Source organism: Sphingorhabdus sp. EL138 (assembly GCF_900258045.1).
Lineage (GTDB): Bacteria > Pseudomonadota > Alphaproteobacteria > Sphingomonadales > Sphingomonadaceae > Parasphingorhabdus.
Genome location: NZ_OGVD01000001.1, coordinates 105,001 through 566,373, shown reverse-complemented (window position 1 = coordinate 566,373; position 461,373 = coordinate 105,001). Strand labels below are relative to the sequence as shown.

The 461,373-nt window shown below is 53.4% G+C and carries 436 protein-coding genes, 6 tRNA genes and 1 pseudogene (2 of these 443 cut by a window edge); 195 read left to right on the top strand and 248 right to left on the bottom strand.

Annotated features, from left to right (window positions below):
• Positions 1 to 276, bottom strand: partial view of a DNA-3-methyladenine glycosylase gene (locus DK507_RS02755; protein WP_109354621.1) — the start only. It extends 342 nt beyond the left edge of the window; 276 of the gene's 618 nt are visible here — the first part of the coding sequence; its start codon is at positions 274 to 276; its stop codon lies beyond the left edge, outside the window.
• Positions 277 to 379: 103 nt separating this feature from the next.
• Here DK507_RS02755 and DK507_RS02750 point away from each other — a divergent pair, with 103 nt between their 5' ends.
• Positions 380 to 697, top strand: a complete 318-nt coding sequence (locus DK507_RS02750) for a 2Fe-2S iron-sulfur cluster-binding protein (RefSeq protein ID WP_108811779.1) — start codon at positions 380 to 382, stop codon at positions 695 to 697.
• Between the two features lie 70 nt (positions 698 to 767).
• Here DK507_RS02750 and DK507_RS02745 read toward each other — a convergent pair whose 3' ends face one another.
• Both DK507_RS02745 and rlmB read right to left on the bottom strand, forming a co-directional pair.
• On the bottom strand, positions 768 to 1,697 hold the full coding sequence (locus DK507_RS02745; RefSeq protein ID WP_109354619.1) for a hypothetical protein: 930 nt from the start codon (positions 1,695 to 1,697) through the stop codon (positions 768 to 770).
• Positions 1,698 to 2,450 (bottom strand): 23S rRNA (guanosine(2251)-2'-O)-methyltransferase RlmB, encoded by a 753-nt coding sequence (gene rlmB / locus DK507_RS02740; protein ID WP_109354617.1) that lies wholly within the window; start codon positions 2,448 to 2,450, stop codon positions 1,698 to 1,700. It lies immediately after the preceding gene.
• Positions 2,451 to 2,598: 148 nt separating this feature from the next.
• Between rlmB and DK507_RS02735 the strand changes: the two genes are divergently transcribed.
• The 3 genes and pseudogenes from DK507_RS02735 to DK507_RS02730 all read left to right on the top strand — a co-directional run bounded on the left by DK507_RS02735 (position 2,599) and on the right by DK507_RS02730 (position 4,283).
• Positions 2,599 to 2,684, top strand: a tRNA-Tyr gene (locus DK507_RS02735).
• 57 nt (positions 2,685 to 2,741) lie between these two features.
• Positions 2,742 to 2,978, top strand: a pseudogene (locus tag DK507_RS18190) (DUF6538 domain-containing protein); the annotation flags it as partial.
• Between the two features lie 153 nt (positions 2,979 to 3,131).
• Positions 3,132 to 4,283, top strand: coding sequence for a site-specific integrase (locus tag DK507_RS02730; RefSeq protein WP_162558859.1), 1,152 nt, complete (start codon positions 3,132 to 3,134; stop codon positions 4,281 to 4,283).
• 34 nt (positions 4,284 to 4,317) lie between these two features.
• Here the strand turns inward: DK507_RS02730 and DK507_RS02725 are convergent, their stop codons facing one another.
• From DK507_RS02725 to DK507_RS02695, 6 genes are all read right to left on the bottom strand, one after another.
• The gene (locus tag DK507_RS02725) at positions 4,318 to 5,094 is read right to left on the bottom strand and encodes a hypothetical protein (RefSeq protein WP_109354615.1); all 777 of its coding nucleotides are present in this window, start codon (positions 5,092 to 5,094) and stop codon (positions 4,318 to 4,320) included.
• On the bottom strand, positions 5,091 to 5,564 hold the full coding sequence (locus DK507_RS02720) for a hypothetical protein (RefSeq protein WP_109354613.1): 474 nt from the start codon (positions 5,562 to 5,564) through the stop codon (positions 5,091 to 5,093). Before DK507_RS02720 ends, DK507_RS02725 begins: the two co-directional genes overlap by 4 nt.
• Positions 5,564 to 6,097, bottom strand: coding sequence for a hypothetical protein (locus DK507_RS02715; protein ID WP_109354612.1), 534 nt, complete (start codon positions 6,095 to 6,097; stop codon positions 5,564 to 5,566). The genes DK507_RS02720 and DK507_RS02715 overlap by 1 nt, the downstream gene beginning before the upstream one ends.
• 374 nt (positions 6,098 to 6,471) lie before the next feature.
• A complete protein-coding gene (locus tag DK507_RS02705; RefSeq protein WP_109354610.1) occupies positions 6,472 to 7,464 on the bottom strand; it encodes a hypothetical protein in 993 nt (330 codons plus the stop codon).
• A 38-nt stretch (positions 7,465 to 7,502) separates the two neighbouring features.
• Positions 7,503 to 7,832 carry a hypothetical protein gene (locus DK507_RS02700; protein ID WP_109354609.1) on the bottom strand — a complete coding sequence of 110 codons (330 nt, stop codon included), beginning with the start codon at positions 7,830 to 7,832 and terminating at the stop codon, positions 7,503 to 7,505.
• A gap of 395 nt (positions 7,833 to 8,227) precedes the next feature.
• Positions 8,228 to 8,938, bottom strand: coding sequence for a recombinase family protein (locus tag DK507_RS02695; RefSeq protein ID WP_109354608.1), 711 nt, complete (start codon positions 8,936 to 8,938; stop codon positions 8,228 to 8,230).
• A 305-nt stretch (positions 8,939 to 9,243) separates the two neighbouring features.
• Here DK507_RS02695 and DK507_RS02690 point away from each other — a divergent pair, with 305 nt between their 5' ends.
• The 3 genes from DK507_RS02690 to DK507_RS02680 all read left to right on the top strand — a co-directional run bounded on the left by DK507_RS02690 (position 9,244) and on the right by DK507_RS02680 (position 11,659).
• Positions 9,244 to 9,672 (top strand): Rap1a/Tai family immunity protein, encoded by a 429-nt coding sequence (locus DK507_RS02690; RefSeq protein ID WP_109354607.1) that lies wholly within the window; start codon positions 9,244 to 9,246, stop codon positions 9,670 to 9,672.
• Positions 9,673 to 9,808: 136 nt separating this feature from the next.
• Positions 9,809 to 10,279 (top strand): hypothetical protein, encoded by a 471-nt coding sequence (locus tag DK507_RS02685; protein ID WP_109354606.1) that lies wholly within the window; start codon positions 9,809 to 9,811, stop codon positions 10,277 to 10,279.
• A gap of 603 nt (positions 10,280 to 10,882) precedes the next feature.
• Positions 10,883 to 11,659 carry a glucose 1-dehydrogenase gene (locus tag DK507_RS02680; RefSeq protein ID WP_109354605.1) on the top strand — a complete coding sequence of 259 codons (777 nt, stop codon included), beginning with the start codon at positions 10,883 to 10,885 and terminating at the stop codon, positions 11,657 to 11,659.
• A gap of 84 nt (positions 11,660 to 11,743) precedes the next feature.
• Here the strand turns inward: DK507_RS02680 and DK507_RS02675 are convergent, their stop codons facing one another.
• Both DK507_RS02675 and DK507_RS02670 read right to left on the bottom strand, forming a co-directional pair.
• Complete coding sequence (locus DK507_RS02675; protein ID WP_109354604.1) at positions 11,744 to 14,608, bottom strand: TonB-dependent siderophore receptor; 2,865 nt, start codon at positions 14,606 to 14,608, stop codon at positions 11,744 to 11,746.
• A 189-nt stretch (positions 14,609 to 14,797) separates the two neighbouring features.
• Positions 14,798 to 15,601: a LytTR family DNA-binding domain-containing protein gene (locus DK507_RS02670; protein ID WP_162558858.1), complete on the bottom strand. Its 804-nt coding sequence runs from the start codon at positions 15,599 to 15,601 to the stop codon at positions 14,798 to 14,800.
• Positions 15,602 to 15,985: 384 nt separating this feature from the next.
• Here DK507_RS02670 and DK507_RS02665 point away from each other — a divergent pair, with 384 nt between their 5' ends.
• The 4 genes from DK507_RS02665 (at position 15,986) to DK507_RS02650 (ending at position 21,109) form a co-directional block, all read left to right on the top strand.
• Entirely contained in the window at positions 15,986 to 16,657 is a 672-nt protein-coding gene (locus DK507_RS02665; protein WP_162558857.1) for a TetR/AcrR family transcriptional regulator, read from the top strand.
• 145 nt (positions 16,658 to 16,802) lie between these two features.
• The gene (locus DK507_RS02660; protein ID WP_109354600.1) at positions 16,803 to 18,419 is read left to right on the top strand and encodes an N-6 DNA methylase; all 1,617 of its coding nucleotides are present in this window, start codon (positions 16,803 to 16,805) and stop codon (positions 18,417 to 18,419) included.
• Between the two features lie 111 nt (positions 18,420 to 18,530).
• Positions 18,531 to 19,778 carry a Na+/H+ antiporter NhaA gene (nhaA, locus tag DK507_RS02655; RefSeq protein ID WP_109354599.1) on the top strand — a complete coding sequence of 416 codons (1,248 nt, stop codon included), beginning with the start codon at positions 18,531 to 18,533 and terminating at the stop codon, positions 19,776 to 19,778.
• Entirely contained in the window at positions 19,778 to 21,109 is a 1,332-nt protein-coding gene (locus tag DK507_RS02650; protein WP_109354598.1) for a hypothetical protein, read from the top strand. The genes nhaA and DK507_RS02650 overlap by 1 nt, the downstream gene beginning before the upstream one ends.
• A gap of 57 nt (positions 21,110 to 21,166) precedes the next feature.
• Here the strand turns inward: DK507_RS02650 and DK507_RS02645 are convergent, their stop codons facing one another.
• Positions 21,167 to 21,658, bottom strand: coding sequence for a GNAT family N-acetyltransferase (locus DK507_RS02645; protein ID WP_109354597.1), 492 nt, complete (start codon positions 21,656 to 21,658; stop codon positions 21,167 to 21,169).
• A 9-nt stretch (positions 21,659 to 21,667) separates the two neighbouring features.
• Positions 21,668 to 21,925: a YjhX family toxin gene (locus DK507_RS02640; RefSeq protein ID WP_109354594.1), complete on the bottom strand. Its 258-nt coding sequence runs from the start codon at positions 21,923 to 21,925 to the stop codon at positions 21,668 to 21,670.
• Positions 21,926 to 22,260: 335 nt separating this feature from the next.
• Between DK507_RS02640 and DK507_RS02635 the strand changes: the two genes are divergently transcribed.
• From DK507_RS02635 to DK507_RS02615, 5 genes are read left to right on the top strand one after another with little or no spacing between them, the layout of a single operon-like run.
• Positions 22,261 to 23,823, top strand: coding sequence for an NAD(P)/FAD-dependent oxidoreductase (locus DK507_RS02635; protein WP_109354593.1), 1,563 nt, complete (start codon positions 22,261 to 22,263; stop codon positions 23,821 to 23,823).
• Between the two features lie 5 nt (positions 23,824 to 23,828).
• Complete coding sequence (locus DK507_RS02630) at positions 23,829 to 24,281, top strand: GtrA family protein (protein ID WP_109354591.1); 453 nt, start codon at positions 23,829 to 23,831, stop codon at positions 24,279 to 24,281.
• Positions 24,278 to 25,648, top strand: a complete 1,371-nt coding sequence (locus DK507_RS02625; protein ID WP_162558855.1) for a sulfatase-like hydrolase/transferase — start codon at positions 24,278 to 24,280, stop codon at positions 25,646 to 25,648. Before DK507_RS02630 ends, DK507_RS02625 begins: the two co-directional genes overlap by 4 nt.
• 2 nt (positions 25,649 to 25,650) lie before the next feature.
• Complete coding sequence (locus tag DK507_RS02620) at positions 25,651 to 27,441, top strand: hypothetical protein (protein WP_162558854.1); 1,791 nt, start codon at positions 25,651 to 25,653, stop codon at positions 27,439 to 27,441.
• Positions 27,442 to 27,492: 51 nt separating this feature from the next.
• Positions 27,493 to 27,876: a VOC family protein gene (locus DK507_RS02615; RefSeq protein WP_109354586.1), complete on the top strand. Its 384-nt coding sequence runs from the start codon at positions 27,493 to 27,495 to the stop codon at positions 27,874 to 27,876.
• A 12-nt stretch (positions 27,877 to 27,888) separates the two neighbouring features.
• On the opposite strand, the gene msrB is transcribed toward DK507_RS02615, so the two are convergent.
• The 4 genes from msrB to DK507_RS02595 all read right to left on the bottom strand — a co-directional run bounded on the left by msrB (position 27,889) and on the right by DK507_RS02595 (position 32,105).
• Entirely contained in the window at positions 27,889 to 28,395 is a 507-nt protein-coding gene (msrB, locus tag DK507_RS02610) for a peptide-methionine (R)-S-oxide reductase MsrB (protein ID WP_109354584.1), read from the bottom strand.
• Between the two features lie 99 nt (positions 28,396 to 28,494).
• Positions 28,495 to 29,808 carry a cytochrome P450 gene (locus DK507_RS02605; protein WP_109354581.1) on the bottom strand — a complete coding sequence of 438 codons (1,314 nt, stop codon included), beginning with the start codon at positions 29,806 to 29,808 and terminating at the stop codon, positions 28,495 to 28,497.
• Between the two features lie 132 nt (positions 29,809 to 29,940).
• On the bottom strand, positions 29,941 to 31,140 hold the full coding sequence (locus tag DK507_RS02600) for an ABC transporter permease (protein ID WP_109354580.1): 1,200 nt from the start codon (positions 31,138 to 31,140) through the stop codon (positions 29,941 to 29,943).
• A complete protein-coding gene (locus DK507_RS02595; protein ID WP_109354579.1) occupies positions 31,137 to 32,105 on the bottom strand; it encodes an ABC transporter ATP-binding protein in 969 nt (322 codons plus the stop codon). Before DK507_RS02595 ends, DK507_RS02600 begins: the two co-directional genes overlap by 4 nt.
• Positions 32,106 to 32,149: 44 nt before the next feature.
• On the opposite strand from DK507_RS02595, the gene queG reads away from it, so the two are divergent.
• Positions 32,150 to 33,298, top strand: coding sequence for a tRNA epoxyqueuosine(34) reductase QueG (gene queG / locus DK507_RS02590; RefSeq protein WP_109354578.1), 1,149 nt, complete (start codon positions 32,150 to 32,152; stop codon positions 33,296 to 33,298).
• On the opposite strand, the gene DK507_RS02585 is transcribed toward queG, so the two are convergent.
• Both DK507_RS02585 and DK507_RS02580 read right to left on the bottom strand, forming a co-directional pair.
• Entirely contained in the window at positions 33,276 to 33,644 is a 369-nt protein-coding gene (locus tag DK507_RS02585; RefSeq protein WP_109354574.1) for a hypothetical protein, read from the bottom strand. The genes queG and DK507_RS02585 overlap by 23 nt on opposite strands.
• Before the next feature lies 1 nt (position 33,645).
• Positions 33,646 to 34,344: an EI24 domain-containing protein gene (locus tag DK507_RS02580; RefSeq protein ID WP_109354572.1), complete on the bottom strand. Its 699-nt coding sequence runs from the start codon at positions 34,342 to 34,344 to the stop codon at positions 33,646 to 33,648.
• Positions 34,345 to 34,451: 107 nt separating this feature from the next.
• On the opposite strand from DK507_RS02580, the gene DK507_RS02575 reads away from it, so the two are divergent.
• Complete coding sequence (locus DK507_RS02575; RefSeq protein WP_109354570.1) at positions 34,452 to 35,450, top strand: adenosine kinase; 999 nt, start codon at positions 34,452 to 34,454, stop codon at positions 35,448 to 35,450.
• A gap of 20 nt (positions 35,451 to 35,470) precedes the next feature.
• Here the strand turns inward: DK507_RS02575 and DK507_RS02570 are convergent, their stop codons facing one another.
• From DK507_RS02570 to tsaD, 3 genes are all read right to left on the bottom strand, one after another.
• A complete protein-coding gene (locus DK507_RS02570) occupies positions 35,471 to 36,985 on the bottom strand; it encodes a lipopolysaccharide biosynthesis protein (protein WP_109354853.1) in 1,515 nt (504 codons plus the stop codon).
• A 147-nt stretch (positions 36,986 to 37,132) separates the two neighbouring features.
• Positions 37,133 to 38,128, bottom strand: a complete 996-nt coding sequence (locus DK507_RS02565; RefSeq protein WP_109354569.1) for an NAD(P)H-dependent glycerol-3-phosphate dehydrogenase — start codon at positions 38,126 to 38,128, stop codon at positions 37,133 to 37,135.
• Positions 38,125 to 39,159 (bottom strand): tRNA (adenosine(37)-N6)-threonylcarbamoyltransferase complex transferase subunit TsaD, encoded by a 1,035-nt coding sequence (gene tsaD, locus DK507_RS02560; RefSeq protein WP_109354568.1) that lies wholly within the window; start codon positions 39,157 to 39,159, stop codon positions 38,125 to 38,127. Before tsaD ends, DK507_RS02565 begins: the two co-directional genes overlap by 4 nt.
• A 41-nt stretch (positions 39,160 to 39,200) precedes the next feature.
• Between tsaD and hemC the strand changes: the two genes are divergently transcribed.
• From hemC to DK507_RS02545, 3 genes are read left to right on the top strand one after another with little or no spacing between them, the layout of a single operon-like run.
• Positions 39,201 to 40,160, top strand: a complete 960-nt coding sequence (gene hemC / locus DK507_RS02555) for a hydroxymethylbilane synthase (RefSeq protein ID WP_109354567.1) — start codon at positions 39,201 to 39,203, stop codon at positions 40,158 to 40,160.
• Positions 40,157 to 40,840, top strand: coding sequence for a uroporphyrinogen-III synthase (locus DK507_RS02550; RefSeq protein WP_109354566.1), 684 nt, complete (start codon positions 40,157 to 40,159; stop codon positions 40,838 to 40,840). The genes hemC and DK507_RS02550 overlap by 4 nt, the downstream gene beginning before the upstream one ends.
• Positions 40,841 to 40,900: 60 nt before the next feature.
• Complete coding sequence (locus DK507_RS02545) at positions 40,901 to 41,875, top strand: mitofilin family membrane protein (protein WP_254054229.1); 975 nt, start codon at positions 40,901 to 40,903, stop codon at positions 41,873 to 41,875.
• Positions 41,876 to 41,879: 4 nt separating this feature from the next.
• Here DK507_RS02545 and DK507_RS02540 read toward each other — a convergent pair whose 3' ends face one another.
• Positions 41,880 to 42,278 (bottom strand): thioesterase family protein, encoded by a 399-nt coding sequence (locus DK507_RS02540; RefSeq protein ID WP_109354565.1) that lies wholly within the window; start codon positions 42,276 to 42,278, stop codon positions 41,880 to 41,882.
• Positions 42,275 to 44,350, bottom strand: a complete 2,076-nt coding sequence (locus tag DK507_RS02535) for a S9 family peptidase (protein ID WP_109354851.1) — start codon at positions 44,348 to 44,350, stop codon at positions 42,275 to 42,277. The genes DK507_RS02540 and DK507_RS02535 overlap by 4 nt, the downstream gene beginning before the upstream one ends.
• A gap of 182 nt (positions 44,351 to 44,532) precedes the next feature.
• On the opposite strand from DK507_RS02535, the gene DK507_RS02530 reads away from it, so the two are divergent.
• Positions 44,533 to 46,314, top strand: coding sequence for an aminopeptidase P family protein (locus DK507_RS02530; RefSeq protein WP_109354850.1), 1,782 nt, complete (start codon positions 44,533 to 44,535; stop codon positions 46,312 to 46,314).
• A 75-nt stretch (positions 46,315 to 46,389) separates the two neighbouring features.
• Positions 46,390 to 46,875 carry a thioesterase family protein gene (locus DK507_RS02525; RefSeq protein WP_162558853.1) on the top strand — a complete coding sequence of 162 codons (486 nt, stop codon included), beginning with the start codon at positions 46,390 to 46,392 and terminating at the stop codon, positions 46,873 to 46,875.
• A gap of 19 nt (positions 46,876 to 46,894) precedes the next feature.
• Here the strand turns inward: DK507_RS02525 and DK507_RS17920 are convergent, their stop codons facing one another.
• Positions 46,895 to 47,032, bottom strand: coding sequence for a hypothetical protein (locus DK507_RS17920; RefSeq protein ID WP_174209012.1), 138 nt, complete (start codon positions 47,030 to 47,032; stop codon positions 46,895 to 46,897).
• A gap of 112 nt (positions 47,033 to 47,144) precedes the next feature.
• Between DK507_RS17920 and DK507_RS02520 the strand changes: the two genes are divergently transcribed.
• A tRNA-Thr gene (locus tag DK507_RS02520) sits at positions 47,145 to 47,219 on the top strand.
• A gap of 208 nt (positions 47,220 to 47,427) precedes the next feature.
• On the opposite strand, the gene DK507_RS02515 is transcribed toward DK507_RS02520, so the two are convergent.
• Genes DK507_RS02515 through DK507_RS02505 form a run of 3 tightly spaced genes read right to left on the bottom strand, consistent with a single transcriptional unit; the run spans position 47,428 to position 49,734 of the window.
• The gene (locus DK507_RS02515; protein WP_109354560.1) at positions 47,428 to 49,047 is read right to left on the bottom strand and encodes a recombinase family protein; all 1,620 of its coding nucleotides are present in this window, start codon (positions 49,045 to 49,047) and stop codon (positions 47,428 to 47,430) included.
• Positions 49,040 to 49,498, bottom strand: a complete 459-nt coding sequence (locus DK507_RS02510; protein WP_109354558.1) for a DUF2924 domain-containing protein — start codon at positions 49,496 to 49,498, stop codon at positions 49,040 to 49,042. The genes DK507_RS02515 and DK507_RS02510 overlap by 8 nt, the downstream gene beginning before the upstream one ends.
• Positions 49,495 to 49,734 (bottom strand): DUF3489 domain-containing protein, encoded by a 240-nt coding sequence (locus DK507_RS02505; protein ID WP_109354554.1) that lies wholly within the window; start codon positions 49,732 to 49,734, stop codon positions 49,495 to 49,497. Before DK507_RS02505 ends, DK507_RS02510 begins: the two co-directional genes overlap by 4 nt.
• A 214-nt stretch (positions 49,735 to 49,948) precedes the next feature.
• Between DK507_RS02505 and DK507_RS02500 the strand changes: the two genes are divergently transcribed.
• Entirely contained in the window at positions 49,949 to 50,152 is a 204-nt protein-coding gene (locus DK507_RS02500; protein ID WP_162558852.1) for a hypothetical protein, read from the top strand.
• Positions 50,153 to 50,213: 61 nt separating this feature from the next.
• Here the strand turns inward: DK507_RS02500 and DK507_RS02495 are convergent, their stop codons facing one another.
• Positions 50,214 to 51,227, bottom strand: coding sequence for an AraC family transcriptional regulator (locus tag DK507_RS02495; RefSeq protein ID WP_109354552.1), 1,014 nt, complete (start codon positions 51,225 to 51,227; stop codon positions 50,214 to 50,216).
• A gap of 99 nt (positions 51,228 to 51,326) precedes the next feature.
• Between DK507_RS02495 and DK507_RS02490 the strand changes: the two genes are divergently transcribed.
• From DK507_RS02490 to DK507_RS02475, 4 genes are read left to right on the top strand one after another with little or no spacing between them, the layout of a single operon-like run.
• A complete protein-coding gene (locus DK507_RS02490; RefSeq protein WP_109354550.1) occupies positions 51,327 to 51,836 on the top strand; it encodes a 2,4'-dihydroxyacetophenone dioxygenase family protein in 510 nt (169 codons plus the stop codon).
• A gap of 22 nt (positions 51,837 to 51,858) precedes the next feature.
• Positions 51,859 to 53,187, top strand: coding sequence for an FAD-dependent oxidoreductase (locus DK507_RS02485; protein ID WP_109354549.1), 1,329 nt, complete (start codon positions 51,859 to 51,861; stop codon positions 53,185 to 53,187).
• 34 nt (positions 53,188 to 53,221) lie between these two features.
• Positions 53,222 to 53,959 carry a hypothetical protein gene (locus DK507_RS02480; RefSeq protein WP_109354548.1) on the top strand — a complete coding sequence of 246 codons (738 nt, stop codon included), beginning with the start codon at positions 53,222 to 53,224 and terminating at the stop codon, positions 53,957 to 53,959.
• Positions 53,956 to 55,533: a N,N-dimethylformamidase beta subunit family domain-containing protein gene (locus tag DK507_RS02475; RefSeq protein ID WP_109354545.1), complete on the top strand. Its 1,578-nt coding sequence runs from the start codon at positions 53,956 to 53,958 to the stop codon at positions 55,531 to 55,533. Before DK507_RS02480 ends, DK507_RS02475 begins: the two co-directional genes overlap by 4 nt.
• 238 nt (positions 55,534 to 55,771) lie before the next feature.
• Here DK507_RS02475 and DK507_RS02465 read toward each other — a convergent pair whose 3' ends face one another.
• Entirely contained in the window at positions 55,772 to 56,914 is a 1,143-nt protein-coding gene (locus DK507_RS02465; protein WP_109354541.1) for a glutathione S-transferase C-terminal domain-containing protein, read from the bottom strand.
• Between the two features lie 27 nt (positions 56,915 to 56,941).
• Positions 56,942 to 58,720 (bottom strand): long-chain-acyl-CoA synthetase, encoded by a 1,779-nt coding sequence (locus DK507_RS02460; protein WP_109354540.1) that lies wholly within the window; start codon positions 58,718 to 58,720, stop codon positions 56,942 to 56,944.
• 138 nt (positions 58,721 to 58,858) lie between these two features.
• On the opposite strand from DK507_RS02460, the gene DK507_RS02455 reads away from it, so the two are divergent.
• Genes DK507_RS02455 through DK507_RS02440 form a run of 4 tightly spaced genes read left to right on the top strand, consistent with a single transcriptional unit; the run spans position 58,859 to position 62,658 of the window.
• Complete coding sequence (locus tag DK507_RS02455; protein ID WP_216822318.1) at positions 58,859 to 59,746, top strand: type 1 glutamine amidotransferase domain-containing protein; 888 nt, start codon at positions 58,859 to 58,861, stop codon at positions 59,744 to 59,746.
• Positions 59,743 to 60,147, top strand: coding sequence for a hypothetical protein (locus DK507_RS02450; RefSeq protein WP_109354537.1), 405 nt, complete (start codon positions 59,743 to 59,745; stop codon positions 60,145 to 60,147). Before DK507_RS02455 ends, DK507_RS02450 begins: the two co-directional genes overlap by 4 nt.
• On the top strand, positions 60,144 to 61,943 hold the full coding sequence (locus DK507_RS02445; RefSeq protein ID WP_109354536.1) for an arylsulfatase: 1,800 nt from the start codon (positions 60,144 to 60,146) through the stop codon (positions 61,941 to 61,943). The genes DK507_RS02450 and DK507_RS02445 overlap by 4 nt, the downstream gene beginning before the upstream one ends.
• Before the next feature lie 13 nt (positions 61,944 to 61,956).
• On the top strand, positions 61,957 to 62,658 hold the full coding sequence (locus tag DK507_RS02440) for a hypothetical protein (RefSeq protein ID WP_109354535.1): 702 nt from the start codon (positions 61,957 to 61,959) through the stop codon (positions 62,656 to 62,658).
• Positions 62,659 to 62,667: 9 nt separating this feature from the next.
• Here DK507_RS02440 and DK507_RS02435 read toward each other — a convergent pair whose 3' ends face one another.
• From DK507_RS02435 to DK507_RS02415, 5 genes are read right to left on the bottom strand one after another with little or no spacing between them, the layout of a single operon-like run.
• Positions 62,668 to 63,285 (bottom strand): glutathione S-transferase family protein, encoded by a 618-nt coding sequence (locus DK507_RS02435; RefSeq protein ID WP_109354534.1) that lies wholly within the window; start codon positions 63,283 to 63,285, stop codon positions 62,668 to 62,670.
• A 4-nt stretch (positions 63,286 to 63,289) separates the two neighbouring features.
• Positions 63,290 to 63,592: an EF-hand domain-containing protein gene (locus tag DK507_RS02430; protein ID WP_109354533.1), complete on the bottom strand. Its 303-nt coding sequence runs from the start codon at positions 63,590 to 63,592 to the stop codon at positions 63,290 to 63,292.
• 25 nt (positions 63,593 to 63,617) lie between these two features.
• The gene (locus DK507_RS02425) at positions 63,618 to 64,703 is read right to left on the bottom strand and encodes a DUF2855 family protein (protein ID WP_109354532.1); all 1,086 of its coding nucleotides are present in this window, start codon (positions 64,701 to 64,703) and stop codon (positions 63,618 to 63,620) included.
• A gap of 1 nt (position 64,704) precedes the next feature.
• Positions 64,705 to 65,649 (bottom strand): haloalkane dehalogenase, encoded by a 945-nt coding sequence (locus tag DK507_RS02420; protein ID WP_109354531.1) that lies wholly within the window; start codon positions 65,647 to 65,649, stop codon positions 64,705 to 64,707.
• Between the two features lie 6 nt (positions 65,650 to 65,655).
• A complete protein-coding gene (locus tag DK507_RS02415; RefSeq protein WP_109354530.1) occupies positions 65,656 to 66,663 on the bottom strand; it encodes an NADP-dependent oxidoreductase in 1,008 nt (335 codons plus the stop codon).
• Between the two features lie 142 nt (positions 66,664 to 66,805).
• Between DK507_RS02415 and DK507_RS02410 the strand changes: the two genes are divergently transcribed.
• The 3 genes from DK507_RS02410 to DK507_RS02400 are packed head-to-tail and all read left to right on the top strand — an operon-like array spanning position 66,806 to position 69,333.
• Complete coding sequence (locus DK507_RS02410; protein ID WP_254054228.1) at positions 66,806 to 67,876, top strand: MBL fold metallo-hydrolase; 1,071 nt, start codon at positions 66,806 to 66,808, stop codon at positions 67,874 to 67,876.
• Between the two features lie 9 nt (positions 67,877 to 67,885).
• Positions 67,886 to 68,878, top strand: a complete 993-nt coding sequence (locus DK507_RS02405) for a glutathione S-transferase N-terminal domain-containing protein (RefSeq protein WP_109354529.1) — start codon at positions 67,886 to 67,888, stop codon at positions 68,876 to 68,878.
• Positions 68,875 to 69,333: a hypothetical protein gene (locus DK507_RS02400; RefSeq protein WP_109354528.1), complete on the top strand. Its 459-nt coding sequence runs from the start codon at positions 68,875 to 68,877 to the stop codon at positions 69,331 to 69,333. Before DK507_RS02405 ends, DK507_RS02400 begins: the two co-directional genes overlap by 4 nt.
• Here DK507_RS02400 and DK507_RS02395 read toward each other — a convergent pair.
• From DK507_RS02395 to DK507_RS02360, 9 genes are all read right to left on the bottom strand, one after another.
• Positions 69,330 to 69,749: a DUF1330 domain-containing protein gene (locus DK507_RS02395; protein WP_109354527.1), complete on the bottom strand. Its 420-nt coding sequence runs from the start codon at positions 69,747 to 69,749 to the stop codon at positions 69,330 to 69,332. The two genes, DK507_RS02400 and DK507_RS02395, sit on opposite strands and share 4 nt — an antisense overlap.
• 10 nt (positions 69,750 to 69,759) lie before the next feature.
• Positions 69,760 to 70,752 carry a haloalkane dehalogenase gene (locus DK507_RS02390; protein ID WP_109354526.1) on the bottom strand — a complete coding sequence of 331 codons (993 nt, stop codon included), beginning with the start codon at positions 70,750 to 70,752 and terminating at the stop codon, positions 69,760 to 69,762.
• Positions 70,753 to 70,816: 64 nt separating this feature from the next.
• Complete coding sequence (locus DK507_RS02385) at positions 70,817 to 71,707, bottom strand: formylglycine-generating enzyme family protein (RefSeq protein ID WP_254054227.1); 891 nt, start codon at positions 71,705 to 71,707, stop codon at positions 70,817 to 70,819.
• A gap of 27 nt (positions 71,708 to 71,734) precedes the next feature.
• Positions 71,735 to 72,358 (bottom strand): TetR/AcrR family transcriptional regulator, encoded by a 624-nt coding sequence (locus tag DK507_RS02380; RefSeq protein WP_109354524.1) that lies wholly within the window; start codon positions 72,356 to 72,358, stop codon positions 71,735 to 71,737.
• Positions 72,359 to 72,410: 52 nt separating this feature from the next.
• On the bottom strand, positions 72,411 to 73,754 hold the full coding sequence (locus DK507_RS02375) for a DsbA family protein (RefSeq protein ID WP_109354523.1): 1,344 nt from the start codon (positions 73,752 to 73,754) through the stop codon (positions 72,411 to 72,413).
• Complete coding sequence (locus DK507_RS02370) at positions 73,741 to 74,208, bottom strand: hypothetical protein (RefSeq protein WP_109354520.1); 468 nt, start codon at positions 74,206 to 74,208, stop codon at positions 73,741 to 73,743. The genes DK507_RS02375 and DK507_RS02370 overlap by 14 nt, the downstream gene beginning before the upstream one ends.
• On the bottom strand, positions 74,205 to 74,375 hold the full coding sequence (locus DK507_RS17750) for a hypothetical protein (protein WP_162558850.1): 171 nt from the start codon (positions 74,373 to 74,375) through the stop codon (positions 74,205 to 74,207). The genes DK507_RS02370 and DK507_RS17750 overlap by 4 nt, the downstream gene beginning before the upstream one ends.
• 12 nt (positions 74,376 to 74,387) lie before the next feature.
• Complete coding sequence (locus DK507_RS02365) at positions 74,388 to 76,067, bottom strand: sulfatase (RefSeq protein ID WP_109354519.1); 1,680 nt, start codon at positions 76,065 to 76,067, stop codon at positions 74,388 to 74,390.
• Positions 76,068 to 76,261: 194 nt separating this feature from the next.
• Positions 76,262 to 78,778, bottom strand: coding sequence for a TonB-dependent receptor (locus tag DK507_RS02360; RefSeq protein WP_109354518.1), 2,517 nt, complete (start codon positions 78,776 to 78,778; stop codon positions 76,262 to 76,264).
• Positions 78,779 to 79,591: 813 nt separating this feature from the next.
• On the opposite strand from DK507_RS02360, the gene rplJ reads away from it, so the two are divergent.
• Both rplJ and rplL read left to right on the top strand, forming a co-directional pair.
• Positions 79,592 to 80,104 (top strand): 50S ribosomal protein L10, encoded by a 513-nt coding sequence (gene rplJ / locus DK507_RS02355; protein WP_109354517.1) that lies wholly within the window; start codon positions 79,592 to 79,594, stop codon positions 80,102 to 80,104.
• A 43-nt stretch (positions 80,105 to 80,147) separates the two neighbouring features.
• Positions 80,148 to 80,522, top strand: coding sequence for a 50S ribosomal protein L7/L12 (gene rplL / locus DK507_RS02350; RefSeq protein WP_109354514.1), 375 nt, complete (start codon positions 80,148 to 80,150; stop codon positions 80,520 to 80,522).
• Between the two features lie 39 nt (positions 80,523 to 80,561).
• Here rplL and DK507_RS02345 read toward each other — a convergent pair whose 3' ends face one another.
• Genes DK507_RS02345 through DK507_RS02335 form a run of 3 tightly spaced genes read right to left on the bottom strand, consistent with a single transcriptional unit; the run spans position 80,562 to position 82,595 of the window.
• Positions 80,562 to 81,530 carry a S41 family peptidase gene (locus tag DK507_RS02345; RefSeq protein ID WP_109354513.1) on the bottom strand — a complete coding sequence of 323 codons (969 nt, stop codon included), beginning with the start codon at positions 81,528 to 81,530 and terminating at the stop codon, positions 80,562 to 80,564.
• The gene (locus DK507_RS02340; RefSeq protein ID WP_109354512.1) at positions 81,527 to 82,024 is read right to left on the bottom strand and encodes a MarR family winged helix-turn-helix transcriptional regulator; all 498 of its coding nucleotides are present in this window, start codon (positions 82,022 to 82,024) and stop codon (positions 81,527 to 81,529) included. The genes DK507_RS02345 and DK507_RS02340 overlap by 4 nt, the downstream gene beginning before the upstream one ends.
• Positions 82,025 to 82,055: 31 nt before the next feature.
• Entirely contained in the window at positions 82,056 to 82,595 is a 540-nt protein-coding gene (locus DK507_RS02335) for an acyloxyacyl hydrolase (protein ID WP_109354511.1), read from the bottom strand.
• Between the two features lie 331 nt (positions 82,596 to 82,926).
• Between DK507_RS02335 and DK507_RS02330 the strand changes: the two genes are divergently transcribed.
• From DK507_RS02330 to DK507_RS02320, 3 genes are all read left to right on the top strand, one after another.
• Complete coding sequence (locus tag DK507_RS02330; protein ID WP_109354510.1) at positions 82,927 to 85,344, top strand: bifunctional diguanylate cyclase/phosphodiesterase; 2,418 nt, start codon at positions 82,927 to 82,929, stop codon at positions 85,342 to 85,344.
• A gap of 94 nt (positions 85,345 to 85,438) precedes the next feature.
• Positions 85,439 to 85,633, top strand: a complete 195-nt coding sequence (locus DK507_RS02325) for a hypothetical protein (RefSeq protein ID WP_162558808.1) — start codon at positions 85,439 to 85,441, stop codon at positions 85,631 to 85,633.
• Positions 85,630 to 86,490 (top strand): fatty acid desaturase, encoded by an 861-nt coding sequence (locus DK507_RS02320; protein ID WP_254054226.1) that lies wholly within the window; start codon positions 85,630 to 85,632, stop codon positions 86,488 to 86,490. Before DK507_RS02325 ends, DK507_RS02320 begins: the two co-directional genes overlap by 4 nt.
• 10 nt (positions 86,491 to 86,500) lie before the next feature.
• Here the strand turns inward: DK507_RS02320 and DK507_RS02315 are convergent, their stop codons facing one another.
• From DK507_RS02315 to DK507_RS02300, 4 genes are all read right to left on the bottom strand, one after another.
• Entirely contained in the window at positions 86,501 to 87,217 is a 717-nt protein-coding gene (locus DK507_RS02315; protein WP_216822317.1) for an SDR family oxidoreductase, read from the bottom strand.
• 70 nt (positions 87,218 to 87,287) lie between these two features.
• Entirely contained in the window at positions 87,288 to 87,809 is a 522-nt protein-coding gene (locus DK507_RS02310) for a hypothetical protein (RefSeq protein WP_109354505.1), read from the bottom strand.
• 72 nt (positions 87,810 to 87,881) lie between these two features.
• Entirely contained in the window at positions 87,882 to 89,321 is a 1,440-nt protein-coding gene (locus tag DK507_RS02305; RefSeq protein ID WP_109354501.1) for a carotenoid oxygenase family protein, read from the bottom strand.
• Between the two features lie 13 nt (positions 89,322 to 89,334).
• Positions 89,335 to 89,703 carry a hypothetical protein gene (locus DK507_RS02300; protein WP_109354500.1) on the bottom strand — a complete coding sequence of 123 codons (369 nt, stop codon included), beginning with the start codon at positions 89,701 to 89,703 and terminating at the stop codon, positions 89,335 to 89,337.
• Between the two features lie 50 nt (positions 89,704 to 89,753).
• Here DK507_RS02300 and DK507_RS18145 point away from each other — a divergent pair, with 50 nt between their 5' ends.
• Positions 89,754 to 90,383 carry a TetR/AcrR family transcriptional regulator gene (locus DK507_RS18145; protein ID WP_109354847.1) on the top strand — a complete coding sequence of 210 codons (630 nt, stop codon included), beginning with the start codon at positions 89,754 to 89,756 and terminating at the stop codon, positions 90,381 to 90,383.
• 3 nt (positions 90,384 to 90,386) lie between these two features.
• On the opposite strand, the gene DK507_RS02290 is transcribed toward DK507_RS18145, so the two are convergent.
• Genes DK507_RS02290 through DK507_RS02280 form a run of 3 tightly spaced genes read right to left on the bottom strand, consistent with a single transcriptional unit; the run spans position 90,387 to position 91,921 of the window.
• Positions 90,387 to 91,100, bottom strand: coding sequence for a DUF4386 domain-containing protein (locus tag DK507_RS02290; RefSeq protein ID WP_109354499.1), 714 nt, complete (start codon positions 91,098 to 91,100; stop codon positions 90,387 to 90,389).
• Positions 91,101 to 91,133: 33 nt separating this feature from the next.
• Entirely contained in the window at positions 91,134 to 91,355 is a 222-nt protein-coding gene (locus DK507_RS02285; protein WP_109354496.1) for a helix-turn-helix transcriptional regulator, read from the bottom strand.
• Positions 91,355 to 91,921 carry a DUF2975 domain-containing protein gene (locus DK507_RS02280; protein WP_109354495.1) on the bottom strand — a complete coding sequence of 189 codons (567 nt, stop codon included), beginning with the start codon at positions 91,919 to 91,921 and terminating at the stop codon, positions 91,355 to 91,357. The genes DK507_RS02285 and DK507_RS02280 overlap by 1 nt, the downstream gene beginning before the upstream one ends.
• A gap of 147 nt (positions 91,922 to 92,068) precedes the next feature.
• On the opposite strand from DK507_RS02280, the gene DK507_RS02275 reads away from it, so the two are divergent.
• The 3 genes from DK507_RS02275 to rpoC all read left to right on the top strand — a co-directional run bounded on the left by DK507_RS02275 (position 92,069) and on the right by rpoC (position 101,783).
• Positions 92,069 to 92,740, top strand: a complete 672-nt coding sequence (locus tag DK507_RS02275; protein ID WP_109354494.1) for a hypothetical protein — start codon at positions 92,069 to 92,071, stop codon at positions 92,738 to 92,740.
• 161 nt (positions 92,741 to 92,901) lie between these two features.
• Positions 92,902 to 97,440, top strand: coding sequence for a DNA-directed RNA polymerase subunit beta (gene rpoB / locus DK507_RS02270; protein ID WP_367889543.1), 4,539 nt, complete (start codon positions 92,902 to 92,904; stop codon positions 97,438 to 97,440).
• Between the two features lie 65 nt (positions 97,441 to 97,505).
• Positions 97,506 to 101,783, top strand: coding sequence for a DNA-directed RNA polymerase subunit beta' (gene rpoC / locus DK507_RS02265; RefSeq protein WP_109354492.1), 4,278 nt, complete (start codon positions 97,506 to 97,508; stop codon positions 101,781 to 101,783).
• 78 nt (positions 101,784 to 101,861) lie between these two features.
• On the opposite strand, the gene wrbA is transcribed toward rpoC, so the two are convergent.
• Both wrbA and DK507_RS02255 read right to left on the bottom strand, forming a co-directional pair.
• Entirely contained in the window at positions 101,862 to 102,461 is a 600-nt protein-coding gene (wrbA, locus tag DK507_RS02260; RefSeq protein ID WP_109354490.1) for an NAD(P)H:quinone oxidoreductase, read from the bottom strand.
• Between the two features lie 78 nt (positions 102,462 to 102,539).
• A complete protein-coding gene (locus DK507_RS02255; protein WP_109354489.1) occupies positions 102,540 to 103,256 on the bottom strand; it encodes a pirin family protein in 717 nt (238 codons plus the stop codon).
• Between the two features lie 148 nt (positions 103,257 to 103,404).
• Here DK507_RS02255 and DK507_RS02250 point away from each other — a divergent pair, with 148 nt between their 5' ends.
• The 3 genes from DK507_RS02250 (at position 103,405) to DK507_RS02240 (ending at position 106,209) form a co-directional block, all read left to right on the top strand.
• On the top strand, positions 103,405 to 104,295 hold the full coding sequence (locus DK507_RS02250) for a LysR family transcriptional regulator (protein ID WP_109354488.1): 891 nt from the start codon (positions 103,405 to 103,407) through the stop codon (positions 104,293 to 104,295).
• Positions 104,296 to 104,487: 192 nt separating this feature from the next.
• Entirely contained in the window at positions 104,488 to 105,168 is a 681-nt protein-coding gene (locus DK507_RS02245; RefSeq protein ID WP_109354486.1) for a LysE family translocator, read from the top strand.
• Positions 105,169 to 106,209: a M48 family metallopeptidase gene (locus tag DK507_RS02240; RefSeq protein ID WP_109354485.1), complete on the top strand. Its 1,041-nt coding sequence runs from the start codon at positions 105,169 to 105,171 to the stop codon at positions 106,207 to 106,209.
• 13 nt (positions 106,210 to 106,222) lie between these two features.
• On the opposite strand, the gene DK507_RS02235 is transcribed toward DK507_RS02240, so the two are convergent.
• From DK507_RS02235 to DK507_RS02205, 7 genes are all read right to left on the bottom strand, one after another.
• Positions 106,223 to 106,492 (bottom strand): DUF6726 family protein, encoded by a 270-nt coding sequence (locus DK507_RS02235; protein ID WP_109354484.1) that lies wholly within the window; start codon positions 106,490 to 106,492, stop codon positions 106,223 to 106,225.
• Between the two features lie 64 nt (positions 106,493 to 106,556).
• Positions 106,557 to 107,432 carry a UTP--glucose-1-phosphate uridylyltransferase gene (locus DK507_RS02230; protein WP_174209015.1) on the bottom strand — a complete coding sequence of 292 codons (876 nt, stop codon included), beginning with the start codon at positions 107,430 to 107,432 and terminating at the stop codon, positions 106,557 to 106,559.
• Between the two features lie 4 nt (positions 107,433 to 107,436).
• Positions 107,437 to 107,970, bottom strand: coding sequence for a peptide-methionine (S)-S-oxide reductase MsrA (msrA, locus tag DK507_RS02225; RefSeq protein ID WP_174209011.1), 534 nt, complete (start codon positions 107,968 to 107,970; stop codon positions 107,437 to 107,439).
• A 9-nt stretch (positions 107,971 to 107,979) separates the two neighbouring features.
• Positions 107,980 to 111,063 carry an efflux RND transporter permease subunit gene (locus tag DK507_RS02220; RefSeq protein WP_109354481.1) on the bottom strand — a complete coding sequence of 1,028 codons (3,084 nt, stop codon included), beginning with the start codon at positions 111,061 to 111,063 and terminating at the stop codon, positions 107,980 to 107,982.
• Between the two features lie 35 nt (positions 111,064 to 111,098).
• Positions 111,099 to 112,148, bottom strand: coding sequence for an efflux RND transporter periplasmic adaptor subunit (locus tag DK507_RS02215; RefSeq protein WP_109354480.1), 1,050 nt, complete (start codon positions 112,146 to 112,148; stop codon positions 111,099 to 111,101).
• Positions 112,149 to 112,289: 141 nt separating this feature from the next.
• Entirely contained in the window at positions 112,290 to 113,012 is a 723-nt protein-coding gene (gene aqpZ / locus DK507_RS02210) for an aquaporin Z (protein ID WP_109354479.1), read from the bottom strand.
• A gap of 110 nt (positions 113,013 to 113,122) precedes the next feature.
• Entirely contained in the window at positions 113,123 to 114,082 is a 960-nt protein-coding gene (locus DK507_RS02205) for an L-threonylcarbamoyladenylate synthase (protein WP_109354478.1), read from the bottom strand.
• Between the two features lie 52 nt (positions 114,083 to 114,134).
• Between DK507_RS02205 and DK507_RS02200 the strand changes: the two genes are divergently transcribed.
• Both DK507_RS02200 and DK507_RS02195 read left to right on the top strand, forming a co-directional pair.
• Positions 114,135 to 115,886: an acyl-CoA dehydrogenase gene (locus DK507_RS02200; protein WP_109354477.1), complete on the top strand. Its 1,752-nt coding sequence runs from the start codon at positions 114,135 to 114,137 to the stop codon at positions 115,884 to 115,886.
• Between the two features lies 1 nt (position 115,887).
• A complete protein-coding gene (locus tag DK507_RS02195) occupies positions 115,888 to 116,718 on the top strand; it encodes an ATP-binding protein (RefSeq protein ID WP_109354476.1) in 831 nt (276 codons plus the stop codon).
• Position 116,719: 1 nt separating this feature from the next.
• Here the strand turns inward: DK507_RS02195 and DK507_RS02190 are convergent, their stop codons facing one another.
• On the bottom strand, positions 116,720 to 118,075 hold the full coding sequence (locus tag DK507_RS02190; RefSeq protein WP_109354474.1) for a sorbosone dehydrogenase family protein: 1,356 nt from the start codon (positions 118,073 to 118,075) through the stop codon (positions 116,720 to 116,722).
• Positions 118,076 to 118,145: 70 nt separating this feature from the next.
• On the bottom strand, positions 118,146 to 118,340 hold the full coding sequence (locus DK507_RS02185) for a hypothetical protein (protein ID WP_109354471.1): 195 nt from the start codon (positions 118,338 to 118,340) through the stop codon (positions 118,146 to 118,148).
• A 211-nt stretch (positions 118,341 to 118,551) separates the two neighbouring features.
• On the opposite strand from DK507_RS02185, the gene DK507_RS02180 reads away from it, so the two are divergent.
• Positions 118,552 to 118,761 (top strand): hypothetical protein, encoded by a 210-nt coding sequence (locus DK507_RS02180; protein ID WP_109354470.1) that lies wholly within the window; start codon positions 118,552 to 118,554, stop codon positions 118,759 to 118,761.
• Positions 118,762 to 118,782: 21 nt separating this feature from the next.
• On the opposite strand, the gene DK507_RS02175 is transcribed toward DK507_RS02180, so the two are convergent.
• The 6 genes from DK507_RS02175 to DK507_RS02150 all read right to left on the bottom strand — a co-directional run bounded on the left by DK507_RS02175 (position 118,783) and on the right by DK507_RS02150 (position 124,013).
• Entirely contained in the window at positions 118,783 to 119,490 is a 708-nt protein-coding gene (locus tag DK507_RS02175; RefSeq protein WP_162558849.1) for a DUF2807 domain-containing protein, read from the bottom strand.
• A 26-nt stretch (positions 119,491 to 119,516) separates the two neighbouring features.
• Positions 119,517 to 120,140, bottom strand: coding sequence for a class I SAM-dependent methyltransferase (locus DK507_RS02170; protein ID WP_109354468.1), 624 nt, complete (start codon positions 120,138 to 120,140; stop codon positions 119,517 to 119,519).
• A complete protein-coding gene (locus tag DK507_RS02165) occupies positions 120,133 to 120,423 on the bottom strand; it encodes a hypothetical protein (protein ID WP_109354467.1) in 291 nt (96 codons plus the stop codon). Before DK507_RS02165 ends, DK507_RS02170 begins: the two co-directional genes overlap by 8 nt.
• A gap of 78 nt (positions 120,424 to 120,501) precedes the next feature.
• The gene (locus DK507_RS02160) at positions 120,502 to 121,242 is read right to left on the bottom strand and encodes a head GIN domain-containing protein (protein WP_109354466.1); all 741 of its coding nucleotides are present in this window, start codon (positions 121,240 to 121,242) and stop codon (positions 120,502 to 120,504) included.
• Positions 121,243 to 121,339: 97 nt separating this feature from the next.
• Complete coding sequence (locus tag DK507_RS02155; RefSeq protein WP_109354465.1) at positions 121,340 to 122,173, bottom strand: universal stress protein; 834 nt, start codon at positions 122,171 to 122,173, stop codon at positions 121,340 to 121,342.
• A 112-nt stretch (positions 122,174 to 122,285) separates the two neighbouring features.
• Positions 122,286 to 124,013, bottom strand: coding sequence for a cation:proton antiporter (locus DK507_RS02150; protein WP_109354464.1), 1,728 nt, complete (start codon positions 124,011 to 124,013; stop codon positions 122,286 to 122,288).
• Positions 124,014 to 124,237: 224 nt separating this feature from the next.
• On the opposite strand from DK507_RS02150, the gene DK507_RS02145 reads away from it, so the two are divergent.
• The 3 genes from DK507_RS02145 to DK507_RS02135 all read left to right on the top strand — a co-directional run bounded on the left by DK507_RS02145 (position 124,238) and on the right by DK507_RS02135 (position 126,563).
• The gene (locus tag DK507_RS02145) at positions 124,238 to 125,008 is read left to right on the top strand and encodes a VOC family protein (protein WP_109354463.1); all 771 of its coding nucleotides are present in this window, start codon (positions 124,238 to 124,240) and stop codon (positions 125,006 to 125,008) included.
• A gap of 126 nt (positions 125,009 to 125,134) precedes the next feature.
• Complete coding sequence (locus DK507_RS02140) at positions 125,135 to 125,830, top strand: endonuclease/exonuclease/phosphatase family protein (protein ID WP_109354462.1); 696 nt, start codon at positions 125,135 to 125,137, stop codon at positions 125,828 to 125,830.
• 127 nt (positions 125,831 to 125,957) lie between these two features.
• On the top strand, positions 125,958 to 126,563 hold the full coding sequence (locus DK507_RS02135) for a GNAT family N-acetyltransferase (RefSeq protein ID WP_109354461.1): 606 nt from the start codon (positions 125,958 to 125,960) through the stop codon (positions 126,561 to 126,563).
• Between the two features lie 5 nt (positions 126,564 to 126,568).
• Here the strand turns inward: DK507_RS02135 and DK507_RS02130 are convergent, their stop codons facing one another.
• The 3 genes from DK507_RS02130 to DK507_RS02120 form a co-directional block, all read right to left on the bottom strand.
• Positions 126,569 to 127,012: a host attachment protein gene (locus DK507_RS02130; RefSeq protein WP_109354460.1), complete on the bottom strand. Its 444-nt coding sequence runs from the start codon at positions 127,010 to 127,012 to the stop codon at positions 126,569 to 126,571.
• 142 nt (positions 127,013 to 127,154) lie between these two features.
• Positions 127,155 to 127,796: a response regulator transcription factor gene (locus DK507_RS02125; protein WP_109354459.1), complete on the bottom strand. Its 642-nt coding sequence runs from the start codon at positions 127,794 to 127,796 to the stop codon at positions 127,155 to 127,157.
• A complete protein-coding gene (locus DK507_RS02120) occupies positions 127,786 to 129,318 on the bottom strand; it encodes a PAS domain S-box protein (RefSeq protein WP_109354458.1) in 1,533 nt (510 codons plus the stop codon). The genes DK507_RS02125 and DK507_RS02120 overlap by 11 nt, the downstream gene beginning before the upstream one ends.
• A gap of 404 nt (positions 129,319 to 129,722) precedes the next feature.
• Here DK507_RS02120 and DK507_RS02115 point away from each other — a divergent pair, with 404 nt between their 5' ends.
• Positions 129,723 to 130,565 (top strand): universal stress protein, encoded by an 843-nt coding sequence (locus DK507_RS02115; RefSeq protein ID WP_109354454.1) that lies wholly within the window; start codon positions 129,723 to 129,725, stop codon positions 130,563 to 130,565.
• Between the two features lie 16 nt (positions 130,566 to 130,581).
• On the opposite strand, the gene DK507_RS02110 is transcribed toward DK507_RS02115, so the two are convergent.
• From DK507_RS02110 to DK507_RS02085, 6 genes are all read right to left on the bottom strand, one after another.
• Positions 130,582 to 132,150, bottom strand: coding sequence for an MBL fold metallo-hydrolase RNA specificity domain-containing protein (locus tag DK507_RS02110; protein WP_109354453.1), 1,569 nt, complete (start codon positions 132,148 to 132,150; stop codon positions 130,582 to 130,584).
• A 16-nt stretch (positions 132,151 to 132,166) separates the two neighbouring features.
• Positions 132,167 to 132,979, bottom strand: a complete 813-nt coding sequence (locus DK507_RS02105; protein ID WP_162558848.1) for a universal stress protein — start codon at positions 132,977 to 132,979, stop codon at positions 132,167 to 132,169.
• A 113-nt stretch (positions 132,980 to 133,092) separates the two neighbouring features.
• Positions 133,093 to 133,680, bottom strand: coding sequence for an NAD(P)H-dependent oxidoreductase (locus tag DK507_RS02100; protein WP_109354450.1), 588 nt, complete (start codon positions 133,678 to 133,680; stop codon positions 133,093 to 133,095).
• Between the two features lie 13 nt (positions 133,681 to 133,693).
• Positions 133,694 to 134,326, bottom strand: a complete 633-nt coding sequence (locus tag DK507_RS02095) for a hypothetical protein (RefSeq protein ID WP_109354448.1) — start codon at positions 134,324 to 134,326, stop codon at positions 133,694 to 133,696.
• 40 nt (positions 134,327 to 134,366) lie between these two features.
• The gene (locus tag DK507_RS02090) at positions 134,367 to 134,726 is read right to left on the bottom strand and encodes a hypothetical protein (protein WP_109354445.1); all 360 of its coding nucleotides are present in this window, start codon (positions 134,724 to 134,726) and stop codon (positions 134,367 to 134,369) included.
• A 61-nt stretch (positions 134,727 to 134,787) separates the two neighbouring features.
• Entirely contained in the window at positions 134,788 to 135,429 is a 642-nt protein-coding gene (locus DK507_RS02085; RefSeq protein ID WP_162558847.1) for a TetR/AcrR family transcriptional regulator, read from the bottom strand.
• A 135-nt stretch (positions 135,430 to 135,564) separates the two neighbouring features.
• Between DK507_RS02085 and DK507_RS02080 the strand changes: the two genes are divergently transcribed.
• From DK507_RS02080 to DK507_RS02070, 3 genes are read left to right on the top strand one after another with little or no spacing between them, the layout of a single operon-like run.
• Complete coding sequence (locus DK507_RS02080) at positions 135,565 to 137,064, top strand: efflux transporter outer membrane subunit (RefSeq protein ID WP_301950661.1); 1,500 nt, start codon at positions 135,565 to 135,567, stop codon at positions 137,062 to 137,064.
• The gene (locus tag DK507_RS02075) at positions 137,064 to 138,482 is read left to right on the top strand and encodes an efflux RND transporter periplasmic adaptor subunit (RefSeq protein ID WP_109354442.1); all 1,419 of its coding nucleotides are present in this window, start codon (positions 137,064 to 137,066) and stop codon (positions 138,480 to 138,482) included. The genes DK507_RS02080 and DK507_RS02075 overlap by 1 nt, the downstream gene beginning before the upstream one ends.
• Entirely contained in the window at positions 138,479 to 141,724 is a 3,246-nt protein-coding gene (locus DK507_RS02070; protein ID WP_109354441.1) for an efflux RND transporter permease subunit, read from the top strand. The genes DK507_RS02075 and DK507_RS02070 overlap by 4 nt, the downstream gene beginning before the upstream one ends.
• Before the next feature lie 22 nt (positions 141,725 to 141,746).
• Here DK507_RS02070 and DK507_RS02065 read toward each other — a convergent pair whose 3' ends face one another.
• Positions 141,747 to 142,556 carry a thioesterase family protein gene (locus DK507_RS02065; RefSeq protein ID WP_109354440.1) on the bottom strand — a complete coding sequence of 270 codons (810 nt, stop codon included), beginning with the start codon at positions 142,554 to 142,556 and terminating at the stop codon, positions 141,747 to 141,749.
• Between the two features lie 124 nt (positions 142,557 to 142,680).
• Here DK507_RS02065 and DK507_RS02060 point away from each other — a divergent pair, with 124 nt between their 5' ends.
• The gene (locus DK507_RS02060) at positions 142,681 to 142,980 is read left to right on the top strand and encodes an integration host factor subunit alpha (RefSeq protein ID WP_109354439.1); all 300 of its coding nucleotides are present in this window, start codon (positions 142,681 to 142,683) and stop codon (positions 142,978 to 142,980) included.
• Positions 142,981 to 143,000: 20 nt separating this feature from the next.
• Positions 143,001 to 143,387 carry a MerR family transcriptional regulator gene (locus DK507_RS02055; RefSeq protein WP_109354437.1) on the top strand — a complete coding sequence of 129 codons (387 nt, stop codon included), beginning with the start codon at positions 143,001 to 143,003 and terminating at the stop codon, positions 143,385 to 143,387.
• Positions 143,388 to 143,400: 13 nt separating this feature from the next.
• Here the strand turns inward: DK507_RS02055 and DK507_RS02050 are convergent, their stop codons facing one another.
• The 3 genes from DK507_RS02050 to galE form a co-directional block, all read right to left on the bottom strand.
• Entirely contained in the window at positions 143,401 to 144,018 is a 618-nt protein-coding gene (locus DK507_RS02050) for an HAD family phosphatase (protein ID WP_109354433.1), read from the bottom strand.
• Positions 144,019 to 144,036: 18 nt separating this feature from the next.
• Positions 144,037 to 144,162, bottom strand: a complete 126-nt coding sequence (gene ykgO, locus DK507_RS02045; RefSeq protein ID WP_007165381.1) for a type B 50S ribosomal protein L36 — start codon at positions 144,160 to 144,162, stop codon at positions 144,037 to 144,039.
• A gap of 105 nt (positions 144,163 to 144,267) precedes the next feature.
• Positions 144,268 to 145,272, bottom strand: coding sequence for a UDP-glucose 4-epimerase GalE (galE, locus tag DK507_RS02040; RefSeq protein ID WP_109354432.1), 1,005 nt, complete (start codon positions 145,270 to 145,272; stop codon positions 144,268 to 144,270).
• A 149-nt stretch (positions 145,273 to 145,421) separates the two neighbouring features.
• Here galE and DK507_RS02035 point away from each other — a divergent pair, with 149 nt between their 5' ends.
• Both DK507_RS02035 and DK507_RS02030 read left to right on the top strand, forming a co-directional pair.
• Complete coding sequence (locus DK507_RS02035; protein ID WP_109354431.1) at positions 145,422 to 146,024, top strand: DUF4136 domain-containing protein; 603 nt, start codon at positions 145,422 to 145,424, stop codon at positions 146,022 to 146,024.
• Entirely contained in the window at positions 146,021 to 147,145 is a 1,125-nt protein-coding gene (locus DK507_RS02030) for a M14-type cytosolic carboxypeptidase (RefSeq protein ID WP_109354429.1), read from the top strand. Before DK507_RS02035 ends, DK507_RS02030 begins: the two co-directional genes overlap by 4 nt.
• Before the next feature lie 20 nt (positions 147,146 to 147,165).
• Here DK507_RS02030 and DK507_RS02025 read toward each other — a convergent pair whose 3' ends face one another.
• The 12 genes from DK507_RS02025 to wecB all read right to left on the bottom strand — a co-directional run bounded on the left by DK507_RS02025 (position 147,166) and on the right by wecB (position 163,362).
• Entirely contained in the window at positions 147,166 to 148,386 is a 1,221-nt protein-coding gene (locus DK507_RS02025) for a glycosyltransferase family 4 protein (protein ID WP_109354428.1), read from the bottom strand.
• Positions 148,386 to 150,221: a heparinase II/III family protein gene (locus DK507_RS02020; protein ID WP_216822315.1), complete on the bottom strand. Its 1,836-nt coding sequence runs from the start codon at positions 150,219 to 150,221 to the stop codon at positions 148,386 to 148,388. The genes DK507_RS02025 and DK507_RS02020 overlap by 1 nt, the downstream gene beginning before the upstream one ends.
• Positions 150,218 to 152,353, bottom strand: coding sequence for a bi-domain-containing oxidoreductase (locus DK507_RS02015; RefSeq protein ID WP_109354427.1), 2,136 nt, complete (start codon positions 152,351 to 152,353; stop codon positions 150,218 to 150,220). Before DK507_RS02015 ends, DK507_RS02020 begins: the two co-directional genes overlap by 4 nt.
• Positions 152,354 to 152,524: 171 nt before the next feature.
• Positions 152,525 to 154,441, bottom strand: a complete 1,917-nt coding sequence (asnB, locus tag DK507_RS02010; protein WP_109354426.1) for an asparagine synthase (glutamine-hydrolyzing) — start codon at positions 154,439 to 154,441, stop codon at positions 152,525 to 152,527.
• Positions 154,442 to 154,445: 4 nt separating this feature from the next.
• A complete protein-coding gene (locus DK507_RS02005) occupies positions 154,446 to 155,744 on the bottom strand; it encodes an O-antigen ligase (RefSeq protein ID WP_162558846.1) in 1,299 nt (432 codons plus the stop codon).
• 5 nt (positions 155,745 to 155,749) lie between these two features.
• The gene (locus tag DK507_RS02000) at positions 155,750 to 156,985 is read right to left on the bottom strand and encodes a lipopolysaccharide biosynthesis protein (protein WP_109354424.1); all 1,236 of its coding nucleotides are present in this window, start codon (positions 156,983 to 156,985) and stop codon (positions 155,750 to 155,752) included.
• A 51-nt stretch (positions 156,986 to 157,036) separates the two neighbouring features.
• On the bottom strand, positions 157,037 to 157,801 hold the full coding sequence (locus DK507_RS01995; RefSeq protein ID WP_109354423.1) for an FkbM family methyltransferase: 765 nt from the start codon (positions 157,799 to 157,801) through the stop codon (positions 157,037 to 157,039).
• Positions 157,802 to 157,916: 115 nt separating this feature from the next.
• Positions 157,917 to 158,900: a glycosyltransferase gene (locus DK507_RS01990; RefSeq protein ID WP_216822314.1), complete on the bottom strand. Its 984-nt coding sequence runs from the start codon at positions 158,898 to 158,900 to the stop codon at positions 157,917 to 157,919.
• A 74-nt stretch (positions 158,901 to 158,974) separates the two neighbouring features.
• Positions 158,975 to 159,862 carry a GDP-mannose 4,6-dehydratase gene (locus DK507_RS01985; protein WP_109354420.1) on the bottom strand — a complete coding sequence of 296 codons (888 nt, stop codon included), beginning with the start codon at positions 159,860 to 159,862 and terminating at the stop codon, positions 158,975 to 158,977.
• Positions 159,862 to 160,896 (bottom strand): GDP-mannose 4,6-dehydratase, encoded by a 1,035-nt coding sequence (gene gmd / locus DK507_RS01980; protein WP_109354419.1) that lies wholly within the window; start codon positions 160,894 to 160,896, stop codon positions 159,862 to 159,864. Before gmd ends, DK507_RS01985 begins: the two co-directional genes overlap by 1 nt.
• Before the next feature lie 34 nt (positions 160,897 to 160,930).
• On the bottom strand, positions 160,931 to 162,202 hold the full coding sequence (gene wecC, locus DK507_RS01975; protein ID WP_109354416.1) for a UDP-N-acetyl-D-mannosamine dehydrogenase: 1,272 nt from the start codon (positions 162,200 to 162,202) through the stop codon (positions 160,931 to 160,933).
• Between the two features lie 23 nt (positions 162,203 to 162,225).
• Complete coding sequence (wecB, locus tag DK507_RS01970; protein WP_109354415.1) at positions 162,226 to 163,362, bottom strand: non-hydrolyzing UDP-N-acetylglucosamine 2-epimerase; 1,137 nt, start codon at positions 163,360 to 163,362, stop codon at positions 162,226 to 162,228.
• Between the two features lie 269 nt (positions 163,363 to 163,631).
• Here wecB and DK507_RS01965 point away from each other — a divergent pair, with 269 nt between their 5' ends.
• A complete protein-coding gene (locus tag DK507_RS01965; RefSeq protein WP_109354413.1) occupies positions 163,632 to 164,810 on the top strand; it encodes a DegT/DnrJ/EryC1/StrS aminotransferase family protein in 1,179 nt (392 codons plus the stop codon).
• Between the two features lie 46 nt (positions 164,811 to 164,856).
• Here DK507_RS01965 and DK507_RS01960 read toward each other — a convergent pair whose 3' ends face one another.
• The 8 genes from DK507_RS01960 to DK507_RS01925 form a co-directional block, all read right to left on the bottom strand.
• Positions 164,857 to 166,425: a right-handed parallel beta-helix repeat-containing protein gene (locus DK507_RS01960; protein ID WP_254054241.1), complete on the bottom strand. Its 1,569-nt coding sequence runs from the start codon at positions 166,423 to 166,425 to the stop codon at positions 164,857 to 164,859.
• Positions 166,426 to 166,439: 14 nt separating this feature from the next.
• Positions 166,440 to 167,090, bottom strand: coding sequence for an acetyltransferase (locus DK507_RS01955; protein ID WP_109354410.1), 651 nt, complete (start codon positions 167,088 to 167,090; stop codon positions 166,440 to 166,442).
• Positions 167,090 to 167,683, bottom strand: coding sequence for a sugar transferase (locus DK507_RS01950; RefSeq protein WP_174209010.1), 594 nt, complete (start codon positions 167,681 to 167,683; stop codon positions 167,090 to 167,092). Before DK507_RS01950 ends, DK507_RS01955 begins: the two co-directional genes overlap by 1 nt.
• A gap of 12 nt (positions 167,684 to 167,695) precedes the next feature.
• The gene (locus DK507_RS01945; RefSeq protein WP_109354406.1) at positions 167,696 to 168,931 is read right to left on the bottom strand and encodes a hypothetical protein; all 1,236 of its coding nucleotides are present in this window, start codon (positions 168,929 to 168,931) and stop codon (positions 167,696 to 167,698) included.
• Positions 168,932 to 171,112: a polysaccharide biosynthesis tyrosine autokinase gene (locus DK507_RS01940; protein WP_109354403.1), complete on the bottom strand. Its 2,181-nt coding sequence runs from the start codon at positions 171,110 to 171,112 to the stop codon at positions 168,932 to 168,934.
• Positions 171,113 to 171,156: 44 nt separating this feature from the next.
• Positions 171,157 to 171,951, bottom strand: coding sequence for a polysaccharide biosynthesis/export family protein (locus DK507_RS01935; RefSeq protein WP_254054225.1), 795 nt, complete (start codon positions 171,949 to 171,951; stop codon positions 171,157 to 171,159).
• A 42-nt stretch (positions 171,952 to 171,993) separates the two neighbouring features.
• Positions 171,994 to 173,451, bottom strand: coding sequence for an O-antigen ligase (locus DK507_RS01930; protein WP_162558845.1), 1,458 nt, complete (start codon positions 173,449 to 173,451; stop codon positions 171,994 to 171,996).
• Between the two features lie 169 nt (positions 173,452 to 173,620).
• A tRNA-Ser gene (locus DK507_RS01925) sits at positions 173,621 to 173,712 on the bottom strand.
• 336 nt (positions 173,713 to 174,048) lie between these two features.
• On the opposite strand from DK507_RS01925, the gene DK507_RS01920 reads away from it, so the two are divergent.
• Complete coding sequence (locus DK507_RS01920) at positions 174,049 to 174,840, top strand: DUF1134 domain-containing protein (RefSeq protein WP_254054240.1); 792 nt, start codon at positions 174,049 to 174,051, stop codon at positions 174,838 to 174,840.
• 7 nt (positions 174,841 to 174,847) lie between these two features.
• On the opposite strand, the gene DK507_RS01915 is transcribed toward DK507_RS01920, so the two are convergent.
• The 7 genes from DK507_RS01915 to DK507_RS01885 form a co-directional block, all read right to left on the bottom strand.
• Positions 174,848 to 175,462: a riboflavin synthase gene (locus DK507_RS01915; protein WP_109354399.1), complete on the bottom strand. Its 615-nt coding sequence runs from the start codon at positions 175,460 to 175,462 to the stop codon at positions 174,848 to 174,850.
• Between the two features lie 31 nt (positions 175,463 to 175,493).
• On the bottom strand, positions 175,494 to 176,465 hold the full coding sequence (gene ribD, locus DK507_RS01910; RefSeq protein ID WP_109354840.1) for a bifunctional diaminohydroxyphosphoribosylaminopyrimidine deaminase/5-amino-6-(5-phosphoribosylamino)uracil reductase RibD: 972 nt from the start codon (positions 176,463 to 176,465) through the stop codon (positions 175,494 to 175,496).
• On the bottom strand, positions 176,465 to 176,791 hold the full coding sequence (locus tag DK507_RS01905) for a hypothetical protein (protein WP_162558844.1): 327 nt from the start codon (positions 176,789 to 176,791) through the stop codon (positions 176,465 to 176,467). Before DK507_RS01905 ends, ribD begins: the two co-directional genes overlap by 1 nt.
• A 172-nt stretch (positions 176,792 to 176,963) precedes the next feature.
• Positions 176,964 to 177,635, bottom strand: a complete 672-nt coding sequence (locus DK507_RS01900; RefSeq protein WP_109354393.1) for an energy transducer TonB — start codon at positions 177,633 to 177,635, stop codon at positions 176,964 to 176,966.
• A gap of 154 nt (positions 177,636 to 177,789) precedes the next feature.
• Positions 177,790 to 179,127, bottom strand: a complete 1,338-nt coding sequence (gltX, locus tag DK507_RS01895; RefSeq protein WP_109354392.1) for a glutamate--tRNA ligase — start codon at positions 179,125 to 179,127, stop codon at positions 177,790 to 177,792.
• The gene (locus tag DK507_RS01890) at positions 179,124 to 180,779 is read right to left on the bottom strand and encodes an NAD+ synthase (RefSeq protein WP_109354391.1); all 1,656 of its coding nucleotides are present in this window, start codon (positions 180,777 to 180,779) and stop codon (positions 179,124 to 179,126) included. Before DK507_RS01890 ends, gltX begins: the two co-directional genes overlap by 4 nt.
• Positions 180,780 to 180,836: 57 nt before the next feature.
• Complete coding sequence (locus DK507_RS01885) at positions 180,837 to 181,391, bottom strand: DUF2306 domain-containing protein (protein WP_109354389.1); 555 nt, start codon at positions 181,389 to 181,391, stop codon at positions 180,837 to 180,839.
• Between the two features lie 196 nt (positions 181,392 to 181,587).
• On the opposite strand from DK507_RS01885, the gene DK507_RS01880 reads away from it, so the two are divergent.
• The 10 genes from DK507_RS01880 (at position 181,588) to DK507_RS01835 (ending at position 191,606) form a co-directional block, all read left to right on the top strand.
• Positions 181,588 to 182,358: a LytTR family DNA-binding domain-containing protein gene (locus tag DK507_RS01880; RefSeq protein ID WP_162558843.1), complete on the top strand. Its 771-nt coding sequence runs from the start codon at positions 181,588 to 181,590 to the stop codon at positions 182,356 to 182,358.
• Positions 182,359 to 182,469: 111 nt separating this feature from the next.
• Positions 182,470 to 183,405, top strand: coding sequence for a ribose-phosphate pyrophosphokinase (locus DK507_RS01875; protein ID WP_109354387.1), 936 nt, complete (start codon positions 182,470 to 182,472; stop codon positions 183,403 to 183,405).
• 45 nt (positions 183,406 to 183,450) lie between these two features.
• Positions 183,451 to 183,852, top strand: a complete 402-nt coding sequence (locus DK507_RS01870; protein WP_216822313.1) for a hypothetical protein — start codon at positions 183,451 to 183,453, stop codon at positions 183,850 to 183,852.
• A 65-nt stretch (positions 183,853 to 183,917) separates the two neighbouring features.
• Entirely contained in the window at positions 183,918 to 184,697 is a 780-nt protein-coding gene (hisN, locus tag DK507_RS01865) for a histidinol-phosphatase (RefSeq protein ID WP_109354384.1), read from the top strand.
• Positions 184,685 to 185,593 carry an AraC family transcriptional regulator gene (locus DK507_RS01860; protein WP_109354383.1) on the top strand — a complete coding sequence of 303 codons (909 nt, stop codon included), beginning with the start codon at positions 184,685 to 184,687 and terminating at the stop codon, positions 185,591 to 185,593. Before hisN ends, DK507_RS01860 begins: the two co-directional genes overlap by 13 nt.
• A gap of 147 nt (positions 185,594 to 185,740) precedes the next feature.
• Entirely contained in the window at positions 185,741 to 185,941 is a 201-nt protein-coding gene (rpmI, locus tag DK507_RS01855) for a 50S ribosomal protein L35 (protein ID WP_108811566.1), read from the top strand.
• A 44-nt stretch (positions 185,942 to 185,985) separates the two neighbouring features.
• Positions 185,986 to 186,348, top strand: coding sequence for a 50S ribosomal protein L20 (gene rplT, locus DK507_RS01850; protein ID WP_108811565.1), 363 nt, complete (start codon positions 185,986 to 185,988; stop codon positions 186,346 to 186,348).
• Between the two features lie 111 nt (positions 186,349 to 186,459).
• The gene (gene pheS / locus DK507_RS01845; RefSeq protein ID WP_109354382.1) at positions 186,460 to 187,575 is read left to right on the top strand and encodes a phenylalanine--tRNA ligase subunit alpha; all 1,116 of its coding nucleotides are present in this window, start codon (positions 186,460 to 186,462) and stop codon (positions 187,573 to 187,575) included.
• Complete coding sequence (gene pheT, locus DK507_RS01840; RefSeq protein ID WP_109354381.1) at positions 187,572 to 189,944, top strand: phenylalanine--tRNA ligase subunit beta; 2,373 nt, start codon at positions 187,572 to 187,574, stop codon at positions 189,942 to 189,944. Before pheS ends, pheT begins: the two co-directional genes overlap by 4 nt.
• A 99-nt stretch (positions 189,945 to 190,043) precedes the next feature.
• Complete coding sequence (locus DK507_RS01835; protein WP_109354839.1) at positions 190,044 to 191,606, top strand: peptide chain release factor 3; 1,563 nt, start codon at positions 190,044 to 190,046, stop codon at positions 191,604 to 191,606.
• Between the two features lie 16 nt (positions 191,607 to 191,622).
• Here the strand turns inward: DK507_RS01835 and DK507_RS01830 are convergent, their stop codons facing one another.
• The 5 genes from DK507_RS01830 to DK507_RS01810 all read right to left on the bottom strand — a co-directional run bounded on the left by DK507_RS01830 (position 191,623) and on the right by DK507_RS01810 (position 196,796).
• Positions 191,623 to 192,252, bottom strand: coding sequence for a peroxiredoxin (locus DK507_RS01830; protein ID WP_109354380.1), 630 nt, complete (start codon positions 192,250 to 192,252; stop codon positions 191,623 to 191,625).
• A gap of 113 nt (positions 192,253 to 192,365) precedes the next feature.
• Positions 192,366 to 194,159: an SLC13 family permease gene (locus tag DK507_RS01825; protein ID WP_109354379.1), complete on the bottom strand. Its 1,794-nt coding sequence runs from the start codon at positions 194,157 to 194,159 to the stop codon at positions 192,366 to 192,368.
• A 59-nt stretch (positions 194,160 to 194,218) separates the two neighbouring features.
• Positions 194,219 to 195,052, bottom strand: a complete 834-nt coding sequence (locus tag DK507_RS01820) for an enoyl-CoA hydratase/isomerase family protein (protein WP_109354377.1) — start codon at positions 195,050 to 195,052, stop codon at positions 194,219 to 194,221.
• Between the two features lie 32 nt (positions 195,053 to 195,084).
• Positions 195,085 to 195,675 (bottom strand): methionine biosynthesis protein MetW, encoded by a 591-nt coding sequence (metW, locus tag DK507_RS01815; protein ID WP_109354375.1) that lies wholly within the window; start codon positions 195,673 to 195,675, stop codon positions 195,085 to 195,087.
• Positions 195,672 to 196,796, bottom strand: coding sequence for a homoserine O-acetyltransferase (locus DK507_RS01810; protein ID WP_109354374.1), 1,125 nt, complete (start codon positions 196,794 to 196,796; stop codon positions 195,672 to 195,674). Before DK507_RS01810 ends, metW begins: the two co-directional genes overlap by 4 nt.
• Positions 196,797 to 196,907: 111 nt before the next feature.
• Here DK507_RS01810 and hisC point away from each other — a divergent pair, with 111 nt between their 5' ends.
• On the top strand, positions 196,908 to 198,005 hold the full coding sequence (gene hisC / locus DK507_RS01805) for a histidinol-phosphate transaminase (protein WP_109354373.1): 1,098 nt from the start codon (positions 196,908 to 196,910) through the stop codon (positions 198,003 to 198,005).
• Positions 198,005 to 198,913 carry a prephenate/arogenate dehydrogenase family protein gene (locus DK507_RS01800; protein WP_109354372.1) on the top strand — a complete coding sequence of 303 codons (909 nt, stop codon included), beginning with the start codon at positions 198,005 to 198,007 and terminating at the stop codon, positions 198,911 to 198,913. The genes hisC and DK507_RS01800 overlap by 1 nt, the downstream gene beginning before the upstream one ends.
• Before the next feature lie 29 nt (positions 198,914 to 198,942).
• Here DK507_RS01800 and DK507_RS01795 read toward each other — a convergent pair whose 3' ends face one another.
• A complete protein-coding gene (locus DK507_RS01795) occupies positions 198,943 to 199,275 on the bottom strand; it encodes a cupin domain-containing protein (protein WP_109354371.1) in 333 nt (110 codons plus the stop codon).
• A gap of 198 nt (positions 199,276 to 199,473) precedes the next feature.
• Here DK507_RS01795 and DK507_RS01790 point away from each other — a divergent pair, with 198 nt between their 5' ends.
• Positions 199,474 to 199,854 (top strand): DUF1304 domain-containing protein, encoded by a 381-nt coding sequence (locus DK507_RS01790; protein ID WP_109354370.1) that lies wholly within the window; start codon positions 199,474 to 199,476, stop codon positions 199,852 to 199,854.
• An 18-nt stretch (positions 199,855 to 199,872) separates the two neighbouring features.
• Here DK507_RS01790 and DK507_RS01785 read toward each other — a convergent pair whose 3' ends face one another.
• Both DK507_RS01785 and DK507_RS18185 read right to left on the bottom strand, forming a co-directional pair.
• The gene (locus DK507_RS01785) at positions 199,873 to 200,535 is read right to left on the bottom strand and encodes an MBL fold metallo-hydrolase (RefSeq protein ID WP_109354369.1); all 663 of its coding nucleotides are present in this window, start codon (positions 200,533 to 200,535) and stop codon (positions 199,873 to 199,875) included.
• 194 nt (positions 200,536 to 200,729) lie between these two features.
• Positions 200,730 to 201,137, bottom strand: a complete 408-nt coding sequence (locus tag DK507_RS18185; protein ID WP_109354368.1) for a GFA family protein — start codon at positions 201,135 to 201,137, stop codon at positions 200,730 to 200,732.
• Positions 201,138 to 201,351: 214 nt separating this feature from the next.
• On the opposite strand from DK507_RS18185, the gene DK507_RS01775 reads away from it, so the two are divergent.
• Complete coding sequence (locus tag DK507_RS01775; protein WP_162558842.1) at positions 201,352 to 201,819, top strand: pyridoxamine 5'-phosphate oxidase family protein; 468 nt, start codon at positions 201,352 to 201,354, stop codon at positions 201,817 to 201,819.
• A 125-nt stretch (positions 201,820 to 201,944) separates the two neighbouring features.
• On the opposite strand, the gene DK507_RS01770 is transcribed toward DK507_RS01775, so the two are convergent.
• Together DK507_RS01770 and DK507_RS01765 are read right to left on the bottom strand one after the other, a co-directional pair.
• A complete protein-coding gene (locus DK507_RS01770; protein ID WP_109354364.1) occupies positions 201,945 to 202,922 on the bottom strand; it encodes an MBL fold metallo-hydrolase in 978 nt (325 codons plus the stop codon).
• A gap of 85 nt (positions 202,923 to 203,007) precedes the next feature.
• A complete protein-coding gene (locus tag DK507_RS01765) occupies positions 203,008 to 203,691 on the bottom strand; it encodes a LexA family transcriptional regulator (protein WP_109354363.1) in 684 nt (227 codons plus the stop codon).
• Positions 203,692 to 203,844: 153 nt separating this feature from the next.
• On the opposite strand from DK507_RS01765, the gene DK507_RS01760 reads away from it, so the two are divergent.
• Positions 203,845 to 204,033 carry a hypothetical protein gene (locus DK507_RS01760; RefSeq protein WP_109354362.1) on the top strand — a complete coding sequence of 63 codons (189 nt, stop codon included), beginning with the start codon at positions 203,845 to 203,847 and terminating at the stop codon, positions 204,031 to 204,033.
• Complete coding sequence (locus DK507_RS01755) at positions 204,023 to 204,394, top strand: hypothetical protein (protein ID WP_109354361.1); 372 nt, start codon at positions 204,023 to 204,025, stop codon at positions 204,392 to 204,394. The genes DK507_RS01760 and DK507_RS01755 overlap by 11 nt, the downstream gene beginning before the upstream one ends.
• A 21-nt stretch (positions 204,395 to 204,415) precedes the next feature.
• Here DK507_RS01755 and DK507_RS01750 read toward each other — a convergent pair whose 3' ends face one another.
• Both DK507_RS01750 and DK507_RS01745 read right to left on the bottom strand, forming a co-directional pair.
• Positions 204,416 to 205,438 (bottom strand): hypothetical protein, encoded by a 1,023-nt coding sequence (locus DK507_RS01750; protein ID WP_162558841.1) that lies wholly within the window; start codon positions 205,436 to 205,438, stop codon positions 204,416 to 204,418.
• Between the two features lie 16 nt (positions 205,439 to 205,454).
• Positions 205,455 to 206,687: a TIGR04063 family PEP-CTERM/XrtA system glycosyltransferase gene (locus DK507_RS01745; protein WP_109354359.1), complete on the bottom strand. Its 1,233-nt coding sequence runs from the start codon at positions 206,685 to 206,687 to the stop codon at positions 205,455 to 205,457.
• A gap of 121 nt (positions 206,688 to 206,808) precedes the next feature.
• On the opposite strand from DK507_RS01745, the gene DK507_RS17915 reads away from it, so the two are divergent.
• The 3 genes from DK507_RS17915 to dgcA all read left to right on the top strand — a co-directional run bounded on the left by DK507_RS17915 (position 206,809) and on the right by dgcA (position 209,403).
• Complete coding sequence (locus DK507_RS17915; protein WP_174209009.1) at positions 206,809 to 206,964, top strand: hypothetical protein; 156 nt, start codon at positions 206,809 to 206,811, stop codon at positions 206,962 to 206,964.
• Positions 206,957 to 208,351 (top strand): putative O-glycosylation ligase, exosortase A system-associated, encoded by a 1,395-nt coding sequence (locus DK507_RS01740; RefSeq protein ID WP_109354358.1) that lies wholly within the window; start codon positions 206,957 to 206,959, stop codon positions 208,349 to 208,351. Before DK507_RS17915 ends, DK507_RS01740 begins: the two co-directional genes overlap by 8 nt.
• Positions 208,352 to 208,419: 68 nt before the next feature.
• Positions 208,420 to 209,403, top strand: coding sequence for an N-acetyl-D-Glu racemase DgcA (dgcA, locus tag DK507_RS01735; protein ID WP_109354357.1), 984 nt, complete (start codon positions 208,420 to 208,422; stop codon positions 209,401 to 209,403).
• A gap of 197 nt (positions 209,404 to 209,600) precedes the next feature.
• Here the strand turns inward: dgcA and DK507_RS01730 are convergent, their stop codons facing one another.
• Together DK507_RS01730 and DK507_RS01725 are read right to left on the bottom strand one after the other, a co-directional pair.
• On the bottom strand, positions 209,601 to 210,197 hold the full coding sequence (locus DK507_RS01730) for a hypothetical protein (RefSeq protein ID WP_162558840.1): 597 nt from the start codon (positions 210,195 to 210,197) through the stop codon (positions 209,601 to 209,603).
• Between the two features lie 119 nt (positions 210,198 to 210,316).
• Positions 210,317 to 211,273 carry a bile acid:sodium symporter family protein gene (locus tag DK507_RS01725; RefSeq protein WP_367889542.1) on the bottom strand — a complete coding sequence of 319 codons (957 nt, stop codon included), beginning with the start codon at positions 211,271 to 211,273 and terminating at the stop codon, positions 210,317 to 210,319.
• Between the two features lie 154 nt (positions 211,274 to 211,427).
• Here DK507_RS01725 and DK507_RS01720 point away from each other — a divergent pair, with 154 nt between their 5' ends.
• Complete coding sequence (locus DK507_RS01720) at positions 211,428 to 211,886, top strand: Lrp/AsnC family transcriptional regulator (RefSeq protein WP_174209008.1); 459 nt, start codon at positions 211,428 to 211,430, stop codon at positions 211,884 to 211,886.
• Between the two features lie 267 nt (positions 211,887 to 212,153).
• Here the strand turns inward: DK507_RS01720 and DK507_RS01715 are convergent, their stop codons facing one another.
• The 3 genes from DK507_RS01715 to hppD all read right to left on the bottom strand — a co-directional run bounded on the left by DK507_RS01715 (position 212,154) and on the right by hppD (position 214,881).
• Complete coding sequence (locus DK507_RS01715; RefSeq protein WP_109354353.1) at positions 212,154 to 213,164, bottom strand: fumarylacetoacetate hydrolase family protein; 1,011 nt, start codon at positions 213,162 to 213,164, stop codon at positions 212,154 to 212,156.
• Positions 213,165 to 213,229: 65 nt separating this feature from the next.
• Complete coding sequence (locus DK507_RS01710) at positions 213,230 to 213,781, bottom strand: VOC family protein (protein ID WP_109354352.1); 552 nt, start codon at positions 213,779 to 213,781, stop codon at positions 213,230 to 213,232.
• Entirely contained in the window at positions 213,778 to 214,881 is a 1,104-nt protein-coding gene (gene hppD, locus DK507_RS01705; protein WP_109354349.1) for a 4-hydroxyphenylpyruvate dioxygenase, read from the bottom strand. The genes DK507_RS01710 and hppD overlap by 4 nt, the downstream gene beginning before the upstream one ends.
• A gap of 178 nt (positions 214,882 to 215,059) precedes the next feature.
• On the opposite strand from hppD, the gene DK507_RS01700 reads away from it, so the two are divergent.
• Positions 215,060 to 215,809, top strand: coding sequence for an ion transporter (locus tag DK507_RS01700; protein ID WP_216822312.1), 750 nt, complete (start codon positions 215,060 to 215,062; stop codon positions 215,807 to 215,809).
• Here DK507_RS01700 and DK507_RS01695 read toward each other — a convergent pair whose 3' ends face one another.
• The 3 genes from DK507_RS01695 to DK507_RS01685 are packed head-to-tail and all read right to left on the bottom strand — an operon-like array spanning position 215,810 to position 217,009.
• Positions 215,810 to 216,106, bottom strand: a complete 297-nt coding sequence (locus DK507_RS01695) for a DUF1971 domain-containing protein (RefSeq protein WP_109354348.1) — start codon at positions 216,104 to 216,106, stop codon at positions 215,810 to 215,812.
• 5 nt (positions 216,107 to 216,111) lie between these two features.
• Entirely contained in the window at positions 216,112 to 216,555 is a 444-nt protein-coding gene (locus DK507_RS01690; protein ID WP_109354347.1) for a hypothetical protein, read from the bottom strand.
• Positions 216,545 to 217,009: a group III truncated hemoglobin gene (locus tag DK507_RS01685; RefSeq protein WP_109354345.1), complete on the bottom strand. Its 465-nt coding sequence runs from the start codon at positions 217,007 to 217,009 to the stop codon at positions 216,545 to 216,547. The genes DK507_RS01690 and DK507_RS01685 overlap by 11 nt, the downstream gene beginning before the upstream one ends.
• 82 nt (positions 217,010 to 217,091) lie before the next feature.
• Here DK507_RS01685 and DK507_RS01680 point away from each other — a divergent pair, with 82 nt between their 5' ends.
• Positions 217,092 to 217,529, top strand: coding sequence for an Rrf2 family transcriptional regulator (locus tag DK507_RS01680; RefSeq protein WP_109354343.1), 438 nt, complete (start codon positions 217,092 to 217,094; stop codon positions 217,527 to 217,529).
• Between the two features lie 12 nt (positions 217,530 to 217,541).
• Here the strand turns inward: DK507_RS01680 and ribH are convergent, their stop codons facing one another.
• From ribH to DK507_RS01660, 4 genes are all read right to left on the bottom strand, one after another.
• Positions 217,542 to 217,964 carry a 6,7-dimethyl-8-ribityllumazine synthase gene (gene ribH, locus DK507_RS01675; protein ID WP_109354341.1) on the bottom strand — a complete coding sequence of 141 codons (423 nt, stop codon included), beginning with the start codon at positions 217,962 to 217,964 and terminating at the stop codon, positions 217,542 to 217,544.
• Positions 217,964 to 219,268, bottom strand: a complete 1,305-nt coding sequence (gene ribB / locus DK507_RS01670; protein WP_109354340.1) for a 3,4-dihydroxy-2-butanone-4-phosphate synthase — start codon at positions 219,266 to 219,268, stop codon at positions 217,964 to 217,966. The genes ribH and ribB overlap by 1 nt, the downstream gene beginning before the upstream one ends.
• 159 nt (positions 219,269 to 219,427) lie before the next feature.
• On the bottom strand, positions 219,428 to 220,300 hold the full coding sequence (locus DK507_RS01665; protein ID WP_109354837.1) for an alpha/beta fold hydrolase: 873 nt from the start codon (positions 220,298 to 220,300) through the stop codon (positions 219,428 to 219,430).
• Positions 220,301 to 220,538: 238 nt separating this feature from the next.
• Entirely contained in the window at positions 220,539 to 221,678 is a 1,140-nt protein-coding gene (locus DK507_RS01660) for an AraC family transcriptional regulator (protein ID WP_109354339.1), read from the bottom strand.
• A gap of 172 nt (positions 221,679 to 221,850) precedes the next feature.
• Here DK507_RS01660 and DK507_RS01655 point away from each other — a divergent pair, with 172 nt between their 5' ends.
• Positions 221,851 to 223,986 carry a penicillin acylase family protein gene (locus DK507_RS01655; protein WP_109354338.1) on the top strand — a complete coding sequence of 712 codons (2,136 nt, stop codon included), beginning with the start codon at positions 221,851 to 221,853 and terminating at the stop codon, positions 223,984 to 223,986.
• 101 nt (positions 223,987 to 224,087) lie between these two features.
• On the opposite strand, the gene pyk is transcribed toward DK507_RS01655, so the two are convergent.
• Positions 224,088 to 225,539: a pyruvate kinase gene (gene pyk / locus DK507_RS01650; RefSeq protein ID WP_109354337.1), complete on the bottom strand. Its 1,452-nt coding sequence runs from the start codon at positions 225,537 to 225,539 to the stop codon at positions 224,088 to 224,090.
• A gap of 89 nt (positions 225,540 to 225,628) precedes the next feature.
• Here pyk and DK507_RS01645 point away from each other — a divergent pair, with 89 nt between their 5' ends.
• Genes DK507_RS01645 through DK507_RS01635 form a run of 3 tightly spaced genes read left to right on the top strand, consistent with a single transcriptional unit; the run spans position 225,629 to position 226,588 of the window.
• Positions 225,629 to 225,937 carry a DUF1244 domain-containing protein gene (locus DK507_RS01645; RefSeq protein ID WP_109354336.1) on the top strand — a complete coding sequence of 103 codons (309 nt, stop codon included), beginning with the start codon at positions 225,629 to 225,631 and terminating at the stop codon, positions 225,935 to 225,937.
• A gap of 45 nt (positions 225,938 to 225,982) precedes the next feature.
• Positions 225,983 to 226,225 (top strand): DUF2312 domain-containing protein, encoded by a 243-nt coding sequence (locus DK507_RS01640; protein WP_074203789.1) that lies wholly within the window; start codon positions 225,983 to 225,985, stop codon positions 226,223 to 226,225.
• 42 nt (positions 226,226 to 226,267) lie between these two features.
• Positions 226,268 to 226,588, top strand: coding sequence for a heavy metal-binding domain-containing protein (locus DK507_RS01635; RefSeq protein WP_109354335.1), 321 nt, complete (start codon positions 226,268 to 226,270; stop codon positions 226,586 to 226,588).
• On the opposite strand, the gene DK507_RS01630 is transcribed toward DK507_RS01635, so the two are convergent.
• The gene (locus DK507_RS01630) at positions 226,585 to 227,352 is read right to left on the bottom strand and encodes a CPBP family glutamic-type intramembrane protease (RefSeq protein WP_109354334.1); all 768 of its coding nucleotides are present in this window, start codon (positions 227,350 to 227,352) and stop codon (positions 226,585 to 226,587) included. The genes DK507_RS01635 and DK507_RS01630 overlap by 4 nt on opposite strands.
• Positions 227,353 to 227,398: 46 nt before the next feature.
• On the opposite strand from DK507_RS01630, the gene DK507_RS01625 reads away from it, so the two are divergent.
• From DK507_RS01625 to DK507_RS01600, 6 genes are read left to right on the top strand one after another with little or no spacing between them, the layout of a single operon-like run.
• Entirely contained in the window at positions 227,399 to 228,148 is a 750-nt protein-coding gene (locus DK507_RS01625; protein WP_109354333.1) for a YebC/PmpR family DNA-binding transcriptional regulator, read from the top strand.
• Positions 228,149 to 228,158: 10 nt separating this feature from the next.
• Positions 228,159 to 228,629: a crossover junction endodeoxyribonuclease RuvC gene (gene ruvC, locus DK507_RS01620; RefSeq protein WP_109354329.1), complete on the top strand. Its 471-nt coding sequence runs from the start codon at positions 228,159 to 228,161 to the stop codon at positions 228,627 to 228,629.
• Positions 228,630 to 228,687: 58 nt separating this feature from the next.
• A complete protein-coding gene (gene ruvA, locus DK507_RS01615; RefSeq protein ID WP_109354327.1) occupies positions 228,688 to 229,293 on the top strand; it encodes a Holliday junction branch migration protein RuvA in 606 nt (201 codons plus the stop codon).
• Positions 229,293 to 229,826, top strand: a complete 534-nt coding sequence (locus DK507_RS01610) for a hypothetical protein (RefSeq protein WP_109354326.1) — start codon at positions 229,293 to 229,295, stop codon at positions 229,824 to 229,826. The genes ruvA and DK507_RS01610 overlap by 1 nt, the downstream gene beginning before the upstream one ends.
• Positions 229,823 to 230,848 (top strand): Holliday junction branch migration DNA helicase RuvB, encoded by a 1,026-nt coding sequence (gene ruvB, locus DK507_RS01605; protein WP_109354325.1) that lies wholly within the window; start codon positions 229,823 to 229,825, stop codon positions 230,846 to 230,848. The genes DK507_RS01610 and ruvB overlap by 4 nt, the downstream gene beginning before the upstream one ends.
• Positions 230,849 to 230,868: 20 nt before the next feature.
• Entirely contained in the window at positions 230,869 to 231,978 is a 1,110-nt protein-coding gene (locus tag DK507_RS01600; RefSeq protein ID WP_174209007.1) for an agmatine deiminase family protein, read from the top strand.
• On the opposite strand, the gene DK507_RS01595 is transcribed toward DK507_RS01600, so the two are convergent.
• The 3 genes from DK507_RS01595 to DK507_RS01585 are packed head-to-tail and all read right to left on the bottom strand — an operon-like array spanning position 231,975 to position 234,954.
• Complete coding sequence (locus DK507_RS01595) at positions 231,975 to 233,438, bottom strand: carotenoid oxygenase family protein (RefSeq protein ID WP_109354324.1); 1,464 nt, start codon at positions 233,436 to 233,438, stop codon at positions 231,975 to 231,977. The two genes, DK507_RS01600 and DK507_RS01595, sit on opposite strands and share 4 nt — an antisense overlap.
• Positions 233,438 to 234,274, bottom strand: coding sequence for a 2,3,4,5-tetrahydropyridine-2,6-dicarboxylate N-succinyltransferase (dapD, locus tag DK507_RS01590; RefSeq protein ID WP_109354322.1), 837 nt, complete (start codon positions 234,272 to 234,274; stop codon positions 233,438 to 233,440). The genes DK507_RS01595 and dapD overlap by 1 nt, the downstream gene beginning before the upstream one ends.
• The gene (locus tag DK507_RS01585) at positions 234,271 to 234,954 is read right to left on the bottom strand and encodes a pyrimidine 5'-nucleotidase (protein ID WP_109354321.1); all 684 of its coding nucleotides are present in this window, start codon (positions 234,952 to 234,954) and stop codon (positions 234,271 to 234,273) included. The genes dapD and DK507_RS01585 overlap by 4 nt, the downstream gene beginning before the upstream one ends.
• A 111-nt stretch (positions 234,955 to 235,065) precedes the next feature.
• Between DK507_RS01585 and DK507_RS01580 the strand changes: the two genes are divergently transcribed.
• Positions 235,066 to 237,423 carry a S8 family peptidase gene (locus DK507_RS01580; RefSeq protein ID WP_109354319.1) on the top strand — a complete coding sequence of 786 codons (2,358 nt, stop codon included), beginning with the start codon at positions 235,066 to 235,068 and terminating at the stop codon, positions 237,421 to 237,423.
• Position 237,424: 1 nt separating this feature from the next.
• Here the strand turns inward: DK507_RS01580 and dxs are convergent, their stop codons facing one another.
• The 3 genes from dxs to DK507_RS01565 form a co-directional block, all read right to left on the bottom strand.
• Positions 237,425 to 239,353, bottom strand: a complete 1,929-nt coding sequence (gene dxs, locus DK507_RS01575; protein WP_109354314.1) for a 1-deoxy-D-xylulose-5-phosphate synthase — start codon at positions 239,351 to 239,353, stop codon at positions 237,425 to 237,427.
• 129 nt (positions 239,354 to 239,482) lie between these two features.
• Positions 239,483 to 239,941 carry a Fur family transcriptional regulator gene (locus DK507_RS01570; protein WP_109354311.1) on the bottom strand — a complete coding sequence of 153 codons (459 nt, stop codon included), beginning with the start codon at positions 239,939 to 239,941 and terminating at the stop codon, positions 239,483 to 239,485.
• Positions 239,942 to 240,061: 120 nt separating this feature from the next.
• Positions 240,062 to 240,469 (bottom strand): MerC domain-containing protein, encoded by a 408-nt coding sequence (locus DK507_RS01565; protein ID WP_254054224.1) that lies wholly within the window; start codon positions 240,467 to 240,469, stop codon positions 240,062 to 240,064.
• A 141-nt stretch (positions 240,470 to 240,610) separates the two neighbouring features.
• Between DK507_RS01565 and DK507_RS01560 the strand changes: the two genes are divergently transcribed.
• From DK507_RS01560 to rpsI, 4 genes are all read left to right on the top strand, one after another.
• Entirely contained in the window at positions 240,611 to 241,681 is a 1,071-nt protein-coding gene (locus tag DK507_RS01560) for a COX15/CtaA family protein (protein ID WP_109354310.1), read from the top strand.
• Positions 241,678 to 242,001 (top strand): divalent-cation tolerance protein CutA, encoded by a 324-nt coding sequence (gene cutA, locus DK507_RS01555; protein ID WP_109354309.1) that lies wholly within the window; start codon positions 241,678 to 241,680, stop codon positions 241,999 to 242,001. Before DK507_RS01560 ends, cutA begins: the two co-directional genes overlap by 4 nt.
• A gap of 158 nt (positions 242,002 to 242,159) precedes the next feature.
• Entirely contained in the window at positions 242,160 to 242,639 is a 480-nt protein-coding gene (gene rplM / locus DK507_RS01550; protein WP_109354308.1) for a 50S ribosomal protein L13, read from the top strand.
• Complete coding sequence (rpsI, locus tag DK507_RS01545; protein ID WP_109354307.1) at positions 242,639 to 243,172, top strand: 30S ribosomal protein S9; 534 nt, start codon at positions 242,639 to 242,641, stop codon at positions 243,170 to 243,172. Before rplM ends, rpsI begins: the two co-directional genes overlap by 1 nt.
• 504 nt (positions 243,173 to 243,676) lie before the next feature.
• Here rpsI and DK507_RS01540 read toward each other — a convergent pair.
• Positions 243,677 to 244,078: a DUF1489 family protein gene (locus tag DK507_RS01540; protein WP_109354306.1), complete on the bottom strand. Its 402-nt coding sequence runs from the start codon at positions 244,076 to 244,078 to the stop codon at positions 243,677 to 243,679.
• A gap of 163 nt (positions 244,079 to 244,241) precedes the next feature.
• Here DK507_RS01540 and DK507_RS01530 point away from each other — a divergent pair, with 163 nt between their 5' ends.
• Positions 244,242 to 244,742, top strand: a complete 501-nt coding sequence (locus tag DK507_RS01530; RefSeq protein ID WP_162558839.1) for a hypothetical protein — start codon at positions 244,242 to 244,244, stop codon at positions 244,740 to 244,742.
• Between the two features lie 19 nt (positions 244,743 to 244,761).
• Here the strand turns inward: DK507_RS01530 and DK507_RS01525 are convergent, their stop codons facing one another.
• Positions 244,762 to 245,280 carry a GNAT family N-acetyltransferase gene (locus tag DK507_RS01525; RefSeq protein ID WP_109354303.1) on the bottom strand — a complete coding sequence of 173 codons (519 nt, stop codon included), beginning with the start codon at positions 245,278 to 245,280 and terminating at the stop codon, positions 244,762 to 244,764.
• A 3-nt stretch (positions 245,281 to 245,283) separates the two neighbouring features.
• Positions 245,284 to 246,693: a magnesium transporter gene (mgtE, locus tag DK507_RS01520; protein ID WP_109354301.1), complete on the bottom strand. Its 1,410-nt coding sequence runs from the start codon at positions 246,691 to 246,693 to the stop codon at positions 245,284 to 245,286.
• A gap of 180 nt (positions 246,694 to 246,873) precedes the next feature.
• Here mgtE and DK507_RS01515 point away from each other — a divergent pair, with 180 nt between their 5' ends.
• From DK507_RS01515 to DK507_RS01500, 4 genes are read left to right on the top strand one after another with little or no spacing between them, the layout of a single operon-like run.
• Complete coding sequence (locus tag DK507_RS01515) at positions 246,874 to 247,323, top strand: peptidylprolyl isomerase (RefSeq protein WP_109354298.1); 450 nt, start codon at positions 246,874 to 246,876, stop codon at positions 247,321 to 247,323.
• Between the two features lie 17 nt (positions 247,324 to 247,340).
• Positions 247,341 to 247,766 carry a hypothetical protein gene (locus DK507_RS01510; RefSeq protein ID WP_109354297.1) on the top strand — a complete coding sequence of 142 codons (426 nt, stop codon included), beginning with the start codon at positions 247,341 to 247,343 and terminating at the stop codon, positions 247,764 to 247,766.
• A gap of 23 nt (positions 247,767 to 247,789) precedes the next feature.
• Positions 247,790 to 248,686, top strand: coding sequence for a glutathione-dependent disulfide-bond oxidoreductase (gene yghU, locus DK507_RS01505; RefSeq protein ID WP_109354295.1), 897 nt, complete (start codon positions 247,790 to 247,792; stop codon positions 248,684 to 248,686).
• A complete protein-coding gene (locus DK507_RS01500) occupies positions 248,686 to 249,249 on the top strand; it encodes a carboxymuconolactone decarboxylase family protein (RefSeq protein WP_109354293.1) in 564 nt (187 codons plus the stop codon). Before yghU ends, DK507_RS01500 begins: the two co-directional genes overlap by 1 nt.
• Before the next feature lie 8 nt (positions 249,250 to 249,257).
• Here DK507_RS01500 and DK507_RS01495 read toward each other — a convergent pair whose 3' ends face one another.
• Positions 249,258 to 250,091, bottom strand: coding sequence for an LD-carboxypeptidase (locus DK507_RS01495; protein WP_109354291.1), 834 nt, complete (start codon positions 250,089 to 250,091; stop codon positions 249,258 to 249,260).
• Between the two features lie 76 nt (positions 250,092 to 250,167).
• On the opposite strand from DK507_RS01495, the gene DK507_RS01490 reads away from it, so the two are divergent.
• Positions 250,168 to 251,565, top strand: coding sequence for a Mur ligase family protein (locus DK507_RS01490; RefSeq protein WP_109354290.1), 1,398 nt, complete (start codon positions 250,168 to 250,170; stop codon positions 251,563 to 251,565).
• A 93-nt stretch (positions 251,566 to 251,658) separates the two neighbouring features.
• Here DK507_RS01490 and DK507_RS01485 read toward each other — a convergent pair whose 3' ends face one another.
• Both DK507_RS01485 and DK507_RS01480 read right to left on the bottom strand, forming a co-directional pair.
• On the bottom strand, positions 251,659 to 251,913 hold the full coding sequence (locus tag DK507_RS01485) for a hypothetical protein (RefSeq protein ID WP_109354286.1): 255 nt from the start codon (positions 251,911 to 251,913) through the stop codon (positions 251,659 to 251,661).
• Positions 251,914 to 252,091: 178 nt separating this feature from the next.
• A complete protein-coding gene (locus DK507_RS01480) occupies positions 252,092 to 252,970 on the bottom strand; it encodes a LysR substrate-binding domain-containing protein (protein WP_109354832.1) in 879 nt (292 codons plus the stop codon).
• Positions 252,971 to 253,325: 355 nt separating this feature from the next.
• Between DK507_RS01480 and DK507_RS01475 the strand changes: the two genes are divergently transcribed.
• Positions 253,326 to 255,662 (top strand): CDC48 family AAA ATPase, encoded by a 2,337-nt coding sequence (locus DK507_RS01475; RefSeq protein WP_109354284.1) that lies wholly within the window; start codon positions 253,326 to 253,328, stop codon positions 255,660 to 255,662.
• Between the two features lie 42 nt (positions 255,663 to 255,704).
• Here DK507_RS01475 and DK507_RS01470 read toward each other — a convergent pair whose 3' ends face one another.
• The 3 genes from DK507_RS01470 to DK507_RS01460 all read right to left on the bottom strand — a co-directional run bounded on the left by DK507_RS01470 (position 255,705) and on the right by DK507_RS01460 (position 257,916).
• Positions 255,705 to 256,094 carry a hypothetical protein gene (locus tag DK507_RS01470; protein ID WP_109354282.1) on the bottom strand — a complete coding sequence of 130 codons (390 nt, stop codon included), beginning with the start codon at positions 256,092 to 256,094 and terminating at the stop codon, positions 255,705 to 255,707.
• A 120-nt stretch (positions 256,095 to 256,214) separates the two neighbouring features.
• Positions 256,215 to 257,561 (bottom strand): MFS transporter, encoded by a 1,347-nt coding sequence (locus DK507_RS01465; protein ID WP_254054223.1) that lies wholly within the window; start codon positions 257,559 to 257,561, stop codon positions 256,215 to 256,217.
• A gap of 7 nt (positions 257,562 to 257,568) precedes the next feature.
• Entirely contained in the window at positions 257,569 to 257,916 is a 348-nt protein-coding gene (locus DK507_RS01460; RefSeq protein WP_109354281.1) for an antibiotic biosynthesis monooxygenase, read from the bottom strand.
• 104 nt (positions 257,917 to 258,020) lie between these two features.
• On the opposite strand from DK507_RS01460, the gene DK507_RS01455 reads away from it, so the two are divergent.
• The 3 genes from DK507_RS01455 (at position 258,021) to DK507_RS01445 (ending at position 262,029) form a co-directional block, all read left to right on the top strand.
• Entirely contained in the window at positions 258,021 to 258,647 is a 627-nt protein-coding gene (locus tag DK507_RS01455; RefSeq protein ID WP_174209006.1) for a class I SAM-dependent methyltransferase, read from the top strand.
• A gap of 129 nt (positions 258,648 to 258,776) precedes the next feature.
• On the top strand, positions 258,777 to 261,695 hold the full coding sequence (locus tag DK507_RS01450; protein ID WP_109354280.1) for a pitrilysin family protein: 2,919 nt from the start codon (positions 258,777 to 258,779) through the stop codon (positions 261,693 to 261,695).
• A gap of 37 nt (positions 261,696 to 261,732) precedes the next feature.
• Entirely contained in the window at positions 261,733 to 262,029 is a 297-nt protein-coding gene (locus DK507_RS01445) for a hypothetical protein (protein WP_109354279.1), read from the top strand.
• Positions 262,030 to 262,102: 73 nt separating this feature from the next.
• On the opposite strand, the gene pal is transcribed toward DK507_RS01445, so the two are convergent.
• The 15 genes from pal to DK507_RS01370 form a co-directional block, all read right to left on the bottom strand.
• Entirely contained in the window at positions 262,103 to 262,606 is a 504-nt protein-coding gene (gene pal, locus DK507_RS01440; protein WP_109354828.1) for a peptidoglycan-associated lipoprotein Pal, read from the bottom strand.
• 82 nt (positions 262,607 to 262,688) lie between these two features.
• Complete coding sequence (tolB, locus tag DK507_RS01435; RefSeq protein WP_254054222.1) at positions 262,689 to 264,032, bottom strand: Tol-Pal system beta propeller repeat protein TolB; 1,344 nt, start codon at positions 264,030 to 264,032, stop codon at positions 262,689 to 262,691.
• Positions 264,033 to 264,051: 19 nt separating this feature from the next.
• Positions 264,052 to 264,798 (bottom strand): cell envelope biogenesis protein TolA, encoded by a 747-nt coding sequence (locus tag DK507_RS18140; RefSeq protein ID WP_109354277.1) that lies wholly within the window; start codon positions 264,796 to 264,798, stop codon positions 264,052 to 264,054.
• Positions 264,799 to 264,819: 21 nt separating this feature from the next.
• Positions 264,820 to 265,260: a protein TolR gene (gene tolR / locus DK507_RS01425; protein WP_254054221.1), complete on the bottom strand. Its 441-nt coding sequence runs from the start codon at positions 265,258 to 265,260 to the stop codon at positions 264,820 to 264,822.
• A gap of 3 nt (positions 265,261 to 265,263) precedes the next feature.
• Entirely contained in the window at positions 265,264 to 265,962 is a 699-nt protein-coding gene (gene tolQ / locus DK507_RS01420; protein ID WP_109354276.1) for a protein TolQ, read from the bottom strand.
• A 12-nt stretch (positions 265,963 to 265,974) separates the two neighbouring features.
• Positions 265,975 to 266,472 carry a YbgC/FadM family acyl-CoA thioesterase gene (locus tag DK507_RS01415; protein WP_254054220.1) on the bottom strand — a complete coding sequence of 166 codons (498 nt, stop codon included), beginning with the start codon at positions 266,470 to 266,472 and terminating at the stop codon, positions 265,975 to 265,977.
• 76 nt (positions 266,473 to 266,548) lie between these two features.
• Positions 266,549 to 267,049, bottom strand: a complete 501-nt coding sequence (locus tag DK507_RS01410; protein ID WP_162558838.1) for an SRPBCC family protein — start codon at positions 267,047 to 267,049, stop codon at positions 266,549 to 266,551.
• Positions 267,042 to 267,380: a helix-turn-helix transcriptional regulator gene (locus DK507_RS01405; protein WP_109354822.1), complete on the bottom strand. Its 339-nt coding sequence runs from the start codon at positions 267,378 to 267,380 to the stop codon at positions 267,042 to 267,044. The genes DK507_RS01410 and DK507_RS01405 overlap by 8 nt, the downstream gene beginning before the upstream one ends.
• Positions 267,381 to 267,673: 293 nt before the next feature.
• A complete protein-coding gene (locus tag DK507_RS01400) occupies positions 267,674 to 268,267 on the bottom strand; it encodes a hypothetical protein (protein ID WP_109354271.1) in 594 nt (197 codons plus the stop codon).
• On the bottom strand, positions 268,264 to 268,611 hold the full coding sequence (locus tag DK507_RS17985) for a TraR/DksA C4-type zinc finger protein (RefSeq protein WP_109354267.1): 348 nt from the start codon (positions 268,609 to 268,611) through the stop codon (positions 268,264 to 268,266). The genes DK507_RS01400 and DK507_RS17985 overlap by 4 nt, the downstream gene beginning before the upstream one ends.
• 6 nt (positions 268,612 to 268,617) lie before the next feature.
• Positions 268,618 to 269,955, bottom strand: coding sequence for an amidohydrolase (locus DK507_RS01390; RefSeq protein ID WP_254054219.1), 1,338 nt, complete (start codon positions 269,953 to 269,955; stop codon positions 268,618 to 268,620).
• Between the two features lie 28 nt (positions 269,956 to 269,983).
• Positions 269,984 to 270,376 carry a VOC family protein gene (locus DK507_RS01385; protein ID WP_109354264.1) on the bottom strand — a complete coding sequence of 131 codons (393 nt, stop codon included), beginning with the start codon at positions 270,374 to 270,376 and terminating at the stop codon, positions 269,984 to 269,986.
• A gap of 4 nt (positions 270,377 to 270,380) precedes the next feature.
• Positions 270,381 to 270,764: a VOC family protein gene (locus DK507_RS01380; protein WP_109354263.1), complete on the bottom strand. Its 384-nt coding sequence runs from the start codon at positions 270,762 to 270,764 to the stop codon at positions 270,381 to 270,383.
• Positions 270,765 to 270,827: 63 nt separating this feature from the next.
• Positions 270,828 to 271,979 (bottom strand): serine hydrolase, encoded by a 1,152-nt coding sequence (locus tag DK507_RS01375; RefSeq protein WP_109354262.1) that lies wholly within the window; start codon positions 271,977 to 271,979, stop codon positions 270,828 to 270,830.
• 40 nt (positions 271,980 to 272,019) lie between these two features.
• Positions 272,020 to 272,547: a DUF3617 domain-containing protein gene (locus DK507_RS01370; RefSeq protein WP_254054239.1), complete on the bottom strand. Its 528-nt coding sequence runs from the start codon at positions 272,545 to 272,547 to the stop codon at positions 272,020 to 272,022.
• A gap of 149 nt (positions 272,548 to 272,696) precedes the next feature.
• Here DK507_RS01370 and uvrB point away from each other — a divergent pair, with 149 nt between their 5' ends.
• From uvrB to DK507_RS01355, 3 genes are all read left to right on the top strand, one after another.
• Positions 272,697 to 274,874: an excinuclease ABC subunit UvrB gene (uvrB, locus tag DK507_RS01365; RefSeq protein ID WP_109354260.1), complete on the top strand. Its 2,178-nt coding sequence runs from the start codon at positions 272,697 to 272,699 to the stop codon at positions 274,872 to 274,874.
• A gap of 112 nt (positions 274,875 to 274,986) precedes the next feature.
• Positions 274,987 to 275,790 carry a class I SAM-dependent methyltransferase gene (locus DK507_RS01360; protein ID WP_109354258.1) on the top strand — a complete coding sequence of 268 codons (804 nt, stop codon included), beginning with the start codon at positions 274,987 to 274,989 and terminating at the stop codon, positions 275,788 to 275,790.
• 326 nt (positions 275,791 to 276,116) lie between these two features.
• Complete coding sequence (locus DK507_RS01355; protein ID WP_162558836.1) at positions 276,117 to 276,491, top strand: hypothetical protein; 375 nt, start codon at positions 276,117 to 276,119, stop codon at positions 276,489 to 276,491.
• Between the two features lie 255 nt (positions 276,492 to 276,746).
• Here DK507_RS01355 and DK507_RS01350 read toward each other — a convergent pair whose 3' ends face one another.
• Together DK507_RS01350 and DK507_RS01345 are read right to left on the bottom strand one after the other, a co-directional pair.
• Positions 276,747 to 277,364: a redoxin domain-containing protein gene (locus DK507_RS01350; protein WP_109354254.1), complete on the bottom strand. Its 618-nt coding sequence runs from the start codon at positions 277,362 to 277,364 to the stop codon at positions 276,747 to 276,749.
• Positions 277,365 to 277,406: 42 nt separating this feature from the next.
• Complete coding sequence (locus tag DK507_RS01345) at positions 277,407 to 279,551, bottom strand: protein-disulfide reductase DsbD (RefSeq protein ID WP_109354253.1); 2,145 nt, start codon at positions 279,549 to 279,551, stop codon at positions 277,407 to 277,409.
• 83 nt (positions 279,552 to 279,634) lie between these two features.
• On the opposite strand from DK507_RS01345, the gene DK507_RS01340 reads away from it, so the two are divergent.
• Positions 279,635 to 281,308, top strand: a complete 1,674-nt coding sequence (locus tag DK507_RS01340; RefSeq protein ID WP_254054218.1) for an alkaline phosphatase family protein — start codon at positions 279,635 to 279,637, stop codon at positions 281,306 to 281,308.
• A 105-nt stretch (positions 281,309 to 281,413) separates the two neighbouring features.
• Here the strand turns inward: DK507_RS01340 and DK507_RS01335 are convergent, their stop codons facing one another.
• The 6 genes from DK507_RS01335 to DK507_RS01310 all read right to left on the bottom strand — a co-directional run bounded on the left by DK507_RS01335 (position 281,414) and on the right by DK507_RS01310 (position 288,672).
• Positions 281,414 to 282,358: a right-handed parallel beta-helix repeat-containing protein gene (locus DK507_RS01335; protein WP_109354252.1), complete on the bottom strand. Its 945-nt coding sequence runs from the start codon at positions 282,356 to 282,358 to the stop codon at positions 281,414 to 281,416.
• Positions 282,359 to 282,505: 147 nt separating this feature from the next.
• The gene (gene metH, locus DK507_RS01330; protein WP_109354250.1) at positions 282,506 to 285,136 is read right to left on the bottom strand and encodes a methionine synthase; all 2,631 of its coding nucleotides are present in this window, start codon (positions 285,134 to 285,136) and stop codon (positions 282,506 to 282,508) included.
• The gene (locus tag DK507_RS01325) at positions 285,133 to 285,657 is read right to left on the bottom strand and encodes a hypothetical protein (RefSeq protein ID WP_109354249.1); all 525 of its coding nucleotides are present in this window, start codon (positions 285,655 to 285,657) and stop codon (positions 285,133 to 285,135) included. The genes metH and DK507_RS01325 overlap by 4 nt, the downstream gene beginning before the upstream one ends.
• Complete coding sequence (locus tag DK507_RS01320) at positions 285,657 to 286,706, bottom strand: homocysteine S-methyltransferase family protein (protein WP_109354247.1); 1,050 nt, start codon at positions 286,704 to 286,706, stop codon at positions 285,657 to 285,659. The genes DK507_RS01325 and DK507_RS01320 overlap by 1 nt, the downstream gene beginning before the upstream one ends.
• Positions 286,703 to 287,659 (bottom strand): methylenetetrahydrofolate reductase, encoded by a 957-nt coding sequence (gene metF, locus DK507_RS01315; protein ID WP_109354244.1) that lies wholly within the window; start codon positions 287,657 to 287,659, stop codon positions 286,703 to 286,705. Before metF ends, DK507_RS01320 begins: the two co-directional genes overlap by 4 nt.
• A complete protein-coding gene (locus DK507_RS01310) occupies positions 287,656 to 288,672 on the bottom strand; it encodes a metalloregulator ArsR/SmtB family transcription factor (RefSeq protein WP_109354242.1) in 1,017 nt (338 codons plus the stop codon). The genes metF and DK507_RS01310 overlap by 4 nt, the downstream gene beginning before the upstream one ends.
• A gap of 232 nt (positions 288,673 to 288,904) precedes the next feature.
• Between DK507_RS01310 and DK507_RS01305 the strand changes: the two genes are divergently transcribed.
• Together DK507_RS01305 and DK507_RS01300 are read left to right on the top strand one after the other, a co-directional pair.
• Positions 288,905 to 289,264 carry a hypothetical protein gene (locus DK507_RS01305; RefSeq protein WP_109354241.1) on the top strand — a complete coding sequence of 120 codons (360 nt, stop codon included), beginning with the start codon at positions 288,905 to 288,907 and terminating at the stop codon, positions 289,262 to 289,264.
• Between the two features lie 118 nt (positions 289,265 to 289,382).
• Positions 289,383 to 289,574, top strand: a complete 192-nt coding sequence (locus tag DK507_RS01300) for a hypothetical protein (RefSeq protein ID WP_254054217.1) — start codon at positions 289,383 to 289,385, stop codon at positions 289,572 to 289,574.
• 16 nt (positions 289,575 to 289,590) lie between these two features.
• Here the strand turns inward: DK507_RS01300 and bla are convergent, their stop codons facing one another.
• Together bla and DK507_RS01290 are read right to left on the bottom strand one after the other, a co-directional pair.
• On the bottom strand, positions 289,591 to 290,688 hold the full coding sequence (gene bla / locus DK507_RS01295) for a class A beta-lactamase (RefSeq protein WP_109354239.1): 1,098 nt from the start codon (positions 290,686 to 290,688) through the stop codon (positions 289,591 to 289,593).
• A 156-nt stretch (positions 290,689 to 290,844) separates the two neighbouring features.
• Positions 290,845 to 292,071, bottom strand: a complete 1,227-nt coding sequence (locus DK507_RS01290) for a phosphatidylserine/phosphatidylglycerophosphate/cardiolipin synthase family protein (protein ID WP_109354238.1) — start codon at positions 292,069 to 292,071, stop codon at positions 290,845 to 290,847.
• A gap of 146 nt (positions 292,072 to 292,217) precedes the next feature.
• On the opposite strand from DK507_RS01290, the gene rpoZ reads away from it, so the two are divergent.
• Positions 292,218 to 292,565 (top strand): DNA-directed RNA polymerase subunit omega, encoded by a 348-nt coding sequence (gene rpoZ / locus DK507_RS01285; protein WP_109354237.1) that lies wholly within the window; start codon positions 292,218 to 292,220, stop codon positions 292,563 to 292,565.
• Between the two features lie 8 nt (positions 292,566 to 292,573).
• On the opposite strand, the gene DK507_RS01280 is transcribed toward rpoZ, so the two are convergent.
• The 10 genes from DK507_RS01280 to ccoN all read right to left on the bottom strand — a co-directional run bounded on the left by DK507_RS01280 (position 292,574) and on the right by ccoN (position 301,537).
• A complete protein-coding gene (locus DK507_RS01280) occupies positions 292,574 to 293,437 on the bottom strand; it encodes a sterol desaturase family protein (RefSeq protein ID WP_109354236.1) in 864 nt (287 codons plus the stop codon).
• Between the two features lie 102 nt (positions 293,438 to 293,539).
• Complete coding sequence (locus DK507_RS01275; protein WP_109354235.1) at positions 293,540 to 293,788, bottom strand: hypothetical protein; 249 nt, start codon at positions 293,786 to 293,788, stop codon at positions 293,540 to 293,542.
• On the bottom strand, positions 293,775 to 293,972 hold the full coding sequence (ccoS, locus tag DK507_RS01270; protein WP_109354233.1) for a cbb3-type cytochrome oxidase assembly protein CcoS: 198 nt from the start codon (positions 293,970 to 293,972) through the stop codon (positions 293,775 to 293,777). The genes DK507_RS01275 and ccoS overlap by 14 nt, the downstream gene beginning before the upstream one ends.
• Positions 293,969 to 296,101: a heavy metal translocating P-type ATPase gene (locus DK507_RS01265; protein ID WP_109354231.1), complete on the bottom strand. Its 2,133-nt coding sequence runs from the start codon at positions 296,099 to 296,101 to the stop codon at positions 293,969 to 293,971. Before DK507_RS01265 ends, ccoS begins: the two co-directional genes overlap by 4 nt.
• Positions 296,098 to 296,574 (bottom strand): FixH family protein, encoded by a 477-nt coding sequence (locus DK507_RS01260; RefSeq protein WP_109354230.1) that lies wholly within the window; start codon positions 296,572 to 296,574, stop codon positions 296,098 to 296,100. The genes DK507_RS01265 and DK507_RS01260 overlap by 4 nt, the downstream gene beginning before the upstream one ends.
• Positions 296,571 to 298,028 (bottom strand): cytochrome c oxidase accessory protein CcoG, encoded by a 1,458-nt coding sequence (gene ccoG / locus DK507_RS01255; protein ID WP_109354229.1) that lies wholly within the window; start codon positions 298,026 to 298,028, stop codon positions 296,571 to 296,573. Before ccoG ends, DK507_RS01260 begins: the two co-directional genes overlap by 4 nt.
• Positions 298,015 to 298,968 carry a cytochrome-c oxidase, cbb3-type subunit III gene (ccoP, locus tag DK507_RS01250; protein WP_109354228.1) on the bottom strand — a complete coding sequence of 318 codons (954 nt, stop codon included), beginning with the start codon at positions 298,966 to 298,968 and terminating at the stop codon, positions 298,015 to 298,017. The genes ccoG and ccoP overlap by 14 nt, the downstream gene beginning before the upstream one ends.
• Entirely contained in the window at positions 298,961 to 299,122 is a 162-nt protein-coding gene (locus DK507_RS01245; protein ID WP_109354225.1) for a cbb3-type cytochrome c oxidase subunit 3, read from the bottom strand. The genes ccoP and DK507_RS01245 overlap by 8 nt, the downstream gene beginning before the upstream one ends.
• Positions 299,119 to 299,853 carry a cytochrome-c oxidase, cbb3-type subunit II gene (gene ccoO, locus DK507_RS01240; protein WP_109354224.1) on the bottom strand — a complete coding sequence of 245 codons (735 nt, stop codon included), beginning with the start codon at positions 299,851 to 299,853 and terminating at the stop codon, positions 299,119 to 299,121. The genes DK507_RS01245 and ccoO overlap by 4 nt, the downstream gene beginning before the upstream one ends.
• Positions 299,854 to 299,866: 13 nt before the next feature.
• The gene (gene ccoN, locus DK507_RS01235; protein WP_109354223.1) at positions 299,867 to 301,537 is read right to left on the bottom strand and encodes a cytochrome-c oxidase, cbb3-type subunit I; all 1,671 of its coding nucleotides are present in this window, start codon (positions 301,535 to 301,537) and stop codon (positions 299,867 to 299,869) included.
• A gap of 53 nt (positions 301,538 to 301,590) precedes the next feature.
• On the opposite strand from ccoN, the gene DK507_RS18135 reads away from it, so the two are divergent.
• Entirely contained in the window at positions 301,591 to 301,719 is a 129-nt protein-coding gene (locus DK507_RS18135; protein ID WP_301950660.1) for a hypothetical protein, read from the top strand.
• On the opposite strand, the gene DK507_RS01230 is transcribed toward DK507_RS18135, so the two are convergent.
• The 5 genes from DK507_RS01230 to DK507_RS01210 form a co-directional block, all read right to left on the bottom strand.
• Positions 301,711 to 302,421, bottom strand: a complete 711-nt coding sequence (locus DK507_RS01230) for a Crp/Fnr family transcriptional regulator (RefSeq protein WP_367889541.1) — start codon at positions 302,419 to 302,421, stop codon at positions 301,711 to 301,713. The genes DK507_RS18135 and DK507_RS01230 overlap by 9 nt on opposite strands.
• Before the next feature lie 114 nt (positions 302,422 to 302,535).
• A complete protein-coding gene (gene ssb, locus DK507_RS01225) occupies positions 302,536 to 303,063 on the bottom strand; it encodes a single-stranded DNA-binding protein (protein WP_109354222.1) in 528 nt (175 codons plus the stop codon).
• 50 nt (positions 303,064 to 303,113) lie between these two features.
• A complete protein-coding gene (locus DK507_RS01220) occupies positions 303,114 to 304,973 on the bottom strand; it encodes a ferrous iron transporter B (protein WP_109354221.1) in 1,860 nt (619 codons plus the stop codon).
• 3 nt (positions 304,974 to 304,976) lie between these two features.
• Entirely contained in the window at positions 304,977 to 305,243 is a 267-nt protein-coding gene (locus DK507_RS01215; RefSeq protein WP_109354220.1) for a FeoA family protein, read from the bottom strand.
• Between the two features lie 112 nt (positions 305,244 to 305,355).
• Positions 305,356 to 306,033: a COQ9 family protein gene (locus DK507_RS01210; RefSeq protein ID WP_109354219.1), complete on the bottom strand. Its 678-nt coding sequence runs from the start codon at positions 306,031 to 306,033 to the stop codon at positions 305,356 to 305,358.
• A gap of 166 nt (positions 306,034 to 306,199) precedes the next feature.
• On the opposite strand from DK507_RS01210, the gene DK507_RS01205 reads away from it, so the two are divergent.
• Positions 306,200 to 307,297 carry an alkene reductase gene (locus DK507_RS01205; protein ID WP_109354815.1) on the top strand — a complete coding sequence of 366 codons (1,098 nt, stop codon included), beginning with the start codon at positions 306,200 to 306,202 and terminating at the stop codon, positions 307,295 to 307,297.
• 18 nt (positions 307,298 to 307,315) lie between these two features.
• Here DK507_RS01205 and DK507_RS01200 read toward each other — a convergent pair whose 3' ends face one another.
• Both DK507_RS01200 and DK507_RS01195 read right to left on the bottom strand, forming a co-directional pair.
• A complete protein-coding gene (locus DK507_RS01200; protein WP_109354218.1) occupies positions 307,316 to 307,771 on the bottom strand; it encodes a DUF1465 family protein in 456 nt (151 codons plus the stop codon).
• Between the two features lie 161 nt (positions 307,772 to 307,932).
• Entirely contained in the window at positions 307,933 to 308,130 is a 198-nt protein-coding gene (locus DK507_RS01195; protein WP_109354814.1) for a YdcH family protein, read from the bottom strand.
• A 197-nt stretch (positions 308,131 to 308,327) separates the two neighbouring features.
• On the opposite strand from DK507_RS01195, the gene DK507_RS01190 reads away from it, so the two are divergent.
• The 7 genes from DK507_RS01190 (at position 308,328) to ftsH (ending at position 317,194) form a co-directional block, all read left to right on the top strand.
• Positions 308,328 to 308,486 carry a YdcH family protein gene (locus DK507_RS01190; protein ID WP_109354217.1) on the top strand — a complete coding sequence of 53 codons (159 nt, stop codon included), beginning with the start codon at positions 308,328 to 308,330 and terminating at the stop codon, positions 308,484 to 308,486.
• Positions 308,487 to 308,668: 182 nt separating this feature from the next.
• Complete coding sequence (locus tag DK507_RS01185) at positions 308,669 to 309,688, top strand: NADP-dependent oxidoreductase (RefSeq protein ID WP_109354216.1); 1,020 nt, start codon at positions 308,669 to 308,671, stop codon at positions 309,686 to 309,688.
• A 104-nt stretch (positions 309,689 to 309,792) separates the two neighbouring features.
• Complete coding sequence (ptsP, locus tag DK507_RS01180; protein ID WP_109354215.1) at positions 309,793 to 312,075, top strand: phosphoenolpyruvate--protein phosphotransferase; 2,283 nt, start codon at positions 309,793 to 309,795, stop codon at positions 312,073 to 312,075.
• A gap of 177 nt (positions 312,076 to 312,252) precedes the next feature.
• Positions 312,253 to 313,122, top strand: a complete 870-nt coding sequence (locus DK507_RS01175) for a RodZ domain-containing protein (RefSeq protein WP_109354214.1) — start codon at positions 312,253 to 312,255, stop codon at positions 313,120 to 313,122.
• 113 nt (positions 313,123 to 313,235) lie between these two features.
• Entirely contained in the window at positions 313,236 to 314,111 is an 876-nt protein-coding gene (locus DK507_RS01170; RefSeq protein ID WP_109354213.1) for a hypothetical protein, read from the top strand.
• 25 nt (positions 314,112 to 314,136) lie between these two features.
• On the top strand, positions 314,137 to 315,084 hold the full coding sequence (gene tilS / locus DK507_RS01165; protein ID WP_109354212.1) for a tRNA lysidine(34) synthetase TilS: 948 nt from the start codon (positions 314,137 to 314,139) through the stop codon (positions 315,082 to 315,084).
• 157 nt (positions 315,085 to 315,241) lie between these two features.
• Positions 315,242 to 317,194, top strand: a complete 1,953-nt coding sequence (gene ftsH, locus DK507_RS01160; RefSeq protein WP_109354211.1) for an ATP-dependent zinc metalloprotease FtsH — start codon at positions 315,242 to 315,244, stop codon at positions 317,192 to 317,194.
• A gap of 127 nt (positions 317,195 to 317,321) precedes the next feature.
• Here ftsH and DK507_RS01155 read toward each other — a convergent pair whose 3' ends face one another.
• Positions 317,322 to 318,629, bottom strand: a complete 1,308-nt coding sequence (locus DK507_RS01155) for a hemolysin family protein (protein WP_109354210.1) — start codon at positions 318,627 to 318,629, stop codon at positions 317,322 to 317,324.
• 182 nt (positions 318,630 to 318,811) lie between these two features.
• Here DK507_RS01155 and DK507_RS01150 point away from each other — a divergent pair, with 182 nt between their 5' ends.
• The gene (locus DK507_RS01150) at positions 318,812 to 319,486 is read left to right on the top strand and encodes an OmpA family protein (protein ID WP_109354209.1); all 675 of its coding nucleotides are present in this window, start codon (positions 318,812 to 318,814) and stop codon (positions 319,484 to 319,486) included.
• Positions 319,487 to 319,593: 107 nt separating this feature from the next.
• On the top strand, positions 319,594 to 320,361 hold the full coding sequence (locus DK507_RS01145) for an SDR family NAD(P)-dependent oxidoreductase (protein ID WP_109354208.1): 768 nt from the start codon (positions 319,594 to 319,596) through the stop codon (positions 320,359 to 320,361).
• 4 nt (positions 320,362 to 320,365) lie between these two features.
• Here the strand turns inward: DK507_RS01145 and DK507_RS01140 are convergent, their stop codons facing one another.
• Positions 320,366 to 321,598, bottom strand: coding sequence for a UbiH/UbiF/VisC/COQ6 family ubiquinone biosynthesis hydroxylase (locus DK507_RS01140; RefSeq protein WP_109354207.1), 1,233 nt, complete (start codon positions 321,596 to 321,598; stop codon positions 320,366 to 320,368).
• A gap of 195 nt (positions 321,599 to 321,793) precedes the next feature.
• Here DK507_RS01140 and DK507_RS01135 point away from each other — a divergent pair, with 195 nt between their 5' ends.
• The 7 genes from DK507_RS01135 to DK507_RS01105 all read left to right on the top strand — a co-directional run bounded on the left by DK507_RS01135 (position 321,794) and on the right by DK507_RS01105 (position 330,607).
• Entirely contained in the window at positions 321,794 to 324,097 is a 2,304-nt protein-coding gene (locus DK507_RS01135; protein ID WP_109354206.1) for a DNA translocase FtsK 4TM domain-containing protein, read from the top strand.
• Positions 324,098 to 324,168: 71 nt separating this feature from the next.
• The gene (locus tag DK507_RS01130; RefSeq protein ID WP_109354204.1) at positions 324,169 to 324,798 is read left to right on the top strand and encodes an outer membrane lipoprotein carrier protein LolA; all 630 of its coding nucleotides are present in this window, start codon (positions 324,169 to 324,171) and stop codon (positions 324,796 to 324,798) included.
• Between the two features lie 288 nt (positions 324,799 to 325,086).
• Positions 325,087 to 325,881 (top strand): exodeoxyribonuclease III, encoded by a 795-nt coding sequence (xth, locus tag DK507_RS01125; protein WP_109354202.1) that lies wholly within the window; start codon positions 325,087 to 325,089, stop codon positions 325,879 to 325,881.
• On the top strand, positions 325,882 to 326,958 hold the full coding sequence (ribA, locus tag DK507_RS01120; RefSeq protein ID WP_109354200.1) for a GTP cyclohydrolase II: 1,077 nt from the start codon (positions 325,882 to 325,884) through the stop codon (positions 326,956 to 326,958).
• Positions 326,955 to 327,461: a L,D-transpeptidase gene (locus tag DK507_RS01115; protein WP_109354198.1), complete on the top strand. Its 507-nt coding sequence runs from the start codon at positions 326,955 to 326,957 to the stop codon at positions 327,459 to 327,461. The genes ribA and DK507_RS01115 overlap by 4 nt, the downstream gene beginning before the upstream one ends.
• Before the next feature lie 122 nt (positions 327,462 to 327,583).
• Positions 327,584 to 328,396 (top strand): universal stress protein, encoded by an 813-nt coding sequence (locus DK507_RS01110; RefSeq protein WP_254054216.1) that lies wholly within the window; start codon positions 327,584 to 327,586, stop codon positions 328,394 to 328,396.
• Positions 328,397 to 328,528: 132 nt separating this feature from the next.
• Positions 328,529 to 330,607 carry an EAL domain-containing protein gene (locus DK507_RS01105; RefSeq protein ID WP_109354196.1) on the top strand — a complete coding sequence of 693 codons (2,079 nt, stop codon included), beginning with the start codon at positions 328,529 to 328,531 and terminating at the stop codon, positions 330,605 to 330,607.
• Positions 330,608 to 330,616: 9 nt separating this feature from the next.
• Here DK507_RS01105 and DK507_RS17745 read toward each other — a convergent pair whose 3' ends face one another.
• The 4 genes from DK507_RS17745 to DK507_RS01075 form a co-directional block, all read right to left on the bottom strand.
• The gene (locus DK507_RS17745) at positions 330,617 to 331,216 is read right to left on the bottom strand and encodes a hypothetical protein (RefSeq protein WP_162558835.1); all 600 of its coding nucleotides are present in this window, start codon (positions 331,214 to 331,216) and stop codon (positions 330,617 to 330,619) included.
• A gap of 191 nt (positions 331,217 to 331,407) precedes the next feature.
• Positions 331,408 to 332,172: an OmpA family protein gene (locus DK507_RS01085; RefSeq protein ID WP_109354192.1), complete on the bottom strand. Its 765-nt coding sequence runs from the start codon at positions 332,170 to 332,172 to the stop codon at positions 331,408 to 331,410.
• A gap of 207 nt (positions 332,173 to 332,379) precedes the next feature.
• Positions 332,380 to 334,146 (bottom strand): VWA domain-containing protein, encoded by a 1,767-nt coding sequence (locus tag DK507_RS01080; RefSeq protein WP_109354190.1) that lies wholly within the window; start codon positions 334,144 to 334,146, stop codon positions 332,380 to 332,382.
• A 106-nt stretch (positions 334,147 to 334,252) separates the two neighbouring features.
• Positions 334,253 to 335,056 carry a M48 family metalloprotease gene (locus DK507_RS01075; RefSeq protein ID WP_216822311.1) on the bottom strand — a complete coding sequence of 268 codons (804 nt, stop codon included), beginning with the start codon at positions 335,054 to 335,056 and terminating at the stop codon, positions 334,253 to 334,255.
• 218 nt (positions 335,057 to 335,274) lie between these two features.
• Between DK507_RS01075 and DK507_RS01070 the strand changes: the two genes are divergently transcribed.
• From DK507_RS01070 to DK507_RS01060, 3 genes are all read left to right on the top strand, one after another.
• Complete coding sequence (locus DK507_RS01070; RefSeq protein ID WP_254054215.1) at positions 335,275 to 335,913, top strand: isochorismatase family protein; 639 nt, start codon at positions 335,275 to 335,277, stop codon at positions 335,911 to 335,913.
• Between the two features lie 4 nt (positions 335,914 to 335,917).
• On the top strand, positions 335,918 to 337,099 hold the full coding sequence (locus DK507_RS01065) for an FAD-dependent monooxygenase (protein WP_109354189.1): 1,182 nt from the start codon (positions 335,918 to 335,920) through the stop codon (positions 337,097 to 337,099).
• Between the two features lie 186 nt (positions 337,100 to 337,285).
• The gene (locus tag DK507_RS01060; protein ID WP_109354811.1) at positions 337,286 to 337,654 is read left to right on the top strand and encodes a hypothetical protein; all 369 of its coding nucleotides are present in this window, start codon (positions 337,286 to 337,288) and stop codon (positions 337,652 to 337,654) included.
• A gap of 41 nt (positions 337,655 to 337,695) precedes the next feature.
• Here the strand turns inward: DK507_RS01060 and purD are convergent, their stop codons facing one another.
• Entirely contained in the window at positions 337,696 to 338,976 is a 1,281-nt protein-coding gene (gene purD / locus DK507_RS01055; RefSeq protein WP_109354187.1) for a phosphoribosylamine--glycine ligase, read from the bottom strand.
• Between purD and xseA the strand changes: the two genes are divergently transcribed.
• The 3 genes from xseA to DK507_RS01040 all read left to right on the top strand — a co-directional run bounded on the left by xseA (position 338,975) and on the right by DK507_RS01040 (position 341,636).
• A complete protein-coding gene (gene xseA, locus DK507_RS01050; protein ID WP_109354186.1) occupies positions 338,975 to 340,453 on the top strand; it encodes an exodeoxyribonuclease VII large subunit in 1,479 nt (492 codons plus the stop codon). The two genes, purD and xseA, sit on opposite strands and share 2 nt — an antisense overlap.
• Positions 340,454 to 340,545: 92 nt before the next feature.
• On the top strand, positions 340,546 to 340,755 hold the full coding sequence (locus DK507_RS01045) for a DUF2093 domain-containing protein (protein ID WP_109354185.1): 210 nt from the start codon (positions 340,546 to 340,548) through the stop codon (positions 340,753 to 340,755).
• A complete protein-coding gene (locus tag DK507_RS01040) occupies positions 340,755 to 341,636 on the top strand; it encodes a M23 family metallopeptidase (RefSeq protein WP_109354184.1) in 882 nt (293 codons plus the stop codon). The genes DK507_RS01045 and DK507_RS01040 overlap by 1 nt, the downstream gene beginning before the upstream one ends.
• A 60-nt stretch (positions 341,637 to 341,696) precedes the next feature.
• Here the strand turns inward: DK507_RS01040 and DK507_RS01035 are convergent, their stop codons facing one another.
• On the bottom strand, positions 341,697 to 342,257 hold the full coding sequence (locus DK507_RS01035) for a hypothetical protein (RefSeq protein ID WP_109354180.1): 561 nt from the start codon (positions 342,255 to 342,257) through the stop codon (positions 341,697 to 341,699).
• Between the two features lie 388 nt (positions 342,258 to 342,645).
• On the opposite strand from DK507_RS01035, the gene DK507_RS01030 reads away from it, so the two are divergent.
• A complete protein-coding gene (locus tag DK507_RS01030) occupies positions 342,646 to 345,753 on the top strand; it encodes a TonB-dependent siderophore receptor (RefSeq protein WP_109354179.1) in 3,108 nt (1,035 codons plus the stop codon).
• 126 nt (positions 345,754 to 345,879) lie between these two features.
• Here the strand turns inward: DK507_RS01030 and DK507_RS01025 are convergent, their stop codons facing one another.
• Positions 345,880 to 346,914 carry a hypothetical protein gene (locus DK507_RS01025; RefSeq protein ID WP_109354178.1) on the bottom strand — a complete coding sequence of 345 codons (1,035 nt, stop codon included), beginning with the start codon at positions 346,912 to 346,914 and terminating at the stop codon, positions 345,880 to 345,882.
• 104 nt (positions 346,915 to 347,018) lie between these two features.
• On the opposite strand from DK507_RS01025, the gene DK507_RS01020 reads away from it, so the two are divergent.
• The gene (locus DK507_RS01020; RefSeq protein ID WP_109354176.1) at positions 347,019 to 347,297 is read left to right on the top strand and encodes a hypothetical protein; all 279 of its coding nucleotides are present in this window, start codon (positions 347,019 to 347,021) and stop codon (positions 347,295 to 347,297) included.
• A gap of 8 nt (positions 347,298 to 347,305) precedes the next feature.
• Here the strand turns inward: DK507_RS01020 and clpB are convergent, their stop codons facing one another.
• Both clpB and DK507_RS01010 read right to left on the bottom strand, forming a co-directional pair.
• Complete coding sequence (gene clpB / locus DK507_RS01015) at positions 347,306 to 349,906, bottom strand: ATP-dependent chaperone ClpB (RefSeq protein ID WP_109354175.1); 2,601 nt, start codon at positions 349,904 to 349,906, stop codon at positions 347,306 to 347,308.
• Positions 349,907 to 349,995: 89 nt separating this feature from the next.
• Positions 349,996 to 351,594 carry a leucyl aminopeptidase gene (locus DK507_RS01010; RefSeq protein ID WP_109354174.1) on the bottom strand — a complete coding sequence of 533 codons (1,599 nt, stop codon included), beginning with the start codon at positions 351,592 to 351,594 and terminating at the stop codon, positions 349,996 to 349,998.
• Between the two features lie 114 nt (positions 351,595 to 351,708).
• On the opposite strand from DK507_RS01010, the gene DK507_RS01005 reads away from it, so the two are divergent.
• Positions 351,709 to 353,892 carry an acylase gene (locus tag DK507_RS01005; protein WP_174209005.1) on the top strand — a complete coding sequence of 728 codons (2,184 nt, stop codon included), beginning with the start codon at positions 351,709 to 351,711 and terminating at the stop codon, positions 353,890 to 353,892.
• Positions 353,893 to 353,911: 19 nt separating this feature from the next.
• On the opposite strand, the gene DK507_RS01000 is transcribed toward DK507_RS01005, so the two are convergent.
• The gene (locus DK507_RS01000; RefSeq protein ID WP_109354807.1) at positions 353,912 to 356,251 is read right to left on the bottom strand and encodes a transketolase; all 2,340 of its coding nucleotides are present in this window, start codon (positions 356,249 to 356,251) and stop codon (positions 353,912 to 353,914) included.
• A 99-nt stretch (positions 356,252 to 356,350) separates the two neighbouring features.
• A tRNA-Pro gene (locus DK507_RS00995) sits at positions 356,351 to 356,427 on the bottom strand.
• Between the two features lie 301 nt (positions 356,428 to 356,728).
• Between DK507_RS00995 and yajC the strand changes: the two genes are divergently transcribed.
• The 4 genes from yajC to DK507_RS00975 are packed head-to-tail and all read left to right on the top strand — an operon-like array spanning position 356,729 to position 360,081.
• Complete coding sequence (gene yajC, locus DK507_RS00990) at positions 356,729 to 357,058, top strand: preprotein translocase subunit YajC (RefSeq protein ID WP_109354173.1); 330 nt, start codon at positions 356,729 to 356,731, stop codon at positions 357,056 to 357,058.
• A gap of 28 nt (positions 357,059 to 357,086) precedes the next feature.
• Positions 357,087 to 358,691 carry a protein translocase subunit SecD gene (gene secD / locus DK507_RS00985; RefSeq protein WP_109354172.1) on the top strand — a complete coding sequence of 535 codons (1,605 nt, stop codon included), beginning with the start codon at positions 357,087 to 357,089 and terminating at the stop codon, positions 358,689 to 358,691.
• Between the two features lie 12 nt (positions 358,692 to 358,703).
• Positions 358,704 to 359,687, top strand: coding sequence for a protein translocase subunit SecF (gene secF, locus DK507_RS00980; RefSeq protein WP_109354171.1), 984 nt, complete (start codon positions 358,704 to 358,706; stop codon positions 359,685 to 359,687).
• Between the two features lie 13 nt (positions 359,688 to 359,700).
• On the top strand, positions 359,701 to 360,081 hold the full coding sequence (locus tag DK507_RS00975; protein ID WP_109354170.1) for an MTH938/NDUFAF3 family protein: 381 nt from the start codon (positions 359,701 to 359,703) through the stop codon (positions 360,079 to 360,081).
• Here the strand turns inward: DK507_RS00975 and DK507_RS00970 are convergent.
• Positions 360,078 to 361,253 carry a glycosyltransferase gene (locus DK507_RS00970; protein WP_109354168.1) on the bottom strand — a complete coding sequence of 392 codons (1,176 nt, stop codon included), beginning with the start codon at positions 361,251 to 361,253 and terminating at the stop codon, positions 360,078 to 360,080. The genes DK507_RS00975 and DK507_RS00970 overlap by 4 nt on opposite strands.
• 23 nt (positions 361,254 to 361,276) lie before the next feature.
• Complete coding sequence (locus DK507_RS00965) at positions 361,277 to 361,840, bottom strand: helix-turn-helix domain-containing protein (protein ID WP_109354166.1); 564 nt, start codon at positions 361,838 to 361,840, stop codon at positions 361,277 to 361,279.
• Between the two features lie 159 nt (positions 361,841 to 361,999).
• On the opposite strand from DK507_RS00965, the gene DK507_RS00960 reads away from it, so the two are divergent.
• The 7 genes from DK507_RS00960 (at position 362,000) to DK507_RS00930 (ending at position 367,397) form a co-directional block, all read left to right on the top strand.
• Complete coding sequence (locus DK507_RS00960; protein ID WP_254054238.1) at positions 362,000 to 362,464, top strand: DUF6456 domain-containing protein; 465 nt, start codon at positions 362,000 to 362,002, stop codon at positions 362,462 to 362,464.
• 105 nt (positions 362,465 to 362,569) lie between these two features.
• Positions 362,570 to 363,679: an S-(hydroxymethyl)glutathione dehydrogenase/class III alcohol dehydrogenase gene (locus DK507_RS00955; RefSeq protein ID WP_109354165.1), complete on the top strand. Its 1,110-nt coding sequence runs from the start codon at positions 362,570 to 362,572 to the stop codon at positions 363,677 to 363,679.
• A gap of 23 nt (positions 363,680 to 363,702) precedes the next feature.
• Positions 363,703 to 364,095 carry a VOC family protein gene (locus tag DK507_RS00950; RefSeq protein ID WP_109354164.1) on the top strand — a complete coding sequence of 131 codons (393 nt, stop codon included), beginning with the start codon at positions 363,703 to 363,705 and terminating at the stop codon, positions 364,093 to 364,095.
• On the top strand, positions 364,092 to 364,928 hold the full coding sequence (fghA, locus tag DK507_RS00945) for an S-formylglutathione hydrolase (RefSeq protein WP_109354805.1): 837 nt from the start codon (positions 364,092 to 364,094) through the stop codon (positions 364,926 to 364,928). The genes DK507_RS00950 and fghA overlap by 4 nt, the downstream gene beginning before the upstream one ends.
• On the top strand, positions 364,928 to 366,088 hold the full coding sequence (locus tag DK507_RS00940) for an acyl-CoA dehydrogenase family protein (RefSeq protein ID WP_109354163.1): 1,161 nt from the start codon (positions 364,928 to 364,930) through the stop codon (positions 366,086 to 366,088). Before fghA ends, DK507_RS00940 begins: the two co-directional genes overlap by 1 nt.
• Positions 366,089 to 366,200: 112 nt before the next feature.
• Positions 366,201 to 366,728 (top strand): cytochrome c, encoded by a 528-nt coding sequence (locus DK507_RS00935; protein WP_216822310.1) that lies wholly within the window; start codon positions 366,201 to 366,203, stop codon positions 366,726 to 366,728.
• A 6-nt stretch (positions 366,729 to 366,734) separates the two neighbouring features.
• Positions 366,735 to 367,397 carry a cytochrome b/b6 domain-containing protein gene (locus DK507_RS00930; protein ID WP_109354162.1) on the top strand — a complete coding sequence of 221 codons (663 nt, stop codon included), beginning with the start codon at positions 366,735 to 366,737 and terminating at the stop codon, positions 367,395 to 367,397.
• Positions 367,398 to 367,402: 5 nt separating this feature from the next.
• Here DK507_RS00930 and ggt read toward each other — a convergent pair whose 3' ends face one another.
• A complete protein-coding gene (gene ggt / locus DK507_RS00925; RefSeq protein WP_109354157.1) occupies positions 367,403 to 369,196 on the bottom strand; it encodes a gamma-glutamyltransferase in 1,794 nt (597 codons plus the stop codon).
• Between the two features lie 364 nt (positions 369,197 to 369,560).
• Here ggt and DK507_RS00920 point away from each other — a divergent pair, with 364 nt between their 5' ends.
• A complete protein-coding gene (locus tag DK507_RS00920; protein WP_109354800.1) occupies positions 369,561 to 370,910 on the top strand; it encodes a DEAD/DEAH box helicase in 1,350 nt (449 codons plus the stop codon).
• On the opposite strand, the gene DK507_RS00915 is transcribed toward DK507_RS00920, so the two are convergent.
• From DK507_RS00915 to DK507_RS00905, 3 genes are all read right to left on the bottom strand, one after another.
• A complete protein-coding gene (locus DK507_RS00915) occupies positions 370,907 to 372,076 on the bottom strand; it encodes a CaiB/BaiF CoA-transferase family protein (RefSeq protein WP_109354156.1) in 1,170 nt (389 codons plus the stop codon). The two genes, DK507_RS00920 and DK507_RS00915, sit on opposite strands and share 4 nt — an antisense overlap.
• Before the next feature lie 12 nt (positions 372,077 to 372,088).
• The gene (locus DK507_RS00910; protein WP_254054214.1) at positions 372,089 to 373,543 is read right to left on the bottom strand and encodes a coniferyl aldehyde dehydrogenase; all 1,455 of its coding nucleotides are present in this window, start codon (positions 373,541 to 373,543) and stop codon (positions 372,089 to 372,091) included.
• A gap of 96 nt (positions 373,544 to 373,639) precedes the next feature.
• Positions 373,640 to 374,515, bottom strand: a complete 876-nt coding sequence (locus tag DK507_RS00905; RefSeq protein WP_254054213.1) for a CoA ester lyase — start codon at positions 374,513 to 374,515, stop codon at positions 373,640 to 373,642.
• Between the two features lie 200 nt (positions 374,516 to 374,715).
• On the opposite strand from DK507_RS00905, the gene DK507_RS00900 reads away from it, so the two are divergent.
• Together DK507_RS00900 and DK507_RS00895 are read left to right on the top strand one after the other, a co-directional pair.
• Complete coding sequence (locus DK507_RS00900) at positions 374,716 to 375,924, top strand: O-antigen ligase (RefSeq protein WP_109354155.1); 1,209 nt, start codon at positions 374,716 to 374,718, stop codon at positions 375,922 to 375,924.
• Positions 375,925 to 376,128: 204 nt separating this feature from the next.
• The gene (locus DK507_RS00895) at positions 376,129 to 376,482 is read left to right on the top strand and encodes a hypothetical protein (RefSeq protein WP_162558834.1); all 354 of its coding nucleotides are present in this window, start codon (positions 376,129 to 376,131) and stop codon (positions 376,480 to 376,482) included.
• Here DK507_RS00895 and DK507_RS00890 read toward each other — a convergent pair.
• From DK507_RS00890 to DK507_RS00880, 3 genes are read right to left on the bottom strand one after another with little or no spacing between them, the layout of a single operon-like run.
• Positions 376,479 to 377,546, bottom strand: coding sequence for a mannose-1-phosphate guanylyltransferase/mannose-6-phosphate isomerase (locus DK507_RS00890; protein ID WP_109354153.1), 1,068 nt, complete (start codon positions 377,544 to 377,546; stop codon positions 376,479 to 376,481). The genes DK507_RS00895 and DK507_RS00890 overlap by 4 nt on opposite strands.
• 10 nt (positions 377,547 to 377,556) lie before the next feature.
• Positions 377,557 to 378,360 (bottom strand): class I mannose-6-phosphate isomerase, encoded by an 804-nt coding sequence (locus tag DK507_RS00885; protein ID WP_109354151.1) that lies wholly within the window; start codon positions 378,358 to 378,360, stop codon positions 377,557 to 377,559.
• The gene (locus tag DK507_RS00880; RefSeq protein WP_109354150.1) at positions 378,357 to 379,682 is read right to left on the bottom strand and encodes a UDP-glucose/GDP-mannose dehydrogenase family protein; all 1,326 of its coding nucleotides are present in this window, start codon (positions 379,680 to 379,682) and stop codon (positions 378,357 to 378,359) included. The genes DK507_RS00885 and DK507_RS00880 overlap by 4 nt, the downstream gene beginning before the upstream one ends.
• A 306-nt stretch (positions 379,683 to 379,988) precedes the next feature.
• Between DK507_RS00880 and DK507_RS00875 the strand changes: the two genes are divergently transcribed.
• Positions 379,989 to 381,896: a nucleoside-diphosphate sugar epimerase/dehydratase gene (locus DK507_RS00875; RefSeq protein ID WP_109354149.1), complete on the top strand. Its 1,908-nt coding sequence runs from the start codon at positions 379,989 to 379,991 to the stop codon at positions 381,894 to 381,896.
• Between the two features lie 34 nt (positions 381,897 to 381,930).
• Here the strand turns inward: DK507_RS00875 and DK507_RS00870 are convergent, their stop codons facing one another.
• From DK507_RS00870 to cysD, 3 genes are read right to left on the bottom strand one after another with little or no spacing between them, the layout of a single operon-like run.
• Complete coding sequence (locus tag DK507_RS00870) at positions 381,931 to 382,659, bottom strand: 3'(2'),5'-bisphosphate nucleotidase CysQ (RefSeq protein WP_109354148.1); 729 nt, start codon at positions 382,657 to 382,659, stop codon at positions 381,931 to 381,933.
• Positions 382,656 to 384,596, bottom strand: a complete 1,941-nt coding sequence (gene cysN, locus DK507_RS00865) for a sulfate adenylyltransferase subunit CysN (protein ID WP_109354147.1) — start codon at positions 384,594 to 384,596, stop codon at positions 382,656 to 382,658. The genes DK507_RS00870 and cysN overlap by 4 nt, the downstream gene beginning before the upstream one ends.
• The gene (gene cysD / locus DK507_RS00860; RefSeq protein WP_162558833.1) at positions 384,596 to 385,513 is read right to left on the bottom strand and encodes a sulfate adenylyltransferase subunit CysD; all 918 of its coding nucleotides are present in this window, start codon (positions 385,511 to 385,513) and stop codon (positions 384,596 to 384,598) included. The genes cysN and cysD overlap by 1 nt, the downstream gene beginning before the upstream one ends.
• 226 nt (positions 385,514 to 385,739) lie before the next feature.
• Here cysD and DK507_RS00855 point away from each other — a divergent pair, with 226 nt between their 5' ends.
• Together DK507_RS00855 and DK507_RS00850 are read left to right on the top strand one after the other, a co-directional pair.
• Positions 385,740 to 388,124 (top strand): molybdopterin cofactor-binding domain-containing protein, encoded by a 2,385-nt coding sequence (locus DK507_RS00855; protein WP_174209004.1) that lies wholly within the window; start codon positions 385,740 to 385,742, stop codon positions 388,122 to 388,124.
• 14 nt (positions 388,125 to 388,138) lie between these two features.
• A complete protein-coding gene (locus DK507_RS00850; RefSeq protein ID WP_109354145.1) occupies positions 388,139 to 388,594 on the top strand; it encodes a (2Fe-2S)-binding protein in 456 nt (151 codons plus the stop codon).
• A gap of 22 nt (positions 388,595 to 388,616) precedes the next feature.
• Here DK507_RS00850 and DK507_RS00845 read toward each other — a convergent pair whose 3' ends face one another.
• A complete protein-coding gene (locus DK507_RS00845) occupies positions 388,617 to 389,009 on the bottom strand; it encodes a hypothetical protein (protein WP_109354144.1) in 393 nt (130 codons plus the stop codon).
• 343 nt (positions 389,010 to 389,352) lie between these two features.
• Between DK507_RS00845 and DK507_RS00840 the strand changes: the two genes are divergently transcribed.
• Genes DK507_RS00840 through DK507_RS00830 form a run of 3 tightly spaced genes read left to right on the top strand, consistent with a single transcriptional unit; the run spans position 389,353 to position 393,343 of the window.
• The gene (locus DK507_RS00840; protein WP_109354143.1) at positions 389,353 to 389,865 is read left to right on the top strand and encodes an RNA polymerase sigma factor; all 513 of its coding nucleotides are present in this window, start codon (positions 389,353 to 389,355) and stop codon (positions 389,863 to 389,865) included.
• 48 nt (positions 389,866 to 389,913) lie between these two features.
• Complete coding sequence (locus tag DK507_RS00835; RefSeq protein WP_109354140.1) at positions 389,914 to 390,927, top strand: FecR domain-containing protein; 1,014 nt, start codon at positions 389,914 to 389,916, stop codon at positions 390,925 to 390,927.
• Entirely contained in the window at positions 390,911 to 393,343 is a 2,433-nt protein-coding gene (locus tag DK507_RS00830; protein ID WP_109354138.1) for a TonB-dependent receptor, read from the top strand. Before DK507_RS00835 ends, DK507_RS00830 begins: the two co-directional genes overlap by 17 nt.
• 22 nt (positions 393,344 to 393,365) lie before the next feature.
• Here DK507_RS00830 and DK507_RS00825 read toward each other — a convergent pair whose 3' ends face one another.
• Entirely contained in the window at positions 393,366 to 393,962 is a 597-nt protein-coding gene (locus tag DK507_RS00825; RefSeq protein ID WP_162558832.1) for a TetR/AcrR family transcriptional regulator, read from the bottom strand.
• A 110-nt stretch (positions 393,963 to 394,072) separates the two neighbouring features.
• Between DK507_RS00825 and DK507_RS00820 the strand changes: the two genes are divergently transcribed.
• Positions 394,073 to 394,528, top strand: a complete 456-nt coding sequence (locus DK507_RS00820; protein WP_109354136.1) for a nuclear transport factor 2 family protein — start codon at positions 394,073 to 394,075, stop codon at positions 394,526 to 394,528.
• A 221-nt stretch (positions 394,529 to 394,749) separates the two neighbouring features.
• Positions 394,750 to 395,325 (top strand): LCCL domain-containing protein, encoded by a 576-nt coding sequence (locus DK507_RS00815; protein ID WP_109354134.1) that lies wholly within the window; start codon positions 394,750 to 394,752, stop codon positions 395,323 to 395,325.
• Positions 395,326 to 395,617: 292 nt separating this feature from the next.
• Here the strand turns inward: DK507_RS00815 and DK507_RS00810 are convergent.
• The 5 genes from DK507_RS00810 to dapB all read right to left on the bottom strand — a co-directional run bounded on the left by DK507_RS00810 (position 395,618) and on the right by dapB (position 398,904).
• A tRNA-Arg gene (locus tag DK507_RS00810) sits at positions 395,618 to 395,694 on the bottom strand.
• An 80-nt stretch (positions 395,695 to 395,774) separates the two neighbouring features.
• Entirely contained in the window at positions 395,775 to 396,191 is a 417-nt protein-coding gene (locus DK507_RS00805) for a hypothetical protein (protein ID WP_109354133.1), read from the bottom strand.
• A 109-nt stretch (positions 396,192 to 396,300) separates the two neighbouring features.
• On the bottom strand, positions 396,301 to 396,939 hold the full coding sequence (gene nth, locus DK507_RS00800) for an endonuclease III (RefSeq protein WP_109354132.1): 639 nt from the start codon (positions 396,937 to 396,939) through the stop codon (positions 396,301 to 396,303).
• The gene (locus DK507_RS00795) at positions 396,936 to 398,132 is read right to left on the bottom strand and encodes a M48 family metallopeptidase (protein WP_109354130.1); all 1,197 of its coding nucleotides are present in this window, start codon (positions 398,130 to 398,132) and stop codon (positions 396,936 to 396,938) included. Before DK507_RS00795 ends, nth begins: the two co-directional genes overlap by 4 nt.
• Positions 398,133 to 398,169: 37 nt before the next feature.
• Entirely contained in the window at positions 398,170 to 398,904 is a 735-nt protein-coding gene (dapB, locus tag DK507_RS00790; protein ID WP_109354129.1) for a 4-hydroxy-tetrahydrodipicolinate reductase, read from the bottom strand.
• Between the two features lie 119 nt (positions 398,905 to 399,023).
• Between dapB and DK507_RS00785 the strand changes: the two genes are divergently transcribed.
• Together DK507_RS00785 and DK507_RS00780 are read left to right on the top strand one after the other, a co-directional pair.
• Positions 399,024 to 399,728 (top strand): NAD-dependent deacylase, encoded by a 705-nt coding sequence (locus DK507_RS00785; RefSeq protein ID WP_109354128.1) that lies wholly within the window; start codon positions 399,024 to 399,026, stop codon positions 399,726 to 399,728.
• Between the two features lie 14 nt (positions 399,729 to 399,742).
• Complete coding sequence (locus DK507_RS00780; RefSeq protein ID WP_109354127.1) at positions 399,743 to 400,081, top strand: GFA family protein; 339 nt, start codon at positions 399,743 to 399,745, stop codon at positions 400,079 to 400,081.
• On the opposite strand, the gene DK507_RS00775 is transcribed toward DK507_RS00780, so the two are convergent.
• The 6 genes from DK507_RS00775 to DK507_RS00750 form a co-directional block, all read right to left on the bottom strand.
• Positions 400,078 to 400,488: an MAPEG family protein gene (locus DK507_RS00775; protein WP_109354126.1), complete on the bottom strand. Its 411-nt coding sequence runs from the start codon at positions 400,486 to 400,488 to the stop codon at positions 400,078 to 400,080. The genes DK507_RS00780 and DK507_RS00775 overlap by 4 nt on opposite strands.
• A gap of 67 nt (positions 400,489 to 400,555) precedes the next feature.
• The gene (locus DK507_RS00770) at positions 400,556 to 401,338 is read right to left on the bottom strand and encodes a molybdopterin-synthase adenylyltransferase MoeB (protein WP_109354125.1); all 783 of its coding nucleotides are present in this window, start codon (positions 401,336 to 401,338) and stop codon (positions 400,556 to 400,558) included.
• Positions 401,339 to 401,366: 28 nt separating this feature from the next.
• Positions 401,367 to 401,813, bottom strand: coding sequence for a dUTP diphosphatase (dut, locus tag DK507_RS00765; RefSeq protein ID WP_109354123.1), 447 nt, complete (start codon positions 401,811 to 401,813; stop codon positions 401,367 to 401,369).
• Positions 401,814 to 401,820: 7 nt separating this feature from the next.
• Positions 401,821 to 403,092 carry a phosphopantothenate--cysteine ligase family flavoprotein gene (locus tag DK507_RS00760; protein WP_109354122.1) on the bottom strand — a complete coding sequence of 424 codons (1,272 nt, stop codon included), beginning with the start codon at positions 403,090 to 403,092 and terminating at the stop codon, positions 401,821 to 401,823.
• The gene (gene ubiB / locus DK507_RS00755) at positions 403,089 to 404,654 is read right to left on the bottom strand and encodes a 2-polyprenylphenol 6-hydroxylase (protein WP_109354121.1); all 1,566 of its coding nucleotides are present in this window, start codon (positions 404,652 to 404,654) and stop codon (positions 403,089 to 403,091) included. Before ubiB ends, DK507_RS00760 begins: the two co-directional genes overlap by 4 nt.
• Before the next feature lie 13 nt (positions 404,655 to 404,667).
• Positions 404,668 to 405,405, bottom strand: coding sequence for a class I SAM-dependent methyltransferase (locus DK507_RS00750; protein ID WP_109354120.1), 738 nt, complete (start codon positions 405,403 to 405,405; stop codon positions 404,668 to 404,670).
• Between the two features lie 146 nt (positions 405,406 to 405,551).
• Between DK507_RS00750 and mutM the strand changes: the two genes are divergently transcribed.
• Both mutM and rpsT read left to right on the top strand, forming a co-directional pair.
• The gene (mutM, locus tag DK507_RS00745; RefSeq protein WP_109354796.1) at positions 405,552 to 406,364 is read left to right on the top strand and encodes a bifunctional DNA-formamidopyrimidine glycosylase/DNA-(apurinic or apyrimidinic site) lyase; all 813 of its coding nucleotides are present in this window, start codon (positions 405,552 to 405,554) and stop codon (positions 406,362 to 406,364) included.
• Between the two features lie 127 nt (positions 406,365 to 406,491).
• Positions 406,492 to 406,755 carry a 30S ribosomal protein S20 gene (gene rpsT, locus DK507_RS00740; RefSeq protein ID WP_108811207.1) on the top strand — a complete coding sequence of 88 codons (264 nt, stop codon included), beginning with the start codon at positions 406,492 to 406,494 and terminating at the stop codon, positions 406,753 to 406,755.
• Between the two features lie 80 nt (positions 406,756 to 406,835).
• Here the strand turns inward: rpsT and DK507_RS00735 are convergent, their stop codons facing one another.
• On the bottom strand, positions 406,836 to 407,852 hold the full coding sequence (locus DK507_RS00735) for a hypothetical protein (protein ID WP_162558831.1): 1,017 nt from the start codon (positions 407,850 to 407,852) through the stop codon (positions 406,836 to 406,838).
• Between the two features lie 412 nt (positions 407,853 to 408,264).
• On the opposite strand from DK507_RS00735, the gene DK507_RS00730 reads away from it, so the two are divergent.
• Positions 408,265 to 408,948, top strand: a complete 684-nt coding sequence (locus DK507_RS00730) for a DUF4136 domain-containing protein (protein ID WP_109354118.1) — start codon at positions 408,265 to 408,267, stop codon at positions 408,946 to 408,948.
• Between the two features lie 51 nt (positions 408,949 to 408,999).
• Here the strand turns inward: DK507_RS00730 and dnaA are convergent, their stop codons facing one another.
• Complete coding sequence (gene dnaA / locus DK507_RS00725; protein ID WP_109354117.1) at positions 409,000 to 410,457, bottom strand: chromosomal replication initiator protein DnaA; 1,458 nt, start codon at positions 410,455 to 410,457, stop codon at positions 409,000 to 409,002.
• A 520-nt stretch (positions 410,458 to 410,977) separates the two neighbouring features.
• Between dnaA and DK507_RS00720 the strand changes: the two genes are divergently transcribed.
• A tRNA-Val gene (locus tag DK507_RS00720) sits at positions 410,978 to 411,053 on the top strand.
• Positions 411,054 to 411,327: 274 nt separating this feature from the next.
• Here DK507_RS00720 and DK507_RS00715 read toward each other — a convergent pair.
• The gene (locus DK507_RS00715; protein WP_109354795.1) at positions 411,328 to 411,921 is read right to left on the bottom strand and encodes a TlpA disulfide reductase family protein; all 594 of its coding nucleotides are present in this window, start codon (positions 411,919 to 411,921) and stop codon (positions 411,328 to 411,330) included.
• A gap of 43 nt (positions 411,922 to 411,964) precedes the next feature.
• Here DK507_RS00715 and argH point away from each other — a divergent pair, with 43 nt between their 5' ends.
• The 5 genes from argH to DK507_RS00690 are packed head-to-tail and all read left to right on the top strand — an operon-like array spanning position 411,965 to position 416,136.
• On the top strand, positions 411,965 to 413,335 hold the full coding sequence (gene argH, locus DK507_RS00710) for an argininosuccinate lyase (protein ID WP_109354116.1): 1,371 nt from the start codon (positions 411,965 to 411,967) through the stop codon (positions 413,333 to 413,335).
• On the top strand, positions 413,332 to 413,580 hold the full coding sequence (locus tag DK507_RS00705) for a hypothetical protein (protein WP_109354115.1): 249 nt from the start codon (positions 413,332 to 413,334) through the stop codon (positions 413,578 to 413,580). The genes argH and DK507_RS00705 overlap by 4 nt, the downstream gene beginning before the upstream one ends.
• A gap of 42 nt (positions 413,581 to 413,622) precedes the next feature.
• Entirely contained in the window at positions 413,623 to 414,882 is a 1,260-nt protein-coding gene (lysA, locus tag DK507_RS00700; RefSeq protein WP_109354114.1) for a diaminopimelate decarboxylase, read from the top strand.
• 3 nt (positions 414,883 to 414,885) lie between these two features.
• On the top strand, positions 414,886 to 415,656 hold the full coding sequence (locus tag DK507_RS00695) for a bifunctional precorrin-2 dehydrogenase/sirohydrochlorin ferrochelatase (RefSeq protein WP_109354111.1): 771 nt from the start codon (positions 414,886 to 414,888) through the stop codon (positions 415,654 to 415,656).
• 18 nt (positions 415,657 to 415,674) lie between these two features.
• On the top strand, positions 415,675 to 416,136 hold the full coding sequence (locus DK507_RS00690; protein WP_109354110.1) for a DUF2721 domain-containing protein: 462 nt from the start codon (positions 415,675 to 415,677) through the stop codon (positions 416,134 to 416,136).
• 348 nt (positions 416,137 to 416,484) lie between these two features.
• Here DK507_RS00690 and DK507_RS00685 read toward each other — a convergent pair whose 3' ends face one another.
• A complete protein-coding gene (locus DK507_RS00685) occupies positions 416,485 to 417,069 on the bottom strand; it encodes a hypothetical protein (RefSeq protein WP_162558830.1) in 585 nt (194 codons plus the stop codon).
• A 25-nt stretch (positions 417,070 to 417,094) separates the two neighbouring features.
• Here DK507_RS00685 and DK507_RS00675 point away from each other — a divergent pair, with 25 nt between their 5' ends.
• From DK507_RS00675 to DK507_RS00655, 5 genes are all read left to right on the top strand, one after another.
• Complete coding sequence (locus DK507_RS00675) at positions 417,095 to 417,922, top strand: TlyA family RNA methyltransferase (RefSeq protein WP_109354104.1); 828 nt, start codon at positions 417,095 to 417,097, stop codon at positions 417,920 to 417,922.
• On the top strand, positions 417,919 to 419,052 hold the full coding sequence (locus tag DK507_RS00670; protein WP_109354102.1) for a mechanosensitive ion channel family protein: 1,134 nt from the start codon (positions 417,919 to 417,921) through the stop codon (positions 419,050 to 419,052). The genes DK507_RS00675 and DK507_RS00670 overlap by 4 nt, the downstream gene beginning before the upstream one ends.
• A 178-nt stretch (positions 419,053 to 419,230) precedes the next feature.
• Positions 419,231 to 420,409, top strand: a complete 1,179-nt coding sequence (locus DK507_RS00665; protein WP_109354101.1) for an acetyl-CoA C-acyltransferase — start codon at positions 419,231 to 419,233, stop codon at positions 420,407 to 420,409.
• A 129-nt stretch (positions 420,410 to 420,538) separates the two neighbouring features.
• Positions 420,539 to 421,033, top strand: coding sequence for a DUF427 domain-containing protein (locus DK507_RS00660; RefSeq protein ID WP_109354098.1), 495 nt, complete (start codon positions 420,539 to 420,541; stop codon positions 421,031 to 421,033).
• Positions 421,034 to 421,116: 83 nt separating this feature from the next.
• Positions 421,117 to 421,410 carry a putative quinol monooxygenase gene (locus tag DK507_RS00655; protein WP_109354097.1) on the top strand — a complete coding sequence of 98 codons (294 nt, stop codon included), beginning with the start codon at positions 421,117 to 421,119 and terminating at the stop codon, positions 421,408 to 421,410.
• Between the two features lie 87 nt (positions 421,411 to 421,497).
• On the opposite strand, the gene DK507_RS00650 is transcribed toward DK507_RS00655, so the two are convergent.
• Entirely contained in the window at positions 421,498 to 423,087 is a 1,590-nt protein-coding gene (locus tag DK507_RS00650; RefSeq protein WP_109354095.1) for an AbgT family transporter, read from the bottom strand.
• A gap of 96 nt (positions 423,088 to 423,183) precedes the next feature.
• Positions 423,184 to 423,732 carry a dihydrofolate reductase family protein gene (locus tag DK507_RS00645; RefSeq protein ID WP_109354092.1) on the bottom strand — a complete coding sequence of 183 codons (549 nt, stop codon included), beginning with the start codon at positions 423,730 to 423,732 and terminating at the stop codon, positions 423,184 to 423,186.
• Between the two features lie 942 nt (positions 423,733 to 424,674).
• Between DK507_RS00645 and DK507_RS00635 the strand changes: the two genes are divergently transcribed.
• Both DK507_RS00635 and DK507_RS00630 read left to right on the top strand, forming a co-directional pair.
• Positions 424,675 to 425,151: a globin domain-containing protein gene (locus tag DK507_RS00635; protein ID WP_109354090.1), complete on the top strand. Its 477-nt coding sequence runs from the start codon at positions 424,675 to 424,677 to the stop codon at positions 425,149 to 425,151.
• Positions 425,152 to 425,773: 622 nt separating this feature from the next.
• Positions 425,774 to 427,624: a hypothetical protein gene (locus DK507_RS00630; RefSeq protein ID WP_109354088.1), complete on the top strand. Its 1,851-nt coding sequence runs from the start codon at positions 425,774 to 425,776 to the stop codon at positions 427,622 to 427,624.
• A gap of 132 nt (positions 427,625 to 427,756) precedes the next feature.
• Here DK507_RS00630 and DK507_RS00625 read toward each other — a convergent pair whose 3' ends face one another.
• Positions 427,757 to 428,071, bottom strand: a complete 315-nt coding sequence (locus DK507_RS00625) for a hypothetical protein (RefSeq protein WP_109354086.1) — start codon at positions 428,069 to 428,071, stop codon at positions 427,757 to 427,759.
• Positions 428,072 to 428,228: 157 nt separating this feature from the next.
• On the opposite strand from DK507_RS00625, the gene DK507_RS00620 reads away from it, so the two are divergent.
• Positions 428,229 to 428,684 (top strand): MarR family winged helix-turn-helix transcriptional regulator, encoded by a 456-nt coding sequence (locus tag DK507_RS00620; protein ID WP_162558829.1) that lies wholly within the window; start codon positions 428,229 to 428,231, stop codon positions 428,682 to 428,684.
• Between the two features lie 164 nt (positions 428,685 to 428,848).
• Here the strand turns inward: DK507_RS00620 and DK507_RS00615 are convergent, their stop codons facing one another.
• From DK507_RS00615 to DK507_RS00605, 3 genes are all read right to left on the bottom strand, one after another.
• A complete protein-coding gene (locus DK507_RS00615) occupies positions 428,849 to 437,182 on the bottom strand; it encodes a hypothetical protein (protein WP_109354082.1) in 8,334 nt (2,777 codons plus the stop codon).
• A gap of 55 nt (positions 437,183 to 437,237) precedes the next feature.
• Positions 437,238 to 437,636, bottom strand: coding sequence for a hypothetical protein (locus DK507_RS17740; RefSeq protein WP_162558828.1), 399 nt, complete (start codon positions 437,634 to 437,636; stop codon positions 437,238 to 437,240).
• Positions 437,637 to 438,035: 399 nt separating this feature from the next.
• Complete coding sequence (locus DK507_RS00605; RefSeq protein WP_109354079.1) at positions 438,036 to 438,932, bottom strand: LysR family transcriptional regulator; 897 nt, start codon at positions 438,930 to 438,932, stop codon at positions 438,036 to 438,038.
• A gap of 674 nt (positions 438,933 to 439,606) precedes the next feature.
• Here DK507_RS00605 and DK507_RS00600 point away from each other — a divergent pair.
• The 3 genes from DK507_RS00600 to DK507_RS00590 all read left to right on the top strand — a co-directional run bounded on the left by DK507_RS00600 (position 439,607) and on the right by DK507_RS00590 (position 447,880).
• Positions 439,607 to 440,920, top strand: coding sequence for a TIGR03032 family protein (locus DK507_RS00600; protein ID WP_216822309.1), 1,314 nt, complete (start codon positions 439,607 to 439,609; stop codon positions 440,918 to 440,920).
• A gap of 57 nt (positions 440,921 to 440,977) precedes the next feature.
• A complete protein-coding gene (locus tag DK507_RS00595) occupies positions 440,978 to 447,205 on the top strand; it encodes a hypothetical protein (protein ID WP_109354077.1) in 6,228 nt (2,075 codons plus the stop codon).
• A 237-nt stretch (positions 447,206 to 447,442) separates the two neighbouring features.
• Positions 447,443 to 447,880: a hypothetical protein gene (locus tag DK507_RS00590; RefSeq protein ID WP_162558827.1), complete on the top strand. Its 438-nt coding sequence runs from the start codon at positions 447,443 to 447,445 to the stop codon at positions 447,878 to 447,880.
• A gap of 30 nt (positions 447,881 to 447,910) precedes the next feature.
• On the opposite strand, the gene DK507_RS00585 is transcribed toward DK507_RS00590, so the two are convergent.
• The gene (locus DK507_RS00585) at positions 447,911 to 448,519 is read right to left on the bottom strand and encodes a helix-turn-helix domain-containing protein (protein ID WP_216822308.1); all 609 of its coding nucleotides are present in this window, start codon (positions 448,517 to 448,519) and stop codon (positions 447,911 to 447,913) included.
• A gap of 468 nt (positions 448,520 to 448,987) precedes the next feature.
• Here DK507_RS00585 and DK507_RS00580 point away from each other — a divergent pair, with 468 nt between their 5' ends.
• The 5 genes from DK507_RS00580 (at position 448,988) to DK507_RS00560 (ending at position 458,269) form a co-directional block, all read left to right on the top strand.
• On the top strand, positions 448,988 to 449,302 hold the full coding sequence (locus DK507_RS00580; RefSeq protein WP_109354072.1) for a hypothetical protein: 315 nt from the start codon (positions 448,988 to 448,990) through the stop codon (positions 449,300 to 449,302).
• Positions 449,303 to 449,653: 351 nt separating this feature from the next.
• Entirely contained in the window at positions 449,654 to 451,033 is a 1,380-nt protein-coding gene (locus DK507_RS00575; RefSeq protein WP_109354071.1) for a DUF4139 domain-containing protein, read from the top strand.
• A gap of 17 nt (positions 451,034 to 451,050) precedes the next feature.
• Positions 451,051 to 452,640 (top strand): DUF4139 domain-containing protein, encoded by a 1,590-nt coding sequence (locus tag DK507_RS00570; RefSeq protein ID WP_109354070.1) that lies wholly within the window; start codon positions 451,051 to 451,053, stop codon positions 452,638 to 452,640.
• 263 nt (positions 452,641 to 452,903) lie between these two features.
• Complete coding sequence (locus DK507_RS00565) at positions 452,904 to 456,470, top strand: FecR domain-containing protein (RefSeq protein ID WP_162558826.1); 3,567 nt, start codon at positions 452,904 to 452,906, stop codon at positions 456,468 to 456,470.
• Positions 456,470 to 458,269, top strand: a complete 1,800-nt coding sequence (locus tag DK507_RS00560) for a CHASE2 domain-containing protein (protein WP_109354068.1) — start codon at positions 456,470 to 456,472, stop codon at positions 458,267 to 458,269. Before DK507_RS00565 ends, DK507_RS00560 begins: the two co-directional genes overlap by 1 nt.
• 32 nt (positions 458,270 to 458,301) lie before the next feature.
• Here DK507_RS00560 and DK507_RS00555 read toward each other — a convergent pair whose 3' ends face one another.
• Together DK507_RS00555 and DK507_RS00550 are read right to left on the bottom strand one after the other, a co-directional pair.
• Positions 458,302 to 458,718, bottom strand: coding sequence for an acyl-CoA thioesterase (locus tag DK507_RS00555; RefSeq protein WP_109354067.1), 417 nt, complete (start codon positions 458,716 to 458,718; stop codon positions 458,302 to 458,304).
• Positions 458,711 to 459,010, bottom strand: coding sequence for a hypothetical protein (locus DK507_RS00550; RefSeq protein ID WP_109354066.1), 300 nt, complete (start codon positions 459,008 to 459,010; stop codon positions 458,711 to 458,713). Before DK507_RS00550 ends, DK507_RS00555 begins: the two co-directional genes overlap by 8 nt.
• A 141-nt stretch (positions 459,011 to 459,151) precedes the next feature.
• Between DK507_RS00550 and DK507_RS00545 the strand changes: the two genes are divergently transcribed.
• Positions 459,152 to 459,580: a CBS domain-containing protein gene (locus DK507_RS00545; protein WP_109354065.1), complete on the top strand. Its 429-nt coding sequence runs from the start codon at positions 459,152 to 459,154 to the stop codon at positions 459,578 to 459,580.
• Positions 459,581 to 459,592: 12 nt separating this feature from the next.
• On the opposite strand, the gene DK507_RS00540 is transcribed toward DK507_RS00545, so the two are convergent.
• Together DK507_RS00540 and DK507_RS00535 are read right to left on the bottom strand one after the other, a co-directional pair.
• Positions 459,593 to 460,396: a sugar phosphate isomerase/epimerase gene (locus DK507_RS00540; protein WP_109354064.1), complete on the bottom strand. Its 804-nt coding sequence runs from the start codon at positions 460,394 to 460,396 to the stop codon at positions 459,593 to 459,595.
• A 43-nt stretch (positions 460,397 to 460,439) separates the two neighbouring features.
• A protein-coding gene (locus tag DK507_RS00535) for a lipopolysaccharide biosynthesis protein (protein WP_109354793.1) crosses the window boundary here: on the bottom strand, positions 460,440 to 461,373 show its 3' portion. 584 nt of this gene lie beyond the right edge of the window; the window shows 934 of its 1,518 coding nt (coding positions 585-1,518); its start codon lies off the right edge, out of view; the stop codon is at positions 460,440 to 460,442.

The window sequence follows — 461,373 nt, the reverse complement described above, 5'->3', positions numbered from 1 at the left end:
CGACAGGCCGCAAGCGCGTAATTCATCAAAGTCGGTTGCGATCAGCGCTTCTGCCGGACAGCCTGCGCCCAATTTTGCTTCCAGCTTGTTCCAGACAGAGGCCGCGGAAGCCACGCTGACCTGTTGACCAACAATGGTCCTGAGCAATGTCTGGTAACCTTTCGGGTTGATGCGTGGTTCGGGATAACCGGCTGCTTCGATGGCCTTGCCGAGGACCGGCTCGACTTTGCTGACCGCATCAAGGCTGGTCTTTATCGTCTCTTTTGATAGGCCCATTGCGGCTCTGCCTCAGCTTGCAGGCCGTTTGGCCTCTTGATTCTTTTTGATCGAGCGGACATAGCGTGCCGGATTTTGAATGAAAACAGCTTAAGGGGTTTATATGCCAACCATCCACGTCACCGGTCGTACCGGAGAAGAGAAGGCCGTTACCGTCGATAGCGGTATGAACGTCATGGAAGCGATCCGCGATAACGGCTTTGACGAACTGCTGGCACTATGTGGCGGCTGCTGTTCCTGCGCGACCTGCCATGTGCATGTCGATGCGGACTGGAAAGACAAGCTGCCTGCGATGAGTGAAGACGAAGATGATCTATTGGAAAGCAGTGATCACCGGGATGAGTTTTCCCGCCTGAGCTGCCAGATCGAATTGAATGACGATCTTGACGGTCTGAAAGTGAAAATCGCCGAAGAAGACTGAGCTGAGCGAAATCCATGCAAAAAAAGGGGAGCCGCTGAGCTCCCCTTTTTTGTGCGTCGCATATATTCAGTCAGAACCTGATCAGCGCTCGCGGCCCGTCCTCGGACTGGGCATTCTTGCCGATGTTCCAGCTCATAATTTTCCGATCTCCATTTTCGGTAAATCCATCAACGCTGTTATTGTTGACGACCGTGCCATTGGTTTCGACGGTCAAAACACCATCAATTTCAGAAATTTTCGGCGCTTTGCCACCGCTTTCTTTCATCATCATCACGTTGAACAGGCTGCCTTGCCCAGCAATGCCGGGGGTCAGCATCTCGATGGCGCCATCGCTACGCCGGATGAGCTGGAAGAAAGGATATTGCATCTGTGCATCAGGTAGGACCGGGAAGCTGAAATAATTGCCGATAGGGCCGGTTTCGCTATATTCGACATCGAAGATATTGCCGCCGGCATGCTCGACCTTTTTCCAGCCCTGATATTTGCTCAGTTTTTTGGCAAAGGCGGCCATGCTGTCGTCATCACCCGGGATGGGCCCGCCGAAAAAGGCCCCTGCCATCGCGGTTTCTTCTTCATATCGCTTCTGCTTGCGGGCTTGCGCGCGATCATATTGATCTTTTCGTTCGGTAATTTCTTCCTCGGTGCAATCACGATCAACGACATCATAAGCAAGTTCGCTGGCATCAATCGAAGGGTCGGCATCTTTCCCATACCTATCATAGTCATCCCCATAAACAGGACGCTCGGCTTTTACTTCCCCGCTGCTTTTGTAAACCAGATCGCGGCATTTCAGCTTGGCTGGGTCAAAGGGTTCGTCGCTCGGCTTTTTAGCCCTGCCATCATCGGGCATGGTCATTTGAATCTGGCCAGTATAGCCGAACTCATAGCGATCGCCGTCAAGGATCTTCAGGTTCGCATTGAATTTGCCGGGCAATAAAAAGCAACCCGATAACAGCAAGGGGGCCGATAGGGCGGCTACAAATTTGAACATCTGTTTCATCTAATTCTCCCGGTCTCGTGTATATTCTGCGTAAAGAGCGATGGCTGCTGCATTGGATACGTTCAGACTTTCCATTTGCGGTGCCATCGGAAGCCGTGCGAGAGCGTCGCAATGGGCCGCGACATTTTGCCGCAGGCCTTCGCCCTCAGCGCCCATAACCAACGCCAGCTTGCTTTGCCCCATGACACTGCCCAGTGTTTGTTCGGCTTCCCCGGCCATGCCGATGCGCCAATATCCGGCCTCGGCAATTTCATCCAGTGCGCGCGCCAGGTTGACCACACGCACCCAGGGGACAATTTCCAGGGCGCCGGAAGCTGATTTCGCCAGTGTCCCCGATTCAGGCGGCGCATGGCGGTCCTGAGTGACAATGGCGGCGGCATCAAAAGCAGCGGCAGAACGCAGGATTGCTCCGACATTATGAGGATCAGTTACCTGGTCCAGTACCAATATCGGCCGGCCTTTGTCAGCCGCTTTATCGAGCATGTCACCCAGCCAGATTTCTGGCAGAGGATCCACATCAAGCACCATTCCCTGATGCGGCGCATCGCGCGGAATTATCCGCCCCAGATCGGCGACGTCGCTATATACCACGGCCAGGTCCTGCGGAAGGTCAAGTGTTGCCAGAGCTTCTCTGGTTCCCGATATTTTCTTGGTGAAGCGATGCGGGTTGGCGAGCGCGGCCTCCACCGCATGCCGGCCCCAGAATTTCAAACCACCACCGGTTTTCTTCACAGATCTGTTTTTACGTGCCATATCGCTCTTTAACGGCTTGGCTGCGATGGCACATCTCTTTTTTTGCATGGTAAATATGTGATTTTGGATGGGCAGGCATTGACACCGGGCTATGCTTTCGTCATTGAGCCGCATCTTGCCGAAAAACGGTCAAGACAGGCAACCAAATGGACAGGTGGCCGAGTGGTTAAAGGCAGCAGACTGTAAATCTGCCCGCGCAAGCGTACATAGGTTCGAATCCTATCCTGTCCACCAGCCCTCACTAAGCCTTTGAAAGCTTATAGGTAATTGATTTAATAGGAGTTTTTTGACGTGATTGATACACGTGTATCATCCACGGAGGACAACTTGGGTAAGCTTCCAGAATATCTATTCCGACAAACAAGCGGCATATACAGATACCGTCGCCGCGTTCCTGACGCATTAAAAGGTCAAGTTGTAGACGGTGTTCAATTCCCGGCTAATGAATGGCTGCAATCGCTGGGTACTCGTGATCCTGTAGAGGCGCGCACAAAACACGCAGAGCTAGGAGCGCAGCTAGATAGTCAAATTGCCGAAGCTGAGCTAATCCTTACGGGGCCATCCGGCTTGACTGAGGCAGCGCGTATCCGCGAAGACAGGCTGGCTCGGGAAGCGTTTGAAGCTAAGCAGCGGGAACGTCGATTAGCCCGTGCACCCTTGAGAGCGGCATTAAAAGAAAGAATGCACCAATCTACGGCTGAGCTAACACCAGAAGAAGCCGCGATGGTAGATGTTGTGAGGGAGGCCAAAGAAGCGCGCGCGGAAGATGTTATGGCAGCTACGGCAACTGTGAGAGCCGGAACTGAGCGTATCGCTGGCAAGACCCTTGGCGATGCGATAGCATTCTATACTGAGCACCGGGTAGCAAACAAAAAAGGCTCTACTCAGAAATCCAATGGAACGGCATTTGCCTTTCTCATCGCTGTTCTGGGCGAGAGCGCGCGTCTGCCACAGATAACACGGGATGACGCTAGAAAGGCCCTAGCAATGCTTCATAGACAGCCATCTGCTCAATGGGCTGGCAAAGGTTTGTCAATCTATGAGCGGGCGTCATTGGCTGAAAAAGAGGGCTTGCCCTGTCTATCGTCCAAGACAATCCGCGATAGCTATTTGTCATTTTGGGGCGCACTGTTTCGGTATGCCGTGCAAGAGGAATGGACGGCGCGCAATGTTTTTGACGGACTAACGGTTGAGGTCGCCGGTAGGAAAACAGAGAAGCGTTTCCCCTACAGCGATAGTGACCTTACGAAGCTGTTTGCAGCGGAACCTTGGACGCCTCCTACGCCCTTGAAGGATGAGCTGGCTATTCGATACTGGGGTCCGCTTATAGCCTTATTCCATGGTCTACGCCGGGGAGAGATTGCCCAACTGGATGCAACCAAGTTTCAGGTTCAAAATGATGTAATGATGTTTGAGGTCACAGGGGACGTAAAGAACCGCAATGCTAAAAGAAAGTTGGCATTGCACCCTGAGTTAATACGGCTAGGTTTATTTGCCTTTGCGCAGCAGCGGTCATCGCATGGCTTACTGTTTGAAGGGCAGGCCGCCGACCGGCGAAGTATATGGGGCGATGCGTTCGGTGATTGGTTTGGCCGCCATCGTAAGAAATTGGGCGTTGGTCAAAGGGGGCAAGGGCTTCATGCTCTTAGACATAACTTTGAGGACGCCCTTCGAGAAGCGGAATTGCACCAAACAGCTATTGGCCAGTACCTAGCGGGTCGCAAAGCGGTTGACCAAGTAGGGGCCAACTATGGGGCCGGTGATAGCGCACAGCGGCTATTCGAAGCAATCAACAAGGTTCGTTATCCTATGCTGTCCTTCGAGCCAGCCTAGGAACCCCTTTGTATTAGAGCTCCTAGGCTGCGGCTTATACGGTACTGGCTTCCGACGCCGCTGCGGCCTGTCCCTCTACCGAAGCAAGAGGGACGCCGATAGCACGGGCTAATGCCTGACCTGTCTTTGGTGATCGGTAGCCGCCCTCTGCCGTTTTGAGGGCGGGCGTTGCTCCAATTGGTACACCGGCCCAACTACGTGCGCGCTGTTCTGACATTGATGCCCGCGCAGCGGTATCGCTAGACGGGATGGGCGCGCCCTGTGCTGGTGTTACATTAGGAGGCGGTGCGCTCGGTTTGACTGTAGCTTGTCCGGGTGCATTAAATGCAAAACTCTGATTAGGCACGGGTGCTGGTTCCGGGTTGGGGGCTGGTTCGGCCATGTCCTGCATTTCATCATGCGAAACCGCCAGAGCGTCATCTATTGTAAGCCCCGCTAACGTGTCCTCTGTGCCTTCTCCGTTGCGGATGGCTAGTGCCATGCTGTCCGCCACAATCATATCTTGTAGGGCGGATATGCCGCTGTCATCGCCGGTCTGAATGTACTGGTTTAGCGCTTGGTCATATTGAGCCACCGTTGCATCGTCACTGGCTTCAATCAGCCGCGTTACCTTATCGATTGACCCACCAACGCCGGGTTGTTTTTGAGCAAAGTTATTGAGCGCCATTGCGTATGCTGTCGGTGCTGGATGCCCGGTCCCCATTATTACCCGCGCCTCCTTGCCGATGATGTTGGCATTGAAGCCGTGGCCATGAATGATAGCGAGAGCTGCATTCACTTTGATGCGCTGCTTGTTTGATAGTGCGGTCATACCGCTTTCTCCTTAATGTTGTTTTGTTCCGCCTCGGCGGTATTTCGTATGCAGGATTGGATGTACAAGTAAGTTCGTTTGATCCTGTCACTGTCTAAATATGGGCAACCTGCTACCCTCCAGTCAGCAAGCGTTTCCGCTCCCACTAACCTTGCTTCGCGTTTCGATTGCGGTGACAGGTCGAGGAATGCGCGGGTTTGTTTACGGCCCAAGTAGTCCGGCCAGCGCAGGCGCAAGCGGTCTTCTGAACGGCAATGCTGCACAGAAACGCTTACGACCTGCCACGGGTTAGAGAAATTTCTATCACTCATGAGACAGGCGGCCACTGCGCCCCATTGGACATCAGCTACTGCCGCCTCTCCGAACCCTCCAGACATATTGCGCAACTCATCAAGTGTCTGGGGAAAAAGGTTTATACCGGTGTAGCCTTGCCCCTTGGGTTTATAACGTTTCTTACCTTGCGCGCGCACTACGATGACAAATATCCCCGTCGTATAGCTTGGATATACTGATGTATCGCTTCAGCGGGCTTGCCGGGTGCAAGGTCCATGATGCGCTGCGGGATTAGCTCTGGCTTAGCTTCGATCAGATATTTTAACGCGGTATCTGGCAGGTAACGGATGCTATGAGCTGAGTTTGCTCGCCATAGGTTACGGCGGGTGCTGCTATCATAAGACAGCGTCTCATAGGTCACTTTGTAGGTCATCTTAAGGAGACCGGGGTTGAGGTCTTCAACAGGTGCGCTGGACGTGATTGCCATGTTGCGGATGTTCGCAAAGGCGGCTTGCTGTTTCGCGTCGTGTTCATCGGCAAGTGCAACAGACAAATCTTTTTGCATATCTGTTAGCTCTCGCTCTAGCCGCTTCGCGTTAACCTCTGCATCCTTAAGGCGCTGCAATAATGCAACGTCGGCATTGGCCGCATTCAAGTCCTGTGTGATGCTAGTAATACGGTTGGCCAGGTCTCTTGTGTTTAAGGCGGGTGATTTTTTAGTCTTAGGCATTAGGGGTCTTTCGGTTGGGTGATCCGCGCATGGCGGCATTTGTTTTGCTCTGGCTTCTACGCCAAGCGTGATAGGTTTCGTGGGTGGCCTCAATGAACTGGCGATTGGCCTGAGCGGCATCTCGGTTCCTATTCAGCCAAAGAGGCCGTTTGAGTTTTAGTGTGCTGATAACGCTGCGGAGGGTAGCGCGCCGGTATTCAGTCTTAACGATGTAGTACCGGGCAATATCCCCTAGGCCGCCATCATCATCTAAACGAGCAATTAGGTTCTGTATTACAGCGGCCCTGTCCGGGTCCGCATAGCCATACGTGGCAATGATCGCGTCCCCGATACTATTAGGGCGCAACGATAATGTTGTCATGGTGTTGATGCTTTCAAAGATGGCAGAGAGGATCGTCGTCCGGGGGGTGTTGGGTATCTGCGACAGGGGGCATTACTCTGCGAAGCGCTGCAATACGTTCTGTAATCCCCAATTTCTCTGGCTCTGCGGGCTTTTGGTCACAAATTCCGGTAATGTTATCGGGCGGTGTGTTCACCTCAACAGAGGTATCTGGATATTCTCCCGGAGAACTTGTCCCCGCAATGGGAGATGAGGCGGGCAAATCAGTATTTTTCGGTCGGGGGACAAGTTCTCCTATATAACTAGTTATAGGTATATTAGAGATACTACCCGGTCCTCTTTCCACCAAATCACCGATCAGCACCTTAACAGTGGTAAGATTTACCCGCTGCGTTTTGCCACCGGCTGTAACCCGGATACATTCCTGCCCGTTGTGCACCTCTATTCGATAGCTACGCCCTCCGATGGTCAAGGCATTTGCTGAGCGCCAACCCGCATGACCAAATGGCTCTGCTTGCGGTTGGTTACTGGCCTTGTAGGACCGGACTGCCTTACGCACATCCGACATCGTCTTTGCAGTTTCAGGCAGCACAGCACCGCGCTTGTGGAGCAAGGCTGCTAACTCTTTCCTGATCGAAGGGGATAGCGGCTTGCTGAAATGATTGTCTGGGTTAAACATATCGGTTTGCAACTGAGCGTTCAGCCGATCAACATCGGTGCGGTTTGTAGCTGCTAGAGCTCCACTGTTGTCGAACCATTGGCTAACCCTATCGACCAATGCAGCTTTATATCCTGCGGGCTTAGGTTTGTAAGCCAAGGTGTCGATGTGGGTTCTAAGGTCACGAGCACCGGGATGATCTTGCTTGTATTTAGCAGCGGAGGCGACTGCTCCGTTAAACATTGCTTCTCGTAAGCGTTGGGAATGCGGTCTTTGGTCGTGGAGCGCAGGGGTATTTTGATTAGCCCCAGCTTTTTGAATTGCAGCTATACTGCTTGCTGGCAGCATATCCTGTTGGTTGTCTGTCATTATGTCCTTTTTAATGGCGGGATCATCGCCGGTTTATATTATTGTGAGAATGTCTGGTTAAATAGGCTGGGGTTGCAACGGGCTTCGGTTGCGGCTTTCGCAGCCAGTACCCTTTCAGGGGGAGCGTTATCCTTGCGGGCAGGGAGGGTAGTTAGCCGGGGCTGAGGATTGTCGGCGTGGTATGCGGTCATAGTGTTCCTCCGTGTTGCTCCTGAGCCGCTCATGCCCCGTGCAGCCCATGCAGGGTGCGGGATGGATAACAGGTCAAGCAGAGCGCGGAACGCTGCTATGCGGTGTCCGTTGCCGGTATAATATTCAGCTACGCCGGGGTGGCTAAGCCGTTTGGTTATTTCTGTATCATCAATCATGTTGACTTCCTTTTATGTGTATGGCGGGGTGACAATAATTTATAGATAGATAGGCCGCGTGGGTGCGGCGGTTTGATTTGAGTAAGGGGTACCCGGCCGATGCCAGCCCAATCTCCGCTACAGCCACCCAGCTATGCGGTATTGCAGACTGCCCAAGACAAGAAATTCGCAGAGGTGATCTGCTGACTAGACTGGCATCGGTTTAAGAAGAATATGCTTCTGTGTATGATGGTATCAGTTCATCTGTATGTGTGATGGTATCAATTCAAATGACATCGAGAAACCGGGAAATTTGTCGTTCTTACAATTCCCCTCAGCAGCGACGGAAAGGCCAAGCCATCGCCCTCCTCAAGCGTTGGAAATGTTCTATGTGCTAGATGGTATCAATTCGTCTGTCACAGCCTAGCCAGCAGGTTTTTAACGCTCGTCGGATGCCATTTGCCCCCACGTCTCGTTTGAATATGGCGGTCGTTAAGTGCGCTGGCTATAGCAGGCAGGGAACCATGCCCAGCGGAACGTATATCGTCGATCACTGGGGCAAGTTCCTGAGCAAACTTGTCCGCGTCACTTCGGAGTACGGCAACAGCATCCGTATTGCCCTTTCCAGCCCGTCTTAGTGCAGCAGCGCCGTTCGGGTTGCCGAGCCGCTTGCCAGATTTATAGGGTGTGCCGTCCGCTTTAGTCCAAGTACCGCGAGCCTTTGCTGCTTCTAATGCTTCCTTTGTTCTCCGACCGATAGCCTTACGCTCTGCTTGAGCAACGGCTGCCATGATATGCACTGTCAACTCATTTGCCTCTGGCATATCTGCTGCAATGAACTTGGCTCCGCTGTCCTGTAGAGCAGACAGAAAAGCTACCGAGCGGCTCAGGCGGTCCAGCTTGGCTACCACTAGCACAGCCCCAGTTACCTTCGCATGGCTCATTGCATCAGTAAGGGCGGGCCGGTCAGAACGTTTGCCACTCTCCACCTCTGTATGCTCAGCAATAATCTCCCACCCTCTCCCCTCGCAGAGAGATTGAACGGCTTGCTGCTGCGCTGCTAAGCCAAGGCCAGAGCGGTTCTGTTCCTCAGTTGAGACGCGGTAGTATGCAATGACACGGCACATAATCAGGCTCCTTATAAAAATGCCTATAGTTCGTTAGGCAATTTTATAAGGTATTGTCAACGGCTTTTTGTAGTCATCGGCTGGAGGTATGGGGGAAATCCGGGCCACGCCTGATCGGAGTTGCCCCTTCGCCTATCTCCATCATTTTTAGGCCGTAGAGCATACGGCTAAGCCAAACGGTGTGTTAGCGTCCGCTAAGGGCGCATCTGTGGACGTTAGAAGTAGAAAGCTGACAAATTGAGTTGTCTTGACAAGTTGGCTGTCTTTGCTCATCCGAATTATCGTATCAAGTAATGGAAATCCAAATGAAAACGTTTCTCATCCGGTTTCTTGCCGTGTTTTATGCTGTGTCGGCCTGCCAAGCTGTAACCGCAACCGAGATCACTCAACCCACAAAATCTGTTTCGATTGCCAAGCTGGTGGACTGGTGCAAGTCGGAACAGCCTGATCATCAACTTGCTTGTGGTAGCTCGCTAATCGGATGGCTGAATGGGTTTCAATCAACGGAGATGATGACCTCTAACTTCCTATCTAGGCAAGGAGTACAACTACCACGTATGGTGTGTTTGCCTGAAAAGTTGACTATCCAGCAAGCTAGGCGGGTGTTTCTCGGCTATGTCGAAGACAGGGTTCCTGAACGTCGTCGAAATCAGCAGTTCGGTGTGTCTCTCTTCATCGCTTTTGCAAGGATGTATCCTTGCTATGCCGGTGACATGAATAAATCTGAGAAATAAGAAACTCTGTATCTAAATGCTAATGTCCGCTTCCTATGCTTCATCTTCAACACTCCATCTTCTCTCAAAAGATTAAAGTGTTGCATCGACCGGTTGAAACCACCGGATATTACGGACATAAATAGAGGGTATCATTGTGACATTTGTTGCAGAAAATTTTGCAAAAAGTAGTTTCGAGCCAGTGGTTGATCGGGACCGAGGCTGGGCAGTAACTATCGGTTTATTGGATCGGGACAATAGAAAGCCAATATCGCTTTATAGCATCAATGATTTAGATTTGATTCTTCCAAGGGACCAGCAAGGGCGGACTATCGAAAACCCTAAGCAGAGAGCAACGCCACTCAGTGCAATCACAGCGGAATGCACTACTAGGATAGCTAGTCAAACAGAAATGGACCGAATTCCAGGCTTGGAAAAGGTCGTAAAATACAAGTTTTATAGTTCTGTTTATACTCGGGAAAATGAGCCGATTGCGCCTACTTGGAACGTGCCGGGATGTGATTGGGAGAGTAGCAAGGCTGTGTACGGTGAAGCGCTGTGCGCATGGGGTGAGGCGCGCAAAAAGAAAACTGCGAACGCAAATAAAATTCTACTGATGTTTGAGTAGGACTTTCTAGCGTCCGCTTTCGGGATATTGGGGACATACGGTTACTCTCGGTCGAAGATGCCACCCATGATACTGCATAGTGCCCAAACGCCCTTATCCGTATTAGACACTGGGAATTAACCGATGGTTTCAACAGTGAAAGCAACAACAGTACAGTGGGTATTTTTGCATCATCATGTGCGACCCATTGCGCTTGCTTTATCTGGTACACGCGTATAGTACACGCAAATCAGTTACGAATAAATAACGCCTAATAATCAATAGGTTGGATGGCGTCTCAGCTAGTCCTATCCTGTCCACCATTTTTGCCGAACAAAGCCGATCCTGGGGATCGGCGTCGGCAAAAATCCCGCAGCGCAAGCAAGGGTGGCCTGACGAAGCAAAAACGTTTTTACAAAAGCGGTAGTATTTCTCGCGACCGATCCGGTGGATCAATATAGGCAAACCTTTTGCTGCCTCTACAGTAATACACCCCACCAGCTCGAATAAAGCGCACTTCAAAACGGGTCCGCCAAAGGCAGTCCAATCCGCTCATGGTGCGTGACAAGTGTTGTTGCCTGTGGAAAGGGTGCCCTGATCAAAAATCGAGAATCGGGAGTGGATATGAAGAACCTGTTTGACGTGAGCGGCAAAGTTGCAGTTGTTTCTGGTGGATCGAGCGGTATCGGCGCCATGATGGCGCGCGGCTTGGTGGAGAACGGTGCCAAAGTTTATATCACCGCGCGCAAGGAAGAGCGGTTGATGGCCATGGCGGAAGAGCTTTCCAAGCTGGGTGAATGTATCGCCATTCCTGCCGATCTGTCGAACGTCGAAGGCATAGAGGCCTTTGTTGCGGCGGTAAGCGAGCGGGAAAGCAAGGTTGATATCCTGATCAACAATGCCGGTGCCAATTGGGCTGCGCCAATTGAGGACTTCCCTGAGAAGGGATGGGACAAGGTCATGGATATCAACATCAAGGCGATATTCTTTGCGACCCAGAAATTCCTGCCGCTGCTCAAAGCATCCGGCAATGCAGATGATCCGGCAAGGGTCATAAATATTGCGTCGATCAACGGCATAAGAAATTCCGGCATGCCAACCTACGCCTATTCCGCGAGTAAATCGGGGGTCATTCATTTGACCGAGCATCTGGCCACTGACCTTGCGTCTTATCATATCAATGTAAATGCCATTGCACCCGGATTTTTCCCGAGCAACATGACCAAGCAGATTGTTGAAAATGACGGAATGACCAAGATGGCCATTTCGCAAATTCCGCGCGGACGCATGGGTGCACCCGAGGATATTGCCGGTACCGCTCTTTATCTGTGTTCAAGGGCATCATCCTGGTTGATTGGCCAGACGATCGCGCTTGATGGAGGGATGATTTCACGGCCCTAGATGACGTTTATTACGATAACCATTGCGCAAAAAAAAGGCGGCCACTTTTCATGGCCGCCTTTTTTGTTTGATTTATGAGAGCAGTTAGAAAGTGAGCTTCGCACCAATTGTATAGCGACGTCCTAGGGCATCATATGTTGATGGATAGGTGTTGCCGCTGTTAAACTCGGTCGCACCAATGGTGTTCCCAACCAGCGGCGGTTTCTTGTCAAACAGATTATCGACCACGAACGTCAGATCCAGCGTATCCATGAGCGTCGTCTGCAGCACCAGATCGAAAATATTATAGGAGCCGATGCTTTCGAATTCTGGAAGAAAGCTACCCTGCAATGAAGGCTCGACTTCCTGACTCGAAATATATTTCCAACCCAGGGAAATGGATCCTTCCTCGCGTGACAGCGAAATCCGGCTGTTCGCCTGGAATTCGGGCTGGATGCTCTCGCAATTGACGCTGTAAAAGCCCACACATTCACGGTTTACGCTAGTTGGTGTGGCCTGGAACTTTCTGTCAAACGTATAGTTGCCGTTCACCTGCAGTCCCAGAGTGGCAAAGTCGAGATCTCGGCTATAATTGATGTTGAAATCAATTCCTGATGTTTCCAGTCGCCCAAGATTAGACAGATCAAGCAGAACACCGGGCGTATCACTTGCGCCGCCATTCAGACTGCCGTTCAAGGGATTGCGGATAACCAGAGCACATGCAGGATCGGCAGCGTTGGGCGGATTGAAACAAGGTTGAATGACGTCCCCAACCGTTGTCCGCGAAATGGCGTCTTTGATCTCGATATCATAATAATCGACCGATACGGTCAAGCCGGGAATAATGGCCGGCTGGATAATCGCGCCAAATGTAATGGTCGTGGCTTTTTCAACATCCAGATCAGGGTTGCCACCGCCGGTAAAGTTGATTTGACCTGCGGATGGGACCGGAATGGAACCGATGCTGCCGGCAGGCGCACCCTGAGCAATACATATTGCTGTGAGTTCTGCATTGCCAACAGGATTGGCGCCAGCACATGGGTCGACAGCGAGATTGTCCAATCCTGTAACCGGAGGCTCAAAAAGCTCTTCGATATTGGGAGACCGAACTGCGCGCTGATAGATACCACGCAGCTTCAGGCCATCTACTGGTTCCCAGCTGCCGCCAGCTTTCCAGGTGAAATTGCCGCCTGTGTTGGAGTAATCGGAATAGCGACCGCCAAGCTCAAGCGTCAGGCTTTTGAAAAACGGACGATCTTCGACAATGGGTGCAACGATTTCACCAAAGACTTCCTTCACACTATAGCGACCGGATTGAGCCAAAAAGGCCTCACCATTGCCGAGTACTTCATCGACCGTGCCAGTTGCAATATCGGGATTAATTGATGCGATATTCTCGCGATATTCGACGCCTAGGGCAAAATTGAGAGGGGTACCTGCCCAGGGTAACGCAAAGCCCGCATCACCGGAAACTGAACCGGTAACCACGGTCAGCTCGGTCTTTGTCGTCAAAGATACTGGCGGTGCTGAGAAGGCGGCGAAATCCGGCGAGATATCCTGACCAGTTGGACCGAATAGATTGAGCGGAACGCAGCCATTGGATGAATCCACGCAATTGTCCGCATCAATAGCGAAAAGCGCCTGCTGAACACGGGATCGCAAGCCATTGTTCCTCTGACTACGGACACGTTCGGACTGGCCATGTGTGGCATGGACATCCCATTCGATATTATCGACAATAGTGCCGCGAACACCGGCTTCGATCTGAAATACATTGGATTCGATGGTTTCTTCGCGATTGCCCTGTTCAACCAGCCGACGGTTAATTGTGACCGCCGGAGCGCGAAAAGCAGGATCGCTGGGATCGGTAACGCCAGCTGCTGCATCGCATTCTGCCTGAGAGATTCCTACGCCCTGCTGCGCACATATCTGGTTGCGGAGGTTGTCGGTCAGGAACGGATTGCTAAGCGGGAGATTATAGGTGGTGCCAAACAGCCCAGATGGCGCTGCCCGAATATCAACCTTGTTGTTGGAAAACAGTCCCTTGCCGTAAACTTCTATGCCGTCAGCCACTTCATAATGCGCAGCACCGAATATGTTGATCCGTTCCAGCGGCGTTTGATAGAGATTGAACGGATTGAAGTTAAACGTGTTAAACGGGGCGACCAAAGAGTCGGTATCTGGATCATATTGCATCCCGTTAATGGCGGTCGGTACCGATGTTCCGGATCCGAAAGGATTGCCGGAGACCGAACTGATCGAGTCGACACCGAAGCTGCGATCCGCCTGGAAGAGGGGATCGGAACTGTGATATCCGATGTTCAGCACCGCATTGCCGCGATCGTCTGCAAAATTGCCGCCGATGGTCAGATCAGTCCGGAATACACCGGCATCACTGCTTTCTGTGAGGCCATAGCTGGCTGAGATTTCAGCGCCTTCAAAATCCTGTTTCAACACGAAATTGACCACGCCCGATATGGCATCCGCGCCGTAGACGGTGCCGGCTCCCCCGGTTACAATATCGACCCGTTCTATCAACGCCAATGGGATGACATTGGTATCGGTAACCCCTGTTAATCCAGCCGGTACCACACGACTATTGTCAATGAGGACAAGGTTGCGGTTGCTTCCAAGTCCGCGCAAGTTAACCTCGGACGAACCATCATTGCCGTTATTGACAGACGAACCAATGCCCGCGACTACTCCGGGCAAATCCCTGATCAACTCTTCGGCTGTCAGCGAAGGGGCAAGGTCAATTTGATCGCGACCCAACACGGTAACCGGACTAGAAAGTTCCAGATTGGGATTGGTGATTCTCGATCCTGTAACGACAATCACATCTGCAGCGTCATCGGTCTCTGCGCCTTCCTGATCTTGCGCGTTGGCTGTTGTTGCCGAGACCGCAACAGCGACTATGGCTACTGAAGTTAGGCATTTTTTTATGGTTTGCGTTCTGAAATTCGGCCGCATTGCTGGCTCCCTTGGTTAAATACAGGGGAAACCAAATAAATAGAAAGAGCAGTTCAGCAATCAAATATGACAGTATTTCGAATATTACCAATTCAATGAAGTTTAAGTGCAACGGTGGGTCTACACTATTGTGAAGGTTAGATTTTTTCTAACATAGTTTATTCCGCGACATTGGTTGAAAACGAAAATTCATTCGATTTCGGATGAAATGACGACCATGACATTTTTTGCATATTTTCTGCCGACAGGGATTTCATCACTGTTGACTAGTCGGAGCATGCGGCTGCCATTGCTGCTCCGCTTTATTGCTACGATTCGAGGGTCGTTCACGGCTGCAGACCGGTGCACGCGCAAGAATCCTATCGCGCCATTGCGATTTACAAAATCACCGATCATCTGACGATAAGGATAAGATTTCTCACTCGTGTATAGGCGGACATATTCCCCTTCAGCTTTCACCCAGTTGATATCATCGCAATCCACCCGCACCATTTCGCCTCGTCGGGGAACCCAAAGATAGTGATTTTCATCGACTGCCCTGGAGCGCTCCTTTCTTAACTGGTCGAGCGTTTTACCGAGGAGTGCCAATCGTTGACCGGCTTCGCGGTCGGCGCAGGCTATGCGCGCGCGATCTATTGCTTCTACCAGACGGGCATAACGAACCGGCTTTGGGATAAAGTCGAGTGCGCCGGTTTCAAAGGCACGGATCGCAAATTGTGGATAGGCCGTTACAAAAATTACCAGCGGCACCGTGTTCGCATTGTTACGAAGTGAAGATGAGAGATGTTCTATGATATCAAAACCGTCTAAACCCGGCATTTCAATATCGAGCAATATGAGCTTTGGGCCGAGTTTTTCGACCAGTTCCAGTGTTTCCTTGCCATCGAAAGCCTGACCAACGACTGATACACCCTCCATCCGGTTCAAAAGCCCTACCAGACGGGAGACGGCCAAGGGCTCGTCATCGCTAATCAGCACGGTGATCGGGGTCATTGTCTGAACCTCAAGAGGGGTTCGATCCGCAGGGAGAGGAATGTTAGGATGGCTGATATTAGAACCGCCTGAACAATGAGCGCAACTGTGCCGGCTTAGAGACCTGTAGTGCGGCAATGGCCGCAATTCCATATGCCGTGTATCTGTTGCGATCGCTGGAATAGGGTAGCCCTAACTGTGGCAATAGTCAGACGGAGAGCGAACGAAATTGCTGCTGCGGGTCGTTCATTTGCCTGAGGATGTCGTTGGTTGTTCCTGCACCTTTTTGTCGGTTCTCGACATCTGTTCGCAGAATAGGTCGAGATATTTTACATCGTTTTACGTAAACTCCGACGTGCATTTGAAAGGTCGACCCCCCGGCCGATAATGATACAGGAGCGTAAAATGGTAGTCAGAGTAAAGTCTACGAATGAGAAGACAGATGCCAATGCAGAAGGATCCGCTTGGCGGCCCGCGTCATCTCGCCGCCTGATTTTGGATGCAGCACGGCGGAAGCTATGTGACCAGAGCTTTAGTGAATTTGCGATGGAGGTAGTTGCGGAAGAGGCAGGTGTTTCTCGGCGCACCGTCTATAACCAGTTTGCCAATCGTGAAGAATTATATTGCGCTTCCCGACTGGAGCTTTTCGAAAAAATTGATCTCGCATTGGCAGAAATTCAGTTCGATCCCGATCAACCGGTTGAACAGATGCTGCACCGGTTTTGTGAGCTCGGTATCGCAATCCTTCTATCTCCGGAAAGCTTGGAGCTCAGGGCGTCGCGTGCGCGTGACCGGCTCTCTTTTCAATGGATAGAAGAGCAATATACGCATCGCATTGATGATCCTTTGCGTCTGAAGATTGAACATTTTCTGCTCAACTTGATGCTCAAGGGTGATATTGAACAGACTGATCCCGCGCCTTTGGCGGAATCGTTGTTGTCGGCCGTGAACGCCTGTGTCGGCGACGACGGCAATGCTGAATCCAATTTGAAACAGCCGCCGGTGTTCACGCCGAAGGAAATTGCGGATATTTTCGTGAAGCGGTTGCCTTTGAAGAATAGTGAGCCGGCAAGTTAGATGGGATAAAGGTTCGTACTTCCGGCAGGTGCTGAATGACCTTTGCCCGAAGGGCTGATTAATCTGACGCGCCGCTATCGAAATCGATCGCGGCGCGTTTATCAAATAGCTCGACATTCGCTGCCGGTCATTTATCCCTTGTGGGATGGTTGGCCTGACATCTTTATGTGAACAAGAAGCGGACCTCCTGTTGTCACCGGAAGGCCAGTTCATTGAAGCGACCAGCCGGAGGCAGCGAAAACAGCGGGGTCAGTTTTTTACGCCTGCATCCTATGCGAACATTATGGTCGACTGGATCCAAACTGCTTCGCCCCGCACGGTGCTCGATCCGGCGGTCGGCACCGGTGTGCTGATCAATGCGTGTCAGCGGCGATCGGTCGGGTGTGCGTTTACCGGTTATGATATTGATCCGCTGGCACTCGAGCTGGCGGAAAAGAGGTTGCAGGGTGCTGCGCTATGTCACCAGGATTTTCTGGCGAGCGACCAGGGCGAACGATTTGATGCGATTATTGCCAATCCGCCTTACATCATCCACCGCGAATATGATCTTGATCCTCAGATAGCTGAACATATTGATCAATTGTCGGGGCAAAAGTTCAGCCGGCAATCCAATCTCTATGTCTATTTCGTGGTCAAGATTTGCGAACAGTTAAATGAAGGCGGCCGTGCAGCGATTATCATCCCGGCGGAATGGATGTCGGCCAATTACGGGCAACCGCTAAAAGCCTATCTGCTGAACAATGGCCTGCTTCACGCGCTGGTGACCATCGATTGCGCGGGGCATGCATTTGCGGACAATATGGCAACCGCCTCGATATTGTTGATCGAGAAAGACAGTAGCGTTCCTGAACTGTTACAAAGCCATTATGTACCGGTTGGAAAAGTCGCGACGTCGTTGGCGGAATTGCAGTATGATACTGAAGTAGTGCACCAGCGCTTGCCGACCGACGTACTGCGATCACGCAAAAAATGGGACGCACTGATTTCCCGGTCGGTCGCACCCCGTGCAGAAGGCAGCGTAAAACTTGGTGATCTGGTGACGACCAAGCGCGGAATAGCCACCGGGGCGAATAGTTTCTTCCTGCTTAGCCGGGCTGAAGCAGAGCAGCACGGGCTTGAAACGGGACGAATGGATCGCTGTATTGGGAAGACTGCGCAAGTGGCAGATATCTGTTTTACCGGTACGGATTTCGATGAGCTGGCGGAAGCAGGGCAAGCGTGTTTTTTGTTCAATCCAAAGGGCGATCTGACACCTGCTGAAGCGGACTACATCCGGCGCGGTGAGTGCGAAGGCATCTCGCTAAAGCACGGGCCGCGAACCAAGAAAATTTGGTATGCAGCCGAAACGCGTGAAGCTGCGCCAATTTGGGCAAGTACTTTTGGGCGTGGTCGAATGCGCTTCGTTCACAATGCTGCGAGTGTAAAGACGCTGACCTGTTTCCACGGCCTCTATCCCAAAGGCCTGACAGTCCGACAGACTCGCGCTTTGGCGGCGCTACTGAACAGCGATATGATGCAGCACAGGATTGCCGACCATGTCCGGCGCTTTGCGAGCGGCCTTATGAAGCTGGAGCCGCGAGACATATTGGACATTGAAGTCCCCGACATTCGGTTGGTGCCCCCAGAGATTGCCGAACGGTTGTCGGATTGGCTGGAAGGCGATACCTCAGACGGAAACAAGCGTGAAGAGGCCAGGCTGGATCATCTCGCCGCTATATTATTGCAGCATTTCGACAATCTATCGATCCGCAATAGGGAATAGATATCAAAGCCGTGGCACACCAAAAAAAGGCTGAACCAACACTTCCCCTTGATTTTGCAGGCGCGTCTGCGCATGGGTTTACGCAAGATATAGATCAACAAAAGGCCCTTTATGTCCTCTGAGAAACAAGCGCGAACAGGAACTGATTCTGCGCTGCGTAATTTTTTGGAAAGCGAAGCAGCGGGCGGCATATTGCTGATGTTCGCTGCAGCGCTGGCGATGATTGTTGCGAACAGCCCGCTTTATGACATGTACCATCATTTCCTGCATGAGTTGAAGGGACCAGTGCTATCCAAAAAACTCGGGCCGATGACGCCGCATCTGTGGATTAATGACGGATTGATGGCGATATTCTTCCTGCTGGTTGGCCTTGAAATCAAACGTGAATTTGTCGATGGCAGGCTGAACACCTGGGAGCGACGGCGCCTGCCGGTGCTCGCGGCTGCGGCCGGTATGGTGGTTCCGGCTTTGATTTATCTCGCCATCGTCCGCGACATGCCGGAACTCTACAATGGCTGGGCGATACCGGCGGCAACAGATATTGCCTTTGCCATTGGCGTGCTGGCACTGCTTGGACCCCGGGCGCCGACGTCGCTCAAGCTGTTCCTGGTCACTGTTGCAATTGTTGATGATATGGGTGCCGTCGCCATTATCGCTCTGGTCTATACGGCGGAAATCAACGGCGCAGCCTTGCTCGCTTCGGCAGTGATATTGGGTATCATGTATACAATGAACAAGGCCGGTGTAAAATCACTGATAGCCTATCTGTTTTTCGCTCTATTGCTCTGGTTTGCAGTTTTGCTGTCCGGCGTACATGCGACCATTGCTGGCGTGCTGGCGGCGATGGCGATACCAATTGTCGTGACGCCGGGTTCGCCCGATGCAGAAGACTCCCCACTACACAGACTGGAACATGGAATCGCGCCCTGGAGCGCGTTTCTAATCGTACCAATATTCGGTTTTGCCAATGCCGGTGTATCACTCGAAGGCTTGGGCGTGGAGCAGATATTTGCGCCATTGCCGCTTGGCATTGCCGCTGGTTTGTTCCTGGGCAAGCAGGTCGGTATTTTTGCCAGTGTCTGGATTGCGGTAAAAACAGGTTTTGCGCAGCGCCTGGGCGGGGCGACATGGCTGCAGGTCTATGGCGTTTCCATGCTCTGCGGTATTGGTTTCACCATGAGCCTTTTCATAGGTGCGCTTGCCTTCCCGGGCGAAGCGCTGTTGATTGAAGAAGCCAAGATTGGCGTATTGATGGGCTCGTTCCTATCTGCGGTTGTCGGCTTTTGTATCCTGCGCTTTGCGCCGCAACAGACAGCCGATGAAGACGAGCTGGCGGCTGAACCGGCCAAAGCGGCATAATGGCATTTCGAGGCAAGATCGGCCTTGCCTTGATGCTGTTGCTGTGCAGCTGCGCAGCGCCGCAAAATACAGTCTCACCCGCTGCTGACGTGGCGACAGAGAAGGTTGAACGCAGCACTGCCCTGGACAATATCGCAAGGGACTATGTCCAACTCACCCTGGAATTGGGCGAGCAGGAAGCGGGTTATGTCGATGCCTATTATGGTCCTGCGGATTGGGCAGCGGCAGCGAAAGCGCAGCCTCGCGATATGCGGGAATTGGGCAACGGGATAGTGGATCTGATGCTGCGGCTCGATGCACTGCCCGCCAGCGACGATGCTCTGGTCGAAGCGCGTAAACGCTTTTTGTCTGCGCAGCTTGAAGCGGCTCTAACCCGGCATGCCATGATGCAGGGGGAAGTTTTCCCCTTCGCAAAAGAAGCCAAGGGCCTTTTCGGAGTCACACCAGAATTTCAGCCTTTAAACAGTTATGATGCGGCTTTGGCGAAGATCGAGGCGCTAGTTCCGGGGGATGGACCGCTGCATGAGCGGGTCGAAGCCTATCAAGAGCGATTCACCATTCCGACCGACCGCCTGAAGCCGGTTTTCGATGCCGCGATTGCGGAATGCAAACGCCGGACCGCAGTGCATATCGCCTTACCAGCCGACGAAAATTTCAAAATGGAATTTGTCACTGGTAAAAGCTGGAGTGGCTATAACTATTATCAGGGCAATTTTCAGAGCCTGATCCAGATCAACACAGACCTGCCGATCCGGATCAGCCGCGCCGTCGATCTGGGCTGTCACGAAGGTTATCCCGGCCATCACGTCTATAACATGTTGCTCGAACAACGCCTGACGCGCGAACGGGGCTGGCAGGAATTTTCGGTTTACCCGCTCTACTCGCCGCAATCGCTCATTGCCGAGGGTTCGGCCAATTACGGCATTGATCTGGCTTTTCCGGGCGAGGAGCGTCTTACCTTTGAGCGCGATGTGCTTTACCCGTTGGCTGGCCTCGATCCCGCTACGGCGGCGGATTATTTCAAGCTGCAACAGGCGCTGAGCGAGCTGAAAGGTGCACGTTTTGTCATCGCACAAGCCTATCTCGACAAGACTGTTACCCGCGCGGAAGCACTGGCCCTGATCCAGAAATACCAACTGGTTAGCCGCGAACGGGCGGAACAATCCCTGTCATTTAATGATCAGTATCGCAGCTATGTGATCAACTATGGCCTTGGCCAGGATATGGTTAAGGCCTGGGTCGAGAAGCAGGGTGATGCTCCGGTATGGCGCTGGAAGGCTATGGAAAAACTGCTCAGCGAGCCGATGCTGCCGGATGATCTGGTGGATTGAAACACAACGAAACGCCCGACCCGTCGCCAGACAGGCCGGGCGCTTGATCAAGAAATCCTAGCTCTGCAGAGCTTTCCGGAAAGTGATCTTGTCGTCACCATCTGCGTAGAAATCACGAATGCGTGATTCCTGATCATATTGGCATAGCCGATAAAATTCACGGGTGCGAGCCAAGGCGTCCGTTCCTGATGTTTCCACTATCAGAACACGCTGCCCTCGGGCAATCAGATGATCTTCGATATGGCTCATCAGGGCGGCTCCGACGCCTTCGCCCTGAAAATCAGGATCGACCGCGATGAGGAGCAGATTCCACGTCCTGTCGGTCATCTCTTCCGGCCTACAATAGGCAATGGCCTTGGCATTGTTCTGATCATCACTGCTGTCAAAAGTAAGCCATATTTCAACATTCCCCTCATCATGGAAAAAGCTGGCGATCATATCGTCGAGCATTTCTGATGGAAACATATCGGTTGCGTCGATGACCCGCTTCAAAGCCGGGATGTCGTCAGGGACGATCGGCCTGATCGGATTGTGCTTGGGTTGGTTCATTGTTTTTCCTTATCTGTTGTCGAGTTGAGGGCGTACAGACACCCTGCCGAGATGAGAGATGCGATAGGGGCTACCCCTTCGGGACATGATCAGCCGCCTGCGCCGGAGACGCGCAAAGACGTCAAGCGTGCAGTCGGACAATATGTAACCGTCCCGGGTCACACACATCACTTCATCGATTTTGCTGTTTTTATTGCGTTTGTGGCGGATATGCCCGCCTTGAGCGAGCGCGTGAAGCACGCGTTGCTCGGCTTTGGAAATGTTCATTATATTTACTCGGAGATTAAAACATAATATGCGAGAAAACAGCCCATGCGCCAAGCGCACCGGTTTCGTCGCTGCTGTGATTTGAAACGCTAAACCGGTTTCAAATCAGCTGGTTATTGCAATCTCTAACAAAAACGCTCCGAGTGTAGATAAAGGCATTTTGCCTTTGCGAATCCTGATTTATTCCAGGAATCCCAGAATTTCAACATTTTTCCATCACTTATGGCCAAATTTACACTGGCGTTAACTTATCGCTAACCAATTTCGTTCACTCCGGTTTCTGAAACATGAACTGGCACTGTCGAGTGCCGTGTTTTTGAACAGGGACCAACTATATGACCGAAGCGACCAACCCCGTAGATGTAGCTATTATCGGCGCAGGACCAGCCGGCCTGACCGCCGCTTATCTGCTGAGCAAGAAAGGCTACTCCGTCAAAGTGATCGAAAAAGATCCGAACTATGTCGGCGGGATCAGCCGGACGGTGGAATATGAAGGTTTTCGTTTCGACATTGGTGGTCACCGGTTTTTCTCCAAATCCAAGGAAGTAGTCGATCTGTGGAACGAAATCCTGCCCGACGACTTTATCCAGCGGCCGCGGATGAGCCGCATCTATTATGAAGGCAAATTTTACAGCTATCCGCTGCGCGCATTTGAAGCGTTGTGGAATCTCGGCGTCTGGCGTTCGACCCTGTGCATGGTCAGCTATGCCAAGGCGAAAGTCTTCCCAAACAAAAATGTGAAGAGCTTTGAAGACTGGACGGTCAACCAGTTTGGCTGGAAGCTCTATTCGATCTTCTTCAAAACCTATACCGAGAAAGTTTGGGGCATGCCCTGCGACGAAATGTCTGCCGATTGGGCAGCACAGCGTATCAAGGGCCTGAGCCTTTGGGGCGCGGTTGTCGATGGCTTGAAACGCTCTTTGGGCCTTAACAAGAAACCCAATGACGGCATGGAAACCAAGACTCTGCTGGAAACCTTTCGCTATCCTCGCCTCGGCCCCGGCATGATGTGGGATGCGGCGCGTGATTTCGTGCGGTCCAAGGGCAATGAAGTGTTGATGGGACACAGTCTGAAGCAACTGGCGCAGGATGCCGATGGCAACTGGCGCGTTTCGGCTGCGACTGAAGATGGCGAGACGGTTATCAATGCCAAACATGTAATCAGCTCCGCACCGATGCGTGAACTGGCCACCCGTATTCACCCGCTTCCTCAGTCTTTGCCAGAAGCGCAAGAACTGAACTATCGCGACTTCCTGACCGTAGCTCTGATGGTCAAATCCGAAGACCTGTTCCCGGATAACTGGATCTATATCCATGATGACCGGGTGCAAGTGGGCCGCGTACAGAATTTCCGTAGCTGGTCCCCTGAAATGGTGCCGGATGAATCGATTGCCTGTGTCGGTCTGGAATATTTCTGTTTTGAAAATGATGGCTTGTGGTCGTCGACCGATGAAGACCTGGTCGAGCTGGCCAAGAAAGAAATGGCAATCCTTGGCCTGTGCAAGCCCGAAGATGTTGTGGGCGGCGCTGTCGTGCGTCAGGAAAAAGCCTATCCGGTCTATGATGACAGCTATGAGGAAAATGTCGAAGCCATGCGCAGCGATCTCGAAGAGCGCTTCCCGACACTGCATATGGTCGGTCGCAACGGTATGCATCGCTATAACAATCAGGATCACGCGATGATGACTGCAATGCTGACGGTTGAGAATATCGAAGCTGGATCGCGCAAATGGAATGTGTGGAACGTCAACGAAGATGCCGAATATCACGAAGCTGGTGATGAAGGCGCTGAAACCGTGATTTCCGAAGACCGGGCAGCCGCGCTGGAAAGCATGCGCGATGTTCCGACCCGGATTGAAGACGACGCAGCGGCAGCCAAGCCTTCCAAGGCGGCTTAAGCGAGATGGAGCGCAGCGGCCAGGATAGACGGTCTACCGTCGGGCTCTGGGTAGGTAATCTGCCCGGGCCACTGGCTTTGCTGAACCGTTTTTCCATCACCCGCTATTTGCTGGCGAGCATTGTCAGCCTGGCCTTTGATGTCGCGCTGTTCATGGTTCTGGTCGCTTTCGCGTCCGACCCTGGATGGGCATCGGCGGCAGGCTATTCGGCGGGGATAGTCGTGCACTGGCTGATTTCATCAAGCTTTGTATTTCCCGGTAAAACAAGAGAAGGCGCTGCTTTGCAATTGCAGCGTGTGGGGTTCATTGCCACGGCCATTCTTGGCCTTGGTATCACGGTCAGTATTGTCAGCTGGCTTACTGATCTCGGGACTTTGCCGGTTATCGCCAAAGGCGCAGCGGTTTTTGTAAGCTTTTTTGCGGTCTATTTGACGCGGAAATTTGGAGTATTCCGGTGACGGCACTTACAATGGAAGCCCCACGGGCTGGTCTGTCAGCAGATTTGAAAAGGTTTCTCAACTGGTCATTAATCTGGCTTGGTTTGGCCAATATCCCGTTTATGGCAATGTGGTTTGTCGGTGCGCCGCCGCGCTATTTTGAAATTGCTTTGGCTGGCCTTGTCGGCTTGGTCGTCAAGCGCATGCCGCGCTTCATTCAATGGGCTGCCTTTACCGGTATCATGGCCTATTCCATTCTTTCCTTTGTGGCAGGTTTGTTCAATCTCGGGATGAGTTCGCTCCTCTATTCGATGCAATTCCTGGCCGAGATAAGGCCATCCAATTCGGTAGAATATATTGCGGCTGCGATCGTGATTCTCGGCATATTGGTGGCAAGCTGGTTTCTGCTAAAGCGCGATACGAACTTTTCGAAACCGCTATATATTTTGCTCGGCGGTGTTTTAATTTTTGGTCTGGCTGCCACCGATTTTGCAATGGGACAGAGCATGCGCGGTCACTATTTTCGCGAAGCTCCAATTGGCGCCAATTTTGAATCCGCTGCTGAGAAATCCGGTTTTGCAAGCCGCGCTGATGGGAAGCGCCATCTGGTCCTGATCATGGTGGAATCGCTTGGCGTGCCCCATGACAATAAGGTTATGTCAGACAAGCTGTTCGCCTATTATGACAATAGCGCCATTCAGGCACGCTATGATGTGAGCCAGGGAACCAGCCTCTATTATAACAGCACCACCGCAGGTGAATTTCGCGAAATGTGCGGAAAATGGGGTGATTATTATGAGTTGCTCGATGCTGCAGATGCCGCAAAGCTGAATTGCCTGCCGGCCATGCTTGCGACAAAAGGCTATGCTACGCACGCGATGCACAGCTTTAAAGGCGAGTTTTTCAAGCGCGCGGAATGGTATCCGAATATCGGATTTCAGACGCGTGAATTCTGGCCAGAGCTTCAGGAAAGAGGCGCAGAATGGTGCGGCGGTGTTTTTGCCGGCGCTTGCGATAGACAGATTCCGTCCATGCTTGCCGAGAACTTGAAACGGGCCAAACAACCTACTTTTCTCTATTGGTTGACGCTAAATGCCCATCTGCCGGTGCCGACGGGTCTCAATTTGAACGCTGATGACTGTCAAAGAGTGTCAGCCGAACTGGCCAGCGATTTTCCGATGATCTGCCGCCAATTTGCGATTTTTGACGATATTGACAAAGCGCTGGTTCAGGAGATCACGGCCAGCGATTTCCCCGACGCGGATATATTGATTGTCGGTGATCACATGCCGCCCTATTTTGACAGGCACAACCGGTCCCAATTTGATCCGGAGCGTGTGCCATGGCTATATTTGAAAGCCAAAGGAAAGCCTGAAAGCGGGGAATGACCGTGACCGACCGTTTGCGTGGCAAACTTCCTTTATTCCTGATCTGGCTTGCCGTTTCCGCGGTGATCAGCGCTGTGTCTTTCGAACAAATTGCATCAGGCATAGGCTGGGGCCCGGACGATCAATTGCGTCAGGTACAACTGCGCGACTGGCTGGCTGGCCAAAGCTGGTTCGACACAACCCAGTATCGTATCGCTGCACCAGATAGTCAGCCGATGCACTGGCCGCGCCTGATCGAGCTGCCTCTGGCATTAGTGGTTCTGGCGCTTGGCCCAATCATCGGTCCCGCTGCGGCCGAAACGGCTGCTATGACCATAATCCCCTTGTTAGCGCTTGGCGTCACCATGTGGTTGGTCGCTAGGATCACGGAACAGTTTTTTGACCGCAAGATTGCACTTCTGTCTGCGGCTTTGACGGCCACCGCTGTCCCGGTTATCGCGCAGCTACGGCCTATGCGGATTGATCATCACGGGTGGCAAATTGTGTTGGCGCTGGTCGCCCTCTGGACGATGTTCTGGCCCGAAAAGCGCAAGGCGGGGCTCGTCATGGGTTCCGCACTGGCGTTATGGCTGTCTATCTCGCTGGAAGGTCTGCCGCTTTCCGTCGCATTCATCGCGTTGCTGGCCTGGCGCTGGATCATTTCGCTTGATGAAGGCGTCCGGTTGTTCTGGACGCTCGCCGGATTTCTGGGCAACAGCATTATACTTTTTCTGCTCAATCACGGCCAGTTTGATGTGGTGCGAAACTATTGTGACGCGATCGCCCCGGCACATTTGTTGGCCTGTTTTGCAGGCGCGATTATCATTCTGCCGGCGATAAAGTTTACACCGGTTTCGTGGCTGGTGCGCTTAACCGCTCTCGCATTTTCCGGAATAGCGGCGTTGAGCATATTCTATACCAGTGCGCCGCAATGCGTTGGCAGTGCCTTTGGTGAGCTGGACCCGCTGGTACGCGACTATTGGCTGGTCAGTGTGCGGGAAGGACTGCCGATCTGGGATCAACCGGGAAGAGAGATTGTATCACTATTTGGCGGATCGATCATCGTTGGTCTTGGTTGCTTGATATACATCCTTTGGAAACGGCCTGATGCAGCGGACAGGGAAAAGTTCTTCCTGTTGGCTTATGCCCTGGTCTGGGCGTTTGTGGTGTCCTTGCTGGTGCAACGCGCCGCAGCGGTGGCGGCCGTCTATGCCTTGCCCTTAGTGGGTTGGGCGGTTCATCATGCTTTTCGCGCTGCGCGCAAGATAGAGCGTCCAGCCAAGCGGATATTAGCGACTGTGGCGGTCGTATTTCTGATACTGCCCGGCCCGTTGGCTCTGGGGCTTGTGAATGCTGCCAGTGGCAATCAGGAAACTGGTGATAACAAGAAAGCTGCAAAGTCGGATGTCGCACCAGCTTGCGATTCAGCGGAGTCACTAGCGCGGCTTAACGCGTTGCCGCGTTCAAATATTGTTGTCCCGTTTGATTTCGGCCCTCAGATACTGGTGCAGACACCGCATAATGTGCTAGCCACTAGTCATCATCGCAACGATGCTGCCATGGCTGACCACATCCGCATTTTTACGTCAAAACCTGCATTGGCGCGGGACATATTGGCGGCAAGAAACATAGACTATATTGCGATATGCCCAGAAGAGTCCGAATTGAAGCTCTATGCTGGCAAGCATCCCGATGGCCTTTGGGCCCGATTGTCGGAGGGGGAGCAGCCCGATTGGCTGCGATCTGTCCCATTACGGGACAGTGATCTGGTGCTGTGGCGCGTGGTACCGAAAGAGTTGCGTAACGGAATGTAAAATAGGATAGCTATCTGTATAGATTGGCAAAACCGGGACGGAGGAAGACTTATGGCTGAGATAACCGGACTAGGCGGAGTGTTTCACATAGTGAAAGATCCGGCGGCAACGCGGCAATGGTATAAGGAATTTCTCGGGTTGGACGGAGAATATGGGCCGATGCTCAGTTGGGCCACTGAAAAGGGTGATAAGCCTTATAGCCTGATCAGTCACTTCTCTCCGGATACTGACTATCTTAAGCCCAGCGAGGCAAAATTCATGATCAATCTGCGCGTCGATGATCTGGACGCATATGTCGAACAACTGAAAGCCAAAGGTCTCGAAATTCTGGGGCAAGTCGATGAAGGCTATGGCAAGTTCGCCTGGATTCTCGATTGCGACGGCGTCAAGCTGGAATTCTGGCAACAGGTGGAAGCACCCGAAGCCGGCGGCTAAGAATTTGTCCGTTTAAGCCGGAATGAATTTTAGCGCCAAGCCATTGATACAATGGCGTTTGCCGGTCGGCTTTGGGCCGTCGCTGAAAATATGTCCGAGATGCCCGCCGCAGCGACTGCAATGCACTTCGGTTCGCGGATAGCCGATTTTATAGTCGGTTGATGTACCCACACGGCCTTTGATCGGAGCCCAGAAACTCGGCCAGCCGGTGCGACTGTCAAATTTGGTCTTGGACGAATAGAGTCCAAGGTTGCAGCCCGCACAGGCAAATATGCCTTGTCGTTTTTCCTTGTCCAAAGGACTGGAAAAGGCGCGTTCCGTACCCGCTTGACGCAAAATCCGATAGCGCGCCGGGCCTAGCCGCTTTTTCCATTCTGCCGGCGTGCGGGTAATCTTGAATTTCTTGCTCGATTTGGCGTTCGCTACACTGCCGAATATACTGGCAAAGCTCGCCACACCATAAGCACCTGCGCCGATCAATCCGGCGGTCACAAGTTTGCGCCTGCTAAGACCTGTCATGTTCCATCTTTCTCTGCTGTTCGACTGATATTCGGTCGTCAGGCAAAGATGGTTACAATTTATTGGCTGAACAAGGGCTTATCGGGTGTCAGTCCGAACCTAATATTTGGAAAGCTTTACCTGCATTTTGCGGAAGCCATGAACGAAACAGGCGTGGACCCGCTTCATCTCTCCGGTCAGATTGACCTGCATCCGCCGGTTGGCCATTTCTTCGAGCAAGATACGAATCTGAAGCTCGGCCAGGCGCGCTCCGACACAGCGATGGATGCCATAACCAAAGGCGAGATGGCGACGCGCATTTTCGCGATCCACGATCAGCTTATCGGCGTCGGGAAATACACTCTCGTCTCGATTGGCCGAAATATACCACATGATGAGCTTATCGCCCTTCTTGATATCATGTCCGAACAGATCGGCATCCTCGGTCGCCGTCCGCCGCATGTGTGCCAGCGGTGTCTGCCAACGGATGATTTCCTGCACCGCATTGGGAATAAGGTCTGGGTTCTGCTGCAATTTTTGCCGCTGATCAGGAAACTGGTCGAGACCATAAGCCAGGCCGGACATGGTGTTACGGGTCGTGTCATTGCCACCTACGATCAGCAGCACGAGATTGCCCATAAATTCCATCTGATCCATGTCTTTCATGGCTTCGCTATGGATCATCATGGAAATTAAATCGGGTGTCGGCTCAGCATTGACCCGTTCGTTCCAGAGATTTTGAAAATAAGCACCCATTTCATAGAGAATTTTCTGCCGCTGTTCGTCAAGCTCCGGCGCGAGTGACAATTCCACATCGCCGGCCCAGTCCGACCAATAGGTCAGCAGCCGGCGGTCTTCCCAAGGGAATCCGAAAAGAATCGCCAGCATGCCAGTGGTCAGCTCGATAGATACCTTGTCGACCCAGTCAAATTCCTTGTCCCATGGCAAGCTGTCGAGCACTTCGGCTGTGCGATGACGGATCTCATCTTCCATCCGCTTCATTTCCGTCGGCGTGAAGGCCGGGGCTACGGTGCGGCGTTGTCCAGTATGTTTGGGACGGTCCATGGCGATGAACATCGGCAATTGAAAATCGGAATCTTCGCGTTCTTCGGCAATGGTTATGCCGCCGTTATTCATATCGGAAGAATAGAGTTCAGGAAGCGCCTCGACATGCTGGATCGTCTTATGATCACAGATATTCCAATAAGGGCCATAATCCGAATCTTCGACCTTGTTTATCGGCGCATTGGCGCGCATCTCGGCAAAAGGCGCCCGCCATAAATCCTTGCTGTAGAGATCGGCCTTGCTGACATCGCGCGGATTGGGATTGGCATCCGCAACCGGCGGATTATCTTTATACCAAGCTTCCAAAGCCTCCGAAGCGGTGGGGGAAGTGGTAAGGGTTGATGCGTCTAGGACGGGACTGGTGGCCATGATTCTCTCCTGCCGTTACCGTTTTGGGCAATCGGTTGCGTTTCAAAACCCGTTTAGTCTGCCTTTATTGACAGCAATGTCAACGGACTTTCGCCAAATGGCGGGAATCACAGGAGTATTTCCGTTCGCAACTTAGCCGCGAATCCGTGCCAAAAGGCTTTTCTTCCGTCCGCTGTTACCTGACTTCATCACATTGCGGCGGAACAACGTCACGCTGAAGCGGATGATGATCAGCGTGAACATAGCCTGCCAGATTAACGCCACGCCATGCTGCCAGATATTGTCCATCTGCGCCGCCCGCGCGATCATTGCGAAAGGAGAACTGAACGGAAAAACCACCGCGAACCATTCGATCGGTTCGCCCAATTTGGTCACCGTAAAGGCAGCCAGAAAGAACACTAAGAGCTGCCCCATAGTGACCGGCATGGACAGTGTCTGCACTTCCCGAACCGTGGTTGCCATTGCGCCGATGCCCAAAAATAAAGAACCCAGAAGCAGATAAGCCATGGAGAAATAGAGGACCATCAGGACGCAGAATAACGGCCAGCCCACTGCCGGGGCTGGCAGACTGGGCATGCCGGACAAAATAACCGAAGCGCCGACAAAGCCCAGTGTCGACCAGACTGTAATGCCGACCAATGCCATGCCCAGCATCGCAAACAGCTTGCCGAGGAAGATCGCATCCATAGGAATGGCGGCAGCAAGAATCTCGATAATCTTGTTGGTCTTTTCTTCCACCAGATTGGATAGAACCATGCCGGCCAAGATCATGGTGAGCAGGATAAGGATAATCTGCCCGCCTTGCCCGACCTGTATTTGTGTCCGTTTTTTTGAGCTGCCGGTTGCGGCGACAAAATCGGTTCTGACCTCTACGGGATTGGAGCCTGACAAGGCGGTTTCTGACAGAAGCGCGACTCTACCGCTCCACCGTTTGACATCGCCCTCTGACCCTGTGAGCAGCGGAGCCTCCAACGATCCTGAAATAATCGCAGTGAGAGGTTTGGATGCGGTGTCAAGTTTCGCCCTTATGTCGGGATCCGACGGGTCAGCACCTTCCAGTACCAGCAATTCCGGTATTGCTCCATTGCCCAGACTTTTTGCCAGCGCCATGCGCGCGTCAGCCAGTTTCGCAGCCTCGGTTTCTTCAAGAGCTACGCCGATAACAGGTCTATCGATATCCTGTCGGACCTGCTGGCCCAATCCTCCTGCGGCTATCCCGATGATCAGCGGGAAAAGTGGCCCCAGCAAAAAAAAGAAAAAGGACTTGGAAAAGATAATCGCGGCAAAGTCCCGGCGAGCAATGACAAAAGAGGCACGGACGGTTTCTATCATGCTGATTCTCCTTCCAGAGCGTTATCCTCTTCCATCTTCTTGGCGACCGCTTCCCCCGCGATATGGACAAACGCGTCATGCAGGCCCGGCCGTTCAATGGACAGCGACTGAATGCCGGCGTCGCCTTCTATAAGCGCACGAAGCAGGGGTTCGACACCGCTTTCGGGCAGGGTGAAATGCCAGTTATGGCCCAGTGGTTCGCAATCGTCAGGAATGGCGGTGCGCCAAGGCCCTTCAAGATTGCGAGTTTCCAGATGTACTTGTGGGCGCAGCCTGTCGCGGGCCGTTGATACCTTGCCGGTAAAGGGGATTTTGCCGTTCGCGACAATAGCGATTTCTTCGCATAAACGTTCGGCATGGGCGATAACATGCGTGGAAAAAATGACCGTTACGCCTTTGTCTGCCTGTCCGCGGATCAGGCGTTCCAGCTTACCCTGGTTTAGCGCATCGAGACCGGAAAAAGGCTCATCGAGAATGATCAAGTCCGGTTCGTGAACAATTGTGCCGAGCAATTGAACCGTTTGAGCCATGCCTTTGGACAGTTGGCGGATCTGCTTGTTCGCCGCATCGCCGAGACCATGCTCCTCCATCATCTGGCGACCGCGTTTACGCCCTTCGGCTAGCGGCAAACCGCGCAATGCGCCCATGAAAGCAATGGCGTCATAGGCCTTCATGGATTGATAGAGACCGCGTTCTTCAGGGAGATAGCCGACCTGATGGGCTTTAGTAATCGGATCAGGGGAACGGAGCAAAAAACGTTCGCCTTCATCGGGGTCGATAATGCCGAGCAACATGCGTAGGGTCGTGGTCTTGCCTGCGCCGTTGGGCCCCAATATACCGAAAATGCTCCCTTTCTTGATGGTCAGGTCGATACCATCGACCGCCGTTTCGCCATCGAATCTTTTGACGATATGGTGAGCTTCAATGGCATTATTGGGGGTATTTACTTGTGCGTGGGAAGTCATTTACGGCTTTCCTAATGGGGCGCGGTCGGTGATAGTGAATTGCTATGCCTGATGACAAGTTAAGAATAACCCAAAGCCTGGAAAAAATGGCGCGAGAAGAGGGCTTCGCCGCCTTTGGTATTGCGCCCGCCGCTTTGGCACCAGTCACAGCCAAGCGTTTGCGGGACTGGCTCTCGGGCGGCCAGCATGGCGACATGATCTGGATGGAGAGCCGGGCTGACGAGCGAGCGAGCCCGGAAAATCTCTGGCCGGAGGCGCGCTCGGTGATCATGCTGGGGATGAGCTATGCTCCGGCGCGCGATCCGTTTGCCCTTGAAAAAATACCGGATCGTGGCCGCATATCGGTTTATGCGCAAGGCAAGGATTATCATGATGTGGTCAAAAAAGCACTGAAACGCATCGCGCGTTGGTTGGTGGATCAAGTTGATTGTGAGGTGAAAGTATTCGTCGATACCGCGCCGGTGATGGAAAAACCGCTCGCCGAAGCAGCCGGTCTGGGATGGCAGGGCAAGCATACCAATCTGGTCAGCCAAGGCCATGGCAGCTGGTTATTTCTCGGCGCGATTTATACGACCCTGGAATTAGAAGCCTCGACCGGGGGGCAGGATCGCTGCGGGAGTTGTTCTGCGTGTCAGGATATCTGCCCGACCAATGCCTTTCCGGAGCCTTACCGGCTGGATGCCAAGGCTTGCATTTCCTATCTGACGATCGAGTCCAAAGGCCCTATTCCGCTCCAATATCGCAAGGCCATAGGTAATCATATTTACGGTTGTGACGATTGTCTGGCGGTCTGCCCGTGGAATAAATTTGCCGAATCCGCAGCGGCGAACAAGGCGTTTCTACCTCGCGCCGAATTGGCAGCGCCCGCCCTTGCCGATTTGCTTGCCATGGATGATGCAGGTTTTCGGCAGATATTTTCCGGATCACCGATCAAGCGGTCGGGCCGTAACCGCATGGTTCGCAACAGCCTGATCGCGGCGGGGAATAGTGGAGATGTATCCTTGGTCCCGTCGGTTACGGCTTTGCTGGATGATGAGGATAGCGTAGTGCGGGGATCGGCGATCTGGGCATTGTCGCAGCTTGATTCCACTCAATTCGATCGTGAGAAAGAAGGGCGGATGTCAAAGGAGAGAGATACTGATGTTCTTTTGGAATGGGAATCAGGTCAGCCTAACGCACCCGCAGCGCGTTGACACATGACACGCGGTCCACCTCCGCTCCGTCGCTGCGCCGGGTGTCAATGTGGGTAACCCTGCCCTCACCGCCAGTTTTTTCCGGATAGAGATAAGCATCCAGCACACAGGCACCGCTGGAAAATTGTAGTTTCCTAGCGGGCGGCTCTGCCACATCTGCCTGGGGATTACCGAATAGCCGTTTCAGCTGATTGGCGGTTTTACCCATGACCAGTTCCAGCCCCTGAACATTGCTGAGCGGAGATTCCGCTGCGGTGGGCAAGCTTGTCGGTGTTGTCACCGCGCCGCTGGAAACACAAGCGGACAGGACAGGAACTGTGGATAGAATGATGAGCTTGCGGATCATGTCAGTTGCTTTCTTCCAGAGCAGTTTCACGTTTCTTGTGAACCAGATGCGTAGCCATAGCGGCTCCCAAAACCGGCGCAAGAAAATTGACAAACGGGACCGCAAGCAACAGCGCAGTGGTCAGGCCGAGCCCAAACCGGGTTACCTTGTTGATCCGCCATTTCTCATCCATCTGCGCAAGATCGCCGATATGGCGGGCGGCAACCATATCCTGTAAATCCCGTCCGATCAGGATCGCATTGACCGCAAAAAAAGCAATCGGTGCGCCAATGCCGGTAATCAGCAACATGACATAAATGGGTGATGCCAGGAGATTATAACCGATGGCCCGGCCAACTGATGCTAGCCCCATTTTCAAGCCAAGCATATAGCCTGGCGGTTTAGCCAGTTCTGATCGGGATGGATAGTGCTGCGCCTCAACCGCATCGACGATATCATCGGAAAAAATGTTGAGCACAAAGATCGCAATGACGCGAAAAAGAAATATGGCGGTGAGCGCCGTGATAATCGCCGCAGCTGCCGCCGCCCACCAACCGCCATCATTCAATGCGGTGAGCGACAATATCCACGCGAGCAGAAAATAGGCTCCCACACCGAAAACGGCCAAGAGCAGCAAAGAGATGATGAACACCTTCAAGAGCAGCGACAATATCCTCCGGTCCGATAGCTGGCCGATGGAGAGAAGAAAGGCGTCAATCATCCCAAACCCATGTCATGAAATTACTCTTCGGGTCAATTCTGCTTGAACCGTTAGCGGCTTGCCCTTAACGGACAGCGCTTATCTGCTCGCCATATAAGGACATGTTTATGACCACCGAAGCCCGTTACGATATTGTTGCCGTTGGTAATGCCATTGTTGATGTGATTGCGCAGGCAGACGATGCGTTTCTGGAGGAGGAGCAGCTCAACAAGGGTTCCATGACGCTGATTGATGCAGAGCGGGCGACACAGCTTTATCGCGACATGGGCGTGGCGCGCGAAATCAGTGGCGGTTCCGGTTCGAATACACTGGCCGGAGCATCAACGCTTGGTCGGCAATGTGCGTTGATTGCGCAGGTTGCAGATGATCAGCTCGGTGAAGTCTTCACGCATGATATCCGCGCCACCGGCATTGATTTCGATGTACCGCCGCTCGGCAAGGAACCGCCGACAGCACGCTGTCTGATCCTGGTGACGCCCGATGCGCAGCGCACCATGAACACTTTTTTGGGCGCTTCCCAGTTTTTGCCCCCTGCGTCTGTCGATGCCGATCTGATTGCCAGCGGTGCAATCCTCTATCTTGAGGGCTATTTGTGGGATGCCGACGAGCCTAAAGCGGCAATGGCTCTGGCCATTGATCTCGCCCGCAAAAATGATCGCAAGGTAGCATTCACGCTTTCGGACGGTTTTTGCATCGAACGGCATCGGGATGATTTCACGCGTCTGATCAAAGACGGCATGATCGATATTCTTTTCGCCAATGAGGCAGAAATCAAATCACTATGCGAAACCGAGGACTTTGATGCTGCTGTGGCACAAACCGCTGCTCAGGTTGAAACTTTGATTGTGACGCGCAGCGAAAAGGGCGCAATCGCAGTTCAGAATGCAGAGACCTTTGCAGTGGGAGCCGAACCAGTTGAAAAGATTGTCGATACGACAGGGGCCGGTGATTTGTTCGCCGCCGGTTTCCTCAGCGGTTATATTGAGGAGCGCTCGATGGAAGATTGCCTGACCATCGGTGCGATCGCCGCAGCAGAGGTGATTTCCCACTACGGTGCACGGCCCGAGGCGGATTTGCGGGAATTGGTGAAACAGCGCCTGGGCTAAATCGGCAGGCTGTTGACCACTTAACTCTTCATCTTGAACAGTGCGCGGTCTTCCGGCCCGAACCCCCATTTCCAGATGACCCAGGCATAGCTGCCCAAAATCATCGGGATACCGATGATCAACTCTGCCCATTCCGGCAGATAAGTGGCGAGATAGCCCACAGCGGTAGCAGCCATAACGGCAATGATGAGCGACCAGCGCCATCCATTGACCGGCGCTTTGAGCAGTTTTGACAGGAAGATGGCTTTGACGATCGAAGCATAAGCCAGCGCGACCATCAGCGCCGCAGCGACCGAGGCTGCTTGAAATAGCGGCGGCCAGCCCAGTCTCATGCAAATCTGAATGAATGCAACGCTGAGCGCGGCCTGTAATAACAACATCGATAGCGAGATGAGCAGATTGCGATGACGCGCGATATAGACGAGCGCTGCTTCGCTAACCACGGCTGTTGCTGCAACCGCCTCGGCCGCCAAGAGAAATGCCAGCGCGCCGGTACCGCCAACGAAATTGGGGCCGACCAAGCCCATCACGGCTTCGCCGGGAATGGCGAGTGCCAGTGCGATTCCGGCTTGTGCGGCGATGATCCAGAAGCCGACCTGGCTGACCTGATTGGCGATAGCCTTCATATTGCCCGCCTCCAGATTGCGGGTAATGACGGGTCCCAATATCGGGTCAAAACTGGTTTTAAGCTTCTGTGGCAGGCTCGCGACCTGCTGTGCGATATAGTAGATGCCGACAATGGCAGGAGAGGCAAAAAGGCCGAGAATGGCAAGGTCCAGACGCCGCGATCCCCATTCGGCGGCATCGGCGGCAGCAAGCGGCATATTGCGTCGTGCCAGCTTGGCGATAGCGATCGGTTTGGGCCGCCAACCCCATGGCAGGCCGTAGCTTTTGAACAAGGGCCAGAGCGATGCGAGCAAGGCCGCAATCATCGATACAACATAGGAGAGAATCAAACCGTCGCGCAGCGAGTAGTAGGAGAACAGAAAGGCGGCGATGCTGATCGTCCAGGGCTCCACTATGGACCGGGCACGGACAGTCGAAGCGATGTCATAGCGATAGGCCAAGGCGGCAAGCGCAATATCTGCACCTGCAATGGTGAAGATCACGAGCGGTAAAAATCGGTCGAGGCCGTTAATTTCACTGTTCGGAAACATGATTTGAGGCACCAGGATCAGCAGCACCGCCGCCAACATCGATGCGAATAGACTAACCAGCAGTCCATCCCAAACAACGTGAACATGCGGACGTTTCGTGCGGCTAAGTTGCTCGGCCAACCCGCGCTTCAAACCGAGGGTCGCCAGCTGCGCTGCAAATTCCACGATCAATATGGCGTAAGCAAAGCGGCCCAAGGCTTCCGCCCCGTATATCCTTCCGGCGATGAACAAGAAGGGCAACCGGGCCGCTAACCGCAGTAAGAACCCGAAAACATTGGTCCGACCACCTTTGGCTAGCGCCGCGATATCTTCTTTACCATCTTGCTCGCCTGACGCTGCGGAAGGTGCGCCATCGGCGGCTGATTCCTTGCCCGTCATCGGCTCTGATGACGTGCCGGAAGATGCGCCTGATGATTCCGGGCTGGTCAAAAAACAAATCTCCGGCTGGTAAAGCTATTCAAAAAATGCGGGTTAAAATGCAAAGACGGGCTTTACCCCACTCAACCGGGCTTGTCATCTTTTGTACTAGCGCTGCTCTGAGACCAGAGGACGGCGCATCAGTTGAGCAACGATGGATTTTGAATCGGTTTCGCCAGCAAGCAAGGCACAAACCGCATCGACAATCGGCATATCAATACCTCGCGCTTTTGCATCACGTTGCAGCACCGCCGCGGTAAAGGCGCCTTCTGCAACGGTTGCGCGGTCTGATAAAAGTACCTTTGCAGACTGCCCCCTGCCCAATCCTTTGCCCAGCGAGAAATTGCGCGAACTATCGGATGAGCAAGTCAGGACGAGATCGCCCAGGCCACAAAGGCCAGACAGGGTTTCTGCACGTGCACCGCGCGCCGCGCCATAGCGGAGCATTTCGGCAAAGCCGCGACTGATAATCGACGCGCGGGCATTTTGACCGAGGCCGGCGCCCTCGACCACGCCGCAACCAATAGCGAGGACGTTTTTCACCGCCCCGCCAATTTCCGCACCGGCTATATCGTCCGAATAATAGGGACGGAAAGAAGGTTTGGAGATCAGCGGATTGAGCCTGCCCCAAAGCACTTCGCTATCGCAGGCCAGCGTCAAGGCAGTTGGCAGTCCCTGGGCGACTTCATGGGCAAATGTCGGTCCGGATAAAACTGCCAGCGGGTTATCTGGCCGAATATCCTGAACAACCTCGCTCATCAATTGCCGGGTCGCCTCTTCAATACCTTTGCTGCACAGGACCAGGGCGGCTTTGCTATCGGGTAGATCCATTAGACTGGCCCGTAAGTGCTGAGCAGGCGTAACGATCAGCAAGGCCTCGCAAGACGCAAGTTCGCCCATATTTTTTGTGGCGCGAATATTCTGCCGCAGCGGATAGCCGGCCAGGAAGGTCTGATTCTCTTGGCTTTCGTTGATCTGTGCGACTACTTCGGGCTCGCGCGCCCAAAGCAACAGCTCATCCTGCCCTTCCGATAGCACCTGCGCGAGCGCAGTGCCCCATGCGCCGGCCCCGATTACACCGATTCTCGCTTGGGCTTTGGTCATGCTTTCACACCTGCCCCGCGCGCTTTTTCGGCGGTCGGATCGAGTGGCCAGCGGGGGCGGGCAACAAAATCAAGCGGATCGATTAAACCTGCCGCGAAACGCTCGGCGCCCGCCCAGGCGATCATGGCCGCATTGTCGGTGCATAGCCATGAGGGAGGCGCAGTAAATTGCATGCCATGATCCGTTGCCAATTGCTCCAGCATCGCCCGAATAGGCCCGTTGGCCGCAACGCCGCCGGCAACCACCAGATGGGCGACTCTTCCATGGTCGTCTATCGCCTTTTCCAGCCGGTCTTGCAGGCAATCAACCGTCGCTTGCTGGAACGCAGCAGCAATATCTTCCGGCCGGTGCTCACCGCTTTGATGGGCTCTGACCACCGCGCTCTTGAGCCCTGCAAAAGAGAAATGCGGTTCTTTCGATCCTTTGAGTGGGCGAGGCAGCGGCACCGCTTCTGCATCACCGGTTTTGGCTAGCGCTTCGACCTTCGGTCCGCCGGGATAGCCGAGACCCAATATTTTTGCGGTCTTGTCAAAGGCTTCACCCGCTGCATCATCAATTGTTGTGGCCAGTCGGCGATATTGCCCGACGCCATCCACGCGCAAAATCTGGCAATGCCCGCCCGAAGCCAGCAGCAGCAAATAGGGGAAGTCGAGATCAGCATTGGCGAGGCGCGGCGAAAGCGCATGCCCTTCAAGATGATTGACCGCCACCAGCGGTTTATCAGCTGCCATTGCCAGCGCTTTGCCGGTGACCAATCCGACCATCACACCGCCAATCAGTCCTGGTCCGGCGGTCGCTGCGACTGCATCGACTTTATCCAGCGTCAGACCGGTTTCGGCAAGTGCTGCGTCGATTAGCGGCGTTATGATCTCCGCATGGGCGCGGGCAGCAATCTCCGGCACCACACCGCCAAAGGGAGCGTGCGCCTCTTCCTGACCCGCCAGTTTATGGGCTAAAATCTCCCGATCTGACGTGACCAATGCCGCCGCTGTCTCATCGCAGCTTGATTCAATGCCCAAAATTATACTCATATTCCTTTTACTTAAGCCATGGTGGGATTAGGACAAGGGCCATGACGGGTGACGGTGATAGCAAACAAGAAAAATTGGCGGGCATTGATCGGCCTTTGCGGATAGGCACGCGCCAATCTCCGCTTGCCATGGCGCAGGCCGAAATGGCGGCTGCCGCGATATTGTCAGCGCATGGCTGGCGGCCCGACCAGGTTGAGCTGGTGCCCATGGTGGCAAGTGGCGACAAGATACAGGATCGCGCACTGGCAGAACTTGGGGGCAAAGCGCTGTGGACCAAGGAACTCGACCGGGCGCTACATGACGGAGATATTGATTGCGCCGTTCACAGCATGAAAGATGTCGAAACCGTGCGGCCAGACGTTTTCATCATCGCGGCGATGATGGAGCGGGCGGATACCCACGACAGACTGATTGGTGCGAGATCTATCGACGATCTACCGCAAGCTGCGATCGTCGGTACCGCTTCTCCGCGGCGCAAGGCCCAATTGCTGCGGCATCGTAGCGATCTTGATATCCGGCTTATTCGCGGCAATGTTCAGACGAGGCTGCAGAAAATTCAAGATGGTGAGTATCACGCCACTTTGTTGGCTGCCGCTGGCCTGAATCGTTTGGACATGGATGACATCGGCATTGATATATCTCCGGATGTAATGCTGCCAGCACCGGCTCAAGGTGCGATAGGCATCGAAACATTATCCGATTCCAGCCATTTGCGCCGTGTTCTCAAAGAAATATCCTGCTCAAACACATCACGCGCGGTGACGACAGAACGGTCGTTCCTGAAAGAACTGACTGCCGATTGTCATAGTCCGGTTGCAGCCTCAGCGACTGTTGACGGTATGAGAATCCATCTTCGGTCAGAAATATTGCTGCCTGACGGCAGTGAGTGCATCAGCGGAGAATCCGAGTTTGATGCAGGAGACGTTGCGGCTCCGGCACGGCTAGCGCGTAAGCTGTTGGGGCAGGCCAGTACAGAATTGAAAAATATTTTTGGTCGATGACGAGTTCGCTTATTATTCTGCGACCGATTGAGGGTGCTCGCGAAACCGCCGAGAAGGCCGAAAAAATGGGTTTGTCGACCATTGTCGATCCACTATTTGAAATCGAACCAATAGTCTGGGAGGCACCGCTGGCTTCCCAGTTTGATGCCTTGATGCTGACAAGCGCCAATGCGGTCAAATATGCTGGCTCTGCGCTCGAGAAATACAGGAAATTACCCGTACTGGCTGTGGGAAAAGCAACCGCCCGGGTCGCTCGGCAGTCCGGTCTGGATGTCGCGGAAATCGGAGAGGGCGGCGCGGAAGAGCTGCTGGAGTCACTTCCCTCCGATCGGTACCGGAAAATCCTGCGCCTGACCGGTAAGGATCACGTCAAAACAACGATTTCCGGGCGTGAGCTCGTCCTGCGCCGTGTCTATCAGGCCCGTGCCATGCCATTAGGGGAAAAGGCACGTGCAGCGCTAAGGCAGGGTCACGTGGTTTTGCTCTATTCCGTCCGCGCCGCAAATATGCTGAATCAGGAGCTGGATCGTCTTGGCATCGATCGGTCGGCGAATGATATCGCAGCTCTATCACCCAATATCGCCGAGGCCGCCGGAGACGGGTGGAAAACCGTGCAGGCTGCGAAGCGACCCACGGACGATGCTTTACTGTCTCTGGCTGGGCGACTATGTCTGCGTTGAGCATAATATCTGATATTGGCGGTTGGCGCAGAATGCGCTGGCAGGATGTAGGAAAATTGAATGAGCCGGGACTATGAAAAAATCGCTTCGTCAGGGGGGAAAAGCAATTTGACTCGCAATGTTCTGGTGCTGATGGTCGTTGCGTTTGTCGGCGGGGCAATTCTCACCGGTTGGGTTTTTTCACGCTACAACCCTTTTGAGACCGGCACGGAAAGTGCTGTTGCAGCAACCGGAGCCAAGACCGCTCCGGCGGCGGTTGCTGACGACCCTGCCTCGGCATTGGCGAAACGGATTGATGCGGACGGAACGGTATTACCGCCGCCACCGGTAAAACCCGTGCCAACAGAAATTCCCGCACTGACGCCCGACAAAGAGCGGGCGTTGGCGGTGCGGGTTGCAGACCTTGAAGACCGGCTGTCGCGGATCAATGTTCAAGCACAGGCAGCGTCTGGCAACGCGGCGCGGGCAGAGGGTTTGTTGATTGCTTTTGCCGCTCGCCGGGCGCTCGACCGCGGGTCCCCGCTCGGTTATATTGAATCGCAGCTTCGTCTGCGCTTTGGTGATGCCCAGCCAAAGGCGGTAACAACAATTGTGAATGCATCCCGTGAGCCAGTGACTCTGGAAGAGTTGGCGACAGGTCTTGATGATATCGGCCCGTCTTTGACCAGCGGTTCCAGCGGCGAAGGGTTTTGGACGGATTTCAAGCGGGAAATGTCCGAACTGTTCGTGATCCGCCGTGATGGAACGCCGTCTCCGGTGCCACAGCAACGACTCATCCGTGCGAAGCGTTATGTAGAAAACGGTAATATCGATGCTGCGATTGCAGAGATCGAAAAATTGCCGGGCACAGACAATGGTGATGAGCTGACCAGTCAATGGATGGAAAAAGCACGGCGTTATAATGAAGCGCGCCGGGCGTTGGATGTCATAGAAACGGCAGCGATACTGGAACCGCAGCAGCTGCGCACCGCAGAAGGAGAAAGGGTTGATCAACCTTCTCCGCTAGCACCAGTAACTCCAATACCAGCGCCCTGAGCGCTTATTCGGGCGGCAGGAACAAGTCTGCGAGCGTCTGCGGCACCCGCACCGGTCTGCCGCTTTTCTGATCAATAATGGCCCAGTTGGTTTTGGCAGATACCTTCAACTTGCCATCTGCTCCTGCAAAACTGACATTACGCCAGAAACGCGCGCCTTTGGGCGGGTCTGAAATCCAGGTGCGACCCGTTACCTTTTCGCCAGCTACGACGTTGCCACGATAGTCAATTTCATGTCTGGTTACGACCCAGATGTAGCGCTCAATATATTCCGGCGGTGCAACGGCCTGCCAATGCGCCGTCGCGAGTTCCTGGATCCAGCGAACCCAAACCGCGTTATTGACGTGACCCAGCTCGTCAATATCCTCCGGTTGGGCTACGATCTCTAGCCGATGCTCGGTCATTTCTCTGCTTCTGTCATACCCATCTGCCACAAGATAAACGCAAACTCCTCTGCGACTTCCTCAATCCGGTTCCAACGCCCCGATTTGCCGCCATGGCCCGCCCCCATATTGGTTTTGAGCAGCAGTATATTGTCATCCGTTTTGGCTGTGCGCAATTTTGCGGTCCATTTGGCAGGCTCCCAATAGGTCACGCGCGGGTCGTTAAGGCCGCCGGTGATAAGCATCGGTGGATAGTCCTGCGCGCTGACCTGATCATAGGGGGAATAGCTGCGGATATATTCAAAGGCCGCCTTGTCAGTGATCGGATTGCCCCATTCCGGCCATTCACCGGGTGTGAGCGGCAGGCTTTCATCCAGCATGGTGTTAAGCACGTCAACAAAAGGCACATGGGCCACAACTGCGCCCCATAGAGCTGGATCACTATTGACAACCGCGCCCATCAGCTCGCCACCGGCAGAGCCACCCGAGGCGCTAATCCGCCCCTTGGTGGTATAGCCTTTATCTGCCAGTCCTCTGGCAACATCGACAAAATCGTTGAACGTATTGGTCCTCTGCATCAGCTTGCCCTGCAGATACCAGTCGCGCCCCAGATCGTCACCGCCGCGGATATGCGCGATGGCATAGATGAATCCGCGGTCGACCAGGGACAGTCTTGTGGTGGAAAAGCTTGGCGGCACGGCGTAGCCATAGGCCCCATAAGCATAGAGGTGCAGTGGCGCGCTGCCGTCCAGTTTTGTGCCGTTCTTATAAACCAGTGATACCGGAACCATCGCGCCGTCTCGTGCCCTTATGGTGAGACGCTCGGTAGTATATTGAGCGGCATCGTAGCCGGAAGGAATTTCCTGCACCTTCAGTGTTGCAAGTTTTTTGTCGGCAAGCGTGTAGTCATACACTGTATCCGGTGTGACCATCGATTCGTAGCTCAGCCTGAGCTTTGCCACATCATATTCCGGATTGTCATCTAACCCGGCATTGTAGCTTGCCTCGGGAAAAGCGATACGCTCCACCTTTGTTGGATCGGTGTATGAGCGCATCTCTACCTGATCGAGACCGTTTTCGCGGCCTTCGGTGACATAGAAATCCTTAAAGGCGGTCATATCGGTCAGGTAAAACTCGTCTGACCCGGCGATCAGTGTCGTCCATTCGCCAGGATTATCGAGCGAAGCAGTCGCCAGCCGGAAATTCACATGATCATCATTGGTGAGAATATAAAGCGTTCCGTCATGCTCCTCGACGGAATATTCACGCCCTTTTTGGCGCGGTGAAATCAGAATCTGCTCCGCGGTCGGATTGTCGGTCGGCACCAATCGCACTTCGCTGGTTTCATTATCACCAGTGGCGATGACGATAAAATTCTCCGATTGGGTCAGGCCGATGCCAACGGTAAAGCCGTCCTGCTCCTCTTTGTAGAGTTCCAGATCATCCTTGATGTCGGTGCCCAGAACATGCAGCCGGGCATTGTCGGTGCGCCAGTTTTCATTGGCCAAGCCATAGAGCAGGCTTTTGGAATCAGCCGACCAGACAAGGCTGGATAGAGTCCCGGAAATGACGTCAGGCAATTCTTCCCCGGTCGCCAGCACACGAAAATGCACGTCAAACCGTTCCGATCCATTATCATCATAGGAATAGGCAAGCAGTTTGCCATCTGGAGACACGGAAAATGCGCCAAGGCGGAAATATTCTTTCCCTTCCGCCAGTGCATTTTCATCCAGGATAAGAATGTCATCACCGCCAGCAGCAGGTTTGCGATACCATTTCTTATATTGTGCGCCTTGGTCAAAGGCGGTCCAGTAGATCCAGTCGCCGTCCTTTTGCGGGACCGAACTTTCGTCTTCCTTGATCCGCGCTTTCATTTCCTTGAACAGCTCGCTGGTCAGCGCTTTCTGGCCGGCCATATTCTGTTCAAACCACTTATTCTCCTCTTTCAGATAATCGAGCACATCTTCGTCATCGATCTTCGGATAGCTTTGGTCTTTGAGCCAGTGATAGGGATCGCTGATCGTATAGCCATGGCGTTCGTAACTATGGGGTCGCTGCTCGGCGACAGGTGGTTTTTCCATTTTCTTTGTCATGGTCTCTTCTGTTGTTGGAGATTCAGCGAAAGCGGGAGCAGCAGCCAGATTGGCGGCAAGCAGGAGGGGGAATAATATCTGTTTCATAACGCCTCTCATCTGTGAAATCGGTGGCGGAAATCGTCTAAAACACCTATGTGTTTGGTAAGTCACTAATTCAAGGAGTTTCGCAGCCGATGTTGATGTCCACTTATGAAGCGCGGCTTGCCGCCCTGCGCGAGCAAATGGCCAAAGATAATCTTGATGGCTTTGTCATCCCGATTTGTGACGAGCATATGAGCGAATATGTCGGCGACTATGCCCAGCGTTTGTCCTGGCTCACGGGTTTTGGCGGCTCCGCGGGTTCTGCGGTCGTGCTGAAGGACAAAGCTGCGATTTTTGTGGATGGACGCTATACTATTCAGGTGCGTGATCAGGTCGATGGCAATCTTTATGAATATGTAGGCACCGCGGATAAAAGCGTCATTGACTGGTTGGGCGAAAATGCGCCGGAAGGCTCATCGATTGGCTATGACGCATGGCTGCATACGCAGGATTGGGCGAAATCGGCCAAGGCTAAGCTGGCAAAGAACGGTGCCAAGCTTCTCGCCGTAAAGCCCAACCCTATTGACGCAGTCTGGGAAGATCAGCCAGAGCCATCGCTCGCCAAGCTTGATGTTCAGCCTGATGAATTTGCCGGGAAAAGCGCGGCGGACAAGCGTGCAGATATTGCCGTCTGGTTGAAAGAGGAAGGTCTGGATGCAACCGTCATCGCTGCGCTCGATTCGGTCGCTTGGGCATTTAATATTCGTGGGAAGGATATTAACAATACCCCGGTCCCGCGTGGTTATGCGATTGTCAAAGCGGATGGCAATGCAGAGTTGTTTGTTGCGCCAGAAAAATTGACGGATGAGGTCAGGGTGCATCTGGGTAACGCGGTTGCACTCCGCGACTATAGCGAGTTTCCTGATGCATTGACGGAATATGGCGGCAAGAAGCTCGGCGTCGATCCGGAGCGATCGGTAGCCGCGATATTTGAGCAGCTGGAAGGCGCTGGCGCTCATATCGTCAAAAAGCGCGATCCGACCATATTGGCCAAAGCGATTAAGAACGAAACCGAAGTCAACGGCCACAAAGCAGCTCAGGCTCGCGATGGCGCGGCGCTCAGTCAATTTCTGCACTGGTTTGCACAGGAAGCGCCGAAAGGTGGTCATGACGAACTGTCGGTCGCAGCCAAACTCGCAGAATTTCGCGGAAAATCCGACAAGTTGATGGATCTGTCCTTCCGTACAATTTCCGGTGCAGGGCCCAATGGAGCGCTTTGTCATTATAGCGTGAACGAGGAAACCAATCGCAAGATTGAAACCGGTACACTCTATCTGGTCGATAGCGGTGGGCAATATCGCGATGGTACGACCGATGTGACGCGAACTATAGCGGTCGGTGAACCTACGGCGGAAATGATCAAGCGCTATACGCAGGTGCTGCAAGGGCATATCGCGCTGGCAAAGGCGGTCTTCCCCAAAGGCACCACGGGCGGGCAGCTCGACATATTGGCGCGGCAATATCTTTGGGCCGATGGCGTCGATTATGCCCATGGCACAGGCCATGGGGTAGGTGCCTATCTGTCGGTGCACGAAGGACCACAACGGATCGCTGCTTTTGGTGGATTTGCCGAACCCTTGGTTGCAGGCATGATCTGCTCCAATGAACCGGGTTATTACAAGGATGATGCTTTTGGTATTCGGATTGAAAACCTGATCCTTGTCGAAGAGCGGGAAGTCGCTGGGGCAGAACAGGACATGCTGGGTTTTGAAACATTGACATTTGCGCCGCTCGACCGGCGGCTGATTGATGTCGCTATGTTGTCCGACAGCCAGCGCCAATGGGTTGACGATTATCATGCGCAAGTGCTGGATATTATCGGACCGCAGGTCGAAGGCGATGCGCATGATTGGCTCAAGGAGCAATGCGCGCGTCTTTAATCTACCGCTTTAAACTATATGCTGACGTGCTTCGTATTTAGAGCGGAGCGCCAATATCAACGGACAAATTTCTTCATGACAACAGATACTAACGACCCGCGCGCCGGCTTTCGCCTGATCACTCCTGTCCGTGTGCGCTATGCCGAGGCGGACATGCAGGGCATTGTGTTTAACGCAAACTACCTCGCTTTTGCTGATATCGGCGTAACCGAATATTTTCGCGAGCTCGTCGGCGCCACGGGCAATGAAGATTCGCCTGGCAGGTTTCTGGAGCTATTTGGCGGAGATAACTGGGTGCGCCATGCTGAAGTTGATTTCCGGGCGCCCGCCAAGGCCGATGATCTGATCGATGTTTGCCTTCGTATCACCCGATTCGGCCGGACCAGCTATTCCGCCGTCGCCCATATTGTGCGGGAAAATACATTGCTGAATGTCGTCAAGCTGACCTATGTCTGGTTTGACCCGGCGACAGAAGAGGTTACCCCCGTGGCACAAAGTTTCATTGATGCAGTAACAGATTTTGAGATTATCGAACCGGAACGGGCAGCCGTTACTGTCTAGCGATCCGCCATCTGGGCCTTTACTCGGGATCAGCCGATTTCAAATCCTTGGCCTGTGTTTTGCGCCGCCGCAAATTGGCTCGCAATTGTTCCGCAAGGCGATCGGCTTTCTCGACCTCCTTGCGACGCTTTTCTGACTTGGGCTGTGGCTTAGGCATAGATAATATTTGCCAGCGAAACAGGAAAATTGCAACTGCGCTTGACAAGTCCTTAACCCTTTCGCCATAGGCGCGGGGCCTGAAGCAGATGGCTTCTCGCAATAAAATCAGTGCTGCTGTAGCTCAGTGGTAGAGCGCGTCATTGGTAATGACGAGGTCGGGAGTTCAATTCTCCCTAGCAGCACCATTTTTCTTTCCGGTTTAAAGTTTCTCCGGCGATACCGGCGAATAGCACAATTAATCCCTAAGTTTGCGTAGCTTAGCTGCCGCTGGTTGTATGAACCTGGGTCCAGAGACCATTTGTCACCCACTGTTTCGATGCAGATAACCGATTTATCTCCATGCCCCGAAAAGCGGATCCCAGATGCACTTTTGATAAATGAGTGATTTTGACCTTATTCACACCCAAACAAGGTGCGTTGTTCTTGCCAATCGAGCGGGATCTTTCCGGCGCGCAAAAAGCGTCTTCCGGTCAAATCGACATGCTGGGAACCTTGAACAATTGCTTTGATGATATCTGGCGCTAGATAACTCAGTCTAGCAAGCTTCAGTAAATGCCGCCGGGAATAGTCCAAAACTAACGGCGATGCCACGCCGTCGATCAAATAGTCTCGTGCTGCAAATGCATTTGCAACCAACCTTAGTAGCACTGGATCGGGTTCGTGTTTAGCAGGACCATTATCAGGTGCCACTGCCAAACGAAGGTTAGATCCTTTGCGAACCAGCTTCGCTTTAGCTGAAATCATGACCACCTCCTGCCGGTCAGCCAATCTCAAGCTGATCTTCACAACATCGTCGTTTACCCGGACTTTTGCTTTATGTGTGAGCAGGAACTTCCTTCGTTCAAGCATATTCATGGATGGCAGAGCTTCAGTGGTTTTGCTGTATTGTGCGAGCAACTTTTGATCCTGTGAACTATCGGTCGCTCGCTCCAAAAGTTTTGTCACCAGGTTTCTGGCAATCGCCTTGACAACGGTGTTCTCCAATTCGCCAGCGGGTAGATGCCAAGCCGAAGTCTTGTCCTCCAATGGCTTGAGACGCGTGGAATAATATCGATAACATTTTGAACCTTTGTTCGCCTGGGAGGGTGACATGGGACGTCCGTCGAGGTCTGTGATCATGCCGGTCAGCAGGCTGGGATTGCGTGTTCTTTTTCCAAGTGACTTGTCCCGGCGATTGCGTTTGAAGACTGCTTGTGCCCTTTCAAACAGTTCCTCTTCGATAATCGCTTCATGCTCGCCGTTATAAATTTTACCTTTGTGGCGTATCTTTCCAATATAGATCGGATTGTGCAGCATCAGCGTCAGCGCACCCGTTCTAATGTGATTACCACCCAGAATTTTTCCGCTCGATAGAACGCGTCTTCGTGTTCTGAAGTTCCGTCTGGCAAGATCATCCACAAGTTTTGGAACGGATTTGAGTTCTATGTAACGCTTGAAGATATATCGAACCTCTTCAGCCTCACCTTCCTGGATCAGCAGCTTACGATCTTCAACCTTAAACCCATGTGGGACAGCGCCACCCATCCACATGCCCTTCTTCTTCGATGCTGCAATCTTGTCACGAAATAGCTCACCGGTTACTTCGCGTTCAAACTGCGCGAAGGAGAGCAGGACGTTAAGTGTCAGTCGTCCCATGCTAGTTGTGGTGTTGAAAGATTGGGTCACACTTACAAACGAAGCGTCATTCTCATCCAGTATCTCAACGATCTTGGCGAAGTCAGCTAATGCACGGGTAAGCCGGTCAACCCTGTAAACCACGATGACGTCGATCTTGCCGGCTTTCACATCATTAAGCAGCTGAGCTAGAGCGGGACGTTCCATATTGCCGCCAGACCAACCACCGTCATCATACTGTTCTACAACTGATTCCCATCCTTCGCTGGCTTGGCTCAATATATAGGCTGCACAAGCCTCGCGTTGAGCATCGAGACTGTTGAAGTTTTGCTCCAAACCGTCCTCGGTTGATTTGCGAGTGTAGATCGCGCAGCGCTTGCGTTTTACTTGTTCAACCATTTTTGAGCGCCTTTGGTTTGTATCCGCTTCGCTTCTTCAACCCGAAGAAACGAGGGCCAGACCAATGCGCGCCGGTTATCTCCCTCGCGATATGGCTGAGGCTTGCATAATGACGCCCCTCAAACTCAAATCCATCATCGCAAACGAGGACGTGATAGCTTTTGCCATTCCAAGATCTGACCAGTCTTGTTCCGGTCTTGAGAGAGATTGCATGCATATGACCAGCTTTGCCGGTTCGTTCAATGCGCTTGCGAAGCCGTTTGATCTCACGTTTGGTAGCACCAGTAAGGCTCCCATGTACGCGTTCCTGCAAGCGGTTAGCGATCCCGCGTCTGAGCAGGTCCGGTCCGATATCGGGTGCAGGCGACTTAAAGATATCCCGCCATACAGATCGCAATTGGGCAGGGGGCATGGCCATAAGTTCCGCCAACCGATCGTCGAGCACGGTCATGCTGCACCTTTGACATCTTTATCACTTGGATTTTGCGTGATGCGATAGGCAGTACTATCTTCGCCGCGCTGTTCGCGTGTGAGCACATAGCCCTTTTTGCGCAGGCCGGTCAGGAACGCACGAACGCTATGCTGTTGCCAGTTTGTTGCCTTGCAAATCTCGTCGAGAGTAGCGCCTTTCGATCTGTACAGCAGAGTTATAACCTTCGCGGACTTGGTTTGTGTTTTTGATGGCATTGAGGATCTCCAGCTTGGCACTGGATGTTCCAGCGCTTCCACTGACCTGAGCCGCGGATCGCTACTACGAGCGGGCGGCGTGTCGAATCTTGTGATGGCGATATCAACACCAATGCTCGAACAAACCCCGAAGTCCAGTCGTTTATCTGCGAAATTGTGAAAGCTGCATGTGGACTTTTATGCGGTGTCGAGCATGGGTTGGGACATGATTAACTTGGATGAATTCGAACCGATAAAGGCGCGATCGGGCTTGTTCGCTCTGATAACGGCCGGCCTGGAAGATGCTCATGAATTGGCTGTGCAAGGCCAACGGACTAAGGTGGATCGTTCTGAAGTGTTGAAGATACTAGAGAGAATAGTCGATCAAACTAATCAGATAGAAATCCTGCTGATGGCAATCGGCGCTCTTGAAGAATGACGGCTTTGCGCCCCAATCTAAGACGTAGGTCTACAAATTCTTAGTCTCGGAAAGCGGACATTCAGACGCGGAACAAACTCGGCGCTTTTCCGGTCCATTGCTTGAATGCGCGGCGGAAGTTTGTCGTTTCGCTATATCCCAGCCGAACGGCAATCTGGTCGATATTCATACCTGTGTTTTGTAGATAATCGAGAGCCAGGTTTTTCCTCACGTCATCCTGAACACGCCTGAACGATGTATCCAACTCGTCAAGCTTGCGGCGCAAGGTTCTGGAACTCATTGCGAGCATGGATGCAATTTCTTCCATGTCCGGCATCTCACCGGGATTGCGCAGCAACTCTCTTCTGATCGTCAGGATGAAATCATCTTCGCCGCGGTATCTTTTGACCATTTGTTCGGCTAGCTGGAGGCAGATTTTGGCGCTGGCGGGGTCAGACGTGCGCAGCGGCTGGTCGGTTGGTGCCCTAGTCCAAAGGATGTTGCCCGGTTGTTCATAGTGAACAGGGCAATCGAAATATTCGTCATATCTACGCGCATAGACCGGCTTAGGATAGGAAAGATGAATTTCCAGTGGGCGCAGAGGTTCAGCCAGATATTCGGAAGACACCCGCCAGATACCGACAATATTCTCCTCGACGCAAAAAGGTATCAGCCGATCAGCCGGGTAGATGGGGTCCATCTGAATTCGCTGCCGGCCATCTTCAATTCTGGATTCGGAATGCATCAGGCTGGGTGCAGCCTGATAATATTTGGGGCCTATCTGGGCCGCTTCTTTTTCCGTCGCACTGCTCATAATCGCATAGCCGAGCGCGCCCCATGTGCCGACGGTTTCCGCGTCCCCTACCTTCAAACCTAGCCACGGAATCGGGGACAATCGCAGTGCGACATCGATCAGGGCAAACATTTCATGAAAGGTCAGCAGAGCTTCACCATCGGAAATTTTTTCATCACCGAAATCGAGTTTTTTGAAAATGTCAGATTTTTCGATTCCCTGACCCTGAAGAATATCGAATATCAGATTGGCAATCTGGTTGGACAATACCGATCGATCAAAAATGTCTGGCCTATTGTCCAATGCGCCTGTCCGAAAATGATCCCTAATTGTCCCCTGCTAACCTGTGGGCACCTATAAATCCAGCCTAATCAGGCTTCAGATCAACCACAGGAGCAAGACATGGCCATACCCGAGACTATCAATCATCAGGACAGATTACTCTCAGTCAACATCAATGAGCAGGAGCCTGTTCAGCACCCCACCGACGGCTACTTCATTCAGGCGCTGTTTCTCGACCCCGAAAACGGCACCTGGGTGCTCTATGCGAAATTCCCGCCCGGAACGCTGCTGCCGCGTCATTTCCACACCGGCACCGTCCACTTCTTCACCACAAAGGGGACGTGGAACTATGTCGAATATCCGGACGACAAGCAGGTTGCGGGCAGCTATCTCTATGAACCAGGCGGATCAATCCACCAGTTTTCCGTGCCGAAGGATGCCGGGGAAGATGCCGAAGGCTTCATGGTGGTGACCGGTGCCAATGTAAATTTTGATGATGATGACAATCTGATCGACATCACCGATGCCGGAGCCATTGAGCAAGCCATCATGGGCGTCTGCCAGATGATGCAGCGCGATGCGCCGCGTTACATCAAACCGGGAGCCTCAGCAGGCTTTTCTTTCGGATAAATCTTAAATTGGAGTGGAAACCATGAAAGTTGCTATCATTGGCGCTGGCATAGCCGGTCTTGCCGCAGGGCATGAATTCACCAAACGTGGCCATGATGTCGAGATCTACGAGGCATCTGACAAGGCTGGTGGCCGGGGGCAATTGCTCAATCGCCCCGGAACGAATGACTGGGCCGATGTGGGGTCGCAATATTTCCATTCCAACTACAGCAACGCGCTCAGGATCATTGATGAAGTAGGTCTGACGCCGAAGCTTAAGAAAATCAAAGGCGCCAGCCGCATGTTCACGGGCGATGGGCCGGAGCAATCCTATCTGCTCAGCCCGCGCCTACCGTGGATGAGTCCGGGTGGAATTTCGGGCAACTTAAAAGTGGCGCTTTACCTCGCAAAGCTACTTTTGAAAAATCGGTCGCACACCTTTGCTGCCGAAGCCGGACAAACACCCTATGACAATGAACTGGCGATGGATTCGGCCTCAGCGACATTTGTTCAAGATCATATTGTCCGTATGTTGACGCTCATTGGTGGCCTGAGTGAACCAGCCGATCATGATGTGAATATGCTGCAAATCTACCGGCTGGTGAAAATCATCCTACTGACGGATTATGTCTCGCTGGAAGGTGGCACCGCCACGCTCCATGCGGAATTGGCGAAACGTGCAAACATTCACTATAACAGACCGGCCAAAACACTAGTTACTGAAAATGGCCAGGTGACCGGTTTTGAACTCGAAACCGGTGAGATCGTTGCAGCTGACCATGTCGTTGTGGCCGCTCATGCCCCCCGAGCCGCTGCGCTGGTTCCTCCCGAATGGGAACAGGAAAAGAATTATCTGTCCAGCATTGAAATGCCGCCCGCCATTCTTGTTTCGCTGTTTCTCGACTGTGAGCTGGAAAAGGACGTCTGGACCTATTTCCTGCCGTTTGAAGATCGGGACAATCGCAACAATGTGACCTTCTGTGTTGACACGCACCAGAAAAGTCCCGGCAACACACCATCGGGCAAGGCAACCCTTCAGGCCTGGATCATCAGTCCGCAATCAGAGCCTCTAATGGGTAAAAGTGACGATGAACTCGGAAAGATTGCACGCCACGATATCGCCAAATATCTACCGCATGTCGACAATCATATCGAGGGATATGCCGTGACGCGTCACCAGAACGCTATTCCACAATCATCGACCGGACATAATGAAAGAACACTCGCTTTCCTCGATTCCGTTGATCAGAGGCACGGCGTGTCCTTTTGCGGCGATTATATGTCCGGCGGATACATGGAAAGTGCTCTTTGGAGCGTGGAGCGTGCCGTCAAGAAGTTTACGGATCAGCAAGGCCTGAAGTTGGCCGCCTGAACCATCAATCAATCAAACCAATGGATGATCGACAATGGCCTACCTAAATCCATCAATTCCCGGACGAAAACTCGCTGCAGTTTCGGCAATCATTTCGCTTCCTTTTGCCTATTTGACGCAGGCGCTGTTCATGATGGCTTCCGATGGTGATGTTGCAATGTTTCATGACGGACAGCAGATGCTTAATCTGGCACAAGACAAAGCCAGCATGTTCTATGCCGCCATGTGGACGGATATATTGGGTTACTATCTGATTTTCTTGCCGGTCATCATTTACGCATGGAAGATAGTACGCGAGATTGATGAAAGCTTGACTGACATCAGCTTCCTCTGCGGGTTGATTTACTGCCTGCTCGGTTCGTTTGGCGCAGTGAACATGGCCGGGGCATTTGATGCGCTATACGCGAGTTACGCAACTTTGCCGGTATCAGAACAAACTCAGGCAATCGCCGCATGGGAAGCCACCATAGCCGGTAACTGGCGCGGTTACTGGCTACTGGAAGCGGTACTGGCCGCAATCTGGCTTGGCGGACTGGGGCGTCTGCTGATCGTTGCAGGACTCAAAGGTTTGGGCATTGGCGCTATATCTCTTGCCATTATCTGGGTGGCGCAATTCAGTCTGTGGCAGGTTGGGACAGTCGAAGCATCTGATGCAGCCCTTGCACTGGTTGTCATCCTGTCACCGCTCTGGGCGGTTTGGCTGGGACTGACATTGCTGCGTCTCCAATCGAACACAATCACAACATCCCCGAACCAGGAGAAAATGGCATGACTGACAATCCCTGGTTCTATCCCGACAAGGTCAGCGCTGGTGCGGGAGACACCGTGACCTTGTTCGCGAGCGCACCTGCTTCACCCTGCACGTTGACTGTAAGCCGGATCGGCGCAGCGGTGGAGCAGGTCGCCAAATTCGAGAATATCAATATTGCGCATCACGAAACGCCCGCCGATGCAGATACCAACGGCTGCGGTTGGCCTGTTGCATTTTCATTTGAAGTCGGATCTAACTGGCGAACCGGATTTTATGACCTTACCCTAACTGGACCGGATGGTGCTAAAAGCCAGCATTTCATCTGCGTGCGCAATCATAACGCGGCCACCAAGGCCAAGGCCGTTCTGATCCTGTCCACCAATACCTACGCAGCTTATAACTATTGGGGCGGACGGAATTCCTATGCTGATGTTGCGGGATTGATGACGGGCAAGGCGACACCAGATGAATCGCGTGCGGGAGCGATTGGACGGCTTTCCCGCATGCGTCCCTATCCGCAGACCATGTTTGCACCCCCGGGCGATCCGCCGCGACTGATCAACTATGAACCACGCTATGTCGGACAGATGCCGATTCCGGGCAGCCTGGAATGGATGCAGGAACATCAGCCGACACCCTATGACGGTTCCACCTGTTTCCTCAAAAAATGGGAGCATGTCTTCACGCGTTGGGTGGAGGAGCAGGGTTATGAAATCGACTTTCTGACGGATCATGATTTTGAAGACTATCCGGATGCGCTCAACGACTATGAAACCGCAATGGTGGTCGGTCACAGCGAATATTGGTCGGTGAACCAGCGCTTTGCCGTTGAGCATTTTATTCAGCAGGGCGGCAATTTCATAAACTTCTCCGGCAATTCCTGCTACTGGAAAATACGCTGGGAAGATGATGGCAAAACCATGATTGCCCACAAATGGGCGGGTGAAAACAATGACCCGCTCTGGGCCAACCCAACTACGCGCAAGGATGCCACACATCTCTGGTCGCATCCGGAATTCGACGCACCGGAAGCGAGATTTCTTGGCTTATCCTTCCTCTATGGTGGCTATCACCGTATTGCCATGTGCGCTGCTCGCGGTAGTGCAGCCTACACCATATACAATGACGAGCACTGGGCGCTTGCTGATACCGATCTCTACTACGGCGATTGTATCGGCGGGGATGTGCCCTTGATCGGTTATGAAAATGACGGTTGCCCGATCCAGTTTGGCGAAGATGGCCTACCCAAACCGGGCGGTGGGCTGGGCGTGCCGGAAAATCTGGAAATCATCGCCATGACCCCGGCTACGCTGGCAGAATCAGATCGCAGCCCTTTCCCCAAGGTTATTCCACTCGAAGACCGGGAAATCCTGACCCGCGTTACTTTCGGCGAAGATACACCGGATAATCGCGGCAAACTGACGCGCGGCCACGCCGTTATGGCGAGTTTCAAATGCGGAAAAGGCGAAGTGTTCAACGCTGGCACCACTGAATGGGTGCACGGGCTTGCCGCTAGTAATCCCTTCATCGAGAAAATCTCACACAATGTTCTGAGCCGCTTTGGTGTAACACTGGCCAATGACGGAGACGATTAAATGGCCAACGCAAAATCCGATGCGTATTGAACGCCGCTTCCAGTCAAATTTTTACAAACGGTTTTCCCGCTCCACAATCGCTGGATTGTTATTTGAGTTAGATTAGCTTTCTGATGTCCGTTGACGGGATGAATCAGACGTAACCAGACCATCCGCTTTCGGCCCAGGTCCAGACTTAACATTGACAGGATTGTCTCCGCCCTGACGTCCGCTATGTCCTGAAAGCAAAGTCTGCTGATCAATCCGCCCAGATTTCCAGGTGGTTCTTCCGTTCAACCCGGCGGCTGGTTTTCAGGTCCAGAATTGGTTCGAGGCCGGTTTCGGCAAAGAGCGCACGAACCAACTGTTGATCTGGCCTGTCCAGGCCGTCGACCCAATCTGTCAGGCGCTGGAGCAGGAAAAAGCGATAGGGCATTACCGCTGTCGTGATCTCATGTCCGCGCCAGTTAAAACTGGTCATGCCGATTCCCCGGCCAAGTCGCATTTTGCTGGGATCGACTTCCGAATTTTTCTCCAGCCACTCGTTGGAGAATTCAACATGGGCGGTGATTTCTCTCAGATATTCATCGGCGACAAATTCCATCAGGGATTTCAGCGTCCCGGGGATTTTGTCATCAGCAAATAGCTTGCCGTCAGCCTGTTCCATCTCTTCGTCGATAAATGTCTCCGCCATGTTCATTCGTTCGGTCCAGCGGAACACCCTTGGCGCGCTGGTCTGCATCAAATGGAGGGGCTTGGGATCGCGCGCCAGATGTGGATAGAGCGGTCCGAACAGGCCAAAGTCACCGATGGTCGGATGGCCGCCGAGCAGGAACGGCGTCTGTTGCAAATGTGCGTTAAAGCGACCGAGAAAATCGGCATAGCTCTCTTCCACGGTCGCAAATGTCTCCGGTGTTACCCCAAAAGCCACGGCCGCTTTTCGCATCCGTCCGCTGGCATGGTCAAAAGCAGCTGCCTCTCCTTCTGGGCCTAATCCATCGGGTAGTACATCACGAAATGTATCGCGCAGGAAGGGTAGGTTTACCGCATCAAAATTCCAGCGATAATGCATGGCTGGACGCAACAAGCCCTCACCGCCAAACAGCTCAAACAGATGTGCCACTGCGCGCATGACCGGTGTTTGCGGATAGATAGATTTTTCACTTGCGGCGCTTGCTTCAAAATGATCAAGAATGACCGTGCCGTCCTGAAACAATTCCCCCCCCGGGGTTTCGACAACCGGAATGATCCAGCGATTGACTTTCGGTACAATCTGCTCGGTAAAGCGCTTGCCGCCTGCTTTTTGCTCTACAAACGGGATATGGTTCTGCCGCATGTAGGCGCGCACTTTGCCCGTATAGAGCGATCCGGCCATGCCGTAGAGAATATGGGGTTTGATCATTGATGCAGTTCTTTCGACTGAGGAAGATTAGAAGCGATAGCCACCATTGTTGATGCGGTCATGCTGGTCGGCACCGAGTTCGATGAAGTCCTGTTGTCCCGGTTCAAGGAACCAAATCGGATCGTTCACTGCATCAATATCAAAGCCTTCCTTCACCAGCTCAACCTTGCGGAATTTAAACGTACCAGTGGTCTCTGCTTCCGGCTGAATGCGGATGAACAGCGGTATTGCATAAACTGGAAGATGCGCTGCCAAATGCTCACGCAGCCCGCCAATATCAAATCCTTTGCCTGCGGTGATGGCCGCCATGCCCGCACGCCCCTCTGTTTCAGGAACCTCCACACCGTACACGTTGGCGAGATCAATGCCCGGATATTTGGATAAAGCATCACAAACTTCGTTTGTTGCTACATTCTCCCCTTTCCAGCGAAATGTGTCACCGATACGGTCAACAAAATAGACATAGCCTTCGGCATCACGGCGCATGAGGTCTCCGGTTCGAAACCAGCGGTCGCCGGGTTCAAAAACATTGGTAAGAATTTTGGATTCGGTGGCTTTCTTTTCATGATAGCCCGAAAATGACTCGCGCCCGCTGGTCCCAATTCGCCCAAGAGCCTCACCGGGTTCATCAGTATCTGTCTTGATGCAAAATCCGTTTGCGTCGCGGATAGGCTGTTCTTCGACGACATCAAATTTCACAAAAGCAACACCCATCTTCTTTTCAATCCATTTGGGCATCTGGCCGACGGCTCCAATTTTTCCGTCAAAATTGACGAATGCGACATTGCCCTCCGTTGAGCCATAAATCTCGTGCATGGTTGAGATCTGGAACCGATCAATGAAGGATCGCCAAACGTCACCACGCAAGCCGTTGCCAAAACCGGCGCGCAGTTGATGGCTTGTTTCTTTGGGGTGCGGTTCAGCATTGACCAAATAGCGGCACAGCTCACCAATATAAACGAACAGGTTCGCACCATTGTCGGTCGCGTCATCCCAAAAAGCGGAGGCTGAAAATTTGCGCCGCAATATAACGGTTGCGCCCACGTAAAGCGGGCCGGTAATGCCCATGCCTCCGCCGGTAATATGATACAGCGGGAGAACATTATAGACGCGGTCTCCGGCTTTAACTCCGCTTAACGCAATCGCTGTACGCGATGTACCGCGGATGCGCATCTGCGTGATTTTTGCCGCTTTTGGCAGACCAGTGGTGCCCGATGTATAAATATACAGACAAGTGTCAGAACCGCGAATATGCGAACGAATTGCCGGATCGGGGCGATCTGTGCTGTGCTTTGCAAGTTGGGTTTGCAGGTTTTTTCCTATTTTGCCGTCAAAGTCCCAGATCACCATGTCATCAGCAAGCGTATCCCTTATGGCTTCGGCTCGCTCGGCCTGAACGCCGGCTGCAATAATTGCCTTGCTGTCCACAATGCCGACGCAATGCTTGAGCCCGACACCTTCCAGATTGGTATTGATCAACGCAGTAATCACACCGATTTTCGATAGGCCGAACCAGGTCGCCACAAAATCCGGGCGATTTTCCATAATCAACGCAACGGTGTCGCCAGATTGAAAACCTTGCTCGATGGCCCAGTTGGCAATCTGATTAGCGCGCTCATCAAAAGCGCGATATGTTAGAGTTTGTCCTTCAAAGACGAAAACGGTGGTATCCGGCGAACGATCGACTGTGGCTTCAAACTCATCGGCCATTGTTACAGGCGAGTCCGGCTGCAAGTCCTTTATGCTGCGTAGAACACTGGAAACGCGTCTGGCAAAAACAAAATTTCTCTTGAAGCTTTTCAGCATTTTTCAATCTCCAGAATTTTCATGGAAGAAACTGTTTAGCGTCAACTGAGGAAATTATGAGAGGAAATATTATATTGACACTAGTTGTGTCATATTAGATGATGGCCGTCAAGAGTATCTCTAACCATGAGGCCCGCCATGAAAAAGAAATTGCTTACCATCTTTGGCGTGTTGACCCTAACTGTGGTCATATTGGTGATGGCTGCTCCGTCCATCGTGCACGCGCTCGGAATGCATCCTGATTATGACGGGCCAACCTACAAACTGCCCGGCAAAAAGGCGCTCATCATCGCCACCAATCATGGCGTGCTCAACAATCCGGGTGAGACGACGGGCGACCCCACCGGGGTTATGGCATCGGAGTTTACCCATCCCTATTATGGTTTTCTCGACGCCGGGATGGATGTGGACGTTGCGAGCATCAAGGGCGGCGTAATTCCCGTTGATCCACAGACCCTTGGCCGGATGGTTATCACGGCCGAGGACAAACGTTATCTGGAAGACCCGGTCCTTCAGGGCAAGATCAAGAACAGCATCAAAATCGATGATCTGGATTTCACACAATATGATGCAATCTTCATATCGGGCGGCTGGGGTGCGGCTTATGATCTTGGCTATTCCGAAAAGCTGGGAGAGAAAATCAGCGAAGCCTATCTTGCCGGAAGGCCGATAATTGGTTCCGTCTGTCACGGGGCACTGGGGTTGATCAAAGCCAAGGACGAGGGCGGGAACGCCATAATCGCTGGCCGGAAAATGACCGGTGTCAGCGACAAACAGGTCAAGGAACTGGGTATCAACATGACCCCGATGCATCCCGAAACGGAGCTTCGCAAGGCGGGTGCGCTGTATGAAAGCCGGACCGCCTTTCGTGACGTGTTTGCGACCTATGTAGTTGTGGATGATGAGAAGCGTTTTGTGACCGGACAGAATCAGAATAGCGGCCATGTCACCGCCCACAGGATGATGGGGATCATCTCAAATCTGCCTGCCGCCCCGGTACCCGAAAATGAGGAAACGACAGAATGAAAAAGCATCTGCGCACCGCCCTTTGGGTGCTGACCGGTCTGATTGCGGTGAATTTTCTTGTTACAGGACTGCGCTGGGCCGTCGCTCCGTCGGGCGCTGCCGAAGCGTTCAACATGTCTTTGTTCAACGGCGCAGCTCTTAGCAGTCAAATCGGTGATATTGGCGCATTCTTTATCGGTCTGGGGCTGTTTGTGTTGCTTGGTCTGGTGACCAAAAAGCGCGAATGGTTTTTGGCAGGGGCGATACTGGTTTTTGCCGCCGCCATATTCCGGACCCTGGCCTGGCTTTTTCACGGAGCCTCTTTGATGATGCAGTTCATTGTTCCGGAGATTGTGATCGGTACATTGTTGCTCGTTGCAGCGAAAAAACTGACTGCTGATCACCCGCAAAAACCGGAATGAAGAAGATCATTTTCAATCTTTTCCGCGTAGCTCTGGCCAGTGCGCTTTTGACGGTTTTAGGCACTGCCGTCAGTGCCCAAACTTCCCCGCCCAATATAGTTTTCATCCTCGCCGATGATCTCGGTTTCACCGACACTGCACCTTATGGCAGCGAGATTAACACGCCGACCATATCTGTGCTAGCGGCCAAGGGCTTGCGCTTTTCCAACTATCATACCGCAGGCAGCTGCGCGCCCTCGCGTGCGATGCTGCTGACCGGTGTTGATAGTCATCGGGCGGGGGTTCCGAATATCCCTGAAATGCTCCCGCCCGAGCAGACACAATACTCCCATTATCGCGGCGTTCTGGGCCACAATGTCGTGACTATTGCGACGTTTTTGCAGGATCAGGGCTACCACACCTATATCGCCGGCAAATGGCATCTGGGGATGACGCCGGACCTGCTGCCCAGCGCACGGGGATTTGAGCGCAGCTTTATCATGGCCGATTCCGGCGCGGATAATTGGGAACAGAAACCCTATCTGCCAATCTATGAGCAGGCCAACTGGTTTGCCGATGGCAAACGGACAACACTGCCCGATGATTTCTATTCCTCGCGATTTCTGATCGACAAGACCATAGAGTTTATCGATGAAAATGCGGGCGATGGCGCACCGTTTCTGGCCTATGTTCCGTTTCAGGCCGTGCATCTACCAGTACAGGCGCCGCAGGAATTTATCGATCGCTATATGGAAACCTATAATGGCGGTTGGGACCAGTTACGGCGACAGCGTTATCTGAAAGCCGTTGAGCTCGGCCTGGTTCCGGGGAATAGCGCGATGGTTGATATGCAAACCACGGCGGACTGGAACAAACTCACGCCAAAACAGAAAAAATATCAGGCCAAACGCATGGCGGTCTATGCAGCGATGGTCGAGGCAATGGATTTTCACATTGGCCGCCTGATCGCTTATCTCAAAGACATTGGCGAATATGAAAATACAATATTCGTTTTCACCTCTGATAACGGCGCCGAACCGAGCGGACCAGCCGATCCCGATGCCGTTGCGACCAGATTTGTGCTGGCCAGGCAGGGATATGAAAATGACTATGAAACACTGGGCCTCAAAGGCAGTTTCAACAGCATCGGCCCCAGCTTCGCCAGCGCGGCTGCATCGCCTTTGTCTTATTATAAATTCTATTCTGGCGAAGGTGGCATGCGCGTGCCGCTGATCATTGCGGGAGAAAGCCTGCCATCGCAATCCGTCATGACCCGAGCTTTCAGTTTTGCCACCGATATAGCGCCCACGATCCTCGAGCTGGCGGGAGTGGAAAAACTTCAACCGCGATTTGGTACCCTGCGTTATGGAGGGCGGAAGGTTGAACCAATGATTGGACGCAGCCTTGTTCCCTTGATCAACGGTGAGCAGGACCGAATTTACGGTGCAGATGAGCTGATTGGCTATGAACTGGGTGGAAACAGCGCGCTGTTTCAGGGGGATTACAAGATCGTTCTCAACCGGGGCCCAGTGGGCGATGGGCAATGGTATCTGTACAATATTGTCGATGACCCCGGTGAAACGCGGGATCTGTCAAAAAGCGAACCGAAGCGCTTTCAGGAAATGCTTAATGCCTATGTCCGGTACACGAAAGAAAATGGTGTGCTCCCGGTTCCAAAGGGCTTCAACGCGCAGCAGCAAGTCGCTCTCAACGGACTGCGCGAACAGGCGGGGCCTGCGATCCTGATCGGCATCCTTTTGCTGCTGATCATAGTTCCAGCTGGCCTTTATGCGCGCGCTAGGCGCAGATCAGAATGAACAGGAATGATATATGAAAAAATGGACGCTCCGTATCTCAGGCACTTTGCTGCTGTTGTTCCTATTCCTGTTCTGGCTAGCCTTTTTCTCGCCGCGCCCGCCGCTCACCATAGATCCGGCGACGCTGGCAGGAGACGGCAGCACCATCAACTATTGCGAAATGCTCGAACTTGATGGCAGCGGAAAAATGGCGGCGGACATCGCCAAAGGGAATACACCGGGCTGTGCCTATGATCATTTCCCGCTTCCCGTATTGGCAGAATGTACCGAGCCCCTTGTCGAGGGTGCGGACGATATGCGCGGACTGTGGATTGGTGTGGGCGGTGATGAGAATGCCAAGATCGGCCATCTTGAGCGTGTCGAGCAATGCGGCGACCGCACGGTCATAACCGCTGCCGGGATTATCCACGATTCCGGGACTAACAAAACTGGCGGTTTCAATTCAAACGACACTGAAGGCTCGGTGCTGTTTACCATCGGTGAAAAGGAATATTGCAACCGGACCTCTGCCAGCATGAAATGGCGGGATGGGAAGCTGGATTTCAATGTCTTCGGCTGGGGTCCGGTGGTTGTGCGCCGCTATATGGATGGCAAGCAGCTGGTGTGGGAATATGCCGATGGATCGACCACCAAAATGAACCGGCTTTGCAAATTGCCAGAGGAACATAAAACTCCCAAGCCAAGAGGCCCGCGCTATTCGCTTTTTGGGGATTAGGTCTCTAGCCTAGGTTCCCATTATAATCGCCTTGGCAAAGGCCGGTCTTTCAGTAATCCGCTGCACATAGGCCTTCAGGTTCGACATATCATCGGTCACGCAGCCCAGGCGGTTGCTCATAAATGCCGCATGGCCGAGCATGATATCGGCTCCGGAAAAATCACCGATTAGATAATCCTTGCCTTCCAGGGCTTCGTCCACCGGTTTCCAAGCCTTGGTCAGCAGGCGCTTGGCCTGCTCACGCACGGTTTCGTCCTGTCGATCGGGCGGCAGCAATAATGTGTGAACCACGATGGTGTTGACCGGCGGCATCACCATACCTTCGCAATAGTGAAACCATTGCAGGTAATAGGGGTAGTTCGGATCATCGACCGCCGGTTTCAAACCACCGTTTTTGTGGCGCTCGAGGATATATTCCACAATCGCGCCAGACTCGTAAATCGACACATCGCCATCTTCGAGCACGGGAATGCGGCCTAGCGGATGGCGACCGCGATGCTCATCCGATTTCAGATCCTTGGGATGAAAAGCCATAGCGTTAAGCTCATAGGGCAGTTCCAGCTCTTCAAGCAGCCAGCTGATCCGGCTGGCCCGGCTGTTCGGGGCAAAGTGCAGTTTGAGTGTCATGACATTATTTCCCTTGTGAAGCCGCGAGTTCTTTTGGAGTTACAAGGCCATCCTTGTTCGCGTCTACTCTTTCAAAAGCCCTGTCATAGGCACCGAAACGCTTGATCGTCGATGCCCGGCCAATATCGTCGGCCGCATTGGCATTGATGAATTTCCGAAACTCCGACTTTGTCAGCTGGCCGTCCTCATTGCCATCGGCCTGACTGAAATTTTCCTGGGCAGCCGTCCTGTCCGCGGCGGCGTTGAGCGCGAGGGCCGGAGACGCAATGGTCAGGGCGAAAAATGATACCGGAATCGAAAGGCGCATGGCTGGTTTCCTTTGTTGAATATTGTCAGATTGAAATCATGATGCCGCGGCTGGGTGAGACATTGTTATCAAGCATCTGCTTCCAGATCGAGGCGATTTCGTGCGCACCCGATATCTTCTCGATCGTTATCTGGTCTGAAACCGATTTGGCGATCTCGGCGCCGGCCTCAGAACCGCGTCGCCAGATTTCGCCTGCCCCCCATTCGGCGTCGCGTTTGGCAATGTGCCCGGGGGCAAAGAAGAAAGTGGGCACCGCACCGGGCAAGTCCTTGTCGCGTTTGCGCTCAGCCTCCCAGTGGGTTGCACCGACTATGCAACTTTCAACCATGTTGTCGCCCAATAGTCGATGTAACTTGCCAGTGAGCGGGCCATCCCCCGACATATCAACCCAAGCAGATGGAAGACTCGCTTCAATCTCGCCTTCATCGCCATAGGTCACAATCTGATCGCAACAATCGAGGCTTTCGACGAAACCCACGTTGCCGGATGATGTCAGGCCCACAACTTTTTGACTCACCGCGGGATCGTTCTTGAGTAGATGGGCCAGACCAAAGCCGGTCTTCGATGATACCGAACCGATAATAACCTGCTGCGCACCGAAGAAATCATTGTCGATCAAATAGTCATAGAGAACGAAGGAAGTGACGAAGAGCGGGAAAAGCAAGCAGCGCTCATTTTCAAGCGCGAGAAGGAAGTCCGGTTCGCCCCGTGTTCGGCGATATTGATTGTAGAGCGCGGGAAGCTCAGCGCGGTGCGGCGCCTCATCCATAAAGAAATCATCTGCCGTGCGACCGGGTTCCAGGATCACCTCGCTGGCCATCGGGAAGAAACCATATAGCCGTTCGCCTTCAGAAATGGCGTCGCTGCGTGATTCGACCACATCTCCCATCGCCCAGCCGGGGACTTTGCCCCATTCACCTTCCGCCGGGAAATATTTCCAATAACCAATCGCTTCGCCAGAAACGGCATAACTGACATTATTCGCCGTCAGCCCCATCTTGTCGACGGCAACACGAATCTGCCCGTCTTCAAGCGGCTTTTGGTCGCTTTCGACAACCTTTGTTTCGCGCAATTTGTCGCGGGTTACCCGTAGCTCGGTGACTTTGGTCATTTCAGTTGGTCTCCACTGATTTAAGAAATTTCAACGCCTCGGCGGCATATTCCTGTGGCACATCCTCAAGCAGGAAATGAGAACCGCCTTTGAGGATGACCGGTTCATAGTTCCGGGTGCCCGGAATGATAGGCCGCACGCTATTGAAGCCTTTTGGAGCGATCTGATCCTTGTCTGAGAATAGATTGAGGAACGGCTTTTCAAAGCTTTTGAGTTTTTGCAACGCGTGCCAGTTTTCGGTCAGCATCGGGTTGTCGTTCCGGGTCGGCAGCATCTGTGTGAACTGGCGGTTGCCGGTTAGATATTTCTTATGAGGGTAGGGCGCTGCAAAGCCGGCAACATCGGCCTTTGGCATGTTGGTTAGGGCAATATTGCTAAGCGTTTTCCAATGCTGCCAATTCTTCTTAAAACGGATGTAGAGCTGGAATTGGCGCAGCATCTTTGCGCCCGGACGCGTCATTGTCGCAATCGGTTCGTCGGGATCCAGCACAGGAAAGCCCGTGTTCGACATAATGACGCTGGCAACGCGGTCCTGATTGTCTGCAATCGCACGCAGGCCGATAATCCCTCCCCAGTCATGTAGGATAAAATGGGCACCTTTCAGATCCAGCTTGTCGAAGATCGCTTCCTCCACCCACGCTTGATGGCGCGGGATCGTATAATCCTTCATCTTGGTGGGCTTGTCCGAACGCCCCATGCCGATCAGGTCGATGGCGATGGCGCGATACCCATTCCCGGCCAGAACGGGGATCAGCTTGCGCCACATATAGGACCATGTCGGATTGCCATGGATCATTACAACAGGCTGGCCGTCACGAGCCCCCTCATCCACATAGTGTAGGCGTAGGCTTCCGCCTTCGGTATCTGACACATCAACATAGTTAGGCGAAAATGGATAGTCAGCAAGACCATCAAAACACTCATCGGGCGTACGCAAAACTTCCATTTAGATTCAGCCTATCTTGAGCAACAATTTGCCATGGTTTTTGCCTTCGAAGACCATATCGAAAGCATCGGGGAAATTTTCTATTCCCTCCACTATATGTTCGCGAAACTTGATCCGGCCCTCTGTCCACGCCGGCACGAGCCACTCCAGCGCTTCGGGCACGCGGTGCATATAGTCACGCATTGTAAAACCGCGCATGGTGAGGCTGTGAGTGACAACAGTCATGAAATTGGCCGGGCCGGCTGCGCTCGCGAAATCGTCATATTGGGAAATGCCGCCGCACACGACAATTCGGCCTTTATAATTCATCTGGTTCAATACGGCGCTCAATATATCACCGCCAACATTGTCAAAATAGAGATCAATGCCATCCGGGCAATTTGCGCTTAGTGCGGCGTTGATATCGTCGTTTTTATAGTCAATTGCAGCATCCAGACCCAGTTCATCGGTCAGATAGCCACATTTGTCGGAACCGCCGGCAATACCGATAACCCGTGCACCGGCCAGCTTGGCGGCTTGTGCAGCCACACTGCCAACAGCTCCGGATGCTGCCGATACGACTACCGTTTCGCCGTCTTGGGGCTGGCCGATGTCGGTCATGCCAAAATAGCCGGTGTAACCGGTCATGCCGAGACCCGATAGAAACATATGGGGCGAAACGCCGGGAAGTCCGATCTTGCGTAAGCTCTCCTGTTTAAAAACGCCATGCGTCTGCACACCGGTAAATCCCGTGACCTGATCGCCCACAGCAAGCCCTGTCGCCCGGGATTCCAATACTTCACCCATACCAAAGGCACGCATGACACCGCCCGGTTTCACTGGTGGCATATAGCTGCGCTTGTTGGTGATCCAACCGCGCATGCCTGGATCAATGGAGATATAGTCAAGCCGAACCAGCACTTCTCCTTCTTCAATGGAGCGCAATGGATCATGAGTGATGCGCCAGATGTTGCGCGCGTTTCCCTTACCTGGATAGTCTGACATCCGAATTTGTACTGGTTTGTTATCTGTCATTCCGTTGGTCCATAATTCATCGATATATTGACACTATATGTGCTATAATACCCAAACTCCTGCATATGGCAATTGCTTAATGGCATTTATAGTGCCATATCAATGGCTCGCTGCCGTCGCCGCCTGTAGTTGGAGAGATTTCTTGTTCAAAAAGCTAATTCTGATTTCAGCTGTTCTGATATCCGCCGTGATTGCTTCTGCTTTTCTGTTTCAGAAACAGATAGGAATGGCCTTGTTTGAACGGGCAATCGAAAGCCGGGTTGGAACAGACAATGTGGCTGGGTTGGAAGATGGCCTGCATGTTGGTTTGTGTGGAACGGGTTCGCCGCTTCCCAACCCGGATCGTGCGGGGCCGTGCAATGTCGTAATTGCCGGTAAACAGATGTACGTCGTCGATATTGGCGAAGGCGGCGCCCGTAATCTCAATCTTATGGCGATACCGGCGCCTGAGATTGATGGCCTGTTACTGACCCATTTCCACTCCGATCATGTTGATGGCATCGGGCCGTTGATGCTTTTCCACTGGACGCAGGGCGCGAGCAAGGCGCCGCTTCCGGTGCATGGACCGACGGGGGTGGAGGCGATTGTGGATGGCTTTAACGCTGCCTATGCTACTGACAATACATATCGCACGGCCCATCACGGTGAGAAAATTGCGCCTTCAACCGGTGGCGGTGCAGAAGCGCGACCCTTTGAAATGACTGGTGAAATGGCGGTAATCCTTGAAAAAGACGGTCTGAAAATCACAGCCTTCAAGGTCGATCATGATCCGGTTGTTCCCGCCGTTGGATATCGGTTTGACTACAAAGAGCGCTCTGCCTGTATCAGCGGTGATACGGCAAAATCAGCCAATCTTGAGCGGGTTTGCGAGGGTGCAGAGTTGCTTGTTCATGAAGCACTGGCCTCACATATGGTCAAGCAGATGACTGCGGGTCTGGAAAAACGCGGGATGGACAATGTTGCGATTATCACCAAGGATATAATGGATTATCACGCCACGCCTACCGAAGCAGCGGAATCGGCACAGGCGGCTGGCGCAAAACAGCTGGTGCTCAGCCATCTGGTGCCGCCTATTCCCAGCAGCTATTTCTACCCCGCCTTTCTGGCCGATGCACCGGATAAATTTGATGGGAAAATCACGGTTGGTGAAGACGGCATGCTGTTCAGCTTGCCGGCAGGCAAGACCAATATCGAACAGACACAGTTAAAATAGGATACGCATATGTACACTATCCACGGAGCGCTGGGCTCACCCTATTCGATGAAGATGCGCGCATTGATGCGCTATCGGCGGATCACCCATGTCTGGCAACATGGCGGACATGCACAACAACTGGCAGCGGAAAAAGTCAAAGCTCCGGTCATTCCGGTGATCGAATATCCCGATGGCAGCTTTCATAATGACTCAACGCCGGTTCTCTATGACCTGGAGGAACGCCATAAGGAACGCCGGGTGGTACCGCCTGATCCCGCCCAGGCCTTTATCGCGCATCTGCTGGAAGATTTCGCCGATGAATGGCTGACCAAGGCCATGTTTGGCTATCGCTGGCTGGAGGAAGTGGACCAGATCCAGATGAGCCGCTGGCTGTCCTTCGATGCGATGAAAGGTGGCGGGCTTGAGCAAAGCCAGGGCATGGCCGAGCATTTCCGGGGCAGACAGGTCGGCCGCATGGCGATTGTCGGCTGCAAAAGAGAAAATTTTCCACTGATCGAGGCCTCAACATGTGCGGTTTTGCAAGCGCTGGAAGATCATGTGGTCAACGAACACTATCTGTTCGGGGCGCGGCCATCACTGGCGGAGCTGGGGATCTATGGTCAGCTGTCCCAGCTGGGCGTGGATCCGACCGCGCAAGAGATGATGCGCAAAGACCACCCTTACACTTTCCGATGGTTGCTGCATGTTGATGATATGTCGGGAATTGAGGGCGAATGGGATGCTCCTGACTCGCCGTTCAAACCAGTGGTCGGCAAGTTGCTCGCCCAGGTTGGGGAGGTCTATGCCCCATTTCTGCTCGCCAATGCAGCTGCCATGGAGGCAGGTGAAGAGACGTTCAGCATTGAAGCGATGGGCAAGCCCTATTCACAGGGCACGTTCAAATATCAGGTCAAATGTCTGGCCGATTTACGCAGCCGTTATGCGGCGCTGGATGCCGATGCGCGGGCCACAGTTGATCCGATATTGGGCGAGAATGATTGCCTGGAATTTTTGCAATGATAGAACGGTTTCTCCCGGCCCGGTTCGACAATGTCTTTCCCGGGCAGAAGATTGCACTTTGGGCCTTCTATGTGCTGACAGCGGTAACCCTCTGGCGTAGCCAGCACCATATTTTCGCAGCCGATGGCGGGGCGCAGAGCATCGCGACCATCCCGCTCGATAGTTATTCTGATGGAGCAGCCGCAACCATTATCGCCATCTTTGCACAATGGGGCTTGGTGCAACTATTGCTGGGCATGGTCATGTTGCTGGCGGCTGTCCGTTACAATTCCATGGTGCCACTCATGTGGCTGATCGTGCTTGTGGAATGGATCGGGCGGGGATTGATCGGCCAGTTCAAACCAGTGGAAACGATCGGCACCGCGCCGGGCCAGGTCGGCAATATGATGATTCCGATCATCGCCCTTGTGATGCTGGTGCTGTCGCTCATCCCGCCACGAAAGGCAAAGGACTAGTTACCCAAGGCACCCGGCTTGGTCTTGATATTGAGCTGGCCCTGCAGACCAGCCGTCCGGTGCACCGAAATGGCCTGATATTCGGGCGACATGATCATGGTCTTCATAGCTTCCAGCGAAGGATATTCGGCCAGCGCGATCATATCCCAGTTTTCTTCAACTTCGCCCAGCATCAGGCCGGTGACCGGTCCGCTATAGCCCGGCTTTGCGCCAACGGCCGCAAGGCGTTCCAGCACTGCAGCACCATATAGAGCATAGGCCTCGGCGCCGCTGAGCCCGGTTTCACGACCGTCGGGATATTCCGCCTTCTCCTTGAATTTGAGCAAGTTCACCATGACGAACGCACCATCTTCCTTGCCCCCAAAAAATTCCTGCATGCGTTCGGGCGAAGGATTGACCTGGTTGACAACTTTCATGGTGTTGCTCCTATGATTTCATAAAATTGATAATGGCTTCGGACAGCTGTTCAGGCTGATCCTCCTGCAAAAAATGCCCGCCGCCCTTGATCGTGACATGCTCAACGCCTTTCGCGCCGGGAATGCGCTCCTGAAACTGGGTTTCACCGCCTTTTGTTACCGGATCACCGTCGCTAAATGCCGTCAGGACCGGCTTTTCAAATTTCTCCAGAACTTCCCATGCCTTGTCGTTGGCATCGCGGTCTGCCTGGTGATGCGGCAACAGGGGAACACAAGATGGAAACTTACGAGCACCGGCACTATGGTTCTCGTCGGGATGCGGCGCTTCATAACCGTCTAATATATTCTGGTCCGTGATACCGGAAAGAAGGTTGAATACCTCACGCACCGTAAATTCTGAGCTTTCAGCCGCATATTTTACCCAGTATAGAAAGGCTGTTGGCGAACCACTGGCAAATTGCTCCTGAACCATTGCCGCATTGGGAACGGGGATGGCGGGATAAAGTTTGCCGAGCATCTCGGACATTTCAGGCGTAACTATCTGGGACGATGGTAGACCGGTATTGGCGATAACAAGCCGGGCAAAACGATCCACATTGTCTGCCACGACGCGCAGGCCAATCAGCCCACCCCAATCCTGACAGACCAGAGTAACATCTGAAATATCCATCAACCGGAACCACTGGTTCATCCAGTCCACATGGTTCTGATAGGTATAGTCATCTATATGTGAGGGTTTGTCGGACCTGCCAAAACCGATCAGGTCGGGGGCGATGACGCGAAAACCGGCATCGACCAGGATCGGTATCATCTTCCGGTACAGATAGGACCAGGACGGCTGGCCGTGCATACACAGGATAATCTCTCCATCGCGCGGGCCTTCGTCGAGATAATGCAGGCGAAGCGCGGTGCCATTGGCAGCGGTCACTTCCGCATAATGCGGTTGAAAATCATAGCCGGACAGATTTTCAAAACGGACATCCGGGGTTCGCAAGATCTTCATTGGGAGGTTCCCTATTGTAAATATATTGACACTATATATGTCACTTATATGCAGTCAACTTGAATCAGTCTGTGGGCGCAGGCTTGTCGTTGTCGACCAGCCGGAATCCAATATGATTTGTGCCAAGCCCGCGTTCCTGAAACTGCCGGGCGGAGGGGCGATAGCGGGCGCAATAGTTGGCTGCACATAGATATGACCCGCCCTTGATCACCTTCACACCTTCGCTGGCATCCGCACGTACCCCGTCTCCACTGGTCCATTCCCAAACATTACCCAGCATATCATATAGCCCGAAGCCATTGGGCTTGAAGCATCCCACTGGTGCGCGCGTTGTGAAACCATCCTCACCCAGATCTCTGGCAGGAAAAACACCCTGATAATAGTTCGCCTGCGGCGCGCCGGCAGCATCTTTGGGTTCTGGTCGTGCAGCTTCGCCGCCGCGAGCCGCATATTCCCATTGCTCTTCGCTGGGCAATTCCTTGCCTGCCCATTCGGCATAGGCCAGCGCATCATCATAAGCGATCTGGACGACCGGTACTTTCTCTTGGCCAACTATTTTTTCATGCGGTCCAGAGGGATGTCGCCACTCAGCGCCCGGAACCCAGTGCCACCAACGCGGATCATCGTCACTCGGCACGTTAAAAACCGCCGAGCCGGGCTGCTGCATTTCTGCTGGCGCACCTTCCATTTTCGGTGGTTCCCGTTCGGCTAGCGTTTTATATCCGGTGGCTTCCACAAAGGCTGCGAATTGCGCGTTGGTTACTTCATGCGCATCCATCCAGAATCCATCCACATGGATTGTTCTGGGTGGTCCTTCTTCGCGATAGCGGGGGTTTTCGCCCATGGTAAAACTGCCTGCGGGAATCCAGACCATTTCATTTTCTGTGAGGCCAGTGCAAATCTGCGCTTCCGGATTTGTCACATCCTGCCCGCAAGCGGACAGCAACAAAAACAAAAGACCGGCTATCCTGATATGCACAATCTAGTCGTTAATATGCGCGATAATATCATTGACGATCTGTGCCATTGTCTCAATCGTCTGCTTGTTGCTCAATCCCTGATCGTGTCTGAACAAACGCCAGCTATCGAAGCTTGTCGCTAGCAAAATCGCTCCGCTTCTTCTTTTGTCTCTCTGTACGGATTTGGGCAAAATGGCGTTCAGGGCATCGGCTTCATTTTTCATCAGCCGCTCATAATTTTCCATAAGCTGAACAGAATGAAAGCGCGCGAACATCGTGATCAGCCTGAAAGCAGAGATATTTTCATTCACTTCAGCCCGGCGCTCGATCAACTCAATCAACTGGTCTCGCCAATCGGCAGATTCATAGGGCTTGCTAAGCACCGGTCTCCATTGCTGATTCAGCAGTCGGTCTACCTCCGCATAAATGGAATCCATATCGTCAAAGTGCCGGAATACCGAGCGCAAACCTACTCCTGCTTGTTCCGCAACACGTGCTGCGCTGGGACTGGGATCGCCGGCTTCCATCAGTTCCATGAAGGCGGTGATGATTTTGGTACGGCTGGCCTGACTGCGTTGACGCCGACCATCGGGATCAGGCTTGTTAGCCTGAGTCAGTTTTCTTATCGCTGCACTTTGTTTTGCCATTACTCATTCCGCTTAATCTGTTTCAAGCTTTGGCATTTAACGCGCCAAAACACTACCCCTTTGCACGGCGCCTGATCTCGGCTGCAATCAGCCACAGCCGGTCCTGCCCCCAGACGGCCAAATCGGGTTCACCGTCGGTGCCTGACAGGCGATAGCTCGGGACGCCCCACAAGCCGAGACCTTTTACCATTTCATCCTGATGCCGTTCAACCATCGGCTTCCAGTCTTCACTGCCCAGATATTGCTGCGCCTCCTGCCAGTCCAGTCCGGCAGCTTCAACGGCCCGTTTCATGCCTTTTCTGGTGTGAAGCCCAATCCTCTTTGCAAAGGCATGCGCGAGCAGGGAAGACATGAGCGCCTCATCCTTGCCCTGCTGCACGGCCCAGGGGAGCAGCGAATAGGCCTGCCGCGTCGGCTCGCCAATCGGCGTTATCATCGGGCCAAAAGGCACGCCCAGAAACTCGCCTTCACGTTTGGTATCGAAAATAATGTACATGCCCTTGGCGCGGGTGGCTGGCACCCCGCGCATGATCATGGGCAGCACCGGTTTGTGATTGAACCTGATGCCACATTCGTTTTTGAGGGTGATCGTGCGGTCATAGATGATCGACGTGTAAGGCGAATTGAGTGAGGGGTAGAAATCGAGCATCAATCCGCTCGCATCAACGCCGCTGACATCTATATCAGGACGCGGGCAGATGAAAGGCAGATCGGGCGCTTTGCAGGCACCCAGGTCGCGCAAACGCTGTTCGAGATGGAATAGCCGGTCCGCACCCCAATACCATTCACCGGCATAATAGAATGTCGCTCCTGAATAATGCCCCAGTTCAGCGAGCCGCGCGCTGCCCTTATCCAAAATCGCGTCGATTGTTGAACCGTCAATTTCATTTCTGGCTTTTCCACTCCAAAGCCCCACGCTTTCGTCGAACAGCGCAGCCACAAATTCTTCACCTGATTTGGCCGACAGCGACAGGGCGCATGCCATTTGATTGCCGACGCTCGGCTGGATCGGTGCATCTTTCGGAAACGTCAGTCCATAATAGGGCGCAATCAATTCCGCATCGCGCCGTGCCCATTGGGCGAGTTTTTCCATCTCCGGCTGGTTCTTGCCGCCCGAGGCGCGGATCAGATGTGGTTTGATCACAACATCATAGCGCTCGGCAAAGACGGCCAGCACCTGCGCAGTCAAATGCGAATAGGGGTCATCCAGCTGGTGGAAATATTCCACAATATGCGGATCGCCGCTACGCTGCCGCTTCTTTTCCGCTTTCTCTCGGCGTTTGATGACTTGCTTGAGGTCAGTGACTTTATCAAACTGCCGCCGCATCAGGTGGCGGAGCCAGCTCGGCGGATCGACCATCAGGCGAGGATTGGGATTTTTGTCAGGCTCCAGCATCGGTGTTACGCTTCCTGTTTTGTAGCCAGCCGATCAGCTTCCACCCGACAATAGCGAGGATCAGAAAAAGCATTCCCAACATCAGGCGCACCTGTACAAAAGTAATTGTCGGCCGCGTGATGAACACCTCCGTATGGGCCAGCGATGCGGTCTTGAACTTGTTCCCCTCGACCATCCGCTCGCCACCAATCATATCAAGCAGGTCCCGCAAGGAACGGTACCGCACCACCGCGACCCGGTCGACCCGCTCGCCATATTTGCCCAGCATCAATCCCGCACGCTCGCTGATAAATACCGGATGGCCACCGCGTTTGAGCAATAGGGGAATCACGATCTCGCCATAGCGGGCTTCGGCTTCTTCCGCTTCCGGGCCTTTGGCGCGGGTTTCGAGATTGACCGCATAAAATTCCTTGCCGTCATCATTGGGGAGCATCGCGAGAAGATTGCGGCTCATGCTGCCCTCGGGCGTGTCTTCAAATTTGATACCATGTAGCTCTCAACCTGCGCCAGCATCTTTTCGCCCTCGGTCTGCGAAATCGGGTCGCCATTGCCGCCATACCAGATCCAGAATGAAGCATAGAGTATTCCTAGCAATACCACCCAGATAGTTTTGAATTTCACCACAGCGCCTTTCTAATTCGGCCAGAAGATATATTCATCACTCGCCTCGGCTTTTTCGGCGCGGGTTTTGTCAATCGCTATCGGGTTTTCCAGATTATAGGCATAGAGCGGCGGCTTGCGACCCTTGTGATGATCGGCGAGCAGCTGTTTCAGTTCAGCCAGTTTGGCAGGGTTCTTCTCCGCTAGGTTATTCTGTTCCGTCGGATCATTGGCCAGGTTGAAAAGCCAGTTTTTCTCCTGCTTTCCATTCACCTGCAGCTTCCAGTTCCCGGCGCGCACCACCTGATAATAACCGCTTTGCCAGAATATCGCATCATTGGGCCGAGAGATGGTTCCGGTCCCGGTTGCGGCGGGGAGCATGTTTTTTCCGTCAATGACTACGCTGTCTGGCAGGGTCGCACCACCGGCCGCCGCCAGTGTCGGCATCACGTCGATATGCGCCACCGGCGTATCCACGCGGGTGCCCGGCTTAATCCGGTTGGGCCATTTGATAAACATGGGTGCCCGAATGCCGCCTTCAAAGAGCGTGATTTTCCAACCGCGATAGGGCGCATTGACCTCTGGCAGACCAATATAGCCCGCTCCGCCATTATCGCTCGAAAAGACTATGATGGTGTTGTCCGCCAAGCCTTCTTCTTCCAGTTTCTCCATGATCCGGCCAACGCTGCGATCGAGTGACCGAACCATGGCGGCATAGACACGCAGCCGATGCGGTTTGATATTACCAACCGCTTCATAGTCCGCCTTTGTTGCCTGCAGCGGCGTGTGCACACCCCAATGCGCCAGATACAGGAAGAACGGCCGGTTCTTGTTCGCTTCGATGACTTTAAGAGATTCGTCCGTCCACCAGTCGGTCAGGTAACCGCCGGGTTTGAACCGATCCGCATCATCAAAACCATCATTGTGAAAGGAAGCCGCATATTGCATGCCTGCCCACAGGAATTTGTCGATCGGGTCAAAGTCTAGTTTTGCTTCAACCCCGTCTGGATCACCTTCCTCCAGAAACAGTCCACTGGCCATCAGCAAGCTTTCGTCAAACCCCTGTGCCAGCGGATTCATTTCCGCGTTTCTGCCCAGATGCCATTTGCCGATATGGGCGGTGTGATAGCCCTGTTCTTTTAGCAGCTCGGCGATGGTGATCTCGCTCCCCGGCAGCCCCATACCTTCATAGGGAACCGCATTGTCAGCAGCTTGATTATATTCGGGAGGAGGCAATCCGCTGTCCATTTCGCCGCTGATCGCACTCACCATGCGCCCCATGCCCGGCGGAGTGGGTGTAAACTCAAAGCCCGTACGCGTTGGATAGCGGCCCGTCATCAGCATTGCGCGAGATGGTGCGCAGGTGGCATTGCCGGCATAGGCCTGACTGAAAATCGCACCATCGGCAGCAAGCCTGTCGATATGGGGCGTAGGTACGCGGCCACCGGCGACCCCGCCGCCAAAGGTGGAAATGTCATTGATGCCAAGGTCATCGGCGAGAATGAAGATAATGTTGGGAGGGCGTTCCGAGGAGGATAGGGATACGGTTTTCGGACCTTGCGCCCATTTAATTGGCCGGTTGGCGGCAACCTTGGGATGCGTAAAGTTTTTTATATATGCGAGCATTAGCGATGTGCGGTTGAGATAGCCGATCACGCCAAGGCCAATCAGGGTGATTAGCAAGACGAGGGTTATTTTCTTCCAGTATTTCATGATCTTCCTTTTAACCTCCCCACAAACCTGTTCCTATATCAAAACTTGCCATCCCGATATCCCATAGGAAAAGAGACTGTGGTCCGGGCGCCAAACGAGCAAAGGAAGCATGCGCCTCCTGCTCGAAAAAATGAGGCAGGCAACTCCCCAAGCTGCCTGCCTCTTGTGATCCAACGGGAGAGAAGGATCAAAACCTAGAACTCGCCTCGAAGAGTGACGCCATACATGCGCGGCTCCTGAGATATGAAGGCGGACCGCGATCCGCTGCGGAGCGCAGTGTTGAAGGTAACGCCGCGCGCAATCTCGTTGGTGAGATTGGTCGCCCATGCCTCAATCGCCCAGCCACCCTCGGCTTGCTTGATTCCGACCCGCAGGTTGATTGTCGTGTAACCATCCTGAACGTCGAATGGCAGTAGCGATGTCGTTCCCAGCGCCGCTGCCGTGGTGGGTACTGTGCGGCCCTGTGTGGACGTCCGGCTGTCGCTGACTGTGCGGATCTGACCATTGAGGAACAGGTCGACCGAACCGGTGAGCGGTATATCGTAATTCGCCCCGACAATGGCGACGATATCAGGCGCATTGGTCAGGCTGAACCCGCACAGATTGCGGATCGACAGCGCCGCCGTATCCGGAGCACAGTCATTGGGATAACGCGCATCGGTATAGGCCAATGATGTGTTGATCGTGAGCCCGTCGGTAGGCCGCAGGACCGCCTCCAGTTCAATGCCCGTACTCTTCACCTTGGGCACGTTGAAGCTCTGAAACTGCGTTCCGGTGAACTCGAGAACCTGAAAATCGCTGAAATCCTGATGGAAGACTGCGAGGTTGGCGGTGATGTCGCCATTGAGGAAACGGCCTTTCAGACCGATCTCATAGGCGTCCACTTCTTCAGAGGCGAATGTCGGGTTGGAAGCGTTTACCCCGGCTGTCGCATCAAGGTTGATGCCACCGGACTTATAGCCATGTGTGTAACTGGCGTAGAGATTCACATTGTCGAATTCATAGCCAAGCTTGGCTGTATAGATCAGCTCGTCATCCTTAAAGGCGGTATTGAAGGTCTGCGGCAACGGCAGGGCCACCGATTGCGGCAAATCCGCCGGTGCCGTGAGAGGGAAGCAGCCCAAACCGATGACTGGTCCTACCAAGGCTGGAGGAATCGCTCCGGCCGCAGCTCGGGCGGCAAGCGACGAACAAACCGGATTGGTATTCGATGGCTGCGCAAAGAACCCGTCCTTCGTTTCATCAGAGTATCTGAGACCAAGGGTCAGATCGAGCCGGTCAGTCACAGCAAAGACATTATGAGTGAAGACCGAGAAACTCTCGCTGGACTGGCCGAACAAATTGTTCGTTATCGTCGTCGACGGGTCGAAACCACCAGACAGTACCGTGAGCGGATTGGCACCGAACATGCCGCCAGTAGGGCCGAATAAGGTTGCACCGACAAGCTCACCGTAGTCCTGTCCCAGCGCCAGGACCGGGCTGCTCAGAATGTCTTCGTCCGAATAGAACGCACCAATCAACCAGTCGAGCCGGCCGCCTAAGGCATCGCCCTGCAATCGCAGCTCATGAGTCATCGTGTCGATCGTGGTAGTGTTGTTGACGACCTCGAAAACATCGAGTCCGGAAAAGTCTGAGTCAAAAGACTCATTCGCTTCATATTCACGATATGATCCGATGTAAATCAGATCCACATTGTCGCTGATGGGTACCTCAATCTCGCCGGTAATGCCCCAATTCTCGACATCTGCCGTTGGTGCGCGGTTTAAAGTAACAATGCGATTGTCGAGCGCCTGCTGCGCAGTTGATTGATCGGATGGATTATTTGCCACAACCGGCGATGACATCCCGCCACGCGGCCCCAGCCCGACAAGGTTAAACAGGCCGGCGCTTTCAATCGGGGAACGCAACAGCTCGACTGCTCCGCAGCAGGAGCTCGTGTCTTTGGAGTAGTCTGCAATAAGGCGGCCTTCGATGCCGCCGTCGGTTGCAAAACCTAACTGCCCGCGCACCAGATAACGGTCGACATCGTTTGTCTCGTCGATCTCTGCGCCGTTCCCGTCGAGGACTGTGATGAAGCCGTCGCGCTTGCGATAGGCACCGGTCAGGCGCAAAGCTAGCGAGTCTTGAACCAACGGCACATTAATCGCGCCTTGCAGGTTGAACTGATCAAAATTGCCATATCCAGCATTTGCAAAACCGCCAAATTCATCCAGATCAGGGCGGCGATTGATGACATTGAGCGCGCCAGCCGAAGTGTTCCGGCCAAACAGCGTTCCTTGCGGTCCGCGGAGCACTTCGACGCGTTCCACATCGACAAACTCTGACAGCGCCACTCCGGGGCGTGATTGGTAGGCTCCATCAATGAAAACGCCCACCGCACTTTCGAACCCGATATTGTTGGACGTGGTGCCAACACCGCGAATGCGCAGCACGACCCCATTGGAAGCAGCCTGCGCTTGCGAAACATTGAAGCTGGGCGCGACACTGCCCAGGTCGGTGACGTCGACAACTCCCTGAGCATCGAGCTGCGCCGAACCCACTGCGGTCACCGCGATCGGAATATCCTGCACATCCTGCGCCCGGCGTGTGGCCGTCACGATAATGATGTTGCCGTCATCTGTTTCCGCACCGTCCTGCTCCTGTGCGGTTGCGGGCATCGTCATTGCAGTGCTGCACAGTCCGGCAATCACCAGTTTCCTTGCAAATTTCATGGCTTCTTCTCCCAACAATCATCTTATGGCATCTAAAGTGCCATATCTAGTTGGCACATATAGTGCCGATATATTGAGTCTGTCAACAAGGACGGAAAAGTGCACTTGATGGCCAAAAATCAATCGCGGCGAATTTCAGGGAACATCGAATTGCCTGACTGGTTTATCAATGACGTCGAATGTCCGTTTTCGGGATAAAGCAGTCATTGCTGAAAGAGAGTGAGAAGTCGCGTTTCGACTAACATAGCTACAGTTCCATCAGTCCAGTGATCTCCGCCAAGATGTGAGGGTGACTAGCTTTTCCCTGTTCTTTAGTTTAGGGAATTCTTACCTGTATCGCGCAGAAATACTGGCGTTCGGTTAGCCGAGAATGGCGGAATCCGTCGAAAATACCGAAATTTCCCTGTAAGTTCCCATAGAACAGGGAAAATCACACCTGAGACCCGTTCTCGAAGGACTGCACTTCGCACCATTTCTTTTGCTTCCTTGTTGACATATTCGCCCATCACGCTAGAGCGCTCTCCACAAATTGCGGTTCTGCAAAGAATCACAATTTCCGTCCGAGACAGCCGGTGAGGGGAATTTGCCTCTCTTAATTTCCAGCCTAGACGGGGATCAGTTTTTTCGTGAGGACACTCACGGGTTTGCAATCAGCGTTTTCTGGCGCGATCAAGCAACCAAAACCCCCCTTCGGATAATATAGGAATGGTTTCGATCATTTCTTTCGCTCGTCATACCGGTTTGTGCTGGAATGATGGTATTTAAGAAAGCGGATTGTGCTTCAAAAACGCAATCCACGTGAAGGAGCAAAATATGGATCGTGGTCAAAAGACCGAAGCCGTTGCTGCGCTGAACGCGACTTTCAAGGAAGCCGGGGTTGTTGTGGTGACACGCAATCTGGGTCTTACCGTGGCAGAGTCCACGGATCTCCGCGGAAAGATGCGTGAAGCTGGTGCAGGCTTCAAAGTCTCAAAAAACCGCCTTGCCAAACGCGCTCTGGAAGGAACCGACTATGCCCCGATAGCAGATATGCTGTCCGGCCCGGTCGCTCTTGCCACATCGGATGATCCGGTGGCGGCTGCGAAAATCGCAGTCGAATTTGCAAAGTCTAACGATAAACTGGAAATCGTTGGCGGTGCAATGGGTGACACCCTTCTGGACGAAGCTGGCGTTAAATCTCTGGCCTCCATGCCTTCTCTTGATGAACTTCGCGGTACGATTGTTGGTCTGCTTGTTGCACCACAAACGAAAATCGCGCGGGTTGTCAAAGAACCAGCTGGAGCCCTTGCACGCGTAGTCGGCGCTTATGCCGCTTCGGGTGAATAATTTTTTCCGAAATAATTGATTAGAAATTTGGAGTATATTAAAAATGGCTGATATTGCTAAATTGGTTGAAGAACTATCGAAACTGACCGTTATGGAAGCGGCTGAACTGTCCAAAGCCCTGGAAGAAGAGTGGGGCGTATCTGCTGCAGCTGCTGTTGCAGTTGCCGGCCCAGCTGCTGGTGGCGGCGAAGCGGCTGCTGAAGAGAAAGACGAGTTTGACGTCGTTCTGACCGGCGACGGCGGCAAGAAAATCCAGGTGATTAAAGAAGTTCGTGCGATCACCGCTCTTGGCCTGACCGACGCGAAAGCCTTGGTCGAAGGCGCGCCTAAGCCAATCAAGGAAGGCGTTAACAAAGCAGAAGCTGAAGAGATCAAATCCAAGATCGAAGCAGCTGGCGGTACGGTTGAACTCAAGTAATAGGTTCACCGAAATAAGCCGAACGGCTTATTGACAAGATCAAGGGGCGGTTTCCGTTTTGGAAGCCGCCCTTTTTGATTCCAGCTTCCTTGCAATCCATTTTTGTGTGGTATCGACAGCATCTTCCTTTGTTGTTTCGATATCGGGAGTCACTCCGGTCCCCTCCCAATTTCCGCCGGTATGGGGACTATAGGGCCTGGTTTCCGGGATCACGATATGCCAGCCACCGGTTAGGGGCACAGCATCGCCCAGCATATGCGCTCCGCCGCCGCTTGGAGAGCCAAAGACAATCGCTCGTCCCTGTGCCTGCAGCGAATAGGCAACGGCCTCTGGTGCGGAAAATGTGCTTTTATCGACAATGATGGCGAGCGGCCGTTCGGCTCCGTATCGCGGCCATTGCAGAGCCGGTTCTTTCGTATCCGGCTTTTTACCATGGCGGGTTTCGCGGTGCAGCGGCATTGTCGAACCCGGTGCCATAAAGGTCCATTGTACGGGCCATTCGGTTTCCGGAGATCCGCCGGGATTGTTGCGCAGATCGAGTATCAGGCCATCGCTGCTGCTCACCAGTTCAAAGGCAGCCGTTATTGCTTTTTCGGCCGTTGAAAACTCATAGAAATCAGTCAGGTGAAGATAGGAAATATTACCTTTTAACCGCTCTACCTGTTTGACACCAAATCCTCTGGCCGGTGCACCATCTCTCCATTCTTCCAGCCAGTCATCTTCTCCGGCCTGAGAGGAATTCGGAGCATATTCAACGAAGACATGGCCGTCGTTTAGAATAGCGCGCAATTGTTTGGTCATGTGCTTTGCAAAGGCCTCGCTATCGGTACAATGTTGATAGAAAGTGCCTTCGTGCAGTTTTTTCCTGACTGCGGCGGCCGAGCGGGTTGCAACATCGGCAAGAACATATTTGCGGTCGATCGCCTCTGCCATTTCGGCGACTGCGGCCCGTTCTTCGGTGCAATCTGCCGGTATTGGCTGCAGTGACAATAGGAATGCTGATATCATGGGTCTTTGTCTCCATCGGTGAATGCTGTTTCAATACGCTCAGCAAAGCTCAGCCGGTCGAGCGCGTCATCCAGCGCGTCTAGTTGCTTGAGAAAATCGGGCGCCGCTTCCATCAATAATGCTTCGGCGGCCTGATCCACCACGCGGGATATTGCCGATACCTGCTCCAGCTTTTCGGCACCGGTGGGGGTCAGGTGGAGTATCTTGCTGCGCGCATCGTTTGTGTCTGTCTTGCGCTCCAACAGACCTGCTTTTTCCATGGCGCGCACAACCTGAACCATTGCCACATGGCTTTGGCCGAGCATTTTTGTCGCATCACGGCTGTTCATCGGGCCGTGCTCGTCGAGCAGCATACCGAGTGCAAACCAGCGTTGTTCAAAGTCCAGCTCGCGGCGGTAAACTTCGGTCACATTACTGTTCAGCCGTTCAAACAGGCGTCTGATGCGCGTGCCAAGTGTCTTTATTCCTGCGTCGCGGAGATAGTCATTTTCCATATATGTAAGTTGTTACATATATTCTGGAATGTCAAGGCAGTTTGATCACCAACCGCAGGCCGACGATGTCTAGGCCGGGGTTTTGATTGCGGTTGAACAGCTGCGCATGGCTGACATGAACCCAGCTTGCTTCCAGATCGACACGCTCCGACAATTGCACGCCAGCTGCCAGTTCTGGCTCGAATAATATACGCGACCCCAATTGGGTTTGCGAGCCATCCGCTGCAAAGCGCAAGGATGGGCCATCATGAATGGCAATGCCGATCCCGGGGCGCAGGTATATTTTTTTGCCGATTTTCCAGCTCAAACCCGCCGCTACGAAACTGGTGTCACCGGTACTGTTGATCGATGCAAAAACATAAGGCGAAGGCGCACCGATGACGGACAAGGCCTCTATGCGCTTGCCGCGATAACCGGCTTGGAAATTTACACCTTCTTCTCCGATTTCAAAGGATAGGGGGGTATCAACTTCATGGGCGGCTAGCCCGATAAATATCTCCTGCGCTGCAGCGGGTTGTGTGGCTGCGAACCAAGCAAAGGTGGTCAAAACCGATATGTAAAAACGTTTCATAAATACGGCCCCCGTTGCCGCTTGACGCCCGATCGCGGACTATCCATCAAAGCTATAGAATTGGTTCTGCATTTAGGGAAGCAAGCCCGAGCCCCAGTCTCCTATTGGGTCAGTTGGGTTGAGAGACCTTAACGGCTTGGCGGCGGAGGAATGAGGCGCGCGGGGCGGAAACCATTGCCTGATCACCAATGTTTATAGGAAGATTTCTACTCCTGATATCAAGCACAAGTCACTTAGATAAAAGGATATTATTCCTCATTAACTTTATGCAAACTCTCCTAATCTAATGTCCTGCCATAATTTGTAACATTGAGTAAATCAGGGCGCGCATATGGGAGAGACAATTACATTACAGCGTTTGCTGGGGATGCAGAAGAAGGTCTGGAATTTCAAGATCAATGCCGATCATGAAACGACAGAACTCGTCGCTCGTGAGCAGCTGAAATCTTTCGGACAGATATCGCGTATCGGGGCGCTGATAGCGTTGCCCCTGACTGTCTATGCCATGGTTCTGCTATTCTCCTATGCGGAGGTAGGCTTCATTGCGACAGCCTGTTTCTATGTCGCCATCTCCGCTTTTGTGAGTGTTCGTAATTTTCTCCGGCAGGCGGCATTGGACCCTGACACCGCAGACTACAAGGTAGCGATCAAAAACATCCATACCGAAAGTATCATCAGTAGTATCGCGTTTTCGTGTGTGCTGGCGATCCCGTTTGCTTTTGGGCAGATCCCCTACAATCTCGACATTGCAATACTTGCCATGGGCGCCCTGGTTGTTGGCGGATTTGTTTTTGGCAGTGTTCCGCGAGCGCAAACCTATAACCTGTCCATTACCACAATATGTTATGCAGGCGCATTTATCGCGGCAAAGGGATATGGCGGTATAAGTACAGCAATACTGTTGATCTTTTTTGCGCTCTGCATCGACTATATCTACCGGATGTTTTTCTTCAATTTTGTGCAGCGCCATTTGCATGCGGCGAAGCAAAAGGACGCAGCGGAAACTGTCCGGCTTTTGCTCCACGATTATGCCGAACAGAGTTCTGACTGGCTGTGGGAAGTGAATGGTGATCATTTGATCGTCAACCCATCGGCTCGCTTTGCTACAGCAGTGGACATGGAAATAAGCGAATTGCGTGATTTACCGCTTGTTGATCTGTTCGAAGACTCCATGGAGCGCAACCAGCTTGCCCAGTCTTTGGCGTCTGGAAAAGCCTTCCGTGATATCCATGTACCGATCAAGCTCGGCGGAGAAGAATGCTGGTGGCGACTATCCGGCCGGCGCATTAAGACCGCGGACGGGGAAAGCAGCCATATACGCGGCGTCGCAGCTGATATTACCAGCGCCAAGAAGGCAGAAGCCCGTGTTGCCCATCTCGCCCATTTTGACAGCTTGACCGATCTGCCGAACCGAGCTCTGTTTAATCAATCTTTGCAACGCTCAATCGGGCGGATGAAGAATGACCAGAAACTGGCTGTCCTGTATCTCGATCTCGATCATTTCAAAACAATCAATGACACATTGGGACATGGCGCCGGAGATCTTGTTCTGAAGGCGGTGGCCAACCGCTTGGAAAACAACATCGGTATTGAAGATGTTGTCGCGCGTCTCGGCGGTGACGAGTTTGCGATCTCTTTGCGCAATGTCGGCTCATATGAGGATGTCATGCAGGTTGCGGCGAATATTATCGATAAAATCTCGGAACCAGTGATGGTGGAAGGACAGCCGGTTGCCACGGGTGTCAGTATCGGGATTGCGGTGGCGCCGGATTGCGGCAATGACGGCGAGGAATTGATAAAGCATGCTGACATCGCGCTATATAATGCGAAGGAAAATGGCCGCGGCTGCGCTTCCCTGTTTGAAAGATCGATGCACGAAGCAGTGCAGGACCGGCGCAATATCGAAATGGACTTGCGGGCTGCACTGAAACGCAACGAGCTGGAACTTTACTATCAGCCACTGGTGAATATCGAGACCAACGAGACAATCGGTTACGAAGCTTTACTGCGCTGGCATCATAGCGAAAAAGGCCTGATAATGCCGGATGTATTCATTCCGGTGGCCGAGGATACCGGTTTGATCGTCCAGCTTGGCGAATGGGTTGTTCGGTCAGCTTTGTACGAAGTTGCAAAATGGCCAGAGCATCTCAGCGTTGCCGTCAACCTGTCCCCGGCCCAGATGCGCAGCCCGAATCTTATCCCGACGATTATCAATGCCCTGGCGGCAACCGGAGTGGCACCGCACCGGCTGGAGCTTGAGATCACGGAATCGGTGTTGATGAATGACAACCAGTCCAACGTGGAGCTGCTCCATAAAATCCGTTCTCTGGGTGTACGTATTGCGCTGGATGATTTCGGTACCGGCTACAGCTCGCTCAACTATCTGCGGAGCTTTCCGTTTGACAAGATCAAGATCGACCGGTGTTTTGTGGAGGAAGTTGACAGCCGCGAAGACTGTCGGGCGATTATTCGCGCGGTGACCGGCCTCGCTTCCAGTCTCGGTATGGTGACGACCGCCGAAGGGGTTGAACGCAGTGATCAGCTCAGCCAGCTGAAAGAGGAGGGCTGCGTGCAGGTACAGGGCTATTTGTTCAGCAAGGCGATGCCGGCGGCAAATGTGGAAGGCCGGGTAGAAACAGCATCAGCATCAGCGGCAGGGGCGGAGGCCAGCGAGATTGGCGAGCAAAAAAGCACCAAATCAAAGCGTTGCAAAACACCACGAAAAGCCCAGCAAAGAAAGGCGGGGTAGAGCCAGTCAGTCTGGCCCCGCTACTGACAATATTGTAAATATTTGATTGTTTTGCGTTGCTGCGGTAATATTTGTTTCTGAAGAGGAACGCATCGTGCAATTTGTTTTGAAAAACATCCTCCATTTTATGCCGCTGATTTTCGGCATCGGATTTCTGGGTCCATTGCTCGCGCAGATCATGCAGATGCTCGGCTGGCAGGCGCCGCTAGGGCTTGCCCCGCTGACACTGGGCTTGATCATCGGCGGCGCATGGGGTGCTTTTGCACAAATCAAGGGCCGCTGGATATGAGCGCGACCCTGACCGAAAAAGACCTGCGCAAGCAGGAACAGGCAATTGCCCGCAAATATGCCGACCGCTTGCCGTGGGAAGCGGTGGCATGGGGATTGGGTAATTTACTCGTCTGGCTATCGCTTTGGCCGTTGGTGTTTTTGGGTGTCATGCCGCTTTGGCTCGGTTTTATCATTGCCACGTTAAACGTGATGCTCTGTTATCTGCCGTCGCATGAGGCACAGCACGATATTATAGGACGCAAGGGCACCAAATGGCGCTGGCTCAACGAACTGGTCGGACATGTGTCAACCATACCGCTGGTGCTGCCCTATCGCGTAGCCAAACTGACCCATATCCAGCATCATCTGCATGCCAATGACCCGGCGCTTGATCCTGATATTAGCAGCAAGGCGCGGGGACCGTGGCATGCCATCTGGAAGTCCATCCAGAACCGCCAGCCTGGAGCAGAGGGCGGGTTCAATAAATATGGGGATGTTCTGCAAGACATTGGCCGCCCGGATGTGTTGATTGACGGCGCTCTGTATCAGATCGCCCATTATGGAATATTGATCGCACTGGCCTGGTCTGGTTACGCACCCGAGGCTGCCTTGCTGTGGTGGTTGCCCCGGCAAATCGGCCTTACCTATATCCAGTTTTTCTTAAGCTGGGCACCTCATCATCCAGCGGACAAGTCCGGCCGCTATCGCGACACCCGCGCTTTCAAAAGCACATGGGGCAATATCGGCTCGATGGGCATGCAATATCACATCGTGCATCATCTCCATCCCTATATTCCGCTAACTGATACGCCGCGCGCCTATCGCGAAATGCGGCATATATTGGAGCAGCGTGACTGCCGGCTGGAGGGGATTTAGACGCCCCGGATCAGGCCTGACCGGTCGGGCGGATCATCAGTTCTCCGATACAGACAGAAGGCGGCTGTTCGAGCACATAGGCGACACTGTCGGCCAGGTTTTCCGGTTCGAGAAACTCGAAATTGAACACGCCGCCCATCATTTCCAAGACCGATTCATCCTTGATGCTAGTGCCCAACTCTGTCTTGACGCCGCCGGGGAAAATAGTCGTGACGCGCACGCCATGGGCGGTCATTTCCTTGCGCAGCGTATCGCTCATTGACCGTACGCCAGACTTGGTCGCGGAATAGACGGCGCTGGAGGGAAAGGTCTCTAGCGCCGCGATAGAGGAAATGATGATAATATGCCCGTCCTTGCGTTCGACCATCGCTGGCAGCACGGCGTTAATGCCATAAAGCACGCCGCGCAGGTTGACGTCGATCATCCGGTCCCAGTCTTCGACATGGCCCTTTTGAATGAGCGACACTGGCATGATGCCAGCATTGCATATCAGTGCATCGACCTGTCCAAACCTTTTGATCGTCGCGGTAGCCAAAGCGTCCTGATCTTCACGGCTTCTGACATCAGTTGCATGAAAGGCGGCCTGCTCTCCCAGCTCTTCGACAATTGCTTGCAATCGGTCTGTTCGCCGGGCGGCGAGCATGACATTATACCCGGACTGCACCAATTTACGGGCAGTAGCTTCGCCGATGCCGCTGGATGCGCCAGTGACAATTACCGTTCTCATATCCATCTCCTGACCGCTGTTTGGAACCGAGTGTCGGTTACTAGCGGTCAGTGAGCAATCGGTGTTTTTGCTAGGCCGAGAGCATCCCTATTCCCGTCATATGGTCGAGATAAATCGCGGCATCGCGGATATCGAAGATGAACGAGAACAGGATCACGGCCGTGATCAGGCCTGTCCAAAAGCCATATAAGGACCGCTCTTTCATAAATGGCCGGTTTTTGAGCAGAAGATACAAAGCCGGCGACCAAAAGATCAGATGCATCAAGGCAATCAGTCCGGACAACGGCACAAGCCCCAGTGTCGGTATCGCAAAACCGCTGACGAGCAGACTGGTAATGAAGCCGCCGACAACCCAGCGGGCTTCGACGCGTTTCCAGACAAACAACAGACCAAGCGCAAAGCTGGCCAGCATGATCATCAGCCACACCTGCACCCATTGCGGCGCATTGGCCTGCCCATCGGCGTCCCAGACTTCCAGAGCGGTATGGCCGGACGGATACCCGGCCGCTGCCTGTGCGGAAGTTGCTGCGATCAGACCGAATCCCAGTAAGACCCAGAGCAACATCTGTTTTTTCGAGACAAAGGTGACCATAGCAAACTCCTGACATTCCGCTCCATCAGGGAAACATCTCAAGCTTGCGATGCGTTAAGTCAAGTATTGCTGTTAGCCAGCTACCCAATTGCCATGAAATCCCGGCGGGATGCGATGTGGTATTTGTATGACCGCTTGCGGATTGCCCGTAAAGTCATTGGCTTTCAGGATTTGTAGTTCGGTGGTCTCGTTGTTCATGTCGATCACCAGGCCGATCAGCCAGCCATCATCTTCTGCACTGTCAGCAGACCGCGGCACAAAAACAAATTCTCCGGGATGCCGGTTTTCACCAAAGTGACGGACGGCCGTTTCACCGGTTTTCAAATCATGTTTGAACAGTTCGTTGCCGGCCATGTCGAGCTGATCCGGTTCACCGGCGAGAGCGATGCTGTAGATATAGCGATAGTCGCTGGTGGTAAGCCGTTCGTCATAGCGCGGGAATTCCTGGGCGCGGTCGTTCAGTATTTTGCGAGCTACTTTCTTGGCTATTGGATCAACGGTCCAACGTTCCAGCCGTGACCATTCGCCGCCGGGGCCAAAGGTGGTGCGGGCATAGGTGCTTTCATGCACGACCACATCAACAATGACCTTGCCATCGTCTGTCTCAAAGGCGTTGGCCGGGTGATAGACATAGCAGGGATCGACATCGCACCAGATTGTGTCTGCACCAGAGCCATTGCGTGGGCACAGGCCGACACGGGCTTTATGATCGGGGTTCCAGTCATAGGGGAATGCATAGCCAGCCAGCATGCGCTTCATCGAGAAGGTCGCAGGCAGATCAAAGACCAGCACATGGTTTTCGGTGATCTGGCAATCGTGGATGGACGGCCCCTGGTTAACCGGAATGGGTTCTTCCCGCTTCACCTTGCCATCTGGTCCCAGCACCACATGCCAGACTGTGTCCATAACGGGCGCATCATAGCAGATTGCATGGATCTCACCGGTTTTGGGGTCGAAATGCGGATGAGCGGAAAAAGCGTTTTGCAGCGTGCCATCGAACGGGTTGTGAGAAACCGTTTCCAGCTCATCGGTCAGTTCAACCGGAAAGCCGCCGGCTTCAACAATCGCAAAGGTTCTGCCGCCAATTTCCACGATATTGGTATTGGCGGTGTCGGTACGCGGTTTGCGGGTGCCGGGTTTGCGCTCTTCGCCCAGCGCATCACTCACAGCGTTGGAGCGGATCCAGCGATTGCGATACCATTCGGCTTTGCCTTCTGTGATGCGGATACCATGTGCCATGCCATCGCCCACGAACCAGTGGTAGCTGGCCTCGTCGGGCGCGGTTACGGGATTGGGGCCAATGCGCAGATAGCGGCCGTCAAGCTGTGCAGGAATTTCGCCATCCACTTGCAGGTTGGCGAGGGTTACCTCTTCCGTCATCGGTTTGTGGATACCGGTCAGATACGGATGCCCGCCTTCCGGTGCTTTCATCCGCTTGCGATTGAAATTCGCGACTGCGCCCATCACGGGTGTGACGGCAGAGCGGATGGTATTTTCAATAACGCTGGCCATGTTCAATTCCTTCTTAGTTAAACCAGATATCGGCAGCGGTCATTCCCGCTGCGAGAAATAATAATATGCCGCCGGGATGCGGACGCTGGAGGGCTGCAAAATTTCCAATCCCGGATGCGGTGAAAATCAGGATAGCGAGATATCCGATCAGATCGCTGCCGCCCTGAAGCCGGTTCAGCAAAACCACGATACCCAGGCTGGCCCAGACCAGCGAGTGTAGCTGGAACATCGCCCATGTCAGATGGCGCATCGTCGGCGCAGCCAACAGACCATCTGTTGGTTCAGCAAAAAGCGGCTTTAGCACCGCCCGTTGCCCGAGAATGTAATGGGCCGCTGCCACGGTAACTGCGACGATAGCAGCAGCAATTGCAAAAATCAGCATTGGTGCAAACTCCCCTTGGCTTACCGACTCCAAATGTTTATGCTGTTAACATGAACGTTAAAGATAACAGTGTCAACATTAAAGAATCTCCTAGGGACGCCTCCAAGGAATCAGGTGCTTATCATCACGGTGACTTGCGCGCTGCGGCCATTGCGGCGGGCATGGATAAATTCGGTGGACAAAATCATCCTGATCTCGGGCTTCGTGCGCTGGCCCGGGAACTGGGCGTTTCCGCCACAGCGCTCTACCGGCATTTCCCCAACAAGGACGCTTTGCTTGATGCGCTGGCCCTTGAGGCGCTCAACCAGCTTGGCACGCATCAAGCGCAGGCAGCGCAATCTGTGGGTGGCGGCCGGGAAGGGTTCGGAGAAATGGGCGTCACTTACGTGCGTTGGGCTGTCGAGCATCCGGCGCTGGTGCGCCTCATCTATGACCGGGTCGGCAAGGTGGATCTCGCCGCCGGCAACCCAACCAAGATGGGTGAGGCCTTCTATCAATTGCGTGCCGGCATTGCCGCGACGATGTCGGAAGATATTTCACCGGAACATCGGGCGACGGCAACGCTTCATGCCTGGTCACTCGTTCATGGACTGGCGATGCTGATCCTCGATGGTCAGGTGGAATATGACCCGGATATGATCCGCAAAGTTGTAACTCTTGCGGATTTTGGTCTGGAATAGCCGCTAGGTCGTACGAACGCCTTTGATGGTCAGGTAAAGCGCGGTTGCCACCAAGGCGATCAGATTTGATACCATGAAGCTGGCAGTGACGCTGCTATGTCCGATGATCGGAATGAAATCGCGCAAGATGATGGCAGTGGATACGAATAGAGATGCAAACAGACCCCAGCCGGCAATCAGCTTGGGGATGAGACCGGATTTCAAAAAGAGATAGAAAAAGCCTGCCTTGGACACGCTCGATAACACTAGAGCGAGGTGAAAGGATGTATAGTCCGAGGTGGCCTGCAAGCCGGTCAGTAGCAATCGCTGCGATTCACTCGCCATCTGTGCATAAGCGATATCCCCGGCTAATTCCGCCGCATTCATGTTAAAGACCGCACCCAGCAAAGATAGAATGGCTGCAGCAATGCTGACGATCAAACTCCAGGCGGCCAGCAATTGTCCGGCTGGTCGCAGGAGCAGAAACAGCCCTATGCCAATTGTGGCTTCCAAGCCGAACATCACGAGCGCGATATAGGATTTGGCCCGCAATTGCGTTTCGGCTTCCAACATATTTTGTGCCGTTGCGACAACATCGGCTGACAGGTTTATGTCTATGCCCTGAGCGACAGTCAGTGCACCCGCCATTCCAACAACGATAGTGGCCAACAGCGACCCGCCTACAATTCGTGCCAATGGGGGGAGATCGAGCGGCAAAATTTCAGTTGAAACAGTCATATCAGGGTGTATTGCTTAAATAATACACTAATGTCAACCGCCGTTGCTCTGACCATCATCATAATGCAATATATCGCCAGGCTGACATTTGAGCTCTCGGCAAATGGCATCCAAGGTGCTGAACCGGATTGCCTTTGCCTTGCCGGTTTTCAGGATCGACAGATTGGCGATGGTGATACCCACTCGTTCCGCAAGCTCGGTCAGCGTCATGCGCTGGTCGTGCAGTAGATCGTCGAGTTTGACCTGAACGGACATCAGATGGTGCCGTCCAGCTCGTCGCGCATATCTGCGCCGCGGTCAAAGACCCGGGCCAGAACGATCAGCAGCAGCACCAGCAATATACCCGAAAGCGAGATTCCAAATTCGCCAGAGACCACCATCTTCTCACCTTCTTTGACCTCGCCTAGCAAGCTGATTATAACCCCGATCAACGCGCCGAGCACCCCGGTCAGGATCTGAATCACGAAAATGGCAATGCCCATACCGCGCAGGCGCAGACCATTGGTCCGGTTGAATGGATCACCCTCGCGGACGGAAGCGAGGACTTTGCGCAGTCGATCGATAGTGAAATAACTTAGCAGCATGATCAACAGCATCACGAACACAAAGCCGGCCGCCACCCAAAGCACAGTGTTCGGTGGCGCGTTCACAAACTGCTCACCAACATCAGCCAATATCTCCTGACCGAAAATCGCCATGACTGGCAATGAAAGCACCAGAACTACAGATGCGAAGATCACCGCCAGGCGAAAAAAGCCGAGCAGCAGGCGTGCCGATTTCAGGACGATATCTTCCTCTCCTTTGGCCGCGATATTTGTCATGATAGTCTCCAGTGATTATTGAATTACGATATATGTTTCGTTGCTTATCAATACAGATTTATCGATAAACGTCAAGTGATTTATTGATTATCAATAAACTTCGGCTTATAGGCCCTCGTATCAAACCTTTGACCGAGGATATCATCAATGACGCTTATCATGTTTCTTCATATCAGCATGGGCACCATCGCCGTGCTGGCTGGCGCTGCCGCTCTGATTGTTCGTAAAGGTTCGCGAGTGCATCGCGGCATCGGCAATGTTTTTCTCATAACCATGACGATCATGTCCGCCGCCGGGATCTATCTGGCTCTGGTTCTTCCAATGGCTATTTCGGTACTGGTTGGGGCTTTCACCATCTATCTGGTCATCACATCCTGGATGGCGGCCCGGCAAAATGATGAAAGGATAAATCTGTTCCACTATGTCGCATTGGTCGTCACACTGGGCGTCGCGGCTGGTGGATTGTGGTTCGGTCTGGAGGCGCAAAACAGTCCAGATGGACTGAAGGATGGATTGCCGGCTTTCCCGCATTACTTTTTTGGCGCGCTGGCGCTGTTGGCCGCGTTGGGAGATGCAGTGATGATCGCCCGGCGCGGTATAGCGGGTAAACAGCGTATTGCCCGGCATTTGTGGCGCATGTGTTTTGCCTATTTCATTGCTGCCGGCTCCCTGTTCACTGGCCCGGGAGCGACCGCTTTCCCCAAGACCATTCGCGACACGGGCATATTGTCTGCGCCAGAACCCATCATCCTGTTAGTGATGCTATTTTGGGCGATCCGCGTGCTGGCAACCAAATGGTATGAAGGCAAACCGGTTTGATACCGCTCTACTGTCTCCAGTTCCTCCAACAACGGGCCGGACTTCCCTTGACCGATTTCCAACATCTCCCTATATGAGCCGCTCACCACAGATTTCGAGACAGGGCGTGCAGTTGCGCGGCGCGCCAGAAGAAATGAAGTCTGACCGGTTTTCAGGACGCTATGAGCTGCGACTCTCCTCCCCGAAGAAACGGGTTTGAGAGGCCGTGGCTTTTTGTTCTGGAGCGCCCCACAACATTTGGTTTTCCACCGGCTAAGCGTTTCATAAGTGACGCAAATCCGGTGATGGCGAGAAGGCAAAAATACATGGCGACGAAAGCATCTTCGGTAAAGACAACGGCTCTCACACCGACCCGAAAAAAGCGTATCCGCAAAATCTTTGGCGACATTCATGAAGTCATCGATATGCCGAATCTCATCGAGGTTCAGCGCGAATCATATGAGCAGTTCCTGCGCTCCGATCCTTCGATCGGTTATGTTTCCGGTCTGGAAAAAACGCTGCGCAGCGTTTTCCCGATCCGCGATTTTGCCGGCACCGCCGAAATGGATTTCGTCAACTACCAGCTCGAAGATCCCAAATATAATGTCGAAGAATGTCGTCAGCGCGGCATTACGTACGCAGCGCCGATGAAAGTGACGCTGCGTCTGATCGTCTTTGAAGTCGATCCGGAAACAGAAGCACGCTCCGTTCTCGATATTAAAGAGCAAGACGTTTACATGGGCGACATGCCCTTGATGACCAAGAACGGCACGTTCGTCATCAACGGCACCGAGCGTGTTATTGTCAGTCAGATGCACCGTTCGCCCGGTGTGCTGTTTGACCATGACCGCGGCAAGACCCACAGCTCTGGCAAGTTCCTGTTCGCTGCTCGCGTTATTCCTTATCGTGGTTCGTGGCTCGACTTTGAATTTGATGCGAAAGACATCGTCAACGTTCGTATCGACCGTAAACGTAAATTGCCTGTGACCGCGCTGCTGCGTTCGCTGGGTGACGCGATCATCGAAGTAAAAGAGAAAAAGCCGCCGTTCAAGGTTGGCGAAATGGTGCGCGTTGCCGGCATGAAGCAGCCTGCTGAAATCATTGAAGTTGAAGGCAACCGGATTACGATCAAAGAGCCAATGGGTGCGATCGAAATCCAGGGCAAGATTGAAGATGAAGGCCGGACCAAGAGTGCGGAAATCACAGGCATCCTGAAACAGGGCTATTCCGAAGAAGATATTCTCAACGAATTTTACGGGCGCATTGTCTACAAGCGCGCGAAAGACGGCTGGACCATTCCTTTCGTAGCGGAGCAATGGCGCGGTCAGAAGCCGACCTTCGACATTGTCGATGCCGATAGCGGTGAAGTTGTCTTCGCCAGCGGCAGCAAAATCACGCCGCGCGGTGCCAACAAGGCTGAAAAAGACGGCATGAAAAATGTCGTCATTCCAACAGAAGAAATTTTCGGCCGTTATAGCGCGTTCGACCTGATCAACGAGAAAACCGGTGAGATTTATATCGAAGCGGGTGATGAAGTAACGGTTGAGAATCTTGAGAAGCTCGACGGTGCCGGCATTGACCAGCTCGAGCTGCTTGACATCGATCATGTCACAACCGGTCCATGGATCCGCAACACACTGAAAGTTGACAAGGCAGACGACCGTGATGGCGCACTGTCCGACATTTACCGCGTCATGCGCCCTGGCGAACCACCAACCCGCGAGACGGCTGAGGCTCTGTTCGAAGGCCTGTTCTTTGACCCTGAGCGCTATGACCTTTCCGCCGTTGGTCGTGTGAAACTCAATATGCGCCTCGATCTTGATGCGCCGGACGACTACACAGTTCTTCGCAAAGAAGATATTTTGGCCGTCGTCAAAACTCTGGTCGATCTGAAAGACGGCAAGGGCGAAGTTGATGATATCGATAACCTTGGGAACCGGCGTGTACGTTCGGTTGGAGAGCTTCTGGAAAACCAATATCGTGTTGGCCTGCTGCGTATGGAGCGTGCGGTTAAAGAACGCATGTCCAGCGTTGACGTGTCCACCGTGATGCCGAACGATCTGATCAACGCCAAGCCAGCTGTTGCAACCGTTCGTGAGTTCTTTGGTAGCTCGCAGCTCTCTCAGTTTATGGATCAGACCAACCCGCTTTCGGAAGTCACCCATAAACGCCGCGTATCGGCGCTTGGGCCCGGCGGTCTGACGCGTGAGCGTGCCGGCTTCGAAGTCCGCGACGTACACCCAACCCATTATGGTCGTATCTGTCCGATTGAAACGCCGGAGGGTCCGAACATTGGTCTGATCAACTCGCTGGCATCGTTCAGCCGTGTGAACAAATATGGCTTTATCGAAACGCCTTATCGCCAGATCAAGGACGGCAAGGTCACCGATGAAGTGGTCTATCTCTCCGCGATGGAAGAGCAAAAGCATACGGTGGCTCAAGCCAATGCTGATCTCAATGCAGATGGCAGCTTTGTTGAAGAGCTGGTCTCGGCGCGTGAAGCGGGTGAATTTTTGATCGCTCCGCGCGATCACATCACCCTGATGGACGTTTCGCCGAAACAGCTTGTGTCTGTTGCAGCCTCGCTCATCCCGTTCCTGGAAAACGATGACGCCAACCGCGCCCTGATGGGATCGAACATGCAACGACAGGCTGTGCCGCTTGTGAAAGCAGAGGCACCATTTGTCGGAACCGGTATGGAGGAAACCGTGGCTCGCGATAGTGGCGCAGCGATTGCGGCCCGCCGCGGCGGTATTGTCGATCAGGTCGATGCGACGCGGATTGTCATACGCGCAAAGGGCGACGTCGAAGCAGGCAAGTCCGGCGTCGACATCTACACCCTCCAGAAGTTCCAGCGTTCCAACCAGAACACCTGCATCAACCAGCGTCCGCTGGTGAAAGTGGGCGATATTGTTCAGGAAGGTGATACGCTGGCCGACGGTCCATCCACTGATATGGGTGAATTGGCACTGGGTAAAAACAGCCTCGTCGCCTTCATGCCCTGGAATGGTTATAACTACGAAGATAGTATCCTCATTTCCGAGCGTATCGTGAAAGACGATGTCTTCACTTCGATCCATATCGAAGAATTTGAAGTCATGGCCCGCGATACGAAACTGGGTCCTGAAGATATTACCCGCGATATTCCGAATGTCGGAGAGGAAGCGCTGCGCAACCTCGACGAAGCGGGTATCGTTTATATCGGTGCTGAAATCGAGCCGGGCGATATTCTTGTCGGTAAGATCACGCCTAAGGGTGAAAGCCCAATGACGCCGGAAGAAAAGCTTCTCCGCGCGATCTTCGGTGAAAAAGCTTCCGATGTTCGTGACACGTCGCTGCGTCTGCCTCCGGGCGTTGCAGGGACCGTCGTCGAGGTTCGTGTGTTTAACCGCCACGGCATCGACAAGGACGAGCGGGCGCTGGCTATTGAACGCGAAGAAATTTCGCGCTTCACGAAAGACCGTGATGACGAGCGCGCCATTCTGAACCGTGCAACCTTCAACAGCTTGAAAGACATGCTGATCGGCCAAACTGCGACTTCCGCGCCTAAGCCGATGAAGAAGGGCGCAGAGATTACCGCCGAAAGCCTGTCCGAACTGGACAATGCCGACTGGTGGAAAATCGCGGTGAAGGATGACAAGGTTCAATCCGACTTCGAAGCAACCCGCGGTCAATATGACGAAGCGATCAAGGAAATTAACGAACGTTTCGAAGATCGCCGTGAGAAGCTGGAACGTGGTGACGAACTGTCTCCTGGCGTCCTGAAAATGGTCAAGGTCTTTGTCGCTGTGAAACGCAAGTTGCAGCCTGGTGACAAAATGGCTGGCCGTCACGGAAACAAAGGGGTTATCTCCCGCATTCTTCCGCAAGAAGATATGCCGTTCCTGGAAGACGGAACGCCGGTTGATATCGTGCTGAACCCATTGGGTGTGCCATCACGTATGAACGTCGGCCAGATTTTCGAAACTCACTTGGGCTGGGCCGCACGTGGTCTGGGCGAGCAGGTGACGAAAGCGCTCGAAGAATGGAAGCTGGCTAATCCCGATCCACAGGCGGCAGCACCGCCCGATGCGGTGAAAGAGCGGCTCAAGACCATTTATGGCGAGCAATATCACGAAGATATTGATGCCCGTGAGCCGTCCGAGATTGTCGAGATGGTTGGTCACTTGCGCAATGGTGTTCCGATGGGAACGCCGGTGTTTGATGGTGCGCATGAAAGCGATGTTTCCGACATGCTGGAACTTGCTGGATTGGATCGGAGCGGTCAGGTCAACCTGTTTGACGGACGGACCGGAGACAAGTTCGACCGTAAGGTGACAGTGGGCTATATCTATATGCTCAAACTGCATCACCTGGTTGACGACAAGATCCACGCCCGTTCGATCGGACCATATTCTCTCGTTACGCAGCAGCCTCTGGGCGGTAAAGCCCAGTTCGGCGGACAGCGCTTCGGGGAAATGGAAGTCTGGGCACTGCAGGCATATGGTGCGGCTTACACGCTGCAGGAAATGCTGACGGTCAAATCGGATGACGTGATCGGACGGACCAAGGTTTACGAAGCGATCGTCAAAGGCGACGATACTTTCGAAGCCGGTGTGCCTGAAAGCTTTAACGTTCTGGTCAAGGAAATGCGTTCGCTTGGTCTCAATGTCGAACTCTCCAGCTTCGGTGACGAAGATGAAGACGATGATGATGACGGTGTAGCGATTGCGGCGGAGTAAGGCGGGTAACGTCTCACTCTTCCCAGCATTTCAAATTTTGGGCTAAGGCCCCGAAGGAATAGAATATGAACCAAGTAACAAATTTCGCAAATCCGATCGCAAAGCCGGAAACATTTGACCAGATTCAAATCGGCCTTGCTTCACCAGAGCGTATCCGCAGCTGGTCATTCGGTGAAATTAAAAAGCCGGAAACGATCAACTACCGGACGTTCAAGCCAGAGCGTGACGGCCTGTTCTGTGCGCGTATCTTTGGTCCTGTCAAAGATTACGAATGCCTGTGCGGTAAATATAAGCGCATGAAATATAAAGGCATTGTCTGCGAGAAATGCGGTGTCGAAGTCACAGTAACCAAGGTTCGCCGTGAGCGCATGGGTCATATCGACCTGGCTGCTCCCGTCGCGCATATCTGGTTCCTGAAATCATTGCCAAGCCGCATCGGACTTTTGCTCGACATGCAGCTCAAGCAGCTCGAGCGAGTGCTTTATTTCGAAAGCTATGTGGTTATCGAACCCGGTCTGACGCCGCTGGAAAAATTCCAGCTGCTGACCGAAGACGAGATGCTTGAAGCGCAGGATGAATATGGCGAGGACGCTTTCTCTGCCGGCATCGGTGCGGAAGCCGTCAAGATCATGTTGCAGGACCTCGATCTGGAGCGTGAAAAAGAAGATCTGATGGAAGAGCTGGCGACGACCAAGTCGACGTTGAAACCCAAGAAGATCATCAAGCGCCTCAAGGTTGTCGAAAGCTTCATTGAATCCGGGAACAAGCCGGAATGGATGATCCTCGAAATCATTCCAGTGATCCCGCCAGAGCTGCGCCCACTGGTGCCGCTGGATGGTGGCCGTTTTGCAACGTCCGATCTCAACGATCTCTATCGGCGGGTTATTAATCGGAACAACCGTTTGAAACGCCTGATGGAACTGCGCGCGCCGGACATCATTGTCCGCAACGAAAAGCGCATGTTGCAGGAATCTGTTGACGCGCTGTTCGACAACGGCCGTCGTGGTCGTACCATCACCGGCGCGAACAAGCGTCCGCTGAAATCCCTGTCCGATATGCTGAAAGGCAAGCAGGGTCGTTTCCGTCAAAATCTGTTGGGTAAACGCGTCGACTATTCCGGTCGTTCGGTTATCGTGACCGGCCCTGAACTGAAATTGCACCAGTGCGGTCTGCCGAAGAAAATGGCCTTGGAATTGTTCAAGCCATTTATCTACGCGCGCCTCGACGCCAAGGGCCTATCGATGACGCTCAAACAGGCCAAGAAATGGGTCGAGAAAGAGCGCAAGGAAGTCTGGGACATCCTTGAAGAAGTGATCCGCGAGCATCCTGTTATGCTGAACCGCGCACCGACACTTCACCGTTTGGGCATTCAGGCATTTGAGCCGGTCTTGATCGAAGGTAAAGCGATCCAGCTTCACCCGCTCGTCTGTTCAGCGTTTAACGCCGACTTTGACGGTGACCAAATGGCTGTCCATGTTCCACTGAGCCTTGAGGCGCAGCTGGAAGCACGTGTCCTGATGATGTCGACCAACAACATCCTGTCACCAGCCAACGGTAAACCGATCATTGTTCCTTCGCAGGATATGGTTCTCGGCATCTATTACCTCACCATGGATCGCAAAGGCGAGCCAGGCGAGGGCATGATGCTGGCCGATATGGCTGAAGTGCATCAGGCGCTGGAAATTGGTGCGGTGACTTTGCACTCCAAAATCACCACCCGGGTTCCGCAAACCGATGAGGAAGGCAAACCTGTCCTCAAGCGTTTCGAAACCACACCGGGCCGTTTGCTGATTGCGGAATGTCTGCCGAAATCACACAAGGTTCCGTTCGACATTGTGAACCGCTTGCTGACCAAGAAAGAGGTCGGCGACGTGATTGACCAGGTTTACCGTCACACGGGCCAGAAAGACACGGTGCTGTTCGCGGATGCGATCATGGATCTTGGTTTCCGCCACGCGTGTAAGGCCGGTATTTCCTTCGGTAAGGATGATATGATCATTCCGGACTCGAAAGATGCAACGGTTGAAGAGACCCGCGCTTTGGTTGCTGACTATGAACAGCAATATCAAGATGGTCTGATCACGCAGCAGGAAAAATATAACAAAGTGATCGACGCCTGGAGCCGTTGCGGTGATCAGGTGGCGAACGCCATGATGGACGAGCTGGCGGCGACGCCAGAGGACGAACATGGCCGTGAGCGTCAGATTAACGCCATCTATATGATGAGCCACTCTGGCGCCCGTGGTAGCCCAGCCCAGATGAAGCAGCTGGGCGGTATGCGCGGACTGATGGCCAAACCTTCGGGCGAGATTATTGAAACACCGATTATCTCGAACTTTAAAGAAGGCCTGACGGTTCTCGAATATTTCAACTCGACCCACGGTGCGCGTAAAGGTCTCGCCGATACCGCTCTGAAAACCGCTAACTCCGGTTATCTGACGCGGCGTCTGGTGGACGTTTCGCAGGACTGTACGATTGTCGAAAATGATTGCGGCACCGAAAATGCACTGGAGATGAAAGCCATCGTCCAGGGTGGTTCGGTTATCGCATCGCTTGGCGAACGTATCCTGGGCCGGACCATGGCTGAAGATATTGTTGACAGCAAAGACGATAGCGTCGTGATCAAGGCCGGCACATTGCTGGACGAAGCAGCCATCAAGGTGATCGAAGAGCTCGGTATCCAATCCGCACGCATTCGTTCGCCATTGGTTTGCGAATCCAAAATGGGCGTTTGTGCGACCTGTTATGGCCGTGACCTTGCTCGCGGTACACCGGTGAATATCGGTGAGGCTGTTGGCGTTATCGCGGCACAGTCCATCGGTGAGCCAGGCACGCAGCTGACGATGCGGACCTTCCACATCGGCGGTGCGGCACAGCTTAACGAGCAGAGCAATCTGGAAGCTGTGGCCGAAGGTACGGTGCAATATCGTGACATGCCGGTGATCGAAGACAAGAACGGACGGTTCCTGTCGCTCGCTCGCTCCGGTGAAATCGCGGTTATCGATGATGAAGGGCGTGAGCGCAGTGCTGACAAACTTCCATATGGTACCAGCCTGCTGGTCAAGGATGGCCAGAAGGTCAAACTGGGCGATCGTCTGGCCGAATGGGATCCATTCACCATGCCGATGATTACCGAGAAACCGGGTGTCATCAAGTATCAGGACGTCATCGAAGGCAAAACGATGACCGAGCAGACCGATGAAGCAACCGGTATCGCACAGCGTGTGATCACCGAGTATCGTGCATCGGGCCGCGGCGCTAACAAAGAGGATCTGCGTCCGCGCTTGACCCTGCTTGATAGCGAGAGCGGTGAAGCTGGCCGGTATATGCTGGCCAATGGCGCCACACTCTCCGTGACCGATGGTCAGGAAGTGGTTGCTGGTGACGTGATCGCACGTGTTTCTCGCGAAGCTGCGAAGACCCGTGATATTACCGGTGGTCTGCCACGTGTTGCCGAGTTGTTCGAAGCACGTATTCCGAAAGACAATTCAATCATTGCGAAGGTTTCTGGCCGCGTCGAATATCTGCGCGACTATAAGGCCAAGCGTAAGATCGCGATTGTTCCCGAGGAAGGCGAACCAGTAGAATATCTGGTGCCGAAGACGAAAGTCATCGACGTTCAGGAAGGCGACTTCGTGAAGAAGGGCGATAACCTCGTTTCCGGTTCGCCTGATCCGCATGATATTCTTGAGGTCTTGGGCGTGGAAGCGTTGGCTGAATATCTGGTTGCGGAAATTCAGGAAGTCTATCGTCTGCAGGGCGTGAAAATCAACGACAAGCATATCGAGACGATTGTTCGTCAGATGCTGCAGAAAGTTGAAATCACCAATGGCGGCGACACAACGCTTCTTCCCGGCGAACAGGTCGATCTGGAAGAGATGCTCGAATATAATGCGAAGCTGACCAAGAAGCAGGTTCCTGCCGAAGGTAAGCCGGTTCTCTTGGGCATCACCAAGGCGAGCCTGCAGACACGGTCGTTCATCTCAGCGGCTTCTTTCCAGGAAACCACCCGGGTGCTGACCCAGGCGGCTGTCGAAGGCAAGAAGGACTCGCTCATCGGTCTGAAAGAAAACGTGATTGTTGGACGTTTGATCCCGGCTGGTACGGGTGCTGGCATGAACCGGGCACGGATTGCGGCCACCGGCCGTGACGCTGCGCTCCGGGCGCAACAGCAGAAAATTGCTGATGCCATGGCTGCTGCCGATGATCTGAAAGCGGAAGAAGCAGCGGCTGTGGCTCCTGCTGCGGAAGAAGTGTTCGATGCGCCAGCCGCAGAAGAAGCGCCAGCAGCGGACGTTGCGGTTGAAGAGGCTCCGGTCGAAACGGGTGACGAGGAAAAATAACTTCTCGCTCTTTGTATGAAAAGCAAAAGCCCCGCTGGAGAAGATCCGGCGGGGCTTTTTCGTGTCCAAAATGTTTTTTTAGGCGATCAGCTTGGCCGCTGTCCGGGCCACTTTCTCACCCAGATAGCGTGCGCCATCCAGATCGTTTTGATGTGGCGTCCGGCTGCCGTCACCACCGGCGACTGTCGATGCGCCATAGGGGGAGCCACCGACGATTTCCTCGCTGTTCATTTGTCCGGCAAAGCCATAGTCCAGACCGACAATCGTCATCCCGTGGTGGAGCAGATTGCTTAGGATCGAATATTGTGTCGTTTCCTGACCGCCATGTTGCGAGCCGGTGGAGGTAAAGGAAGCGCCGACTTTTCCGACAAGCGCACCTTTCATCCATAGTCCGCCGGTACGATCCCAAAAGGAGGCCATCTGGCTTGAAAGGCGGCCAAAGCGGGTTGGCGATCCAACAATAATGCCATCATAGTCAGTCAAGCTGTCGGGTTCGATCACAGGGTGCTCTTCGTTGGCGCTGAAACCTGATGCCTGCGCCACTTCTGGTGGGACGGACTCCGGCACGCGGCTGATGGTCACATCCGCACCAGCCTCGCGCGCACCGTCTGCAATTGCCTGCGCCAGAGCATCTACATGACCATAGGATGAGTAATATAGGACCAGTATCTTCGTCATTTTCATTCTCCTTTTTGAGTTTAAGTGAAGGGGCGCTCGTGGTTCAGGGGATATGCAAGCGCCCCTCCTTCGCGGGTGTTAGTTGTGCTGTTCAAAAGCCTCGACAAAGACGAGTTCCGCATCTTCCAATGCTTCGATATCAAGCGATTCCATGTCTCGAATAGCCAGGGCATCACGGGCAGCAATCTCTTCGCCATTGACCCGCAATGTGCCAGCCGAAGCGACCAGATAGACATGGCCGTCTTTGGCGACGTCGTGCCGGATCACGGCCCCTGCTTTCAGCGTTGCGCCATAGAGCCGGGCATCGGCGCGGATCATGAGAGCGCCGCTGTCGATGTCCTCGTCAAAACCGCTGGCTAATATTTCGAGTTGCCCGGCACGCTCGCCCTTGGGAAAGGCTTTCGCATCCCAGCGCGGATCACCACCCGGTGCGCGGGGTTCGATCCAGATCTGGAAAAGCTGTGTCTGCTCGTCTTCCAGATTATATTCGCTGTGGGTCACGCCGGTGCCAGCGCTCATCACCTGAACATCGCCTGCGGCGGTGCGACCTTCATTGCCGAGAGAGTCGCGATGGGTAATCGCCCCTTCCCGGACATAGGTGATGATTTCCATATTTTCGTGCGGATGCATCGGAAACCCTGTCTGGGCAGCGATCTCGTCATCATTCCAGACACGGATCGGACCAAAGCCCATGCGGGCGGGGTCCCAATAACGGCCAAAGGAAAAATGGTGCCTAGCCTGCAGCCAGTCGTGATTGACGTGGGCCAGTTCATCAAATGTGCGTTTCTCGATCATAATCATTCTCCTGTGTTTCGGTCGGCCCCGCTTTCCCTATCGGGTGGCGTTTCCGTCGTGCTTGAGAATGAGATAAGATGATTTTTTTGTTTCTAAAATAGAATATAAAGAAATTGATTGTTTCCTATCATTATATAATACGACAGTCATGAACCTTCCTGATTTTGAGGCATGGGCGATATTCGCAGCAGCGGCGCGGCTTGGCAGCTTTACCGCCGTTGCCCACGAACTCGCGATCTCCAAGCCGACAGTGTCCAAGGCCGTTACACGATTGGAGGAGTCGCTCGGCACGGTATTATTTCATCGCACCTCCCGGAAAATATCCCTCTCCACCGCGGGGAAAGCACTACTGCCATACGCACAGGCGATAGCAGTGGATGGAGAGGCGGCGATGGAGGCTGCGCGCGACACTGCTCATTTACTGCGCGGACAGATCCGGTTAGCCGCGCCGCTCAGCTTTGGGCTGTCCCATCTGGCACCGGTCATCGCCGATTTCATGTGTGAATATCCCGAGATAGCGGTCGATGTGCAGCTTAACGATGCCCGGGTTGATCTCGTGGAAGAGGGTTTTGACGTAGCCATTCGTATCGCGGAGCTACCGGATAGCAGTTTGCGTGTCGTTCGCCTGCGCGGAATGAAGGTTCATTGCATTGCATCGCCGGACTATCTGAAACGCCGCGGTACGCCGACTAGGCCAGAAGAGCTCGTAGACCATGATTGCTTTCTTTATTCCAACGTGCCCAACCCGGAAATGTGGAATATGAAAGGACCGGAGGGACAGAAAACATCCGTCCGTCCCAGATGCCGGTTCCGAAGTAACAACGGTGATATCATGCTGCCGGCGTTGATTGCCGGTCGCGGCATTGGCTATCTGCCGGACTTTTTATGCCAGGACGCGATTGATAGCGGGGCTTTGGAGGTCATATTGCCTGACTGGAGCTTCAATGAGATAGCGCTCAACCTGATGATGCCACCATCGCCTCATCGCCCCGCTCGGGTCAATGCGCTGATCAATCATTTAAAAAAACATCTTCGCTGAGCACGGCGGCAACGGTAAAATCTACTGTCCTACATCAAGCGGTTCCTATATGGTTTTCCAGATATCAGATGCGCGATGGTCGGCAGCATGGGCGCTTTTCGTCGCCAGGAAAACAGGGTGTAAAATTTTGGGCGATTCTGTGTCGAAACTGCATAAACCCGTTCATATTGAGATGGATGAACCTATCTGACCATGCCGCTCGAAACCATCCTGCTCTTCCTGATTACCGACCTCACCTTCTGTTTTACGCCGGGGCCGGCGACCATGGTGACGGTCAGCCACGCCCTGCCTGCGGGGCGGCAGGGGGGTATGCGAGGCGCGCTCGGGCCAATTGTCGGGATCAACGTTGGGAACTTCATCTGGTATGCGCTGACCGCCTTTGGCTTGATCGCGATGATACAGGCATTCCCTTCTGCCTATGCGGTCCTGCGTTGGTTAGGGGTGGCCTATCTGGCCTGGTTGGGCATCGCCATGCTTCGCGGGGCAAGGCAGAATCTCAACGGCTCCGCAGCCACCGCAGAGGGGTTCAAGCGCGGTTTCCTGAGCGGTTTGGCCGTGCATATGTCCAATCCCAAGGCGTTATTCTTTTACACCGTCATCATCCCCCCCTTTGTTGACCCGGCTGGTAATTTGTGGGTGCAGTTCGGGATATTGGCTGGACTGACCATATTCACCGAAACGGCTGGTCTGACCTTCTACGCGGCGCTGGCGTCACGTGCGCGCAGCCTGGGCAACGCCGACCGGGTACAGGATATCTTCAAATATGTGGCGGCCGCCGTCCTGGTTTGTGTGGCGCTTGTCATGGCCTTCCTGAATCTCGAAGAGGCCGGCATTGATCTGGCGTTCAACGGCGTGAAAGGCGGGTTCGGTTAGATGAGGCCTATGGTGCGCTCTCTATACCTTCTTTCTATCGCCACTCTGGCTGTGCAACCGGCGTCAGGCAAAGCAGAGTCACCGGAAGGTCAGGCGATGGATGCGCAAACTGTGCTGGCGCTTAAATCCTTGCAGCTGCTTGACCAGCGCATGCATGCTACCGGCTATCGACTGGTCTCGGCCAACGCGGAATTTTGCAAAGAGACCGTCCCGCATCTGGGTGTCCTGCTGCATGATATCGAACAATATGGCGACCCAGCGACGGCGCGATTTGCCTTTGGTTTTACTAGCCCGATCGCCATTAACGCGGTTGCTCCCGATAGTCCGGCTGCCATCGCCGAACTGGCAGCGGGTGATGGTCTGAAAGCCATTGACGGGATAGCGGTGCAGGATATTGCGGTCGATACTGAAAAACTGGCCAAGGAGAAGCCGGAATATCGACGGATTGCGGCGGTGAAAGCGACGTTGATGGAGGCGGGTGTCGACGGTCAGGCAGAGCTTGTGGTGCAAAGGGGCGGCGTCAATCAGATGATCACCTTGGCGCCTGTTGAGACATGTCCCAGTCAGTTTCAAATTCGGGTCAGCGGCAAACGCGAGGCTTCTGCCGACGGAAAGATGGTCAGTATTTCATCAACACTAGCAGAATATGTGCTGGATGATGATGAACTCGCTGCAATCGCGGCTCATGAACTGGCCCATAACCTGCTGAAGCACCGCGAACGCCTGAACGCACAAAAGGTCAATCGCGGCTTTTTCGGGCAATTTGGCAAGAGTGCCGGGCGGATCAAGGCGGCAGAGATAGAGGCAGATCGGTTATCAGTCTGGTTGATGGCTAATGCCGGCTATGATCCAAAAGCGGCAATCCGTTTCTGGACGCGCTATGGCAAGCAACATGGCAAGGGTATTTTCTCTGCATCCACCCATTATCGCTGGAAGAAACGGGTGAAATTATTTGAAGAGGAAATTGCAAAAATGCAGGCGGTGGAGGCTGTTGCAGGAAAATATGCGCCGCCATTATTGGCGGTAAGCGAACCCAACTAGTCGGTGATCCGCTTTAGTCTTCCTTATAAGCGCGCTTGCACTCTTTACGCTCTGCCTTGGTATCGGCCTGTTCAAGGCAGGCATCGCGTTCCCGTTTGCGTTCCGCGAGCACCTTGCGACCGAGATCTTCTTCTCTCTCGGACTCTGTCTGTGTAGTGGCATCCACCGCAGTTTCAACGACCGTGCCGGCGGCCTTGAACGGAGCGGTTACAATTTTGCTGGCGACGCAGCCGCTCAGCATGGCGAAGGCGACTGTTGTCAAGAGAATGGACGATGATCGCATGATAATCTCCTTAATCAGACTTGTGCGCTCCGGCCAATGAAGACCAGCTGAACAGTTGGCAATCCTATGATTTTGCCAGTAATTTCTCGGCAACAGTGCGGATGTCATCACCAATTTCGGGATGCGCGAGCGCGAGAGCCAGATTGGCTTCGACATAGCCCGCTTTCGAACCGCAATCATAGCGGGCGCCATCAAAGGTCATTCCGTGAAACGGCTGTTTGCCGATCATTTGCGCCATGGCATCGGTCAGCTGGATTTCGCCACCAGCGCCTGCTTCCTGCGTCTCGAGGATACGCATGACTTCGGGTTGCAAGATATAGCGACCGGGCAGGATGAGGTTGGACGGTGCGGTGCCGGCGGCCGGTTTTTCGACCAGTCCTTTTACCTCGGTGATTGGACCATCGCGGTAGCCCGGATCAATCACCCCATAAGAGGGTGTATCCTCAATCGGGATCTCCAGCGCACAGATGACATTGCCGCCAAGCTTCTCATAGGCGTCGACCATCTGCTTCATACAGCCGGGGCTGCCGACCATGAATTCATCTGGCAGGAAGATCGCGAAAGGTTCGTCTCCGATAATATCCCGCGCGCACCAGATTGCATGACCTAGCCCAAGTGGCTCCTGTTGCCGAACAAAGACGCTGTTGCCGGGCGTCAGGCGGGTACCATCAAGCACCGAACCATCTTTGCCGCGATCACCCATCGTGCGTTCCAGCTCATAAGCAAGATCGAAATGATCCTCGATCATGCCCTTGCCGCGTCCATTGACGAAGATCATCTGTTCGATACCGGCTTCCAGCGCCTCATCCACTGCATATTGCAGCAGCGGGCGGTCAACGATCGGGAACAGTTCTTTCGGCATGACCTTGGTCGCGGGCAGGAAACGGGTACCCATGCCGGCGACGGGGAAAACGGCTTTCTTGATCGGTTTCATGGAAATGGCTTCAATCCTTCAGTTTATCCGCAAAACTGGTGCGCAGCTTTTGCAATTTCGGCGGGATGGTTGCTACGCAATAAGGATTGCCGCGTCCTTCATCCGCCCAATATTGCTGGTGATAATCCTCTGCTACATACCAGGTTGCCGGCCCTTCTATCGTGGTTACAACGGGTTCCGAACGCTCTGAGCCCGCCCGTTCTATGCCCGCGACAGCCGCAGCGCGCTGATCATCATCCAAAGGAAAGATAGCCGATCTATATTGCGTTCCGATGTCATTACCCTGCCGGTTCAGCTGGGTCGGATCATGGGTTGCAAAGAAGATATCGAGCAGATCGTCATAGCTCACCACATCAGGATCAAATCCGATTTTAATCCCTTCCGCATGGCCGGTCGTACCAGAGCAGACCTGACGATAGGTGGGATTGGCATTATCCCCGCCAATATAACCGCTTTCGACGCTGTGCACGCCAGCTATGTCATTGAACACTGCTTCGGTGCACCAGAAACAGCCACCGGCAAAAATCGCTTCCTGCATTGTCATAAACTCCTTTTAGGCGGACGCCACTTGGTCGGGGACAGGGGTGCCGCCATTTTTCTGTTCCTCATCACGCCGCGCAATAAGCAAGTACATAGCTGGGGTCACAACGCGGGAAAGCAAGGTCGAGCTTATCAGACCACCGATAATGATGATCGCGACCGGTGCGTAGAGAGTTCCACCCAGCAAGGCCAAAGGTAGCAAACCGCCAATGGCTGTAACGGATGTCAACAACACTGGCAGGAACCGGACCTCACCCGCTTTTTCAATGGCTTCCCGCAAAGGCATGCCGCGTTCCCGCAACTGGGCGGTAAAATCGACGAGCAGGATGGAGTTTTTAATCTCTATGCCAATCAAGGCAATGAAGCCGATTACGCCCATAAAGCTCAGCGCTTCACCTGTCAGATATTGGGCAATCAATCCACCAAATGTGCCCAGTGGAATGACGCCTGCAACCACGATTGTCTCTCTGAAGCGACCAAATTCGGCAACTAGAATCGCCAATATCAAAAGAATGGCGGTGAAAACAATCGGACCCAGATCACCAAATGTGTCGCCGATAGACTCGCTCTCCCCGCCAATGGAGAAAGAATAGCCCTCTGGAAAATCGATTTTCTGGATTTCCGTCACCGCCTCGTTGGTCACGATGGACGCAACTTCATTATATTCGAGCTGCGCTGTGACAGTAACGGATCGTTCCAACTGGCGGCGCTGAATTTGCGGAGGTACGTTGGTGAGTTTGGGATTGGTGACTTGTGACAACGCGACCGGATCACCACTGCGTGTGGCCAGATAAATATCATCCAGGACCGACACAGGCTGCGTTTCCTTGAGCGGCAAGCGCACCGTGACCGGATAATTATCGCCTTCCTCATCCCGAAAAGTCGCCGCCCGTTCGCCGCTTATCGCCAATTGAATCGCCCGGCGTGCTTCTCCCGGCGGGATGTTAAGCAATGCGGCTTTTCTCTCGTCCAGTCCGATATCAAGATCTACTTTGTCTGTTCTGATCGGGTTATCAATGTCTCTGGCGCCCTTGGTGTCGCGCAGGATGTCCTCAACCTGCCCGGCCAGATTTTTGAGGACATCGAGCTGTGGCCCAGATATCTCAATGGCAACGGGTGCTTCAATCGGCGGACCATTTTGAAAGGGTTCCAATTTTATGCGTGCGCCGGCAATTGCATCAAATTTCGTCCGCAAGCGCTCGACCATTTCCGGTCCGTCGTCTGCGTCCCAATAATCAAGCACCGCCAGCACTTCACCATAGTTGCTGCGCTCTGCACTGACAAAAACATTGTAGAATACCTGCGGATTGCCAGCGCCGATATTTTCCGCCCGGACTTTAATTGATGGTTCTGCCTCCATGATCTTAGCGACCTGGCTGACTATCTCACCGGTTTGATTCAGGCTGCTGCCCTGTTCGGTTTCCACGGATACCCGGAAATAGGGAGAATCAGAATTTGGGAAAAGCGAGAAACCCATAAGCGGCACCAATGCGAAGGCAGAAATGCATAGCAGCATGGCTATAGAAACAGTCCGCCGCGGTGCACCCAGAGCGATATGCAAGAGCGGGCTGTAGAAGGTCTGTATTCTGTCATTCAGCCAGCGGAGCAGGGCGTTGCCCTCCGGATTTTCATCCCGGCGCAACAAGCGACTGGCCAGAAACGGGATCAACGATAATGAAATGACCAGAGATGCCGCCACGGTCATCATGATCGCGAGATAAAAGGAACGGGTATATGAGCCCGCCCCACCCGGCAGGAAGAGCAGTGGCGCAAAAGCGAAGATAAGAACGAAAGTGGATCCGATAACAGCGCCGCGAATCTCCAAAGTGGCTTCGATAGCCGCCTGCGTTCGTGTTTTTCCCATGCGCAGATGGCGCGCGATATTTTCTGTGACAACAATCGAGTCATCGACCAAAAGGCCCAGTGAGACAATGAACCCGGCGATGGAAAGCTGGCTGAGATTATAACCCATTGCATAGAGAACGAGCAGACCTGATGCCAAAGACAAGGGGATAGAAATCATCACCATGGCCGATGCGCGCCGACCAAGCGGCAATAAGGTGAAAATCACCAACCCGACTGCGATGGCAAAGTCGCGTGTCAGTTCATTTAAACGGCGCGTGACATCGCGGCTCTGGTCAAATTGCAATGCCAGTTTGATATCCGCGGGCAGAGTGGCCTTTTGATTGACCAGTTCTGATTCCAGTTCTTTCCGTAACCTGGTTACATCGATGCCGTCTTTTTGCGTGGCGGTCACGACTATGGCGCGTTTGCCGTTATGCCGTGTGCGGTAAATTTGCTCGGCCGCGCCCCATTTGACACTTGCTACATCTTGAACGGTCAGCAATGCGCCTCCCGCTGCGCGCAGCGGTAAATTGCGAATGGTTTCCAGACTGCGAAAAGCGCCACCCGCTTTGACATTGAGCCGCCGATTGCCACTTTGCACAGCTCCACCGGGAAGCTCGATCCCGCCTTGTCTCAAAGCATCCGCAACCGCGCTTGCCGGGACCTGCAGTTCTGACAGGCGCGCTGCATCAATCTCGACGCTGATTTCTGGTTGCGGCAGGCCAAATATCCGCGCTTCGCGAACGCCGGGATAGCGCGTCAGATTATCAACCAGATCATCAGCATATTTTTCCAGCCGCCGCCATGACGCGGTTTCGCTGACCAGAGCGAGTTGCAGCACCGCGGCCTCCGTGGTGCGAACCTTGCGGAATTCCAGACGTTGGAGATTTTGGGGCAATGTTTCGCGAATGGCATTCACTTCGCGAACAACATCGTCAAAATAGCCTTCCACATCCCCGGTCCAATCGGTAAATTCGACTGTGATTGTGCTGCCACCGTCGGTGCTGTTGGACCGGACTTCCTTTATATCATCCAGGCTTTGAACAGCCTCCTCGATCGGCTTGGCAATAGTCTCTTCCATATCCTGTGCATCGGCGCCGGGCAGAATGGCGATGATGCTGACAACGGGAATGGGGAAATGCGGATCAACGGCGCGGGTAATATTCGACAGGGCGCTGATACCCAGCACGACAAGTAGCGCGAACAGGATAAGGGACAGCTGCCAGCGCTCTATGACGAACTTAGCAAGCATCTATAGGAATCTCGCCAAAGAATATGGGGGTCTTATCATTTTTTCGTTCTGATCGGCTTAATGACATTACCATCGCGTAATTTTTCGACGCCGCGCGCAACCACAACGTCGCCCTCTGCTAGTCCGGAGGATATTTCCAGACTTTTGTCAGTCAGTTTGCCGATGATAACGTTGCGCGCTTTGACCCGTTTTTTCTCGTCTACGACGTAGACCAGGCCTTCGCCGGACCGCACACCAAATATTGCAGTTGCCGGAACAGCGACAGATCCATCGCTGTCGCGTGACACTTCAATATCAACCGTGCCCAACTGACCGGAACGAAGCCGCTCATTGGCGGGCAGCAGGAAGCTGATCTCAAAGGTTCCGGTCTGCTCGTCCGCCCGGCCATCCTTTTCACTGACAACAGCCTCGAAGGGTTCGTCTGAAACCGCAGATATCGTCACATTGGCGCGCATTCCAACCCGAACGCGGGATGCATCGGCATCGGTCAACGGGACTTTCAATACAAAGCCCTTGTCTGTTTCACCGAGGACCAGGACGGTTGTTCCGGCGTTCACAATTTGCCCCACATCGATATTTCTGCTCAGAATGATGCCGTTACTTGGCGCATGAATATGGGACGTTCTGCTTGCAAAACTGTTGGCGTTGACCTGCGCCTTGGCGGCACGCATCGCCGCCTCGGCCTGTTCCAGGCGCGCTTTGGTGACCCAGCCATCGGCAAATAGCGACTTGATCCGTTCAAAATCCGCTTCTGTCCGATCCAGTTCTGCCTGAGCCGATTCCAGATTTGCAGACACGGTGCTGTTGTCCAGCGCTGCCAGAGTAGCACCACGTTTAACCCGGTCGCCTTCTTCATAGCGCACCGACGCAACTTGCCCCGATGTCGTAAACCCCAATTCCGTTTCCCGCCGTAAACGTACAGTGCCGGCGGCGGTTATGGTTTCATTCTGGCTAGCGGCTTGGACGGTGATTGTTGCTGCCGGAATAGGGTCTCGGTCCTTCGGTTCTTCCTCCTCGGTTCCACTGCAACCGAACAACAAAACCGTCGCTATTAACGCCAGAGATTTTTGAGTACGCCCCGCCATATATTCCTATCTCGTCCCCTCCCGACGACCCTTCATAAGTCGCGAAACGGCCGTGACCAACAGAAAATTGCGATTTGCAATGAAAAGGGCCGGATCATACGACCGGCCCCCTGGTTTTTTCGTAATATGTTGATGAGAATATTAGTCTTTTGTGTCGGCAGTATTTTGACCATCGCCACCAACAATTTTGTAGGTAATTCCTGCCAGTATGGCGCCAACAATGGGCGCGACCCAGAATATCCAGAGCTGCGACAGAGCAATCCCGCCTTCGATCAGCGCAGGGCCGGTGCTTCGCGCCGGATTGACCGACGTGTTCGTCACCGGGATACTGATCAGGTGGATGAGCGTCAGTCCGAGACCAATTGCCAACGGCGCAAAACCAGCTGGTGCACGACCATCAGTTGCACCCAAAATGATCATCAGGAAAAAGAATGTCAGCAATATCTCAATCGCTACCCCTGCGCCCATTGTGTAACCTCCAGGTGAATTTTCACCGACACCATTGGACGCCAGACCATTAATCGCGATATCATAGTCGGCATTGCCGGATGCTATGACATAAAGTGCCGCCGCCGCTGCAACTGCGCCGACGACTTGCGCGATAATATAGACCGGAATTTCATTGGCCGGAAAGCGCCCGCCAGCCCAAAGGCCGATGGTCACGGCTGGATTGAGGTGACAACCACTAATATGCCCAATGGCATAAGCCATGGTGACCACGGTCAGACCAAAAGCCAGCGAAACGCCCAAAAGGCCGATACCAACATCCGGAAATGCCGCAGCGATAACCGCGCTTCCACACCCGCCAAAAACAAGCCAAAATGTACCTAGAAACTCTGCTAATGATTTTTGTATAGCCGTCATATTCTTGACCTCCCCAAGAAATGTTCACAGCCTCTATTGAGCTGCGCGTCCGCTATTTACCGTAATTCAGCTGAATTTCCTAATCTGAGGGCGTAAACCTATGTAAAAGATCAACCTTTTTGGGCCGCGCGGTTCAACCGGTCATTTATGGCTGCGCCAATACCGGTGCTCGGAACGGGGGCGACAGCAATAAGCGGGCGATCGCTGGCGTCGGCAACATGCAGGGCGGCGAATAAATTTGCCGCCGCTTCAGCCAGGTCGCCGTTGACAGAAAGGTTTGTATCGCCAGCTATGTCGCCAAAACCGATATGATAGTCATCGGGGCCCGCTTGTGTCGCATCAAGGCGCACAGATTTATTGGGTGCATAATGGCTGGCAAGCTGCCCCGGGGCTTCGATCTTTTCACCTTGATGATTGACTGCCGTCTTGCCTGTGCTTGCCTGCAGCTGGTCTGATGTCACAGGGCCTGGGCGCAATATCTGATAGTCGTCACCCCTGATCGCGACAATGGTTGACTCTATGCCGCTTTCACAGGGGCCGCCATTCAGTATCATGGGTGCGGCCTTACCCAAGCTATGTTCGACATGCTGCGGCTTTGTCGGGCTAATGCCACCGCTTTTGTTGGCGGATGGAGCGGCAAGGAATAGCCCTGATATGTTGAGCAATTTCTGCATCAAGGGATGTGCCGGGCAGCGTAAGGCGATGGTGTCGAGACCGGCCGTTACGGCGGGGGCTACCGGGCAATCTGGCGTTTTGGGAACGACCAAGGTCAATGGCCCAGGCCAGAAATCTTTGGCCAGTTTGTTCGCCAGACCATTGAGCAAGCCCAGTTCCCCGGCGGCTTCGGTACTCGGCACATGGACAATCAATGGATTGAAATCCGGCCGACCCTTGGTTCGGTATATGTCTGCTATCGCGCTGGCGTTGGTCGAATCGGCAGCCAGCCCATAGACGGTTTCGGTGGGAACAGCGACCAGTCCACCCGACCGCAATCGCTCAGCAGCGGCGGATATCGCCTGTGTGCCGTAACGTCGCGCATTATCGTCAATATGATCATTTGAGCCGGGCATGATAGGGCGCTATAGCCCAGCGAGATTTCAAGCAATAGCGGATACCAGTTAGATGAGCTTTACAGCGCCCAGCAGAGAACAAAATTTCGTCCTGAAACATATCGCCAATATCGGCGCGCTTGCCGAGCATGAGCGCTTTGCTGGTGCCAGCGAAGACATGGTCGAGGCCATTGTTGAAGGTATTGGCCAGTTTGCTGCTGGTGAATTTGCACCGATTAACCGGACCGGCGATACGGTTGGTGCCAAATGGAATGATGGCGCGGTGACCATGCCTGCTGGCTTCAAGGAGGCTTATAGTCAGTTTGTCGAAGGCGGCTGGGCATCAATCGATGGTCCCGAAGAATTTGGCGGGCAAGGCTTGCCCTATTCGCTGTCCGCGCTGATTCTCGAAACCTGTGGAGCCGCCAATTTCGCTTTCACGCTTTGCCCGATGTTGAGCTTTGGTGCGGTTGAAGCAATCCACGCCCACGGCAGTGATGAGCAAAAGGCCACTTATCTGGAAAAAATGATTTCCGGTGAATGGACCGGAACGATGAACCTGACGGAACCACAAGCCGGATCTGATGTCGGTGCCTTACGTTCTACTGCAGAGCCGATCACCGAAGGGGAGCATGCCGGGAAATACAAGATCAAGGGTCAGAAGATCTACATCACTTTTGGCGAACATGACCTGACCGACAACATCATTCACCTGGTGCTGGCCCGGACACCGGGCGCGCCCGAAGGTACAAGGGGCATTTCTCTGTTTATCGTGCCCAAATTCCATCTGGATGCTGAAGGCAATAGCGGCGCGCCAAATGATGTGACCTGCGTATCGATCGAGCATAAGCTGGGTATCCATGCTTCACCTACCTGCGTCATGGCCTATGGCGAGAATGACGAATGTATTGGCGAAATGATTGGCGGCGAATTTGGTGGCATGAAGGCGATGTTCACGATGATGAACAATGCGCGGATCAATGTCGGCTCACAAGGCGTGCAAATTGCTGAGCGGGCAACCCAGCAAGCCATCCAATACGCTAATGACCGGGTGCAATCGGCCCGCGCCGGTAGCGGCAGCAGGGATTCGGTTGCGATTATAGAGCACCCCGACGTGCGCCGCATGCTTCTGCGCAGCAAGGCGCTGACACAGGCGGCACGGGCACTGCTTTATTATGCAACATCCCATGTTGATGGTGCGACATTGGGTATCGAAGGCGCGAAATCACGCGCCGAAATTCTGACCCCGCTGATCAAGGGCTATGGTACCGACATTGGCAACGAAGTCGCTTCCATCGGTGTACAGGTGCATGGTGGCATGGGTTTTGTCGAGGAAACGGGCGCTGCCCAGCATTTCCGTGACGCCCGGATCGCGCCGATTTATGAAGGCACAAACGGCATTCAGGCGGCGGATCTTGTCGGCCGGAAACTTGGCCTAGATGGCGGCGATGCGATGATGGCGCTGATCGCGGATATCAAGACGGAAGCTAAGGACGAAGACGCCCTGATGACATTGGCCCTGATGGTGGAAGATATCGCCAGATGGATGGCTGGTGGTGACGCCTCAATTGATGATCGGCTCGCCGGCAGCTATCCGTTCATGACCATGCTGGCGACGGCGACATGCGGCATGCTGATGAAAAAGCAGCAACGCATTGCCGAGGCAGAATTGGCCGATGGCAATGATCCGTTCCTGAAAGCGAAACTGGTGACGACCCGCTATTATCTCGATCATCTGGTTCCCGAAGCCATCGGCCTGAAAGCCGCCGCAATGGACGGGGCGGACATATTATATCGCCTCGACAGCGAGGAACTGGTCGCCTGATATGACGGATGGGGAGACTAAAGCAGCGCTCCATCGGATCGCCGATGCTTTGGAGCGCTTGTCTCCTGTTCCCTGCGCTTCGGCTGATATCAGCTCTGGACCAGCCTTTCATTGGACCGGCGAAATCGTCCAGGCAATTGAACGGTTTGCTCCCATCTCGCTGGATCTGCTGACCGGAATAGATGACCAGAAGGCGCGGTTGCTGGAAAATACCACGCGTCTTGCCAACGGTTTTGCGGCTCATGATGTCTTGCTGTGGGGTTCGCGCGGCATGGGCAAATCTGCTCTTGCTAAGTCGGTGGTCCGCGAAATGCATGAGGCGGGCAAAGACATCGCGATGGTGGAGGCGAGCGCTGACATGCTCGAAACGCTGCCTGATCTGTTTGCGGTCCTCGGCAAGGCGGACCGTGCGTTTATCCTGTTCATTGATGATATCGGGTTCGACGAAGGCAGTGCAGCTCCGCGTTTTTTGCGGTCCATGCTGGAAGGCGGCGCGGCGGCGCGTCCCGACAATGTCCGGCTTTATGTGACGTCGAACCGGCGGCATATCGTTCCACGTCATATGGCGGAGCAGGACGATCCGATCAATCCGCGTGACGTGATTGATGACAAGCTGGCACTATCGGATCGCTTCGGATTGCGACTGGGTTTCCATGCCGCGTCACAGGATGATTATCTGGCGATAATCAATCGCTATGCCGAGGTCCACGCGCTTGATTTTGACAGCGAGGATGCGCTGTTATGGGCCAAGCAACGCGGAAGCCGGTCAGGCCGGGTCGCTTGGCAATATATTGTAGAACTGGCCGGTCGGGCCGGAAAGTCGATCAGCTAGATTATTCGGCCTGAGTTTCAGCCTTTGTCGCGCCGGGCTTTGAAACCCGCCAGATAATCCCGCCGACATCGTCGCTCACCAGCAAGGCTCCGGTCTGGTCAAACTCCACCATAGTGGGGCGACCGCGTGCCTTTTCTTCGTCATCGATAAATCCGCTCAGCACCATTTGCGGTTTGCCTTGCGGTTTGCCTTTTTCATCAAAGTCCACATAGACAACATCATAGCCGGATAGCGGTTTGCGGTTCCACGAACCATGTCTTGCCACGACAGCACCGCTGTCAAACGGCGCGCCCAGAGCTTCGCCGTTGGAAAAGGCCAGTCCCAGAGGGGCCACGTGGGCGCCAAGGCCATAATCCGGACGCCGCTCATATTGACGATGATCCAGATTTTTTGGTTCAACGCGCGGGTCGACATGACCGCGCCAGAAATGCCAAGGCCAGCCGTAATGGGAAGCAAAGACCACTTCGGTCAGATAGTCCGGCACCATATCGCTGCCGAGCATGTCGCGTTCATTGACGACGGTCCAAAGTTTGCTCGAAACCGGTTCATAGGCCAGACCGACCGGATTGCGCAGCCCATCGGAGTAAACAATCTTGTCATTGGTCGCCAGTTCAACACGAAGAACAGCGGCGCGCTCATTCTCCGTATCCATTCCGTTCTCGCCGATATTGCTGTTCGATCCGACAGCGACAAACAGATATTTGCCATCCGGGCTGGCGATGAGATTGCGGGTCCAATGGTTATTTGGTGCCTTGGCGTTAAGGTTGGCGACTTTGCGGCCCTCGTCGGTAATTTTCGTATCACCGACGGTATAGGGATAGGCCATGACATCATTGGTGTTCGCCACATAAAGCGTGTCGTCGACTAGCGCCATGCCGAATGGCGAGTTGAGATTTTCGAGCAAGGCAAATTTCTCGTCCACCTTGCCATCCGCATCGCTGTCACGCAGCAGGCTGATCCGGTTGGCAGAAGGTGTTCCGGCCCCCGCCTTGCCCATCAGGTTCCGCATGATCCAACCTTCAATACCCTTGTTGGTGCGCGGCGGGCTGTTGGTTTCAGCAACCAATATGTCACCATTGGGCAGGCGCAGCATGGAGCGAGGATGATCCAGCCCTTCGGCAAAACGCTCAACCGTCAGTCCCTCTGCTGCGACCGGGCCTTCGCCGGGTTTCCATGGGTCGGCCTCAGCAATATTGATCGTCGGGAATTTTTCTGTCCGTACATTGGTAATCGTCGGCTTCACGCCGGTGGTCGCTTCCAGCGACAGTCGGGCAGTGTCGCCGCGCGTCACATAATAGCCAGCGCCGATGACCAACAGGATGATCAATATCGATATATTGCGAATATGTTTTAGCATTTTTCAACAATAGGAAGCGCCGCGTCTGATGACAAGCGCGCTATTCAGTTCTGTTACCGGCTAGTCGGCTTCAACCGTCATTCTGACGATCGAAATACCAGATGGCGGTTGCTACAAAGGCACCGGCAGCTAGTCCGCCGAGGAACCCGATGGAGGGCTGGCCCAGCAATCCTCCCGCGATGACGCCAATGATACAACCAGCCGCCAGAAAAAAGCCGCCAGCACTCTTGTTTGACCGGCCTGCCGGTTCCTGACCGTTCGTCATATTGGTCCCCTAACAATGATAGCGCTTCACGATCACAGCGCCTTGCAAGCATGCCATGCCATGGTCAGCGATGATTGGCCAGACCAGTCTGCTTATCAAAAGATAAGCTTTTGTTCACCATCGCTTTTGACGGAATTTCCATTCCTGTTCCCTAAACAACTGGCTTGTCGAGCGTGGCCGTAGCGGCGCGATTTTAGCACAGGAGCCTGTTTTGCAACTACCCGTATTCATAGACTCCACCAACTTTTCCGATGCTGAGCAGCTGATCACCAATTTTGGTGAAGAAGCAGGCCTGGAGGCGGCCAACCGCGCTGATCAGAGTCGGGCTCTGGGCAATCATATACACTATTGCAAATGGCGGCAGGTTGAACGCCTTTGCGTCTTTCTATCTATCGATCAGTCAATAGGAACATTGCACTAAATGACTGATACATAACCTGCTTTATCGCTTGGGATTGCAGATAATGTCTGCCGATCCACCGGATCTCACACTGCAATTCGGTCTTCCATCGATGCGAATCTTGCCGGTGCCGCTGTTCGAGATATTGACTTCTTTCTCAACGAAGACATGGCTGCTCGACGGTCCGCGATGTGTCAGATCCAGCGTCTCTACAGTCAATTGCGAGCCATCAAATATACTGGAACCCAAAAGGCTGATCCGCGCTTTGTTGGCCTGACCGGCTATGACGATCTGTCCGCCACCGTTCATCGCGATATCCAGCATATCGCTATCGACATCGTTAATTGTCAACACGCCAAAACCGCTCAGACGCACTTTGGACTGACTCCCGCCCAACCTGTCGAGGGATACCGTGCCTGCCCCGCTATGGTTGATTGTCTTTATATCATAGGTGCTAAGGGTGATCGTCACCGGTTCATCCGAAGAAAAACCGTTATTGCCTCCGGGCTTGGGCGTGACCGAAATAATCAGCTGACTGCCGCTTTTGCGCAGAGACACGCGGTCCAGCGTTTCCCGGTTTGCTGCCTCGGCGCTTGCCGATACGCCGCGGTCGGTTGTGATAAACACATTGACGCTGCCAATGATTCGAACATCTTCAAAGCTTGAAATAGAAAACTTGCGCTCCGCTGCGTGCGCAGGCGCAGCCAGCATGGCAAAGCCGAGTGACAGCATGATAAAGAGATTTTTCAAAGAAAGGTTTCTCGCAGAAAGGTTATTCATAGCGGCCGTGCTTCTCCAAATTCCATCCAGCCCAACCATCTGGGCGTCTTCGGGGCATAATGCCCGCCATCTTCATTCAATGCGAAACCTTCTGCCGCGAATAATTTCGAGACCGGGCGGTGTAAGTGGCAACCACCGGCGATATGTTTCCATACCGGCTCAATCCGCTGCTGCCATTTTTCCGGACCTTTGTCGGGTGCGCGCCCATGTTCGAGGAACAGGATTTTGCCGCCCGGTTTCAGGACCCGCCGCATTTCTTTCAGGACTTGTTTACCATCCTGTACTGAACAAAGTGTAAAAGTGGTAAGCACGGTATCGAAACTGTCATCGGCAAAGGGCATCGCCTCCCCGACACCGTCCAATATGTCCATTTCGAAACCGCGCTCCTTGGCTTCCTTGCGCGTATAGTCGAGCAGTTCGGCGGAGGGATCGAGCCCGGTCAGTTTGTCGACCCTGGATCGATCATAAAATTGCAGGTTGATACCACCGCCGCAGCCCAGTTCGAGGACTTCGCCCTGTGCCTTGGGAACAATTTCGCTGCGATCTTTCATCACCGCGGGTTGTGAACAGGCAAATTTTATCAGCCTCGGAACGGCATGTTTTTCCCAGAAATTAGGCATGGCTGCGCTCCCCCTGAACCGAAAAACCGGAAAGCCTGTCCCTGATCATCCCGGCCTGATCCGTGACATGCTGCCGCTCCAGACCAAAGTTCACACAAATCACAGCCCCTTTTTGTCGTGCAGCCTGGCGTGCAAAGTTCACACATTTCACACAGCTTTTTTGCAGGTTGCGAACAACCCGAAGTCCACACAATTCACGCCCTCTGTCTCTGCGAAAAGCGGGCAGCTGTGGCGCCGGTTCGAAAACCGCACCATATCTGATTTGATGGTCTTTTCTTGTCATGATGACCCTCCCCAAAGCCTGTGCAACCAAGGTTAGCAGAAGGTCAATCAGGTAGGAAAGGGAAATCAGCTTAGGCAGTTACCCGCAGGTTATGTCACCGGACCCTCTGGACTTGGTATTACAGGTGGCGTCACCATGGATACGAATGTCGCCTGATCCGACGACCGTGGCATTGACCGTGCCGTCAGAAGAGAGGGCAACATCACCGCTGCCGGCGACCTTTATCGTCGCGTTTTCGGCTTTAAGCTTCTTGCCGCTGATGTCGCCGGAGCCCGCTACGGATATGGTGACCTCGTCGGCTGTGCCAGCAATAGACACATCCCCGGAACCTGCGACTTTGGTTGTCAGCGACGCCGTTTCTATTTCAGCAATATCGATGTTGCCGGACCCGGCGACACTGATTTTCGCGCTTTCACCATTCATATTGTCTACCTGCATGTCGCCAGAACCGGCCAGCTTGGCGCTTTTCAGGGACGGCGCACTGACATAGACTGTTGCGCCCCTATAGTTGCCGCTCCACATGCTGCTATTTTTTTCGCGGCCGATTTTCAGCTGCCCGCCAGTGACCTTGTAGCGCAGTTGTTCCAGCGTATCAGCATCGCCCTCTGCCCGGATCGAGAAGTCCGCGCCGGTGGTGAAGATGACATTATCCGGGCCCGCGAGAGTCACACCTTCAAATTCGCCAGGATTCGTATCGGAAGTCCCAATTTGCGTGCCGTCGGAGAAACTGCTTTTTCCCGCGTTGCCAACCGCGCTGGCGATAGAGCCTTCGCAGGCTGAAAGAGCTAGGAAAGGAATGACAAGTAACATTTTTTTCATGAGGGCCTCCAATGTGTATTGCAATTATAATACAGCAAGGCACTCCTGATGACAAGCGCCCAGTTTACATGCATATGGAGATATTGATTTTCTGAACCTATTTTGCAGGCTGGCGCACCGCCAATATGTCGCAGGGCAGATAGGTGATCAGCGCGCGCGCCATGCTGCCCATCATATTGGCACGAAAGCCGCTTGTCCCATGCGTGCCGATAACCGCAAGGTCGGTATGGCGATTTTTGACAGCCTGCTGGACGACGCTGCAAGTGTCACCATATTCCACGCTATAGGTCAGGTCTTTACGGATTTCCGGCGAGATTTTCAGACCCTCCATGAATTTCGTAATCTGCAAATGCTGTTCGGTACGAAATTCCTCCGTCACCTTGTCGGAGTGAAGAAAGCCTTCGAACGGTACGTGAAAGGCGTTGATGATATGAGTCTGCTGTTCCGGAAACAGCGCGCAGCCCTGTTCAATCGCATAAGCTGAAGGGGATGAGAAATCGCTGGCCGCAACAAGACGCTCATATTCGGTGGTTGCGCGATTTTTGGCGATCAGCACCGGCAATGGGCTGTGATGTATAATACGTTCAAGCTGTGTGCCCATGACCAGGTCACCAAGACGGCCAATCCGGGCCACACCAGCGACAATCATGGCTGATTTGGTTGCTTCGGCATGTTCGATAATCTGGCTGACCACATCACCGCGCTCGACTATAATCTCCGCTTCCATGTCATAGCTGGCCAGATCCATTTCGATCTCTGCAGAAGCCGCCTGAACGGCTTCGCTATCATGGCGTCCTTTTTCCAATACATGGAAAACCACCAGCTTGGCACCGCGTGTCTTTGCCAACTGGATGGCGCGGTCCATCGGCCGGTCACCGCGTGCGGTCAGGTCAGTTGTAAGAAAAATAGTCTGATCGGATGTAGTGGACATGGGGGATGTGCCTTTGCATTTTTTTTAGAATATTATCAGTTGTAAATGCGGTTATCACGCTGTTTGCTATTCCGTTAAATCGATTGATGACCTCTCATTCGATAGGACCCGTCTATTCCTCCTGCACCTTGTCGGTTTGCCATGTGCGCTGATCATCCACGATGGCGCGCGCGGCTTCCTGGGGAAAACCGATATTGGTGAGAAGTTGCTCGCACAGTTCCAGACTGGCCTCGACCGTTTCGGGTACCGCGCTTCGCGCACCGCTGGCGCGCAGGTCCTCGGCATGGCTGACATCGCAGGCGCGCGCGATAATGGGGATGTGCGGCCAGTCCTGATGGACGGCCTTGATCACATGCTCTGCCGATTCCGGTGCATCCATGGTGGTGGCAAAGGCGGCTGCTCGTTCGATGCCGAGATGTTTCAACAGGTCCGGCTGGCTTGCATCGCCGAAATAGACCGATGCGCCTTTAGCACGCTCGGTTGCGACGAGATCAGGATCGCTATCGATGGCAACATAGGGAACCCGCTGTTCTTCCAGAAGCTGCGCCAGTAAGCGGCCAACCCGGCCAAACCCGCCGATAATTACCGGATGTTCATCGTCGATGCTGGCCGTCATGTCGCCGTTTTTCGCTTCGCGCTGGCGCAGCATTTCGCCAACCCGTCGTCCGGCGATCGCCAGCAGCGGTGTCAGGAACATCGTGACAATGACAACAAGCAACATGAACTGCGCGTTGGCGGGGTCAAGCAGGGAAAAGGACAGGGCAGCCGCGATCACGACAAAGGCAAATTCACCCCCCTGACTCATCAGGATCGCGGTTTCGGCGGCGACATCCTTGGGCAAACGATAGGCGCGGGCGAGCGCGAAAAGGATCGTTCCCTTGATCGCAAGCAGCCCGAATGCCGACAACAGCACCCACTGGATATCCGCCCACACCGCCATGATGTCGAGGCTCATCCCGACTGAAATGAAGAACAAACCCAGCAGCAAGCCTTTAAACGGTTCGATATCACTTGCGATCTGGTGCCTGTATTCGGTTCCGGCGAACAGCAGCCCGGCCAGAAACGCGCCCAGCGCCATCGAGAGCCCGGCCAGCGCGGTCAATGCGGCGGTGATCAGGACCAGCAGGATGACAGCCGCCATGAACACTTCGCGGCTGCCAGTGCCGCCGACAAAGCGCAAGAACGGGCGCACGGCGATGCGGCCGATCAGGAAGATCAAAGCTATTACCAGCACCGCTTCGCCTATTGCCTTCAGCGCAGCAAATGCCAGTGATCCCTCGATTGTCGCGCCGGCTATGCCGACGAAAAACAGGATGGGAACCACCGCGAGATCCTGCAGCAGCAGCACGCCGAAACTGGCTCGGCCGGCGGGGGCGCTCAGGCGCCGTGTCTCGGTGAGCAATTGCATCACCAGCGCCGTGGACGAAAGCGCGAGACACAGGCCGAATATTGTGGCGGCGACCAGCGTATTGCCAAAAGCATAGGCGATGCCGCCAATGACAATCGCGCTGACCGTCACTTGCGCGGTGCCGAAGCCGAAGACAAGCCGGCGCATCCCCCAAAGCTGTGCGACCGAAAGTTCAAGGCCGATGGTAAAGAGCAGGAATATAACGCCGAGTTCGGCAAAGCGGCGGACGCCTTCGACATCGGCGATGACCATCAATTCCAGCACCGGTGTTTCGCCGACCAGTCGCCCGACCCCGAACGGCCCGATTACCAGACCGACAAACAGGAAACCAAGAACCGCACTGATGCCTGCCTTGCGCACCAGAGGGACAACCAGTCCGGCGGCGACCAGGAAGATGATGGTTTCCCGAAGATAGGGTATTTCAGGATGCACGGGTCAGGCCTCTGCGGTTGTCGCTAACGGGGGGCTGGAGCGGGAACAGGCTTTCCGGGTCGTTTCCCTTGTTTTCAAGACGTTTACGTTGGTGCCAGAGCAGTCTCTAGCACCGCCATTCTGCCATTGGATTGATTTGAGTCAATAGCTTCCAATCCGTGAAGGTGTATTGGCCAGGCCAGCCGTGACTGACCGCATATGTTCAATCAAAAGGGGAAACAGCCATGTCCCGACCAGCCGCAACCGGCCATGTTGTCTGGCATGACCTGCTGACGAGCGATGTTGGCAAGGCCTGCGACTTTTACGCCAAATTACTGGGTTGGACCTATGAAATAGAACATGCCGCCGAATTTGTCTGGAAGTCCGGCGAGGCGGATTATCCGCTTATTTTGTGCAATGGAGCAGCCCATGGCGGACTGATAGAGATCGAACCGGATCAGCGATCTTGCTGGCTGACATATGTGGCGGTTGATGATGTCGATGAAACCACCAGACGATCCACAAAACTCGATGGCACAATTGAAAGGGAACCGTTTGATATTCCTGGTGTCGGACGAAGCGCAGTGGTGCGGGATCCGCAAGGCGGTCTGATCTGTCCGTTCGTCGCGAGCCATGACTATCCCCCACCGCAAGGCGTCTTTATTTGGGATGAACTGCTAACGACGGATGATTACAGCGCACGGGCATTTTACGGCAGCCTTTTTACATGGGCCGCCAGGCAGACCGATGCTGGAGATAGGAGTTTTTATACCAACTTTGTAGAAGCAGGCGGCAACCCGGTAACGGGAGCTTTGATCATACCCGCAAAACTGGACGTTGCTGTGCAATGGGTTCCGTACATCCATGTGACGGATATCAACATATCGACCGAAAGGGCCACATATCTGGGTGCCAAACAGTTACTCGGTCCAGCGGTGACGAAAGGTGTCGGCAGGCGCGCATTATTGCTGGACCCGACCGGTGCCCTGTTCGGGTTGATGGCCCCGGAGGGCTGAGCCATGAAGACTTTATGAGTCAGATTATATTTGCATGATCAGGGCTTATCTCTAATTTGATGAAAGCCCCTGCAAATGAAAGCCGGGCGTAGTTGAATCGACGCGGGATAATAGCAGATTCTATCGATGCTGACAGTTGCCAGTTACAATATACACAAGGCCGTTGGTACGGACCGGCGGCGCAATCCCGGACGGGTGATTGAGGTCCTGAACGAACTGGATGCGGATATCATTACACTGCAGGAAGCAGATCGCCGTTTTGGTGCACGGGCAGCAGCAATACCGCCGCTCCTGCTGGAACAATATAGCGACTATCGCGCCATTCCGCTGGATGTCCAGATCGACTCGATGGGCTGGCATGGCAATGCGATACTGGCGCATAAATCGGCAGAAGTGATTGCCCATGATATCCTGCATATCCCGTATCTGGAGCCACGTGGCGCGGTGATGGCCCAAATTGCCATCAAGGGTTTCGATCTGTCCATATTCGGAATGCACCTTGATCTGTCCGGCCTGTGGCGCCGCCGCCAGGCCGCCACCATTATCAAGCTCGCCAGGCAATATGGGGCGGAGCGACCAACCATATTAATGGGTGATCTCAACGAATGGAGCGCCTCAGGCGGCTGTCTGCATGATTTTGGACGCAGCTATAATTTCGTTGATTGCGGTCGCAGCTTCCACTCGCGCGGCCCGATTGCCCGGCTCGACCGGATCATGCATTGCGATCAGCTAAAGGCCGTGGCAGGCGGTGTGCATGACAGCGCTTCAGCCCGAAAGGCATCAGACCACCTACCGGTTTGGGCGCGGGTCGCGGCGGCCTGATCGCCATCTTTGGAGGGGCACCATAAGGGGCATTACGGATAGAAAGCGATGGTCCCGTTTGACATAGCGCGGACCTCATCTTCCCCCGTAAATTCAGCTACACAAAGCTAGCTGCAAGGAGCCCCCGATGTCCGATCAAACAGCCAAACCGACCCTTTCGATAAAGCCCAAGAAACCGGAAACGGATTCAAGTCACGATCTGATCGTCAGCAAGTCAATCCCGCTCACCACGCGCAGCGGGTTTGAATTTCATGTCCGCCCTGTTGCTTCAGCCGATAAGGAAGCCTTGGCGGAATTTTTCAGGCATGTGACCAGAGATGACTTACGTTTTCGCTTTCTGTCTCCGATTCCCGAAGTGGGCGATGAGATGTTGTCTTATCTGGTCGACGTCGATCATGACCATAAGGAAGATTTTCTCGCTTTCGACATTGACGACAAGACCATCGTCGCCAGCGCCATGATTGGCGCGAATGAGGACAAGTCGGTCGCCGAGGTCGCGATTGTCGTCCACGCCGATTACAAGCACCGCGGCATGAGCTGGACCTTCCTGGAATATGTGGCAAACGAAGCCCGGCGTAGCGGTATCAAGAAACTGCAATCCATTGAGAGCCGCGAAAATCATGCGGCAATTGAGTTGGAGCGTGAAATGGGATTCACAGCGAAAAGCTATCCCGGCGATGCTACGCTGATGCTGCTGGAATTTGACCTGAGTGCCGCTGCCCCCACAGAGTAGCGGATTCAGGCCTGATGTTTCTCAAGCATTTTGGCCAAAGACTCTGTTTCATGTGGGCCGAAAGCCTTGTCGATCTCCGCCAGTAATTTCTGGCTCGTTTCGGTTCTGAGATTCTGCCGGATCACTCCCAATGCCCGCGGGGCGGCGACAAGTACCAGACCAACTTTGGAATCGCGCGCTATCTGGTCAATTCTTTCGGCAGCCTCTCGGGCGAACCGGTCTTCTGCCTGCTGGTGCAAATCAGTTTGTTCATAGGCCTCCTTGCGCGGGCTGGTGCTTTGCGAGCTTCGGCCTGGCCTGTCATCACCCATGTCGGATGATTTTGGCGTGGGGCTCTGATGCTCTTCAACAAGCTCCAGTGCTGGCTTGAAGGCTTCACCAACATTGCGAAAAATCGACATGCGCGATCCATCGACCGCGACAATCAAGCTACCATTGCGTATCAGCACGTTTCTTCCTGTTTTGAGTTCACGGTCTATGCTGCATTCTGATACAGTGTGTTACAAGTTAATTGCGACAAGCTGAAGTCAACATATTATCGTCGATAGTATCGCTGCTCAAAGAGGCAGGCTATCCGCAGAGTTACGTAAGTCAGTGCTGTACCGGTTTGGCGTTTACCATTTTGCCGTCCTCTGCTGCAAAGCCGATACGCAGAGCCTCGGCGAGGCTTCGCACGCGCAGCTTTTCCATCATGTTGGCGCGATATATTTCTACTGTGCGCGGCGAAATGCCCAGATCATAAGCAATGGTTTTGTTGGGATAGCCGGTCATCAGGCCGTCCAGCACATCGCGCTCACGTCCGGTCAGGCAAGCAAGCCGTACCTTGGCTTCGGATGATGCCATTTCTTTCAGTTCACTGTTATCAATGCGTTCAAACGCTTCCGTCATTGCCGCCAAAAGCGCTTCTTTTTCGTAGGGTTTTTCAAGGAAATTTATTGCACCGGCACGCATCGCCTGCACTGCAATTTCAACATCGCCGTGACCGGTCAATATCACGACCGGCATATCTATGCCTTGCTTGACCATCTCTTGCTGAACCTCGAGCCCGTTCATTTCCGGCATGCGGATATCCAGCAATACGCATCCCCGCTCGGCGTTTTTGGCAAGCTTCAAAAAGGCAATTCCCGATTCAACCGGACGTACCTGGAACCCGGCATGGCGCAGCATGAAAGACGCCGACCGGCGGACGGCATCGTCATCATCGACAATATAGACCAGGCGTTCATTGGACATCAGAATGCTCCTCATGGGATTTCCAAAGGGTTATGCGGAAGATCGTCCCCCCTTCCGGATTGGGTGCGGCGCTGATTGTACCTTCGTGCGCTTCAATAATCGTGCGACAAATGGAAAGTCCGAGACCCATGCCGCTGTTTTTGGTGCTGGTGAACGGGTCAAAAATCTTGTCGGCAATATCCGGATCGATGCCTCTGCCAGTGTCTGATATTGCTATTTCGACTTTGTCATCGGGTATTGAACGTACGGCAATGTTCAGATGTTTGACCGCGCTGTCGGCCATCGCTTCAATCGCGTTGCGCATCAGATTGATCATGACCTGCTGAATCTGCACCCGGTCGGCAAAAACGTGATTAGTGTCAGGGTCGATCTCGATAGATGATTCCACTCCCTGATCATGAGCGCCTACCAGACCGAGGATTGTCGCATCCTCGACAAGCTGGGCAATGGACAGTCTTTTGCGGTTTAGTTCGCCTTTGGACACAAACTCTCTCAGCCGCCTGACTATAGTGCCGGCACGCAGGGCTTCCGATACGCTTTCGCGCATGGCTTCATAGAGAGAATCTTTATTCTCCTCTGCGCCGCTATCGAGCATGTCGCGCGCTGCGGACAGATAATTGGTGATGGCCGACAGCGGCTGGTTGATTTCATGGGCCAGCGCAGAGGCCAATGTCCCAACGGCGCTGAGCCTGGACGAGTGTAACAAGTCGGTTTGCAGAGCCTGCAACTCGGCCTCGGTATTGCGTGCTTCGGTCAGATCAATAATGAAGCCGGTAAACAGGCGCTGGTCTCCTGCCTTTGCTTCACCGACTGCAAGCCGTATTGGAAAGACCGTACCGTCCTTTTTCTTCCCCTCCACGGTTCGGCCTATGCCGATGATCCGTTTTTCACCTGTACGGATATAGCGATCAACATAATTATCATGCTCCTCACTATACGGGGATGGCATGAGTATGCTGATATTCTGCCCGAGCAGCTCGCCTTCGCTATAGCCAAACAGTTTTTCCGCCGCCGTGCTAAACGAGGTGATGCGGCATTTTTCATCCATCACCACCATCGGATCAGGAACGGTCTCGAGGATGGATTGCAGCACTGATGTGGATTGCTCCACGGCGGCAAGCGTGTTGCGCAATTCGGATATGTCACGTGCAGTAATGACCGCAGCACTGATAGTGCCATCTCGTTCGTGAAGCGGAGCGAAACGCAACTCCAGAACATGTGATCCGCCATTGTGTAGCAACAGTTCGATATGGACCGGCTTGCCACGGGACTTGCTATCACGATCGAAGACGGAGGCGAGCGCTTTTTGAAAGGCAGGGCGACAGGATTTGGAAATCAGCGTCAGCGGATCGCTGTCCGGCAGATCGTCAAGCCGCTCCACGCCGATCATACGAAGTCCGGCCTGGTTGATATCAATCAGCTGTCGATCCGGGCTGATGACCATGATATATTCCGGCAGGGTCGACAGCACGGCTTCGAGATAGGCCGACCGGTCAATTTGATCCAACCCGAATGCGCGCATCGTGAAAAGCTCCTTCGAACCCTCGAGGCATCGCCTTTACTACGAATATCTAGTGATGCCAAAATGTAAAATGCTGACGCGATCTAAGCATGACGGACAGCCTGAAGCGAAATACGTAAAACTACGTAGGGAACTCCACTGATTTCCTGCCGCGGCCAAAAATAATAATCGTCCTTTCAAACAAGGGGCAAAGAGCTGCGAGGCCGAATGAAGATGGACCGAAGCACTCGAAAGAAATTGAAAGATCCCGATCAACGCCGCCCAGTGCTGGTTGAGGAGGTACGCAGGTCGCCTTTCTATCCCTTGAAACGCCCCTTCCCCCTACCCCACCCCGCGGGCGCAAAAGGAGGGAGGGCGGCCTGCACCCATTTCTATAATAATTTCAAGGGGCAAGCTTTTCAAAGATGACCGACACCAAAACGACAAACAAACCCATCCTTCTGGCAACAGACATGACGGCTCGCTGCGACCGCGCTTTTGATCGCGCGCTGATGCTGGCGAAGTCCTGGAAAACGCGCTTGATCGTAGTTCATGTGCTGGACCCCAAACAGGCGAAGAAAAAGGGACTCGTACCAAAGGAAGCGCGAATCCAGCTGGAAGAAGAGTTGCCCGAAACGGATGTGGATGTGGAATTCATCATCGAAATGGGCAATGTCGGGGAGCTGGTAATAGAAACCGCGAGGCGGGAACGCTGCGGGATGATTGTAACCGGCGTGGCTCATTATGACGGGTTCAGTGATGTTTTCCTGGGATCGCCTGTGGACCATATCGTCCGCCATGCCGATGTCCCGGTGTTGATCATCAAGCGCAAGCCGGTAAAACCCTATCGCAGTATAATGATCGCGACGGACTTTTCCGATTGTTCGATGACCGCCCTCAACACTGCGGCTGAATTGTTTCCAGAGATACCGCTTCATCTCGTCCACGCTTACAATGTTCCCTATAGCGGCTGGTTGAAGTCGGATCAGGTGGCACAGGATATCGGCTCCGAAGAAGCCAAGTTGATGGAGCGCTTTCTGGCGCAGACCACGATCGACAACGCCACATTCAAACGCCTGAAGGCTTCCAACGAAAAAGGTGAACTTGGCGTTGTCTTGTTTAAGAAGATCAAGGAATTGAAATCCGATCTGGTAGTGTTGGGGACGCATGGCAAAAGCGGTTTCATGCGCGCCAGCATGGGCAATAATGCGCGGGTGCTTCTGGGCTGGCTCAAGCAGGATGTGATGATGGTGCGCGACCTACAATAAGGCCGTTGACAGCGCTTTAACGCAGCTTTTCCTGCTGATAATTTTCCAGGGCCCGTTCGAGCGATTTCAGCATTTTATCGCGGTCCTGATCAGACGGTAGGGCCCGGACCTTTTGCTGGACCGAAGCGCGCAAGGCCGCGAGCCGTGAAGTCCAGTCCTGTGGCGCGATGAGCTGCGCAGCATTGCCGCGACCCGGTTTGTGCAAACGGGCCTGTGTGCCCGCAGGCAAGGCCCATATTTCACCCAAAGCAGGGATGACCGGCTCACCATAGCGCTGTGCTTCTTTGCAATCGCCGGCCAAAGTCTGCAGTGCCTTTTCTTCTCCATGGACAAGGAACAGGGAGCCGGAAACCGGATCATGATCTTTGATCCAACGAAGAAGGCCCTTGCGATCAGCATGATTGGAATAACCGTCCAGCACCGCGATATCGGCGTTGACGATCACATCATTGCCGGAGATGCGCACCATTTTCTCGCCTCTCTTCAAAACCGAACCCAATGTTCCGGCGACCTGAAAACCGGTAAAGAGGACTCGTGATTGCCGCCTGGGCAGGTTGCGGATCAGATGATGGCGGATCCGGCCACCTTCGCACATTCCGGACCCGGCAATAATTACAGCTCCCGTCATGTGATTCAGCTGTTTGGATTCCGCAACGGATTGGATGAACCGGATATTGGGACGTTCGAGCAGATCGGCGCCGTTGTTGCGATATTTCAGCATCGCCCGCGTGACTTTTTGGGCCAATGGTGCGTCGAGGAAGACGTTGACAGGCGGCAAACGTCCGGAGTCAAACAAAGCCAGAAAGTCCTCCAGAATGACCTGCGTGCGTTCTACCGCAAAGGCCGGGATGAGCAGATTGCCTCCGGACTTCAGGCTGTCCTCGACATAGGCAGCCAAGGCCTCCCGGCGCTCACTCAGCAGCGTTTCTTCCCTTTCCCTTGCGCCATAGGTCGCTTCACAGATGACATGGTCATACCCACCCAGTTCCTGACCCACACACTGGATTGCGGTGCCCGACCCGACATCGCCCGATATCATCAACCTTTGACCGCCTATGTTTATCTCCACTGACGCAGAGCCCACAATATGGCGGGCATCCCATAACCGGAACGAGACATTATGGCCCAGATCGATTTCCTCGCAGTAATTAATGGTGGTGATGTTGCTCATCAGCTTCGTAATATCTTCGCCTGTATAAAGCGGAAAAAATGGCGGTAAGCCTGCGCGGTCTGCGCGCCGGTTGCGGCGTTCGACCGACGCCGCCTGCAGTTTCGCAGAGTCCATGAGCAGTGGCTTCAGGATATCAGCGGTTGCCGCCGTGCAATAGGTTGGTGGGTTATAGCCATGGCCGTAAAGGCAAGGCAGCCGTCCGCTATGGTCCAGATGCGCGTGGGACAGGATGATGGCATTGATTTTTCCAATATCGAACGGCAGCGCTTCATAGTTTAATCGTTCAAGTGACCGGGTCCCCTGAAACAATCCACAATCGACCAGGATTGTCTTCCCTGCACCGTTAATTTCAAAACAACTGCCCGTAACCGTGCCAGCGGCCCCGTGGAATGTAATGGTTACGCTATCGGCCATTCAGCCCTCCCGGGAATTAACGGGATACAAGCAGCGGCATCGGGCAATCCTTGAACAGACTTCTAGTGACACCGCCAAAGAGAAATTCGCGTGCCCTGCTGTGGCCATAAGCGCCCATCACCATATAGCTGGCTTTGAGTGTATCGGCCGTGGACAACAATACCGCCTCGATCGAGGGTTTTTTGGCTGACATACTATGCACTTCAGAAGTAATGCCGTGACGTGAGAGATATTCTGATGCGGCGAGCGGCGGCAAATCGTGGTCCTTATCCTCGTCCACCGTCAAAATGTGGACTGCATTTGCCAGACGGAGCATCGGCACCGCAGCGCGCAGGGCGTTGCCAGCCTCAAAGCTGCCATTCCAGGCGACCACTGCCGTGCCGGTCGCATCGAATTTTTTCAGACCATCTGGTTGAACCAGCGCGGGAACGTTGGTGTTGAACAGCACATCGCCCAATATGCCCAGCGGAAGGACATTATCCTTGTCACCGCTGGCCGAACTTAGAACCATTATATCGGCCAGCGCTGAATTGCGCGCCAAACCGCGGGCCGGACTGGCATTGACTTCCTCATAGTGCCACGGGACGTCTTCTTCTGCCAAACGTGCTTCGATATCGTTGCGAAGTTTCTCATCGGCCGCTCGCGTCAGCTTCGCGACATCATAGACCACTGACATGCCGGTCACGCCATCAAAGGCCATTTGCGGATTGTAAGGATTAGCGCGCAAACAGTGGAGGTGTCCGTTCACCGCGCGAGTGATATCCAGCGCCGCCTGCAGCCTCGCCTCCAAACCGGTGTCATCGTTGACGTAGAGCAGCACGGATTTCATGATTTTTCTCCTATTTTTGATGATCTTCCACTCGGAAAGCATCAACAGGAGAAGTGTATCCCTATCATTTTTGGCTCTGTATAAGGGATGTTACGGAGCCCCCGGCACCGGCTCTAATCGCCATTGGCCCCGTGATCGGCCATCTTTTTCAGCCAGCGTTCACGATGTTGCGGACCACCATCAACATTACCGATCAGGGATGTAGAAACCGGGTCTACGCCGGTCAGGGCAAGAATATTGCGTTTGAAACTCCGCACACTGTGCGAAGCAAAATAGGCGCGATAGAAAATCGCTGGCATGCCCATTGTAACAACCAGGCGGGCGGATCGCCCGGTCAAAAGCTTTCTGGGCAGTTTCCGGTCGCCATCCTCGCCATAGTCCAGGGCAAAACCAGGGCGATAGGCCTGTTCAATAAAGGCCTTCAACAGCGCCGGCATGTCGCCCATCCAGAGCGGGTAGAAAAATACCACATGCTGCGCCCATTTTATGGCGTCTTGCCCTGGCTTCACACTGGCCGGCGGATCTTCTTCCATCCATTGTTTGCGGCTTTGCAATATCGGGATGTCTTTGCCAGCCAGACGGACTTCGCGGACCTCATGGCCCGCCTCCCTGGCCCCATGCGCATAGGCGGAGACAAGGGCATGTCCGAAGCGTGCCGGGTCGGGATCGGGATGGGCGTCGATAATCGCAATGCGTTTCATGGCTTTTTCTCCGCTATTCCTCTTCGCCTTTCTCTTGATCGGCCGGGCTTTGCCATTGGAAGGCCGCGACCAGCTCCATCAATGCTTCCTGCGCAGGAATATCCAGTTGGTGGGGATAGGACGCAATCAACCGTGCATCCCAATAACCATAATCAATCGCGGTCAGGCTGACATGCCAAGGTACGTTGTCTTTCTGACCGTCAAATATGCCCTGATAGGCAGACAGGTCTTCCCGCCCTGATACAAAATAGTCACCTTCTGACTCGACAGATGCGCTGGCATAATGGGACATGACCGAAGGTTTGATGATCCGGTAATGGTCACGCGCGGTCAGGTCTTCGAGATGGACGACGGCGATGTCGACCGCGACCAGCTGCTCGCCAATCATGCGTTCATAGCGGATCTGGAAATTGTCACCGGAGAAGTCAGTCGTCATCTCGCATAAGCGTCTGAACCCGCTCACTTCAGAAGGAAATACGAATCCGCTGTCCTTGTGCACGATGGCAGAGCCACCCTTGTAGGGCGCAAACGGATCGAAGAGCGGTTCCGAACCGATGACACATTCGGCTGTGGCTGGCGTTGCCGCGAAGCATAGCAAGCCTGCGCCAATCAAAAGACTGCGTGTAAAATGGTTGCGAAAAAACATGGTGTTTCCTCCTCTTTAGTTCCCAGTGGCCCACAGAAACCTATTCGTGGCAGCTGATCACCCTGAACGGCAGTTCGCTGCCGTCGGCCTCTGTAATGGTCAGATATTCACCGACCTTGATCGGATGATTTTGCAGCCCGAATATCATTTCATCGTCATCATCTCCGACCTTGTAGGAAAAGGCCCAGCCCTTGTCGGTGGTGATGACAACGCCATTTTGGTCGCGTTCCCCGGGCCAGAAGCGCCGGACTACAGGGCGTTTTTCCGCCTCACGAAGCGCTTGCGGTTCGATAAACCCCGCGCCGTCCAACGGGACACGGAACACATAAGCATGGGCTGATGATCCATTGGGATGTTCAGCGGTTCGGGCCAGTTCAAGGCGTATTGTTTTCCAAGTCATTCCCGATATCTGGCGGGAGATAAAGCCCGGCGCGATACGCAATATTGCGTAGTTGATCGGTTCAGACCTGGTGGATCAGCATCCAGGCATCTACGGCACGTCTGGCACGTTTTTCCTTATCGGCAGCGGTCATCTTGATTTTATGACCATAGCGCAGCAGCAAATCCATACGGCCCATCACCAACCCGGCAAACATTTCTGCAGATGCTTCCAAATCATCACTTTGAATTTCGCCCTTTTCAACAGAGGCTCGCAAGAGGGCTTTAAGACCCTCGGCCATTCTGAGGGGGCCGTTTTCCAGGAACATTTTGCCGATCGCCGGATCGCGTGTCACTTCCGCACCCAGGATACGTTCCATCCGAACTCTGTCTTCCCGCATCAGGAAGTCGAGCATCCCGCGTGCGGCATGGAGAAGGATATCGTAGAGGCTTTTCTCCGCCAGATTCGCCGTTACGAAATTTTCGCGCATCTTGGTAGATTCGGCACGTACGACCTGCGCAAACAGATTCTCCTTGTCCCTAAACCAGCTGTAAACTGTGACTTTGGAAACCTGCGCACGTGCCGCAATCGCTTCAATTGTGGCGGCCGAGAATCCGTTGGCAAAAAACTCCACTCGCGCAGCAGCCAGTATTTCAGCAATTTTTCGCTGGCTCGCCGGCCTGTCGGTAAGCGCATGTTTCTGAATTTTTTCCGTATTTGGCACGGCTATTTCCCCTCGTAACAACATACCTTACCAAAATGAACGCAATCGTACAAATAAAACGTTGACGTTCATTTTAATCGGTGGCAGTTTACACTCACTTGGCAGGTCCCAGGTCGTTTTAACGGTGCCCCTATTGTGACAAGCAAATTCGCTAAAATCCTTTTCTCGTCTTGCACGGCAACATTGCTGGCGGGTGGGTGTGTGAGCATGGCGCCCGAATCAAAGGCGCCGGAAATTGCCGCTGGTGTGCCGCAACAATTTAGCAAGACTGATGCGAGTGGTGCTTACGAACCGGCACAATGGTGGACGTCTTTCCAGGACCCTGTTCTCAACGCTTTGCTGGATGAGGCGCTGGCAGAAAATCTCGATCTCGCTGAGGCAGCGGCCCGATTGCGGGCTGCAGAAGCGCAGGCCCGTGTGTCAAAAAGCGGCCTTTTTCCGCAAGTCAACGCCGATGCTGGCAGCAGCTATTCTGATACACCAACCGCTGGAACCGGTTTTGGAGCTGGCGGTGGTGGAACACGTTTTCAGGTGGAAAACTACACGTCCGGTTTGGGTTTTTCCTATGAGGTTGATCTCTGGGGCAGGCTGCGTGACGATGCACGGTCCGCGCGAGCAGATGCGGTTGCTGCTGCCGCCGACTTGCAGGCCGCGCGGCTTGCTGTGATGGCCGAGACGATCACCAGCTATTTCGATATTGTTGATGCCCGTGATCAGATAGCGCTCACCACAAAGATTATCGATGTTCTGGGCGACCGGGTCCAGCAAACCGAAGATCGCTATCGCCGCGGCCTGGCAACGTCATTCGAACTCTATCAGGTGCGGCAGGACTTTCGCAATATTCAAGCCGGATTGCCGCAGCGTGAAAGGCAGTTAGCTGCGACCGAGGGACAGTTGGCCGTGCTGGTGGGTCGCTATTCCGACAATATGGGTGCTTTTCTGGGGCAAAAGCTTTCCCCGCAATTGATCTTCACCTCCGTTCCCGCTGGCTTGCCAATGGACCTGTTGGCCCAGCGGCCGGATATTTATGCCGAGGGCCAGCGGCTGGAAGCTGCACGGTTCAACCTTGGTGCGCGCAAGGCCGAGCGCTTCCCATCGATCAGCCTTTCGGCGGGTACAGGAACGCAAGCCGGTAACCCTTCAGGCCTGTTTGATATTTTCGATAAATGGATACTCAATCTGGGAGCCAATCTGACCGCACCCCTGTTTCAGGGCGGCAGGATCAGAGCGAATATCGAAGCAGCGGATGCCCAATATGCGCAGCAGGCGGCGGTTTATGCCCGAACTGTCCTCAACGCCTATCAGGAAGTGGGGACGGCAATTGAAGGCTATGAAGAAGAGCGGCAGCGTTATCGCTTTCTCTTCTCTCAACTTAACGAAGCAACGGCGGCAGCCGAATTGCAATCAAGGCGTTTTGCGACGGGCGTGGGCAGCTATGTCGACTATCTTGATGCCTTGCGTGCGCAATATCAGGTGCAGTCGGCCCTTTCTTCAGCGGCGCGCGATGTGGCGCTGGCCCGGCTGGCTGTGCACCGTGCGCTCGGTGGCAGTTGGGACACAAAGGCACCAGCAGATTTGATTGCTGATCAGGATGAACCCGTCATTCCCGCGCCTGAAAATCAAGGAGACAAATAGTGCATCGGCAACGCGTCATTGGCGGACTGATCCTGCTTGCAGCAATAGCGATTGCGGCGCTGCTGATTTTTGTGCGTTCTGGTCCGGAAGAAAAACCACCGGAGGAGAATATCCCGCTGGTCCAGGCCGAGCCTCTGGAAATTCGCTCTGGCAATCTAATGGTTCAGGGTGCTGGCACGGTACGTGCGCGCGAAGAATTGACCCTTTCTGCCGAGGTGGCGGGAAAACTGGTCTATGTGAATCCTCGGCTTCGGGAAGGCCAAAGGGTTGCGCGCGGGGCAACCTTGTTCCGCATAGATACGTCCGACTATCGCAACGCCGTGCAGACAGCGCAGGCCGATGTCGCATCGCAAAATGTAGCAGTTCTGGAGGCCCGGGAAGAAGTGGCGCTGGCCAAGGCAGAGATTGCCCGCTTTCAAGAGCGCGCGGCTAGTAGCAGCGCTTACGCGAGTGTGGACAGCAGCGACTATGCGGCAAGGATTCTGCCGCCGGATGAGTTGACAGTAAGTCAGGGTACCAACGGGCAGACGGTCAATGCAGCGCCGACCAACGGTCTGGCGACCCGCGAGCCGCAATTACAGTCTGCCCGGGCAGCTCTTCGTCGCGCTCAGGCACAGCTGGCGGATGCGCAAACCGCGCTCAGACGCACTACCGTACGCGCCCCTTTTTCGGGTGTGGTGCGCTCAGAAGAAATTGCGTTGGGCAGCTATGTCGCGCCTGGGCAGGTGCTCGGGTCTATGGTCGGTACGGCGGATTTCGAAGCGGTTATTCCGCTATCGGAAAGCGAAGCGGCGTTGATCCCGGCACTGTGGCGGTCAGGCAGCGGCCGGATCGAGGCATCGGTCTATTCTGATTATGGTGGAACCCGTTACCGTTGGCAGGCCTATGTTGACCGCGCCAGCAACGTGCTCAATCCGCAGACCCGGACGATTGATGTGTTCCTGCGTATCCCCAACCCGCTTCGTGGCGGCGCCCCGGCAGTGACGCAGAAACAAGGACAGAAATCAGCGGGTGCATCAGGCGCTCCGCCTTTGTTTGTCGGAAGCTTTGTCGATGCTGAAATTACGGGCCGGGCGCTGGATCGATATGCGGTATTGCCCTTGGCGGCATTGCGCCCCGGCAACCAGATTTGGCTGGTACGGGGCGGAAAGTTGCGCATTGTCAAAGTGAATATATTCCAGCGCACCGATACACAGGCGTTAATCAGCACGGCTGGCCTGGGTGCAAAGCCGGTGGTGATTTTGGGGGCGTTGAAAACCGCCACGGACGGACAGAAGATTCGGATTGCCGAGGATAGGCAAGATACGGCGAAACCGAAACCGGTCGCCGAAAAACCCAAGGGCAGCAAAAAAACGCAGGGTAAAACCAAAGGCACACAATCGGTAGCTGAGAAATCCGGAGCTGACGGAGCACAATGACCGAACCGGCAGATAAATCTGGCGTCCCTCCATCGGGTCCCGAAGTCCCCAGCAAAGCCGTTATGGAACAGAAAGGCATGGTCGCGTTCATGGCGCGCAATGGCGTTGCGGCCAATCTGTTGATGTTCTTCTTCTTCATTGCCGGAATCGCGTCTTTCGGAACAATTGTGCAGGAAGTTTTTCCGGAAAACAGCCTCGACACCGTGCAGGTGAGCGTTGTCTATCCCGGCGCCACGCCTGATGAGGTCGAAGAATCGGTTGTCCAGAAAATCGAAGAAGCGGTGGAGGCCGTCGACGGGGTAAAAAAAGTCACGGCCAGTGCGTTTGAAGGGTCGGGTCAGGTTTCGGTAGAACTGGAGCTGGGCACCGACATCGACCGCGCTTTGGACGACGTGAAGGCTGAAATTGACCAGATTCAAACCTTCCCCGATGAGGCGGAAGAACCAGATGTTCGGGAACTGACAACGCGGCAAAGCGTTGTAAGAATCGCGATATTTGGCGATGTGTCGGAAACCGCGCTCAAGGAGGTTGCCTATCAACTGGAGGACTCGCTCGCGGCGTTGGACGAGGTTTCGTTTGTCGATACCAGCTCGATCCGCGACTATGAAATATCGGTTGAAGTGCCTCAAAACACTCTGCAGGCCTTTGGCTTGTCCCTCAATGATATCTCGCGAACCGTCGCCGCGAGCAGCCTTGATAGTCCGGCCGGTTCGATTGATACCGATACAGAAGAAGTGCGCGTTCGCACTATCGGACAGAATTACAACCAGCAGAATTTCGAAGATATCGTGCTGGTCAGCAACGAAAATGGTGCGCTGATCAAACTGGGTCAGGTTGCGACGATCAAGGACGGGTTTGAAGATGCCGACCTGCTGCCTCTCTACAATGGCAAGCCGGTTGCGTTTGTCGAAGTGTTTCGCACCAGTGACGAACGGGTTCTTGATGTCGCGAAAGCGGTTCGCGAACATCTGGAGAATGATTTCGCAGGCACTTTGCCCGAAGGTGTGTCTTACGCCATCTGGAGCGACGATTCAGAGCTGCTCAATGACCGTCTGAGCCTGTTGCTCAAAAATGCGGCTATCGGCCTGTTTCTCGTCTTACTTTCATTGACGCTGTTTCTGGATATCCGGTTGGCAATGTGGACAGCGGTTGGCATTGGCGTCACATTTATCGGTGCTATCTATCTGCTCGACCTCGCTGGTTCCAGCATCAATATGTTCTCGCTATTCGGTTTCATTCTGGCGCTGGGGCTAGTGGTCGATGACGCCATTGTGGTCGGTGAGAATATCTACGCACAGCGCGAAAATGGCCGTACAGGTCTGGGTGCATCGATTACCGGGGCGAGACGGGTTACGGTGCCGGTGATCTTCGCGGTTTTGACAACCGTTGCCGCTTTCTCTCCGCTTTTTGCCATTGGCGGCGTGATTGGGAAACTCGTTGCGGATATACCGTTGGTCGTGATCGCGGTGCTCGTGCTGTCGCTGATCGAATGTCTGCTAATTCTGCCTTATCACCTCAGCCATCTGCCCGCGCCAGGCACGCCCAATCTGAACATCGTGACACGGTTTTTTGAACGGGTGCAGGCGAAGGTCGACCGGCACTATCAGGCCTTTGTCGACGGACCGCTGGACCGGGCGCTGAATTTCTCGCTGCGTATGCCCTATGTCATCGTGGCGGGCGCCGTCGCCACACTGATCCTGTTTGCGTCTTTCATTCCTGCCGGCATCATCAAAGTCGGGTTTTTCCCGTCGGTGGAAGCAGATGTAGTGACCGCCAATCTGGAAATGCCAGCCGGAGCGACAATCGAACAGACTGAGAGAATTGCCAGACTGATCGAGGAAGGCGGCCGCAAGGCCTATGCTGAATTTGAAGCGGAGCAGGATGATGATGAACCTTCCCCCTTGCGCGGTATATTCACCAGCATCGGACAAGCGGCCCGGGACGGCGGGCCGGAACCGACCAGTGGCAATTTGGCAGCCAATCTTGCCAGCGTGCAGTTCAGTTTTGTGCCGGGCGATCAACGCGAACTGGATGCCAAGGCGTTTGAGAGCGCCTGGCGAGATACGGTTGGACCGATAGTTGAAGCACGCTCGCTTGTCTTTGCATCGGAACTGATTTCGGTCGGCGCGCCGGTTAACGTCCAGCTATCCGACCCTGATCCGGCGATCGTGGATGCGGCCTCCGTACAGTTGATGGAAGAACTGGCCCGCTTTTCCGGCGTCTTTGATATAGAGACTGATCAGGATGAAGGTTTGCAGGAAATACAGCTGCGCCTGAAACCAGCGGCGCGAACCCTGGGTGTCACCTTGCAGGATGTCGCCCTGCAAGTGCGCGCTGCCTTTTTCGGGAGTGAGGCGCTGCGCGTCCAGCGCGGCCGGGAAGATGTCCGGGTTTATATCCGCCTGCCCGAAGAAGAACGCAATTCAATCAGCGATGTAGAGCGATTCCGGGTCCGGGTTCCCGGCGGTGAAGTGGCCTTGGCCACGCTGGCCGAGGTGTCTTTTGGTGAAGCGCCGTCAATTATTCGCCGGACAGATGGCCGAAGGGTAACAACCATAACGGCCGATATCGACGAAGATGTGGTAACAGGACAGGAAATCGCGGATGCCCTGAACAATGATATCATGCCGCAGCTGCAGGCGGATTATCCGCAACTCCTCTATACCCTGGGTGGAGAGCAGGAAGAACAGGCCGAGTCGTTTGGCGATCTTGGTAAAGCCTTTGCTTTCGCGCTGCTGGCAATCTACGCCCTGCTCGCTATCCCGTTCCGTTCTTATGTGCAGCCGCTGATCATCATGGCGGTTATCCCCTTTGGCATTATTGGGGCACTAATCGGGCATATCTTGCTGGGCCTACAACTGGTGGTACTCAGTATATTCGGCATTATTGCCCTGTCAGGCGTGATCGTAAACGGGTCGCTGGTGATGATCGATTTTATCAACGAAAACCTGCGCAACGGCATGTCGATTGAAGAGGCCATCATAAACGGCGCGAAATCCCGTTTCCGGCCAATCATGCTAACGTCGCTGACAACCTTTCTGGGTGTTGCGCCGATCACGTTCGAGACCAGTCTGCAGGCGCAGTTCCTGATTCCAATGTCGGCCAGCCTTGGCTTTGGCGTATTGTTCGGCGCCTTCATCCTGCAACTGCTGATCCCGGCTTTGGCCTTGCTCGAACATCGTGGCAAACGTCGGATTCAGGAGTTTGTGGCTCAACGGCGGCAGCCTCTGACGGAGAGTTGATCCAATCATTCGGCCATAATGTTCAGGCGTAATAGGCTACGCTTTGCATTCCAGTCGCCATCAATTGCTGTTCGCTGTTCCAGATGCTCATAAACTGGCTGCTCGCGCCGTGATCGGCGTGATGGGTTTGGGAATCAATCAACCACCAGCCGTCAGTTGTCGTGGGGTGGTCAGCGATAATATTGACCTGCCAGTTCATCGAGCTGACCATTGCGTTTTTGTCTAGCAGCCCCATGATCGACGGCGGCAAGCTATCCCCCATGCACAATATCTCCGCGATCGGATCAAGACCTTCACGGTCTTTGAGCCGCATCCAGCGGGTCAGACGGTTGGTCTTGATACTGGTATCGATCCGCTTACCGACAAACTCCATTTTTGAGGTGAAAAATTGCTCCGGTCCGCTGTGCAATTCCTCTTCTTTGGGAAGGGGCGGAAAGTCAGGATGCGTCATATCATGGCTTTTGATTTCAGTGTCTCTCTGACTGGCGAAGATGAAATTGCAGTGCAGGCCGAGTCCTTTTTCACCGAACAGCTCAGACTGGACAAATGCGGTATTGCGGCCCCGCCTGAGCATCTTCGTCTGCGCGGTTAGTGCGCCAAATAGCGGACCGGTAAAGGCAATTTGCGCAGAGCGCAGTCCGGGTAGCCCCTCTTCGATATGGCTCGCAGCATGATAAGCCAGCGCTGTTGAAAGGCCGCCAAAAGCGGTCCGGCCCTGGGTCCAGCCCTGGGGCAGAGTGACGGGATTGGCGTCACCGCCCGGTCCGCATTGTTCCAAAAGTGTAGCGAGGGTAACCGTTTTGACGGTTTTTTCGGTCATCTGATCTGTCATCAGAGCGGCTTATCGCGGGAAATGAACGAAATCCACTAATAGATTGATGCCGAGATTTACATATTTCTTAACTTGCCCTATAGGAAGGGTAGGATTTTCAATCTCTTACTAGGAGATATTTCATATGAGCTACAGCAGCACTCTTACCCGTGCCGATCTTTCTGATACCATGAATCGCCAAGTCGGGCTGTCCAGAGCGGATAGCGCCGTTATGGTGGAATCAATTCTGGATCATATGATCAACGCCTTGATTGATGGCGAAAATGTCAAAATTTCCGGTTTTGGAACCTTTGTCCTGCGGGACAAGGGCGAACGCACAGGACGTAATCCGAAAACCGGTGTCGAAGTGCCAATTGCTCCGCGCCGGGTACTGACGTTCCGCGCCAGCCAAACGATGCGCGACCGCATAATCGCGGCCGGGTAGTCTGAAAGGTCGAGTATAGTATGACCAAGGACAGTGACGCATTCCGGACCATTGGAGAGCTTTCGAAAGAGCTGAATATCAAGCCCCATATATTGCGCTATTGGGAAGAACAATTTGGCATGCTCCAGCCGCTGAAACGGGCTGGCTCTCGTCGCCATTACCGGCCCGAAGATGTCGAGATGGTCAAGACGATCAACCGCCTACTCAACGAAGAAGGCTATACAATAAAAGGCGCACGCAAATTTCTGACATCACGGAAGAGCAAGCCTGCGGCTCAAGCGGTTGCCAGTGCTCGTGTTGCGTCTACGAATGAGATGGCGGCAGGTGTCAACGGCGACAATGGTATGATGTTGAAAGAGTTGAAAACCATTCGTGACCGGCTGTCGAGTGCATTGAGCGAGGCATAGCTGACAGGCGGCGTTACAGCAGTTTCAGCGCTTTCAGCTCCTGTTCCAGTGTCCTCGCATCCCGAAAATAATGGCCCCTCATGCCCAGTTTTTCACTGCCTGCCACATTTTCCGGACGGTCATCGATAAACAGGCATTGATCAGCAGTAACATCGAAGCGGTCGAGCGCCAGCTCGTAGATTGCGGTATCGGGCTTCACCAACTTTTCGTCGCCGGACACAATAATATCCGAAAAGGAATCAAAAATTTTGGCCGTTGGACGGAAGCCTCGCCAAAATTCCGAGCCGAAATTAGTGATCCCGAATATCGGGACGCCATTAGAGACCAGTTGCTTCACCAGTTGCAATGAGCCGGCTACAGGCCCTGGAATAGTTTCATTGAACCGTGTCGCATAAGCCTTGATATGCGATTCATATTGAGGAAATTGCGAGATCCGTTCAGGCACCATCTCGGCCAGCGGCCGGCCGGCATCATGTTGGAAATGCCATTCGGGCGTGATGACATTCAGCAGGAACCAGTCCAGTTCTTCTGCATCGTCGATCAGCTTTTCGAACAGACAGCGCAAATCCCATTGATACAGGACATTGCCGACATCGAAGATAACCGTATCAATTTTGGAAATGGCAGTCATGTCTGCCACAGGACGAATTTAGCCTTGGCGCGCCTTGAACCGGCGATTCGTTTTGTTGATCACATAGGTGCGGCCACGACGACGGATCACGCGGCAGTCCCGATGACGGTTTTTGAGCGACTTCAAAGAGTTGCGGATCTTCATTTTGGTACCACGCCTTAATATTCTGAATTTCTTGAAAACAGCCAAAGCTGCATGCAGACGGTGCAGTTAGGGTTACGGCCCAGCAAAGTCAAGCATATAGGCGGCTTATTCTCCGCGTATTTCACCCAATTTGCGTTCCCAGGCCAGTGCATGGGTCACAATTTTATCCAAATCCGCATATTGCGGCTGCCACGGGAAGCTTTTCATGATCGCACGATTGTCTGAAATCAGCGAATCGGGATCCCCGGCGCGGCGGCCTTCCAGCTTGCGGGAAATTTTGAGATTCGTGACCCGATCGACTGCGTCGAGCACTTCGAGCACCGAGAAACCCCGGCCATAACCACAATTGAGCAGGTGATTCTGTTCAGGATCAGCGATCAGTGCCTCAAGTGCCAGCACATGGGCGGCGGCGAGATCGGAAACATGGATGTAATCACGCACGCCGGTGCCATCGGGTGTGTCATAGTCAGTACCGAATACCGCAACGCTGTCGCGCTTGCCCAAAGCCGCTTCCACCGCGACCTTGATCAGATGGGTTGCGCCCGCCGTAGATTGACCTGTTCGCGCCTCGGGATCTGCACCAGCAACGTTGAAATAGCGCAGCGCACAGAAATTCAGATCATGCGCCGCTGACACATCGCGCAGCATATGCTCGGTCATAAGCTTGGACATGCCATAGGGATTGATCGGTAGCTGGGGTGTTTGTTCGCTCACCGGGCTTTCTTCGGGAATGCCATAGGTGGCCGCGGTGGATGAAAAAATGAAATGCTTTACCCCGCCAGTAACGGCCGCATCAATCAGGCTGCGGCTTTTGGCGCTGTTATTGTGATAATATTTGAGCGGATTTTCAACAGATTCCGGCACAATGATGGAACCTGCAAAATGCATGATCGCGCCGATATTTTCGTCTTCCATGATCTTGAGAACCAGAGCGGTATCTTCGATATCCCCTTCATAGAAGGTCACATCATCCGGCACAGCCCAGCGAAAACCGGTAGTGAGATTATCGATGACCGCAACCGGCCAGCCGGCGTCTTTTAGCGCTAAAACAGCATGGCTACCAATATAACCCGCGCCGCCTGTGACCAAAATAGTGAAGCGCTCTGGCATATTGTCTCCTCAAAAACCCATAAAAGAGGCGTGATATCCGGGAAAAGTCGTTATCCGGTTAACCATAGAGCCATGCGGATGCAATTATTTACGCGCGAGTATCGGAATTTAGGCTAAGATAGCGCACAGTTGGTCGGGAGTAGCAGAATATGGCACGCAAAAAGCTTTTCGGGATCGCAATGTTGTCACTGGCAATGACCGCCTGTGTAGCATCCACACCGCCGGTGAACGTCACCCGTTTTCATAATGCACAGGATGCGCAGATAGTCCCTGGAACGGTAGCAATCGTCTCAAACTCCGAAGTGAGCGATGGCCGGGTGTTGGAACAGGGCACTTATGAAGCCGCTGTGCGCAGGGAATTGCAGCGCGTCGGGTTTTCTGATCCGGGCTCTGATGCTGCCAATGGCGAATATGTCGCCAGAGTTTCGGTCGAACAAAGCCGGTTGTCGGCGGATGGCGGCCGGTCTCCCGTATCGGTTGGCGTGGGCGGCAGCACCGGAAGCTATGGATCGGGCGTTGGTCTGGGTATTGGCATCAACTTGAGCGGCAAGCCCAAAGACAGGATTGCAACCGAATTATCGGTCCGCATTACCCGCCGCGCTGATGGACAAACAGTCTGGGAAGGCCGCTCTTCGGTAGAAGCCAAAGATGGTTCTCCTGCATCACAGCCCGGTCTGGCAGCATCCAAATTGGCTGAAGCGTTATTCAGGGACTTCCCCGGAGAGTCAGGAACCACTATCAGGGTGCCATGAGCATTCAAATCACCGCCGCTTTTGATAGCGGAAACATCGTCGTCCATGACATTTCCGGCACCAAAGCCGAGCTATCGATCCGCAAGGACAAGGATAGCGATTTCTTCCAATGGTTCCATTTTCGCGTCACCTGCGAAATTGGCGATACGCTGGAACTCAATATCAATGGGCTGAAAGATTCTGCCTATCCCCAAGGCTGGCCTGGCTATAATGCCTGTGTCAGTGAAGACCGAGAATATTGGGGACGGGCGGACAGCAGCTATGACGAAGACAAGGGCACGCTTTCCATAAGTTATACCGCAACCAGCAATATCATCTGGTTCGCCTATTTTGCACCTTACAGTATGGACCGCCATCATGATCTGGTTTCCGAAGTCGCCTCAGTAGAGGGCGTTACATGCCGAACCTTGGGCTTTTCACTGGAAGGGCGACCTATTGATTGTCTCACAATGGGCGAAGGCGACAAACAGGTCTGGCTCTATGCCCGGCAACATCCCGGTGAGAGCATGGCCGAGTGGTGGATGGAAGGCGTGCTGGAAATGCTGACCGATCCTGCCGACCCGCATGCCCGGGCGTTGCTCCAGAAATGCCAGTTTCACGTCGTCCCGAATATGAACCCGGATGGTTCATTCAGAGGGCATCTACGAACCAATTACGCCGGAACGAACCTCAACCGGGAGTGGCATGAACCCACGGCGGAAAAAAGTCCGGAAGTGCTGTGCGTTCGAAACGCGATGGATGAAAGCGGCGTTGACTTTGCAATAGACGCTCACGGCGACGAGGCGATACCGGCGGTGTTTATTGCCGGATTTGAGGGCATACCGAGCTGGACCGATGAAATGGGGCGCAAATATAACGCCTATCGCGACCGGCTCGCCGCCCGAACACCCGATTTCCAGACCGAGCTGGGCTACCCGACTGCCGCAAAGGGCAAGGCCAATCTCTCCATGTCTACAAATCAGGTCGCCGAGCGTTTCGGAGCCATAGCGATGACACTGGAAATGCCATTCAAGGATAATCGTGATTTACCGGATGAAGAACAGGGCTGGTCACCGGAGCGTTGTAAATTGCTAGCTCGTGAGTGCTTGGCGACGTTGGCGGAGTTGATAGACGAGATTTAGAGTGTTTTGACGAAAACGGTCTAAATTCCTGACTCGTCGCAAACCCACTCAACCCAGCGCTTAGCTAACAAATCTCTTGAAAAATCATTTAGCGCCAATTGATGTGCCCTTGCACCCATATTGCTCATTGATTTTCGGTCAGCTTCCGCTTTTTCAAGTGCATCTGCAAACGCGATTGGATCATCGGGCGGTACAACGATGCCACATAAATTTTGTTCTATCAATTCTGCTACCCATCCTGGATAATTGTTGAGTACTGGCAAGCCCGCTGCAATATAGTCGAAAAACTTGTTAGGCGACGTGCCAAAGTAGAATGCGGGGATGTTGGCTAGGATTTGAAGTCCGATATCTGCTCCAGCTAGCAGCTTGGCTAGTTCTGCCTTCGGCACTGGGTCAATGAAAAATATGTTGTTGAGTTCTTTCTCAGTCGCAGCTGAGACAAGTTCAGGCTTTTCCATTCCGCTACCGACCAAAAGAAATTTGATCTTATTGTTGCCTCGCTCTTGAAGTATTTCGGCAGCCCGTACGACTGAACCCAGACCATTCGCACGCCCATGTGTCCCGGCGAAAATTGCCACAAAATCATGTTGCGTCAATGGACTTGGACGATAGGCCGCAGTGCCAGGGTGAAACAGATCGATGTCACAACCATTTGAGATCATCGTTATTTTGGATTCAGCAACCCCCCGACGCCTGATTCCTGCTGCGATGCCTGGCGATAGCGCAATAAGTCGATCCGCACTCCTGTAAGAAAGCCATTCAAGACAGGACAGCGCTAACAAAATGATCGGGTTGCGAATGACTCCCATATCACGCGGTAACTCAGGCCAGAGGTCACGAACTTCGAAAATAAAAGGTTTGCGCCTGAGCCACCTTCCCACAATGCCCGGGACGCCAACAGTCAGCGGCGTGGATGTAGCAAAAATACGGTCATATTTTTCGCGTAGAACGATCATTATTGCGGCGAGCATGAACTTCACGAAAATCCAGGTTCGCTTAAGGAAGCCATCGTTGTTTGAGTAGGAGAGCTCACATTCGATGACATCTATTTCATCGACATACCCACGGCGTCGACCCTTTTCAAATGGGCCAGTTAGGCCGGTATCACCATTTGCATAGCTGCCACAGACCATGGTGACTTGATGGCCTTCCGCTATCAAGCGCCGGGCCATATGGTAAGACCTGATTCCAACGGCACCCTTCGCCGTGGAAAAATGCTGATGAAAATATAGAATATGCATCAATTCCACTCAAATATGCTGGTTATGACTGCGGGAGATTGTACTTGTACGTGCAATACTGGAAGTTCGGTCTTTTCCATATAATGCCGCGATTCATAGCCCGTCTCGAGTGCGATCGTCGAGAGTTCTACATTTGCGTTTATTTGCATTTTCCCGTGGCGGCCAATCAAATTTTCTCCTTCCAATCTCCAATCATCGGGAGCAAATCGCCACCGCAAACTTGCATGTTTTGAGAAACCCTTGATGGTGTCGACGACCTCCATCCTATAATTGCTTAGCGTAATTTTCCGATCATGATATCGCTTCTTGTAGTCAAGATACGATGCCTCAAACCCCAGAATGTCGTTATTTTTGTCCAATATTAAGTTTCGTTCTTTGGTTCGCAACCATTTTGCCAGGAGAAATCTGCTGATTCTCGGCATAGCTTCTTCGCAATCGAAAAGGATTGTATTGTGAGCTTTGCCGCCTCCAAAATAACCAATCCATTCTTCACCGTCGTTATAACTGTAAGTCCCTCCATCTCTGAGAATATTTTGCCCTTTTATCCACAAATCTACATGCAAGGCGTCGTTTTGACTGGGCCGGAAATTAAAGCGGGGGTAGCGGATGACCGCTTTTGCATCTTCTTTTCTGAGGACAGCATAGCCACCATCGTCAAATACCATATGATCTGAACGTTCAAGAAGCTGCTCGGGTTGTGAAATATCAAGCCATTTTGATGCGCTGTTATACGCGCCCTCGCCGGGTAGCGCTCGTTCCAAAAACAGAGCGGAGGCCAATTGTACGGCCGGCCGGTAGTCTCGATACTGCGTATCTGCAAATGGGATGAGTTGCGCTCCATCATTTGCGCCAATATTCGGCGCGTCTCCGTTCCGCAGATTCATCATCTGTGCCAGCCAAGCAGTAGCCGCGGCAGCATGGGAATAGAAATTCTCCGAAAAGCGAGGAAGATCGAACTTGCGGCGCCAAACCTCCGCAATCGATAGACAGTCCAGCATCATGCGGTGATAATTGACGGAATACTGGCTGAAACTCCCGTCCGGACCAATCAATCGGTTTACCCGCTCTTCAATGCGTTTGCGGCCAGTTTTCAGCCATTTAGTATATTGACTGTTGGGTTCCTTGTTGAGCAACCAGCTTGCACCAATGAACATCGCGACCGCTTCTGATGTGCCATGATTGTTATCCTGTGCCGCTGCATATGATAGGGTAGGCGCAATGCGCTGTACATGCGCCTCTGCAGTAGCATAGATCGCATTGCATGGCGTGAGATGAGAATCCATGATCATAGCTGCCGTAGCCAGATGAATTAGTCTGATGGAGGCTTCCTGACCACACTTCCAGTTGGGCCCCAGATACTGAGGATTGTTCCTGTTCCAATCCGAAAGCCAAATATTCATGCGCTTCAAACTATGCAAATCGCCGTTTCGGGCACGTTGAGCCATCGGTAGAAGCCAATGCCAGCGGGACAATTCCCATATAGTTTTTATGTCTCCAACCGATACATCAAAATCCGCGATTTCCCACCACGGCCGGAGAGGTTGTTGCAGCGATGCACCTGTCAGAAGATTGGTCAGCCAATTGGGAGGCGTATCTGCTATGTCTATAGGGATATGGCCAAATAAGTGACCGTTTTCTTTCCAATTGTCCGGGGGGTTCTCGCCGACCGGCGGAGACTCGGTTGGGTCAAAGAATTTGCCGTCTATCTTTACCGGCTTTAACGATTGAACCGGGTGGAAACCGGTTTTAAGGCCATAGCGGTAGCGCGCGACGCGCAACAGGTTTTCAACACCTAACGCCCAATATGTACCCAGTTTGGTTGCAATATCTGTCACTGATCGCGAAGTGAATTTGCAACGTCAACGGTGACTCTGGCGACTTCGAATATCTGCTCGGCAGGAATGGCAGAGCTGCCGTTTGCGATAGCTGCCAGAAACGCTTTCGGGCAGTGTTCTTGCCCTTTATTTTGGCGTGCCAAGTTCATTTTTGAGAAGCCAGGCCACCCGAAAGCCTTGAGACTCCGAAAATTATCCAATTGAAGTGTACGACCGGCGGCAAATACCTCTATTCGCTCTTTGGGGAAACTTGCGGCTCCATTTGCGAGATACATAATCGTCCCGAATGATCCATCTTCAAAGCCTAGTGTAATCGAAGCTTTGTCCGTTGTCACACCCATTGCGTGATTTTTGCCCATAGTCCGACCTTGTGATGAAACAATAGGAGAGTCCGCCAAAAACCGCATAAGATCAATAAAATGACATGCTTCACCGATTATTCGTCCCCCACCCACGTCTGGATCCTGGGTCCAATGCTCTGCTGGGATGGCGCCCGCATTCATGACCATCAAAAATGACTTGGGTTCGTTAACTTGCTCCAACAACGATTTCATCTTCAATATCTGTGGTGCAAAGCGCCGATTATAACCGACCATCAGATGATTATTGCCGCCATTGCTATGATTTTGGGCATAAGCTTCTTCCACTGCCGATACTTCTGTTCGTGTCAGTCCCAGAGGTTTCTCTACAAACACGTGTTTGCCTGCATTCAGCGCTTTAACGGTCAGATCGGCGTGACTATCGTGACGTGTCGCGATCGCAACGACATTAATGGCGTCATTGGTCAACATTTCATCGACGTCGCTGGAGGCTTTGGCGAAACCTGCTTTGGTGCCGCTTATAGATCCGCTCAATCCGCCCGAGCTTACGATTGTATCAAGTTTCGCGCCCGCTTTCTGGAATGCAGGTATCAAAATCCTAGATGCGTAATTGCCTGCGCCAATGAAACCAACGACCGCTGCTCCGGATGAATATTCATCTGTTTGTTTGAGCGGAATTGTTCTGCAAACGCGATCCTCAGCAGTTGGCGGATAATCAAGCAGCATACCAAGACTGGATTTGTCGCTAGTAAGCCGATCATAGGCATTGACCGCGTTTTCAAAAGAGAACCTTGATGAGATTAGCTCATCAGTGCTGACTGCTCTCCGCTCCATCATATCCAGTATCGCTTCAAAATTGCGCCCCTCTGTCCATCTGACGAAGGCCGCTGGATAATCATTGCCTTTTTCTTCATATTCAGGGTCGTATCGCCCGGGACCATACGAACAAGAAACCTGAAAAGAGAGCTCTTTTTCATAGAAGTCTGACCGATTGAGATTGAGGCCGGTCACTCCAACTAAAACAATCCGACCTCGTTTTCGGCTCATTTGCGCTGCTTGAGTCACAGGGTCCGTTGATTCAGTTGATGCAGTGATGATTACGGCATCAACTCCGCGGCCACGACTGAATGCCATACCCGCACCGATTGGGTCTTCGCCATTGGACGGATTACATATTTCGGCACCATATCCTTTGGCAATCTCCAACTTGTTCTGATCGAAATCAATGGCCAGCACACGACACCCTTGCGCAATCAAGAGTTGAATTGTCAGCAATCCGACAAGACCTGCGCCGGTCACAACTATCGCTTCGCCCAATGTCGGTTGGGCGAGCCTGATTCCCTGCAATCCAATACTACCAATGACTACAAAAGCAGCGGTATCATTACTCACATTGCTGGGGATGGGAGCGCACAAAGTTTGAGAAACACGAACCACGTCCGCATGAGGGCCATTCGAAACGACCCTGTCTCCCACTGCGAATTGAGTCACTCTGGAGCCGACATCTATGACGACCCCAACATTGGAATAGCCAAGCGGAATAGGTTGACCGAGCTTCGATCTGACCGCATCGACAGTCGTCATTAGTCCATCCGTTTTGACTTTGTTTAGAACGTCGGCAACCCGTTCTGGTTGCTTTCGTGCCTTTTGTAGCAGGGATGCCTTGCCAAAATCGACCAACATTCGTTCCGTGCCAGCGGAAATCAGAGATGTAGAGGTTCGAATCAGAACGTCATTTGGCCCAACCGCCGGATCCGGAGCATCGACAATTTGTGTTTCACCGGTACTAAAGTATTGAACAATCTGTTTCATGGTGTCCTAATAAGTTACTGCTATTTGATGGCATCTAGGTCGTCATCTTGCCGGATTGCTATTCCCCTAAACACACCGCCGGTTTCGGGCAACAAGTGAATGGAATGGCTGAAGTCGAGGTGTTCTCTGTATGGCAGGGTTCTTCAGGGCTTTGCTCCGAAAAGCATCGGATCAGTCTATCGCAAAATTGCCATCAATAAACTGGTCACACCATATCTGTAAGCAAAGCACAGCAAATATGGTGTAAGAAGCATCCACTTTCCCGGCATCATTGGCAGCAATAAGTTGTTGAACGGCCACAGGGTCGAACAATCCTTGCCGTTTTATGTTTTCGTCACTCAGCAGCGAGGCTACTTGACTCTTCAACGGTCCTTTTAGCCATTCGCGCAAGGGCACACCAAATCCGGTTTTCTTCCTGTAGATAATATCGTCGGGCAGAATTCCTTCCATAGCTTTCTTAAATATCCACTTTCCGGTTCCACCGCGTTGTTTGAAGTCATCCGGTAGCGACAAAACGGTATTTATCAAATCTCTATCAAGCAGTGGAACCCGGATTTCGACACTTGCGGCCATGCCCATTTTATCTGCATAATTAAGATTATGGTCTGCCAAAAAATGCTTGCCTTCCAAATATAACATCCGCTCCAGCGGAGAATGGCCACTGGGCAAACCTTCAAGAGACTTCAGCATAGGTGCAGACACATCATCATCCGATAATCCGGCCCGCAATTCTGGCGACAGCAAGCCCAAAGCCTCTGCAGGATCCAACCATAAAAAGTAGCTGGCCAACCTCTCGTCAACGTTCAGGTCCGCATATTGAAATGCTTTTCCCACCCGGCGAGATATGGGTGGAGATGATGGTAAGGTCTTGGCTGCGCTGCTCAAAATGGATCGGCCTGTTTTTGGTAACCAGGACCAGTATCTCTCCTGCATCAAAGCAAAATGGCGCCGATAACCAGTAAATATGTCATCGCCACCTGATCCTGATAGAAGCACTTTAATGCCCTTGGATCGAGCCAATTCGGCAATATACAGGGTGTTGAGTGCAGCAAAATCGGCTGTCGGCTCATCGAGAAAGTAAATCATCTCTCCCAATCGATCTATCATATTCCCTTCAGCTTTTATGACATTCAGGTTTACGTCTAGGTGCTTTGCTACGCTGCGTGCATAACGCAAATCATCGACTAATCCCTCCGCTCCAATTTGTTCGGAAATATCGATGGAAAAGCACTCAAGCTTTCCGGGTCCGTTATGGATACGGCTTGCGAACGCCGCAATCGAGGAAGAATCCAAGCCACCAGATAAGAAAGCACCTAAAGGAACATCTGAAATCAACTGTCGGCCAATGGCAGTCTCCAAGGCATCTCGAACACTTACAACTGCTTTCTCTACCGAAATTTCTTGCTTTGTGCCGGGAGGTGCAATCGGATCAAAGAAGATCGCTTGATTTACCTTCTGACCATCTTTGTACTGGACATATTCACCGGGTAATAGTTTTTGCACTTCATTTACGATGGTCTCGCGGCCGGGAGAATAGAGATATGAAAGATGATGAAGCACCGCCCTTGGATTGATGGACGGGTTTACAAAACCTCCTCGTATCAAAACCTTCATTTCACTTGCGAAGGCAACGCCATCAGACACTTCAGAATAGTATAGAGGCTTAACACCGACCGCATCGCGAGCCAAAGTCAATACTCGCTGATCCCGATCCCAAAAAGCAACTGCAAAAATGCCGTTTAATTTTTCGAATGCCGCAGTTCCTTGCTGCTCGAATAATTTTAGCAATACCTCCGAATCCGAATGACCCAGGAAGCTCCGGCCTGCAGCTTCCAACTCAAGGCGCAGTTCCTGATAATTGTAAATTTCACCATTGTAGACCATGATATATCGGCCGTCTTCAGAGACCATCGGTTGGTTCCCGGCGGGCGATAAATCCAATATTGATAGGCGGCGATGGCCAAGAAAAACATTATTCTCTTTGTCGCACCATTCGCCTGAACTGTCCGGCCCCCTGCGACGAATTATTGAAAGTGGATCCTTTGCTGCACCATCAAACGCACCAAGGCTGCCAAAAATTCCGCACATATTGTCAGCTTCCCGTCGATGATTTTTTGTCGGAGATCAGTTGATCATAGCATACGAAGGTTGAATACAGCACAAGAGCGATAAATGAAGCCAGTAAGGGCTGTCTCAGAGGGACGTTGATGTTGTTGCTAAACAGCAGGCATACGATTGTGATCGTAAAAAATGCTCTGACCAATATATACTCTCCCCCCTTTCCTAGAACCATAATGTAACCTGCGCAGGCTCTGTATAAGAACAAAATTACTACATATGCTATAGGTATAAAGAGAGCCAAACCTCCCCATGCAAGCGTATCGACATAATAATTATGGGCACTAGGGAAGTCTGTATAGAGTCCCAAATAGTTGTTGAGTGGTGACCGCATACCTGTGCCAAATAGTGGTTGATTTGCGAAAAACTCATAATATTGAGTTACTGCAAGATCTCTACCACCATAAGACTGCCCTGATTCAGTGAATTGAGAAAATTTGCTTATTGATGTGTATGTACTGCCCGCCGCCTGATCAGTCAGATATGTCAAATTGGATAGAAATAATATGATAACGGCAGGAAATGATATGCATAATACCAATAGCCTTGCTCTACTATTTATAACAAAAATCATAACTAAAGATAACAAAAACGCCAATATAGCTTCTCTCGAAGCCATAAAAGCTAAGCATGAAAAACCAATGCCTATAAATATCAATGTTTCAAAGCGGATAAAATTTATTATCCGGGATCTGGTTATCGATATCAATAAAATAAAGCTGAAGCAAATCATGGTGGGAATATAGACATACATTTGGTAGTGTCCTGGGAGTACCAAATTGCTTGAAATCCTGCCATCCTGCTGGAGCGATCCATAGATCAAGAATTCACCAACGCCAGCAGCAAATAAATAGAGGCCATTTGCTATCGTACCAAAAGCAATCGGTCGCAATACTTTCGGAGATATGGGGTTTAACTCAATCGCGAAATAGTATGACAGCCATAAGAATGGGAGACTCCAGACGACGCCCATGGCCAGCGGTTCAGTGACGCCATTAAAAATGGCGTTGAAAAAGCTTATAAATATAATCGCCATCACAATTGCTAAAAATCTAAAAGAGTTTTTAGTCATGTTTTGAATGATGGTCGGCAGCGTGATTAGTATCGAAATCAGGGTTAAGGGTATTCCTAACGTTGTGTCTTCAAATCCAACAATATTGTAGATTAGCGTAGGGTTAGTCGGGTCAATAAATATTGAAGTTGGGGCCAAGAAAAGTACGATTTTCAGACCCAGTGGTATGTCTTTGTCGGTTTTGTCGATGATGGATTTCATGTGCATCACTTCCGAATTTTGTGCCTAAAAAGGAACAACACAAATGAAGACAGTGAAGCTCCGGCTATGACGGCAATAACAGCCAATTCAATATCGGCCTGTTGTCCGAGAACTAAAAAGATTAGCGCGATCAGTAGCAGCTCAAGAAAATTGGTTATCAAAGCTAATATATAACGATTATATGCCAATAGGATTGTTCCACTGAAAACAACGTACGATTTCAAAGGCAATGTGGCCGTTAAGATCATCGCCGCCAATAATGCATCATCATATTCCGTCTCAATTGCAAAACGTAGCAGCGAAATTACTGCAATAATTATTGCTGCGATAAGTCCCGATCCCAACAATAAGCGCCTTTTTAGGATGTGTATCAATTCAGGCTGCCGTGTTCCGTCAGCTGAAACGAGTTGAGGTAATCCGTTTTGGGTTATTATCGTCAAGGGTAGGGTCGCAAAAGTCATAAGCAATGTCGCTACACCGAAATTTCCAATATCATCGCTTGCGGCGCTGTATATGCCAAGCAAAACGATGGGAGCGGCATCTGCAGCCATTCTAAAAATTAGTGAAAAATTGACCAGCGTGGCGCGCGCTGCAGTCTTAAGCAATGGCAAGAATTGGAACCTTCTTGTCCATTGGATTTTTGGCCAATATTTCATAGAAGCCGCCAAAATTGAAACGGCCAATATCAACTCACCGACCACCCGCCCAGATATCCAAGAGAAAAGTGTTTTCTGACCAGCTCCCACAAGATGAGCAGCAATCGCAAGTAGCGATCCAATGAACACCACTATGTAAATCCTTGGAACTATCATCAGGCCCTGACTGATGGCAGAGACGAGTCGTGTAATATTGATGCTTAAGATCAAAAATAGAGCAAAGGCGGCCAGTTCTTTCAAAGGCTGCACGAAGTCAAAGTCGAGAAGCAGCGTCGCAAGCAAAAGGATTGCAACAATCGCAATCCCTATTATCGGTAAAATGAGAAGATTGCGAATGGCCTCTCCCCGATGCTCAATATTGGCAGCTGCTGTGTCGCGCATCGCAAGAGTGGGTGCTCCAAAGCCCGCAACGATAACAAGTACAGAGACAACACTTTCAAACGTACGAATGGAACCAATTTCCGAAGGGTTCAGAATAAGTGTTGATAGACTTTGGCTGACCAATACCGTTCCTTGAACGGCGATCATCAAAACAAATAGAGGTAAGAAGCCACCGGACTCGAAACGGCTCTTCAGGTTGCGCAAAAAACTGGCCCCTAGCACAACCGGATCTCGGAGTGGCCTGTTGTCAGAACTCTACTTAAAAGCAATTTGATAGTCAGCCTTGGTCACGTTGTTAGGGGCATCCAATTCGTGCGGGAAACTCAAATCACCCTCTGAGCTGCCATTTGGATCGGAGAATGTAACTTCAATGACGAGGGGAGTTTGACCGGGATTAACATCCGCAAAGTTATTGCAATGCACATGTGCGACCCCCAAGGGTAGCTTGTCTACAAAGCGCTTTATGGTGTCAATATGTAGGTCAACGTCGTGAAACTCGATTACCAGACCGGAGAGCCTGTCAGCGACAGCAATCAAATCATCTAAAATCCGATATTCCCAACCCTCAATATCGATTTTCAGGAAAGCCCGTTGATCTGCAACGACATGCTTGTCGAAAATCGACTTCAGGGAGACGAAGTTTGGCTTCTTGTCATACCCTACAAAATATTTGTGATGGCGTTTTGATCCTGAAAAAAACAAGTTGTAGGTACTTAAGGCAAAAATAGAATGGAACAGCCTTTTCAGTTTGAAGAACTGTAGTGATGATTTGATCAACATTTTAAACAGGTCATACAGGCTTATACTGCCATCGAATGCCTCCAATGGAACATTGTTCACTTTCAAAAAAGCATCCTCAAATGACCAATCATCGCATATCCCAAGCGATATCAGGATGTCGGCATTTTCGACGTCCTGCTTAACCACCAAATACCCGCCGTCGCCATCGCTACCCAGTCTGACAAGATCAAATTTACCTACAGGTCGAAGAAATTGACCCAAAACAGCCTGGTTATTCATAGTTACTGGATACCTCTATCGTCGCGTGAGAAGTTTTTTGAATAGCGCAACCTCAAAAAAGCGCTGATTTCTTGTAAATATAGCGGTAGCTGGTCAAATTAACTGGATCGGCATATTAGCGCGATTTTATAGCTGCAGCATTATTAATGACTTCCTCCAAGGCGTTTCGTCGCCTGTTATATGAATACCTATCTTTTATCCAGTTATGCCGCAAAACATCCTCTTTCACATCAGTCGGTGCTTCGATCACAGCCGCCATTCCGGCTGCGATAGCTTCAATATCATTTGGGTCAACGATTATACCATCTGGGCCTGCTACCTCGGGGACAGCACCCCTGTTAGAGGTGATGATGCGCGCGCCGCTCGCAACCGCTTCTGCTATCGCTAGCCCGAAGCCCTCATATAGCGAGGGCTGAATATAGGCAACACAATGTCTATAATGCCTAATCTTGTCTTCCTCGGACACCATACCCAAAAACTCGACTTTTCGTTCGACACCCAGTTCTCGAGCCAATGCTTTTAGGCTTTTAGTATATTCAGAGGTTTTGCCGGCGATCTTCAAGCATGCTTCAGGATAATCTTTTGCTACTTGAGCAAAGGCTCGAATGGTTTGAGGTAAACCTTTTCTAATTGCATTCTCGCGGGTCGAAAGTGCAACAGCAAAAAAATAATCGCCTTTAGCTGCATTTGATGATGGGGTATATTTTTCCATATCAATAGCAAGGGGCACTAACGAAGGTCTCCGAACCTTCAAATTGGAAGTGACTTCAGTATATTCATATTGCGATATAAAAAGATTGGCGTTTGCAGCGCGCAACATCCCGGCAAGGATCAGCTTTTGCCAAGCTGGCCTATCCAAATAGCAGGTGCCAGGCAATTCTTCTCTGCATGTCGCGTAATCGAATGCCCCAGTTACAACGACTGGCTTTTTCCTCAACCAAGCCCTCGGTAAAACATAAGGTGCATGCCCCCACCACCAACAATAATAGAGGTCGGCTGTTTTATCGATCATTGCAGGAGAACCAGCCAATATGACTTCATGGCCCATTTCTCGGAGAAGCATGATATCTACACGATAAAATTCAATTTTATCGAACATCTCACGCCAATTTTCATGCTGGGAGAGATTAGCAAAAAAACATATCCGCACTAATTTTCAACTTACTATTTCTGTCAGTCCGAAGCCGCGTTATACATATTCCGAAAGATTTCAACTAAATCAAAATGATCCAAGTTGGGGGCGAGTGCGCGAAGCTTGGATGGGTCGCCGCAAAGATAAGTTATTTCGTTGTCTCGTACTAGCCGCTCATCCGTTTGAATGTCGATCATGTGCCCAGATATCTCAGCTACGATCTGAATGGTCTGCTCGATTGAGACGGCTTGTCCGGAACAAATATTATAGATCTCGCCATTTACTCCCTGGTCGAGCAACGCCTTATAAGCAGAAACGACAAAGCGCACATCTGATAGATCGCGGAAAACATCGGTACGTCCAAGTTTCAATGCAGTGTCGCGGCGCTTGAAGGCTTTTACAATTTTCTGGAAGACAAAATTTTCTGATTGACCGGGGCCGGTGTAGTTAAACGGTCGAGCGATGACGATAGGAAGCTTTGTAAACCAATGAAGGGCAGCCAGTTCGACGGTAACCTTACTCATCCCATAGTGGTTCATCGGCTGATAAGCTTGGGTTTCAGCAATATACTTACTATCGGCATTTCCGTAAACATTGGCGCTGCTAGCGATCACAACTTTCTTGAGGTTTATGTCCGACTTGCCCAACGCTGCGAGTAAATTTTCGGTACCCCTTAGGTTAATATGATAGAAATCGAGCGGTTCTCCGACAACGTGAGATTTCGCAGCCAAATGAACCACATGTGTCGGTAAAGTTTCTGTTATGGTCTTTAGAAGGCGATCGTTATCCAGAAGATCAACCTGGCGATAGTTATGAAGTTCGCTGTCTCGTTCTTGACCAATGGGGATCACATCGTGGCCGAGTTGCCGCAGATATTGCGTCAAATGGAGCCCCGTGAAGCCAGATGCCCCAGTGATCAGAACACGCATCAGTTAATCTTCTCCGCGCCAACCCTTTTCATATCTGCTTCAACCATCAGAAGACAAAGCTTCTCAAGATCGGTTGTTGGTCGCCAATTCAGCAATTTATCAGCTTTAGATGCATCACCAATCAAAAGATCAACTTCACTTGGCCTGTAAAAATCAGGGTTTATCGAGACGCGTTTCACACCTGTTGAACGATCCAGAGCAAACTCATCAACGCCTGTTCCCTGCCAATCCAAATCAATATTCGCGGCAGCAAAGCTCATTGTAACAAAGTCCCGCACCGAAAGCGTACGGTTAGTAGCAAGGACAAAAGTATCTGCCACATCATGTTGAAGCATGGCATGCATCCCTTGCACATAATCGTCTGCATATCCCCAATCACGTTTGGCATCAATGTTACCCAGCTCCAGGCGGTCTTGCTTGCCTAGTTTGATTCTTGCGACCCCGTCCGTAATTTTCCTTGTTACAAATTCTTTCCCACGAAGCGGGGACTCATGATTGAACAATATTCCGCTGCATGCAAAAATATCATAGGCTTCACGGTAGTTCACGACCATACTATGCGCGTATAGCTTTGCTGCGCCATAAGGACTTCTGGGATAGAATGCAGTTTTTTCGGTTTGAGGTACTTGTTGAACCAATCCAAACATTTCTGAGGTGGAAGCCTGGTAGAACCGTATCTTGTGATCGATCACTCTGATTGCTTCAAGTAGATTCACAGGGCCGATACCGGTTATCTGTGCGGTTGTAACTGGTTGGTCAAAAGATACGCCAACAAAACTTTGTGCCGCAAGGTTATAGATTTCGTCAGGTCGATATTTGTCAATCAGGCGAATGGCAGACCCGGAATCGGTGAGATCATATTCAACCAGTTCCATATTATCACGATGCGTGATGTTCAAATAATCCAGTCGCCAGAAATTGACCGAGCTTGTTCTTCTATATGTCCCGATCACTTTGTAACCATTACCAAGCAGGAATTTCGCCAGATATGCGCCGTCCTGGCCGGTGATGCCGGTTATGATCGCAACTTTCATCATATTATCCTTCTAAATCTGATTATAGGCTCTGTCAGACCGGGGTCTTGCCGCTCCAAAAACCTCTTACATCAATGATTTGCTTGCCTGACAAGGATTCTAGGGGGATATCCTTAAAAGCACTATGGTCGACCAGCAACAAGACGATGTCTGCTTGAGCAATTGCCTGTTTTGCCGATGTCAATTTAGCAGCCTGACCAAGAGATTCGGGAAGTTTCTCAATATGAGGTTCTACCGCTAGTACTTCCATTGCATTATTACGTGACAAAACTTCACATATATCAACGGCCGGGCTTTCCCTGAGATCATCTATGTTAGGTTTGAACGCTAGGCCTAGACAAGCGACCCGAACGGTTGTCATTGCATCACGAGATCGCAATAGCTCTGCGGCTGAATCAACTTTATCTACAACCCAATCTGGCTTGCCGTCGTTAACCAGCCTGGCCTGTTTTATTAATCTGGCTTCTTCTGGGGCGGAATGGATAATGAACCATGGATCAACGGCAATACAGTGCCCCCCTACGCCTGGGCCCGGCTGCAATATATTAACTCTGGGGTGCAGATTCGCCAGCTCTATCAATTCCCAGACTTCAATACCCAGCTTGTCACAGATCAGTGACAGTTCATTGGCAAAAGCAATATTGACATCTCTGAAACTGTTCTCCGCCAACTTGCACATTTCTGCGGTGCGCGCATCCGTACAAACAAAGTTCCCCTCCACGAATATTTCATAAAGCTCTTTTGAAAGCTCTGAACATTGAGGTGTAAGGCCGCCGATTACACGATCATTGGAAACAAGTTCCCTCAATATCTTTCCTGGCAATACTCGCTCCGGACAATGAGAAATCCGAATGTCTGAGTTACTCCCATAGATGTGCGGGAAGGTCATATCGGGTCGTTCGTCAGCTAACCATTCCGAGATTTTTTGCGTCGTGCCGACAGGTGATGTTGACTCGAGAACCACTAAGTTTCCAGGCTGCAACACTGGGGCAATTGCCTTAACGGCGGCCTCGATGTAGCTGATGTCGGGCTCATGATCATTTTTGAATGGCGTCGGAACTGCTATCAAAAAGGCGTCCGCCGGTTTCGCCGCGCTGACCGCTGTAAGATAGCCATCACTAACAGCAGCGTGGAGCATTTCGTCCAATTCCGGTTCCACAATATGGCTTTGGCCATTATTTATGCTTTCAACCGCTTTTGGGTTAACGTCCAGACCCACAACATGGTGTTTTCGCGATGCAATAATAGTTGCAGTTGGCAGCCCAATATAACCCAGGCCTACTACGCAGATTTTTTTGAATTTCATGATCGACTGCTCTGTGGCTTTCTTTATTGGCGCTTCGCGGACGAGTGCTCAACTAACCTTCGAACTATCCGGCCACAAGCATTACCGTCCCCGTATGGATTATGACTGCCACTCATTTTTGCATAGGCGGTTTGATCTGTCAGCAATAGCCGAACGTTATCCACGATCTTTTGCACATCGGTTCCAACGAGTTTGACGGTGCCAGCATCCACTGCCTCCATTCTTTCAGTTGTGTCGCGCATGACCAGCACAGGCTTGCCTAACGACGGTGCCTCTTCCTGCACTCCGCCGGAATCGGTCACTATCAGGTCACAGCGATTCATGAGATAGACGAAGGGCAAATATCCCTGCGGCTCGACAAGGTGGATATTCGATATTCCAGACAAGAACCTTTCAACCGGCCGTTGGACTTCCGGGTTCAAGTGCACAGGATAAACAATATCAACATCTGGAAACTCTTCCGCTATCTCGACCAGAGCAGCACAAATACGTTCAAAGCCACCGCCAAAGCTTTCGCGCCTGTGACCCGTCACCAAGATCAAACGAGAATCTTCGCGCAAGGTGGTGAAATTGTCTTTCATGCTTGCGCGAAGTTCTTCATCCTTATCAAGCTTGGAAACAACAAGTTTTAACGCATCAATGACTGTGTTGCCGGTGACTTCGATCGAAGAAGCAGGTGCGCCTTCTCTCAACAGATTTTCGGCCGCAGTTTCTGTTGGAGCGAAATGTATGTTTGCAAGTCGGCCGGTGATTTGACGGTTCGCTTCTTCAGGCCACGGAGATTGCAGATTATATGTTCGCAATCCCGCCTCGACATGGCCAATTTGGATGCCAGCGTAGAAGGCAGCAAGAGCTGTAGCGGTTGATGTCGTAGTGTCTCCATGCACCAGAACAAAATCCGGTTGAAATTCTGTGATGACCTCTTCCATTTTTTCCAAGACCGTCGTTGTAATGTGGGTCAGTCCTTGTCCTGCCCTCATTATCTTCAGATCTATGTCGGGTACTATTTCAAAAAGGTCATTAACCTGCTTGAGCATTTCAGCATGCTGTCCCGTCACACATACCATGCTTTTCAATTCAGGGGCTTCCGCTATTGCTTTCACCACAGGTGCCATTTTTATGGCTTCAGGTCGTGTGCCAAATACACTTAGTACGCGCATAAACTGTTCATGATTTTGTCAAACCTGCAACGGGAAAAGAGCGAATTGATCGATAAAGCTCTGAGTGTGAAAGACGCCTAAATAGCATATAAGATTCAACATTCAATAGCTCAGCAGAGCTCCATTCCACTTTATTGAATTTTCCGATAGAAGGGGACCCCTGAACCAACCTTTCTGGATGGAAAAGTGAAAAAATAACTGTATTTAGAGTAATAACAGCCAGTATTATAGGAATACGGGCTTCCAACGAGTAATCCAAAGGATCTGATATCATTACCAAATTAGCTGGTGTCTGGCCGTTCTTTTCAGGGCGAGAGATTGAGTCCGTTAGCCGTGTTATTGAGTCTGGCAAAGTCAATTACTGGACTGGGCAGGAAGGGCGGAGGTTTGAGACTGAGTTTGCAAAATTATGCGGGGTCAACCAAGCTGTGGCTTTGGCAAACGGGACGCTCGCCCTTGATCTAGCTCTCAAGGCACTGGGGATTGGGCCTGGCGATGAGGTTATTGTTACCCCGAGAACTTTCATTGCCTCTGTTTCATCTGTCGTAAATGCAGGAGCGGCCCCAGTTTTTGCGGACGTCAATCGTGATAGCGGCAATATTGATCCGACGACCATTGAAGCAGTTATCAGTAAAAAGACCAAAGCCATTATTCCCGTGCATTTGGCGGGTTGGCCCTGCGACATGGCTGGAATAACAGCTCTAGCCAAGGCTCACAGGCTTTATGTTATTGAGGATTGCGCTCAAGCCCATGGGGCCAAAATAGGCGATAAAATGGTTGGTTCCATGGGTGATATAGGAGCTTGGTCCTTTTGCCAGGATAAGATCATGTCAACGGGTGGGGAAGGCGGCATGGTCACAACCAATAGTGAGAATCTGTGGTCAAAAATGTGGTCCTACAAAGACCACGGCAAAAGTTGGGATGCTGTATATAATCGAGAGCATCAACCTGGCTTTCGTTGGCTTCATGAGAGCTTTGGTACAAATTGGCGGATGCTTGAAGTACAAGCTGCCATTGGCAGGATACAAATTGAGCGTCTAGAGGATTGGATCAAAAGGCGGAATCTAATAGCACGCGCGATTTCTCAAAAACTCGAACATTTTTCAGATGCGGTAAGAGTTCCGAAACCAGATCATAACGCTACGCATGCCTATTACCGTCTCTACGCCTACGTTAAACCCCAAGGTCTAAAAAGCGGCTGGCATCGCGATAGGATTGTAGCCGAGATAAATGAAATTGGTTTTCCTGCATTCCAAGGCAGTTGTTCCGAAGTATATATGGAGAAAGCGTTCGACGATACCGGCTTCCGTCCATCAAGACGGCTTCCAGTGGCCAGAGAGTTGGGCGAAACCAGTTTAATGTTTCTGACTCATCCGACTATTACGGACAAGGATCTAGATGCCTATTGCAATGCGATAGAACAGGTAATGGAGAGAGCTTCGGCTTAGGCCCGATATGACTTTCTGCGGGCCATTATATCTTCCATCGTAGATATCATAGTTTAGGAAAAACCTCGACTGTTAGTTCCCCCGCAACTGAATTGGTGAATTGGCCATAAGGCGGATTGTAAAATACGACTGATACAGTTTCGCTTTCTGTTACCCAGCCATGCAACTGAACCGCGTTGATCGGCTTGTTGAAAGAAACGCTGACCGCATCACCGGACTTCGAACCTGGAACAACCAACTTGTGGAGAGAGCTGTCACCGATTTCCATTTTTTCCATATTGTATTTCGTTCTTATGGTTATCGGAGAATCCCGCACTATCAGATTCTTAACACCTGCGCCGGTGTAGTTAGTGAATCTGAGTCGAGCGTCGTGATTTTCGAGATTGTCTTCGACAACAATCCCTCTGATGTTATTATCTGTGCAATAAAAGGCAGGAGCCGAACTGGTGGTATTGACATCCCCCATTAAGTTGCGACGAAAGGACCAATTTTCAGCGAACTCTTTCAGTTCAACTTTCAGCCCGATATTATTTATAAATTCAAAAGCTGTATTGACCAACGACGAATTGGAATTGCCACCGTCCTGAACAACGACCCTGGAAGAAGCCTCAAAATAGTTTGAATCGAACTTGTGTCCTTTGTTCCAGATAAAAGAATAGACATCACAACCGCCGTAGTTTCCCTGTATTGCGTTACCCCGAAACGAGCATAGCGAAGATTGATATAGTGCGATGCCGATACCGTTTCGCTCAATAACGTTGTCCACCACGGTAATGGTTGTGACGGCTTGCGTAAGCTCAATGGCGATGTTGTTGTAACGAAAATGGTTGCTTCTTATCGTTGCTCCGTAACCCAACCTGGTTTTGATCCCCACCCCAAAGCGAGCAATCTCGCAATTACTGATGGTTGAAGCTGCATCAAACTCCCAGTAAATGCCGGTCTGGCTTGAGTCGCTTCCTGCAAAGACGTTTGCCTCCGTTTTAAACCGAAAGTAGCTCAAGGGAATAGATGGGATCACTTCGTCGGGTACGCGCCCCGTACCAATGTATGAAAGATTATGCATAATCAGTGACTGTGTGTAGCCGCCTGAAACGGGCGCGTTCGCGCCGCCTATTAATCCGATACCTGGGCCAGTATACTGCAATACAGTCTTATCTTTACCTTCGCCGGTAATGATCACCACTGGTACCCTGGTAGTATCTTTTTGAAAAAGGGTGCCAAAATCAACGGTCTTGGCAAAGCGATATGTGGCTCGCACAAAAGGTACAGGGCAAACAAGATGTAAAGGTCGATTGGTCTTTAGCGCTGCGATTATTGCTGGCGTATTGTCCTCAACATTTATTCCGCCACCAAAATCTTCAAGCGAGACCGGCGCCTCCCTCAGCTTTAAATCTGAGCTTCGTGCCCGCGCGCCAGTCCCAGACTGTATAAATGGAGTTGCTCCATCGCTTTGCCGCGCGGAGGTAGAACTTCGCTTCGGAAGTTCCTCATCATCTTTATTCCGGGCGATTTGCTCGTTTTGTCGTGCGCTTGTCTTTTGGACCAATGCCATCGACGACATCGCAGTGATTATCGCTTTCAGAACGCCTCGCCGGTGTTTTCGATTGCTTTTCATATCTGGCAATAGCGCTAGTTTTCTTTCAACAAGCGCGCCGGATTTCCTGCAACAACAGCGTCCGCCGGCACATCTTTGGTAACTACCGCCCCCATCCCAACGACCGCCCTAGGACCAATGATCAGGGGCTTTTCAGGCGTACCCTGCTTCAGGACGGCACCGGCACCAATATATGCCTGGTCGCCAATGTGGACGTTTCCATTGCATTTCACTCCGGGGGCAAACGTAACATAATCTCCGATGATACAGTCATGCTCGACATAACTATAAAGATTGCAGTGAAAATGCCGCCCTATTCGTATGTTGCTAGTCAACGTTGTATAGGGCGAGAAAATGGCGCCCTCTTTGACTTCACAATCGGCCATTCTAACGTGCTCGCGTGCGACTACCGAATGAAAACGCAGACCGTCCTTTGCACATCGTTCGGCTAACCTTCTTCTAACCTGCCCATCTGCGATGGCTATTGTCACAAATTTGCTGATTGACGGCCGATCGAGAAAGTCGTGATAAGTAAGGACTGGGAAATCGTTCACTGATTCTAAGGCACACCCATCGTCGATAAAAAGCCTTTCACCATCAAATTCCTGTGTGCTTGAGCCCAACAAGGGCATAACACCCCGACCACATCCAGAAGCGCCGTAAATGCCATAGGATGTTGATACCATTAGCTTTTGGAGCCTGTAAATATGGGCATGGTTGCGTCATCGGCAGCATTTATGCCTTTGCGTGCAATCGTCTTCCCAAGCGTAAGAAACAATATCTTAACATCCAGCCAAAATGACTGATTGTCCACATACCAGACATCATATTTAAATTTTTGTTCCCAACTGATCGCATTACGACCATTAATCTGTGCCCACCCGGTAATGCCCGGCTTTACTTCATGACGGCGAAGCTGCTCTTGATTGTACAAAGGCATATATTGCATAAGCAATGGTCTTGGGCCGACCATACTCATGTCCCCATTCAAAACGTTCCAGAGCCCAGGAAGTTCATCCAAGCTTGTATTGCGCAAAAAAATTCCAAATTTTGTGAGTCTTTTGGAATCAGGCAATGGATCTCCCTTTTTATCAACAGCATTGCGCATGGTTCGAAATTTCACCATCATGAATGGAGAGCCTTTAATACCCGGGCGCTTTTGGGTGAACAGAACCGGTTTTCCCATCACCATCAATATAAGTATTGCAATAATCAAAATAAGTGGTGCTAAAAGCAGCATAAGAAATATGCTTACACATATATCAAAAATTCGCTTCATAACGCTTGCCATTTATTCACTGACAAATGATATATTAGTAATTGTCGCATCAAAACCGTCAGAGCCTTCGTTTGCGCGTCCGGAAATATCCAGCCAGTAATAGGAACAATTGCTTCGAATACCTTCCACCATCCTAACATTTTTTCCTGCACGTAATGGGATTTTTACCGGCTTGAATCTGGGTGTGATGGCTTGGGCACATTTTAACTCCGCGATCAATATGCCTATACCTTCTGGCGCAGAATTAAGAGTGGCACTAAAAATAAAATCTCCTGCGGGAAGCTTTATAAGCTGGCGCGCGAAGATGCCGCCTGCGCTGCCAATGGCACTGACGTTCATGGTGCCGTTTGTGCTATCTATATCTGAGCCGAAATCACCGTTGGACACAACCTGCCAATCCAACGGTGGATAAGTCGAAGCTTGTTCGAAGTTACCGCCGCGAACAAATGATCCCCCAGTGGCTTTCCGTCCCGTCAACCTATGATATAGCTGCAGCGCCTCATCAAATAACCCGGCTGCAACCAGATTTTGAATTAATGCATTGTCCGCATAGACATTTGCCGGGATTTTTTTCTCGTCAATTAGTTCCAAGCGCAGTGTCGCAGCGTTGCTTAAAGACGGTTTCTCATAGATAATTATTTCCCAGAATCGCCTTGCCCAAGGAGGATTTTTGGCGAGTAGTTTTGCCAGGGGATCGATAAAACGATCATCCGCTAACACTTTGGCAACTACCGGCAGAAAAGTCGATGAAGCGATACCGCTCGTCCGCATGGAGATATCATAATACTTAAGCACACCATCCAGATCATCGCGCTTTCCATTGTCAAAGATCATCCAAGCGCTTGTCAGACTGTCTCGCCTTGAAAGCTCGACGCTTTGCTCCATCAAACGTCGCCTGCTTTGCTCCTGAGCGCCCAGCGCCATAACTGTTACTGCGCTAGAGGCATTTGGTTCATGAGCGAAAGCGCGCTCGGCAATTTCTGTTGTGGAGGCATTGATTGAATCGGGAAAGCTGTTCTTATTGTTAATAATCGCTTCTCGAACGCTTCTTCCCGCAGAAGATTGCAATGCGAAGCCATTTATCGGCCAAACGGATGTAGCAAGTTCTGGTGCCTTTTTCTTGGTAATACCACCTAGAGATATCATTATGGAGACGAAGGCCAGCACGATCGCGATTGTCCAAATACCCAGCAAAGCCGAGACTTTGCGTGAATGGGGAGCGTGCCGAGATGGGTCTCGCTTTGGCATTTATGCTTCCACTTTGGCTCCATAGCTATATTGATAGTCATAGCCATATCCATAACCTGACTGCTGCGTCGAAACTTTTGTCACGATTGCTCCAAATATATGTGCCTTCGAAGATCGTACACGTTGTAACCCAGACTCAATACCCTTCATTTTCACACCATTCGCTTCAACAGTGTAAATAACACCTTCAACCGAATTGCTGAGCAAGGGTATGTCTGCAAGCCCCAACACCGGAGGAGCATCCACGATGATATGGTCAAATTCTTTCCCGAGTAGCACCACCAAGTCCGACATACGCTCACTGCTCAAAAGTTCCGCTGCATTGGGGGGTATCGGACCAGCCGTCATGGCGTGGAAATTCTCTATCGCTGTATTCTGGATCATATTCTTCATGTCATTCGAACCAGACAGGTAGTTGCTGAGCCCGGCTACATTTTCGATACCTAACATCCGATGAAGTGATGGATTTCGCATATCGCCATCTACAAGCAACACTCTTTTACCCGCACTTGCTAAAACAGAAGAAAGAGCGAAAGCGGACGTACTTTTTCCTTCGTTTGGACGGGTACTTGTCATCAGAAAGGACCGGGGAACGCCATGATCAGTCAAAAAGGACAAACTGGTTCTTATCGAAAGATAGGCTTCCCAGGCTTGAGATTTCTTGTCTTGCAGGGATGTAATGATATCTTCTTTGTTCAAGTCGGGTATCGACCCAAGAACCGCGATGCCCAGTTTGTTTTTCAATTCCGAGGGGTCCTTGATAGATTGGTCGACTTGCTCTGATACGAAAACATATCCCAGGGCAACCAGTAGGCCGGCCAGAATGCCAAACAGCAGGTTCAGAATCACATTCGGGCTTGACGGCCTCTCGGGCGCGCGCGCGCGATCAACTACCGAAATGTTGTTACTACCTACTCCAGCAACGCCAATTTCTTTATATCTCTGCAACAATCCGTCGTACAGCTGACGATTGGTATCCACTTCACGCTGGTAAATATTATACTGGATGGAGGTCCGCCGCTCACCGCTAAACTCTGCTTTCAAAAGTTCCACTTTTCGCTGTAGGTCTTGTTCACTTTTCAACGCTTCGCGATAGCGAGCAATCGTGCCTGACCGAGATCGTGCATCTTCGCGGGCAATACTGGCGTCAAGGTCGGCAATTTGTGACGCCAATGCTTTCGCTGCCGGGTATTCAGGTTCAAACTGAACAAGTAACTTGGCATATTCTGCAGCTGCTAAAGCTCGCTGTTCTCGAATTCCATGAAGAGCGAGATTTGCCAAAGAGTTTTTGTCAGTTCCGTTGGACTGAACTTCACTCGCCGCGGCTATTCTTTCAGCAGTCGCCTTAGCCAGCGAAGTGTTCAATGCTTCCAAATTCGCGGATGCCAATGTCTGATTGCTTATCGTTCTGCCAGCACTGTCCTGCTTGGAAGAAAGAGTCACGATTTCATTGTTGTCGGCATATAGAACCAGTTTTCGTTCTGATTCTTCAAGACTTTGGCGAAGTTGAGCCAGTCGCTCCAAAAGAAACTCTCTTGCATCGGAAGTTGAATCATATCGCCGATCAAGATTGGACTCAATAAATTCACTGACCCACGTATTGGCAATTTCACTAGAAAATTGCGGGTCAGGGCTATTGAAGCTGACATCAATCAGGCTGGAGCCACGGATGGGAGAGATGGAAACGTTTTCTAGCAGGATTTGGGCAGCAAGATTTTGCCTCTTGTTTCTCTCGGCGGCACTCATTCTATTTGTATTCGAGGCAATTAAACCGCTGTTGTCCGCATCAACACCAAATAAATCGAAAAATGATTCCTGCGAGGCCAGATTTTTCTGTCTTACCACCCGCTCTGCCAGCGAATGAGCTTCGAGAAGAGAATATTGGGTCTGGTAGAATTCTAGATTCTGACCAACATCATCATTTTTTACGCCTTCGACGTTTGTTACCTTGTCTTGCGTTCGGTTGATTTCAATCCGGGACGTTGCTGTGTAGTGAGGCGTCATAAGCAGCGTCGTGATTACGGATAAAATAACTGCCGTAATAATGATTACTATAATAGCGATTTTGTGGCGGAGTATGGCCTGCCAGTATTGTAACAGAACCGGGTTTTCTTGAGCAGCGCCCTCGTACAACCGTTTTTTATCCCGCTCTCGCTCATTGTTTTCTTCAAAAATGGTCATTCAAAAAGTACTACCTAAATTTAACGCTGACAAGATTATCTGTTTCAGTTTTGGAATAAAATGATCAGGGGTGTAGTTAGCAGCGGCGAGGCCTGTAAAAAGTCTTTGAATATTCTTCTTGCTTGGGAATCGCCAACAATAACGACATCGTTTGCAAAAACCTCTGGATCTGAATAGTTGCCGCGGCGGATATCCTTAAGGTTGTATAGGCCAGCCATTTGTTGGCCATCAGCATTACGAAAAATAACGACATCGTTAAGTTTAGCAAATTCTGTTGTGCCGCCCGCAGTTGCAACGGCACGCATCAAGGTCATTCTTCCAATTACAGGATAGAGGCCAGGCTTATCAACTTGTCCGTCAACGGTGATGACCTGACTAACCGTTTCGTCCAGATTGACCGTCACCTGAGGATCCCGAACATAACGACCGCGAAGCCTTTTTTCAATCTCATTTGCGAGTTCGTCAGGTGTCGAGCCCGCAGCCTCAATTACGCCAACCAGTGGAAAGGACAAACGGCCACTAGCATCGATCTGGACTTTCTTATTTAAATCTTCAATCCCGAAAACATCGATGTTGAGTTTGTCAAATGGCCCAATCAAATAGGGTCTGTTCGTTGCCAGCAAGTCTGCTCGTGATGGTTCCGGCAAATCGTCCGAAGAAACAAGTGTCACATTGGGACTGGAGCCTACAACTGAAGAGCCCGCACATGATGCAAGCAGCACGGGTAACAAAAGCAGGGGGAGGCGAATCAACATAAATACGAGTTTCCATTTTTTTCGAACCGGTTGATAGACGAGTGATCCGGTGACGTAAACCATCCGATTTGGTCTGTCGCTCATCTCGACCGTATTGGGCTTTCGTTCAATCGAAATTGCCTTCTCCTAACGGTTAGACCGAGCCGTCGCTTCAGAAAATACACAAAGAAAAACCGCTAGAACAGCCATCATGGATGGTACCCTGAGAGGGTAGTCACCGATGCTCGCTGCGACAAGAAACCCAATTATAGTGACCGAGAGGAATATGCGACTACGTCTGCTTTTTGTAATTGAACTATCAAACACTCGCCGACTTCGGGCAAGCAGCCACCCCAGAAATACAACAATTAGAACTACTACCGGCAACCCGCCCTCGATCAAAATTTGCAACCAATCGCTATGAGCTTGATTCAGATACTCTGCTTTGAGCAGGTCAAGTGGTTCAAAAATCTTATAGACATGTTCAAAAGACCCAAAGCCGGTACCCCACGGCATATATTCTTGAACCATTGTTAGCAGCGTCGGTAGAAGATCAAGCCTCAGTTCTGCCTGTGCATCACCACTTGTAAGACGATCAAATGCAGCAGTTCTTGATGCATAAAAAGCGGCGCCCACTATCGATACAAGCGTCAATATGAACGCCCCCGCAATCAAATTTTTGATAGAAAATCTCTGCCAGAATTTGAACTTTGACTTTCTCACTCGTTTGGTATTTTTTTTGGGCGCATCCGAAAAAAATTTGCCATTGTAAACGAATAGCAAGGCAAAAATAAAGGCGGGCAGTGCCAGTACAAGTCCGGCGCGAGAACCGGTAATAAAAATTAGTGGCAACAGCACAAATATTGATGCGATTGCCGCGCTGACTTTAATTGTGGCAGATTTCTCAGACCGCTTTATTGTTCCGGCATACCAGGCTGCGATAACTATTGCGCATGCCAGCAAGACAGCCTGATGATTTCGATTGGCAAACAGGCCAACAGCTTGTCCGTTGTTGGTAATTTGGTAGAAATACAATGGGCCACTTGAAGAGCCGCCTAACTGCAGCATCGCCAAAATGGCGCTAAAATATGCCAGTAATAATATGACTACAAGTGCTCGCCGTTGGTCGGGCCTCTCCAAATTCATGAATAGCAGCATCGCGGCTAGGGGGACAGACAGTGAGAACAAGCTATTGAGTGTTTTTGAAGGCGAAAGTGTGAGCGGACGCCACGGCTGCTCCATCCCTGCTAGCGTTGCGATATCAAAGTAAATCTGCCTTTGTGGCAATTCTGACCAAACCGAAGGCGGTAATGGTGCAAGTTGCAGCATCATAAGTATGGCTAAGGTAGCTAGCATAAAGACCGGGAGCAGGTTTCCAGTCCAACGCCTATGGCTCGAAACCGAGAAAGCATATGCCACGAAAATAATAGACAATGGCCTCAGCAACAAGAGCGATTGGATGTCATCTCGCGATCCGCCACCCATCAGAAAAATACAAACGATGAATAACGTAAACGCATAAAATCTAGCGTTGGCGGAGGATACTGCTGCCGGGAAAGCCGACAGCCATTTGGCTGTTAGCTTGTTCAATTTTACTGTTTTCAAGCCATATCCCATCTCAGTCTCAACCACGCTTCAAGTATTGCGCTCCGTTCTTGTCTGTAATCAAAATGACAAAAATTTGGTGCTGTGAGAGGTCGCTATAAGGTCTTCTGTGGAGGGCATCAATGACCTAAATGCGATCAGGGCTATTGGTGCTAGTCATGTTAATAGATGGCGGACACGGAGGGATTCGAACCCTCGAAGGACCGTGAGGCCCTTGCCTCCTTAGCAGGGAGGTGGTTTCAGCCGCTCACCCACGTGTCCGCACGACTGGCTTGGCCAAGGCCATGCGCTATAACGGGGCATCGCAGTGGCTGCAATGGGTAAAGTGCCTGCTGAAGCTGTCAATTTGGCTTAGTGGACAAAAACCATGCGGAACCTGGTCTGTTTAGCGCAATCCGGCCATGTTTGAAGCCAAACGCGGGTTCGAACACTCAACAGGTCGTAAAATCGACTCGGGTCGTCGTCCGTTCATTGCGTAGTCATCACGAAACGCCAAAGTCGAAAGCGGCTGGTATGGGAAGGAGTTTACCCATGTCTAAGTCGTGCCCAAAGGAAATGTTTGTGAAAAAAAATATCCGCGAGAGTCTCGGTTCGAGATTGCTTGGCCTGTTCGCCGTCGCCGCATTGGCATGCACACCAGCCATGTCGCCTGCATTTGCGCAGGTACAGACGATTGATCCGAATGACGCGATTGATGCTGATCTCGATACTCCTGACTATGATGGAAATTTTGAAACGCCTGAGCCAGAGCAAAATACTACCGTCAGCGGCGATATTAACAGCGACATCGCCCAACCCGGTCAGGTTGATGATGGCACAGGCTATGACGATGCCGTCAACGAGAACAGCTATGACCAAAATGGCTACGACGAAAACGGGAATGTTATCGCGAATGTTGACGAAGCGACCACTTATCAGGACGATGACCTTATCGGCGCGGCTGAGGGCGTATTCGGCAAAGGCGCCAAGGGCCTTGCCGGAGTTATTGAAGACATCTTGAAGAAACAGGGTCGGCCCAATGCCTATATTGCGGGGCGTGAAGCATCTGGCGCTTTCGTGGTAGGTCTGCGTTACGGCTCCGGCAAGTTGCACCACAAGATTGAGGGTGAACGACCCGTCTACTGGACCGGACCATCTATCGGTTTTGATGTTGGTGGCAACGCGGCGAACAGTTTTGTCCTAGTTTATAATCTCTACGACACTGAAGATCTTTATCAGCGCTTTCCTGCGGGGGAGGGCGCGGCCTATTTTGTTGGCGGTTTCCATGTGAGCTATTTGCGCAGCGGCGACAAGGTCCTGATCCCGGTGAGACTGGGTGCAGGTTTGCGGCTAGGCGCAAATGTTGGCTATATGAAGTTCAGCAAAAAGCAGAGATGGCTGCCGTTCTAAGGCGAATCTAAGCCGTAACGGCGCGCAATTTCTCCATGCGTGAGAGATAGCGCGCCAGTATATCAATCTCCAGATTGACCTGATCACCGGCTTTCAAATCTGCGAAAGTCGTGACGCTCGCGGTGTGCGGAATAATGTTCAGGCCGAAAATCGTACTGCCATCCGGCTGATCATCGACAGTGTTGACGGTGAGTGAAATGCCATCGACGGTGATGGAACCTTTTGGTGCCAGATAGGGCGCAATGTCGGCGGGGGCGTGGATGTGGACCGGATGCGAATCGCCCTCTGTTTCCACCGACACTATGTCGCCCACTGCATCGACGTGGCCTGTGACAATATGACCGCCAAGTTCATCGCCGACTTTCAAGGCCCGCTCAAGATTGAGCTTGCCGCCTTGTGACCACATGGATTTCGCGGTTTTGGATATGCTTTCAGCTGAGATATCCACTGCAAACCAGTCTGACCCTTTGTCAACAACCGTTAAACAAGCGCCAGAGCAGGCTATGGATGCACCAATGTCAACGCTACTCATGTCATAGTGACAGGATATCACCAGCCGCAGATCGCCGCGCTCCTCAACCTTGGTTATTGTACCGATATCGGAAACTATGCCTGTAAACATGGGAAGCCTTTATAAAATCCAGGCCGCGAACTTAGGCGGCCCGTTCATATATCTCAAGCACATCGTTGCCCAAATCGCGGCGATCCAGCCGGGTCCATTGACCGTGAGCGACGTCAAGACTGCCAATGCCAATATCGCCAATGCCTTGTAAACCGCCGCCAATGATGATCGGTGCCCGATAAAGCAGTAAGCGATCGACCAGATCGGCTTGCAGGAAAGAGGCAGCGGTAGTAGCACCCCCCTCGACCAGCAGCCAGTTTGCTTGATCCAACTCCGCAATAGCCTGGGGTTCGGAAATTTCGGTCCAGTGATCTCCGACCTCCGCTTTGCCGAGAACCACCGGTTGGGGTGAGCGACCTTCCAATCCGGCAAGACGGACATCCAGTCCAGGATTGTCGGCCGCTACCGTACCGGCCCCAACCAATATGGCATCACACCGTGCCCTTTCGAGATGGGCATGCGCGCGCGCGCGGTCGCTGGTGATCCATTTGCTGGTACCGTCGGCCATGGCGATACATCCGTCCAAGGACAAGGCGAGTTTCAGCGTGACATGCGGACGGCCTTTTTCCATGCGCGCAAAAAATCCAGCCATTGCGCGGTGCGCCTGCTGTTCCAACAGACCGACAGATACGGAAATACCCGCATCACCCAAGCGATCGATCCCTTGCCGCCGAGTGCGTTCGTCAATATCCAGGGTTGCGACGATGACGCGCGCAGGCGCTGCTTCCTTTACAAGATTGGCGCAAGTCGGCCCGCGTTTGCTTTCATGCGCACATGGTTCCATCGTGACGTAGATGTCGGCCCCCTTGGCGGCCTTGCCCGCTTGTGCCAGAGCCATCGCTTCAGCATGCGGCCGCCCCCCTGGCTGCGTCCAGCCGCGGCCGACTATAATATTGTTCTTGACGATGATGCAGCCAACGTTGGGATTATCACCGGTTCGGCCGCGTCCGCGTTCCGACAAGGCGATCGCCGCCGCCATATAGCGTGCGTCACTCTGAGCCATCAGCATGTCAGGCCGGCTGGCCGTTCCACTTCCACTTCGCCGCGCGCCAATCGGTCCGCTTTTGCTTCGCGTTCAATCGCGTCAACATCCATGCCCGAGATTCGGCCCAACGATTTCATCGCTTCTCTGCGTTTCGTTTCCTGCTTGTCTTTCAGGCATTGTACGGCCCAGCGGTCTTTCATGATATCTTCGTCCGTGCGGTCAAGTGTCCAGTTTTCGACATAGATAACTTCTTGTGGAACATAGACGTCCGTATTGACCTTCGGGTCGATGATAAACAGGAAGAAGATGAAACCGGAACAGAGAAAGGCCAGAAAGGCCGGCATCGCCTGTTCCTTTGGACTCCGGCGCAAAAGAGTAATCAAGTCCTTTAAACCGCCGCCGACGGAAACATCTTTTAGCATCTTCATTATTGTTAAATAGGGTGCAAAAACGCGGATGACCAGCCCCGTTGCGGCATATTCTGTATCATCGGGGCTGGACTTCGCATTTTCAGGCTCAGCTGTTAATCTGGAACCGGACTTTCAGGGTCATCCAACTTTCAAAAGGCGCACCATCCTTCGTCGCCGGTTCGAAACGCCATTTTTTCAGGGCATGCCGTTTGGTTGCGGTCCAAAAGCCTTCGTGCGGACTATCAACCAGTTCAATCTGCTTGGCCCGACCATCGGTTCCGACGAGAACGCGTACAGTGATCATTCCTTCCTCGCCCATTCGCAGCAATCCGGATGGATAGGGCGGCTGAAACTGAGCGCTAAAGCGGTTATTCAATTTCGCATCTGCAATGACCGGTTCCGGAATGATCTCGATTGGAGCTATTGGAGTCGTAATCCGATCCCCTAAACTACCGATGTCTATGCCATCTTCGATACCGGCAAACGTTATCGCGGGCGGATCATTGAACACCGGTGGATTCACTATGGGTGTAACAGCCGTGACCGACTTTGGCGGTGGATTGGTCGCGACAATCGGCTCCTCAATCTTGGTGGCAGGTGTCGGCGGCTCTTTATCAACCTCGATCGGATAGGCCGTAATCACGCCCTCAAATGGTATCTCTGCGGTTATCGCAGGCAAAGCCATAGCGCCGGCAAAAAGCAAAGCGTGAACCCCCACGGCCAGTCCAATGCCTTTATAATTGGGTGGTTTATGCGCGTAAGTTGATGTGAAGCTCATAAGTCTGTCCTTTCATCCATCTCCTCGGATGACAGTGCAGCTGCCCCATTTATTGGCGCTATATCCCGCACCGTCATATGTGATGTTATACTATTACATATTTAAAATCAAGGACATGGCTCGCCAAAGCGGTGTAGGGTAGGGAAATCGGCGGCTATGAAAAGATGTTTTGCAGCCGTGCGAGGGCAGATTCTCGGCCAATGAGCGGAAGCAATGCGCCCATGTCCGGTCCGTGATCCAATCCGGTCAGCGCCTGACGCAGCGGCATGAACAATGACTTGCCTTTGCGGCCGGTGCCTTCCTTCAATGCTCCGGTCCAGTCTTTCCAGATCGTCTCTGACCAGGACAAGCCCTCCAGGGTTGTTCGGGCCTGATCCAGGAAGTCCTGATCTTCGGCCGACAAGTCGGGAGCGGCTACCGGGCCCGTCACCACCTGCCACCAGGCATCGATTTCACCCATATCATGCAGATTGGGCCGGACGACGTCCCAAGCCGCCGCAGACATTGCATCAGGCAGCCGATCCTGCACATCTTCATAGTCCAGCAGGTGCACTATCTTCTGGTTCAGCTGGGTCAATTCTTCGTCATCAAAGCGCGCTGGCGCCCGTCCAAAGCGTGAAAAATCAAAAGTTTCCACCAACGTCATAACGTCTGCAATTGGCTCCACCGGGTCGCTGGTGCCGATACGGGCAAGTAACGCGACAATCGATTGCGGTTCAATGTTGCGCTCGCGAAAACCGCCTACGCCCAAGGACCCCAAGCGCTTGGAAAGCTTGCCCTCTGTCCCCACCAGCAATGCCTCATGGGCAAATTCCGGTGTGTTAGCGCCAAAGGCCTGAAACATCTGAATCTGGACCGCGGTATTGGCGACATGATCCTCGCCGCGCACGACATGGGTGATGCCCATATCCATATCATCGATGGTCGATGGCAGCATATAAAGCCAACTGCCATCTTCACGGCGGATGACCGGATCGGACAGCAAGGCCGGATCAAAATGCTGGTCGCCGCGGATCAGGTCGGTCCACTCAATCGATATGTCGTGATCCAACTTGAAGCGCCAATGTGCCTTTCGGCCTTCTGCTTCAAAGGCTGCAATTTCCGCATCGGTTAGTTCCAGGGCTCCCCGATCATATGTCGGCGGCTTGCCGCGACCGAGTTGAACCTTGCGCTTCAGATCCAGTTCTTGCGCGGTTTCATAGGCGGGATAAACCCGGCCCGCTGCCTTTAACGTCTCGAACTGCTCTTCGTAGCGGTCGAAACGTGCCGACTGCCGCTCTTCGCTATCGGGATGGATGCCGAGCCAAGCGAGATCAGCGCGTATAGCGGTGACATATTCCTCCTTGGAGCGTTCCTTGTCGGTATCATCCAGCCGCAGCAGAAATTCGCCACCCTTTTTCTTGGCGAACATCCAGTTGTGGAGCGCCGTGCGGATATTGCCGACATGAAGATGCCCGGTGGGCGAGGGTGCAAAGCGGGTTTTAATGGTCATATCGTCCTAAATGCATTGGTAATGGGATAGCGCCGGTCTCGGCCAAAATTTCTTGTGCCCAGTTTTACGCCGGGAGGCGCCTGACGCCGTTTATATTCGGCTATATAGAGCAATTTTTCGATCCGTATCACGGTTTCGCGATCAAAGCCGCGTTCGACAAGATCAGAAACCGATAATTCTTCCTCCACCAGCCCGTGGAGCAGGGGATCGAGAACTTCATAGTCCGGCAGGCTGTCGCTGTCCTTCTGGTCTTCACGCAGCTCCGCGCTTGGCGGTTTGGTGATGATGTTGTCGGGCATGACAGGCCCATCAGGCCCCATGCCGAGCGATGGCTTGTTGCGATTGCGCCATTCCGACAGTTTGAAACAGGTCAGCTTATAGGCGTCTTTTAGCACCGAATAGCCGCCCGCCATATCGCCATAGATGGTGGCATAGCCGACGCTCATCTCGCTCTTGTTACCGGTGGTCAGCAACATATGGCCAAATTTGTTGCTCATCGCCATCAGCGTCACGCCGCGGATGCGTGACTGGATATTCTCTTCGGTAATATCGACCTCTTCATCGGCAAAACTACCTTCGAGCATGGCGTCAAAACCTTCGACTGCGGGCACAATTGAAATCGTGTCGAGCCGCGTGCCAAGCATCTGAGCACAGCTTGCCGCATCGTCGAGGCTTTCTTGGCTGGTAAAGCGCGACGGCATCATCACGCACCACACCCGATCCGCGCCCAAGGCGTCAACCGCCACTGCCGCAGACAGGGCGCTATCGATGCCGCCAGACAGACCAAGAATGACGCCAGGAAAGCGGTTGGCATTCACATAGTCGCGTAAGCCAACTATCATCGCGTTATAAATATCGGCCGGATGATCATCGAGCTTGTGAATCTCGCCGGGCGCGCAAGTCCAGTCCCCACCCTCATTCGACCAATAGGTATCAACGATGGCCTCGTCCCAGTCAGGAAGCTGGTGCATTACACTGGTGTCGCCGTTGAGGACGAAGCTCGCTCCATCGAACACCACTTCATCCTGGCCGCCAATCCGGTTGAGGAAAAGCAACGGCAGCTGTGTTTCCCGTACGCGCTGCGTTGCCACCTGGCCCAGCCGCCGATCATCTTTCTCAATCTCATAGGGGCTGCCATGGACAGAAATCAGCATTTCCGCGCCCTGTGCTTTCAGATGTTCACAGACGGTCGGGAACCAGACATCCTCGCAAATGGGCAGGCCAATTTTACAGCCGCGAAAGTCGATGGGTTCTGGTAGCGGCCCGGATGTGAACAGGCGCTTTTCATCAAACGTGCCGTAATTGGGAAGCTCAACCTTATATCGCACCTCTTTGATCTGGCCGCTTTCAAGCAGCGCAATGCCGTTATAGAGATGGCCCTTGTCACGGAAAATCGACCCTACCAACATGGCTGGCGCGCTATCTTTTGTCGCGTCGGCCAATCGCTGCAGTTCTGTTTCCGCACGTTCGACGACCGCCGGTTTCAGCACCAGATCTTCGGGCGGATAGCCAATGAGCTGCAGCTCCGGAAAGACAATCAGGTCGCTATCCGGTTTTGACCGATAGACGGCGATCATCGCGTCGGCATTGCCGCGCAAATCGCCAACCGCCTGGGTCGTTTGGGCAAGGGTGATGGTAAGCTTTGCTGTCATCCCGCCCTGATAGAAAGCAGTGCTGCGCTCGGCAAATGAATTGTTCCAAATGATTGACTAGAAGATCAACGATCCCATGATCCGGCCGGGTATGAAAGCAAACAGACCAGCAACCAAGAGCCCGATATAAGGGCCCTGCATCGCCCGGTAATGCTCTACAACATTGCCGCGCCGGATTTGCCAGATACCGTAAGGAATCGAAAGCAACGTCACAACCGAGAAGATATGGATGAAGCTTAGTCCTGTTCCACCAATGCCTTGTCCCGGACGACCGATCCAGAAGCTGACAATGGCGGTGGTTACCATCAATATCCCCCAGATACGTCCCATATGCATATGGAGCCGATCACCCTTTTTCCGCCACAAGATATAAGCGCCTAGCGGAAGGGCCGGGATTACAGTGGCAAGATGAATGATGACTGGCAGGCTGATCGATCGCTTTTGCGCAATCTCTACATCGGCGCTGTAAGCAAAGCCGCCGTAGAGGGAAGATAGTGCCATCAAAACCAACGTGGCCAATAGTGTTGCGCCGCCTACCAGAATGACATTCTGAATAGCATATCCGCTTTTCTTGAGTATCTCAGATTGCACTGCGCTTTTCGGCTTCGCCATGATTTCCCCGTTGGTTCAATTCGTTGCCGACCAGATTGGCTATCCGAAAGTGCAATTCCAGCTTGCTTACGCCGGTGGTTGTCTCTTATTCGTGAATTGCGCCAGAAACAGGCAATTTGCCCATTCACGAAGCGTCAATGGACAGGTTGGATGGCGGTTTGGGGGTTAAATGGGCGGCAGTGTTAGAAAATGGTCCGTGAGATGGATTGCTGTCGAATTGCTGGTCATGGCGCTTATCGGGCTGGTCTTCGGTTTCCTCGGTCCGTTTGGCACTTACGGGATGCCGGTGGCCCTGCGCCTTGCCTATTGGGTCGGCTTCATCATCATTGGCTATGCGATTTTCAGACCGGTTTCGATTAGCGCTGGATGGCTGCGGGAAACTATTGCCATGCCTTTTTGGACCGCCGAGCTTTTGGCAACGGCGATTGCGGCTTTGCCGCTTACCTTCCTGATCGGCTTCGCCATGTCAGGCATGCGGTTCGATCCCTCCTTTTGGGGCGACCGCTTTCTCATACTCTATCTGCAATGCGCCGTGATCGGTTTCGGCATCTTCCTTTTCATGCGGCTGCTCTTTGGGCCGGATGGGTCGAGCGCCGAAAGCGAAGGGGTGCAGGAACCGCCCCAAATAGTATCTGATTCTGCGAAAATTGCTCCGGTGCAGACAAAATTGCATGACCGCCTATCGGGTTTCCCTGACAGTATCATCGCTCTTGGCGTGGAAGATCATTATGTCCGCGTCCATGGCCCCGACCGCGCCGAAATGCTGTTGATGCGGCTGAGTGATGCTATCAGGGAAATGGAACCGCTGGAGGGAATGCAGGTCCATCGCAGTTGGTGGGTGGCGCGCGACGCCATTGTGACGTCAAAGCGCGAAGGACGGAATCTGCGATTGGTGCTATTTGGCGGGTTAGAAGTTCCGGTTTCCCGCGCCTATGTCACCAAACTGAAACAATCTGGCTGGATTTAACCGAAAGGCACTTTCGATTTGCGGCGCACCTGTTAAACGGAGCCTCGAAACATTCACATAGGGTCGGCGATTCTGATGCAATGGCTGGCCTGTTCGAGGGGAAGCCAATCAATGAAACTCATGTCCGGCAACAGCAATCTGTCGCTCGCTCAATCCGTAGCCGATTATCTGGATATCAAGTTGACCGATGCGAGCGTGAAACGCTTTGCGGACGATGAGATTTTTGTAGAAATCCATGAAAACGTGCGCGGCGAAGACGTCTTCATCATGCAATCGACCAGCTTCCCGGCCAATGACAATTTGATGGAATTGTTGATCGGTATCGACGCTCTGCGCCGTGCCTCTGCGAAGCGTATTACTGCCGTGATTCCCTATTTCGGCTATGCACGACAAGACCGGAAACCGGGCCCGAGAACACCTATTTCAGCCAAACTCGTCGCCAACCTTATCACTGAAGCGGGCGCTGATCGGGTGCTTTCGGTTGATCTGCACGCAGGCCAAATTCAGGGTTTTTTCGATATCCCTACCGACAATCTTTATGGTGCACCGGTAATGTCGGCGGACATTCAGGCCCGTTTTGCTGGTCATGAGCTGATGGTTGTGTCGCCGGATGTTGGCGGTGTGGTTCGTGCCCGCGCGCTCGCCAAACGGTTGGACAACGCGCCACTGGCAATTGTCGATAAACGCCGTGAACGTGCCGGCGAATCTGAAGTCATGAACATCATCGGCGATGTTTCCGGGCGTTTTTGTATATTGATCGATGATATTGTCGATTCCGGCGGAACGCTTTGTAACGCTGCGCAGGCGCTGAAAGATAAAGGCGCTACCGAAGTTGTCGCTTATTGTACCCACGGCGTTCTTTCCGGCGGAGCCGTGGCCCGGGTGAATGACAGCGCGCTTAAGGAGTTGGTGATCACCGATTCCATTGGTGCAACCGAAGCGGTTCAAGAATCGGATCGCGTGCGCCACTTGACGATCGCGCCTTTGTTGGGCGAAGCGATCAAACGTATTGCCGACGAAAGTTCTGTTTCGAGCCTGTTTGATTGATCTGAATTCCGGTTTCAAGAATCCCTAGGGGGAGGGAAAGCCATTGTGCCAAATCTAGAAACATTGATGAAATATCGCACTCATATTGCGGTCCTTGCGATCGCGATTTCGGTCTTCGCATGGATCACCGAGTTGGCAGGCTGGGTTTATATCTGCCCATATTGCCGTGCGCAAAGAACCGTAATCGGACTATTGGGGCTCCTTCTCTTGGCCAACCCGCAACACTGGCTAAATCGCTGGACATCATCGGTACTTGCTGTCCTCGGGCTGGTCGTCGCGGCCATGCAGCATTTCAATGGGTGGAAAAAGATCATGGCGGGAGAATTTTCCTGGGGTGAATATTGGTATGCAAATTCCTGGGTATTGTCTGGCTGTGCCCTATTTATAATAACAGGATTGATCCTTTATCTCTGGGCTTGGCGGCCTGCTAAACCGGAGTTATCTTGATTCGCGCTGTGTTTTTCAATGAGCGACGCTGGTCAAAGGACCATTTTGCTGCCAATTAAGGGAATATGACACCCAAGGATATCACTCTTGCTGAAAAGCTGGCCGATGCTGCGGGCGATGCCATTCGTCCCTTATTCCGTACGAAATTTGATCAGGAATCAAAGAGTGATTCGACCCCGGTAACCGAAGCTGATCGCGCTGCGGAAGCCGCGATGCGCAAGATTATCGAAACAGAATGCCCTGAAGACGGCATTATCGGCGAAGAATATGGCACGATCAACGAAGGTGCTTCTCGCCAATGGGTCCTTGATCCGATTGATGGAACCACCAGCTTCATCGCGGGGCGACCGATTTTCGGAACACTTATTGCGTTGATGCAGGATGATTGGCCGGTTATCGGGATTATTGACCAGCCGATAGCGCGAGAGCGATGGGTCGGAGTGGTAGGCCGGCCTACAACCTTTAATGGAGCTGCGGCTCAATCGGCGCGCTGCCGTGAGTTGAAGGATGCCGTGCTGGCAACCACAACCCCGCATCAGTTTGACGAGCATGACGCCGATCATTTCATGGATCTTGCGAGTAAAGTTGCGCCGCGCAAGATTATCTATGGCGGCGATTGCTACAATTATGGCTTGGTTGCCAGCGGCCATGTCGATGTGGTCTGCGAGGCAGGGCTCATGCTTCATGACTATGCTGCACTTGCACCGATTATTGATGGCGCCGGCGGGATGATGTGTGATTGGAATGGCGAACCGCTTCATGCGGATTCGGACGGTCATGTGCTTGCCATCGGCGATCAGGCGCGTGTCGATGACGTGCTGGAGGCTATTGCATGCAACCACTAGAGCCTGTCAGCAAAACACGGTTCGTCCTGCCGCCGCCACCGCTGCAACGCTATCTGACAACCTATTATTTCACCGATATTGAGAGTCCGGACGGGTCGGACATCTCGGACATGCTGCTGCCACAATGGGCCAGTGTCCGCTATATCCACTGCGGTAGCGTCAAAATGACAGTTCCTGACCACAAGCCTCAGGATTCGCCGCTGGCAGCAATGACCGGGCCGACCAGTTTGGCGGCTCCAATTTCGAGCAAATCATCACGAATTGCCGCAATTGGTCTGCTACCGCTAGGCTGGTACAAATTTGTCGGGCAACCCGCATCGCGGTGGGCCAACAAAGTGGTGGACGTTGAAACGGCGCACAAGTTCGACCTCTTTGCCAAAATCTGGAACGCCATCAGGGTTGCCGAGACCGAAGCAGAAATGATCGATGTCTTTAACCGGTTGTTGCTGGAAGCCCTGTCACCACCGGATCCGGAAGAGGAGCAGATTGAGGCTGCCCATCTGGCACTGACAGATCCTGATATTGACAGCGTTGGCGCGCTGAGTGAACGACTGCAAATGGATACCAAGCAACTGAGCCGATTTTCGAGCCGCGTTTTTGGATTTCTTCCGAAATTGCTGCTTCGCAGACAGCGTTTTGTTCGCACATTGGGTCAGGCCCTCATGAACCCAAACCAAAACTGGAGCGAGTGTGTCGATCTCAACTATTATGACCAGGCGCATTTCAACCGTGACTTCAAGCGATTCATGGGACTGACGCCGCGGCAGTATATGGCCCAGCCGCATCCCATCTTCGGGATCGGTGCGAGCGAGCGCACGAAGGCACTGGGGCGACCTTTACAGGCGATGGACAGGCCCGAAGACCCTGACTCTGACGATAATTGTAACGCTGCTTAACGAACAACTGCACAAAGCGACGATGAAACTGCATTATTTCTTGCATTTTGGGCGAATCTAGCTATTGCCGCCGTTCCGATGTGACGCACTGGCCAGTGTTGGGCTGCCACATGTGTCCGTAACGGTAACTTTTCAAAGGAGACCAAAATGCCCAAGTTGAAGACCAAAAGTGGTGTGAAGAAACGCTTCAAAATCACCGCAACCGGCAAGGTAAAGCACGGCGTAGCCGGCAAACGCCACCGTTTGATGAGCCATAACAGCAAATATATCCGTCAGCAGCGCGGCACCAAGAAATTGTGTGATGCCGATGCGCGGACAGTCAAGAAATGGGCACCTTACGGGCTTTAGTAGCTCGCGCTCCCATAGCTTCATAGAATTCAAGGATATAGAAAATGGCACGTGTAAAACGGGGTACGACCACTCGTACAAAACATAAAAGATTACTGGATCAGGCAAAAGGCTATTATGGCCGCCGCAAAAATACCATCCGCGTTGCGCGGCAGGCTGTCGAAAAAGCCGGTCAATATGCGTATCGCGATCGTAAAGTTAAAAAGCGGGCTTTCCGCGCCATCTGGATTCAGCGTATCAACGCTGCGGTCCGTGCAGAAGGCATGACCTATGGCACGTTCATTCACGGCACCAAGCTGGCCGGCATTGAGCTCGACCGTAAAGTCATGGCCGACCTAGCGATGAATGAACCCGCAGTGTTTAGCGGCCTCATCAAACAGGCGCAGGATGCTCTAGCGAAAGCTTAAGTGTTTAAATAATTTCAAAGAAGCGCCGGAGAGCAATCTCGCGGCGCTTTTTTATTGGGTTTTTCACCGCAGCCTGCTTTAGACGGTCAGCAGGGAAAATAGGGTAAAGTCATGAGTGACATCGAAGCAATTAAAGAGAATTATCTCGGACAGATAGCAGCGGCCAGCGATGGCGATGCCTTGGAAGCGATCCGCGTTGCTGCGCTGGGCAAGAAAGGCGAGATTTCGCTGCTGCTTAAAACGCTTGGCAAAATGACCCCCGAAGAACGCCAGAGTGAAGGCCCAAAAATCAACGGTGCCCGTCAGGCCGTGGCCGATGCAATTGCCGCGCGCAAGGACAGCATTGAAACCGAAGCGCTGAACGCACGGCTCGCCACCGAAAAACTCGACATGACCTTGCCGCCACCAAGCGCGCCCAAAGGCAGCATTCATCCGGTTTCGCAGGTGATGGACGAGCTGGCCGAGATTTTCGCCGACCTCGGTTTCTCGGTCGCTACGGGTCCGGAAATCGAAGATGACTGGCATAATTTCACCGCACTCAATATTCCGGAAACCCATCCGGCGCGCGCGATGCATGACACTTTCTATTTCCCGCAAACCGACGATCAGGGCATGCCAAAACTGCTGCGTACACACACTTCGCCCGTGCAAATCCGCACGATGATGGATGTTGCCAAGCAAACTAACGGTGAGGGCGAGCCGATTTACATTATCGCGCCGGGCCGCACCTATCGCAGTGATAGCGATGCCACCCATACGCCGATGTTCCATCAGGTCGAAGGCCTTGTGATCGACAAGAATATTCATATGGGTCATCTCAAATGGACACTCGAAACCTTTGTACGTGCGTTTTTTGAACGCGACGATATCGAACTGCGCCTGCGCCCAAGCTATTTCCCGTTCACAGAGCCCAGTGCCGAAGTCGATGTCGGCTTCTCGGTCGAAAAAGGCCGCCGGATCATCGGCGGTGACGCGCGCAGCAATGAAGGCGGCTGGATGGAAATCCTAGGCTCCGGCATGGTGCATCCCAATGTCATTCGCAATTGCGGACTTGATCCCGATGTCTGGCAGGGCTTTGCCTTTGGCTGCGGCATCGATCGGCTTGCCATGCTGAAATATGGCATGGATGATTTGCGGGCGTTCTTTGACGGCGATCTGCGCTGGATGGAGCATTATGGATTTGACGCGCTCGACGTACCCACATTGAGCGGAGGAGTGGGCGCATGAAATTCTCGCTAAGCTGGCTCAAAGCCCATCTCGATACCGATGCAAGCCTGACCGAAATTACCGAAAAGCTGACAGCAATCGGATTGGAACTGGAAGGGTTGGAGAACCCTGCCGATGCCCTGCGCCCGTTCCGCGTGGCCAAGGTCATCGAGGCCGGCCCGCATCCCAATGCGGACAAGCTGCAGCTGTTGAAGGTCGACGATGGCTCCGATGAGCCATGGCAAGTGGTGTGCGGCGCGCCCAATGCGCGCAAGGACATGGTTGGCGTATTCGGCCCTCCCGGCACTTATATTCCGGGCAGTGATTTCACGCTGAAACCCGCAAAAATCCGCGATGTCGAAAGCTTTGGCATGATGTGCAGTGCGCGCGAGCTGGAACTGGGCGATGATCATGATGGTATCATTGAACTGCCCACCGATGCGGCTGGTGCTGTCGGTACCAGCTATGCGGATTATGCCAAGCTGGATGATCCGGTTATTGATGCGGCTGTCCTGCCCAACAGACAGGACTGCATGGGCGTACGCGGCATTGCCCGTGATCTGGCGGCGGCTGGTCTCGGTACACTGAAACCGCTCGAAATCGGTTCGGTGGGGCGAAGCGGCGCAGGCCCCGATATCCGGACTGATGATGCCGAGGGCTGCCCGGCCTTTTATGGCTGCACGGTAACCGGCCTGACCAATGGTCCATCGCCGGACTGGATGCAGGCACGGCTGAAATCCGCTGGCCAGAAGCCGATCAACGCCCTGGTCGACATCACCAACTATGTGATGCTGGACCATGGCCGACCGCTGCATGTCTATGATGTGGCAAAGCTCAACGGCGGTCTGGTGGCGCGTAAGGCGAGGGCGGGCGAAAAGCTCACGGCGCTGAACGACAAGGAGTATGTGCTCGACGAGACCATGACAGTGATCGCCGATGACAATGGCGCGCATGACATTGGCGGCATCATGGGTGGTGCCGACACTGGTTCGGAGGAATCTACCACCGAAGTCCTGATCGAGTGCGCCTATTTCGATCCCGCTTCGATTGCCAAAATCGGCCAGAAACTGATGCTCACCAGCGATGCGCGCCAGCGCTTTGAACGCGGTGTGGATCCGGCATTTCTGGACGATGGCCTTGATATCGCGACCACCCTGGTGCTCGAGCTTTGCGGCGGCAAGGCCAGCGACATAACCCGCGCCGGGACACCGCCGACAGACATGCCGATGATCAGCTATGATCCCAGGCAATGTGCCGCCTTGGGGGGTATTGACGTTACGCCGGAGAAACAGAAATCCATATTGGAATCTCTGGGTTTCGCGGTCGACAACAACTGGCAAGTCACGCCGCCAACCTGGCGCCGGGACATTGCCGGTTGGCAGGATCTGGTTGAGGAAGTGGTGCGGATCGAAGGGCTGGATAGCGTTCCGTCCACACCGCTGCCGCGCAAAGCTGGCGTTGCCAAACCCACGGCATCGCCGGAGCAACTGGCCGAACGCAAGGCGCGCCGTGCGGCGGCCGCGCGCGGGTTAAATGAGACCGTGACCTGGAGCTTTATCTCCGACAAAGAAGCCGCGCCCTTTGGCGGCGGCACATGGTCACTTGCCAATCCGATCAGCGAAGAGCTGAAAGTGATGCGGCCATCCTTATTGCCCGGCCTGATTGCCGCGGCGCAACGCAACGCCGATCGCGGCGCATCGTCCATTCGCTTGTTCGAAGTGGGTCGGCGCTATCTGGAATCCACCGAGCATCAGACCATTGGTCTCGTGCTAGCGGGCGAGAACCGGGCGCGCAGCTGGCAGGCAGGATCGGCGACAAGATATGATGCTTTCGATGCCAAGGCCGAAGTACTTGCGATTTTGGAAGCCGTGGGCGCTCCTACGGCCAAGCTGATGGATTTTGCAGAAGCGGGTGGTCATTATCATCCCGGTCAGTCGGGTACGTTGCGGTTGGGTCCCAAGAAAATATTGGCTGCTTATGGCGTGCTGCATCCGTCTGTGACCAAGGCCATGGGCCTGAAAGGCACGGCGGTTGCCGCAGAGATTTTCCTCGATGCCATCCCGGTGAAAAGAGCCAAAGATCATATGCGTGAGGCCTTCGCCCCGCCCGTTCTGCAGGCAGTAACCCGCGATTTTGCCTTCATTGTCGATGCAGACCTGCCAGCCGGCGACCTGGTGCGCGCGGTCAAAGGTGCGGACAAAAAACTGATCACCGGCGCGCGCCTGTTCGACCTGTTCGAGGGTGCAAGCGTTGGTGAGGGCAAGAAATCGCTGGCGGTGGAGATTACCCTGCAGCCTATGGAAGCAACGCTGACCGACGAGGATTTAAAAGCCGTTTCGGACAAGGTTGTGGCCGGCGCCGCGAAATTGGGTGCGGAATTGAGGGGTTAGCCATTCGTCATCCTGAACTTGTTTCAGGATCTCAGGAAACAAGCCATATCAACAGAGATGCTGAAACAAGTTCAGCATGACGAGAAAATAGAGAATATTATGACCAACCCACGCCGCACATTTGCGATTATCTCTCACCCCGATGCCGGTAAGACGACGTTGACCGAGAAACTTCTTCTGAAAGGCGGCGCTATTCACTTGGCGGGCGAGGTCAAGGCGCGGGGCGATAACCGGCGGGCGCGCTCTGACTGGATGAAGATCGAGCAGCAGCGCGGGATTTCCGTGACCAGCTCGGTAATGACGTTCGAGCGTAACGGCATCACCTTCAACCTGCTCGATACGCCGGGCCATGAGGATTTTTCGGAAGATACTTATCGCACGCTGACCGCCGTCGACAGCGCGATCATGGTGATTGATGCGGCAAGCGGGATCGAGGCGCAGACGCTGAAGCTGTTTGAAGTCTGCCGCCTGCGCAGCGTGCCGATCATCACCTTCGTCAACAAGGTTGACCGCGAGGGGCGCGATCCGTTTGAGCTGCTCGACGAAGTGGCGGACAAACTGGCACTGGACGTCTGTCCGATGAGCTGGCCCACGGGCATGGGCGGGCAGTTTGAGGGTATTTACGACCTCGTCCGAAACCAGCTGCATCAACCTGATGGCGACAGCAAAAATTATGATGGCCGGGCGCAACAATTTGACGGGCTGGAGGATCCCAAACTCGCCGATGTGCTGAGTGACGAAGCGCTGGAACGACTGACCAGCGAGGGCGAACTGGCGCAGGGGGGCTATAATAGCTTCGATCTGGAAGCCTATCGCAACGGCGATCTGACACCGGTCTATTTCGGATCGGCCTTAAAACAATTTGGCGTGGAAGAGCTGATTGATGCTATTGCGGACCACGCGCCACCGCCGCGCCCGCAACCGGCCGAGCCTGCACCGATTGGACCGGATAGCAAAGACGTGACGGGTTTCATTTTCAAGATTCAGGCGAATATGGACCCGCAGCATCGTGATCGCATAGCCTTCATGCGGCTATGTTCTGGCGAATTTAAACGCGGCATGAAACTGACGCCGTCAGCGCTCGGCAAACCGATTGCCATTCACAGCCCGATATTATTCTTCGCGCAGGACCGCGAAATTGCCGATACCGCACAGCCCGGCGACATTATCGGCATTCCCAACCACGGGACACTGCGTGTCGGCGATACGCTCAGCGAGAAGAATCAGGTGCGGATTACGGGCCTGCCGAACTTTGCGCCGGAAATCCTGCGCCGTGTGATCCTGAAAGACCCGACCCAAACCAAGAAACTGCGCAAGGCGCTTGATGACCTGTCCGAAGAAGGCGTCGTGCAGGTTTTCTATCCCGAAATCGGGGCCAACTGGATTATCGGCGTGGTAGGGCAGTTGCAGCTCGAAGTGTTGGTGAGCCGCCTTTCAGCAGAATATAAGGTCGAGGCCGGTCTTGAGCCCGCTCCCTTCGAAACCGCCCGCTGGATCAGCGGCAATGATGAGGTGCTGAGCGCTTTCGCCAATATCAACCAGACCAGCCTTGCCAAGGATCGGGACGACAATCTGGTATTTCTCGCCAAATCCGGCTGGGATGTGAATTATCAGGAAGAGCGCAATCCGGACATCAAGTTCAGCGCAACGCGAGAGCGGTAAAGCAGAAACGGAACTTTCAAGAGACTTCGGTCAGGCGCAGGTAGGGCCGCTGTTCGTCCCACCCTTGTGGGAACAACTTCTCCGCCTCTTCCTTTTCAATCGACGGCGGGATGATCACCTTGTCGCCGGACCGCCAGTCGGCTGGTGTGGCGATGTTTTTCCTGTCCGATAGCTGCAACGCATCAATGGCGCGCAAAATCTCGTCAAAATTACGCCCGATGCTCATCGGATAGGTCATGATCAGGCGGATTTTCTTCTCCGGATCGATGATGAAGACCGAACGCACCGCCTCCGTATTGCTCTCATCGGGATGGATCATGTCGTATAATTTGGCGATCTTGCAATCCGGATCCGCGATGATCGGGAAGCGGACACTGGTATTCTGCGTGGCGTTTACGTCGTGAATCCAGTCCCAATGCTCCTCGACAATATCGGTTGAAAGGCCCAACGGCTTAACATTGCGGGCGGTAAAATCCTCGGCAAGCTGGGCCGTCCGACCCATTTCGGTCGTGCAGACAGGCGTAAAATCGGCTGGGTGGCTGAAGAAGAAGACCCAGTCATCCCCCGCCCAAGTGTGCAGGTCGATTTCACCAGTGGTGCTGTCGGCGACGAAATTGGGCGCAACGTCGCCAATATGGAGAGACATGATCATTTCCTTCGTTTTGCCGCGTTCAAGACGGGCCTGTGTTTCACGAAGACAAATGATGGCGACCACGTATGGGCGCAATCAGGGATATTACATATCAAACCGGATAGTGATCAGAAGATATAATGGATCGCAAAACAGGCCGCCAAACCTACCCCGATATTCAGCGGCAGGCCGATCCGGACAAAATCGGAAAAGCGGTAATTACCCGCCGTATAAACTAAAGTATTTGTTTGATAGCCAACGGGTGTGGCGAAGCTGGCCGATGCGCCGAACATCACCGCGACCAGCAGGCTGCGGACATCCACGCCGGTTTGCTCGGCAATACCAATGACCAGTGGCGTCATTATGACAGCGACTGCATTGTTTGTGGCGGTTTCGGTAAGCAGGGAGGTCAGCGAATATATCGCGATGATCAGCCACAACGGTGAGATCATATTGAGCAGCGGCAGCAGTGTGTCGACGATCAGTTGCACCGTCCCGGCATTTTCCAGCCCTTTGCCCACCGCCAGCATGGCGAAGATCAGCACCAGCACATTGCCATCCATGGCCCCCCATGCCTCTTCGCTGTCGATACATTTGGTCAGCAAAACCACCGCGACACCGAGCATCGCCAAAGCGGCAATCGGCATCACGCCCAATGCCGCGGCGACGATGATGATCGCGAGGGTAAGGATTGCGACTGGCGCCCGCCGCCGCCGGTAGGATCGCGCTTCTGGTTCCTGCAAGTGCACCAGATCGGCATTTTCCTGCAATGTGCTGATGGAAATATCATCGGTCTGTACCAGCAAGCTGTCACCATGGCGGATACGCGCATCGGACAGCGTCGGTCCGGCAATGTGACGCGGTCGCGACAGGCCCAGTACCCGCGCAGGCACGCGCGACAAAAAGGGCAGGCTGGGCAGGGATTTGCCGACAGACCGGTGGGAGGGGCCAATGACCAGCTCGACCAGCCGCGTATGTTCGTCACCCATCGGTACATCCGGTTGCTTGACGCCAGCATAGCCCAATGAAATTCCGTCAATTTCGGCGAGAGACAAAAGTTCTTCCTGCGTCACGGCGGCAACGAGCGTCTCGCCGCCTTCCAAGATGTGGTCGGAAAACTCGAACCGGTCGATATCGCGCCCGACACGGCGGCCGATGATGTCTACACCCGAATGGGTGAAGGCGCTGATGCTTGAAATCTGCTTCCCGACGAAAGCGCTGTCATCCCTTATCCGGATATCGGTCAGATAGTAGGATTCTGGCATCTGGTCTGACAGGCTTTCACTGTCTCGCTTTGGCAGGAATAGCGGCCCCAATATTGCGATCATGACAATCCCGGTTGCCGCAGCGATCAGGCCAACTTGGGTTATTTCAAACAAGCCAAAGGCCGCCTGCCCATTTTCCTGCGCCACACCGTCGACCAACAGGTTGGTCGATGTGCCGAGCAAGGTCAGGCTACCACCCAAAATGGATATATAGGATAGCGGGATGAGCAGCTTGCTCGCCGCTATGCCGGAAACCTTTGCAATTTTGCGCATGATCGGGATCAGGATGATGACCACCGGTGTATTGTTGACGAACGCCGATGATGCAAAAGTGCCGCCGAGAAAGCCACCTATTGCCATGAACGGTCGGTTCTCTGCCTTGCGCGCCGCAAAACCTGCAAGTGCCTCGATTACTCCGGTTCGCACCAGGGCACCGGACAGGATGAACATCGCGCCAATGGTCAGCGGCGCAGGATTGGAAAATACCGATAGCATGTCATTGCTGCTGAGAAGTCCAAGCAACAGCATTAATGCGGCCGCAACAACCGCCGTCACCGCCGGCGGGCGGCGCTCACCAACAAAGGCCGTGAAGAGAGCAAATAATATCGCCAATCCGACATAGGGTTTCGCGATATCCCAATAATATGCCCAATCCAAAACTCGCTCCTACGTTTGTCGTGATCGTCTCAACATCTAACAGGGTTTCGATGAGTGAATCACGCGTTTTTCAACTGATTCACCAAGCTATCAAGCTGCAGCTCGCCGTCTCTCGTTTGACCGCCAATATCCAGGAATTGCTGCATCTTTGATCGCGCGTCCGGTGTACGGATGAGTTGCTGGAAGAGGAATGATTCTTCGGCAAGGCCCTTGTCCGAGGGACCGGCGGCATTGTTGATCGATTGCTTGGCAAACCTGACCGCTTCGATCGGAAAGCCGGCGATACGCTGTGCCAATGCGCGAACTTTGCCATCAATGTCCTCTGCCGCATAAGTTCGATTCAGATAGCCCCAGCGTTCCGCTGTTTCGGCATCCAGATCTTCCCCGCCCAAAATGACTTCCATCGCCCGGCCATGACCGATGATATTTGCAAGGTTTTGGGTACCCGTACCACCCGGCAAGATGCCCAGCGGGACCTCCATCTGATTGATGATCGTTTTCCCCCGTACGCCAAAGCGAATGTCCATGTTCGATATAATCTCGTTGCCGCCTCCGCCCACGCGTCCTTCCACCTGTGCAATGGTGACCTTGTCCATCGAGCGAAAGCGCTGGCACATGACGTGGAAGGGATTGGGATCGGTGCTGCGTTCCGCAGGTCTGTCGACCGGAAAGGACAGGATCAGTTCGACGTCGAAATGCGCCATGAAAAAATCAGGATCGGCACTTTTGAAGAGAATGACGGTAAGATCGGAATCGGCCTCGAGCTCCTCGGCAAGCACCATCCATTCTTCGAAAAGCTGCTGCGTGATCAGGTTAATGGGTGGATTGGAGATGATGACTTCGCCCAGCCGTCCAGTTTTGGTGACTGACAATAGTTCGTAATCATAAGCCATTTACGTCCCCCCCCCCATGAAATCGCGATAGATTAGCGGCGCAATAGAAATACCGCATGTTCTGCAAGCAGATTGGCCAGACCGCGCCCGGTTTGCTTGTCGCCACTCAGGAACCATTGGCCCTCTTGTTTCAATTCCCCGTCGCGTACCAACGCGCGGAAATCGTCGATCGTTACGTGGTGAATATTTGGCGTATCATACCACGTTTGCGGCAGCAATCGTGTGACCGGCATCCGGCCGCCGATCAGCAGTGACATACGCACCCGCCAATGAGCGAAATTAGGGAAGCTGACAAAAGCCTGTTTGCCGATGCGCAGCAGTTCATCGACTATCTGATCTGGCCGGTGGGTGGTCTGCAACGTCTGGCTGAGGATCGCATAGTCGAAACTGGCATCGGGATAGGCGGATAGATCGGTATCGGCATCGCCCTGCACGACCGATAGGCCTTTGCTGACTGCGCTCGCAACATTGGCCGGGTCAATTTCAAGCCCCCGGGCATCGACCTGTTTTTGATCGCGCAGGGCCGCCATCAATGCACCATCGCCGCAGCCGATGTCGAGCACACGTGCATTGGGACGCACGTTGTCAGCAATAATCTGTAAATCGGGGCGGAGTTTGTTCATAGACTTTCCCCCGCCTTCAAAAACCCGTCGACAATTCGGTTCATCTCGGGGCTTGCCAACAAGAAACTGTCATGCCCAAAGGCGCTGGACAGTTCGACAAAACTGGCGGCTGCGCCTGCCGCATTCAGCGCATGGACGATGGTTCGCGATTCACTGGTCGGATAGAGCCAGTCGGTATCAAAGCTGATCAGGCAAAAACGCGTTTTGGATCCCTTGAACGCGTTGGCCAACGTGCCGCCATGGGCCTCGGCCAGGTCGAAATAGTCCATCGCCCGGGTGATATAGAGATAGCTGTTGGCGTCAAAACGATCGACAAAGCTGATGCCCTGATGCCGCAAATAGCTTTCCACCTGAAAATCGGCATCAAAGCCGAAAGTCTTGCTATCACGGTCCTGCAAGCGTCGGCCAAATTTTTCGGTCAGGCCTTCTTCCGACAAATAGGTGATATGCGCGGCCATACGTGCCACGGCGAGGCCGCTGCTCGGCGGATCATCGTCGGCATAATAAGCGCCGCCACGCCAGCGCGGATCGGCCATGATCGCTTGTCGCCCGACTTCGTGAAAGGCGATATTTTGTGCACTGTGGCGTGCGGCAGACGCAACAATCACAGCAGATTTGACCCTATCGGGATAAAGCGTGGTCCAGTTGATCGCCTGCATTCCGCCCATCGACCCACCGATGACGGCATGAAGTCGCTCAATGCCAAGATGATCGAGCAACAAGGCCTGAGCCCGCACCATATCGGCGATCGTGAGCACCGGAAAATCCATGCCCCAGGGTTTTTCGGTGGCCGGATTGATGGTTGCCGGGCCAGATGAACCCATGCAACTGCCAATCACATTGGCGCAGATGACAAAATGCCGGTCGGTATCAACCGGTTTGCCAGGACCAACCAAGTCCGTCCACCAACCGCCCTTGCCTGTCAGCGGGTGCTTGGATGCAACATATTGGTCCATAGTTAGCGCATGACAGATCAGCACTGCGTTGCTGGCGTCAGCGTTCAAATCGCCATAGGTTTCATAGGCGAGATCCACAGGCGCCAATTCGCCGCCGCTATCCAAAGGCAACGGTCCCAGCAAGCGGACCTTTTTGTCGAGCCCAAAACGCGCATCTTCACTCATCGGCGTAGCATTATCAGGCAGGCACAGACTAGCAAGCGTTTATAGGCGCTTAGCTCGGCGGAGATGAATACTGTTGTTGATCGTTCCGGATAGCGCGGGTAAGGCCGGGCCATGATCAAACCAGAGCCAAAATCTTATATCTCGGCGATTCACGCCTATACGCCCGGCAAGGCGAAAGCCGATGACGGGCGCGTGCTCGTCAAGCTGTCCGCCAATGAAAATCCGCTCGGCTGTAGCACAGATGCCAGCAGCGCGCTTGCGGCGCAGGCAGGCCACGTCGCACGCTATCCCGACCCGGCCAGCCATGCGCTGCGTGCTGCTTTGGCGGATACCTATGGCTTGGAAGCGGACCAGATCGTCTGCGGAACGGGGTCCGATGAGCTGTTGAATCTGGTCGCGGCTGGCTATGCCGGTGTTGGTGACGAGATTATCCACGTCAATTACGGTTTCATGGTCTACGAGATTGCCACACGCAAGGTTGGCGCAGAAGTTGTGATGGCCCCTGACGATGACTATGGCACGGACGTGGACGGGCTGCTGGCGTTGGTGACGCCAAAAACGCGCGTTGTCTATCTGGCGAATCCCAACAACCCAACAGGTACGATTACGTCCGACAGTGAGATTGAACGCCTGCATGCTGGTCTGCCGCAAGACGTCGTGCTGGTGCTCGATCAGGCTTATGGCGAATATCTGGACAATGACGGTGCCGGCAGTTTCGACCTGGCGCGACGACATGGCAATGTTCTGATTACACGGACTTTTTCCAAAATCTACGGACTTGCTGCAGAGCGCATTGGCTGGGCCTACGGACAGCCTCATCTTATCGATACACTTAACCGGATCCGCGGGCCGTTTAATGTCACGAGTGCCGGGCAGGCCGCGGCGATCGCGGCTCTGGCGGACCAGCAATTTGTCACCCACAGCCGCGAGCATAATGCCAGATGGCGTGAATGGATGACCGGAGAGATAGCAGCCCTGTCCAATCACGGCCTGCGCGCCATTCCATCCGCTGCAAATTTCATCCTGGTAATTTTTGACGGGGCGGTGACCGCGGAAACGGCAGACCGGAAACTGGTCGAGGCCGGCTATGTGGCCCGGAGACTGCCAGCCCAAGGTTTGGGACATGCGCTGCGGATCACCATTGGTACAGAGGAAGAAAATCTCGGTTTCATGGATGCCTTGCGCGCTATATTGGACGCCGCCGACTGATGCTGCCTTTCGCGCACATCACGATTATCGGACTTGGCCTGATTGGCTCTTCCATAGCCCATGCTGTGAAAGCCAGCATGCCGACCGCTCGCATAACGGGCTATGATGCCGACGCCGCAGTTCGTGCCCGGGTGCAGGAGCTGGGCTTTTGCGATGATGTCGCCGATAGTGCTGGCGCAGCTGTCATCGATGCCGACCTGGTGTTGCTCTGTGTGCCAGTTGGTGCCATGGCGTCAATCGCTGCGGACATGGCGGAAGATCTACCTAAAGATGCCGTGATCAGCGACGTCGGATCGTCCAAGGGCAATGTTATCGCCTCTTTGCAAGCCGCTTTACCGGGAGCGCGGATCATTCCCGCTCACCCCGTTGCCGGCACCGAACATAGCGGACCGGATGCCGGTTTCGCGACCCTGTTCCACGACCGCTGGTGCATATTGACCCCGCCCGATGATGCGCAGGAAGGCGATATTGAACGCGTGCGCGCTTTTTGGGAGAAATTGGGCGCAAATATCGAGATTATGGACGCCAAGCATCATGATCTGGTACTCGCGGTCACCAGCCATTTGCCGCATCTTATCGCCTATACGATTGTCGGTACGGCTTCTGATCTTGAGGATGTGACGCGCAGCGAAGTGATCAAATATTCCGCTGGCGGGTTTCGCGACTTTACCCGTATCGCGGCCTCCGACCCCACCATGTGGCGCGACGTGTTCATGTCGAACAAGGATGCGGTTCTTGAGATGCTGCAGCGCTTTTCAGAAGACCTCACCGCCTTGCAGCGCGCTATCCGCTGGGACAAGGGTGACGAGCTGTTCGACCTGTTCACCAAGACCCGCGCCATCCGCCGCCGGATTATCGAAGAGGGTCAGGATGATGCAGCACCGGATTTCGGCCGGAGCCACGAATAGCGGAAACGATTCTGCGGAGCAGGGGACAATTAGTTCGGTTTCCCGCCCTCTTTATTCGAGGTGATGTTCAGGCCCACGACCAGGAATTTTGCTTCTTTTTCTGCCACCGGCCGATGTTCCACGCCCTTGGGAACCGTGAACATATCGCCTTCCTTCAATGTTACATCACCGCTGCGCAGACCGATGGTCATTTCGCCGCTGAAAATGATGAAAAGTTCATCCTGGTCATCATGTTTGTGCCAGTTGGTCGCGCCGATACCCTTGGCAACCTTGAATTGCTGGCAATTGGCCTCGGTCAGGACCTTTTGCGACCAATATTCCGTCAGCGCGTCAAGCTCTTGGACTATATTAGATTTCTGCATCTTGCTTCTCTCTTTCGGAGATATGACCATCAACGGATGGCGGTCCACGGCGATGGTTATAGCACAGACCCGATATTTGATTCATCCCTAAAGCAAATTTTGAAACCCGGCGGCGTCTTGTTGCGGCTTCAATCTATTGGCCATTGAATATAGACCATCAAGGCCTGTATACGAGCTGTTGAATAGGAGGGCGATGAGATGCACAGAATTGCGACGATATTAATTGCCCTGATCGCTGCGCTTCATCTTTACATTGCATGGTTTGAAATGTTCGCATGGGTGACACGGGGACCGCAAATATTTTCCGTACTACCTCCTGACCTGTTCGAGCCGACCAAAGCGATGGCTGCCAATCAAGGGTTATATAATGCGTTTTTGGCCACCGGGCTTCTATGGTCGCTGTTGATCAAGGATGAGCAGTGGCGATTCAAGGTCGCAACATGCTTCTTGTTATTTGTGACCGTAGCAGGCATTTTTGGCGGGGTGACAGTGTCGCAGAGAATAATATTTGTGCAGACCGTCCCGGCTGTCATTGCATTGTTCTTTGTATATTTGCGCTATCGAAAGGCGTCTGAATGACGGTCCTCGAGGGTCCGTCTAACGCGCCGCCAAAACATCATCCGCTACAAAGGCGTTGGTTTTCCTCTCATAGCCAAATTGGCTGGTCGGACCATGGCCGGGGATGAAGGTGACGTCATCGCCCAGCGGCCATAACTTCTGGGTAATCGCGTTGATCAAGTCCTGATGATTGCCGCGAGGGAAATCGGTACGGCCAATCGAGCCTTGAAACAGAACATCACCGACCACCGCCAGTTTCGAGGGTTGGTGGTAAAATATCACATGACCCGGCGTATGGCCCGGGCAATGGATGACATCGAGCACCAAATCGCCCACGGTCACCTGATCACCATCATTCAGCCAGCGATCAGGCTCAAAGCTTTTGGCTTCCATCCCGTACCGCGCGCCGTCGCCATCCAGCTGCTCAATCCAGAAAAGATCGTCCTTGTGCGGGCCTTCAATCGGCAGGCCCAATTCCTCCGCGAGCATCCCAGCCTGTCCGCAATGGTCGAGATGACCATGGGTGATGATGATCTTTTCCAGATCAACACCATGCTCGGCCACTGCGGCTTTCAGCCGCGACAGATCACCGCCCGGATCGCTGAGCGCCGCTTTGTTGGTCTTGGTGCACCAAAGGAGCGTGCAATTTTGTTGGAGCGGCGTGACCGGAATGATCACAGCCTTTAAGGGAGCGTCTGTCATGAAAAGCTATTTGGCGGTGCGGCCGACAAGTTGCAAGGTTTGAATGATTCCTCCGTTTTGAATTCGTGTTTGTTTGAAGCTATCGTATCGTGCGCCAAAAACCGGTATGTTTGCTAAGGGCGCAAAAGCGGACATTGTAACTGGGCTTTTCGAAAGGCCGGGTTTGATCTTTAGTGGCGATCCACACAGGATCTTTATATTTGAGATGATACTTCCGGAATATTTCCAATCGCCGTGACCCAAGATAGTCGTCGTTTAGTCCAGATTTGCCTTGCAGGAGGTTCAAGCTCGTCCCGTTGATCAAGGCCGCCAACTCGCAGTGCATAGTTTGGATTATTATCGGTTGGCAGTCGAAACACTGGAGCACCGCAGTCTCCACAAAACGCATGACCGCGCCGTGACCCACTGTCAGCCACTTTGAGATAAACTCTCGGATCGCCCTGCAAGAGACGAAAGTTTTCCGGCGTCGCCGGTATCGCAACCCGGAAAGCAGAACCGGTTAGGGTTTGGCAATCTTGGCAATGGCAAATCTGAACGGATGTTGGATCCACATTGGCCTCGTAGATGATCTTTCCACAATGGCAATGTCCATCAACCTTCATTTTCTACTCCTGTTGGTCTTTTGAATGATCTTGTGTTCGGCTCGACTTTCGGTTGTTCCACTTATCCCATCCTGAATGGCCATATCACAGTTTTTGGGTCATACGCAGTTCGGTGGAGACAGCTAGAGCTGTTCGGTCAGGAGTGTCCACTTTCGGGGTATTGCGGTCTTTAGCTACGTGCGTTTCTGCCGACTTAATGGTATTGGCTCAAACTATGGCAAAGCTATCGAACGAGATGAGAGTGTTTGTGGCTAACCAGCGGCTTGGGTTTCTCGCCACAGTGTGTGCGGATGGATCGCCAAATCTTTCGCCGAAGGGGCTTACCTTTATCTATGACGATCAACGGATTGTAATAGGGGAAGTTAGGTCGCCCGGTACAATCGAGAATTTACATACCCAGCCAATTGCAGAATTGAACGTTGTTGATCGGAACACACGCAAAGGGTTTCGATTCAAGGGCAAATGTGAAGTTCATTCATCCGGGGAGGATTATGAGCATTTTCTTGCATTTCTTCGCAAGCAAGGGGCTCAATCTAAGATTCGCTCTGTCATCGTTATGGCCGTCGACGTGGTCAGTCCTCTCTTGTCGCCGGTATATGATGATGGCGCATCAGACATAGAAGTACGGCTTCAGTGGAAGCGGTACTATGATGGCTCGGAGTCTGACCATCCTGCAAAATAGCGGTTTGGCTAAGCTTTAGGCGTATTGTTGATCCAAAGTCGGAGCAATGAACCAGATCGCCAGTGTCCGCTTTCGGGATAAAGCGGACTATTGAAAGGACCCACTACCCGTGGGCCGATCACCCCTTACTCTTCATCATTTGGATAAGTTGCTGACCAGTTCTGCAGCCAGCGCGGTTCGGCCTGCATGACGACATCTTCCTTGATGGCGTAAATCCGGGGATAGAAGCCTGTACCGTCCAGTTCTCCATTTTTGATCCTGACCAGTTGATCGCGGAGGATTTCGATATCTGCGCGAGACTTTACGGGTAACTGGCCATCGTCTCCCGCATGGGCACCGCGCAAGGCGATATCGGGATTGTCGGCTGTGGCCCGGATGATTTTCTGCGCGGATTGCAGATAATCTCCCATGCTGGCGCCGGGATAATAAGCGGAAATATTACCAGCTGACATAAAATCACCGGTAAACATCATGTTATTAGCGTTATCCAATAGGGATATCGAATTGTCGGTATGGCCAGGTGTATATATCAGGGTCAGCTGGCGGTCTCCAAGATCGATTTCCGATCCCGGTTGGACCCATTCGTCAATTTTCCAAGCGGTTGGTTCCAGCCCTTCCGCAACGCCCAAATGTTCGCCCCAGCTGGGTTTGAACATGCCTCCTGTTGCACGTTCCCGCAAATGGGGGAGGTCGACAAGCGCGATGCGCTCGTAATTGCCTTGTCCGGTATGGTCATAGTGAAGATGTGAAGGAATGAAGGTTACCGGCAAGTCAGTGAGTTGCTCCACTATCGGCCGGATGTCATAAAAACCCACGCCTGCATCCAGCAACAACGCACGGTTCGTTCCGGCGATGAGATAGTTGACGTTCTTTGGCCAGGAATAGGGTTCGGCAACGGCAAAAGTGCGTTCATCCAGTTGCACGACATAAAAATAGGCATCCTGGCCAACGGATTTGCCATTGGCCGGAAGACTGGCTTCTTCAGATGGCAATATCCGCTCACCCGATGTGGCGAGTGGAACCAGAATCCGGTGGCGTTGCCAGATGCCGACAACAAGCAGCAATACGACTATAACTAACGCGATTCCGATTTTCTTTGCCATCACAGTCCCCTTGGAGCTGTGGATCACTTATTCTGATCGCGACGTCAATGTCCGCTTTCAGGATCAACCCGCCTTTGGCCAGCCCTCACAACCGCCGCCCGGTCCAAACAACCCGGCCGATGATATTCACCTCTTGTGGTTCCACATCATCCCAGTCAGGATAGCGATCATTGTCGCTACGGATCGACAATTTTCCGGAGGGGCGCAGGGCAAGCCGCTTTACCAGCAATACGTCATCCATGCGCAGGACATAGATTCCGTCTCGTAACGGTCGTTCAGCGGCGCTGTGGTCGACCATGATATCGTCGCCGTCGCACAAAGTCGGGTCCATGGAATCGCCGTCCACCGAGATAAGCGATAATTTGTCCGGGGCGCTGCCGAGCTGTTTCAGCCATTTTGCGCCAAAGGCCATGCTATCTTGCGGCGCTTCATCATCCGCCAGCGATCCGGGACCGGCAGATGCGCCCAGTTGGAGTTGTCGGATTCGCACCATATTAGCCGTGTCATTTTTCAGCGGACTGAAGTTGTTTTTGGAAGCAGCAGCGGTTGCGCCCAGATATTGCTCGTCGACGGCATAAAACTCCGCCAGTTTCCGGCGGTCATCCTCGTCCAGTTTGCGCGGCGTACCGCGCTTTATATATTGCTGGATGTAGGCCGGGTTCTTACCCAGCATCCGTGACAACGACGAAAAATCATCGCCATTTTGCCGGATCAACTGCTCCAGATTAGCACGTGGATCGCCACTGGATATGGGTTTTGCTTGAGCCATCACCGGGGCTTATCCGTTTTGGCCGAAAATGGCAATAGGAAATATCCTAGACATGTAGGAGATTACATTTCAAATAGGATTTTACCTATCCTCGATCGAGTCGGCGGCGCTGATGAGCAGGATGGGGCAGCCAGTTCCAACCGGAGAGAAGCAATGCATTTGTTACGCGAAATCGAAAAATTCATGCGGGAAACCGATATGCCCTGGACCAAATTCGGCCGTCTGTCGGTCCGCGATCCCCGCTTTGTGGAGGACCTACGCAATGGTCGTCAACCCGGTGAAAAAATTTCGCGGCGTGCGGAACATTTCATGAACAATTGGAGAAATGACCATGCTGCATGAGTCAAATGGATCGAGGAAATTGCTTATCAAACAACGTAGCGATATCGGGACGCTGCTGGTTGACCAAATCCAATCCCGGATCGGTTCCGACTACAGGGTGAAGATCATACGTGAAAGCCCATGGGCCAGCATTACCTTTTCCGGAACACGGCACAGTATCAGTATCACCGGCTCTGTTTCCGATGATTCCGAATTTCTCTACTCATTTGCCACCCAGCTCCAGGAACATAACTTTGACTTACCCGGCCATTTTGTCGCCGATTTGGTGGCGAATATTCCCTATATGCCGCCGCCGGATCATCTTGCGCTCGAAATACTGACGATCAAAGACCATGTCGTAAGCTATGACCGGCCGGTCTAGCGCCAGACAGCTTAAGACGGCTTAGCGCTGCGCAGTCATCTTCTCCAGCGTACCCAAAGCCGCTTTCAACGCAGCGTCCATATCCGCTTGACGGACGGCCGCCATGTCTTGCGGTGATTTCTCTACCTCAGAGAGCGGTGGTGATGCCATTACGGGCGCTTCACTGATCGGGCCGGCGGCTGGCTGCGTTTCAACTGCCGGTTGTGTTGACGTCATTTGAGATGACGTCATGACGGTTTCAGCTGGCGCGGGGGTCGCCGCAAAAGTTGCGGCCTCCAACTGCTTGAGGCGGCGTAGCCCGGACTCAAGGCGATCAGTCAGCTCGGCAATATTCAAATCCGACAAATCTTCTGCCGGAGTCTGCGCAATTGCTACCGGAGCCACCACGGGCTGCTCCACCGCTGTTTCTTCCGCAACTGCTGGCGTGTTTTCGGCAATGGCCTCGGTCGGAGAAAATGGAATATCAGCGAGAACCGGTGCGGCTGGCTCGACTTCTTCAAAAGGCTGGATCGCTTCTGGCAGGGGCGATGGTGCCTCGGCTTCGGCAAATATCGGAGGGCGTTCTGGCGCATCGGCCTCGCTATCGACTTTCCGCAATTGCGGCAAATCGGCAAGGTCCATCACTCTGGCCTTGTTCTTCTTCGGCTTTTTCAGAAACTTGGTCAGCGATTTTGCGTCGAATTTCGGCAGGCTGAACCGGCCCTTCTTGGCATTCGCCTCTTCTTCCAGGTCCAGTTCAATCGGACTGGCGGCATTAATTTGTTCTCGAAGTGCAACGCCCATGTCAGAGCTCCCTTTGCGATTTAGAAAGAAATATATGGCTGATGCGGAGACCAGACCTGCCATGACGGCGATCAGCCCGCGTGCGGTATTGCCTAGCGGCGGTGCTGCTGCCGGAAGGATTTCGGAAAGTCCGGTCGCACCGATAGCGCTTTCCAGATAGACGTGCGGCAGCGTGACAACGACCAGCGCGGCACCAACGCCTGCTGCAATCGCCATTACCGGCTCTTTGAACCGTGCCAGTTTCTGATCTGTGTCTTCCACGCTGTTCTCCGCCATCTCAGGCCGCCCGCTCATAGGATTTATGCGCGATCAACCTTTGGTAAACAGGTTTGTAACGCAAAATGTTTGACGACCAGTTACGATCTGCCTCAACAAATTTTCGTGCTGTCTCAATGGTTTGTGGCCAGAGGGCACGATTTTTCAGCAATTTGTCCAGTTTTTGGGCGATTTTTTCCGGTGAACCGGCCGGAAACAGGGTCCCGGTGACGCCATCCTCAATCAACTCGCGATGGCCGCCAATGTCCGATGCTGCAACCATCCGTCCCTGCGCCATGGCTTCCAAGGGTTTGAGCGGTGTTACCAGTTCGGTCAGCCGCATCGATTTGCGCGGATAGACCATGACATCCATCAGGCCGTAATAACGCTCCACATCTTCATGCGGCACCCGTCCGGTAAAGGTGATCGCGGAACTTGCGGATGAAGCCTCTACCTGCTCTTTGAGCGCCTGTTCCATGGGACCACCACCGACCAGCAACAAGTGTGCATCTGGAGACAGTTTTTTGAGTGACGGCATGGCGGCAACAAGGTCATCCAGCCCCTCATAATCATAAAAGCTGCCAATAAAGCCCAGCACGGATTTGCCCTTCAGCCCCAATTTGCTGCGCAATTCTTCGTCCGGAGTGGGCGGTTTGCCGAACAGGGCCATATCGACGCCATTAGGCGAAACGGTTATTTTCTCTTTGGCAACACCGCGCGCGACCAGATCTGATTTCAGGCCCTCACAAATCACCGCCACGGCATCGGCACCATTTACGACATGGTTTTCAAGCTGCCGCGTCAGCCAATAGCGCGGACTAGCCTCACGGCCCGTCCCGTTACCGACCGCGGCATCTTCCCAGAATGCTCTGATCTCATAGAGCAACGGCAGCCCGGTCTTTTGGGCCACCCGCAAAGCGGCCAATCCATTTAGCGCCGGACTGTGGGCATGCAGGACATCCGGCCGCCACTCCTGAACCACCTGAGAAATCCGGTCGGAAAAGACCGATATCTCGCGCCACTCACGCACCGGAGATGGACCTTGCACATCCGTCAGAGTGCGGAAGAAATCCAGCCCGTCGGCTTGTTCTAGAGGTGTTTTCGCCTCAAACCCGTGCTGGTCCTGGCGCACGCCGGTCACGCCGGCGACTTGCAGGCCGCTGGCGATCTGCGCCTTCATGATCGCCCTTGTGCGAAAGCAATATCCGCTATGCAGGGGTAGGCTGTGGTCCAAGATGTGCAAGATGCGTGTCATTGCCGCTGGTCCTGCCTGAAAAGGATTAACGTCCCGTCAACCCAAAACTTGTATCGCGTGCCTGAATATGCATGAATCTGATGCACCAGTGGATTTACAAGCCGGGGCCGCCTGAACCGATATGATCGACAACTTTTCCATCGCACTGACGCACGGATTGCTGCTGATTGCGGTATGGCGGCTAATTCATCGCCCCGATCTCGATTCTGAAGACCCGCCGGAGCCCGATGCCGAACCTGAAGGCTTTCATACAACACGGAACCAGCCCGATGCGTGATCTGGTCTTTGTCGCCTATCTGCTCGCCCTGCTCTTTCTGGCGTTCAAGCGGCCGTTCATCTTCACTTTGGTCTATGCCTATATCGACATTGTCGCACCCCAGCGGCTGAGCTATTTTCTGCTCAATTCCGTGCCGCTTTCGCTGATCGTGTTCGGCATGGCGTTTCTCGGGTTCATGGTGGCTGATGACAAGAAAGACGTCCGCTTTTCGGTGCGGCAGGGCGCGATGGTCATTCTGCTTATCTATTGCGGTTATACCAGTTTTCAGGGCGCTTTGCCGGAAGATGCGATGGAAAAATGGGACTGGGTCTGGAAGGCCCTGGTCTTCGCCATCTTCCTGCCGCTCACGCTTAGAACCAAGCTGCGTATCGAAGCGCTGACCCTGTTCATGGTCCTGTGCGCCGCGACCTTGATCATCACCGGCGGCATCAAGACACTGGGCTCAGGTGGCGGCTATGGTGCGCTGGTATTGTTGATTGATGATAATGCCGGGCTTTACGAAGGCTCGATTATTTCGATGGTGGCGATTGCGATTATCCCACTAATGCTCTGGCTTTCCAGACATGGCACGATCTTTCCCCCCGACTGGCGGGTCAAATATTTCACCATGGCGCTGATCTTTGCGGCGCTGCTGATCCCCGTGGGCACACAGGCGCGTACCGGACTGGTATGCATCGCCGTGCTGGCGGTGTTGCAGCTGCGCTTCGTCAAATACCGGTTCCTCTACGCCGGGCTGGCGGTGACCGTCGGTTTGATGGCGATCCCTTTCCTGCCGCAAAGCTTTTCGGAGCGCATGGGCACGATCCAGAACTACAAGGCCGATGAATCCGCCTCCACCCGGATCGCAGTTTGGGAGTGGACGATTGAATATGCAAATGCCAATCCGATGGGCGGCGGGTTTAACGTCTACCGGCTTAACAAGCTGCGTTACGAACTGGCGCCCGACAAAAAAGCCGACGAGCCGGAACAGGAGTATGACTACGAGCTGGAGGATCAGGGCCCGATTGAAGTGGTCGATGAAGCCCGCGCCTTCCACAGCAGCTATTTCGAAATGCTCGGTGAGCAAGGCTATCCCGGCCTCGCCCTGTGGCTGTTCATCCACCTTGGCGGTATCTGGCGCATGGAGGTGCTGCGAAGGCGCTATCGCAAGACGACCAAGGAAAGTGAGATGTGGGTTGCCCCGCTCGCCATCGCGCTGGAAAATGCCCATATAATCTACATGGTCGGCTCGCTGTTCGTCGGGGTCGCGTTCCAGCCGTTCGTTTATATGCTGGTCGCCCTGCAAATCGGTCTCGATACCTATCTTACTCGCCGTTCTCAGGAAGCGAAATGGAACCCGATCGCGAAGCGTGTTCCGGCCGGCAACTGGTCGCAAGCTGTATCCTGATCCCTAGCGGATCTTATCCACCACCACAAAGCAGATGACAGGCGCGCCCTGTCCGCTACGATCATCATATGACATTGCCCGCCGCTCCCCTTTCTGTCTCCGCCAGTACCGAACGCTGGCCAGTCAACGGGTCTTTCGTCATCAGCCGAGGAGCCAAGACCCATGTTGATGTCGTCATCTGTACGGTCAGCGACGGGACGCATCAGGGCGTCGGCGAGGCTACCCCGATCTATTATGAGGGCGAGACGGCCGAAGGCTGCCTCGCTGCCATAGAAGGTTTCGCCAGCGCCTATTCCAAGTTTGACCGGCTCACCCTGCTTGATCACATGCCAAGAGGTGCCGCCCGCAATGCGCTGGACTGCGCTTTGTGGGACCTGGAATGCCGGCAACATGACCAGCCGCTGTGGCGCCATGCCTGTTTGCCGGAACCCGGGCCGCTTGTCACTGCCTTCACCATCTCGCTCGGCGATCCGGCGCAGATGGAGGCCGACGCCCGCGCCGCTGCCGATACCCACAGCCTGCTCAAACTCAAGCTGTCGGGCAGCGATGACCATGAGCGGGTCGCCGCCGTCCATCGCGGCGCGCCAGAGGCCCGCCTGATTGTCGATGCCAACGAAAGCTGGAACGATCTCGACATTGCTGCCGAAGCCACCACGCTGGCCCAGTGGGGCGTCGAGCTGATCGAGCAGCCGGTGAGCGCGGGGCGCGACGATCTGCTTGCCGGTATTCGCTCTCCGATCCCGCTGTGCGCGGATGAAAGCTGCCACACCAGTGCCGATATCCCGGCTCTCGCGCCTTATTATCAAGCCGTGAATATCAAGCTCGACAAGGCCGGCGGGTTGACCGAGTCCATAGGTATTGCCGATGCGGCCGAGCAGGCGGGGCTGGAGCTGATGGTCGGGTGCATGCTGTCCACATCATTGGCGATCCGTCCGGCCTTTGCGCTGGCCCAACGGGCGCGGTGGGCGGACCTCGACGGACCGCTTCTTCTGGCGCAGGACCGGCCGGACGCCATGCAATTTGCTGGCGGAAAGGTGATGATCCGCACGTGAAGAGGCGCGGTGCTCCGCACTTGATGCGGAGCAAGGAGTAAGTGGGCGTGACAATCCTCCCCCGCTCCGCATCAAGTGCGGAGCACTCTCATCCAGCAGTGTCCGGGGCGATGAAATATGACAGGGTAACGTCTTTTCGGGTCGTTTTGGCTCCGGCCAGTTTATACAGTTTCGACACAGGATCGCTAAAAATAAAATCAACGCATTGTACGCGGGATATCGGGATTCAGTTCCCACATCCAGCTTGCGGCATATTCGCTGCTTTCCTTCATATAGTCCCGGGCCATTGCTGCGCTTTCGGGATCGTCTTCGCGCTCGCTATCCTTCCAGTCGAGCGGACCATGTTCCACACGATCCAAAATGCTATCCCATTTGGTCAGGGCAAATTCCCGCGCCACCGGATTGCGTCCGATGCGGGAGGGATTGCACATGATGAACCTGGTCAGATTTTCGTTGAACACGCGTTTTTCGCCAATCTGTTCACCCTTCCAGAATATCGGCTGCGCCACGCCGTTAATCGCGCGGTCAATCGCTTCATGGGTCACCTGCCGAATGGCATTTTCCAGCGCCGCCTCCCACGCCAGATCAAACGGCGTCCCCGCGAGCCGCGCACGTAGCTTGTAAGCACTGTCCCGTGACATATAGACGGACTCCGCCGCCGCAGTCACCGACCCGGACGCCGCGAGCGCCTCGAGAAAACGGCGCATCTTGGCCTTGGTCCAGCCATTATGCTGGGGTCTTAATGAGGGTTCCGGCAGAGAATTTTCGTCGGGAAGAAGGGAGGAATCGGTCATATCATGCTCCATTTGGTTTTTTCCTCCAAAAAATATAACCTATATGGAATATTGTAGGAAAGAACTATCTGGACGGGGAGGGCGCCCAAATTCCGAAAGAGGACTTCGGGACTGGATCGTTATACCGCGGCATTATGGCCGAGAATTATTGCCCGGTTTTTATGGCGGCCCCAACTGATCAGCCCCACCGCAATGATCATCTGTACTACCCCGTAAAATAACAGCGAGAACAGCACCATATCGCCAACCGGATCAGGTTCGCCCACTACCGCCGGGAACAGCGATGCCTTGAGCATGATCCCCAGATTAATGTTGCGGACAACCACTTCCATATCAATCGCCGTGGAATCGATGGAGGATAAACGCAACGTTCGACACACAAGCCAACTTGACACTGCCAGCACCAAAATCAGCAATATGATCGTCAGCATATTGTTCACGCCAAACATGTTGACATCCAGCCGTCCGGACATGGAGGAGCCAATGATGATCAATATTATTCCCAATAGAGAGCCCCGCACACACCATTTGGAGAATCTTGCTGCAGAACGCGGGAACAGACGCAAATAAACCATGCCCGCCGCCAGCGGCAGCAAAAGGTTTAACGCGATTTCCGTCATGATCTGCCCGCGCGGCATAATAAAGTCATCGGGCATATATTGAGCGATAAGAAATTCGAGGATCAGTGGTGTCGTTACCAGACAGGCTATGGTGGTTAATGCCGTGATGGTGATCGACAATGCCACATTACCCCGGGCAAAGTGCGTAAAGATATTGGAGGTCGTGCCACCCGGAATAGCGGCGATCAAGGCAATCCCGAATGCAACTCCGCCTGCGATGCCAAAAGCGTGAATAAACATAAAGGCCACGGCCGGCACTAACAGCAGCTGTATCAATGAACCGCTTGTTACGGCTTTTGGTTCGAACAGTATCTCTTTAAAATCCCGAAGCGTAAGCGTCGCGCCCATGCCCAGCATCGCAAGTACCAGCTGAAATACGGCGAACCAATATTCGTGCTCGATATAGAAAGTAGCCATTTGATCTCCAGCTTTGTTGACGCGAGTTGCAGTCGTCAATGACCTGCTTAGCGCAAGTTCGTTTCAAATATCCAGCTATTCAAATCCATCGTCATCAGGTCAAAAGAATATCAACCGACAGGTCATTTCCATTTTTCACAATTCACTTGGAATGAAGAGTTCATGTGATAATATTCTGTTTATGGATGATATCATGAAAAATATTGATGACAACGATCGAAATATCCTGAAAGCTTTGCAGCAGGATGCGAGCTTGTCGCTGGAAAATCTGGCGGCGCAGCTTAGCCTGTCGACCAACGCCTGCTGGCGGCGGGTCAAACGGCTGGAAGCGGACGGCATTATTGCACGGCGGGTGGCGATCGTGGAACCGGAGGCAGTTGGCCTTGGCATGACCGCCTTTGTTGCGGTGCGCACCAATGATCATAGCGACAAATGGCTGGAGAAATTTGCCGCTGCCGCATCTTCGATTGATGAGGTGGTCGAGTTTTACCGCATGGCCGGAGAGGTGGATTATCTGCTGAAACTGCTCGTGCGCGATATGGCGGACTATGACCGGGTGTACAAGAAGCTGATCAAGGCGGTACCCTTGTCCGACGTGTCAGCGAGCTTTGCCATGGAGCGGATTAAATACGAGACGGCGGTGCCTTTATAATTTGACCTCAAGCGCCGGGCGCGGGCATCCGCCCGCTTGGCTTTCCTCGCATAAGCTCGGGCGCGCGGTCGCGCTTGCCGACGCTATGCGTCGGACTGGTGACAAACTAGCGGTCATCTATCTGGCGCCTGCCTAAAGAGCATCGTCCGAGCGAAGCGAGGCAAGGGCGCCAATAATGGATGGCGTCCGCCGCGCCTTATTGGCGCGTAGCCAAGGGCACGGATGTGCCCGCCCGGCGCTTGAGGTCAAAAAAAGAATCCTTCCCCGTTAAACCTCGACCACTTCCTGCCGGATAGCCCCAAAAACCGAGTGCCCATCCTCATCCAGCATCTGGATTTTCACCGTATCACCAGCGCTCATGAAAGGCGTTTTCGCTTCGCCATCGGCAATGGTTTCGATCATCCGGATCTCGGCGATGCAACTATAGCCGAGACCGCCTTCGGACACTGGCTTGCCGGCGCCACCATCGGCATCCTGATTGGACACCGTGCCCGAACCGATAATCGTTCCTGCACATAGCGGCCGTGTTTTTGCCGCATGGGCGACGAGGTCCGCCAGACTGAAGGTCGCATCCACGCCGGCATTGGCACGGCCAAAGGGCTCGCGGTTATAGTCGACCTGTAGCGGCAGGTGGATCACCGATCCTCTCCATGCATCACCCAGTTCATCGGGTGTCACGCAGACCGGTGAGAAAGCGCTCGGCGGCTTGGACTGGAAAAAACCGAAGCCCTTGGCGAGTTCTCCGGGAATCAGGCCGCGCAAGGATACGTCGTTGCATAGCATGACCAGTTTGATGTGACCCGCGGCCGCTTCCGCACCAACGCCCATCGGGACGTCGTCGGTGATCACCGCAACCTCGCCTTCCATGTCGCAGCCCCATTTCGGATCGCCCAGCGGGATATCCTCACGGGGGCCAAGAAACGCGTCGGAGCCGCCCTGATACATGAGCGGATCACTGTAAAAACTTTCCGGCACTTCGGCACCGCGCGCTTTGCGAACCAGTTCGACATGGTTGATATAGGCGCTGCCGTCGGCCCATTGATAGGCGCGCGGCAATGGCGAATGGGCGTCATTTTCATGGAAGCGTTCGCATGGGACAACCTGATGCTCGACATCCCGGTAGAGGGCTTCCAGCTTCGGTGCGCAGTCTTCCCAATTGTCGAGGGCAGCTTGCAGGGTCGGGGCTATATTATTCGCTTCGCAGCAACGGGTCAGATCTTTCGAGACGACGACCAGTCGGCCGTCGCGTGTGTCATTTTTCAGCGTCGCGAGTTTCATAGAGTTCCCATCTTTTGTTGAAAACGGATAGTGCGCCGGAACGCGGCAACAATCAACATACGCGTTTAATGTTCGTCGCGGGCCTTCTCATGCAGCCATGCGGCATGTTGCGGTGCCTTTTTGGTGCGGTTCCATTCTTCGAGCATTTCGGGCGCGACGCGGCGCAGTTCCTTCATCTCCTCGTCGGTTCCGATATCACAGGCGATTTCCAAACGGTGACCATTGGGGTCAAAGAAATAGATGGACTTGAAAATGCCGTGATGGGTGGGACCCAGAACTTCTAGCCCCTCGGCCTCGGCATTGGCCTTGGCAGCCAGCAGTTCCTCAAGCGTGTTCACCTTGAACGCAATATGTTGCACCCATGTCGGCGTATTGGGATCCTTGCCCATTTCCGGCTGTTCGGGAAGTTCGAAAAAGGCCAGTATATTGCCGCCGCCGGCATCGAGGAAAATATGCATATAAGGATCATATTCACCGGTCGACGGCACTTCGTTTTCCGCAAAGGCCAGGTCAAAATCCATACCCATGACGCGTTGGTAAAATTCGGTGGTTTCCTTCGCATCCTTGCAGCGATAGGCGACATGATGAATGCCGGAAAGATTGGGTGCAGAGGTCATTCTGCGGGTTCTTCCACATTAAGCACGCCGCGCGCAACCTGATCGCGCTCGATGCTTTCGAACAGCGCCTTGAAGTTGCCTTCGCCAAAACCGTCATCGCCTTTGCGCTGAATAAACTCGAAGAAGACCGGGCCTATTTGCGGCTCGGCAAATATCTGCAGCAGAAGCCGCGGCTGGCCACCTTCCGTGGTGCCATCGAGCAATATCCCGCGACTTTGCAGCGCGCTGGCATCTTCACCATGGCCGGGCAAGCGCTCATCGAGCATCTCGTAATAGGTATTGGGCGGAGCCGTCATGAACGGCACGCCGAGTGTCTTGAGCCGGTCCCAACAGGCGACCAAATCGTCACAGATAAGGGCGATATGCTGAATGCCTTCGCCGTTAAATTCACGCAGAAATTCCTCGATCTGACCCTTGCCGCCTTCGCCTTCTTCATTGAGCGGGATGCGGATTTTGCCATCGGGAGCGGTCAGCGCCTTGGACGTCAGGCCGGTATATTCGCCCTTGATGTCAAAGAAACGAATCTCGCGGAAGTTGAACAGGGTCTCGTAATAATCCGCCCAATAGGCCATCCGGCCGCCATAAACATTATGGGTCAGGTGGTCGATAATGTCGAACCCTGCGCCGACCGGATTGCGGTCAACACCGGGCAGATATTCAAAGTCGATATCATAGATGGACAGCGCATCGCCCCGTTCTTCATCGGCATAGCGATCGACCAGATAGAGAATCGCTCCGCCAATACCGCGAATGGCCGGGATATGCAGTTCCATCGGGCCGGTTTCGACTGCCACGGGTTCCGCGCCTTTTTCCAGCAGATGCGCGTAAGCTTTTCGTGCATCCTTGACCCGGAAGGCCATACCGCAGGCTGACGGGCCATGTTCGCGGGCGAAATACCAGGCCGCCGATTTCGGTTCATAATTGATGATCAGGTTGATCTGTCCCTGCCGCCACAAATGCACATCCTTGGAACGATGCTGCGCAATGCGGGTAAAGCCCATGACTTCGAAAACAGGTTCGAGCACGCCTTTTTCCGGCGCACAAAATTCCACAAATTCAAAGCCATCAAGGCCAGCCGGGTTTTCAAAAAGATCAGCCATGGATGCATTCCTTACAGAGTAGAGCAATATAGTTACAAATGAAACTATAGCGGAGCCGACCACAGAAGGCAAGAGCGACAAAGCGGTCAATCGTGACTTGATCCGACGATGGTAAATCGCCAAATGGCAGAATTCAAAGTCAAAAAAGGTACGCCTAGTGATCCAGAAGATCAAAAGCTTGATCGAATCATCCCTGTTTCAAAATGCGATCATGGCGGTGATTGTCATCAATGCGATTGTTATCGGGCTGGAAACATCGGCCGGAATGATGGCATCGTTCGGCCCGGTTCTGATTGCTCTGGACCAGATCGCGATTACCATTTTTGTAGTCGAAATTCTTCTGAAGCTGCTGGTTTACCGCTTGCAGTTTTTCCGCAGCGGCTGGAATAATTTCGACTTTGTCATCGTCTCGGCCGCGCTGCTGCCGCTGGGCGGGAACTTTGCGATCCTTCGTGCGCTACGTATTGTCCGGGCTTTTCGTCTGGTCTCTGCGATGCCCAAGATGCGGCAAGTGGTGCAGGGCCTGCTTTCGGCGATTCCATCCATGGGATCGGTAATCCTTTTGCTGAGCTTGATTTTCTATGTCGCTGCGGTGATGGCAACGAAACTGTTTGGCGGCTCCTTCCCGCAATGGTTCGGTTCGGTCGGCGCGTCGCTTTATTCGCTGTTCCAGATCATGACTCTGGAAAGCTGGTCGATGGGCATCGTGCGCCCGATCATGGAAGTCTATCCATGGGCCTGGGCGTTTTTCGTGCCCTTTGTTCTGGTGACATCCTTTGTCGTGCTCAACCTGTTCATCGCGATCATCGTCAACGCCATGCATGAGGAAGCGGACGAAGAACAAAGCGCGCAGCGGGACATCATCCTCGACGAAATACGCGGATTGCGTCAGGAAGTGGCGGCAATGCGAAGTGACAAGACGAATTGATCAACCTTCTTTGATGCTGGAGCCAATATCCGGCTTCTTGCGATAGAAATGCACCTGCATCTGCATCGGCCCAACCAGGGTGACATGATGCAGTTGTTCCGGCTCGATCAATTGTCGATCACCCGTTGTCATCAGCCGCGTTTCCTGGCTTTCTTCAATCACATAATGAAGGCTCCCGCTGATTATCTCCAGCACACCCCAGGTACCAGCTTTCGTGTTGTGGGCAGCTTGTAGGGCCTGCGGCAAGCTGGTTTCATCGAAGACAGGTGTTGAGCGATAGGGTGCCGGTTCCGCCATTTCGGTTACATCACCGCCGAGCGGATGATAGCGATACCAACGCCAAACAGCGCGAACATCATCGGCACGATCAGCATCTGTCCATAAACCGCGCCAAAGCTCATCCGGCCGGTAAACGTGTCAAACCTGCCTTTGATCCACTGGCTCTTTTCGTTTTGACCTGACCCGCTCAAACTGTTCAGAGCAAAGGCAGTACCGAAATACATGACAGCATACAGGATGCTGATAGCGATCATGAACAGGGCGCGTCCGTCATGACCGGTACCCGCAACCAGACCAAGAAAGAATAGTGCATAGCTTGCGGCCATGCTGCCCCAGATAATGGCGGGAATACCGAAAGTGCGTGTCTCCGGTTGAACCCGCGCGACTTGTGCTGCCGCTTCAGACCTTGCTGGCTCGAAATGGAAGTTGTCGCTGTGGACGGCCATATTATTCTCATCAAGCAACATCGTTAATCTCCTTTTTCTGAGATATTTTGGGTAAGCCATCGCGGTGGATGGAAATGCCGGTCATCAGGCTGTCTGCAATTCGAGCCGCACGTTCGGACAGAAATTGGCAGGCAGCGGCGTTTGGCATCACCTCAGGTAATGCCTGGTCAAACAGAGCAAGCCAGTGATTGAAATGGGAGCGTTCGATATCCGGGATCGCCAGATGCTTTATCATTGGATTCCCATGAAACCTGCCCGATTCAATCGCGATCGACGTCCAGAAGTCTTTCATACGCGCAAGATGAGGCGGCCAGTTGGTGATCTTCTCATTGAATATCGGCCCCAGCAAAGCATCGCTGCGGATCCTTTCATAGAAACCTTCTACCAGATCGGAAATCCGCTCTTCGGTAATCCCGAGGGCTTCTGCATGGGCGGCTTTTTCTTCTCTGGCAGCAATAGTGTGAGCGTGTGGCATCAGGCGACTCGTTTAAAGAGGTATATAATATGCCTTTTATATCGGTCTTGAATTTAAAAGCAATATATAATATGCATGTTTAATGAGATTGACCACACAGACCGACTATGCGTTGCGGACATTGATGTTTCTGGCATCAAAGGAGGGCAGCCAGACGATTGACGATATTGCCTCCGCCTACGGCATTTCAAAAAACCATTTGATGAAAGTCGCGCAGCGCCTGGCCAGTGAAGGCTTTATCATCAGCCAGCGTGGGCGCGGCGGGGGACTGACCCTGGCCCGTGATCCCGCAGAGATTAACATCGGCGCGGTCGTTCGCGCGCTTGAAGAGGTCAGCCAGTTTGTCGAATGCAGCCCCGGCTCAACGAACAACTGTATCGTAACGCCGGTATGCGGCCTTTCCCATATGCTGGCCGATGCCGTAGAGGCGTTTCTAGGCCATCTTGATCAGTTCACCTTGTCCGATGCGATGGGCAAGAGGAACAGATTTGCGGATATATTCGAGGTCGCTTTGGCCTGATCCTATAGGACCTCAACCAGCAAATCGCTGCCCCAGTTCATACATGGCAATAGCCGCTTTTGCTGCTTCCCCGCCTTTGTCTTTCTGTCCCTTGTCCGCGCGGGCGAGGGCCTGTGCCTCATTCTCGACGGTGATAATCCCGTTGCCAATAGCGGCGCCGTCCAGTGTCAGCGCCATAATGCCGCGCGCGCTTTCGTTGGAGACGATTTCGAAATGATAGGTTTCCCCGCGTAGAACCACGCCGAGGGCAACATAGCCATCATATTCTCCGCTATCGATCGCAAGGGAGATGGCGCCGGGTACTTCCAGCGCACCTGGGACGGTCAGCATCTCATGCTCATGGCCAACTGCTTCCAGAGCGGCTTTGGCGCCATCCAGCAACATGTCATTCAAATGGTCGTAAAAACGTGCTTCGACGATCAGAAATTTGGCCATTATGCTGTCTCCAGTTCTTTCGTTTCGGCTGTGGGTATCGCCCGCTGGCCGACAATGCGCAGACCATAAGCGTCCAGCCCGACCAGGTCATGGCTGGTATTGGACAGCAATTCCATATCACTGACGCCCAGCTCGGTCAGGATCTGTGCACCGACGCCATAGTCGCGCAGCTGATCCATATCCGCCGGTTTCTCGCCCTTCAGCCGTGCGACTTGACGGGAATAGAAATCGGGTATCCGCGGGCTGATGAATACGATGATACCGGAACCGGCTTCACCGATAATCTTCATGGATTCGGCCAGCGTGCCGCTATGTGCACCGGTTTTGCCAAATACGTCGCTAAAAATCGCCGTGGCATGCATGCGAACCAATGTCGGATTGTCGGGATCGACATGGCCTTTTTGCAATACGATCTGTTCCGACTCCGTTGCGGTGTTGAAAAAGGTAATCGCCTTCCACTCCCCGCCCCAGCGGCTTTCAAATGTCGCTTCGGCCCGCTTCTGCGCAAGATGATCATGGCGCAGTCGATAAGCGATCAGGTCGCGGATCGTACCGATTTTCATCCCGTGATGCTGGGCAAATTCGATGAGGTCATCAAGCCGTGCCATCTCCCCATCATCCTTCATGATCTCGCAGATCACACCGGATGGATTGAGCCCGGCGAGCCGCGACACATCGACCGCTGCCTCGGTATGGCCGGCGCGCACCAGCACACCGCCATTGCGGGCCTGCAAGGGGAAGACATGGCCGGGTGTCACAATTTCACTCTTGTCCTTGGTGCCATCAATCGCCACGGCCACCGTGCGGGCGCGGTCTGCGGCGGAAATACCGGTCGTCACACCATCACGCGCTTCAATCGAGATGGTGAAGGCCGTCTCGTGCGCGGTCCGGTTATTCTGGCTCATCATATCGAGACCCAGTTCCTCAACCCGGTCCCTGGCCATCGCCAGACAGATAAGCCCGCGGCCATATTTGGCCATGAAGTTGATCGCGTCCGGTGTCGCCATTTGCGCCGGAATGATAAGATCGCCCTCATTCTCCCGGTCTTCATCATCAACCAGGATATACATGCGTCCGTTGCGCGCCTCGTTGATAATTTCTTCCGCCGTTGCCATCACGCTGTTGCCGCCGCTCGCGAGATATTTCTCCAGCTTGCCCAAAGTCTCGGCCGTCGGATTCCAGTCCGCCTCACCCAGCCGCCGCAGGCTGTTGGCGTGAAGGCCGGCAGCGCGGGCCAAGCCAGCGCGCGTTTCCTTGCCGGAATCGATCAATTCAATCAGTTGTTCTATCAATATCTTGCTCATGGAAGCCGCCTGTCTGTTATCTATGTCACGTTGGTATCACGCTGTAATGTGATACGTCCAGAGCTTTATCACATCAAATGTGATAGTCTGTGATGCGAGACTGGGTTCAGGGATGTCGAACCTGATTCAGCATGATAAATTTATTAGCCGTGCGGGCAGCTACAGAAACGCCCTGAGCTCTCCGACAAACTGGTCGAACTGGTCATGATGCAGCCAGTGACCGGCATTGGCAAAGCTTTTGACCGATACGTTATCGCCAAAATATTGCATCCGGCCATCCTTCTGGGGATTGCTGGCCCAGCTGTCATCGCCATAGTGCAACTGAGTCGGGCAGGTGATATTGCCCCATAGTTGCTGGATGTCGGATTGTTGCAGATCAATCGAATCCCAATGCTGTACATAAGGGTCGAATTTCCAGCTGTAACTGCCATCCTCATTGCGGATCACCGCATGCGTGGTCAGGTGCCGGGCCTGTTCGTCGGACAGGTGACCATTGGCGTCCTGCATCCGTTTGAGCGCATCCTCAAAAGTCGCATAGCGCTTCACTTGCCGTCCGGCGGCCTTGCGCTTTTCCTCGATGCTGTTGCGTACCCGCTGCAGCTGGCCGGTTTTCTCACGCTCGGCGAGCATTTCGGGACTGGGACCCAGTCCTTCAATCGCGACCAGCTTGCGCACCGTATCGGGATAGAGTCCCGTATAACGCAGGGCGATATTGCCACCCATGCTGTGCGCGACAATCGTCACCGGGGACAGGTCAAGCTGGTGGATCAGCTGCGCCAGATCCGTCACCATCGCCATGGTCGTGTAATTCCCATCGGTGCTCCACTGACTGTCGCCATGGCCGCGGACATCAGGCGCAATGATATGCCAGTCATCGCGCAGTGCCTGTGCCACCCAGTCCCAGTTGCGGCAATGATCCTTGCCGCCATGGAGCAAAATCAGCGGCGGCTTTTCGGCATTGCCCCAGTCGGCATAATGCAGCCGAAGCCGCTGGGAGAAATAGCTATGTGAGGCGGGGCCGACCAGATCCATATTCCATCCTGTCTGTTTGCGCAGTGAGAAACGCGAGATCATTGACCGAATATTCCGGTCCAAAGATCAAAGATGAACGTTTCTTTAGTCTGCCAAGGATGGTTCGACAAGCATGGCAATTGTTAGATGGCAGTCAAGCCGGTCACGTCAGGAGAAGCAGAGCCAACATACCGGGTTGACGGTCCGCGTCATTCCGTCGACGGACACCGAGATTATAGATAAAATCTTTCATTCAAGATTATCTTGGACACTGGTTTTGTAGATATTTTCGATATTGAGACGGAGTCACACCGGTGTTTTTCTTGAAAGCATGATTGAACGTCGCCTTTGATCCAAAGCCGCAATCATAAGCCAAGTTTATAATGGGTAGTTTGTCGCCATCAGCTAGAAGGGATTGCTTGAATGCTTCGATGCGATACCCATTGATATATTCGTAGAAACTGGCCTCGGCTTGAGAGTTAATCACCTCTGACAGCAACCTCTGGTTTATTTGTAGGTGGTTAGCGAGAACCGCCAGGCTCAAATCGCTATCTAGGTAGGGTTTGTCCCGAGACATGACCTTTTCAAGCTCTTCAAATAACAAGTTCAATTGCGCCTGATCGTCTTTTTGCGTCGCTTTCTTTTCCCGACTTTCGTAAAATCCGGTCGTTAAAGTCTGCGTATGCAGATAACCTTGCGTACCAATCCAATATGTGCCCAATGATAGGAACAGAAGGAATGGATAGTAGTTTGAGATGTCTAGCCTGTCACCAAACCATAAGACGTCGATCGCCCTTAAACTGAACCATAGAACGAAAAAAATCGTGTAGAGAAATACGGGTTTCTGCAACCAGCTCAAAGTTCTTTTGTGGATATCGGAATGGTTATCTCTGATCCATTTTGAATATTTCATCAAAGTCCGATTTGTCAGGAATAGATAAACGAATACGGATATCATTCCTCCTGCTTGCTCCATCATCCAGATGAGATGATCCGTATTAATGGGATCGGCAAAGAAGTAGAATTCGTGCCGTTGGTAAAACGGGCTGGAGTAATAGATGATTTCCAGCACAACCGGTAAAAAGTGGAGCAAATCTGGCTTGCCTGGATGGAACTGGGCATTGGTGAGCGTTTTTGTGTAGAGATAGAGCGATGGGCCGAGGCCGTACAACAGTTCCACTGATAGAAACGAGTAACCCAGCGACCTTATGAATCCCATATCGTGCAACACCACGCGCAATACCGGTAAGGTGTAAAATAGCAGCATCAGCGACAACATGATGTTGCCAGACTTGCGGTTTCTTTGAGACAAGACGAGTAACAAGCTGATCATCAAACCGTGTAACGCCCCAATCAGGACAACCAAATTCCAAGCATTGAGATTGAGAGATGAATCCATAAGGTGAGATAGCTGCCGGTTAAGTGATGCAGTGTCATCTCTCTTAGCCGAAGCGGTGTCTATGACCAAACAACCACAACCGGATTATTTCGTCCGGCTGCATCCAAACGGACGCCACCGGCTGTCTTCTGATCTAATCGGCAATCCGCTTACCAAACAAAGAGGTTTGTAGATGCTATACAGAATAATCCGCTTGGCTGTTATGCTGCCGTTCCTGCTGGTGTCGGGAAGCTGTGCGCTGCACGATTCAGAAATCCGGCCTAACAGCTCATCAGTTTCAGATACATTTGTAGATGCCCCTAGTCTGGCGAAGTATGTAACAATCATCAGGGACAAATTTGGAGTTCCGCATGTTTTTGGACCTACGGATGCCAGTGTTGTTTTCGGCGCTACTTATGCTCGTGCCGAAGATGAATTTCACTACATGGAGCAGGCATATATAAAGCTGTTGGGGCGGACCGCATCAGTTAGCGGATCTGACTGGCTGCCGTGGGATATTTTTCTGAGAAAGCTGGAAATCGAAAAACATTCCAGGCAGGAATATTTGGCTGCACCAGAGGAAATTAAGGCGCTGTGCGATGCTTTTGCCGAGGGCATGAACTATTTTTTGAAGACCCGGCCCGATATCAAACCCAAGTTGATCACACAATTTGAGCCGTGGCATGCCCTGGTCGGTTATCGTTTATTTCATGTCTCGGGCATTGACGGGAAAACCCAAAAACAGATTGGGCAACCCAATATTCTCGCTGCATTTTCCGGATATCTTGCCTCAACCATGTGGGCGATTGGACCATCCAAAAGCGCCTCGGGACATCCCATGTTGTTTATCAATCCGCATATTCCGCTCGATGCGCCTTATGAAATGTCTCTTCACAGCGGTGAAGGTCTGAACGTTTCCGGTCAGCTGGCATATGGAATAGGGATTTTACCGATTTCTGGCCACAATGGAGATATGGGTTGGTCGATCACAGCAAATGACCCTGACATCAACGATGTCTATGAAGAGAAATTCGTCGATAACGCCTCCGGCTTATACCAATATGGCAGCCAGATACTGGAAACCACGAAGTGGACTGAAAAAATTGCGGTCGCCGCACCAGATGGAATGACACACCAAGGGCATGTTTTTGAAAAATCTCGGCACGGTCCGCTGTTCGATGGACCAGAAGGCAAACGCCTTGCGCTAAGAGTGGCCAAGCTGTCCGAAGGAGGCGTGCTGGAACAGTTTTTCAATATGAGCAAGGCTCGCAATCTACCGGAGTTTAAACGGGCTATCGCTCCCATGAACCTGACCTATAACAATTTGATTTATGCGGGGCAGGACGGTCATATATTTTACGTCTATGGCGGTGCTATTCCTGTCCGCAGTTCCAAATTTGACTGGTCCAAACCTGTAGACGGCAGCAATGCGGAAACAGACTGGAGGGGTTTTTTCTCTCTTGAAGAGCTTCCACAGGTTGAAGACCCGGCTTCGGGTTATCTACAAAATTCCAACAGCGCGCCTTTTTTTTCTACGGATGGCAGTAATCCGGTGAAGTCAGACTTTCCGGCATATATTTTCGGATCCGACCGTGACACAGCGATTGCTAAGCGATCCAGACAATTGATCACGGCAGAGGAGAAAATAACACTGGGGCAATTGTCACAATTTGCATTCGATACTTATCTGCCCACCGCCTTAGCTGATGTCACGAAACTGAATGCGGAATGGGCACTATCTCCACCGGACGGCAAAAAGGCGGAACCGGAGTTGAAGGAAGCGCTGAATATCTTGAACAACTGGGACAAACGGGCAGGTGCTGACTCAATAGGGGCAGCGCTCTACGTCACCATGTTCCACATTCGCGGTGATGACTCAGCCTATCCGACAATCAACCGGCTCCGAAAGGCAACTGCGCTTCTGGAAAAATATCACGGCGACTGGCGAGTTCCATATGGCCATTTTAACAGGTTAAGAAGACCGGAACCCGATGGCAAAACCAATGAGCCGCTTTCGCAACATGATCTACCGTCGCCCGGTACGCCGTTTTATATGGGTGCGATCATGACGTTCAATACACAAAGCGAAGATGGATCAGGGAAAGGTTACGGTAATCATGGCCATTCCTATGTAAGCGTGGTGGAATTTTCTCCCAAGGTGAAAGCCCGATCAGTTATGGCCTATGGACAGAGTAGGGATCCGCAATCTGCTCATTATTTCGATCAGGCGGGGTTGTACGTTAGGCAAAAGCTAAAACCCGCTTGGTTCGATGCAAAAGATATCAAGAAATCAGCCATAAAATCATATCGACCGGGAGAAACCGAGTGACAATCGTGGGGGCTGGCTTTGGTTTTGAGAAAGCAACGTTCCTGGAAAGAGTGTCCGCTTTGCGCCCCTAGCGGACGTAAAAACATCACGGACCGTTCCGCTTAACCACCCTTCAACTCATTGCCGCTCAACCGCACGACATGTAGCAGGTTGGTCGATCCCGGCGTTCCGAACGGCACGCCGGCGCAGACGATCAACCGCGATCCCGCTTCGCCCAGCTTGTGGCGCAGGGCCATGCGTTTGGCCTTGGCGATCATCTCTTCAAAATCGCTGACATCGCGGGTGACGACGGCATGGGCACCCCATAACAGGCCGACGCGGCGCGCGGTCTGGCGATTGGGGGTGAGGACCAGCAGGGGTACCGAAGGCCGTTCTCTTGCCATGCGCCGCGCGGTGGAACCGGATGTCGTGAAACAGACGATGGCCGATGTTTCGATGGTCCGCGCGATATTATAGCTCGCCGCAGCCAGCGCATCAGCGGTTGTTTCATCCGGCACGGTTTCGGTGAAATGCACGCGCTCCGCATAAGAGGGGTCATTTTCGACCTGTGCCGCAATCCGGTCCATCATGGTTGCCGATTCAATCGGCCAGTCGCCGACCGCTGACTCTGCCGACAGCATGATGGCATCGGCGCCGTCATAGATGGCGGTGGCGACGTCAGAGACTTCGGCCCGTGTCGGCGTTGGCGACTTGATCATCGATTCCAGCATCTGGGTCGCAACAACGACTGGTCGGCCCAGCTTGCGGGCAGAGGCGACAATCTGTTTCTGCAATGGCGGGACCTGTTCTGGCAGCAATTCGACGCCCAGATCCCCGCGCGCGACCATCACCGCATCAGAAAGCTCCAGTATTTCATCCAGCCGGTCGATTGCCGCGGGTTTCTCAATTTTTGCCAGCAGGGCCGCCTTACCGCCAATCAGTCGACGGGCTTCGGCCACGTCCTCGGGGCGCTGGACAAAGCTCAGCGCGATCCAGTCGACATTCTGTTCCAGCGCGAAGGTCAGGTCCTTGCGGTCCTTGTCGGTGAGGGAGCTGACCGGCAGCACCACCTCCGGGACATTCACGCCCTTGCGATCCGAAATTGGTCCGCCGACAACCACCTTGGTCTCGACGCTCTTCCCATCGGCTTTGGTAACCTCCAGCCGGATCTTGCCGTCATCCAGCAGCAGCGTATGGCCAGGCTCCAGCGTCTCGATAATTTCGCGGTGCGGCAGGTTGACCCGCTTGGCATCGCCCTTTTTCTTTTGCAGATCGAGGGTGAATTTCGCTCCCGTTTTCAGTTCGACAGGCGCCTTGGCAAAGGTTCCGATGCGCAATTTGGGCCCCTGCAAATCAGCCAGGATCGTAATCGGCCGCCCTGCTTTCTTTTCCAGCGCGCGGATTGAATCGACATTTTTGGCATGGGCCTTGTGTTCGCCGTGGCTCATATTCATGCGAAATGCATCGACACCGGCCTTGTACATTTTTTCGATCATGGCCGGACTGCCGCTGGCCGGACCAAGGGTGGCAAGCACCTTTACTTTGCGGTCGCGGGAGAACATATGCGCTGCCATCGAAAATTCCTGTTTTGGTGCTTTAAATTCACGCCTGTTAGCCCCAAATCATGACAGGATAAAAACAAAAAGCAACGGAAGCATTTCACATGACAGAACAAATTTCTGATGCAGCGGCTGCGGCGGCCTTTCGCCGCCTGGTCAAGCATTTGCAGCACCGCCATGATGCGGAAAATATTGACCTTATGGGGCTTGCCGGTTTCTGCCGCAATTGTCTGGCCGACTGGGTCATGGAGGCGACCAATGACGCAGGTGGCAACATGACCAAGGAAGAGGCCCGTATGGCCATTCACGGCATGCCGTCATCCGAATGGAAGAGAAAGTTCCAGACAGAAGCGACGCCAGAAAAGCTGCAGCGGATGAAGGAAAGCGTAGCCAAGAATGAGAGCGTCGACTAAAGCGGCTACACGAATCCAAAAACATATTTTCTGGAGAATTTGAGAATGAGCGAAGGCAATGTTGCCGCAGATCAGCTGCGTCTGTTTATTGAACGTATCGAGCGGCTGGAAGAAGAGAAAAAGGGCATTGCCGACGATATTCGTGATGTCTATTCCGAGGCGAAATCACAGGGCTATGATGCGAAAATCATGCGCCAGATCGTCCGCCTGCGCAAAATGGAGACCCATGACCGTCAGGAAATGGAAGCCATACTCGACACCTATAAGTCGGCGCTTGGTCTCGCCTGAACGATCCGCTAACATCCCGGCTTTCACATCGGGAGAGCAAGCATGATTGTCACGACAACACCCAGCATTGAAGGAAAAGCGATCCGCGATTATCGCGGCATCGTTATTGGCGAGGTGATTGTCGGCGCGAACCTGTTTCGCGACCTGTTCGCCAGCATCACCGACATTGTCGGCGGCCGTTCAGGCAAATATGAAAATGTGCTGAAACGCGCGCGGGATGAAGCATTGATGGAAATGCAGGCCGAAGCGGCGAAGCTAGGCGGAAATGCGGTGGTCGGTGTGGATCTCGACTATGAAGTCGTTGGCGACAAGGGATCAATGCTGATGGTATCCGCGTCGGGAACTGCAGTCGTCACAGACTAGAGAATGTCCGGCCGCGTCAGCAGGACATAAACCAGTCCGCTGGTCGCGATCAGGTTATAAGCCATGTGCATCGCCATATTGGACCACCAGCCATAACGGATTCTGGCATAGCCCCAGATCAGGCCGCCCACTGTCTGTGGCAGGACAAAGGGTAGCAGCGCAGCCGGATTGTCACCGGCATAGTTGAACACGTGCACGGAACCAAAGAGCAGAGCCTGGCTCCAGAAGACCAGTGGGAAAATCCGAATATACCATCCCGGCACCGGCCGTTTCCAGAATATGATCACACCAATCAACACGGCAGCGGCAATCACGGCCAACAAAACCGCGGTGCCCATGGAAGCGGGACCGGGCCACCCCAATTGCTCATAACTATATGTCAGTCCCATCCACAGAAGCAGCCCGGAGACGGGGATAAGCAGCCGCGGCGAACCACTGAGCCACGAGCGGAACATCAGCTCTTCAACAATTGGTCCGGCGATAACAACGATCAGCAAAAGCTGCCAGATCGGGCGCTGGAACAGGCCTGCCATGCTGTTCGACATTGAGACATCAAAGGCCAGCATGACCGGAAATAGCAGGATCGCGAGTGCCGCGACGATCATGCAGTTGACCGCGAAAAGCCAGATGAGATCAGCTGGTTTTCCGGTCCTTTGCAATTCGTTATCCGCCAGTTTGGGCGTACGCAGAAAGGTCAGCAGATCGCGTGTGGTCGCTGTCAGTCGGCCGGTGGCCCATCCAATGGTTGAGTTGGGTTCGAACATGCGGCAAAGAGCCTCAATAACAATAATTCAGGTACGGACGAATCATATGGCAGGCCATAGTAAATTTGCAAATATCAAGCATCGCAAGGGCGCGCAGGACAAGAAGCGCTCGGCGATGTTCTCGAAACTCAGCCGCGAGATTACCGTGGCGGCGAAATCGGGGATGCCGGATCCGGACATGAACCCCCGCCTGCGCCTGGCTGTGAATAACGCCAAGGGCCAGTCCATGCCCAAGGACAATATCCAGCGCGCGATCGATAAGGCCTCGGCTAGCGAAGGCGATGACTATAAGGAAGTCCGCTATGAAGGTTTTGGCCCCGGCGGCGTTTCGCTGATTGTTGAAGCGCTGACGGACAATACCAATCGCACGGTGACCAATGTGCGCACCATCTTTTCCCGCAATGGCGGCAATATGGGCGAGAGCGGCTCGGTCGCTCACGGTTTTGAACGGGTCGGTTACATCGCCTATCCCGCGAGCGCTGGTGATGAGGACACGGTGATGGAAGCGGTGATGGAAGCCGGCGGTGATGACATCCAGTCTTCCGAAGATGGCCATGAAATCTGGACCGCGATGGAAGATCTGCACGAGGTTGCTGGTGCACTGGAAAAATCTCTTGGTGAAGCGGAAAGCGTGAAGCTGGCTTGGAAGCCTTCGGTAGAAGTGGAAGTCGACGCGGCCCAGGCGGAGACGTTGCTGAACCTGATCGACGCGCTGGAAGAAGACGATGATGTCCAGGCGGTGCACGGCAATTACAGCGTTTCCGATGAAATCATGGAACAACTGAACGCCGGGTGATCATGAAGCCATGATTATCTTGGGCCTCGACCCCGGACTTGGCACCACGGGCTGGGGCGTGATTAGCGCCGAAGGTAACCGGCTGTCTCATATTGCCAATGGGCAGATAAAGACCGATCCGAAAATGCAGCTGGCGAGCCGTTTGCTGAAGCTCGATCTGGAACTTGCCGACCTGCTGCTCGAATATAAACCGGATGCGGCGGCGGTCGAGGAAGTGTTTGTCAACTCCAATCCGCAAAGCACGTTGAAGCTGGGACAGGCGCGCGGCGTTGTATTGTTGGGTGCGTCGCGCTCGGGGCTTGAGGTTGGCGAATATGCAGCGCGGGCGGTCAAGAAATCGGTCGTCGGCGTGGGCAAGGCGGATAAGGATCAGGTGCAGGCCATGCTCAAAATCCTGCTGCCCGGCGTGAAGCTGGCTGGCCATGATGCTGCTGACGCTTTGGCCGTGGCGATTACGCACGCGCATCATCGAAAGCGTTGAGAGCAAAAAGAACAAAACAAAAACTCGACAGATTCGCCAGTCGCGCTAAAACACTATCATGATTGCAAAACTCACCGGCATTATCGACGAAATCGGCACGGACAATATTGTGCTGGATGTGAACGGCGTCGGCTATCTGGTCTTTGCCTCGTCGCGGACCATTACCGCCATTGGCGGGGTTGGCGATGGCGCGACCATCTATACCGAGATGCAGGTCAGCGAGACCGACATGCGCCTGATGGGTTTTGCCAGCGGGTCTGAGCGCGACTGGTTCCGTTTGCTGATCTCCGTCCAGGGCGTCGGCGGCAAGGTGGCGCTGGCGATCCTCTCTGCACTCGAACCCGGCGAGATCAGCCGTGCCGTGGCGACCGGCGACAAGGCGATGGTCGCGCGGGCCAATGGCGTGGGGCCGAAACTGGCGCTGCGCATCGTCAACGAGCTGAAAGACAAGGTCGGCGCGATTGCGACCGACCCGGTTGCAGGCAGCGGCGGCGCGATCCACGCGCCCTCGAACAACAGCGCCGATGCGGTGAGCGCGCTACAAAATCTGGGTTTCAAGCCGGCGGAAGCAAGCGCAGCGGTGGCGGCAGCCGATGCCGAGGCGGGCGAGGGCGTGACACTGGATGCGCTGGTGCGGCTGGCGCTGAAGAAGGCGGCGAAGTGATGGAAGGTATTGGTTTTAGCGAAATAGCTGCCGCATTGATAGGAGCTATCGCCGCTGGAGGGTTTCAAACAGTTTCAGCAATACTCGACAGGCGGAAGAAATCTGAAGCTGTTTTGACCGCAATTGCAAGTGAAGTTGATTCAATCTGCAGACTCATTCAACATCAACGATATCTCGAGGCAGTGGGAGAAATTGCAGCAGGCGTCGAAAAAGGAATGTGGAATGGTGAGTCATACGTAATCGATATCCGATCAAACTACTTTGCTGTCTTTGAGAGTTTGGCGGACGAGTTGGGGCACTTAAAACCCCACCAAACCCAGAAAATTGTCAACTTCTACGCATATTGCAAATCTGCAATAGATAGTACTCGTCCAGACGGATCACATGCTTTGGAACCGAAAACTGAAGAAGCTGCAATGAACATGGTTTCTGTTGCCGCGTTACTTCAAGCCATATTGAATTTGGGGAATGAAATCATACAGATGCCAAAGCTCGACATCTCAGCAGGTTCTCCAGCTTTGGAAAGTCAATGACCGAAGACCGCCTCTCCGACCCCGAACGCAAAGTCGAAGATATCGACGCCGCGCTGCGCCCCAAATCGCTTGATGAATTTATCGGGCAGGAAGCGGCGCGGTCCAATTTGCGTGTGTTTATCGAGGCTGCGAAAAGCCGGAGCGAGGCGCTGGACCACACGCTGTTTTTTGGCCCGCCGGGGCTTGGCAAAACCACGCTGGCGCAGATTATCGCGCGCGAACTCGGCGTCGGTTTTCGCGCCACCAGCGGCCCGGTCATTGCCAAATCGGGTGATCTCGCCGCGCTGCTGACCAATCTCGAAGAAGGCGATGTCCTGTTCATCGACGAGATTCACCGGCTCAATCCGGTGGTCGAGGAAGTGCTCTATCCGGCGATGGAAGACCGCGCGCTTGACCTGATCATTGGCGAAGGGCCATCTGCGCGCAGCGTGCGGATTGACCTGCCGCAATTCACCCTGATCGGGGCCACCACCCGCCAAGGCCTGCTAACCACGCCGCTGCGCGACCGGTTTGGTATTCCGGTGCGGTTGAATTTTTACACCACCGAGGAACTGGAAAAAGTCGTCCACCGCGCGGCGAAACTGCTAGGCCTCGATATCGCGCCCGATGGTGCCACCGAGGTCGCCCGCCGCGCCCGCGGAACGCCGCGTATCGCCGGACGTCTGCTCCGCCGCGTGCGGGATTTCGCCAATGTGGCAGGAGCCGCAAAGGTGGATCAGAAAACCGCCGACGCCTCACTCACCCGGCTGGAGGTCGACAGCATCGGCCTTGATGCCATGGATCGCCGCTATCTCCATATGATCGCCGATATTTACAAGGGCGGCCCGGTCGGTGTGGAAACGCTCGCGGCTGGCCTCAGCGAACCGCGCGATACGATCGAGGAAGTGATCGAGCCCTATCTCATTCAACTTGGCCTGGTGGCGCGAACGGCAAGAGGCCGCGCGCTCAATGATCGTGGGTGGCAGCATCTCGGTCTGAAACCGCCGGCTGGTAAGGAAGTGGACGGGCAGTTATTTGATTAGCATCATGTTTGGGGGGCATCATGATCTCACGCCGGAACTTTTCGAAACGTGCAGGGGCCTTGGGTGCGCTGACTGCATTTCCCAGCATTGCTGCTTGCAACGCTTCTGCTGAAATGGCGGGTTCCGCTTTCTGGATGCCGGAAGAGGCTGATCCGCACGAGCGCACTTTCATGCAATGGCCGGTCAGCCGCGCGGTGCATTCTGATCTGGTCTTTCTGGATATGCTGCAACAATCCATTGCTGATGTCGCCAACGCCATTGCCGAATTTGAACCTGTCGTGATGTTGATGGACAAGCGGTTTGAGTTAAAGGCGCGCCGCAAGTTGTCAGACGGTGTCGAAATCTGGAACATTGCCACAGATGACCTGTGGTGCCGCGATTCCGGGCCCTGTTTCGTGCGTGATGATGCCGGGAAATTGGCGGTGCGGCATTTCAACTTTAACGGTTGGGGCAACAAGCAGGTTCATGACAATGATGGCAAGATTGCCGCGACTGTCGCGGAGCGATTGGGACTGGAGTTGCTCGACAACAGTCTGGTCGGCGAACCGGGCGGACTGGAATCTGACGGTGCAGGAACCGTGATCGCGCATGAATCGAGCTGGGTGATCGCCAATCGCAACAAAGGCAGCAAGGCGGATATCGAAAAAATGATCCTGGAAGCCGTCGGCGCAGACAAGATGATCTGGGCGCCCGGCCTGAAGGACAAGGATATAACCGATTATCATATTGATGCGCTGGCGCGGTTTACAGAGCCCGGCACGATTTTAATCCAGCTTCCCGGCGAGGAAGAGTATCCCGGTGATCCGTTCACCAACGCGGCGCATGAAACCTATGAGATTTTGCGCAACGCCAGCGATGCAAACGGGAAACCGTTTGACCTGGAAATATTGCTGGAACCCTATGATATCAGGGTGAAGGCGGAAGATTTTGTGGCATCTTATGTCAATTATTATGTCTGTAACGGCGCGGTGATCGCGGCACAATTTGGCGATGCGGAGGCCGATGCCAAGGCACAGGAAACACTCGCCCGCCTCTATCCGGGGCGGGAGATCGTGATGCTGAACGTCGATCCGATTGGCGAATGTGGTGGCGGCATTCACTGCGCAACGCAGCAGCAGCCCAAAATTTAGACCGCTCCGATCTGCTCCGCACTCGCCCAGGTCGCATGCGTCCCGCTGCTGATCCGGTGGGGCAGGATGATTGTGCAGACCGGGCCGGCCGATATGTCCTTGGCATCGACGATGATGCACTCGCTGCGATCCTGCGCCATGTCGGTGATGAAGCTGATCAGATAGCCGTCATCCTCTGAACTTGCATTTTTGCGCGGGATGAACGGGGCTTCCGACCCGAAACGATCATCGCCAAAATAGTAACGCTCCGCCGTGCCGGTTTCCAGGTCGTGCTTGACCACACCGTTGAACAGGAACCAGCCGGGGTGACCGGTAACGCTATAGACATAGCGATAAGGCCCGCCGGCCACTTGCTGATTAAACATGCCGAACTCCACCGGATAGTCATCGAACAGCGTTTCTTCACGCGTCTCGCCGGTTTTCAGATTGAACCGCCAGCGGTGCAGTTCTGGTTGAAAACTGTGGAGATCGATGCTCGCGCCCATGCTTTCATAGCCGGACGGGAAATCGGTCAGCGGCTTGGGCACCGGCTGATTCTGGAAATAGCCGTCTAGCACCAGCTCGTCGCCCTCTTCAAAGGCATTGGCCCAGTGTAGCACATAGGTTGGCTTGGCCTCAAACCACATGATATCTTCCGGTTGTCCCATGCGCGGTATCACCCCGAACCGTGTCGGCTCGTCGGGATGGTAAGACGGGACATAGAGATTCTGTTCGATCAGCTCCGGTTTCCAATAGAGCGGGCAGTCGTTGAAGATCGCATAGTTTTCGGAAAATGCCATGTCATGCGGCAGGCGTGCGCCGGGTAATTCGACCGGAATGAAATGCTTGAGCTGATCATCCGGACCGACGACGCCATAGTGGAGATAGGGCGCCTTGGTGCTGTAATTAAAGAACAATAACTCGCCGGTTTTCTCATCCACTTTGGGATGGGCCGAAATACCGTCTTCGGGCACCCAGTCGGCGGTGCCCAGTGTTTCCAGGGTTTCCGGATCGAGCTGATAGCCTTCACCGCATTGGTAAAAGGTGGAGAGGATTTTCCCGGCATGGACAACAACATCGGTCGAGCTGCTATCCTTGACGCTGCCATGCGCACCCCAGCCAGGCCGTTTGGAATCGCTGGGCCTTCCCATGATCCCGACCCATAGAGGTTCACCCGCCTCCTGCTCGGCCTCAAATCCCTTGGTACGGACAAAGCGGTTGCGATAGCTGGCCTTGCCGTCCCTGATGCGAAGGGCATGGATCATGCCGTCACCGTCAAAGGGATGATAGCGACCGATGCTGTCATGCACCGGGTTTTCGGTATTGCGGATGTAAACGCCGTCTATATCCGGCGGGATCGCCCCGATAACTTCAAGCTGATCGGTGTCCAGTTCTTCAGATACCGGTGTCCAGGCGCCATTGCGATAGGGGTGGTCATTCGCTCCCAATGTGGTTTTGATCTGGTTTACCGGTATGTTCATCAGTCCCTCAGCAGTTCATTAATCCCGGTTTTTGATCGCGTTTGCGCATCAACGGTTTTGACGATCACGGCGCAATAAAGCGATGGGCCGGGGACGCCATCAATATTGGCCTTGGGCGGTGTCGCGCCCGGTACAACAACAGCATAAGGCGGTACTTCACCGATGTGAACCTTGCCGGTCACCCGGTCGATTATCTTGGTAGATGCGCCGAGATAAACGCCCATGGAGAGTACCGCGCCTTCGCCTACGCGCACGCCTTCGGCGACTTCGCTACGCGCGCCGATAAACGCGCCGTCTTCAATAATCACGGGGCCAGCCTGCAGCGGTTCGAGCACGCCACCAATGCCGGCGCCGCCCGAAATATGGACATTCTTGCCGATCTGCGCGCAGCTGCCGACGGTGGCCCAGGTGTCGATCATCGTGCCTTCATCGACAAAGGCCCCGATATTGACGAAGCTCGGCATCAGCACGGTGTTGCGACCGATATGAGATCCATGACGGACAACCGCGCCGGGCACGGCACGGAAACCGGCTTCGCGAAAACGGTTCTCGCCCCAATCGGCAAATTTGCTTGGCACCTTGTCCCAATAGTTTGCGCCGCCGGGTCCTTCGATGACCTGATTGTCGTTCAGGCGAAAAGATAGCAGCACCGCTTTCTTCAACCACTGGTTGACGACCCATGCATCGCCTTGTTTTTCCGCGACACGGGCGCTGCCATTATCAAGGCTGGCGAGCGCGGCATTGACCGCATCGCGTTCCGGCCCCTGACTGGTGATGCTCAGCGAGTCGCGTTTTTCCCAGGCGGCTTCGATGGCGTTTTGCAATTCGGTGGTCATGGTGATGTTTCTTCCCTGTTCAATGAGAGGCCAGTTACCCAGCTTTCCAAGTCGGTAATTTCATGATCGATATAGTCCGGAGCATGATCGCGTGCGCCCCATTCCGAACCGGTATTGACCCAGATGGTGGTCATGCCCAAATCTTTGGCCGGACGCAAATTACGCGCCATATCTTCGACAAATAAAGACCGTGTCGGATCAATGCCGGTGGTGTTGATCAGGCTGTGATAGGCGGCTTTTTCCGGCTTCGGAACCAGATCAGTGGCGAGCACATCGTGAATCTGGTCAAACAGTCCGCCAAGACCGCGATTGTCCAGCACCCGCTCGGCATAGGGCCGGTCGCCATTAGTAAAGACCAGCTTCTCGCCGGGCAAAGCCGCAATCGCGCTGTGCAAGTCTGGTGCATGAGACAGGCGGCTCATATCAATATCATGGACATAGTTCAGAAAATCCTGCGGATCGGTGCCGTGATGATGCATCAACCCCGCCAGTGTCGTGCCATGGTCGTGAAAATAGGCTTTCTGAATTTTCTGCGCTTCGGCGATATCGCAACCTAGCATTTCGGCGACATACTGCCCCATTTTTATGTCGATTAGCGAGAATAAATCGCATTCTGCCGGATAAAGGACGTTATCCAGATCGAAAATCCAGTGGTCGATATGCGAAAATTCCGGTGGCATGGCCACAGCGCCTAATCACTCCGCCGCACGTCCGCAAGCGCTGATCGATGTTAAGCTGTCGGTAACGCAGATTGCCTATAGCTTTTTGGTTAATCGGGAAGACGGGGTAATATGAAAAAGCATCTGGCGGGTCGGGCGACTTATTTTGTAGCAGTGGTAACACCACTGATCCTCTTGTCAGCTTGTGGTGGTGGAGGCGGCAGCGACGCCAGGCCATCGCCAACACCGGCACCTCCTACGACGGCGCCGACCCCTGCGCCAACACCAACACCTACTCCCACTCCGACGCCAACACCGACCCCTACGCCAACGCCCCCAGCGACCAATTTCAACACTGCCGAATTTCGCCGATCCGATGGTCCAACCCAACATGGGGCGATATCCGCGTACAATGCCGGCGCGACGGGCGATGGCATTGTATTGGGTGTGATCGATAGCGGCGTAAATGCGAACAGTGCCGAATTTACCGGACGCATCCATCCTGATAGCGGCGATTTTGCTGGCACGCGCGGTATTGGTGATGAAGGCGGTCATGGTTCAGCGGTGACGTCCGTTGCCGCTGGCAGCAAGAATGACAGCGGAACGCACGGCATCGCATTTGATACGGATATACTGGTCCTGCGCACAGACAGTCCCGGCAGCTGTGCGATGGATGATCCCGATGATCCGGATGATGACGGTTGCAGTCATAACAGCGGCGCGATCGCATCGGCGATCAACCAGGCACGGGTTAGTGGTGCACGGGTGGTCAATATTTCCCTGGGCGGGCCGGATATCTCAAACAGCGTGCGCAATGCGGTTGCCAATGCTGCTGCCGCTGGGGTGGTCGTCGTCGTTTCTGCTGGAAATGACGGCACAGCCACACCCGATGGCTTTGCGGCGGGCATCGCCGATAGTGGCAACGGGCATGTGATCATAGCAGGCTCTGTCGGAGCCAGCGAGAATATCTCGACATTCAGCAACCGCGCGGGAAGCCAGGCCGCCAACTATCTGGCGGCGCTCGGTGAGCGGGTGCGGGCCGATGACAATCAGGACACGGCTTTCCTGTGGAGCGGTACATCTTTCTCCGCGCCGCAGATTTCCGGAGCCGTGGCGCTGCTGGCGCAGGCTTTCCCCAATCTGACCGGTGCGCAGATCGTCGATCTTTTGTTCACCAGTGCGCGTGATGCCGGTGATGCGGGAACTGACGCGGTCTATGGCAACGGCGTGCTCGACATTGCCGCCGCCTTTCAACCGCAGGGACAAAGCTCTCTGGCCGGCAGTCGCCAAGAAGTCGATCTTACCGCGGCCGGCGGCCAAACCTCTGCCGCAATGGGGGATGCCGCGCTGCAGGGGCAGAATGTCGGCGCGATCATATTGGATGGCTTTGACCGGGCCTTTGCGCTAAACCTTGCGCATGACCTGAAGGTGGCTGTGCCGGAATATAAACTGACCGGCGCGCTGAGCGGGGACCGCCGCAATATGGTGGCATCAAGCGCGGGCATGCAGATAGCGGTAAATATCGGGCGTAATCCGGTTGGGTTGATCGGGCGCGATAATCTGACGCTGTCGGACAGTAACGCACGCAAGGCGCGGATGCTGGCGGCATCGGTGATGACACAGGTTTCGCCAGAGATGAAGGTGGCCTTCGGATTCCGGAAAAACGCCAGCGGGCTGGTTGCACAGATGCAGGGCACCAGCCAGCCGGCTTTTCTGGTCGCACCAACACCAACAGGTGAGCGCGGCTTTGCTGGACAAGTCAAAAGCGCTCTGGCGATGCGGCATGAGATTGCTGGCTTTGGTTTGACTGCGAGCGCGGAGAGCGGCGTCGCCCGGGTGGATGCGGATGAAAACCGGCTGGATGACCTGATCGGACTGGACCGCCAGCGCTACCGGTTTAGCGGGCTGGGCCTGGCGATTGATCGCCGGATTGGTGCCGCATCGCTCAGCATTGCCGCCAATTGGCTCAGTGAAGGTGACACGATTTTGGGCTCGCGTTTTGTCGACACTATAGGTGCGCGCGGCGCGCAAAGCTGGTTTGTCGATGGGCGTGCCGGATATGATATCGGCAATGGCTGGCGCGCCGGGGCAAGTTGGCGGCAAGGCTGGACGCAAGTGGATAGCGCTAGTCTGGTCACCAGCGGAACGCTCAAGACCTCCAGCTTTGCGGCTGATCTCAGCAAGACCGGCCTGTTCAGCACTTCCGACCAGATCGCGTTCCGCTTTGCCCAGCCGCTGCGCGTTTCATCGGGCGGGTTGAACCTCAACCTTCCGGTTGGTTACAGCTATGAAACCCTGCAAACCGAATTTGGTCAGCGGACGCTGAATCTGGCTCCGCAAGGCCGCGAACTGGTCAGCGAGCTTGTCTATGCGACACCGCTTTGGGGCGGGTATCTCAACACCAACCTGTTCTGGCGGCAAGAGCCGGGGCATTTCGAAGCTCTTAATGATGACTTTGGCGCGGCGGTGCGGTTTCAGTTGAAGTTTTAGATTAAGCCCGTGCGCCGGTTTCCTCTATACTGGTGCTGTTATGCCGCAGCGCTTTGAGCACCGTGTCGACAATACCATCGGCGTCGAGGCCGGCTTCTGCATATTGCACGTCCGGTTTATTCTGTTCCTGAAATGCATCCGGCAAGCGCATGGTGCGGATTTTGAGGCCCGCGTCGGTCAGACCTGTGTCGGAAGCCAATGTCAGGACATGCGCACCGAGCCCGCCAACGGAGGCCTCTTCGACGGTTACGGCCACCTCATGGGTAGTCAACAATTTGCGGATTAATTCTTCATCCAGCGGTTTGGCAAAGCGCAGGTCCGCCACCGTAGTGCTGAGCCCTTTGGCATCGAGACGGTCGGCGGCTTTCAGCGCTTCGCCAAGACGCGCGCCGAGTGACAGGATGGCAACCTTGCTGCCCTCGCGTACGATACGGCCCTTGCCAATTTCCAGCTTTTCCAGCTTTTCCGGTATCTCCACGCCCGTGCCATTACCGCGAGGATAGCGGAAGGCAATCGGACCTTCGTCATATTCTACGGCGGTGTAGGTCATGTGGGCCAGTTCAGCTTCATCCGATGCCGCCATTACCACCATATTAGGCAAGGTCGCGAGATAGGTAATGTCAAAACTACCCGCATGGGTGCTGCCATCCGCGCCGACTAGGCCCGCGCGGTCAATCGCAAAGCGCACTGGCAGGTTCTGGATCGCGACATCATGCACAACCTGATCATAAGCGCGCTGCAGGAAGGTTGAATAGATTGCTGCAAAAGGTCGCATCCCTTGTGCGGCCAAACCAGCCGCGAAGGTCACGCCATGCTGTTCGGCAATGCCAACATCAAAGGCGCGATCCGGATGGGCCTTGGCAAATTTGTCGACGCCGGTGCCGGATGGCATGGCGGCTGTGATCGCGCAAATGCGCGGATCATTGTCAGCCAGCTTTGCCAGCGTCTCGCCAAAAACATTCTGATAGGCTGGTGGTCCACCGCCCGGCCCCTTGTCCTGCTTGCCGGATACCACATCAAATTTGGCAACACCGTGATATTTGTCCGCTGCCGCTTCAGCAGGGCCATAGCCTTTACCCTTTTGGGTGACGCAATGGATCAGGACCGGCCCCTCGGCATTGTCGCGGACATTTTCCAGCACGGGGATTAACTGATCCATATTATGACCATCAATCGGGCCGACATAATAGAAGCCCAATTCTTCAAATAACGTACCGCCCATCGCCATACCGCGTGCATATTCTTCGGCTTTTTCCGTTGCACCATGCAGGCGGCGGGACAGTTTTGCGGTAAGCTTGCTCGCAAATTTGCGGATGCCGAGATACTCGCTGGAGGAGACTAGCCGAGCAAGATAGCCGGAAAGGCCCCCCACTGGAGGTGCAATCGACATGTCATTATCGTTCAGGATCACAACCAGACGGTTGCCGGCTGCCTGCGCGTTATTCATCGCTTCGTAGGCCATGCCCGCGCTCATCGCGCCGTCGCCGATGACCGCAATGCCGCGACCCGGTTTGCCCGCCATCTTGTTGGCAACCGCAAAGCCCAGCGCGGCGCTGATCGAGGTAGAGCTATGCGCTGCGCCGAAGGGATCATATTCGCTTTCGGTGCGCTTGGTGAAGCCCGATAGCCCGCCGCCCTGACGCAGCGTGCGGATACGGTCGCGGCGGCCGGTAATAATTTTATGTGGATAGCACTGATGGCCGACGTCCCAGATCAGGCGATCTTCGGGCGTGTTGAACACATAGTGGATAGCAGCGGTCAGCTCGACCACGCCCAGTCCGGCGCCCAGATGGCCGCCAGTGACGGAAACTGTGTCGATAACTTCGGCGCGCAGCTCATCAGCAAATTGCCTGAGTTGCTCCGGTTTCAATTTTCTCAGATCCGCTGGAAACGATACTGTATCCAGAAGCGGTGTTTTTGGATCTGGCATATTTACTCCCTGTTTCGACCCAGTTTTAACGAACTTGGCCGATAATGTCGAACTTTCAGCAGAAAGCCCCTGAATATTTGCTGACGATGGATTGTAGACGACTCTATTCTTGGTCGTCAAAAATTGCCTTTAGCTGCATTTCTGGCAGATGCCACGCACTTCGATCACCGGCCGGATCGAACTGAAACCCTGTTCCTGCGCCACGCCGCGCACTTTTGCCGACAGGACGTCATCATCAATATGGGTTGCCTCTCCGCAGGTGTCGCAGACCAGGAACATACAGTCATGCTCACAGCCGGGATGGCTGTTGGCGAGATAGGCATTGGCGCTTTCCACACGCATGGCGAGGTTCTTGGCAACGAAGAGATCGAGAATCCGGTACACGCTGTTGGGCGCAACGCGTTTTCCGCGTGCGGCCGATACCAGCTCGGCTATGTCATAGGCCGAGGCAGGACGTGAAAAACCGGCTAGTGCTTCGAAAATCGCTGCGCGTGTGTCGGTCCATTTTTCGCCGGCAGCCTCAAGATTATGGCGCGCGGCATCAGCGAGAGACTCGCCGTGATGCTCATGATGATCATGTTTTCCCATGGCTGTGATTTAGGGATTTTTGGGTGCGGGGGCAAGGGGAGGTGTTTGTTGGATTCTTTATTTAACCTCAAGCGCCGGGCGGGCACGGATGAGCCCGCCCGGCGCTTGAGGTTAAATAAACTAATGCGTTGCGCGGTAGTTCAGATCATGGCCAAGCGCGAGTATTCCCACACCAACCATGGTAAAAAGAATTTCTCCGCCGCCATGGTCACCCTGATGGCCGATGGTGATGGCGCCTGCCATGATGCCGAGGCCCAGGCCGCCAATCGCGGCTGGCATGATATAGCCATGATCGATCACGCCGCGGCCGAGGGTGAACAGGCCGAGGGCAATGGCGACGCCAATGCCGATTTCATGGACGATCGGGTCGAGCAATGCGCCTGCTGCCGATGACAGCAAAGCAACAAATACCATCGTGGATATGCAATGGACCAGGCACAGACCAGAAACGAGCACCGCGATACGGTCCCATAATCCATCCTTGCCCAAAAGGCCGTCTTTGTTCCAAAGGTTCGACGTCGTAAACACGACTCAGCAATCCATTACGTTGTTTGTTTATTCAGATATAGGCTGGGAAGTGTTAAGATACAACATATCATTCCACATTATGTGACAGTTTTTGGAGTGCAATACTTGCCATGCAGTCGTTTTGGCATCACATAGCCGATCATGAGCAGTATTGCCCAGTCTCAGGCGCCTCTAAACGGCGCGTCGCAAAGTCGGCCGATAGCTATTGCCAATTGGCTGTTGTCGGTCGCTTTTCTTGTTTTTGTCATGGTGATTGTCGGCGGTATTACGCGGCTGACCGAATCCGGTCTTTCGATTACCGAATGGAAACCGATCATGGGCGCGATCCCGCCGCTCAATGAAGCGGACTGGCAGTCGGAATTTGAAAAATACAAGCAGATTCCGGAATATATTGAAATTACCGGGCCCGCGGGCATGACGCTGGCAGATTTCAAATTCATCTATTTCTGGGAATGGGTGCACCGGTTGCTCGGTCGGGTGATCGGCTTGGCCTTTGCGCTGCCATTCCTCTATTTCGCGGTGAAGCGCGCCATTCCATCCGGCTATGGCTGGCGCTTGACCGGCCTCCTGTTTCTCGGCGGCCTACAGGGTTTTATCGGCTGGTGGATGGTAAGCTCGGGACTTTCAGAATTGACCGATGTCAGCCATTTCCGGCTTGCGACGCATTTGTTGATGGCCCTGTTCATTCTGGCCTGTCTGGTCTGGACGGCGCTTGATCTGAAGCGGTTGGATGGCGGCGCTGCAAAGCCCTCGCGGATGACCGGCTTCGGTCTGGCCGTCGCATTTGTCCTGTTCCTGCAATTGCTTTTCGGCGCCTATGTGGCCGGCCTCAACGCAGGCTATGTCTCCAACACATGGCCGCTGATGAATGACCATTTTGTGCCCGAAGGCATTGATTTCACCTTCGGTGCATGGGCGGCGATAAATAATGACCCCTATCTCACACACTTCATTCACCGCTGGTGGGCGTGGATCACGGTCGGCTTTCTGATCGTGCTAGCGCGCAAGGTTCGTGGACAATCGCGCATGGCATCCGTCGCCATTCACAGTGCGTTCGGCACCCAGATATTGCTCGGTATCGCGACTGTGATGACCGGGATGGATATAACACTGGCGGTGCTGCATCAGGCCGTTGGCGCGCTGGTCGTTGCCTCGACCGCTTGGGGAATACATATATTGGGTCGTGATAATCCTGCTATAGTGAAGGCATGACCGACAAACCGGCCCTGATCTACACGACGTTCGGATCAAGCACAGAAGCCCATCAGGTTGCGCGGACATTGCTGGACGAGCAGCTAGTCGCCTGCGCCAATCATCTGGCGCCAGCTGTTTCGCAATATGTCTGGGAAGGAGAGCTTTGCGAGGAACGAGAATATCCGATCTTGCTCAAAACCATGGAATCAGCGGCTAAAGCAGCAATGGCACGGGTAAAAGCTTTACACAGTTACGACACGCCAGCGATACTATGCTGGTCGGCCGATGACAGTGACGCCGCCTATGCAAAATGGCTTTCCGGACAGATTACGAAATAAGGTACGGTATTATTATACCCGTCAGCAAAGCCGCAGTTTCGCTTGACTTGACGGTAAAACATCGTCATTAGCGCCCCACTTGGCCGGGCTTTGCGCTCGGCTTTTATCATTTTGATTCGTCGCTCTCCTGAAAAGAGGGCTCCAAAGGAGTAAATCCCATGAAGGGTATCACCAAACAGACGCAGTCGGTCAAACCCGCAGACGTCGAAAAGAAATGGCATATTATTGATGCCGAAAATCTGGTTGTTGGCCGTGTTGCCACGATCATCGCCAACATCCTGCGCGGCAAGCACAAGCCAAGCTACACCCCGCATGTGGATTGCGGCGATCACGTCATCGTGATCAACGCTGGTAAAGTGAAGTTCACTGGCAACAAGACCAAGAACAAAATCTATTACAAGCACACCGGCTATCCCGGCGGCTTGCAAGAGCGCACAGCGGAAAAAGTCCTTGAAGGTCAATTCCCTGAGCGTGTTTTGGAAAAAGCGGTTGAACGCATGATTCCAAAAGGCCCACTTGGCTTTGCGCAGATGCGTAACCTGCACCTCTTCAATGGCACCGAGCATCCTTATGCTGGCCAAGACCCACAGCCGCTCGACGTGGCTTCCATGAACCGCAAGAACAAGGTGAGCGCATAATGTCTGATGTAAAAACCGATCTCGCTGATCTTAAAGAAATTGCTGGCGACGCCGTAACCGACGCGCCTGCTGCTGAAGGCGGCGCAACCGATACAGCTGAGCCGCCCGTATCAACCATGCCACTGCGCGAGCAGGAGCTGGATCAATATGGCCGCGCCTATGCAACTGGTCGGCGTAAAGATGCGGTCGCCCGCGTCTGGCTGAAGCCCGGCAAGGGCAAGATCACGGTCAACGGCCGCGATCAGGAAACCTATTTCGCACGGCCAACCCTGCGTCTGGTTCTCAACCAGGTTTTCGCGATTACCGATCGTGAAGGCCAATATGATGTTGACGTTACGGTTAAAGGTGGCGGTCTTTCCGGTCAGGCGGGTGCCGTGAAACATGGTATTTCGCAGGCCCTGACCAAATATGAACCAGCTCTGCGCTCCACGGTCAAAGCGGCAGGCTTCCTGACCCGCGACAGCCGTAAGGTTGAGCGTAAGAAATACGGTAAGGCGAAAGCGCGTAAGAGCTTCCAGTTCTCAAAACGCTAAACCGGGATACCATATCCAAGTTTCGAGAAAGGCGGCCTGCGGGCCGCCTTTTTTTGCCTTCTCTACGTTTGCTGCCTGGATGCATTGGGCATGTTGTGATCGGGGCCCACAGGTACAAAAGAAAACAGGCCGGATCGCTCCGACCTGTTCCCCTGTTATTCTGTGAATGTGACGACACTCACTGAATCATCCGTTTCCCAAGTAGATGGCGGGTCACCATGGTTGATGGGAAACTTGTTTGTCGTTCCGAACAATGATCGTCAGTTTGGGGGTTGGGGGGACGCGTCATCGTTCTGATTGCATGGATACAGCCAAGCTATGGTTGCCAATTGGAAAAAATGGACATGCAAGTCATTGCAAAAATGACGTTTTTATCCCATTTGGCGATTAAGTTGATGAAAAAACTATGAATATTTTATGGGAGTTGGCTTTATAAAAAAGTGTCATCCCTTTGATATTATACAGGAAAAATTTCACTGCTATATGCGATTGGCCTTCAGAACCTTAGACTAGCCCGAGTTTCGACAGTTCGCCAAGCATCTCGGCGGGCATTTCTTCGGCCCCTTCTGCGCCTTCGCCCAAATCAGGCGGTGCATCCTTTTCTTCCAGATAACGCCAGCCCTGATGCGCACGGCGCGGTATGGTCTGGACCGCAATCAGCTTGGGTTCGAGCCGGATCCATTGGCGGCCTTCGCCATTTTCCATGAAACCTATAATTGGACTGCGCCCGACGATCTTCTTCTGGTGAATCCAATAGAGCGATCCACCGATCATTTCAGCATGACGCTTGGGCAAGTAGCGCGTTGTCAGCCGGGCCTCACCCTGTTCCGCGTGTGATTCCAGCCACGCCCGTAAAGTCGCGGGACTCTCGCTGCGAAACGCGATTTTGGTCATGTTGAGCGGCATGGCGCTTATGTGTGGGCCGCGGCCGGATTAGTCAAGCGGCCTTAGGATTTGGAATGCTTCCTGTAGCCTTGAAAGCTCTATTCATCGCATCGTTCATATTTTTGTTGCAAATGATTATCAATATCATACAGTCGGAATCGAGCCTGAAAGAGGAGAAGCGCACATGGGATTATGGTCGGGAAGGTCGGAGCCGGAAAAATCGAGAGCCGGAAAATCAGAGCTAAGCAATCTGAGGGCCGGCAGTCTCGCAAAACTGATAACGCCTTTACCTGACTTGATGTCACTCGCTGCATCAGAGGCAAGGATCATCATGTCATTGCGTGTCGCGGTCATGAGCCAGAAATGCTATCGTGACTCGCGTCCCTATTTACAGGATCGTCTTGGCGGGGAGCTTGCGGCAAACCGTTTTCTCATCCTGGTTGAAGCCATTGGCGAGGCTTGGCCCGAAAGCGTGAAAATCGCTCGCGCCTGCTGTCCGCATACGATGCCGGACGAGATGTTGCTGCTGAACATGCTATGCTGTGTCAGGCAAGAGTGTCGGCCCGGTTTCGACGCGCTGATCTGTGAGATGATTGCGCCATGCGGACGCGATCGCATTTATACCGATATGCGTAATTTTGCTTCGGTCTATAAGCCTTGGCTGGTCGAAAACCGCTCCGGATGATGGCCGATAACTATGGCTTTTATCGGTTGAAGCGTTCAAACATCATAACTTCGCTATCCTTGTAGCGGCTGATCTCCGTCTCCCGATATCCCAGCTTGTCTGCCAGTTTTATCGACGGACCATTGTCTGGGCTGATGATACACACTGTTTTCTCCGGCGAGAATTCATCGTCCAACCATTTTTGTGCGGCGGACATGGCTTCAAAAGCATATCCTTTGCCCTGATCAGCGGTTGAGAACATCCAGGCAGCCTCGTGAAAAGGATCAAAGTCCGCGCCCAGGCCGCGACGGAAATCACTGAAACCGGCATCTCCAATATATCGATTGGTTTCTTTTTCAATGACAGCAAACAGCCCGTAACCGCAAAATTCCCATCGACCGGAATGCGCCAGAAAACGCAGCCATGCCTCGTCATCTTTCGACGGCTCCCGTCCAATATATCGCATAACCTCTGGATCCTGCGACATGGCTTTGTAAGCGTCAAAATCATTGGCGATATGAGGGCGCAGCACCAGCCGCTCCGTTTCAATTTTATGCATGCGCTAGAAACCAACCATCCCGCTTGCCACTGCAAGGCCCAAGAAAGCCAAAAAGCCCATTGTATCGGTGATCATGGTGACAAAGACGGACGATGCCAATGCCGGATCCTGTTTCATCCGTTCCAGCATGACCGGAACAAAAATCCCAGCAAAGCCAGCGATCACAATGTTAATAAGCATGGCCGCTGCTATGACCCCGCCGAGCATCGAATTGCTGAAAACCAGCGCCGTACCAATGCCAATCAGAACGGCAATCGTCCCTCCATTCAGCAATGCTACGCGAAATTCGCGTATAATGACCCTGCGCGTATTGGATCGGGTCAGTTCGTTCATCGCCAGCGCGCGCACCGAAACCGCCATGGTTTGGGTCGCTGCATTACCGCCAATTGAGGCCACTATCGGCATCAGGACGGCGAGTGCGACCATCTGTTCGATGGCGGCCCCGAATATCGAGATTACGAAGCTCGCAATCATCGCGGTGGCGAGGTTGGCAATCAACCACTTTACACGTGATTTATAGCTGTCGCGTATCGGCTCGTTAATATCGCCTTCGCCAGCACCGGAGAGCAGCAGGACATCCTCACTGGCTTCATCTTCGACAATGTGGAGGATGTCATCCACCGTGATCATGCCGATCAACCGGCCGTCTTCGTTGACGACAGCAGCCGAGATCAGATTATATTTCTGGAAACGCAGCGCCACTTCTTCCTGATCCATGTCGACAGGGATCAAGGTCTGTTCCCGCTTCATGATATCGGCAACCGCAATGTTACGGGGCACCCGTAATATCCAGCTAAGCTGACAGGTCCCGACCGGTTTATAAGATGGATCGACTACATAGACTTCCCAGAATTCGGTGGTCAGGTCCCCATGTTCGCGCAGATAATCAATCAGCTGGCCAACATTCATATGCTCTGGCACGGCGACCAGATCCCGCTGCATGATGCGGCCCGCGGATTCCTCGGGATAGGTAAGGGCACTCTCGATAACCGCGCGGTCTTCGTCATCCAGCTCGGCCAGAACAGCTTGTTGTTCGCCTTCCTCAAGGTCCTCGATAATCGCGACAGCATCATCGGTTTCGAGCTGTTCCGTCAGGTCTGCAATCTGGCCAGGTTCCAGAATCTCGATCAGATCTTCGCGAACATGCTCGTTCATTTCCGACAAAACATCGGCGCTGACCAGATCGCCCAGTGCCCCGGCTAGCGGCGCGCGCTCATCCTCGTCGATCAACTCGAACAGATCGGCAATATCGGCATTGTGCAGCGGGTTGACCAGTTCCTGTGCGAGATTGGCATTGCCTTCGTCCACCGCCTCGGAAACTGAACGGACAAATTCGTCGGTCAGGCGGTTGTCTTCATCCAGGCGTCGTGGTGCAACATCTTCCACTTCAGGAGCGTCTGTCATCTCGGTCATGGCGATGCTCCCCTTTTCTGGTCATTGGCGTCACATGAGGCGGGTTTGTAATAGCTGTGCCGGTATAATTGCAATCTTTTGTGACATTTATCGAAAGCAGCGGGTGATTTTTACGAATTGCCCCCCTATATGCAGAGCCAGAGATTTTATCACCGAAACACAAATCGTAAGGAATGTTCCATGGCGCATGAAAAAATGACCCTTCACCTGAATACCGGCGATGTAGAAATCAAACTTCGCCCTGACCTGGCACCCGGCCATGTTGAGCGGATTACCGAGCTGGCATCGGAAGGCTTTTATGACGGCGTTGTTTTTCACCGCGTGATTGACGGTTTCATGGCGCAAGGTGGTGATCCAACCGGCACAGGCATGTCCGGTTCCGACAAGCCGGATATTCCGGCCGAGTTTAGCGATGCTCCGCACAGTCGCGGCGTTTGCTCGATGGCCCGGACAATGGATCCAAACAGCGCGAACAGCCAGTTTTTCATCTGCCTCGACGACGCGGGTTTCCTGGACGGCCAATATACCGTCTGGGGCGAAGTGACGAGCGGCATGGATGCTGTGGATGCCCTGCCCAAAGGTGAGCCACCAGCAGAGCCCGGCTCAATCAAAAATGTGACACTGGGTTAAGCTTAAGCGGCCTATTTGTGAAAAGCGCCTTCCTCTCCGGCCTCGCATCAACCAGCTTTTTGCTGGTGTCCTGTGCGGCCGGAGATGATGAATCAGACAGCGCTGTAATTCAGGTAACGGAACCCATTGATCCCGCCGCCGCCGAAACCGGTCCTCTTGCCGACATGCAGGGGCAATGGGTGTCTGACAACAATTCCGCAGATACTATCTTGGTGGAGGACAGCAGCTTCCAAACCCTCCGGAATGGCGAACTGCAAGACGACGTATCGATCATCTTTGTCGATAGCTGCAAGACACGCGTGCCCGATATGGATGGTAAAGCATTCGTTTTGCGCGGAAAAGAAAAACAAACCTGCTATCTGCTCTATTCCGTGTCAGAAGAAAAACTGAGCTACATTGATGGCACCCGCGGGAGAACATCGCGTTTCACGCGGAAAGAATAGACTGACGACTGGAGACTGAAGCAATGACTGATAAGCCGGCTGAATATACACCGCCCAAAGTCTGGACCTGGGATAGTGAAAGTGGCGGACGTTTCGCCAATATCAATCGCCCGATCGCTGGACCGACCCATGACAAGGAACTGCCGGTCGGCAAACATCCCTTTCAACTCTATTCGCTCGGCACACCCAATGGGGTGAAGGTCACGATCATGTTCGAAGAGCTTTTGGAAGCCGGCATCAGCGCAGCGGAATATGATGCGTGGCTGGTCAACATTGGCGAAGGGGCGCAATTTGGTAGCGGCTTTGTCGATATCAATCCGAACAGTAAAATTCCTGCATTGCTGGATCACAGTACAACCCCGCCAACCCGGCTTTTTGAATCCGGTTCCATGTTGATCTACCTGGCTGAGAAGTTTGATAAATTTCTTGCAAAGGAAGGCGCGACCCGTGCGGAAACAATCAACTGGTTGATGTGGCAAATGGGCAGTGCGCCTTTCCTGGGTGGAGGTTTCGGGCATTTTTACGCTTATGCGCCGGAGAAATTTGAGTATCCGATCAACCGCTATGCAATGGAAGTAAAGCGGCAGATGGACGTGCTCGACCGCCATCTTGCGGACAATGAATATTTCGCAGGCGATGACTATAGTATCGCCGATATGGCGATCTTTCCCTGGTATGGCGGATTGGCGCGCGGCGTTCTCTATGAAGCCGGTGAGTTCCTCTCGGTGCAGGACTATAAAAACGTCCAGCGTTGGACCGCACAAGTGGGTGAGCGGCCAGCGGTCAAGCGCGGCATGATGGTCAACCGTCCTTATGGCGAACCGGAAACACAGTTGCACGAACGCCATGATGCAAGTGACTTTGAAACCAACACACTGGACAAGCGTATCGCCCGCGGTGAAGTCGAAGCGCCGGAATAATGCGCCTCGGTAAGCCGCGCATCACGCCGCTGTCCGATGCGGATATGGACGACGAGCAAAAAGCGATGCTGGGCGAGCGTTTCCAGCAAGGCCCGGTCTTCAATATCTTCCGTACACTTGCGCGTGCACCAAAAGCGTTCAAGGCTTTCATGTGGTGGGGCGGCTATATGCTGTCGCGCCACAACAACCTGCCGGAGCGTGAACGGGAAATTATTATCCTGCGGACCGGCTTTAACTGGAAGTCCGGTTATGAATGGGCGCAACATGTCCGCATCGGCAAGGATGCCGGGATAACGGACGAAGAGATTGAGCGGATCAAACTGGGACCGGATGCACCGGGATGGACGCCTCTGGAAGCCGCGATGCTGCAGGCGACCGATGAGTTGAGCAGCGATAGCTTTGTGACAGACGAAACTTGGTCCGCACTGTCTGAACTCACCGAGAAACAGCGCATGGATCTGGTCATGACCGTTGGCCAATATACCCAGGTTTCGATGATGCTGAACAGCTACGGGGTGCAGCTGGACGAAGGTTTGGAACTGGACCCGGATTTAAAAGCTTAGGCTGAGTTTCAAGCCGGCAAGACTCCGAACGGAACAACCTTGTTGTCCACATCATGACCGATATCCGCTCCGCCCAGATAGGGAATGGCATAGCGATCACATAGGCGCTGGACGATTCCTTCGGCTTCTTCACCGAAGGGCCGGTTATTCTCCGGCACTTCGCTGACCCGGCCGAGGCGGATGCCTGGGAGACTTTTGTCTGCCAGATGTGTCGTGACATTGAACATCGCGCGGTCGAAAGCGTAGAGATATTCGGCAATTTCCTCGATCATCAGCACGTGGCCTTCAAGGTTCGGCAGCAAGGGCGTACCCACCATCATCGCCAGAGTCATCAGGTTGAACGCAGCATATTTCTGACCTGTCTCAACATGTGGTTCCAACGCAGCTTTATCCTGGTGCACCAGCCAGTCGAGCCCGCGCCGGACGGCGGCCATCCCGTCATCACGGCGCATATCGACCGGCATTGGACCATGCGCCTGGGTGCCAATACCGGCTTTGTATAAAGCGCCGAGCAAGTTGCCGCCGTCGCTATAACCCATATAATGTTTGTCGTGCGCCGCCGGTTCCAATCGCGCCAAAATCTCGTCGGTGATCCGCGCGGCTCCATAGCCGCCGCGAGCAAACCAGATGGCATCAATGGCCGGATCGTTAGCTAGTGACAGGAAGGCGGCGGATCGCAGCTCGTCCTTCCCGGCAAAATGCCCTTCAATGGCAAAGCATTGATCGTGGAAAACCAGCTCTGCTTCGGGATGGCTTTGGCTGGTGAGGGCGATAAGCTGCTCAGCCTCCTCTTTATATAAGGGCGTTGACGGCGCACAAATGCCGATCCTGAACTGTCCCACGATATTTTTATCCCCTCCACCTTGTTTTTACGCCAATATAATTGCCAAAAAGCTGCCGAGGCCATAGCGGGGGATGATGAGTAAAGACAAATCCTATTATTTTTGTGGCATCGGCGGATCAGGCATGTTGCCGCTGGCGATGATCGTCCGGGAAAGCGGTGCGGAGGTCGCGGGATCCGACCGGGCGCTTGATCAAGGCCGGCTGGCCGCCAAATTTGAATGGTTGAAAGAAAAGGGTGTTGGGCTGTTTGCGCAAGACGGTAGCGGCCTGACCTCGGGCGACCAGATACTAATCGCGTCTGCAGCCATTGAGGACACTGTACCGGATGTTGCCAAAGCCAACAGTCTTGGCTGCGCCCGCATGACCCGGGCGGAATTGTTGGCACAGCAGTTTAATGCATCCCCGCGCAGTATTGCGATTGGCGGGACCAGCGGCAAGTCGACCGTAACCGGCATGATCGGCTGGATATTGACCGAGGCCGGTCTGGACCCGACGATCATGAATGGCGCAGTGATGAAAAACTTTGTCGCGGATGACTCGCCTTTTGCCAGCTCTAGGGTTGGTGATGGCGGCATCATGGTTAGCGAAGTCGATGAAAGCGACGGATCGATAGCCTTGTTTGATCCGGAAATCGCTGTGTTGAACAATGTCAGTCTGGATCACAAAAGTCTGGAGGAATTGCACCAGCTTTTCGGTGACTTTGCAAGCAAGGCAAAGCATTGCATCTGGAACCGGGATGATGCGGAAACGGCGGCCTTGGTTGATGGGCTTGAGCTAAGTGATGCTATCAGTTTCGGATTTTCCGATAAGGCGGATTTCCAGGCCTCTGATGTGGAGGAAGCTCCGCTCAGCAGCCGCTTCACACTATCCGTGAAAGGCGAGGATCTTTCCGTCACCATGCGGGTACCAGGGCGGCACAACATTGCCAATGCCCTTGCTGCCATAGCGGCGGCGTCCGCCGTTGGTGTGCCCGTGCCAACCAGCGTTGCCGCCATTGCCAGCTTTTCAGGCCTCGCGCGACGTTTTGATGTTGTTGGCACAGCAAATGACGTAAGCGTTATCGATGATTTCGGGCATAATCCCGACAAGATCGCGGCCACGCTCAAAACCATGAAGGCCTTCCCTGGCCGTATTATCGCTTTTTTCCAGCCACACGGGTTTGGGCCGATACACAAGATGGGTGCTGAACTGGCCCAGGTATTTGCAGAGCTGTTGGATGGGAATGACCATGTGATCCTGTGCGATCCGGTCTACTTTGGTGGTACCGTCGATCGCAGCATCGGCAGTAATTTCATTACCGATGCGGTCAAATTGGCAGGCGGAAAAGCAAGGCATATAGCGGATCGGGAAGAGTGCGGATCCTATATAGTCGACATCGCCGAGCCGGGAGATCGTATTGTCATCATGGGGGCTCGCGACGATACGTTGAGTATATTTGCATCCGATATATTGAGCAAACTGGCGGCCAAGTAAAAGACAGCTCTGTCAACGCAAATCAGGCCCTTGAGAAGGGCCTGATCTTGATTGCTTATCGCGGGTGTAAAGTGAAATCAGATTCCACTTTTGTCAGGGGCTTGTGGGTGTATCGTCATCATCATCATTATTGATTATGGTGAGCGTTATAAAACCGACTGTAATGGCGCCGGCTAGCACGGCAATGATGGTATCACTGCCGCCCCCTAAATTATTGGCTTGTTCCTGAGTCGCGGAAACACGCTCTACGTTTGCGCTGGTCACAGGGGCGACCGCCTGTGATTGCGCCACAACAGGCGCTGTCGAAAGAGATAGAGCGGATAAGGTAGCCAAAGTCTTGAAACGCATGCATTTTCTCCAATATTTTAATCGGTCAATATTATACTGCAATTTCGCAGCATTATATTTCCCCAATATTTGGTTTTACGACAAAAAATGTCGATACAGCGTGACGATTCTGTTCTTTTATCAGAAAATAATATAAATGTCATGAGCATCCAGCGGCCAAACAGGCACGCTTCGTCGCCTAAAGCCCTGCTTTTAGGACCCAATCATGAAAAATTCGCACAGCCCGGTTTTTCTTGTCCCGTTTGCGGCAGACGAACCAATAGGAGTAAGGACTGTCAATATCATAATCGAACAGCCGGGCGAGGCGGGGGTCATTGGCATCGGAGAAATGACCGCCATGCATGATGGCAACACCCAGGCCCTGAGCGGCCGCCTCCAGCATTAACGGACCGCTATTCATATGGTCTACGCTGGCCGGGTCCAGATCTGGCAGACCGACAGCTTCTTTCCAGCGATCGAAGGCTTTGGCCATGTCGCTGTGGATCAATATGTTGTGATCCTTCAGATCTTGCGGTGTTTTTATGGCATTGGGGCCGTTGACAAGTTCTGTTGCGGCAATGGCATATACCTTGTTGCTGTCCAGCTTCACGGCATAGAGATTGGGATCGACATGATCCGCAATGATTATCGCCGCATCAATTACGTCACCCAGCATATTTTCTGCATGGGTGGAAGTGTCGACATCAATATGCAGCTTGGGATAGAGTTTTCTCAGTTCCGGCAAGCGTGGCAAGAGACGCGTTGCTCCGAAAAGCGGTAATACACCAAGTCGCAGTCTAAGATCGCTGCCGCTGACGGTCATTTGATCAACCGCTTCGCCAATGGTCTCCATCGCTGGCGCCACCGCATTGAGCAGTACTTCACCATCGTCGTTCAGGATCATTGCCTGATTACGCCGTTCAAACAGGGGTTTGCCGATATGGTCCTCAAGAGATTTGATTCGGCGGCTTAGCGCCGGGGCAGAAAGAGCCAGTTCTGCTGCAGCCGCCTTGGATGAGCCGAGTCGCGCGACGCGGATAAAGGCTTCCAAGGCGCGTAGGGGAGGGAGACGTCGCATGGTGTTGTTGATATTGCGGCTAAATGCGAATTGTGCAACGCAAAATTGCACTAAAGGTGAATAGATTGGCTAAATCGCGTCGCTAACATAATTAATAGGTTGCACATTATGCAACTGACAATGTTCTTTTCGCACTTGCAACATAAGCGATTCTCGCCCAAATAGAACTCGCCTTTCAGGCATCCTCTCCTAAAAACTTTTACGGGCCAGTCCTTCGGGATTGGCCCTTTTTTTTGCCTGAAATCCGGCTCTTCTTATCCTGCCGGCCTGATTTGAGGTAAATACGGGGTCGCATAATGACGACCGCCTCCCTATCTTGTTGGAAACAATAAAAGTGGCAGGAGTTCATCCCCCTATGTCTGATCCCAAATCTGAATCCAAATCTGACGCTGAATCCGACTCCCAGATGATAAAGCTGCAAGTCGCCAATGCGCGGCCGGAAGATAGCGGCCGCGGGCTCGCGCGTTTGTCGCGGGACAATCTCAGCAAACTGGGCCTGATGGAAGGGGACGTGGTTGAGATATGCGGCAAACAGGCAACCCCTGCCCGTGCAGTTCTGCCCTACCCCGAGGATGAAGGGCTTGATTTTGTGCGGCTTGACGGTTTGCAGCGGGCTAATGCCGGCGTTGGCTCGGGTGATTTTGTTGAAATTCGAAAGGTTGAATCGAAACCGGCCAAGAAAGTCATTTTCGCACCGGCCCAAAAAGACCTGCGCCTGCATGGCAGCGGTGCCGGCCTGAAACGCAGCTTTATGGGGCGGCCACTAAATGCCGGCGATTTTGTCGCGACCCATGGTCAGCAACAGGTTGATCGCAGCGATATGCCGCCTCAGCTGCAACAGATGTTGGCTGCACCTGCTTTTTCGCTCACCCAGATCCGGCTGATGGTTGTGTCCACCGTGCCCAAGGGGTTTGTGCATATTGACGAGAATACCGAAGTCGAACTGCGCCCTGAATATGAGGAATCAACCGAGCATCGCCGGGCTGATGTGACTTATGATGACATAGGCGGACTTCACGAGACGATTGACCAATTGCGTGAAATGGTGGAGCTGCCGCTGCGCTATCCGCAATTATTTACCCGGCTCGGCGTTGATCCGCCACGCGGTGTTCTGCTGCATGGTCCTCCGGGGACTGGCAAGACACGGCTTGCCCGTGCTGTGGCGAATGAGAGTGATGCCGAGTTTTTCCTCATCAATGGCCCTGAAATCATGGGATCTGCCTATGGCGAGTCGGAGAAAAAACTCCGCGAGGTGTTTGAAGCTGCAACAAAGGCTGCGCCATCCATATTATTCATCGATGAAATTGACTCCATCGCTCCCAAGCGGGGCGAAGTGCAGGGCGAGACGGAAAAGCGTCTGGTCGCTCAATTGCTCACGCTTATGGATGGGCTGGAATCGCGCCTCAATCTGGTCGTGATCGCAGCGACCAATCGCCCGGAAGCGATTGACGAGGCATTGCGCCGCCCGGGCCGGTTTGATCGGGAAATTATCGTCGGTGTTCCGGACCTGCGTGGCCGCAAGGAAATTTTGGGCATCCATACCCGCGGCATGCCACTGGAGTCCGCGGTCGATTTGACGGAATTGGCCCGCACAACCTATGGGTTTGTCGGTGCTGATCTGGCGGCATTGACGCGTGAGGCGGCGATTGAAGCTGTGCGCCGGATCATGCCGAAACTGGACCTGGAATCCGAGACAGTTCCGCCGGAAGTCCTGGAGGAACTGGTGGTGCGCCGTGATGATTTTGTCGAGGCGTTGAAACGGGTGCAACCGTCGGCCATGCGCGAGGTGATGGTGCAGGCGCCGGATGTGCGCTGGGAAGATATTGGCGGTCTGGATGACGCGCAGATGCGTTTGAAAGAAGGCATCGAGCTGCCGATGAAAAGCCCGGAGGCTTTTGCCAAGCTGGGCATCCGTCCAGCCAAGGGATTTTTGCTCTACGGACCGCCCGGTACCGGCAAGACATTGCTTGCCAAAGCGGTGGCACGGGAAGCGGAGGCTAATTTCATCGCCACGAAGTCCAGCGATCTTTTATCAAAGTGGTACGGTGAGAGTGAGCAGCAGATTGCCCGACTTTTCGCACGAGCACGGCAAGTCGCCCCGACAGTTCTGTTCATTGACGAGATTGACAGTCTGGTGCCCGCGCGTGGCCGCGGTATGGGCGAACCGCAAGTGACTGAACGCGTGGTCAATACGATACTGGCTGAAATGGACGGGCTCGAAGAGATGCAATCGGTTATTTTGATCGGCGCAACCAACCGTCCCGGTCTGGTCGACCCGGCGCTACTACGGCCCGGCCGCTTTGATGAACTGGTTTATGTGCCGGTTCCTGAGAAAGAAGGTCGCCGCCGTATCCTGGCGATCCACACCGCCAAAATGCCAATCGATAAAGATGTCGACCTTGATGATATTGCCGAGCGCGCAGAGCGCTATTCCGGCGCTGACCTGGAAGATCTGGTACGCCGTGCCGGTCTTTATGCCTTGCGTGAGCATGGCGGTCTGGTCGAGAAAGTGTCGATGAAGCATTTTGAACGCGCGCTGAAAGATAGCCGCGCTTCGGTCACGCCGGAAATGGAGGAAGAATATTCCAAGATGGAAGCACAGCTGAAACAAAATGCGATGCGCGCCGAACCGATTGGTTTTGTCGCCCCCGGCATGTTGACGCCAGTGAACGACAGCAAGCATGAATTCTAGGCCAGTTGGTTTGTGGGCATGTCAGTCTGCCGGGCAATCGCTCTAGCAGTGCGTGATGACTTCGCCCTTGTGTATCGGGCCACCGTAAAGACTGACATCAATCCGCGCTTTCCCGCCATCTCGGAAATATGATTTGAGCCCTTTTCGATTGGCACAAAAGGCGTTTTTGTTGAGCCGGGCAAATTCGGAAGCTGTGAATGCGCCTTCAAAGTCATGTGGTGATTTGATGGTAAATATTGCAACATCATCTTCTACCCGTGGCGCGGCCAGATAGGTCCCATCATCTAGAGTTTTTGGCAAAACGCCTTCAAAAAGCTCAACAATCTTTTCTGCAGGAGGGTCGGATGATTCAAAGGCATCCGTCGGTGTCATCACTATCGCAAGGAACAATCCAACAGGAAGTGCGAAAAGTTTTGCATCGCCAATAGACATATCCCGACCCCTCGAGTTACATTTTTTATATTGTCCGGCTTAAATGCAAAAAGTGAATATCGTGTTATCGCAATATGATTTGCAACGCGAAGGGCTCAAAGGTCTCTTTCGAGACGGCCGTCAGGCGGCGTCGTCCAGCTTTAGTGTTTTGAAGCCCCAGCCAAAGATGAACAGGCACATGGTGACTGCGATCCAGAAAGGCAGCGCGCTTATATAGGTGTACAGCAAAACGCCCAGTGCCGGCGACGCAATGAACGCCATGCCGTTTACTGACGCGACAATGCCGGCAACCCCGTTCTGTTCCGATCGTTGGACCGCCAGTGAAGCGCCTGCGGTAAAGCCGGGACGGAATAGACCAAAACCCAGCGAGCTGACTGCAAAGCCGATTATGATGCCGTAAAGATCGCCCGATACACCGATGATCAGGCAGCCCACAGCAGCGAGCAACATGCCCCACAAAACGGATGATCGCGGCCCCATTTGCAAGAGCGGGATCAGGCCCCATTGCGCGAGCAAGGTTGCTGCCGCACCCGACATAAGCACGATGCCGGTCATCTCGATTGCTGTTTTCGGATCGTCTCTAAGGCCGAGCCGGTCGAGTACCAGAAAGCCGATTACGCCCAATATCACCGCATGGGCATTGCCGCCCATGATGCCTGTGATCAGCCATGGCTTGATGCGTTTGTCGCCCCAGCGAAGCCGCGGCGGTATGCTGTCTGGCGCTGGCTTGCCGACGGGCTGGTCATCATGGCCGTCGTCTTTCAGGCTGCCTGCTGAGGGCGCGGCGCTATAAGGCTCGGACGTCACAACACCGCGGGCTTCAAACCCGGGATCGTCATTGGGCAGCTTGAGCGCGAGAGCGACCATCACCAGGATCCCGATAAATGCAAAAGCGAACATGGGGCTCGATAGTCCTAGCAAAGGAAGGATGAGCAAGGGGGCAATGGCTGGGCCGACAATTGTGCCCAGACCAAAGGACGACGAAATGAGCGACAGTGCCTTGGTGCGATCTTCGCGCGGGGTTCGGGCAGCAACATAGGCCTGAACGGCCGGTGGTGCGGCCGAGCCCAGCCCACCATAAAGGCTTCGGAATATGGCGAACAGGATGAAGGTCCACAGCGCGCTATACCAACCGAGCAATCCCAGGAAGAGTGCCAGTCCTGCCAATGCCATTGACGAAGTAAAACCAATCATTCCCAGCCGCATCAAGGCCTTGCGCCCGCGATGATCCGACAGCCGGGCCCATTTGGGTGCGGTATAAACCCACAATAAAGCAGACCAGCTGAACGCGGCGCTGACCCAGAAATCAGGGATGTGCAGCTGCGTGCCGATAGTCGGCAGTATCGATTGCATGGCGGTATTGCCCGAAGCCGTAACAAGCATCACCGCGAACAGCACCGTCATCCGGGTGCTGTCGATGGTCTTGTGCTTCTTGGCAGCAACGGGCGGGGCGGGAGAATCAGCCATGAATGCCCTATGGCACGCTATTTTTTCCAATCCCAGATTTATTCCAGTCATAGCTGCGTTCTATGCGTGCGACATGGAGCGTGTAGCTTTCGTACCATTTGTCACGACCCTGTTCGCGGATCGCGCTGTGAACCGGATGATCGCGCCAGGCCCTGGCCGCCTCATCACTTTCCCAATAGCTGACCGTGATTCCCAGGCCGTCTTCCGATCGGCTGTTGTCCTGTCCGAGATATCCGGATTGCTGCGCGGCGAGATTGCTCATGACATTTGCGGCCGCTTCATAGGCTTCATCATCATCCTTGGTGCGCTGGGCACAGAAGATGACAGCGATACAATCAGGAGGATGCAGTTTCATATTGCTCTTTTAAACCTCTCCCCGCCCCGGACAAGCGCGAAGATGTTTGAATGCGATACTGTTATGGCTTAATAAGACAGCGGGATAATAGCAGGAGAGTCTGATTGACCAATACCATTGCAAAAGCGCCATTATGGGGACGAATCAAGCTGCGTGCAGCCCGGACTTTCGGTGCATGGGGCGTGTTTTTCAAAGGTTTCCTGAAGCATCCCGTCATGGTCGGCTCGATCATTCCCTCGTCGGCCGTAACTGTCAAAAAAATGCTGGAACCGGTTGATTGGAATGAATGTGATGTGTTCGTCGAATATGGGCCCGGCATTGGTACATTCTGTCGGCCTGTGCTGGAACGCATGAAGCCGGATGCAACGTTGATTGTCATCGACCTTAATCCGGATTTTATCGAATATCTTGGCAAGAGCATTCGCGACAGCCGTTTCTATCCCATTCACGGATCGGCAGCGGATGTGCAGCAGATATTGAACGATCTTGGTCATGACAAGGCGGACTATATTTTGTCCGGCCTGCCATTTTCTACCTTGCCCAATCAGTTGGGACCCAAAATAGCAGAAGAAACCCATGCTGCGCTGCGCCCGGGCGGGGCTTTTCTGGTCTATCAATTCGTCAAACGTGCGCGCGATTTCATGGCACCTCATTTTGACCGAATAGACGACGGCTATTCTGTCTGGAACATATTGCCTTGCCATCTGTTCTGGGGCTGGAAAAAGAAATAGACTATTAGTGAGCGTTGTTGTTGGTCGATTGAGGTCGGCCGTTTGTCGAAGATCGATCAGGACTTGCGCGACAAGTCCGCCTGCCCATAGTAGTTTCCAATGATATAATATTTTGAAGAGGATTTCCGGATGTCACGCTTTTCCCGTACGGTTGCGATTGCACTCACGTCGACTGCCCTGAGCTTTGCCGCTCCAGCCTATGCTGATAACCATAGCAGCGCCGCGCCTGCGCCGGTTGGCCAGCTGGTTGATGCGGTCAATATTCCCTATGAACGATTTACCCTCGACAATGGTTTGAAGGTGTTGGTCCACACTGATCGCAAGGCACCGATCGTGGCGGTCTCCATCTGGTATGGCGTTGGCTCTGCCAATGAACCCAAGGGCAAAACGGGTTACGCCCACCTGTTCGAACACATTATGTTCAACGGTTCTGAAAACGCACCGGGTGACTATTTTGAGCCGCTGCGGCAAATTGGCGCGACCGATTTGAACGGGACGACCTGGCTGGACCGGACCAACTATTTCCAGACGGTTCCCAAATCTGCCCTTGATGTCGCACTGTTTCTTGAAAGCGACCGGATGGGGCATTTGTTGGGCGCGGTGACGCAAGAGAAGCTCGACAATCAGATTGGCGTGGTTTCCAACGAGAAGCGTCAGGGTGATAACCAGCCTTATGGGCTCGTCAGCTATCGGCAGACAGAATTGCTGTTTCCCGAAGAGGGCCATCCTTACGGACATAGCACCATTGGATCACTGGAAGATCTTGAAGCTGCTTCTCTCGACGATATGAAGCAATGGTTTATTGATCATTATGGACCGAATAATGCGATTCTGGTGCTGGCCGGCGACATTGATGCTGCGGCCGCGAAACCGCTGGTCGAAAAATGGTTCGGTGCTATTCCCAAGGGTAAGCCGATTCCGGAGCTGAACCCGGAATTGCCAACCCTGGATGAACCGGTTTTCGATGTGATGAAAGACAAGGTTGCGACGACACGTATCTATCGCAACTGGATCGTCCCGGGTCTGAATGATCCCGACTACACGCCGCTGGATGTCGGCATGACGGTGCTGGGCGGTCTGGCAAGTTCGCGGCTCGACAATATCATGGTGCGGGAAGAGAAAAACGCGGTGGCAGTATCGGCCTTTGTGATCCCGTTCGTGCACGGAAGTCTCGTTAATATTCAGGCCGATGTGAAGCCCGGTGAAGATGCAGACATGGTTGCGAAGCGGCTGGACGAGATTATCGCCGATTTCATTGAGAACGGACCGACGGCAGATGAAGTGCAGCGGGTTGCGACGCGAGATGCCGCTGCCCGTATTGCCGGGCTGGAGCAGGTTGGCGGATTTAACGGCAAAGCGACGGCACTGGCGCAGGGCGAACTCTATTCTGATGACCCGGAATATTATAAAAAGGAACTGGAGCGACTGGCCTCTGCAACCCCGGAATCGGTTAAGGCAGCAATGAAAAAATGGCTGACCCGCCCGGTGGTCGGTATCCGTGTGGTGCCGGGCGAGCGGGAGGCCTATCAGGAAGTAGAGTCCGGTAAAGGCGCGCGAACCGGAACGCTAACTGCTCCTGCCTTTTACATGCAGGACGGTGGCGAGAATGCTGTACGCGAGCCAGTTGATCGATCCTCGCTTCCTCCGGTTGGAGAGATTCCGAACGTTGATTTCCCCGATGTCGAAACAGCGACATTGTCCAACGGCATCAAAGTCTATTTCGCTCAGCGCAACGCGGTTCCAATGACCCGTGTGACCCTGTCTTTTGATGCCGGGGCTTCTGCTGATCCTGCTGACAAGATTGGCCTGCAAAACTTCACCACAGCGATGATGGAGGAAGGCACGACCAGCCTTACTTCGGTGCAGATTGCCGAGCAGCAGGAACGTCTGGGGGCCAATGTCGGCGTCGGCGGCGGGCGGGACCGCACGGATGTCAGTTTGAGCGCGGTTAATCCCAATCTTGATGCGTCACTCGATCTGATGGCGGACATTGTCAAAAACCCTGCTTTCAAAACAGACGATATCGAACGCATACGGGTGCAGCAGCTTACCGCCATCGACCGTGAAGAAAGCAACCCGCGCAGCATCGCGACCAATGCTTTGCCGCCGCTTCTGTTCGGCGACACCCATCCTTATGGCCGCGGCCTTTCTGGCAATGGCACGAAGCAATCTGTCGCCGCGATCGGCCGGGATGACCTGGTGAGTTTCCACAAAGGCTGGATGCGTCCGGAAAATGCTACGATATTTGCGGTTGGGCAGATTGAGAAACAGGCATTGCTCGACAAGCTGGAAATGCGTTTTGGTCAGTGGAAGGCCGAGGGGCAGGCTGCTCCGGCCAAAAATTTTGATGCCGCGATTCCGGAAGCCCAAGGCAAGATCGTGGTTATTCACCGGGCCAATAGCCCGCAATCAATGATCCTTGCAGGTCAGGTTCTGCCGTTTAAGGGCACTGATGATTTGCTTACCCTGAACGCCTCCAATGAAGTTCTGGGCGGGAATTTCCTGTCGCGGATCAACATGGACCTGCGTGAGACCAAGGGCTGGAGCTATGGCACACGCAACACCATTTTGCGCGGTGAGCATGACGTACCTTATATCATGCGTGCGCCGGTGCAGACCAATCAGACCGGACCCGCCGTTACCGCTATCATGGGCCAGGTTAAGAGTTTCCTGGGTGACAATGGTGTCACGCAGGCGGAGCTAGAACGGACAGTCAATGGCAATGTCCGCCAGTTGCCGGGACAGTTCGAGCAATCGAGACGCGTGCTCGGACAAATGCAGGGCGATGTCATGTTCAAGCGCCCGTCCAACTATGCCGAAACCGTGGCAGATCGCTACAGGGCCTTGACCGCCGATGATCTCAACAAAGCCATGGCTGGAGCAATTGACCCCGACAGGTTTACCTGGGTGATTGTTGGAGATGCGGACAAGATCAAGACCCAGCTGGAAGCCCTTAACATGCCAATCGAATATCGTGGCTATGAAGCTGGTAACACCGATGTTAGTAAGGCAGGCAGTTCAAATGATTCGGCAGTCGGCCAAGACTGATCGCTGATTCAGAGCTTTGATTTAAAAGGAGAAGAATATGTCTATCGATGGTTCATATGATTGCGTAACCAAATCCCCTATGGGTGACCAGGCCTCTGTCGTGACGATCGTCACCAATGGCGACACGTTCACCGGCACCAATGAAGGCGCCATGGGATCCATGGAACTGGAAGATGGCAAGGTTGACGGCAATACGCTGACCTGGGTTATGAACATGACCGTACCTATGCCGATGAAACTGGAAGGCACAGCGACCATCGACGGCGACACGCTGACAGGTTCAGTCAATGCTGGTGCTTTCGGTGAAATGGCGATGACCGGCACCCGGAAATAAGTATTTACTCAAGACATGAAAAAGGCCGCTGCCCCATCGGGTTAGCGGCCTTTTTTATATAAACATTAGACGTTTATTGAACGACGACGCTCACCGCACGGCGATTTTGTGCCCAAGCGGCTTCGTTTGAGCCCAGGGCTTCCGGGCGTTCCTTGCCATAGCTGACTGTCGTCATCCGGGTCGGACTGACGCCGAGAGAAGCAAGATAGTTTTTCGCTGCATTGGCGCGGCGTTCGCCAAGGGCGAGGTTATAATCCCGCGTCCCGCGTTCGTCTGCATGACCTTCAATTGTAATCCGCGCATTGGGATGCTGTGCCAGCCATTGTGCCTGACTTTGAAGGACAACCTGATCCTGTGAGTCGACATTATAGCGATCCGTATCAAACAGAATGCGGTCCGACATCGTATTCGCCAGGAAATCACCCTGAGAGCCCGGCGCATAACCTGGGCCAGATGGCGGCGGAGGTGTCGGGGTACTGGTTCCAGCCGGAGCAGGTGGCAATTCTTCCGGTGGTTTTTTGGCGCAACCTGCGACGATCAGGCTGGATGTAATCAGGAGGGGGGTTGCATATTTTATCATATTTCTGCTCCTAGTCTTATTTGCCCTTGGGCCAGTTATAATCGTTTTTCAGTAACTTGTCTTACTTTTTAATCCTGTTTTATGGCAGCAATGGTCCCCAGGCCGGATCGGAACCATCGACCGGTGTGGGCAATTGCCGTTCATTTCTGCCGGTGAGGTCAACCTGCCATATGCCGGTCTTGCCTGAGCCGCGCGAGGTTCGGAAAAACTGGATGATCCGGCCATTGGGTGCCCATGTCGGGGCCTCGTCCTGCCAGCTGTTGGTCAACAGACGCTGTCCGCCGCCACTGGGTGTCATCACACCGACGCGGAAATTGCCGGCGATTCTGGTAAAGGCGATCAAATCCCCGCGAGGGCTCCATTCGGGGGTCGCATAGCGCCCGCCACCAAAGCTGATCCGCCGTTCATTGCCGCCATTGGCACCCATGACATATAGCTGCTGGCTGCCCGAACGGTCGCTTTCAAATACGATCCGGCTGCCATCGGGGGAGAAGCTACCGCCAATATCAATGCCGGGCGAGAAAGTCAGACGCTTGGGTTCGCCGCCTTGTGAGGACACTTTGTAGATATCGGTATTCCCGGCAATCGCCATGGAATAGAGTATCCACTTCCCGTCCGGTGACCAGCGCGGCGCAAAGGTCGGGTTGGTACTCTGGGTAATCAGCTGTTGCCGGCCAGTCCCGATTTCATAGACATAGATGCGCGGGTTGCCATCAAGAAAGCTGAGATAAACGATCTTGGAGTAATCCGGCGAAAAGCGCGGTGTCAGGGCCGTGGCCTGGCCATTGGTGATGAACCGGTGATTGGCTCCGTCACTATCCATGATGGCCAGTCTTTTGCGGCGGTTACCCTTGGGACCGGTCTCCGCAATATAGGCAATCCTGCTGTCAAAAAATGGCGATTCACCGGTCAGGCGGGAATAGATGCTGTCTGCGCATTTATGGGCCGCGCGCCGCCAGTCACCGGGCTCGACCACAAAGCCTGTCCGGGTGAGTTCTGTTTGGAGCGCCACGTCATAGAGATAACAGCCTACAGTGAGCTTGCCATCGCCATTGGAGCGGACAAAACCCTGGATAAGCGCTGAGGCATTCGTACCATTCCAATAAGGAAATTGCGGCGATGTCACTTCGGCAAAACTGATCCCGCGTACCCGATTGCGGCCAAGCGGTTTGAACAGGCCGCTGGAGCGCAGATTGCTGACGACCACATCGCTGATCTTGTTACCCAGTTCAGCGGTGGTGCCAGCCGGGGTTTCGGTACTCCGGGGGGTTGGCAGGCCCGGCACGGCAATGGTCAGTTCATCCGCAGCGGTATTTTCGACATCGACGGTCAATTGCGCTTGTGCAGGCAGCGCCAAGCCAATCAGCAAGGTAAAGGCGACAAGCCATGATTCGATACGCTTTGGGGCCGTTATAGCCATCATATTCTCCTAGTTACCGAGCCTATACGCCAAGGAAGAGGACAGGCTCGATTACCTGCCATTCATTATAATATTTCTCGGGAAATGTCTTGAAGGGCGCCGCCAGTTTTACTGCGGCAATCGCACGCTCCTTGTGGATCGCGGCCTGAGACCGGTTGCTGGCGTTTATGCCTGTTGTAGTCGCCGAGGGCGTGCCGACAATATTGCCGCTGCGGTCCAGTCGTGCGGTGACCTTTGTGCGCAATTTCTCGGCGTCAGCGCCGGTTGGAGGTTTCCAATGGGGTTTGACCTGCCGGAGCAGTTCCCGCTGCAATGAAGCAACCGCGCTGGATGATGCTTTTTCCGCAGCGATATTCTGGTTTCGGCTGACAGATGACTGATCGGTAACGCCTTTCAGGAAATCCTTGCCAAGGCGCGATCCCCGGGGTTTTTTCTTGGGCGCAGGGTCTGGTTTGGGTTTTGCAGCTGGTTTTTCACGCGGCGGCGTCGGTTTGACCTCCGGCGCGGGCGCGAGTTCTGCAGGAGCAGGTTGGCTTAATTCAGCTGGTTCAGGATCACCGAGCTCGGGCGCTATGCTGGTGGCGGGCGGGACCAGAGCAGGATTGGGAGACGCGCTTTCGAGGCCGACTTCATCAGCAATCATGACCTCTATGGGCTTTGACTTATAGGCGTCGTCCGGCTGAGATAGCAGGCTGAGCGACAATAGGCCGAACAGGGCAATATGCCCGCCAGCCGCGACGCCCAAGCCAATTTTTTCAGCTCTTTCCATAACAGCCTTTAATTTCTAATTTCACTCAGATGAACCTGTTGTGACTAAAGACACACGGTTCAGGCCGGCCCGGTTGAGCTCTCCCATGACCGCCATGATCAGGCCATAATCCAGCGTTTCATCGCCGCGCAGCATGATCTGCCGGGGGTCTTCCGCGTTCTGGTTTGCGGCAATTTCGCTTAGCCGTGTTGCCAAGGCATTTCGGCTCATTTCTTCCTCACCCAGATATATCCGGCCTTCTTCATCTATGGAAATCTGCACTGGTTCCTGATCCTGGTCCAGTGCATTGGCGCGGCTTTCCGGCAGGTTTACTGGCACGCCAGTGACGAGCAGAGGCGCCGTGATCATGAAAATGATCAGCAGCACCAGCATGACGTCGACAAAAGGTGTCACGTTAATCTCTGACATGGGTGCACGGCCGCGATTGCGGCGGCCATTACTGGGGGCAAGGTCCATTCCCATGGCTTATTCCCCCAGTTCCAGTTCGCGGCTCATCGTCGCGTGGAATCCGTCGGCAAAGCGGCCCATGCGGGCTTCCAGCTTATTGAGCCGGTGGGAGAAGCGGTTATAGGCGATAACCGCTGGAATCGCCGCGAACAAGCCGATGGCCGTGGCAAACAGCGCTTCGGCAATGCCCGGAGCGACCACGGCCAGCGAGCTATTCTGCTCTGCCGCAATGGCCGAAAAACTGCGCATAATGCCCCAGACCGTCCCGAACAGGCCGACAAAGGGGGCGACACTGCCCACGGTGGCGAGAAAATTCAGCCGGTCGGCAAGCTTGTCCACTTCATGCGCAATAGTCGCATTCATCGCGGTTGCCAGCCTCTGCCGCGTGCCATCCCGGTCAATCGGTCCGCGTGCCGTCGACCGCCGCCATTCGCGCATGCCCGACGCCAGCACCTTGGCCATGGGCAGGCCGGATTTGCTATGGTCATCATAAAATTTGTCGACATCATTGGCTTTGGAAAAGGATTTTTCGAACCGGTCCGACTTTCTTCCGACCTGACCAATTTTCATCGCAAAGCTGACAATGATCATCCACGTCCAGACGCTCGCGAATAACAGGCCGATCATCACCAGCTTGACGATGATATCCGCTTGTAGAAACAGGGCAAAAGGAGAAAATTCGCCGGATGCTGCGTGGATCGAAAGGCTGTCTAGCAAGGGTATTTCCTCTTAATTTTGTTCTTCATCATCGGCGATGACAGACGCAAAGGCGTTCGTCCATGCCTCCGGCTGTCGCCGTGGTCGCCCGGTGGGCGTAAGGAAGGCTGCCTGAACGCTGGCTGACGCTATTTTTTCGTCCCCGCGCATGATGATTTGTTCGATATTCACGCTGGCTTTGCGCAATTTGCTTACCTGGCTGATGACCAGCAGATTATCCTGAAATTTGGCCGGCGCAATATATTTAATGTGCATATCCACCACAGCATAAGCGCCATCATCCGCTTCAAACGCCGCACGCTGGTCCATGCCGAGTTGATGCAGCATGTCGGAGCGCGCGCGTTCCATGAATTTCAGGTAATTGGCGTGATAGACAATGCCGGAAAAGTCGGTGTCTTCATAATAGACCCGGCAGGCGTAATAGTGATGATGGTCGCGAAACTCACCTTCATGCGGCTTGATATCAGACGGAAGATTGCTGGTTGCATCCATCTTCGGGACATTAGTCACCTGATTCCAGCGGGGAAAGTGCTAATGATTCCGTTCAGCGTAAATTTGAGTCTATTTGGCGGTTAACTATCGGAAATCATTTCCAATCCTCTTCTGACATGGCTTTACCGGTTTCGATCATGCTCTTGAGGTTGCTGAGAACGGCAGACCAACCTTCACGAACGCCGATATCCATCGAAGAACCGGGTTCCAGTTCGCTATGGGTCACGGTCAATTTCGTATCAGGGCCCAGTGCAACCAGTTCATAAGTCACCCGCGACAGCTTTGCCGGTTCGTCTGCCTCGTCTGCAAAGGCCCAACTCCAGACCATTTTATGCGGCGGATCGATTTCGATAATCTGACCCCTTACGTCGATCTTGCCGCTGTCGCTGCCAACATGTTCCCAGCGTGATCCTTGTTTCCAGTCGGATTCATTATAATGACCCCAATAGGCTTTGGTCATCTCTCTATCAATCAGGCCGTTCCAGACCTTTTCCGCGCTGGCGGCAATATAGATGGTGTAGACGAAATCCGGCGCGCATGGTTCTCCGGTTGAGGCACGGGTGGCTATGGTTTCAATGGTGGTGGAATCAGGCACGGCGTTTCTCCTGTTTTGGCTTTTGATTGTCTTCGATCTGATCTTTGAAATCGGTCAGCGCGGCGATGCGGGCATCTTCAAATTTGCCGACCCAGCGGTGGACAATATCACCGAGCGGCACGGGATTGAGATAGTGAAGCTTGCTCCGCCCCTGCCAATGGACGGAAACCAGATTGGCTTTTTCCAGTATGCCGAGATGCTTCGCCACGCCCTGACGGGACATGGGAAAACCTTCACATAGGTCGGTCAGGCTCTGCCCGCCTTTTTCGAACAAACGGTCGAGAAGCAGGCGGCGCGACTCATCGGCAAGGGCGTGGAATATATCGGTCATGCTTGCAATTATGCAACCATATAGTTGCATGTCAAGATATTTGTTCCGAGAGGTAGATGTCCATGCTGGATTCGGCGGCTACAGGCTTTCCTACATTGCCCGGAAAAGCTAAACTTATTGCCGCTCTTTCTCAGTTTTGAATATCAGTCCTGCACATTGCCGTCTTCGGCAAACCTCTCCACAAAAGGGGGTGTGATATGTGTGAACTTTGGCTTCGAATGACGTGGTGAAAATAGCTCAACAAAACCTAATATAGAGGCGGCATGCGAAATAGACTCTTTTTGAGCCAGTCTTTACTGCTTTTCGAGGGGTTTGCGCCATTTGGCATAGAGCCGAATGATTAGTGCACCGAACAATATGCCGGCACCAACTATGCCGACATGATTTAGTTCTGGATCGGCCAGTCGCCCGATATAGGTAAAAACATAGATAAACCAGATATAATGGATTCCAAAAACATGAAGCCGTTTCCAGTTTTTGCCCAAAAGTTTCATTGACCGGTTGTTGGACGTCAATGCCATCACATAGATCATGAAATAGGCAAGTCCGCCGCCTAATACCGTAATTAAATCTGGCGGCGCTTTAGCGATGACCAGATAATAGATCAGTGCCGCCAGATGCACGCTATGTGTCCATGCAAAGGCCAGCCCCCATTGTCGCCTCCGCCGCATCAGGGTTTTCGTTAGGTCATTTTTGGATAGTCGGAAAAGCGTCGAGGCGAGGTAGGCGGTCAGAAACACCGGCACACCCACCCGCGAGGTCCAGCGTGCGGAAAGCTGCGCGCCTTGGATATGCTCTGTGCCCGTGATAAAGCCCGCCCCAACCGCACCGATGCTGAGAAGCAGGCCAACAAGAAGCGGTGTCCAGCGGGATGCTAATAAACTCATGACGCGCAGCCTATGCATAGCGCCGCGGCGGGATCAATTTCCAGGCGCTTATAGGCAATGAGTTCGCCGCATTCGGCACACCAGCCATATTCGTCCTCGTCCATGCGTTTGAGCGCGATATCGATCCGCGCCAGATCATTAACCCGTCGGCGCGCCTCGGCCTGTGCCATTTCCTGTTGCTGCATCGCATCCATCCGTGACAGGCGGCCAACGCTTTGCTGGTCGAGTTCCACCGTATCGCTCCAACCCGCAGCTTCTTCATCCAGCGCTTTGAGCTCCGCCTGTCGTTCGAGCAACAGGACCTTCAGGGCCGCGATCTGGCTATTGGAGAGATCGTCAGCCATCGCCGCCTATTCGGTTTTCGGGGCAAGATAATCCAGGGCTGCGGCTGTCATCGCTTCGGTGCCTAATGTTACCGATTCTCTCGGCGCGACCTTGAAGAAGGGCGAGTGATGCGACGGCACTGGTGGTCCGCCGGCATCTTCGCGATCAAAGTCCGCTTGCGGCGTTCCGCCGACTGAGAAATAGACACCCGGTACATCTGTATTGGGTGCCACAAAATAGGCGAAATCCTCTGCGCCCATGCCCTGGCGCGGCTGATCGTCAAAAACGTCTGCCCCGAAGCGTTCGGAAAACAGGTTTCTGATCCGCCGTGACAATGTCACATCATTATAGGTGGCCGGGGTCCGCTCGTGCGATATCTTGACCTCGGGCAATTTGTCTTCGGGCAGGCCGTTCATCCGGCCCACATTTTCGGCAATGCGCTTGATACCCTCGAGCAGCTTTTCGCGTGTCTCCTGATCATCCGACCGGACCGTAAGCTGCATCGTCGCCTTGTCGGAAATGATGTTGTGCTTGAAACCGCTGTTAAATGCACCAACCGTCACGACTGCCGGTTGTAGCGGCGCGATTTCCCGGCTGACAATGGTTTGCAGGTTCATAATGATCTGCGCGCCCATCACGATCGGGTCCTTGCCGCGATGCGGCGATGCGCCATGCGCGCCAACGCCGTGTACGGTAATATCGACACTGTCGGAGGAGGAATAGGTGATGCCTTCGCGCAGCGCTAGCTTGCCGGTTGGTGTGTCAGCGGAAACATGAAAAGCCATGGCAAAGTCTGGTTTAGGAAAGCGGCTGTAAAGGCCATCATCCATCATCAGCTTGGCGCCGCCAATGCGCTCTTCAGCCGGTTGCGCGATCAAAACAATCGTGCCGCGCCACTGATCCTTCATCGCTGACAAACGGCGCGCCGTGCCGATCAGAGAAGTGATATGAACATCATGACCGCAAGCGTGCATGACGGGCTTTTCCTCGCCATCAATACTGACTTGGGTCACGGTGGACATATAGTCTAGCCCGCTATCTTCGACGAGCGGCAGGCCGTCCATATCGGCGCGCAGCATCAGGGTCGGGCCGTCGCCATTTTTCATGACGGCGACCACACCGGTGCCACCCACTTTTTCGGTCACATCCCATCCGACCGCGCGCCATTCCTTGGCAATAATGCCAGCCGTACGGACTTCCTTGTAGGACAGTTCGGGATTGCGGTGAAAATCCTTGAACAACGCTTCCAGCTTGCTGTCATAATCTGCCGCTACGGCCTTTGCGAGATCGTTCGATTGGGCAATCACCGGCGCACCAGAGATGAGTGCGCTGCCCGCTGCCAAAGCCAGAATCAGATGTTTCAAGAGTTTTCTCCCCGTGGAATTTTCCTCCTTATGCAGGGCCGACGCGAAAAGCGCAAAGTTTGTTGCCCTCAGGATCGCGAAAATAGGCAGCGTAAAAGGCTTGCGGTCCTTCATCGCCGCGAACGCCGGGCGCGCCTTCATCACTGCCGCCCAGTTCAATGGCTTTATTGTAAAAGCTGTCGATCTGGGATCGTTCTTCAAAGGGTATAGCGATCATATTGCCATTGCCGGGGACGGCTGCTTCGCCGTTGTAAGGCTGGGTGATGGCAAGGGAGGGCGCGCCCATTTCGGTGCCATAAAGCGTGAAACCGCCTTCTTCGAGTTCCATCAATCGCTTGGCTCCAATTTCGACGAGCAGTGCATCATAATATTCACGGGCTTTCTCAACATTGTTGGTGCCCAAAGTTGCATAACCGATCATCGCCTCAGCCTCCCATATTCATTTTGCAGGCACATAGTTTGTTACCGTCGAGATCGCGGAAATAGGCACCATAGAATACGTCTGGCGCGCGCCAGCCTGGTTCCCCTTCATCGACTGCTCCCAGTTCCAGAGCCTTGGCATGCAGGGCATCAATCTGATCGGTGTCATCAAAGGACAGGGCGACCATGGTGCCATTACCGAAACAGGCTTCATTGCCGTCATAGGGATTGGTGATGCAGATCATCGGCTGGCCTGGTTTTTTGCCATAAAATTGGCCGCCCAAAGGTGTCTGGAACAGCTTCTTGATATCTGTGCCTTCGAAAAGCCTGTCATAAAATTCAACGGCTTTGTCTTTATCATTCGTGCCGAGCATGGTGTAGGCGATCATCTGTATTTCTCCTGATTGAGAACCGATTGAGGGTTTGTTGATTCGGTTTCGGAGTGAAACCTATCACTCACAGAAATAGATGCAATGACCTGACGGATCATTTTCAGGAACCTGCGTTCTATAGAAAGCGGTGCCGCGCCCGCGCGCCGGATTGATCCAGAGGCCGGACTTCAGGGCATAGGCTTCGCCGCTATGGCCAAAGCGCATTTCGCCATCTCCAAAAGGATCATCTTTGCAGGATGCGGGGCGCCCTGGTGCAGCGAGAATATGGACCGCCAGACCATAGGTACAGAAATAGCCGTCCGCGCTGTTGCCATTGGTACCATCATATTTCCACGCAGGGGTGATCATTGTTGCGATGCTTTTCTTACTGAGAAAGGTGCCGTCATTGCGAAGCAACATTTGGCCGACTTTTGCCAGGTCTGTAGCGGAAATACGAAGGCCGCCTTGCGGGCTGAATATTGATCCCGTCTGGCCCAATCGATAGCGCGTCATATTGCAGCTGCCGTCACTGGCGGGCACGATCGGGCAGGCCTCCCTTGTCCCGCGCAAATCGTCGCGGGCGATGTCGCCATTGGCCCGGTAAAGGGTGACAGCGGCGGTAATTTTTTGATCGCTGCACAAAGTCCAGTTGAAACAGGCGTCGAGTTTCAGAGGATCAAAGACTTGCTGTTTCATGATGTTGTCAAAGCGCCGGCCGGTGGCTGCTTCCATCACCGCTGCGGTTATGGGGAAATTGAGATTGGCATAAGTGAAATATGTGCCAGGACGGTGATCGGAATCCCAGGCTTTTCCATTTTTCAGCTCGGTTTCCAGGCTGGCATCCATGGGCAGGGCATAGTTTATTCCATCCCGCAGGCCGGCCTGATGGGAAAGCAGCATGCGCAGGGTGATAGGAATATCCGGATAGTCCGGGTGACGCAGATTCCAGCCAAGATAGGTGGATATATCGGCGTCCAGCTGCAGCGTATTTTGCTCGACCAACCGCATGACCGCTAGGGCAACGAACGTTTTGGAAATGGACGCTATCCGTACAGGATCATCGGGCATCAGGGCTCGGCCGGTGGTGCGGCTGGACAGGCCCTGAATGGCTGCGGTTGCGGACTGTTCTGCATCAAATTTGATCTTGATCGCTGCTGGCGGCGCGCTGGTTTGTGCTGACGCGTTCAATGGCGACAAACAGAATAGGCAAAAGAAAACGGAGCAAAAGCCCATGGCCTCTGCTCCGTGTCTTGCAATTTTCGAGATCAACAGATTAACCTGCCGGGCACGCGCCGATCCGTTTGCCGTTGTTTTTGGCGGTGATGTTCATCTTCATGCCGCCAGCGCCTCCGTCCATTTTCATGGTCATGTCATAGTTGCTGGGACCATATTGGCCGGTCATGACCATATTCATCTCGCCCGGTGCGCCGACATTGGAACAGGACATTTCTGAGTTGATCGCGCCGCCGCTCATATCAAACTTCTTGATTTTGCAATCGGTCTGTTCCTGGGCCGCAAAAAATTCTGCGCCCGGGTTTTTGGCCTGCTCTTCGGTGATACATGTTTTGCTTACGGTCGTCGTCTTCATCGAATCCATCATGTTCGCAGGCGCTCCTTCCGGCAGGCCTTCGATTTGTACGTCGACAATCTCGACCGTGTTTTCCCACTCGCCGGGTTCAAGGGTCACTTCGTTCATGACCTTTGCCACTTCCTCGGCACTGATGTTGCCGTCGCCATCAGCATCCGCTTCATTGCTTGAGCAGCCCGCCAGCAATGCCACGGCGGCAACCGATAATATCATCTTCTTCACTTGGATTTCCCTCATCTAATTACTGAACCCTAGATTCCCATAACTCGATTGGCCGATATTGTAAATTTGCGAAGTGTAACGTCTTCGCTCCGGCGATATTGGGGGATGACAATGGACCCGTTTTGTTCCATATCACTTGCATGGCAAAACTGGTTATCAGAGAAGGTTTGGCGGAACCGCAAACCGATGAAAATTTCGTCCCCCACAAGCCGGTTCGACCTGATAAATCGGAAGGCGGGAAGGCCTTTGAACTGGTCAGCGACTTCGAACCGTCCGGTGATCAACCCGAAGCCATCGCGGAACTTGTCGAAGGTATAAAAGGCGATGAACTGGATCAGGTTCTGCTCGGCGTAACGGGGTCAGGCAAGACCTTTACGATGGCGAAGATTATCGAAAAGACCCAGCGCCCGGCACTGATATTGGCTCCGAACAAGATACTTGCCGCACAGCTTTACGGAGAGTTTAAAAGCTTTTTCCCCAATAATGCGGTCGAATATTTCGTCAGCTATTATGACTATTACCAGCCCGAAGCCTATGTCGCCCGGTCAGATACGTATATCGAGAAAGAAAGTTCGGTAAACGAGGCGATTGACCGGATGCGTCATAGCGCAACCCGGTCGCTGCTGGAGCGGGATGATGTGATCATCGTCGCGTCCGTTTCCTGCCTTTATGGTATCGGTTCAGTCGAAACCTATTCGGCGATGATCTTTGATCTCAAAAAAGAGCAGGCGGTGGATCAGCGCGATATCATCCGAAAGCTCGTGTCGCTGCAATATAAGCGCAATGATCAGGCCTTCGCGCGCGGCAATTTTCGGGTGCGCGGTGACAATCTTGAAATTTTTCCTTCGCATTATGAAGATATGGCGTGGCGAATTTCCTTTTTTGGCGACGAGATTGAGGAGATTGTCGAATTTGATCCGCTGACCGGCAAGAAGGGTGCGAGTCTCAATCAGGTTCGGATTTTCGCCAACTCTCACTATGTGACGCCCGGCCCGACGATGAAGCAGGCGATGGATGCGATCAAGCTGGAGCTCGGCGTGCGTCTCAAAGAGCTGGAGGCCGAGGGCAAGCTGCTGGAGCATCAGCGGCTTGAACAGCGCACAAATTTCGATCTGGAGATGATCGCGGCAACCGGTAGCTGTGCAGGTATCGAGAATTACTCCCGCTTCCTCACCGGCCGTTTGCCCGGCGAGCCACCGCCGACATTGTTTGAATATCTGCCCGACAATGCCTTGCTGTTTGTCGATGAGAGCCACCAGACGGTGCCGCAAATTGGCGCGATGTCAAAGGGCGATCACCGCCGCAAGATCACGCTGGCCGAATATGGCTTCCGGCTGCCGAGCTGTATCGACAATCGTCCGCTGCGTTTCAACGAGTGGGACGCGATGCGGCCACAGACGGTCAGCGTATCGGCAACGCCGGGGCCTTGGGAGATGGAGCAGACCGGCGGCGTGTTTGCCGAACAGGTGATCCGTCCGACCGGACTGATTGACCCGCCGGTGGAAATCAAGCCGGTTGAGGATCAGGTCGATGATCTGATCAATGAGTGCAAGAAAGTGGCGCAGCAAGGTTATCGTACCCTGGTCACAACACTGACGAAGCGCATGGCGGAGGACCTGACCGAATTCATGCACGAGGCGGGCCTGAAAGTTCGCTATATGCACAGCGATGTCGAAACGCTGGAGCGGATCGAGTTAATCCGGGATTTGCGCCTTGGCGTTTATGACGTGTTGGTCGGGATCAACCTGCTCCGCGAAGGTTTGGACATTCCCGAATGCGGACTGGTGGCGATACTGGATGCGGACAAGGAAGGTTTCCTGCGCTCCGAAACATCGCTGATCCAGACGATCGGCCGCGCGGCGCGTAACGTCGAGGGCCGGGTGATCCTCTATGCGGATCGGATTACAGGCTCGATGGAACGGGCGCTGAATGAAACGGGACGGCGGCGGGAAAAGCAGGAGGCCTATAACAAGCTGCACGGGATCACACCGACGACGATCAAGAAAAATATCGGTGATATTGTCGCCCATGTCGCGAGCAAGGATCAGGTCACCGTTCCGATTGATGACGATACCGATCATCTTGTTGGCCACAATCTGCGCAGCCATATCGAAAGCCTCGAAAAACGTATGCGCGATGCGGCGGCTGATCTTGAGTTCGAGGAAGCAGGGCGATTGCGCGATGAGATCCGTAAGCTGGAGGCAGACGAATTGGGGCTGCCGGCGGACTTGCAACTGGCAAAACCCAAAGGCCGCGCGACAGAAGGCAAACCAGGTACGCGCAAGATGCGCTATGGCAAGACGCAGCGAAAATTCTGAACGGCGGTTTTTCTCGACTAACCACATGCTCCGGTAGACAAACGACAGAGGCCCCGGTTGAACTCGAAGAGAGCCAGGTTCATGCTGCGGCGATAACGAAATGGGGAGAGAGATGATGCAATCGAAAGTTTTTACCGCCTTGGCGTGCTCGGCACTGGCACTGGGCGCTGCAGCCTATGATGGCAATCAAACAGCTGCCGTTGCGCAGGAAGGCGCAGCACAGACCGGACCTGATTATACTGCTGCTGTTGCGTCTCCCGGCCGTTCCGAAGCTGATGTGAAACTCGATGCCAGTCGTGAGCCAGCTGCAATACTCGCTTTTATGGGACTGAAGACCGGCGATGCCGTACTCGATATATTTGCCGGTGGCGGCTATTATAGTGAAATAATGGGTGCAGCCGTAGGTCCGCAAGGATCGGTCGTCGCCGTTAACCCGCCACAATTTGTGTCGAGCGATGCCGCGAAGGCGAAGTGGGCAGGGATTACCAACCGGCAAACCGGCGTGTCCCTGGTGCCGTCACAATTAGGTGATTATTCGCCGGAAGCGAACAGCTTTGACTTTGCGATGATGCACCTCATCTACCACGATCTCTATTGGGAAAGTGAAAAGTTTAAAGTTCCGCGCATGGATCCCGCGGCGTTTTTGATGAAGCTTTATGCCGGTATGAAGCCCGGTGGCATCGTTGCCGTTGTCGATCATGTCGGCAATGCTGGAGACACCAGAGCCGTCGTGGAGAAAACCCATCGGATTGATCCTGCCACCGCCAAAGCTGATTTTGAAAAAGCAGGTTTTGTACTGGAGGCGGAAAGCGACATGTTCGTCAATCCGGATGATGATCTGGAGAAAAATGTCTTCGATCCATCGGTACGCGGAAAAACCAACCGCTTTGTGATGAAATTTCGCAAGCCCGCTTGAACATAGCTGTCATTAGCCCACAGCGGCGAATCACATCGAAAAAGACAGTCAGGGCGAATCGATTCGCCCTGATTTTTTGTGCAGTGCAGCATATATTGGAGCGGGCAATCGGCTTTTGCCGTAAAAATTCTACATAATTGTAATATACTTTCAACGATTTACGGATAGTTACAACAGTTTACAAGACGGTTCAGGCCCGGTTGGGCTAAAGAGTCCTACATAAGTTGCGTAGTTACGAGCTGACACGAATAGTGAAACACCGGCCACAAGGATGAGCCGCGGTCAGCATCTCGGTTTTGGACAGAGAGGTTCTTATGGAGCTTGTTGTGAACAATGACGAACAGATGAAAGCCGGCATGATGGCCGCGCCCGGGAAATCCGGTCGTGTGAACGCTGCTGATTTCGACTCTGCCGAACTGCGGGCTGGCCCAACTTTAGGCCAGGGGCTGTACCTGATTGTGTCAGGGCCAGCACCAAAGTCCGGTGCGAATGTACGATTATTACCGGTACTGGGCGATCCTGAGCCCGAATATCGGAAGATTGAGTTAGCGTGGGAAGCGCACGCGGCAAATGACCATAATGTTTCGATGGGGGTCGAACGTTATGAGAAATCAATGCCGCTCTCTGGCCTGTCAGGTACAAAGGGCATTGAACTTGTTGGCGCCAACGGCACCAAGAAGTTTAACCTGACGGGTCACTAGTTTGACCGGCGGCGGCTTAGGGTCGCTTGCCGTCGGAACAAAGGCGGGGGGCAGGTTTGTGTTGTGTATTAAACCCGTCCTCCGATCCTTTGATCAGTAACAGGCATTGTTGCTTACAGTTTAGGTCCGGCAATCCGTGTTTACGGGGGCTTTCAGGGGGTTTGCAAGCCGCCGGGCTTTTGGGGGAGTAGGGCTGGCGCGCTGGTTGTGTATCGCGCGACGGCCCTACTTTTCTTCCTATTTCAAAAACCCACCTTAGCTCGCATATTTGACAGAACAGCCATAGGGCCGCGATTGTGCGACGCTAACGCTCTTGCCAGCATTCAGTTCCGTCAGAGCCGCGGTGACATGATTGCGAGCGCCCTTGATATCGGCCTTATTTGCAGTTGGTTTGTCATCGATACCACCTTGATAAACCAGCTTCCCGGAGCCATCGATAATATACATATGCGGTGTTGTCTTGGCGGCATAGGCCTTGCCGACCACGCCTTTGACATCGAGCAGATAATGGTCTGAATTCATGCCCTGCTCCTTGGTCAGTTTCTGCGCCTCTGGGCCTTTCATGTAACCCTGTTTTCCTTGTGCGCCACTGTTTATGGTCAGCCAGACGGCTCCTTGTTTGCGTGCCGCAGCTTGGGTCGCCTGCATATTGCCGCTATCATAATGTTTGACGACAAATGGGCATCCCGGATTGTGCCATTCCATCACTACGGTCTTGCCGCGAAAATCGGAAAGCTGGACAGTTTTTCCATACATGTCGGTCAGTTTGAAGTCTTGAGCGACGGCTCCGTTTTTCTGCGCAGCGGCGAGCGGCATCGCGACGCTGATCGCGGCAACAGCGGCAATGGATGTGAGGGCGGTCTTATAAAACATGGGGGCTCTCCTTATCATATGATCCAGATCTGGGGTTTCCAATTATGTGACCAAATCGGTGAGTGTCCCGACGGTCAAAATCTGCGGCAATATAACAGGCTCCTCGCCCGGTGCATAATAGAGATACAGTGGAACACCCGCACGTCCGTGCTTTTCCAGAAATCTGCTGATTGCTGGATCAGGGCGGGTCCAGTCGCCCATCAACACCGCAACATTGGCCGCGGCAAAAGCGTCGGCGGTTTCCTGACGCTGAACGGCTGCGGCTTCATTGGCTTTGCAGGTTATGCACCAATCGGCCGTGAAATAAGCGAAAATCGGTTGATCAGTAGCACGCAATTCTGCCAATCGCGCTTCACTAAACGGTTCGCTGGGCAAAGTGGCGGAGGAGGCTGTTGCCAACCGCTGGTTGTCCATCGCTTCTTCATTGGGCAAGAACATTATGCCGCCGATAATCGCAGCGGTTAGTGCGCCTGTGGTCGCCATGCCGCGCGATAACCCTTTCATCTGACCGCCGCCAAACCACCAGAGGATCAAAGCGACGAACAACAGGAAGATCAGCGATAGCGCCAGCCCGTCCTCGCCAATCTGCCTTCCGAGTAACCAGATCAAACCAATGGAGGTGAGGAACATTGGAATGGCCATCGCCTTGCGGAAGCTGTCCAGCCAGGCGCCCGGTTTGGGCAAACGGTTGCGGATAGCCGGGACGAAAGCGATAAGCAGGAAGGGTAAAGCCAATCCTACCCCCAGTCCGGCAAAAATGACCAAAGCTGCAATAGGGGGCAGAACGATAGTAGCACCCAGGGCCGCCGCCATGAACGGACCGGTGCATGGGGTCGCAACAAAGGCAGCGAGCGCGCCTGTCCAGAAAGAGCCAGCGGGCCCATCCTTGTCGGCCAGCTTGTTGCCGAAATTGACATTTGGCAGTTCAAACAGTCCGGCGAGGTTAAACCCGATCGCGGTTACAAGAGCCAGCAGCACGAAGATAATCCTAGGGTCCTGCAGCTGAAAGGCCCAACCAACAGCAGCGCCGCTGGCACGCAAGGCCAGCAACAAGGCGCCCAATGCCGTCGCGACAACGACGACCCCGGCCGTGTAAGCCAGTGCATCGCGGCGAACTACGCCTTCATCGCCGCCCGCTTTGGCAAGGCTGATTGCTTTCAGGCTAAGGATCGGGAAAACACAGGGCATCAGGTTGAGCAGCAATCCGCCAACAATAGCTCCGCCCAAAGCTATCAACAGCAAAGACGCGTTAGACTGGTCGCCACCACTGAGAAAATTTCCGCTATCTCCGCTACTGACCAGAGGTGCGCCGGACATTTCGACATCGCCGCTGGCGGCTTTCAGGGAAAACCCGGTGCTTGGGCCGATTTTCAGAACGCCAGAGATATTATGCAGGCCATCACCGCGGGCGCCGGTTTCGATGATCAGGCTATCGCCATCGCGATTGACTTTTTGCGGTGCAGCATAGTCAACAATCCCGTCTTCCTTGATAAAGAAATAGGGTGTGTCAACGTCAATATCGGCCGGAAAGGGAACTGACAGGCGGAACAGGTCATCCTTGACCATGAAGGTCGCGGCGCTTCCAAGCTGGCGTGGCAGCGCTTCACGATAGCCGTTAAACGCATTATCCAGCGATACAGCGGCATCCGGCCCGACGACTTGCAGATTGATGGAAAGCTCGTCTTGTTCGGGCACACAAATCTCGTCGGTACAGGCTAGCCATTCCGATTTGACAGAGATTGGCAGCGGTCCCGGCTTGACCCTTTCCGACACGACCAGATTGACGAGGACGGCGTAGTCGCCCTTGTAAATATAGTTCATGATTCCGGAAATCAGCAGCGTATCCGGAACTGGATATTGTGCTTTTCCTGCTGTCACACCGTCGGGCAGGTTCCAGTCAAAGCTCATGCCGATACCGGCGTCGCCCGGGTTTTCCCAATAGCCGTGCCAGGTTGGCTTGGGGGTCATGACAAAGGCTAGGGTTACGCTTTGTCCTGCTTGCACCTGCCGCGATTCAGCAACCAGCGTGGCGGGTACGTTAAGCTCGCGCTTGTTGAGATCGACCTGAGCCTCAGCCGGGATGATACTCATAAAAGCAGCGAGCAAGATCGTTGCCAATAAGATGTGGAACATTGTCCGGATATTCTGAGCTGACCGGATGGTCGGCAAAGAGCTGTTAGATGTCATAAAAACTCACCATTTTGTCTTTAACGCTGTTAGGCTATCCGGGGCTCTCTTGCCATAGCCGCTTTATACCATGGGGATTATTCGTGCGCGTCATAAAATATGTTACAGGTTTCATAGCTTTTATCGCAATTTCCGCCGCGGCCAATGCCCAAGATCACAGCGAAGAACAGGCCGGCAGGCCGAAACTGGTCATAGCCATATCGGTGGACCAGTTTTCGTCCGATCTGTTCAGCGAATATCGCAGTACCTTTACCGGTGGCCTGAAACGTCTAGCAAGCGGCGCGGTCTTCCCATCGGGCTATCAGGGGCATGCCGCGACCGAAACCTGTCCGGGGCATGCAACCATCATGACCGGCGTTCATCCCGGGCGCGCTGGCATTATCGCCAATAACTGGATTGATCTGGGCGTGAAGCGCGAGGACAAAACCATTTATTGCGCAGAAGATGAACGGATTGAGGGTACGAGCTTTGGCAGCATCACGGCTGCGACGCAGGGCGACTATGTGGCCTCGGCATGGCACCTGCTGGTGCCGACATTGGGCGAGCGGTTAAAGACATTGTCACCTGATTCCCGCAATATGGCGGTGGCAGGCAAAGACCGTTCGGCCTTGATGATGGGCGGCAACGCGCCGGACATGATATTCTGGTGGCGGGGCGAAGGATTTGAAACCAAGCAAGGCGGCCTGATGCTGCCCGCGCTTGCCAAATTCAACGCGGATCTCAAGACGATGCTCGCCCGCCCGCGTGCGCCCATGGCGGTCCCGGCCCATTGCGAGACCCGCAACCGGGCGATTTCGGTTGACGCAGACCGTGCAGTGGGCACCTACCGGTTCCAGCGCCCTGAAAATGGCGGATCGATTTTCCGCGCGTCCCCCGATTTTGATGCCGCGATATTGGCGCTGGCGGCAAAAATGGTTCAGGATGAACGGCTCGGCACGTTTGAATTTACCGATGTCCTGAATATCGGGCTCTCTGCAACGGATTATGTCGGTCACGCCTTTGGCACCGGCGGGGTGGAAATGTGCATCAACCTGTCCGAGCTGGATAAGAATCTGGGACAGTTTTTCGATGCGCTGGACGAGATGGAGCGCGACTATCTGGTCGTTCTTACGGCGGACCATGGCGGCCATGACTTGCCGGAACGTTTGAAACAGCAAGGCGCGCCAAAGGCCCAGCGGGTTGATGCGGGGCTCAATGCAAAAGATATTGGCGCACAGGTCAAACAGGCGCTGTCGCTGACCGTTGAAGATCCGGTGCTTTATGCCGACAGTCCGTTCGGCGACTATTATGTCAGTTTGGCACTGGATGCCGATACCAGAGCCAAAGTGAAGGCCGAGGCAATCAAACAGATGCGTAATAACCCCCAGGTCCATGCGGTGTTTGATGGGGCGGATCTCGCCGCCATGCCGATGCCGCAGGGACCGGTTCAGGAATGGACTATGGAGGAAAGAGCGCGCGCTTCTTTTCATCCGGACCGGTCCGGTGATTTCATCGTGCTTTTGAAAAAATCGGTTACGCCGATTGCCACAGCCATGCGCGGCTATGTCGCGACCCATGGCAGCCCGTGGGAATATGACCGGCGTGTACCGATCCTGTTCTGGCGCAAGGGCATGAGCCATTTTGAACAGCCACTGGCGGTACAGACGGTCGATATCGCCCCGACCCTGGCCGCGATCATCGGCCTTGATGTTCCTGAAGGCGAATTTGACGGCCGCTGTCTGGATATTGACGGCGGTCCGGGGGATAGCTGTCGGTAGTTTTTATAGAGCGATGTGCTCCGCACTTGATGCGGAGCCCGGGATGGCTGTTCTTACGATCTACTCTAGGCTCCGCATCGAGTGCGGAGCACAATAGCTTCAAACTTACCGCCGTTCGTAGCGGGTCAGGCCCCGGCCCAGCCGGTTATTCGCGATGCGCATCTGGTCACCGCTCCAGTCGGCAACAAACCATGTGTTGCGCTCAACGCCTTTGGCGAGAGATGCGCTGTTTGAATGGATGTTGAGACCGGCAGCGCTGTGTTTTTTGCCCTCGGCAGCGACAGCGATAAAGGCGCTCCAGTTTTCCTTGTTCTCGCCCTGCACGAACACGTTGCCGCTGATCACGCCAGAGGCACCGGCCGGGAGGTCGATCATATAGTTGGTAGTGCGCCCCTGGGTATCGTCAAAACTGCTGTTGGTGACGGTGATCCGGGGTGCGCGGCTTTTCACATAATGACCGCCGCTGCCTTTTTCAAAACGGCTGTTGGTGACGCGCAGCGAGCCATAATCGCCAATATAGATGCTGTGCGCACAAGAAAGTCCGCGGTCACAGCGGCCCAGCCGCTGGAAAGTGGAGCGGTCAATGACAATGCTGCCACTGGCATCATCGGCGGTCAGCAAACCCTGTTCGGCGTTGCGAAACAGCGCATTGGTGATGGTCAGATTGCCACGTTCCAGCCTTATGCCCGCGCCATTGCCATCGGGCACGCGCTGGTTCTGAAAGATGATGCCGTCCACCATGGCCGCGCGCCCGCGCAGCACCAGTGATGCCTTGCCTTCGCAAATCCCGCCATCAAATATGGCTTGCCCGGCAATCTCGGCGCGATAGGTAATCTGTCCTTCGGTCTGGACTGCGCAATCACCATAGGCACCCGGTGCGATGACAATAGTGCCGCGGCGCGCGCCAATGGCTTCGACCGCCTCTGACAGGCTGTAAAAGCCCTGTCCGTTTTCCGCGACCGTAAACGGTGTGCTATCCTGTGCGTGCGCTGCCGCGCTGTTGGCGACAGCCAAAAGGCCTGCAAGAAGAGTTGGGACCGAAAATCTCACGTACGAAGCTCCTGAAAAACGCGGGTTATTTCAGTTTTTCCATAAAGCGGAGTACTTTTCAAAACAATATCAGGGATCACGCTGTCCCAGAGTGCGTCATCGCAGCGGCAATAAGTTAACGGCCCGAATATGGCCTCAACCCGATCTTTATTCATTCAGATTGGGCCGTAGCCATTGCCGCGCCCGATCAACCGAGACGCCGCGCCGCTGCGCATAATCCTCGACCTGATCTTCACTTATGCGCGCCACGCCGAAATAGTCGGCTTGCGGATGTGCAAAATAGAATCCGGAGACGGCGGCCGTGGGCGTCATCGCAAAACTGGTTGTCAGCTCAATACCTGTATGTTCGGTCGCGCTCAGCATATCGAACAATATCGGCTTCAGGCTGTGGTCCGGACAGGCAGGGTAGCCGGGGGCAGGGCGGATGCCCTGATATTGTTCCTTAATCAGCGCCTTGTTGTCCAGATCCTCGTCAGCTGCATAGCCCCACAGATCCTTGCGCACATGCTCGTGCATACGCTCGGCAAAGGCTTCGGCTAGTCGGTCGGCCAGCGCCTTCAACAGGATGCTGTTATAATCATCCTTGTCCGCTTCGAAGCGCGCGACATGCTCGTCAATGCCGTGCCCAGCGGTCACCGCAAAGCCGCCCATCCAGTCATCGGATGTATCGATAAAATCGGCGAGGCAGTTATTTGATTTGCCTGATCGCTTGCTGACCTGCTGGCGCAGCATGGGGAGGGCGATTTCCTCATTTTCCGGCGATACCATGATATCATCGCCATCCCGCCGTGCGCGCCACAGGCCAGCGACGCCTTTGGCGGTCAGCCATTTTTCGTCGATGATCCGGTCCAGCATTGCCTGTGCGTCTTTGTAAAGATCACTGGCGCTTTCCCCGACCACTTCGTCGGTCAGGATCGCCGGGAAGGTTCCGGCCAGCTCCCATGCGCGGAAAAACGGAGTCCAGTCGATATAGTCGCGCAGCTCCGCCAGATCCCAATCTTCATAGATATGCAGACCCGGCTTTTTCGGGGCAGGTGCTTTCTGCTCCATATCAATGGCAGCGCCATTGGCGCGGGCCTCGTCCAGAGTTGCCAGTTTCTTGGCCGTTTTGCCAGCACGTGCCTGACGCACTTGTTCATAATCCTCGCGGGTGCTGGCGATAAAATCTTCGGCCTGCGTTTCGCTGACCAGCTGCGAGGCGACCCCCACGGCGCGACTGGCGTCGAGCACATAGACAGTCGGGCCGGAATAGGCGGGTTCGATTCTTAAAGCCGTGTGAGTCTTGGACGTCGTCGCGCCACCGATCAGCAGCGGCATGGTCATCTTGGCGCGTTCCATCTCTTCCGAAACCGTGACCATTTCATCGAGCGACGGTGTGATCAGGCCGGACAGCCCAATCATGTCCGCATCGTTTTCATTGGCCGCTTTCAATATATCGGTCCACGGGACCATCACGCCGAGATCAATCACTTCAAAGCCATTGCACTGCAGCACGACGCCGACGATATTCTTGCCGATATCATGCACGTCGCCCTTGACGGTCGCCATGATGATCTTGCCCTTGCCCTTGGCGCCTTCTTCTTTTTCCTCTTCGATAAAGGGGAAGAGATGGGCGACGGCCTTCTTCATGACGCGTGCGGACTTGACCACTTGCGGCAGGAACATTTTTCCGGATCCGAACAGGTCACCGACGACGTTCATGCCGTCCATCAAAGGGCCTTCGATGACTTCGATCGGCCGCCCGCCGGCGTCCTTGACCGAAACCCGCATCTCTTCGGTGTCTTCGATGATATGGGCATCAATGCCTTTGACCAGCGCATGTTCGAGCCGTTTGACGACATCATAACCACGCCATTCGGCAGCGGCTTTTTCGGCTGCCTTGTCTGTACCACGGAATGTCTCGGCCAGTGTAATCAGCCGGTCGGTGGCATCGCCGCCCTCTTTGGGTTCGCGGTCCAGTATCACATCTTCACAATGCTCACGTAGGACGGGATCGATATCATCATAAATATCCAGCTGGCCAGCATTGACAATCGCCATATCGAGCCCGGCGGGTATGGCGTGATAGAGAAAGACGCTGTGCATCGCCCGGCGCACCGGTTCGTTGCCGCGAAAGCTGAAAGACAGGTTGGACAGTCCGCCTGAAAAATGCACATGCGGGCAGCGCGCCTTGATTTCGGCAACCGCTTCGATGAAATCCAGTCCGTAGCGGCGATGCTCGTCTATCCCGGTCGCCACCGCGAACACATTGGGATCGAAAATAATATCTTCTGGCGGAAATCCGATGTCGGTGAGCAGCTTATAGGCCCGCTCGCAAATCTCGACCTTGCGCTCTTTCGTATCCGCCTGCCCGGTTTCATCAAAGGCCATGACGACGACCGCAGCACCGTAGGCCATGCATTTGCGGGCATGGGCGAGGAATTCGGCTTCGCCTTCCTTCATTGAGATGGAATTGACAATCGGCTTGCCTGATACGCATTTCAGACCCGCTTCGATGACCGACCATTTGGAGCTGTCGATCATCACCGGTACGCGGGCAATATCGGGTTCTGCCGCGATCAGCTTGAGGAAGGTCGTCATCGCATTTTCCGCGTCGAGCAGGCCTTCATCCATGTTCACGTCGATAATCTGCGCGCCATTTTCAACCTGCTGGCGTGCGACTTCCACGGCGGCTTCATAGTCGTCATTGAGAATGAGCTTTTTGAACCGCGCGGACCCGGTAACATTGGTGCGTTCGCCGATATTGACGAATTGCGCGGAAGAGGGGGGTGTGGTCATTTGTTATATATTCCAAAAGCAAAAAGTCCGGCCAATACCGTTGCTACAGGCCAGATGAAAATTGCGTACCAGCCGAAAAATACGGCTCCGGATAGTAGTCCTGTCAAATCCGTTCCAAGTAAAATACAAGGAGATTTGGCACTAGCGGTGTAGGGATTGCACCCTGAAATTGATCCAATGGCAGAGCTAGCAAATGGCAGTATTATTGGCGAAGCCATGACCAACAAATAACCGATCAACAATAGCCGCATGTCGGGGTCATTCAGTTTCCGGAATCCAACGATAATCAATGCCGCCGGCCAGGTCGTTATAGCCAAAAATTGACCCCATCCCGCCAGCTGTCCCCCCAACAGGCTAAGCTGAGCTTCGGTATCACTACATTTGTTTTCAGTATATATCGTGCTCATTCTATGGTCGCATTCGGCCATACTGGTGAGCAATGATCCTGCAACGGTCAAAAAAATGGGAATCACTAGAATACTCAATTTAACTGCGCGTCTGTGGCGGTCTGAAAGCTTCATCACGCCGCCATGGTGAATGGCTCCAAGCCAGACAGACGTGTTTGCACCGCTGGCGAAACCGTAGCGCGGGGCTTGGCGTTCTCGACCACCTTGGCAATGGCGTCGATATGTTCCGGCGTTGTACCGCAGCAACCACCGACGATATTGACCAGACCGTCATCCAGCCACTCGCCAATTAGTGCGGCGGTTTGATCCGGCAATTCATCATATTCGCCCAGCTCGTTGGGCAGACCGGCATTGGGATAGGCCATGATGAGCGTATCGGCCTCCTTCGCCAACATCGCGAGATGCGGGCGCAATTGATCCGCGCCAAAGGAACAGTTGAGACCAATGGTCAGCGGTCTCAGGTGGCGCACCGCGTGCCAGAAAGCCTCGACCGTATGACCGGAGAGATTGCGGCCCGACAGGTCCGTCAGCGTCATCGAGATCATCAGCGGCACATCGCGATCACAAGCCTCGGCGGCTTCTTGCGCTGCCATGCCTGCGCATTTCGCGTTGAGGGTATCGAAGATTGTCTCGATCAACAGAAAATCGACGCCGCCTTCTATGAGGGCATCGCATTGCTCGCGATAGACGCCTTTCAGATAGTCAAAATCAATCTCGCGAAAACCGGGATCGTTGACGTCAGGAGACAGAGACAGCGTCTTGTTGGTCGGGCCGATGGAACCGGCAACAAAGCGTTTTTTGCCGTCTTTCGCCTCGGCCTTGTCACAGGCCCGGCGTGCGATTTCGGCGGATTTGATGTTGATATCCTTGACCAGATGTTCGCAGCCATAATCGGCCTGACTGATCTCGGTCGAGCTGAACGTGTTGGTTTCGACAATATCCGCGCCCGCTTCCAGATAGGCGGTATGAATGCTCTCGATAATATCCGGCCGGGTCAGGCTGAGCAGGTCATTATTGCCTTTCTGGTCGTCGGTCAGTTCCAGTGTGCCGCGATAGTCACGCTCGCCAAGGCCGTGATTCTGGATTGCGGTGCCGTATCCGCCGTCAAATACCAGAATGCGTTCCGCCGCTAAGGTGCGAAGCTGATCACCGGGATTTGTCATGCCGCTTTCTCCTGCGCTGCGCCGGATGGGCGTTTGCCGAGTAGATGGCAGATCGCGTAGCTCAGCTCCGCACGGTTGAGCGTGTAGAAATGGAACTGCCGGACGCCGCCGGCGTAAAGTTTGCGGCACAGTTCCGCCGCGACCGTTGCCGCGATCAGCTGGCGGGCGGACGGATGGTCATCCAGACCTTCGAACAAATCATTCATCCACACCGGAATTTCGGCACCGCACATACCCGCAAACTTCCGCGTTTGGGCGACGTTCGAAACGGGTAATATACCCGGTACCAATTCGGCATCAATGCCTGCCGCGCCCGCTGCATCCTGGAACCGGAAAAACGCCTCAGCGGTAAAGAAAAACTGCGTAATTGCACGGCTTGCACCGGCATCCAGCTTGCGCTTGAGATTGTCGAGATCGCTCTGCGGACAATTGGCCTCCGGATGCGTTTCCGGATAGGCCGCCACCGAAATCTCAAAAGGCGCAATGTCCTTAAGCCCTGCAACCAATTCCGCGGCACTATTATATCCTTCAGGATGCGGTTCGAAGGCCTGGCCTTCGGCTGGCGGGTCTCCGCGCAGGGCAACTATATGGCGCACACCGGCTTCCCAATAAGACTGCGCGACTTCGGCAATTTCCGCCTTACTGGCCCCGACACAGGTCAGATGTGCCGCCGCCGGAATGCGTGTTTCTTTGGCAATCCGTGCTACTGTAGCATGGGTTCGTTCGCGTGTTGATCCGCCAGCCCCATAGGTTACTGATACAAACCGGGGATTGAGTGGTTCCAAGGTCACAACACTGTCCCACAATGTCTGTTCCATTTTCTCCGATTTCGGTGGAAAAAACTCAAAGGAAACATCTGCATCACCGCTCAATCCGGCAAATAGTGGAACGTCCAGTGCCCGTTTCGCTTCCTCCAGTTCGTTCAAGCCCAAAGGTCTGGTATGTTCCGTCATAAGGTCGCTCTTTTTTGTTTTATATTTGTGGAAGATGCAGTGCGAGTACCGGTATGAATTTGTGAAAGGCCGGATTTGCGCCCCACCCATATTTTGACAGTCAGTTCGCCGCCATCAAGCGTTCTGCTTTGCACCATATCAATCTGAGAATCTGCGAACCAGCGTTTCATACTGTCGTCGGAAAAACCAAGCCGTGCATGTGCATGGGCGGACCGCAGCTCTTCACGGTCATGCGGTGCAAAATCCGCGATCATGACTGTTCCTCCATGGCGCAGCACTCTCGATACTTCTGCCAGAGCGGCTTCTGGATGCTGTGCATAATGTAGAACTTGATGCAATAGGACGCTGTCCACCTGATTGTCTTCAATCGGCAGGTTGTTAAAATCGCCAATTTTCAGTTCAGTTTTGCTGGTCAGTTCCGCCTGATCGGCTTTATCACCCAGTATCTTCGCCCGCGCCAGCCGCAACATTTCAGGGCTTTTGTCGAGAGCTGTGACTTTTTCGGAATTTGGTCCGAAAAGCTCAACCATCCTTCCTGTACCTGTACCGATGTCGAGCATATGTCCCAGATTAATGTCTTTGAGCAAGGCGAGCATGGCCTGCTCCACATCATCTTCTGGCAAGTGCAGTGATCGGATGGCATCCCATTCCTCAGCATGAGCCTCAAAATAGCGTTCCGCCATTTCAGCTCGCGCTTTGCGGACGAGGGATAGTTGCGCTTGATCACTAAGGGCCTGTTCTGACGTTACGACATTTTTCGCGCGAAAAAGGCGGCGCAGGACGTCGAGCTCGGGGGCCTGTCCAGGCCGAAGAAAAACCCAGCTTCCTTCCTTTCGGCGTTCTGCCAGGCCTGCTTCATCCAAAATCCGGATATGGCGAGAAATGCGAGGCTGGCTTTGCTCCAGGATTTGCGCGAGCTCCCCAACTGCAAGCTCCATCTTGAGCAATAACAGCATGATTCGAATCCGCGTAGGGTCAGCCAATGCTCTAAATATGGTCAGAATCTCATTCATTGGGGATGTCATATAAAGAATTCTTTATATGTAGTCAATCTAATAGATTTCTCAGGCCTTGATTCACAATTTCCTGATTTGCCGGGAAAAAAAACCTGCGAGAAGAGAGGCTAAGGATGTTCATTATTGCTATCCCTTTTTCAACCCGTTAATGAGGCGCTTCGTAAGCAGATCAAGGGAGTATTTCATCTGCTTGCGTGGTTTTTTGAGGAAAAAGTAAAGGGTTTACCCAATGAAAAAAGTTACAACATCAATCGCACTTGCTGCTGCGTTTAGCCTGGCTGCATGTTCCGGCGCTGCTGACAATGCAGAAGCTGGTGCTGAAGAAGCCGTAGAAGGCACAGAAGCAACTGCTGAAGAAGCTGCTGATGACGCAATGGATGCTGCTGAAGGTTCTGCAGACGCCATGGGCGAAGCTGCTGCTGAAGCGACCGAAGAAGCTGGCGATGCCGCTGAAGGTGCTGCTGAAGAAGCTACGGACGCCGCTGACGAAGCTGCTGGCGTTGCCGATAAGGCTGCCGACGCTGCTAAAGATGCTGCAGGCAAGATGATCGACAAAGGTGCTGACGCTGCGAAAAAAGCAGTCGAATAAGCCGCTTTTGGCATGAATTGAAAAAGGGCTGCCTTTTGGGCGGCCCTTTTTTTGGGCTAAAACGGCGATATCTTGGTTGCCCGGTTTGCAGATACCTCATAGAGAAAAAAGGAACCGTATGATGAAGACTCGATATTGCGGATTTTTAGGTTTCCTGCTTTTGGCGTCATGCGGACCCGCCCAGAATGATCCGGGTCCTGGCGGAGTAACGGTGGGGGAAGCAGAAGCATTGGATGCCGCTGCTGAAATGCTCGATGAACGAAATATGTCCTCTGAAGACGAATCAGGAGCTGCCGAAACAGCCCAATAATACTGGAATTTGCCTTCTATCGCCTGTGATAGCTGGCAACGGCCCGGGTCACAGCTTGCATCATCCGCATACGTTCAGGAATAGGAGCAGTGGTGTCGCCCAACATCACGGCGACTGCATAGCGGCTGCCATCGGGCGCGGTCATAATGCCTACGTCGTTGTAACCTGTTGAAGTACCACCCAAAACTTGACCGGTACCAGTTTTGTGGAGAAATTCCCAATCGGATGGAACACCGGCCTTCAGGCGTTTTGGGCCACTGCGTGTGCGTTTCAATATGGATTGCAGCAATTGTGTTGAGTTTGCTGACAGTAATTTTCCACGTGCGAGCTGATCCAAGGCATTAACGATCGCATCCGGGCTGGCGCCATCAATAGGATCGGCAAGATAGTCTGCCAGAGCTCGTCTGCGTGTTTCTATCGGCAGATTTGCCCGAGCCGTATAAAATTTACGGCCTTGAGACAGACTTTGATCCCATTTGAGGCCAGCGATTTGGCTTTGCATTAATCGTTCGCCGGGACCGAATTTGATCTTACCAAGCCGGCTACGGCGAATGAAATCGTTCACAGCCTCTGGACCACCGGCATGGCGCAGCAATGCATCATTTGCAGTATTGTCACTATAGGCCAAAGCCCTTTCCAACAGAGTGTAAACGCTTTTGACAACAGCGCCCTCGCGCTTCACCTCGGCAGCAAGTGGCTGGTAGAATAATGTCAGGTCGTCCGGACCGATACGGATAGAATCGGACAACGAGATTCGGCCCTGATCAACTTTGTCGAGTAGGGTCATCGCGACCCAAAGTTTCGAAACGCTTTGCTGAGGGAAATTCTGATCTGCCCGGTGGCCGATGCTCCAACCGCCATCAATGCTTTTAATTGCAATCCCCGTTTTACCGGGAAAAGTGCGCCATAATTCAGCTATTTGCCGTTCCAGTGCTGGACTGGGCCGGTTACGTGAGGGCGTCGTTTTTTTCCGCTGGGGTGGCGGAGGATTATAACGCGGGGAAGGATTTTCCGCGCGTTGATTGGGTGTTACCGGTCGGCCCTGAGATGGGGCGACGCATGCTGTCAGGATACTGACACAAATTACTACGATCAGCGTGCGAAAATAAATCATACAAATAAATCATTCCCTGTTTCGAATGACAGCAATCAAACACAGGATGCTGCTATCGAATGCAAACTATAGTTACTACGTAAGCATTATTCCCTGAACAGAGGCAAAACCGACCTTTGCGATGAACGATTCTGGACGTGCGACCAACTGCAGATATTACTTCTTGACCCCGAAATTCAAACGCCGGGTTACAGTGTAATCCAATATGTTCACTACAAAGTACGACAAGGTCCAGCGCAACCGATTGAGTATCCCCTTGCGGGCTTTGTGCAATTTGGTGGAAATCGGCAAGGCGTCGGTACACATCTGATCAACCAGTAAGCGCATGTGGTTGGCAAAGGCCTGATCCTCGATCCGAACCATCAGTTCGACATTGATGAAGAGGCTGCGAAGGTCAAAATTGGCAGAACCGATATAGACTGCATTATCGATGATCACCAACTTCACATGAAGCCTTTTGGGCTGATATTCGAAAATCCGTACGCCTCTTTTCAGCAAGTAGCCATAGAGCAGGCGGCTCGCCCCGATTGTCGCAGCATTGTCGGTTTTTCCGGGTAGAATGAGACGATCCTCGCCGCCGCGCTTGGAAAGGCGGGCAATCCGTCGCAGCAACCCTTGGCCAGGCGAAAAATATGCGCTGATCAGATCAAGTCGCTGGCCGCGCTCGAGATCCTTCTTTATCGCCCGCGCCCAGCGGCTGAGACGATTGCTTGGGCCGCCGAGCAGCCAGCGAAAATTGCCATCACCCGCATCCCACTGGCGAACCATTTTTTGCAGCAACCGGATATTGCCGTTATTGTTATGCACCCAATCTGACAGCAGGTTGTAATAGTCCGCCAGCTTGACGACTTCCGGACCATCAATGATGATGCCAAGATCAACCCAGCTTGTGTCGTCATGCTCTTTATCTTCGTCGGCTGGATGCTGATCGAAATATTGATTGGCAATGTTGAAGCCGCCAACCAGCGCGAGGCGGTCATCAGCGATCAGTATTTTCTGATGATTGCGAACAAAGTAGCTGGTCGAAAATCGCGGACTGAAAATCGCAAAATTTCCACCTGCTTGCTCAAACGGATCGAAAAACCCCCTGGGCGCGCCGTTGGAACCAAAACTGTCGACCATCAACTCCACTTTGACACCGCGATTGCAGGCATCGACAAGGCCATTGAGAATGATCTTGCCGACATCATCGCCCTCGAACATATAGAAAAATAGCTTCAGCTTTTGGCTTGCCTTTTTGATAAGTCTGATCACCGCCTGCAAACGATCTTCTGGAAGATAAACCGGCTTTAACCTGTTGCCGCCGACGTCAAACCATTCACTATCATCAAAAATACGCGCAGCACTATTGTCCGAGACTGGATGGGTTGCAGGGGTATCCATGATTTGCGCATAGATTATTCGCCCTGAACCGACAATTGCTTAACCCCGCAGCGCACCGGTCAGCCGATCCAATTTGTTGACAAAAGCGGGCACAAACCCTAGATGCGTGGCTCTTTTCATGAATTTTAGAGAATCAGGAGCGCCTTATGGCTCGCGTTACCGTTGAAGATTGCGTTGATAAAGTCACCAATCGGTTTGATTTGGTCCTATTTGCAGCGCAGCGTGCACGTGAGATTTCCGGCGGTGCTGAACTGACGATCGATCGCGACCGTGATAAAAATCCGGTTGTTTCGCTGCGTGAAATTGCAGAGGAAACGATCAAGCCAAAGGATCTGGAAGAAAGCCTTGTTCAGTCGCTGCAAAAGGTGCAGATTGATGATGACGACACGCCGGATGAGATTGGTTCGATCAGCCAGTCAGCCGAGGCGTTGCGCCTTACTGCTGCTGCCCCACCGCGGAGCGCTGGCGTATCAAATGACTATGGCCGTCGCTGATAGCCATATTAGTCTGACTTAAAAACCGGGCGGCGCTCTTCGACGGAGTTGCCGCCTGTTTTTTTGGCATCCTTGTTCCGCGAAAACGGTATCAGAAGGCTCCAGATGAGCTTGTCTGGCTTGCTGTCCTGATATTCGGACAGGCCAATGGTCATATCATCGTGCCCCTTTTCCGGCTGCGCAATATAGGTTCCGAACATGCGGTCCCAGATGGTCAGGAAGAAACCATAATTGCTGTTGGTCTCCCGCTCTATGACCGAATGATGCACGCGGTGCATGTCCGGGGTCACGATGAACAGTCGCAGCAACCGGTCAAAGCCAAGCGGCAATCTTACATTGGCATGATTGAACATGGAGGCGGCGTTCAGCACGACCTCGAACAGGAATACGGCGAAAGCAGCTGGCCCGATCAACGCAATACAGAGTAGTTTATAGGCCATGGACAAGACGGCTTCTACAGGATGAAACCGTGCGCCACTGGTTACATCAAGGTCGCGGTCAGCATGATGAACTTTGTGAACGCGCCAAAAGATCGGGACTTTGTGGAATGCGACATGCTGGGCATAGATGAGCATGTCGAGCAGCAGGAAGGCGATGATAATCTCAATCCAGACAGGTAGATCGGCTATGGCGAGTAGTCCCCAACCGCGCGCGTCGGCATAGTGAGCCATCCCGACCGCCAATATCGGCATGATGAGACGCAGGGCAAACGTATTGATAACGACCAGCGATATGTTGGTGAACCAGCGCATGCCTTTTGCCGCGACGCGCGTTTTGCGCGGCATTGCAATTTCAAGCAGGGCCATGATCAGGAATATGCCGGCAAAGGCGGTTAACCTGATGACCGCTTCATGTTGTTCGACAAAGAGCATATGCTTTTGTTGCAGTTAACACAAAAGAGCGCAAGGCGGTGCCTGTAAACATCCAAACATCATATCCGGCTGATGTCCGATCCATTGCCAAAATTGTTCAGGTCAATCGCCCGTCTCGTCACTGTCTTCCGGAGACTGCTTGCGCGAACAAAAGCCGTGACAAGCCTGCGCACAATCATCACCGTCCTGCCCTTCCGGGTCCATTGGGACGGAGACAGTTCTGGTAACCCCATCTGCGCCGCATATTGACAGGCTCATCATGCCGCTGGCCGGCGCCAGCGGGGCAACAGCCAGCATCGCTATCGCGACCCCTGAAAGCGCGGTTGCGCTATGCTGTTTATGCTTTGTCATGTTTCTCATCCATCTTGTCATCATCCTGTGCGGCGGCCGCTTGCGCTTCATCATCAATCAACACGCGCTGTGCTGCTCCATCAAGGTCCTCAAACTGGCCGTTGCGCATGGCCCAGAAGAAAAAGGCGAGGCCCGAAAGACCCATCAACAGAGCAACGGGGATCAGGATGGCCAAGCCACTCATTTTGCAGCTCCGTTCAATCGCAATGCATTACCAACTACGATCAGCGATGAAAGTGACATGGCAATAGCCGCGATCAAAGGTGTGACCATGCCGGTCAAGGCTAGCGGAACCGCCAATATGTTATAGCCAATGGCAAGAACAAAATTCTGTCGGACAATCTGCATCGTGCGCTGAGCAGTTTGTACCGCCAGCGCCACCGGGAAAAAGGAATCGCTTGTAAAAACGGCGTCCGCCGCTTGTTGCCCGACATCGCTGGCGGAACCCGGCGCAATCGAGACATGGGCAGCGGCAAGGGCCGGACCGTCGTTCAGGCCATCGCCAACCATCAACACCTTGTAACCGCTGGCACTGAGCTTCGAAATCAAATGCAACTTGTCCTGGGGACTGGCGCTTGCCTGAGCCGTCAGGCCGACGGCGCGAGAAATTTTCGCAACCGAGGCAGCATTATCGCCGGATATAATGGTCCCGGGCAGACCAAGCTGGTTCAGCCGGTCAATCGTGCTGACAGCATCGGGACGAACATCATCCTGCAATTCTATGGCAAAATGCTCGTCGCCAATCGTCAATTGGCAGGAAAGATGATCTTCTACCTTAACCGGTTTCCCAAGCGCAACGTGGGCGCCGCTCCAAGACGCCGACATACCCTCGCCCGGCACTTCTTCAACCGCATCCAGATTGGCAGGGGTGATGTCTCCAGCCCGCAGCGCATTGCGGATCCCCTTGCTGACAGGGTGATTGCTGGCCTGAGCGAGCGCCAGCGCAACCTGTTTCTGGGGGGGAGAGAGATGATCGAGATTCAGCGGCACTGGGCGGCCGAGGGTCAGCGTTCCGGTCTTGTCAAACAGCACACGGTCAGCCTCAGCCAGTCGTTCCAGGGCGCTACCATCCTTGATCATAACCCCCTTGCGCAACAGCGCACCGGATGCGACCACTTGCGCCGCGGGAACTGCCAGTCCCAAGGCGCAGGGGCAGGTGATGATCAGCACCGCCACGGAAATCAGCAAAGACTGGTGCCAGCCGACCCCGGCAAACATCCAGAATATAAAAGCCAGTAACGCCAGGCTGTGCACGGCCGGCGCATAATAGCGCGCCGCCTTGTCCGCGACCCGTACATAAAAGGAGCGCTGTTGTCCGGCTTCATCCATTAACCGCGCAATGTCGGACAGGCTGGTATCCTCGCCCGCCGCTGTAATCCGCACAGTCACCGGCGCGGTCAGGTTCAGCGTTCCGGCAAGCACCAGATCACCTGATACCTTATGTTGCGGCTCGCTCTCACCGGTCATCAGGGCAAAGTCAAAATTACTACTGCCTTGTTCAATCACGCCGTCGGCAGCAAGATTATCGCCCGCCGCGACCACCATACGCATATCCGGGCGCAGCTCCTTGGACGTGATCCAGCGGGTCGTGCCATCGCCGTTTAACACCATCGCGCCCGGTGCGGTCTGTTTCAGCAGTGCCGATATGCCCTCACGCGCGCGGTCTCGCATCATGCCGTCGAGCACCCGTCCAGCGAGCAGGAAAAAGATCAACATTACCACACTTTCAAAATAGGCATGCGCGCCGCTGGTCATGGTTTCGAAAAGGCTGAGGCCAGTGGCGAGGATGATACCAATCGTTATCGGTACATCCATATTGGTGCGACCGTAACGCAGTGCCATGAAGGCGGAACTGAAAAAGGGCCGTCCGGAATAGAGGATCACTGGTATTGCGATCAACGCCGATATCCAGTGGAACATATCTCGGGTGGTTCCCATCGCACCAGACCAGACACTGACCGACAATAACATGATGTTCATCATGCCAAACCCGGCCACGGCGAGTGCGCGGATCAGCTTGTCCGTGCCGCCTTTTTCTTCTGCGAGAGGATTGTCCGCCAATATCTGCGCATCAAAGCCCAGCCGCTCAATTTTTTGCTTGATAGCATCTTCGCGAAGGCCGGGCAGATGGGAGACCGCAACCTGTTTGGTCGAAAAATTGACCCGGGCCGACAATATGTCATCCTCGCCGGCCAAGCCGTTTTCGATCTTCGAGATGCACCCGGCACAGCGGATGGCGGGCACGGCAAAACGCGAGACAATATTGTCCACGCTATCGGCCTTTGCGGCATCAAGATCGGTGACGGCGTTCAAAATATTTCCTGTGCCAGCGCCATTTTATTGCCGCGATGCAGGATTGTGATCCGCAATTTCCAGCGTCCTTCCGGCAAGACGCCACGGCTGATATATGTTCCGGTCTGGTCTTGCTTAAAATGCAGGGTGATCGGGTCGGTTCGCCCAACCGGATGTTCCGCAACCGCTATGATCTGTGCATCCTCTAGCTGTGTATTGTCGGCCTTCAGGACAGTCATGGCTACTTTTTCCTGAAGACGGATGACCTTCGAGCTAGTCCAACCATGAGCCTGTTGTTTGCGGGCTTCCTCTAGCCAGGTGTTGTACTTCTGGCTGGCAACATAAGTGTTGTCGACCAAAGTGCCGCTAAAAGTCGAGACAGCGAAGCGCGCCATGACCATGTTCACCGCGACAACCACTACGAAAAAGGCAACGATCATGGCCGTGGCATGATAGCCAGTAAAATTCTTAGGTTTGATGGGTTCGGGGGTCATTCAGCACTCTCCGGGCGTTCAAAAAAGACGTTGTGGCTATCCTGCGCTGTCCGGTCATCTGCGGCCTCGACGGTCAGTACAAATTCTTCCCGTTCAGGCCCGACACCAGGTGCCGCAACAAATAGCCTAACCCTGCCGACGCTGTCAGCCGGGACCTCGACCGTTACGGTCTGGCCAGCTGTCTCCCGCGATCCTTCACCTGACCATAGCACAGCCTGTCCGAGGCCTGACATGGAAATTTCCATCGTGCGTGGCCGGTTCTCCATATTTCGCAAATTGGCGGTATAGGCGTTGCGGACAGCGCCGTCAGCGAGCTGTACATAGAGCGGATTGCGATCATGATTGGCACTGATATCAATACGCGTGCGGTTGCCGACGGCAAAGAGCATTGCGAGACCAATTGCACCCCAGACAGAGAAATAGAGGAGAGTACGCGGACGAAAGAGTGTTTTCAGGACCGGGGTATGGGATTGGCCGGCCTTTTCCAACTCGGCATCTTCTTCTGTGACATAGTCAATCAATCCGCGTGGACGACCCACTTGATCCATTACCTTGTCACAGGCATCAATGCACAGAGCACACGTTATGCAGCCAATTTGCGGTCCTTCGCGTATATCAATTCCAGTCGGGCAGACTGCAACGCATTGATTGCAGTCGATACAGTCACCAAAGCTGCCGGGCTGTGCTTCGGCTTTTTTGACACTGCCACGAGGCTCGCCGCGCCAGTCCTTGTAAGTCACCGTCAGTGACTTTTCGTCCATCATTGCGGCTTGAATCCGCGGCCAGGGACACATGTAGACGCACACTTGTTCACGCATGAAACCGCCAAAAATAAATGTCGTCGCTGTCAAAACGCCGACGGTGGCATAAGCGACAAAGGCCGCTTCGCCCGAAAAGAAGTCCCCTGCCAGGGTCGGGGCGTCGGCAAAATAGAATATCCACGCACCGCCAGTGGCCAATGCAACCAGCAACCATATTGTCCACTTGCTCAACCGTTTGAATATTTTCTTTGGTCCCCAGGGGGCGTCCTGCAAACGAAATTGAGCATTGCGGTCGCCGTCAATCGCACGCTCGATATGCTGGAACAGATCTGTCCAGACCGTCTGCGGGCATGAATAGCCACACCACGCCCGGCCCACTGCAGAAGTGACCAGAAACAGGCCAATGCCCGCCATGACCAGCATGCCAGCCACATAGTAAAATTCATGCGGCCAGATTTCGATCCCGAACATGAAAAAGCGGCGGTTCGCCAAATCGACCAATACCGCCTGATCCGGCGCGTAAGGACCGCGATCCCAACGAATCCAAGGGGTGATGTAGTAGATCGCCAACGTCACCGCCATGATCGCCCATTTCAGCCGTCGGAACGTACCATCTACTGCCTTGGGATAAACGCCCTTGCGCTTTTCATAAAGCTGCAGTTGCGGATCAAGAATTTCGTTAGGATTGCTCATCTACCGGAGTCTCCGCCTCAGTGGCTATTGCCGCTTGCTCAGTCGCAGTATCCTCTGATACCGGCGCAGCTTCGCCGCCACCCAGTGAATGTACGTAGGCCGTCAGCATCCTGATAGTCGCTGCATCCAACCGATGGCCCCAGCGTGGCATTACACCATAACGACTATTAGTGATCGTGTCAGTCAGCGAGGCACGATCCAGACCATAAAGATTGATGGCGTCGGTCAGGTTGGGTGCGCCCTGCGTTCGGTCGCCTTTGGCATCATTGCCATGACATACCGTGCAATTGATCTCAAACAGTGCCGCACCCCGGTTTGACGATGCGCTTTGTTGTTCGCGATCACTGAGCACCCGGACATAGGAAACCAGATCCTGAATTTCATTCGATTGCAATATCCCGTCCCGGCCAAAAGCGGGCATCTGGGAAAAACGCGTTTCATCATGGTCGGGATTACGGATGCCGTGGACCAGCGTATATTCAATCGCTTCCATATCCCCGCCCCAAAGCCATTCGTCGTCATTCAGATTGGGATAGCCCTTGGAACCCGCAGCGCCTGAGCCATGGCATTGCACACAGTGGACTTTAAAAGCGGAACGGCCGCCCTGTACTGCTTCATTGAGCAGTTCTGGATTGTTGGGCAAGTCATGGATGTCTGTTTTTACCAGAGCTTGCCGGATCGGTTCCAACTCGGCTTCACGAGCTGCCAATGCCTTTTGATAGTCGCCGCGACTGGACCAGCCGAGTACGCCTTCGGTTGCGCTGTTGACCATTGGCCATGCCGGATAAAGCACAACATAGACGAGACCCCAGATAATTGTCGCATATAGAGTCCACAGCCACCAGCGCGGCATGGGGGTATCGAGTTCCTCAATACCATCCCATTCATGGCCAACCGTCTGGGTGCCCGTTGCTTCGTCAATTCTCTGTTTATCAACCATCTTCGTGATCCTCTTCAAAGATCATATGCGCCGCTTCTTCGTGTTTTCGTCCCGATCCAGGCCGGAAGGTCCAGCCGATCATGGTCAGGAAAATAATGCCCAGAAACAGCAACCCCCAACTATCCGCAAAATGCCTGAGTGCCTCATAACTCATCGCGGTTGCTCCTGTGCCTCGCCTGCTTCAAAATCGACAAGCGTGCCGATCATCTGCAAATAGGCCACGAGCGCATCCATCTCTGTCAACCGGTCAGGGTCGCCGTCAAAATCGCGAACTTGCGCTTTAGGGTAGCGTTTCTCCAAATCGGTAGTTGATGCTGTTGGATCGGCCTGCGCCATCAAATCATCGTTGGCCGCCGCAATCGCTTCGTCAGTATAGGGAACGCCGACACGACGCTGAGCCGTCAGATGCTTGACCATATCACCAGCTTTCAGATCTTTCTCAGCCAGAAACGCGTAAGGCGGCATGATCGATTCCGGCACCACCGAGCGGGGATCAATCAGATGCTGGACATGCCATTCATCCGAATATCGTCCACCAACCCTGGCCAGATCGGGGCCGGTTCGTTTGGAACCCCACTGGAAAGGATGGTCATACATGCTTTCCGCCGCCAGACTGTAGTGACCATAGCGCTCCACCTCATCGCGGAAAGGTCTTACCATCTGGCTGTGACAACTGTAGCAGCCTTCTCGTATGTAGATGTTGCGCCCTGCCAGTTCGAGCGGGGTATAGGGCCGTACGCCTTCGACTTTCTCAATCGTGTTATCGATCCAGAAGAGCGGTGCGATCTCGACGATCCCGCCAATCGCTACAGTGACAAAGGCGGCCAGACCCAGCAGGGTGACGTTGCGTTCGAGTTTCTTGTGATGTTTAGCAAAACCGGACATGTTCTCGCCTCCCTTATTCTGCTGGCTCAATTGCAGGTTTTCCTACAATCGGCTTATCCGCGGCCTCGTCATAAGGCGTTTCGGTCATGGGTTTTTCTTCGCGCTGCTTGCCTGCAATCGTCATCCAGACATTGTAGACCAGCACGATGGCACCAGCGAGATAGAGCAGCCCGCCCGCCGCACGGATCAGATACATGGGCAGCATCGCGGATACGACTTCGGAGAAAGCGTAAACCAGATAGCCATCATCACCATATTCGCGCCACATCAGACCCTGCATGATACCGGCTACCCACATTGACGCGGCGTAGAGAACGATACCCAGCGTCGCGAGCCAGAAGTGCCAGTTCACCATGCGCAGCGAATAAAGCCGCTCTTTGCCCCACAGGCGCGGGACGAGATAGTAAAGGCATGCGAAGGTGATCATGCCGTTCCAGCCCAGTGCACCGCTATGCACATGGCCAATTGTCCAGTCGGTGTAATGCGACAGGCTGTTCACGGCTTTGATTGACATCATCGGACCTTCAAACGTGCTCATGCCATAGAAGGCGAGTGCAAGGACCATCATCCGAATGATGGGATCAGTACGGATTTTGTCCCATGCCCCGTTCAGGGTCATCAGGCCGTTGATCATTCCACCCCAACTCGGCATCCACAGCACGACCGAGAAGACCATGCCGAGCGTCTGTGCCCAGTCGGGCAGCGCCGTGTAATGAAGATGATGTGGTCCTGCCCAGATATAGAGGAAGATCAAGGACCAGAAGTGGATGATCGACAGTCGGTAGCTATAAACCGGTCTCTCTGCCTGTTTCGGCACGAAATAGTACATCATTGCCAAGAAGCCTGCCGTCAGGAAGAACCCAACCGCGTTATGGCCATACCACCATTGGGTCAGCGCATCCTGCACGCCAGCAAAAGCGGCATAGCTTTTCGAACCCAGCAGGCTGACCGGCATGGACAAGCCGTTCACGACATGCAGCATGGCAATGGTCAGGATGAATGACAGATAGAACCAGTTGGCGACATAGATATGCGGCTCGGACCGACGTACGATTGTACCAATGAAGACTGCTGCATAACACAACCAGACGATGGTCAACCAAAGATCGACATACCATTCGGGTTCGGCATATTCCTTGGACTGGGTAACTCCCATCAGATAACCTGTGGCCGCCAGCACGATGAACAGCTGGTAACCCCAGAAAACAAAACGGGCGAGGCCAGGGAAGGCCAACCTCGCCCGGCATGTACGCTGTACGACATAATAGCTTGTCGCGATCAGCGCATTGCCTCCAAAAGCGAAAATAACGGCAGATGTATGGAGGGGCCGCAAACGACCAAATGTGGTATATTCAAAATTCAGATTAAGCACCGGAAACGCAAGTTGCAGGGCAATGATAAGCCCAACCAAGAAACCGGCAATACCCCAGAAAATAGTCGCGATCACGCCCCAGCGGATCGGATCGTCATCATAAATACCGGGATCGGCGGGGGCTTTTAATATACCGCGTCCAATGGCAGCATAGTCTGCCTTGTTGATGGTCACCCAAAGAGTGATCCCGGCAGCCAAAGCGATAATTGCCATATGCACGGCAAATCCGGCATCTGCCGCCAGAACCATTGCAATAAACGCAAAAAACACGATAGCCAGCCAGCCGCCAGCCTTTAATAAGAGCGTATCCATGATGTCCTTCCCTGTATGGACGATTCAAAAAATCGTCTTCAACAGGAAGCGGCATGGCAGGCCAGACAGTCATTCACATTGATCTAGATCAACGCAACAAACTCTTTGCCAAATCGTTTTTGTTGAAACAACGTTCCCGCAAGGATGCAGCTTCATTTATCGATCTGCCCGACCTAGCTTGATCCAGCATCGGCAATATCATGCAAGCGGTTCGCATCCAGTATCTGGACATTGCGGTGATCGGGGAGTGCGATCACTTCATTCTTTTTCAATTGGGTCATTTGACGGCTCACCGTTTCAATGGTCAGGCCCAATATATCCGCTACCTGCTGACGGCCGAAAGGCAGCGCGAATTGTTGAAGACTGCCGCCGACGACGCTGCAACTGGCATCCGCCAGCCGATCCGACATTTCCAGCAGGAAAGACGCCACGCGCTCTGGAGCTGTTTTCCGTCCCAACATCAACATAGACCGTCGAACGCGGTCGAGTTCAACTAACGTGCGCTGCAGTAATTTATGTTCGAGGTCAGGATGTTCACGAACAAACTGGTCGAAATCGGAGCGCGAGAAAACACAGACTTTCGAATCTGCAAGAGCGGTTACCGTATATTCATTCCTGTCACCGAACGGGCGCCCGACAAAATCGGACGGGTAGAGCAAGCCGATAATTTGCTCGCGGCCGTCTTCCAGAGACGAGGTCAGTTTAAACGCCCCTTCCACAACATTGGCCACGATCAGGCTATCGTCACCCTCCCATATCAAAGCCTGCCCCGCCTTGATGGAGACTTTGCGGGAGAGCCGATTGATTGCGATCAGTTCGTCCGGGTCCAATGCCGAACAAATGGCCTTGTTTTTGACAACACATTGTTCGCAATTGTTCATCATGGATCAGTAAACCTCGTCGAGTGTCAGGGCAATAGCCCGGCCTGTCCCCGATTATATGGGCCGATACTGTCAAGCAACTTCACACCCTCGCGGGTGTAAGCTACGCTCTAGCTTCTAGAAAGGTACGTCGTCATCGAGGTCGCTGTCAAATGCGCCGCCGCCTTGACCACCGGAAGATCCGCCACCGGTATTGCCCCACCCGTCATTGGAACCACCGCCAGAGCCGCCACCGGAACCACCGCCGCTCCAGCCGTCATTGCCGCCGCCCTGGCCGCCCATACCGCCACCTTGACGGGAATCGAGCATTTCCAATTTGCCATCAAAACCCTGCAAGACAATCTCGGTTGAATAACGGTCATTGCCGGACTGGTCTTGCCATTTGCGGGTCTGTAGTTTTCCCTCGATATAAACTTTGCTGCCCTTGCGAAGATACTTTTCCGCGACGCCAGCCAGGCCTTCGGAGAAGATAGCAACGCTATGCCACTCGGTCTTTTCCTTGCGCTCACCGGTGTTTCGGTCTTTCCAGCTTTCGGATGTCGCGATGCGCAGATTGCAGACTTTGCCGCCATTGTTGAATGTGCGCACTTCAGGGTTGGCACCCAGATTTCCTACGATAATTACTTTATTGATGCCGCCAGCCATTTGCATTTCCCCTTGGAATATATGTGATGTTTTTCGATTCTCTGGAGGCTCTATAGACCGAGGGCGACAGCACTCCAATATGTAATCCCGGCCGCCACATAAGCCAGCGCGAAAAGATACCCCAACATAAACATTGGCCATTTCCAGCCATTGGTTTCGCGGCGTGTCACGGCAATGGTAGAGATGCATTGGGGTGCAAAAACAAACCAGGCCAGAAACGCCAAGGCGGTTGGCAAGGACCAGCGGCTTTGGAGGCGTTCGGTTAATGATTTCGCTTCTGCTTCCTCATCCGGTGCATCAATCGCATAGGTTGTTGCCAGCGCCGCTACCGCCACCTCGCGGGCCGCCATGGCAGGGATCAAAGCCAGCGCCATATCGCGATTGAAACCAATCGGCGCAACCACCGGTTCGATGACGTTGGCTATTCGGCCAGCGGCAGAATAATCCACTTGGCTTACCGGGCTATCATCCGGCACTTTGGGATAGGTCAACATGAGCCAAAGCACTACGGTAGCGACGAAGATGATTGTTCCGGCGCGGCGCAAAAATATCCAAGCCCGTTGCCAGAGACCCAGCAATATATCACGAATACGCGGCATCTGATATTTGGGCATTTCCATCAGGAAGCCGCTATTCGGGCCTTTGGTGACGGTGCTGCGCAAGACCAGTGCAACAATCATCGCGCCGAGAATGCCGAAGATATAAAGACCGAACAGAACCAGGCCTTGAAGGCCGATACCTCCGCCTACGTCGCGGGCAGGAATGAAGGCGCCAATGATGATTGCATATACCGGCAGACGCGCTGCGCAGGTCATAAGCGGCGCGACTAATATCGTGGTCAGCCTGTCTTTCGGGTCCGCTATACTGCGCGTCGCCATGATGCCGGGAATGGCGCAGGCGAATGAAGACAGCAATGGAATGAAACTGCGTCCGGACAGACCAACACTGGCCATCAACCTATCCATGATAAAGGCCGCGCGGGTCATATAACCACTAGCTTCGAGCAAGAGGATGAACAGAAACAAGATCAGAATTTGCGGGAGGAAGACAACAACTGATCCGACACCGCCAATTGCGCCCTCAATTAAAAAATCGCGCAAGAAGCCTTCACCCAAATTGGCCTCTACCGCAGCTGCGGCCCATTCACCTGCGCCTTCGATCCAGCCTATTGGCGCTTCAGACCACGCAAAGACCGCCTGAAACATCACAAACATAATCGCAAGGAGGATGATCGGTCCGGCAAAAGGATGCAGGAACACAGCATCCGCGCGTTCTGACCACCGGCGACCTGCGGTTTCAGCAATAACCGCCAAATTGGCAATTTCCTTTGCCTGCTTGCGCAGGCCGTGGCCGCGTTCTTTGGGGACAATGGTAGTCGGTTGCTCGTTTTTCTCGGAAAGACGTGTTTCAATAGAGGCGGACAAGAGCTCAAGACCGCGATTGCGAACGGCAACAGTTGGAATAACCGGTACGCCCAACTCTGCTTCCAGCTTGGCCGGATCCAGCGTCAAGCCATCGCGCTCGGCAAGATCCATCATGTTAAGCGCAATCAGAACAGGGCTGCCAAGTGCGATTACTTCCAGTGCGAAGCGCAAATGATTGTCGAGATTGGCAGCATCCAGTACAATAACAATTGCATCTGGCTGTCGCTCGCCTTTCTGTTCTCCCATGATCACGCTGCGTGTGACCGCTTCATCCGGGCTGGTTGGGTCGAGACTGTAGCTGCCCGGTAAATCCACAAGTTCGACCGGGCGACCATTGGCTAGCTGAAAATGACCGGATTTGCGTTCCACAGTAACGCCAGGATAGTTTGCAATTTTCTGTCGTGCTCCGGTAAGCGCATTGAACAAGGCGCTTTTGCCCGCATTGGGATTACCAGCGAGGGCAATAAGTGGGGCTGTTTCGCTCATGATTTAGGCTGGAAGAACCACCGATATGGTTGCCGCGTGAGATTTGCGAATTGCAATCATCATCCGGCCAACCTTCAGAGCAATTGGATCATTGAAGCCGAACATGCCTTTGTGAAGTTTTTCTACGGTAACACCTGCATCAAGGCCTAAGGCGCGAAGACGCGCCCCTTCATTTTCTGACATAGCATCCCAGTCGATCGAAGAAATTTCGGCGCGCTGACGCATGGCGAGGCGATCCAGCGTGAGCGCTAATGTAACCGGTGCGTTCATAGATAAACTCGTTAGATAGTAATTGCGACTGATTATCAATATTAATTAAGTGTGGCGAGTCTTTTTGTCAGGGTGTACGCAGCTTTGGCAATAATTTGCTAGAAACTAGCGCTCAGGCTCCACGATAGCGCAGCCGTCCTATAAAGCGTGCCATGCTGAACCGATCGCCACCCGGCTTTGTCAATTTGGCTTTGACCTTCTCGAACTGCATCACATTTTCGATCCGCCGATCGAGAAACGCTTTGGTGTCGGTATGGCCATCGCTTTCATGATCAAGAAAAATGCTGATTGTACTGCCATACACAGCCGACAAAAGTGTCCGCTTTGTATAATGATTATAGTCGGTTGCTGTATCGCCGGCGAGCCGCCACATTTTATCTGCTGCCCGCCAACCAAGCTTGGCAGCGGACCTGATATTGGGAGGCGCTGCGAGTATCGCCCGCGCCCGGCGCAACCCTTCCCGGTCTGGCTCCAGTATCTCCAGCCGTGCAATCACGAGCGCCGTGATTCGCTCGCGAATCTTCATGGCGCCAAGCTCTTCTTCGGAATATTTTGCCACCATGGTTTCATCGACGGATTGAAACCATGCATCGATCATATCCACCGGACCGTCGTTAAACGCCAGTCGTGCCATATCGCCATCAACTCCGGCTTGCTTGGCCGCTGCTGCCACTGCGTCTTCGTTCCACCCGTCAAAAGCCGCTTGCGATGCCAGAAGTGGCGCGAGATAAGCGCGCACTTCATCGAGCGTGGGATCATCTCTGAGCGGTTTGGGTTGTTTCGGGTGCATGTCCTGAATTCCTTGTACGTGATTCCTCATATGAGTGAGGGCGCGTCCGGAGACCAATAAATCCGATATAGGCTGAAAGAAAAGTTTTTAAAGCATTGCATTGCAAAGCGCCACTGGCCTGACTAGCTATTCATCAAGCAATTAAAAATAGCGAAAGAACATGGATATGAGCACATTATTTGATCCCATTACCCTTGGCGCGATCGAAGCCCCCAACCGGATGCTAATGGCGCCCTTGACGCGCTGTCGCTCGACGATGGAGCATGTGCCTACTCCGATCATGGGTGAATATTATTCCCAGCGTGCTGGTGCCGGGCTGATCATATCCGAGGCCACAGGTATCAGTCAGCAAGGCCTGGGGACCCCCTTTGCCCCTGGTATCTGGAACGACGAGCAAACTGAAGCATGGAAGCCGATTGTCGAGCAGGTGCATCAGGCGGGCGGTCGGATCATCTGCCAGCTTTGGCATATGGGCAGGATTGTACACCCTGATTTCCTTGGCGGTGAAAAGCCCGTTTCTTCCTCCGCGACCACCGCACCGGGAAGCGTCCGTACCTATCAGGGCAAGCGCGACTATGTGGAAGCGCGTCCACTGGAACTGCATGAAATTCCTAGCTTGTTGGACGATTACACCAACGCTGCTGAGAATGCGAAAAAGGCGGGTTTTGATGGTGTGCAACTGCACAGTGCCAATGGTTATCTGATTGATCAGTTTATCCGCTCTGGTACTAATTTCCGGACCGACGAATATGGCGGTTCGATCGAAAACCGGATCCGCTTGCTGGGTGAAGTGACTCAGCGTCTGGTTGACGCCTGGGGCAGCGACCGGGTTTCCGTAAGGCTCTCTCCCAATGGCGATTCACAGGGCGCGGACGATGCGACACCGGTCGAGACCTTTACCGCTGCTGCCAAATTACTCGACGGCATTGGTATCGCGTTTCTTGAATTGCGCGAACCACCTGCACATGGCACTTATGGCAATACTGATGTGCCAGCAGTTAGCCCCGATATCCGTCCGGTATTCAGCAAGCCGTTGGTTCTTAACAGCGATTATTTTTATGATAATGCGACAGAGGCTTTGGCAAATGACAAAGCCGATGCGATCAGCTTTGGCCGGACTTTCATGACCAATCCCGATTTGCCCGAGCGTTTCCGCACTGGTGCAGAACTCAATCCGATCGATTTCACGCCGACATGGTATAGTCAGGGCGCAGAAGGTTATGTGGATTATCCAACAATGGAACAGGCCAAAGCGACGGCCTGACCAGAACAGTTTACGAAATCAGAAGGAGCTTTTGAGCCGTCGGAACATATCATGGACCGGCGGCTCCGAGATATCCTCATACCCAAGCCGTGCCGAAAGACGTTGCAGGCGCTGAAACAGCTCTTCACTGGCATCAATTATTTCACGTGCCTCGTCAGGAAACAGCGCCACCATTGGACCATCACTGGCTGCGGCATAGCCCAGTTCGCGGTTATGGTTCCATGCCTCGCCATCCGTCATATCTTCGCCATGCAACGCTCGTTGGTTCAGCAGCCACGCGATGCAATGCATCAAACGCGTTGTGACTTTTAAAGACTCGCAGGAAAAAGATACAGACAGCGCTGCTTTGTCTTCGCACTGGTCATTAAAGCGGCCGGATTCAAAATAGGACCGCGCTTCGTCAGCAAGTACCATAGACTCGGTATAGAGCGCATCCAGTAATTTGGGCGTTATTAATGCTTCGCTGTCAGCCATGCCCGATGGTGTAGCAAATATTTTGTGAGCAGGGACAGTTAAAATTTGCTGGTCAAAGGGTTAATTTGCAAGATGTTTCAATGTGACACGCGGGCCGCCCGCGGGTTAATGGGTAGACAGAAACAGTTAACATGGCCGAACCGGCGCAATTATGCGCCTGATCAGGCAATAATATCCGGTATCAGCTGATTCTCGATCTGGATGATGCGGTCCCGCAGGTGCAATTTACGCTTCTTGAGACGTGCGGCGCGCAATTGATCATGACTGCCTGATTCCATGAGAGCCGTGATAGCATCGTCCAGATCACGGTGCTCCTGTCTCAGTAGTTCAAGCCGCTGCCGCAACTCCTGATCGCTTATCGCCATAATGGATCCATTCGCCCCTTGCATGCCTGCAACAAATTTGTAATCTTCACCCTATTCATGGTTCATGTCGAAACCAAGACATTAATATCCATGGTCATCGTCTCCGCTTGATGACAAGCGCAGAACAAATGGAAAGGGACACCCGCAGCCATTTTCAACCTAGCAACACTATAAAAAATCAGGAGAATATTATGGATCAGAATCATCTGTCAGCCCTACGCGGAAAACACGAGGCCCTGGATCGCCAAATTAGCGAAGAAGAGGCCCGCCCGGTTCCAGATACGATTCGACTTCATGACCTGAAGAAACAAAAGCTGCGGTTGAAAGAAGAGTTGCTCACGGATGCCTGATCCAAATTTATGATCAGTTTTTGTGTTTCAGTCTGATTCATCAGACCATATTTTCGATATGCCCCTGGCACCCGCAAACCCGTCTGAATCACATCAAGCTATCCGGTTAAAACATTCAACTCATTGACTTACTCCCCGGTTTCCCCAAGGTTTGGGAGATCGATAATGAGAGGATAAGTCCCATGACTACAAATCAGGTTTGGTATTTGCGCAAACGCCCCGTCGGCAAGATTGCCGACGGAGATCTTGAACTGGTCACGGAAGAAATGGGCCCGCTGGGACCGGATATGGTTCGGGTGCGCACTGTTTACCTGTCCCTTGATCCCACCAACCGTATTTGGATGAGTGATATGGATGGCTATTTGCCTCCGGTCCCGATTGATGATCCTATGCGCGGTGGCGGCATTGGTGTTGTGGAAGAAAGCAACTTCGACGCCATACCGGTCGGCGCACTGATCAACACAGGCCTGTCTACCTGGGCTATGTATAATGACATTCCCGGCGGCATGGCGAGCATGCTACCCGCGATTCCCGGCGTGCCACTGACCGCTTACATGGGGCCATTGGGTGCAACCGGCATGACCGCCTATTTTGGTCTGATGGATATCGGCAAACCAAAGGAAGGCGAAGCGCTGGTTGTTTCTGCTGCCGCAGGCGCGGTTGGTTCTATGGTAGGGCAAATCGGTAAAATTCACGGCTGCCATGTCGTTGGTATCGCAGGATCTGATGATAAGTGCCAATGGCTTACGGAAGAAGCGGGATTTGACGCTGCGATCAACTACAAGACCGAAGACGTCGGTGCCGCATTGGACAAGCATTGTCCGAACGGGATTGATATTAACTTTGAAAGTGTCGGTGGTGAAATCATGGATGCGGTGATCGCGCGCCTGAATGATTTTTCACGCATGCCGCTCTGTGGACTGATATCCACCTACAATGATACAGACGGATCTCCCGGTCCATCCAATTTTGCCAATCTGTTAATGCGGCGAACCACGTTACGCGGATTCATTATCCTGGATTATTTTGACCGTTTTCCTGAAGGCGCACAGGCGATGGCCGGATGGCTGATGGAAGGACGTCTGAAATTCGAAACAGATGTGGTGCAGGGCCTTGAAAACGCACCCGCTTCTCTCGACCGGTTGTTCACGGGCGCCAATTTGGGCAAGCTTGCTGTACAAGTGGGTCCGGAACTAGACTAAACCGAGTTAGTGGTTAACCACAAGTCATGGGATGACATGCATTTTTTGGCCTTTTGACCGTTTTGCATGTCGCGCCTTCGGGAGGTTTCTGCTAGGTCATTCCTATGGCCACCAAACATACGTCCAGTCCTGTAACAGCCCGTAACATATTGACCGGGCTCAGGTCGATTATGGCCTCGCCGGGCAATGCGCAAACAAAACTGAATCATGTCGTCGAAACCATTGCGGAGGCGGTGAGCAGTGAGGTCTGTTCGATATATTTGCGCCGCGAAGGCGTACTGGAACTATACGCCACGCGCGGGCTTAATCAGGAAGCGGTACATGTCACGAAGCTGGCATTTGGTGAGGGACTAACGGGCTATATTGCCAAAAATGTCGAAACCCTGAATCTTGATGAAGCGGCCAGCCATCCGGATTTTCAGTATCGCCCGGAAACAGGTGAAGAGAAATTCCACAGTTTTGCCGGCGTGCCGATTATCCGGAACCAGCAGGCCGTCGGCGTGTTATGTGCCCAGCATATGGAACCGCGCAAATATTCCGAAGAAGAGATTGAGTCTTTTCAAACGGCTGCGATGGTGCTTTCTGAACTGATTGCCAATGCAGAACTGATCGATGTGGAGTCGGTGGATGCCCCGGAAGCCCGTAACAACGGTGCGGACAGGCTCAGCGGATTGCAATTGGTCAAGGGTAAGGCGAGTGGTTTCGCGGTTTTTCACCAGCCGCGGGTAAAAATCGAACATACCGTCGCCGAAGATATCGAAGCCGAAAGACACCGGGTCTATTCCGCCTTTGACAAGATGCGTAGCCAGATTGACCATATGACCAATCAGGCTGAATTTGGCGTTGGCGGCGAACATGAAGAGGTGCTGCAAACCTATAAGATGTTTGCTTATGACGAAGGTTGGAGCCGCCGGATCAACGAGGCGATTGACAGCGGCCTGACCGCCGAGGCTGCCATTGAGCGTGTGCAGCAACATACCCGTATGCGGATGCGGCAGATAGATGACCCGCTTTTGGCCGAACGGATGCATGATCTGGAAGATCTCGCAAATCGTTTGCTGAGAATAGTCTCCGGTCAAATGGGCACGGCGGCAACCATGGGTCTGCGGCAGGATACAATATTGATTGCCCGCAATCTCGGACCTGCGGAATTGCTCGAATATGATCGTCGGCGTTTGAAGGGTGTGGTGCTGGAAGAAGGATCACTGACCGCCCATGTCACCATCATAGCGCGGGCAATGGACATCCCGATATTGGGACAGGTTAAGAATATCCGCCAGATTGTTCGCGAAAATGATTATTTGCTGCTGAATGTCGATGACAATGCGCTGTTTGTGCGGCCAGGCCAATCGATGCAGGATGCGTTTGAAGCACAGGTTGAACTGACCCAGAAAAAGCGGGCGGCTTATACCGCGCTTAAAGATGAAGAGCCAATTACCAAGGATGGCAAGCGGATCACGTTGAATATCAACGCGGGCTTGCGTGACGATATGGGGATGCTGAATCTCACGGGCGCCGATGGCATTGGGTTGTTTCGGACAGAGTTCCAGTTTCTTGTTGCTGCTACGATGCCAGGCCGCGCTGGACAATTGCGCTTCTATCGCGATGTGCTGGATGCGGCTGGTGACAAGCAGGTTATTTTCCGCACCGTCGATATCGGCGGGGATAAGCCTTTGCCTTATTTCCAAACGAGTGAAGTCAAGGAAGAAAATCCGGCCATGGGCTGGCGCGCGTTACGCATTGGCCTGGAGCGGGACGCCTTGATGAAAGTGCAAGCGCGCGCACTCATTGAGGCTGCCGCCGGACGGAAACTCAACGTGATGTTTCCGATGATTGCTGAGCCATGGGAATTCGACGAAGCCAAGACTGTGTTTGAAAAACAGCTGGAATTTTTGCGCAGCCGCAAGAAACAGTTACCACTTTCCATCCGTTACGGCGCTATGCTTGAAGTTCCGGCTTTGGCGGAGTGCCTGGACCAGATGGCACCGCGGCTCGATTTTTTGTCAATTGGTACCAATGATCTTACACAATTTCTCTTTGCCGCCGATCGCAGCAACCCGAAATTGGCCGAGCGGTTCGACTGGTTGAGTCCGGCCATACTGCGCTTCATTGGCCGTGTTTCCAAGCAAGCCGATGAACTGGACATTGAGCTGGGCGTTTGCGGTGAAATGGGCGGACGGCCGATGGATGCGCTAGCGCTGTTGGGGCTTGGCATAAAGCGTCTGTCAATTACACCTGCATCTGTTGGCCCGATCAAGGCTATGGTTCGCTCGCTTGATCTGGGCGCAGCACAGGAACAGCTTAATGCGATGCTATCAGGTCCGCCAAGCGACCCCCGAACCACATTGCAAGAATGGGCCCTTGAGCATCAGGTGGACATCGGTTGACTGTTCATATGTAACAATTGGTATCGACGGTTTTCTTGAAAGCCCGGAGATATCGTCATAATGGCGATATCATCAGGCTGGAAATATTGATAATCATTGACTTTTCATCGCTCCAGTGGCTTTTTCTGAATCATCAGTGAAAATCGGGGTCGCACCGCGAACCGGCCAAAGGAGAGTATGATGGCCGAAGAAAATGACGCAGAAGAAATAGAGCAGGAAAATGCCGAGTTAAACTTGCACAGCGTGGGTGACATGTTGCGTCATGCGCGAGAGCAAAAAAATCTGAATATTGAAGATATTGCCAAGACAACGCGGATTCCGCAGCGGCACCTAGAGTCCATTGAAACTGGAGATTTCGCTGCTCTGCCTGGCCGCACCTATGCGATTGGTTTTGCCAAGTCCTACGCCCGAACCGTGGGCCTCAGTGAAGTGACAATCGGTAGTCAATTACGCGAAGAGATGGATGATCAGGGCCATAGTGCCTATGAACCGGAAACCAGCGGTTACGCGCCGGCTAATCCGAGTAATATTCCTCCCAAATATCTCGCGTGGACGGCTGGTGGCATCGCTGCAGTCTTGTTGATCGGTTTTTTGGTTTGGCGAACTTTGTTTTTGGAACCTGCCGATTTCATAGATGAAGGACCCGAAGCTGAATTTACCGAGAGCGAGACCATAGATGGCACGCTGGACGGTACGATTGATCCAGTTGGCCCAACACCGTCTGACACAGGTACGGTCACTTTGACTGCAACCGAGACTGTCTGGCTCAAGATATACGACGAAGATGGCGAGCGCCTGTTTGAAAAGGAAATGTCAGCCGGTGAACAATATTCGGTTCCCGCTGATGCCAAAGGCCCCCAAATTCTGACGGGACGACCTGATGCCTTGACCGTCACTATTGATGGCGCCGTAGTTGCACCACTCGGCACAGCAGATCGTACGATTAAGGACGTCGGTATTAGCGCGGCCGCGCTGCTCGCACGAACCGATCCCGGTGGATCAACCACGAACGGCGAATCCGCAAGTGAACTGGATACCACGCAATAGCGGGTCATATGGCCGTGAAACATCAATCTCACTCAACGTAAATCTATTTACTTTTCCACGGCATCTATGGTTAACGTAAAACAAATCTTTGGCCATATGTTTGGAGGCTCCTTATGAAACCCGTCCTGTTATCGACGTTATTCGCCGCGCTATCGGCCAGCCTTTTGATTGCGGCTCCTGCTGCTGCGCAAAATAACAATGTCGACAAGCGTGTCGACCGGTTGGAACAGGAAATGCGGGCGGTTCAGCGTAAGGTTTTTCCTGGTGGTTCCTCTCGGTTTTTCGAACCCGAAATCAGACCTGATGCTGATACCCCGACGACTCCATCGACAACAACAACTGCCGTTTCTGACCTCATCGCCCGAGTTGATACGCTCGAACGCAGTCTCGCAAACCTGACTGGTCAGGTTGAGCAGAATGATTTTCGTATCAGACAGATAGAGGATAAAATGGCCGCTGCGGTGCCGCCGGTCAGCACCAATCCCGGCGCACTATCGACGACGCCATCGGGCGGATCTGTTACGGAAGATACGGGAAGCGCCAGCCCCGATCCCGAACGCGTAAGCGGCGTTGCATCCATTGTGATGCCTGATACCGGCGATGTCGGCGAAGACGCCTATATTTATGGCTACCGGCTCTGGGAAGCGAAATATTATCCTGAGGCCCAGACGCAGCTCAAGAAAGCGGCTGCCGATCATCCCAAGCACCGCCGTGCCAGTTTCGCCAAAAATCTGCTGGGCCGTGCTTATCTCGACGATGGCAAACCGGCCTTGGCCTCTGTTGCCCTTTATGAAAATTATCAGGAACTGCCTCGCGGTGAACGGGCACCTGACAGTCTCTACTTTCTCAGCACAGCCTTGGTCCAACTGGACAAAAAAGCCGACGCTTGCCGCGTGCTTTCCGAACTACAGGAAGTTTATCCCAGCGCAGCATCCGGTCGCCTCAGTGCGCGGGTTGCACGGGGCAGGACAGCGGCGGATTGCAGCTAATAATGCACCTCTTTCAGCGCACCCCATGATGGAGCAGGCTCTTGTTGATCGCTTCCGTGAAGCGGTGACGATGCTTGTGCCTGACTTCGAAAATAGTGATGACAAGTTGGGTCTCGCCGTTTCGGGTGGACCTGATAGCCTTGCCTTGTTGCTGCTCGCCAATAGCTGCTTCCCGGGACGGATTGCTGCCGCAAGTGTCGACCATGGGCTGCGACCGGAGGCCCATGCGGAATGCGAGTTTGTCGCCAGCATATGTGCTGACCGGGCGATTCCGCATCAGATATTAAAGCCATCTTTTCCCATTCGGGGCAGTATTCAGGCAGAAGCTCGCAAAGCGCGCTATGCCTTGCTCAACGCCTGGATAGAGGGTCGAGGTATGGCATGGCTCGCTACTGCCCACCATGCAGACGACCAGCTTGAAACACTTGTTATGCGGATAATGCGCGGTAGCGGTGTTGACGGCATGTCTGCAATCCGTGCCAAACGGGGTCCCATCATTCGCCCGTTACTTAGCTTCCCAAAAAATATGCTGGCCGAGTTTGTGACGGCTCAAGGAATTACACCGGTTGATGATCCTTCCAACAAAGATCAGAGCTTTGACCGTGTCCGGGTAAGGGATGCATTGTCGCGGTTGTCAGGTTTTGATGTAAGCCTTGCTAACCAAAGCGCCGCTGCGCTGGATGATGCGCGGACCGCGATACATTGGATGGTCGACAAACTGGCGGCAACCTATATCCAGAAAAACGAAGATGGCTGCACACTCGACAATCATGACTTCCCCCATGAAATTGTTCGGCGATTGCTCCTGAAATGCTTGCATGTCTGCGACCCGGCATTGTCGCCGCGCGGCAGCCAGTTGGAACCGTTGATCAAGGGGCTGGAACAAGGTGAAACCCAGACTATTGGAAACATATTGTGCAAGGGCGGAAAGGTCTGGACCTTCTCCGCTGCACCGGAACGCAATAATAGATAAATATTTCAGTATTTTAGCGGAAAATCACCATTTACGATCAGACTGATCAGCAAAAACATTCGGCCTTATATTGTCATCCTAGGCAAAACTCCTATCTTTAAGGGACAGATTCGGTTGGAATAACCGCTGACGATACCAAGACAGGACAGCAATTATCATGAATGACGAACAGGATCCCAAGGAAAACCCCTGGATGAAAAGTATGCTCATCTGGGCAGGCGTGATTGTCGCCCTGTTGCTCACTGTCTCTATGTTTGGTGCCGGTGCCGGTGCTGATTCTGGTGAGGCAATCAGCTATTCCTCGTTCCGTGCGAAAGTTGCTGAGGGCAGCGTCCAAAGCGTTGCAATTGCCCCGGACAAGATTACTGGTGAGCTGACCAACGGAGACAAGTTCGCCACAACGCCGGTTGGCAATGATCCCAGCCTGGTCAAATTGCTTGATGAAAAAGGTGTAGAGTATAGTGGCCAAGCCGAAGAAAGCCCAAGTATCTGGCAGTATCTTTTGATTCAGTCGCTACCGTTCCTGCTTATTCTCGGCATAGCGTTTTTCGTGTTGCGCCAAATGCAAAAAGGTAGCGGTTCTGGAGCAATGGGCTTTGGCAAATCCAAGGCCAAAATGCTGACCGAAAAGCAAGGCAAGGTTACCTTTGAAGATGTCGCCGGCATCGATGAAGCGCGCGAAGAACTGGAAGAAATCGTTGAATTCCTGAAAAATCCAGGTCGCTTTGCAAAACTGGGTGGGCAAATTCCAAAAGGCGCATTGCTGGTAGGTTCACCGGGTACCGGTAAAACTCTGCTGGCCCGCGCAATTGCTGGTGAAGCTGGGGTGCCTTTTTTCACCATTTCCGGTTCAGATTTTGTGGAAATGTTTGTCGGCGTTGGTGCGAGCCGTGTCCGTGACATGTTTGAACAGGCCAAGAAAAACGCGCCTTGTATCGTCTTCATTGATGAGATTGATGCCGTTGGTCGTCATCGTGGTGCCGGCCTTGGCAATGGCAATGACGAGCGCGAACAGACGCTGAACCAGCTCTTGGTCGAAATGGATGGTTTTGAAGCGAATGAAGGTATCATCATCATCGCCGCGACCAACCGTCCTGACGTTCTCGACCCCGCATTGTTGCGTCCGGGCCGCTTTGATCGCCAGGTCGTCGTGCCGCGTCCAGATATTGAAGGTCGTGAAAAGATCCTCGAAGTACACATGAAGAAAGTACCACTGGCACCCGATGTGAATGCACGCACGATTGCACGCGGTACGCCCGGTTTCTCCGGTGCTGACCTCGCGAACCTCGTCAACGAAGCCGCCTTGATGGCTGCCCGGCGCGGGAAGCGCCTCGTGGCTATGGACGAGTTTGAGACCGCTAAAGACAAGGTCATGATGGGCACCGAACGTAAATCCATGGTGATGACCGAGGATGAGAAGAAAATGACCGCTTATCATGAAGCCGGTCACGCGATTGTGGCGGTGCATGAGCCTGCCTCTGACCCGATCCATAAAGCCACGATCATTCCGCGCGGCCGTGCGCTTGGCATGGTTATGCGCTTGCCGGAGCGGGACAGCTACAGCTATCACCGTGACAAGATGCACGCCAATATGGCTGTGTCGATGGGCGGCCGTGTCGCGGAAGAAATCATCTTTGGCTATGACAAGGTGTCTTCCGGCGCATCAGGCGACATTCAATATGCGACGAAGCTTGCGCGCGACATGGTCACACAATGGGGTATGTCCGACGAAATGGGTCCGTTGCAATATGAAGAGGAGCAAGGCGAGACCTTCCTCGGCTATTCGCAATCCCAGCGTGTCCATATGTCGGACGAAACGGCCAAGAAAATCGATAGCGAAATTCGCGGTATCGTTGATGCCGGCTATGACCGCGCCAAGGATGTATTGACCAAACACGAAGATCAGCTGCATTTGCTGGCAAATGCGCTGCTTGAATATGAAACCTTGTCGGGTGACGAGATTGACTCGCTGGTCGAGAATGGCAAATTTGAGCGACCCGATGGCGATGTTGTGAAGCCATCTTCGGTACCAACAATTGGTACATCTATACCGAAAGCGGGTAAGAAGCGGAAAGGTCCATTTGGCGATCCGAAACCGCAGGGTGTTTAAGCTGCTACTATATTAGCTAGATAACTCACCTGATACTCAGATAGATAGATACAAAAGGCCTCCCTCAGACTTGAAGGAGGCCTTTTTTCATTTCGAGAGTTTCGTGCGTCACCAGCCGACGTCTGGTTTAATCGACATCTGGTTTAGATGACCGAACAATCAACTTGTCGATTTTGCGACCATCCATGTCGATTATCTCAAAAACCCAGCTCTGATCCTCAAAATTCTCTCCTTCTTTTGGCAGGCGCCGCAATTGATTCAAAGCGTGCCCGGCAACCGTGGCGTAGTCCCGATCATCGGGCAATTTGATACCAAGCCGGTCCGCGAGCGCATCCATCGACATCGCGCCTGACACCAGAAAACTGCCATCTGCGCGTTCAATCAGGCTGCGCTGAGTCTTTTCGTCTTGATCGGAGACAAATTCACCTGCGATCGAACGAAGCAGGTCATTGGGAGTTACAATCCCTTCAAAATGACCATATTCGTCATGAACCAAGACCATCGGTACGTCAGCTTCCCTGAGGATATCGAGCGCATCCAATGCATCGAGCTGATCCGGAACTTTTTCAAGCGGGCGCATCAATTTATGCAAATCGAGCGTCTGTCCGCTAAATTGTGCGGCGACTATATCGCGCGCTACAACAACGCCCTTAATCTCATCCACTGAATCCTCAGCCACCGGCCAACGGCTATGTTGCGATTCAATCAACATTGCATGAATTTCTTCGGTGGTCGCGCTGATATCCAACCAATCGACCTCTGTCCGCGGTGTCATCACTTCTCGGATTGGCCGGTCGGCCATGCGCACGACGCCCGCGATAACGGCTCGCTCATGTTCTTCGATAACACCCGACCGCGTGGCTTCAGCAAAAACCATCTGTAACTCATCTGCGGTCACGTGATTGGCCTGGTCGCGTTTGAGGCCGAGTACCCGAAAGATTAATGCACTTGTGCCATCAAGCAGCCACACCAATGGTGCGGCTACTCTGGCGAGTAAGTCCATTGGCGGTGCCATGACGACGGCAATTTTTTCGGCTGAACGGAGCGCAAATTGTTTGGGCACGAGTTCGCCAATAACCAGCGAAGCAAAAGTCGTCAGCCCGATGACCAAAGCGAAACCGATACTGACAGACAGTTCTTGGCCCATACCCAGAGCTTGCAAACGCTCCGCGACCGGTCCGCCGAGGCTGGCTCCGGAAAAGGCGCCGGCGACAATGCCAATCAATGTGATTCCGATTTGTACCGTGGACAAAAACTTACCGGGATCGCCGGCCAAACGTAGAGCAATTCTCGCGCCTCGGCTCCCTTGATCTGCTGCAGAATGGAGATATGCCTTACGCGCGGAAACAATGGCTAGTTCCGACATAGCGAAAACGCCATTAATCAGCACTAGTACGACAATGATCGCAACATCAAACCAAGGAAAAGCTGTCATATTGTCCAATAGAAAGGGAATAAGCCCGAAAGAAACCCTATAGCCATATGTTTTACAAAATATCAAATATGCTTTGATGCCGCCCTGATAATTTTGGGTTCATCTTATCTATGGTTAATTACGGCTATCGCGCCGGGAAGGGGAAGTATATCCCAACGGCGCTTCTATGAGGGACTAAAAATATGCGTAGCAAACAAGCATTTATTGCGGCACTTTCGTTAAGCGCACTCGCCTTTGCGAGCGGCTGTACAACCAACCCAGAAACCGGGAACCGGGTTCTGTCCAAAGCAGCCATTGGTGGTATTGGCGGCGCACTGGGCGGTTATCTGCTGGGCGATATTATCGGCGGTCGTAATGATCGTACAGAAAAGATCATAGGTGCTGGCCTTGGCGGCCTCGCCGGTGCGGGCGTGGGCTATTATATGGATGAGCAGGAAAAGAAACTGCGTCAGCAAACCGCTGGTAGCGGTGTCGATGTGACCCGTGATGGTGACAATCTGATCTTGAATATGCCGTCCAATGTTACTTTTCCGGTAAACAGCGCGGCCATTGAACCTGAGTTTCAACAGACTTTGGGCGATGTTGCCAATACGCTGTCACAATATGAGAAGAGCTATATCGACGTTTATGGTCATACCGACAGCACCGGCACGGATCAGTACAACCAATCGCTGTCCGAACGGCGCGCTTTGTCGGTCGCCAACTTCTTGAGCAATAGCGGCGTTCAGCGTGCACGAGTTGAAACCCGCGGATTTGGGGAAAGCCAGCCGATCGCGACCAACAGCACCGAGGAGGGGCGCTCTGCAAACCGCCGGGTCGAGCTGAAAATCGTACCGATCCGGGAGCAAGGCCTCTAGAGCAGCGCACTATCCGCTTGCCATGACGACAATCATTAGGGCATCCCTTTCCTGAAAACAGGATAAGCCAAATAGTTATAGGCCAATAGTTTAAGGGATGCCCTAATATGACCACCCCAAATTTTTCCATCGACCTGACTGGACGTACAGCCATTGTTACCGGGGCGTCGGCTGGCCTCGGGCGCCGTTTCGCGAACATCTTGGCGGCTTGTGGAGCAAAGGTTGCTTGTACGGCCCGGCGCAGGGAAAAGCTGGATGAACTGGTAGACGAAATCACCCAAGATGGCGGAAATGCAAAAGCTTTCGATCTGGATGTCCGGGATGCGGAGCAACTGAAGGCAATTATTCCGTCCGTCGCCGACACGCTGGGGCAACCCGACATACTGGTCAACAATGCTGGAATTGTGGACGCTGCTCGTGCTGTGAAGATGTCCACGGAATTGATCGATGATGTTCTAGATACCAATATGCGCGCCGCCTACATATTGTCTTGTGAGTTTGCGCGACCTTTGATCGAACAGGAGATGCCCGGGCGGATTGTTAATATCTCTTCCATAGCCGGCACACATTATGATGGTCATGGCGCTGCACTTTATTCGACCACCAAGGCTGGAATATCCCGAATCACAGAGGCTCTGGCTGTTGAATGGTCCAAATTTTTCATCAACGTCAACGCGGTTGCACCAGGGCTTTTTGCAACTGATATGTCGGATGGTATGACCAGTCGAATGGGTAATTTTTACGAGCATTTTCCCCGCAAACGTATATGCCAGCCGGATCAGATGGATAGCACATTGCTTTATCTGTTATCGCCGGCATCAGAATGCGTAACCGGTACCATCATCAAGGTCGATGACGGTCAAGGGCCACGATAGATAGCTAGATTAAATCACCCATAAGCAATTGCGGCAAATCACCACTTTCGCCGCGCGCTTCCGCCATGAACTGGTCTTTGAGGGGTGGGATGCGTTGCACTATGCCAATGCCAAAGCGGCGGATCGCTGAAGATGTATCGCCGGGCAATCCAAAAAGCCGCGTGAGGACGTCTGTAGCGGCCGACATCATAAGATTGTCCAGCCCGCGCCAGCGGTCATATCGAGCCAATATCTGAGCATCCCCCAGATCAAGGCCTGTACGGGCGCCATCGACAATGCACTCGGTTAATGCTGCCACATCGCGCAGACCCAGATTGAGTCCCTGACCGGCAATCGGGTGGATCCCATGGCCCGCATCACCAACCAGGGCAAGACGCTGGGCAACAAGTTCAGCGCTGTGGTGAAAACCGAGCGGATAGGTTGCGCGTTCGGACTGCAAGGTCATTTCACCCAAAAACCCACCCGTTTTCTTCATCAATTCCGCTTGAAAGGCCCGGTTGTTAATCTTGGCCAAAGCCGGTCCATCTTTGCGCGCAACCGTCCAGACAATGGCGGAGCGATGGCTTCCATCCTCATCGTCCCGCATTGGTAAAACGGCGAATGGTCCAGAGGGATAGAAAATCTCATAAGCAGTATTCTCGTGGGGCTGCTCATGCGTTATTGTGCAGACGATAGCGCTATGGTCATATTGCCATTTTGCCATGACAATACCGGCGTCGTCGCGTATCGCGCTTCCACGGCCATCGGCAGCGATCAGTAATGGAGCGGCCAATTGCTCCCCACTTTCCAGGGTGACGGAAACATGATGACCACCACGGTCGCTTTGTTGCACCTGTGTTGCAAGATATAGATCAATCTGGTCATGTGCCTGTGCAGCTTTAAACAATGTTCTTTGCAAAACCCTATTTTCAATCATTACGCCAAGCGGGCCGTCATTTTCATCAGGTGTAAAGTCAAGCTTCCCGGGTTTTAGACCATCGTTGATCAGAATTCTGTCAATATTGCAGCCATGTGGGGCCAGCTTCTCTGACAGACCGATCGCTGCAAATATGTTCCAGCTGGCGCTGTTGATTGATGAAACTCGGCCGTCATTCTGCGGATCCATCAAATGGGCCGGCGCTGCGCGATCAATGACAGCCACGCGCAATCCATGAGCCGCAAGAGTCAAAGCTTGGGTCAAACCAATCAGGCCGGCGCCCAATATGATCACATCGCTCTGTTTTTCACTACCGGTCATATTTGCGCCTCTATCTTGTCGTTCGCTGTCCACAGGATAAGCGCCAGCGGATCGAAAAGAAAGCTGTTCGGGTAAATTATCATCAACAAACTTGCCGGAAAACTTGACGCGGAGTCACCGATTCGCGCAAAGGAAACGATAGTTAATACGGGTTTGGGCATTTGTACCAAGATGGACAGACCCCGGGAGTAGAAAATGGCCGGAAAAGCAAAGGAAGCCAATTGGCGAGAAGTGATGCGGGCTAGCCTGCTACGCAGCGGCGCGCTGATCGGTGCCGTTTTCCTAAGCCTCGTGGCCGTTTTTCTGTTTCTTGCTTTTGTGAGCTATTCGCCCAGCGATCCTTCGTTGAATACCGCGGCTGGCAGCATCGAGCATAACTGGATGGGCATTGCCGGATCTTACAGTTCTGACCTGCTTTTGTCTCTGATAGGTGTTCCGGTGATATTATTCCTGCCGCTGATATTGATTTTCGCCAATCGCTTGTGGCGCGATATTCCGCAGGTTGAGTGGAAAAAACAACTGCTTTGGTGTTTGCTTGCTGCCTTTCTGATCGGAACGGGTTTGTCATTGTGGTTTCCTGACAGTCAGGCGGATTTGCCATCGGGCTGGGGCGGACTTGCCGGCATGGTTTCTGCCAAAGGTATCAATGCTGGCTTGGCTGCCATTTCAGAGAGCTGGAGCGGCGTTGTTTCGGGTGTGTTGACAGCGATCACTGTAACCGGCGGTCTTGTGCTTGGTTATTTTAGTTTGCGGCTCGACAAGCCTCTGTTGTCCATGCCTCAGCTCAAATTGCCGCGCTTCAAATCGGCTGAAGAAGATAGCGGCCTGGTTATCGAGCCTGAGGGCGCTGCCCCTGCGAAACCGAAAAAGGCGCCCGCTCCACGCAAAGAAGTCAAACCGGATAACCGGCCACCGCCGGAAATTAGCGACCGGGCGCTGCCTCCTAAAAAAGCGAGCCTATCGAGCGGTAAACAAGGCGATTTCTTTGGCCCCTACTCGCTGCCATCAATCGATCTTCTGACACCGCGGCCCGAAGAAGCCAATAATGTCATCGACAAGGCCGGACTGGAACGCAATGCGCGTTTGCTTGAATCCGTTCTCGACGATTTTCATGTGAAGGGCACAATCAACGCCGTGCGGCCGGGGCCTGTGGTGACTATGTATGAACTGGAGCCTGCTCCTGGCATCAAAGCAAGCCGCGTGATCCAGCTTGCCGAAGATATTGCACGAAATATGTCCGCGCTTTCCGCCCGTGTGGCCGCGATACCGGGCCGAACCGTCATGGGTATTGAACTGCCTAACGCACAGCGTGAATCCGTTGTTCTGCATGAAATGATCGGCAGCGACAGTTTTCAGGACCAGACCGGGCAGCTTCCAATCATTCTCGGCAAGAATATCTCCGGTGACCCGGTAATTGCCGATCTTGCGCCGATGCCGCATCTGTTGATCGCGGGTACGACGGGTTCCGGTAAATCCGTTGGCCTTAACTGCATGATCGTATCGCTGCTTTACCGGATGACGCCGGATCAGTGCAAAATGATCATGATCGATCCGAAGATGCTGGAACTCAGCACCTATGACGATATCCCGCATTTGCTGTCGCCGGTTGTAACCGAACCGGCCAAGGCTGTCCGCGCACTAAAATGGGCGGTGGAGCAAATGGAGGAACGGTACCGGATGATGTCGTCCATCTCGGTGCGCAATCTCGCCAACTATAATGAGAAGGTCAAAGCTGCCAAAGCAAAGGGTGAGCCATTGGGCCGCAAGGTCCAGACCGGCTATGATCCGGAAACATCCCGGCCTATCTATGAAGAAGAGCAACTGGATTATGAAGTCCTGCCGCAAATAGTGATCATCGTCGATGAACTTGCTGATCTGATGATGACTGCCGGTAAAGAGGTTGAATTCCTCATCCAGCGCCTTGCCCAGAAAGCACGTGCTGCCGGTATCCATCTCATCATGGCAACCCAGCGACCATCGGTTGATGTTATTACCGGTGTGATCAAGGCTAACCTGCCGACCCGGATCAGCTTTCATGTGACGTCCAAGATCGATTCCCGCACCATATTGGGCGAACAGGGCGCAGAACAGCTCCTCGGCAAGGGGGACATGCTCTATATGCCTGGTGGCAAGCAATTGACCCGGGTTCATGGACCGTTTGTTTCGGATGATGAGGTTCGCCTGATCGCCGATCATTGGCGGGCGCAGGGATCGCCGGAATATATTCAGGCAGTGACCGAAGAGCCGGAAGACGGCAGTTATGCCCTGGATGGCGCAGATCTGTCTGACAGTAAGGAAGACCGGCAATATGCCCAGGCCTGCCAGATAGTGTTTGAAAGCCAGAAAGTATCGACCAGCTGGCTCCAACGCCAGCTTAGAATAGGCTATAATACCGCTGCGCGGATTATCGACCGGATGGAAGATGACCAGTTTATCAGCCCTCCCAACCATATTGGTCGCCGGGAAGTGCTGCGTGATCAAAATGGTGAAGTGATCTAAAAGACCACAATTCAGGTGATGTTCAATCGCTTCTTGTTAAGCGTTGCGAAGATTTTTCAGGAGTTTTCAATATGTTGAGATTTGCTTTTCTGCTCGCCACAGCGCCTTTGACGCTGACGGCCAGCGTTCCAGCGACAGCCCAGCAAAGCCCCGCCGATGATATCAACGCGATTTCAGCTCATTTGCGCGCCATGACCACCATGACCGCCAATTTCACGCAAACCGACCGCAGTGGGCGACTCTTGCCCGGAAAACTGACGCTGAAGCAGCCGGGCCGAATACGCTTCCAATATGGCAAGGAGGCGAATTTGCTGATTGTCGGCGATGGTAAGGCGTTGACGATGATAGATTATGAAGTGAATCAGGTTCAGCGTTGGCCGATAAAGAATAGTCCGCTGGGCGCGCTGCTCAATCCTGAACGGGATTTATCCAAATATGGGAAAATCATCCCGACTCGCAATCCAGATGTGTTGAGTGTTGAGGTGCGCGACCCGAAACGGCCTGAATATGGCGTGATTACAATGGTTTTTACCAAGATCGCCGGTGCGCCCGCTGGTCTACGCCTGGATGGCTGGGTATCTCTTGATTCGAAGAATAATCGGACATCTATCCGGCTTTCGGATCAAAAATTCGACGTTCCAGTAGCCAACAACGCTTTCAAATGGACTGATCCGCGCCGAAAAAGACGCGGTAGGCGATGAACGGAGGCGCGGCCTCGACCAGCGGAAGCCCTGACAGCTTTTGTTCATCTAAGCGACAGAAACGCGGTTCTATAACGGTTACAGGATGAGATGAGGCGATCAGGTTTTCCCCCTGTTACCTGATTATATAAACTTCGGACCATCCTATGCGTGACGAACGCGAGTTAGCCCTCACCTCCTAAATGCCCCCGGAGGTGAGGGTTTTTCGTCTTTAACCTATCAAAAAATATGAGAATTGGTCGGGCTTTTGGCTTGGGTTTTCCGGTTATCATGGCTAGGGATTTAGCGATGAGTGATACCCTGAAAGTCGTCAGCTGGAACATTAACAGTGTCCGTGCCCGAATCGAAATTGTTGAACGATTCTTGAAGGAAGAAGCACCCGACGTGCTTTGCCTGCAGGAAACCAAGGTCCGTGATGATCAGTTCCCTGAAGGCGCTTTTCGCCAGCTGGGCTATAATCACCTGATATTACATGGTCAGCCAATGCACCATGGCGTTGCGATGATCAGCCGTGTGCCGCTCCATAAAGATGAGCGTTTTGACTGGCAGGCCAACGGCGAGGCTCGCCACGTCGGTGCGCGTCTGGAAAATGGCGTGCGTATTGAAAATGTTTACATCCCGGCAGGCGGTGAGATTCCCGACCGCGATGAAAATCCGAAATTTGGTCAAAAACTGGATTTCTACCAGCGGATGACGGACTGGTCTGCAGATCTAGATACGCCAACGATTCTGCTGGGTGATTTCAACGTGGCGCCGCTTGAAGCGGATGTCTGGAGTCACAAACAGCTGATCAATGTGGTCAGTCATACGCAGATAGAAATTGACGTGATGGCCAAATTACAGGCCGCCCATGACTGGGTTGATATCGGCCGTAAATTCATTCCGGATCCCGAGCGTCTTTATACATGGTGGAGTTACCGTGCGCGGGACTGGCGTGCGTCGGATAAGGGACGCCGGTTGGATCATGTCTGGGTCAGTCCGGAACTGGCTGACAAGGCAACCAGCCACATTGTTCATGAAGATGCCCGTGGCTGGACCAAACCGTCGGACCACGCGCCTCTCATAACGGAGTTCAAGTTTTGAATGACGTCCCCTGCTGCCTTTGACTCAACAGGCGCGAGGCGCGCTGCAAGAGCGATAGATGCGCTGCGCCGGGGTTGGCCAATAGGCATTGAAATAGATGGCGGAATGCTGAACCTGCTTCCTGTCGAAACCACCGATCTTGATCAGTACCTATCTTCACAGGCCAATATTACGCTGCTGATCTCGTCAAGCCGGGCTGATACACTGAAGTTGCTGAACCAGCGCGCTGCTGCCGATCCGGCACTACCGGTTCAAATCAGCCTGCCGGGGCCGGTCAGTGCTGCAGAGATAATCGCGATTGTTGATCCGGTGCTCGATATGCAGCACCCGATGAAAGGCCCTTTCCGTAGCGAAGAACTAAACCATCCTGAAGCGGCCAAAGCGGCTATGGAGCTGGCGCGGCATGGTGGATTGCTGCCGGCCTTTTTAGTGGTTGACGAACCGGCGGAAGACCGGTTGCGTATCGAAGATGCAGCCGCTTATGCCGATTCCAGCGCGCTGGTCATCAGCGCTCACGCCAAATTACCCGTTGCCGCCAATACAAAGGCCCATATTTACGGCTTTCGCAGTGATGCTGATTCCACCGATCATGTTGCCTTGGTCGTCGGCGAGCGCGATGATACAACGCCGATCGTGCGGCTGCATAGCGAATGCCTGACCGGTGATGTTCTGGGCAGTCTGAAATGCGATTGCGGACCTCAACTCCACACTGCACTGGCCCGGATGAGCGAAGCCAACTGGGGTGTGCTGCTATATTTACGCCAGGAAGGGCGCGGGATCGGTTTGATCAACAAGTTGCGCGCCTATGCTTTGCAAGATCAAGGTTTTGATACGGTTGACGCCAACCAGCGGCTTGGCTTTGCCATAGATGCCCGGGATTTCTCGATCGCGGCGCGGATGTTGGAATTGCTCAATATTCCCACGGTAAAGCTACTGACCAATAATCCGGAAAAGGTCGAAGGCCTGCAAGGTTGCGGAATAGCTGTTGATGAACGCCTACCGGTGCAAATCACCGCCAATCCGCACAACGAATTCTATCTCGACACCAAAAGGGATCGCACAGGTCATAAGCTTTGAACGTCCTGCAAGTTGATACGCAGTCACGGAAGCTCACATTCCATGATGAGATAATGGATTGCGCCATTGGACGTTCGGGAGCTTGCCATTCTGGACAGAAACAAGAAGGCGATGGTTGCACGCCGCTGGGGCGATGGCCCATTCGTACCGTTCTCTTTCGCCCCGGTCGAAGCTTACCTTCGGCGGCGGTGACATTGCCTTGGCGCTGGGTCGGTGGGCAGGATGGTTGGTCCGATGATCCGTCTGATCCATCTTATAATCGGCCGGTGCGATTGCCTCATGGCTTTAGCGCGGAAAACCTGGTCCGCGATGATCCACTTTATGATGTGATTGTTGCTTTGGGGCATAACGATGCGCCGCCCGACCCGGGCAAAGGCAGCGCAATTTTCCTCCATATCTGGAATGATGCCAAACCAACCGAAGGCTGTGTCGCAATTGCGCGTACGGATATGGACCGTTTGTTGCCGCAGCTAATGCCGGATGATATAGTGGAAATCAGCTGAACGCCTGATTAGGTCAAAGCCGACAAATAATCCCAGGATATTTTGCGCCAGATCAATGCTGCGCCAAATGACAGGCCGATAATCGCTTTTTTCGTTGCAACGGAATGACCGGGAGAGAAGCCTTGAAAACGATATTATTGCATGTGTTTGAAGATAGCGGATTTGAATCGCGCTTGCAGGTCGCGCTCGACATCGCTCGCAGTAATGAAGGTCATCTGACCTGCGTGCAGCCGACGACGCAATTTGCGCCAATGTCATTTGGGCCGATGGGCGGTGATTTTGTCACCGGCATCAATTTTGAAGATATGGATGCGGCAGAACGCGCTCATCGGGAAAAGATAGAAAAACGCCTGAAAGATGAGGACGTGTCTTGGGACTGGCAAACCGGTCTCGGCGATCCGGCAACATTGCTCACTGAACGAAGCCGCCTTGCAGATCTGGTGGTCCTCAGTCAATCCTATGGCAAACGCAATGCCGGTGATGAACCTCTGCCGATAGCAGGCGATGTCGCGGTGCACGCTCATTGTGCTGTCTTGGTTGTTCCCACTGAAAATATGTCCTTCGACTGTCAGGGGCCGATAGTGGTGGCATGGAACGGGTCTGCTGAAGCCGCCAAGGCTTTGCGATTAGCCTTGCCGATGCTAAAAATGGCTAACGATGTCCATATCGTCACCGTTGGCGATGAAGATGTAGACTTCCCGCACACTGCCGCTTCGACTTTTTTGGCGAGACATGGTGTTTCGACCACATTGCATGAGCTAAAGGGAAAAGGGAGTGAAGCTTCTGACATCATTGGGGGTTTCGCCATGGGTCAGAATGCAGCTGCCCTCATAATGGGGGCCTATGGACATAGCCGATTGCGGGAGACCTTATTCGGCGGTGTGACGAAAAATCTGCTCAATGATACGAAAATCCCTTTGCTGATGGGGCATTAACGCATCGCTCTGACTTGGTTGGGTGCCCCTTTGAAGCCATGTCACGCAAATGAAAATTCGGACTTCGCGAGAGCAGTGAAAAGCTGGCCATAGATACTTAAGCAAAGCGCGGAATAACCGTTCAATTGCTATATGGACAATATTGACATTCAAAGGGACGGACTGCGTTTCAAGAGCCTGGCAGATATCTCTCCGGCCGGCATTTTTCTGACAGATTGTTCGGGCAGTTGTACATATGTCAATCAGTCTTGGATGGCGCTTTCCGGGCTGAGCGCTTCAGAAGCTCATGAATATGGTTGGGCAGATGCCCTTCATCCCGACGACAGGGAACATGTGTTGGCGGAATGGCACAGAGCGGTTCAAAATGATCAGGTGTTTAATCTGGAGTTCCGGTTCCAGAAACCAAATGGTGAATCAGTCTGGATTTCCGCTCTTAGTAGCCCCTATGGAGACGAAGATGATACCCGATTGGGTTTTGTCGGCTTGTGTTTCGATGTGAGCAGACAAAAGGCGATGCAGATCGAAATAGACAATGCCAATCGCTTGTTCCGAAAAGCAGAACAGATTGCTCAAATTGGTACATGGCGGCTCGACGTACATAGCTATCAGCTTTTCTGGTCTGAGCAGATTTTTGCAATTCATGACCTTCCGGAAGGCCCGGTCCCGTCTTTGGGCAAAGTGCTGGAATTTTATCCGGGCCATGAAAAATCACGCCTGTCCGAGACAATCAGGCAATCTATAGAAAGTCAGACGGCATTTGATTTGGAAACTGGCTTTGTGACGGCCAATAATCAACAGAAGAGGGTTCGCAATATCGGGGAGCCCCAGTTTGAAAATGGCAAACTGACATCGATTATCGGTGTTTGTCAGGATGTGACCGACAAGTTTCAACTGGAAGAAAAATTGCGTTTGGCGGCCCAGCTTGATGATTTGACGGGGATCGCAAACCGAAAAATGTTTGTCGAAACAATATACCGGATGACAAATCAAAAGGATCGCTCGAAGGATGGGGATGGTGGCATTGTATTGATGCTTATTGATCTTGATGATTTCAAACGGGTGAACGATGATCTTGGCCATCCGGCTGGCGACGAACTGTTGATACAGGTTGCCGATCGGCTATCAGCCGTTGCCGGCACCGAGCTTGTGGCGAGGATTGGTGGTGATGAATTTGCTGTCGTCAAGCGCGTTGAGGGTGACACCCTAAATTGCGATAAAACAGTACAAGAAATCCAATCCTGTTTTACCCGTGCTTTTACAATTGGTTCACGGCAACTAAAGTGCTCTGCAAGTATCGGCTGGACAGCTGGCGAAGCCGGCAAAAAGTCGGAAGAGATATTGTCCAAAGAAGCCGATATTGCGCTTTACTGCTCGAAAAAGACTCATCCCAAAGTCCCGGTGATGTTCAACCACGACATCGGGTTGAGACATAAGCGGTACACCAAACTGGCAGGCGATCTGAAATCGGCTTTGGCCAATGGTGAGATGTATCTCCTGTTCCAGCCACAATTGAATATCGAAAGTAATCAGATCAAATCGTTTGAAGCGTTGTTGCGGTGGGACCATCCTGATCTTGGTGAAGTTTCTCCTGCCGAACTCATACCTATTGCGGAAGAAACCGGGACTATCGGGTCACTCGGTGATTGGGTCGTTGCAGAGGCTTGCCGCCATGCAGCACTCTGGCCGGATGAAATTAATGTCTCTGTGAATGTCTCGGCTACACAGTTGATTGATCCGGATTTCATCTCCAAAATAATGCGCACCATTGCGAAGTACCAAATGGACCCCAACCGTTTGGAACTGGAAATCACCGAGTCCGTTTTCATTGAGAATATTGACCAGACAAAGGCGATGCTGGAGAAATTGAGCAGCATCGGGGTGAGAATTGCGCTGGATGATTTCGGAACCGGATTTTCATCCTTGAGTTATCTGTGCGCTATTCCATTCGATACCGTGAAGATCGACAGAAGTTTTGTTGCGCAGATCGGTGAATTGGAGGGAGCAGCACCGATAATCAGTGCTGTTACCGGTTTGGGTGCTGCACTAAATTTTCAAACTGTTGCGGAGGGTGTCGAGAATTCAAGCCAGTTGGCTTTTCTGAAAGAGAAGGGATGTAACCACATACAGGGATTCTTGATCAGTGAGCCAATTTCCAGTCGCGATGTTCAGGAATTTTTCGGTTTGAAAAAATATCAGGTCAGTAACGGTTAGTGCAAACTGCTAAAGCTTGCCGTATTTCTTTTCAAAGCCGGCAATATCGTCTTTCGCAAGATATTTGGCCTGATCAATCCATGAATCGCGGGTAATTCGGCCGCTGAAGCTCTCCAGATACTGGTCGACCTCTTGGATCTCTGCCTCTTTCCATTCGGCAATCTGGTCAAAGCGGGTAATGCCCAGATTGTTGAGCAGACTATTCAGCTTCGGTCCGACGCCTTTGATCAGTCGTAAATTGTCGGGGTCGCCCTTTGCTGGCGCGATTTTCGGCTTGCCAGGTGGTGGCGGCGGCGGTGTTTCGGTGGCCACCGGACGCTTGCGAGGACGCGGTGCGGGGGCTGGTTTGACGGTCTTGGCCGCCGGTGTGGCTACCGGTGCCGCGGCGGGTTTCGGTGCCGGAACGGGCTTTGGTGCAGGGGCAGGTACAACGGGTTCAGGCGCTGAAATCACGGCATCGCCTGCTTTTTCCAGCAAACCGTCATCGGCGTCAAAATGATCGTCCGCACTTTCGCGTCCGGATACGGCCCAAGCCCAAAATGCAGTGGCTACGCCGATCAGCAAAGCGACCAGGAAAAACAGCCAATTTTCAGAAATCAGCGATATCATTATATCAAACCCCTATATTCAAACCAAATATGGTGGCCGCGCGGCTATATATTTGCGCTGCAAGCCAGTCCCATTCCAAACTGCAATTAAATCTCGTCGCGATTGCGACCCCAGATGAGCCATCCAATCCCGAGGCCAATTGCAAAAGTCACCAGCAGGAGCAACAGATTTTCGATTAATAGTGGCATGGTTCATTCCCCCTGTTGCGAATTCGCATCATTTGTCGCTTTTTTATTTGCCGCCTGTACTTTGAATTCAATCCGTCGGTTTCGTGCATCTGCTTCTGGACCTGTTTCGGTCGCCAGCGGTTGTTCTGCCCCAAAGCCGGTTGCCGTAACCATATTTTCAGCGATCCCGCGCTCGATCAGACCCGCTCGAACCCGGTCGGCGCGTTCCTGTGACAGGATTTTGTTCACTTCGGCATTGCCATTGTCGTCGGTATGACCACCAACAGCTATCGCGAGACCGGAACACGGTTCCAGCGCCGCAGCTACGTCATCGAGTATCTGGTTTGAGGCGGGAGAGATATAGGCACTTCCTGATCGGAAACTGAGTTTCTTTCCGTCCATCGCCCGATCCACCGCAGTCTGGCATTTTGTTATGGCTGGATCGGCATTTGCGCCGCCACCGCTGGTTTCAGATCCATCACCGCCGTCCGTTCCACCGACCAGATCGCTACCGGCCCAGACAGCGTCAGATACGCCGGGGATGGCAGCAACGGCGTTAAGTGCTTTCTGTTTCATATCGTCGGAAACATCTCCATCCAGCACGGCTTTGCGCGACAAAGGATCGCGGCCAAATGCGACCTCGACACCCTCCATCCCCTGCGCAGTTATTTCTGTTTGAGCGGCCTTTTCAAGACCGGAGATATATCCATCACTAGTGGCATAGTGCCCGACGACTGCCAGTAATGCTGTGGCAACGGCACCCGTTAATATCTTACCCCCAACTTCCATCACGGAACCCCTCACTCAATGCATGTCATGTTACTAATCAGCTAAAATGGAGGATAATTGGGGGCAAGTCTAGTTTCGCTGTGGGGCGCAAATGCCAAATATCCGACGAGACGGGCTGAATTTGTCCCCATATGAGACAATTGCTTAGCAAAGATGGTTAATGGTCTGCTGCCTTGGTGCCACAGCACAGCGGTGTTCGAATCATCATCAGCTCTGACTGCGGGCTAAATCATTCAGTTTGCGGAATTCCTGACGCCAGAAGTTACCACCGTTGCCAGATAACTGCTGAATGTTCCGGAACTCGTAATCACCAAGATATTTGTCGCCGCGCAGCTTTTGACCGAAAGCAGCTACTGCCACGGCAAAGGCCATATCCCCGCTCGGCGCGGATGCGGTTTGCAATCCATCTGCGGGAATTTGTTGCTGGATGAGACGGGACTTTGTTCCACCAGGCAATTTATAGCGCAATTTTATCTGCGCCATTTCTCCGTCAAGATCCTGCTGTGGCTGGATGGCGCGATTGCCAGCATAACGTCGCTTTGGCAGCCAGCCAGATGATCGAGCCGGCATGACTTCATAAAGAGCGGTGACCTGATGACCGGCGCCAATGTCGCCCGCATCAATTTTGTCATTGTCAAAATCTTCTTCCGCGAGAATCCGGTTTTCATAGCCGATCAGGCGATATTCCTTCACGTGAAAGGGGTTGAATTCGATCTGTATTTTTACGTCCTTGGCGATAGTGAACAGAGTGGAACTGAGTTCTTCGCCAAGTACTTTTTGGGCTTCCATCGCGCTGTCTATATAGGCGTAATTGCCATTGCCGACATTGGCTATGCCTTCCATTAGCTCATCCCGGATATTACCGGTGCCATAACCAAGCATCGTCAAGTTGACGCCGGACTCCCGTTCTTTCGCAACAATTTTTTTCAATTCGTCGGTATTGGAGGTGCCGACATTGAAATCACCATCGGTCGCCATGATGATGCGGTTGATACCGTCCTTCAGAAAGTTTTTGCGGGCTGTGGAATAGGCGAGTTTGAGCGCGTCACCACCGGCCGTTGATCCTCTGGCATAAAGGCAGTCCACCGCTTCTTTGACATGATCCTTGTTCGAGGTCGGCGCCAGCAGCAAACCGACCGTGCCGGAATAGACAACAATGGATACGCGGTCATCGTCTCGCAGTTCGCCGGCAAGCGCGGTCAGTGTTGATTTGACCAATGGCAATTTGTCTTTGCTATTCATCGAGCCGGATACATCAACCAGGAAAACCAGATTGGCGCGAGGCCGTTCGCTGCTATCCACATCATAGCCGCGCAGGCCGATCCGCAGCAGGCGGCTGGAATCATTCCATGGTGTGGTCGAAAGATCGGTAGACACGCTGAAGGGGGTTTCCCGGCTGGACGGCGCAGGATAGTCATAGCGGAAATAGTTGATCAATTCCTCTGTTCGCACTGCGGCCTCCGGCGGCATTCTCCCGTCGTTCAGGAAACGGCGGACATTGGAATAACTGCCGGTGTCAACATCCACGGCAAAAGTGGATACCGGTTCATCGGCGACCCGCTTTATGCTCGCTACGGCTTCACCGGCATATTTTTCGCGATCCTGTGTTTGCGGTGGACGCGGATAGGGGTACGGGTACGGCCCGGATGGCCGGATAACTGCAGCTCTGCGGTTCACACTCTTTGCAGGAGCGCCGGAAATAGATCTGCTGACAGGCGAAGATGCGACGACAGGCGGGGGAGGCGGAGGCGAAACACCTTTTGTCCCGCGCCTTGGTACTCTTACCGATATGCGCTCACGGTCCTGATACCCAAAAATGCTGCAGTTGACGGGATGGGACGGCGGTAATTGCACAAGATCAGGGCGTTTGCCCTGCCTGGACTGGGCTTCAAGCGGTGCCGTGGTCGGCGTGCCGATCAGGCCAAGTGCTGCAAAGCCACATAAGGTTTTGGAAATATTTGAAAAACGTCGCATGTCACCCTCTTCCCACATGTTCGACCCGGGACAGAAGGTGCCAAGAGCAAGCTGACTGGATTATGAACGCATGATATGGTGTTACATAATCCAGTCAGTTAAAACGTCAGCCGAGCTGCATATCCGGCATGGCAAGAGCGAGTTGCTTGCGCATCCGTTTGGACCGGGCTTCCGGGCTTGGATGGGTTTGCAACCAGGGCAGACCGCCGCCTCCGCCGCCCATACCGGAAAGCTTGTCGAGCGCGGTCACGCAGGCCATCGGATCATATTTTTTCTGCTTCATGAAGGCCATGGCGTAATCATCAGCCTCTTTCTCATGCTTTTGCGAGTGCTGTGAACTGATTACATCTCCGAACAGCTTGCCGAGCTTGGAATTGGCAATTTTGCCGACCTTGCCGCCTGCTGCATCAGCAACACCGAAAGCCGCTTCTTTTTGCAATGCGCCCTGCATACGTTTCTTGGTGTGGCCTTCTTTGACATGGCCGATCTCATGGCCAATGACATAGCGGATCTCGTCATCGGTAAATGCATCCATCAGCCCTGCAAACACGCGGATTGTACCATTGGCCATGGCAAAGGCGTTCACATCGCGGACCAGATAGGCTTTTATATCAAGATCAAGCCCATCATGATTTTTCAGACCTTTCGACAAATTGGCTATGCGTTTGCCATATGGGTCATTTGCCTTCGCAACCGGATTACGGCTATCCATATCGGCCGCCATCTGGTCAAAATAGACCGCCATTTCCTCATCATTATAAGAGCCGGCTTTGGCAACTTTGCCGGCCGCTCCCAGGCCTTTTTTCAGATTGAACTGAGCGTGCAAGGGCGCGGTTGCGCTAATACCGCCAGCAAGAGTGGCGATGACCATGATCTGCCGCCGTGTGAGTAAAGTATCGTCGTTTTTCAAATCCAAATGCTCCCGTAAATTTGAACTGCCCCGGTCACTCTATGCAAAGTCGGAGCGTTGCTGGCAATCGACTAAGCGACGAAAAGATGTAAATTTCGCAGTACCATCGCCCGCCACAACTGCTTTTTTGCGGCTGCGTTCCAGCTCGATGAAAATGGAATGACCATTTGCAGGGAACCAAGCTTGCACTTAAGCTGGCGCAAATAGGGAGCAAAAAAGTGTCTGACCTTCAAGATGATTATAGCGCTGCTGGCTTCGGCGGAGAACTAGGTTTCGGGATGAAGCCAGCGATTCTCCTGATCGACGCGGCAAAGGCATATATAGAGCCGGATGCTCCGCTTTATGTGGGCTCCGAGGATGCATTTCAGGCGATGATCTCACTTACGGACATGGCGCGAGATCATGGGATTCCGATCATTTTTACGCGCGTTGAATATATGCGCCGCGGGGCTGATGGCGGCCTGTTTTACCAGAAAGTCAAAGCGTTGTCGCTGTTCCAAAAAGGCGAGCGACTGGCGGAATTTGATGACCGGTTGCAACCGCAGCAGGGTGATATTGTTATCACTAAACAATATCCCAGCGCCTTCTTCGGCACCAGTCTGGCCTCGACACTTAACATGCTACGAGTGGACACATGTCTGCTGGCGGGTTTCTCGACGTCCGGATGTGTCCGCGCCTCGACGCTGGATGCGTTGCAATATGGATTTCGTCCAATCGTGGCGACAGAGGCATGCGGCGATCGTGATCCGCAAGTGCAGTCTGCCAATCTTTTTGATCTCAGCCAAAAATATGCCGATCTCAAAAATCTCGCGGAAATAGAAAGCTACTTCCAGACCCTGTCCGCACACGGGGGCTAGGTACATGAGGGCGGTGATTGCAGGGGGCGGGATCGGCGGACTGAATGCCGCGCTGTGCTTCCATAAGTTTGGCTGGGAAGTCACAATTTGTGAACAAGCCCCTGCACTTGGCGAAATTGGTGCGGGCATCCAGATCAGCCCGAACGGCATGAAGGTGTTGCGCGCTCTTGATGTAGACAAGCAGATCGAAGCTACGGGTTTTCGCCCAAGAGCGACACAGTTTCGTATGGGCCAGTCTGGTCAGCCGATTCTTACGGCCTCGATGGCTGACTATGAAGAAACATTTGGGGCTCCCTATCTGCACATCCACCGGGCCGATCTGATTGGTGTGTTGCAGGAGGCTGTCGATGATCGCATGCCGGGAGCTGTCAGGACAGGTGCTACGGTGGCGGGCTATGGGCAAGATGAGCAAGAGGCCTGGGTCGTGCTGACAGATGGGTCTAGGATTGCAGGCGATATCGTTATTGGCGCGGACGGGATCCGATCGACAATTCGGGCGCAGATGATTGGCCCGGACGATCCCGATTTTACAGGAAATGTCGCTTGGCGCGCTGTGGTTCCTGTTGAAAAACTGGGCCGCAATGCCCCGCTACCAGTGTCCAGCGCATGGTTCGGTGAAGGTAAGCATGCCGTTACCTATCTATTGCGCGGCGGCAAGCTGGCCAATTTTGTTGGTGTGGTTGAGCGCGATGACTGGACCAACGAAAGCTGGACTGAGCAGGGCAGCCGCGCCGATGCCCTAGCTGATTTTGCGGGCTGGCACCCGACTATCACCACCCTGCTTGAGCAAGCTGAAGATCATTATCGCTGGGCGCTCTTTGATCGTGCACCGCTGGACCGGTGGGTTGATGGCCGGGTTGCCCTGTTGGGAGATGCTTGCCATCCGATGCTGCCCTTCATGGCGCAGGGCGCGGTACAGGCGATTGAGGATGGTTATGTTCTCGCGCACCATCTCGCTCAACATGATGGCTATGTCGCGGCGTTGACAGCCTATTTTGACGCGCGCCATGATCGCACAGCAAGGGTACAGGCCGCTGCCCGGGCGAATATGGACCTGTTCCATCAGCGCACCACTAGAGGAAAGCTGACGACCTACGGCCCGATGTGGGTAGCAGACAAGATCAAACCCGACTTGGCTGCCCAGAAGCTTGCGTGGCTCTACGGGCATGATGTGACGGTGGCCTGAAAACGGCGACGTAAGACTTCGTTTTTCTCCGATCTTTGGGAATTTGGATATTTTGTTCAGATGGCCGACAGCAAAGTGCTGCCAAACACATGAAGAGCAACTGGTGAAGTAAACCAAAACCTTCCCGGTTTAGAGAAAGGCAACGCAATGTTTCGAAGCATGGTTTCAAGACGATTTGCCCTTTTCATGACCTTGAACATTCTGGCCTTTGGGTCCGTTTCGGCGGCACCCGAAACACAGAAGATGCCGGAAAGGCTTTCGGTGCTTGTGACCTTTGGTGAAGAAGAATGTCCGGAGCCGGAAAGTGAGGACGAGATTGTTGTCTGCGCGAAACAACCGGAATCTGAGAGATATCGAATACCCAAAGATCTGCGCAAAACTGAAGAGGAGTTGGCGGTCGATCACAGCTGGTCTTCGACGGTTGCGCTTCATGAAGATGCAGCCCGCGCCGGTCGACCAAATAGCTGCTCGGTAGTCGGTACAAACGGTTTTACCGGCTGTCAGTCAGCACGTATCCGGCAATGGTTTGCAGAACGCCGTGAGGTAGAGGATTGACAGTTATAAGAACAGCGATCCCGCTACCGCAACGCGGTTGATTATAGTGACTTTTCTCTGGCGACTTCTCGCCAACCGATATCACGGCGGCAAAACCCGCTTTCAAAGTCAATCTGGTCCACAGCGGCATAGGCTTTGGTTTGTGCTTCGGTTGTGTTGTGACCCAGCGCGGTGACGTTGAGCACCCGACCACCATTGGCGACCAGCTTGCCGTCAACCTCGGCGGTTCCTGCGTGAAAGATTTTTGTGCCTTCGCGCTCAGCACGGGCAAGATTCTGGATTTTTCCGCCTTTTTCCGGGGTGCTGGGATAGCCCTTCGCTGCCATCACAACGGTTAGGGCCGATCGCGTATCAAATTCGGGCGCACTGATCTGGCCAAGCTGACCTTTGGCGGTCGCCAGCATGATCGCGGCGAGATCGGACTGGAGCCGCATCATCAGCACCTGACATTCAGGATCGCCAAAACGGGCGTTATATTCAATCAACTGCGGACCTGTTTCAGTTAGCATTAGGCCGGCAAACAGGACGCCGCTATATGGCTTGCCCTCAGCCGCAAGAGTATCAACCGTGGGTTGGATGATCTCGTCCATGACCTGTTTTTGCAGCGCTGTGGCCAGAACGGGCGCAGGGCTATAGGCGCCCATGCCACCGGTATTCGGACCGATATCGCCTTCGCCTACGCGTTTATGATCTTGTGCGGTGCCGAACGGTATAACGTTTTTGCCATCGGTAATCGCAAAGAAGCTTGCTTCCTCGCCCGTGAGAAATTCCTCGATCACCACCTCCGCGCCAGCATCGCCAAAACCGCCCTGAAACATCATCTCAATGGCTTCTTCGGCTTGGGCACGGGTTTCGGCAATGATGACGCCTTTTCCCGCGGCAAGGCCGTCAGCTTTGATAACTACCGGAATTGCAAATTTTTCAAGTGCCGCCAAAGCGTCAGATTGGTTGGTGGTACGAACATAACCGGCAGTCGGTATATTTGCACGCGCACAAAGATCTTTTGTGAAGCCCTTGGATCCTTCCAGTTGAGCGGGGGCTTTGTTTGGCCCGAACACCAATATGTCCGCACTACGAAGGCTTTCAGCCAAGCCGTCAACCAGCGGCGCTTCCGGACCGACAACGACCAGATCAATCCTGTTTCGCCCGCAGAACTGGATTACCGCCGCGTGATCCAATACATTCAGTTTCACGCATTCCGCATGGTGCCCGATACCAGGATTGCCGGGAGCGGCATAAAATTTCTCGACAGACGGGGATTGCGCCAGCTTCCATGCCAAGGCATGTTCACGGCCACCGGACCCGAGCAACAGGATATTCATGGACGACTCTCTTTCTTTAGACGCGAAGCTGTTAGCCGAGAGCGGCGCTGGCGACAATGCCGCTCCTTTGTCTGTGTCAGAAATATCGGGGACGCTGAAACGGGTTGTCGAGGATCGTTTTGGTTACGTAAGGATCAAAGGCGAGATTTCGGGCTACAAACGGGCGGCGTCCGGCCATGTTTATCTGGCGCTGAAAGATGATAAGGCGGTGCTCGATGGCGTGATGTGGAAGGGCAATGCGGGGCGTCTGCCTTTCCAGCCGGAGGACGGGATCGAAGTTGTCGTATCCGGCAAGCTGACCACCTACCCCGGCCGTTCCAAATATCAGGTTGTGATTGACAAGATGGAATTGGCGGGTGAGGGCGCGCTGATGCAGCTTTTCGAAAAGCTCAAGGCCAAATTGCAGGCCGAGGGGTTGTTCGATCAGGACCGCAAGCGCGCGATTCCGTTTTTGCCGAAAACTATCGGCGTCGTGACATCACCGACCGGCTCAGTCATTCGGGACATATTGCACCGGCTGGCAGATCGCTGCCCCAGTCACGTCATTGTCTGGCCGGTGCTGGTGCAGGGCCAGGGTGCATCCAAACAGATTGCCGGCGCAATTAACGGCTTTTCAAACATGCAAACCGATAGCGGGATGACCAAGCCCGATCTGGTAATGGTCGCGCGGGGCGGCGGGTCGATTGAAGACCTGTGGAGCTTCAACGAAGAGGAAGTGGTGCGGGCGATTGCGGATTGTTCCATTCCGGTAATCTCTGCTGTTGGCCATGAAACCGATACGACATTAAGTGACTTTGCGGCGGACCTGCGTGCACCAACGCCGACAGCAGCGGCGGAAATGGCGGTCCCAGTCAGGGCCGAGTGGCTTGCGTCGCTAAGTGAATCGAAAGCGCGTATGGGGCGATCGATGCAGCGCAGTTTTGCAACGGCATCGGAAAGGCTGGAGGCACAGCGCCGCCTGATGCCCGAGCTCACGGATTTGCTCCGCCCGCATCAGCAAAGGCTGGACGAGCTATCCGACGGCATGAAATATGCGATGGGGCAGAATGTCGCCCAGGCGCGCAGCCGTTTTTCTGCATCGGAAGGCGCCCTTCGCCCTGCAATTCTTAGCCAACGGCTCGAAGCGGCAAAAAGCCGGCTAGAACGGCTTGATTTGCCGGTAGCGCTGGTCAAGCGGCCTTTGGATGATGCAAGGCGGCGATTGGACAGCCTGTGGCGGTTGGCGCAGCAAGTGTCGCCGGATGGTCCGCTAAAGCGAGGATATGCAAGGATATCTTCATTGGATGGAACATTTGTTGGTAGTCGCAAAGCGGCGATAAGTGCTGGCGCTGTAAATCTGCACTTTCAAGATGGTGAGGTTGGTGCTCAGATTACTGAAGAGGCGGTTGCAAAACCTCAGCAATCAGCAAAAAAGACGAGACCCAAGCCTGACAAAGTCAAGAAACCGGCAGATGACAGACAACAGGATTTGTTCTAGGCGGATTTTTTGTTATGAAAGTCGTAAATATTTACCTGTAAATAACTGTTGGTAAATCGCGGGTAAATGGCGCGGAAGGTAAGGTTTTTCTTATGTTAATGTCCAATCGCAACAAAGTGGCAAAGCTATATTATATGCCCAACGGCTTTCGCCCGCTATCATCTGGTGACCATGTTCTATGTGCGATTACCAGCGAACAGATTCCGCTCGAAGATCTGCGCTATTGGAGCGTGGAGAAACAGGAAGCCTATGCGACAGCACAAATCTCTGCTCAGGCGCATTTGCCGGAAGAGGAAAAATAATGAGATTCAGGAAGACCGTAATTTTTGGTTCTGCGGCGCTGGCCGCCATTGCAGCTATCCCGTTGCCTCTGTCTTCGACATTGGCAGAAACAGCTGAAGCGGAAGAATCCGCTTTTCGGCAGGCCGTCAAATTTGGTTTTTCCGGGCAGGAGATTCAGGGCGGCGTGATGCTGGGCGATGCACCTGCCGGTACACAGAGCCTGTCGTTCGATGGGCAGCCGGTTCCGGTTGATGAGGATGGCAAGTTCATCATAGCCTTTAACCGGGATGCCGGGCAGTCAGCGCAAATGGTCGCGACGCTGGAAAATGGCCAGACCGTCAGGAAATTTTTCAACATCGCTCCTCGCAAATGGAAGATTGAGCATGTTAATGTCGCCCGGCGTAGCGGTGGGCCAAGCGCTGCGTTCATGGCTCGGCGGAAACCGGAGCTGGCTCAAATCAACGCGGCGCGTCAGGTAAGAAGCAACAGCAAGGGTTGGCGTCAAACCTTTGTCTGGCCAGCCAAAGGTCGTATCTCCGGTATGTTCGGGTCCCAGCGCATCTATAAAGGCGAGCCGGGAAGTTATCATAGCGGCGTAGATATTGCCGGAGGCAAAGGCACTTATTTTGTCGCGCCGGCCGATGGTGTGGTGACGCTGGCTGCGAAAAAGCCATTTTCGCTCGAAGGCAATTTGCTAATGATCGATCATGGCATGGGCTTGAACAGCGCATTCCTTCATGCCTCTCAGATACTTGTTAAAGAGGGGCAGGAAGTGAAGCGCGGTGAACCCATTGGCCGCATAGGAGCTACAGGTCGTGCAACAGGCCCTCATTTGCATTGGTCGATGAAATGGAACAATGCCCGCATTGACCCGATACTGCTGACCGGACCAATGAATTGAAATATGGCCGTCGGGTGAACCGATACGCGCGGATTGATCAGTAGCTAAAGCCAGTTCGGGCTAGTTTACGATCCGTTTTACTTTGACGGGTCGACCGCCATTTACCTTGGCTACGAAGCTTCCGAGCGCTCCACGTTTCACCACTATGGTATCGCCAGCCTTGGGCGATCGCATGGTGCTTTTGACTTCCGTTTGTCGCCAAAGCGCTCCGTCTTCCAGTTTCATTAGCCATTTGCCGTCACGTAACTGGCGTGCTGATACAATTTTTGACTCTATCTGATTGACGGTCTCACTCTTTTTGTCACCCCCGCCGAACAACTTTATCCGAGGCAGAGACAATCCAAATAAGCCGCGCCGTGCTTCACGCACCTGTTCCCGGTCCGCGATGACTAACTCGTTGTTAGATTGCGCGGTTTCCAGCGCGGCTACCTTGGCGTCGAAACAAGCCAGCCGTTGTTCAGCGTCCACTATGTTTTTACAGGAAATCAATTCCGTATAAATTGCAGGTGGTGTTGTTATTGCCCCGTCCTCTTTTGCTGCCAGCGCAGGCGCATTTAGGATAAAAGCTATGCCTACTAGAGACGTCAGTAATGGGCGTTTACTATCTATTCGACTGGTCATGCTTCTACTCCTCGGCCGAAAACATTTCATTATGTGTTGTGAAGGTGACGCTTTTACATCTTACCTTGTTAGTAGCATAACAAGACCGCGGTGCAATACAATGCGCAGGCGCTCAAGAAAATGATTGTAAATCAGCGCATAAAACCGGTCTTGTGAGCTATATATCTTTGTCTTAGAGCGCCGATAAGACTGTGGCAAAATAGTTACATTCTCTACAAAACTGCGCTTCAAACCTGAACATCGGCTTTACACTATTGCGCAATTACGGCATCTGCCAGCCATTCCGATGGAATATTGCGCGTGTCCAAAGCGGGTGTGATTCGATCGGACAACTACAGAAGCGGGCCATTGGGGGCCCTGCTCCTCCAGAATAAGGGACTGGAATAACATGAAAAAATTTACGAAGCTGAAGAGCGGTGCAGCACCACTGGTGCTTGGTCTCGCTATGGTTTCAGCACCTGCCTACGCGCAGGATCAGGAAGCGGAGACAAGTGAAGATGATATCATCATCGTTACTGGTTCTTTGATTTCTAATCCTAATCTTGAGCGTTCTTCGCCGGTGATCGCGACCAATGCAGACGAAATCGAACTTAAGATTTCGACAAACGCTGAAGAACTGATCCGCGACATTCCGGGTCTGGTTTCCGGTATCGGCTCCAACGCAAACAATGGTAACAACGGTACGGCAACGATCGATTTGCGTGCTCTTGGCTCAAACCGTAACCTGGGTTTGCTTGATGGTACGCGCGTTGTGCCAAACGACCTTGCTGGTCAGTTTGACTTGAACAACGTGCCTCTCGCTCTGATCGAGCGTGTTGACGTGCTGACCGGCGGTGCTTCCACCACTTATGGTGCTGACGCTATCGCAGGTGTTGTAAACTTCATTACCAAGAAAGATTTTGCTGGTTTTGAACTTGAAGTATCCGAGCAGATCACTGAAGAAGGCGACGGAAACATCTTCCGTATCGACGCAACAATCGGTGCTAACTTTGACGATGGCCGCGGTAACGTTGTTTTGAGCCTGGGTTACCAGGATCGTGATGCCGTTTTCCAGGGTGATCGCGATTTCTCAACATTCAACATCGGTTCCTTTAACGGACAGCCAGGTGGTTCTACAACAACCGTTCCTGCGGCTTTCTCGTTTGCCTGTGCTGGACTTAATCCTTGTCCAGAAGATGGTACTAACTTCTCTGGTAACAGACAGGTTAATCCAGCCAGCGGTGGTTTGAACGACACAATCGGTCTGTTCAACTTTAACCCGTTCAACTTGTTCCAAACACCGTTTGAGCGTTTTAACATTTATGCTGCCGGTAACTACGAAATCACGGACACGATTGAAGTTTATTCTCGTGGATTGTTCTCCAAGAACAACGTGTCCACGATTATCGCTCCTTCCGGTTCCTTTGGTTCAAACCAGACGATCAACATAAACAATCCGTTTATTCCGGTTGCTTTACGTAACGCGTTCTGTGCCAATAACGACTTTGATCCGAACACGGCAGGCATTCAAACATTGGATGCGGCAACTTGTTTGGCAGCGGCAACCGATCCTAATGGTCCTACGCTGGCTGACGGTAGTGCGAACCCGAACTACCAGACGTTCCAAACCAACCTGCGCCGTCGTACGGTGGAAGTTGGTCCGCGTCTGGGTGACTATTCGACGACCTTGTTTGATTACAAGATTGGTTTCCGCGGGGCGTTGACTGATGCAATCGATTGGGACATTTTTGGTTCTTACGGCGAAAGTTCGCGTATCCTGACTCAGGACAACTATGTTCTGAACTCGCGTCTTGGACCCACATTGCAAACAGTTGATGGCGTTACCTGTGTAGACACCACCGCTGCTGCTGGCTGTGTTCCTGCCAATGTCTTTGGTGCTGAAGGTGATATCTCACCAGAAGCTGCAAGCTACATTCGTGGCCGTAGTACAACAGAACGCCGTGCTTCTCTGGCGCAGGTTCGTGCTACGATAAGCGGTGACAGCGGTTTTGCTGTTCCTTTTGCTGAAGACAATGTCAGCTTCGCTATTGGTGGCGAGTATCGTAACAACACTGGATTCCAACAGGCTGACTCTTTGGCTGAAACGCCAGGTGAGCTTGGTGGTGCCGGTGGTGCTGCTGTGCCGATCCGTGGCTCATATGACGTGTACGAAGCTTTCGGCGAGCTGGTTGTTCCTGTTGTTCAGGATAAGCCTTTCTTCGACGATCTGACACTCGAAGCTGGTATCCGTTATTCGGATTACACAATCGAAGCGGCCAGCAACCCGGGTTATAGCACTACGACTTGGAAAGTTGGCGGTAGCTGGACTCCAGATGCCAATCTTGGCCTGAAGATCCGTGGCGGATTTAACCGCGCTGTTCGTGCACCAAATATTGGTGAACTGTTCACACCAGTGGCTACAGTTTTGACGAACCTGCTAACTGACCCTTGTCAAGGTAATGCTCCGACAAATGACCTTTCGGGTAATCTGTCTGCTGTCTGTCAAGCACAGGGTGCTCCAGCGTTTACCGTTGGTAATATTCCTCCTCCGGTTTCCGGACAGGTCAATATTACAACCGGCGGGAACATCGATCTTCAGCCTGAAACAGCCGACACATACACTGTTGGTTTTGTATTCCAGCCTGAGTTCGTTCCTGGTTTCTCGATGACTGTAGATTATTACAATATTTCGATCACCGATGCGATCACCACGGCAACCCCGGGCGATCTGATCAGTGCTTGTTTTGATAATATCACAGCAGCATCAGCAACCGATCCGGCATGTACACAGATTGGTCGTAACCCGTTTGATGGTGGTTTGAGTGGTGATCCATCCAACACGCCAGGTCTTTTCGGAGCGCTTTCCAACTTGGGTACGCTGGAAACAGACGGTATTGACTTCTCATTCAACTACAAGAGAGATATCGGCTTCGCTGAACTCACCTTGGGCTTGAATGGTAACTGGACGAACTCAACCACGTTCCAGGCAACACCGACTTCGATCAATCGTGAATGTGTTGGCTTCTACAGTGTGAACTGTAGTGCTTTCAGTGGCGCGATCCAGCCTGAGTGGACCTTCTCTCAGCGGACGACATTGAGCTTCCCAGATGTGGATGTTTCTCTGTTGTGGCGTTACATTGATGGCGTTCAGTATGAGCCGCTCCAGCAGTTGACCGATCTGGCCGGTGCTTTGGCATCGAATGTCGATGACATGGGTGTATTGCTGCCAGTTGCTGATCAGGGCTGCCCTGACTTTGAAGGTGCTGACCCTGGAGGGTGTATCGTTGATCCTGCATTCCGTAGCATTGGCTCCGCGCACTACTTTGATCTGAGTGCACGTTGGCAGGTTATGGACAATCTGCAGATGACGTTCCTGGTACAGAACTTGTTTGACAAGTCACCACCGATCGTTGGTGCGGACGTGGGTTCCACGACCTTCAACAATGGTAACACCTACTCATCTACATATGATGCTCTGGGTCGCCGCTTCGGTGTTTCAGCTAAAGTAACCTTCTAAGCTGAAAATCAGACGGATAAAAAGAAGGCGGGCTCTTGAGCCCGCCTTTTTTTATGTCTGGCGCGATGATGTTTACCTCTGAACCTCGGTGTTTCCCAGGTTGATGGTTGTGTCCGGGAAGTGCTGCTAAAACAGGGGGGATGCGAGCGTCTGAGAAATTTTCATTCTTTCGCCCATCACTTTTGCCCATTCATATACTTTTTCAATTTCATCGGCATGTAAAGAAGCAGCATCTGCATGCTCTTTTTCCCGAGCCTCCTTGTCAAACTCCATATCGAGTTTGGAATGTCGATTGAATGCAGGTCCGCTGACAATTTTTTCCAGATTATCTTGATCGATATCCAACCCAAAAAGCTGCGACATTTGTTTCATTGTTTCCCCCTTGTCGGCAAGGAGGGTTTCGCTATTCAACGATTTAACACGGTCAGGGCCAAATTTCGATAGCGTAGCGGTAAAAACTGCGTGTTGCGCGAGCCAACCGACGGCCGCAACCTGAAGGTCGGTCAACATCAGCATGTCTTCGTTACTCATACCAAAAGGAGCGATCATTTGGTCTTTCATTTGACCGATGAACAATTCCCGCACCCACATCCTGCCCCAAAGATCTTTTTTCGCAATCGAACGCAGATAGGTTTTGAGCGGCGCATGCAGTAATATCGCTTTGGCATCAGGACGCATAGCTAGCATCACTATCGCCAAGATATTAACGACATTGGATGGCTTGATTATTACTGTTTCTCCAGCTCCAAAGGGGCGGGCAAGTAGATCAATCGATTGATCCAGCACTTCCGCTACGTCTCTCGGATTGGCACCTCGGCGTTTCCAGCCGACAAGATCATTAAGAACCACAGGTTCCTTGAAGCCCATCGAAATGCCTTTAATGTCTAAAGCGCGGGCCAACATAGTCGAGCAGCAATATGCAGAATGAAAAATGTAATGCACACGACCCTTGGGTGGGTTTGCGGCTACTACGTCTTTCCTATCAAAAGCAAAGACGGGAAGGTTGTCGGGTAAAATCTTGTCCGTGAGAAATGTAGAGTTCCGGTGAAGTTCTCTATCAACGGGAATGAATCGGAAAGCATCGTTATGTTCATCATAACGATGTGCCAGATAATCTGGGTTCTGTGAAATTTCCGCGAGAGCAGGCTTTTGGGCTGTCATATTTTTTTCTGCCAATAGAGTCAGGTTGTTGCAAGTGCTTGTTGCGATTATTGTTGTGATCTAAAGTACTATAAACTAGATTCCACCGCACGGGAGAATCATTTATGCGTATTAAAGTGTTGGCTGTTGTTGCGTCGTTATTGATATCGAGCCCGGCGTTGGCTTTTGGTGATCCTGAAAAGCCTGAACCAACTGCGGTAGATGATAGCAAGAAATCCGATTCTGATAGAATCAAATGCAAACGTATCCAGGTGACAGGTTCTTTAATTCGCAGAAAAAAATGCATGACTGTTGCCCAGTGGGCCGCTATGACAGCGGCCGGAAGTGCTCAGGCCAGAACAATAGTTGATCATGCCAATCAAGGTGCAACCAGCGGTCGGTAGCAACAACTTCAAGCCTTATCGGCTTCGGGTTCAATCGCCTCTATTTTGAGCGCCCCGTCCCCTTCGTCAATCTGCACCGTGCTGCTATCTGGTACATTACCGCGCAAGATCATATCTGCGAGCGGGTCCTGCAGATATTTCTGAATAGCGCGTTTCAATGGCCTAGCGCCGTAGACCGGGTCATAACCGACCCGGCCAAGCCAGCGCTTGGCGGCGTCGGAAAGGTCCAGCGTGATCTTGCGATCCTTGAGCAGTTTCTGCACCCGGGCGACCTGTATTTCGACAATCGGTGCCATATGTTCTTCGGCGAGGCGATGGAACAGAATGATCTCGTCAAGCCGATTGAGAAATTCCGGCCGAAAATGTGCACGGACGACTTCCATGACTTGCGGCTCAACATCCTTGACTTTTTCGTCATCTTTCAGGTTTGCCATATACTGGCTGCCGAGATTTGAAGTGAGAATGATCAGCGTGTTAGAGAAGTCCACGGCCCGGCCCTGACCATCGGTCAAACGGCCGTCATCAAGAACTTGCAACAGAACGTTGAACACGTCCCCATGCGCTTTCTCAACCTCGTCAAACAAAATAACCTGATAAGGCCGGCGTCTTACTGCCTCGGTTAGCACACCGCCTTCTTCATAGCCGACATAGCCCGGAGGCGCGCCGATCAGGCGAGCGACGCTGTGCTTCTCCATAAATTCAGACATGTCGATGCGAACCATCGCCTGATCATCATCGAACAGGAATCCGGCTAGTGCCTTCGTAAGCTCTGTCTTGCCGACACCGGTGGGGCCGAGGAAGAGGAAGCTTCCGAGTGGGCGATTGGGGTCTTGCAAACCGGCACGGGAACGGCGGACAGCGGCAGATACAGCGTCTATCGCATCTTTCTGACCAATGACCCGCTTACCGATCAACTCTTCCATGGCGAGTAGTTTTTCGCGCTCACCTTCGAGCATCTTGTCAACGGGGATACCGGTCCAGCGGGACACGACTGATGCGATGTCTTCACTTACCACTTCCTCACGCAGCATAGCGCCTTCAGTGGCGTCTGCCGCCTGTTCCAGTTTTTTCTCCAGATCGGGGATCTTGCCGTAACTCAGCTCGCCAGCCTTGGCGAGATCACCGGCCCGTTCCGCCTGTTCGAGCTCTAGACGGGCCGCATCCAGCTCTTCCTTCAAATGCGCTTCGGCGTGGATTTTGTCCTTCTCGCCCTGCCAGCGGGTCGTAAGCTCCGTGGATTTCTGTTCGAGTTCCGCCAGTTCCTTTTCCAGGGCTTCCAGACGGCTTTTGGACGCGTCATCGCTTTCCTTGGACAGCGCTTCACGCTCAATTTTCATCTGGATAATCCGCCGGTCGAGCGTTTCGATTTCTTCCGGCTTGGACTCGACCTCCATACGGATGCGCGATGCCGCTTCGTCCATCAGATCGATGGCTTTGTCCGGCAGGAAACGGTCGGAAATATAACGGTGCGACAGGGTTGCGGCGCTCACCAGTGCCCCATCGGTAATCCGCACGCCATGGTGCAGCTCATATTTTTCCTTTAGTCCGCGCAGGATCGAGATGGTATCTTCCACCGTTGGTTCGCCAATAACAACGGGTTGGAAGCGCCGTTGCAGGGCAGGGTCTTTTTCGACATGTTTCTGATATTCATCCAGCGTAGTCGCACCAATACAATGCAGTTCGCCGCGCGCCAGAGCGGGCTTGAGCAGATTGGATGCGTCCATTGCGCCTTCGGAAGCACCTGCGCCAATCAGCGTATGCATCTCGTCAATGAACAATATGATTTCACCATCAGCCCCTCGCACTTCGTCGAGGACACCTTTAAGCCGTTCTTCAAATTCGCCTCGGTATTTCGCGCCTGCAATCAGCGAACCCATATCGAGTGCCATCAATCGCCGATCCTTTAGGCTGTCTGGGACATCGCCATTGGCAATGCGCAGTGCTAATCCCTCGGCGATAGCGGTTTTACCCACACCCGGTTCGCCGATCAGTACAGGATTATTCTTGGTTCGACGCGCCAAAATCTGAATGGTACGACGGATTTCCTCATCCCGGCCGATGACTGGATCCATCTTGCCTTCGCGGGCTGCTTCGGTCAGGTCGCGTGCAAATTTCTTCATTGCTTCGTAACGATCTTCGGCTGAAGCCGTGTCCGCTGTGCGCCCGCCGCGCAGCTCGTTGATCGCGCTGTTCAGTGCATCTGGTGTCACACCTGCATTGGTGAGGGCTTTTCCCGCTGCGGTGTCTTTGGACAGGGTCAGAGCCAGCAATAGCCGCTCGACAGTGACAAAGCTGTCACCCGCTTTCTCGGCAACCTGCTCGGCCTGATCCAGTACTCGCACCGCATCATTGTTCAGGCCCGGTGTCTGCTGTGCGCCGCTGCCGGATACCGCCGGGATTTTCGCCAGCACATCATCTATGTCGAGATGTGCCTGCTTGGCATTGCCGCCTGTTTTTGCAATCAGACCAGCCGCCATGCCCTGATCATCTTCAAGCAGCGCCTTCAACAGATGTGCTGCAGTGATCTGCTGGTGGTTCATGCGGATCGCTACCGTCTGGGCGGATTGCAAAAAGCCTTTGGCGCGGTCGGTAAATTTCTCGAGATTCATTGTCCCGTTCCCTCGTTTCTGGTTCTCTCCAGATATGGAGTGATGTTTTTATCACACAAGGGAGCGGGACAAATAATTGTTACAAAAGCTTATTTGGCGGTCCAGTCGCGTGCCAGTTGATCGAGCAAGCGGACGCCAAAGCCGGATGCCCCTTTTGGCGTCAGCGGCTTTGCGGAATTGTTCCAGTCGACACCGGCAATATCCAGATGAGCCCAAGGCATTGATTCATCGATAAAATAACCGATAAAATGAGCCCCGGCACTCGCGCCTGGCGCGTCTGTGACACCCGAATTTTTTACATCGGCAATATCCGAACGGATGGCCTTGGCATAAGCGGGATGCAGAGGCAGCCGCCATAGGTGTTCGCCGCTATCCTCAGCAGCTTTCAACAGGCGATCAGCAATCTCATCCTCCCGCGCAAATAGCCCGGCATATTGATCGCCCACCGCGCGTCCAACTGATCCGGTCAAGGTTGCGATATCAACCAGCGCAAATGGCTTGTAGCGATCTGCTACATATTGCACGGCATCGGCGAGCACCAACCGGCCCTCCGCATCCGTGCTGAGGATTTCGATGGTCTTTCCGCCATAGGTTCGCACCACATCACCGGGGCGCTGGGCATTGGCACCGGGCATATTTTCGGCCAGCGCTGCTACTGCTACAATGTTAACTGGTGCACGGCTCTTGGCCAGCGACAATGCCGTACCCATCACGGCGGCGGCTCCCGACATGTCGGCCTTCATCGCCCACATGCCCTTGTTTGGCTTGATCGAGATGCCGCCCGTGTCAAAGGTAATCCCTTTGCCAGCCAAAGCCAGTGGCGCGCCGGTTCCGCCTGTATAGCTAACCACCATCATCCGTGAACCGCGCGGGCTGCCCTGACCCACGCCGACAATTGCTCCCATATTCATCTTGCGCATCGCCGCTTCGTCCAGAACTTCGATGCGGATATTGGGGACGCCCTTGAACGCCGCGTTCACCCGATCAACAAAGCTTTGCGGATAAAGCGTATTGGCCGGTTCGCTCTGCAGGTCACGGACCATTCTAACACTGTCCGCAAGATGTTTGTAACGATTGTTCCACAGAGCTTGAGCTGCCGACGCTGATGGGCCGGCTATTGTAACGCTCTGCGCGGCGGGTGCTGTTTCGACATCTGTCTGATAACGATCAAAACGATATTGACCGAGGTCCAAGCCAAGTGCAGCTTCAGCCATTGCGGCGGCGTCTGGAGACCCGACAATCGCCAGCTCCGAACCTTCCTTCATCAGTTTTTGCACTGCGCTACCAGCGGCTGACTTCCAGTCCAGTCCTGCATCTTCCGGCCCCGCTTTATCCGGTTGGGCTGCTCCAGCGAGCATGATAAGCGGACGATTGCCAATGCCGCGCAGTTTTAAGTTGGTGCCGGTTTTTCCCTTGAACTCGGCGGAGGCTATAGCTGCTTCTACGGCGCTGCGTTCAGCGGGGGAAAGGGCCGGAATATCCGGCAACTCGGCGCTTTGCATTAGAATGATTAAGCCGGCATCGGCAGGGGCCTGATCAGCAAAGGCAATTGGACGTTCGGCGCTGTTGGAAACGGTACTAGCCGGAACACCGGATCCAACTACAGATTGTGCCGATGTCGGGGCGGCAAATGCGAGAGTGGACAGAGCTGAGAACATGGCAAGGCGAGAGATTTTTGATTTCGGCATGAGTTATCCTTTGTGGCTTTGACGATGGGGAGGCTACCCGGTTGACCAATGTCACAACATTGCGCAAGAACGATGCAAAGGGCAAGGTCGATTGCCATAGAAAAAGGAAATGAAATGAAGGTGATCAGGCGAATTGGAATAGGATTGTTGATCCTGATTTTACTGGTTGCCATCGCGCTGGCGGTTTGGGAACCGATGAGCGTCTCACCTGCATCTCCACCGCCCAAAAAAGATTATGAAGCGCGTATCGTTCGCGATAATTTCGGCGTGCCGCATATTTTCGGCAAGACCGATGCCGATGTCGCTTATGGCGTTGCATATGCTCATGCCGAGGATGATTTCATAACGCTGCAAGAGGTTACCGCGATGACCCGCGGGCGCCTCGCAACACTTAACGGTGCGGATGGTGCGCCGATTGATTTTGTCGCGGCGCTACTTGATGTCGATGGTACGGTGAAGCGCAAATATGACGATCTGCCAGAGGATGTACGCGCAGTGCTGGACGGCTATGCTTCGGGCCTGAATGCTTATGCTGAAGAGCATCCGGATGAGGTCAGCTTGTCCAAGCTATTCCCGGTCAATGGCCGTGATATTGCCGCTGGTTTCGCATTACGCTCCCCGTTTTTCTTTGGACTCAATGGCCCTATACAAGCACTAACCGAGGGTAAAGCTCTGCGCCGGGAGGGTGGTCCAAGTCTGGCTGTGCCGATTGAAAATCGCACCGTTCACCCCCTGAGCGAGGACAAGATAATTACGCCGGTCGGTCCGGATCCTGATGAAAATGGATCCAATGCTTATGCGATTGCACCGGAGCGTTCGACCGATGAGAAAACCCGGTTGATTTCTAACTCGCATCAGCCTTTGCGCGGTAACGTCGCATGGTATGAACTGGTTGTGCATAGCGATGAAGGTTGGGACTTTGCGGGGGCCAATTTCCCGGGATCACCGTTCCCGTTTCTGGGGCATAACAAGAATCTGGGCTGGACCAATACGGTCAACCGGCCCGATCTCATTGATATCTACAAGCTTACGCTCAATGAAAAGGGCAATGCCTATAAATTTGATGGCGAATGGTTGCCGCTGGAGAAAAAGCGAGTCTGGTTGAAAATCAAATATGGCCCGTTCGTAATTCCGTATCCGCAGATGATCTACCGGTCGGTCCATGGTCCGGCAATCATCAACGGTAACGGCGCCTATGCGCTGCGCTATGCGGGCATGGATCAACTCGACATGCTGACCCAATATTATCGCATCAACAAGGCGCAGGATTTTGATGAGTGGCAAGCGGCAATGGCTGGACAGGGCGTGCCGGCGACCAATTTCATCTATGCCGATGCCAAGGGTAACATCGGAATGTTCTACAACGCCATGTTCCCCGATCGCGCGCCCGGCTTTGATTGGCGCACCGTTTTACCCGGCGATAATCCCAATGCGGTCTGGCAGAATAGTTTGCCGTTCACGCGGGTTCCGGCGTTGATCAATCCAGGTTCCGGCTATGTCATGAACGCGAACAATACACCCTATGTCGCGGCCGGACCAGGCGATGAACTGAACCCGGAAACCTTTTCTCCGCTGATGGGGATCGAGGATGACCAGACGAACCGGTCGCGCCGCTCGATTGAGTTGTTGGAAGCCAATGGCAAGATCGGCGAAGAGGAAATCCGCCGGATCAAGTACGATACCGCCTATGTTCGGGCTGGCTACGCCAAGGATTGGCTCGACAAGATTGCCGCACTGGACCTGAAAGACGATCCCGAACTTGCCAAGGCCCAAGCCTTGCTCGCCAAATGGGACTGGGACCTTGATGGCAAGGGACCTGCCGACGCTCTGGCGCTAAAAGCACTGCGTCCGGCAAACAAGGCGCATTATCAACGCGGTGAAGTCCCTGATCCCCGGGAAATCTTGCAGGAGACGGTCGACCATCTGAACCAATATTTCGATCGCATCGACCCGCCCATGCTCGAGGTCCTGCGCCTGCGGCAAGGCGACGTCGACCTTCCCATTGATGGTGGCAATGACACCATCCGTGCGTCTACTTTGTGGGACATTGATGACGACGGCCGTCTGTCGGTGCGCCATGGCGACAGTTTCATCATGTTTGTTGAATGGGACAAGGCAGGGGCTGTCACGTCCCGTTCGATCCAGCCGTTTGGGGCCGCGACAACCCGTCCCGATAGTCCGCACTATACAGACCAGATGCAGCTATTTGTGGACAAGAAGCTGAAGCCTGTATGGTTTGATCCGGCGGAGTTGGAGAAGAACAAAGCCAGCGAGAAGGTAATCGGGTCAGCAAGATAATGGCACGACAAACAGCCGTCTAAGCCAGAAAGAGCTCTGCCGCTGCGTCAATAATCGCGCTCTCGTTTATCCGGTAGGCGTTGTAAAGGTCCGGCAGATCTCCCGTTTGACCAAACCGATCCGTACCGAGCGGGCTGACCTTCATCCCATTTACGGCGCCTAGCCAGGACAAAGTCGACGGAGAGCCGTCGAGAACCGTTATCAGGCCTGCATCAGGGGATAATTGATCCAGCAAGCGTTTGGCATGGCACGGACTATCATCCCTGCCCTCCCATCGAGAAGCACGCTGTTCTGACCATCCGCGGTGCAGCAAGTCCGGCGACGTTACGTTCATCAATCCCAGCCCGGGAATATCTGTGACCAGACTGTCATAAGCTTGCAGGACCTCTGGCGCGATAGCTCCTGTAAAGGCTATGGCTGCTTCGGCCCCTTTTGCGGGTTTGCGTAACCAATAGGCGCCTTTGAGCGCATCGGCTTCCCAATCATCATTGTCCCGTTCAATCTGTGCAATTGATCGCGTGCTGAGACGTAAGTAGGTGGAGCTACCGTCTTTCTGTTGCATATGATCAAAGGCCCAGCGCATCATCAACGCCACTTCATCGGCCCAAGCCGGTTCAAAATAGACCAGGCCGGGCTGTCCCATCCCGATCAATGGCGTGTTGATCGATTGATGGGCACCGCCTTCCGGCCCTAGCGTGAGGCCGGACGGAGTGCCTACGAGAAGAAAGCGTGCATCCTGATAACAGCCATAGTTAAGTGCATCGAGGCCGCGGGCAATGAAGGGATCATAGACCGTTCCCACCGGTAGTAGCCGGGTTCCGAAATGAGGTGCCGTCAGTCCCATCGATGTAAGCATGAGGAAGAAATTATTCTCCGCTATGCCCAATTCGATATGCTGACCTGCGCCATGCGCTGACCATTTTTGTGCAGACGGAATTTGGGCCTGTTGGAAAACGTCAGCCACTTCCTGCCGCCGAAACAGGCCGCGCTGGTTCACAAAGGCACCCAGATTGGTTGTCTGGGTAACGTCGGGAGCCGTGGTGACGATCCGGTTACCAATTTCTTCCCCCGATTTGGCTAGATTCAAAAGAATTTTGCCGAACGCAGCCTGGGTTGACTGTTCATCACCAGCGGGCACCGCAAAACGCTCCGGGATGGCGACTGTCGGGGCCGTCGCCTCCGGTCTGTGCCGCGCCAATGCACTGTCCTCGACGAAGGCCTTCAACTGTGCCGCCGCATTGTCGCCCATGCCGCCATAAGCTTCCCATTCCGAACCTTTTTTGATCCCGAGGCTTTTGCGATAACCATCCATTTGCGTCGGGTTCATCATGCCGGAATGATTGTCCTTGTGGCCAGCCAAAGGCAGACCAAATCCCTTGACGGTATAGGCAATGAACAAGGTTGGTCGGTCGTCATCGCAGGCATCAAAGGCGTCTGACAGCGTTTCGACACAATGGCCGCCGAGATTGGTCATCAGATCGGCGAGGGTATCATCATCGAAACCGGCGAGCAGCTTTTTCACATTGGGCTTGTTGCCGATATCTTTGACTAGCCGTTTGCGCCATGCCTTGCCGCCTTGATATGTAAGCGCGGCAAAATCGGCATTGGGGCAATTCTCGATCCATTGTTCCAGTGTCTTGCCACCGGGTTTGTTGAACGCCGCCTGCTGCCGCTTGCCGTATTTTAAGGTTACCACACGCCAGCCGCAGGTTTCGAAAATATCGTCAAAACGGCGGAACATCCGGTCTGCTGTCGTGCTGTCCAGTGATTGCCGGTTATAATCCACCACCCACCAGCAGTTTCTAATGTCATGTTTATAAGCTTCGATCAGGCATTCATAGATATTGCCTTCGTCCAGCTCGGCATCACCCATCAAGGCGATCATCCGGCCGGCATCGCTTTCTTCCAGTTGCCCATGGGCGATCAGATAGTCCTGCATCAAACTGGAAAAGGCGGTTACCGCGACGCCGAGGCCGACCGATCCCGTCGAAAAGTCAACCGGAATGCTGTCTTTGGTTCGCGATGGGTAACTTTGAACACCGCCGAGACCGCGAAAGCGTTCCAGCTTTTCCTGTGTCTGATTGCCGAGCAAATAGTGAATGGCATGGAGGACGGGGCCGGCATGCGGTTTCACCGCAACTTTGTCTTGCGGCCTCAGCGCATGAAAATAGAGCGCGGCCATGATCGCTGTCATGGAGGAGCAACTCGCTTGATGGCCACCGACTTTAAGCCCGTCACGCTTTTCGCGGATATGATTGGCATTGTGGACGGTCCACGAAGACAGCCATCGCAACCGTGACTCCAACAGCTCCAGCGTCTGCATTTCATTTGATGTGTTGTTGTTTGTTTTGGTGGTCATGATCATGGCGTCCCAGATGAAGCTACAGTCATTCCATAGACATCATGATCAATGTGCACCAGCTTCCGAATCAAGCCAAAACCGGTAAATCTTTGAAATTGGTCGGGACGAGAGGATTCGAACCTCCGACCCCCACACCCCCAGTGTGATGCGCTACCAGGCTGCGCTACGTCCCGACCGTCAGTGCGGCGTTGCCGACCGAGCCAGCGCGTATATGGTGGTCCTGCATCCTTGGCAAGTTTTTTGGGCATAGGATTTGACCCTTTATGTTTGGCACACTTGATCTCCCGGATTGCTGCTCCCATCTACGGTTGGTATTTTATCAGCTGTCCAATTTGATTGTTTTGGCATAGCTAAAGATTGCTTTCACTGGGGGTGCATGATAGGCGCGCGCAGCATTGATGTCCGGCATTTTGTGCAAACAATAATGGCGGTCAACCAGCCTGGGAATAGGGCTGTTACATTGGGGATAATGATATGACTTCACTACTAATCACGGCACAGGCAGCTTCCGGCGGAGCGGGTGGATTTCTTGTTTCAATTATGCCGTTAGTCCTGATTTTTGCCGTTTTCTATTTTCTGCTGATCCGTCCACAGCAAAAGAAGATGAAAGAGCATCAGAGTAAAATCTCCGCTGTTCAGAAAAATGATGAAGTCATTACCGGTGGCGGTCTGGTTGGCAAGGCGATGAAAGTCGATGACGAATATGTTGAGGTTGAGATCGCCAAAGGTATTCGCGTTAAAGCGGTTAAGGCTACGTTATCTGACGTGGTGCCACGTGGTAGCGGCAAACCAGCCAACGATTGAACCTGTTTAGGGAACGGATAATTTTACGATGTTAGATTTCCCGCGCTGGAAAGTCATTTCCATATCTTTGCTGCTGGCTTTTGGCGTTTTGATGTCACTTCCCAGCCTGTTTTTTGGCGAAAGTCATAAATATTGGCCAACTTTCCTGCCGGATGAAACCATCAATCTCGGTCTCGATTTATCCGGTGGCAGCCATATTCTCTTGGAGGCGGAACCTGCCGACGTGGCGGAAACCCGCTTGCAGACAATGGAAGAGTCCGTTCGGGCCGAAATGCGCCGCGCTAATCCCCGCATCAATATCGGTGATATTTCAAGAAGGGATGGCGTGCTCTCTTTCATGGTACGCGATTCCACACAAGTCGACGCCGCACGCGATGTCTTGGAGCCGCTGACTACTGGTGCTGGCCTGACGGGTCAGCGAGACTGGGATATTGAAGTACGTGATGATACACGCTTCGTTGTCTCTCCAACATCTGCCGGGCTTGAAAATGCCGTCGATAACGCAATGGATACTGCAACTGACGTGATCCGGCGGCGTATCGATGAAATGGGTACACGCGAGCCCACTATCATCCGGCAAGGCGATACACGGATCGTTGTTCAGGTGCCTGGTCTCGAGGATCCGGAGGCTTTGAAGGAGCTACTTGGCAAAACTGCCAAATTGGAATTTAAACTGGTTGATTTCGAAGCTGATCCCAACGCCATCGCCGAAGGGCGTGCGCCGGTCGGTAGCCAGGTTTTCCCTTATCCGGACAATCCCTCGGGTCTGCCAAATATTGCGGTAAAGCGTCTTGGCGGTATTTCCGGCGACAAGTTGACCGATGCCGGACAGGGATTTGATCCGGATACGAATGCACCGGTTGTGAACATTACATTCGACACCGAAGGCGGAGCAAAATTCGCCCGGCTGACCCAAAATAATGTCGGTCGCCCCTTTGCCATTATATTGGATGGCGTGGTTCTTTCTGCGCCAAATATCAATGAACCGATTTTGGGTGGCTCAGCCCAGATCTCCGGCAATTTTACTGTTGAAGAAGCGAACCAGCTTTCTATCGCTCTGCGCTCGGGCGCCCTGCCAGTTGAGCTGCAGGTCGTGGAAGAACGGACGGTTGGCCCCGATCTTGGTGCCGATTCCATCCGCAAGGGCATGATTGCCGCTATTATTGGTACAGCGGCGGTGCTGGCATTCATGGTCGTTACTTATGGTCGCTTTGGTTTTTATGCTAATTTTGCACTGGCGCTGAACCTCTTCCTGATCCTCGGAGTCATGGCGATTTTCAATGCAACTCTAACATTGCCGGGAATTGCCGGTTTCATTCTGACCGTCGGCTCGGCCGTCGATGCGAATGTGCTGATCAATGAACGAATACGCGAAGAAAGACGGCGCGGCAGACGCGTGGTGCAAGCGGTCGAGGTTGGTTACAAAGAAGCCTCTAGAGCGATTTTTGACGCCAACATCACTAACGTCATCGCTGGCTTGTTGCTGTTTATTTTCGGTTCCGGTCCGGTTCGCGGTTTTGCCGTGGTTCTGATTATCGGAATTGTTACATCGGTCTTTACCGCTGTTGTCGTGACACGGATGCTGGTCGCACTGTGGTTGCGTCGTACCCGTCCACAAGAGCTGGTTATATAGGAGGGAATGGTCATGAAACTTCTCAAACTCGTTCCCGATAATACCAATATCGCATTCCTTAAATGGCGGAATATTGCCGTTGCCATAAGCATCTTGATGATTATCGGCTCAATGGCATTGGTCGCTCAAAGAGGCTTGAATTTTGGCGTTGATTTCGTCGGCGGGCAGATGATCCGTACAACCTTTACGCAGACTGCCGATGCACCAATTACGGAGCTAAGGGAGAAGGTTGGCGCGCTTGGTTACGGTGACCCGACAATCCAGCGCTTTGGCGAGCCCAATGAGGTTTCGATCCGCATGAAGCTGCCGACAGGGGCCGATCAGGATCCGGAACTAGCCAATACAATGGCTGATGAAATCACTGGCATGTTGAAAGCTGATTATCCTGACGTTCGTATTGATGGGGTGGACTCTGTTTCTGGCAAGGTATCGGAGGAGTTGCTATCCAAAGGTGTCTGGTCTCTGGTTGGTGCGATGCTGGCGATTACGTTGTACATCTGGATCCGGTTTGAATGGCAATTTGGTGCAGGTGCGCTGTTTGCCCTGTTTCACGATGTCGCCCTGACTTTCGGCTTTTTCGCGCTCACACAGCTCGAGTTCAACCTCAATATCGTGGCGGCGTTGCTCACCATTATTGGCTATTCGTTAAACGATACGATTGTGGTTTATGACCGGATCAGGGAGAATCTGAAGAAATATCGCAAGATGGATATTATTGCGTTGCTGGATCTATCGGTCAACGAAACATTAGCGCGCACGGTGATGACCAGTTTGACGATGTTGGTCGCCCTAATCGCCTTGATTGTCTGGGGACCGGATGTGATTTTCGGTTTTGCAACGGCAATGTTCCTGGGCGTGTTCATTGGTACTTATTCTTCGGTTTATATGGCTGCGCCCATATTGATTTGGCTGAAAGTCGGACCTGATAGTTTCGTGCCACCGGAAGCTGCCGGTGGGCAGGCTGAAAAAATCGGTGGGCCTGAAGAAGTCGGTTGATTGTTGAAGGCTGATGGTTGAGCTCAGGCGAGATGTTGAATTTGCCGGGCCGGTTGTCACCGGTTTTACTCCCAATGGCTTTAAAATTGGAGACCGGCGGTTTGACAATGGCTTGTTGCTTTCGCCGGAACAGGCGCTGCCCTGGGCCGCGCCCGCACGCGATGAGCTGAATCTGAAGGAGATTATGGCTGCTCTGAACCTATCGCCAAATCCCGAGTTTCTGCTTTTTGGTAGCGGTACAAAGATGGAGCAGCCACCAGCGGCTTTTCGCCGGGCTGCAGATACCGCGAAACTGGGTATTGAAGTCATGGATAGCCGAGCGGCGGCGCGGGCCTGGGGCGTGTTGCGGGCAGAAGAGCGCTGGATTATCGGCGCGTTCATGCCGCTCGGTTAACGGCCGACAATCTCCAGGAACAGCTTTACCAACGCATCGCCGTTATTTTCCCAGCTGAATTGACTGACGCTAGCGCGTACATCACTCGGTGCCGGTGGCTGAGTCAAAATGGCTTTGATAGCGTCGGCAATTGCCGAGCTATTTTGTTTCACAATCCGCCCCGCAGTATCTGATCGCACCAGTTCCCGCGCTCCACCAGCCTCGCTGATGATGATCGGTGTGCCGCAGGATAGAGCTTCTACCCAAGCATTGGCCAGCCCTTCGGACTTTGACGGCAGAATAGAAATGTCGGCCGCTGCGATCAATCCCGGTAACTCATCGTGCGGAACATTGCCCAGGAAGCGAACGCGGTCTTGCACACCTAACTTGTCTATTAGTGCCCGATAAGCCTTTTCTTCCTCGCCTTTGCCTGCAAGCATCAAAGTGGCATTGGGGAAAGACTGCATTGCCTCAATCACCAGCGCTTGGTTCTTCCTCTGAATGAGCGCGCCAACGCAGATGAACAATGGCCCAGGAATATCCAGTTCCTTCTTCATCGCAGCGCGGTCAACTGGTACGAATTTCTTAGAATCAAGACCGGTATAGTGGACCGATATCTTGTCACCCTCCATGCCAAGCTCGACCATATCCTGTTTCAGTGCTTTGGACACTGCTAGCAAGCCGGAAGCGTTGTCAGCTGCTTGCAATATCTGTGACAGGCATCTGGCATTACTTCCCCAATGGTGGATATCCGCCCCGCGCGCCTTCACGGTAAAAGGAATGTGAAGCTCGTTAGACAGGCGCATTGCCGCAGGGCCATCCGGATAGAAAAACTCCGTATCAATCAGGTCAAACGGTTTTGCATGATGCAGCTTCCTGACCAGCGGCATGATGGCTTTTGCAATCCGCTCCGGATTTTTGGAGCCACCAATTTTTGGGATCAGGCGGAAACGAGGGCGATGGACATTAAGCCCGTGCCAGTGTTCGTGCTCTGGCAGATCCGCAAGCGCGCGATAGGGCGGAAGACTTCGTAGTGGCAGTGGCGGGATCCCGATGGGGTTGATGATCGTGACATCGGCTTCGGCTCTGCTCGCCAACTCTGCTGTTTGCCGTTCGACAAATATCCCGAAATTGGGCGAGGCCGCATTGGGGAACAATGTCGATAGCGTTAATATGTTGAGCGGGCGGGGCATCGGATTGCCTTAGCGGAGAGCCCTTAAAGCGCTCTTACCAGCCTAACGGCGACACCAATCCATTCCGGATCTTTGACGACTTGTTGCCTTGCACCGCTGCCCAGCGGTAAAATCTGGATCATATCGCCTTCTCGGCCGATCAGGCGGCCGAAAAGAAAGCGTCCAGCAGGACGCGGCACCAATATATCGCGGTTCAGGGCGGCGCCATATTGATCCGGGACCCGGCGTGACAGCCAGACATCATCACCGGAGCGATAGTCACCTATGCTGCTTTTGACACGCAGAGCGACCATATCTGCCTCTATCGTCGGCTGTAAAATAGTTTCGGTCTTCCTAAGGGCATGAGCGCCCTTGTGATCCAGTATCGCCGCTACCGGCAATTCATCCTGATCGGGAAGCGCGAGCAATTCCGCACTGTCAACGCCAAGCGCATCCGCGATCCGGTTAAGCCACGCTAGCGACAGTGTTCGCATTCCGGTTTCGAGCCGGCCGATGGTTTGCGCAGTTGTAGGCGGCTCGCAGCGTTTTGCGATATCATCGAGCGTCAAACCCTTGGCTTTGCGAACATCTCTTATGCGGCTAATCATGGTTGACTCCAGTTGGCAAAATAAAACCTATATGGTTTCTTCTTTCCTACATATTCTCCAAAATGGCAAGGGATATCCAAATCATTTGAGAAGGAGCGTATCTTGCCATCAATCAGAACAGATAAATTGAAAGACCCTCGTATATTGGCGGAACGGCCTTTGCCCCAAGATGGCAGGGATTGCGCCAACGCTGGTGCCCGAAAACGTCCGGCACGCAGCGTGACGGTTAACCTGTCGGAATCACCTTTGGCTTGGCTTCATGCAAGGGGACATCTAACGGATCGCCAGTTTGATGGCGGTGAGAAACTGCGGGCAGACTGGGAGCGGGCCAATTTGCCGCCCAATACCACCATGAGTTGGAACATGGTGCCGCCTACCGGAGGGCGACGCGCTGCGGCGGAAATGCTGAATGCGACCGAAGCGCAAATTGCGGCCAGGCAGCGATTTGATAATGCCATCGCGCATCTCGGTACCGATTTATCCGATATTGCCTGGCGGATAATCTGCGCCGGGGAAGGGGTTCCTGCGGCGGAAAAAAATCTCGGTTGGCCCGCACGGTCAGGAAAGCTGGTCCTAAAAATTGCGTTGGACCGGCTGGCCAATTTTTACCGTTTGCCGGAATAGAAATTGGTCGGCCTGATAATATGATGGAACGCTTGAATCCGGTTGATTGCACGCGATGATAAGATAAGGTTGCAGGCAGACCAAACTGTCAGGAAACACCGCCTTATGAAAACCCGCGCTGCCGTTGCCTTTGAAGCCAAGAAACCGCTGGAAATTGTCGAGCTGGATCTGGAAGGTCCAAAGGCAGGTGAAGTGCTGGTCGAGATCATGGCGACCGGCATCTGTCATACGGACGCCTACACGCTAGATGGGCTCGATAGCGAGGGAAAATTCCCCAGTGTATTGGGCCATGAAGGGGCTGGCATAGTCCGCGAAGTGGGTGCCGGTGTGACATCGGTTGCACCAGATGATCATGTGATCCCGCTTTACACTCCGGAATGCCGGCAATGTAAATCCTGTCTCTCCGGCAAGACCAACCTGTGTACAGCAATCCGGTCGACACAGGGACAGGGCCTCATGCCTGATGGGACTAGCCGGATGTCCTATAAGGGCGAGGCGATTTATCATTATATGGGATGTTCCACTTTTTCCAATTTCATCGTGCTGCCTGAAATTGCCGTGGCCAAAATTCGTACCGATGCACCATTTGACAAGAGCTGTTATATCGGTTGCGGTGTAACCACCGGCGTTGGCGCAGTCACCAACACAGCGAAGGTGGAACCCGGCGCGAATGTGATCGTTTTCGGTCTCGGCGGCATTGGCCTGAACGTTATTCAGGGTGCCCGGATGGTCGGGGCGGACAAGATTATTGGCGTCGATTTAAACGCCGACAAGGAAGAATGGGGTCGCAAATTTGGCATGACCCATTTCGTTAATCCCAAAGATGTCAGCGGGAACATAGTCGAACATCTTGTCGCTTTGACCGATGGCGGCGCCGATTATACTTTTGATTGCACTGGTAACACCGATGTGATGCGCCAAGCGCTTGAGGCCTGTCACCGCGGCTGGGGCGAGAGCATCATCATTGGCGTAGCCGAAGCAGGCAAGGAGATCACCACCCGGCCATTTCAGTTGGTTACCGGCCGCGTCTGGAAGGGTACGGCCTTTGGCGGTGCCCGCGGGCGGACGGATGTTCCGAAAATCGTGGACTGGTATGTGAACGGCAAGATCGAGATTGATCCGATGATCACACACACGTTGACGCTCGAAGAAATCAACCAGGGCTTTGACCTGATGCATGCAGGTGAAAGTATCCGAAGCGTCGTAGTTTTTTAAGAAATTCAATAAAGGAGAGAGTTATGTTCAGTCACGTCATGGTGGGTTCTAATGACATTGAAAGATCAAAGTCATTTTACAACGCGGTGCTTGCCACGCTGGGTGCTGGTGAACCGATGGTGGACGTCAAAGAAGATGGGACGACCCGACTTTTCTATATCCACAACGGTAATATTTTCAGCGTCAGCCAGCCGATTGACGGTCAGTCTGCTACTGTCGCCAACGGCGCTACAATCGGTTTCGCCTGCTCTTCACCGGAACAGGTAAAAGAATTCCATGATGTTGCGGTTGATAATGGTGCGACGTCAATTGAAGATCCTCCGGGACCAAGGGATTCGACGATGGGTCAGATGCATCTATCCTATGTGCGCGACCCCGACGGCCATAAATTATGCGCTATGTATCGACCCGGATGAGTGCACTAAAAACAATATCTGAAAACAGAGCATTTGGCGGAGTGCAGGGGGTTTATTCCCATGCCTCCGCCGAAACCAAAACAGATATGACTTTCGCTGTTTTTGTGCCCGAGTATGAGGATGGCGCGGCGCTGCCTGTGCTCTGGTATTTATCCGGTCTGACCTGCACCCATGCTAATGTGATGGATAAGGGCGAATATCGAAGGTTAGCGAAGGAATTGGGACTGATCATTGTCTGCCCCGATACGTCACCACGCAGTGATGCTCTGCCGGACGATGAAGCCTATGATATGGGACAAGGCGCAGGTTTCTACGTTGATGCGACGGAGCAGCCTTGGTCAACCAACTTCCGGATGCGCAGCTATATTGAGCAGGAATTGCCCGCTTTGATCGCTGAAGCATTTCCGACGGACATGAAGCGGCAGGGCATATTTGGTCATAGCATGGGCGGCCATGGAGCTCTCACCATTGCGCTGCGCAATCCTGATCGTTTCAAAAGTGTCTCGGCCTTTGCACCGATTGTTTCCCCGCTAAATTGTCCATGGGGACACAAAGCGCTGGGTGGATATCTCGGTGCCGATCAGAACGTTTGGCGAGACTATGATGCTTGTGCGCTAATTGAAGACGGCGCGCGGGTTGCGGATATTCTTGTCGATCAAGGCACGGCAGATCAGTTTCTCGAAGAGCAGCTTAAACCAAATTTGTTAGTGGCGGCATGTGAACGGGCGGCTATCCCTCTGACGCTGAATATGCGCGAAGGATATGATCATAGTTATTTCACGATCTCGACATTCATGGATGATCATTTGCGCTGGCATGCGGAGCGGCTCTGATGTGGAATGATACGCCAGAAATAGCGCAAATGCGCGAAGCCGTGCGCGCCTTGTGCAGCGATTTCCCTGGCCGTTATTGGCGGGAGAAAGATCGGGAGTGCGCCTATCCCGGAGAATTTGTCGATGCTCTCACAAAGGCTGGCTTTCTTGCTGCGCTGATCCCTGAGGAATATGGCGGAAGCGGGCTTGGTTTGTCGGCCGCCGCGGCAATCCTGGAAGAAATTCACAGCAGCGGCTGCAACGCTAGCGCGTGCCATGCTCAAATGTATATTATGGGCACGATCTTACGCGATGGTAACGAAGCGCAAAAGCAGCAATATCTCCCCAAAATCGCGACTGGTGAACTACGCCTACAAGCCTTCGGCGTGACCGAGCCGGGCAGCGGAACCAATACCTTAGGTCTCAAAACCTCCGCAGTTCGCGATGGTGACCACTATGTAATCAACGGTCAAAAGGTATGGACCAGCCGCGCGGAATATAGCGATCTAATGGTCCTGCTCGCCCGCACGACACCGCAAGATCAGGTGCAGAAACGGACGGATGGTCTGTCGGTATTCATCGTCGATATGCGTGAGGCGGTTGGCAACGGCCTCACCATTAAACCCATCCGTACGATGATCAATCACAGCACGACTGAGGTTTATTTTGACGATCTACGCGTGCCTGCGGCCAATATCATCGGCGAGGAAGGCAAGGGGCTGCGCTATATTCTCAACGGCATGAATGCAGAACGGGTTCTGATCGCGGCTGAATGTATCGGTGATGCGCGCTGGTTTACCAAAAAGGCGTCACATTATGCCAGTGAGCGAGAGGTGTTTGATCGCCCCATAGGTCAAAACCAGGGCGTCCAGTTCCCCATCGCCCGCAGCTATGCGCAAACTGAAGCGGCGGATCTTATGGTGCGCAAGGCAGCGGCGATGTTCGAAGCCGGAGAATCAATGGCCGCAGAAGCGAATATGGCGAAAATGCTGGCATCTGAAGCCTCATGGGCGGCTGGCGAGGCTTGTATGCAAACCCATGGCGGCTTCGCTTTCGCCGAGGATTATGACATCGAACGCAAATGGCGTGAGACCCGGCTCTACCAAATTGCACCGATCTCCACGAACCTGATCCTGTCTTACCTTGCGGAACATGTCTTGGACTTGCCGCGCTCCTATTAGTAATTATCCTTGGTATTATTGTTTTTATGGGGACTGGCCAGATTGGCGGTTTTCCTGTAATTCCTTCTAATCTCGACATTCCTCGGGAAGCTCAAAAGATATGGAGGCCTTGATGAAAACGCTTAGGGTAAAGATTGTAGCTCCGGCTATCGCAACGATGATGTTGCTCAGTGCATGTGGAGAAAGTGGCGGATCCGAAGCTGCGTCAGAAGCCTCGGGTGAAGCGGCCACCGTGCAATTACCCAACGGCATGACGATCAAGGAACAGATTGAAGCACGGCAGGGTCAGCTCGAAAAAGTGGGCGATGCTTTCAAGGCGATTAGTGATCAACTGAAAGCCAGTAGCCCCGATATTGCCATCATCCAGGAAGCCGCCGCTGCGGTTCCAGAGGCAACACAAGGTATGGCGGACTGGTGGCCGGAAGGCAGTGGCCCTGAGTCCGGTGTCGAAACAGATGCGCTTCCTGTTATCTGGGAAAATATGACAGACTTCCAAGAGAAGGTCGGAAACATGCAGGAAGCAGCCGCCAATCTGAACACCGCTGCGCAGGGCGGCGATATGGCAGCCATTGGTGAGGCGTTCAAAGCAACTGGCGGCACCTGCAAGGCCTGTCATGACGACTATCGTCTGGACGACTAGCTTGCGATGACCGCTGATACGGCGCAGACACTCGTTTGGGACTGGACGATCCGCCTGTTTCACTGGCTGATCGTCCTCCTCATCCCGCTGATGTGGTGGACCGCCGAAGAAGGGATGATGGACTGGCACCGACGGCTGGGCCTGACCATGTTTGCTCTTGTGCTGTTTCGTCTGATCTGGGGCTTTGTGGGTACATGGACGGCTCGCTTTGTGCCGATGATCAAACGACTGGGGTCGCTCTCAGCCTATGTCCGTGACCTGTTTGTGCGTCGTAACAACCCTTCCTTTGGACATAGTCCGGTTGGTTCGTTAGCGGTTTTTGCGCTGTTGACGGCTTTGTCCATTCAAGTCGGAACCGGTCTCTTTTCTGTCGATGTCGATGGCCTGGAGTCCGGGCCATTGGCGATTCTGGTCAGTTTTAAAACTGGCCGGGAAATCGCTGACTTTCATGAGCTGAACTTCGATATTTTGGTGGCGCTGATCGCCTTGCATATTATCGCTGTCGCCATCTACCGGCTGGTCCTGAAAAATGATCTGGTTCGCCCGATGGTCACGGGCCGTCGCGATGATGTCGAGCCGGTATCAGTCGTGAAAATACGCCCCGTCGCTTTTATCATCAGCATGGCGGTAGTGGCGGGCAGTGTATATGCGGTTATGAACGCCGGTTAGCGGCCTTAATAACCAAGCGCCTGGCCATCCTTCCGCATTTCGGTCGCGCCATGATAGACGCCCGTTTCCGGATCGCGAACTATCGCCTGATAGCCGCCGAACATCACACCATTGTCAACCCGCTTGACTTTGTGTCCCATCGCCTTGAGCTGCTCGACTGCCGCATCTGAAATGCCCGGTTCCACATTCAGCGTGCCGAGCAGGTCCGCGCCCGTACCGGCCAGATCATTGGTCGGTTGCCGTCCGCCATCATGGTTGAGGCGTGCAGCATCGCCCGCTTCCTGCAGATTCATGCCATAATCGACCATGTTGATCATCACTTGCACATGACCCTGTGGTTGCATACCGCCGCCCATCAGGCCGAAGGACATATAAGGTTTGCCGTCTTTTTTCATGAAGGCCGGGATGATCGTCTGGAACGGGCGCTTACCCGGCGCGTAGACATTGGGATGGCCGGGATCGAGCGAGTAAAGCTCTCCGCGATCCTGAAACATGAAACCCAGACCATCTGCAACCAGACCACTGCCCATGCCGCGATAATTGGACTGGATCAGCGACACCATCATGCCGTCCTTGTCGGCAACCGTCAGATAGGTCGTATCCCCTTCGCCTTCCAGCTTGGGCTCGCCCGGACCAAATTCCGGTGACGCCTTGGCCGGATCGATCAACGCGAACCGCTCCTTGCCGTAAGCATCACTGAGCAGCCAATCGAGCGGGGCCGGCGACATGTCCGGATCCGCATAGAAACGCGCGACATCCTCAAAGGCCAGTCGCTTGGCTTCGGTGATATAGTGCAGCACCTCAGCGCTGCCGCGCGGATATTGCGCGAGGTCGATATTCTTAAGGATATTGGCCATTTGCAGCGCTGCAAAGCCTTGGCTGTTCGGTGGAAGTTCACACAATTCATAGCCCTTGCGATAGGTCACGCAGCCCGGCTCGACCCATTTGCTACTATGCGCTGCAAAATCCTCATAGCGCAAATTGCCACCGATGCGTTTGAAATAGCTATCCATTGTCCGGGCGATTTCGCCTTTGTAAAACACATCGCGGCCACCTTCGGCAATTTTCGTCAATGTGCTGGCCAGATCCGGATTCTTGAAAATCTTGCCTTCCTTGGGCGGGCCATCCGCAAAATAGGTCGCGCGGGCATTGTCAAACTCCCCGATCATGTCGAGGCGTTCTTCAAAGCGTTTCAGATTGCGGCTGAAATAATAGCCGATAACCGGTGAAACGGGGTGACCGTCATTGGCATAGTCAATCGTCGGCGCGAGTATATCGGCCATACTCAGCTTGCCAAACCGTTGATGCATTTCAAACCAGCCGTCGATTGTGCCGGGTACCGTCACCGGTAAGGGGCCAAAAGGTGGGATGCTCTTTCGTCCATCAAGCTGCGCGATAAATTCATCATAGGATGTGCCCATCGGGCTCTTGCCCGAAGCGTTGAGACCATAGAGCTTTTGCGTTTTGGGATCCCAGATGATGGCAAAAAGATCGCCGCCAATACCGTTGCCGGTGGGTTCCATCAGTCCAAGTGCCGCATTGGCAGCAATGGCGGCATCGACGGCGGTGCCGCCTTTCTTGAGGATATCAATCGCTACCTGGCTAGCCAAGGGATGGGCGGTCGCGGCCATGCCATTGGCCGCATAAACGGGACTGCGGGCCCACGCTTCGCCAACCGGCCGTCCACCGCCGCCAATTTCCAATACCGGTTTTGCGGCAGTTTCTTTTCCTTCTTGCGCAGAGGCAGGAGCGATGTAGAGCATCGAAACGAGCAAGGCTGGGAAGATGATTTTATTCATAAGAAAGTCCCTTGGGCTGGCGCTCTGCATCCCTTGCAGGGCGGCGGATGAGACAGCACTCTACCCACTCTGCGTGATGCATCAACAGGTTTCGGTCGTTCCGTGGCAAGTTATGATCAAGGCGGCGCAACAATCACAAAGCTTGACTTCGGCACGATAGTCCCTATGTTGCATTGCAGCAAAGGCAGATATCTGTCTGGCGAGAGTTCTGCGTGAGAGATAGAGAGCTATCTCGAACCTATCGCCTTCATTGCTTCTCATTTTCCGGCAGCCTGATCACGCGGGTCGTCTTAACCGACGGCGAACGCGCGCACGAGTTTTGCTCGTGCTGCGCCCACTGGCTGCTTATTTTAAGGTATTATTTTTGACATTATTTTCTGATTTCGCTCTGGCGAAACCTATTCAAACGCGTGTGGCCGAAGGTGGCTATACCAAACCGTCCCCCATTCAGCAGCAGGCCATTCCGCCAGCGCTGGAAGGCAAGGATATCCTTGGCATCGCGCAAACTGGCACCGGCAAGACCGCTGCTTTCTCGCTGCCGTCTATCCATCACCTGTTGAACAACAAGCGCAAGCCTGGCCGCAACGAATGCCGGATGCTGGTGCTCGCCCCAACACGGGAACTGGCGCGCCAGATTGCCGACAGCATGACCGGCTATTCCAAGGGTCTTGGAATGTATGTGACATCTGCTTTTGGCGGTGTTCCGATCAACCGGCAAAAGCGCATTTTGCAGCGCGGCGTCGATGTACTCGTCGCAACTCCGGGCCGTTTGCTTGACCTAGTTGATCAGCGCAGTCTTGACCTCAGCAAGGTCGAAATATTGGTGCTCGATGAGGCGGACCAGATGCTCGATCTTGGCTTTATCGTGCCGCTGAAAAAGATTGTGCCGATGCTGCCAAAAAAGCGGCAGAGCCTGTTCTTCTCGGCCACGATGCCCAAAACAATTTCCGAGCTGGCCGACCGGTTCCTGACCAATCCGGTTCAGGTATCGGTGGCACCGCAATCGACGACCGCCGAGCGGGTTGATCAGCGAGTTACCTATATCAACCAGGAAGACAAGCAGCGTCTGTTGAAGGATTTTGTGAACCAGGAAAACCCGGATCATATGCTGGTCTTCACCCAGACCAAACATGGCGCGGACAAGGTTGTGAAAAATCTGAACGCGGTCGGCATCCATAGCGCTGCGATCCACGGCAACAAAAGCCAGCCGCAGCGCGAACGTGCTCTGGGTGATTTCCGCAAGGGCAAGATCAATATTCTGGTCGCTACCGACATTGCCGCGCGCGGTATTGATGTCGATGGCGTCAGCCATGTGATCAACTTTGATATGCCCAACGTGCCGGAGCAATATGTCCACCGTATCGGCCGGACTGCACGGGCAGGCGCTTCAGGTATTTCTTACTCAATGGTTGCTCCAGACGAACGCCAGTTTCTGCGTGACGTAGTGAAGCTAACTGGCGTGAAACCGGAAGTGGTTGCGCTGCCCGAAGGCTATGACGAACCGCCTCGCGAAGAAGTGGCGCCCCGTATCTATGGTCAAAAGCCAAAGAAATACGGTGCGAAACCAACCCGTGGCGGTCCGCCGAAGAATAAGCATAGTTCGCGCAAGGGTCGTCCCGGTGGAAAACCGGGTGGCAATAAAGGCGGTCCCAAGCATTGGAATAATGGCGCGAAATCATTCAAGCGCCGGCAGGCACGCAAAGCCGACGCTTAGTCGCTACGCAATGCCTTGGTATCTGACAGATGGGCAATTTCCTCATCTGTCAGGCCCAGCCAGTTTTTGAGCGCGGCGACATTATGTTCGCCGCGTTTGGCTGTTTTGGCGCTGCTGTCGATGCCGCTTTTCGATTTTGAAAAACGATAGGGCGATTGGACAGTCTTGCGGGCATTGCCGGCATCGTCCGTGACATCAACAATGGTTCCGAGATGCTCGATGCTGGGTTGATCATAGACATCCGGGCCAAAGGGATGCACTTCGCCCCAGGCGAGGTTCAACCGGTCGAGCGTCGCGGTCAGCGCATCGAAACTGTCATGGGAGCGGATATGCTGTTCCATGGCCTCTCGGCGTAACTTGACCTTGGTCGGAATGTCCGCGCCCTTAGGTGTCGGATCCGCAAGGCCGTCTTTGGTCGAGAACATCAGCCACAGCCATTTCATGTCGCCGACTATCAATATCTGGCGATCCCCGGGTGCTTCCCAGACCAACGTCTCTGGCGGTTTCGGCCAGATATCATCAAGCGCGAAATGCGCATAATCATCAGCTGAATGGAGGACATTGAGCATCGCCAGGTCGATATGTTGGCCTTCGCCAGTTTGGTCGAGCGTGCGCAGAGCGGACAGGATCGCGATAATCCCGTGTAGCGAGCTATAACTGTCCGCCATGGCGAACTGGATATCGGTGGGATGCCCCCCACTCATCTGGGCCTGCCGTGCAATCAAACCGGTCTCGGCATGAAGGACAGGCGCATAGGCCGCCTTTTCTCGCTCCGGCCCGTTCTGGCCATAGCCGGAGATGGACAACATGATGAGCCGCGGATTGACCTTGGACAGATCGTCCCAGCCAACGCCAAACCTGTGCATGATGCCCGGGCGGAAATTCTCCACGACGATATCGGCCTCTGCTGCCAGTTTCCTCACCAGTTCCGGCGCGCCTTCCGCTTTGAGGTCGAGGCAGATATTTTGTTTGCCGATATTGAGCTGCAGATAATTGCCGCTGACCCCGCTTTCGCGCTTGGCGAGCTTCCGGGTGACATCGCCTTCCGGCGGTTCCACCTTCAATACTTCTGCGCCGAGATCGGATAGCATCCGGGTGGCATAAGGACCCGCGACGACACGCGAGAAATCCAGGACCTTGAGCCCTGCTAAAGGGAAATCTGCCATATCCGCCTGACTTCAGAGTTTCATCTGCTGTTTCATGGTCTTTTCGGTAGCGGAACCATAAGGCGGCAGGAAACCGGCAATTTTGGCAATATTGACTTTCGGCTGGCGGTAAACGGCCTTGGCGTGGCTGAACTCCTTGAAGCCGTCCGGCCCGGTATAGGCGCCCATGCCCGAAGGACCAACGCCGCCGAAGGGCAGGTCGTGCTGCGCGATGTGGAAGATCACGTCGTTGACCGTGACACCGCCTGATATCGTCTTGTCGAGCACCTTGCGTTTGTCCGATTCCGTTTCACCGAAATAATAGAGGCCGAGTGGACGGTCATGATCGTTCACATAATCGACAACTTCATCGAGGTTGCGGTAGGTTTTGACCGGCAAAACCGGACCAAAAATCTCTTCCTGCATCACTCGCATGTCCTCATTGACATTTTGCAACACGGTGAGCGGCATCTTGTTGCTGTTGGTGTTTGCGAAATCCTCGTCGCCGGGATTGACCACGGTCTGTTTCGCACCCTTGGCAACCGCATCGTCGATCAGGCCCTGAAGGCGTTCCTTGTGCCGCCCGTTGATCACGGACGTATAATCGTCATTGGCAATCATTGTCGGATATTGCTCTGCGACATTGCTGGCAATGCCTTCAACGACGGCTTCTTCCTTGTCCTGTGGCACCATCAGATAATCGGGCGCCAGACAGATTTGCCCGGCATTCATCATCTTGCCCATGGCAATCCGCTGGGTCGTTTTCTGGACATCCGCATCCGGGCCGACAATGGTTGGCGACTTGCCACCGAGTTCCAGTGTAACCGGCGTCAGATTCTGTGCTGCTGCTGCCATCACATGCTTGGCAATTCCGCCTCCGCCGGTGAAGATCAGGTGATCCCAAGGAATTTCCGAAAATGCCTTGCCGGTTTCCGGACCACCGGTGATGACGACCATCTCTTCGGGTGCGAAATATTCGGAGACGAGCTTCTTCACCAGCTCGCCGGTTTCCGGACAGAATTCGGAAAATTTGATGATCACCCGGTTACCGGCGCCGAAAGCACCGATGGCCGGATCAAAAGCGAGGTTAATCGGGAAATTCCATGGCGAGATCACGCCGACCACGCCCTTTGGCTGATACTCCACCGCCCCGCTGGCACCAAGCAAACCAAGCGGGAAATCCATCTTGCGCTTCTCGGGCCGCATCCATTTGCGCAGGTTTTTCTTGTGATCCTTGGCATGGCCGACCACCGACATCAGGTCGGTCATTACGGTCTGGACGCTGCTGCGATGGCCAAAGTCATTGGATACTGCTTCACACAGCGCATCTTTATGATCAATGATCATCTGGGCAGTGCGGTTGATCCGGTCCATGCGGGTTTCATAGCTGACCGGCAGTTCGGCATGAAAAGCATCGCGCTGCGCCTGAAATGCCGCCATGATTTCGTCTTTGCTGACTTCGCCAGCTGCTGCTTCCAATGCTTCCACGTCTCTTCTCCTGCAAAGCGCCAGTTTGCGCGCATCATTTTTGGTTTCAATTAACCACTTAAACCATATTTTTGCGGTTTGTCGAGATCGAACGGCTTATTGGGTGCCGGATTGGTCGGCGGCTGCAATTGCTTCCGCCATCGCTATGGTCTGTTCTGCCTGCTCCAAATGCAGCCGCTCGGTCATCTTGCCATTGACGGTTATCACGCCTTTGTCCGCATTTTCTGGATCTTTGAACGCCGCGACGATCGCCTGTGCTTCTGCAATCTTGGCGTCATCGGGCGCGAATTCGCGATTTGCAATGTCGACCTGGGAGGGGTGGATCAGCGTCTTTCCGTCAAATCCATATGCTTTCGCCTGGCGGCATTCCTGTTCGAACCCGGCCGGATCCTTGAAATCATTATACACACTGTCGAGAATATTCAGTCCATAGGCCCGGCCCGCCATGATGGTTTGGGCCATGGCGGGCGTAAACAAAGCCCGGTCCTGTTCGGCGCGCATTTCCTTGGCGAGATCGTTAAAACCCATGACGAAAGTCGTCAGGCGGGTCGAGGCGGCCACTTCCGCAATTCCGGCTATGTTCAGTATAGCTACCGGCATTTCGATCATGGCCCACAGGTTCAATTTTTCGGCAGCCTTTTCCCGGTCTATGATGCCGGATATTTCTATAATATCTTTGACGCTGCGCACTTTTGGTACCAGTATCGCGTTGGCTTTGCTGGCGCAGATGCTTTCCATGTCCTGCGCAAACCACGGCGTATCCATAGCGTTCACGCGCACGACCATTTCCCGCTTGCCGTAACCGCCTTCGGCAAGAGCGTCGCATGCGGCCTTGCGGGCGTCATCCTTGGCATCAGGCGCTACCGCATCCTCCAGATCAAGGATGATCGTATCGGCTGGCAGTGTCTTTGCTTTTTCAAGAGCCCGCGCATTGGACGCCGGCATATAAAGACAGGAACGGCGTGGCTTCATAACTTCTTCTTTCGAACTTCTGATGGCTTCATGTTTCGGCTTAAAACGAGTTGGTGGTTAATGTTAAACTCTTCCTAGTTAACCATAAAGTGACAAATGAGTGTTAGGCGAAATCGTTTGATCAAATATGTGAGGATGATCGCTTGATAAATGGGGCTATCTTAAAGTCGCGACCGACCACAAAGTCGCGGATATATTTTTTGTATATTTTGATGGCTTTGACTCCAGTTTTATCGATTCTGATCCCTTGGGATTTCGGACCTCATGAGGGGTTTTATCGTAAGGTTATTGCAGGAAACTCACTGGCGATTCCAATTGTAGAATTACTACTTTGCTGCATATTCTTTCGCGGCGATAGCGCTCCAAAGCGGTTCTTGAACGGAACCAATAAGCTTGATTTACTGGTATTGGGGATATTCCTGCTATCAATAGCATATGTTTATATATTTGTTTCCGTGAACCCTGCTGCGGCGGCCTTGGGTCTCATCAGTCTTATCGTTCATGCGCTATTTGCGATCGGACTGTATGATGTCATGCGACGTGAGCAGCCCCGGTTGTTTGAGTGTTTTTGGACGATACTGGGGATATCTGTCCTAGCCTATACTTTATTATGGGCTATCGATTTTAGCATCTATCCACCCTCGGAGTCTGATTGGATAAACAGAGTTCCGGGTGTTACCAATGTCCGGTGGGCCGGATTTTTCTGGCTGTCGATATTTGCCGCTGGTTTAGCCTTAATCAATAAAGAGGGAATCCATGGTAAATTGCTGGCGTATGTTTTTGGCAGTTTTGGATTGGCTATGACTCTGTGGACCGGATCGCGAGGCAGTTTGCTCGCTATTCTTGCGGCATTGTCGATAGCCGTTTTGTTTTTTCCGAAGAACCGCAAAACACTTGCCAAGTATTTTCTGATTTCTCTTACGTTTTCAGTTGCGACCAATTTAGTCAGCCCAGCGCCGATGTCACAATATGGGATGGAAAGAATTCTGTCATCCAGTCAACAGACTGATGATATGTATAAAGTCAGTAGCGGCAGAAGTGAACTTTGGGCTTCATCTCTCAGAATTTTTCTCGACAATCCTGTTGCCGGCCATGGCATTGATCAGTTTCAAAGAATGGGTCCTCGAAAAACACTCGGTTTTAAGGGACCACATAGTTTCCCGGTACAACTGTTATTTTCGGTCGGTATCATTGGCCTGTTCTCGCTATTGTATGCAATATTTCGAATGATAACTATCTTCAAAATCGAGATCAGGGATCCGCATCAGATGGCTGCTTTGGCATTTTTTGGCGGTGGCTCCATCTACATGCTATATGATAATTTTCTATATTACCCCTATCCGATAGCCATATATACGATATCGATCCTGATGCTGTTGGCGCCAAGGAAAACCAGTTTGCCCAATTGAGTATTTTCATGGTTTGAAGCCGCGGTCATAAAAGGCCAGCACAGCCGGGCTGTTGGAAAAACTGACGGTTCTCTCAAGTTTAGCAAGACTAGGCAAACATTAGGCCACCGGTGAATTGATATGGTTCAACTGCGGTATTTGTTCATTGACGGTTAGGGATCACTTCGCCAAGGGTCACCCATGTTGTGGTTGGATATAAAAATAATGCTCGAAAACGTCACGGGCCTCGACCGTGACGCGCTTCATATCTACGGAGCTCTAGCCATACAATTTTCACTTGCTTTGTTTTTTCGCCGGTCACTTGGAAGTCTGTGGCCATGGACAGTTGTTCTTGCTGCGGCATTAGCCAATGAATATTTAGACTATCAACGCCTTGGCTTGAGCAAAGCGCCAGAAGCGCTGTTGAGACAGGAAGCATATCATGATCTTTGGAACACGATGCTGATTCCGACGGTATTAATGCTCATTGCACGGTTCTGGCCCACATGGATGATTGGCAAATCTACGGAAGCTGACGGTGTCCGTGCCAATGGGCTTCAATCAGAGACTGCTGTTTAGTCGTTTTTCTGTCGCTCGCTGACGATCTTTCTGACATCTTGTGACTGGCCCCTGGGCATGATCATCACCTTGTCTCCACTGGCTACTATGATCAGATCATTTACACCAAGTGTTACGACCTCAATTCCATCGGTGTGAATCAGGTTGTCCTTTGCATCAATCGCCAAAACGTCGCCAGTGGTTACGTTGGATTGGTCATCTGAAGCACTGATCTCAAACAGCGAATCCCAGCTGCCGACATCGGACCAGCCTGGATTTACCGGGGTAACGGCAACTTTCTCAGCTTTTTCCATAACGGCATAGTCAATGGAATCAGAAGGCGCGCGCGAAAAGCTGCCTTCATCCGGGCTTGTCTGACTTCCGTCTTTATGCGCCTGTCTCATAGCATTTTGTGCTGCTTCCAGCATTTCTGGCGCATGATCTCCCAGAGCTTGCAAATAGGTATCGGCCCTGAACAGGAAAATTCCCGCATTCCAGAAATAATCGCCGCTGGCGAGCATTTTTTCAGCATTTTCGCGGTTCGGCTTCTCAACAAATTTTTGTGCGGCAAAGCTATTGGTACTGCCGAAAATCGGTTCACCTTGCCGGATATAGCCATAGCCGGTTTCAGGGCCGTCGGGTTCGATGCCGAAAGTCACCAGCCACCGTGCTTTTGCCAGGGGCAGTGACTCCCTGACAGCATCATGAAATGCCGCTACGTTCTTGATGACGTGGTCACTGGGCATCACAAGCATCGGACTTTGCGGATTTTTGCAGGCAAGAGCTGCTAAAGCGATTGCTGGCGCGGTATTTCTCGCACAGGGTTCGAGTATATGAACGGCCGATGCCGCGCCAATTTCATCCATTTGTTCTTCAACGAGCGCAGCGTGTTTGGCACTGCCAACGATGATTGGTGATCCAAATACATGAGGTTCCTGACATCTTTCCAATGTCATCTGGAACATGCTGAGCGGGCCGGTCAGGTTCAAAAACTGCTTGGGCCGTTTATCTGTCGACAGCGGCCATAGACGAGTGCCCGAGCCGCCTGACAGAATTACCGGGGTTATGAGATTATCGTTGCTCATGTTGTCATGTTCATTTCATGGTACACGCAATCAGGCATCTGATATTTTTGGATAGATCGATTTCGGAAACTTTGGTGCAAAGTCCGCATCCCCCGGTGCTAATAGTTTTACCTCTGGCAGTTACCTTACCTTCTAGCGGTATGACTTGCCATTCCCCTGCAACAGTAGCTGTTAATATATCGTGATCGTCGCCAACAACCTGAAACAGCCTGAAATGTGGCCCATCGACCAGTTTGGCAGACTGATCCGGCACAGTTTCACGATAGTTTTTCATATCATAGGGGGCCGGTGTCGCTACCGATATAGCGTCGTCCAGATGCAGTTCGCGCGGGCGTCCATAGTCGTAAAGCCGGTAGGTAATATCGGAATTTTGTTGCACTTCAATCAGCTGTATTCCGGGTCCAATCGCGTGGATGGTACCAGCAGGCACGTAGAACAGATCGCCCGGTTTAACGGGTTTCCAGTCAATCAGCTGTTCAATCTGGCCGCAAGCAACCGCTGCGTGCAATTTGGTCGGGCTGACCTCTTTGGTCAGTCCGATGCCCAGGACAGCATCCGGTTCGGCAGCCAATATGTACCAGCATTCTTCTTTACCAACGGGAGCTCCCTGCCGACGCGCCTGACGATCATTGGGGTGCACCTGAACGGATAGTTTTTCACTGGTGAACAAATATTTGACCAAGAGGGCAGGCGCTATAGCCTTGGGTGGTGCAAACCAGATTTCGCCGACTTTTTCCTTTTGTTTTCCACCAAATACCTCGGGTAACATCGATTGCCCCCATGGCTTTCTGACCTTTTTCTGTCTCAGTTTCATAGGTTGCCCATGGGACCTCGACTACGGCCAACACCTGTATATTCCAGTCCGCTTTTGCCGACATCGGCAGGATGATATATATTCCGTAAATCAACCAGCACTTTGCCGGTCATCAAAGAAGACAATCTGTTGAGATCAAGGGCCCGAAACGCATCCCATTCGGTTACGATCACAACCGCATCGGCATCAGTTGCTGCTTCATAGCTGCTTTCCGTCATTGTGACATCCGGCATGATTTCTGCCGCTATTTCCATGCCTTCAGGGTCATAGGCGCTGACCTGAGCACCAGCATCAATCAGAGTCTGGGCAACGGCGATAGACGGCGCATCACGCATGTCATCCGTATTGGGTTTGAACGTCAGGCCCAGCAGTGCCACTTTCTTGTCGCGGGCTTCTCCGCCCAGCGCCTGGATGACTTTTCGACCCATTGCGCGTTTGCGCTGGTCGTTTACCTGTACGACGGCTTCAACAATCCGTACCGGACTTTCATAGTCCTGAGCGGTTTTCAGCAATGCCAGGGTGTCTTTTGGAAAACAGCTACCGCCATAGCCAGGTCCGGCGTGGAGAAATTTAGAACCGATCCGGTTGTCCAGTCCGATACCGCGAGAGACTTCCTGTACGTCCGCGCCAACTTTTTCACACAAATCGGCAATTTCATTGATGAACGTAATCTTGGTGGCCAGAAAGGCATTGGCAGCATATTTGATCAATTCTGCGGTCCGGCGGCCTGTGAAAAGGATGGGCGATTCATTGAGAAACAGTGGTCGGTAAATCTCACTCATTACATCTTTGGCCCATTCGGTTTCAGCACCAATCACAATGCGATCAGGTCGTTTGAAATCATTAATGGCCGCACCTTCCCGAAGAAATTCGGGATTGGATACAACGGCAAACTGATCGGCATTGAGCTTTTTCGATAATATCAGTTCGACCTCGTCTCCTGTTCCGACGGGCACAGTGGACTTTGTGACGACGACGGTCGGCTTGGTAATGGAATCAGCAATTTCTTCGCTCGCGGCATGAACATAGCTTAGGTCGGCATGGCCGTCACCGCGCCGGGATGGTGTGCCAACGGCAATAAACACGGCATCACAATCCTTGACCGACTCTTTGAGGTCACCCGAAAAGGACAGTCGCCCGCCGGTGACGTTGCGCTCGACCAAGCTGGCAAGTCCGGGTTCAAAAATGGGCATGATATTTTGTTCAAGCTTTTCAATTTTACGCGGATCCTTGTCCACGCAGACGACTTCATGCCCAAAATCAGCAAAACATGCGCCAGAAACCAAACCGACATAGCCGGAGCCGATCATTGCAATTTTCATATTTATCCTTTGGCGTGATTGATATTGAGTCGGTTATGACACAGTATTCCTGTTTCTGTGGCCCGTTCAAGAATGTCGGTCAAGCATGGCCGTTTATTCCGACCGCTTTAAGGTGCATTCTGTCTTTATATTATTGGGTTCAAGTAAAAATTGTGAGCCAGCTTACATTAATGCCTCAGCCGGTTGATATGCCAATTCGAACTGCGAAATTGAAATATTTGGAAAATGCGGTGAAGTCGTTTATTGGGAAATAGTCGCTTTTGACGCAGCGGTTCAACTAGTTCAGGATTTAGTAAAATCGAAACCATGACCGCCCTTGCCATCTCCATCTTGGAGCGAATAGCAGATATTTCTCGCCGACAGAAACAGGCCATCGTTCTGGTATTGGACATGATCCTTTGCGTCCAGTCGATATGGATAGCCTATTCGCTACGCGTGGGAGTCTGGATTTACTGGGATCTGGCAATTCAGAAAGTAGTGCTTGGCGCCCTCTTGATCATGATTCCGGTATTTTACCTGATCGGTGTCTACAATGCGATTTTTCGCTATGCGGGCTCTGGTATGATGAAGACATTGGTGCGTGCTTTTGCAGTCTATGGTGTGCCAATGGTGATAATTTTTTCGGTTATCGGGATTGCCGGTGTTCCGCGGACCATTGGTGTTATTCAACCCATTATCTTCTTCATAATGGTCGGTTTTTCACGTGTTACCGCACGTTATCTAATGGTCGATATATTGGGGCGTAACCGTTTTGGCGGGCAGGTAAAAACGGTGATCATCTATGGGGCGGGCAATGCGGGCCAGCAACTAGCATCATCCATGCGCTCTGAACCCGCAATGCGATTGCGCGGCTATGTTGATGATGATCAGCGTCTGGATGGCCAAAAGCTCGACGGCGACAAGGTTTTCTGGAGCGGTAACCTGCCGGAAATAATCAACAGATATGCGGTTACTGATATCCTGCTGGCTCTTCCAAACATCTCCCGAAAAAAAAGGCGGGCGATTGTTGATCAGATTCAGAAGTTCAAGGTTCACGTTCAAACCCTTCCAAACATGAAAGATATCATAGACGGTCAAGTGTCATTCAACGATATTCGTGAGTTGGACATCGAAGACCTGCTTGGTCGAGAAACGGTTCCGCCGAATGAACTGTTGTTCGGCCGGACAATAGTTGGCAAGACGGTAATGGTGACCGGCGCAGGGGGCTCTATTGGCAGTGAACTCTGTCGGCAGATTGCAAAATCCGGAGCACGCCAGCTCATATTGTTCGAGCTGTCGGAGTTTTCGCTCTACGCTATTGAAAAAGAGCTCAAAAACTATCTCGAGCAACATGGCTCTGAAAATATGGAAATCATTCCTGTGCTGGGATCGGTGACCGACGCAAATCGTGTGGAGGAAGTTCTTGCGTTCTGGCGACCCGATACGGTTTTTCATGCCGCGGCTTACAAGCATGTACCGTTGGTGGAAGCCAATCCTGTCGAAGGCGCAAGAAACAACATATTGGGGACTTATGAGGTTGCTCATGCGGCTCATCTGGCGAAAGTCAGCGACTTTATCCTGATCAGCACGGACAAGGCTGTTCGTCCAACCAATGTCATGGGCGCGACGAAACGCGGTGCTGAACAGATTGTACAGGCGCTTGCGGATATCAGTGAGACTAGGTTTTCCATGGTCCGCTTTGGCAATGTCCTGGGATCCAGTGGTTCGGTCGTTCCCTTGTTCCGGCAACAGATTGAAACCGGCGGGCCGATCACTCTTACCCACCGCGATGTGACCCGGTATTTTATGACAATTCCGGAAGCGGCCCAGCTGGTTATTCAGGCCGGTGGAATGGCGAAGGGTGGTGAAGTATTCGTGCTGGATATGGGCAAATCGGTCCGGATCATGGATTTGGCTAAGACAATGGTCCAACTATCCGGTTTGACCATTCGTGATGATTCAGATCCGGACGGTGATATCGAAATTGAAGAAGTAGGCTTACGGCCTGGCGAGAAGCTTTATGAAGAACTGATTATCGGCAATGATCCAAAGCCGACTGTCCATAACCGGATCATGATGGCTCATGAAAGCCATCTGGCGGAGGCTGATCTGGATGAGCTACTGAGCAATCTAAGGCAATGTCGTACGTCCGATGAGATAATAGCACTTTTGAAAATACTGGTTCCGGAATTTGAACATGAACGGGATAATATGAAAGTCGAAGAAGCGTCCTGAAGTTGGCGCAGATAGCCAAGCGTCAGCGGCAGTCTTAGAGATCGGCAACCAAATCCAATATTCTATCCGCGTCTTGCATATGGCAGATCAAAAGGTCGGGCAAATATGTGTCTTTCTGATTATATTGCAGCGCGCTGCCGTCAATGCGGGAGCAGTGAAGGCCGTGCGCCTGTGCCACCGCTGCGGGCGCGCAATTGTCCCATTCATATTGACCACCTGAATGGAGATAAATGTCGGCTTCTCCACGGACAATAGCCATGGCCTTGGCACCAGCGGAGCCCATTGGCATCAGCTCTGCATCTAGTGTTTCTGCCACTGCAACAGCCTCTTTGGCTGGCCGCGAACGACTGACAACCATGCGCAGCCTGTCTTTGCGAACAGGCGCTGCGATGGGAAAATCACTGCGCAGGGTCAGGTCAAGTCCAGGGAGGGAAACTGCTCCGATTGATGGTTGTCCCTTGATTGCCAGCGCGACATGTACTGCCCAGTCACTCCGACCCTCGCCATATTCGCGGGTGCCATCCACCGGATCGATTATCCAGACGCGATCTTTACTCAATCGTTCCTGCGTATCCTTGCTTTCCTCGGACAGCAGACCATCTTCAGGGCGCAATTCGTGTAGCGCTGCCACAAGCATCTCATTTGCCGCCGTGTCTCCAGCATCGCCCAGTTCCCTTCCGGTCAAATCGGAGTTGTTGCGCAGGTTCAAAAGCAGTTGGCCGGCATCTTCCGCCAGCTTTGCAGCCAATTCAGCATCCGTCATATCGTATAGGACCAACTACCGACAATTTTGTCCACGATAATCTCGGCGGCTTCTTCCGGACTCATCTTGGTCGTATCGATCCGCATTTCGGCATTTTCAGGGATTTCATAGTCGCTATCGATGCCGGTGAAATTTTTCAGTTCGCCAGCACGTGCTTTTTTGTACAAGCCCTTCACATCACGTTCTTCTGCAACTGCCAGCGGCGTGTCCACAAACACCTCGATAAACTCATCCTCGGGTAGCATCGAACGGACGAGTTGCCGTTCTGCCCGGAATGGAGAGATAAAGGCGGTCAGGACAATGAGCCCCGCATCAGCCATTAACTTCGCCACTTCGCCAATGCGCCGGATATTTTCCACCCGGTCGGCATCGGTAAAGCCAAGGTCCTTGTTAAGCCCGTGACGCACATTGTCACCGTCCAGCAGAAAACTGTGCTTGCCAAGCGCGTGCAGCCGCTTTTCGACCATGTTCGCGATAGTTGATTTGCCGGAACCCGAAAGGCCGGTGAACCAGACCACGCGTGGTTGCTGACGCTTTTGCAGGGCATGGGCCGCGCGGTCGATATCAACATCCTGCCAATGGACATTTTGTGACCGCCGCAAGCAGAAATGCAGCATCCCCGCAGCCACGGTGGCGTTGCTGATCTTGTCGATCAGAATGAAGCCGCCAAGATCGCGGTTATCCTCATAAGGTTCAAAGATAATCGGCCGGTCTGTGGCAATTTCAGCCACGCCAATGCCATTCAAATCCAATGTCTTGGCCGCCAACTGCTCCATATTGTTGACGTTGACCTGATATTTTGGCGACTGGATTGTCACGCTGACAAATTGCGTTCCGATTTTCATCCAGTAACTGCGGCCGGGCAAAAGCTCTGCTTCGTCCATCCAGACGATGGTTGATTCAAACTGATCGGCAACCTGCGGCGGTGCATCGGCCGCAGCGATCACATCACCGCGAGAACAATCAATCTCTTCCGCCAGCGTCAATGTGACGGACTGTCCAGCCACCGCTTCGTCAAGATCACCGTCCATCGTGACAATGCGCTTGACCGTGGATGTTTTTCCGGAAGGCAGCACGCGGACCTCATCTCCGGGCCTTACCGTGCCGCTGGCAATCTGTCCGCTGAAACCCCTGAAATCGAGATTGGGCCGGTTGACCCACTGGACCGTCATGCGCAGCGGCTTTGCCTGATTGGCGGTCGCCATAACCTCTACATTTTCCAGATGCTCGACGAGCGCCGGCCCGTCATACCAGGGCGTATGGGTGGATTTGCTTGTGATATTGTCGCCGGCCAACCCGGAGATGGGAATGGGCGTGAAGGCTTCTATGCCGATTTCCCGTGCAAAAGCCGTATAATCGGCAATAATCTCATCATAGACGGCCTGATCATAGTCAACCAGATCCATCTTGTTCACGGCAACGACGAGATGTTTGATGCCAATCAGGTGCGCCAGATAGCTGTGGCGGCGCGTCTGGGTCAGGATTCCCTGACGCGCGTCGATCAAAATAATGGCCAGATCTGCTGTCGATGCACCCGTGACCATATTGCGGGTATATTGCTCATGCCCTGGTGTATCTGCGACAATGAACTTGCGCTTTTCTGTTGCAAAGAAACGGTAAGCCACATCAATCGTAATGCCCTGTTCGCGTTCCGCCGCCAATCCGTCGACCAGCAAGGCAAAATCAATTTCCTGACCTTGCGTTCCGACTTTCTTGCTGTCTGCTTCCAGGGTTGCCAGCTGATCCTCAAAGATCATTTTGGAATCATAAAGCAAACGCCCGATCAGTGTCGATTTGCCATCGTCTACTGAACCACAGGTGATAAAACGCAGCATCGTTTTATGCTGATGCGCTTCCAGATAGGCATCAATATCCTCGGCAATCAGGGCGTCGGTTTTGTAGATGGTTTCAGAATCTATATTTTCGGAATGGGTCATCAGAAATAGCCCTCCTGTTTCTTCTTCTCCATCGATGCCGCTTGATCGTGGTCAATCGCCCGCCCCTGTCGTTCCGAAGTGGTGGTGAGCAGCATTTCCTGAATGATCTGTGGAAGCGTGGTAGCCTCGCTCTCGACAGCGCCGGTCAGAGGATAGCAGCCTAAGGTACGGAACCTGATAGAGCGTTCCACTGGTTCTTCTCCCTCTTCAAAGCGGAACCGCTCATCATCAACCATCAGGAGCATGCCGTCACGTTTCACTGTTGGTCTTGACGCCGAGAAATAGAGTGGCACGATATCGATATTCTCAAGGTGAATATATTGCCAGATATCAAGTTCGGTCCAGTTGCTGAGTGGAAAAACCCTTATGCTTTCGCCTTTGGCTTTCTGTGTATTGTAGAGTTTCCAGAGCTCCGGCCGCTGGTTTTTGGGATCCCAGCGATGATTGGCGGAGCGGAAAGAGAATATCCGTTCTTTGGCCCTGCTTTTTTCTTCGTCTCTTCTGGCGCCGCCAAAGGCCGCGTCAAAACCATAGTGATCAAGGGCCTGCTTCAGGCCCTGAGTTTTCCACATATCCGTGTGAACAGCGCCATGGTCAAAGGGATTGATGCCGCGCTCTCTGGCCTCCGGATTCTGATGGATCAGCAATTCCATGCCGGCATCCTTGGCCGCTTTCTCTCTCATCTTGTACATTTCCTGGAATTTCCAGGTGGTATCGACATGCAGCAGTGGAAAAGGCGGAGGGGAAGGGAAAAATGCCTTTTTGGCCAAGTGCAGCATCACCGCGCTATCCTTGCCAACAGAATAGAGCATTACCGGATTCTCTGCCTCGGCCGCAACCTCGCGCATGATATGGATGGCTTCGGACTCAAGCCTTTGGAGATGGGTCAGGGGGGTTGCTGTTGCTGAATTCTGCACTGGGAAAGTTCCGATGACGATAGGGATAGCTGATTGCGCTTAGCAAATCCCGGATAAGAGTGGGCACAATAAATTCTTATCAAAGCCAAACCTTTGTTATATTTCGTGATCCAAGCCAAAGTAAGGATCGCCTTGTCGTTCGTGTATTTGAGACTATGCTGTCAATTGATGAACGGCAAAATATTGAAGACGAGGACACCGAAGCCAAACAGCCGGGAGATAATTGATGTTTCTGCATGATATCGGGATCATTCCCGGTGGGAAAAGAACCGACGCGGTTGGTAAAGCTGCGCTCCCGATTACGAATCTCAGTCGCCGCGGCTTTGTGGTCGGATCGAGCCTTTTTGTCGTTGGTGTCGCGCTAGCCGGTTGTTCAAGCTACGAAGAACCGAAAATTGATCCCGATGCCATTGATCTGCCGGAGGCCGGACCTAGCCCGCTGACCGAGGTCAAAGGCGGCGATGCAACGCCGGCCTTGTGGATTGCCATTGAAGAAGACGGCACCGTCAAGATTACCTGTCATCGTTCAGAAATGGGCCAGCAAGTCTGGACTTCCATGGCGCAGATTGTCGCTGACGAACTGGAAGCCGACTGGGACAAGGTGCAAATCGTTCAGGCGGAAGGGCATGAGCGCTATGGCGATCAGAATACCGACGGGTCCCGTTCTGTGCGGTATAATTTCCATCGCCTTCGACTCGCCGGCGCTGCGATGCGGCAGATGCTGACAGAGGCAGCTGCCGTGTACTGGAAGATGCAGCCATCCGAATGCTCGGCTTCGCAGGGGCTGGTCAGCAACAGCCAGAACAGCGATACCCTGTCCTATGGCAATCTCGCCAAGCTTGCCGCCAGACTGCAAGTGCCCGGCGAAGCAGATATCACGGTGAAGGATCCAAAAGACTGGCGCTATATCAACAAGGAAATCCCGTCTCTGACCATCCCACAGATCACGCGCGGTGAAGGGACATTTGGCATAGATGTCGACAAGCCGGGCATGGTCTATGCGGTTATTGCGCGCCCGCCGCAGCTATTCGGAAAGACCGGGGCGGTTCGAGATGCAGATACATTGGCCGTTCCCGGCGTGCTGCAGACGGTGAAGCTGCCTGATGCCAAACCACCGGCCCTGTTTCAGGTGCTGGGCGGGATAGCCGTTGTCGCAGAGGATACATGGGCGGCCATTCAGGGCCGTAATGCGCTGGAGGTGGACTGGATCGACGGACCGAATGCGGGATATGATTCGGAAGCTTTTGCCGAACAAATGCAACAGACCGCAAAGCGGTCAGGCACTGTCCGGCGCAAACGGGGCAATGTAGCCTCTGGCCTTTCGAGCGCAGCAAACAGAATTGAGGCTGAATATTACGCACCGCATTTGTCGCAGTCGCCCATGGAACCGCCGGCTGCGACAGCCCAGTGGGACGGTGACAAACTGGAATGCTGGGCATGCGTGCAGGACCCGCAAGCGACACGTCAAACCCTGTCCGACCTGCTTAAAATCGATAAGGAAAACATTACCGTTAACGCGACATGGCTGGGCGGCGCATTTGGCCGCAAGTCCAAACCGGATTTTGTCGTCGAGGCCGCACTGATCGCCAAGGAAGTCGGCAAACCGGTCAAAGTCACCTGGACCAGGGAAGACGAAGTGCGCCACGGCTATTACCATTCCGTCAGCGCGCAGCGGCTGGAGGCCGGTATGGACGAAAACGGTAGGTGTACCAGCTATCTCCACCGCACGGTATTCCCGCCAATCGCTTCGACATTCGTGCCGGGAATGGACGTACCGACAGATGGTGAAATGGGTCTGGGAGCTACTGATGTCCCCTTTGCCATGCCGAATCTGCAGGTGGAATCCGGCAATGCAAAGGGGCATTTGCGGATCGGATGGCTACGGTCTGTTTCCAATATCTACCACGCCTTTGCGGTGCAAAGTTTTGCGGCTGAAATGGCACATGCTGCGGGGCGAGACCAGAAAGAATATCTGCTTGAACTGATCGGTGATGCACGCACTATTGATCCGGGGGATGAGGGCGCCACCTACCCCAATTATGATGCCTCGATCGAGGAATATCCGATTGAAACCGCACGATTGACCAACGTCGTCAACATGGCAGCCGATATGGCCAAGTGGGGGCGTGATTTGCCGTCCGGTCATGGCCTGGGCATTGCCGTCCACCGTTCTTTTCTATCCTATATTGCAACGGTCATCGAAGTGGCGGTTAGTCCGGACGGAAGCATGACCATACCGGGTATCTGGCTCGCCCTTGATGCCGGGACCGTGATCAATCCCCGCCATGCCAAGGCGCAGATGGAAGGCGGAACAATCTACGGCCTGTCCAATGCATTATTTGGAGAAATCACCGCCAAGGACGGTGCCGTGGTGCAAGAGAATTTTCCATCATGGCGGGTCTTGCGCATGGGTGAGGCGCCGCGCGCATTTGAAGTCGAAATCGTCAAATCAAACAGCGCACCGGCCGGCGTCGGGGAACCGGCAACACCGCCGGCCGCCCCCGCTCTTACCAATGCGATATTCAATGCAACGGGACACCGAATCCGGAAATTGCCGATCATCGGCGCGAGCGGAAGCAAATTGTCATTGCCCGCAAAAGAAACCGCTTAAGTCAGGAGCTGATCATGGCCACCAAACTGAATATCAACGGAAAAGACGAAACCATCGATGCAGCGCCGGGTACGCCGTTGCTCTGGGTATTGCGGGATCATCTGAAGATGACCGGCACCAAATTTGGTTGTGGTGTCGCGCAGTGCGGTGCCTGTACGGTGCATGTCGATGGCGCGCCGACGCGCTCCTGCATAACCGCTCATGACTCGCTTGACGGTGCAAAGGTCACGACAATTGAGGGTGTTCAAGGCCGGGCGGCCGACGCTATCCGGGAGGTTTGGGTAAAGAATGATGTCCCGCAATGCGGCTATTGCCAGTCGGGTCAGATCATGGCGGCCACTGCGCTGCTGACGGAAAATTCAAGTCCCAGTGATGAAGATATCGATGCTGCGATGAGCGGCAATATCTGTCGATGCGCCACCTATATGAGCATACGCCGTGCAATCAAGGAAGCGGCTTCTGAGGTCTGATCAAGCGATCGATTAAAGTCTGTTACTCATTGCGGGTATAGCTGATAAATGGCCCCAGTGCGATGGCGCTGCGGAAGCCAACAGGGGAACTGTCCAGAAATCGCACGATATCCCCGGAGCATAGCATATTGCCATTTGTGCTGGTCACCATGACGAGATCATCATCAAGCATGGATGCCCCCCATTCAGGGCGATTGAGCCAGACCTTGCGGTCGGGCATTTCATAGGCAATGCCGACACGATCAATGACTCTGGTGGAACGCACCTTACGCAACGGGATGCATTCTGTCGTTTCGTAAACCTCTACAGGAGGTACGAAAATCATCTCTGATCTGTCTGCAATCTGACCAGTGGTCTCCGGGGACGCGCAGCCAGCAAGTATGAACAGCACCATGAAAAGTCCAATGCGTATCATTTACTGACTCCTACTCAATCCAACTTTCCGAATAGGCCGGAGGAAGGTTGATACCTTCCTCCGGGATCCGAACTCTTCGGGGAAAGACTTCGGAAAATGGACCCGCAGGGTTCGGGGTGGGTCCAATAATTGAGACGTTGTCGGCTGGCGAAACCCGCAAAGTTTTTCCAAATTATTTTCCAGGCTGTTGAAACTGCCTGTATCCATGTGTAAATTTTATCCAAGACTCTGTTGCAAGATACGATATAACAGAGTCCAAAATAGTATCCCTCCGGGCTTGCGGAATGATATCGATGCATTCACTAAAGCCCGCCAACCCCCAATTGCAGAGATTCGTCAGCTTATGACGCAACACGAACTTCAGGCGGTTTTCCTCAATCATCGTGACGCATTGTTGCGGTTTTTGCGCGCGCGCGGTGCGAGGGACAATGCCGAGGACATATTGCAGGACCTGTGGCTGCGGGTATCGGACATGGACGAGGGCAATATCGCCAGCCCGCTACCCTATCTTTATCGCGCGGCGAATAATCTGATGCACGACCGCTACCGCATGGCTCAGCGCTCGCGTCAGCGGGACCATGACTGGAGCGATGTTCACAGGGGAACCGGTGATGCCTCGGACCTGCCACTTCCCGACCGCGCCCTGATCGCCCGCCAGCGCTTGGCCGAGATCGAAGCAACAATCGGCAGCGAGGGATCGCGTGTGCTGGAGGTTTTTCGCCGTTTTCGGGTTGATGGCATTAGCCAGCGGCAGATTGCCGAAGAACTGGGCATCAGCCTGAGCTCGGTGGAGAAAGATCTGCAGAGAGCCTATCGCGCGCTGGCAAGGTGGCGGGAGGGTGAAGATGTCGAATGACATGCGGGATTCCGCTTGTGGTGACGTCTATGTCCCGGGAAAGAAATTATGGCTGATATGAATGACATGGTCCGGGAACAGGCGATCGCCTGGGCAATCCGCACCCGCGACGCGGATTTTACCGACTGGGATGGCTTCACGCTTTGGCTGGAGGCTGATCCACGGCACAATGTCGCCTATGAGCAAGCGCTCGCCGCAGAAGACCGGCTGGTGGCGCTATCCGACGACGTTGCATCGGCAGCAGAGCCAAAAGGCCTGCCAATTGATCAGAACGGGCAAATGGATACTCCGATTTCGCAGCAACCGGCAAATGACGACTATCTGTTACCCCCCAGACAGACAAACCGCCGCCGTATGATGTTCGGGGCGCTTGCCGCATCGCTGGTTGTCGCTGTCAGCGCCGGTGTCTGGACCCAGATGCCGCAGCCTTATGATGTAATGACCGAGCCGGGTCAGCGAGAAATTGTTGCGCTTCCCGACGGGAGTCAAATCACGCTGAACGGCGGTACAAGTATTGAACTGGACCATAAGAAACCTCGCTATGCCAGGCTCAATCGCGGTGAAGCCTTGTTCACGGTGGTGCACAATGATGATGATCCGTTCATTGTCGACACCGGAAAAATGCGCCTGGTCGACGCCGGTACTGAGTTTAACGTCTTAAAAAGCGACGAGGCGCTGGATGTGGCGGTTTCTGAAGGTTTGGTCATTTACAATCCCGGGCGAGAGAATGTAAGCTTGCCAGCCGGCAAACGACTGTATCGCGATATATCCAGAAGCCGTGTGACCATATCCGATATTGCGATTGAACAAGTCGGAATTTGGCGCACCGGTCAGTTGAGCTTTACCCGAGCGACGTTGGGCGAAGTGGCTGAAGCGCTTGATCGGAATCTGGGCGTTACTGTCACAGCATCCGAAGCGATCGCGGCGCGGCCATTTAGCGGTGTGATACAGCTAAAAGACCGCGATCCGGAAGATATGGAACCGATTGCCGCCTTATTGGGGGTGCGTGCGGAGAAACAAGCGACGGGTTGGATATTGATAGGGGATGATGCGGTACCGTGAGTTGATCCCGGCCGCTGTGCTGGGTGTTGCCATTGCTGCTCCTGCTCATGCCGACAGTAAAGTTGAAATAGATATTGCCGCAGGTCGTCTCGATTCTGCGATTTTTGTGCTTGGCCAACAGGCAGGGATCAGCATCGGACTGTCTGACCCGCAAATGGGTGCGAAAAAGGTACCGCCGATCAAGGGCCGGATGACCTCTCGCCAAGCTCTGACACGGTTACTGGCGGGAAGCGGGACCAGGCCGGAGCAGGTTGATGATCGCCACTGGCGGATCGTGCGTGTGCGCAAAGGTGCGAACCCTGCGACCGCTTCTCCCGGAAATGCCGGAATCGGAGCGGCTCTTCCACCTGTAATCAATCCTGATATTGTGGTTACAGGTCTGCTGAATGACAGCGATATTGCCTTGGGCCAGCCAGGAATACTCCAGACGGTGACACTGGATGAAATGAGTCCAGCGGCTGAGTTGCGCGGTACTGACGCATTGATTGAAACCATACCGACGATTAGTTCGACACAATTTGGACCAGGTCGTAACCGTCTTTTCATCCGGGGCATTGCCGATTCCAGTTTCAACGGTCCGAACCAGGCCGTGTCCGGTCAATATCTGGGTGAGGCCCGGTTGAACTACAACGCGCCGGATCCGGATTTGCGGATGATTGATCTGAGCGCCATTGAAATTCATCAGGGGCCGCAAGGGACCCGCTTTGGCGCCGGAACCTTGGGCGGGGTCATTCGCCTGATCCCCAATGCTGTGCAGCTGAATGAAGTCAGCGGCAAGACGTCCATTGCCGTGGCTGCGACGCAGGACGGCGATCCATCGGTCGATGCAAATGCGACCTTGAACTTGCCGGTAGTCGCAGGATCCGTCGGCATACGCGCTTCTGTCTACGGCGGTCGTCAAGGCGGTTATATCGATGACCGGTTGCGCCGTTTGAATGACGTCAACCAGGTGGATACGATAGGCGGCCGGTTCATGCTCAGAGCTGATCCCGGTGCGGGCTGGTCGATTGACCTGATGGCGGCAGCGCAGGAAATTGACGGGCGGGATAGTCAATATGCCGACCGGCTTGGCGATGATCTTGATCGCGCCGCACCCTTTGCGCAACCTTATCGCAACCGCTTTGCTCTGGGGCAGCTGGTCGTTCGTAAAAATTGGGACGATCTGGAGTTCCTGTCCGAGGTCAGCTATGCCGACCAGCGGGTGTCGGAGACTTTTGACACGACATTACCGGGGATTGATCCTTTTCCGGCCATCCCCTCGCTTTTCCGTCAACGCGGGAAAATCAAGCTGTTCACGTCTGAAACCCGGTTGTCAAAGTCGCTGGAAAATGGTGGTAGCTGGTTTGTCGGCACAAGCCTGGTGAACAACCGTTACCAGATTCGGCGTGCTCGCGAAGGTGGTTTTCTCACAACCAATATTGGCGGCATAGAAAATGAAGTGAATGAGGTTACCGGCTTTGGTGAAATCGTCTGGCCCTTGTCAAATCGCCTGATGGTCAACGCCGGCGGACGTGTCAGTCACGTCTGGACGATGGGCAGGACCCTTGATGCACCGGCCGGTTTCCGGATTGCTGCCAGTGACGAAGCGAAGCGAAACCAGACGGCATTTCTGCCGTCGGTTGGTGTGCGCTATCGGCTGGCCGACGGCCTGGCCGGCCATGTCCGCTATCAGGAAGGTTTTCGAGCAGGCGGCATTGCGGTGCGTGATGACATGGTGCAGCGCTTTTTCAATGATGAGGTTGCGGCGATAGAAGGTGGATTGTCTTACACCAGTGGCGGCGAAACCGGATTTGATGCCGGGATTACACTGGCCCATACCAGATGGAATGATATTCAGGCTGACCTGATCGACAATGACGGCCTTCCCGTGACGGAGAATATCGGGACCGGGCGGATCTGGACGATTGATGCATCGGCCAGTTGGCGGCCGCTGCCCGGCCTGTCGATTGAAGCATCGGCCATCTGGGCAGACAGCCGTTTGACCCAACCCGCCGAGACAATATTCGTCGGTGATCCGGAGTTTCTGCTTGTCGCCGACCTTCCCGCTGGCACGGTGATCGCAGATAGTGACAATCTGCCCAATGTCGCTGATTTTTCAGGACGGCTGGGGCTTAGCTACGCGACCAGACTGTCGGAGGAGGCGGACCTGTCGCTCGCTGCCTGGGCCAGGTACACTGGTAAGTCGCGGCTTGGTATCGGTCCGGTACTGGGCGTGGAACAAGGTGATGTCGTGGACACCGGCCTGTCTGCCAGCCTTGATCTGGGGCCGCGAACGGTCTGGCTGGAGGCCAGCAACATCTTCAATGTCAGGGGTAATCGCTTTGGTCTAGGCTCTCCCTTCACATTGCCTTTTGCGGATCAACTTACGCCTTTGCGCCCGCGCACTGTTCGCATCGGTTTTGATTTCAAATTTTAGGTCACCGCAGACCATTGATCGCTCATTCCGTTAGCATTTCCGCTAACACATTCGTCCACCATTCCGATTGAAGCGCCTGATCGGATTCGCTGTACAAGCCCACACTCCGTCTGAACTCGCTTCCGTAGAGCGGGTCAAAGGCGAGCCATAAGTGTAAAGAAGCCAAGGCCACACGAATGTCGGTTTCAGTTGTTCTGGGGTTGGAGTTGATCGACAATAGAGGTTCTACTACCGGATCCAACAATGCCGAGCCCCGTTCTTGCCAACCAGACTTATGCAGATGCACGGCAAGTTCCGCGTAACCGTCTTTATACAAGCCGCTGATAGCGTCAACTAGGGCACTGATGTTGGGAGTTGATTGCACCCAGTCTAAAACAATCTGATCGACAGCTTTTCGTACTTTTTGAGCTCCCTCACTCAAAAGAGCTTCCAGTAAGCCTTCCAGAGATCCGAAGTGATGGTTTATACCTGCGTCAGTCATCCCGGCGGCACGTGCAACGGCGCGCACTTGGACAGATTTGATGCCGCGTTCAATCATGATCTTTTCCGCACTGAATAGAATGTGCTTGCGCGCATCCGCAGGTGTTCGACGCACTCTTTTCGTGGATTCAATGATCATAAGCATCTCCATAGAATATTTACATTGACATATCAATGTAGTCTTTTATTACCTTGATATGTCAATGTAAGGAACGCAGGTCGTTACTCAACATCAATTTTGGGAGTAGAATGATGAGTCTGATTGAAAAATTTATGGAACAAAGAGAGATGTTTGAGACTGCATATGAAAGTGGCAATTGGCAGAATCTTCGCCCGTTCTTCGCGGAAAATGTCATTTACGAAGTTTCGAATATATCTTTCCACTGTGAGGTCCGGGGAATTGACAATTTCATCTCTGGTTTGAAGCGCGCGACCGACGGTTTCGATAAGTTATGCAAAAGAGAAATAAATGTAGGCGATTATATGATCGCGCAAGAAGGGAACAAGGTGCTGGTGCACAGTGTTGTCAGGTTCGCAAGAGATGATTCCCCTCCTATCGAAAGTGGATTGTGGGAAATCGCTTCATATGAAGACGGGTTAATCACTCGAATGATTGACGTTTACGATCCCGGAGTAGCCGAACAGTTTAGTGAATGGATGGGCTCTTGGGGAGAAGGGCTGGACCCCAGATATCAAGACTCTTGACAAGGAAACTGATCAGGAGCCGCTTCAAACCTACGGGCAAAGTTCAAAGTGGTTCTTAGGCTTTTTTGCATAGTACGCCTGTGGCGATGCGGGTTCTGCTTGTGTGAGCCAACCGGTAAAATAGTCGGTATTCAATCTGGGTCGCACCTACCCGTTGGCGTTGGCGATCAGGTTCTAAATTGCTTCGAAAACTTTGAGAAACATTGAAAAAGGAATAGGTTATGACGAAGGCACTCTTCAATCACGACATGCGACCAACAACGATTCTGGCGATGACTGTCGCATCACTTACGTTGGCGGCACCAGCACAGGCTGGGCCTCTCGATGGCCTGAAAAAGGCCGTCGAAGCGAAGGTCAAATCGACCGCGCGCGAAAAACTTGATGTGCCCGATATCGGTAGCGCGAACCGGTCGGGCGGCGAGGCTGAGGTCGCGGCAGCAGGGGGCAAGCGCGGCCTGGGTGAGGCTCCGGCCAGCGATGCGCATCACGTCGACTGGGACACCAAATTTACCGCGACCGGACTCGCTGATCGCCACAAGACCGGGCATAGTTTCAAGTTTTATTGCCCGCCTGCACCGGACCGCCTGACGCCGCGCCGCTTCAGCGGGATCGACCGATATGCCTTCCACACTCTGATCTGCCGGGCCGCGGTCCATGCGGGCAAGATCGACTTTGGCGGTGGCAACGTGACCCTGCGCATGGAGGCGGGCAGCGTGAAACTGAAAGGCAGCACACGCAACGGGATCACAACAAAGCCCGGAAGCAGCGGAATTCGCACTCTGGTATTTGTCAACTGAGTTTCCGGCGGGCGCCTGAATCTGGGCGCCCGCATTTTAAAGTGATTGAATCCAAAGTTTTTGGACCGTTGCTCTGTTTCAGATGACGACGGTCTGACGATCCGGATTTGCCTCGGGCTGGATCCGGGCGCTAGGCTAGGCGGTTCGCTTCTGGCAACCCATATGGTCGATCATATCTCTCTGTCTGTTTCGATCCTCAAAGGCCCCGCTCCGGCAGCCCTAGAGAATATCACGCTGAGCGACCAGATGATGGCCGGGAAATACCAACAATATAAAAATATATAGAAAAACCTGGCGCACCCGAGAGGATTCGAACCTCTGGCCTCTGCCTTCGGAGGGCAGCGCTCTATCCAGCTGAGCTACGGGTGCCGGGTATCAGATACCGACAGAGCGCTTAGCAGCGGGCGGGCCGCTTTGCCAATCACTAATTTTGCAGAAACAGCGCTATTTCAGCTTTCGTTCTTTTCCACCTTTTCGCGCTTGGTCTTGGTGATTTCCTGAAATTTCCCCAAACCACAGGCACTGCGGGTCTCTATACGTCCGGCGGTGCTGTCCAGCACGCGGATGATATCGACGTTGCACAGCCGGTTGGTGGACGTGCGATAGGAAAAGGCCTCCTCAAAACGCAGTCCGCTGCATTTGTTGGGCAGGGTGTTGCGATAGATATCGCCGTTGCGCATTTTGAAATCGATCGTCCGGTCATCAATGACATCGGTAGAGCGAATCTGGGACCGGATGATGCAGCTTTTGGGTTCGCCGACTTTCTCGATGATGAATTTATCGTCTTTCGACCGCTTCTCGCCTGCATAAGCGGCTCCAGCGACGGTTAGGGCGGCACCGATCAGGGCCGGAACTAATAGTTTCATTAGATTTCTCCTAATATTCAAAATTGACCCATCTCGGAAAAAATACGCCTCTCAGGGTTTCTGAAAGCTGAACGGTAGTCTGCGCCATGGACGGGTCAGGCCGTTTCGATCAGGGAGCGGGCGTTTTCTTTTTGAAGCGGCACAGGTCGATAACCGGACAGCGCCAGCATTCCGGTTTGCGTGCCTTGCAGATATAGCGGCCGTGCAGGATCAGCCAATGATGGGCATGGACGCGGAATGGACTCGGGGTTTGCTTTTCAAGCTTTTTCTCGACGGCCAATACGGTTTTGCCCGGCGCCAGTCCGGTGCGATTGCCGACCCGGAAAATATGAGTATCGACAGCAAACGTCTCGGCACCAAAGGCGCAGTTCATGACGACATTGGCGGTCTTGCGCCCCACGCCGGGCAACTTGGTCAACTCATCCCGATCCGCTGGTACCTCTCCGCCATAGTCGGCGATCAGCAACTCGGACAGCGCGATAACGTTTTTCGCTTTGGTATTATAAAGCCCGATCGTCTTGATATGCTCTTTCAGGCCATCAAGACCCAGATCGACCATCTGCCCTGGCGTCTTGACCTGTTCAAACAATAGCCGCGTCGCCTTGTTCACGCCAATATCGGTGGATTGCGCCGACAGGGCCACCGCGACCACCAGTTGATAGACGTTACCGTAGTTCAGCTCTGTCTCCGGCGACGGGTTATCCGCCGCCAGCCGTGAATAAAATTCGAAGATATCGTCTTTTTTCATGGCGTGCTTTGCGTTTCTGCCGCTGACTTAGTGCGGGCCATGTTCGCCGCTTTCCATTCCATCGCGTTACACACGCGTTTCTCGACCGATGGATGGGTATAGAAGATCATCTCCTGCACTGGATGCGGGCGGGCGTAGCGATATTCGGCAGTCTTTACGAGCGCACTGGCCAGCGCATCGGGAAGCTGCGCAGTTTCGAGCGAATAGGCATCAGCCTCACGCTCGCCGCTGCGGGTGAGCGCATTGGTAATCGGCTGGACCAGAAGCGAAAATAGCGAAACAATGAAAATCAGCACTGGAAGACCGCGTGGATCGCCAATTTCCGCATCGCTGCCGAACAGCTTTGCAAAGCGTAGATAGAGCCGGTCGGCGAGGAAAAAGAGCGCAATGGCAAGCAGCGGAAATATGATGGCGTAGCGCCAGACATGGCCGAGGACATAATGGCCGATCTCATGACCGGTGACCGCCTTGACTTCATCAAGGGAAGCGGATGTGAGCGCGACGTCAGAAATGGCAATGCGCGCCGAGCCGCCTATGCCAGACACATTGGCGGTGAAATTCTCCGACTGGCGGGAACCATCATAGACAAAGATGCGGTCTTCCGAAATGCCGGCTTCCTCCGCCATGGCCACCAACGCGGTTTTCACTTCGCCATCGGGCAGCGGTTTATATTCGTTGAACAAAGGCTCTATCAGGACCGGTCCCAGTAGCAGCAAAGCAAGTATGGTTGCTGCCGCCAAGCCGCCGGACCAGACCCACCAGCGCCGCCCGGTCTTTCGGATCAGGGCATAGATACCAAGGAAGAACAGGCCGCCAAAAATAGCGGACATGATGAGCGAAATACCACCCTGCATAAGAAAATCGCCAAGTGGCTGGCTCGACAGATCATAGGCATGTTGCCGGAAATGATCGGTATAAAGCGTCCAGGGTAGCGTTAATATTGTCGAGATCAGGAAAAAGACGGCGCAGATGATCCAGGTACGGACAACAAAGCCGCGCGCCGATAACTTACCAGCCAGCCGGTCGAGCAGGCCGGTACGGACGATGATCCATGTGACCAGCGCGGAAACCAGCAGGCCCCAAAGCAGCAACCAGTGATTGCCGATGGTATAGTCGGCGGCCTTGGCCAGCGCGTCTGCGCCGAGGCCATCAATATAGGTGCCGGTTGCCGCCTCCGGATTAAATGCTGTCATTATGTCTCCCTCCCGATATTCAATGCTGCCAACTCCGTCAGTCGAGACCGAGCATATCGGTCATGTCATAGCGGCCTGGTTGCTGCTGCGTCAGCCATAGCGCCGCCTTTACCGCGCCGCGTGCAAAGATCATCCGGTTTTCGGCGCGATGGCCCAGTTCGATGCGTTCTTCATCGGTTGCCAAAATTACCTGATGGTCGCCGGCGACCGATCCACCGCGCAGCGATGCAAAGCCGATAGCCCCTTTGGCCCGGGCGCCGGTCTGCCCGTCCCGGCCGCGCTCGCTATGATCGTTCAGATCAACCCCGCGCCCCTTGGCAGCTGCTTCACCGAGCAGGATCGCGGTGCCGGATGGCGCATCGACTTTATGCCGGTGATGCATTTCAACAATTTCAATGTCCCAGTCATCGCCCAGGCGTGCCGCAGCCTCTTTCACCAGGGCCGCCAGCATATTGACGCCCAGTGAGGTATTGCCGGTCTGCAGCACGGGAACAGTCTTCGCAGCTGCATCAATCGACAGGTGGTGCGCGGGTTCAAGACCGGTGGTACCAACCAGCATCGGTTTGCCGGCCGCTGCGCACAGGTCAAGGCGATTGCTCAGGCCATCGGGAACCGAGAAATCGACCAGCACATCGCTCTGCGCAAGCAGTGCGGCAAAATCGTCATCCTGATCTACGCCGCCGGCGTGACTGAGCTCTTCCTGCTCGCCAATGGCATTCACAAGGGCATGGCCCATCCGGCCCTGACTGCCGATAATCCCGATTGATGTCATAACTTCCCACCCCACATTCGTCATGCTGAACTTGTTTCAGCATCTGCTTTGCGTCAAACAGCTGTCTTAGTGGATAAGGGGACCCTGAAACAAGTTCAGGGTGACGAAGAGAAGAAATAATGCGCGAAATAAACAATATTGTCATTCTGACCGGTGCGGGGATTAGCGCCGAAAGCGGCGTCGCAACCTTTCGTGGACCCGATGGCCTTTGGGAAGGACACCGGGTTGAAGATGTCGCGACGCCAGAGGCGTTTCACCGGGATCCAGCGCTGGTCCAGAAATTTTACGACGAGCGGCGCAGTAAATTGCAGACCGTGAATCCCAATGCCGCCCATAAGGCGCTGGCCAAGCTGGATGCAAACTGGGGCGGTGACCTTTTGGTGGTGACACAAAATGTCGATGACCTGCATGACCGCGCGGGATCACAGCGACTGGTTCATATGCATGGTGAGCTGTTAAGCGGACTATGCCTGGCTTGTGGGCAGCGTTCTGCCGTGACAGAGAATTTATCGAGTGGCCCCGCTTGTCCCCATTGTGACCAGATTGCGCTCAGGCCCGATATCGTCTGGTTTGGCGAAATGCCTTACCAGATGGAACGGATTGAACTGGCGCTGGCGCAATGTGATTTATTTGTTTCCATCGGAACCTCTGGAGCCGTTTATCCGGCGGCTGGATTTGTACGATCGGCGGCTCATTACGGCGCGCAGACGCTAGAAATGAATTTGGATCCGTCGGATGGCAGCCTCTACTTTGATGAAAGCCGTATGGGCAAGGCTGGGGAACTGGTACCCACATGGGTTGAGGATGTGTTGAACGATGGCTGAAATAAGGGACTGAAATGAAAGGGCAATGTCATTGCGGGGCGGTGCAGATCACGGTGCCGTCACCGCCAAAAGAGACCATCCAGTGCAATTGTTCGCTGTGCCGGAAAAGCGGCTGGCGCGGCGGTTTTTGGGATCCGGAAGTGGTCACAATTGATGCGCAGCCGGAAATGCTGAACAGCTATGTGCAAGGTGACAGGATGATCACGCTGTGGAATTGCAAGCGCTGCGGGTCGCATACCCATTGGACGCCGCGCACGGCGCCGCCTGACCGGATGGCAGTGAACATGCGTATATTCGAGCCGGCCGACTGGCAGCACCTGCCAGTCCGCGAAGTGGATGGGGCGAGCTTTTAGTTCAGCAGATTGACCGTCACGAACAGATAGATCACCCAAAGAGCCATTGCGAGAATGGACAGTGTCGAGCCCATAACGCCAAGCTGGCGAAACCGAACGGTTTTGTCCGCGAAATGTTGATACATGCCATAGATGTGAATCACACGCGCAATCAGAAAAAGTGCAGCCAGTCCGGTAAGGGTCCAATGATGGGCATTGGTCATTTCGAGCAAAGCGAGCAACAATATCGCGATGGGTGCATTCTCCATCAAATTGGAATGACAGCCGCGGACCATGTCCATTTTCGGGTCGCTGCCTGCGCCAAATCCGGTTTCGGTGCGCAGTCTCTGACCGATAACCCTGAACATCAGATATATCATCAGCAAAGCGCAGATGGCGGCGGTTAAGGCAGTTACTGGTAATGTCATGATTTTCTCCCCTGTTACCCGCAATCATTGCGCAATATCGGAAGAAAGGCAATTGGTTGCCCAGTTGCTAGCTTTCGGGCGTCGTTCCGCAGCTTTTACATTCCGGATCCTTCGGCAGATTGATGCTGCGCATCGAAGGCTTAAGTCCGTCAAACAATTGCAGTTTGCCAGCCGGGTCATCGCCAAAGCCGGTAACCACCCGGATCGCTTCCATGGCGGCAAAGCTGCCCATCAGGCCTACCATCGCCCCCAATACGCCAACTTCCGAACAGTTGTCGCAATCATCCGGGTCTAGCGCATCGCCGACGAAGCATCGGTAGCAGGGCTTGTCTGCTTCCCATCCGCGAAAAACGCCAAGCTGCCCCTGAAACTGCCCGATCGCGGCTGATACCAGCGGGACACGGTGCGCTATGGAATAGTCCGACACCAGAAGCCGCGTCTGATAATTGTCGGATCCGTCCAATATGGCATCAAACTGGCCAAAAAATGCTGCAGCATCATCGGAAAAATGCTGCGCGGTAAGGCGTTGATTAATCACTTTTATTAATACTTCCGGATTTATCCGTTGCGCGGAACTTTCAGCAACATCGACTTTTGGCAATCCAATGTCCTCTGACGAAAACAAAACCTGCCGCTGAAGGTTGGACAAGGACACCACATCATCATCAACGATCGTCAAAGCGCCAACGCCTGCAGCCGCGAGATACTGTATCGCAGGACAGCCAATACCGCCTGCCCCGATGATTAGTATGTGCGCATTGAGAATTTTCTTCTGACCAATGCCGCCAATGTCTCTCAGGACAATATGGCGGGCATACCGATCAAGCTGTTCGTCAGTCAGGTCGGTCATTGTTTAACGAAAGCCGCCATGTCAGAATTCATACACCGGTAGAACCAAAACCGCCAGAACCCCGTGCAGTTTCATCCAGACTATCGACTTCTATCAGGTTCCCGCGTTGTACAGGCGCTACGACGATCTGCGCGATCCGGTCGCCTCGTTCGATGACAAAATCTTCTTCGCCCAGATTGGCCAAGATTACCTTGATTTCTCCGCGATAGTCGCTGTCGATCGTTCCCGGCGTATTGAGGACGGATATACCCTTTTTCAATGCCAGTCCCGAGCGGGGACGCACCTGCACTTCATAACCTTCCGGTATAGCGAAGGCGAATCCGGTGCCGACCAGAACGCGTTTTCCTGGTGCGATAGTGGTTGCTTCGGCTGCACGCACATCCATGCCAGCAGAGCCGCTGGTTTCATAACCGGGTAAAGGCAGATCGCCCGCCCCATCCAACCTTTTCACGGCTATCTCGATCGGTTCAAACATTCGTACCTCAAATTTCTTCAATGATCTTGTTCACCAGCCGCCGGGCGACTTCTGGCTTGGGAAGGCGTTCCCAGATTTCGGTGCCATTTTCGGTGACAATATGAACGCTGTTTTCTGCGCCGCCCATAACGTCGCCGGATACATCATTGGCGACGATCCAGTCGCAGCCTTTTTTGGCGAGCTTCGCACGCGCATGCTCTTCGATTTTCTCGGTTTCGGCAGCAAAACCTATCAGCAAACCAGGACGCTTGTCATGCTGTGCCAGGCCCGCCAATATATCCGGGTTCTCAACCAGTGCGAGCGGTGCTGGGTCATCGCCCTTTTGCTTCTTGATTTTCTGATCCGCGCGCGCATCTGACCGCCAGTCAGCGACAGCGGCTACCATGATCGCAATGTCGGCAGGCAAGACATCATGCACGGCGGCTTCCATTTCCAATGCGGTTTCCACATCTACTCGCATTACGCCCGCAGGGGTTGGCAGGTGGACCGGACCCGCCACCAATGTCACCTGCGCACCGGCTGCGGCTGCGGCTGCGGCAATGGCAAAACCCTGACGACCGGATGACCTGTTGGCAATATAGCGCACCGGATCAATAGGTTCGCGTGTCGGGCCTGCGGTTACAAGCACATGCTTGCCGTGGAGCGGTCGATGCTGATCAGGCGCAAAAGCAGGCTGTCCTTCCAGCGGATTGCGACCAAGTTCATTCTCACCGATGAGGGCAGATGGGCTATCATCGCCGCCAAGATTTCGCTTGATTTCTTCCATCACCGCTGGCGGTTCGGGCAAGCGACCTGGACCGAATTCACCGCAAGCCATATCGCCTTCATCCGGTGGCATAACAATAATGTCGTCGGCGCGGAGTTGTTCAATGTTGCGCTGGGTCGCCGGATGGTCCCACATGCGTACGTTCATTGCCGGTACGGCCAGCACCTGCGTATCGGTTGCCAGCAATAAAGTTGTCGCCAGGTCATCCGCAACGCCGCCTGCCATCTTGGCCATCAGATTGGCGGTCGCCGGACAGACTACGACCAAATCGGCTTCGCGGGACAATTGGATGTGACCCATCTCCGTCTCGTCCTTCAACGACCAAAGCGTTGTGTGCACTTCATTTTCGGAGAGTGCAGCCAAGGTCATCGGCGTAACAAATTGTGCGCCCGACTCAGTCAGAACACAGCGCACGGTCATCCCGGCCTTACGGATGAGCCGGATCAACTCGCTGGCCTTATAAGCGGCGATGCCGCCGCCTATGATCAGCAGGATATGTTTGGGTTTTGTCATAGCCAGCTTTGTCCCCACATCCACAGCGCGCCTGCACCCGCTGATGCGGCTATAACAGCGGTCAAGGCATAACGCCAAAATCCGCCGCCACTGCCTGGCTTGCGGCGCTCCCAGAACAATTCCACTTCCGCCACGGGCGGTGGCGGCGGGGCGCCGCCTTGGCGGGGCAGTTGTTGATCCAGTCGCCGGACAATGTCGGGCAGCATCATCAACGTATCCATATCCGAATTGATCCGGTCGGCAATCGCGGCCTCTGGCCCCAGTTCACCGCGGATCCAGTTTTTCACATAAGGCCCGCTGGCATCCCACATATTGATTCCGGGATTAAGGTCGGTCGCTATGCCTTCGACCATAACCATGGTTTTCTGAAGTAGCAGCAGATGCGGCTGCGTCTCCATGTCAAAATCCCGGGTAATAGCGAACAGGCCGTCGAGCATGTCGCCGACAGAAAGCTCGCTAACAGGTTTGCCGCGCATCGGTTCGCCCACAGCGCGAAGTGCGGTGGCAAAATCCTCCATATTGTGATGATCGGGCACATATTGTGCTTCAAAATGGATTTCGGCCACACGCTTATAATTACCTGTGGTCAATCCATACAAAATCTCTGCCAGCCAGAAGCGTGCTTTGCGATTGATGCGGCCCATGATGCCGAAATCGATGGCTACAATAGTACCATCGGCTTTCACGAACAAATTTCCCTGATGCATATCAGCGTGGAAATAACCGGCCTCAATCGCCTGTTTCAGGAACGTGTGGACCAGCCGGTTGGCTATATCGTTCAAATCATGACCGGCGGCGATCAGATCGTCACGCCGAGAGATCTTGATGCCATCGACCCAATCGAGCGTCAGAACCCGGCCCGATGTCCGGTCCCAGTCAATGGCCGGTATTTCAAACTGTTCGACATTGGCCATATGCTCATCAAGCTCTGATGCCGATGCGGCTTCGCGGCGGAGATCCAGCTCGCGCATTGTCCAGCGCCGGAAATTGGCGATGACCAGCTGTGGACGCAGCCGTTTTGCTTCTCCGCCCATTGCTTCAAGATGAGCCGCCGCCCATTCATAGGTTTCAATATCGGCGGTAAATTTCTTTATAATGCCGGGTCGCAGCACCTTAACCGCAACTGCTTTGCCTTCGATCGTGGTCGCGCGATGGACCTGTGCGATAGAGGCGGCGCCCACCGGCTCGGGATCAATATCACTGTAGAGCGCGTTGATGGGCTTGCCGAGGCTCGCTTCAATTTCATCCTTGATCTTGTCAAAAGCAACGGGCGGCAGATTATCCTGCAACTGTAACAGGTCCCGGGCGGCTTCTTCGCCGATAATGTCCGGCCGTGTTGCCAATGTCTGGCCAAGCTTGATCGCTGCAGGACCAATGGCCTGCAAAGCAGCGGAATAATTTGGTGTCTTGGGCTGGATTGTGCCCAAGCGCGCGAAACGGCACAGGCGCCGGACCTGCGGCGGTGTTGCTTTGTGCTTCTCAATGTCGCGCAGCGCGCCATGTTTGGCGAGGGTACGACCCCATTTGAGCAAGCGAAAGATATGGGTTCGGGATGATGTCATGTTAGATAGGTGCTCAGACTTTCCAACCGCTGTGGATAGCAACAAGGCCGCCCATCATCGGCTCAACCTTCGTCTGGCCAAAACCAGCATCTTCGATCATGCCGCGAAATTTCTCCATCGGCGGGAACCGGTCGATGGATTCGGCAAGATAACGATAACTGTCTTCATCATTTGCCACGGCCTTGCCGATTTTGGGTAGGACACGATGCGAGTAAAAATCATAAATCTTGTCAAACCCTGGCCACAGCGTCTTGGAAAATTCCATGCAATAGAAACGCCCACCATAACGCAAGACCCTGTGTGCTTCAGCAAGCGCTTTTTCGATATGGGTTACATTGCGGATGCCGAAGACAATTGTGTAAGCGTCAAAATGGGCATCGGGGAAATTGAGCTCCTCCGCATTCTGTTCGCTCCAGACCAAGCGGCCTTCGCCCTTTTTTATTGCGCGGTCGAGTCCTTCTGACAGCATATCCGGATTGATATCAGCTACCGTTATATTGGCTCCGCTGTCGACCATACGAAAGGCGATATCTCCGGTGCCGCCAGCCATATCGAGTATCTCTTCGCCTTCACGCGGCTTCACGCGGCGAACAAAGCGATCCTTCCACAATCGATGTGTGCCTGCACTCATGGCATCGTTCATCACATCATATTTGCTGGCAACATTGGAGAAGACTTGACCGACACGGCCCACCTTTTCGTCTTCATCCACCTCTTCATAGCCGAAGGAGACTGTCTTGGTTTCGATCATATACTGGTTGCTCGTATCTTTGGAATCAGTCCCCGGAATCTGTCCGGGCGCTATTTTCAATGACAAGCATTAGACGACGCTTGGCAGCACTGCAATCACCCTGTAGCTGCTGAACAGAGCGATATTGCGATATTTTGAGAGTCATGATGCCAGAATTACCAGAAGTTGAGACAACCGTCGCCGGTTTGCGGCCGGTATTGGAGGGTAAAAGGCTTACTCTGGTCGAGCCACGCCGGGCTGATTTGCGCCGTCCCATCCCGACCGATCTGCGCCAGCGGATGACGGGAGCAAGAGTGACGCAACTTGCGCGCCGCGCCAAATACGGTTTGATCGAGACGGATCGCGGGGACGTGATGATCTTTCATCTGGGCATGTCGGGGCGGTGGCGGATTGATCCGGCGGAGCTGGAGAAGCACGATCATCTGGTGTTGGAAACCGAAGAGGACCGGCGGTTGGTGCTTAATGATCCACGCCGCTTTGGCTCGCTGGATCTGATTCGGTTGGAGGACATGGGCCAATATGGACCGTTTGCGGCGATGGGGCCGGAACCTTTGGGGGATGATTTTACCGGCTCCTATCTCAAAGCGGTTACCAGGGACCGCAAAGCACCAATCAAACAACTATTGCTCGATCAACGCAATGTCGCAGGGCTGGGCAATATTTATGTGTGCGAGGCGCTGCATATGGCAGGGATTTTGCCAAGCCGGATGGGGGGCGGAATCTCGAAGCGCCGCTATGACAAGCTGGTCGTGGCGATCAAACAGGTGTTGGCATCGGCTATTGCCGCTGGCGGATCGTCGTTGCGAGATTTCGTCCAACCGGACGGGGAACTGGGTTATTTTGCCAAGGAATGGCTTGTATATGGCCGTGAAGGAGAGGATTGCGCGTGCGGTGGCGCTGTCTTGCGTAAGGTCGACAGTGGTCGATCCACCTTTTACTGTCGAAAATGCCAGAGCTGAAGGGCCGTTGCGGCTGTTTGACTAAGCTATTGACGGGAATCATCTAGGAAGCTAATGACCGCCGACTTGAGCCGAGGTTGCGTATGTAATCGGCGGCTACCCAGCATTTCAGTTTTGAGGAAATTTCATGGCTAATACGCCGCAAGCAAAGAAACGTATCCGTCGCAACGAGCGCCGCACGGTCATTAACAAGAACCGCGTGAGCCAGATTCGTACGAAGATCAAATCCGTTGAAGCTGCTTTGGAAGCAGGCGATAAAGCCGCCGCGACCACCGCACTTGCCGCAGTTCAGCCGGAATTGGCACGCGGCGTGGCGCGCGGTGTGTTCCACAAGAATACAGCATCTCGGAAATTCAGCCGCCTGACAAAACGGGTCGCTGCGCTGGGATAATGTGGTCTCGGCCACGGCCGGACAGATTTCCTAAAAAAGAATCACCCGCCTGATTTTCGGCGGGTTTTCTTTTGTCTGAATCAGATTAGCATCAGTCCGCTGCGCCGAATCATCGCGAAAAACCCGACCATCCCGGCCGTTGCTTCATCGCTAAGCTCAATAAATATCCGCCGGCCATCTTGTTCGTCGGCCTTGCGCAGGAAAATCTCTTCTTCGGTCATTGTCTTAATCCAGCGCAGGGCGGTTGTTGGCGGCACGCTTGCGGCAATACATAGGCTGGAAACCGCAACCTTGGTGCCTTCCAACCGCGCTGCCATCAGGTCCAGCAACATATCCCATGCCGGGTCGGCAAACAGTTCTGCATCAAAATACTGATCCCTAAGCCGTCTCGCTTTGATCAGACCGCGTACTTCATCCGCTGATATTGGCCGAGAAAGGCTAACAGCCTGATTATCGGTTTCCCCGCCTGCCTCTGTAGTTGGCGGGGTTGATGGTCGCATCGGTTTGAAACTGACCGGAGGATCGGCCAGCTTTGTATCTTCATCCCGCTCGTGAAAAGGGTTGCCGATTAGATCCCTGTCGCTGCCCGATTGATCCGGCCCGGATAATTTGACCAGCGCCCTGGCAATGCGCTCCACATCAGCCGAAATTTTCTTGAGATCCGCCAGATCTATTTCGTCCCGGTCGGCAAAAAGACTGCTGATCGATCGTTTGGTTCTGTGTTCAAGGGAGACAAATAGCTCTGCCACGCTGTCGCTTAGCAGGTGTTCCACATGGGGATATTCGACTGCAGCCAAGGTCGAGTCTAGCAAGTCCAGATCTGTGCGAATCAGCATCGGTAGACTTGATGCCTCACAAAAGCGCTCAACCCTTCCCAAGGCTTCGGCCTGTGCCTCATTCCATTCGGTAATCTGAATAACAATGGCGGCCACATTAAGTCGTTCGGCAAATTCTTCATCCGGAGCGTCTATCGGTAGCGGCGCACACCGCCCGCCAAGCAATTCTATGGCATGGGTGTAAAGGGCCTGTAGGTGCGCATCGTCAGAAACCAATAATATCTGCCCGCCCCAAATATCATCATCTGTCGTTTGACCCATGTCGCTATAATACTCTTCTGAACAACCCTGCGAAATCTTATCGTCCGCTCCACCTAACATTATGGTGGCTCGTCTCCAAATAATATCGGTCGATTCGTATCTTGGTGTAAAACGACATACTGCTCTGGCCTGTGCTATGTTTCATTCCGGTTAGACCAACCTTTGCCCTGGATCATACGGAACATATATTGATGACGATCTCAGTGATTTTGTTTGTACATCAAGTGGTTGTTATTAAACATGAATATTGGAGAATCTGGCGAATTTTGGCATGTTGCGAGCAGAAAAGCCGGCACCTGGAGTGAATAAACTGTCGATGAACGGTACTATTTTATCGTTCAATGGTGGTTCAGCATGCTAAAGTTACTACATTACAAGGATGGCGGGTTAGTTGTAAGTTGAAGGAATGATCATGACAGCGTCCAAATTCAAAAGTCCGAAGGGCTTGAAGTTGAGAATTTTCATGCCGCTCGCGTTTCTGGCACTCGGTGCCTGTGCTTCTCCCTTTCGGGCCGACGTGCAGAGATTCGCAGCCCTGCCGCCGGCGCAGGGGCAAAGTTTTGCCGTGGTTGCTTCTGATCCAGAACTTTCCGGCGGACTGGAGTTTGCCCAATATGCAGCGCTTGTCGAGCAGCGCATGACAGACCTTGGTTACCAATTGACCGATGATCCCGCGCAGGCGCAATTGATTGTCAGCATGGACTATGATGTCGACAAAGGCCGTGAAAAGGTTGTTGGCGATTATGATCCATTCTTTGCGACCAGCTTTTATGGGCGCCGCGGTTTTTACGGCCATCGTGGTTTCTATGGTCGTCATCGCTACCGTTATGGCTTCCACGACCCGTTCTTGTTCGGCGGCTATGGGTTTTCGGGTTATGGCGGGGTTCGCAGTTTTACCGTCTACACCACAGAACTGGATATGAAGATCGACCGGACAGCCGATGGAGAGCGCCTGTTTGAAGGCAAGGCAGAGGCAATGTCGCGGTCAAAGAACCTGACTTATCTGGTACCTAATCTGGTCGAAGCGATGTTCACTGACTTTCCAGGCAATAGCGGGGAACGTGTTCGCATCTCGGTAGCGCCGGAAAAGAACTAACCGACTTTTAAGTTTCCACCCTTTGATTGAACAGGACGTTTCCGTGTTCTGTCAGCTTTCGAGCTGACGGAGCAACATCCTTACATCATTGTCCATCTCGGTATCTTCACCGCGCAATTGTTCGACCAGCTTCACGGCATGGATAACCGTGCTGTGATCGCGTCCACCGAATTTTCGGCCAATTTCGGGATAGCTTCGCGGGGTCATTACCTTGGCGAGATACATGGCCACCTGACGAGGGCGGGCAACCGCGCGAGCACGGCGCTTGGATGACATCTCGTTGCGGTCAAGGCGATAATATTCGCATACTGTGCGCTGGATTTCGTCAATCGTAATCCGGCGGCGGCAAGCGCTCAATATGTCCGACAACTGTTCCTCAGCCAATTCCTTGGTGATAGGTCTGCCGGTCAGTTGAGCGTAAGCAAGCAGTTTGTTGAGGCCTCCTTCCAGCTCCCGCAGGTTGCGACTTATCGTGCGTGCGAGAAATTCTACGACATCCTCGGACACTTCCTGATGCGGCAAGCTGGCAAGACGATGCTGCAAAATGTCGCGGCGCAACTCGAGACCTGCCGATTGTATGTCAGCGACCAGCCCCATGGACAGGCGTGACAATAGCCGTTGGTCTACGCCGTCCAATGCCTGTGGCGGACGATCGGCAGCGACGACCACCCGCTTGCCCCGGCTGATCAGGGAATCGACGGTATGAAGAAACTCTTCCTGTGTAGAAATCTTGCCGACGATGAACTGGATATCATCAATCATCAAAAGATCTGCTTCTCGCAGCGCCGCCTTAAATTCCATGGCCTCATTGCGCCGCATGGCTGACACAAATTCTACCATGAAACGCTCGGCAGACATGTAGATGACCCGTGCGCTCGGAAATTCGGTCCGGTAAGCATGGCCAATCGCATGCATTAAATGGGTTTTTCCCTGACCGGTAGAAGACTGCAGATATAATGGGCTGAATAGTGGTTTTTCGGGAGACGCCATGCGCTGTGATGCATTGAGCGCCAGAACATTGCTATGTCCTGCGATAAACTCATCAAAGGTCATCCGGGGATCAAGATCGAGCTGGAATTTTCCGGATGAAGTCTTGGCAATTGCTTCATTGGCAACGGCTTTGTCTTTTTTTACCTTTGCGATGCGCGCGGTGCCGGCCTTGGCCGAAAAACTGATATTTTTTACGTCAGTAGAATGAGCCTTCCAAGCCAATGCCAATCGCTCTGCGTAGCGTTCGCGTACCCAATTGGCCGCAAATTCGGAAGGCAGGACCAGCTGCAATTCACCGCTGTCCGAATCGAATCGAGCAAGTTTAATTGGCTTTATCCACTGACCAAAAATTTGTGCACCCAGATCACGGCGCAGGCCGGAACATATTGTCTGCCATGTATCAGTCAGCTGAGATGCAACATCATCCTGACTTTGTGAATCCTGAATACGCACTTTCGCTGTTGTCGCCTTTGTGGCTGGATTGGTGCCCGCTTTTCCTGATCTTTGTACCACTAACATCCCCCGATTTATCTCTTACCCGCGTCATCGCGGGGCCGCTCATCGACTGGACAATTTGCTGCGCTTCCCAATGATTCCCAGCCAAAGGAAACGCGGGACACAGAAAACCTTATGCTGAAAACTCGTTTTCAACGGTACTTTTTTCAATGTCATAGAGGCCAGGATTGTCGAATCCTTAGCCGCCAGCCGATGCCTCTTAGTAAGCGCGTAAGAACGAGTCGAGCAAGGCCGCTGGTGTAAAAAAAATGAAATAATTTGATTGACAGCGGCAAGCTCAGGAAAAATCGAATATTCTAACTAAACCATTGAAACAAAAAAAATATATTCTGTGGATAATCAGGTATAAGCTGCGAATCGCGGTGTGACCGTAGGTTTTGCATCATGTTACAAAATCGAGATGCACGGACATCTGCACATGACTGGTATTTTGATATTTTGAAAAAGCCTGCGGAAAGGTGCTTGCCAAAGCCCTCATGATTTGGCAATGGCCCCGAACACTTCATGGGCTGGCCTCATGCAAGGGCGATTAGCTCAGTTGGTAGAGCGCTTCGTTTACACCGAAGATGTCGGCAGTTCGAGCCTGTCATCGCCCACCATTTTTTGATTCTCTTTTTACCTCAAGCGCCGGGCGCGGGCATCCGCCCGCTTGGCTTTCCTCGCATAAGCTCGGGCGCGCGGTCGCGCTTGCCGACGCTTCGCGTCGGTCTGGTGACAGATTTAACTGGTTAAACCTAAAGAGCATCGTCCGAGCGTAGCGAGGCAAGGCCGACCGGCCGCCGCGCCTTATGGCGCGACAGCCAAGCGGGCGGATGCCCGCGCCCGGCGCTTGAGGTCAATAAAGACTCCTCCCGCCAAGAGCTTCGATTCCAACTAACTCTCGGCCAGTGTCTCTTCCATCAACATCGCGGCTCTTGCACCATCCCAATCCATGGCACCTAATACCCGCCATACCTCCGCACCACTGGCATCATACAGCACGGTGGTCGGCATTAGCCCCGATCCGAATCCGAAACTCAGGCCGTTTTCCTGATCGGTATAGGCCTCCAGCTCATTGAAATTCGCCTTGGCAAAGAACGGGTCGACCTTCTCAGCGCCCTGAATATCCTGTGAAACGACAAGGACTTTCAGCCGATCCTTTTCCCGTGCCGCCAGTTCATCCAGCATCGGCATTTCAACGATACAAGGCGCACACCATGTCGCCCATATGTTTACCAGTACCGGTTTGCCGACAAAGTCTGACAGACTGACTGTCTTGCCATCCGGGTCCTTGAACGGGGTGTCGACCATCGGGCTGCCGCGCTTGGAAATATCAAGACGACCGACAAGGCCGCTGTGACTTTCGATGGTTTCACTCTGCACAGTGCCATCATAACCTTGCCCCACTTCATCGGATTGCCTATCGCCAGATTGGTCATTACACCCAACGAGCATTACAGGCAGGGACAGAAACAGGAATAATCGCATCACTAATCGCACATCAGATTCCAACAGCCAGAGTTCCAACACAATGTGGGGCGGCAGGTTTGCCGACGGCCCCTCGTCAATCATGCGCGAGATAAACGCGTCTATCCCGTTCGACAAGAAATTATGGCGCCAGGACATTCGCGCATCGCTCGCTCATGTTGAGATGCTTGCAAAGCAGGGCATTGTCGAGGCGGAAGACGCAGCGAAGATCATCGAAGGCCTCAATCAGATCGCCGGGGAATATGAAACTGACGGCGTTCCTGAGAATCTTGACCTTGAAGATATTCATATGACGATTGAAGCGCGGCTGACCGAGATTGTCGGCCCGGTGGCCGGGCGGTTGCATACGGCGCGCTCGCGCAATGATCAGGTTGCGACGTCGTTCCGCCTTTGGGTGCGCGATGCCATGGATGATGTGTCCGGCGGTCTTTGGAATCTCAGGGAAGCGCTGATTACCCGGGCCAAGGAACAAGCCGATACGATCATGCCCGGCTTTACCCATCTGCAGGTTGCACAGCCGATTACCATGGGGCACCATCTGCTGGCCTATTATGAAATGTTTGCTCGTGACAGTAGCCGTTTCTGGGCGGCCAAACAGCGTTTGGATGAATGCCCACTAGGTGCTGCTGCGCTTGCCGGTACCGGCTTTCCCAACGATCGGCAGATGACTGCCGAGGCTTTGGATTTTGGTGCAGCAACAGCCAATTCGATGGACAGTGTCTCCGACCGTGATTTTGCGCTCGATTATCTGATGGCTGCATCACAAACAGCGCTTCATTTATCGCGGCTGGCGGAAGAGGTCATTATCTGGGCATCTCAGCCGTTTGGTTTTGTGAAATTGTCCGATCAATGGTCCACCGGCAGCTCCATCATGCCGCAAAAACGCAATCCTGACGCGGCGGAACTGGTGCGCGGACATGCTGGCCGGATTATCGGATGCCTCAACGCTTTGATGATGACCATGAAAGGCCTGCCACTTGCCTATTCCAAGGATATGCAGGACGACAAGCCGCCGGTATTCGAGGCACATGATCTGCTTGGCCTTTCGCTTGCTGCAATGACCGGCATTGTCGAGAGTGTGACTTTTGTACCTGAACGGATGCGCGCTGCTGCTGACAGCGGCTTTTCAACTGCAACTGATCTTGCCGACTGGTTGGTGCGGGATGTCAACATCCCGTTCCGGGAAGCACATCATATTACCGGGGCTGCGGTAAAGCTGTGCGAGGAGCGCGGATGCGGCCTTGCAGACCTGACGCCTGCCGACCTTGTCGCAATTGATGCCAGGGTTGAAGGGTATGATATGCCGGATTTGAGCGTCGAAGGCTCGGTGGCCAGCCGAACCAGCTATGGCGGAACCGCGCCGGAGCAGGTAAGACAGCGGATCGCGGAACTGGAACAGACGAATCGGTTATGAACAATTTTGGAAAAATAGCGGTTATCGCTTCACTGGTCATTGTTTCTGCCTGCGGCAATCGCGGGACATTGGAACCGGCCAAAGGGCAGTCGCTTCCGGCGCCCGTTTATGGTGAGGCAGAAAGGCCTACCGGTGAAGAATTGATCACCCCCTCCACCCAGGCACAGCCCGAGCGCAGCGATGAACTGCTGCGCCGTTCGGAGAAACGGCAAGATGATAAATTCGACCTGCCGCCGCCTGGCTAAGACTGCATTTCCTCTACTATCTAAATCCGAAAGCCCCGCCCGATGGACCATTTTCAACTTAAAGATGGCGTGCTGCATGCCGAAGATGTTGCGCTCCCGGACATTGCCGATCAGGTTGGCACGCCCGTTTATGTTTATTCCCGCGCCACGCTGGAGCGTCATGCTCGCGTATTTCGGGAAGGATTAAAAGATGCTGGCAAGGTCCATCTGGCCTTTGCGGTGAAATCCAATCCCAATCTCGCGGTGCTGAAAATTCTTGCCAATCAGGGTTATGGCGCCGACGTGGTCTCCGGCGGTGAATTGGAGCGTGCTCTGGCGGCAGGTATGAAGGCTGAAGATATCGTGTTTTCGGGCGTTGGCAAAAGCCGCGCCGAACTCACACTCGGCCTCGAAAAAGCGATTGGACAATTCAACCTCGAGTCCGAAGAAGAAGGCCAGATGCTGGCGGAAATTGCCGCGGCGCGCGGTGAAAGAGCCTCTGCAACGCTGCGCGTCAATCCCGATGTCGATGCAGGCACCCATGCGAAGATCTCCACCGGTAAAGCGGAGAATAAATTCGGCGTCGCGATTGATGTAGCACCCGAAATTTTTGAGCGCCTATCCAAGCTTGAAGGGCTGAACCTGCGCGGTGTTGCGGTACATATTGGCAGCCAGCTACAAAAACTCGACCCGCTGGAAAAATGCTACGTGCGCATGGGGCAATTGGTCAGTGACCTGCGCGCTGCGGGTCACGAAATCACGCATGTCGATCTCGGCGGCGGTCTTGGTGTGCCCTATAAGCCAGAGGAAAATCCCCCCAGTCCGGCCGATTACGGAGCAATGGTCGCGCGTGTGACCCAGGGGTGGGACGTGACGTTGATGTTTGAGCCCGGCCGGGTGATTGCGGGTAACAGCGGTGTGATGATGACACAGGTCATTCGGATCAAACCCGGCGTGAACAGCGACTTTGTGATTGTCGATGCCGCGATGAATGATCTGATGCGACCGGCCATTTATGATGCCTGGCACCATTTCGAAGCCGTCCAGCCATCTGGCGATACCATGACTGCATCCATTGTCGGTCCGATTTGCGAAAGCAGTGATATCTTCGCCAAGGAACGCGAGGTGGACCGGGTGCAAACCGATGATCTTGGTATTTTCCGAACCGCAGGTGCCTATGGAGCGACCATGGCCAATACCTATAACAGCCGTCCACTGGTTCCCGAGGTGCTGGTCGATGGCGACAAATATGCCGTAGTGGCAGAGCGGATAGAACCAGCGACCATCATGGCCGCAGAGCATGTGCCCGACTGGCTGAAATAGACCATGGACCAGCTACCGATCTTCGTGACGTTGAAAGGCCGCAAAGTCATATTGCTCGGCAGCGGAGAAATGGCAGATGCTAAGCGGCGGCTCTACGAACGCGCTGGTGCTATAATCACCGGTGATGAAAACGCCGATGCTGCCTTGGCGGTCGTTGCTCTTGAAGATGATGATGAAGCAGCGGCAGCGGTCGAGCGCCTGAAAGCGCGCGGCTTGTTGGTCAATGCCGTCGATCGCTCGGCGCTTTGTGATTACACTACGCCCGCCATTGTCGATCGCGATCCGGTGCTTATCGCCATTGGAACGGGCGGTGCATCAGCAGGTCTTGCCAAGGCCGTGCGCCAGCGATTGGAACAGATGCTGCCTGCGGGATTGGGACAGCTGGCTCGTGGTTTGTTCGCTGCCCGCGACCGGATTAAAAACGGTTGGCCAGATGGAGCCGACCGTCGCCGTGCGATTGATGCAGCACTCAATCCCGGGGGAACGCTCGACCCGTTTGCCGATCATGATGCACAGGCCATTGACCTTTGGCTCGCCGATCCAGCGGCAGGCAATCAGACCGGAGTGATCGAACTCAATCTACACAGCGCTGACCCCGACGATCTGACGATCAAACAGGCGCGGCTATTGGGTCAGGCCGATGTGATCTATGCGGACGCCAGTGTACCGGAGGCCATATTGGTCCGAGCGCGCGCGGACGCCGAACGTTTTGATTTGGGTACGTTTGATGCCACACAGGTCACAGGACTGACATTGGTGATACGATACGGATAGGCGGAGCAAGGGGTTTATATGGCATTGGGGCAGGGCGACATTATCACGGTATTGCAAACCGCACTGGCACCGGCTTTTCTGTTGGTGGCCGTCGGGGGCATGCTGAGCCTTTTTGCGGGCCGATTGGCGCGGATTATTGACCGGTCTCGTATATTGCAGAACCTGTTCAACGAAACCGAAGGCCATGAGCATCAATGCATTGTCGACGAGCTGCATGATCTGCAGCTCCGGATCAAAATCGTAAACAGCGCAATCTATCTCAGCGTTATCAGCGCTATCGTCGCCTGTATTCTCATTGGCCTGCTGTTTGTTATGGGGCTGACCGGTTTCAATCTTTCCGGAGTGATCGCCGGTTCCTTCATTATCGCGATGAGCTTGCTGTCGATTGCCCTCGTCCAGTTTCTGCGAGAGGTCCGTATAGGCGTTCGTGACTTCATGATCCGCGAAGAGTTTCTTGAGCGAAGTGACCCGCAAAAATGAAAAGAGGCTGTCAATCTCTCGGATCAACAGCCTCTAAGCATGGGTCAGCGGTTGGAAGTGCCGCTGCCGGGAAACTTGATCTTTAGATCAAATATGTCCCCCGAACGGATTTTTCCGACCCCTGTGCTGAACCATGAGACATCGGACCACCTCCTTTCGCTTGTTGATAAGATACGAACTGTTGCATTGAAAATCTCCGCTTGTTCGACGATTCGAATGTGAATCATTCGTCATGTGCGAACAAGACTTGAATTATTTTATTTTGCTGTCAGAATTCGGCGTTCCGTCCAAAAACAGACTTGTCGCATCAGCCTCACCGCTCGGCTGAAACCTGTTCATTGCACAGGACTAGCGACGGCAATCCTCTACAACACGGGTAAATTCGGGCCAGATTGGAATGGCAAGAGAGCGCAATCCGGTTGTTTCAACCGCAAACCGGCCACGACTGAACGCGATCCGGTCCATCATGTAATCTGTCACTGGCAGAGCGATCGCCGCATAATCCAGAGGGCCGCCGCTATTGCGAGCTGGATAAGACTGCATGCCGGAGCTGGCTCGCAAAGTCATTTGTGCCCCTGCTGGCACTACGCCCTCCCGGGACAGGAATAATTGATTGCGGCCCTGATCACAGCGGATCAAAAATGTCGCTTCCATATTGGGTGGACCGAATAGTGCGATGGAACCCCGTTCATCCGTGCGATAAACCCAGTTTCCTTTCGCCAGTGGCCAATCGGTCCAGACCCCGCGCATCGGTTCCGGTGGCGGTGTGGGGGAAGGAGCCGGGGCAGGCGTCGGTGCAGGAGCGGGGGTCGGCACCTGCGTCTCTGCGGGAGCAGGTGCCGGTGCGGGCACTACGCCGGAACAACCGGCCGCTAACAATATGGCGGAAAAGGCAAAAGTGATTCTCATGACATCGAATATGGTCAAAACCATATGCTTCGGCTAGTCCCATTTTCATATGGCACAAAATGAAACGCGCCCTGCGAAAACCGCTCCACCCGCTGAGGTGGGCCAGGCAAAAGCAAAAAAATTGCGGATTGACCAGATATTGGTCGAACGCGGTCTGGCAGAAAGCCGCGCCAGGGCCCAGGCCTATATCATGGCTGGGCTAGTCACGGTCGGTGACCAGAAAGTGGATAAGCCCGGTCAGAAATATCTCGATGATATTGCCGTCAATCTGAAAGGCAAAGATCATCCCTGGGTCTCGCGCGGCGGGATAAAGCTGGATCATGCGCTGGATCATTTCGATATTGCCGTGACCGATATGGTTGCAATTGACGTCGGAAGCAGCACGGGCGGCTTTACCGATGTCATGCTGAGCCGCGGTGCAGTGAAAGTCTACGCGGTGGACAGCGGCACCAACCAACTTGCCTGGAAGCTGCGTCAGGATGAGCGCGTGGTCGTTCACGAACAGACCAGCGCACGGATATTGACCGCGGAGCATATCCCCGAAGAGGTTGACCTGATTGTCTGCGATGCCAGTTTCATCTCGCTCACCAAAGTGCTCGAGCGACCATTGACCTTTGCAAAACCCGGCGCGGAACTGGTGGCGTTGATCAAGCCGCAATTTGAGGCCGAACGCGCTGATGTGGGCAAAGGCGGTGTGGTCCGCGACCCGGCTGTACATGATCTGGTTTGCGAAAAAATACGCAATTGGCTGACCGAGAGCGGATGGGCTGTGCAGGGTGTCGCGACAAGTCCGATTACGGGACCCAAAGGCAATGTCGAATTTTTGATCTTTGCAAACTTGCCAAGCACTCAAGCAAGTTCTAGCGAAAACACATGAAATCAAACGTTACGGATGGAATAGAATCGCCGCTTAACCTGACGGAAGCAGGCGGTTTTGATATGGAAAAATTTGGGCGGGAGAGCCTGACCTGGATCACAACTCATTATGTGGAACTGATCATCGCGACGATACTCGCCGTCGGGATTTTCCTGCTGCTATCCGCCGTCAAGGGGCGTTTGACGAAGCTATCCAATAACCGTGCTGATGATGAGCGCGGTGCAGCGACGCTGATACTGCGTACGGTATCACGGACAGGGATGTTTTTTCTCCTCGCCCTGTCGATCAAGATGGTAGCGGGCATCGCCCAAGCGCCTGACCAGCTTGCTGGATTGATTGATTTGATATTTTTCATAGCGCTCGTTTTCCAATCGGCCATCTGGTTGCGGGCGATTATATTGGGACTGATTGACCGCAAAATCATGCTGTCGGATCGCGGTCGGGCAGAGCTGCAAAATGCGCGCGACTTGATCCGTTTAATGGTGACCATAGCGTTGGCGGTAATTGCTGCCGTCATCATTCTCGACAATATCGGGGTTAATGTGACCGCGCTAGTGGCGGGCCTTGGCGTTGGTGGCATTGCCATCGGTCTGGCTGCGCAGGGTATATTTTCCGATCTGTTCGCGGCCCTTTCGATCATTTTCGACAAGCCTTTTCAAAAAGGAGATTCGATCATGTTCGATGGATTTGATGGCAGCGTTGAAGCGACCGGTTTAAAAACCACAAGGCTGAGAAGCATTACCGGCGAGCAGGTGATTGTTTCCAACGCCAACCTGCTCGACAAGCAGCTACGCAATCTCACACGGCTTACAAAACGCCGCATCCGCTTTCCCATCGGTGTCATCTATCAGACCACGCCAGAGCAGCTTGATGCCATTCCCGACATTTTCAAATCCATCGTTGAGGACCTTGGATTTTACTATGTCCGTTGTGGTTTTATCGGTTTTGGCGATAGCTCGCTAAACTTTCGCATGGAGTTTGAAATTTTCAGTGCCAGATGGGAAGAAGTCTTTAAAGGCCGCAACGATGTCGGCTTGGCCATTGTCAAACGCTTTGCTGAAGAAGGCATTGAATTTGCTTATCCGACACAGATGAACTTTACAGCCGGGCCAGACGGCGCGGCAATATAGCTGGATCGGCGAGCGGAATTTTCCTCTTTTCGTGTAGGAGCTAGCTTGCCGTAGCGTCAGCGCAAAGGCGAAAACCTGTCAGGACCAGTAGCAAAGAAAAACCTTGTTAATTGGCCGATTAAAAGAGATTATACGCTCCAAATTCGACTCAGAAATCTCACAATAAAGGATCACTATCATGCGTGACGCAGTCATCGTTTCCACCGCCCGGACCCCCATCGGACGTGCTTATAAAGGCGCCTTCAACGCAACCGCTGGTCCAACCCTCGGCAGCTATTCAGCCAAAGCCGCTGTTGAACGCGCCGGCATTGACCCTGCGACTGTCGAAGACGTGGTTTGGGGCAGCGCGCTGCAACAAGGCACACAGGGCGGTAATCTTGGCCGTAATGTGGCGCTACGCTCCGGTTTCCCGATCGAAGTTCCGGGCATGACGCTGGACCGCCAATGTTCATCCGGTCTGATGGCCATTGCCACAGCCTCCAAGCAGGTCACGATTGACCGCATGGATGTCGTTGTAGGCGGCGGACAGGATTCTATCTCGACCGTACAAACTCCTGAAATGCGTATGGCGCCAGATAAGGCGCTGGTGGCGATGCATGACGATATCTATATGCCGATGCTGCAAACCGCTGAAGTGGTTGGCGAACGCTATGGCATCTCCCGCGAAGCCTGCGACGAATATGCACTCAAATCCCAGCAACGCACTGCCGCAGCTCAGGAAGCGGGCAAGTTTGACGATGAGATTGTCGAGGTTACTGCAACCATGGGTGTGCAGGACAAGGAAACCAAAGAGATTTCCATGCACGAAATCACGCTCAGCAAAGATGAAGGCAATCGCCCTTCAACGACACTGGAAGGTTTGCAAAGCCTTGGCCCCGTTCTTGGTCCTGACAAGATCATCACCGCCGGTAACGCATCGCAGCTATCTGACGGTAGTTCCGCCAGCGTGGTGATGGAAGCCAGTGCTGCTGAAAAAGCAGGTCTGAACCCGCTCGGCCGCTATGTCGGCATGGCAGTGGCGGGCACCAAGCCCGATGAAATGGGCATTGGTCCGGTTTTCGCAATCCCCAAATTGCTTGAAAAATTCGACCTGAAAATGGACGATATCGGCCTTTGGGAACTGAACGAAGCCTTTGCCGTACAGGTGCTTTATTGTCAGCAAAAACTGGGCATTCCTGACGAACTATTGAACGTAAACGGCGGCTCTATCTCTATCGGTCACCCTTACGGCATGACCGGCGCACGTTGTACCGGCCACGCACTGATCGAAGGCAAGCGCCGCGGTGCGAAATATGCCGTTGTCACAATGTGCATTGGCGGCGGTCAAGGCGCAGCAGGATTGTTCGAAGTCCTTTAAAAAGGCGTCACATCCAATACCGAACAAAGTACAGCCAGACAGCGGCTCAGATATCCCGTAACGGGGAGAAATGTCTGTAGTCACTGTCTGGTTTGTCACTTCTTGTCCCTCGTGCCCGAGGGAAATCGCGTGAATATTCCTCCTGAGCCCACCAAACCTGGTCAGGAAAGTGTCTGGGATTATCCCCGGCCGGCTATTGCAGAAGCCAATAGGCGTCACTTGCAGATCATTCACAAGGGTGTAGAAATTGCCAGCACGCATGCTGGTTATCGGACGTTGGAAACAAGCCATCCACCGACCTATTACTTCCCGCCGGAAGATGTGACGTGGACCCATTTATGCGCCAACCCAAAGCGCTCACTTTGTGAATGGAAAGGGCAGGCGCGTTACCTTGATGCAACCATTGACGGAGACTCGCTGGAAGCTGCCGCCTGGACTTATCCGGAACCCACCGCGTCTTTCGCAATGATCCGCAATCATGTTGCCTTCTATCCCGAACCGTTTGACCAATGTCTTGTTGATGGCGAAACGGTTACCCCGCAACCGGGCGGCTTTTATGGCGGCTGGATCACGTCGCATGTTGCTGGCCCGTTCAAGGGTATTCCTGGCAGCCGATTTTGGTGAACCTCCAGATTAAACTTGCGTGACACTGTTGACTCCGCAACAGTCTTTTTCACATCAACATAAAATGATCAGGAGACTAGAATATGGCAGGCGTAGGCGTATTGGCGACTTTGACGGTAGCGGAAGGCAAAAACGCTGATTTTGAAGCAGCCTTTAGTGAACTGATGGCTGCCGTTCGGGAGAATGAGCCGGGCAACGAGTTTTACTCTGTGTTTCAATGCAAGGACAATCCCCAGCAATATAAAGTGCTGGAGCGCTATGTTGATCAGGCGGCGCTGGATGCTCACGGCAAATCGGATCATTTTCGCGCCAGCGGCCCAAAGCTGGCTCCATGTATGGCGGGAGCTCCCGTGATCGAATATCTCGACGGGATTTAATCGGCTCCGGCTGGTTCGAAAGGCGTCTGCAAACAGGTGTATGATCGGGCCACCGGTTTGCTAGTGTCTTTCGACTCTGTGGTTTGATCAGGGCGTGTAATAGGTCGGTGATCCCGGGCCGACTGGCAATCCTATGACGAACGTCCAGACAAAGAAGAAAGCGGACCAGAATAGCAGGAAGAAGATCGTATAGGGCAGCATCATCGCGATCAAGGTACCCACGCCAAGATTCTTATCATAGCGTGTCGCCCATGCGAGGATCAGGCCGAAATAACTCATCATCGGTGTTATGATGTTGGTCGTCGAATCGCCAATTCGGTAAGCCGCCTGAATGGCCTCCGGCGCGTAGCCGATCAGCATCAGCATGGGCACGAAAATTGGGGCTGTGACCGCCCATTGCGCTGACGCTGAACCCAGCGACAGGTTGATGAGAGCGCAGATCAGAATGAAGAAAAAGAAGATGGCGGGGCCGGTCATTCCTGTATCGAGCAGAAATTGTGATCCCGTTACCGCCGTGATAGCACCCAAATTGGTCCAGCCAAAGAAGGCGACAAACTGGGCTGCGAAGAAAACCAGGACTATGTAGAGGCCAAGTGACGCGAGCGCCTGCGCCATGGCATCAATCACATCCCGGTCACTTTTCATGACGCCGACCACACGTCCATATGTGTAGCCCGTGACCACAAAGAAAATCAGGATCCAGACTACAAAGCCGTCGAAAAATGGTGAATCAATGCGATCACCGGTGTCCGGATTGCGCAGCACGCCCCAGTCAGGCAGCAAGGTCAGGGCCATTAGGCCAAGGACACCGAGCAGCGCAATCCCGGCCCAGCGCAGCCCCTTGCGCTCCGTTGGACTAATCTCTTCCATCATATGGTCATCGAGAATAGTGGAATCAGCCCCGGACGGATCATATGTGCCCAGCTTAGGCTCAACGATGAAGATTGTTACCAGCGAGCCGATGATAGTAATCAGGAAAGTGGACCCGATCATGAAATACCAGTTGGCCGTCGCTACGACCGTATAGTCGGGATCAATAAGGCGCGCCGCTTCCTGGGTGATTCCGGCGAGCAAGGGATCGATCGTACCTATTAGCAGGTTCGCGCTATAGCCGCCTGAAACACCCGCAAAGGCCGCTGCCATGCCGGCCAGAGGATGGCGACCGAGGGCATAGAAAATTGCGCCGGCGAGCGGGATTAAAACGACATAACCCACTTCCGATGCGGTGTTGGAAACAATGCCGGCAAAGACGATGGCTACTGTTACCATATGAGGCGGAGCCGACAGAACCATGGAGCGCACGGCGGCCGATAGCAAACCCGATTTTTCGGCTACACCAACACCAATCATAGCCACCAATACCACGCCTAGCGGCGCAAAACTGGTGAAGTTGGTAACAAGGTTGGTGAAGATACGCCGGATACCGTCGCCATCGAGCAGGCTGACGGCCCGGATCATACCGTCCTCTGCAACGCCCGGCGCACCCGCAGGCCGCGGATCAACAACGGCGACGCCCATCCAGCCCAATAGGCCGGACAGGAAAACGACACCGATTGCCAGCACAGCAAACAGGGTTACCGGGTGTGGTAACAGATTCCCGAGCCATTCGACTCCGTCAAGAAAGCGGGTAAAGCCGTTGCGACGAGGTGCTATCGCCTGCTGCTGGCCATCAGCCATGTCCAGTCTCCAATTTATCGCGTATCCAATACAACCGCGACTGGAGAGTGCCAGCGCGACAAACTTAATGAAGACTATAGGCCTGCTGATCGATAATCAAATCCTCTCTTGCAATGCCGACGAAGTGAACTCCTGAAATATGTAACCGCCGTCATATAGTTTCGAACCCGTACAAGACACATTGCCGCTGCAAGCTGTGTCACCAAACAGCTTTGTTCCGCCGCCCAGAAAGATCGGGGCCCTTTTGAGGCGGATAATGTCAATCTCGCCATCGATCATGAGCGAACCGGCAAAATCACCGCCACCACAAAGATAGATTGGGCCATCCTGCTCTTTCCGCAACTTCTGCAAAAACGCCTTCTGGTCGTTGCGCACAAGCCCCACCTCTCGTTCTGCGGGAAGATTGAGTGTCTGTGAAAATATATGGGTTCTGAGATGTGGATAAGGATTGCCGCCGGGTTCCAGCCCGTACTTATAGCCAAATTCATACGTCTTCCGACCCATGATAGCGCATGCATAGGTGGATAGCCTCTGATTATAGTCATCGACAACCGGACCTTCATGCGCGAATTTCGATATATCCCCATCCGGGCCAGAGATGTAACAATCAATAGATACGGCTACGTCATAGACAACAGGTTGCATAGAAGGCTCCGGGGTAGCGGGCAGGGAATAAACTCTTTAGCACAGCTGCAAGGCCTCAGCCCGTATTTCACCGCAAACTTGCCACATTATGTATTGCGCCGATGCATCAGCCTTGTGTGGATTGGCTTCGAAAAAAGCAGATCCTATCCGAGACTCCAAAGCATCAATATCACCAGGCTCAGATATAATGCCAACAAGCTTTTGACTATCCGCCAGTTTCGCGATGCTCGTAAATGGCTATGCAGAGATAAGGAAAGTGGCCGGCGATGTTTCCGTTCAAAATGAATGAAAGGAGGTGATCTATCCGGCGTCTTCAGCCTTGGCAGGAGCCTGGCCTCACTTTCCTTTATGCTTTTACTCTGTCGGGAATCTGCTTCTGTGTGTGGACCGGGAACATCTTTGGTCAAAAATGATGTTGGCGCATAAGCCAATTCTTCAAGCTCGGAGCTTTTCACAGCGCTAGCCGGGACCCGTTTCATTTTGCTGTCAGCGACAACCGAAACATCCTTGCAGGATATTGGGTCTGCACATTGTTGCAACATTTGTGATATCCTCTGAAGTTCAAGTGGGGGGTGTCCCCAATTGGAAAAAATTTGCTGTCTGCGGGTTATAAGCTGACTTTAGCCGCACCGCTTCCGCGCAGGAACCGGCATAGATGCAATGCGGTAGTGCACGGATGCCTATTGGAAGACCTGCGTCAAATTTTTATAAGCTGAACGAGGGCGATGAAGTCACACCATGCCAGCAGCCCATTTTGTTGCATGAAGCTATTGCGGATTTTCGGGTTCAATGCCGCCGATTATCGAGGCATTTGGAGGAAATCGGTACAGGTTGACATAGGCATGAGTTTTTCGCGTTTTTGACCACAAAAGTCCGTTGCTACCTTCGTTGGTTGTTACGATTTTCGGTGGATATCCACCATATTGCGGGAGTCTAAATCTTATGGTTCATCAATCAAAGGCTCAGGATATTCTGACTGTGTCAGAGATTGATATTGTCCGGAGAAGTTTCCTCAACGTCAGTGTTGAAAATGCCCGTGCAGGAGAAATCTTCTATCAAAGATTGTTTGACGACAAGCCGGAGCTTCGCGGATTATTTGTGGGAGATATTTCGGTTCAATCCGAAAAATTGACAAACATGCTGGGCATGATCGTGTCGCAAATTCATAACTTGCCGGATTTGTTGCCAATGCTGGGAGATCTCGCGAGACGTCATTTGGTCTACGGAGTAAAGATCGAGCATTATGAAGATGTTGGCCGTGCACTTCTCCATATGATTCGAGATGTTCTCGGCTCCGATTTTACGCCCGAGACGGAAGCGGCGTGGACAAAAGCATATGATGGAATTGCTCTGACAATGATACAAAGTTCCTTTGGCAAATCCAGTATCTCAAAATATCGGGCTGCATCAAACCCCTGATCGTTCGTTGACGCTTTTCTCGGCTTCGCAAACATTGTGTACCAACCTTTAGAAAAGAGTTGTGGGAGGCTAACCGTAGCGTCTCGCCATATTGTAAACCGTCAGAATCGGCAAAGCTGAGCTTCAAATGGTCAAGGCCGCCTGTATGCGGATAGTGTAGCGAACTTCATGTGTGTGACTGGTGATTTGGCAGCTGCCATGGTGTTACGTCAGTTTGTGCCCATCAACTATGATAGGAAAATATCGGACCGCATTCGGATGATCTTGAAAAGACAGTATCTCTTGGCTTCCCGTATGGTCGTTCCTTAGGGGGGAAACGAGCATCGGGAAGCCGGGTAACTGGCTGGAAAGGTTGAATTAAACCAGCCCCCGCGCCAGCCAGCGACCCTAGAGACAAGTTCCAGATACCCTGTTTAGGCTCAGGGCAGAACCCGTAAAACCGCACCTTTGCTCTGCAGTTATGCGTCTTCGCGCTTGTCGAGATTGCACGTAAAATTGATATCAAATCTGGCGAATCAGGTTTTGCGAGACCTTCATCCCTCTCACATCCAAATGCTTCCAGACTTGCCAAGCAGAAGTTCTTGAAAATGGGCGGGGCCTACTCACAACAGGAGCATTAACAATGCCTGATCTTCGGTTGACTATCTGTGCGTTTCTAGCCGCCGCCGGCTTTGCCCTGACCAGTCACACGGCTCAGGCTAAAACCAGCGTAGCAAACTGTCTTGAATCACAAGATGCAGCTTGTGTGGACATGCTTAATGTCCGTTTGGAGGAAATTGAAAATGCCATGCAGGATCCGGAGGATGAAGCGGTGGCCAAGCTGGGGCGTGTTACAGCCCTGGCGTTGCTGCGCAGACTGGATCTGGCAGCAACCGCACTCGATTCCATGCCCGACAATTCAGGTAATCCGGCGTTCAAAGACTCTGCGATTGTAGCGATTATTTCTGTCCCGACTGAGAACCCGGTGGAGTGGGGCAGGCGTTTGTTGTCCCGGATTGTTTCCCCGGAATATTATGAAACTGCAAGGGCGGCCTATATCATAAATCTGGTGCGGACTTCTGATGTCGATACGGCTTTGCAGGAGCTGGTTGCCACCAATCAACCGGGCGAGCCGACGAGTTATGTAGGTGTATATCAACTCTCACATGCGCTGGCTCTAAAGGGTCGGCTCGATGATGCACTCGAACTTGTTCAAAATAGCAGTGACGGTGATGAAAACCATGAAGGCATGGTGCTGGAATCGCTTGTTATGACACTGATTGACAAAGGCCGGATCGCTGATGCGACGAAAATAATGGCATACATAAAAGCCCCTCTATGGGAAGCTACGGCCAAAAGCCGGGTAGCTGCAGAATTGTCGAAAAATGGGCATATGGCTGACGCGGAGGAACTTTTTGGCCAGGCGAGGCGTAAGATGGCCGCCCTGGATCACCCAGAAGATCGCTTCCGCATATTCGAAAGCTTCACCCGCTCGGCTATTGCTGGAGAAAGGCTCGACTTCGCGCTGAAGGCGGTGGACGATGTCAGCAGTTTTCCCGCTGATCGTGCCGCTGCGCTACAAATAATTTTGGATATCGGAGCCGGAAAACTGGACCAAACAGAATGGCGTCCTATCGCTGATGAACTAATTTCTCTGCGCGCGACGCAACCTCGCAAGGTGCAAATGCCGGCAGAGCGTTGGAACAATGATTGGAGGCGGTTGGCCACTGCAGTCGCCGTCTCGGGGGATTCAAAATTGGCAACAAGCCTGGTCCAGCGTATCCCTGATAAAGATGTGCAGCAGGCGGCTATGGACACCATCGCGATTATCTTGATTCACAGTATGCGGTTTCAGGAAGCGGTCTCTGTGCTGCAGCTTCAGTCAAACCGGGACAGGCAGGTTCAGGGATATATCCGTCTCTCCCAAATTGCCGATAATTATGGTCAAAGCGCTGTGGCAGAAAAAGCGATTTCGACCGCTATTGGCCTCGTTGAAGGGCCTGACTTTGTTCCCGTAAGCGACTCTACCATCAGCATGCTGGCTCGATACGAATCGCGAACCGGTCAGTATGAAGAAGCAGAACTGCGATTGCAGCATATTGAGGATCAAGAGATACAGGTGCGGGCCCGAATTGCTAACTTCGGTTTTGCAACGACGCATGGATCACAAGATGATTATTCCAGATATCTAAAGATTGCCCGGCGGGCAGTTTACGCTGTGAAGTCGGAGAAGGCGAAGTCTCAGCTTTTGAGGGAGCTGGCTTCACAGTTGGTTTATGCGGGGAAATCTGAACCGATTTTTGATCTTGCGAAAACAATTGAAGCGAGTGCGGAACGCGACAGATTTTTGCTGAATATGGCATATGTGTTCAGTGGCTATCAGCAATTTGTCCCGGCCAACAAAGTCGTTTCTGAAATCTCTGATCCTGCAATGCGTATGGTTGAAGAGCATCGATTACTTCTTGCTGTCTTGCGAGCCTCGCCCCTTAGTTAAGGGAGGTCAGTCGGTTGAGCTCAACGGGGTAAGAACCTGACCGCGAATGTTATAGCGTGTCACCAATGGCTGTGATTGCGGGCCGCATTGATTGACCGCGCCTGTATGCTACTAAAAAAATGTCTGGGGCTCTCAGAAATATTCGGGATTTCCCGGGGCTATTTTTGTTATGGTACCAGCTGACCTTCCGTGGTCATCAATATACACATACGCACCCTGATGTTCGGCTATTTTGTAGTAACCGTCGGGGCCGTCCTCCCAATCGATTTTGTAACCGACACCTTCAATGATCATTTGTCCTTTAAAAACATTTGAATTCAGCCCCTTAAGATAAACTTCAGTACTGCTAGGATAGTAAACTGAAACTTGCTTACGGTCTCCGAGATCAACATAGTGTGTGCAGCCGACCATCAGTTCGGACAATGTTTTGCGTTCAAAAAAGATCATGGGGTTTCTCTCTTTGGTTACTACAAATCGCGCTATTTGACGGCATCAACGAGATGTGATGTAAATTCTCATCGAGGTAGTCAAACGCCTCGCACCTGCATATACTACATATATAGAGTAATATTGGATATGCTAATTTGTCAAGGAGTAAACCAGGTTGATCGCATCAAAACACAAGATGTTTTTTCTTCTGCAACGGGCAGCGCATGGCTTGAAGAAAAAGGCGGATACAGAACTACTGGATGCAGGTGGCATGTCCACTGCCCAAGCGGTGGTGATGTCAATAATCGCTGGTCAAGAGGGGGTATCTCAGAGTTATTTGGCGAATAAACTGATGCAGCGTGAGAGTGCGATCACTACGATGGCAAACCGTCTGCTCAAAGCCGGTTACATTACCAGAATGCGCTCTGATACCGACGGCAGGGCATGGGTGTTAAAACCGACGAACGAAGGATTGGTTGCGCTTGATGCGGTGAGAGAGCCCTTTGCAAGCATAAATGCGATTTTGGACGACGCGTTCCCACCGGAAGATGTCGAACGCATTGCTGATGGGTTGATGGATGTATTACGCCAGCTTGAAGTTCTGGAAGATGCAGAGGCGGACCATATCTGAACCTTGCAAAGACTGGATTGCAAGTGCTTCAGGATTTCACGGGAATAATGATTGGCGGGGACTTGAGTGCTTCGAACCTCCAGTCCCCGCCTATTCTGAGAAGCTTAAAAATTTGCGGGAAGAGCTTCCTCAGAAATCTTTGAACCTTTAAAAAAGGGATGTCGTTAGAATTCTATTTTCAGTCCGGTACGTCCGCCGTAGCTGGTGTAGCCACCGCTGATGTCGGCATTGGCTTCGATGAAGCCGGTGACGCCGTCCCGGGAGGCGATGTTGAGCCCCAAATCGAACCGCCCGAACGTGTTGGACAGGCGGTTTTCAATCTCGATCGAAGATGCGCCAGTGGAGAAGGTTAATCCGTCACCAGTCTGCGACTGATGCGCAAGCTGGCCTCCCAGATAATAGGTGAGTGTGTTGCTTCCATTCACCTTGGTTTCTCCGCCCAGTCTGGCTCCAATCATGCCGCGCAGGCCATCGAACCTATCAAAGTCGATATCTGCGCCGAGCGCGGAGAAATCATCAAGGCTCGCGCGTTGATATTCGAAGCTTGCCAAAGGCTGGACGAAGAAATCATCTTCACCCCAACGATAACCGGCTTCAAGCCTGACGCCATAAGCTGCACCATCAAGGTCCACGCTATAGCCTGCTGTTCGTGCCCTGACATCGGCTGTGATAAAGTCATATTTTACCAGCGCATTGGCAAAGAACCGACCACTATTAATGCCCGCATAAGCACCGATATTGAACGCATCGTAACGAACATTGTCGGCCGTTCCGTCAAAACCGAGATTAGAGTTCAAATAACCGCCCGTAAGTCCAAGGACGATATCTTCTTCGCCAAAGGCAGGAACAAAATCATATCCGGTCTGGAAACCGAAATAATCCTGATCATAGTTTAGTGAGATTAACTGGGTGAAACCTGCTGACGTAAACTCAAAACTGTCATCCTGCTGGGACAGGCTGCCATAGACCTGCATCCATAACGGGGATTGCGGTGCGGTATGCCGCGACGCCATATGGGCGGCCCATGCATCGGCCGAGCGGTACCAGAGTGATTGTGCCCCTTCGACAAACTTGAGTGTCTGGAACACCGGCGCACCGATCGTGTTGGTCAGGAAAAAGTCGTTGTCGGCATTGTCAAAAGACAATGAGTAACTGAAAAAGCCGATCGTCGCACTTTCATCAGCGATCACAAAGGCGTCCTCGTTCGTACCCGCGTCCGCATCCACAACCAGAACCATATTGCCGAAGTTGGGGCTAATTGAAATGTCATCGATGATAAGTGCCGTATTACCCGTTGCTGCACCGGCGATGACCAATGTGTCGGCCGAGCCTGCGCCATCGAAAGTGACATCGAATGCGAAGCTGCCGTCGCCGCTGCCGACATAGTCACCCGGCAGGGTCAAACTGTTGCCAATCACGCCGTTGCGCATCTCGATCAGACCGTCATTCACGAACTGCTCAAGATTGTTGAAAGCAATATTGCCGCCGACCAGAACCGTGCCTTCATTGGTGAACAGGTCGTTGCCTGCTCCAAAGTCACTGTTCAGTGTTGCATTGAACAAGCCGTTGTTGACGGTCACATCGTCAAAGGCGCTTAACAGCACCCGGCCGTTAATCGTGCCGCTATTGGTCAGCTGCGTCACACCGCCAATGGCTTCCAGAGCAAAGCCTGCACCGCTTTCCAATGTGCCGCTGTTGTTGACGATGATGGCAGAGCCGGTTGTCTCTGCAGTAATCGCATTGCCTGTGCCGCCAGCCACTGTGCCAGTCGTCGTAACAGACGCAACCCCGATGCCTTCCTGCAGCACGTCAATGCCATTGATACCGCCGGTAGCGTCGGCCGCCGTCACAGACAGAGACGCGCCAGTGGCAGAGTTATAGGCGGAAATACCGTCAAAATCGGTCCCGGTCGCTGTACCGGTTGAAGTGATCGTCAGCGCTCCGCTGCCAAGGTTGCGCGCATTAATCCCTTGAATGCTGCTATTGGTATCGACAGCATTGACTGCGAGATCTGTGCCAGTAACAGAATTATAAGCAAAAACCCCAGCAAGTGTATCGCCTGTAGCCGTGCCTGTCGAGGTGACATTGAGCGCGCCGGTACCTTGGTTGATCGCGAAAACCCCACTACTGTCGCCGGTCGCCACATTGCTGGTGATTGTCAGGTCCGTTGTGCCTGCACGGTTTCTTGCTTCAATACCATTATCAGTTTCGCCGATGACTGTACCCAGTGCGTTGATGGTCAGCGAGCCACCATTATTATCGGCATACATGCCATCGGTCGCACCGGTAATGATCCCTCCTTCTTCCTGATTGATCACCATTGAGGCGGAGATATCATTGGCGCTGTTATAAGCAAAGACACCGGCAGCGCTCTGACCGGTGACATCTCCGGCCGTGCTAATTGTTAGCCCGGCTGTGCCGAAGTTAAGAGCGCGTATGCCATTGATACCGCCGGTAGCATTTGTTGCTGTGACCGATAGGGACGTACCGTTGTTGGAGTTATACGCATCAATCCCATTATCTGCAGCCCCGGTCGCTGTACCGGTTGAGGTGATGGTCAAGGCGCCAGTGCCAAGGTTGTAGGCCTCAATACCATCACCGGTCGTTCCTGTCGCAGTGCCGGTCGAACTGATGGTTAGCGCGCCATCGCCTAGATTGAACGCATCAATGCCATTTATGTCACCAACGGTATCCACAGCATTGACCGAGAGATCCGTGCCGTTGACGGAGTTGAAGACATCAATACCATCAGAGGTGACTCCCGTTGCCGTTCCGGTTGAGGTGACGGTCAGCGCGCCGCTGCCCAGATTGACCAAATCGATGCCGTTTTCATCGCCATTGGTATCGACAGCATTGACGATCAAATCCGTACCGCTGTTGCGGGCATGGATACCACGGAAAGTGGACCCCGTTGCTATACCGGTCGAGGTGATGGTCAGTGCGCCGCTGCCATAATTATATGCTTGGATACCATTTTCAGCCCCGGTCGCGATATTGCTGGTGATAGTAAGGTCGGTAGCGGTTGCGCGGTTTCTGGCATCAATTCCATCATCGGTCTCGCCGATGACCGTTCCCAATGCGTTGATGGTCAGCGATCCGCCATTATTATCGGCATACACGCCATCGGTCGCACCGGTAATGGTGGTTCCTTCAAGCTGATTGATCACCATCGAGGCGGAGATATCATTGGCGCTGTTATAGGCAAAGACACCCTGTGCAGTTTCACCGGTAACATCACCAGTGGTACTGATAGTCAGGCCAGCCATGCCATAGTTCAGGGCGCGTATTCCGGTTTCCCCGCCCGTAACATTCGCGGCTGTGATCGACAGCGATGTGGTACCTACCGCGTTAAACGCGCTTATACCATGGTAGTCGGCGCCCGAAGCTGTGCCGGTCGAAGTGATAGTCAGCGCGCCGGTACCGAAGTTGAGTGCCAGAATGCCGTAGTAGCCACCGGATGTATCGACGGCATTGATTGTAAGCTCGCTGCCAAAAGCAGAATTAGAAGCGAGGATTCCCTGTTGGTCTGTCCCTGTCGCTGTATCGGTCGAAGTGATAGTGAGAGCGCCGGTGCCGCCATTAAACGCGCGAATACCACTGAGGTCGCCCGTCGCGATATTACTGGTGATAGTCAGATCGGTTGTGCCTGCGCCGTTTCTGGCATCAATTCCATCATTGGTCTCGCCGATGACTGTACCGAGTGCGTTGATGGTGAGTGATCCGCCGTTATTGTCGGCATACATGCCATCGGTCGCACCGGTTATGGTTGTATCAGCGTCCTGATCAATGACCATTGAGGCGGTGATATCGTTGGCGCTGTTATAGGCGAAAACACCTGCTTCGCTTTGGCCCGTGACATTGCCGGTCGTACTGATCGTCAGGCCGGCTGTACCATAGTTCCGGGCTCGTATGCCGGACATCCCGCCCGTCGCATTGGCCGCCATCACAGACAGCGAAGTGCCAGCTGCCGAGTTGAACGCGTCGATACCAAAGTAATTGGTCCCTGTTGCAGTGCCAGTGGAAGTGATGGTCAACGCACCGCTACCGAAGTTATCAGCATCAATGCCATCGTCATCACCGTTGCTATCGGCCGCATTGACCGTCAAATTCGTGCCAGCAAGCGTGTTAGCAGCGAATATGCCATCGGCATTGTTGCCTGTTGCAGTGCTGGTGGACGTGACACTGAGCGCGCCAGTGCCTTGATTGAATGCCAAAACACCTACGAGGCTACCAGTAGCATCGACGGAGGCTATTGTCAGATCCGTACCATTCGCAGAGTTCTGGGCATTTATGCCATGGAGCACAGCTCCGCTGGCCGTCCCAGTGGATGTAATGCTGAGCGCACCGGTACCTTCGTTAAGCGTAAGAATACCGTTAGTGTTGCCGATCGCGACATTGCTGGTGATGGTGAGGTCGGTCGTGCCCACACGGTTTCTGGCCTCAATACCATTGTCGCCCTCACCGATGACCGTACCCAAAGCATTGATGGTGAGCGAGCCGCCGAGATTCTCTGCATACATGCCATCGGTCGCACCGGTGGCGACTTCCCCGGCATTCTGGTTGATCACCATGGAGGCGGAGATATCGTTGGCGCTGTTATAAGCGAAGATAGCCTCTGCAGTCTCACCGGTCACATCGCCAGTGATGTTGATCGTCAGACCTGCAGTTCCGCGGTTCTCGGCGCGTATTCCGGCGGTTCCGCCCGTAACGTCATTGGCTGTGATAGAGAGGGACGTGCTGTTGACGGAGTTATACCCATAAATACCGTAAAAATTAGTCCCGGTTACTGTACCGGTGGAGGTAATGGTTAGCGCACCAATACCGTCATTAAACGCATCAATGCCATCAATATCACCGACAACATCGACAGCATTGATTGTCAAATCGGTACTGTTGGAGGAGTTATACGCTGCAATACCATCAGCGATATTGCCGGTCGCAGTGCCGGTGGACGTAATGGAAAGTGCGCCGTTACCAGCGTTAAATGCCAGGATGCCGTATTCGCCACCAACGGTATCAGCTGCATTGATCGTAAGGTCCGTGCTATTTGCCGAGTTATACGCGTCAATCCCGTCGGACGTGGTCCCGCTCACCGTGCCCGTTGCGTTGATGGTGAGCGCACCGATGCCAAAGTTATACGCCTCAATCCCGTTTCGATCGCCAATGCTATTCACAGCATTGACTGTAAGATCAGTACCATTGTTAGAGTTAAACACATCAATACCATCGGAAATGGTCCCGGTGGCTGTGCCGGTCGAGGTTACGATCAGCGCACCGCTGCCATCATTGTTCGCATCAATGCCGTCCCGTTCACCAACAGTATCAACCGCATTGACTGTCAGATCGGTACCATTGACCGAGTTATTAGCGTCGATGCCATCGTCATTATCGCCTGTTGCCGTACCGGTTGAGTTGATGGTGAGCGCGCCGTCGCCTAGGTTTTCGGCATAAATGCCGTAGTCGCCGCCGTTAGTATCAAATGCATTGACGGTTAGGTCCGTACTATTGATGGAGTTAAAGGCGCGAATACCATTGAAATCGGTTCCGGTGACTGTTCCAGTGGAAGTGATGGTCAGCGCCCCGCTGCCTTCATTGGTCGCGTCAATGCCGTTATTGCCACCGAAGCTATCGGCAGCATTGATGGTCAGGTCCGTGCCGTTGACGGAGTTCCCCGCTTCAATACCATTCAGGGTGGTTCCTGTTGCTGTACCAGTGGAGGTGACGGTCAGCGCTTCGGTCCCAAAGTTGATCGCGCTAATGCCGTTGAGGGCGCCGGTCGCGATATTGCTGGTGATGGCCAGATGGGTGGTTCCAGCACCATTGCGGGCATCAATACCGTCCCTGGTCTCACCGATGACCGTGCCCAAGGCGTTGATAGTCAGCGACCCGCCAAGATTAATAGCGTACATGCCATCGGTCGCGCCAGTGATGACTTCTCCGGGGACCTGATCAATCACCGTCGAGGCAGAGATATCATTGGCGCTGTTATAGGCAAAGATACCCTCTGCAGTTTCACCGGTCACATCGCCGGTGACGTTGATCGTCAAACCCGCAGTGCCATAGTTCAGGGCCCGTATGCCATTGATACCGCCGGTAGCATTTGCTGCCGCAATCGACAGGGATGTTCCATTGGCCGAGTTATAGCCGTAAATGCCGGAAAAATCGGTCCCGGATGCTGTGCCGGTGGAGGTGACGGTCAGCGCGCCCGTACCTTCGTTGAACGCATCAATGCCCTGAAGATTGCCGTCGGTGTTGGCCGCATTGATGATGAGATCGGTACCATTAGAGGAGTTGTAAGCGAAAATACCATCACCATTGGTCCCTGTTGCCGTTCCGGTGGAGGTGATGGTCAGTGCATCGTCGCCATCGTTGACCGCGTTAATCCCGTTGTTGCCGCCAGTGGTATCGGCCGCCGTGATCGACAGGGATGTGCCGTTCATGTTGTTGGAGGCCTGAATGCCGTTTACCGTCGTACCATTAGCAGTACCGGTCGAAATAATGGTCAGCGCGCCATCACCGTTGTTAGTGGCGAGAATACCCCTCTCGCTGCCATCCGTATCCGCGGCATTGATGGTCAGATTTGTACCATTGTTCGAGTTGAAAGCCGAAATACCATCGTCGCCACTGGCGGTTGCCGCGCCGGTGGAGGTAATGGACAGGGCGCCAGTGCCCTGGTTGTTGGCTCTTATACCGTTAGTGTTACCTGCCGCCACGTTGCTGGTGATAGTCAGGTCGGTGGTCCCGACGAGATTATCGGCGCTGATGCCTGCACCAGTCTCGCCAATGGCCGTACCCAGTGCATTGATGGTCAGCGATCCACCGAGATTCTCGGCGTCAATACCATTGACCGCACCGGTAACGACCGTTCCCTCCAGCTGATCTATGACCATGGATGCAGAGACATCATTGGCGCTGTTATAGGCCTCGATGCCGTCGCCGCTTAGGCCCGTGACGTCACCGGTGGTGCTGATGGTCAGGCCGGCGGTGCCGAGATTTGTGGCGCCTATACCATTGACCCCGCCCGTGACATTTGCCGCTGTAATTGAAAGAGATGTAGTGCCAACCGCATTCAGCGCGTCAATGCCGTCGCCATTGGTGCCGGTGGCTGTACCGGTGGAAGTGATGGACAGTGCGCCAGTGCCGTCATTAAATGCGAAAATTCCGTTCGTATCGCCGCTCGTATTGGCGGCACTGATCGACAGATCGGTGCCATTGGAAGTATTGATCGCAAAAATGCCGTCGAGATTGGTTCCGGTCACGGTGCCAGTCGCGGTGATGGTCAGTGCGCCGGCTCCCTCGTTGCTTGCCTCAATGCCGTTTTGACCGCCGGTTACATTGGCGGCAGTCAGGGTGAGATCGGTACCATTGACGGAGTTGGAAGCCTCAATGCCATCACCATTGGTGCCGGTGGCCGTGCCGGTCGCGTTGATCGTGAGTGCCCCGGTGCCCTGGTTGGCCGCATCGATACCGTGTCTGCCGCCGCTTGAATCGACCGCATTGACGGTAAGATCTGTTCCGATGTTAAAGTTAAAGGCTTGAATGCCGTCGTAAACAGTCCCCGTGGCTGTGCCGGTAGAGGTGATGGTGAGCGCGCCATTACCGTTGTTGAACCCGACAATACCATATCTGCCACCGCTGGTGTTAACGGCGTTTACATTCAGATCGGTGCCATTAAGGGAGTTAGAGGCTATAATACCAACATCCAAAGTCCCGGTGGCCGTGCCGGTTGAGGTGATGGTCAGTGCGCCGTTGCCTTGGTTGAACGCACCAGTACCGATTTCGCCGCCACTGGTATCAACGACGGATGCGGTCAGATTCGTGCCATTGTTGGAGTTTACTGCCAATATACCCCAGTCATTGGTCCCGGTTGCACTGCCGGTAGAAGTGATGGTCAGCGCACCGGTGCCATTGTTGGTCGCCTCAATACCAATTTCTGCACCTGATGCGACATTGCTGGTGATGGACAGGTTCAAGGTGCCCAAAGCGTTCTGTGCTTCAATTCCGTTCCCCGAGAAACCGATAACCGTGCCGTTGGATGTCAGAGACACAGAACCGGAGTTTGTGTTGTTTATGCTGATGCCATTTTGCAGTCCCGTGATTGCGGATGCCTGTGCATCATCGAACGACGCTCCATCGACGCCGTTGATTACCAGTGCATTACCGGCTGCTGTCGTAATGCCGAAGCCGGCTTCCGTGGTCACAGTTACCGGGGTGCCGCCCAGCACCTGAGTAACATCAAGGTCAGCGGGTCCGGAGCATTCGAACACGCCGGAGCCGGGTGCAGTTTCATCGCAGGTTCCGGCAATTGCGGGCGCCGTTTCGACCATGCCGGTACCGAACATCAAAGCTGCGCCAACTGCAGCGGCCGATACTGTCAAACGTAGCTCGGCGACCTGCGGTACCATGCTGGCGACGCCGCCCTTCCATTTGACTATGCGGCCTCCGCGATGGACAAGGCTTTTGCGTGTTGGGTCGGATATCTGGTTAAAACGGGGCATTGGGTTTTCCTTCCTGAATAATGATCACCTGAAATTTGCAGGCGGGTTTGGCGCGTCAGGCGCTGCCGGATTGAGGTTTGGGATGGTCGATGAACCTGGCTGTTTCGGGTGCAATCGGTCTGATCGCCCGCGACAAGATGTGGTCCCGGGACAACGGGATATTGCTCAAGGGGATATCAAATTCGCAGACAGTCCCACCAAGGCGGAACGTGTCATTGTAGGCGATGATATCAATCTTGGTGTTGACACCGGTGCCGCTGTGGAGGGTGGTTCTGGCGCTCAGGTCGAACCCGTCCTTGGCTTCCCTTTCAGTGTTGGCACCTGTTAGAGCGCCCACAACTGTTTCAACCTTGGTATTTCGGTCGCAACGGACACCCGTTCCGGAGTCGGTGTTGATGTAGATATCTCTGGCGCGTCTAGTGCAGACGCTTTCTGTCAGCGAAGCTTTTATCATCAGTCAAACTTTCCATTTGCATTCCCTGTATGTCGCGCCGTTGATCATCCTCGGGATTCTGGCCGCCGTCTATCGACAGCGCCGCAGTGCCAGCCTGCAATAATGCAGGTGCTTAGTCTTTTGCCAGAAAGTGTTATATTTTCAGATAGTTAGATATATATGATCGATATCAGCGGATCTTGACGTCAGTTTGAATATTGCCGTTTGCGCGGAACCTTTGTCCCAACCTTACGCAAACGGAAGCGCGCGCGAAGACAGCCTGCATTGCACTTTCTCAGCAACTGCATTCAGTGCTTCAAGATGACCAATGTCTAGTGTGCCAGCCAGATCGGTTTTCTCTGAAACCGGCCCGCGATGATATGAAAAACATCACCGCTTCAGGGCGAAAACCGGCTCGTTCTATTCTGAACTGTCGGCCCTATATCGAGGATCGCCCTCTGGCCGCGAGAAGGTCGTCTGGAATTTGTCTCTCAGCGCCTGCATCACAGCTTGGGTCCGGTTTGCCTGAACAGTATCGGGGTGCGCATGTAGCTTGAGCATTCTGGTTAATTCGAAGGGCTTTTCACCAAAAGGTACAATCAGGTCAGACTTTTCGGCGATGCAAATCGGTAAAACCGCTTTGCCGATACCTGCTTCCACCGCTTTCATTACACCTCGGGCATCTGTCGACGTCAATCGCGGCCGGTGTCCCCGCTCTCCGCGAATCTTCTCCCACAGCCGTACCGGTGCCGTACGCGGCGCGTCTTCATCAAAGAACGAGACCCATTCCAATTCAGCGGGATCGAGGCCTTTTGGAGCATAGACACCGTAGTGAACTTCACCAAGATTGACGGCAAACTCGCTGGCTCGGGGCGGGTTCTCAAACCACAGTGACAGCGTTGCCTCTCCGCGGAGAGGCATGGTGTGGATCAAGCCCAGCAGACGGACGTCGAGACGGGGATTTTTCTTGAGAAGATCTGGCAATGTGGTGTTGGCAAGCTCTTCCAGAATCCACGGACTGGAGATTAGCCTGACCAATCCGATGACGTTTCCATCGCCTACAGCTATTTCATCGGCCAGATTCTCCATGCGCAGTTCAACTTCCTCGGCGCGCTGGATGACAAGCTTTCCTGTCTCGGTGGGCACCAGCCCGGTTTTCGTCCGGGCGAACAGGGATGTTCCAATGTCAGCTTCCAATGCTGTCAGGCGCCGCCCTGTCGTTGACTGATCCAAATCCAGCAAATGTGCGGCGCGGGCAAGCGAACCCGCGCGTGAGGCTGCAAGAACGATTTTGAGATTGTTCCAATCAAAAGACACAACAAATTCATCCTATTTCTGTGCTTGCTTCCGTCTGAGAAACCGGTTTGCAAAAGACAGTGACCGGGTTTTCGCAGGGTGGAGCTGCAACACTTTGGGTTCAGAGGAGGTAGTCAGTGCGCTATCCAGAATAACCAATTGTAACTTGGAGTAAAGGCACTCTTTTGCATCAGTGCCGGTGACGACACTCGGACGGGATGGTGTTTCCAGAAATTTTTGGACCCCGAAATCCAAGCCGAGATCGAACGGATTTTGTCGACTGCAATGGCAGCCATGCATGGCTCAACTTAGAAGAAAGTTGCTGTCCAATTCAGCGCTATTATTTCGCGGCAAATTTTCAGTTTTTGATGCTTTCATAGATGAAAGTGGGCACCGTGTGAGTGCCCGCATATTTGGAAATCCAAAAAGTACGTTGGAGCTATCTCTCCTGGTCGGTTCACTTGCTGCGAGACCTTAAAAATATGAAAATTTGTTCGGCTGTGCATCTCGATACCATGGTGTGATGCAGTCGACCATCCATTTTTAAATAACTGAAAAGAACACCCTTTTTTTGATCCAACATTGCATCTGCATAATTGCAGGCTGGCACTGCAGTGCTGTCGATAGACGGGGATCGAAATCGCGTGGATGAATGAGAGCGCGACATTTGGGAATAGAAAAAGAGAGTATGATACATGACAAAAGCTTCGTTGAAAGACAGTCCTCGTACAAAAGAAAAAGCAAGCCTAGCTAAATCAGATCCTGCTTCATCAAGCGGGATGAGTGCACTCAAGCAAATGCCAGGTTTGGCGGAACAGAAACGCGTCGGCAAAAAGAGCGCTGATCAAAAAGGTGCTGAAAAAAAAGGCAGTTTACCTTCAGCAAGCCCCTCGACAGCCAAGACGGATGATGCGGCTAAGCTTGCTGAAGTGAAGGCTAGTGGGGAATCGCCCCAAACTACTACGTTCGCGCAATCCGGCGGGCTTGTGGACCGGTTGGCATCGCTGAACACCGCTTTGATCTTCTCCTCCTACCAGTCCGGTCTGCTGTATATGCTTGGACGCAAGCCTGGCGGCGGTGCTCATCTCCACCAGTCTGCGATAAAGAAGCCGATGGGCCTGTGCGTGGAAAATGGTGACAGTTTCACGCTGTCGGCTGGCTTCCAGATCATGCGTTTTCAAAACGGCCTGAATGCGAATGAGCGGGTGAACGACATGTTCGATGCCTGCTACGTCGCGCGACAGACTTATAATACCGGTGAGCTGGATGCCCATGATGTCGGCATCGGCAAAGACGGTTTGCCGCTATTCATCAATACGCGGTTTAACTGTCTGGCGACGACTGACCCGAGACATAGCTTCAAGGAGGTCTGGCGCCCGCCCTTTATCTCGGCCCTTATCGACGAAGACCGGTGTCACTTGAATGGCTTGGCCATGGAAGATGGTGAGGCGGCCTATGTGACTGCGGTAAGCCAGTCCGATACCATCGATGGCTGGCGGGATCGCCGCGATGATGGCGGTATCGTGATTGACGTGCGCAAGAACAAGGTAGTCTGCAAAGGCCTGTCCATGCCGCATTCGCCCCGGCTTTATAAAGGTGAGCTGTGGTTGCTTAATTCCGGCACCGGCGAGCTTGGCGTGGTCGAGGGAGCTGCGAGCGGCAAAGGGAAATTTGTTCCGCGGGTATTCTGCCCTGGCTTTGGTCGCGGCCTTGCCATCAAGGATGGTTTTGCCTTTGTTGGCTTGTCAAAGCCCAGATACCAGCGCTTTGAAGGGCTAGCACTAGATCAACGTCTGGCGGCCGCGGACAGCGAGCCGTGGTGCGGTATTCAGATCATCGATCTGGCCAAAGGCGCCTGCGTGGACTGGTTCCGCATCGATGGTGCTGTTTCCGAAATTTACGATGTAGCTTTGCTCGAAGGCCATGCCTGCCCGATGGCAATCGGACCAACAGCGCCGGAGATGGCGAAGTTCCTCACACATCAAAAACCGGAACCAGGTGGTGGTTGACGCCCCCAAAGCCGGACACTTCACACTCTCATAACACTATTCGACAAGGAAAATTCAATGCCCCGTTTTGACCAGATATCAGATCCGTCACGCAAAAGCTTTCTCCACCGTGGGGGACGCATTGTGAAGTGGAAAGGCGGTGCCGCCAGCATGGTGCCGCAAGTGGCGGAACTGCGTTTGACAGTATCGGCCGCTGCGGTTGGCGCGGCGTTGATATTCGGCACCGGTATGGTCGGAACGGCGCCTGCGATGGCCGGGACGTGTGATGAAACACCTCCTGGTTCGGGGGAGTTTGTTTGTGCTGACCCTACTGGCGCGGACGTGACCCAGATTCTGGGTGGCGCGCCGGTCACCGTTACCACCGAAGCTGGCTTTGGCATAACAACGGTAGCCGGTAATGCGCTGCAGATCGATGGTTTGGACGGTGCATCGTTCGATGATTCACAGACATCCGACATTACAGGGCAGCAGAATGGTATTAGCATAAACAATGCAAACGCAGGTTCTTTGTCTGTGGTGTCAAACGGAACTGTTACCGGTCTTGCGGAGAACGGAATTGGTGCTCAGAATGCTGCAGGTACCTTGAACCTTTCCATTACCAGCAATGCCGTCGCCGGTGCCAATGACGGTATCTATGCCATTCATGAAGGGACTGGCGGGGTGACAGTCACCTCGACCGGCACGGCAACCGGGACTTTCTACGATGGCATCGACGTACTTAACGCCGGTACCTATCTGACCGTCAATGCGGTTGATACCAATGGTGGTGAGAATGGTATTCTGGCCACCAACGAAGGCACGCTTGCCCTGACCATCACCTCAACCGGCACCGCGACCGGCAACGCTGCCAATGGTATCGAGGCGCGTAACTTCGCCTTAGCCACCGACCTGACAATAAACAGTAACGTAGCGACCGGCGGTCTCGTTGGTATTCAAGCTCTTAATGAAGGTCGCGGTGGATTGACCATCACGGCAACGGGTACGACAACCGGCACTAATGCCAGCGGTATTTTTGCACTAAATTCCGCCAATAGCACATCCCTGTCGATCACAGCCGCGGATGTTACGGGCGGAACAACTGGTATCAGCGCCTTAAATCTCGGTACCGCGGGCCTGACAATTAGCGTTACCGGCGATGTTACAGGGGAAACTGCAGAAGGGATCAATGCCTATAACAGCGCTAATGATATCACTGCATCGATGGTGATCAACCAGGATGCAGGAACAACCATTATCGGTGCGACTGATGGCATATCTGCCGACAACCTTGGTGGATCGCTGACAATCAACGCGCTGGGCACGGTCATTGGTGAGACTGGGGATGGTATTGATGCGAGAAACCTCGCAACGGCTACCGACCTGACCATCACCAGCAATATCGCGACGGGGGCAACGAATGGTATTTTTGCGTTGAACCAAGGCGATGGCGCGCTGACCATCACCTCCACTGGGACAGCAACAGGGAATAGCTTCAATGGTATTCTCGCTTCCAATTCCGCCGCTGGCACTGATCTTACGATCAATGCTGTCGATACCTTCGGTGATTTCTACGGTATCGTGGCACTCAACCTTGGTACTGAGGCCCTGACCATCACATCGACCGGTACGGCGACGGGAACCAATTATGATGGTATTAGGGCGTATAACTCAGCCACCGGCACGGACCTTACGGTCAATGCGGCTGATACTAATGGCTACTATAACGGCATTAACGCGTTCAACTATGGCACTGGCGCGCTGACCATTACCTCCACCGGTACAGCGACCGGTACTAATGACAATGGTATTGATGTGCAAAACACGCTCATTGGCACTGATGTGACCGTTAATGCGGTTAATACATTCGGTGACGACAATGGTATTGATGCCGACAACTACGGCACCGGCGCGCTGACTATCACCTCCACCGGCACAGCGACAGGGACCACGGATAATGGTATTGACGCTTATAACTCCGCCATTGGTACTGATCTGACGGTCAATGCAGCGGATACCAACGGCGACAATTACGGCATCTATGCTCAAAACCGAGGCAATGGTGCACTCACCATTAACTCCACCGGCACAGCGACCGGGACTATTGATGATGGCATTGATGTACAAAACTCGGCCACTGGCACAGATGTGACCGTTAATGCGGTTAATACATTCGGTGACGACAATGGTATTGATGCGGAAAATTATGGCACCGGTGCGCTGACTATCACCTCCACCGGCACAGCGACCGGGACTACTGATGATGGTATTGAAGCTTATAACTCCGGCACCGATCTGACCGTTAATGCGGTTGATACCAATGGTAATGATTATGGCATCCATACATTTAACCGCGGTACCGAGGCATTGACCATCACCTCGACCGGCACAGCGACCGGGACTACTGATGATGGCATTTATGCCTACAACTCTGGCGATGGCACATCCCTGTCGATCACGGCGGCCAATGCGATCGGCGGTGTTAATGGCATACGCGCCTTAAACTATGGCACAGCCGGCCTGACAATTAACGTTACGGGCAATGTTACGGGTCAAAGCGAAGCAGGTGTTTTTGCCTATAACAGCGCCAATGATATCTCTGCCTCGATGGTGATCAACCAGGACGCAGGCACAACCATCACCGGTGCGACCGATGGCATGTATGCCAATAATTTTGGTGGATCGCTCACCATCAATGTACTGGGGACGGTCATCGGTGAGGGAGATAACGGTATAGAGGCCAGAAACCGTACGGGCACGGCAGACCTGACCATCACCAGCAATATCGCAACCGGCAACAATGACGGTATTCGAGCAATTCAGCAAGGCACGGGCGCGCTAAACATCACCTCCACTGGGACAGCGACTGGTACTAATTCCGATGGCATTGATGCGGTTAACCAGGGTGCTGCCAGCGACCTGATTATCGCAAGCAACATTGCGACTGGTTTCAACCACGGTATTGATGCCCGGAACTATGGCACTGGCGTGTTGACCGTCACTTCAACCGGCACGGCAACCGGGACCAGTTTCGATGGCATCAACGCGTACAGCTTCGCAACTGGTACCGGCCTGACGATCAATGCGGCCGATACCAATGGTTACTATAATGGTATTGATGCGGACAATAATGGCGCCGGCGCACTTACTATTACTTCTACCGGCACAGCGACAGGAGATATGTATAGCGGTATTGATGCGTTCAACTCGAACAACGGTATGTCCCTGTCGATCACGGCGGCAAATGCTACTGGCGGTGTCAATGGCATAAACGCCTTAAACTATGGCAGCGGCGGCCTTACCATCAACACCACCGGCAATGTTACCGGTCAAGACGATGACGGTGTCTTTGCGTATAACGGCACCAATGATGCCTTTGCGGTGATTAACCAGGACGCTGGGACAACCATAACCGGTGCGGATGATGGTGTTCTCGCCGAAAATCTTGGCGGATCGCTGACCATCACTGCGCTGGGTACGGTCATTGGCCAGGCCGGAGATGGCATTGATGCCAGAAACCGCGCAACTACCACCGACCTGACCATCACCAGCAACATTGCGACTGGCGATAATAATGGTATTTTTGCATTCCACGAAGGCAGCGGCGCGCTGACCATCACCTCAACCGGTACGGCAACGGGGGACAGTACCGATGGTATTGAAGCGTACAACTTTGATGGTACTGATCTTACCATCAACGCGTTTGATACCGTTGGCGACGATAACGGCATTGATGCGTTGAATGAGGGCACTGGCGCACTAACCATCACCTCCACCGGCACAGCAACCGGGAGTAATTTTTACGGTATTTCAGCGGTTAACTCTGTCAATGGTAGCTCCTTGTCGATCACGGCGGCAAATGCTGTCGGCGGTATCAGTGGAATACGAGCCCGGAACTACGGCACTGCGGGTTTGACCATCAGCACTACGGGTGATGTTACCGGTGAGAGCGCCGCTGGCATTGACGCCTATAACAGCGCCAACGATATCACTGCCTCGATGGTCATTGATCAGGACGCTGATACAACCATAACCGGTGCGACCGATGGCATGTATGCCGAGAATTTTGGTGGATCACTCACCATCAACGCACTCGGTACAGTCATCGGCGAGACCGATGATGGAATTGATGCCAGAAATCGCGCGGGCACGACCGACCTGACCATCACCAGCAATATCGCGACCGGGGCTACCAACGGTATTGACGCGTTCAACCAAGGCACTGGCGCACTGACCGTTAACTCGACAGGAGTTGCGACCGGAACCGACTTTTTTGGTATTTTCGCCCAGAACACCCTGGAGGGCACTGATCTGACCGTGACTTCCGTTGATGCGGTCGGCGACAACGAAGCCATTATGGCGATCAACAATGGCACCGGCGCACTGATCATCACCTCGACTGGTGCCGCAAGTAGCACAAATTCTGATGCTATCGAAGCGCGCAACTCGGGTAATGGCGCCGACCTGACGGTAACGGCTTTCGATACTGACGGTGGTGAAAGCGGTATTCTCGCCAACAACGACGGCACCGGCGCACTGAGTATCACTTCGACCGGCACGGCGAGCGGCGCAACTTTTGACGGTATTTCCGCCTTTAACTCTGCCGCTGGCACATCTCTGTCTGTGACGGCGGCCGACGCTACCGGCGGTATCAATGGCATTGACGTGCTGCAGGAAGGCATCGGGGTTGCGTCTGTTACGACGACTGGCACAGTGGCTGGCGGCACAGGCAATGCGATTACTGCAGAGACAACCGGCTCTGCCATCATCGTCAACAACAGCGGCACATTGGAAAGCGGTGCAGGCTTTGCTCTGGAAGCCATTGGCGGTGTGACGCAGCTGACCAATAGCGGCACGATTAACGGCCGGGTGCTGTTAAGCGCCTTTGACGATGTGACCGTCAACAACGGCTTGTTCAATGCAACACTGAACAGTGACTTTGGAGCAGGCAACGACCTGTTCACCAATGAAGGCACGGTTCTGGTCGGCGGCAATATTGCTTTCAACAATCTTGAGCAGTTCGTGAATGACGGTCTGATCGAGATGCGCAACGGCGTGATTGGCAACAGTTTGACCCTGCCGGGTGACTATGTCGGCAGCGGCGACGGCAGCTTCGCATTCGATGTCACTTTCGATGGCGCAGGCTCGGCCGATACATTGGTCATCGCCGGTGCAGCGACGGGTAGCAACGTATTCGAAATTGACGATATCAGTACCAGCCCTAACTTCGGCAACATGGTTCTGGTTGTGGATGCGGGGGCTGGTACAAATGAAGATGCCTTCGCACTCGCTGATGAAAGTCAAACCATCGGTTTCTTTGCCTATTCGGTATTCTACGATGCGCCAGATAACGACTTTTTCCTGACCAACACGATCGGTACGCCTGTTTTCCAGACGCTCAAGTTTGTCGAAGGGGCACAATCACTCTGGTACCGCTCCGCCGATGCATGGGCCGCCCATATGGCTACACCGACTGATGATTCTGCATCCCCCGCATGGATGCAGATATATGGTACCGTAACTAATCAGGATGACAGTTTTGAATTCAGTGCAGGAGGGCTGACGGAACCGATATCTGTAAATTATGAGCAGGACTATTTCGGTTTTCAGGCTGGCTATGAATTTGGTACCGGAGTAATTGAGGATGGTGTTCTGTTTGGGCTGACGGGTGGTTATTTGAACTCGAACCTTGGCTTTGACGGAACGGCTGACAATGTTCGTTACGATGCGTTCAACGTCGGTGCTTATGCCGGTTTGAAGAGCGACCGTTTCTTTGCCAATGTGCTTGCCAAATATGACTTTATCACAGCGGACGTCAGTGCACCAACAGCTGGTTACACCGCAGATCTTGATGGTTATGCCTATGGCGTCAGGCTTGAAGCAGGTTACCGTTTTGGCGATGAGAAGTTTTTCGTACAACCGCTCACCAGCTTCGAATATCAACGCGCGAGCCTTGATGATTTTTCTGCACTCGGTGCAAATATCGACTTTGATAGGTTCGATGGCCTGCGCGGCATGATTGGAGCAAGACTGGGCGGAGAAACCAAAATCAAGTGGGGCAATAACCTGACTTACTATCTTGGCGGGCAGGCGGTGCATCAGTCGCAAACCGGTGATGGGTTAACATTTACCAGTGGCGATACATCCATCGAGATTGAAAACCGGTTGTCCAAGACATTTGGGCGGTTCGAGTTGGGGCTAAGTATAGCAACACAGGGAGGCGTCACCGGCTTCATCGAAGGAAATGCTGATATCAGCGGCGATTATACGGGCTATGGAGGGCGCGGTGGATTGAAAGTTCAATTCTGACAAATTGATTTTTAAAGGTTCAAAGATTTCTGAGAAAGCAATTCCCGTAGGGTCGCAGGCTTCTCAGAATAGGCGGGGACCGGAGGTTCGAAGCACTCCTGTCCCCGCCGACCATCAGTAGCATAGCTTCAGAAAATAGGGGGCATTTTTAAGACAAACCTTTTCCGAATATATCGATCAGGAAGGCAATATTGAAGTCTTAAGCGTCAACCTATGAACCAAGTGTCAGCAGATCTTATGGCGATTCTAGACAGAATGGAGACACTGCTTGGGCGTATTGAGAACGGTCAATCGACCAAAAGTTTTGAACAACTTAGCATGTCGCAGCTCGTCCTGAGTCTGAGGCGGGAGTGTAATCAATCGTTTCCCGTCCAATATTTCAGCGTTGATATCTGGGATATTCTGCTGGAACTTTACGAGGCGCAAAAGACGGGCAAGAAGGTAAAAATATCAATATCTGAAAGTAAGTTCAGCAGTGTTCCTCCAAACCTGTTGCGCTATATTGATATGCTAATAGAAGACGAGTTTCTTTACCTGGAACATGTCGGTGTTGATAATGGAACAGGCTATGCGTGCCTGACGCAAAAGGGGTTAGATCAGTTGGAAGAACTTTTTAGAAAATCAAAAAGGACGCTTGGTACCCCATATATGACACTGGACGTTCTTAAGCCCTAAAGCACGACAGAAGCTAAAGAGAGCTGATCTTCATTCCTTTTTGAACAAGCTCGGCGAACCGGCGTAAAGCAAAATAGCCTTTTCTTTTGAGCGATTCCCCACGGTGTGCGGCAAGCGTGAATCAAAGTGCATACTATCGCCAGCGCGCAAGATGGTATCGACATCGCCGGCGGTTGCATGAATTTCGCCTTCAACGACAAAGCGAAAATGCTCACCATTCCGCTGCTCTGTCACAAAAGTATATCCTGGCGGAATATGAATCAACATGACGTCCATTCGTCGTCCCTCAAACTGAGAAGATAGGTCAAAATATTCAACCGGTGAATCAGCTTCAATTTTGCGGGGTGCGTTCGCGCGATTAACAATAGTCTCGCTACTCGGGATGGTCATAAAATAATTCAAATCGACGGACAGTGCTTCCGCCAAAGCCAGCAAGGACACAAGTGAGGGAATGGTTAGGTTGCGCTCGGCTTGAGAAATGAAAGGCGCCGATAATCCGGACTCGGTCGCGAGTTCCTGGAGCGTCATTTTCAACTCCTTTCGCCGGGTCTTGATACGCTCGCCTACCGGTAATATGGATTTCTCAGGAGCTGGCCACGGCGTACTGTCAGCTTTGGCTTTAGTCATATTTTTTTCCATAGTTCATCGATTAAACCGCAGTCGCAGGCGACTACTGTGCAACCTCGCGAACGATAGGGCATCGATAACAATGCAACAATACCAGAGTGCCACTTCTCCACAATAATTGCTGTTCATCAAAATTTTTGATACTCAACATATTTGAAGTTGTGTAACTTATTATCAAAAATCGAAAAAATAAAAATCTCTAATTTTTCCGATTTAGGAAATATGATTCAATCGCAGATTGAAAGACTATAAAATACTGAAATAAAAGGATTAAATGCAAAAAATGATCTTCTTGGCTCTCTGGCTACCTGCTTTTTTTTCCTATTTGAGTGATGATAACTGCATATATATAGAGTGATCAATCGAAAGCTCAGAGCCGCAGATTGATCGTCTTTTTGTCATTCGATCAAAATTTTGCATGGCAATTAATTTGATCGCATCAAAAAAGTGCTTTGTAATTGTTAAAGTGAGAAAACCCCCATGATCTTGTTTGAACGCAAAATATTATCCGAGTTAATGATCGGTCGTACCCATTATGTTGATGTTGGAGAACGAAAACAGGTTTCTGTCTACTATCCCAGTGATACCGAAGTTCATTTGAGGGCGGCGGATTCCACTGTTTTCAGGGGAGAGATGACCATGAAAGATGCTGGCTACAAGATAAGTTGGCATGATGGTACTGATGGTTACTACAAGATAGCCGAACATCTGGGTGCTTATGTATATATTGATGATAATGGAAGATCAGCTGGCACCATCACAAAAATAGTTCCCGGAAATCCAGAATATCTCTGACCACCTTTTCTCATGATGGTGGATAAAAACCATGTGCGGACACCCCGCCCGGACTTTCCCGTATCTTTCCCGAGCGATAGCTCGTTTTATCCGTAGCAATGAATATCTTTTGGGGCAGGAACACTTCTATCACGCAGTTTTCCTGCCTCTCACTTCAGGGCAAATTTGTGATTGGACTTCGTGATTTACACTGGAGCATCATGAGAAAGGGAGGTGGTATTCGAAGCAGCTAGACAATTGTTACAAGCCAACAGATTGATCCTGATCCTCAGCATCAATGGACTAACTGTTTAAGCTACATTCATTTTTGCAGCGTTAAACGGTGCAATATGAACGATGGAGAGAGAAAATATGCGGCTTCTTGCTTTTACCGGTCTGGCCCTGGCTACCCTTGCAACCCCGGCGATCAGCCAGTCCTCCGGCCAAGGCGATATCGCGGTAACCATATATAATAATAACCTCGCGCTGGTGCAGGATACGCGCCGTCTCAATATTCCTTCCGGCCGATCTGTACAGACTTTCCCAGGCGTATCAGGACAGATCAGAGCCGAAACAGTGGGCTTTAACGCTGCCAACACCGGTATTGTCGAACAAAATTTTGATTATGATCTTTTGTCTCCGCAGAAGCTGATGGAAAAAGCCGTTGGTGAAACCGTTACGATCGTTCGGATCAACCCCGCAACTGGAAAAGAAACAAGGGAACGCGCAAAGGTGCTGGCTGCCAATGGCGGTGTGGTTCTGCAAATTGGTAGCCGGATCGAGGTGCTGCGCGATGACCGGCTGCCAACGCGAGTGATATTTGATAAAGTTCCAAACAATCTGCGGGCACGCCCAACGCTATCTGTAACACTGAACAGCACGCGCAGTGGCACACGCCCGGCGCAGCTCAGCTATCTAACTGGTGGCATGGGTTGGAAAGCCGACTATGTCGCCTTGTTTGATGAAAATGCCGGCAAAATGGATGTGCAAGGCTGGGTTACTCTGACCAACAATACCGGTACGACATTCAACGACGCGAAAACATTGCTGGTGGCTGGAACACCCAGCGTGAACGGACAGCGCAGTTCGAATCGCCGAAACAATATCCGCCGCGCCGGAACCGAATCCGCCAATCGTGAAACGCTCGGGGACTTTTACCTTTATCCTCTCGCGGCACGAACGACGATTGCCAATGCGCAGACCAAGCAAGTCAGTTTTCTCGATGTGACCGGTGCTTCGGCAAAAAAGGCATATGAGTTTACCAATCGCTGGCTTGGTTCCCAGAATGAGGCGCAAAGCGCCGCGACTGTATTGCAGTTCAGTGCGTCAGCAGATGGCGGCCTTGGTGACGCACTGCCAGCTGGTACCGTGCGCGTTTACATGAAGGACGCCTCAGGCCAGCCGCAATTTATCGGTGAAAATACAATTGGCCATACGCCAATGGGATCTGAGCTTGGACTCAAAACTGGTGAGGCGTTTGATGTGAAGGTAAAGCCAACCGTTACCGAACGGCGACGGCTGTCATCTACAAAATGGCGCAGCGCCATGTCCTACGAGCTGACTAATGCGCGCTCAACGCCGGTTACTGTTTCGCTCATCCAAGACGGCCTGGATTTCTATTGGAGTGATACCCGGATCGTTAACGAAAGCCTGAAAAGCGAACGGCGTTCATCAAATAGCATCGTCTGGAAAGTGCCTGTACCGGCAAATGGGCGAACCACCGTAACCGCGACTTTCGAGACACGGTTCTAGAACGGGGCGCTGGGCTGATGCCAAGGCTTTCAAACCGGCTCGACTTGAGAGTCCTTCTGCTGTTGGTTTCACTTCTGGCTGCCCCCGTGGCTGCCCAGACAGACTTCAACCGCCAAGTCGTTACATCCGATGGTCCGTCATCCGTTTCGGTGACCGTCTATCGCGATCCGAACCGAACCGGCGACCGTGGCATGAATCTAAGATATCTCGGCGGTTATGCCCTGATCACCGAACAGCGTACCGTGACACTGCCTGCGGGAGAAATCGAGCTGCGTTTCGAAGGCGTGGCAGGCGGCATAATTCCGCAATCTGCAATTGTCACTGGCTTGCCGGATGGTGTGATAGAGAAAAATCGTGATGCGGCGCTGTTATCACCGTCGGCGTTGCTCAATGGTTATCTGGGGCGGGGCGTTACCGTTCGCCGGACCAGCGCGGTCACTGGCCAGACCACGGAGTTTGATGCACAAATCCGGACCGACGCCAGTGGCGGTGTCGTGGTGCAGACAGCCGATGGCTTCGAAGCGCTGCAATGTACCGGACTCAACGAGACAATTGTCTATCCATCCATTCCTGAAGGCCTTTCCGCCAAGCCGACTCTGTCGGTTAAAAGCCAGGTTGCGACAGCCACCCGAGCTACTGTTACCCTGTCTTATCTGGCCACCGGTTTTGACTGGCAAGCCAACTATGTTGCCGATGTCAGCGCGGACGGCCAGACAATGAACCTGTTTTCATGGGTAACGCTGGCCAATGGTGATGAAACAAGCTTTGAAAATGCCCAGACCCAGACAGTGGCGGGACAACCGAACAAGGGCCGCGATAATATTGCCCGTGCGACTGGCGGAGCGATTTCCCTGCGTTGCTGGCCGCAAGCGACAACCAGCGACATCATGGTGAAGCGGTTTGAGCGTGCCCGTGCGGAATCGCGTTTTGCGGGCAGGGCGATGGCGGCCCCCATGGCTATGATGGAAGCGGCCGCCGACGTGGTGGGAGTGAGCGCCAGGAAGGTCCAAGCCAAGCAAGAGGATCTCGGCGACCTTAAGCTCTATCGTATTCCCGTTCCGGTAACTGTAGCTTCACAAAGCCAGAAACAGGTCGCGATGTTTGAAAAGGCGGCGATCCCGTTTGAGCAAATCTACGAAGCGCAGATCTGGGCGAACGGTTATTCTGATCCCACACCGCTCGCAACCACGCTGCGTTTCCAGAACAAAAAACGGGATGGTCTGGGACTTGCCCTACCTGCAGGCAAAATGGTTGCCTTTAAAGCAGCAGCGGGTGAACGGCTATTGCTCGGAGAGGGCGGCCTGGACGATAAGGCAATTGGCGAAGAAGTAGAGGTCACGATCGGCGAAAGCTCTCTGGTTCGCTATAAAATATTATCCGTTGAGGAAGTTGATACGAAACGGGAAAACTTTGCCGACATGCAACTCACCATCACCAACGCGTCGCGCTCGCCAGCCCGGGTTGAAATTAAAATCGACCACCAGGATGACCATAAACTGCGAAAGCTCAGCGAAAGACTGGGCCGCAAGGACGGTAAGGATTTATGGAAAGTAACCGTGCCGCCCAATAGCGACCGCGTCCTGACCTATAGGGTAGTGCATAAATAGTAAAAATCTGCTGGAATACATGTAAGCCGATTTCTCTCAGGACTGTCCCCAGCGTGAATGTGGGATGCCGTTCATTTAAATAGATCCAAAAACAAATGAATCCCCGTCAACGTCTGTAACGCGCCCTTAAAACATCCCGGCTTTAGGCACTGTGTTGATGTGGTGACCAATTATTTTACCTCTTGTGATATCGGTCATTGCAAATTGTAAGCGACACCGCCAAACATTTGTGAAATTCGCTGGATCTAGGGGCACAAGAGATCGTGAGACTTCAGAGGACTCTGTCATTTTTCCTGCTTATGGCATTGGGGCAAAGTGTCTTTCCGGAAGCCATTGCGGCGCAGCCGGTAAAACGCCCCGCGCCGCTCTCCGGAAAAATTACGGCGACAAAAGGCGGAGAACAGGCAACTTTGCTACCACGCAGGACGTGGCAAAGGGCCGTGCGCCAGCAAGACCTGAAGACCGGAGACGTCCTGCGCACCAAAGCAGCAGGTACGCTGGCCATCGTTTTTGCCGATGGCACGCAAGTGCGTTTGGGCAGGAACTCGGTCATGGTCGTCCGTCAGGTCAGCAAAACCGGCAAATCCTCTCTGTCGCTACAACGCGGCCGCGCGTGGGGCCGCAGCCCGCGCAACAGAACCAATCTGTCCATTGAAACGCCATCGGCAACGGCGGCTATTCGCGGCACAGAATGGGCTATCAATGCTGATGCGGAATCCAGCCGACTACAGGTTTTCTCAGGCACGGTCGAACTTTCGAACGAGGCCGGATCACTGACCGTCGAAGCGGGGCAAGCGGCCACGGTGCTGCTGGGTCGGGCGCCAACACGGACAGTGCTTGCAAACCCGACCGGGCGCGAACAGATGCTGTATTTTGTCAATCTGGCCAGCGGATTGGATTTGCTCGATAATGAGAGCGAAGCTTTCGTTAGCGCGCGCCAGTTAGCAGCCAGCGGGGACTGGGAAACCGCAGCCCGTTTTTTTGATGACCTTTCCCGATCAGAAGATCCGGTCGACCGGGCTGCCGGCACATATGGCAGTTATGTCGCGGCGGTACAGCAGGGCGAAGAAGCCGCGCCGCCGATGCTTGATGCGACGGCTGAGAGCTATCTGGCGCTTGCCCTGATCGCCGCCTATGATGGCGACCTCAGGGCAGCAAAAGAAACGGCGGAAGAGGGCCTTCAAGCCTTTCCGGATGCTGCCCCGCTTTATCGGACCAAGGCAGATGTTGAGGCGTTGCTGGGTGATGCCGATGCGGCGCTCGCCACTATGGATGCTGCTCGCGCTACCTTTCCCGACGACGTGTCGCTGAAGATCGGCGACGCTGATTTGCTGCGTGATTATGGCGGCAGGCCAAAGGCCGCAAGAGACTTGCTGAAACCCATTCTTGCGAACGACCCCGATGATTTTGTGGCCCTGAAATCGCAGGCGAAAAACTGGATGGACATTGGCGGGTTGAAAGAAGCCGGCCGGCTGGTGACGCGAGCGCTTGCAGCACGGCCCTATGATGCGGAACTGATCAGCATGCGGGCAGAAATATTGCTGGAACAAAACAGGCTGTCCGACGCTAAAGCGGAAATCGACAAGGCTCTGGAAATGGACGCTGGCAATGCGCTGGCGGGCAATGCATTGGCACAATATTGGCGGCGAAAGGACCGATTGGACCAAGCGCTCGAAGCATCATTGGCGGCTTCGGCGCATAACCCGGACTATGGCATGGGTTTCCTGGGCCTAGCGCAGGTGTATCATGAAATGGGTGAGACCGGACTGGCTGAGCAGCAATTTGATGCAGCCGATCGGCTTGATCCTTTTAGTCCGGCCATAGCTCTTGCCCGAACCGGTGTTGCCTTGCAGGATTTTGCGGCTGATGACGCGATCCGGAACGCACGAGAAGCCTTGACGCGTTTTCGCGGGCGCGGCGGCGAATATATTAACTTGTCGGAGAACCGCGAGACGGGAAGCCTTGTGTCCCAGGCTTTCCGTTTCCTCGATCTGGAAGGCTGGGGGCGCTATTATGCCGACCGCGTGTTCGACAGCTTCACGCCGTCCAGCTATTTTGATCAGGCGATCAACCAAACACCGGGTCCTTTCCTGATCCGGAATGCTGATGGCAGCTTTAATGCACAGCAGGCCGCAGGAGATAATGGGGAAGGGGAGAGCTTTGAAGCGCTGTCCAGCTTCTTGCAAGGCGTGGCTCTCGACCCGTTGAGTGTCGCCAGTTCGACCCGGCGTCTGCGGTTCGACAACGGCAATTTCATAGAACCCTTTGTCGGGGCTTCGTTGCTGGATGAGAATTTGCGCAATGAGAAGGCGCTTAGCGGCGGGCTTGATACCATTTTTGATGCACCGCTGCCCACGGCGATCTGGCTACGTGGCAATTACACTGATATTTCCGACAATCGCCGGCGTCCCGATATCAGCCCGTTCTCACGACGCCGCGGCGGCGAGAGGTTGTTTTTCGGCGGCTATCTCGGGCTGGAGCTCACCCCGTCCGATAGCCTCGTTTTGAATGGGGAGTTACAGCGCAATACGGATCTGTCCGAAACCAATATTCTTGGCTTGCTGGATGACAGTTTTGCGCTGGAAGAAGACCGCGAGGCGGAGAGGAACTTCCTGTTCGGATTATATAGTCACGAATTTGGCTATCGTGATCAGCTTACCATCGGGGCGGGTTTTGGCCGGTCGCAGTTGAACGTCATCTCGATTGACACCACGAGCACGCTGCCTTTCAGGGATCAACTGGCGCAAAACAGAGCTACCTTTAGTTATTTTAGTGCCAGTTATGCCAAAGGCTTTGGTCCTCTGGACTTACGGATCGGCGCAGAATGGAGCGATGTACGCACGCGCGACGTTACCTCGGTTTTCGATTTTGAGCAGGACATTGTTGCCCCGGGTATCGCGCCAGCCCGGTTCGATTTGCGAACAACAGAAGGTCGGGCTTATATCGATTTGCGCTACCATCCGATTGAACCATTGGTGCTTCAGGGGCAAGTAGAAGCAACGGCCCGCACAATCGCAGGTGACACGCGCTATCCTCTCAATTTTCGATTTGGCGCTTCCTATGAGCCGTTAGAGGGCCACTGGTTGCGCGCTGCGTTCTTGCGCCAAAGCCGCGGACTGTTCGATTTCAGCTTCCGGCCTGCCGCCGTGGTTGGACTACAGGCAAATTCTGTACCGAGCTTTCGCCAAAGCCGCAATGACAGCGTGATTGTTCGCTGGGATGCCGAATGGTCTGATCGCCTGTTCACGACCGTGGAGTATCAAGACCAGCAACTGGAGGCAGTACAATATGCAGTTCCTGATCTGCCCGTCGACATTACCGGTTTTCCTGTCTCGGTGAAGCGGATCAGTGCAGAAGCCAACCTGTGGCTGGGCGGCAATATTGGGTTGCGGGCGTCCTATGCCTATACGGACAGCGCAATCGAGGGCAGCTTCGTTTCTGGCGACAATGTCAACCAAGCGATTGGCCCGACCTTCGGCTGCGCCACAGCAGATTTGAACTTCACGTTTGGTTGCACATACGATGTCGGTGACCAACTGCCCTTCGTTCCCGGCCATTTCGCACGGGCCTCTCTGGTCTGGACGCTTCCTGCGCCCACCCGGCTGAAAGCGACGATGTCAGCTAGCTATATCGGCGGACAGGACGATGACCTGAGCTTGCCTGTCGAAGATGTCACACTGGTTGATGCACGGCTGGAATGGGAACCGCTGGATCGGCGTCTTGCGTTCAATCTTTCGCTGCTGAACTTGCTCGACAAACGCTATGATTCAGCGACTGGTGTCGCCGCGCCCCGATTTACTGTGCTCGCCGGTGCAGAGGTGCGCTTCTGATGGCCGAACCACGGATCACAGCCATGCTTTCCCCGCACCGCAGATTGTCTGGATTGTTGCTGGTTGCGGTGGCCGCACTGCTGGTTGGATTGCTCAGCCTGACAACCTTCATGCGAGACCTTGACGGGCGCAGCTTTGACTATTTGTCAACGACCGCCCCGGTAGTGCCAGAACAGCCCGGGATTACTCTGATCGCGATTGACGAACCGAGCATGGACGCGATCGGACAGCAATGGCCGTGGCCGCGTTCTCAACATGCGGAGCTGATCCGTCAACTGCGCGAGGCGGGGACCAAAGCCATTGCCTTCGACGTGCTTTTTGCCGAACCGTCGGATGATGTCGAGGATCAGGCACTGGTCGATGCGATGGGGCAGGATATCATTCTGGCCGCTGATGAAACTATTATAGAACGCCCTTATGGCAGCACATTGGTGCGTACCCAACCCATGCCAAAGCTGATTGCAGCTGGTGCGCAAACCGGTATCGCGAGCCTGTCGATGGATGGCGACGGGGTGCTGCGCAATATGCCGCTCTATCGCGATGGCTTCATGGCCAAGCTCATCAAGATGGCGACCGGAAAAACTGTGCCAGAAAACCGGACTCCGCGCCGGATCCAGCACTTTGGTCCGGCGGGTAGCTATCCGACCATTTCTTATTATCAGGCGCTTGACCCTGATACTTATCTGCCGCCAGACTATCTAAAGGACCAGATTGTAATTGTTGGCTTTGCTTTGCAGACCAATGCCGACGTCGCTGCGGGCGGTATAGATGCCTTCGAAACCGCCTACACATTGCGGTCGCGCCAGCTGACACCAGGGATCGAGGTTCAGGCGACGATCTTTGACAACATGCTTGCGGGGCTTTCCATCGCACAAACTCCCCGGTGGTTATCGCTGTTATTTGTTGTCATCGCAGCGGCGCTTGCCCTGGCGGTATCCCGCCCTAAGGCCCCCGTGAGAAAGGCTCTCTTACTAGCACTGTCGCTACTCGGTCTGATCGGCACAAGTTGGCTGCTTTTGCAATTCGGACGTTTTTGGATCAGCCCCGTGGCCCCGTCCCTGGCGCTGGTTCTGGGCGTGGCGGCTATTGCGACACGCGATTTTGCTGGTGAACAGAAACGAGGACGAGAAGTGCAGAATGCCTTTGGTCAATATCTGGCACCGGAAATGGTCCAGAAAATAGCTGACGATCCGGGACTGCTCAATCTTGGCGGGGTCAATCGTGAGCTCACCATCCTGTTTTCCGACATTCGCGGCTTCACCTCCATTTCAGAGGCGATGCAGGATGACCCGCAGGGGTTGACGCGAATGATCAATGCGATCCTGACGCCGCTGTCCAATATCATCCTGCGCCATGGGGGAACTATCGACAAATATATGGGCGATTGTGTGATGGCTTTCTGGAACGCGCCACTTGATGATCCCGATCATGCTCTACATGCGTTGGAAGCCGCACGCGAGATGCTGGCAGAAATGGAGAATATCAATCGGAAAGTCCAAGCAATGCTGCCTGAAGAGGCAGATGTGCCGCTCATCAGGATGGGGATCGGTATCAACACAGGAACCTGTGTGGTAGGTAATATGGGGTCGGACCGCCGCTTTGATTATTCTGTACTGGGCGATGCGGTTAATCTGGCGTCCCGTCTTGAGGGGCAGTGTGATGAGCAGGGTGTCGATATTCTGATTGGTCAAGCCACCGTCAACGCAGCACCATCTCTGACTTTCAAGAAGGTGGCCGATATACAAGTTAAGGGGCGATCCGCTACGGAGCCAAGTTATACCATGTGCAACGAAACTTGATCCAGATATTGAAAATGCCAGTCGAATTCAATTCAAACGGCATATTTGGTTTTTGAGCTTTCCGGGATGGACCGCGGACGATGCTGCTCGTCCAGAGCCACAAAAGTGAACAGTCCACTGGTTACCGGGACATGCTCTTCGCCGCGGTTGCGTTCTGCGACTACATCAATCCGCAGGCTAACCGACGTATTGCCGATCCGCTCAACCTGGGCGTAAACCGAAACAATATCACGGGTCAGGATGGGGGCGATGAACTCCATCGCTTCAATCGCAACTGTGGCAGTCGATCCCTGAGCGACCCTCGCAGCCATTATGCCGCCCGCAATATCCATTTGCGAGAGAACCCAGCCACCAAAAATATGACCATTGTTATTCAGATCGCGCGGCTGCGGTGCAACTCGTAAAACCGGTTGTAGCGTGATTAGCTTGCGCAGGTCTTCTTCACTCATCCGGCGAAATATCCTTGCTGACCGGATCATCGATACAGTCGTCATGCCCCGTTCCACTGGACATGAAAACCAGTCCCATCAGGGCAGCTGTCAACAACAAGGCGAAACCGACACCCACTGCTGTGGCAATATACATGTGAACCGAAACCAGCCCGTGGAGATAATATAAAAGGCCTAATGCGACTGCGACACATATGAACGTGAGAGCGCTCATCCATCGCATCAGACGCCAGTAACGCGACCAAGCCATGCCGGCATATAGGGGATCATCTAGCTGCGATGGACCGGGCAATTTTTACATCTCCATTGGAATTGTCCCCTCTTTGGACCTTATTGGATTTGCCATCAAGTCCAACTTCCCGCAAAAATATGCTATGTTAATGCTACATAATAAAGAATCAGGGATGTTTTGAAGCATGGGAAGAGGGCGCATATGACGATACAGGCTATATTGCAGGGACGGGAAGGACAGATCTTCAGTTGTTCGGCAAACCATAGCGTTGCCGAAGCTGTTGCTATATTGGCCGAGAAAAGGATCGGGGCATTGCCTGTTCTCGATGGCGATCGGGTGGCAGGTATTTTTTCCGAGCGAGATGTCCTGCATTGCCTGCAAGATCTTGGTGCCGCAGCGATGGACAAGCCGGTATCCGAAGTGATGACGGCTGATGTTATTTCGGTCGACCTGCAAAAGAGCGCAATCGGAGCACTGTCTTTGATGACAAAGCGGCGTATCCGCCATTTGCCGGTGGTTGAAGATGACAAGCTGGTCGGCTTTATATCTATAGGCGATCTGGTGAAGTACCGGATCGACAAGATTGAGAGCGAAGCAGCGGCTATGCGCAACTATATACAAAGCGCTTAGTTTGTCGAAAAACTAACGGATCGACACCCCGACAGTATCAAAATAGGCAAGGCACTTTTCTCGGACTGCTGTGGCGCGTGCGACAGGATCGGGATAGCGGTCGCGATAGGCTTTTGACCGGACTTCCAGACTGAGTGGGATTGCCGGGGGCAGGGCAGCCAATATGTCAACAAGCGGTAAGCTGCCTTCTCCCGGTACGCTGCGCAAATCGATGGCATCTTCCAGATAGGAATCGAAATCATCGGAACACTGCAGGTTGCCATCACAGATCTGGCTATATGCTAGCAGATTGTTGTCCACAGCTTTCAGACTGGCTACGGAATGACCGGCGCGTTGAAAATGCAAGCTGTCGATCAGCACGGCCACTGCCGGGTGATCGCATCGCGCTACAATATCCAGAGCGGAATCAAGCGATTGTACTGCGGTTATCATCAAGAATTCCAGCGACACGCGGATATTGGCTGGTGCAGCCCATTCGCAAAGTTGATGCAATGCCGCCGCTGTTCGGTCCGGATTGGGTTCTGCGCTGACGACCAGAATATTGGGTGCGCCCAGTTCCGCACCAGCATCTACTATCAGGCGATGATCGTCAGTAAGTTCCCCACCTTCTGGAATCCATACGACCTCAACATCAAGCACAGATAGGCCATGCTGTTTGATTGCTGCCATGGTGGCTCTGGCTTGCTCGGGTGTCCACTGCTTGGGTTCAATTGTGAAGCCGACATGGCTGAAGCCTGCTTGCCCGGCTGCATCGGCGATTTGATTGGGCTGAAATTCTGGAAGAGTACCTGCAGCCAAAGACAATATGTGATCCATAGGCTTGGCCTAACCAATGACTGTCCCAATACAATGCGCGCTTTTAAGAGGGCCTTGCAGTGGGTTGCTCATCGGGTTTTGGGTCTGGGGCCTTGTTCCTGAAGATTAGTTGGATGACTTCCATCAGCGTCGGTTTGGCCATCAGCCATAACAAACCGACATAGGCGAGACCACCTATTGCAACCAATATCGCGAGCCGCGCATAAACAGTCATATCCGGTAAAAACTGGTCAGCAAAATAAACGACTGCGGCCATTGCTATAGAGGTCGACAGTCCGGGCCAAATTGCTGCAGCGAGCTCTCTGCCACCGATTCCGATGTGCCGGTAAGACTGAAAGAAAGTAAAAAGTGTCAGCAGCGGGAAGGCAACAACCCAACCCCAGGCGAGACCAATGGCGCCCCATTGCAGGCCAATGATAAAGGTAATTGGCATTAATATAGCGCCAACGAAAGAGGCGCGGGCCGTGATCTGGGGCTTGCCAACCGCGTTGTTGGCGGGAGCAAATAATATCTGCAGCGTCATCACTGGCATCGCCAGGGCCAATATGCTTACGAAGGGTGCCATCTCGAGCCATTTGGGGCCAAATAGCGTGCCGACCAGTGGTGCCGCTGTAACTGACATGCCGAGATATAACGGGCAGGAGATCAACATGATCAAACGCACGGCCTTGAGGAAAGACCAGCTCAAGGCCTTGGGATCGTGCTGCAAACGGGAATAGGCCGGGAATGCTACTTCATTGAGAGGCGGTACAAATTTTGCCGCGAAGATCGTCGTTAGAAATAGAGCTTCAGCATAGAGACCCAGCTCGTGCGGGTCGAGGACGCGGCCGGCGATGAAAATGTCGGCCTGACTTTGAATGGTCCAGAACAAATGGCTGGCGAGCAGAGTCGCACCGAATCCGAACATCGCTCCGGCCCCTTTGAAGTTGAAGCTCGGCCAGACGAAGAATTTGACGGCGATCACCAAACAGATTGCT

Bases quoted from the DNA above. Each gene is read 5' to 3' on its own strand.
- DK507_RS02750 (WP_108811779.1), top strand. From the start codon at position 380: ATGCCAACCATCCACGTCACCGGTCGTACCGGAGAAGAGAAGGCCGTT.
- DK507_RS02745 (WP_109354619.1), bottom strand. From the start codon at position 1,697: ATGAAACAGATGTTCAAATTTGTAGCCGCCCTATCGGCCCCCTTGCTG.
- rlmB (WP_109354617.1), bottom strand. From the start codon at position 2,450: ATGGCACGTAAAAACAGATCTGTGAAGAAAACCGGTGGTGGTTTGAAA.
- DK507_RS02730 (WP_162558859.1), top strand. From the start codon at position 3,132: ATGCACCAATCTACGGCTGAGCTAACACCAGAAGAAGCCGCGATGGTA.
- DK507_RS02725 (WP_109354615.1), bottom strand. From the start codon at position 5,094: ATGACCGCACTATCAAACAAGCAGCGCATCAAAGTGAATGCAGCTCTC.
- DK507_RS02715 (WP_109354612.1), bottom strand. From the start codon at position 6,097: ATGCCTAAGACTAAAAAATCACCCGCCTTAAACACAAGAGACCTGGCC.
- DK507_RS02705 (WP_109354610.1), bottom strand. From the start codon at position 7,464: ATGACAGACAACCAACAGGATATGCTGCCAGCAAGCAGTATAGCTGCA.
- DK507_RS02700 (WP_109354609.1), bottom strand. From the start codon at position 7,832: ATGATTGATGATACAGAAATAACCAAACGGCTTAGCCACCCCGGCGTA.
- DK507_RS02695 (WP_109354608.1), bottom strand. From the start codon at position 8,938: ATGTGCCGTGTCATTGCATACTACCGCGTCTCAACTGAGGAACAGAAC.
- DK507_RS02690 (WP_109354607.1), top strand. From the start codon at position 9,244: ATGAAAACGTTTCTCATCCGGTTTCTTGCCGTGTTTTATGCTGTGTCG.
- DK507_RS02680 (WP_109354605.1), top strand. From the start codon at position 10,883: ATGAAGAACCTGTTTGACGTGAGCGGCAAAGTTGCAGTTGTTTCTGGT.
- DK507_RS02675 (WP_109354604.1), bottom strand. From the start codon at position 14,608: ATGCGGCCGAATTTCAGAACGCAAACCATAAAAAAATGCCTAACTTCA.
- DK507_RS02670 (WP_162558858.1), bottom strand. From the start codon at position 15,601: ATGACCCCGATCACCGTGCTGATTAGCGATGACGAGCCCTTGGCCGTC.
- DK507_RS02665 (WP_162558857.1), top strand. From the start codon at position 15,986: ATGGTAGTCAGAGTAAAGTCTACGAATGAGAAGACAGATGCCAATGCA.
- DK507_RS02660 (WP_109354600.1), top strand. From the start codon at position 16,803: ATGGTTGGCCTGACATCTTTATGTGAACAAGAAGCGGACCTCCTGTTG.
- nhaA (WP_109354599.1), top strand. From the start codon at position 18,531: ATGTCCTCTGAGAAACAAGCGCGAACAGGAACTGATTCTGCGCTGCGT.
- DK507_RS02650 (WP_109354598.1), top strand. From the start codon at position 19,778: ATGGCATTTCGAGGCAAGATCGGCCTTGCCTTGATGCTGTTGCTGTGC.
- DK507_RS02645 (WP_109354597.1), bottom strand. From the start codon at position 21,658: ATGAACCAACCCAAGCACAATCCGATCAGGCCGATCGTCCCTGACGAC.
- DK507_RS02640 (WP_109354594.1), bottom strand. From the start codon at position 21,925: ATGAACATTTCCAAAGCCGAGCAACGCGTGCTTCACGCGCTCGCTCAA.
- DK507_RS02635 (WP_109354593.1), top strand. From the start codon at position 22,261: ATGACCGAAGCGACCAACCCCGTAGATGTAGCTATTATCGGCGCAGGA.
- DK507_RS02630 (WP_109354591.1), top strand. From the start codon at position 23,829: ATGGAGCGCAGCGGCCAGGATAGACGGTCTACCGTCGGGCTCTGGGTA.
- DK507_RS02615 (WP_109354586.1), top strand. From the start codon at position 27,493: ATGGCTGAGATAACCGGACTAGGCGGAGTGTTTCACATAGTGAAAGAT.
- msrB (WP_109354584.1), bottom strand. From the start codon at position 28,395: ATGACAGGTCTTAGCAGGCGCAAACTTGTGACCGCCGGATTGATCGGC.
- DK507_RS02605 (WP_109354581.1), bottom strand. From the start codon at position 29,808: ATGGCCACCAGTCCCGTCCTAGACGCATCAACCCTTACCACTTCCCCC.
- DK507_RS02600 (WP_109354580.1), bottom strand. From the start codon at position 31,140: ATGATAGAAACCGTCCGTGCCTCTTTTGTCATTGCTCGCCGGGACTTT.
- DK507_RS02595 (WP_109354579.1), bottom strand. From the start codon at position 32,105: ATGACTTCCCACGCACAAGTAAATACCCCCAATAATGCCATTGAAGCT.
- queG (WP_109354578.1), top strand. From the start codon at position 32,150: ATGCCTGATGACAAGTTAAGAATAACCCAAAGCCTGGAAAAAATGGCG.
- DK507_RS02585 (WP_109354574.1), bottom strand. From the start codon at position 33,644: ATGATCCGCAAGCTCATCATTCTATCCACAGTTCCTGTCCTGTCCGCT.
- DK507_RS02580 (WP_109354572.1), bottom strand. From the start codon at position 34,344: ATGATTGACGCCTTTCTTCTCTCCATCGGCCAGCTATCGGACCGGAGG.
- DK507_RS02575 (WP_109354570.1), top strand. From the start codon at position 34,452: ATGACCACCGAAGCCCGTTACGATATTGTTGCCGTTGGTAATGCCATT.
- DK507_RS02570 (WP_109354853.1), bottom strand. From the start codon at position 36,985: ATGACGGGCAAGGAATCAGCCGCCGATGGCGCACCTTCCGCAGCGTCA.
- DK507_RS02565 (WP_109354569.1), bottom strand. From the start codon at position 38,128: ATGACCAAAGCCCAAGCGAGAATCGGTGTAATCGGGGCCGGCGCATGG.
- tsaD (WP_109354568.1), bottom strand. From the start codon at position 39,159: ATGAGTATAATTTTGGGCATTGAATCAAGCTGCGATGAGACAGCGGCG.
- hemC (WP_109354567.1), top strand. From the start codon at position 39,201: ATGACGGGTGACGGTGATAGCAAACAAGAAAAATTGGCGGGCATTGAT.
- DK507_RS02550 (WP_109354566.1), top strand. From the start codon at position 40,157: ATGACGAGTTCGCTTATTATTCTGCGACCGATTGAGGGTGCTCGCGAA.
- DK507_RS02545 (WP_254054229.1), top strand. From the start codon at position 40,901: ATGAGCCGGGACTATGAAAAAATCGCTTCGTCAGGGGGGAAAAGCAAT.
- DK507_RS02540 (WP_109354565.1), bottom strand. From the start codon at position 42,278: ATGACCGAGCATCGGCTAGAGATCGTAGCCCAACCGGAGGATATTGAC.
- DK507_RS02535 (WP_109354851.1), bottom strand. From the start codon at position 44,350: ATGACAAAGAAAATGGAAAAACCACCTGTCGCCGAGCAGCGACCCCAT.
- DK507_RS02530 (WP_109354850.1), top strand. From the start codon at position 44,533: ATGTCCACTTATGAAGCGCGGCTTGCCGCCCTGCGCGAGCAAATGGCC.
- DK507_RS02525 (WP_162558853.1), top strand. From the start codon at position 46,390: ATGACAACAGATACTAACGACCCGCGCGCCGGCTTTCGCCTGATCACT.
- DK507_RS17920 (WP_174209012.1), bottom strand. From the start codon at position 47,032: ATGCCTAAGCCACAGCCCAAGTCAGAAAAGCGTCGCAAGGAGGTCGAG.
- DK507_RS02515 (WP_109354560.1), bottom strand. From the start codon at position 49,047: ATGGTTGAACAAGTAAAACGCAAGCGCTGCGCGATCTACACTCGCAAA.
- DK507_RS02510 (WP_109354558.1), bottom strand. From the start codon at position 49,498: ATGACCGTGCTCGACGATCGGTTGGCGGAACTTATGGCCATGCCCCCT.
- DK507_RS02505 (WP_109354554.1), bottom strand. From the start codon at position 49,734: ATGCCATCAAAAACACAAACCAAGTCCGCGAAGGTTATAACTCTGCTG.
- DK507_RS02490 (WP_109354550.1), top strand. From the start codon at position 51,327: ATGGCCATACCCGAGACTATCAATCATCAGGACAGATTACTCTCAGTC.
- DK507_RS02485 (WP_109354549.1), top strand. From the start codon at position 51,859: ATGAAAGTTGCTATCATTGGCGCTGGCATAGCCGGTCTTGCCGCAGGG.
- DK507_RS02480 (WP_109354548.1), top strand. From the start codon at position 53,222: ATGGCCTACCTAAATCCATCAATTCCCGGACGAAAACTCGCTGCAGTT.
- DK507_RS02475 (WP_109354545.1), top strand. From the start codon at position 53,956: ATGACTGACAATCCCTGGTTCTATCCCGACAAGGTCAGCGCTGGTGCG.
- DK507_RS02465 (WP_109354541.1), bottom strand. From the start codon at position 56,914: ATGATCAAACCCCATATTCTCTACGGCATGGCCGGATCGCTCTATACG.
- DK507_RS02460 (WP_109354540.1), bottom strand. From the start codon at position 58,720: ATGCTGAAAAGCTTCAAGAGAAATTTTGTTTTTGCCAGACGCGTTTCC.
- DK507_RS02455 (WP_216822318.1), top strand. From the start codon at position 58,859: ATGAAAAAGAAATTGCTTACCATCTTTGGCGTGTTGACCCTAACTGTG.
- DK507_RS02450 (WP_109354537.1), top strand. From the start codon at position 59,743: ATGAAAAAGCATCTGCGCACCGCCCTTTGGGTGCTGACCGGTCTGATT.
- DK507_RS02445 (WP_109354536.1), top strand. From the start codon at position 60,144: ATGAAGAAGATCATTTTCAATCTTTTCCGCGTAGCTCTGGCCAGTGCG.
- DK507_RS02440 (WP_109354535.1), top strand. From the start codon at position 61,957: ATGAAAAAATGGACGCTCCGTATCTCAGGCACTTTGCTGCTGTTGTTC.
- DK507_RS02435 (WP_109354534.1), bottom strand. From the start codon at position 63,285: ATGACACTCAAACTGCACTTTGCCCCGAACAGCCGGGCCAGCCGGATC.
- DK507_RS02430 (WP_109354533.1), bottom strand. From the start codon at position 63,592: ATGCGCCTTTCGATTCCGGTATCATTTTTCGCCCTGACCATTGCGTCT.
- DK507_RS02425 (WP_109354532.1), bottom strand. From the start codon at position 64,703: ATGACCAAAGTCACCGAGCTACGGGTAACCCGCGACAAATTGCGCGAA.
- DK507_RS02420 (WP_109354531.1), bottom strand. From the start codon at position 65,649: ATGGAAGTTTTGCGTACGCCCGATGAGTGTTTTGATGGTCTTGCTGAC.
- DK507_RS02415 (WP_109354530.1), bottom strand. From the start codon at position 66,663: ATGACAGATAACAAACCAGTACAAATTCGGATGTCAGACTATCCAGGT.
- DK507_RS02405 (WP_109354529.1), top strand. From the start codon at position 67,886: ATGTACACTATCCACGGAGCGCTGGGCTCACCCTATTCGATGAAGATG.
- DK507_RS02400 (WP_109354528.1), top strand. From the start codon at position 68,875: ATGATAGAACGGTTTCTCCCGGCCCGGTTCGACAATGTCTTTCCCGGG.
- DK507_RS02395 (WP_109354527.1), bottom strand. From the start codon at position 69,749: ATGAAAGTTGTCAACCAGGTCAATCCTTCGCCCGAACGCATGCAGGAA.
- DK507_RS02390 (WP_109354526.1), bottom strand. From the start codon at position 70,752: ATGAAGATCTTGCGAACCCCGGATGTCCGTTTTGAAAATCTGTCCGGC.
- DK507_RS02380 (WP_109354524.1), bottom strand. From the start codon at position 72,358: ATGGCAAAACAAAGTGCAGCGATAAGAAAACTGACTCAGGCTAACAAG.
- DK507_RS02375 (WP_109354523.1), bottom strand. From the start codon at position 73,754: ATGCTGGAGCCTGACAAAAATCCCAATCCTCGCCTGATGGTCGATCCG.
- DK507_RS02370 (WP_109354520.1), bottom strand. From the start codon at position 74,208: ATGAGCCGCAATCTTCTCGCGATGCTCCCCAATGATGACGGCAAGGAA.
- DK507_RS02365 (WP_109354519.1), bottom strand. From the start codon at position 76,067: ATGAAATACTGGAAGAAAATAACCCTCGTCTTGCTAATCACCCTGATT.
- DK507_RS02360 (WP_109354518.1), bottom strand. From the start codon at position 78,778: ATGAAATTTGCAAGGAAACTGGTGATTGCCGGACTGTGCAGCACTGCA.
- rplJ (WP_109354517.1), top strand. From the start codon at position 79,592: ATGGATCGTGGTCAAAAGACCGAAGCCGTTGCTGCGCTGAACGCGACT.
- rplL (WP_109354514.1), top strand. From the start codon at position 80,148: ATGGCTGATATTGCTAAATTGGTTGAAGAACTATCGAAACTGACCGTT.
- DK507_RS02345 (WP_109354513.1), bottom strand. From the start codon at position 81,530: ATGATATCAGCATTCCTATTGTCACTGCAGCCAATACCGGCAGATTGC.
- DK507_RS02340 (WP_109354512.1), bottom strand. From the start codon at position 82,024: ATGGAAAATGACTATCTCCGCGACGCAGGAATAAAGACACTTGGCACG.
- DK507_RS02335 (WP_109354511.1), bottom strand. From the start codon at position 82,595: ATGAAACGTTTTTACATATCGGTTTTGACCACCTTTGCTTGGTTCGCA.
- DK507_RS02330 (WP_109354510.1), top strand. From the start codon at position 82,927: ATGGGAGAGACAATTACATTACAGCGTTTGCTGGGGATGCAGAAGAAG.
- DK507_RS02320 (WP_254054226.1), top strand. From the start codon at position 85,630: ATGAGCGCGACCCTGACCGAAAAAGACCTGCGCAAGCAGGAACAGGCA.
- DK507_RS02315 (WP_216822317.1), bottom strand. From the start codon at position 87,217: ATGAGAACGGTAATTGTCACTGGCGCATCCAGCGGCATCGGCGAAGCT.
- DK507_RS02310 (WP_109354505.1), bottom strand. From the start codon at position 87,809: ATGGTCACCTTTGTCTCGAAAAAACAGATGTTGCTCTGGGTCTTACTG.
- DK507_RS02305 (WP_109354501.1), bottom strand. From the start codon at position 89,321: ATGGCCAGCGTTATTGAAAATACCATCCGCTCTGCCGTCACACCCGTG.
- DK507_RS02300 (WP_109354500.1), bottom strand. From the start codon at position 89,703: ATGCTGATTTTTGCAATTGCTGCTGCTATCGTCGCAGTTACCGTGGCA.
- DK507_RS18145 (WP_109354847.1), top strand. From the start codon at position 89,754: ATGAACGTTAAAGATAACAGTGTCAACATTAAAGAATCTCCTAGGGAC.
- DK507_RS02290 (WP_109354499.1), bottom strand. From the start codon at position 91,100: ATGACTGTTTCAACTGAAATTTTGCCGCTCGATCTCCCCCCATTGGCA.
- DK507_RS02285 (WP_109354496.1), bottom strand. From the start codon at position 91,355: ATGTCCGTTCAGGTCAAACTCGACGATCTACTGCACGACCAGCGCATG.
- DK507_RS02280 (WP_109354495.1), bottom strand. From the start codon at position 91,921: ATGACAAATATCGCGGCCAAAGGAGAGGAAGATATCGTCCTGAAATCG.
- DK507_RS02275 (WP_109354494.1), top strand. From the start codon at position 92,069: ATGACGCTTATCATGTTTCTTCATATCAGCATGGGCACCATCGCCGTG.
- rpoB (WP_367889543.1), top strand. From the start codon at position 92,902: ATGAGCTGCGACTCTCCTCCCCGAAGAAACGGGTTTGAGAGGCCGTGG.
- rpoC (WP_109354492.1), top strand. From the start codon at position 97,506: ATGAACCAAGTAACAAATTTCGCAAATCCGATCGCAAAGCCGGAAACA.
- wrbA (WP_109354490.1), bottom strand. From the start codon at position 102,461: ATGACGAAGATACTGGTCCTATATTACTCATCCTATGGTCATGTAGAT.
- DK507_RS02255 (WP_109354489.1), bottom strand. From the start codon at position 103,256: ATGATCGAGAAACGCACATTTGATGAACTGGCCCACGTCAATCACGAC.
- DK507_RS02250 (WP_109354488.1), top strand. From the start codon at position 103,405: ATGAACCTTCCTGATTTTGAGGCATGGGCGATATTCGCAGCAGCGGCG.
- DK507_RS02245 (WP_109354486.1), top strand. From the start codon at position 104,488: ATGCCGCTCGAAACCATCCTGCTCTTCCTGATTACCGACCTCACCTTC.
- DK507_RS02240 (WP_109354485.1), top strand. From the start codon at position 105,169: ATGAGGCCTATGGTGCGCTCTCTATACCTTCTTTCTATCGCCACTCTG.
- DK507_RS02235 (WP_109354484.1), bottom strand. From the start codon at position 106,492: ATGCGATCATCGTCCATTCTCTTGACAACAGTCGCCTTCGCCATGCTG.
- msrA (WP_174209011.1), bottom strand. From the start codon at position 107,970: ATGACAATGCAGGAAGCGATTTTTGCCGGTGGCTGTTTCTGGTGCACC.
- DK507_RS02220 (WP_109354481.1), bottom strand. From the start codon at position 111,063: ATGCTTGCTAAGTTCGTCATAGAGCGCTGGCAGCTGTCCCTTATCCTG.
- DK507_RS02215 (WP_109354480.1), bottom strand. From the start codon at position 112,148: ATGGCGGGGCGTACTCAAAAATCTCTGGCGTTAATAGCGACGGTTTTG.
- aqpZ (WP_109354479.1), bottom strand. From the start codon at position 113,012: ATGACGGCTATACAAAAATCATTAGCAGAGTTTCTAGGTACATTTTGG.
- DK507_RS02205 (WP_109354478.1), bottom strand. From the start codon at position 114,082: ATGCCCGGCTCAAATGATCATATTGACGATAATGCGCGACGTTACGGC.
- DK507_RS02200 (WP_109354477.1), top strand. From the start codon at position 114,135: ATGAGCTTTACAGCGCCCAGCAGAGAACAAAATTTCGTCCTGAAACAT.
- DK507_RS02195 (WP_109354476.1), top strand. From the start codon at position 115,888: ATGACGGATGGGGAGACTAAAGCAGCGCTCCATCGGATCGCCGATGCT.
- DK507_RS02190 (WP_109354474.1), bottom strand. From the start codon at position 118,075: ATGCTAAAACATATTCGCAATATATCGATATTGATCATCCTGTTGGTC.
- DK507_RS02185 (WP_109354471.1), bottom strand. From the start codon at position 118,340: ATGACGAACGGTCAGGAACCGGCAGGCCGGTCAAACAAGAGTGCTGGC.
- DK507_RS02170 (WP_109354468.1), bottom strand. From the start codon at position 120,140: ATGCCTAATTTCTGGGAAAAACATGCCGTTCCGAGGCTGATAAAATTT.
- DK507_RS02165 (WP_109354467.1), bottom strand. From the start codon at position 120,423: ATGACAAGAAAAGACCATCAAATCAGATATGGTGCGGTTTTCGAACCG.
- DK507_RS02160 (WP_109354466.1), bottom strand. From the start codon at position 121,242: ATGAAAAAAATGTTACTTGTCATTCCTTTCCTAGCTCTTTCAGCCTGC.
- DK507_RS02155 (WP_109354465.1), bottom strand. From the start codon at position 122,173: ATGTCCACTACATCCGATCAGACTATTTTTCTTACAACTGACCTGACC.
- DK507_RS02145 (WP_109354463.1), top strand. From the start codon at position 124,238: ATGTCCCGACCAGCCGCAACCGGCCATGTTGTCTGGCATGACCTGCTG.
- DK507_RS02140 (WP_109354462.1), top strand. From the start codon at position 125,135: ATGCTGACAGTTGCCAGTTACAATATACACAAGGCCGTTGGTACGGAC.
- DK507_RS02135 (WP_109354461.1), top strand. From the start codon at position 125,958: ATGTCCGATCAAACAGCCAAACCGACCCTTTCGATAAAGCCCAAGAAA.
- DK507_RS02125 (WP_109354459.1), bottom strand. From the start codon at position 127,796: ATGTCCAATGAACGCCTGGTCTATATTGTCGATGATGACGATGCCGTC.
- DK507_RS02120 (WP_109354458.1), bottom strand. From the start codon at position 129,318: ATGCGCGCATTCGGGTTGGATCAAATTGACCGGTCGGCCTATCTCGAA.
- DK507_RS02115 (WP_109354454.1), top strand. From the start codon at position 129,723: ATGACCGACACCAAAACGACAAACAAACCCATCCTTCTGGCAACAGAC.
- DK507_RS02110 (WP_109354453.1), bottom strand. From the start codon at position 132,150: ATGGCCGATAGCGTAACCATTACATTCCACGGGGCCGCTGGCACGGTT.
- DK507_RS02105 (WP_162558848.1), bottom strand. From the start codon at position 132,979: ATGAAATCCGTGCTGCTCTACGTCAACGATGACACCGGTTTGGAGGCG.
- DK507_RS02100 (WP_109354450.1), bottom strand. From the start codon at position 133,680: ATGAAACGCATTGCGATTATCGACGCCCATCCCGATCCCGACCCGGCA.
- DK507_RS02095 (WP_109354448.1), bottom strand. From the start codon at position 134,326: ATGTTTTTTCGCAACCATTTTACACGCAGTCTTTTGATTGGCGCAGGC.
- DK507_RS02090 (WP_109354445.1), bottom strand. From the start codon at position 134,726: ATGACTTGGAAAACAATACGCCTTGAACTGGCCCGAACCGCTGAACAT.
- DK507_RS02070 (WP_109354441.1), top strand. From the start codon at position 138,479: ATGACCGAACCGGCAGATAAATCTGGCGTCCCTCCATCGGGTCCCGAA.
- DK507_RS02065 (WP_109354440.1), bottom strand. From the start codon at position 142,556: ATGACAGATCAGATGACCGAAAAAACCGTCAAAACGGTTACCCTCGCT.
- DK507_RS02060 (WP_109354439.1), top strand. From the start codon at position 142,681: ATGAGCTACAGCAGCACTCTTACCCGTGCCGATCTTTCTGATACCATG.
- DK507_RS02055 (WP_109354437.1), top strand. From the start codon at position 143,001: ATGACCAAGGACAGTGACGCATTCCGGACCATTGGAGAGCTTTCGAAA.
- DK507_RS02050 (WP_109354433.1), bottom strand. From the start codon at position 144,018: ATGACTGCCATTTCCAAAATTGATACGGTTATCTTCGATGTCGGCAAT.
- ykgO (WP_007165381.1), bottom strand. From the start codon at position 144,162: ATGAAGATCCGCAACTCTTTGAAGTCGCTCAAAAACCGTCATCGGGAC.
- galE (WP_109354432.1), bottom strand. From the start codon at position 145,272: ATGCCAGAGCGCTTCACTATTTTGGTCACAGGCGGCGCGGGTTATATT.
- DK507_RS02035 (WP_109354431.1), top strand. From the start codon at position 145,422: ATGGCACGCAAAAAGCTTTTCGGGATCGCAATGTTGTCACTGGCAATG.
- DK507_RS02030 (WP_109354429.1), top strand. From the start codon at position 146,021: ATGAGCATTCAAATCACCGCCGCTTTTGATAGCGGAAACATCGTCGTC.
- DK507_RS02025 (WP_109354428.1), bottom strand. From the start codon at position 148,386: ATGCATATTCTATATTTTCATCAGCATTTTTCCACGGCGAAGGGTGCC.
- DK507_RS02015 (WP_109354427.1), bottom strand. From the start codon at position 152,353: ATGAAACAGATTGTTCAATACTTTAGTACCGGTGAAACACAAATTGTC.
- asnB (WP_109354426.1), bottom strand. From the start codon at position 154,441: ATGTGCGGAATTTTTGGCAGCCTTGGTGCGTTTGATGGTGCAGCAAAG.
- DK507_RS02005 (WP_162558846.1), bottom strand. From the start codon at position 155,744: ATGAAATCCATCATCGACAAAACCGACAAAGACATACCACTGGGTCTG.
- DK507_RS01995 (WP_109354423.1), bottom strand. From the start codon at position 157,801: ATGAATAACCAGGCTGTTTTGGGTCAATTTCTTCGACCTGTAGGTAAA.
- DK507_RS01990 (WP_216822314.1), bottom strand. From the start codon at position 158,900: ATGTTCGATAAAATTGAATTTTATCGTGTAGATATCATGCTTCTCCGA.
- DK507_RS01985 (WP_109354420.1), bottom strand. From the start codon at position 159,862: ATGCGTGTTCTGATCACTGGGGCATCTGGCTTCACGGGGCTCCATTTG.
- gmd (WP_109354419.1), bottom strand. From the start codon at position 160,896: ATGAAAGTTGCGATCATAACCGGCATCACCGGCCAGGACGGCGCATAT.
- wecC (WP_109354416.1), bottom strand. From the start codon at position 162,202: ATGAAATTCAAAAAAATCTGCGTAGTAGGCCTGGGTTATATTGGGCTG.
- wecB (WP_109354415.1), bottom strand. From the start codon at position 163,362: ATGCGCGTACTAAGTGTATTTGGCACACGACCTGAAGCCATAAAAATG.
- DK507_RS01960 (WP_254054241.1), bottom strand. From the start codon at position 166,425: ATGAAAAGCAATCGAAAACACCGGCGAGGCGTTCTGAAAGCGATAATC.
- DK507_RS01955 (WP_109354410.1), bottom strand. From the start codon at position 167,090: ATGGTATCAACATCCTATGGCATTTACGGCGCTTCTGGATGTGGTCGG.
- DK507_RS01950 (WP_174209010.1), bottom strand. From the start codon at position 167,683: ATGAAGCGAATTTTTGATATATGTGTAAGCATATTTCTTATGCTGCTT.
- DK507_RS01945 (WP_109354406.1), bottom strand. From the start codon at position 168,931: ATGCCAAAGCGAGACCCATCTCGGCACGCTCCCCATTCACGCAAAGTC.
- DK507_RS01940 (WP_109354403.1), bottom strand. From the start codon at position 171,112: ATGACCATTTTTGAAGAAAACAATGAGCGAGAGCGGGATAAAAAACGG.
- DK507_RS01935 (WP_254054225.1), bottom strand. From the start codon at position 171,951: ATGAGCGACAGACCAAATCGGATGGTTTACGTCACCGGATCACTCGTC.
- DK507_RS01915 (WP_109354399.1), bottom strand. From the start codon at position 175,462: ATGTTTACAGGCATAGTTTCCGATATCGGTACAATAACCAAGGTTGAG.
- ribD (WP_109354840.1), bottom strand. From the start codon at position 176,465: ATGGCTCAGAGTGACGCACGCTATATGGCGGCGGCGATCGCCTTGTCG.
- DK507_RS01905 (WP_162558844.1), bottom strand. From the start codon at position 176,791: ATGCCGGCCTTTCTGGCCTTTCTCTGTTCCGGTTTCATCTTCTTCCTG.
- DK507_RS01900 (WP_109354393.1), bottom strand. From the start codon at position 177,635: ATGAGCTTCACATCAACTTACGCGCATAAACCACCCAATTATAAAGGC.
- gltX (WP_109354392.1), bottom strand. From the start codon at position 179,127: ATGACCATTAAAACCCGCTTTGCACCCTCGCCCACCGGGCATCTTCAT.
- DK507_RS01890 (WP_109354391.1), bottom strand. From the start codon at position 180,779: ATGACAGCAAAGCTTACCATCACCCTTGCCCAAACGACCCAGGCGGTT.
- DK507_RS01885 (WP_109354389.1), bottom strand. From the start codon at position 181,391: ATGGCGAAGCCGAAAAGCGCAGTGCAATCTGAGATACTCAAGAAAAGC.
- DK507_RS01875 (WP_109354387.1), top strand. From the start codon at position 182,470: ATGAAACTCATGTCCGGCAACAGCAATCTGTCGCTCGCTCAATCCGTA.
- hisN (WP_109354384.1), top strand. From the start codon at position 183,918: ATGACACCCAAGGATATCACTCTTGCTGAAAAGCTGGCCGATGCTGCG.
- DK507_RS01860 (WP_109354383.1), top strand. From the start codon at position 184,685: ATGCAACCACTAGAGCCTGTCAGCAAAACACGGTTCGTCCTGCCGCCG.
- rpmI (WP_108811566.1), top strand. From the start codon at position 185,741: ATGCCCAAGTTGAAGACCAAAAGTGGTGTGAAGAAACGCTTCAAAATC.
- rplT (WP_108811565.1), top strand. From the start codon at position 185,986: ATGGCACGTGTAAAACGGGGTACGACCACTCGTACAAAACATAAAAGA.
- pheS (WP_109354382.1), top strand. From the start codon at position 186,460: ATGAGTGACATCGAAGCAATTAAAGAGAATTATCTCGGACAGATAGCA.
- pheT (WP_109354381.1), top strand. From the start codon at position 187,572: ATGAAATTCTCGCTAAGCTGGCTCAAAGCCCATCTCGATACCGATGCA.
- DK507_RS01835 (WP_109354839.1), top strand. From the start codon at position 190,044: ATGACCAACCCACGCCGCACATTTGCGATTATCTCTCACCCCGATGCC.
- DK507_RS01830 (WP_109354380.1), bottom strand. From the start codon at position 192,252: ATGTCTCTCCATATTGGCGACGTTGCGCCCAATTTCGTCGCCGACAGC.
- DK507_RS01820 (WP_109354377.1), bottom strand. From the start codon at position 195,052: ATGGCTTATGATTACGAACTATTGTCAGTCACCAAAACTGGACGGCTG.
- metW (WP_109354375.1), bottom strand. From the start codon at position 195,675: ATGAACAAACTCCGCCCCGATTTACAGATTATTGCTGACAACGTGCGT.
- DK507_RS01810 (WP_109354374.1), bottom strand. From the start codon at position 196,796: ATGAGTGAAGATGCGCGTTTTGGGCTCGACAAAAAGGTCCGCTTGCTG.
- hisC (WP_109354373.1), top strand. From the start codon at position 196,908: ATGATCAAACCAGAGCCAAAATCTTATATCTCGGCGATTCACGCCTAT.
- DK507_RS01800 (WP_109354372.1), top strand. From the start codon at position 198,005: ATGCTGCCTTTCGCGCACATCACGATTATCGGACTTGGCCTGATTGGC.
- DK507_RS01795 (WP_109354371.1), bottom strand. From the start codon at position 199,275: ATGCAGAAATCTAATATAGTCCAAGAGCTTGACGCGCTGACGGAATAT.
- DK507_RS01790 (WP_109354370.1), top strand. From the start codon at position 199,474: ATGCACAGAATTGCGACGATATTAATTGCCCTGATCGCTGCGCTTCAT.
- DK507_RS01785 (WP_109354369.1), bottom strand. From the start codon at position 200,535: ATGACAGACGCTCCCTTAAAGGCTGTGATCATTCCGGTCACGCCGCTC.
- DK507_RS18185 (WP_109354368.1), bottom strand. From the start codon at position 201,137: ATGAAGGTTGATGGACATTGCCATTGTGGAAAGATCATCTACGAGGCC.
- DK507_RS01775 (WP_162558842.1), top strand. From the start codon at position 201,352: ATGGCAAAGCTATCGAACGAGATGAGAGTGTTTGTGGCTAACCAGCGG.
- DK507_RS01770 (WP_109354364.1), bottom strand. From the start codon at position 202,922: ATGGCAAAGAAAATCGGAATCGCGTTAGTTATAGTCGTATTGCTGCTT.
- DK507_RS01765 (WP_109354363.1), bottom strand. From the start codon at position 203,691: ATGGCTCAAGCAAAACCCATATCCAGTGGCGATCCACGTGCTAATCTG.
- DK507_RS01760 (WP_109354362.1), top strand. From the start codon at position 203,845: ATGCATTTGTTACGCGAAATCGAAAAATTCATGCGGGAAACCGATATG.
- DK507_RS01755 (WP_109354361.1), top strand. From the start codon at position 204,023: ATGCTGCATGAGTCAAATGGATCGAGGAAATTGCTTATCAAACAACGT.
- DK507_RS01745 (WP_109354359.1), bottom strand. From the start codon at position 206,687: ATGACACGCATCTTGCACATCTTGGACCACAGCCTACCCCTGCATAGC.
- DK507_RS17915 (WP_174209009.1), top strand. From the start codon at position 206,809: ATGATCGACAACTTTTCCATCGCACTGACGCACGGATTGCTGCTGATT.
- DK507_RS01740 (WP_109354358.1), top strand. From the start codon at position 206,957: ATGCGTGATCTGGTCTTTGTCGCCTATCTGCTCGCCCTGCTCTTTCTG.
- dgcA (WP_109354357.1), top strand. From the start codon at position 208,420: ATGACATTGCCCGCCGCTCCCCTTTCTGTCTCCGCCAGTACCGAACGC.
- DK507_RS01730 (WP_162558840.1), bottom strand. From the start codon at position 210,197: ATGACCGATTCCTCCCTTCTTCCCGACGAAAATTCTCTGCCGGAACCC.
- DK507_RS01720 (WP_174209008.1), top strand. From the start codon at position 211,428: ATGAAAAATATTGATGACAACGATCGAAATATCCTGAAAGCTTTGCAG.
- DK507_RS01715 (WP_109354353.1), bottom strand. From the start codon at position 213,164: ATGAAACTCGCGACGCTGAAAAATGACACACGCGACGGCCGACTGGTC.
- DK507_RS01710 (WP_109354352.1), bottom strand. From the start codon at position 213,781: ATGACCTCTGCACCCAATCTTTCCGGCATTCATCATGTCGCCTATCGC.
- hppD (WP_109354349.1), bottom strand. From the start codon at position 214,881: ATGGCTGATCTTTTTGAAAACCCGGCTGGCCTTGATGGCTTTGAATTT.
- DK507_RS01695 (WP_109354348.1), bottom strand. From the start codon at position 216,106: ATGGCGGAACCGGCACCCTATCGCTCAACACCTGTCTTCGATGAAACC.
- DK507_RS01690 (WP_109354347.1), bottom strand. From the start codon at position 216,555: ATGTTGCTTGATGAGAATAATATGGCCGTCCACAGCGACAACTTCCAT.
- DK507_RS01685 (WP_109354345.1), bottom strand. From the start codon at position 217,009: ATGCCACACGCTCACACTATTGCTGCCAGAGAAGAAAAAGCCGCCCAT.
- DK507_RS01680 (WP_109354343.1), top strand. From the start codon at position 217,092: ATGAGATTGACCACACAGACCGACTATGCGTTGCGGACATTGATGTTT.
- ribH (WP_109354341.1), bottom strand. From the start codon at position 217,964: ATGGCCAAATTTCTGATCGTCGAAGCACGTTTTTACGACCATTTGAAT.
- ribB (WP_109354340.1), bottom strand. From the start codon at position 219,268: ATGAGCAAGATATTGATAGAACAACTGATTGAATTGATCGATTCCGGC.
- DK507_RS01665 (WP_109354837.1), bottom strand. From the start codon at position 220,300: ATGGATCTGGTCGGCCCCGCCTCACATAGCTATTTCTCCCAGCGGCTT.
- DK507_RS01660 (WP_109354339.1), bottom strand. From the start codon at position 221,678: ATGGATTCATCTCTCAATCTCAATGCTTGGAATTTGGTTGTCCTGATT.
- DK507_RS01655 (WP_109354338.1), top strand. From the start codon at position 221,851: ATGCTATACAGAATAATCCGCTTGGCTGTTATGCTGCCGTTCCTGCTG.
- pyk (WP_109354337.1), bottom strand. From the start codon at position 225,539: ATGGCAGCGCATATGTTCTCCCGCGACCGCAAAGTAAAGGTGCTTGCC.
- DK507_RS01645 (WP_109354336.1), top strand. From the start codon at position 225,629: ATGACAGAACAAATTTCTGATGCAGCGGCTGCGGCGGCCTTTCGCCGC.
- DK507_RS01640 (WP_074203789.1), top strand. From the start codon at position 225,983: ATGAGCGAAGGCAATGTTGCCGCAGATCAGCTGCGTCTGTTTATTGAA.
- DK507_RS01635 (WP_109354335.1), top strand. From the start codon at position 226,268: ATGATTGTCACGACAACACCCAGCATTGAAGGAAAAGCGATCCGCGAT.
- DK507_RS01630 (WP_109354334.1), bottom strand. From the start codon at position 227,352: ATGTTCGAACCCAACTCAACCATTGGATGGGCCACCGGCCGACTGACA.
- DK507_RS01625 (WP_109354333.1), top strand. From the start codon at position 227,399: ATGGCAGGCCATAGTAAATTTGCAAATATCAAGCATCGCAAGGGCGCG.
- ruvC (WP_109354329.1), top strand. From the start codon at position 228,159: ATGATTATCTTGGGCCTCGACCCCGGACTTGGCACCACGGGCTGGGGC.
- ruvA (WP_109354327.1), top strand. From the start codon at position 228,688: ATGATTGCAAAACTCACCGGCATTATCGACGAAATCGGCACGGACAAT.
- DK507_RS01610 (WP_109354326.1), top strand. From the start codon at position 229,293: ATGGAAGGTATTGGTTTTAGCGAAATAGCTGCCGCATTGATAGGAGCT.
- ruvB (WP_109354325.1), top strand. From the start codon at position 229,823: ATGACCGAAGACCGCCTCTCCGACCCCGAACGCAAAGTCGAAGATATC.
- DK507_RS01600 (WP_174209007.1), top strand. From the start codon at position 230,869: ATGATCTCACGCCGGAACTTTTCGAAACGTGCAGGGGCCTTGGGTGCG.
- DK507_RS01595 (WP_109354324.1), bottom strand. From the start codon at position 233,438: ATGAACATACCGGTAAACCAGATCAAAACCACATTGGGAGCGAATGAC.
- dapD (WP_109354322.1), bottom strand. From the start codon at position 234,274: ATGACCACCGAATTGCAAAACGCCATCGAAGCCGCCTGGGAAAAACGC.
- DK507_RS01585 (WP_109354321.1), bottom strand. From the start codon at position 234,954: ATGCCACCGGAATTTTCGCATATCGACCACTGGATTTTCGATCTGGAT.
- DK507_RS01580 (WP_109354319.1), top strand. From the start codon at position 235,066: ATGAAAAAGCATCTGGCGGGTCGGGCGACTTATTTTGTAGCAGTGGTA.
- dxs (WP_109354314.1), bottom strand. From the start codon at position 239,353: ATGCCAGATCCAAAAACACCGCTTCTGGATACAGTATCGTTTCCAGCG.
- DK507_RS01570 (WP_109354311.1), bottom strand. From the start codon at position 239,941: ATGGGAAAACATGATCATCATGAGCATCACGGCGAGTCTCTCGCTGAT.
- DK507_RS01560 (WP_109354310.1), top strand. From the start codon at position 240,611: ATGAGCAGTATTGCCCAGTCTCAGGCGCCTCTAAACGGCGCGTCGCAA.
- cutA (WP_109354309.1), top strand. From the start codon at position 241,678: ATGACCGACAAACCGGCCCTGATCTACACGACGTTCGGATCAAGCACA.
- rplM (WP_109354308.1), top strand. From the start codon at position 242,160: ATGAAGGGTATCACCAAACAGACGCAGTCGGTCAAACCCGCAGACGTC.
- rpsI (WP_109354307.1), top strand. From the start codon at position 242,639: ATGTCTGATGTAAAAACCGATCTCGCTGATCTTAAAGAAATTGCTGGC.
- DK507_RS01540 (WP_109354306.1), bottom strand. From the start codon at position 244,078: ATGCCGCTCAACATGACCAAAATCGCGTTTCGCAGCGAGAGTCCCGCG.
- DK507_RS01530 (WP_162558839.1), top strand. From the start codon at position 244,242: ATGGGATTATGGTCGGGAAGGTCGGAGCCGGAAAAATCGAGAGCCGGA.
- DK507_RS01525 (WP_109354303.1), bottom strand. From the start codon at position 245,280: ATGCATAAAATTGAAACGGAGCGGCTGGTGCTGCGCCCTCATATCGCC.
- mgtE (WP_109354301.1), bottom strand. From the start codon at position 246,693: ATGACCGAGATGACAGACGCTCCTGAAGTGGAAGATGTTGCACCACGA.
- DK507_RS01515 (WP_109354298.1), top strand. From the start codon at position 246,874: ATGGCGCATGAAAAAATGACCCTTCACCTGAATACCGGCGATGTAGAA.
- yghU (WP_109354295.1), top strand. From the start codon at position 247,790: ATGACTGATAAGCCGGCTGAATATACACCGCCCAAAGTCTGGACCTGG.
- DK507_RS01500 (WP_109354293.1), top strand. From the start codon at position 248,686: ATGCGCCTCGGTAAGCCGCGCATCACGCCGCTGTCCGATGCGGATATG.
- DK507_RS01490 (WP_109354290.1), top strand. From the start codon at position 250,168: ATGAGTAAAGACAAATCCTATTATTTTTGTGGCATCGGCGGATCAGGC.
- DK507_RS01485 (WP_109354286.1), bottom strand. From the start codon at position 251,913: ATGCGTTTCAAGACTTTGGCTACCTTATCCGCTCTATCTCTTTCGACA.
- DK507_RS01480 (WP_109354832.1), bottom strand. From the start codon at position 252,970: ATGCGACGTCTCCCTCCCCTACGCGCCTTGGAAGCCTTTATCCGCGTC.
- DK507_RS01475 (WP_109354284.1), top strand. From the start codon at position 253,326: ATGTCTGATCCCAAATCTGAATCCAAATCTGACGCTGAATCCGACTCC.
- DK507_RS01470 (WP_109354282.1), bottom strand. From the start codon at position 256,094: ATGTCTATTGGCGATGCAAAACTTTTCGCACTTCCTGTTGGATTGTTC.
- DK507_RS01465 (WP_254054223.1), bottom strand. From the start codon at position 257,561: ATGGCTGATTCTCCCGCCCCGCCCGTTGCTGCCAAGAAGCACAAGACC.
- DK507_RS01460 (WP_109354281.1), bottom strand. From the start codon at position 257,916: ATGAAACTGCATCCTCCTGATTGTATCGCTGTCATCTTCTGTGCCCAG.
- DK507_RS01450 (WP_109354280.1), top strand. From the start codon at position 258,777: ATGTCACGCTTTTCCCGTACGGTTGCGATTGCACTCACGTCGACTGCC.
- DK507_RS01445 (WP_109354279.1), top strand. From the start codon at position 261,733: ATGTCTATCGATGGTTCATATGATTGCGTAACCAAATCCCCTATGGGT.
- tolB (WP_254054222.1), bottom strand. From the start codon at position 264,032: ATGATGGCTATAACGGCCCCAAAGCGTATCGAATCATGGCTTGTCGCC.
- DK507_RS18140 (WP_109354277.1), bottom strand. From the start codon at position 264,798: ATGGAAAGAGCTGAAAAAATTGGCTTGGGCGTCGCGGCTGGCGGGCAT.
- tolR (WP_254054221.1), bottom strand. From the start codon at position 265,260: ATGGGAATGGACCTTGCCCCCAGTAATGGCCGCCGCAATCGCGGCCGT.
- DK507_RS01405 (WP_109354822.1), bottom strand. From the start codon at position 267,380: ATGACCGATATATTCCACGCCCTTGCCGATGAGTCGCGCCGCCTGCTT.
- DK507_RS01400 (WP_109354271.1), bottom strand. From the start codon at position 268,267: ATGAGTTTATTAGCATCCCGCTGGACACCGCTTCTTGTTGGCCTGCTT.
- DK507_RS17985 (WP_109354267.1), bottom strand. From the start codon at position 268,611: ATGGCTGACGATCTCTCCAATAGCCAGATCGCGGCCCTGAAGGTCCTG.
- DK507_RS01385 (WP_109354264.1), bottom strand. From the start codon at position 270,376: ATGATCGGTTATGCAACTTTGGGCACCAACAATGTTGAGAAAGCCCGT.
- DK507_RS01380 (WP_109354263.1), bottom strand. From the start codon at position 270,764: ATGATCGCCTACACCATGCTCGGCACGAATGATAAAGACAAAGCCGTT.
- DK507_RS01375 (WP_109354262.1), bottom strand. From the start codon at position 271,979: ATGGGCTTTTGCTCCGTTTTCTTTTGCCTATTCTGTTTGTCGCCATTG.
- DK507_RS01370 (WP_254054239.1), bottom strand. From the start codon at position 272,547: ATGATATTATCGGTTGCCGCCGTGGCATTGCTGGCGGGCTGCTCAAGC.
- uvrB (WP_109354260.1), top strand. From the start codon at position 272,697: ATGGCAAAACTGGTTATCAGAGAAGGTTTGGCGGAACCGCAAACCGAT.
- DK507_RS01360 (WP_109354258.1), top strand. From the start codon at position 274,987: ATGATGCAATCGAAAGTTTTTACCGCCTTGGCGTGCTCGGCACTGGCA.
- DK507_RS01350 (WP_109354254.1), bottom strand. From the start codon at position 277,364: ATGTTTTATAAGACCGCCCTCACATCCATTGCCGCTGTTGCCGCGATC.
- DK507_RS01345 (WP_109354253.1), bottom strand. From the start codon at position 279,551: ATGACATCTAACAGCTCTTTGCCGACCATCCGGTCAGCTCAGAATATC.
- metH (WP_109354250.1), bottom strand. From the start codon at position 285,136: ATGACCACACCCCCCTCTTCCGCGCAATTCGTCAATATCGGCGAACGC.
- DK507_RS01325 (WP_109354249.1), bottom strand. From the start codon at position 285,657: ATGAAGCTTTCAGACCGCCACAGACGCGCAGTTAAATTGAGTATTCTA.
- DK507_RS01320 (WP_109354247.1), bottom strand. From the start codon at position 286,706: ATGACAAATCCCGGTGATCAGCTTCGCACCTTAGCGGCGGAACGCATT.
- metF (WP_109354244.1), bottom strand. From the start codon at position 287,659: ATGACGGAACATACCAGACCTTTGGGCTTGAACGAACTGGAGGAAGCG.
- DK507_RS01310 (WP_109354242.1), bottom strand. From the start codon at position 288,672: ATGAATGAGATTCTGACCATATTTAGAGCATTGGCTGACCCTACGCGG.
- DK507_RS01305 (WP_109354241.1), top strand. From the start codon at position 288,905: ATGAAAAAAGTTACAACATCAATCGCACTTGCTGCTGCGTTTAGCCTG.
- DK507_RS01300 (WP_254054217.1), top strand. From the start codon at position 289,383: ATGATGAAGACTCGATATTGCGGATTTTTAGGTTTCCTGCTTTTGGCG.
- bla (WP_109354239.1), bottom strand. From the start codon at position 290,688: ATGATTTATTTTCGCACGCTGATCGTAGTAATTTGTGTCAGTATCCTG.
- DK507_RS01290 (WP_109354238.1), bottom strand. From the start codon at position 292,071: ATGGATACCCCTGCAACCCATCCAGTCTCGGACAATAGTGCTGCGCGT.
- rpoZ (WP_109354237.1), top strand. From the start codon at position 292,218: ATGGCTCGCGTTACCGTTGAAGATTGCGTTGATAAAGTCACCAATCGG.
- DK507_RS01280 (WP_109354236.1), bottom strand. From the start codon at position 293,437: ATGCTCTTTGTCGAACAACATGAAGCGGTCATCAGGTTAACCGCCTTT.
- DK507_RS01275 (WP_109354235.1), bottom strand. From the start codon at position 293,788: ATGACAAAGCATAAACAGCATAGCGCAACCGCGCTTTCAGGGGTCGCG.
- ccoS (WP_109354233.1), bottom strand. From the start codon at position 293,972: ATGAGTGGCTTGGCCATCCTGATCCCCGTTGCTCTGTTGATGGGTCTT.
- DK507_RS01260 (WP_109354230.1), bottom strand. From the start codon at position 296,574: ATGACCCCCGAACCCATCAAACCTAAGAATTTTACTGGCTATCATGCC.
- ccoG (WP_109354229.1), bottom strand. From the start codon at position 298,028: ATGAGCAATCCTAACGAAATTCTTGATCCGCAACTGCAGCTTTATGAA.
- ccoP (WP_109354228.1), bottom strand. From the start codon at position 298,968: ATGGTTGATAAACAGAGAATTGACGAAGCAACGGGCACCCAGACGGTT.
- DK507_RS01245 (WP_109354225.1), bottom strand. From the start codon at position 299,122: ATGAGTTATGAGGCACTCAGGCATTTTGCGGATAGTTGGGGGTTGCTG.
- ccoO (WP_109354224.1), bottom strand. From the start codon at position 299,853: ATGTCCGGTTTTGCTAAACATCACAAGAAACTCGAACGCAACGTCACC.
- ccoN (WP_109354223.1), bottom strand. From the start codon at position 301,537: ATGGATACGCTCTTATTAAAGGCTGGCGGCTGGCTGGCTATCGTGTTT.
- DK507_RS18135 (WP_301950660.1), top strand. From the start codon at position 301,591: ATGGCAGGCCAGACAGTCATTCACATTGATCTAGATCAACGCAACAAA.
- DK507_RS01230 (WP_367889541.1), bottom strand. From the start codon at position 302,421: ATGATGAACAATTGCGAACAATGTGTTGTCAAAAACAAGGCCATTTGT.
- ssb (WP_109354222.1), bottom strand. From the start codon at position 303,063: ATGGCTGGCGGCATCAATAAAGTAATTATCGTAGGAAATCTGGGTGCC.
- DK507_RS01220 (WP_109354221.1), bottom strand. From the start codon at position 304,973: ATGAGCGAAACAGCCCCACTTATTGCCCTCGCTGGTAATCCCAATGCG.
- DK507_RS01215 (WP_109354220.1), bottom strand. From the start codon at position 305,243: ATGAACGCACCGGTTACATTAGCGCTCACGCTGGATCGCCTCGCCATG.
- DK507_RS01210 (WP_109354219.1), bottom strand. From the start codon at position 306,033: ATGCACCCGAAACAACCCAAACCGCTCAGAGATGATCCCACGCTCGAT.
- DK507_RS01205 (WP_109354815.1), top strand. From the start codon at position 306,200: ATGAGCACATTATTTGATCCCATTACCCTTGGCGCGATCGAAGCCCCC.
- DK507_RS01200 (WP_109354218.1), bottom strand. From the start codon at position 307,771: ATGGCTGACAGCGAAGCATTAATAACGCCCAAATTACTGGATGCGCTC.
- DK507_RS01190 (WP_109354217.1), top strand. From the start codon at position 308,328: ATGGATCAGAATCATCTGTCAGCCCTACGCGGAAAACACGAGGCCCTG.
- DK507_RS01185 (WP_109354216.1), top strand. From the start codon at position 308,669: ATGACTACAAATCAGGTTTGGTATTTGCGCAAACGCCCCGTCGGCAAG.
- ptsP (WP_109354215.1), top strand. From the start codon at position 309,793: ATGGCCACCAAACATACGTCCAGTCCTGTAACAGCCCGTAACATATTG.
- DK507_RS01175 (WP_109354214.1), top strand. From the start codon at position 312,253: ATGATGGCCGAAGAAAATGACGCAGAAGAAATAGAGCAGGAAAATGCC.
- DK507_RS01170 (WP_109354213.1), top strand. From the start codon at position 313,236: ATGAAACCCGTCCTGTTATCGACGTTATTCGCCGCGCTATCGGCCAGC.
- tilS (WP_109354212.1), top strand. From the start codon at position 314,137: ATGATGGAGCAGGCTCTTGTTGATCGCTTCCGTGAAGCGGTGACGATG.
- ftsH (WP_109354211.1), top strand. From the start codon at position 315,242: ATGAATGACGAACAGGATCCCAAGGAAAACCCCTGGATGAAAAGTATG.
- DK507_RS01155 (WP_109354210.1), bottom strand. From the start codon at position 318,629: ATGACAGCTTTTCCTTGGTTTGATGTTGCGATCATTGTCGTACTAGTG.
- DK507_RS01150 (WP_109354209.1), top strand. From the start codon at position 318,812: ATGCGTAGCAAACAAGCATTTATTGCGGCACTTTCGTTAAGCGCACTC.
- DK507_RS01145 (WP_109354208.1), top strand. From the start codon at position 319,594: ATGACCACCCCAAATTTTTCCATCGACCTGACTGGACGTACAGCCATT.
- DK507_RS01140 (WP_109354207.1), bottom strand. From the start codon at position 321,598: ATGACCGGTAGTGAAAAACAGAGCGATGTGATCATATTGGGCGCCGGC.
- DK507_RS01135 (WP_109354206.1), top strand. From the start codon at position 321,794: ATGGCCGGAAAAGCAAAGGAAGCCAATTGGCGAGAAGTGATGCGGGCT.
- DK507_RS01130 (WP_109354204.1), top strand. From the start codon at position 324,169: ATGTTGAGATTTGCTTTTCTGCTCGCCACAGCGCCTTTGACGCTGACG.
- xth (WP_109354202.1), top strand. From the start codon at position 325,087: ATGAGTGATACCCTGAAAGTCGTCAGCTGGAACATTAACAGTGTCCGT.
- ribA (WP_109354200.1), top strand. From the start codon at position 325,882: ATGACGTCCCCTGCTGCCTTTGACTCAACAGGCGCGAGGCGCGCTGCA.
- DK507_RS01105 (WP_109354196.1), top strand. From the start codon at position 328,529: ATGGACAATATTGACATTCAAAGGGACGGACTGCGTTTCAAGAGCCTG.
- DK507_RS17745 (WP_162558835.1), bottom strand. From the start codon at position 331,216: ATGATATCGCTGATTTCTGAAAATTGGCTGTTTTTCCTGGTCGCTTTG.
- DK507_RS01085 (WP_109354192.1), bottom strand. From the start codon at position 332,172: ATGGAAGTTGGGGGTAAGATATTAACGGGTGCCGTTGCCACAGCATTA.
- DK507_RS01080 (WP_109354190.1), bottom strand. From the start codon at position 334,146: ATGCGACGTTTTTCAAATATTTCCAAAACCTTATGTGGCTTTGCAGCA.
- DK507_RS01065 (WP_109354189.1), top strand. From the start codon at position 335,918: ATGAGGGCGGTGATTGCAGGGGGCGGGATCGGCGGACTGAATGCCGCG.
- DK507_RS01060 (WP_109354811.1), top strand. From the start codon at position 337,286: ATGACCTTGAACATTCTGGCCTTTGGGTCCGTTTCGGCGGCACCCGAA.
- xseA (WP_109354186.1), top strand. From the start codon at position 338,975: ATGGACGACTCTCTTTCTTTAGACGCGAAGCTGTTAGCCGAGAGCGGC.
- purD (WP_109354187.1), bottom strand. From the start codon at position 338,976: ATGAATATCCTGTTGCTCGGGTCCGGTGGCCGTGAACATGCCTTGGCA.
- DK507_RS01045 (WP_109354185.1), top strand. From the start codon at position 340,546: ATGTTAATGTCCAATCGCAACAAAGTGGCAAAGCTATATTATATGCCC.
- DK507_RS01040 (WP_109354184.1), top strand. From the start codon at position 340,755: ATGAGATTCAGGAAGACCGTAATTTTTGGTTCTGCGGCGCTGGCCGCC.
- DK507_RS01035 (WP_109354180.1), bottom strand. From the start codon at position 342,257: ATGACCAGTCGAATAGATAGTAAACGCCCATTACTGACGTCTCTAGTA.
- DK507_RS01030 (WP_109354179.1), top strand. From the start codon at position 342,646: ATGAAAAAATTTACGAAGCTGAAGAGCGGTGCAGCACCACTGGTGCTT.
- DK507_RS01025 (WP_109354178.1), bottom strand. From the start codon at position 346,914: ATGACAGCCCAAAAGCCTGCTCTCGCGGAAATTTCACAGAACCCAGAT.
- DK507_RS01020 (WP_109354176.1), top strand. From the start codon at position 347,019: ATGCGTATTAAAGTGTTGGCTGTTGTTGCGTCGTTATTGATATCGAGC.
- clpB (WP_109354175.1), bottom strand. From the start codon at position 349,906: ATGAATCTCGAGAAATTTACCGACCGCGCCAAAGGCTTTTTGCAATCC.
- DK507_RS01010 (WP_109354174.1), bottom strand. From the start codon at position 351,594: ATGCCGAAATCAAAAATCTCTCGCCTTGCCATGTTCTCAGCTCTGTCC.
- DK507_RS01005 (WP_174209005.1), top strand. From the start codon at position 351,709: ATGAAGGTGATCAGGCGAATTGGAATAGGATTGTTGATCCTGATTTTA.
- DK507_RS01000 (WP_109354807.1), bottom strand. From the start codon at position 356,251: ATGACCACCAAAACAAACAACAACACATCAAATGAAATGCAGACGCTG.
- yajC (WP_109354173.1), top strand. From the start codon at position 356,729: ATGACTTCACTACTAATCACGGCACAGGCAGCTTCCGGCGGAGCGGGT.
- secD (WP_109354172.1), top strand. From the start codon at position 357,087: ATGTTAGATTTCCCGCGCTGGAAAGTCATTTCCATATCTTTGCTGCTG.
- secF (WP_109354171.1), top strand. From the start codon at position 358,704: ATGAAACTTCTCAAACTCGTTCCCGATAATACCAATATCGCATTCCTT.
- DK507_RS00975 (WP_109354170.1), top strand. From the start codon at position 359,701: ATGGTTGAGCTCAGGCGAGATGTTGAATTTGCCGGGCCGGTTGTCACC.
- DK507_RS00970 (WP_109354168.1), bottom strand. From the start codon at position 361,253: ATGCCCCGCCCGCTCAACATATTAACGCTATCGACATTGTTCCCCAAT.
- DK507_RS00965 (WP_109354166.1), bottom strand. From the start codon at position 361,840: ATGATTAGCCGCATAAGAGATGTTCGCAAAGCCAAGGGTTTGACGCTC.
- DK507_RS00955 (WP_109354165.1), top strand. From the start codon at position 362,570: ATGAAAACCCGCGCTGCCGTTGCCTTTGAAGCCAAGAAACCGCTGGAA.
- DK507_RS00950 (WP_109354164.1), top strand. From the start codon at position 363,703: ATGTTCAGTCACGTCATGGTGGGTTCTAATGACATTGAAAGATCAAAG.
- fghA (WP_109354805.1), top strand. From the start codon at position 364,092: ATGAGTGCACTAAAAACAATATCTGAAAACAGAGCATTTGGCGGAGTG.
- DK507_RS00940 (WP_109354163.1), top strand. From the start codon at position 364,928: ATGTGGAATGATACGCCAGAAATAGCGCAAATGCGCGAAGCCGTGCGC.
- DK507_RS00935 (WP_216822310.1), top strand. From the start codon at position 366,201: ATGAAAACGCTTAGGGTAAAGATTGTAGCTCCGGCTATCGCAACGATG.
- DK507_RS00930 (WP_109354162.1), top strand. From the start codon at position 366,735: ATGACCGCTGATACGGCGCAGACACTCGTTTGGGACTGGACGATCCGC.
- ggt (WP_109354157.1), bottom strand. From the start codon at position 369,196: ATGAATAAAATCATCTTCCCAGCCTTGCTCGTTTCGATGCTCTACATC.
- DK507_RS00915 (WP_109354156.1), bottom strand. From the start codon at position 372,076: ATGGCAGATTTCCCTTTAGCAGGGCTCAAGGTCCTGGATTTCTCGCGT.
- DK507_RS00905 (WP_254054213.1), bottom strand. From the start codon at position 374,515: ATGAAGCCACGCCGTTCCTGTCTTTATATGCCGGCGTCCAATGCGCGG.
- DK507_RS00895 (WP_162558834.1), top strand. From the start codon at position 376,129: ATGCTCGAAAACGTCACGGGCCTCGACCGTGACGCGCTTCATATCTAC.
- DK507_RS00890 (WP_109354153.1), bottom strand. From the start codon at position 377,546: ATGAGCAACGATAATCTCATAACCCCGGTAATTCTGTCAGGCGGCTCG.
- DK507_RS00885 (WP_109354151.1), bottom strand. From the start codon at position 378,360: ATGAAACTGAGACAGAAAAAGGTCAGAAAGCCATGGGGGCAATCGATG.
- DK507_RS00880 (WP_109354150.1), bottom strand. From the start codon at position 379,682: ATGAAAATTGCAATGATCGGCTCCGGCTATGTCGGTTTGGTTTCTGGC.
- DK507_RS00875 (WP_109354149.1), top strand. From the start codon at position 379,989: ATGACCGCCCTTGCCATCTCCATCTTGGAGCGAATAGCAGATATTTCT.
- DK507_RS00870 (WP_109354148.1), bottom strand. From the start codon at position 382,659: ATGACGGATGCTGAATTGGCTGCAAAGCTGGCGGAAGATGCCGGCCAA.
- cysN (WP_109354147.1), bottom strand. From the start codon at position 384,596: ATGACCCATTCCGAAAATATAGATTCTGAAACCATCTACAAAACCGAC.
- DK507_RS00855 (WP_174209004.1), top strand. From the start codon at position 385,740: ATGTTTCTGCATGATATCGGGATCATTCCCGGTGGGAAAAGAACCGAC.
- DK507_RS00850 (WP_109354145.1), top strand. From the start codon at position 388,139: ATGGCCACCAAACTGAATATCAACGGAAAAGACGAAACCATCGATGCA.
- DK507_RS00845 (WP_109354144.1), bottom strand. From the start codon at position 389,009: ATGATACGCATTGGACTTTTCATGGTGCTGTTCATACTTGCTGGCTGC.
- DK507_RS00840 (WP_109354143.1), top strand. From the start codon at position 389,353: ATGACGCAACACGAACTTCAGGCGGTTTTCCTCAATCATCGTGACGCA.
- DK507_RS00835 (WP_109354140.1), top strand. From the start codon at position 389,914: ATGGCTGATATGAATGACATGGTCCGGGAACAGGCGATCGCCTGGGCA.
- DK507_RS00830 (WP_109354138.1), top strand. From the start codon at position 390,911: ATGATGCGGTACCGTGAGTTGATCCCGGCCGCTGTGCTGGGTGTTGCC.
- DK507_RS00825 (WP_162558832.1), bottom strand. From the start codon at position 393,962: ATGATCATTGAATCCACGAAAAGAGTGCGTCGAACACCTGCGGATGCG.
- DK507_RS00820 (WP_109354136.1), top strand. From the start codon at position 394,073: ATGATGAGTCTGATTGAAAAATTTATGGAACAAAGAGAGATGTTTGAG.
- DK507_RS00815 (WP_109354134.1), top strand. From the start codon at position 394,750: ATGACGAAGGCACTCTTCAATCACGACATGCGACCAACAACGATTCTG.
- DK507_RS00805 (WP_109354133.1), bottom strand. From the start codon at position 396,191: ATGAAACTATTAGTTCCGGCCCTGATCGGTGCCGCCCTAACCGTCGCT.
- nth (WP_109354132.1), bottom strand. From the start codon at position 396,939: ATGAAAAAAGACGATATCTTCGAATTTTATTCACGGCTGGCGGCGGAT.
- DK507_RS00795 (WP_109354130.1), bottom strand. From the start codon at position 398,132: ATGACAGCATTTAATCCGGAGGCGGCAACCGGCACCTATATTGATGGC.
- dapB (WP_109354129.1), bottom strand. From the start codon at position 398,904: ATGACATCAATCGGGATTATCGGCAGTCAGGGCCGGATGGGCCATGCC.
- DK507_RS00785 (WP_109354128.1), top strand. From the start codon at position 399,024: ATGCGCGAAATAAACAATATTGTCATTCTGACCGGTGCGGGGATTAGC.
- DK507_RS00780 (WP_109354127.1), top strand. From the start codon at position 399,743: ATGAAAGGGCAATGTCATTGCGGGGCGGTGCAGATCACGGTGCCGTCA.
- DK507_RS00775 (WP_109354126.1), bottom strand. From the start codon at position 400,488: ATGACATTACCAGTAACTGCCTTAACCGCCGCCATCTGCGCTTTGCTG.
- DK507_RS00770 (WP_109354125.1), bottom strand. From the start codon at position 401,338: ATGACCGACCTGACTGACGAACAGCTTGATCGGTATGCCCGCCATATT.
- dut (WP_109354123.1), bottom strand. From the start codon at position 401,813: ATGTTTGAACCGATCGAGATAGCCGTGAAAAGGTTGGATGGGGCGGGC.
- DK507_RS00760 (WP_109354122.1), bottom strand. From the start codon at position 403,092: ATGACAAAACCCAAACATATCCTGCTGATCATAGGCGGCGGCATCGCC.
- ubiB (WP_109354121.1), bottom strand. From the start codon at position 404,654: ATGACATCATCCCGAACCCATATCTTTCGCTTGCTCAAATGGGGTCGT.
- DK507_RS00750 (WP_109354120.1), bottom strand. From the start codon at position 405,405: ATGATCGAAACCAAGACAGTCTCCTTCGGCTATGAAGAGGTGGATGAA.
- mutM (WP_109354796.1), top strand. From the start codon at position 405,552: ATGCCAGAATTACCAGAAGTTGAGACAACCGTCGCCGGTTTGCGGCCG.
- rpsT (WP_108811207.1), top strand. From the start codon at position 406,492: ATGGCTAATACGCCGCAAGCAAAGAAACGTATCCGTCGCAACGAGCGC.
- DK507_RS00735 (WP_162558831.1), bottom strand. From the start codon at position 407,852: ATGGGTCAAACGACAGATGATGATATTTGGGGCGGGCAGATATTATTG.
- DK507_RS00730 (WP_109354118.1), top strand. From the start codon at position 408,265: ATGACAGCGTCCAAATTCAAAAGTCCGAAGGGCTTGAAGTTGAGAATT.
- dnaA (WP_109354117.1), bottom strand. From the start codon at position 410,457: ATGTTAGTGGTACAAAGATCAGGAAAAGCGGGCACCAATCCAGCCACA.
- DK507_RS00715 (WP_109354795.1), bottom strand. From the start codon at position 411,921: ATGCGATTATTCCTGTTTCTGTCCCTGCCTGTAATGCTCGTTGGGTGT.
- argH (WP_109354116.1), top strand. From the start codon at position 411,965: ATGTGGGGCGGCAGGTTTGCCGACGGCCCCTCGTCAATCATGCGCGAG.
- DK507_RS00705 (WP_109354115.1), top strand. From the start codon at position 413,332: ATGAACAATTTTGGAAAAATAGCGGTTATCGCTTCACTGGTCATTGTT.
- lysA (WP_109354114.1), top strand. From the start codon at position 413,623: ATGGACCATTTTCAACTTAAAGATGGCGTGCTGCATGCCGAAGATGTT.
- DK507_RS00695 (WP_109354111.1), top strand. From the start codon at position 414,886: ATGGACCAGCTACCGATCTTCGTGACGTTGAAAGGCCGCAAAGTCATA.
- DK507_RS00690 (WP_109354110.1), top strand. From the start codon at position 415,675: ATGGCATTGGGGCAGGGCGACATTATCACGGTATTGCAAACCGCACTG.
- DK507_RS00685 (WP_162558830.1), bottom strand. From the start codon at position 417,069: ATGGTTTTGACCATATTCGATGTCATGAGAATCACTTTTGCCTTTTCC.
- DK507_RS00675 (WP_109354104.1), top strand. From the start codon at position 417,095: ATGGCACAAAATGAAACGCGCCCTGCGAAAACCGCTCCACCCGCTGAG.
- DK507_RS00670 (WP_109354102.1), top strand. From the start codon at position 417,919: ATGAAATCAAACGTTACGGATGGAATAGAATCGCCGCTTAACCTGACG.
- DK507_RS00665 (WP_109354101.1), top strand. From the start codon at position 419,231: ATGCGTGACGCAGTCATCGTTTCCACCGCCCGGACCCCCATCGGACGT.
- DK507_RS00655 (WP_109354097.1), top strand. From the start codon at position 421,117: ATGGCAGGCGTAGGCGTATTGGCGACTTTGACGGTAGCGGAAGGCAAA.
- DK507_RS00650 (WP_109354095.1), bottom strand. From the start codon at position 423,087: ATGGCTGATGGCCAGCAGCAGGCGATAGCACCTCGTCGCAACGGCTTT.
- DK507_RS00645 (WP_109354092.1), bottom strand. From the start codon at position 423,732: ATGCAACCTGTTGTCTATGACGTAGCCGTATCTATTGATTGTTACATC.
- DK507_RS00635 (WP_109354090.1), top strand. From the start codon at position 424,675: ATGGTTCATCAATCAAAGGCTCAGGATATTCTGACTGTGTCAGAGATT.
- DK507_RS00630 (WP_109354088.1), top strand. From the start codon at position 425,774: ATGCCTGATCTTCGGTTGACTATCTGTGCGTTTCTAGCCGCCGCCGGC.
- DK507_RS00625 (WP_109354086.1), bottom strand. From the start codon at position 428,071: ATGATCTTTTTTGAACGCAAAACATTGTCCGAACTGATGGTCGGCTGC.
- DK507_RS00615 (WP_109354082.1), bottom strand. From the start codon at position 437,182: ATGCCCCGTTTTAACCAGATATCCGACCCAACACGCAAAAGCCTTGTC.
- DK507_RS17740 (WP_162558828.1), bottom strand. From the start codon at position 437,636: ATGATAAAAGCTTCGCTGACAGAAAGCGTCTGCACTAGACGCGCCAGA.
- DK507_RS00600 (WP_216822309.1), top strand. From the start codon at position 439,607: ATGACAAAAGCTTCGTTGAAAGACAGTCCTCGTACAAAAGAAAAAGCA.
- DK507_RS00595 (WP_109354077.1), top strand. From the start codon at position 440,978: ATGCCCCGTTTTGACCAGATATCAGATCCGTCACGCAAAAGCTTTCTC.
- DK507_RS00590 (WP_162558827.1), top strand. From the start codon at position 447,443: ATGGCGATTCTAGACAGAATGGAGACACTGCTTGGGCGTATTGAGAAC.
- DK507_RS00585 (WP_216822308.1), bottom strand. From the start codon at position 448,519: ATGGAAAAAAATATGACTAAAGCCAAAGCTGACAGTACGCCGTGGCCA.
- DK507_RS00580 (WP_109354072.1), top strand. From the start codon at position 448,988: ATGATCTTGTTTGAACGCAAAATATTATCCGAGTTAATGATCGGTCGT.
- DK507_RS00575 (WP_109354071.1), top strand. From the start codon at position 449,654: ATGCGGCTTCTTGCTTTTACCGGTCTGGCCCTGGCTACCCTTGCAACC.
- DK507_RS00570 (WP_109354070.1), top strand. From the start codon at position 451,051: ATGCCAAGGCTTTCAAACCGGCTCGACTTGAGAGTCCTTCTGCTGTTG.
- DK507_RS00560 (WP_109354068.1), top strand. From the start codon at position 456,470: ATGGCCGAACCACGGATCACAGCCATGCTTTCCCCGCACCGCAGATTG.
- DK507_RS00555 (WP_109354067.1), bottom strand. From the start codon at position 458,718: ATGAGTGAAGAAGACCTGCGCAAGCTAATCACGCTACAACCGGTTTTA.
- DK507_RS00545 (WP_109354065.1), top strand. From the start codon at position 459,152: ATGACGATACAGGCTATATTGCAGGGACGGGAAGGACAGATCTTCAGT.
- DK507_RS00540 (WP_109354064.1), bottom strand. From the start codon at position 460,396: ATGGATCACATATTGTCTTTGGCTGCAGGTACTCTTCCAGAATTTCAG.